At 57.7% G+C, this 461373-nt stretch carries 386 protein-coding genes, 6 tRNA genes, 3 rRNA genes, 1 other RNA gene and 12 pseudogenes (2 of these 408 cut by a window edge); 224 read left to right on the top strand and 184 right to left on the bottom strand.

Annotated elements, in window-relative coordinates:
* The 12 genes from aptA to ACYZT1_RS03910 form a co-directional block, all read left to right on the top strand.
* Positions 1–523, top strand: the 3' portion of a protein-coding gene (gene aptA / locus ACYZT1_RS03855) for an omega-aminotransferase AptA (protein ID WP_462017753.1). It extends 827 nt beyond the left edge of the window; 523 of the gene's 1350 nt are visible here — the last part of the coding sequence; its start codon lies off the left edge, out of view; it ends in the stop codon at positions 521–523.
* A gap of 65 nt (positions 524–588) precedes the next feature.
* Positions 589–2082, top strand: coding sequence for a CoA-acylating methylmalonate-semialdehyde dehydrogenase (locus ACYZT1_RS03860; RefSeq protein WP_462017754.1), 1494 nt, complete (start codon positions 589–591; stop codon positions 2080–2082).
* Positions 2083–2717: 635 nt separating this feature from the next.
* Positions 2718–4254, top strand: a 16S ribosomal RNA gene (locus tag ACYZT1_RS03865).
* Between the two features lie 123 nt (positions 4255–4377).
* Positions 4378–4454: transfer RNA gene (locus tag ACYZT1_RS03870), tRNA-Ile, on the top strand.
* 10 nt (positions 4455–4464) lie between these two features.
* Positions 4465–4540 (top strand) — tRNA-Ala (locus ACYZT1_RS03875).
* A gap of 236 nt (positions 4541–4776) precedes the next feature.
* Positions 4777–7668: ribosomal RNA gene (locus ACYZT1_RS03880) — 23S ribosomal RNA — on the top strand.
* Positions 7669–7848: 180 nt separating this feature from the next.
* A 5S ribosomal RNA gene (gene rrf / locus ACYZT1_RS03885) occupies positions 7849–7964 on the top strand.
* Together the 16S, 23S and 5S rRNA genes with 2 tRNA genes alongside form the textbook arrangement of a ribosomal RNA operon.
* A 156-nt stretch (positions 7965–8120) precedes the next feature.
* Positions 8121–11573: an exodeoxyribonuclease V subunit gamma gene (gene recC / locus ACYZT1_RS03890; RefSeq protein ID WP_462017755.1), complete on the top strand. Its 3453-nt coding sequence runs from the start codon at positions 8121–8123 to the stop codon at positions 11571–11573.
* Positions 11570–15268, top strand: coding sequence for an exodeoxyribonuclease V subunit beta (recB, locus tag ACYZT1_RS03895; protein WP_462017756.1), 3699 nt, complete (start codon positions 11570–11572; stop codon positions 15266–15268). The genes recC and recB overlap by 4 nt, the downstream gene beginning before the upstream one ends.
* Entirely contained in the window at positions 15265–17349 is a 2085-nt protein-coding gene (gene recD / locus ACYZT1_RS03900) for an exodeoxyribonuclease V subunit alpha (RefSeq protein ID WP_462017757.1), read from the top strand. The genes recB and recD overlap by 4 nt, the downstream gene beginning before the upstream one ends.
* Before the next feature lie 33 nt (positions 17350–17382).
* The gene (locus tag ACYZT1_RS03905) at positions 17383–17889 is read left to right on the top strand and encodes an SIR2 family NAD-dependent protein deacylase (protein WP_462019183.1); all 507 of its coding nucleotides are present in this window, start codon (positions 17383–17385) and stop codon (positions 17887–17889) included.
* 217 nt (positions 17890–18106) lie between these two features.
* Positions 18107–18325, top strand: a complete 219-nt coding sequence (locus tag ACYZT1_RS03910; protein ID WP_462017758.1) for a hypothetical protein — start codon at positions 18107–18109, stop codon at positions 18323–18325.
* Positions 18326–18492: 167 nt separating this feature from the next.
* On the opposite strand, the gene ACYZT1_RS03915 is transcribed toward ACYZT1_RS03910, so the two are convergent.
* From ACYZT1_RS03915 to ACYZT1_RS03925, 3 genes are all read right to left on the bottom strand, one after another.
* Positions 18493–18894 carry a hypothetical protein gene (locus ACYZT1_RS03915; protein ID WP_462019184.1) on the bottom strand — a complete coding sequence of 134 codons (402 nt, stop codon included), beginning with the start codon at positions 18892–18894 and terminating at the stop codon, positions 18493–18495.
* 1 nt (position 18895) lies between these two features.
* Positions 18896–20062, bottom strand: coding sequence for a polymorphic toxin type 44 domain-containing protein (locus tag ACYZT1_RS03920; RefSeq protein WP_462017759.1), 1167 nt, complete (start codon positions 20060–20062; stop codon positions 18896–18898).
* Positions 20063–20406: 344 nt separating this feature from the next.
* Entirely contained in the window at positions 20407–21354 is a 948-nt protein-coding gene (locus ACYZT1_RS03925; protein WP_462017760.1) for a LysR family transcriptional regulator, read from the bottom strand.
* A 162-nt stretch (positions 21355–21516) separates the two neighbouring features.
* On the opposite strand from ACYZT1_RS03925, the gene ACYZT1_RS03930 reads away from it, so the two are divergent.
* Together ACYZT1_RS03930 and mmsB are read left to right on the top strand one after the other, a co-directional pair.
* Positions 21517–23043, top strand: coding sequence for a CoA-acylating methylmalonate-semialdehyde dehydrogenase (locus ACYZT1_RS03930; protein ID WP_462017761.1), 1527 nt, complete (start codon positions 21517–21519; stop codon positions 23041–23043).
* 10 nt (positions 23044–23053) lie between these two features.
* On the top strand, positions 23054–23950 hold the full coding sequence (gene mmsB, locus ACYZT1_RS03935) for a 3-hydroxyisobutyrate dehydrogenase (RefSeq protein WP_462017762.1): 897 nt from the start codon (positions 23054–23056) through the stop codon (positions 23948–23950).
* Between the two features lie 224 nt (positions 23951–24174).
* Here mmsB and ACYZT1_RS03940 read toward each other — a convergent pair whose 3' ends face one another.
* On the bottom strand, positions 24175–25050 hold the full coding sequence (locus ACYZT1_RS03940; protein WP_462017763.1) for a LysR substrate-binding domain-containing protein: 876 nt from the start codon (positions 25048–25050) through the stop codon (positions 24175–24177).
* A 132-nt stretch (positions 25051–25182) separates the two neighbouring features.
* Here ACYZT1_RS03940 and ACYZT1_RS03945 point away from each other — a divergent pair, with 132 nt between their 5' ends.
* The 6 genes from ACYZT1_RS03945 to ACYZT1_RS03970 all read left to right on the top strand — a co-directional run bounded on the left by ACYZT1_RS03945 (position 25183) and on the right by ACYZT1_RS03970 (position 32408).
* Positions 25183–25947 (top strand): sulfite exporter TauE/SafE family protein, encoded by a 765-nt coding sequence (locus ACYZT1_RS03945; RefSeq protein ID WP_462017764.1) that lies wholly within the window; start codon positions 25183–25185, stop codon positions 25945–25947.
* A 166-nt stretch (positions 25948–26113) separates the two neighbouring features.
* Positions 26114–26704: an NAD(P)H-dependent oxidoreductase gene (locus ACYZT1_RS03950; protein ID WP_462017765.1), complete on the top strand. Its 591-nt coding sequence runs from the start codon at positions 26114–26116 to the stop codon at positions 26702–26704.
* 115 nt (positions 26705–26819) lie between these two features.
* The gene (locus tag ACYZT1_RS03955) at positions 26820–27731 is read left to right on the top strand and encodes a LysR family transcriptional regulator (protein ID WP_462017766.1); all 912 of its coding nucleotides are present in this window, start codon (positions 26820–26822) and stop codon (positions 27729–27731) included.
* 148 nt (positions 27732–27879) lie between these two features.
* Positions 27880–29325 carry a SulP family inorganic anion transporter gene (locus ACYZT1_RS03960; protein WP_462017767.1) on the top strand — a complete coding sequence of 482 codons (1446 nt, stop codon included), beginning with the start codon at positions 27880–27882 and terminating at the stop codon, positions 29323–29325.
* 192 nt (positions 29326–29517) lie between these two features.
* Positions 29518–30780, top strand: a complete 1263-nt coding sequence (locus ACYZT1_RS03965; protein WP_462017768.1) for a hypothetical protein — start codon at positions 29518–29520, stop codon at positions 30778–30780.
* Positions 30781–30938: 158 nt separating this feature from the next.
* A complete protein-coding gene (locus ACYZT1_RS03970; protein ID WP_462017769.1) occupies positions 30939–32408 on the top strand; it encodes an N-acyl-D-amino-acid deacylase family protein in 1470 nt (489 codons plus the stop codon).
* A 70-nt stretch (positions 32409–32478) separates the two neighbouring features.
* Here ACYZT1_RS03970 and ACYZT1_RS03975 read toward each other — a convergent pair whose 3' ends face one another.
* Positions 32479–33342, bottom strand: coding sequence for a methyl-accepting chemotaxis protein (locus ACYZT1_RS03975; protein WP_462019185.1), 864 nt, complete (start codon positions 33340–33342; stop codon positions 32479–32481).
* Positions 33337–34398: pseudogene (locus ACYZT1_RS03980) on the bottom strand (methyl-accepting chemotaxis protein); the annotation flags it as partial. The pseudogene ACYZT1_RS03980 and the gene ACYZT1_RS03975, both read right to left, overlap by 6 nt.
* 646 nt (positions 34399–35044) lie before the next feature.
* On the opposite strand from ACYZT1_RS03980, the gene ACYZT1_RS03985 reads away from it, so the two are divergent.
* Genes ACYZT1_RS03985 through pelG form a run of 8 tightly spaced genes read left to right on the top strand, consistent with a single transcriptional unit; the run spans position 35045 to position 48173 of the window.
* A complete protein-coding gene (locus ACYZT1_RS03985) occupies positions 35045–35977 on the top strand; it encodes an NAD-dependent epimerase/dehydratase family protein (RefSeq protein WP_462017770.1) in 933 nt (310 codons plus the stop codon).
* A 56-nt stretch (positions 35978–36033) separates the two neighbouring features.
* Complete coding sequence (locus ACYZT1_RS03990) at positions 36034–38847, top strand: bifunctional glycoside hydrolase 114/ polysaccharide deacetylase family protein (RefSeq protein ID WP_462017771.1); 2814 nt, start codon at positions 36034–36036, stop codon at positions 38845–38847.
* Entirely contained in the window at positions 38825–42406 is a 3582-nt protein-coding gene (locus ACYZT1_RS03995; protein WP_462017772.1) for a tetratricopeptide repeat protein, read from the top strand. The genes ACYZT1_RS03990 and ACYZT1_RS03995 overlap by 23 nt, the downstream gene beginning before the upstream one ends.
* Before the next feature lie 26 nt (positions 42407–42432).
* Positions 42433–42951, top strand: a complete 519-nt coding sequence (locus ACYZT1_RS04000) for a penicillin-binding protein activator LpoB (protein WP_462017773.1) — start codon at positions 42433–42435, stop codon at positions 42949–42951.
* Positions 42952–42956: 5 nt separating this feature from the next.
* The gene (locus tag ACYZT1_RS04005) at positions 42957–44324 is read left to right on the top strand and encodes a PelD GGDEF domain-containing protein (RefSeq protein ID WP_462017774.1); all 1368 of its coding nucleotides are present in this window, start codon (positions 42957–42959) and stop codon (positions 44322–44324) included.
* Positions 44302–45291 (top strand): HEAT repeat domain-containing protein, encoded by a 990-nt coding sequence (locus ACYZT1_RS04010; RefSeq protein ID WP_462017775.1) that lies wholly within the window; start codon positions 44302–44304, stop codon positions 45289–45291. The genes ACYZT1_RS04005 and ACYZT1_RS04010 overlap by 23 nt, the downstream gene beginning before the upstream one ends.
* A complete protein-coding gene (gene pelF, locus ACYZT1_RS04015) occupies positions 45288–46802 on the top strand; it encodes a GT4 family glycosyltransferase PelF (protein ID WP_462017776.1) in 1515 nt (504 codons plus the stop codon). The genes ACYZT1_RS04010 and pelF overlap by 4 nt, the downstream gene beginning before the upstream one ends.
* The gene (gene pelG, locus ACYZT1_RS04020) at positions 46803–48173 is read left to right on the top strand and encodes an exopolysaccharide Pel transporter PelG (RefSeq protein WP_462017777.1); all 1371 of its coding nucleotides are present in this window, start codon (positions 46803–46805) and stop codon (positions 48171–48173) included.
* Between the two features lie 435 nt (positions 48174–48608).
* Here pelG and ACYZT1_RS04025 read toward each other — a convergent pair whose 3' ends face one another.
* Entirely contained in the window at positions 48609–49466 is an 858-nt protein-coding gene (locus ACYZT1_RS04025) for a hypothetical protein (RefSeq protein WP_462017778.1), read from the bottom strand.
* 380 nt (positions 49467–49846) lie between these two features.
* Here ACYZT1_RS04025 and ACYZT1_RS04030 point away from each other — a divergent pair, with 380 nt between their 5' ends.
* Together ACYZT1_RS04030 and ACYZT1_RS04035 are read left to right on the top strand one after the other, a co-directional pair.
* Positions 49847–50035, top strand: a complete 189-nt coding sequence (locus ACYZT1_RS04030) for a helix-turn-helix transcriptional regulator (RefSeq protein WP_133836645.1) — start codon at positions 49847–49849, stop codon at positions 50033–50035.
* A gap of 423 nt (positions 50036–50458) precedes the next feature.
* The gene (locus ACYZT1_RS04035; RefSeq protein WP_462019186.1) at positions 50459–51133 is read left to right on the top strand and encodes an inovirus Gp2 family protein; all 675 of its coding nucleotides are present in this window, start codon (positions 50459–50461) and stop codon (positions 51131–51133) included.
* Between the two features lie 1077 nt (positions 51134–52210).
* Here ACYZT1_RS04035 and tnpC read toward each other — a convergent pair.
* Both tnpC and tnpB read right to left on the bottom strand, forming a co-directional pair.
* Positions 52211–53764 (bottom strand): IS66 family transposase, encoded by a 1554-nt coding sequence (gene tnpC, locus ACYZT1_RS04040; protein ID WP_462017779.1) that lies wholly within the window; start codon positions 53762–53764, stop codon positions 52211–52213.
* A gap of 17 nt (positions 53765–53781) precedes the next feature.
* Positions 53782–54141 carry an IS66 family insertion sequence element accessory protein TnpB gene (gene tnpB / locus ACYZT1_RS04045; protein ID WP_412041168.1) on the bottom strand — a complete coding sequence of 120 codons (360 nt, stop codon included), beginning with the start codon at positions 54139–54141 and terminating at the stop codon, positions 53782–53784.
* Positions 54142–54181: 40 nt separating this feature from the next.
* Here tnpB and ACYZT1_RS04050 point away from each other — a divergent pair, with 40 nt between their 5' ends.
* Positions 54182–54661 carry a hypothetical protein gene (locus ACYZT1_RS04050; RefSeq protein ID WP_462017780.1) on the top strand — a complete coding sequence of 160 codons (480 nt, stop codon included), beginning with the start codon at positions 54182–54184 and terminating at the stop codon, positions 54659–54661.
* A 152-nt stretch (positions 54662–54813) separates the two neighbouring features.
* Here ACYZT1_RS04050 and ACYZT1_RS04055 read toward each other — a convergent pair whose 3' ends face one another.
* Positions 54814–57825 carry a DEAD/DEAH box helicase gene (locus tag ACYZT1_RS04055; protein ID WP_462017781.1) on the bottom strand — a complete coding sequence of 1004 codons (3012 nt, stop codon included), beginning with the start codon at positions 57823–57825 and terminating at the stop codon, positions 54814–54816.
* Positions 57826–58520: 695 nt separating this feature from the next.
* Here ACYZT1_RS04055 and ACYZT1_RS04060 point away from each other — a divergent pair.
* Positions 58521–59507 (top strand): toll/interleukin-1 receptor domain-containing protein, encoded by a 987-nt coding sequence (locus ACYZT1_RS04060; protein ID WP_462017782.1) that lies wholly within the window; start codon positions 58521–58523, stop codon positions 59505–59507.
* Between the two features lie 242 nt (positions 59508–59749).
* Positions 59750–60892 (top strand): restriction endonuclease, encoded by a 1143-nt coding sequence (locus ACYZT1_RS04065; RefSeq protein WP_462017783.1) that lies wholly within the window; start codon positions 59750–59752, stop codon positions 60890–60892.
* A gap of 165 nt (positions 60893–61057) precedes the next feature.
* Here ACYZT1_RS04065 and ACYZT1_RS04070 read toward each other — a convergent pair whose 3' ends face one another.
* The 3 genes from ACYZT1_RS04070 to ACYZT1_RS04080 form a co-directional block, all read right to left on the bottom strand.
* Positions 61058–61657: a hypothetical protein gene (locus ACYZT1_RS04070; RefSeq protein ID WP_462017784.1), complete on the bottom strand. Its 600-nt coding sequence runs from the start codon at positions 61655–61657 to the stop codon at positions 61058–61060.
* A 337-nt stretch (positions 61658–61994) separates the two neighbouring features.
* Positions 61995–62327, bottom strand: a complete 333-nt coding sequence (locus ACYZT1_RS04075; protein WP_462017785.1) for a hypothetical protein — start codon at positions 62325–62327, stop codon at positions 61995–61997.
* Between the two features lie 33 nt (positions 62328–62360).
* Positions 62361–63020: a hypothetical protein gene (locus tag ACYZT1_RS04080; RefSeq protein ID WP_462017786.1), complete on the bottom strand. Its 660-nt coding sequence runs from the start codon at positions 63018–63020 to the stop codon at positions 62361–62363.
* Positions 63021–63305: 285 nt separating this feature from the next.
* Here ACYZT1_RS04080 and ACYZT1_RS04085 point away from each other — a divergent pair, with 285 nt between their 5' ends.
* The gene (locus tag ACYZT1_RS04085) at positions 63306–63653 is read left to right on the top strand and encodes a helix-turn-helix domain-containing protein (protein ID WP_034120722.1); all 348 of its coding nucleotides are present in this window, start codon (positions 63306–63308) and stop codon (positions 63651–63653) included.
* An 11-nt stretch (positions 63654–63664) separates the two neighbouring features.
* Here the strand turns inward: ACYZT1_RS04085 and ACYZT1_RS04090 are convergent, their stop codons facing one another.
* The 3 genes from ACYZT1_RS04090 to ACYZT1_RS04100 form a co-directional block, all read right to left on the bottom strand.
* Complete coding sequence (locus ACYZT1_RS04090; RefSeq protein WP_462017787.1) at positions 63665–63859, bottom strand: hypothetical protein; 195 nt, start codon at positions 63857–63859, stop codon at positions 63665–63667.
* Positions 63860–63926: 67 nt separating this feature from the next.
* Entirely contained in the window at positions 63927–64895 is a 969-nt protein-coding gene (locus ACYZT1_RS04095) for a DUF932 domain-containing protein (protein WP_462017788.1), read from the bottom strand.
* Positions 64896–65228: 333 nt separating this feature from the next.
* The gene (locus ACYZT1_RS04100; protein ID WP_462017789.1) at positions 65229–68528 is read right to left on the bottom strand and encodes a VPA1262 family protein; all 3300 of its coding nucleotides are present in this window, start codon (positions 68526–68528) and stop codon (positions 65229–65231) included.
* 449 nt (positions 68529–68977) lie between these two features.
* On the opposite strand from ACYZT1_RS04100, the gene ACYZT1_RS04105 reads away from it, so the two are divergent.
* The 3 genes from ACYZT1_RS04105 (at position 68978) to ACYZT1_RS04115 (ending at position 75880) form a co-directional block, all read left to right on the top strand.
* Positions 68978–69727 carry a DUF2321 domain-containing protein gene (locus ACYZT1_RS04105; RefSeq protein WP_462017790.1) on the top strand — a complete coding sequence of 250 codons (750 nt, stop codon included), beginning with the start codon at positions 68978–68980 and terminating at the stop codon, positions 69725–69727.
* A 113-nt stretch (positions 69728–69840) separates the two neighbouring features.
* The gene (locus tag ACYZT1_RS04110) at positions 69841–70530 is read left to right on the top strand and encodes a hypothetical protein (protein WP_462017791.1); all 690 of its coding nucleotides are present in this window, start codon (positions 69841–69843) and stop codon (positions 70528–70530) included.
* A 406-nt stretch (positions 70531–70936) separates the two neighbouring features.
* Positions 70937–75880 (top strand): NACHT domain-containing protein, encoded by a 4944-nt coding sequence (locus tag ACYZT1_RS04115; RefSeq protein ID WP_462017792.1) that lies wholly within the window; start codon positions 70937–70939, stop codon positions 75878–75880.
* Positions 75881–76131: 251 nt separating this feature from the next.
* Here ACYZT1_RS04115 and ACYZT1_RS04120 read toward each other — a convergent pair whose 3' ends face one another.
* Positions 76132–77505, bottom strand: a complete 1374-nt coding sequence (locus ACYZT1_RS04120; RefSeq protein WP_462017793.1) for a transposase — start codon at positions 77503–77505, stop codon at positions 76132–76134.
* Between the two features lie 232 nt (positions 77506–77737).
* Between ACYZT1_RS04120 and ACYZT1_RS04125 the strand changes: the two genes are divergently transcribed.
* Positions 77738–78379 (top strand): hypothetical protein, encoded by a 642-nt coding sequence (locus tag ACYZT1_RS04125; RefSeq protein ID WP_462017794.1) that lies wholly within the window; start codon positions 77738–77740, stop codon positions 78377–78379.
* 101 nt (positions 78380–78480) lie between these two features.
* Here the strand turns inward: ACYZT1_RS04125 and ACYZT1_RS04130 are convergent, their stop codons facing one another.
* From ACYZT1_RS04130 to ACYZT1_RS04165, 8 genes are all read right to left on the bottom strand, one after another.
* Positions 78481–79716, bottom strand: coding sequence for an integrase domain-containing protein (locus ACYZT1_RS04130; RefSeq protein WP_462017795.1), 1236 nt, complete (start codon positions 79714–79716; stop codon positions 78481–78483).
* 185 nt (positions 79717–79901) lie between these two features.
* Positions 79902–80299: a transfer-messenger RNA gene (gene ssrA, locus ACYZT1_RS04135) on the bottom strand.
* A 100-nt stretch (positions 80300–80399) separates the two neighbouring features.
* Positions 80400–80678, bottom strand: coding sequence for a hypothetical protein (locus tag ACYZT1_RS04140; RefSeq protein WP_462017796.1), 279 nt, complete (start codon positions 80676–80678; stop codon positions 80400–80402).
* Between the two features lie 129 nt (positions 80679–80807).
* Positions 80808–83618 (bottom strand): FAD-binding and (Fe-S)-binding domain-containing protein, encoded by a 2811-nt coding sequence (locus ACYZT1_RS04145; RefSeq protein ID WP_462017797.1) that lies wholly within the window; start codon positions 83616–83618, stop codon positions 80808–80810.
* Entirely contained in the window at positions 83615–84286 is a 672-nt protein-coding gene (locus ACYZT1_RS04150; RefSeq protein WP_462017798.1) for a LutC/YkgG family protein, read from the bottom strand. The genes ACYZT1_RS04145 and ACYZT1_RS04150 overlap by 4 nt, the downstream gene beginning before the upstream one ends.
* Positions 84283–85740, bottom strand: a complete 1458-nt coding sequence (locus tag ACYZT1_RS04155) for a LutB/LldF family L-lactate oxidation iron-sulfur protein (RefSeq protein WP_462017799.1) — start codon at positions 85738–85740, stop codon at positions 84283–84285. Before ACYZT1_RS04155 ends, ACYZT1_RS04150 begins: the two co-directional genes overlap by 4 nt.
* Positions 85737–86561 (bottom strand): (Fe-S)-binding protein, encoded by an 825-nt coding sequence (locus tag ACYZT1_RS04160; protein ID WP_462017800.1) that lies wholly within the window; start codon positions 86559–86561, stop codon positions 85737–85739. Before ACYZT1_RS04160 ends, ACYZT1_RS04155 begins: the two co-directional genes overlap by 4 nt.
* Positions 86562–86707: 146 nt before the next feature.
* Positions 86708–88402 carry a lactate permease LctP family transporter gene (locus tag ACYZT1_RS04165; protein ID WP_462017801.1) on the bottom strand — a complete coding sequence of 565 codons (1695 nt, stop codon included), beginning with the start codon at positions 88400–88402 and terminating at the stop codon, positions 86708–86710.
* Positions 88403–88652: 250 nt separating this feature from the next.
* Here ACYZT1_RS04165 and ACYZT1_RS04170 point away from each other — a divergent pair, with 250 nt between their 5' ends.
* Positions 88653–89420 carry a GntR family transcriptional regulator gene (locus tag ACYZT1_RS04170; protein ID WP_462017802.1) on the top strand — a complete coding sequence of 256 codons (768 nt, stop codon included), beginning with the start codon at positions 88653–88655 and terminating at the stop codon, positions 89418–89420.
* 142 nt (positions 89421–89562) lie between these two features.
* Here ACYZT1_RS04170 and smpB read toward each other — a convergent pair whose 3' ends face one another.
* The gene (smpB, locus tag ACYZT1_RS04175) at positions 89563–90045 is read right to left on the bottom strand and encodes an SsrA-binding protein SmpB (protein WP_150580576.1); all 483 of its coding nucleotides are present in this window, start codon (positions 90043–90045) and stop codon (positions 89563–89565) included.
* 118 nt (positions 90046–90163) lie between these two features.
* Here smpB and ACYZT1_RS04180 point away from each other — a divergent pair, with 118 nt between their 5' ends.
* Genes ACYZT1_RS04180 through ACYZT1_RS04190 form a run of 3 tightly spaced genes read left to right on the top strand, consistent with a single transcriptional unit; the run spans position 90164 to position 92316 of the window.
* Positions 90164–91567 (top strand): sodium-dependent transporter, encoded by a 1404-nt coding sequence (locus ACYZT1_RS04180; protein WP_462017803.1) that lies wholly within the window; start codon positions 90164–90166, stop codon positions 91565–91567.
* Positions 91568–91574: 7 nt separating this feature from the next.
* Positions 91575–92009: a type II toxin-antitoxin system RatA family toxin gene (locus ACYZT1_RS04185; protein ID WP_462017804.1), complete on the top strand. Its 435-nt coding sequence runs from the start codon at positions 91575–91577 to the stop codon at positions 92007–92009.
* On the top strand, positions 92002–92316 hold the full coding sequence (locus tag ACYZT1_RS04190) for an RnfH family protein (RefSeq protein ID WP_462017805.1): 315 nt from the start codon (positions 92002–92004) through the stop codon (positions 92314–92316). Before ACYZT1_RS04185 ends, ACYZT1_RS04190 begins: the two co-directional genes overlap by 8 nt.
* A 60-nt stretch (positions 92317–92376) precedes the next feature.
* Here the strand turns inward: ACYZT1_RS04190 and bamE are convergent, their stop codons facing one another.
* The gene (bamE, locus tag ACYZT1_RS04195; protein ID WP_462017806.1) at positions 92377–92904 is read right to left on the bottom strand and encodes an outer membrane protein assembly factor BamE domain-containing protein; all 528 of its coding nucleotides are present in this window, start codon (positions 92902–92904) and stop codon (positions 92377–92379) included.
* Between the two features lie 97 nt (positions 92905–93001).
* Here bamE and fur point away from each other — a divergent pair, with 97 nt between their 5' ends.
* A complete protein-coding gene (fur, locus tag ACYZT1_RS04200; RefSeq protein WP_003197684.1) occupies positions 93002–93406 on the top strand; it encodes a ferric iron uptake transcriptional regulator in 405 nt (134 codons plus the stop codon).
* 75 nt (positions 93407–93481) lie between these two features.
* On the opposite strand, the gene recN is transcribed toward fur, so the two are convergent.
* On the bottom strand, positions 93482–95155 hold the full coding sequence (gene recN / locus ACYZT1_RS04205; protein WP_462017807.1) for a DNA repair protein RecN: 1674 nt from the start codon (positions 95153–95155) through the stop codon (positions 93482–93484).
* 235 nt (positions 95156–95390) lie between these two features.
* On the opposite strand from recN, the gene grpE reads away from it, so the two are divergent.
* The 7 genes from grpE (at position 95391) to greA (ending at position 105427) form a co-directional block, all read left to right on the top strand.
* Complete coding sequence (grpE, locus tag ACYZT1_RS04210) at positions 95391–95957, top strand: nucleotide exchange factor GrpE (RefSeq protein WP_462017808.1); 567 nt, start codon at positions 95391–95393, stop codon at positions 95955–95957.
* A 103-nt stretch (positions 95958–96060) separates the two neighbouring features.
* Complete coding sequence (dnaK, locus tag ACYZT1_RS04215) at positions 96061–97980, top strand: molecular chaperone DnaK (protein ID WP_462017809.1); 1920 nt, start codon at positions 96061–96063, stop codon at positions 97978–97980.
* Between the two features lie 298 nt (positions 97981–98278).
* Entirely contained in the window at positions 98279–99403 is a 1125-nt protein-coding gene (dnaJ, locus tag ACYZT1_RS04220; protein WP_462017810.1) for a molecular chaperone DnaJ, read from the top strand.
* Between the two features lie 9 nt (positions 99404–99412).
* The gene (dapB, locus tag ACYZT1_RS04225) at positions 99413–100219 is read left to right on the top strand and encodes a 4-hydroxy-tetrahydrodipicolinate reductase (RefSeq protein ID WP_462017811.1); all 807 of its coding nucleotides are present in this window, start codon (positions 99413–99415) and stop codon (positions 100217–100219) included.
* A 257-nt stretch (positions 100220–100476) separates the two neighbouring features.
* Positions 100477–101613, top strand: coding sequence for a glutamine-hydrolyzing carbamoyl-phosphate synthase small subunit (gene carA, locus ACYZT1_RS04230; RefSeq protein ID WP_462017812.1), 1137 nt, complete (start codon positions 100477–100479; stop codon positions 101611–101613).
* A gap of 119 nt (positions 101614–101732) precedes the next feature.
* Entirely contained in the window at positions 101733–104954 is a 3222-nt protein-coding gene (carB, locus tag ACYZT1_RS04235; protein ID WP_462017813.1) for a carbamoyl-phosphate synthase large subunit, read from the top strand.
* A complete protein-coding gene (gene greA / locus ACYZT1_RS04240; protein WP_150633542.1) occupies positions 104951–105427 on the top strand; it encodes a transcription elongation factor GreA in 477 nt (158 codons plus the stop codon). Before carB ends, greA begins: the two co-directional genes overlap by 4 nt.
* Before the next feature lie 182 nt (positions 105428–105609).
* Here greA and ACYZT1_RS04245 read toward each other — a convergent pair whose 3' ends face one another.
* On the bottom strand, positions 105610–105918 hold the full coding sequence (locus tag ACYZT1_RS04245) for a YhbY family RNA-binding protein (protein WP_462017814.1): 309 nt from the start codon (positions 105916–105918) through the stop codon (positions 105610–105612).
* Positions 105919–106019: 101 nt separating this feature from the next.
* Between ACYZT1_RS04245 and rlmE the strand changes: the two genes are divergently transcribed.
* The 17 genes from rlmE (at position 106020) to ACYZT1_RS04330 (ending at position 122010) form a co-directional block, all read left to right on the top strand.
* Positions 106020–106649, top strand: a complete 630-nt coding sequence (rlmE, locus tag ACYZT1_RS04250) for a 23S rRNA (uridine(2552)-2'-O)-methyltransferase RlmE (protein WP_462017815.1) — start codon at positions 106020–106022, stop codon at positions 106647–106649.
* 202 nt (positions 106650–106851) lie between these two features.
* Positions 106852–108762 carry an ATP-dependent zinc metalloprotease FtsH gene (gene ftsH, locus ACYZT1_RS04255; protein ID WP_462017816.1) on the top strand — a complete coding sequence of 637 codons (1911 nt, stop codon included), beginning with the start codon at positions 106852–106854 and terminating at the stop codon, positions 108760–108762.
* An 8-nt stretch (positions 108763–108770) separates the two neighbouring features.
* Positions 108771–109622: a dihydropteroate synthase gene (gene folP, locus ACYZT1_RS04260; RefSeq protein WP_462017817.1), complete on the top strand. Its 852-nt coding sequence runs from the start codon at positions 108771–108773 to the stop codon at positions 109620–109622.
* Positions 109623–109638: 16 nt separating this feature from the next.
* Positions 109639–110976 (top strand): phosphoglucosamine mutase, encoded by a 1338-nt coding sequence (glmM, locus tag ACYZT1_RS04265; protein ID WP_462017818.1) that lies wholly within the window; start codon positions 109639–109641, stop codon positions 110974–110976.
* Between the two features lie 66 nt (positions 110977–111042).
* Entirely contained in the window at positions 111043–111798 is a 756-nt protein-coding gene (gene tpiA, locus ACYZT1_RS04270; RefSeq protein ID WP_462017819.1) for a triose-phosphate isomerase, read from the top strand.
* A gap of 4 nt (positions 111799–111802) precedes the next feature.
* Positions 111803–112186: a preprotein translocase subunit SecG gene (secG, locus tag ACYZT1_RS04275; RefSeq protein WP_010463489.1), complete on the top strand. Its 384-nt coding sequence runs from the start codon at positions 111803–111805 to the stop codon at positions 112184–112186.
* A gap of 21 nt (positions 112187–112207) precedes the next feature.
* Positions 112208–112293 (top strand) — tRNA-Leu (locus ACYZT1_RS04280).
* A gap of 96 nt (positions 112294–112389) precedes the next feature.
* Positions 112390–112466, top strand: a tRNA-Met gene (locus tag ACYZT1_RS04285).
* 138 nt (positions 112467–112604) lie between these two features.
* Entirely contained in the window at positions 112605–113063 is a 459-nt protein-coding gene (gene rimP / locus ACYZT1_RS04290) for a ribosome maturation factor RimP (RefSeq protein WP_010463487.1), read from the top strand.
* Between the two features lie 59 nt (positions 113064–113122).
* Positions 113123–114604 carry a transcription termination factor NusA gene (nusA, locus tag ACYZT1_RS04295; RefSeq protein WP_008024459.1) on the top strand — a complete coding sequence of 494 codons (1482 nt, stop codon included), beginning with the start codon at positions 113123–113125 and terminating at the stop codon, positions 114602–114604.
* Between the two features lie 27 nt (positions 114605–114631).
* Positions 114632–117160: a translation initiation factor IF-2 gene (infB, locus tag ACYZT1_RS04300; RefSeq protein WP_462017820.1), complete on the top strand. Its 2529-nt coding sequence runs from the start codon at positions 114632–114634 to the stop codon at positions 117158–117160.
* Between the two features lie 159 nt (positions 117161–117319).
* A complete protein-coding gene (gene rbfA / locus ACYZT1_RS04305) occupies positions 117320–117721 on the top strand; it encodes a 30S ribosome-binding factor RbfA (protein ID WP_462017821.1) in 402 nt (133 codons plus the stop codon).
* A gap of 3 nt (positions 117722–117724) precedes the next feature.
* Complete coding sequence (gene truB, locus ACYZT1_RS04310; protein WP_462017822.1) at positions 117725–118642, top strand: tRNA pseudouridine(55) synthase TruB; 918 nt, start codon at positions 117725–117727, stop codon at positions 118640–118642.
* A 142-nt stretch (positions 118643–118784) separates the two neighbouring features.
* Positions 118785–119054 (top strand): 30S ribosomal protein S15, encoded by a 270-nt coding sequence (rpsO, locus tag ACYZT1_RS04315; RefSeq protein WP_028623136.1) that lies wholly within the window; start codon positions 118785–118787, stop codon positions 119052–119054.
* A gap of 196 nt (positions 119055–119250) precedes the next feature.
* Positions 119251–121356 carry a polyribonucleotide nucleotidyltransferase gene (gene pnp, locus ACYZT1_RS04320; RefSeq protein ID WP_462017823.1) on the top strand — a complete coding sequence of 702 codons (2106 nt, stop codon included), beginning with the start codon at positions 119251–119253 and terminating at the stop codon, positions 121354–121356.
* A gap of 138 nt (positions 121357–121494) precedes the next feature.
* Positions 121495–121567 (top strand) — tRNA-Thr (locus ACYZT1_RS04325).
* Positions 121568–121599: 32 nt separating this feature from the next.
* Positions 121600–122010 carry a DUF6388 family protein gene (locus tag ACYZT1_RS04330; protein ID WP_462017824.1) on the top strand — a complete coding sequence of 137 codons (411 nt, stop codon included), beginning with the start codon at positions 121600–121602 and terminating at the stop codon, positions 122008–122010.
* Between the two features lie 79 nt (positions 122011–122089).
* Here the strand turns inward: ACYZT1_RS04330 and nadC are convergent, their stop codons facing one another.
* Positions 122090–122938, bottom strand: a complete 849-nt coding sequence (nadC, locus tag ACYZT1_RS04335; RefSeq protein WP_462017825.1) for a carboxylating nicotinate-nucleotide diphosphorylase — start codon at positions 122936–122938, stop codon at positions 122090–122092.
* Positions 122939–123214: 276 nt separating this feature from the next.
* Between nadC and ACYZT1_RS04340 the strand changes: the two genes are divergently transcribed.
* The 5 genes and pseudogenes from ACYZT1_RS04340 (at position 123215) to ACYZT1_RS04360 (ending at position 129163) form a co-directional block, all read left to right on the top strand.
* Positions 123215–125410, top strand: a complete 2196-nt coding sequence (locus ACYZT1_RS04340) for a DUF1631 domain-containing protein (RefSeq protein ID WP_462017826.1) — start codon at positions 123215–123217, stop codon at positions 125408–125410.
* A 63-nt stretch (positions 125411–125473) separates the two neighbouring features.
* Complete coding sequence (gene ampD / locus ACYZT1_RS04345; protein ID WP_462017827.1) at positions 125474–126049, top strand: 1,6-anhydro-N-acetylmuramyl-L-alanine amidase AmpD; 576 nt, start codon at positions 125474–125476, stop codon at positions 126047–126049.
* Complete coding sequence (ampE, locus tag ACYZT1_RS04350; protein WP_462017828.1) at positions 126046–126882, top strand: regulatory signaling modulator protein AmpE; 837 nt, start codon at positions 126046–126048, stop codon at positions 126880–126882. Before ampD ends, ampE begins: the two co-directional genes overlap by 4 nt.
* 1219 nt (positions 126883–128101) lie before the next feature.
* Positions 128102–128305 (top strand): annotated as a pseudogene (locus ACYZT1_RS04355) (HAMP domain-containing protein); the annotation flags it as partial.
* 153 nt (positions 128306–128458) lie between these two features.
* Positions 128459–129163, top strand: coding sequence for a methyl-accepting chemotaxis protein (locus tag ACYZT1_RS04360; RefSeq protein WP_462019187.1), 705 nt, complete (start codon positions 128459–128461; stop codon positions 129161–129163).
* 32 nt (positions 129164–129195) lie between these two features.
* On the opposite strand, the gene ACYZT1_RS04365 is transcribed toward ACYZT1_RS04360, so the two are convergent.
* Positions 129196–129972, bottom strand: coding sequence for a TatD family hydrolase (locus ACYZT1_RS04365; RefSeq protein ID WP_462017829.1), 777 nt, complete (start codon positions 129970–129972; stop codon positions 129196–129198).
* A 3-nt stretch (positions 129973–129975) separates the two neighbouring features.
* On the bottom strand, positions 129976–130971 hold the full coding sequence (gene cra / locus ACYZT1_RS04370; RefSeq protein WP_462017830.1) for a catabolite repressor/activator: 996 nt from the start codon (positions 130969–130971) through the stop codon (positions 129976–129978).
* Positions 130972–131260: 289 nt separating this feature from the next.
* On the opposite strand from cra, the gene ptsP reads away from it, so the two are divergent.
* The 4 genes from ptsP (at position 131261) to ACYZT1_RS04390 (ending at position 137411) form a co-directional block, all read left to right on the top strand.
* On the top strand, positions 131261–134122 hold the full coding sequence (ptsP, locus tag ACYZT1_RS04375) for a phosphoenolpyruvate--protein phosphotransferase (protein ID WP_462017831.1): 2862 nt from the start codon (positions 131261–131263) through the stop codon (positions 134120–134122).
* Entirely contained in the window at positions 134122–135063 is a 942-nt protein-coding gene (gene pfkB / locus ACYZT1_RS04380) for a 1-phosphofructokinase (RefSeq protein ID WP_462017832.1), read from the top strand. The genes ptsP and pfkB overlap by 1 nt, the downstream gene beginning before the upstream one ends.
* Before the next feature lie 11 nt (positions 135064–135074).
* The gene (locus ACYZT1_RS04385) at positions 135075–136814 is read left to right on the top strand and encodes a PTS fructose-like transporter subunit IIB (RefSeq protein WP_462017833.1); all 1740 of its coding nucleotides are present in this window, start codon (positions 135075–135077) and stop codon (positions 136812–136814) included.
* 207 nt (positions 136815–137021) lie between these two features.
* On the top strand, positions 137022–137411 hold the full coding sequence (locus ACYZT1_RS04390; RefSeq protein ID WP_462017834.1) for a hypothetical protein: 390 nt from the start codon (positions 137022–137024) through the stop codon (positions 137409–137411).
* A gap of 76 nt (positions 137412–137487) precedes the next feature.
* On the opposite strand, the gene ACYZT1_RS04395 is transcribed toward ACYZT1_RS04390, so the two are convergent.
* Positions 137488–140016, bottom strand: coding sequence for a PepSY domain-containing protein (locus ACYZT1_RS04395; protein WP_462017835.1), 2529 nt, complete (start codon positions 140014–140016; stop codon positions 137488–137490).
* A 237-nt stretch (positions 140017–140253) separates the two neighbouring features.
* Complete coding sequence (locus ACYZT1_RS04400; RefSeq protein WP_462017836.1) at positions 140254–142569, bottom strand: TonB-dependent receptor; 2316 nt, start codon at positions 142567–142569, stop codon at positions 140254–140256.
* A 202-nt stretch (positions 142570–142771) separates the two neighbouring features.
* Here ACYZT1_RS04400 and ACYZT1_RS04405 point away from each other — a divergent pair, with 202 nt between their 5' ends.
* The 3 genes from ACYZT1_RS04405 (at position 142772) to ACYZT1_RS04415 (ending at position 146662) form a co-directional block, all read left to right on the top strand.
* The gene (locus ACYZT1_RS04405) at positions 142772–143452 is read left to right on the top strand and encodes a Fe2+-dependent dioxygenase (protein ID WP_462017837.1); all 681 of its coding nucleotides are present in this window, start codon (positions 142772–142774) and stop codon (positions 143450–143452) included.
* Positions 143449–144204 (top strand): tetratricopeptide repeat protein, encoded by a 756-nt coding sequence (locus ACYZT1_RS04410; protein ID WP_462017838.1) that lies wholly within the window; start codon positions 143449–143451, stop codon positions 144202–144204. The genes ACYZT1_RS04405 and ACYZT1_RS04410 overlap by 4 nt, the downstream gene beginning before the upstream one ends.
* A 241-nt stretch (positions 144205–144445) precedes the next feature.
* Complete coding sequence (locus ACYZT1_RS04415) at positions 144446–146662, top strand: alpha-xenorhabdolysin family binary toxin subunit A (protein ID WP_462017839.1); 2217 nt, start codon at positions 144446–144448, stop codon at positions 146660–146662.
* Between the two features lie 45 nt (positions 146663–146707).
* Here ACYZT1_RS04415 and ACYZT1_RS04420 read toward each other — a convergent pair whose 3' ends face one another.
* From ACYZT1_RS04420 to ACYZT1_RS04440, 5 genes are all read right to left on the bottom strand, one after another.
* A complete protein-coding gene (locus tag ACYZT1_RS04420; protein ID WP_462017840.1) occupies positions 146708–147871 on the bottom strand; it encodes a type III PLP-dependent enzyme in 1164 nt (387 codons plus the stop codon).
* A gap of 615 nt (positions 147872–148486) precedes the next feature.
* Positions 148487–149644, bottom strand: a complete 1158-nt coding sequence (locus ACYZT1_RS04425) for an osmoprotectant ABC transporter ATP-binding protein OsmV (protein WP_462017841.1) — start codon at positions 149642–149644, stop codon at positions 148487–148489.
* Positions 149641–150294 (bottom strand): ABC transporter permease, encoded by a 654-nt coding sequence (locus tag ACYZT1_RS04430; protein WP_462017842.1) that lies wholly within the window; start codon positions 150292–150294, stop codon positions 149641–149643. The genes ACYZT1_RS04425 and ACYZT1_RS04430 overlap by 4 nt, the downstream gene beginning before the upstream one ends.
* A gap of 12 nt (positions 150295–150306) precedes the next feature.
* Positions 150307–151200: a glycine betaine ABC transporter substrate-binding protein gene (locus ACYZT1_RS04435; protein ID WP_462019188.1), complete on the bottom strand. Its 894-nt coding sequence runs from the start codon at positions 151198–151200 to the stop codon at positions 150307–150309.
* Positions 151201–151235: 35 nt separating this feature from the next.
* A complete protein-coding gene (locus ACYZT1_RS04440) occupies positions 151236–151952 on the bottom strand; it encodes an ABC transporter permease (RefSeq protein ID WP_462017843.1) in 717 nt (238 codons plus the stop codon).
* Positions 151953–152373: 421 nt separating this feature from the next.
* Between ACYZT1_RS04440 and ACYZT1_RS04445 the strand changes: the two genes are divergently transcribed.
* Both ACYZT1_RS04445 and ACYZT1_RS04450 read left to right on the top strand, forming a co-directional pair.
* The gene (locus ACYZT1_RS04445; protein WP_462017844.1) at positions 152374–153957 is read left to right on the top strand and encodes a peptide chain release factor 3; all 1584 of its coding nucleotides are present in this window, start codon (positions 152374–152376) and stop codon (positions 153955–153957) included.
* Between the two features lie 356 nt (positions 153958–154313).
* On the top strand, positions 154314–154532 hold the full coding sequence (locus ACYZT1_RS04450; protein ID WP_462017845.1) for a hypothetical protein: 219 nt from the start codon (positions 154314–154316) through the stop codon (positions 154530–154532).
* A 195-nt stretch (positions 154533–154727) separates the two neighbouring features.
* On the opposite strand, the gene ACYZT1_RS04455 is transcribed toward ACYZT1_RS04450, so the two are convergent.
* From ACYZT1_RS04455 to ACYZT1_RS04495, 9 genes are all read right to left on the bottom strand, one after another.
* A complete protein-coding gene (locus tag ACYZT1_RS04455) occupies positions 154728–155708 on the bottom strand; it encodes a peptide ABC transporter ATP-binding protein (protein ID WP_462017846.1) in 981 nt (326 codons plus the stop codon).
* The gene (locus ACYZT1_RS04460) at positions 155708–156676 is read right to left on the bottom strand and encodes an ABC transporter ATP-binding protein (protein WP_150582163.1); all 969 of its coding nucleotides are present in this window, start codon (positions 156674–156676) and stop codon (positions 155708–155710) included. Before ACYZT1_RS04460 ends, ACYZT1_RS04455 begins: the two co-directional genes overlap by 1 nt.
* A gap of 12 nt (positions 156677–156688) precedes the next feature.
* Positions 156689–157612: an ABC transporter permease subunit gene (locus ACYZT1_RS04465; RefSeq protein ID WP_462017847.1), complete on the bottom strand. Its 924-nt coding sequence runs from the start codon at positions 157610–157612 to the stop codon at positions 156689–156691.
* A gap of 10 nt (positions 157613–157622) precedes the next feature.
* A complete protein-coding gene (locus tag ACYZT1_RS04470) occupies positions 157623–158633 on the bottom strand; it encodes an ABC transporter permease subunit (protein ID WP_462017848.1) in 1011 nt (336 codons plus the stop codon).
* 74 nt (positions 158634–158707) lie between these two features.
* Positions 158708–160303, bottom strand: coding sequence for an ABC transporter substrate-binding protein (locus tag ACYZT1_RS04475; RefSeq protein WP_462017849.1), 1596 nt, complete (start codon positions 160301–160303; stop codon positions 158708–158710).
* A 78-nt stretch (positions 160304–160381) separates the two neighbouring features.
* Complete coding sequence (locus ACYZT1_RS04480) at positions 160382–161800, bottom strand: OprD family porin (protein ID WP_462017850.1); 1419 nt, start codon at positions 161798–161800, stop codon at positions 160382–160384.
* A 167-nt stretch (positions 161801–161967) separates the two neighbouring features.
* Positions 161968–163569, bottom strand: coding sequence for an ABC transporter substrate-binding protein (locus ACYZT1_RS04485; RefSeq protein ID WP_462017851.1), 1602 nt, complete (start codon positions 163567–163569; stop codon positions 161968–161970).
* 303 nt (positions 163570–163872) lie between these two features.
* A complete protein-coding gene (locus ACYZT1_RS04490) occupies positions 163873–165498 on the bottom strand; it encodes an ABC transporter substrate-binding protein (protein WP_462017852.1) in 1626 nt (541 codons plus the stop codon).
* Between the two features lie 374 nt (positions 165499–165872).
* Positions 165873–166589 carry an SIMPL domain-containing protein gene (locus tag ACYZT1_RS04495; RefSeq protein ID WP_462017853.1) on the bottom strand — a complete coding sequence of 239 codons (717 nt, stop codon included), beginning with the start codon at positions 166587–166589 and terminating at the stop codon, positions 165873–165875.
* Between the two features lie 231 nt (positions 166590–166820).
* On the opposite strand from ACYZT1_RS04495, the gene ACYZT1_RS04500 reads away from it, so the two are divergent.
* The 4 genes from ACYZT1_RS04500 to ACYZT1_RS04515 all read left to right on the top strand — a co-directional run bounded on the left by ACYZT1_RS04500 (position 166821) and on the right by ACYZT1_RS04515 (position 171483).
* Positions 166821–168083, top strand: coding sequence for an ATP-binding protein (locus ACYZT1_RS04500; protein ID WP_462017854.1), 1263 nt, complete (start codon positions 166821–166823; stop codon positions 168081–168083).
* Entirely contained in the window at positions 168076–168636 is a 561-nt protein-coding gene (locus tag ACYZT1_RS04505) for a response regulator transcription factor (protein ID WP_007901386.1), read from the top strand. Before ACYZT1_RS04500 ends, ACYZT1_RS04505 begins: the two co-directional genes overlap by 8 nt.
* Positions 168637–168733: 97 nt before the next feature.
* Positions 168734–170461 carry an ABC transporter ATP-binding protein/permease gene (locus ACYZT1_RS04510; RefSeq protein ID WP_462017855.1) on the top strand — a complete coding sequence of 576 codons (1728 nt, stop codon included), beginning with the start codon at positions 168734–168736 and terminating at the stop codon, positions 170459–170461.
* Positions 170462–170733: 272 nt separating this feature from the next.
* On the top strand, positions 170734–171483 hold the full coding sequence (locus ACYZT1_RS04515; RefSeq protein ID WP_462017856.1) for a FadR/GntR family transcriptional regulator: 750 nt from the start codon (positions 170734–170736) through the stop codon (positions 171481–171483).
* Here ACYZT1_RS04515 and ACYZT1_RS04520 read toward each other — a convergent pair.
* A complete protein-coding gene (locus tag ACYZT1_RS04520; RefSeq protein ID WP_462017857.1) occupies positions 171480–171707 on the bottom strand; it encodes a hypothetical protein in 228 nt (75 codons plus the stop codon). The genes ACYZT1_RS04515 and ACYZT1_RS04520 overlap by 4 nt on opposite strands.
* 245 nt (positions 171708–171952) lie before the next feature.
* Positions 171953–172330, bottom strand: a complete 378-nt coding sequence (locus ACYZT1_RS04525; RefSeq protein WP_462017858.1) for a hypothetical protein — start codon at positions 172328–172330, stop codon at positions 171953–171955.
* A gap of 341 nt (positions 172331–172671) precedes the next feature.
* Between ACYZT1_RS04525 and kdgD the strand changes: the two genes are divergently transcribed.
* The 5 genes from kdgD (at position 172672) to ACYZT1_RS04550 (ending at position 179326) form a co-directional block, all read left to right on the top strand.
* Positions 172672–173583, top strand: a complete 912-nt coding sequence (gene kdgD / locus ACYZT1_RS04530) for a 5-dehydro-4-deoxyglucarate dehydratase (protein ID WP_462017859.1) — start codon at positions 172672–172674, stop codon at positions 173581–173583.
* Between the two features lie 72 nt (positions 173584–173655).
* Positions 173656–175101, top strand: a complete 1446-nt coding sequence (locus tag ACYZT1_RS04535; protein ID WP_462017860.1) for an aldehyde dehydrogenase family protein — start codon at positions 173656–173658, stop codon at positions 175099–175101.
* A gap of 160 nt (positions 175102–175261) precedes the next feature.
* Entirely contained in the window at positions 175262–176632 is a 1371-nt protein-coding gene (locus ACYZT1_RS04540; RefSeq protein WP_462019189.1) for an MFS transporter, read from the top strand.
* 11 nt (positions 176633–176643) lie between these two features.
* Positions 176644–178197, top strand: coding sequence for a galactarate dehydratase (gene garD, locus ACYZT1_RS04545; protein ID WP_462017861.1), 1554 nt, complete (start codon positions 176644–176646; stop codon positions 178195–178197).
* Positions 178198–178384: 187 nt separating this feature from the next.
* Positions 178385–179326 (top strand): AEC family transporter, encoded by a 942-nt coding sequence (locus ACYZT1_RS04550; protein WP_462017862.1) that lies wholly within the window; start codon positions 178385–178387, stop codon positions 179324–179326.
* A 91-nt stretch (positions 179327–179417) separates the two neighbouring features.
* Here the strand turns inward: ACYZT1_RS04550 and ACYZT1_RS04555 are convergent, their stop codons facing one another.
* From ACYZT1_RS04555 to gatC, 6 genes are all read right to left on the bottom strand, one after another.
* On the bottom strand, positions 179418–179795 hold the full coding sequence (locus tag ACYZT1_RS04555) for a carboxymuconolactone decarboxylase family protein (RefSeq protein WP_462017863.1): 378 nt from the start codon (positions 179793–179795) through the stop codon (positions 179418–179420).
* Positions 179792–180850 (bottom strand): calcium/sodium antiporter, encoded by a 1059-nt coding sequence (locus ACYZT1_RS04560; RefSeq protein WP_462017864.1) that lies wholly within the window; start codon positions 180848–180850, stop codon positions 179792–179794. The genes ACYZT1_RS04555 and ACYZT1_RS04560 overlap by 4 nt, the downstream gene beginning before the upstream one ends.
* A gap of 50 nt (positions 180851–180900) precedes the next feature.
* Complete coding sequence (locus tag ACYZT1_RS04565; RefSeq protein ID WP_462017865.1) at positions 180901–181272, bottom strand: septal ring lytic transglycosylase RlpA family protein; 372 nt, start codon at positions 181270–181272, stop codon at positions 180901–180903.
* Positions 181273–181566: 294 nt separating this feature from the next.
* Complete coding sequence (gene gatB / locus ACYZT1_RS04570) at positions 181567–183012, bottom strand: Asp-tRNA(Asn)/Glu-tRNA(Gln) amidotransferase subunit GatB (RefSeq protein ID WP_462017866.1); 1446 nt, start codon at positions 183010–183012, stop codon at positions 181567–181569.
* A gap of 10 nt (positions 183013–183022) precedes the next feature.
* Positions 183023–184474 carry an Asp-tRNA(Asn)/Glu-tRNA(Gln) amidotransferase subunit GatA gene (gatA, locus tag ACYZT1_RS04575; RefSeq protein ID WP_462017867.1) on the bottom strand — a complete coding sequence of 484 codons (1452 nt, stop codon included), beginning with the start codon at positions 184472–184474 and terminating at the stop codon, positions 183023–183025.
* Positions 184475–184490: 16 nt separating this feature from the next.
* A complete protein-coding gene (gatC, locus tag ACYZT1_RS04580) occupies positions 184491–184778 on the bottom strand; it encodes an Asp-tRNA(Asn)/Glu-tRNA(Gln) amidotransferase subunit GatC (protein WP_462017868.1) in 288 nt (95 codons plus the stop codon).
* 210 nt (positions 184779–184988) lie between these two features.
* Here gatC and mreB point away from each other — a divergent pair, with 210 nt between their 5' ends.
* The 8 genes from mreB to tldD all read left to right on the top strand — a co-directional run bounded on the left by mreB (position 184989) and on the right by tldD (position 196305).
* A complete protein-coding gene (gene mreB / locus ACYZT1_RS04585; RefSeq protein ID WP_002555108.1) occupies positions 184989–186026 on the top strand; it encodes a rod shape-determining protein MreB in 1038 nt (345 codons plus the stop codon).
* A gap of 141 nt (positions 186027–186167) precedes the next feature.
* Complete coding sequence (mreC, locus tag ACYZT1_RS04590; RefSeq protein WP_462019190.1) at positions 186168–187250, top strand: rod shape-determining protein MreC; 1083 nt, start codon at positions 186168–186170, stop codon at positions 187248–187250.
* Entirely contained in the window at positions 187250–187741 is a 492-nt protein-coding gene (gene mreD / locus ACYZT1_RS04595) for a rod shape-determining protein MreD (protein WP_462017869.1), read from the top strand. Before mreC ends, mreD begins: the two co-directional genes overlap by 1 nt.
* 197 nt (positions 187742–187938) lie before the next feature.
* Positions 187939–188535 carry a Maf family protein gene (locus ACYZT1_RS04600; protein ID WP_462017870.1) on the top strand — a complete coding sequence of 199 codons (597 nt, stop codon included), beginning with the start codon at positions 187939–187941 and terminating at the stop codon, positions 188533–188535.
* Positions 188536–188592: 57 nt separating this feature from the next.
* Entirely contained in the window at positions 188593–190050 is a 1458-nt protein-coding gene (gene rng, locus ACYZT1_RS04605) for a ribonuclease G (protein WP_462017871.1), read from the top strand.
* A gap of 75 nt (positions 190051–190125) precedes the next feature.
* Positions 190126–193929, top strand: coding sequence for a YhdP family protein (locus ACYZT1_RS04610; RefSeq protein WP_462017872.1), 3804 nt, complete (start codon positions 190126–190128; stop codon positions 193927–193929).
* A 66-nt stretch (positions 193930–193995) separates the two neighbouring features.
* Complete coding sequence (locus ACYZT1_RS04615) at positions 193996–194844, top strand: carbon-nitrogen hydrolase family protein (RefSeq protein WP_462017873.1); 849 nt, start codon at positions 193996–193998, stop codon at positions 194842–194844.
* An 18-nt stretch (positions 194845–194862) separates the two neighbouring features.
* The gene (gene tldD / locus ACYZT1_RS04620) at positions 194863–196305 is read left to right on the top strand and encodes a metalloprotease TldD (protein WP_462017874.1); all 1443 of its coding nucleotides are present in this window, start codon (positions 194863–194865) and stop codon (positions 196303–196305) included.
* Between the two features lie 126 nt (positions 196306–196431).
* On the opposite strand, the gene yjgA is transcribed toward tldD, so the two are convergent.
* Positions 196432–196956, bottom strand: a complete 525-nt coding sequence (gene yjgA / locus ACYZT1_RS04625) for a ribosome biogenesis factor YjgA (RefSeq protein ID WP_150582315.1) — start codon at positions 196954–196956, stop codon at positions 196432–196434.
* Between the two features lie 108 nt (positions 196957–197064).
* Between yjgA and pmbA the strand changes: the two genes are divergently transcribed.
* On the top strand, positions 197065–198411 hold the full coding sequence (gene pmbA, locus ACYZT1_RS04630) for a metalloprotease PmbA (protein WP_462017875.1): 1347 nt from the start codon (positions 197065–197067) through the stop codon (positions 198409–198411).
* A 339-nt stretch (positions 198412–198750) separates the two neighbouring features.
* Entirely contained in the window at positions 198751–200064 is a 1314-nt protein-coding gene (locus ACYZT1_RS04635) for an IS4 family transposase (RefSeq protein WP_462015893.1), read from the top strand.
* 167 nt (positions 200065–200231) lie between these two features.
* Here ACYZT1_RS04635 and ACYZT1_RS04640 read toward each other — a convergent pair whose 3' ends face one another.
* From ACYZT1_RS04640 to ACYZT1_RS04685, 10 genes are all read right to left on the bottom strand, one after another.
* Positions 200232–200507: an HPr family phosphocarrier protein gene (locus ACYZT1_RS04640; RefSeq protein ID WP_462017876.1), complete on the bottom strand. Its 276-nt coding sequence runs from the start codon at positions 200505–200507 to the stop codon at positions 200232–200234.
* 15 nt (positions 200508–200522) lie between these two features.
* Positions 200523–201380, bottom strand: a complete 858-nt coding sequence (gene rapZ / locus ACYZT1_RS04645; RefSeq protein ID WP_462017877.1) for an RNase adapter RapZ — start codon at positions 201378–201380, stop codon at positions 200523–200525.
* Positions 201381–201382: 2 nt separating this feature from the next.
* On the bottom strand, positions 201383–201847 hold the full coding sequence (ptsN, locus tag ACYZT1_RS04650) for a PTS IIA-like nitrogen regulatory protein PtsN (protein WP_150582322.1): 465 nt from the start codon (positions 201845–201847) through the stop codon (positions 201383–201385).
* Positions 201848–201859: 12 nt separating this feature from the next.
* Complete coding sequence (gene hpf, locus ACYZT1_RS04655) at positions 201860–202168, bottom strand: ribosome hibernation-promoting factor, HPF/YfiA family (protein ID WP_007941242.1); 309 nt, start codon at positions 202166–202168, stop codon at positions 201860–201862.
* A 74-nt stretch (positions 202169–202242) separates the two neighbouring features.
* Positions 202243–203736 (bottom strand): RNA polymerase factor sigma-54, encoded by a 1494-nt coding sequence (locus ACYZT1_RS04660; protein WP_462017878.1) that lies wholly within the window; start codon positions 203734–203736, stop codon positions 202243–202245.
* 183 nt (positions 203737–203919) lie between these two features.
* Positions 203920–204645 (bottom strand): LPS export ABC transporter ATP-binding protein, encoded by a 726-nt coding sequence (gene lptB, locus ACYZT1_RS04665; RefSeq protein WP_462017879.1) that lies wholly within the window; start codon positions 204643–204645, stop codon positions 203920–203922.
* Positions 204645–205193 (bottom strand): lipopolysaccharide transport periplasmic protein LptA, encoded by a 549-nt coding sequence (gene lptA / locus ACYZT1_RS04670; RefSeq protein WP_462017880.1) that lies wholly within the window; start codon positions 205191–205193, stop codon positions 204645–204647. The genes lptB and lptA overlap by 1 nt, the downstream gene beginning before the upstream one ends.
* On the bottom strand, positions 205180–205752 hold the full coding sequence (gene lptC / locus ACYZT1_RS04675; RefSeq protein ID WP_462017881.1) for an LPS export ABC transporter periplasmic protein LptC: 573 nt from the start codon (positions 205750–205752) through the stop codon (positions 205180–205182). Before lptC ends, lptA begins: the two co-directional genes overlap by 14 nt.
* A gap of 7 nt (positions 205753–205759) precedes the next feature.
* Complete coding sequence (locus ACYZT1_RS04680) at positions 205760–206284, bottom strand: KdsC family phosphatase (protein WP_462017882.1); 525 nt, start codon at positions 206282–206284, stop codon at positions 205760–205762.
* Positions 206284–207258, bottom strand: coding sequence for a KpsF/GutQ family sugar-phosphate isomerase (locus ACYZT1_RS04685; protein ID WP_462017883.1), 975 nt, complete (start codon positions 207256–207258; stop codon positions 206284–206286). The genes ACYZT1_RS04680 and ACYZT1_RS04685 overlap by 1 nt, the downstream gene beginning before the upstream one ends.
* Before the next feature lie 278 nt (positions 207259–207536).
* Between ACYZT1_RS04685 and ACYZT1_RS04690 the strand changes: the two genes are divergently transcribed.
* The 10 genes from ACYZT1_RS04690 to hisC all read left to right on the top strand — a co-directional run bounded on the left by ACYZT1_RS04690 (position 207537) and on the right by hisC (position 215617).
* Entirely contained in the window at positions 207537–208346 is an 810-nt protein-coding gene (locus ACYZT1_RS04690; RefSeq protein ID WP_028623782.1) for an ATP-binding cassette domain-containing protein, read from the top strand.
* Entirely contained in the window at positions 208346–209143 is a 798-nt protein-coding gene (gene mlaE / locus ACYZT1_RS04695; RefSeq protein WP_462017884.1) for a lipid asymmetry maintenance ABC transporter permease subunit MlaE, read from the top strand. Before ACYZT1_RS04690 ends, mlaE begins: the two co-directional genes overlap by 1 nt.
* Positions 209143–209610 (top strand): outer membrane lipid asymmetry maintenance protein MlaD, encoded by a 468-nt coding sequence (gene mlaD / locus ACYZT1_RS04700; RefSeq protein ID WP_462017885.1) that lies wholly within the window; start codon positions 209143–209145, stop codon positions 209608–209610. The genes mlaE and mlaD overlap by 1 nt, the downstream gene beginning before the upstream one ends.
* An 11-nt stretch (positions 209611–209621) precedes the next feature.
* Positions 209622–210263, top strand: coding sequence for an MlaC/ttg2D family ABC transporter substrate-binding protein (locus tag ACYZT1_RS04705; protein ID WP_462017886.1), 642 nt, complete (start codon positions 209622–209624; stop codon positions 210261–210263).
* Positions 210260–210565, top strand: coding sequence for an STAS domain-containing protein (locus ACYZT1_RS04710; protein WP_462017887.1), 306 nt, complete (start codon positions 210260–210262; stop codon positions 210563–210565). The genes ACYZT1_RS04705 and ACYZT1_RS04710 overlap by 4 nt, the downstream gene beginning before the upstream one ends.
* A gap of 114 nt (positions 210566–210679) precedes the next feature.
* Positions 210680–210931 carry a BolA family protein gene (locus tag ACYZT1_RS04715; RefSeq protein WP_462017888.1) on the top strand — a complete coding sequence of 84 codons (252 nt, stop codon included), beginning with the start codon at positions 210680–210682 and terminating at the stop codon, positions 210929–210931.
* A 22-nt stretch (positions 210932–210953) separates the two neighbouring features.
* Positions 210954–212219 carry a UDP-N-acetylglucosamine 1-carboxyvinyltransferase gene (murA, locus tag ACYZT1_RS04720; protein ID WP_462017889.1) on the top strand — a complete coding sequence of 422 codons (1266 nt, stop codon included), beginning with the start codon at positions 210954–210956 and terminating at the stop codon, positions 212217–212219.
* Positions 212220–212464: 245 nt separating this feature from the next.
* Positions 212465–213100 carry an ATP phosphoribosyltransferase gene (gene hisG, locus ACYZT1_RS04725; protein ID WP_462017890.1) on the top strand — a complete coding sequence of 212 codons (636 nt, stop codon included), beginning with the start codon at positions 212465–212467 and terminating at the stop codon, positions 213098–213100.
* A 124-nt stretch (positions 213101–213224) separates the two neighbouring features.
* Positions 213225–214562, top strand: a complete 1338-nt coding sequence (gene hisD / locus ACYZT1_RS04730; protein WP_462017891.1) for a histidinol dehydrogenase — start codon at positions 213225–213227, stop codon at positions 214560–214562.
* Positions 214563–214564: 2 nt separating this feature from the next.
* The gene (gene hisC, locus ACYZT1_RS04735; RefSeq protein ID WP_462017892.1) at positions 214565–215617 is read left to right on the top strand and encodes a histidinol-phosphate transaminase; all 1053 of its coding nucleotides are present in this window, start codon (positions 214565–214567) and stop codon (positions 215615–215617) included.
* 116 nt (positions 215618–215733) lie between these two features.
* On the opposite strand, the gene ACYZT1_RS04740 is transcribed toward hisC, so the two are convergent.
* The 3 genes from ACYZT1_RS04740 to algW form a co-directional block, all read right to left on the bottom strand.
* Positions 215734–216453, bottom strand: coding sequence for a DUF4198 domain-containing protein (locus ACYZT1_RS04740; RefSeq protein ID WP_462017893.1), 720 nt, complete (start codon positions 216451–216453; stop codon positions 215734–215736).
* Positions 216454–216465: 12 nt separating this feature from the next.
* Positions 216466–218568, bottom strand: coding sequence for a TonB-dependent siderophore receptor (locus tag ACYZT1_RS04745; protein WP_462017894.1), 2103 nt, complete (start codon positions 218566–218568; stop codon positions 216466–216468).
* A 75-nt stretch (positions 218569–218643) separates the two neighbouring features.
* The gene (gene algW / locus ACYZT1_RS04750) at positions 218644–219804 is read right to left on the bottom strand and encodes a Do family serine endopeptidase AlgW (RefSeq protein WP_462017895.1); all 1161 of its coding nucleotides are present in this window, start codon (positions 219802–219804) and stop codon (positions 218644–218646) included.
* A gap of 102 nt (positions 219805–219906) precedes the next feature.
* Between algW and ACYZT1_RS04755 the strand changes: the two genes are divergently transcribed.
* The 5 genes and pseudogenes from ACYZT1_RS04755 (at position 219907) to ACYZT1_RS04775 (ending at position 225547) form a co-directional block, all read left to right on the top strand.
* Positions 219907–220665, top strand: a complete 759-nt coding sequence (locus ACYZT1_RS04755; RefSeq protein WP_462017896.1) for a Nif3-like dinuclear metal center hexameric protein — start codon at positions 219907–219909, stop codon at positions 220663–220665.
* Between the two features lie 237 nt (positions 220666–220902).
* Complete coding sequence (cysD, locus tag ACYZT1_RS04760) at positions 220903–221820, top strand: sulfate adenylyltransferase subunit CysD (protein ID WP_462017897.1); 918 nt, start codon at positions 220903–220905, stop codon at positions 221818–221820.
* A 104-nt stretch (positions 221821–221924) separates the two neighbouring features.
* Positions 221925–222266 carry a four helix bundle protein gene (locus ACYZT1_RS04765; protein ID WP_462017898.1) on the top strand — a complete coding sequence of 114 codons (342 nt, stop codon included), beginning with the start codon at positions 221925–221927 and terminating at the stop codon, positions 222264–222266.
* Positions 222267–222319: 53 nt separating this feature from the next.
* A complete protein-coding gene (gene cysN / locus ACYZT1_RS04770) occupies positions 222320–224218 on the top strand; it encodes a sulfate adenylyltransferase subunit CysN (protein ID WP_462017899.1) in 1899 nt (632 codons plus the stop codon).
* A gap of 380 nt (positions 224219–224598) precedes the next feature.
* Positions 224599–225547 (top strand): annotated as a pseudogene (locus ACYZT1_RS04775) (IS110 family transposase).
* 28 nt (positions 225548–225575) lie between these two features.
* Here ACYZT1_RS04775 and ACYZT1_RS04780 read toward each other — a convergent pair.
* The 3 genes from ACYZT1_RS04780 to ACYZT1_RS04790 are packed head-to-tail and all read right to left on the bottom strand — an operon-like array spanning position 225576 to position 228980.
* Positions 225576–226481, bottom strand: coding sequence for an acyltransferase (locus tag ACYZT1_RS04780; RefSeq protein ID WP_462017900.1), 906 nt, complete (start codon positions 226479–226481; stop codon positions 225576–225578).
* Positions 226482–228581: a phosphate acetyltransferase gene (gene pta / locus ACYZT1_RS04785; RefSeq protein WP_462017901.1), complete on the bottom strand. Its 2100-nt coding sequence runs from the start codon at positions 228579–228581 to the stop codon at positions 226482–226484. It abuts the gene before it with no gap.
* 60 nt (positions 228582–228641) lie between these two features.
* On the bottom strand, positions 228642–228980 hold the full coding sequence (locus ACYZT1_RS04790; protein ID WP_462017902.1) for a DUF3565 domain-containing protein: 339 nt from the start codon (positions 228978–228980) through the stop codon (positions 228642–228644).
* Between ACYZT1_RS04790 and ACYZT1_RS04795 the strand changes: the two genes are divergently transcribed.
* From ACYZT1_RS04795 to ACYZT1_RS04805, 3 genes are all read left to right on the top strand, one after another.
* A complete protein-coding gene (locus ACYZT1_RS04795) occupies positions 228949–229434 on the top strand; it encodes an FKBP-type peptidyl-prolyl cis-trans isomerase (protein ID WP_462017903.1) in 486 nt (161 codons plus the stop codon). The genes ACYZT1_RS04790 and ACYZT1_RS04795 overlap by 32 nt on opposite strands.
* Before the next feature lie 123 nt (positions 229435–229557).
* Positions 229558–230040, top strand: coding sequence for a glutathione peroxidase (locus ACYZT1_RS04800; protein ID WP_462017904.1), 483 nt, complete (start codon positions 229558–229560; stop codon positions 230038–230040).
* Positions 230041–230228: 188 nt separating this feature from the next.
* The gene (locus ACYZT1_RS04805) at positions 230229–231332 is read left to right on the top strand and encodes an NADH:flavin oxidoreductase (protein ID WP_462017905.1); all 1104 of its coding nucleotides are present in this window, start codon (positions 230229–230231) and stop codon (positions 231330–231332) included.
* Positions 231333–231451: 119 nt separating this feature from the next.
* Here ACYZT1_RS04805 and ACYZT1_RS04810 read toward each other — a convergent pair whose 3' ends face one another.
* Both ACYZT1_RS04810 and ACYZT1_RS04815 read right to left on the bottom strand, forming a co-directional pair.
* Positions 231452–232678 (bottom strand): glycosyltransferase family 4 protein, encoded by a 1227-nt coding sequence (locus ACYZT1_RS04810; RefSeq protein WP_462017906.1) that lies wholly within the window; start codon positions 232676–232678, stop codon positions 231452–231454.
* A gap of 40 nt (positions 232679–232718) precedes the next feature.
* A pseudogene (locus ACYZT1_RS04815) lies at positions 232719–232940 on the bottom strand (EI24 domain-containing protein); the annotation flags it as partial.
* Positions 232941–233264: 324 nt separating this feature from the next.
* On the opposite strand from ACYZT1_RS04815, the gene ACYZT1_RS04820 reads away from it, so the two are divergent.
* From ACYZT1_RS04820 to ACYZT1_RS04830, 3 genes are all read left to right on the top strand, one after another.
* On the top strand, positions 233265–233630 hold the full coding sequence (locus ACYZT1_RS04820) for a helix-turn-helix domain-containing protein (protein ID WP_462017907.1): 366 nt from the start codon (positions 233265–233267) through the stop codon (positions 233628–233630).
* An 11-nt stretch (positions 233631–233641) separates the two neighbouring features.
* Positions 233642–234190, top strand: coding sequence for an ImmA/IrrE family metallo-endopeptidase (locus tag ACYZT1_RS04825; RefSeq protein ID WP_462017908.1), 549 nt, complete (start codon positions 233642–233644; stop codon positions 234188–234190).
* 1077 nt (positions 234191–235267) lie between these two features.
* On the top strand, positions 235268–235675 hold the full coding sequence (locus tag ACYZT1_RS04830; protein WP_462017909.1) for a hypothetical protein: 408 nt from the start codon (positions 235268–235270) through the stop codon (positions 235673–235675).
* 107 nt (positions 235676–235782) lie between these two features.
* Here the strand turns inward: ACYZT1_RS04830 and ACYZT1_RS04835 are convergent, their stop codons facing one another.
* The 9 genes from ACYZT1_RS04835 to ACYZT1_RS04875 form a co-directional block, all read right to left on the bottom strand.
* Positions 235783–236001, bottom strand: a complete 219-nt coding sequence (locus ACYZT1_RS04835) for a hypothetical protein (RefSeq protein WP_462017910.1) — start codon at positions 235999–236001, stop codon at positions 235783–235785.
* A gap of 197 nt (positions 236002–236198) precedes the next feature.
* The gene (gene arsJ / locus ACYZT1_RS04840) at positions 236199–237419 is read right to left on the bottom strand and encodes an organoarsenical effux MFS transporter ArsJ (RefSeq protein WP_462017911.1); all 1221 of its coding nucleotides are present in this window, start codon (positions 237417–237419) and stop codon (positions 236199–236201) included.
* A 9-nt stretch (positions 237420–237428) separates the two neighbouring features.
* Positions 237429–238433 carry an ArsJ-associated glyceraldehyde-3-phosphate dehydrogenase gene (locus ACYZT1_RS04845; protein WP_462017912.1) on the bottom strand — a complete coding sequence of 335 codons (1005 nt, stop codon included), beginning with the start codon at positions 238431–238433 and terminating at the stop codon, positions 237429–237431.
* Between the two features lie 22 nt (positions 238434–238455).
* A complete protein-coding gene (locus tag ACYZT1_RS04850; protein WP_462017913.1) occupies positions 238456–238968 on the bottom strand; it encodes a phosphatase domain-containing putative toxin in 513 nt (170 codons plus the stop codon).
* A 12-nt stretch (positions 238969–238980) separates the two neighbouring features.
* Complete coding sequence (arsH, locus tag ACYZT1_RS04855; protein ID WP_462017914.1) at positions 238981–239697, bottom strand: arsenical resistance protein ArsH; 717 nt, start codon at positions 239695–239697, stop codon at positions 238981–238983.
* Positions 239690–240763 (bottom strand): ACR3 family arsenite efflux transporter, encoded by a 1074-nt coding sequence (gene arsB / locus ACYZT1_RS04860; RefSeq protein WP_462017915.1) that lies wholly within the window; start codon positions 240761–240763, stop codon positions 239690–239692. The genes arsH and arsB overlap by 8 nt, the downstream gene beginning before the upstream one ends.
* A gap of 17 nt (positions 240764–240780) precedes the next feature.
* Complete coding sequence (locus tag ACYZT1_RS04865; RefSeq protein ID WP_462017916.1) at positions 240781–241251, bottom strand: arsenate reductase ArsC; 471 nt, start codon at positions 241249–241251, stop codon at positions 240781–240783.
* A gap of 27 nt (positions 241252–241278) precedes the next feature.
* Positions 241279–241650 (bottom strand): metalloregulator ArsR/SmtB family transcription factor, encoded by a 372-nt coding sequence (locus tag ACYZT1_RS04870; RefSeq protein ID WP_462017917.1) that lies wholly within the window; start codon positions 241648–241650, stop codon positions 241279–241281.
* Positions 241651–241658: 8 nt separating this feature from the next.
* Entirely contained in the window at positions 241659–242072 is a 414-nt protein-coding gene (locus tag ACYZT1_RS04875) for an arsenate reductase ArsC (protein WP_462017918.1), read from the bottom strand.
* Between the two features lie 264 nt (positions 242073–242336).
* Here ACYZT1_RS04875 and ACYZT1_RS04880 point away from each other — a divergent pair, with 264 nt between their 5' ends.
* Positions 242337–242609, top strand: a complete 273-nt coding sequence (locus ACYZT1_RS04880) for a hypothetical protein (RefSeq protein WP_462017919.1) — start codon at positions 242337–242339, stop codon at positions 242607–242609.
* A 54-nt stretch (positions 242610–242663) separates the two neighbouring features.
* Here the strand turns inward: ACYZT1_RS04880 and ACYZT1_RS04885 are convergent, their stop codons facing one another.
* The 3 genes from ACYZT1_RS04885 to ACYZT1_RS04895 all read right to left on the bottom strand — a co-directional run bounded on the left by ACYZT1_RS04885 (position 242664) and on the right by ACYZT1_RS04895 (position 245099).
* Positions 242664–244019, bottom strand: coding sequence for an FAD-dependent oxidoreductase (locus ACYZT1_RS04885; protein ID WP_462017920.1), 1356 nt, complete (start codon positions 244017–244019; stop codon positions 242664–242666).
* Positions 244020–244033: 14 nt separating this feature from the next.
* Positions 244034–244537 (bottom strand): arsinothricin resistance N-acetyltransferase ArsN1 family A, encoded by a 504-nt coding sequence (locus tag ACYZT1_RS04890; protein WP_462017921.1) that lies wholly within the window; start codon positions 244535–244537, stop codon positions 244034–244036.
* 64 nt (positions 244538–244601) lie between these two features.
* Positions 244602–245099, bottom strand: a complete 498-nt coding sequence (locus ACYZT1_RS04895) for a MarR family winged helix-turn-helix transcriptional regulator (RefSeq protein WP_462017922.1) — start codon at positions 245097–245099, stop codon at positions 244602–244604.
* 136 nt (positions 245100–245235) lie between these two features.
* Between ACYZT1_RS04895 and ACYZT1_RS04900 the strand changes: the two genes are divergently transcribed.
* Positions 245236–246453, top strand: coding sequence for an MFS transporter (locus ACYZT1_RS04900; RefSeq protein WP_462017923.1), 1218 nt, complete (start codon positions 245236–245238; stop codon positions 246451–246453).
* A 131-nt stretch (positions 246454–246584) separates the two neighbouring features.
* Here the strand turns inward: ACYZT1_RS04900 and ACYZT1_RS04905 are convergent, their stop codons facing one another.
* Positions 246585–247508 (bottom strand): RES family NAD+ phosphorylase, encoded by a 924-nt coding sequence (locus ACYZT1_RS04905; RefSeq protein WP_462017924.1) that lies wholly within the window; start codon positions 247506–247508, stop codon positions 246585–246587.
* A 46-nt stretch (positions 247509–247554) separates the two neighbouring features.
* On the opposite strand from ACYZT1_RS04905, the gene ACYZT1_RS04910 reads away from it, so the two are divergent.
* Positions 247555–247761: a hypothetical protein gene (locus tag ACYZT1_RS04910; RefSeq protein WP_462017925.1), complete on the top strand. Its 207-nt coding sequence runs from the start codon at positions 247555–247557 to the stop codon at positions 247759–247761.
* A gap of 527 nt (positions 247762–248288) precedes the next feature.
* On the opposite strand, the gene ACYZT1_RS04915 is transcribed toward ACYZT1_RS04910, so the two are convergent.
* From ACYZT1_RS04915 to ACYZT1_RS04925, 3 genes are all read right to left on the bottom strand, one after another.
* Entirely contained in the window at positions 248289–248501 is a 213-nt protein-coding gene (locus tag ACYZT1_RS04915) for a hypothetical protein (RefSeq protein ID WP_462017926.1), read from the bottom strand.
* A 481-nt stretch (positions 248502–248982) separates the two neighbouring features.
* A complete protein-coding gene (locus ACYZT1_RS04920) occupies positions 248983–249693 on the bottom strand; it encodes a recombinase family protein (protein ID WP_462017927.1) in 711 nt (236 codons plus the stop codon).
* A gap of 443 nt (positions 249694–250136) precedes the next feature.
* On the bottom strand, positions 250137–250367 hold the full coding sequence (locus tag ACYZT1_RS04925; protein ID WP_457400716.1) for a helix-turn-helix domain-containing protein: 231 nt from the start codon (positions 250365–250367) through the stop codon (positions 250137–250139).
* A gap of 160 nt (positions 250368–250527) precedes the next feature.
* Between ACYZT1_RS04925 and ACYZT1_RS04930 the strand changes: the two genes are divergently transcribed.
* Complete coding sequence (locus ACYZT1_RS04930; RefSeq protein ID WP_462017928.1) at positions 250528–250872, top strand: hypothetical protein; 345 nt, start codon at positions 250528–250530, stop codon at positions 250870–250872.
* Between the two features lie 73 nt (positions 250873–250945).
* The gene (locus tag ACYZT1_RS04935; RefSeq protein ID WP_462017929.1) at positions 250946–251377 is read left to right on the top strand and encodes a hypothetical protein; all 432 of its coding nucleotides are present in this window, start codon (positions 250946–250948) and stop codon (positions 251375–251377) included.
* A gap of 689 nt (positions 251378–252066) precedes the next feature.
* On the opposite strand, the gene ACYZT1_RS04940 is transcribed toward ACYZT1_RS04935, so the two are convergent.
* From ACYZT1_RS04940 to cysZ, 6 genes and pseudogenes are all read right to left on the bottom strand, one after another.
* Positions 252067–253347, bottom strand: a complete 1281-nt coding sequence (locus ACYZT1_RS04940) for a DUF5906 domain-containing protein (protein ID WP_462017930.1) — start codon at positions 253345–253347, stop codon at positions 252067–252069.
* 348 nt (positions 253348–253695) lie between these two features.
* Positions 253696–254484 carry a phage antirepressor KilAC domain-containing protein gene (locus ACYZT1_RS04945; RefSeq protein WP_462017931.1) on the bottom strand — a complete coding sequence of 263 codons (789 nt, stop codon included), beginning with the start codon at positions 254482–254484 and terminating at the stop codon, positions 253696–253698.
* 63 nt (positions 254485–254547) lie between these two features.
* On the bottom strand, positions 254548–255189 hold the full coding sequence (locus tag ACYZT1_RS04950) for an ATP-dependent Clp protease proteolytic subunit (protein ID WP_462017932.1): 642 nt from the start codon (positions 255187–255189) through the stop codon (positions 254548–254550).
* Between the two features lie 685 nt (positions 255190–255874).
* Positions 255875–256138: pseudogene (locus ACYZT1_RS04955) on the bottom strand (site-specific integrase); the annotation flags it as partial.
* Between the two features lie 69 nt (positions 256139–256207).
* Positions 256208–257497 carry a DUF6538 domain-containing protein gene (locus ACYZT1_RS04960; RefSeq protein ID WP_462017933.1) on the bottom strand — a complete coding sequence of 430 codons (1290 nt, stop codon included), beginning with the start codon at positions 257495–257497 and terminating at the stop codon, positions 256208–256210.
* Positions 257498–257585: 88 nt separating this feature from the next.
* On the bottom strand, positions 257586–258338 hold the full coding sequence (gene cysZ / locus ACYZT1_RS04965) for a sulfate transporter CysZ (RefSeq protein ID WP_462017934.1): 753 nt from the start codon (positions 258336–258338) through the stop codon (positions 257586–257588).
* Between the two features lie 314 nt (positions 258339–258652).
* Here cysZ and trxB point away from each other — a divergent pair, with 314 nt between their 5' ends.
* Positions 258653–259615, top strand: coding sequence for a thioredoxin-disulfide reductase (gene trxB / locus ACYZT1_RS04970; protein ID WP_462017935.1), 963 nt, complete (start codon positions 258653–258655; stop codon positions 259613–259615).
* Between the two features lie 173 nt (positions 259616–259788).
* Here the strand turns inward: trxB and ACYZT1_RS04975 are convergent, their stop codons facing one another.
* From ACYZT1_RS04975 to ACYZT1_RS05025, 11 genes and pseudogenes are all read right to left on the bottom strand, one after another.
* The gene (locus ACYZT1_RS04975; protein WP_462017936.1) at positions 259789–261072 is read right to left on the bottom strand and encodes an NAD(P)/FAD-dependent oxidoreductase; all 1284 of its coding nucleotides are present in this window, start codon (positions 261070–261072) and stop codon (positions 259789–259791) included.
* Positions 261073–261227: 155 nt separating this feature from the next.
* Positions 261228–262061 carry a transporter substrate-binding domain-containing protein gene (locus ACYZT1_RS04980; RefSeq protein WP_462017937.1) on the bottom strand — a complete coding sequence of 278 codons (834 nt, stop codon included), beginning with the start codon at positions 262059–262061 and terminating at the stop codon, positions 261228–261230.
* A 46-nt stretch (positions 262062–262107) separates the two neighbouring features.
* On the bottom strand, positions 262108–262836 hold the full coding sequence (locus ACYZT1_RS04985) for an amino acid ABC transporter ATP-binding protein (RefSeq protein ID WP_462019191.1): 729 nt from the start codon (positions 262834–262836) through the stop codon (positions 262108–262110).
* 68 nt (positions 262837–262904) lie between these two features.
* On the bottom strand, positions 262905–263879 hold the full coding sequence (locus tag ACYZT1_RS04990) for an amino acid ABC transporter permease (RefSeq protein WP_462017938.1): 975 nt from the start codon (positions 263877–263879) through the stop codon (positions 262905–262907).
* Between the two features lie 140 nt (positions 263880–264019).
* Positions 264020–265270 carry a 2-aminoadipate transaminase gene (locus tag ACYZT1_RS04995; protein WP_462017939.1) on the bottom strand — a complete coding sequence of 417 codons (1251 nt, stop codon included), beginning with the start codon at positions 265268–265270 and terminating at the stop codon, positions 264020–264022.
* A 250-nt stretch (positions 265271–265520) separates the two neighbouring features.
* A complete protein-coding gene (locus ACYZT1_RS05000) occupies positions 265521–265859 on the bottom strand; it encodes a HopJ type III effector protein (RefSeq protein WP_462017940.1) in 339 nt (112 codons plus the stop codon).
* On the bottom strand, positions 265852–266148 hold the full coding sequence (locus ACYZT1_RS05005) for a DUF1244 domain-containing protein (RefSeq protein ID WP_462017941.1): 297 nt from the start codon (positions 266146–266148) through the stop codon (positions 265852–265854). The genes ACYZT1_RS05000 and ACYZT1_RS05005 overlap by 8 nt, the downstream gene beginning before the upstream one ends.
* A gap of 99 nt (positions 266149–266247) precedes the next feature.
* Positions 266248–266628, bottom strand: coding sequence for a dihydroneopterin triphosphate 2'-epimerase (gene folX / locus ACYZT1_RS05010; RefSeq protein ID WP_462017942.1), 381 nt, complete (start codon positions 266626–266628; stop codon positions 266248–266250).
* Positions 266629–266693: 65 nt separating this feature from the next.
* Positions 266694–266846: pseudogene (locus tag ACYZT1_RS05015) on the bottom strand (GTP cyclohydrolase I); the annotation flags it as partial.
* A gap of 20 nt (positions 266847–266866) precedes the next feature.
* Entirely contained in the window at positions 266867–267577 is a 711-nt protein-coding gene (folM, locus tag ACYZT1_RS05020; protein ID WP_462017943.1) for a dihydromonapterin reductase, read from the bottom strand.
* Between the two features lie 80 nt (positions 267578–267657).
* On the bottom strand, positions 267658–268212 hold the full coding sequence (locus tag ACYZT1_RS05025; protein WP_462017944.1) for an antibiotic biosynthesis monooxygenase: 555 nt from the start codon (positions 268210–268212) through the stop codon (positions 267658–267660).
* A 208-nt stretch (positions 268213–268420) separates the two neighbouring features.
* On the opposite strand from ACYZT1_RS05025, the gene ACYZT1_RS05030 reads away from it, so the two are divergent.
* Positions 268421–269380, top strand: a complete 960-nt coding sequence (locus tag ACYZT1_RS05030) for a MerR family transcriptional regulator (RefSeq protein WP_462017945.1) — start codon at positions 268421–268423, stop codon at positions 269378–269380.
* 14 nt (positions 269381–269394) lie between these two features.
* Here the strand turns inward: ACYZT1_RS05030 and ACYZT1_RS05035 are convergent, their stop codons facing one another.
* Together ACYZT1_RS05035 and ACYZT1_RS05040 are read right to left on the bottom strand one after the other, a co-directional pair.
* The gene (locus tag ACYZT1_RS05035) at positions 269395–270000 is read right to left on the bottom strand and encodes a hypothetical protein (protein ID WP_462017946.1); all 606 of its coding nucleotides are present in this window, start codon (positions 269998–270000) and stop codon (positions 269395–269397) included.
* Positions 270001–270054: 54 nt separating this feature from the next.
* Positions 270055–270531, bottom strand: coding sequence for a PAS domain-containing protein (locus ACYZT1_RS05040; RefSeq protein WP_462017947.1), 477 nt, complete (start codon positions 270529–270531; stop codon positions 270055–270057).
* A gap of 101 nt (positions 270532–270632) precedes the next feature.
* Here ACYZT1_RS05040 and ACYZT1_RS05045 point away from each other — a divergent pair, with 101 nt between their 5' ends.
* From ACYZT1_RS05045 to ACYZT1_RS05080, 8 genes are all read left to right on the top strand, one after another.
* Entirely contained in the window at positions 270633–271088 is a 456-nt protein-coding gene (locus tag ACYZT1_RS05045; protein WP_462017948.1) for a flavodoxin, read from the top strand.
* Between the two features lie 149 nt (positions 271089–271237).
* The gene (locus tag ACYZT1_RS05050; RefSeq protein WP_462017949.1) at positions 271238–272020 is read left to right on the top strand and encodes a class II aldolase/adducin family protein; all 783 of its coding nucleotides are present in this window, start codon (positions 271238–271240) and stop codon (positions 272018–272020) included.
* On the top strand, positions 272020–272922 hold the full coding sequence (locus tag ACYZT1_RS05055) for an alpha/beta fold hydrolase (protein ID WP_462017950.1): 903 nt from the start codon (positions 272020–272022) through the stop codon (positions 272920–272922). Before ACYZT1_RS05050 ends, ACYZT1_RS05055 begins: the two co-directional genes overlap by 1 nt.
* Before the next feature lie 158 nt (positions 272923–273080).
* Positions 273081–273992: an SDR family oxidoreductase gene (locus ACYZT1_RS05060; RefSeq protein ID WP_462017951.1), complete on the top strand. Its 912-nt coding sequence runs from the start codon at positions 273081–273083 to the stop codon at positions 273990–273992.
* A 644-nt stretch (positions 273993–274636) separates the two neighbouring features.
* Positions 274637–276430 carry a DUF1302 domain-containing protein gene (locus tag ACYZT1_RS05065; RefSeq protein ID WP_462017952.1) on the top strand — a complete coding sequence of 598 codons (1794 nt, stop codon included), beginning with the start codon at positions 274637–274639 and terminating at the stop codon, positions 276428–276430.
* A gap of 23 nt (positions 276431–276453) precedes the next feature.
* A complete protein-coding gene (locus tag ACYZT1_RS05070; protein WP_462017953.1) occupies positions 276454–277821 on the top strand; it encodes a DUF1329 domain-containing protein in 1368 nt (455 codons plus the stop codon).
* 138 nt (positions 277822–277959) lie between these two features.
* The gene (locus ACYZT1_RS05075; RefSeq protein WP_462017954.1) at positions 277960–280494 is read left to right on the top strand and encodes a helix-turn-helix transcriptional regulator; all 2535 of its coding nucleotides are present in this window, start codon (positions 277960–277962) and stop codon (positions 280492–280494) included.
* A gap of 208 nt (positions 280495–280702) precedes the next feature.
* A complete protein-coding gene (locus ACYZT1_RS05080) occupies positions 280703–281389 on the top strand; it encodes a hypothetical protein (protein ID WP_462017955.1) in 687 nt (228 codons plus the stop codon).
* Here ACYZT1_RS05080 and ACYZT1_RS05085 read toward each other — a convergent pair.
* On the bottom strand, positions 281354–282175 hold the full coding sequence (locus ACYZT1_RS05085; protein ID WP_462019192.1) for an IclR family transcriptional regulator: 822 nt from the start codon (positions 282173–282175) through the stop codon (positions 281354–281356). The two genes, ACYZT1_RS05080 and ACYZT1_RS05085, sit on opposite strands and share 36 nt — an antisense overlap.
* A 161-nt stretch (positions 282176–282336) precedes the next feature.
* On the opposite strand from ACYZT1_RS05085, the gene hmgA reads away from it, so the two are divergent.
* From hmgA to maiA, 3 genes are read left to right on the top strand one after another with little or no spacing between them, the layout of a single operon-like run.
* The gene (hmgA, locus tag ACYZT1_RS05090; RefSeq protein WP_462017956.1) at positions 282337–283641 is read left to right on the top strand and encodes a homogentisate 1,2-dioxygenase; all 1305 of its coding nucleotides are present in this window, start codon (positions 282337–282339) and stop codon (positions 283639–283641) included.
* 3 nt (positions 283642–283644) lie between these two features.
* A complete protein-coding gene (gene fahA / locus ACYZT1_RS05095) occupies positions 283645–284949 on the top strand; it encodes a fumarylacetoacetase (RefSeq protein WP_462017957.1) in 1305 nt (434 codons plus the stop codon).
* 12 nt (positions 284950–284961) lie between these two features.
* Entirely contained in the window at positions 284962–285597 is a 636-nt protein-coding gene (gene maiA, locus ACYZT1_RS05100) for a maleylacetoacetate isomerase (RefSeq protein WP_462017958.1), read from the top strand.
* Positions 285598–285804: 207 nt separating this feature from the next.
* Here maiA and ACYZT1_RS05105 read toward each other — a convergent pair whose 3' ends face one another.
* Positions 285805–286608: a SirB1 family protein gene (locus tag ACYZT1_RS05105; protein WP_462017959.1), complete on the bottom strand. Its 804-nt coding sequence runs from the start codon at positions 286606–286608 to the stop codon at positions 285805–285807.
* A 174-nt stretch (positions 286609–286782) separates the two neighbouring features.
* Between ACYZT1_RS05105 and ACYZT1_RS05110 the strand changes: the two genes are divergently transcribed.
* The gene (locus tag ACYZT1_RS05110; RefSeq protein WP_462017960.1) at positions 286783–287802 is read left to right on the top strand and encodes a Leu/Phe/Val dehydrogenase; all 1020 of its coding nucleotides are present in this window, start codon (positions 286783–286785) and stop codon (positions 287800–287802) included.
* Positions 287803–288024: 222 nt separating this feature from the next.
* On the opposite strand, the pseudogene ACYZT1_RS05115 reads toward ACYZT1_RS05110, so the two are convergent.
* Positions 288025–288279: pseudogene (locus tag ACYZT1_RS05115) on the bottom strand (YebG family protein); the annotation flags it as partial.
* Positions 288280–288604: 325 nt separating this feature from the next.
* Here ACYZT1_RS05115 and ACYZT1_RS05120 point away from each other — a divergent pair.
* Positions 288605–289105: a phosphate-starvation-inducible protein PsiE gene (locus ACYZT1_RS05120; RefSeq protein ID WP_462017961.1), complete on the top strand. Its 501-nt coding sequence runs from the start codon at positions 288605–288607 to the stop codon at positions 289103–289105.
* Here the strand turns inward: ACYZT1_RS05120 and ACYZT1_RS05125 are convergent.
* Positions 289102–289419 carry a DUF3509 domain-containing protein gene (locus ACYZT1_RS05125; RefSeq protein WP_462017962.1) on the bottom strand — a complete coding sequence of 106 codons (318 nt, stop codon included), beginning with the start codon at positions 289417–289419 and terminating at the stop codon, positions 289102–289104. The genes ACYZT1_RS05120 and ACYZT1_RS05125 overlap by 4 nt on opposite strands.
* Before the next feature lie 320 nt (positions 289420–289739).
* Positions 289740–291116 (bottom strand): L-serine ammonia-lyase, encoded by a 1377-nt coding sequence (locus ACYZT1_RS05130; RefSeq protein ID WP_462017963.1) that lies wholly within the window; start codon positions 291114–291116, stop codon positions 289740–289742.
* Positions 291117–291251: 135 nt separating this feature from the next.
* Between ACYZT1_RS05130 and ACYZT1_RS05135 the strand changes: the two genes are divergently transcribed.
* The 8 genes from ACYZT1_RS05135 (at position 291252) to ACYZT1_RS05170 (ending at position 299351) form a co-directional block, all read left to right on the top strand.
* Entirely contained in the window at positions 291252–292199 is a 948-nt protein-coding gene (locus tag ACYZT1_RS05135; protein ID WP_462017964.1) for a LysR substrate-binding domain-containing protein, read from the top strand.
* A 213-nt stretch (positions 292200–292412) separates the two neighbouring features.
* A complete protein-coding gene (locus ACYZT1_RS05140) occupies positions 292413–292820 on the top strand; it encodes an HPF/RaiA family ribosome-associated protein (RefSeq protein ID WP_028623402.1) in 408 nt (135 codons plus the stop codon).
* A gap of 212 nt (positions 292821–293032) precedes the next feature.
* A complete protein-coding gene (locus tag ACYZT1_RS05145; protein ID WP_462017965.1) occupies positions 293033–293338 on the top strand; it encodes a DUF3649 domain-containing protein in 306 nt (101 codons plus the stop codon).
* A complete protein-coding gene (locus ACYZT1_RS05150) occupies positions 293335–294915 on the top strand; it encodes a PepSY-associated TM helix domain-containing protein (protein WP_462017966.1) in 1581 nt (526 codons plus the stop codon). The genes ACYZT1_RS05145 and ACYZT1_RS05150 overlap by 4 nt, the downstream gene beginning before the upstream one ends.
* Positions 294915–295238, top strand: a complete 324-nt coding sequence (locus ACYZT1_RS05155) for a DUF3325 domain-containing protein (RefSeq protein WP_462017967.1) — start codon at positions 294915–294917, stop codon at positions 295236–295238. Before ACYZT1_RS05150 ends, ACYZT1_RS05155 begins: the two co-directional genes overlap by 1 nt.
* 7 nt (positions 295239–295245) lie before the next feature.
* Positions 295246–295806: an RNA polymerase sigma factor gene (locus ACYZT1_RS05160; protein ID WP_462017968.1), complete on the top strand. Its 561-nt coding sequence runs from the start codon at positions 295246–295248 to the stop codon at positions 295804–295806.
* Positions 295803–296789: a FecR family protein gene (locus ACYZT1_RS05165; RefSeq protein WP_462017969.1), complete on the top strand. Its 987-nt coding sequence runs from the start codon at positions 295803–295805 to the stop codon at positions 296787–296789. Before ACYZT1_RS05160 ends, ACYZT1_RS05165 begins: the two co-directional genes overlap by 4 nt.
* 135 nt (positions 296790–296924) lie before the next feature.
* Positions 296925–299351, top strand: a complete 2427-nt coding sequence (locus ACYZT1_RS05170) for a TonB-dependent siderophore receptor (protein WP_462017970.1) — start codon at positions 296925–296927, stop codon at positions 299349–299351.
* Positions 299352–299409: 58 nt separating this feature from the next.
* On the opposite strand, the gene ACYZT1_RS05175 is transcribed toward ACYZT1_RS05170, so the two are convergent.
* Positions 299410–300285, bottom strand: coding sequence for a helix-turn-helix domain-containing protein (locus ACYZT1_RS05175; RefSeq protein ID WP_462017971.1), 876 nt, complete (start codon positions 300283–300285; stop codon positions 299410–299412).
* 137 nt (positions 300286–300422) lie between these two features.
* Between ACYZT1_RS05175 and ACYZT1_RS05180 the strand changes: the two genes are divergently transcribed.
* A complete protein-coding gene (locus ACYZT1_RS05180) occupies positions 300423–301334 on the top strand; it encodes a DMT family transporter (protein WP_462017972.1) in 912 nt (303 codons plus the stop codon).
* Here ACYZT1_RS05180 and ACYZT1_RS05185 read toward each other — a convergent pair.
* From ACYZT1_RS05185 to yaaA, 17 genes are all read right to left on the bottom strand, one after another.
* Positions 301331–302305: a 2-hydroxyacid dehydrogenase gene (locus ACYZT1_RS05185; RefSeq protein WP_462017973.1), complete on the bottom strand. Its 975-nt coding sequence runs from the start codon at positions 302303–302305 to the stop codon at positions 301331–301333. The two genes, ACYZT1_RS05180 and ACYZT1_RS05185, sit on opposite strands and share 4 nt — an antisense overlap.
* 84 nt (positions 302306–302389) lie before the next feature.
* A complete protein-coding gene (locus ACYZT1_RS05190) occupies positions 302390–303358 on the bottom strand; it encodes a LysR family transcriptional regulator (protein WP_462017974.1) in 969 nt (322 codons plus the stop codon).
* 174 nt (positions 303359–303532) lie between these two features.
* Positions 303533–304357 carry an SDR family oxidoreductase gene (locus ACYZT1_RS05195; RefSeq protein WP_462017975.1) on the bottom strand — a complete coding sequence of 275 codons (825 nt, stop codon included), beginning with the start codon at positions 304355–304357 and terminating at the stop codon, positions 303533–303535.
* Between the two features lie 32 nt (positions 304358–304389).
* Positions 304390–304854, bottom strand: coding sequence for a multidrug transporter (locus tag ACYZT1_RS05200; protein ID WP_462017976.1), 465 nt, complete (start codon positions 304852–304854; stop codon positions 304390–304392).
* A gap of 155 nt (positions 304855–305009) precedes the next feature.
* Positions 305010–306461 (bottom strand): mannose-1-phosphate guanylyltransferase/mannose-6-phosphate isomerase, encoded by a 1452-nt coding sequence (locus ACYZT1_RS05205; protein WP_462017977.1) that lies wholly within the window; start codon positions 306459–306461, stop codon positions 305010–305012.
* A 209-nt stretch (positions 306462–306670) separates the two neighbouring features.
* Positions 306671–307324 carry an alginate O-acetyltransferase AlgF gene (locus tag ACYZT1_RS05210; RefSeq protein WP_462017978.1) on the bottom strand — a complete coding sequence of 218 codons (654 nt, stop codon included), beginning with the start codon at positions 307322–307324 and terminating at the stop codon, positions 306671–306673.
* A 17-nt stretch (positions 307325–307341) separates the two neighbouring features.
* Positions 307342–308517 (bottom strand): alginate O-acetyltransferase, encoded by a 1176-nt coding sequence (locus ACYZT1_RS05215; protein ID WP_462017979.1) that lies wholly within the window; start codon positions 308515–308517, stop codon positions 307342–307344.
* 11 nt (positions 308518–308528) lie between these two features.
* Entirely contained in the window at positions 308529–310094 is a 1566-nt protein-coding gene (locus ACYZT1_RS05220) for an MBOAT family O-acyltransferase (protein WP_462017980.1), read from the bottom strand.
* 239 nt (positions 310095–310333) lie between these two features.
* On the bottom strand, positions 310334–311455 hold the full coding sequence (locus ACYZT1_RS05225) for a mannuronate-specific alginate lyase (RefSeq protein ID WP_462017981.1): 1122 nt from the start codon (positions 311453–311455) through the stop codon (positions 310334–310336).
* Between the two features lie 8 nt (positions 311456–311463).
* Positions 311464–312912: an alginate O-acetyltransferase gene (locus ACYZT1_RS05230; RefSeq protein ID WP_462017982.1), complete on the bottom strand. Its 1449-nt coding sequence runs from the start codon at positions 312910–312912 to the stop codon at positions 311464–311466.
* A 10-nt stretch (positions 312913–312922) separates the two neighbouring features.
* Positions 312923–314494 (bottom strand): mannuronan 5-epimerase AlgG, encoded by a 1572-nt coding sequence (gene algG, locus ACYZT1_RS05235; RefSeq protein ID WP_462017983.1) that lies wholly within the window; start codon positions 314492–314494, stop codon positions 312923–312925.
* Between the two features lie 26 nt (positions 314495–314520).
* Positions 314521–316005, bottom strand: coding sequence for an alginate export family protein (locus ACYZT1_RS05240; protein WP_462017984.1), 1485 nt, complete (start codon positions 316003–316005; stop codon positions 314521–314523).
* Complete coding sequence (gene algK / locus ACYZT1_RS05245) at positions 316002–317429, bottom strand: alginate biosynthesis TPR repeat lipoprotein AlgK (protein ID WP_462017985.1); 1428 nt, start codon at positions 317427–317429, stop codon at positions 316002–316004. The genes ACYZT1_RS05240 and algK overlap by 4 nt, the downstream gene beginning before the upstream one ends.
* Before the next feature lie 14 nt (positions 317430–317443).
* Positions 317444–318613 carry a PilZ domain-containing protein gene (locus ACYZT1_RS05250; RefSeq protein WP_462017986.1) on the bottom strand — a complete coding sequence of 390 codons (1170 nt, stop codon included), beginning with the start codon at positions 318611–318613 and terminating at the stop codon, positions 317444–317446.
* 36 nt (positions 318614–318649) lie between these two features.
* The gene (gene alg8 / locus ACYZT1_RS05255) at positions 318650–320131 is read right to left on the bottom strand and encodes a mannuronan synthase (protein WP_462017987.1); all 1482 of its coding nucleotides are present in this window, start codon (positions 320129–320131) and stop codon (positions 318650–318652) included.
* 110 nt (positions 320132–320241) lie between these two features.
* A complete protein-coding gene (locus ACYZT1_RS05260) occupies positions 320242–321558 on the bottom strand; it encodes a nucleotide sugar dehydrogenase (RefSeq protein ID WP_462017988.1) in 1317 nt (438 codons plus the stop codon).
* An 828-nt stretch (positions 321559–322386) separates the two neighbouring features.
* The gene (gene yaaA / locus ACYZT1_RS05265; RefSeq protein ID WP_462017989.1) at positions 322387–323166 is read right to left on the bottom strand and encodes a peroxide stress protein YaaA; all 780 of its coding nucleotides are present in this window, start codon (positions 323164–323166) and stop codon (positions 322387–322389) included.
* Between the two features lie 438 nt (positions 323167–323604).
* Between yaaA and ACYZT1_RS05270 the strand changes: the two genes are divergently transcribed.
* The 8 genes from ACYZT1_RS05270 (at position 323605) to ACYZT1_RS05305 (ending at position 331202) form a co-directional block, all read left to right on the top strand.
* Positions 323605–324729, top strand: coding sequence for a polysaccharide deacetylase family protein (locus ACYZT1_RS05270; RefSeq protein ID WP_462017990.1), 1125 nt, complete (start codon positions 323605–323607; stop codon positions 324727–324729).
* Between the two features lie 348 nt (positions 324730–325077).
* On the top strand, positions 325078–326472 hold the full coding sequence (locus ACYZT1_RS05275; RefSeq protein WP_462017991.1) for a PhoH family protein: 1395 nt from the start codon (positions 325078–325080) through the stop codon (positions 326470–326472).
* A 179-nt stretch (positions 326473–326651) separates the two neighbouring features.
* Complete coding sequence (gene moaC, locus ACYZT1_RS05280; protein WP_253436675.1) at positions 326652–327125, top strand: cyclic pyranopterin monophosphate synthase MoaC; 474 nt, start codon at positions 326652–326654, stop codon at positions 327123–327125.
* Positions 327122–327364, top strand: coding sequence for a molybdopterin converting factor subunit 1 (gene moaD / locus ACYZT1_RS05285; protein ID WP_462017992.1), 243 nt, complete (start codon positions 327122–327124; stop codon positions 327362–327364). The genes moaC and moaD overlap by 4 nt, the downstream gene beginning before the upstream one ends.
* A 3-nt stretch (positions 327365–327367) precedes the next feature.
* Positions 327368–327817, top strand: coding sequence for a molybdopterin synthase catalytic subunit MoaE (gene moaE, locus ACYZT1_RS05290; RefSeq protein ID WP_462017993.1), 450 nt, complete (start codon positions 327368–327370; stop codon positions 327815–327817).
* 283 nt (positions 327818–328100) lie between these two features.
* On the top strand, positions 328101–328877 hold the full coding sequence (locus ACYZT1_RS05295; protein ID WP_462017994.1) for an ABC transporter substrate-binding protein: 777 nt from the start codon (positions 328101–328103) through the stop codon (positions 328875–328877).
* 96 nt (positions 328878–328973) lie between these two features.
* Positions 328974–330349, top strand: a protein-coding gene (locus tag ACYZT1_RS05300) for an IS3 family transposase (RefSeq protein WP_462017490.1) whose coding sequence is annotated in 2 segments (ribosomal slippage) — positions 328974–329444 and positions 329447–330349 — 1374 coding nt in all. Because the reading frame shifts where the segments join, the coding sequence is not laid out codon by codon here.
* 343 nt (positions 330350–330692) lie between these two features.
* Positions 330693–331202, top strand: a complete 510-nt coding sequence (locus tag ACYZT1_RS05305; RefSeq protein WP_462017995.1) for a disulfide bond formation protein B — start codon at positions 330693–330695, stop codon at positions 331200–331202.
* A 22-nt stretch (positions 331203–331224) separates the two neighbouring features.
* On the opposite strand, the gene ACYZT1_RS05310 is transcribed toward ACYZT1_RS05305, so the two are convergent.
* Positions 331225–331530 carry a hypothetical protein gene (locus tag ACYZT1_RS05310; protein ID WP_462017996.1) on the bottom strand — a complete coding sequence of 102 codons (306 nt, stop codon included), beginning with the start codon at positions 331528–331530 and terminating at the stop codon, positions 331225–331227.
* Positions 331531–332018: 488 nt separating this feature from the next.
* Here ACYZT1_RS05310 and cyoA point away from each other — a divergent pair, with 488 nt between their 5' ends.
* The 5 genes from cyoA to cyoE are packed head-to-tail and all read left to right on the top strand — an operon-like array spanning position 332019 to position 336865.
* Positions 332019–332966 carry a ubiquinol oxidase subunit II gene (gene cyoA, locus ACYZT1_RS05315; protein ID WP_462017997.1) on the top strand — a complete coding sequence of 316 codons (948 nt, stop codon included), beginning with the start codon at positions 332019–332021 and terminating at the stop codon, positions 332964–332966.
* Between the two features lie 3 nt (positions 332967–332969).
* Positions 332970–335000 (top strand): cytochrome o ubiquinol oxidase subunit I, encoded by a 2031-nt coding sequence (gene cyoB / locus ACYZT1_RS05320; RefSeq protein ID WP_462017998.1) that lies wholly within the window; start codon positions 332970–332972, stop codon positions 334998–335000.
* A 3-nt stretch (positions 335001–335003) separates the two neighbouring features.
* Positions 335004–335630 (top strand): cytochrome o ubiquinol oxidase subunit III, encoded by a 627-nt coding sequence (locus tag ACYZT1_RS05325; RefSeq protein WP_150580426.1) that lies wholly within the window; start codon positions 335004–335006, stop codon positions 335628–335630.
* The gene (cyoD, locus tag ACYZT1_RS05330) at positions 335631–335966 is read left to right on the top strand and encodes a cytochrome o ubiquinol oxidase subunit IV (protein ID WP_462017999.1); all 336 of its coding nucleotides are present in this window, start codon (positions 335631–335633) and stop codon (positions 335964–335966) included. It begins immediately after the preceding gene.
* 11 nt (positions 335967–335977) lie between these two features.
* A complete protein-coding gene (gene cyoE / locus ACYZT1_RS05335; RefSeq protein ID WP_462018000.1) occupies positions 335978–336865 on the top strand; it encodes a heme o synthase in 888 nt (295 codons plus the stop codon).
* 64 nt (positions 336866–336929) lie between these two features.
* Here cyoE and ACYZT1_RS05340 read toward each other — a convergent pair whose 3' ends face one another.
* From ACYZT1_RS05340 to ACYZT1_RS05375, 8 genes are all read right to left on the bottom strand, one after another.
* Complete coding sequence (locus ACYZT1_RS05340) at positions 336930–337655, bottom strand: 4'-phosphopantetheinyl transferase family protein (RefSeq protein WP_462018001.1); 726 nt, start codon at positions 337653–337655, stop codon at positions 336930–336932.
* Positions 337656–337677: 22 nt separating this feature from the next.
* Positions 337678–338934: an MFS transporter gene (locus ACYZT1_RS05345; protein WP_462018002.1), complete on the bottom strand. Its 1257-nt coding sequence runs from the start codon at positions 338932–338934 to the stop codon at positions 337678–337680.
* 1 nt (position 338935) lies between these two features.
* Positions 338936–339907, bottom strand: a complete 972-nt coding sequence (locus ACYZT1_RS05350) for a hypothetical protein (protein WP_462018003.1) — start codon at positions 339905–339907, stop codon at positions 338936–338938.
* Positions 339897–340775 (bottom strand): formyltransferase family protein, encoded by an 879-nt coding sequence (locus ACYZT1_RS05355; protein ID WP_462018004.1) that lies wholly within the window; start codon positions 340773–340775, stop codon positions 339897–339899. The genes ACYZT1_RS05350 and ACYZT1_RS05355 overlap by 11 nt, the downstream gene beginning before the upstream one ends.
* Entirely contained in the window at positions 340772–341023 is a 252-nt protein-coding gene (locus ACYZT1_RS05360; protein ID WP_462018005.1) for an acyl carrier protein, read from the bottom strand. Before ACYZT1_RS05360 ends, ACYZT1_RS05355 begins: the two co-directional genes overlap by 4 nt.
* 29 nt (positions 341024–341052) lie before the next feature.
* Positions 341053–342165, bottom strand: coding sequence for an aminoacyl--tRNA ligase-related protein (locus ACYZT1_RS05365; protein ID WP_462018006.1), 1113 nt, complete (start codon positions 342163–342165; stop codon positions 341053–341055).
* A gap of 38 nt (positions 342166–342203) precedes the next feature.
* Positions 342204–343361, bottom strand: a complete 1158-nt coding sequence (locus ACYZT1_RS05370; RefSeq protein ID WP_462018007.1) for an acyl-CoA dehydrogenase family protein — start codon at positions 343359–343361, stop codon at positions 342204–342206.
* Between the two features lie 128 nt (positions 343362–343489).
* Entirely contained in the window at positions 343490–344305 is an 816-nt protein-coding gene (locus ACYZT1_RS05375) for a sulfite exporter TauE/SafE family protein (RefSeq protein WP_462018008.1), read from the bottom strand.
* 113 nt (positions 344306–344418) lie between these two features.
* Here ACYZT1_RS05375 and ACYZT1_RS05380 point away from each other — a divergent pair, with 113 nt between their 5' ends.
* Positions 344419–345192 carry an AraC family transcriptional regulator gene (locus tag ACYZT1_RS05380; protein WP_462019193.1) on the top strand — a complete coding sequence of 258 codons (774 nt, stop codon included), beginning with the start codon at positions 344419–344421 and terminating at the stop codon, positions 345190–345192.
* 9 nt (positions 345193–345201) lie between these two features.
* Here ACYZT1_RS05380 and ACYZT1_RS05385 read toward each other — a convergent pair whose 3' ends face one another.
* Positions 345202–346611 (bottom strand): aminotransferase-like domain-containing protein, encoded by a 1410-nt coding sequence (locus tag ACYZT1_RS05385; protein WP_462018009.1) that lies wholly within the window; start codon positions 346609–346611, stop codon positions 345202–345204.
* A 148-nt stretch (positions 346612–346759) separates the two neighbouring features.
* Here ACYZT1_RS05385 and ACYZT1_RS05390 point away from each other — a divergent pair, with 148 nt between their 5' ends.
* The 10 genes from ACYZT1_RS05390 to ACYZT1_RS05435 all read left to right on the top strand — a co-directional run bounded on the left by ACYZT1_RS05390 (position 346760) and on the right by ACYZT1_RS05435 (position 355995).
* Positions 346760–347860 (top strand): hypothetical protein, encoded by a 1101-nt coding sequence (locus ACYZT1_RS05390; protein ID WP_462018010.1) that lies wholly within the window; start codon positions 346760–346762, stop codon positions 347858–347860.
* A 42-nt stretch (positions 347861–347902) separates the two neighbouring features.
* Positions 347903–349180: an ATP-grasp domain-containing protein gene (locus ACYZT1_RS05395; protein WP_462018011.1), complete on the top strand. Its 1278-nt coding sequence runs from the start codon at positions 347903–347905 to the stop codon at positions 349178–349180.
* A gap of 33 nt (positions 349181–349213) precedes the next feature.
* The gene (locus ACYZT1_RS05400) at positions 349214–349711 is read left to right on the top strand and encodes a RidA family protein (protein ID WP_462019194.1); all 498 of its coding nucleotides are present in this window, start codon (positions 349214–349216) and stop codon (positions 349709–349711) included.
* A gap of 83 nt (positions 349712–349794) precedes the next feature.
* Positions 349795–350262, top strand: coding sequence for a cupin domain-containing protein (locus ACYZT1_RS05405; RefSeq protein WP_462018012.1), 468 nt, complete (start codon positions 349795–349797; stop codon positions 350260–350262).
* Between the two features lie 199 nt (positions 350263–350461).
* Positions 350462–351106 (top strand): glutathione transferase, encoded by a 645-nt coding sequence (gene yfcF, locus ACYZT1_RS05410; protein WP_462018013.1) that lies wholly within the window; start codon positions 350462–350464, stop codon positions 351104–351106.
* A gap of 31 nt (positions 351107–351137) precedes the next feature.
* The gene (locus ACYZT1_RS05415) at positions 351138–352478 is read left to right on the top strand and encodes a KamA family radical SAM protein (protein ID WP_462018014.1); all 1341 of its coding nucleotides are present in this window, start codon (positions 351138–351140) and stop codon (positions 352476–352478) included.
* A gap of 24 nt (positions 352479–352502) precedes the next feature.
* Entirely contained in the window at positions 352503–353375 is an 873-nt protein-coding gene (locus ACYZT1_RS05420) for a branched-chain amino acid aminotransferase (protein WP_462018015.1), read from the top strand.
* A gap of 20 nt (positions 353376–353395) precedes the next feature.
* Complete coding sequence (locus ACYZT1_RS05425; protein ID WP_462018016.1) at positions 353396–354154, top strand: TauD/TfdA family dioxygenase; 759 nt, start codon at positions 353396–353398, stop codon at positions 354152–354154.
* A gap of 66 nt (positions 354155–354220) precedes the next feature.
* Positions 354221–355180: a diiron oxygenase gene (locus tag ACYZT1_RS05430; RefSeq protein WP_462018017.1), complete on the top strand. Its 960-nt coding sequence runs from the start codon at positions 354221–354223 to the stop codon at positions 355178–355180.
* A 14-nt stretch (positions 355181–355194) separates the two neighbouring features.
* Complete coding sequence (locus tag ACYZT1_RS05435; RefSeq protein WP_462018018.1) at positions 355195–355995, top strand: N-acyl homoserine lactonase family protein; 801 nt, start codon at positions 355195–355197, stop codon at positions 355993–355995.
* Between the two features lie 115 nt (positions 355996–356110).
* Here the strand turns inward: ACYZT1_RS05435 and ACYZT1_RS05440 are convergent, their stop codons facing one another.
* From ACYZT1_RS05440 to ACYZT1_RS05455, 4 genes are all read right to left on the bottom strand, one after another.
* Positions 356111–357538 (bottom strand): aminotransferase-like domain-containing protein, encoded by a 1428-nt coding sequence (locus ACYZT1_RS05440; protein WP_462018019.1) that lies wholly within the window; start codon positions 357536–357538, stop codon positions 356111–356113.
* A 348-nt stretch (positions 357539–357886) separates the two neighbouring features.
* Complete coding sequence (locus tag ACYZT1_RS05445; RefSeq protein WP_462018020.1) at positions 357887–358591, bottom strand: hypothetical protein; 705 nt, start codon at positions 358589–358591, stop codon at positions 357887–357889.
* Positions 358592–358699: 108 nt separating this feature from the next.
* Complete coding sequence (locus ACYZT1_RS05450) at positions 358700–359713, bottom strand: sensor domain-containing diguanylate cyclase (protein WP_462018021.1); 1014 nt, start codon at positions 359711–359713, stop codon at positions 358700–358702.
* A gap of 75 nt (positions 359714–359788) precedes the next feature.
* On the bottom strand, positions 359789–360694 hold the full coding sequence (locus ACYZT1_RS05455) for a LysR family transcriptional regulator (RefSeq protein WP_462018022.1): 906 nt from the start codon (positions 360692–360694) through the stop codon (positions 359789–359791).
* A gap of 101 nt (positions 360695–360795) precedes the next feature.
* Here ACYZT1_RS05455 and ACYZT1_RS05460 point away from each other — a divergent pair, with 101 nt between their 5' ends.
* The gene (locus ACYZT1_RS05460; RefSeq protein ID WP_462018023.1) at positions 360796–361971 is read left to right on the top strand and encodes an acetylornithine/succinylornithine family transaminase; all 1176 of its coding nucleotides are present in this window, start codon (positions 360796–360798) and stop codon (positions 361969–361971) included.
* A gap of 5 nt (positions 361972–361976) precedes the next feature.
* Here ACYZT1_RS05460 and ACYZT1_RS05465 read toward each other — a convergent pair.
* Positions 361977–362108: pseudogene (locus tag ACYZT1_RS05465) on the bottom strand (Txe/YoeB family addiction module toxin); the annotation flags it as partial.
* Positions 362075–364030: an alkaline phosphatase D family protein gene (locus ACYZT1_RS05470; RefSeq protein ID WP_462018024.1), complete on the bottom strand. Its 1956-nt coding sequence runs from the start codon at positions 364028–364030 to the stop codon at positions 362075–362077. The pseudogene ACYZT1_RS05465 and the gene ACYZT1_RS05470, both read right to left, overlap by 34 nt.
* 431 nt (positions 364031–364461) lie before the next feature.
* On the opposite strand from ACYZT1_RS05470, the pseudogene ACYZT1_RS05475 reads away from it, so the two are divergent.
* Both ACYZT1_RS05475 and ACYZT1_RS05480 read left to right on the top strand, forming a co-directional pair.
* Positions 364462–364707: pseudogene (locus ACYZT1_RS05475) on the top strand (ATP-binding protein); the annotation flags it as partial.
* A gap of 15 nt (positions 364708–364722) precedes the next feature.
* Entirely contained in the window at positions 364723–365091 is a 369-nt protein-coding gene (locus ACYZT1_RS05480; RefSeq protein ID WP_462018025.1) for a PH domain-containing protein, read from the top strand.
* A 142-nt stretch (positions 365092–365233) separates the two neighbouring features.
* Here the strand turns inward: ACYZT1_RS05480 and ACYZT1_RS05485 are convergent, their stop codons facing one another.
* The 5 genes from ACYZT1_RS05485 to ACYZT1_RS05505 all read right to left on the bottom strand — a co-directional run bounded on the left by ACYZT1_RS05485 (position 365234) and on the right by ACYZT1_RS05505 (position 371314).
* Positions 365234–365455, bottom strand: a complete 222-nt coding sequence (locus ACYZT1_RS05485) for a formate dehydrogenase subunit delta (RefSeq protein ID WP_462018026.1) — start codon at positions 365453–365455, stop codon at positions 365234–365236.
* Positions 365452–368334 carry a formate dehydrogenase subunit alpha gene (fdhF, locus tag ACYZT1_RS05490; RefSeq protein ID WP_462018027.1) on the bottom strand — a complete coding sequence of 961 codons (2883 nt, stop codon included), beginning with the start codon at positions 368332–368334 and terminating at the stop codon, positions 365452–365454. Before fdhF ends, ACYZT1_RS05485 begins: the two co-directional genes overlap by 4 nt.
* A complete protein-coding gene (locus ACYZT1_RS05495; RefSeq protein WP_462018028.1) occupies positions 368331–369893 on the bottom strand; it encodes a formate dehydrogenase beta subunit in 1563 nt (520 codons plus the stop codon). Before ACYZT1_RS05495 ends, fdhF begins: the two co-directional genes overlap by 4 nt.
* Positions 369890–370366 carry a formate dehydrogenase subunit gamma gene (locus ACYZT1_RS05500; RefSeq protein WP_462018029.1) on the bottom strand — a complete coding sequence of 159 codons (477 nt, stop codon included), beginning with the start codon at positions 370364–370366 and terminating at the stop codon, positions 369890–369892. Before ACYZT1_RS05500 ends, ACYZT1_RS05495 begins: the two co-directional genes overlap by 4 nt.
* Positions 370367–370999: 633 nt before the next feature.
* Positions 371000–371314 carry a DUF3077 domain-containing protein gene (locus ACYZT1_RS05505; RefSeq protein ID WP_462018030.1) on the bottom strand — a complete coding sequence of 105 codons (315 nt, stop codon included), beginning with the start codon at positions 371312–371314 and terminating at the stop codon, positions 371000–371002.
* 578 nt (positions 371315–371892) lie between these two features.
* Between ACYZT1_RS05505 and ACYZT1_RS05510 the strand changes: the two genes are divergently transcribed.
* Complete coding sequence (locus tag ACYZT1_RS05510) at positions 371893–372318, top strand: GNAT family N-acetyltransferase (RefSeq protein WP_462018031.1); 426 nt, start codon at positions 371893–371895, stop codon at positions 372316–372318.
* Positions 372319–372446: 128 nt separating this feature from the next.
* On the top strand, positions 372447–372854 hold the full coding sequence (locus ACYZT1_RS05515; RefSeq protein ID WP_462018032.1) for a hypothetical protein: 408 nt from the start codon (positions 372447–372449) through the stop codon (positions 372852–372854).
* Between the two features lie 1275 nt (positions 372855–374129).
* On the opposite strand, the gene ACYZT1_RS05520 is transcribed toward ACYZT1_RS05515, so the two are convergent.
* The 8 genes and pseudogenes from ACYZT1_RS05520 to ACYZT1_RS05555 all read right to left on the bottom strand — a co-directional run bounded on the left by ACYZT1_RS05520 (position 374130) and on the right by ACYZT1_RS05555 (position 388765).
* Positions 374130–379769 carry a calcium-binding protein gene (locus tag ACYZT1_RS05520; RefSeq protein WP_462018033.1) on the bottom strand — a complete coding sequence of 1880 codons (5640 nt, stop codon included), beginning with the start codon at positions 379767–379769 and terminating at the stop codon, positions 374130–374132.
* A gap of 11 nt (positions 379770–379780) precedes the next feature.
* A complete protein-coding gene (locus tag ACYZT1_RS05525) occupies positions 379781–380452 on the bottom strand; it encodes a hypothetical protein (protein WP_462018034.1) in 672 nt (223 codons plus the stop codon).
* Between the two features lie 68 nt (positions 380453–380520).
* Positions 380521–381261 (bottom strand): hypothetical protein, encoded by a 741-nt coding sequence (locus ACYZT1_RS05530; protein ID WP_462018035.1) that lies wholly within the window; start codon positions 381259–381261, stop codon positions 380521–380523.
* Between the two features lie 425 nt (positions 381262–381686).
* A complete protein-coding gene (locus tag ACYZT1_RS05535) occupies positions 381687–383108 on the bottom strand; it encodes an HlyD family type I secretion periplasmic adaptor subunit (protein ID WP_462018036.1) in 1422 nt (473 codons plus the stop codon).
* Positions 383101–385263, bottom strand: a complete 2163-nt coding sequence (locus tag ACYZT1_RS05540) for a type I secretion system permease/ATPase (RefSeq protein ID WP_462018037.1) — start codon at positions 385261–385263, stop codon at positions 383101–383103. The genes ACYZT1_RS05535 and ACYZT1_RS05540 overlap by 8 nt, the downstream gene beginning before the upstream one ends.
* Positions 385264–385396: 133 nt before the next feature.
* Entirely contained in the window at positions 385397–386764 is a 1368-nt protein-coding gene (locus ACYZT1_RS05545) for a TolC family outer membrane protein (RefSeq protein ID WP_462019195.1), read from the bottom strand.
* 897 nt (positions 386765–387661) lie between these two features.
* A pseudogene (locus ACYZT1_RS05550) lies at positions 387662–387993 on the bottom strand (hypothetical protein).
* Between the two features lie 373 nt (positions 387994–388366).
* Positions 388367–388765 carry a hypothetical protein gene (locus ACYZT1_RS05555; protein WP_462018038.1) on the bottom strand — a complete coding sequence of 133 codons (399 nt, stop codon included), beginning with the start codon at positions 388763–388765 and terminating at the stop codon, positions 388367–388369.
* A 278-nt stretch (positions 388766–389043) separates the two neighbouring features.
* On the opposite strand from ACYZT1_RS05555, the gene ACYZT1_RS05560 reads away from it, so the two are divergent.
* Both ACYZT1_RS05560 and ACYZT1_RS05565 read left to right on the top strand, forming a co-directional pair.
* On the top strand, positions 389044–389505 hold the full coding sequence (locus ACYZT1_RS05560) for a hypothetical protein (protein WP_462018039.1): 462 nt from the start codon (positions 389044–389046) through the stop codon (positions 389503–389505).
* A 75-nt stretch (positions 389506–389580) separates the two neighbouring features.
* Positions 389581–391017 (top strand): IS1182 family transposase, encoded by a 1437-nt coding sequence (locus ACYZT1_RS05565; RefSeq protein WP_462018040.1) that lies wholly within the window; start codon positions 389581–389583, stop codon positions 391015–391017.
* 263 nt (positions 391018–391280) lie between these two features.
* On the opposite strand, the gene ACYZT1_RS05570 is transcribed toward ACYZT1_RS05565, so the two are convergent.
* The 3 genes from ACYZT1_RS05570 to ACYZT1_RS05580 all read right to left on the bottom strand — a co-directional run bounded on the left by ACYZT1_RS05570 (position 391281) and on the right by ACYZT1_RS05580 (position 392485).
* Entirely contained in the window at positions 391281–391781 is a 501-nt protein-coding gene (locus ACYZT1_RS05570; protein ID WP_462018041.1) for a DUF3916 domain-containing protein, read from the bottom strand.
* Between the two features lie 148 nt (positions 391782–391929).
* Positions 391930–392259, bottom strand: coding sequence for a hypothetical protein (locus ACYZT1_RS05575; RefSeq protein WP_462018042.1), 330 nt, complete (start codon positions 392257–392259; stop codon positions 391930–391932).
* 141 nt (positions 392260–392400) lie between these two features.
* Positions 392401–392485, bottom strand: a tRNA-Leu gene (locus ACYZT1_RS05580).
* A gap of 107 nt (positions 392486–392592) precedes the next feature.
* On the opposite strand from ACYZT1_RS05580, the gene queA reads away from it, so the two are divergent.
* The 6 genes from queA (at position 392593) to ACYZT1_RS05610 (ending at position 398679) form a co-directional block, all read left to right on the top strand.
* Entirely contained in the window at positions 392593–393642 is a 1050-nt protein-coding gene (gene queA / locus ACYZT1_RS05585) for a tRNA preQ1(34) S-adenosylmethionine ribosyltransferase-isomerase QueA (RefSeq protein ID WP_314524474.1), read from the top strand.
* Positions 393643–393656: 14 nt separating this feature from the next.
* The gene (gene tgt, locus ACYZT1_RS05590) at positions 393657–394772 is read left to right on the top strand and encodes a tRNA guanosine(34) transglycosylase Tgt (protein WP_462019196.1); all 1116 of its coding nucleotides are present in this window, start codon (positions 393657–393659) and stop codon (positions 394770–394772) included.
* A gap of 43 nt (positions 394773–394815) precedes the next feature.
* On the top strand, positions 394816–395154 hold the full coding sequence (gene yajC, locus ACYZT1_RS05595; protein ID WP_007916913.1) for a preprotein translocase subunit YajC: 339 nt from the start codon (positions 394816–394818) through the stop codon (positions 395152–395154).
* 64 nt (positions 395155–395218) lie between these two features.
* Positions 395219–397087, top strand: coding sequence for a protein translocase subunit SecD (gene secD / locus ACYZT1_RS05600; protein WP_462018043.1), 1869 nt, complete (start codon positions 395219–395221; stop codon positions 397085–397087).
* Between the two features lie 9 nt (positions 397088–397096).
* Complete coding sequence (gene secF, locus ACYZT1_RS05605; protein ID WP_462018044.1) at positions 397097–398011, top strand: protein translocase subunit SecF; 915 nt, start codon at positions 397097–397099, stop codon at positions 398009–398011.
* A gap of 119 nt (positions 398012–398130) precedes the next feature.
* Positions 398131–398679, top strand: a complete 549-nt coding sequence (locus ACYZT1_RS05610; RefSeq protein ID WP_045061576.1) for a glycine zipper 2TM domain-containing protein — start codon at positions 398131–398133, stop codon at positions 398677–398679.
* Between the two features lie 61 nt (positions 398680–398740).
* On the opposite strand, the gene suhB is transcribed toward ACYZT1_RS05610, so the two are convergent.
* Entirely contained in the window at positions 398741–399559 is an 819-nt protein-coding gene (gene suhB, locus ACYZT1_RS05615; protein ID WP_008014726.1) for a type III secretion system regulator SuhB, read from the bottom strand.
* 145 nt (positions 399560–399704) lie between these two features.
* On the opposite strand from suhB, the gene trmJ reads away from it, so the two are divergent.
* The 19 genes from trmJ (at position 399705) to der (ending at position 416633) form a co-directional block, all read left to right on the top strand.
* Positions 399705–400475: a tRNA (cytosine(32)/uridine(32)-2'-O)-methyltransferase TrmJ gene (trmJ, locus tag ACYZT1_RS05620; RefSeq protein ID WP_462018045.1), complete on the top strand. Its 771-nt coding sequence runs from the start codon at positions 399705–399707 to the stop codon at positions 400473–400475.
* Positions 400476–400477: 2 nt separating this feature from the next.
* Complete coding sequence (cysE, locus tag ACYZT1_RS05625; RefSeq protein ID WP_462018046.1) at positions 400478–401254, top strand: serine O-acetyltransferase; 777 nt, start codon at positions 400478–400480, stop codon at positions 401252–401254.
* Between the two features lie 307 nt (positions 401255–401561).
* A complete protein-coding gene (gene iscR / locus ACYZT1_RS05630) occupies positions 401562–402053 on the top strand; it encodes a Fe-S cluster assembly transcriptional regulator IscR (RefSeq protein ID WP_462018047.1) in 492 nt (163 codons plus the stop codon).
* A gap of 50 nt (positions 402054–402103) precedes the next feature.
* The gene (locus tag ACYZT1_RS05635) at positions 402104–403318 is read left to right on the top strand and encodes an IscS subfamily cysteine desulfurase (RefSeq protein ID WP_462018048.1); all 1215 of its coding nucleotides are present in this window, start codon (positions 402104–402106) and stop codon (positions 403316–403318) included.
* Between the two features lie 84 nt (positions 403319–403402).
* The gene (gene iscU / locus ACYZT1_RS05640; RefSeq protein WP_028620148.1) at positions 403403–403789 is read left to right on the top strand and encodes a Fe-S cluster assembly scaffold IscU; all 387 of its coding nucleotides are present in this window, start codon (positions 403403–403405) and stop codon (positions 403787–403789) included.
* 34 nt (positions 403790–403823) lie between these two features.
* Entirely contained in the window at positions 403824–404147 is a 324-nt protein-coding gene (iscA, locus tag ACYZT1_RS05645) for an iron-sulfur cluster assembly protein IscA (RefSeq protein WP_028620147.1), read from the top strand.
* Between the two features lie 8 nt (positions 404148–404155).
* A complete protein-coding gene (gene hscB, locus ACYZT1_RS05650) occupies positions 404156–404677 on the top strand; it encodes a co-chaperone HscB (RefSeq protein ID WP_462018049.1) in 522 nt (173 codons plus the stop codon).
* 51 nt (positions 404678–404728) lie between these two features.
* Positions 404729–406591 (top strand): Fe-S protein assembly chaperone HscA, encoded by a 1863-nt coding sequence (hscA, locus tag ACYZT1_RS05655; protein ID WP_462018050.1) that lies wholly within the window; start codon positions 404729–404731, stop codon positions 406589–406591.
* A 2-nt stretch (positions 406592–406593) separates the two neighbouring features.
* Positions 406594–406935: an ISC system 2Fe-2S type ferredoxin gene (gene fdx, locus ACYZT1_RS05660; protein ID WP_462018051.1), complete on the top strand. Its 342-nt coding sequence runs from the start codon at positions 406594–406596 to the stop codon at positions 406933–406935.
* A 14-nt stretch (positions 406936–406949) separates the two neighbouring features.
* Positions 406950–407150, top strand: a complete 201-nt coding sequence (iscX, locus tag ACYZT1_RS05665; RefSeq protein WP_462018052.1) for a Fe-S cluster assembly protein IscX — start codon at positions 406950–406952, stop codon at positions 407148–407150.
* 92 nt (positions 407151–407242) lie between these two features.
* The gene (gene ndk, locus ACYZT1_RS05670; RefSeq protein WP_007916882.1) at positions 407243–407668 is read left to right on the top strand and encodes a nucleoside-diphosphate kinase; all 426 of its coding nucleotides are present in this window, start codon (positions 407243–407245) and stop codon (positions 407666–407668) included.
* Between the two features lie 28 nt (positions 407669–407696).
* Positions 407697–408845, top strand: coding sequence for a dual-specificity RNA methyltransferase RlmN (gene rlmN, locus ACYZT1_RS05675; RefSeq protein WP_462018053.1), 1149 nt, complete (start codon positions 407697–407699; stop codon positions 408843–408845).
* A gap of 12 nt (positions 408846–408857) precedes the next feature.
* Positions 408858–409616 carry a type IV pilus biogenesis/stability protein PilW gene (gene pilW, locus ACYZT1_RS05680; RefSeq protein WP_462018054.1) on the top strand — a complete coding sequence of 253 codons (759 nt, stop codon included), beginning with the start codon at positions 408858–408860 and terminating at the stop codon, positions 409614–409616.
* Positions 409616–410641, top strand: a complete 1026-nt coding sequence (locus ACYZT1_RS05685) for a RodZ domain-containing protein (RefSeq protein WP_462018055.1) — start codon at positions 409616–409618, stop codon at positions 410639–410641. The genes pilW and ACYZT1_RS05685 overlap by 1 nt, the downstream gene beginning before the upstream one ends.
* A gap of 3 nt (positions 410642–410644) precedes the next feature.
* Positions 410645–411754, top strand: a complete 1110-nt coding sequence (ispG, locus tag ACYZT1_RS05690) for a flavodoxin-dependent (E)-4-hydroxy-3-methylbut-2-enyl-diphosphate synthase (protein ID WP_462018056.1) — start codon at positions 410645–410647, stop codon at positions 411752–411754.
* Positions 411755–411805: 51 nt separating this feature from the next.
* The gene (hisS, locus tag ACYZT1_RS05695; RefSeq protein ID WP_462018057.1) at positions 411806–413095 is read left to right on the top strand and encodes a histidine--tRNA ligase; all 1290 of its coding nucleotides are present in this window, start codon (positions 411806–411808) and stop codon (positions 413093–413095) included.
* Between the two features lie 43 nt (positions 413096–413138).
* Positions 413139–413780, top strand: coding sequence for a tetratricopeptide repeat protein (locus ACYZT1_RS05700; RefSeq protein ID WP_462018058.1), 642 nt, complete (start codon positions 413139–413141; stop codon positions 413778–413780).
* Positions 413773–414924, top strand: a complete 1152-nt coding sequence (gene bamB, locus ACYZT1_RS05705; RefSeq protein WP_462018059.1) for an outer membrane protein assembly factor BamB — start codon at positions 413773–413775, stop codon at positions 414922–414924. The genes ACYZT1_RS05700 and bamB overlap by 8 nt, the downstream gene beginning before the upstream one ends.
* A gap of 239 nt (positions 414925–415163) precedes the next feature.
* Positions 415164–416633 carry a ribosome biogenesis GTPase Der gene (der, locus tag ACYZT1_RS05710; RefSeq protein WP_028620135.1) on the top strand — a complete coding sequence of 490 codons (1470 nt, stop codon included), beginning with the start codon at positions 415164–415166 and terminating at the stop codon, positions 416631–416633.
* 244 nt (positions 416634–416877) lie between these two features.
* Here the strand turns inward: der and ACYZT1_RS05715 are convergent, their stop codons facing one another.
* Positions 416878–418302 carry an IS1182 family transposase gene (locus tag ACYZT1_RS05715; protein ID WP_462017041.1) on the bottom strand — a complete coding sequence of 475 codons (1425 nt, stop codon included), beginning with the start codon at positions 418300–418302 and terminating at the stop codon, positions 416878–416880.
* A gap of 170 nt (positions 418303–418472) precedes the next feature.
* Between ACYZT1_RS05715 and ACYZT1_RS05720 the strand changes: the two genes are divergently transcribed.
* Together ACYZT1_RS05720 and ACYZT1_RS05725 are read left to right on the top strand one after the other, a co-directional pair.
* Positions 418473–419621, top strand: a complete 1149-nt coding sequence (locus tag ACYZT1_RS05720) for a pyridoxal phosphate-dependent aminotransferase (RefSeq protein ID WP_462018060.1) — start codon at positions 418473–418475, stop codon at positions 419619–419621.
* Entirely contained in the window at positions 419609–420400 is a 792-nt protein-coding gene (locus ACYZT1_RS05725; RefSeq protein WP_462018061.1) for an amidohydrolase, read from the top strand. Before ACYZT1_RS05720 ends, ACYZT1_RS05725 begins: the two co-directional genes overlap by 13 nt.
* 180 nt (positions 420401–420580) lie before the next feature.
* Here the strand turns inward: ACYZT1_RS05725 and leuA are convergent, their stop codons facing one another.
* The 3 genes from leuA to xseA all read right to left on the bottom strand — a co-directional run bounded on the left by leuA (position 420581) and on the right by xseA (position 424907).
* Positions 420581–422260 (bottom strand): 2-isopropylmalate synthase, encoded by a 1680-nt coding sequence (gene leuA / locus ACYZT1_RS05730; protein ID WP_462018062.1) that lies wholly within the window; start codon positions 422258–422260, stop codon positions 420581–420583.
* Between the two features lie 442 nt (positions 422261–422702).
* Positions 422703–423524 (bottom strand): peptidoglycan DD-metalloendopeptidase family protein, encoded by an 822-nt coding sequence (locus ACYZT1_RS05735; RefSeq protein ID WP_462018063.1) that lies wholly within the window; start codon positions 423522–423524, stop codon positions 422703–422705.
* Between the two features lie 3 nt (positions 423525–423527).
* Positions 423528–424907 (bottom strand): exodeoxyribonuclease VII large subunit, encoded by a 1380-nt coding sequence (xseA, locus tag ACYZT1_RS05740; RefSeq protein ID WP_462018064.1) that lies wholly within the window; start codon positions 424905–424907, stop codon positions 423528–423530.
* An 85-nt stretch (positions 424908–424992) separates the two neighbouring features.
* Here xseA and ACYZT1_RS05745 point away from each other — a divergent pair.
* From ACYZT1_RS05745 to guaA, 4 genes and pseudogenes are all read left to right on the top strand, one after another.
* A pseudogene (locus ACYZT1_RS05745) lies at positions 424993–425099 on the top strand (sulfite exporter TauE/SafE family protein); the annotation flags it as partial.
* 215 nt (positions 425100–425314) lie between these two features.
* Entirely contained in the window at positions 425315–425863 is a 549-nt protein-coding gene (locus ACYZT1_RS05750) for a hypothetical protein (RefSeq protein ID WP_028620128.1), read from the top strand.
* Positions 425864–425978: 115 nt separating this feature from the next.
* The gene (guaB, locus tag ACYZT1_RS05755; RefSeq protein WP_462018065.1) at positions 425979–427448 is read left to right on the top strand and encodes an IMP dehydrogenase; all 1470 of its coding nucleotides are present in this window, start codon (positions 425979–425981) and stop codon (positions 427446–427448) included.
* A 126-nt stretch (positions 427449–427574) separates the two neighbouring features.
* A complete protein-coding gene (gene guaA, locus ACYZT1_RS05760; protein WP_462018066.1) occupies positions 427575–429152 on the top strand; it encodes a glutamine-hydrolyzing GMP synthase in 1578 nt (525 codons plus the stop codon).
* Positions 429153–429335: 183 nt separating this feature from the next.
* On the opposite strand, the gene ACYZT1_RS05765 is transcribed toward guaA, so the two are convergent.
* Positions 429336–432410 carry a membrane-targeted effector domain-containing toxin gene (locus ACYZT1_RS05765; protein WP_462018067.1) on the bottom strand — a complete coding sequence of 1025 codons (3075 nt, stop codon included), beginning with the start codon at positions 432408–432410 and terminating at the stop codon, positions 429336–429338.
* Positions 432411–432607: 197 nt separating this feature from the next.
* On the opposite strand from ACYZT1_RS05765, the gene ACYZT1_RS05770 reads away from it, so the two are divergent.
* Together ACYZT1_RS05770 and tadA are read left to right on the top strand one after the other, a co-directional pair.
* On the top strand, positions 432608–433984 hold the full coding sequence (locus ACYZT1_RS05770; protein WP_462018068.1) for a multicopper oxidase family protein: 1377 nt from the start codon (positions 432608–432610) through the stop codon (positions 433982–433984).
* The gene (tadA, locus tag ACYZT1_RS05775; RefSeq protein WP_462018069.1) at positions 433984–434481 is read left to right on the top strand and encodes a tRNA adenosine(34) deaminase TadA; all 498 of its coding nucleotides are present in this window, start codon (positions 433984–433986) and stop codon (positions 434479–434481) included. Before ACYZT1_RS05770 ends, tadA begins: the two co-directional genes overlap by 1 nt.
* Positions 434482–434876: 395 nt before the next feature.
* Here the strand turns inward: tadA and cmoB are convergent, their stop codons facing one another.
* From cmoB to ACYZT1_RS05825, 10 genes and pseudogenes are all read right to left on the bottom strand, one after another.
* Positions 434877–435833 (bottom strand): tRNA 5-methoxyuridine(34)/uridine 5-oxyacetic acid(34) synthase CmoB, encoded by a 957-nt coding sequence (gene cmoB, locus ACYZT1_RS05780; RefSeq protein WP_462018070.1) that lies wholly within the window; start codon positions 435831–435833, stop codon positions 434877–434879.
* Positions 435830–436573: a carboxy-S-adenosyl-L-methionine synthase CmoA gene (gene cmoA / locus ACYZT1_RS05785; RefSeq protein ID WP_462018071.1), complete on the bottom strand. Its 744-nt coding sequence runs from the start codon at positions 436571–436573 to the stop codon at positions 435830–435832. The genes cmoB and cmoA overlap by 4 nt, the downstream gene beginning before the upstream one ends.
* 213 nt (positions 436574–436786) lie before the next feature.
* Positions 436787–436945: pseudogene (locus tag ACYZT1_RS05790) on the bottom strand (lysoplasmalogenase); the annotation flags it as partial.
* A 2-nt stretch (positions 436946–436947) separates the two neighbouring features.
* A complete protein-coding gene (locus ACYZT1_RS05795) occupies positions 436948–437340 on the bottom strand; it encodes a protease inhibitor I42 family protein (protein WP_462018072.1) in 393 nt (130 codons plus the stop codon).
* 589 nt (positions 437341–437929) lie between these two features.
* On the bottom strand, positions 437930–440347 hold the full coding sequence (gene lon, locus ACYZT1_RS05800; RefSeq protein WP_462018073.1) for an endopeptidase La: 2418 nt from the start codon (positions 440345–440347) through the stop codon (positions 437930–437932).
* Between the two features lie 78 nt (positions 440348–440425).
* Complete coding sequence (gene mvaD, locus ACYZT1_RS05805; RefSeq protein ID WP_462018074.1) at positions 440426–441427, bottom strand: diphosphomevalonate decarboxylase; 1002 nt, start codon at positions 441425–441427, stop codon at positions 440426–440428.
* Positions 441424–442488 (bottom strand): mevalonate kinase family protein, encoded by a 1065-nt coding sequence (locus tag ACYZT1_RS05810; RefSeq protein WP_462018075.1) that lies wholly within the window; start codon positions 442486–442488, stop codon positions 441424–441426. Before ACYZT1_RS05810 ends, mvaD begins: the two co-directional genes overlap by 4 nt.
* A 3-nt stretch (positions 442489–442491) precedes the next feature.
* Positions 442492–443718 carry a hydroxymethylglutaryl-CoA reductase gene (locus ACYZT1_RS05815; protein WP_462018076.1) on the bottom strand — a complete coding sequence of 409 codons (1227 nt, stop codon included), beginning with the start codon at positions 443716–443718 and terminating at the stop codon, positions 442492–442494.
* 191 nt (positions 443719–443909) lie between these two features.
* Complete coding sequence (locus ACYZT1_RS05820) at positions 443910–446321, bottom strand: glucose/quinate/shikimate family membrane-bound PQQ-dependent dehydrogenase (protein WP_462018077.1); 2412 nt, start codon at positions 446319–446321, stop codon at positions 443910–443912.
* Between the two features lie 197 nt (positions 446322–446518).
* Positions 446519–447901 (bottom strand): carbohydrate porin, encoded by a 1383-nt coding sequence (locus ACYZT1_RS05825; RefSeq protein ID WP_462018078.1) that lies wholly within the window; start codon positions 447899–447901, stop codon positions 446519–446521.
* A 275-nt stretch (positions 447902–448176) separates the two neighbouring features.
* Between ACYZT1_RS05825 and ACYZT1_RS05830 the strand changes: the two genes are divergently transcribed.
* Both ACYZT1_RS05830 and ACYZT1_RS05835 read left to right on the top strand, forming a co-directional pair.
* On the top strand, positions 448177–448407 hold the full coding sequence (locus tag ACYZT1_RS05830; RefSeq protein WP_462018079.1) for a VF530 family protein: 231 nt from the start codon (positions 448177–448179) through the stop codon (positions 448405–448407).
* Between the two features lie 2 nt (positions 448408–448409).
* Entirely contained in the window at positions 448410–449072 is a 663-nt protein-coding gene (locus ACYZT1_RS05835) for a Pr6Pr family membrane protein (protein WP_462018080.1), read from the top strand.
* A gap of 116 nt (positions 449073–449188) precedes the next feature.
* Here ACYZT1_RS05835 and ACYZT1_RS05840 read toward each other — a convergent pair whose 3' ends face one another.
* Together ACYZT1_RS05840 and ACYZT1_RS05845 are read right to left on the bottom strand one after the other, a co-directional pair.
* Positions 449189–449974 (bottom strand): siderophore-interacting protein, encoded by a 786-nt coding sequence (locus tag ACYZT1_RS05840; RefSeq protein WP_462018081.1) that lies wholly within the window; start codon positions 449972–449974, stop codon positions 449189–449191.
* A complete protein-coding gene (locus ACYZT1_RS05845) occupies positions 449971–450546 on the bottom strand; it encodes a PadR family transcriptional regulator (protein WP_462018082.1) in 576 nt (191 codons plus the stop codon). Before ACYZT1_RS05845 ends, ACYZT1_RS05840 begins: the two co-directional genes overlap by 4 nt.
* A gap of 498 nt (positions 450547–451044) precedes the next feature.
* Here ACYZT1_RS05845 and ACYZT1_RS05850 point away from each other — a divergent pair, with 498 nt between their 5' ends.
* The 8 genes from ACYZT1_RS05850 to ACYZT1_RS05885 all read left to right on the top strand — a co-directional run bounded on the left by ACYZT1_RS05850 (position 451045) and on the right by ACYZT1_RS05885 (position 459851).
* The gene (locus tag ACYZT1_RS05850) at positions 451045–451530 is read left to right on the top strand and encodes a CS1 type fimbrial major subunit (RefSeq protein WP_462018083.1); all 486 of its coding nucleotides are present in this window, start codon (positions 451045–451047) and stop codon (positions 451528–451530) included.
* 110 nt (positions 451531–451640) lie between these two features.
* Complete coding sequence (locus ACYZT1_RS05855) at positions 451641–454163, top strand: CS1-pili formation C-terminal domain-containing protein (RefSeq protein ID WP_462018084.1); 2523 nt, start codon at positions 451641–451643, stop codon at positions 454161–454163.
* A 4-nt stretch (positions 454164–454167) separates the two neighbouring features.
* The gene (locus ACYZT1_RS05860; protein ID WP_462018085.1) at positions 454168–455388 is read left to right on the top strand and encodes a hypothetical protein; all 1221 of its coding nucleotides are present in this window, start codon (positions 454168–454170) and stop codon (positions 455386–455388) included.
* Positions 455389–455434: 46 nt separating this feature from the next.
* Positions 455435–456178, top strand: coding sequence for a molecular chaperone (locus ACYZT1_RS05865; RefSeq protein WP_462018086.1), 744 nt, complete (start codon positions 455435–455437; stop codon positions 456176–456178).
* A 38-nt stretch (positions 456179–456216) separates the two neighbouring features.
* Positions 456217–456711 (top strand): CS1 type fimbrial major subunit, encoded by a 495-nt coding sequence (locus tag ACYZT1_RS05870; RefSeq protein WP_462018087.1) that lies wholly within the window; start codon positions 456217–456219, stop codon positions 456709–456711.
* Between the two features lie 49 nt (positions 456712–456760).
* Positions 456761–457975, top strand: a complete 1215-nt coding sequence (locus tag ACYZT1_RS05875; RefSeq protein WP_462018088.1) for a hypothetical protein — start codon at positions 456761–456763, stop codon at positions 457973–457975.
* 112 nt (positions 457976–458087) lie between these two features.
* A complete protein-coding gene (locus ACYZT1_RS05880; protein ID WP_462018089.1) occupies positions 458088–458582 on the top strand; it encodes a CS1 type fimbrial major subunit in 495 nt (164 codons plus the stop codon).
* A 45-nt stretch (positions 458583–458627) separates the two neighbouring features.
* Positions 458628–459851 (top strand): hypothetical protein, encoded by a 1224-nt coding sequence (locus ACYZT1_RS05885; RefSeq protein ID WP_462018090.1) that lies wholly within the window; start codon positions 458628–458630, stop codon positions 459849–459851.
* A 76-nt stretch (positions 459852–459927) separates the two neighbouring features.
* Here the strand turns inward: ACYZT1_RS05885 and ACYZT1_RS05890 are convergent, their stop codons facing one another.
* Positions 459928–461373, bottom strand: partial view of an NEL-type E3 ubiquitin ligase domain-containing protein gene (locus tag ACYZT1_RS05890; protein WP_462018091.1) — the final stretch only. The gene runs 3441 nt beyond the window's last position; only the last 1446 of its 4887 coding nucleotides appear in the window; its start codon lies off the right edge, out of view; its stop codon occupies positions 459928–459930.

Genomic DNA, 461373 nt, shown 5'->3' on the forward strand with positions numbered 1-461373 from the left:
CAGCTTCGGCGTCACCCCGGATCTGATGTGCATCGCCAAGCAAGTTACCAACGGTGCGATTCCGATGGGTGCGGTGATTGCCAGCTCCGAGATTTACCAGACCTTCATGAATCAGGCGACGCCTGAATACGCGGTGGAATTCCCGCACGGTTATACCTACTCCGCCCACCCGGTGGCTTGCGCGGCAGGCCTGGCGGCACTCGACTTGCTGCAAAAGGAAAACCTGGTGCAGAGCGTGGCCGAAGTCGCACCGCATTTCGAAAATGCGCTGCACGGTCTGAAAGGCTCGAAAAACATTATCGACATTCGTAACTACGGTCTGGCCGGTGCAATCCAGATGGCACCGCGTGACGGCGACGCCATCGTGCGTCCGTTCGAAGCGGGCATGGCGCTGTGGAAAGCGGGATTCTACGTGCGCTTCGGCGGCGACACTCTGCAGTTCGGCCCAACTTTCAACAGCAAGCCGCAGGACCTTGATCGTCTGTTCGACGCAGTCGGCGAAGTGCTGAACAAGATCGACTGATTTTTCTTCCATATATGAGAGTGCCCGTTGAAGGGCGCTTGTGCACAACGTTACTGGAGCCCCGCATGAGCCTTATCCCGCATTTGATCAATGGCGAAATGGTGACCGAAGAAGGTCGCACTGCCGACGTGTTCAACCCGTCGACTGGCCAGGCGATCCACAAACTGCCTCTGGCCAGCCGCGACACCGTTCAGAGAGCTATCGATTCGGCCAAGTCGGCGTTCCCGGCCTGGCGTAACACCCCGCCGGCCAGGCGCGCGCAGGTGATGTTTCGTTTCAAGCAATTACTGGAACAGAACGAAGCGCGTATCTCGCAGTTGATCAGTGAAGAACACGGCAAGACTCTGGAAGATGCTGCGGGGGAATTGAAGCGCGGGATCGAGAACGTTGAATTCGCCTGTGCAGCGCCGGAAATCCTGAAAGGTGAATACAGCCGCAACGTCGGGCCGAACATTGACGCCTGGTCTGACTTTCAGCCGTTGGGCGTGGTGGCCGGTATCACGCCGTTCAACTTCCCCGCGATGGTGCCGCTGTGGATGTATCCGTTGGCGATCGTCTGCGGCAACTGCTTCATTCTGAAACCATCGGAGCGCGATCCGAGCTCCACGCTGCTGATCGCCCAATTGTTGCTGGAAGCCGGGCTGCCCAAAGGCGTGTTGAACGTGGTGCACGGTGACAAGGCTGCGGTCGATGCGCTGATTGAAGCGCCGGATGTCAAAGCACTGAGCTTTGTCGGCTCGACGCCGATCGCCGAATACATCTACGCCGAAGGCACCAAGCGCGGAAAACGTGTCCAGGCACTTGGCGGGGCGAAGAACCATGCGGTGCTGATGCCGGATGCCGACCTGGACAACGCCGTCAGCGCACTGATGGGCGCGGCGTACGGTTCTTGCGGCGAGCGTTGCATGGCGATCTCGGTGGCCGTGTGTGTGGGTGACCAGGTTGCGGACGCGTTGGTGGCCAAGCTGGTCCCGCAGATCAAGGCGCTGAAAATTGGTGCCGGGACGTCGTGCGGTCTGGATATGGGGCCGCTGGTTTCCGCTCAGGCACGGGACAAGGTGAGTGGCTATATAGAAGACGGCGTTTCTTCCGGGGCGTCATTGATCGTCGACGGCCGTGGTCTGAGCGTAACCGGGCATGAAGACGGATTCTTCCTGGGTGGCTGCCTGTTCGATAACGTCACACCGCAGATGCGTATCTATAAAGAAGAGATCTTCGGGCCGGTACTCTGTGTTGTCCGAGTGAACAGCCTGGAAGAGGCCATGCAACTGATCAATGATCACGAGTATGGCAATGGCACGTGCATCTTTACCCGTGATGGCGAAGCAGCACGTTTGTTCTGCGACGAGATCGAGGTCGGTATGGTCGGCGTCAACGTGCCGTTACCGGTGCCGGTGGCCTATCACAGCTTCGGTGGTTGGAAGCGTTCGCTGTTTGGCGACCTGCATGCGTACGGTCCGGACGGCGTGCGCTTCTATACGCGTCGCAAGGCAATTACCCAACGCTGGCCACAACGCGCCAGCCACGAAGCCTCGCAATTCGCTTTCCCTAGCTTGTAATGCAGGGTGAGGGCCGAGCTTTCTGGGCTCGGCCTTCGCGTTTCCGGCCTTTTTGGACCTGTATGACAGAAATGTGAAAATCAGGGGTTGACGGCAAATTCTGGACGTCTATAATTCGCCCCACTTCCGGCGCAGTCGAAACAGAAAACTCCTTGGTAAACAAAGAGTTACGCAGTTTTCGGCAGCAACTTGCTTCAGATCATCGAAGACTGGAAGGAGTTGAAAGGGCAGTGTTGTTGGGCTCTTTTGACGATTCGATCTTCTCGGTCGAAAGCGGAGAAAAAGAGGTGTTGACAGCAGCGAGTAACGCTGTAGAATTCGCCTCCCGCTAACGAGAGATCGGAAGCGCAAGTGGTTGAAGTTGTTAAGGATTTCCCAGCGAAACTTTGAAAACTTCTTAAAATAACCGCTTGACAGATACACGGAGCGCTGTAAAATGCGCGCCTCGGTTGAGACGAAAGATCTTAACCAACCGCTCTTTAACAACTGAATCAAGCAATTCGTGTGGGTGCTTGTGGAGTCAGACTGATAGTCAACAAGATTATCAGCATCACAAGTTACTCCGCGAGAAATCAAAGATGTAACCAACGATTGCTGAGCCAAGTTTAGGGTTTCTTAAAAACCCAAAGATGTTTGAACTGAAGAGTTTGATCATGGCTCAGATTGAACGCTGGCGGCAGGCCTAACACATGCAAGTCGAGCGGTAGAGAGAAGCTTGCTTCTCTTGAGAGCGGCGGACGGGTGAGTAATGCCTAGGAATCTGCCTGGTAGTGGGGGATAACGCTCGGAAACGGACGCTAATACCGCATACGTCCTACGGGAGAAAGCAGGGGACCTTCGGGCCTTGCGCTATCAGATGAGCCTAGGTCGGATTAGCTAGTTGGTGAGGTAATGGCTCACCAAGGCGACGATCCGTAACTGGTCTGAGAGGATGATCAGTCACACTGGAACTGAGACACGGTCCAGACTCCTACGGGAGGCAGCAGTGGGGAATATTGGACAATGGGCGAAAGCCTGATCCAGCCATGCCGCGTGTGTGAAGAAGGTCTTCGGATTGTAAAGCACTTTAAGTTGGGAGGAAGGGCAGTAAATTAATACTTTGCTGTTTTGACGTTACCGACAGAATAAGCACCGGCTAACTCTGTGCCAGCAGCCGCGGTAATACAGAGGGTGCAAGCGTTAATCGGAATTACTGGGCGTAAAGCGCGCGTAGGTGGTTTGTTAAGTTGGATGTGAAATCCCCGGGCTCAACCTGGGAACTGCATTCAAAACTGACAAGCTAGAGTATGGTAGAGGGTGGTGGAATTTCCTGTGTAGCGGTGAAATGCGTAGATATAGGAAGGAACACCAGTGGCGAAGGCGACCACCTGGACTGATACTGACACTGAGGTGCGAAAGCGTGGGGAGCAAACAGGATTAGATACCCTGGTAGTCCACGCCGTAAACGATGTCAACTAGCCGTTGGGAGCCTTGAGCTCTTAGTGGCGCAGCTAACGCATTAAGTTGACCGCCTGGGGAGTACGGCCGCAAGGTTAAAACTCAAATGAATTGACGGGGGCCCGCACAAGCGGTGGAGCATGTGGTTTAATTCGAAGCAACGCGAAGAACCTTACCAGGCCTTGACATCCAATGAACTTTCCAGAGATGGATTGGTGCCTTCGGGAACATTGAGACAGGTGCTGCATGGCTGTCGTCAGCTCGTGTCGTGAGATGTTGGGTTAAGTCCCGTAACGAGCGCAACCCTTGTCCTTAGTTACCAGCACGTTATGGTGGGCACTCTAAGGAGACTGCCGGTGACAAACCGGAGGAAGGTGGGGATGACGTCAAGTCATCATGGCCCTTACGGCCTGGGCTACACACGTGCTACAATGGTCGGTACAGAGGGTTGCCAAGCCGCGAGGTGGAGCTAATCCCAGAAAACCGATCGTAGTCCGGATCGCAGTCTGCAACTCGACTGCGTGAAGTCGGAATCGCTAGTAATCGCGAATCAGAATGTCGCGGTGAATACGTTCCCGGGCCTTGTACACACCGCCCGTCACACCATGGGAGTGGGTTGCACCAGAAGTAGCTAGTCTAACCTTCGGGAGGACGGTTACCACGGTGTGATTCATGACTGGGGTGAAGTCGTAACAAGGTAGCCGTAGGGGAACCTGCGGCTGGATCACCTCCTTAATCGACGACATCAGCTGCTCCATGAGCTCCCACACGAATTGCTTGATTCATTGAAGAAGACGATAGAAGCAGCTTTAAGCTCCAAGCTGATAGCTCATGGCTAACAGTTACAAGCTCGAAATTGGGTCTGTAGCTCAGTTGGTTAGAGCGCACCCCTGATAAGGGTGAGGTCGGCAGTTCGAATCTGCCCAGACCCACCAATTTTGTTATGGGGCCATAGCTCAGCTGGGAGAGCGCCTGCCTTGCACGCAGGAGGTCAGCGGTTCGATCCCGCTTGGCTCCACCATAAACTGCTTTGTGCCGTTAGAGTTTAGAAATGAGTATTCCACCGAGAATATTGATTTCTAGTCTTTGATTAGATCGTTCTTTAAAAATTTGGGTATGTGATAGAAAGATAGACTGGCCCCCACTTTCACTGGTGGGGCTCAGGCTAAGGTAAAATTTGTGAGTTGCTCTTAAGAGTATTGCGAATTTTCGGCGAATGTCGTCTTCACAGTATAACCAGATTGCTTGGGGTTATATGGTCAAGTGAAGAAGCGCATACGGTGGATGCCTTGGCAGTCAGAGGCGATGAAAGACGTGGTAGCCTGCGAAAAGCTTCGGGGAGTCGGCAAACAGACTTTGATCCGGAGATGTCTGAATGGGGGAACCCACCTAACACAAGTTAGGTATCTTAAGCTGAATACATAGGCTTAAGAAGCGAACCAGGGGAACTGAAACATCTAAGTACCCTGAGGAAAAGAAATCAACCGAGATTCCCTTAGTAGTGGCGAGCGAACGGGGACTAGCCCTTAAGTGGCTTTAAGATTAGCGGAACGCTCTGGAAAGTGCGGCCATAGTGGGTGATAGCCCTGTACGCGAAAATCTTATTGTCATGAAATCGAGTAGGACGGAGCACGAGAAACTTTGTCTGAATATGGGGGGACCATCCTCCAAGGCTAAATACTACTGACTGACCGATAGTGAACTAGTACCGTGAGGGAAAGGCGAAAAGAACCCCGGAGAGGGGAGTGAAATAGATCCTGAAACCGTATGCGTACAAGCAGTGGGAGCCCACTTTGTTGGGTGACTGCGTACCTTTTGTATAATGGGTCAGCGACTTATTTTCAGTGGCGAGCTTAACCGAATAGGGGAGGCGTAGCGAAAGCGAGTCTTAATAGGGCGTCTAGTCGCTGGGAATAGACCCGAAACCGGGCGATCTATCCATGGGCAGGTTGAAGGTTGGGTAACACTAACTGGAGGACCGAACCGACTACCGTTGAAAAGTTAGCGGATGACCTGTGGATCGGAGTGAAAGGCTAATCAAGCTCGGAGATAGCTGGTTCTCCTCGAAAGCTATTTAGGTAGCGCCTCATGTATCACTGTAGGGGGTAGAGCACTGTTTCGGCTAGGGGGTCATCCCGACTTACCAAACCGATGCAAACTCCGAATACCTACAAGTGCCGAGCATGGGAGACACACGGCGGGTGCTAACGTCCGTCGTGAAAAGGGAAACAACCCAGACCGTCAGCTAAGGTCCCAAAGTTATGGTTAAGTGGGAAACGATGTGGGAAGGCTTAGACAGCTAGGAGGTTGGCTTAGAAGCAGCCACCCTTTAAAGAAAGCGTAATAGCTCACTAGTCGAGTCGGCCTGCGCGGAAGATGTAACGGGGCTCAAACCATACACCGAAGCTACGGGTATCACTTAGGTGATGCGGTAGAGGAGCGTTCTGTAAGCCTGTGAAGGTGAGTTGAGAAGCTTGCTGGAGGTATCAGAAGTGCGAATGCTGACATGAGTAACGACAATGGGTGTGAAAAACACCCACGCCGAAAGACCAAGGTTTCCTGCGCAACGTTAATCGACGCAGGGTTAGTCGGTCCCTAAGGCGAGGCTGAAAAGCGTAGTCGATGGAAAACAGGTTAATATTCCTGTACTTCTGGTTATTGCGATGGAGGGACGGAGAAGGCTAGGCCAGCTTGGCGTTGGTTGTCCAAGTTTAAGGTGGTAGGCTGAGATCTTAGGTAAATCCGGGATCTTAAGGCCGAGAGCTGATGACGAGTGTTCTTTTAGAACACGAAGTGGTTGATGCCATGCTTCCAAGAAAAGCTTCTAAGCTTCAGGTAACCAGGAACCGTACCCCAAACCGACACAGGTGGTTGGGTAGAGAATACCAAGGCGCTTGAGAGAACTCGGGTGAAGGAACTAGGCAAAATGGCACCGTAACTTCGGGAGAAGGTGCGCCGGTGAGGGTGAAGGACTTGCTCCGTAAGCTCATGCCGGTCGAAGATACCAGGCCGCTGCGACTGTTTATTAAAAACACAGCACTCTGCAAACACGAAAGTGGACGTATAGGGTGTGACGCCTGCCCGGTGCCGGAAGGTTAATTGATGGGGTTAGCTAACGCGAAGCTCTTGATCGAAGCCCCGGTAAACGGCGGCCGTAACTATAACGGTCCTAAGGTAGCGAAATTCCTTGTCGGGTAAGTTCCGACCTGCACGAATGGCGTAACGATGGCGGCGCTGTCTCCACCCGAGACTCAGTGAAATTGAAATCGCTGTGAAGATGCAGTGTATCCGCGGCTAGACGGAAAGACCCCGTGAACCTTTACTATAGCTTTGCACTGGACTTTGAATTTGCTTGTGTAGGATAGGTGGGAGGCTTTGAAGCGTGGACGCCAGTTCGCGTGGAGCCAACCTTGAAATACCACCCTGGCAACTTTGAGGTTCTAACTCAGGTCCGTTATCCGGATCGAGGACAGTGTATGGTGGGTAGTTTGACTGGGGCGGTCTCCTCCTAAAGAGTAACGGAGGAGTACGAAGGTGCGCTCAGACCGGTCGGAAATCGGTCGTAGAGTATAAAGGCAAAAGCGCGCTTGACTGCGAGACAGACACGTCGAGCAGGTACGAAAGTAGGTCTTAGTGATCCGGTGGTTCTGTATGGAAGGGCCATCGCTCAACGGATAAAAGGTACTCCGGGGATAACAGGCTGATACCGCCCAAGAGTTCATATCGACGGCGGTGTTTGGCACCTCGATGTCGGCTCATCACATCCTGGGGCTGAAGCCGGTCCCAAGGGTATGGCTGTTCGCCATTTAAAGTGGTACGCGAGCTGGGTTTAGAACGTCGTGAGACAGTTCGGTCCCTATCTGCCGTGGACGTTTGAGATTTGAGAGGGGCTGCTCCTAGTACGAGAGGACCGGAGTGGACGAACCTCTGGTGTTCCGGTTGTCACGCCAGTGGCATTGCCGGGTAGCTATGTTCGGAATAGATAACCGCTGAAAGCATCTAAGCGGGAAACTAGCCTCAAGATGAGATCTCACTGGGACCTTGAGTCCCCTGAAGGGCCGTCGAAGACTACGACGTTGATAGGTTGGGTGTGTAAGCGCTGTGAGGCGTTGAGCTAACCAATACTAATTGCCCGTGAGGCTTGACCATATAACACCCAAGCAATTTGCAGGCTTTGAGCTAACAAGCGAAAGGGCACCAGATTGCGGTGTGTGAAGACGACATGAACCGAAAGTTCGCAGGTTGTACTCACCAGCAGCACACAAACTATCGCATACCCATTCGCTGGAGCGTGAACCTGAAAAGGCCCACGACCTGGCTACCGAATTTCTTGACGACCATAGAGCATTGGAACCACCTGATCCCATCCCGAACTCAGCAGTGAAACGATGCATCGCCGATGGTAGTGTGGGGTTTCCCCATGTGAGAGTAGGTCATCGTCAAGATTAAATTCCAAAACCCCTATCTGCGTATGCAGATAGGGGTTTTGTTTTGTCCGCAGGAAAGTTCGCACAGCATCATCGCCCAGCGTCTGGCTGTTCTGGACGTCCGACAATGCTAAGGTTTGCCCCTAGCTTTTGATATTTTCCAAGGAAGCCTTTATGCCGGACGCAACGTCCCTCAATGCTGGTTTTATGGTGGTTCACGGTAACCGTCTGGACGAGTTGCGCAGCCTGGTGGTGAGCTGGATGCGGCGCTACCCGCTGGCGCCCTTGGAGAATGAAATCGCCCTGGTACAGAGCAACGGTATCGCGCAATGGCTGAAACTGGCGCTTGCGGAAGATCCTGAAGACGACGACTCGGGCGGATGCGGCATCGCTGCAGCCATTGACGTCCAGTTGCCTGGTAGTTTCATGTGGCAGCTGTACCGTACGGTGCTGGGCCGTGAAGAAATCCCGGTCAATTCCTTACTTGATAAAGCCCCGCTGACCTGGCGTCTGATGCGTCTGCTGCCGCAGTTGATTAATCAACCGCACTTCGAACCCTTGCAACGCTTCCTGACGCATGATACCGATTTGCGTAAACGCTATCAGCTCGCCGAGCGACTGGCCGACTTGTTCGACCAATATCAGGTCTACCGGGCCGATTGGCTTGAAGACTGGGCAGAAGGTCGCCATCAATTGCGTAACGTTCGAGGGGAGGTCAAAGCCCTTACCCCCGCCAACTGCTGGCAGGCAGAGTTGTGGCGTGCATTGCTGCTGGATGTTGGTGAACAAGGCATGGCGCAGAGCCGGGCGGGTGTCCATCAACGGTTCATCGAACGGATCAACAACCTCGACGTTGCGCCTGATGACCTGCCCTCAAGAGTGATCGTCTTTGGCATTTCCTCGCTCCCGGCTCAGGCTTTGGAGGCCTTGGCGGGACTGGCGCGCTTCAGTCAGGTATTGCTGTGTGTACATAATCCGTGTCGCCACCATTGGACAGACATCGTTGCCGATAAGGATCTGCTGCGGCATCAATACAAGCGACAGGCGCGCAAAAGCGGCATGCCCGTTGTGCTGGACCCGCACACCTTGCATCAGCATGCTCACCCACTCCTGGCCGCGTGGGGTAAACAAGGACGTGACTACATCAATCTGCTGGATAGCTATGACGACCCCAACAGCTATCGCGCTGCATTTCGCGATGGTCGTATCGACTTGTTCAGCGATAGCCAGCCGCGGAACATGCTCAACGAATTGCAGGACGATATTCTCGAACTGCGACCACTGAACGAGACCCGCGATCATTGGCCAGCGGTGGATTTACAGCAGGATCAGTCAATCCGTTTTCACATTGCCCACAGTGCCCAGCGAGAAGTCGAGATCCTCCACGACCAGTTGCTCGCACGCTTCAGTGCAGATGCTGATCTGCGCCCTCGCGACATCATCGTGATGGTCCCGGACATCGACAGTTACGCGCCGCATATACGCGCAGTATTCGGCCAGATGGAACGGCACGACCTACGCTTCATTCCATTCACTCTTGCCGATCAGGGCCAGCGCGGCCGAGATCCGTTACTGATTGCGGTCGAGCATCTGCTCAAACTCCCCGACAGCCGTTTTCCGGTCAGCGAGATCCTCGACCTGCTGGACGTTCCCGCACTGCGTGAGCGCTTCGGAGTTGAGGAGCGCGACCTTGCGACCCTGCATCGCTGGATCGAAGGCGCAGGCATCCGCTGGGGCATGAATGCCGAGCAGCGAGCGGGTCTGGGTCTGCCCCCGGAACTGGAGCAGAACAGCTGGCGTTTCGGACTGCGACGCATGTTGCTTGGCTATGCCGTCGGCACTGCCAGTGCGTGTGAGGGCATTGAGCCCTACGATGAGATTGGCGGTCTCGATGCAGCATTGATCGGGCCTCTTGTCGCGCTGCTTGATACGCTGGAGGTCGCTCACCAGGAACTGTCTCATCCGGCAACTCCGAAACAATGGGGCTTACGGCTGCAAGCCCTGGTGCAGCTGTTTTTTCAGGCCAGTAACGAGCATGACGACTATTTGCTGGCCCAGCTCGAAGAGCTGCGAGAAACCTGGCTCGACACCTGCGAGTCTGTCGGGTTGCACGATGAATTGCCGTTGACGGTGGTCCGCGAGGCCTGGCTCGCCGGCCTTGATCAAGGTCGATTGTCCCAGCGCTTTCTGGCAGGGTCGGTCAACTTCTGCACGTTGATGCCCATGCGTGCGATACCGTTCAAACTGGTGTGCCTGCTGGGCATGAACGACGGGGACTACCCACGTGCGCAGCCACCGCTGGACTTCGATCTGATGGGCAGTGATTACCGGCCCGGCGATCGTTCCCGGCGCGAGGATGACCGTTATCTACTGCTCGAAGCGTTGCTGTCCGCTCGAGATCAGCTCTACATCAGTTGGGTGGGACGCAGCATTCGCGATAACAGCGAGCGCCCGGCGTCAGTGTTGATAGGCCAGTTGCGCGACCATCTGGCCAGTGGCTGGCGATCAGCCAACCCGGACGAAGAATTGCTTGCGGCCCTGACTCAAGAGCATCCGCTGCAACCTTTCAGCGCTCGTTATTTCCATGAAGGCGAACATCTTTTCACCTACGCCAACGAATGGCAGGTGCTCCACCAAGCCACTGCGGCAAACGCTGAGACAGAAATCCTTGATGACCATGTTCAGGAAGAGCCACTCAGCCTGGGGCAACTGCAGGATTTCCTGCGCAACCCGGTCCGACATTTTTTCAGTCAGCGCCTGAAGGTGTTTTTTGAAGCGACTGAAGTGCCTCTCCCCGACGAGGAGCCGTTCATACTTGACGCACTCCAGCGTTACAGCCTCAGCGACAGTTTGCTCGACGCGGCGTTGGGCCAACTGGATCGCGTCGATCATGCGCTCGAGGCTCAGGCTAAACGTCTGCAAAACAGTGGCCTGCTACCGTTGGCGGGGTTTGGCGAGTACATCCAGCGGGAACTGATCGAACCATTGCCGGACCTCCTTCAGCGCTATCACCAGATCCTCGCATTATGGCCGACGCCGCTCAACAGCGCATTGCCGGTGAGCATCGAACTGCAAGGTTTGCGCCTGGAAGGCTGGCTCAGCGGGCTGCATCAACGGGCTGACGGTGGATTGCTGTCGCTGACCACCATTCCCAACAGCATCGGTTCAATCAAGTCGCGTAAATGGCACCGTCTGACGCGACCCTGGGTCAATCATCTGGTGGCCTGCGCCAGTGGAATGGCGATGACAACTGCGTTGGTAGCGAGCGACGACACTCTGCTGTTGGGGCCGATGCAAGAAGAAATCGCGCTGAACGCTCTGGGTGATCTGTTGATGGCCTGGCAGTCAGGCATGCGCCAGCCTTTACCCATTGCGGTCAAAACGGCATTTGCCTGGCTCGCCCACACAAACCCGGTCAAAGCCGACAGCGCTGCCCGCAAAGCTTATGAAGGGGACGGCCAGAATAGTGAAGGCGAGCGCCGCGAAAGCCCTGCGCTCCTCCGTCAATTCGTCGATTACGACGCGCTGATTGCCGACGAGACTTTCCCTGACTGGTGCAACGCTCTGTACAAACCGGTGTTTGAGGCTCAATGGCGATCACTCACCGGGGAGGAGGCGCGTTCATGACCAGAAAAACGCCTCTGGCCCTGGCCTTCCCATTGCGCGGCAGTCAACTGATCGAAGCCAGCGCAGGGACCGGCAAGACCTTCACCATCTCTGCGCTTTACCTGCGTCTGGTACTCGGTCACGGCGGAGAAATCAGCGGTTTCGGGCGGGAATTATTACCACCGCAAATCCTCGTCGTGACCTTCACCGACGCGGCGACCAAAGAGTTGCGTGAGCGTATCCGAACACGTTTGGCAGAAGCGGCGCGATACTTTCGCGATGAGACTCCCGCGCCGGATGCGCTCATTGCCGATTTGCGTGAGGAGTATCCGTCCGAGCAATGGTCCGGCTGTGCGAATCGACTGGACATCGCCGCACAATGGATGGACGAAGCCGCTGTCTCGACTATCCACAGTTGGTGTCAGCGCATGTTGCGCGAACACGCTTTCGACAGTGGCAGCCTGTTTACGCAAACGCTGGAAACCGATCACAGTGATCTTCTGGGCGAAGTCTTGCGCGATTATTGGCGATTGCATTGCTATCCGATGCAAGGCGATGCGTTGAATTGGGTTCGTACCAACTGGGGTGGACCTGCAGCATTACTGCCGCGAGTACGGGGTCTGTTCGCCAGCCAGCGCGACAGTATTGAGGGCAAAGGTCCGGTCGATCTGATCACCGAGTCTTTGCTGGAGCGCAGTGCTGCCTTGCTCGATCTCAAGATGCCTTGGCGTCAGTGGGCGGACGAACTGCTCGCGATCTGTTACGCAGGTGTCGAAAGTAAAAGTGTCGACGCTCGCAAAATGCAGGCGCGCTATTTCGAGCCCTGGTTCGAAAAGATGAAAGCCTGGGCTGAAGATGAATCCATCGAGCTGTTGGATATCGGTACCGGTTTCACGCGGTTGACGCCCAAGGGAATGGCCGAGGCCTGGAAAAAAGGCGACGTCCCCATTCACCCTGGCCTGGAGGCGATGGCCGGGCTCAAGGCAAGTCTCGAAGGCTTGCCAAGTCCGGATGCCGTCGTGCTGGAACACGCCGCGCGGTGGGTGGGTGCACGGTTCGAAGCAGAGAAGCGGCGCCGCGCTGAAATGGGCTTTGATGACATGCTGCTGCGCCTCGACGCGGCGCTGCAATCCGAGGGCGGCGAACGCTTGGCTACCTTGATTCGCGAGCAGTTCCCGGTAGCGCTGATCGATGAGTTTCAGGATACCGATCCGGTGCAATATCGGATTTTCGAGACCATCTATCGAATAGAAGACAACAACCCGGAGTGCGGCCTGTTCCTCATCGGTGATCCGAAGCAGGCCATCTATGCGTTCCGCGGAGCAGATATTCATACCTATCTGCGAGCTCGTCTGGCGACCGCAGGTCGTCTTCATACACTTGGCACAAACTTCCGCTCCAGCCACGGCATGGTCAGCGCGGTGAACCATGTTTTCCAGCGGGCCGAATGGCGTGAGTCCGGACGGGGCGCTTTTCTGTTTCGAGAAAAAAGTGGTGACAACCCCGTACCGTTTCTGCCGGTCGCGTCTCAGGGGCGCAAGGAATTTCTCAGTGTTCACGGTCAGGTGCCACCCGCTCTGAACATCTGGCACTTGTCCGCGGATCAACCAATGTCCGGCTCCGGTTACCGCCAGCAGATGGCCGCGACTTGCGCCAGTCAAATCACGGCGTTGCTCAACGGTGGTCAACAGGGCGCCGCGGGTTTCATGCGCGATGGCAAAGACTTCAAAGGTCTGTTGCCGGCCGATATCGCCATTCTGGTGCGCGACGGTAAAGAGGCTCAGGCCGTACGCGCAGAACTGTCCGATCGGGGGGTGCGCAGCGTTTATCTGTCGGACAAGGACTCGGTGTTCGCCGCTCAGGAAGCTCACGATCTGCTGGCCTGGCTCAAGGCCTGTGCAGAGCCGGATATCGAGCGCACGCTGCGGGCGGCATTGGCCTGCATCACCCTTGATCTGTCGCTGACCGAGCTGGAGCGTCTGAACCAGGACGAATTGGCGTGGGAAGCGCGGGTCATGCAGTTCCGTGGCTATCGCGAGCTCTGGCGCAAGCAGGGTGTGCTGCCGATGCTGCGACGTTTGCTGCATGACTTCCGGCTACCGCAGACCTTGATCGCCCGCAGCGATGGCGAGCGAGTCCTGACCAATTTGTTGCACCTGTCGGAGTTGTTGCAACAGGCGGCTGCTGAACTCGATGGCGAGCAGGCACTGATTCGCTACTTCTCCGAGCATCTGGCCTTGTCCGGGCAAGCGGGTGAGGAACAGATCCTGCGCCTGGAAAGCGATGAGCAACTGGTCAAGGTCGTGACCATTCACAAATCCAAAGGGCTTGAATATCCCTTGGTGTTCTTGCCGTTTATTTGTTCGGCAAAGCCGGTGGACGGCAGCCATTTGCCGCTGCATTACCATGACGAGAACGGCAAACCGCAGATAACCCTCAAGCCCACGCCGGAGCTGATTGTGCTGGCAGATAATGAGCGACTCGCCGAGGATTTGCGTCTGCTGTATGTCGCACTCACGCGTGCGCAACACGCCTGCTGGTTGGGTGTTACTGATCTCAAGCGTGGCAATAACAACAATTCGGTCCTGCACCTCTCGGCATTGGGTTATCTGCTCGGCGGGGGCGCGCCTCTGGCCGAGTCGGCTGGTTTGAAGCGCTGGCTGGAAGACTTGCAGCAGGACTGTCCGGCAGTTGTGTACGATGAAGTGCCTGAGCCGACCGCCGAGCAGTACCATCCTGCGCCGAACAATGCGCGGTTGCTTGCACCGCTGATTCCCACACGCAAGGCCAGCGAAAACTGGTGGATTGCTTCTTACAGTGCATTGCGCATTGGCGACAATCTGAGCGTGGGCAGCGACGAAGCGCCGGAGAACCCGCAAGCGCAAAAACTGTTCGATGATGAACGCCTGGATCCCGAAGCACCGCGAGAAGTCGTCGCAGGTGGCGCCGATATTCATCGGTTCCCGCGAGGTCCGAGCCCCGGCACCTTCCTCCATGGTCTGCTGGAGTGGGCCGGTGACGAAGGTTTCACCGCAACGCCTCAAGCCATAGAGGACGCCATTGCTCGTCGTTGCAACCGCCGGGGTTGGGAAGGCTGGATCTCGACATTGACTGACTGGCTGCAACACCTGCTCAAAACGCCCCTGCCGGTCGGCGCTGATCAGGCACCGGTGATATTCGAGCGGCTGACTGAGTACCGCGTCGAGATGGAATTCTGGTTCGCCAGCCATACGGTCGACGTGCTCAAGCTCGACGAGCTGGTCTGCAAGCACACCCACAATGGCGTTGCTCGTGTAGCAGCGGAGCCGGTGATGCTCAATGGCATGTTCAAAGGCTTTATCGACCTGATTTTCGAACATGATGGCCGCTATTACGTCGCGGACTACAAATCCAACTGGCTGGGTGTCGATGACGGGGCGTACACCGAGCAAGCCATGGAGCAGTCGATCCTGGATAATCGTTACGACCTGCAATACGTGCTGTACCTGTTGGCGCTGCACCGTCAGTTGAAGGCGCGCCTCGCCGACTATGACTATGACTACGACCGGCATATTGGCGGCGCCGTGTATCTGTTCCTGCGGGGCACGCGCTCGCCACGCCAGGGTGTGTATTTTGCCCGTCCGCCAAGAACGTTGATCGAGCGTCTGGATCGCCTGTTTCAAGGCAAGCCTGAACCCAAAGCCGAACCTGCGTGGGTTCAGGGAGAACTGCTGTGACTCGCACCTTCGCCGATTTGTTGCCCGTGCCATTGGCGGGCGAAAGCGTGACGAGCCTGACGCCGTTGAGCCGCGCCGATGACCTGCTGAAGTTACTGACCCGCTGGGTCGAGCGCGGCTGGCTAAGGGCGCTGGACAAAGCCTTCGTGGCCTTTCTCCACGAACTGGCGCCCGATGACGATCCACTGGTATTGCTCGCTGCCGCATTGACCAGTCATCAATTAGGCCATGGCCACGTGTGCCTGGATGTGTTGGAGACGCTCAAGGAACCTGACTTCGCGTTGTCATTGCCACCGGAAGGTGACGTGCAGGGCGGCGCGATGCTGCTGCCGTCGCAGTTACTGGAAGCTCTGGACGGCGCTCACTGGTGCAAGGTGCTGGCCTCGAGCAGCCTGGTCGCATTGGCAGGCGATGAGGGTGAAACCGCGCTTCAAAGACCTCTGGTGCTGTCCGGAACGCGGCTGTACCTGAGGCGGTATTGGGCCTATGAACGCCGTATCGACCAAGCGTTGCGCCTTCGCCTGGCTGAGCACGAAAACATGCCGGCGGATCTCCCCGAACGCCTCACCGCTCTGTTCGGGCCTTCACAGCATGACGCAGTAATCGATTGGCAAAAACTCGCTTGTGCCCTCGCGACCCGTAGCGCATTCAGTATCGTCACGGGCGGCCCCGGAACGGGCAAGACCACCACGGTCGTGCGCTTGCTGGCTTTGCTTCAAGCGCCGGCAGTAGAAGCGGGCAAACCGTTGCGGATACGACTCGCCGCGCCCACGGGCAAAGCCGCCGCTCGGCTGACGGAGTCCATCAGCCAGCAAGTCCGCACGCTGGACGTCGATGAAGCCGTGCGCAGCAAAATTCCTTCGGATGTCACCACCGTGCACCGTCTGCTGGGCAGTCGGCCGGGTACCCGACATTTCCGTCATCACGCCGGCAATCGCTTGCCACTGGATGTTCTGGTGGTGGACGAAGCCTCGATGATAGACCTGGAGATGATGGCCAACCTTCTCGATGCCATGCCGGCCCATGCCCGACTCGTCCTGCTCGGTGACAAAGACCAGTTGGCATCGGTTGAAGCCGGCGCCGTGCTGGGCGATTTGTGCCGCGATGCCGAAGCCGGTTGGTACTCCCCGCAAACCCGCCAGTGGCTGGAAGACGTCAGCGGTGAAAACCTGGACGGCAGCGATTTGCAGGAGGACCTGCACGGAGCGCATCCACTGGCTCAGCAGGTGGTGATGCTGCGACACTCACGTCGGTTTGGCGAGGGCAGCGGCATTGGCCAACTGGCTCGGCGGGTCAACCAGCAGCACGCCGAGGATGCGCGTCAGTTACTGGTGGCGGGCGGTTACGACGATGTGTTTTCTCTGCACCTGAAAGGTGAGCACGACCGGGCGCTGGAGCGCTTGTTGCTCGAAGGCCGTCATGAGGGGCCGCAAGGATATCGCCATTACCTGAGCCTGCTGCGCAACCAGCGGCCACCGCTCGACAGTGCGCTTGAAGATCCGCGCTGGACCGAGTGGGCGCAGCAGGTGCTGCAGGCGTTCGACGCCTTCCAGTTGCTCTGCGCTGTCCGCAAGGGTCCGTGGGGCGTCGAAGGCCTGAATCAACGCGTGACCGAGTCGTTGCTCAAGGCTCGATTGATCGACAGCAATCAGCAGTGGTACGAAGGTCGACCGGTGCTGATGACTCGCAACGATTACGGCTTGGGTCTGATGAACGGCGACATCGGCATCGCCTTGAAACTGCCGGAGCGCGAGGGCCCCGAGGCGGGTCGTCAGGTGTTGCGAGTTGCCTTCCCGCGCAACGACGGCCAGGGCGGCGTGCGGTTTGTATTGCCGAGCCGGCTCAATGATGTCGAAACCGTGTACGCAATGACCGTGCACAAATCCCAAGGCTCCGAGTTCGCTCACACGGCGCTGATTTTGCCCGATGCCCTGAACCCGGTTCTCACCAAAGAGCTGATCTACACCGGCATCACCCGGGCCAAGCATTGGTTCACATTGATCGAGCCGCGCACCGGCGTATTTGAGGAGGCGGTGCGCCGCAAGGTCAAACGCTTGAGCGGGTTGATGCTGGAATATTAGTCGGCAAACAGCATCTCCCGCTCCTTTGACAGTATCTACGAAACCGCAGCAGGTGAGCGCGGGGCTGGGGCGTTAACTACAAAAATATATCATGATGATGACATTGCGGATTGTTTACGCAGGCATGAGCGAGTTTTGATAAAGAGCCATGGGACGATATCGTCGCCAAATAAATTGATTTTCACAAGAACCGATTACGCCAAAGCTAGAAACTCTCATAGTCAATTCTATGAGCTTCTAGACGCACTTCTTCGCACCCATACCTTCATTTTCGTTGGTTGTGGCGTGAGCGATCCCGATATTAGATCGCTATTAGAAAACTACAGATACAGACATCCTTATGGGCAGAGCCATTACTTTGTAACTGCTTCAAAAAATTTCTGTTCGGAGGTTAAATCTGTGCTGAGTGAGTCGCTAAAGATAAACTTCATAGAGTATGCTGCGACCAAAGATCATGCCAACTTATCGAAGGAGTTGGATTCATTAAAGGAGCTAGTCGAACTTGAAAGAATTGAGTTGAGTAAAAATCAAGCATGGTAGCCACTATAACTTGTACTCAGCATCCGTTGTAGTCCGTTTACTGCCGACCATGGTTGCTAAGGGGGCGTTAAATTCGGTGCCATTGGGTGGTTAGGTTGATTGCAAATGGGTGGTCAGGTCAGTGCAATTACCCTGGTGTCAGCGGATCCGGAAAAGTAGTCCTAACCAGCGGCGAGCTGATCTAGGCTTTCCGGATCATTACTCAAGGACGATAGCTATGTCAGATAACCCAGAAGCCAACATCGCTACAGCGGACGCACTGACCTTGCTCCTGCACAACCAACACGCCATATGTGCGGCAATTGAAGAGGTCACCAACTGGCTCTCAGAGAACGGAGTAGGGAGTTTGGCCGTTAACGCGTTAGCGGCCATGGAAACGCTAGACACAAATGCTCAAGCGATCACAGATGCTATTATGCGGCTACGACAGTCGTAGGCCCGCACTCTGGCTACCCACCATGTCACCTATCGATGTCTTGGTTGACTCCTTATCACTCTTGGAGTTAGCCAAATTGGGACTTTGGGCGAAGCCTTTGGGAATGTCGTCTGTATTCTACTCGGTGGCTGTACTGAGTGACCTTGCCGTGGTGCTGGTAGGACGCCTCAGGGGCGGAAAGGGTCAGGTTCGCCTGCACACTGTTTCAAACGACTGATGACGTCAGGGGCAGTTATAGCAGTGTCGATTCGACCTGTAGCATCAAGGTAAATGTCTATCATCCTTCCCCATTTCGGCGATACATAGAAACACCTCTGAGCCCCCTTGTCGGTCCACCAATCGAACCTCATGAAGAAATCCTTATCAGGAAAAATATGGCCCCACTCAACGGATGCGCCGCCACCTATGGGCATTTCACCCTTATAGATTCGATGCTGAGTGTTCCAGATGTATCGAAACTCTTCCTTTCCTTCATGTGAAAAATTGACTGCTACGACTGGAGACGCCAAGTACCAAAATGCAATGGGGAAGACTAATAGGACGACAAGCGCCCAACGGCCATACCTGATTTTAGTTTTGCTTGCATTTGTGTTCACGGATGCCTACCCCCCATGCTTCTGGTGTTACTGCAAGTACTTCGTTCATTACCATTTTTGCCGTAACCCCCCCATTCGGATGTTGGCTGAATAGCTTGATCCCAATGCTGATCGAAGTCCGGTCCGGGGCGTCGTCCCATGCACGTAGCCCGTCAATGTCGGCCGAGCGATTAGGCCCCGGAAGTTTTCTTTCCTCTTTAGGTTTCTTTAGGACCTCGCCCACTTTTCTGAGTGAGTCTGAAACGATCTGCTCGGCTCCTGCACCATCCAAAAGGACGCTTTCGGACAGTCCACCAGCTCGCCCGACGTATCCATAGTGGATGTTCGACCAAATATCATAGAAGTAATCGTAATCACCCTGTTTGTGGTAGACGACGCCATTGTATTTCGCGGCGAGTATCGGCTTGTGGTCCCACGGGCGATCTTGACCCACACGCTCAGTAAAAAGAGCCATAGCAGCCGCGCCATTTGAAGCACCAATAGCTTGGGGGCTGGTTGCACCAATCTGGGCATACCAAGGCAGCGCCATTTGCTTGCGTGTCTCCTCCGCTACGTCGTAGCTGAGCAGCGCCTTCATCTTCAAGACTGATGGATGGTTAATGTTGGTGTTCATCTCTCCAGCGATGTAAGCCGCAAGTTCTTCCATCATGTCAGGGTCTTTACAGACGGCAGGTTCCGCTTTTGCCTCAGGCTTCTCCTCAGGCTTCTCAGCGGCTGCTTTAGGATCTACCAATGCGTTCGCCGCTTTAGCCTTCTCTGTGAGCTTAGGGTCGGTCAACAAGGTAGCCATCTTCTCGTCGTCCACAGAACCATCAGGCCGGAACGCTCCAAGGGCCATGAAGTTGATGATGGTTGCGCCACCAGCGTCCCCCATGACAAAGCCACCACCGACATCCCCAGACCCCGTGATGATCGTCCCGCCATGGCTGGTAGGGCTCCCTAAGTGGGCCATAGGACGGCCATTCACCTGAATGGAAGGAAAGCCTGTAGTGATGACCGCCCCACACCCGCAGGTATCACCAACACGAGCCGAGCCCATAAAGTTAATGTTGACGTCACCGCTGGCAGAGGCAATAGGGGTAGTGCCGTGACCCGGCAATGGGCAGACGTGTTTGTCACCCAATCGAGCAGAAGAAATCATTGCATGTCGTCCTTGCGTCTTTCATTCCATGGGACCGTAACCAGTCTTTAAGCTGGCTCGCGGAAGGCTACCGGAAACTGATGGAGGAGTCAGTAAGACAAGTCCTAATACTGACCGGAGCGGCCCTATGAGAATCTGACAGAAAAATCTGAATGACCACCTCATTACGGGTATGTGCAGGCGTCCCACCATGGGAGCCCTCGCGTGGCCTTTATCCCATGCCTGTGCGTCTCTGCATTTCGTTATCGAGGTGTTACAAGTTGAGTACCAACTCCTGTTACAAACCGTTGGAAAAGGCCTTCTGACCTCGTTACGATGCCGCCACCTGATTCCTTGAAAAACTATTAGTCGGCAAACAGCATCTCCCGCTCTTCGCCCATCAATAAACCCTGATTCTGCTCAGTGACTGCGCGGATGTAATCCCACAAGAGGGTGATCCGCTTCAACTTGCGCAGATCCTCTCGGCAGTACATCCAGAACTGCCGGGTAATGTTGACCTCCTCTGGCAACACCGGCAGCAACCTTGAATCCTGAGCGGCGAGGAAGCACGGCAAAATTGCCAGTGATCGCCCCTGTTGTGCCGCTACGAATTGCGCAATCACACTGGTGCTGCGCAGGTTGGCGCTGGCGCCAGGCAACACGTTTGCCAGGTACAGCAGCTCTGAGCTGAAGGCCAGGTCGTCGACATAACTGATGAATGAATGCCTGGCCAGATCTGCCGGGCGGCGGATGGGCGGGTGTTTGTCGAGGTAGTCCTGAGTCGCGTACAGCTGCAATCGGTAGTCACATAATTTGCAGCAGACGTAGGGGCCATGCTCCGGGCGCTCCAGGGCGATGACGATGTCCGCCTCGCGTTTGGACAGGCTGATGAAGTGCGGCAGGGGCAGGATGTCCACCGAGATCGCCGGGTAAATATCGACGAAATGGCTGAGCTGCGGAGTAATGAAAAAACTGCCGAAGCCTTCGGTGCAGCCCATCCGCACATGCCCGGACAACGCGACGCCGGACCCGGACACCTGCTCGCAAGCCATGTGCAATGTGCTTTCGATTGATTCGGCATAACCCAGCAATCGCTGGCCTTCAGCCGTCAGGACAAACCCGCTGGTCCGGGATTTTTCGAACAGCAATGTGCCCAGCGCGGTTTCCAGCGAACTGATGCGCCGCGACACGGTGGTGTAGTCCACTGCCAGGCGTTTGGCCGCGGTGCTTGCCTTGCGGGTACGGGCAACCTCTAGAAAAAACTTGAGGTCGTCCCAGTTCAGAGAGCCTAACGACGTGATGTTTTTTTGCATGTTGGACCGGCTTTTATGTGCGTTCTTATTAGAAGTTTGCACATCTATACTCCAAAAACAGTCCGACAACCAATTCGCGACGCACGCCTGATCGCAAGGCGATTTACTCGCCCAGGCTCCCCCAAAGTTCTCTCGATAAAAACAACGTCCAGGAGACCAGACATGAACGTATCGCTCACGCCAAACGAAACCACCGTTCAGCAGGTGAAACTGTTGATCAACGGTGAGTGGGTGGAGTCGCAGACCACCGAGTGGCACGACATCGTCAACCCGGCGACCCAGCAAGTGCTGGCGAAAGTGCCGTTCGCCACCGCGCAGGAAGTCGACGCCGCCATTAGCGCCGCACATCAGGCTTTCCAGACCTGGAAGCTGACGCCGATCGGTGCGCGGATGCGCATCATGCTCAAGCTTCAGGCGTTGATTCGTGAACACTCCAGGCGCATCGCCGTGGTACTCAGCACTGAGCAGGGCAAAACCATCGCTGATGCCGAGGGCGACATTTTCCGTGGTCTGGAAGTGGTCGAGCATGCGTGCTCCATTGGCACGCTGCAGATGGGCGAATTCGCCGAAAACGTGGCCGGCGGCGTAGACACCTATACCCTGCGCCAGCCCATCGGCGTCTGCGCCGGCATTACCCCGTTCAACTTCCCTGCAATGATTCCGCTGTGGATGTTCCCGATGGCGATCGCTTGCGGCAACACCTTTGTGCTCAAGCCGTCCGAACAGGATCCGCTGTCGACCCTGTTGTTGGTCGAACTGGCGCTTGAGGCCGGTGTGCCGGCCGGCGTGCTTAACGTCGTTCATGGTGGCAAGGACGTGGTCGACGCACTCTGCACGCACAAGGACATCAAGGCTGTTTCCTTCGTGGGCTCAACCGCCGTCGGCACGCATGTGTACGACCTGGCCGGCAAACACGGCAAGCGTGTGCAGTCGATGATGGGTGCGAAAAATCACGCGGTGGTGCTACCGGACGCCAATCGCGAGCAGGCACTGAACGCATTGGTCGGCGCCGGTTTCGGAGCCGCCGGGCAACGCTGCATGGCAACATCGGTGGTGGTGCTGGTGGGCGCGGCCAAACAGTGGTTGCCGGACCTGAAAGCGCTCGCGCAAAAACTCAAAGTGAACGCCGGCAGCGAGCCGGGTACTGACGTCGGTCCGGTCATTTCCAGGCGCGCGAAGGCGCGAATTCTCGACCTGATCGAAAGCGGCATCAAGGAAGGCGCAAAGCTGGAACTCGATGGTCGCGATATCACGGTTGCCGGTTACGAGCAGGGCAACTTTGTCGGTCCGACACTGTTCTCCGGCGTGACCACCGATATGCAAATCTATACCCAGGAAATTTTCGGTCCGGTGTTGGTCGTGCTGGAAGTGAATACGCTCGACGAGGCCATCGCGTTGGTCAACGCCAATCCTTTCGGCAACGGCACTGGCCTGTTCACCCAGAGCGGTGCGGCGGCGCGTAAATTCCAGACTGAGATCGATGTCGGCCAGGTCGGTATCAACATCCCGATCCCGGTGCCGGTGCCGTTCTTCAGCTTCACCGGTTCGCGCGGTTCCAAACTCGGCGACCTGGGCCCGTATGGCAAGCAAGTGGTGCAGTTCTACACTCAGACCAAGACAGTCACCAGTCGCTGGTTCGATGACGACAGCGTCAACGACGGTGTGAACACCACCATCAACTTGCGTTAAGGAGCCGGACATGAAGATCGCTTTTATCGGCCTGGGCAACATGGGGGCGCCGATGGCGCGCAACCTGATCAAGGCTGGCCATTCGCTGTGCCTGGTCGATCTGAACACAACCGTGCTGACCGAACTGGAGCAACTCGGTGGCAGCATCAGCCCGTCCGCGCGTGAAGCTGCGCAAGGTGCTGAACTGGTGATTACCATGCTGCCCGCCGCCGTGCATGTGCGCAGCGTCTGGCTGGGCGAGGACGGCGTGCTGGCGGGAATTGCCCCAGGCGTGCCGGCGGTGGATTGCAGCACCATCGATCCGCAGACGGCGCGCGACGTTGCCGCCGCCGCCGCCAAACAGGGCGTCACGATGGCCGATGCGCCCGTGTCCGGTGGCACGGGTGGCGCAGCGGCCGGGACGTTGACCTTCATGGTCGGCGCGACGCCAGAACTGTTTGCCACCCTGCAACCCGTATTGGCCCAGATGGGCCGCAACATCGTTCATTGTGGCGAAGTCGGCACGGGGCAAATCGCCAAGATCTGCAACAACCTGCTTTTGGCTATTTCCATGGTCGGCGTCAGTGAAGCGATGGCGTTGGGCGATGCGCTCGGGATCGACACCAAAGTGCTGGCAGGCATCATCAACAGTTCCACCGGGCGCTGCTGGAGCTCCGAGATGTACAACCCATGGCCGGGCATCGTCGAAACGGCACCGGCCTCGCGCGGCTATACCGGCGGCTTCGGTGCCGAGTTGATGCTCAAGGATCTGGGCCTGGCCACCGAAGCGGCGCGTCAGGCGCATCAACCCGTGATGCTTGGGGCGGTGGCGCAGCAGTTGTATCAGGCGATGAGTCAGCGCGGAGAGGGTGGGCAGGATTTTTCAGCGATCATCAACGGCTATCGCAAACCCCAGCCAAAGGTTTAACCGGGATTGTGACGAAGGGGCTTGCCTGTGGTGAGGGGGCTTGCCTGTGGCGAGAGGGCGTGCCTGTGGCGAGGGGGCTTGCCCCCGCTGGAGTGCGCAGCGCTCCCCCGTCCCGTTCCTCAGTCAAACCGCGCAGGCAGGTTTTACGGCGGCTTCGCCGCCGAACGGGGGTAACCCCCCTCGCCACAGGACATCAAGCTGTCCGGAAACGCGCTTTATTGCCGCTACTGGGTCAACGCTTGGAGCAGTGCCAGGGCGTATCCCGGCAACGCGGCGAAATCACCGGCGCAGAGTAAAAGCTTGCGTTGCGCCCAAGGCTCCCGCAATTGAAAGATCTTGAAAGTGCAGGCGCTGCGCTCGACCGCTGCCAGCGGCACGATAGCCAATCCTGCGCCTCGGGCGACCATGCGCATCACGCCGTCGAAGCCATCGGCGCGGATGCGGATTTGCAGGCGCGAACCGGCGTGTAACGCTTGTTCTTCGAGATATACCGCCAAGGCACTGTGTGCGGCAAGCCCAACGTAATCGTGCGCAAGCGTCTCGCCGAAAGTGGGCGCCTGGCCGCCTGCGAGCGGATGACTCGGCGGCATGATCAGTACCAGCGGATCGTCGCGAAATGGCAGGGTTTCGAGGTTGTGCGTGTCCACCGCGTCGGAGACGATGCCGAGGTCGGCGGCGCCGTGGCGCAAGGCATGAGTGATGCGCAGGCTAGGCATTTCCTGCAGGTCGATGTCGAGATTGGGATGCGCGCGCAGAAAGTCCGCCAAAACCTCCGGAAGATATTCGGTGATTGCAGTGGTGTTGCATAACAGGCGCACCTGGCCTTTGACGCCGACCGCGTATTCAGCCAGGTCCTGCTGCAGGCGTTCGGCATGCTGCAGCAAGACGCGGGCATGTTGCGCCAGGGCTTTTCCGGCGGCGGTTGGCGTGACGCCACGGCGACCACGCAGCAGCAAGTCGACACCGAGCGAGGCCTCCATGGCGCGGATTCGCGCACTGGCAGCCGCCAGTGAAAGACAACTGCGCGCGGCGCCGGCGGTGATGTTGCCGCTGTCGAGAACATTCAGGTAAAGGCGCAGGTCGATCAGGTCGAAGTGCATTGGTACAACTCCGGGAGGTGTGTGGACCGTGCGAAGGCGTCAGTGAGATCCACTTGAGCCTCTGTTGAAACAAGAGGCAAGCTCAGTATATGGCAGATTTTCTCCGAGCCATTCCACGCCCAGAATAAATCCATGAGTACATTCTTCGATTTCTATCAAAACCTTGGTCTGACCTTTTCTGTGCTGGTCGTTGCCACATTTCTGCTCGCTGGTACGGTCAAAGGTGTGATTGGCCTCGGCCTGCCCACTGTCGCCATGGGTCTGCTTGGTCTGGCTATGGCACCGTCGCAGGCTGCGGCATTGCTGATCATTCCCGCTACCGTCACCAACGTGTGGCAACTGACATTCGGTGGTCATTTGCCCGATTTGTTACGACGTTTGTGGCCGATGCTGCTGGGGATCTTCCTTGGCACCTGGATTGGCACGCTCTGGATCGACATGGCGGACAGTCACTGGATGGTGCGAGGCTTGGGCGGCGCATTGCTGCTCTACGCCATGAGCGGATTATTCCTGCCGACCTTGCGGGTGGGCGGCAGCGGTGAACGCTGGCTCGCTCCGTCATGCGGCATTGTTACCGGCATTATCACGTCTGCAACCGGCGTCTTCGTGATCCCGGCGGTGCCGTATCTCCAAGCACTGGGTTTGAGCAAGGATCAACTGGTGCAGGCGCTTGGCTTGTCATTTACGGTATCGACCCTCGCACTCGCCGCCGGCTTGCTGTGGCGGGGGACTTTGGGTGGCGCTGAATTGGGCGCGTCATTGCTGGCGTTGATTCCGGCGGTAATCGGCATGTTGCTCGGGCAATGGCTGCGCCAGCGGATCAGCGCTGTGTTGTTCAAGCGTGTTTTTTTTGTGGGTCTCGGCACTCTGGGCGGGCACTTATTGATTAGCGGATAACCCTTGTCGGGCCGTGATGTTGGTGCGCAGATCGAATTTTTCGGCAACAATCAGCTGGCGATTCGTGCGTGCAGGTCAAATGAATTTTGTCGAATCCGGGCTTATTCCGTGCGAGGCAGATCGGTAATCTGCCTCCATCAAACTTCCTGACCTTTCGAGCCTTCTCATGAAAAAAGTACTGTTACTCAATGGCGGCAAAAAATTCGCCCATTCCGACGGCCGCTATAACTCCACGCTGCACGACGCCGCACTGAGCGTGCTGGACCGTGGCGGTGTCGACGTGAAAACCACATTCATTGACGAGGGTTACGACCTCGCCGAGGAAGTCGCCAAATTCCTTTGGGCCGACGTCATCATCTATCAAATGCCCGGCTGGTGGATGGGTGCACCCTGGACGGTGAAGAAGTACCTCGACGAAGTGTTCACCGAAGGCCATGGCAGCCTCTATGCCAGCGACGGCCGGACCCGTTCCGATGCATCGCAGAAATACGGCAGCGGCGGCTTGTTGCACGGCAAGCAATACATGTTGTCGCTGACCTGGAACGCGCCCCGGCAAGCCTTCGATGACCCGACCGATTTCTTTGAAGCCAAGGGCGTGGACGCGGTGTACTTCCCGTTTCACAAGGCCAACCAATTTCTCGGCATGACCGGCTTGCCAACGTTCCTTTGCGTAGACGTGATGAAGCGCCCGAACATCGAGGCTGATGTGGCGCGCTATGAACAGCATCTGAACGAGGTGTTTGGCCTGTCGGCGTAACCCTCGGCTACTATCGGTATACGTGGCGGCTGGCTTTGCGACGGCTGCGCCATCGAACGGGGGCAAGCCCCCTCGCCACAATGGAGCCGCGCCGCACTATCGATAGGGGACACCCGTGAAAGCCAGATCCGATGAATTGCAGATTTTCGTCTGCGTGATTGAATGCGGGTCCATTTCCGCCGCTGCCGAGCAGGTGGGGCAAACACCGTCGGCGGTCAGTCGCACGCTGTCGCGGCTGGAGGCGAAACTCGACACCACGCTGATCAATCGCACCACGCGACGCATGGACCTGACGGAGGAGGGCAAGTACTTTTTCGAACACGCCAAGCTGATTCTCGATCAGATGGAAGAGCTCGAAGAACGCCTGTCCTCCCGCCAGCAAACCCCTTCCGGACGTTTGCGCATCAACGCTGCAGCGCCTTTCATGCTGCACGCCATCGTGCCGTACATCGACGAGTTCCGCCGGCTCTACCCGGACATTCACCTGGAACTCAACAGCAACGACCTGATCATCGACCTGCTTGAGCAGAGTACCGACATCGCCATCCGAATCGGCACGCTGGCAGACTCGACGCTGCACGCGCGGTCGCTCGGATGCAGTCCGCTGCACATCGTCGCCAGTCCCGCCTACCTGGAAAAACATGGCTGTCCTGTGCAAGTGGCCGACCTGGCCCAGCATGCACTGCTGGGGTTCACCCACAACGAAGGCCTCAATCAATGGCCGCTGCGCTACGTGCACGGTGATCGCTGGCCGATCGAGGCGTCGATCAGCGCCTCCAGCGGCGAGACTATACGGCACCTGGCGCTGGAAGGTCAGGGCATCGCCAGCCTGTCGCATTTCATGACCATCGAAGATATCCGCGCCGGGCGTTTGAAAGTGGTGCTGGCGCAATTCAACAGCGGCTATCGCCAGCCGATCAACGCGGTGTATTACCGCAACTCGCAACTGGCCTTGCGGATTCAGTGCTTCCTGGATTTCATTCAGGGCAAATTGGCCAGCTATGCGCTCGCCGACTTCGCCGGCTGATGGGTGATTGCGCAAACACGCACTTGTGGCAAGCGATGCGGCGGGCCGACTTGCCCGCGGAAGGCGTGTGCGGATCCAGTGAAAGTGGCCGGATCGGCCTCAATTCCGTAACATCCGCTTCCTCATTTCCTTGCCGTGTCCATCCCCCATGAAACCACAACGTCTGCGCGCCGATGTCCTGGCCGGGCTCACCACCTCATTCGCCTTGCTCCCCGAATGCATCGCCTTCGCGCTGGTCGCCCACCTTAACCCGTTGATGGGGCTTTATGGCGCGTTCATCATCTGTACCCTGACCGCGCTGTTCGGCGGACGGCCGGGGATGGTTTCGGGAGCGGCCGGTTCGATGGCGGTGGTCATCGTTGCGCTGGTGGTGCAGCACGGGGTGCAGTACCTGCTTGCCACGGTGTTGCTCGGCGGATTGATCATGCTCGCCTTCGGGTTGCTCAAACTGGGCAAGCTGGTGCGGATGGTGCCGCACCCGGTGATGCTCGGGTTCGTCAACGGCCTGGCGATCATCATTGCCTTGGCGCAACTCGAACACTTCAAAAGCGGTGAAACCTGGCTGACTGGCACACCGCTGTACCTGATGGCGGGATTGGTCGCGGCGACGATGGCCATCGTCTACCTGCTGCCGCGTTTGACCCGCGCCGTGCCACCGGCGCTGGTTGCAATTCTCAGCGTAGGGCTGGCGGTGTATCTGCTGGACCTGCCAACCCGCACGCTGGGTGACATGGCGCACATCGCCGGTGGCTTGCCGGCCTTTGCATTGCCCGACATTCCCTGGACCCTGGAAACCCTGCGCATCATCGCGCCTTATGCGATTTTGATGGCGCTGGTGGGCCTGCTGGAAACCCTGCTGACCCTCAACCTCACTGACGAAATTACCGAAAGCCGTGGCTTCCCCGATCGTGAATGCGTGGCGTTGGGCGCGGCCAATATGGTTTCCGGTGTGTTCGGCGGCATGGGCGGTTGCGCGATGATCGGCCAGACCGTGATCAACCTCAGTTCTGGCGGTCGCGGCCGGCTGTCCGGGGTGGTGGCGGGCGTGCTGATTCTGTTGTTCATCCTGTTCCTGTCGCCGCTGATCGAGCGCATTCCGCTGGCCGCGCTGGTCGGCGTGATGTTCGTGGTCTCGCAACAAACCTTCGCGTGGGCGTCGCTGCGCGTGTTGAACAAAGTGCCGCTGAACGACGTGCTGGTGATCGCCGCCGTCACGATCATCACCGTGTTCACCGATCTGGCGACCGCCGTGCTCTGCGGCATCATCATCGCGGCACTCAACTTTGCCTGGCAGCAGGCTCGCGAGCTGTACGCCGACGCGCACCTCGAAGCCGACGGCAGCAAGCTCTATCACCTGCACGGCACGTTGTTCTTTGCCTCGACCACGCCGTTTCTCAATCAGTTCGACCCGGCCAATGATCCTGCAGTGGTGACGATCGACTGCCGGCACCTGAGCTTTGTCGACTACTCGGCCATCGCCGCGCTGAAGACGTTGCGTGAGCGTTACGCAAAGGCCGGCAAGCACCTTCGGGTACTGCATCTGTCGGAGCGCTGCAAAAAGCTGCTCAAACGTGCGCGGGTGAATCACGACTGAACGATGGGCCAGCCCGACGGCCCTGTCTACTGTCACATCTGACAGTAGACAGGGCCGAATAACAGCGCGGAGAATTCTCGTACTGATAAACGCGCTTTATCCGAGCGAACGATGCAGCGGAGAGTCCAGCCTGCAGGGATTGCGGTTATTGGTGATGTTTTTTTGGAAACCTCATCACTTAGGGTAAATGACATGGAAACAATTACCGATAAACCGACGTCTACCACCCCGCCGGCTCACCGCGATCTAGAGTTTGCCGTCAACGGCGAATTCAATCTTGGGACGCTTACTCACGACCTCGACATTGATCGTCAAGTGAAAGGCATGGAAGTATTGGGCAACGATAAAATCCTTGTCGCGGCTTCGTTTGCTCGCGGTCTGAAAGGCCTCTTTGGTCTGCTCCAACTTGAGCCCGACGGTAGCCCCGACCTTACATTCGGCGATCGGGGGCTGGCACTCGGCAGCATTGCCAACAGCTACGATTGCGGTGCAGGCAGAGTCGTCGTTCAAGCCCCTGACATCTTCATGGTGGGCTGGTTGCGCCGGATTGCTGACGGACCGCCAAGTCTTGTGGTCACGCGCTTTGACGACCAAGGCAAGATTGACAGTAATTTTGCCGACAATGGTCATCGTGTGGTCGACGTCCCTCACCTTGGGTTGCTGGATCCCGATTCCAGCAAGCTGCTGGCGCTGGCTGACGGAAAAATCCTCGTCAGCGCCAATTATAAGAAAGGTGCTGCTTCCACCGGTCTACTCGTGCGCATCGACGATCAGGGCGATCTGGACCCTGATTTTAATGGGAACGGGCTGCTCGAAATCGAGCATGAGGTCTTTACCAGCACCACGGCCAACGGTTTCAGAGTGCAGGCCGACAAGCAGATTCTTGTGGCGGGCGGTGCGCAGCGAGCAGACTCTAACGTTCAGGGGTACGTCGCGCGTTACTCGCACGCAGGTGAGTTGGACACAGGGCACGGCGGGCCCGATGTTCCCGGATTTTCGACCATGCAGGTGGGCACTGCTGCGCTGACTTTCAACGGGTTGCTCGCCCCCGCCGAAGACAAGGTCATTGGTTTCGGCCAGATCAGCGGCGGCGAAAAGGATTATGCAGTCCTGGCCGGTTTCGACCGCAACGGCGGTGGTTATCCCGAGTTCAATAACGGCGCCCCGGTGTTGACTTCATTTCCGGATGAACTCGGCAGTGGATGGTTCGACGCGCACATCCAGCCCGACGGGAAAATTCTCTGCGCTGGCGGACCCGGCCGTCTCTATATAGTCCGGTATCTGGCGAGCGGTCGCGTTGATCCCTCCTACGGGCTTAATGGTTTGATACAAGAACTACTTTCCCTGCATTCACAACATGTGTTCGTTCGGACACAAACCAATGGCCGTACGATTCTGGCCGCGAACATTGAGGGTCTCGGGTTGGGAAGCGTGTTCAGATACAAGGACAACTGAGTGTCTGCAACGGGCGCGATGTACAGATCGAACGATGCAAATAACATCGTTCGATTTTCATATCTGATGCCCTGCCATACCTGCGCGCGAAAATCGGATCAAACTCGCCCTCGACGACTACCGTGGTGACGACGATCATTTGCCGCTGAGAGACTGACATGAAGTACGACACGCTGATCCGTAACGCGCTGATTATCGACGGCAGCAATACCCCCGGTTATGTCGCAGACGTGGCGATTCTTGACGGTCGCATCGCGCGCATCGGTGACTTGCACAACGCCTGCGCCAGCGACGAAATCGACGCCGCCGGCCGGGTGCTGGCGCCGGGTTTCATCGACGTGCACACCCATGACGACACGGTGGTGATTCGCCAGCCGCAGATGTTGCCCAAGCTCAGCCAGGGTGTGACCACGGTGATTGTCGGAAACTGCGGGATCAGCGCTTCGCCGGTCAGTTTGAAGGACGATCCACCGGACCCGATGAACCTGCTCGGCACTTCTGCTGCCTTCGTTTACCCGACGTTTCGCGACTATCGCCACGCGGTGGAAGCGGCGAATACCACGCTTAACGTCGCGGCGCTAATTGGCCACTCCGCGTTGCGCAGCAATCATCTCGATGATCTGTTTCGTACGGCGACGCCGCATGAAATCAGCGCGATGCGCAAGCAGTTGCGTGAAAGCCTTGAGGCCGGTGCCTTGGGCTTGTCCACCGGTCTGGCCTATGCCAGCGCTTTCTCGGCATCCACCGATGAAGTGATGCAACTGAGCGAAGAACTGACTGCGTTCGGCGCGGTTTACACCACCCATTTACGCAGTGAATTCGAGCCGGTACTGGAGGCCATGGACGAGGCGTTTCAGATCGGCCGGCATGCGAAAACCCCGGTGATCATTTCCCACCTCAAATGTGCCGGTGCCGGTAATTGGGGGCGCAGTCCGCACCTGCTCGCCGCGCTTGAAAAGGCAGCCAAAACCCACCCGGTCGGCTGCGATTGTTACCCCTATGCCGCCAGCTCGTCGACCCTGGACCTCAAGCAGGTCACCGACGCTCATCGCATCACCATCACCTGGTCCACGCCGCACCCCGAATTCGGTGGGCGCGACTTGATCGACATTGCTGCCGAGTGGAACGTGCCGCTGCTTGATGCCGCTCGCCGCTTGCAACCGGCTGGCGCGGTGTACTACGGAATGGATGAGGCGGACGTCAGAAAAATCCTCGCGCATCCGTTATCGATGGTGGGTTCTGACGGCTTGCCGGAAGATCCGTTCCCGCATCCGCGCTTGTGGGGCGCTTTCCCACGGGTGCTTGGCCATTACAGTCGTGACGTTGGATTGTTCGCGCTGCACACGGCGGTACACAAAATGACCGGGCTTTCGGCGGCGCGTTTTGGCTTGCAGGAACGCGGCGAAATCCGAGAGGGATATTGGGCCGATCTGGTGTTGTTCGATGCACAAACCATTCGCGATGTTGCCGATTTCACTGATCCGCAGCGCGCGGCTGAAGGGATTGATGGTGTGTGGGTCAACGGCGCGTTGAGTTACAGCGACGGGCAGGCGAGTGGCCGCAGCGAAGGGCGGTTTCTGGCGAGGGAAGGAAATTTGCGCGCTGGTTTTGTTGATCGGCTGACATGACAACTTCACAGCTCGCGGCCCATGCCCTGGGTAGTCAGGGCATGGCCAACTTGAGTCATAGGGCTGCCGTTCAGACCCGGAAGTGGCTCACCATCATTTGCAATTGATTACCCAACCGCGCCAGCTCGACACTCGACGCAGCGGTTTCATCGCTGGCGGCGGCGGTCTGTTCGGACACATCGCGCACATTGATAATGCTGCGGCTGATCTCTTCGGCCACGGCACTTTGTTGCTCGGCGGCCGCGGCGATTTGCTGGTTCATCGACTGGATATTGGACACCGTGCGGGTGATGTTCTCCAGTGACACGCCGGCCTTGCGGGTCAGGGCAACACTGCTGTCGGTGAGCGCGCGACTGTTGTTCATCACAGTCGACACTTGCTGGGTACCGTTTTGCAGGGCCGCCACCAGACCTTCGATTTCTTCGGTGGATTTCTGCGTGCGCTGGGCCAGGCCGCGGACCTCATCGGCAACCACGGCAAAACCACGCCCGGCTTCACCGGCGCGGGCGGCTTCAATGGCGGCGTTCAGTGCGAGCAAGTTGGTCTGCTCGGCTACTGCCTTGATCACGTCCATGACGCTGCCGATCTTGTCGCTTTCCTGTTGCAGCACGCTCATGGCTTCAGTCGAGCGCACCACTTCGCTGGCCAGACGTTCGATCTGGGCGATGGCTTCGTTGACCACTTTGTCGCCTTCACGGGCTTGACCGTCAGCGGCGGCTGCTGCTTGCGAAGCCTCTTCGGCGTTGCGCGCGACTTCCTGCACGGTGGCGGTCATTTCGTGCATGGCGGTGGCCACTTGATCGGTCTCGATTTTCTGGCTGTTGACGCCGGCGCTGGTCTGCTCGGTCACGGCCGACAGTTCTTCGGCGGCGCTGGCGATCTGCGTGACGCCATCGCGAATGCCGCTGATCAACTCGCGCAGGGTGACGCCCATGCGCGCGATGCCTTGCTGCAACACACCGAGTTCGTCGCGACGTGTCACCTTCACATCCTGGGACAAATCGCCACTGGCGATGCGTTCGACCACGGCCAAGGTGTCGCGCAACGGCCCGGTGATTTGACGGGTGATGATAACGGCGGCAATCACGCCGACCAGCAGCGCCAGCAAGGTGCTGATCAATTGCAGGGTGCGGGCCTGAGCACTTTCAGCATCGCGGCGGTCGAGCTGAATCTGATACAGCTGATCGCTGAGCGAGACGATGGTCGCGCCCTGGTCGGTCATTTCCTTGCGCGCCTGGACGGCGTCGGTGTTCGCCGCTTTATAGGCCTGCAGTGCGCTGCGGTAGTTGCCCAATGCGCTTTCCAGCGCACGCAATGCGTCTGCCTCGGTATCGGCGAATTGCATATTCAACGGTTTCAGGCTGGCGATCGCGGCGTCCAGTTGGCCGACGGCTTTCTGTTCAGTCTCCGCGTTGGAGGTCGCGGTGTAGCCACGCACTTCATAACGCGCCAGCAAAAATGCTTCTTTCGCGGCGGTAATCGCCTGGAACTGCTCGGAGCGCCGGTCGCTGAGCGGCATCTGCACAACGCGAGTAGCGATGGTGTTGATCAGCGTGTTGGCGGTGTCGGCGTTTGCACTCATGACGTCGCGAGCATGGTTGCCGGTGCGGTAGGCGCCACGCATTTTGTTCAGCGAGGCCTTGTAGGCATCGATGGTGATGCCTTGCTCTTTGAGCAGCTTGATGTTTTCCGGGCTCTTGAACGTCGCCAGCAGCGACTGTTGCTGGGCCGAGAAAGCATCCAGTGTGGTCTGTACATTCTGCGCGGCGGTTTCATCGCCGTTGGTCAGCATGTATTGCAGACGCACCACGCGCAGCTTGGTCAGGCCGGCGTTGAGCTGGGTGATGTCGCTCATCCAGTTGCTGCGGTCAATCAACCCGCCCAGGCTCGTCCAGCCGGTCAGGGCGAGGACGCAGGTCAGTGCCAGGACCAGGCCGAATCCCAGGCCCAGTTTCAGGTTCACGCTGATGTTGCCGAACCAGCTATTCATCAATTCCTCCAGGAACGTTTTGCTTTTTGATCGTCAGTTGGCTGGAAGATTGTTGTTTTTGGGCGCCAGCAGGGTGTAAGCAAGGCTTTATCGGCCGCCGATGCGAGAGCTGAAAGGATTTTTCCAAAGGATTGTCTGGCGCGCATAATCGAGGACGAACGACAGGCCAAATAAAGCCCACGGGCGGGCGGGAAAACAGTAGTTTTTTGGCGAGTGGCGTCGGGTTCAGCGCCGTTTACCCGGACGTTTGGTTAGCCTTCGGCTTCTGAATGCAAAGCAACCTCAGCGCTGAAAACCCATTTATTTGTCATTAATGAATGGCATGCTGCATCTAATAACTGTCGTCAAATTCATGACGAGTTTCGGACATAAATAACCGTCCAGCGGGACGCCAGACAAAGTATTGACAGTGTCGTTCTGATCTCACATTATCGGCGGCGCTTTACTGGCCTTGCGCCATAAAAACGACATCCGACTCGCCAATTCAACTTTGACACACTATATTTTTGAACCTTCGGGAATTGGCTCGGGTCGCATCGTCGGCGTGATGGTTAAAGGCCATTAGCGTTAAGTGACCATTTGTATGACTACTGTTTAGCGGACTTTTTATTCGGGTTTCCGCTGGAACCATCAGGAAGAAAATTTCATGAGCATTGAGCGAATTCTGGTTACCGGCGGTGCGGGTTTTATCGGGTCTCACCTTGTCGATGCTTTGCTCGGCAAAGGCCTGAAGGTCCGTGTACTGGATAATTTGTCGACCGGCAAGGTCAGCAATTTGCCAGAGGGCAATACCGATCTCGAACTGGTGACCGGCGACGTCGCGGACGCAGCGGTCGTGCAGGAAGCGATGCGTGATTGCAGCGCGGTCGTGCACCTGGCTGCAGTGGCCTCGGTTCAGGCTTCAGTCGATGATCCGGTCAGCACCCATCAAGCCAATTTCGTCGGTACGCTCAACGTCTGCGAGAGCATGCACAAAGCCGGGATCAAGCGCGTGGTGTTTGCCTCCAGCGCGGCCATCTACGGCAACAATGGCGAAGGTTCCGCCATTGATGAAGACACCCCTAAATCGCCGCTGACCCCCTATGCCGCCGACAAACTGGCCAGTGAGTATTACCTGGACTTTTATCGCCGCGAGCACGGTCTGGAGCCGGTGGTTCTGCGCTTTTTCAACATCTTCGGGCCACGCCAGGATCCTTCCTCGCCGTACTCCGGTGTGATCAGCATCTTCACCGAGCGCGCCATCAAAGGCCTGCCGGTATCCATTTTCGGTGACGGCGAACAGACCCGCGATTTCGTCTTCGTCAAAGACCTGGTCAGCATTCTGCTGCAGGCGCTGGAGGTCAGCGAGCCGAAAGAAGGGGCGGTCAACATCGGGCTCAGCCGCTCCACCAGCCTCAACGACCTGATCACTGAACTGGGCAACGCCACCGGCAGCGCTTTGGCAGTGACGCATCTGGCGCCGCGTCAGGGCGACATTCGGCATTCGCGCGCTAATAACGCTCGCTTGCTAGAACGTTTCACCCTTCCCGCACCGACCTCAATCGGCGATGGATTAGCACAGCTTTTGCGCAGTTTGTAATCCGGCTGTTTCACAGCTTTCAAACCGCCTCGATTCAGTCAATTCAAGAGTGAGTTATGGAAATCGTTTTTCGCAGGACGCGTATCCGCGCGGCCGTCCAACGGCTGTTTGCCGCGTTGGCGCTCATCGTGAGCGGACCGGCCGTACAGGCTGCAGCATTGCCGCAACCCTCCAGCGTCGGCTTCTGGTACGCCGATCAACCGCCCATTGCGGAGCTTGCACAGTTCGACTGGTCGGTGGTCGAGCCGGGCCATATGACGGGCGGCGACGTCCAAACCTTGCGCAAGCTGGGCAGTCAGCCGTTCGCGTATGTGTCGGTTGGCGAGTTCAGCGGCAGCAAGGCAGACATCGACAAGGCAGGTCTGGCGAAAGCCGTGAGCCCGGTGCGCAACGATTCCTGGGACAGCCAGGTCATGGACCTTGCCTCGCCGGCCTGGCGTGAGCATCTGTTCAGCGCCGCCAAAGCCTTGCAGGCTGAAGGTTATGCCGGCCTGTTCCTCGATACCCTCGACAGCTTTCAGCTGTTGCCGCCAGCGTCGCGGGAAGCGCAGCGCCTGGCGCTCGCCAGTTTCCTGCGTGAGCTGCATCAGCGTGAGCCAAACCTGAAACTGTTTTTCAACCGCGGTTTTGAAGTGCTGCCCGACCTCGATGGCGTTGCTGCCGCCGTGGCGGTCGAGTCCATCTACGCCGGCTGGGACGCTGCCGCCAAGCGTTATCGCCCGGTGTCGGAATCCGATCGCCAGTGGCTCGAAACTCACCTGAAACCGCTGCGTGCCAAAGGCATCCCTTTGGTGGCCATCGATTACCTGCCGCCCGAGCGCCGCGAAGAAGCACGCAAGCTCGCCAAGCGTCTGCGAGACGAGGGTTTTATCCCGTTCATCGGCACCCCTGACCTGGACTCGATGGGCATCAGCAACATCGAAGTGCAGCCGCGTCGCGTGGCGATGGTGTTCGACCCGCGCGAGGGCGATCTGGCGACGAACGCCGGGCACAGCTATGTCGGTGGCCTGCTGGAATACCTCGGCTATCGCGTCGACTATCTGCCTGCCGACAGCGCCATGCCTGATTACCGTTTCAGTGGCTTGTACGCCGGGGTGATCACCTGGATGACCAGCGGCCCGCCGCAGGACAGCCCGGCGTTCAACCGCTTTATCAACGAGCGCCTGGACGAAAAGGTCCCGGTGGTTTTTCTCGCCGGGCTGCCGGTTGAAGACAAGCTTCTGCTCAAGCGCATGGGCCTCAAGCGCGACGCGCCTCCAGGCACGCAAGTGTTGACCGTCACTCATCAGGACAAGGCGCTGCTGGGTGCGTTCGAAGCACCTGTGCAGCCCCGATCCCGTGACCTGACCGCTGTTTCGGTACTGCCCAACGGGCCCACCGCTGCGCTGACGCTGACCAATGAGGGTGGCGAAACCTTCAATCCGGTGGTCGTTGGCGAGTGGGGCGGTTTGGCCCTCGCGCCTTATATCCTCGAAATGAACAACGAGCGCAGCCGCTGGATTCTGGATCCGTTCGCCTTCCTGCAAGCGAGCCTGCGTCTGCCGGTGCAACCGCGCCCGGACACCACCACCGAAAACGGTCGTCGCATTGCCACCGTGCACATCGATGGCGACGGTTTTCCGTCCCGCGCAGAAGTGCGCGGCACGCCATACGCTGGCCGTCATACGCTGGAAGACTACATCAAGCCCAACCCTTTCCTGACGTCGGTGTCGATCGTGGAAGGCGAAATTTCCCCGCGTGGCGCCTTTCCGCACCTGGCGCGTGAACTGGAGCCGATTGCCCGCGAGTTGTTCGCCAACCCGAAAGTGGAAGTGGCGACCCACACCTTCAGCCATCCGTTTTTCATGCAGCCGGACAAGGCGCAGAAACGCGAAAATTTCAAACCGGAATACGGTTTGAACATGAAGATTCCGGGCTACGACAACATCGATTTCCGTCGTGAGATTTTCGGTTCGCGCGACTACATCAACCAGCAGCTCACTACCCCGGAAAAACCGGTGAAGATGGTGTTCTGGCCGGGCGATGCGCTGCCTTCTGCTGCGACCCTGAAACTGGCTTACGACGCCGGCCTGAAAAACGTCAACGGCGCCGAAACCATGATGACCAGGTCGGACCCGTCGCTGACCGGTCTGAACCCGCTGTTGCGACCGACCGAAGGTGGTCTGCAGTACTACGCGCCGATCATCAACGAGAACCTCTACACCAACTTGTGGAAGGGCCCTTACTACGGCTTCCGCAACGTGATCGAAACCTTTGAATTGACCGACAGCCCGCGTCGTCTGCGCGGCTTGCATCTGTATTACCACTTCTACTCGAGCACCAAGCAGGCCTCGATCAAGGCCATGCACGAGATCTACGGCTTCATGCGCGAGCAACAGCCGCTGTCGTTGTGGATGACCGATTACATCGACCGCCTGCACGGCTTGTATCAGGCCAGTCTGGCGCGTACCGCCGACGGTGCCTGGCAGATTCGCGGCATGGACGCGTTGCGTACCGTGCGCCTCGACCCGCAAATGGGCTGGCCGGATTTGTTGCGTTCGCAAGGCGTGGCCGGCGTGCGCGATTTGCCTCAGGGCCGTTATGTGAGCCTGAGCAGCGATCGTGCGTTGCTGGTTCTGCAACCTGAAAGGGACGGCAGACCTGCGCTGGAGGAGGCCAATCTGCCGTTGAAGGACTGGCGGTATGTGGACGATCGTCGCGTGAGCTTTGCCTTTGCAGGGGAGTTCGATCTGACCTTCTCGGTGCGCTCGGCTACTGCGTGCCGGGTGGAAGTGGATGGCAAGCGTTTTGCGGGCGCGGCATCCGCCGGTCTGTGGGTTTTTAAATTACCAATGAAGCAGGTGAGTAATGGTCAGCTCCTCTGCAACTAAAAGTAACCGCCTGCTCAATCCTTGGGCTCTGGCGGTGGTGGCGGTTGCTGTGGGAGGTCTGCTGTGGGCAACCTTCCAGCGTGAAGAAGTATTCCAGCCCGATGGGCGTGAGCCTGACGCGGTGTCGGCCAATTACGCCGAGCTGTTGCTGACGGCGCACCCGGATGACGATCACCTGCGTTTGCAGTTGGTCGATCTGTTGATCCGTCTGGGTGACTACACCAAGGCGCGGCAGCACCTGGAAGCCTGGCCCAAGCCGGTGCCGGAAGTTCAGGCTTACTATCGCGTGGAACTGGACGCGTTGGTCGCGGCGAAAAGCACCGACCTGATCGCGCAGCAAGCCCTGGTCGAGCGCCTGAAAAGTTTTGACCATCGCAAACTGCCGGTGCCGTTGTTGCAGAACCTGGCGAAGCTCGCGCTGACATTGCAAGCGCCGGCCTTCGCGGCCGGCGTCTACGAAGAAATTGCCGGACGCGATCCAAAGCTGCGCAACGAGTCGCTCCAATCTGCCGCGCAGTGGTACATGGCCAGCGAGCAGCCGGGCCGTGCAGCCGAGATTTATCTGCAGCTCAGAAGGGACAGCCAGCAGGACAGCGAGCGTCGCGAATATGCGCAGCTGGCGTTCAACAGTCTGCTGTCTGCCGGTCAGGGTGATCAGGCCGCGCAAGTGCTGTCGGACGAACTGCCGAAGCTGACCAATGCGCAAACCGATGCCGGGTGGCTTGAACAGGGTGTTGACGTTGCGGTGGCGAGCAAGCGTTTTGATCTGGCGCAGCGCGTGCTGAAACAGTGGCAAACACTGCAACCGGACAACCCGAAAATCCTCTTGAAAGATTTCCACATGCGCCTGGCCATCGGTGATCTGGCCGGTGCCTGGGAGACGGGCCAGCAACTGGTCGTCGACTACCCGGATGATCCGGGCCTGCTCGAGCAAATGGCTCACCTCGGTGAATGGCGCGGCGAACCTGCAGCGGCGCTGGATTACTGGATCCGTCTGCTAAAGCTGCAGGAAAACCCGCAAACCCGCGAGCGCGCCTGGCGTCTGGCGAGCCAGCAATTCGACTTCGACCGGTCGATTCCCTTGCTCGCGCAAATCATGAATCAACGGGCACTGACCGACGTCGAGCTCGATGCGCTGAACTACGGCCATGAATCGCGCGGCACGCCAGGCGAAGCGGAAACCTGGTTCCGTGCGTACGTGCACAAATACCCGACGCATCGTCTGGCCTGGACCCGTCTGCTGCAAAACCTGGAAAACACCGGGCAGTTTGCGGCCAAGGCCGAAGTCTACGAGAGCTACTCCAAACGCTTCCAGCTGGACACCGTCGAGCAGGTCGACTGGGCCAATACGTACCTCAAGCTTTTCGATACCGAAGCAGCGTGGAGCGTGGTGCAAGCGGATGACCAGAGCATCGATGATGTCGATTACTGGCACGCCCGGGCATCCCTCGCCTGGGACCTGGAACGCGACGAAGATTTGCGTGTTTCCCTGGAAAAAGTGCTGGCGATCAATGGCAAGTTGACCAGTGGCGACGAAAGCCAGCTGATCACCCTGTACCGTACTCGCGACCCGCAGCGCGCACTGAAACTGACGATAGCCAGCTGGCAGCGCACCCGGGATCCGCAACGGCTGGTCGAAGCCCTGCAGCAAGCGCAGGAATTGAACGAATGGCCGCAAGTGGTCGCGTTGCTGGAGGATGCCGAAGAGTTTCCGGCGGCCTACGAGCAGGCGCAGGTGCTTGCCATTCGCGGTGCGCTGGCGGTGCAGCAAGGTCAGCCCGAGGAAGCCGAGCGTTTGTACCTGCTTGGCCTGTCGCGCTATCCCGCCGACAACCTGTTCCGCGAACGCCTTGTGTGGCTGTACGTCGATCAGGGCAACACCGGCAAACTCAAGCCACTGCTGAGCCAATGGCGTTCCCATGCGCGTGAAGATCGTCTGCTGTGGTTGCCGTTCGCCAGTGCCAGCCAGATGCTGGGCCGCGACACCGAGGCCTTGGCCTGGTATCGCCTGTACCTCAAAGGCAGCCCAAACGACTGGCTGGTGCGCGCGGCCTACGCCGATGCGCTGGACAGTGCCGGCTATCAGGACGCCGCTCAGCGACTGCGCCTGAAACTGCTGCGCAGCCCTGAAGGCGAAAACATCGAACCGTCGTCGCAACGCTACGCGATCTGGCTGCGTCTGATGGCGAGCAGCTATTCGCCACGCAAGGCGCAGCAGGAAGTGCTGAAAAACTGGAAGGACGGTTCACCGGCGATGCTGCAGTTGTGGTTCGAGCGTTTGCTGGCACGTCTGGACGTGACCAATCAGGAATCGCAGAAAGATGCGTGGCTGGAGTGGGCACGTAGCCAGGGCCTGAAAGTCGAGCGCTACGAGCAGATTCAGCAGGCGTTGCGCAGCCGCAACAAAGAGCAGGTTGAAGCGCTGTTGGCCAGTAGCGATCTGAACCCGGCGCAGCGTGCGCAGGCCCTCAATCGTCTTGGCCGTCTGGGCGAAGCGCTCGATACCAGCCTGTCGGCACTCGGTGACGAGCAACCGATAGCGGTGCGCGAACAACTGCGTCGTCAGGCCGTCGAGCTTCAGGAGCGTACACCGCAGGGCGCGCAGCTGTCCTGGCAGCAGCAGGATTTCGGCGGTCTGGAATTCAACGCGCCACGTCTGCAGATCGCCCACAACCTGGGTGATAACTGGTACGCCGATGTGCAGCTTGAGCAAGGTGACTACAAGGGTGACGACATTATCGCGTCGCGGATTGGCGAAGAGCGCAATGCGGCACTGACCCTGCAACGCCCGGTGGAAAACGGCAGCTACAAACTGTTCGCCGACACCAGCCAGCGCAGCGACGATGACCGCAATGGCCTGGGGATTTCGCGAACCTGGCAGGTCAGCCCGAGCAACGAGCTGGAGCTCGGTTTCGACTGGCATCGCAAGAGTGAAGACAGCGGCCTGATGCGCGCTTTCGGGCAGCACGACAGTGTCTGGCTCGGCGGTCGTCACGGCCTCACCGCGCGTGATCAGATCAGCTGGGAAGTGGCGCATAAGTCGTTCTCTACCCGTGCCGGCGATAACCTCGGTTCTGGCCAGGCGCTGAAGATGGAATACAACCACACGCTGGAGTTTGCAGGCCCGAACTGGACCCTGCGCGGCGGTCTGGATTATCAGCACAACGACGTCAAGGACCAGAGGCTGGATTACCTCTCCAGCAACTTCGGTGGTCCGGTGCGACGTGTTGAAGATGACGAAAACCCCGAGACGGTGCTGGCCAGCGATCTGCTGCAAAGCACCTACAGCCAACTGTATGTCGGCAGCTCGTGGCGTCGCGGAATACCGGGCGCACTGGTGCGCACCAAACCGCAATACACCTGGTTGGTGGATGTAACGGCTGGCTGGCAATGGCTGGATCAAACTTTTAACTACGGCATCACCACCGGGATCGGCGTCGAAGTGCTGGGTGATGACGAACTGGCCCTGACCTTCGGTTACCAGTCTGCGCCTCAGGGCGGGGATGGTCAGGCCGGCGGGACCCTGGGTGTGAGCTACGGCGTGCGGTTTGGGCGCTGATCATGGAATGTCTACGGAGAAAAACTATGCAAGCAATTCGTAACCTGGGCCTGGCCCTCACGGTCCTGTTCGTCGCCGGCTGCGCCAGCTTCACCCATGACGCCAGCCCGAACCTGCCCCGCAATGCGCAGTGGGGCATCGTACCGGTGGTCAACTATTCGCAGACACCGCAAGCCGGTGAACGCGCCGAGCAGATCCTGCTCAGCGTGCTCAGCAGCCACGGTCTGCAACCACGGGTTTACCCGGCGAGCACTGAAGGCGAACAAGCGCTGATGGACGACAACGAGCGTCTGGCCGGCGCCCTCGACTGGGCCCGCCAGCAGAAGCTCGACTACGTCGTCGCCGGCAGCGTCGAAGAATGGCAGTACAAGAACGGTCTGGACGGCGAGCCGGCCGTGGGCATCAGCCTGCGCGTGCTGGAAGCCAGCACCGGCCGCGTGCTCTGGAGCAAAAGCGGCGCGCGCGCCGGCTGGTCCCGTGAAAGCCTGGCGGGCACCGCTCAAACGGTACTCGACAAACTTGTTGGCGCCCTTCGGTTCGAGTGATTGCAATGAATTCTCCGCACATGGATTACAGCCTGGCGCCTCGCGCCAGCGGCCCGGTGTCTTGGCTGGAAACGTTTTTGGTCACCGGCGGGGCCATTGGCCTGGGCTTGTGGCTGACGCCTGAAGACCCGTTGCAAATGCACGGCGCCTTCCCCTGGCCGATTCTGGCGCCGCTGCTGCTGGGCGTGCGATACGGTTTTGTACGCGGCCTGCTCAGCGCCGCGCTGTTGGTGCTGGCGTTGTTTGCCTTGCGCCTGAACGGCCACGAAGGTTATGCCGAACTTCAGCCTTCCTACATCGTCGGCGTGCTGGTCTGCGGCATGCTGGTGGGTGAGGTTCGCGATCTGTGGGAACGGCGCCTGGAGCGTCTGCAGATGGCCAACGATTATCGTCAGTATCGTCTCGACGAGTTCACCCGGGCGCACCAGATTCTACGGGTCTCCCACGACCTGCTGGAGCAGCGCGTCGCCGGTAGCGACCAGAGCCTGCGCAGTTCGCTGCTGGGCTTGCGGGAAAAGCTGCGCGTGTTGCCGCTTGAAGACGATGCGCTCGCTGCGCTGGCCGACCCCATTGTGGCAGTGTTTGGGCAGTACGGGGCTTTGCGTGTGGCCGGTTTGTATCGCGTTGACGAGCGTGGCGAAAACGTCTTGCCGCAAGCGCTGGCGACCATCGGCGTCATGGGGCCGCTGGGCACCGAAGATGGTCTGGTCAAGCTGTGCCTGGAACGCGGTGAGTTGGTCAGCGTGCGTCAGGAATTGATCGATGCGGGCACCTCGGCGCAGTTCTCATCGCTGCAGGCGTGCATCCCGTTGATCGACGCCGAGGGTCGTTTGCTGGCGGTTCTGGCCGTTCGGCAGATGCCGTTTTTCGCCTTCCAGGATCGTACCTTGAGCCTGCTGGCTTTGCTGGGTGGGCACATCGCCGATCTGATGCGCAAAGACGCGACGGTGCTGCAACTGCCGGACGCCGATGCCCAGCAGTTCACCCTGCAACTCAAACGTTCGTTGATGGATGTCGAACAACACAAATTGGCGGCCGGTCTGTTCGCGTTTGAAATGACCCGTCCCAACGATGAGCTGACACGCCTGCTGGAGCGCAGCCAGCGTGGCCTCGATCTGCATTTGCCGGTGCGCAACAGCCGCGACCATCAGCTGCTGCTGGTACTCCTGCCGTTGACCAGCCCGCAAGGCACCGAAGGTTATCTGGCGCGGATCAACGTGTTGTTGCATGAACACTTCGGCATCGAAAGTGATCTGGACAGCCTTGGTGTGCGGGTGATGCCTTTCAATCTGGAGCCTGGCTGTGAACGCGACGGGCTGCGTAATTTCCTGTTCAACGAGTGTGGCCTGAATGATCAGCAAGTGGCTGTTTAGCGGAGCCTTGTTGTTAGAGGCGGGCAGTTGGGCCAGTTTGTGGCTGCCGGCGCCCGAGTTACAACAATTGCTGGTGTTCACCCTCAGCCACGGCCTGGCGTGCGCGCTGTTGTGCGCCGCCGTGTGGCTGTTGTTGCCAGCGCGTTATCGCGCACCGTTGCCGTGGAGCCCGCTGTTCATTTTCAGCCTGGCGTTCTTTGTGCCGGTGATCGGTACGATTGGCGTGGTGCTGTCGATCTTTCCGGCGCTGTATCTGCCGCGCAAACGCGACAAGCAAGCCTGGCAAGCGGTGGGCATTCCCAGCCTGCCGTATCGCGCACAGCTGCAATCGCACTCGCCGATTTTCGCCGACGGCGGTTTGCAGGACGTGCTGCGCCATGCGCCCGATCCCGATCAGCGTCTGGCCGCTTTGCTCGCCACCCGACGCATGCCCGGCAAGGAAGCGGTGCCGATCCTCAAGCTGGCGCTGGGCGACCCGAGCGATGACGTGCGCCTGCTGGCGTACTCGATGCTCGACAAACAGGAAAGCGACATCAACCTGCGCATCCAGATTGCACTCGGCCAATTGATCAGTGCCAACGCCAAAACCGCCGGTGCGCTGCATGGCACGCTGGCGCGCTGGTATTGGGAGCTGGCGTACCTTGGCCTGGCGCAGGGCAGCGTGCTTGATCACGTACTTGATCAGGCCAGCGAACATGCCGAGCAAGGCTTGCAGGCAGGCGAGGGCGGCGAGCTGTTTTTGCTCGCCGGACGCATTGCCCTGGAACGTGGTGACATCGAGCGCGCCGAAGTGCTGCTGGGCCAGGCCCAGGACAACGGCATGGGCGCCGCGCAAATATTGCCGTTCCGCGCCGAACTGGCATTCGAGGCGGGTCGCTATCACGAAATTCCGGGTCTGCTCGCAAGCCTTCCCGAGAAAACCCGTCAGCGTCCACCGTTCGCTGAGCTGGTGAGGAGCTGGACATGAATCACAAGGAAGAGGCTCCGGTAGCCGACATCTGTCTGCTGCTCGAAGGCACTTGGCCCTATGTACGCGGCGGTGTGTCGAGCTGGATTCACCAGATGATTCTGGGCCTGCCGGAACTGACGTTCTCGGTGGTGTTCATTGGCGGACAGCGTTCGGCCTACGCGGAACGGCGCTATGAGATACCGGCCAACGTCGTGCACATCGAAGAGATGTTTATCGAAAGCGCGGTCCACCCGACCCACACGATCGGCACACCGCGCGAAGCCGACAAGCAACAGCTGGCGGATCTGTATCGCTTCCTGCATCACCCGGAATTGCCGGAGCCGGAACTGGGTGAGCGTTTGCTCGATCGCATTGCCCGGGGCGACATGACCCTTGACGATGTGCTGCGCAGCCGCGCCAGTTGGGAGGCTCTGAGCGAAGGCTACAATCAGCATTGCGCCGACCCGTCCTTCGTCAACTATTTCTGGACCCTGCGCACCATGCAGTCGCCGCTGCTGATGCTCGCCGAAGCGTCGCTGAAGATGCCACGGGCGCGCGTGTTGCACTCGATCTCCACCGGTTATGCCGGGCTGTTGGGCTGCATCCTCAAGAAGCGCTGGAACTGCACCTACCTGCTCAGCGAGCACGGCATTTACACCAAGGAACGCAAGATCGACCTGGCCCAGGCCAGCTGGATTGCCGAGAGTTCCGGGCAAGCGCTCAACCGCAGCCTCGATGCCGGTTCGGGTTACATCCGCACTTTGTGGGTACGCTTCTTCGAGCGCATCGGGCGACTGAGCTATAACAGCGCCGACAACATCATTTCGCTGTATGACGGCAACCGTCAGCGGCAGATCAAGGACGGCGCCGAACCGAGCCGGACTCAAGTGATCCCCAACGGCATCGACTTGCCGCAGTGGACCGCCGCGCTGCAAGCCCGCGAGCCCGGCATCGCGCCGGTGGTGGGTTTGATCGGGCGTGTGGTGCCGATCAAGGACGTGAAAACCTTCCTGCGGGCAATGCGTGGCGTGATCAGCGCCATGCCGCAAGCCGAAGGCTGGATCGTCGGCCCCGAAGAGGAAGACCCGGAGTACGTCAGCGAGTGCCGCAGCCTGATGGCTAGCCTGGGTCTGGAGGGCAAGGTGCATTTCCTCGGCTTCCAGCGCATTCAGGAAATCCTGCCGAAACTCGGCCTGATGGTGCTGACCTCGATCAGTGAAGCGCAACCGCTGGTGATCCTCGAAGCGTGGGCGGCCGGTACGCCGGTGGTCAGCAGCGACGTCGGTTCGTGCCGCGAGCTGATCGAAGGCGGCAGCGCTGAAGATCGCGACCTGGGCGTCGCCGGTAAAGTGGTGGCGATTGCCGATCCGCAAGCGACCAGCGCGGCGATTCTCGAGTTGCTACGCAGCCCGCAACGCTGGCAGGCGGCTCAGGCCAGCGGCTTGTTGCGCGTCACCCGTTACTACACCGAAGCCTTGATGCTGCAGCGTTATCGCGACTTGTATGAAGCAGCCATGGAGAACAGTTAAATGGCCGGAATTGGCTTCGAGCTGCGCAAAATACTTTCGCGCGACTCCTACACTTCGACCCTGCACGCTTATGTGTATGCCGGCCTGATCAGCTCCGGGCCGTGGGTGTTGTCGATCATCAGCGTAATGCTGGTGGGGATCATCAGCCTGGGCTTGCTGCTGCCGAACGCGTTGGTCGGGCAGTTTCTGGTCACGGTGACGTACCTGATGGCAACTTCGCTGATCCTGACGGGCGGCTTGCAGTTGTTCTTCACCCGTTTCGTCTCTGACCGTTTGTTCGAGCACAAATACGAGCAGATACTGCCCAACTTGCTGGGCATTCTGTTGCTGGTGACGATAGCCGCCGGGGTGTTGGGCATTATCGTGCTGGGTTTGTTGTTCGATCAGCCGCTGATCTACCGTGTGCTGGTGCTGGCCAACTTCGTGGTGCTGTGCAACCTGTGGCTGGTGATCATCTTCCTCTCGGGAATGAAAGCCTATAACCGAATTCTGCTGGTGATGCTGGTGGGCTACACGCTGATGGTGGCGAGTGCCTACGTGCTGAGCTTCCTGCAGATGCCGGGTTTGCTTCTGGCGCTGTTGATCGGGCACAGCACGCTGCTGTTTCTGTTCCTCTACGACATCCTGCGCGAGTACCGCGCCGAGAAACTGATCGCTTTCGATTTCCTCGACCGGCGTCAGGTTTTCCTCAGCCTGTTGGCCACCGGTTTCTTCTACAACTTCGGTATCTGGATCGACAAGTTTCTGTTCTGGTTCAACCCCGCCACCTCCAATGCCGTGGTCGGTCCGTTGCGCGCCTCGATCCTGTACGACTTGCCGATTTTCCTCGCGTACCTGGCGATCATCCCCGGGATGGCCGTGTTCCTGGTGCGCATCGAAACCGATTTTGCCGAATGGTATGACCGCCTGTTCCGGGCCATCCGCGATGGCGAAACCCTGCAGCACATCGGCTCGCTGAAAACCGAGATGACCCTGTCGATCCGTCAGGGTCTGCTGGAAATCTGCAAGGTTCAGGGGCTCACGGTGGTGCTGTTGTTCCTGTTCGCGCCACGTCTGCTCGACTGGCTGGGCATCTCCAGTTACTACCTGCCCCTGTTCTACATCGACCTGATCGGTGTGAGCATTCAGGTGGTGTTCATGGCCTTGCTCAACGTGTTCTTCTACCTCGACAAACGCACTGTAGTGTTGGAGCTGTGCGTGCTGTTTGCGGTGTTGAACGGCGGGCTGACGCTGCTCAGCATGTACCTGGGCCCAAGCTTCTTCGGTTATGGTTTCACGCTGTCGTTGCTGGTGTGCGTGTTGCTGGGTTTACACCGTCTTTCCACGGCACTGGAAGATCTGGAATACGACACGTTCATGATGTCGCGCTGAGTTTCCGGCTTGTATGAAAAGGCACTTGCGACCTACGCAGGTGCCTTTTTTTTGGGTGCCGATGACGGGACTGGAAGACAGCGTGGGGCGTGAGCGATCTGGCCGGTACTCGCGGATGACGCGGGGTGAGGTGGGTGTTGAGTTGAACGGCGTCAAAATGATGCGTTTTCAGAAGGAGCGAGCGGTTTGGCGGGGTTGGTTTGCTTTGTTCCCTGCAGGGGCGTTGCATCGATTTCGGGCATGCCAACCCCCAGATGCAACAAGACCCGCACTTGGCGGGTTTTGTTGCTTCGGAATTGGTGGGCCGGGGTAATCTGAACTGATATTTTAAGTTGTTGATTTACATCATTTTTTAAATTAACAAAATTTATCTGGAATACCTTTTGGAATACCGTTTTAAGCAGTCTGGAGGGAGAAGTGCGTCTAACGGCGAGATCAAGTTTCAGCCAGGTAGTCCCCAGATTCTGCTTCTGCCGTGATTAGTCGTTCCAACACCTGAGCTCGTTTCAAGCTGTGCTTCTCGCTTAGCTCATCCAGTAGATGGATGACTTTTTTGGAGAGCATGACGTTGAACTGCTTTTTGTCCGCCGCACGCTCGTCGAACTGCTTGCGACTCCATCGGTTCTTGATCTTCTGAACGATGTATTTTCGTTCCTGGGAACCGTGCCCTGCTTTATCGAAGTATATGAGCAAATCGTCGTAGCTGCTGATAGCGGCCCGTCCTTTGAATATGGACTTATCATTTTTTTCCAGCCACTCCCAAGCGCATTTGCAGCGTTCATTCGTCTCTTTCCTATCCTTGAACCACTCAAAATCGCGATCTCGCGCTTCATGCTCCAGCCAATCGGCGCGCATATGGCCGATTGCGATGACTTTCTCGGCGACATCGAGCTTCCAGAGGTCAAGCATTGCGATTAAACGGTTCTTCCCGGTGAGGCGGACTAGCCCTCGCGGAAACCCTTCTGCGGGTCCCTGGTCGGTGACCGGCTCAATCTGTCTCAGGAGCCATTGAGACTGTCGCTCATTACCATCAATCCATCTCAAACAGCTATCGGGCACCAAAAATTGGTCCTTTTCCGAGTTAACACTCTCGAGGATGCCAGATCTTTCGCTCAGGTAGCTGGCGAGAGTTTCTCTCATCGTAATGCCGTTGCACGTGACAGAGTCGAAATGGGCATCGTGGTATTGGTTCAGCCACAGCCACAGCCAGATGTCGTGACGAGCGTCATAACGTGGATCGTTGAGCAATCGGCTCAGCTCATCCGCCTCGCTGCTATCAATGGTCAGGGCCATCGAGGGTTCCTTTCATGTGTGGTTTTACTATTAGCATTCTATTTCAAATCTATAAGAAATCTATAAATGTTCTATAAGGGTTCTATTGTGAATCTATGAGTATTCTATGAATTTTATTTAACCTAGATTGCAGTATTCACTGGGCTTCTACGGCTTTTTTTGGTTTTTCATGCCTAATCGTGCTGCGCAGAATTTGTTCCGCAATGGTGAGAGGCTGGTGGGCGCTATGATTGGAGCTAGATAAGCCCTACTTCATGTGGAAGTGGGTCCGTTGGGTCGGCTCGTGCGGTGCTATAGACGTTGCTGATAAATAGAAGAGCGAGGGCCGTAGTTTTTTACCCGTTCTGCCAATCCTCTGAACGAACAGAGGAGCCCCGTTCATGAGGATCATTCGCCTGAAAGACGTCATCGACTCAACCGGTCTGGGTCGCTCTACCATTTATAAGTACATCGCCGAAGGAGCCTTCCCCAAGCCGGTCTCACTGGGAGAGCGCAGCGTTGGTTGGGTGGAGGAGGAGGTACACGAGTGGATTTTGGCTCGGATCGAAGAGCGCGACACGGCCGAATAATTTGTTGCGTGAAGGGTGTTGACTAACCGGCATAAGCGCCATGGTCGGATCAACTCCGACCATGGCGCTTATGCCGGAGGCCGTGCGGGTCATTGCGGCCGCTTCAGTGAGTCATGGCCTATGTCGAAGTTGGGCTGATCACTGCTGATAGCGTGATCCGCGACAGTGTGAGTAGACCCATGCATAGGAGATGCTTTTTTTCCAGAGTGAAGGGATTATCAAAAAAACAACGTCTCATTGGGATTTCAGTAATGTGCCTTCGCAGCTCTCGGAGGTCACTTTCTCGGTGCGGGTAATATGCTTTATAGACCTGTACAGAAGGGGGCATCCCTCGAAGGCGTGTGCATCAGGGGCAGGAAGGAGGCAGGGTTAAAAACTACTCAGTGTGCAGAGGTTATGACCTCCACTCCAAGAGTAGTAAACATGCTTCGTCATCCCGATAACCGAAACCTTCACTTCCATTACGACGACACCTTCGAAGGGCTGCCAGTGATGGTGGAGAAAGGCCCATTCATCCGCGAGTACCTGGCTGATTTAAAGCGAACCATCGATTTTACCTTTGACCAATACTCAAGGGTGCTCGCATTCAGGGTGGACCTACGGCTTCCCTGTGACATTGAACTGGACGATTACATAGATTCCAACGAGGTCATTAGCAGGTTCTTTGCCTCATTCAAATCAAAGGTGAAGCATCACCGCGAAATGGCTTCACGGCGGTACCAGCACGCTCATAGCTGCAAAGTTCGGTATGTGTGGGCACGAGAGCAAGGGTGGCGTGGAAGGCCGCACTACCATCTGCTGATTTTGCTAAACCGAGACGCCTTTTACACGGTAGGCAAAATCGCCTCAGACCGAACCAACATGTTCAGTCGCTTGAACGAGGCGTGGGCGAGCGCGCTGGGGATGTCAGTCGATCTAATTGCAGGCCTGGTAGAAATTCCAGATAACGCGACCTACCGAGTAGCCAGCGGAAAATCTGCTAAAGGAGTTGTTGACGACGGGCTTGGTTCGCTTTTCAGGAGGGCTAGCTACCTCTGCAAATCGGCTACCAAAGTCTACGGAAGCAGTCAGCATGGGTTCGGTTGCAGTAGGGGGTGACAGCTTGGGTTCAAGTTTGTGTAGTTCGCTCATTAGACCTGTACCGGAGGGACGAATATGAAGCGTTCAATACCAAGTCGATACGACACCCTGCTGGCAGAGCAGTAAGCTAAAAATGGTGTGAGGAAAAAGTTTAGGTGAACCGGCCCTCATTTTGTAGTCAGCACAGAGCTGCTTCTGGTCGTAAACTGGGTCATATACCTTCAGGGCTTGGTGCTGCTTTAGCAGATGTTTTCATAAACCAAAATGGATAGGGATATCGACAATTGCACACTCACACACCACCTCTGATCTACCTAGATAGCTGTGACTATTCCAATCTTAGCAAGCCAGGGGTAGATGGGCCGGATGCGCAGCATTTGGCGGCGCTCAGGGCGATTAAAAATCGCGGTGAGGCAGTCTTCGTTTTCTCGGGAGCACACATTTCAGAAATGTCGCCGATGGATCAGCAGTACGCGTCTGCCGCATCTGAGCGGACGAGACTGATGGTGGAACTCTGCGGTCGTAACACAATGATCTCGTTCGATCGGCTAATGAAGGCGGAACTCGCCCGCTTGTCTACACAAGACGCTAAGTCTGTCACTGCGGTGGACGGTGATGGCGAGTGGTTTCCAGAGATGGGGGCGCTCATGAGCCCTATTGATGAACTGGATGTTACAGGAGCGCTGCAGCAACAGATGGATGAGCACGGAATGAACCGCAAAATGCGGAGGATCCTGAAGGCTGGCACAACAAACAAGCATGGGCGTTTTCGTAGTGATATAGAGCAACGCTGTGGCCAGCGGCTGGATTACAGTGAGCTGCTTGAACGAACGCCAATGCGTCCCCGGGATATGACAGTGCTAAAGAGCTACATCCTAGGGAAAGCGACGCGAGGAGATGCCGACAAAGCTTTCTTGGAAAGCCTCAGAGACCCCAGCTACATGGCTCAGTGGTTCATCCACCACCACCACAAAATGGGAGCTATTGGCGACTGGGTCAGACGACCAGCGCGAGAGCTTATTGATAGTTGCGAGCAAACGCTTTCTAACCGTATCCGATCCATGAAGCACACCTATCGCCAGGTGGGCCCCTCGTTTACCGTGGCATTTCCGGTGAGCAGTTCCACGGCAGCAAGGCTTCGTAGTCTTCCACCGACGAGGCATGCGGCAAGCGCTCAAGTACGTGGCGCAGCCACGTATAGGGCTCTTGGCCGTTGACTTTGGCGGTCTCGACCAAGCTATAGATCTGCGCACTGGCGATGGCGCCTTTGGGTGTATCGCTGAACAGCCAGGCCTTGCGCCCGATCACAAACGGCTTTATTGCACGCTCCGCCGCGTTGTTGTCGATAGGTAAAAAACCAGCTTCAACGTAACGCTCCAGCCGAAGCCAGTTGCTCGCCAGATAATTAACCGCTTTACCCAACACGCTTTGCGGTGTCACTTGGGACTGCGTTTTATCCAGCCAACTTTTCAACTGGGCGAGGATCGGCAAGCTCTTTTCCTGCCGACCGATAAATCGCTGCTCGTCGCTGACGTCTTTCAGCTCACGCTCGATGCCATACAGCTTGTTGATCATCGTCAGTGCGATATCGGCACGCCCGGTCTTGCCCTTGGGCTGCACTTTCTGTGCTTCCACGAATTTGCGACGTACATGAGCCATGCACGCCAGACGTTCCACGCCCGGTTGCAACGCCAGCGCGTTATAGCCTGCGTAATCGTCGGTCATGACATAGCCGCGATAACTTTCCAACAGACGCAGCGGTACGTCCTGCGCACGGCTGGAGGTGTAGTCGAACAGCACGACTTTGCGATCCGGCGGGCCGCTTGCTTGCACCCACATCCAGGATTGGCTGGTCGGGTCTCGATCCGGCTCTTTGAGTACCTGGACGCGGGTTTCATCGCAGTGGATGACCGGACTTTCCAGCAACCGCTCGCGCATCAGATTCAATAACGGTTGCAGATGTTCGCCGCACTGGATAATCCAGCGGGCCAGCGTTTGGCGCGGGATTTCTATGCCATGTCGGCTTAGCACCGTTTCAAAACGATGCAGCGGCAAGCCATCGACATACTTGGTGGTCAGCAGCATCGCCAACACGCTTGGACTGGCCATGCTCTTTTCGATTAATTGAGCGGGCTTGTCGGCGGTGACCGGCGCTGTTTCACAGCCACGGCAGCCGTAAACCTTGCGGATATGTTTGATCACGCGGATCTGCATCGGCACGATGTCCAGCTGTTCGCTGGTTTCTTCACTGATCACATGCTTGCGGCAACCGCAGGCACAGGTCAGTTCGTGTTCGGGCAGTTCGTGGATGACTTCGATACGCGGAAGATCAGCCGACAAGGGTTTGCGCTTACCACGGCGTAGAGTCGGAGCAACGACTTCTTCGTCAGCGTCGCCGACTGAAGGCATCGGCTCGCTTTCGGGCTCGTTGAACAGTGCCAGTTGCGGCGTGTTGAGCTCGACCGTCTGCTCGGACTTGCGCCCGAAGATACGGTCACGCAACAGCTTGATCTGTTCTTTCAGATCAACAATGTGGGTGGCGTAAGCGTCTTTGACTTCCTGCTCGCGCGAGCGTGCTTCGTAACTCTCAAGCAGCATCTGTTTGAGCAGTACGGGATCGTCAGGAAGGTTTTCGGGCAATGGTCGCATGCCCTGGATTATACCCGTCAGGCAACAAACCTTGGAGTCAAAACCTTGTGCGGGCGGTTGCGCCAGAGGTCAAACCCATCCAGTAACCAGTTCAGTTCTTGCACCGTCAGCACGATGGCCTCATCCAGTTCATCGGGTGAAGTTTTGAACCGCTCGGACTCCAGACGCTTGAGCCAAAGGCAGAAGCCGTTGCGCTCCCAATACAACACCTTGACGCGGTTGCGGTGGCGATTCAGAAAAACGAAAAGCACGGGGTCAAACACCGCGACTTTGATATCCAGTTCGACCAGCGCAGCCAGGCCGTCGATGGACTTTCGAAAGTCCACCGGTTTGGGGTAGAGGTACACTTTTTCAACACTGGCATTGGGACGCATCATGGTGATGGGCTCCTGATGGAAATCGGGAGCACAGCATCCGTTGTCAGCTATTCGCTTGGAATGTGGGGTTCGTGGAGCGGATACTTCTAACCTACGCGCGCACCTCGACGCGTTGCCGGAAAGCGAGCACGCCGCAGTCATGGCAGGCGTAAGTGGGGAGCGCTGGGCGAAGCTTAAAAAGCAGGGACTGATCGAGATCGTCAACCGGTTGCTCGTTCGCCTTTTACCTGGAGCTCCTGGCTGTGATGATGCAGGCAATATTGAGCAGTACTGTCCGGGTATCTTCATCTGTATTAATGCGTTCTACGACTCACTGCAGAAGTCATTTGGAGAACGACCGCGAGCGATGAAGTCCAGTGATTTTGTAGATGTTATCCACGCTCTATACATCCCTTACGTGTCGTATTTCAGAGCTGACAAGCACATGTGCGGCGTCCTTCAACCGCTTGCTCAGCGCTTCGGTACCAAGGTCGTCGCTTCACCTGCCAAGCTAACCGCTGCCCTAGGCGTAGCACTCTAAACAAGTGGTGGCGGAATATGCTCCTAGGGTTCGAAGCGGTCGGAGCCGCTGAGTGGAGCCTGTTAAGCAGCTGCTGGGGTGATGTATGCCTGTAGGCGCCCTGAAGGAAAAAACTGTTTATTCAAGCCTGACCAACTGATCTTCAAACTGCCTTATGGAGAAGTAAAAATCTTCAAATCCACATCTAGCTCATCCGCAGTGCTTAACCAATCCTCGATAAGTTGATATGCCTGAATACTTGCAGGCTGACAGGCGAGCGGATTTTCCATGCTTTTGATGAAGTGCTTGGCGGAAAATGAGTTACCAGTCACGATCCAGATCTCTTTTTTACATCTCATTGATGTTCTTCGCGTGCAAATGAGGTCCCAGACACTTTTGGAGAGAGAGTCGTCAATTGGCGCTGGACAGTTAATCATCCCGCCGAACAATCTATAGCGCGTATCTAACGGAAACTCTGCATTATTAGCGGGCCAAGCCTGGTGCCACGCTGAAAAATTTCCGGGCTTCAAGTTTTTATTACTCGAAACAAGCATGTGGATGTTTTTTATTGCTTGGCTGCCGACCTCGGCAATGGCACCTGCTGAGGACTGCGGCCTGAGAGCATCGCCGCATTTGACGTGGACAAAGCAAAGTTTCTCTGGTGAGGACAAAATAAAATCGCCCGGTTCAACTCCCATATCGCTACAAAATACGAGATCGCAACCTGGGATGAACTTAGCAAAAGGCCCTAGCTCTCCAAGGGGGGTCGTGGGATCTCCGTATCCTTTCAACTTATCGATAAGATGAAAAATCGAGTCGCTATCAAACTCATCTCTAGTAGTACGGTGATACTTGTGATCTTTAATATGGCCTTTTTCTTTGAGGTCTGCACGCTGCATTTCTAAAAGTGGAAATAGCGAATTGCCGGCGAAACTGTCCTCAGCGGCAATTCCCCGCTCATAAGGCAATGCCAACTTATAGAAAGCCCCGCCTAAATACGTAACGCCATCCTCGTACAAAACTTTCAGACGATGACCGTGATTTAGATACTCGACAATCCATTCGTGGTCCGCTCTGTCATTAGATGCTCCTGACAGCGCGACTTCAAAACAAGAGGAGTCATTAGAATATATTAGAGCAATTTCTACCAGTTCACCTTGGGCATCAAAACTTATTCCATTGTTGTAATCTATATACATAAACTCAGCATGGAGTTCTCCATGCCCGATCGGAGTGGGCCCATCGAGTTCAGTAAAATCCAGTAGTACAGAAAGAATTTCTGTATCCGGTTTGTCAGCTATAGGTTGAGCGTACGACTTGATAAGACGCCCGGCGTTACCCCCGGCCTCTATACATTGGCTGATCACGTCAACCCACTGCGAAATATCATACAGCGTGAAATTTGACTCTTTCTGGTCTACAATCCGACCCGATCTAGCGCCAATGTAGAAGCTACTGTCTCTCTTACCATCCAGTCCAATGTTATCGACTTTCACCATCGTCAGAGCGTATCGAGAGTTACTCTGACTACTGCGACTTCCATCAAGGTTTTTCCCTTTTAAAGCAACAGTTTCAGGACGGCTGACGGCTTGGCCAATAGCTCTGGCGTGAGTTTCTTTGATCTGATGAATTTTCGTTTTGGCTGCTAACGCGGTAAGCTTGTCAATGTGAATGGCATTATGAAGTCGGTACTTATCTTGATTGTAATAACGTCCGCCACCGCTATCAAATATCGCTACACCAGACTCAATTTCTTTCACGATTATTACGTGAAGTTTAGGCTCAAAAAACAACTTGTTTGAAAAGAATTTTGAACTATTGAATTCCACGTAAACCATGACTTTGAGGTCAAGGATATCTTCATAGGTTTTGACTAGAGCTCCGGCCCCATGCAGCTCCCAGTACAACCTATCCATTAATAGGGCCAGAGAAAAATCTTCCGCCTTCTGAACAAAGCATACTGACGCATGAGGAATTTTAAGATCATCTTCTGGGTCAAGACTGTTTAAATCCACACGCTCTTTGAATTTTCCATCAAAATAGCTGTATTTAGGGAAACTATTGAGAAAGGACTCAATCAAGTAACTCGTACTAAGTGAGCTTACGAACTCTGAAGCGCCTCCGCTGGCAAGATAATCATCAAACTTCTGATAGCCTTCCCACATTCCCTCGTTCGCGCCTTGGCTGAGGTCCAGCACCAATGGTTGGGCTTCTCCATAGCGCCGCACTATCCGACCTACGGCCTGCACGAGCTCACGGCCACTACCCAATTGGTAAGTCAGAATTAACAATTTGGCTTCTGGGATGTCAATTCCCTCGTCCAATTTATGCTGGTGGATGATTACTCTGAGTCCTTCAACCTTAAGTGCTGGGCCTACGCGCTTAAACTTATTTTGCATCTCGTCGATTTCTAATCGCTCATGCACGCTAGCTGTTATGAACAACGGGGACAAGAGAGCGTGGTACTTCTGTATTTCCTCAAGACTCTTACATTTAACAATGCACTTTAAACTTTCGTCGGAATCGAGATGCCCTTTGATTTTTTCTAGTAATTTAGGCATATCGACAATCTGTTCATAGACAGGCTCCGTGATAACCCGATCAGCGACAGCGTTCTTGAATGTATACACATAGAAGTGATCTGTGCTGACGTTCAACTCAAACAAGTCATTTCGATAGGGTGTCGCCGTGATTACCACTTTCATTGCTGCGGACTGGCGAATTATTTCTCGCCAAACAGGGGACGGTTCAGAGTGTCCCTCATCCACTATAATTAAATCGAAATTTCTTTGAACGTTTTCAAGCTTTTCATCACCGAGCACTGTCAGTTTCTGAAAACTTGTGATGTAGATACCTTCCCCTTGGTCAAAATTGGAATCACGATAAGTTTTTTTCAGATCGAAGTCTGCATCTTTAATTGTGACACGAAAAAACTTTCTTGATATTTCCCGGAATAGTTGGTCTTTAACAGCCTTGCGGTGACATATGACGAGAATTTTTGAGGCTTTAGATAGATGAGATATGAGCGAAATGACTCCAGTCTTTCCAGCTCCTGTTGGGAGATTAATCAGAAACGCTCTAGCTGACTCGTCCTCTTCAGCATATGCTACGAAGCTCCGGACTGCCTCAAGCTGGCAGTTCCTCAACTTCTCTTTTGCAAATTCCAAATATTCCAAAGTATCCAAAGTAGTCTTCCATGCGAATGAGGAGAGCTCATGCCGTTGCTTGCTAGGACAGTATCATGCTAAGCAAGAGTAGCAGAATGCCATGATCCGATATTAAGAACCGAATCCACAAGTTCCTAGTGAGCCGAGCAGCCCCTTCGGCGCCTTAGACTGAAAGGCGCCCAGGGATCGAGAGATGGTTGAAATGGTTGCTTCAACGGATGAATTGACCCCGGCCTCTTGCGGAGTCCTAGGCGTCGCCATAGTCAGCTTCGGGTTCGTGACAGGCAGCTTTTGGCCGATTGTGTTGAAAAATTCGGTTTTCCCAAACACTCGAATATTGATGGATGAAAACACCTCTGTTGTACGCTGCTACGTGAAATCCCAGTTCTGAACCTTCTACAAAAAAATCAGATTTCAAACTCAGGCGCGTACTTTTCTGGTGTGGAATTCGAAGCCGACTTTTTCAACAGAATCGACCGGAAGCTGCCGTACAGGCGGAACACAACCGTGTGGCACGGTTTGGCTTGAGCGGCCTGGGGCTTAGCTTCGTGACAACAGTTCAGTGCATCGATAGCCTGCTACGACCGTGGCTCGTTAGCTTCGAACATTCCCTTTAGGGGCCGTTTCATTGATGCTTACCTCGTGATAGTCAGGCCACTCCAGTGAGAGGGCAGGCTTGCCTGCACGAACCGACAGCCCAACGGAAAGAACACATGACAACAGCAGAACACAGCGGCTCTATCTTCATCTCGTACGCTTGGGGCGCAGGATTCGAAAAAAAGGAGTGGGTTCGGCAAGGCATTGTTGCCTGCCTAAATTGGAAGCACGATGTCTTCTGGGATCGTGACACGATGGCATTGGGCGAACTAGTTGAACGCACCATTGGTAAAGCTCTGGCAAAACGACCACTACTCGTCCTGTGCTTGTGTGATCAAGACTACCTGGAGGCCGCTCAGAGAATTGGATCGGGCCTGCACGAAGAGCTACGTCTGTTGGCGCAAATCGCCGACAAACCGGAGGTCAGGATTGTTCCACTGATTCTGGAATCCGGCTGTGCAGAGCGCCTCCCTGTCCCTCTGATAGGCCGTCTCTATTTAAACCTGCAGCACTTGCACAGCCTGAACCTCGACATTGGGATGACCATCTTGGGAGTGGCTGAGGGATTGACTCAGGCAGAGTTGCAAAGCGACATTAACGATCGATTGGCAGCCTTCCATTTGAGGCAGAGAGCTCTCAGCTTTCTGAAGCGACGTCCATTGACGATCTGGGGCAGTGGCCGGAATCATGAGGTGACTGTGCGGCCGGATGATGCCGCGCCCTACCTACTGAAACCGCCTCAATGGATGTGGGAAAGTAGTAGCTGGAATTACTTGCTTGACGACGATGAACCAACCTTCTGCCCTGCCAAGGGGCGCTGGCATTGGGAGTACGTACAACTCTCGACAGAGATGCGCCCTCTTGGTACCGCTGCGGTGTCGACATTCTTTCCCAAACTAACAGGCAAAAGGGAGCAGGGACTGCTAAACACGGTAGGCACGCTACTGGCCTCTAAGTTCTTTAGGATGGTCGAGATTAGCGAGCCATTCACTTTCGATGCGAATGACCTGGTGAATCACCTGATCCGTGACCATGAAGGCTTCGACGTTTTGGAGCTGCTACTGGATGCTGCAGAGGCCGCCGCCGAAGTAAGCCTGACCTAAGAAACACCGACTCCTTTGCGAAAGTTCATCCGCGTGCGTGCCCCCGCTGGTTCTTACGCCCCATTTTTTGACCTGTGTCAGTGGATGCTTGAGCGGCTTCCACTCTCGTTGAGTGATGCACCAAGTGTTCGAGCCTATCGTGGCTCAGGCTATTCAAGAGTATGTCTAGCCCGGCGCTTCGATTGCCAGCGTCGCGCTGACCAAATGTTATGCTCGATCCACTTACCTCAGGGAGAACTGATTTGAACGCATCAGGATTTATGCACAAATATTATGACTGGGCTGCCTTTGAGATCTTTATCAAAGAACTCTATGAGGAGGACGGTAACGTTGTAGTAGAAAGAGACGTAACAGAGATGGATCGTTACGGAGCTAGGCGGCAAACGGATGTAAAAATAACTCATCGAGCAAGATTTAGCACCTTCATCACTTTGGTCGAATGCAAACGTTGGAAGGACCCGATAAGTAGAGATCGCGTGGATGTTCTAGCCTCGAGTATTGAGGCGCTGGGGGCAAATAAGGGAGCTATCTTTACTACAACAGGCTTTGAAGCCGGCGCTATCGCCTACGCAAAAGGAAAAGGTATAGATCTTTTTCTAGTTCGAGATTTAACCGCAGTAGAGTGGGGATTGCCGGGTAGGGAGATCGTTTTACACTTGCACGTCAACTCGGCGATTTTTGTAAACATAAAATTTGACGCGCTCGCAATTCCACTTATAAAAAAACCACCTACGTCTCTTCAAATTCATGCATCTCTCAGCAAAGAAATGGCTCTAGACCCTGATCTAGACTTGTTTTCAATCGAAACGGGGCAGAGAGGCCCTAATTTAGTTGGGATTCTTGCCGATGCGCACGAAGCTATTCTTCACCACCTCGGAAAGTCTGTGGGTGTATTGGAGAATGGCGAAGATATGATCCTAGAGATATTAGCTCCATGTGAAATAGACCTGTCTCAAACTGATTTCCGTCAATTGCGTCTTGATTCGGCAGCAGTTGAAGTTAACAAAATCGGATTTTCCTTGCGTGCTCACATCCATCAAACCACCATAAAAATTGATCGAGGCATAGATTTAGATTTCGCACTTATGATCGAAAGCCATGTCTCTGACCAACGAATGGTGGCTCATCGAAAAATAAATTCCGCTGAGATATCCTTTGAGGTAACAGATATATCGTTAGATAAAAGAGCTCCGAATGAAGATATTTTTATTAACGGATCATTGGCTAGGGTCCAATGCTCTCCATATGTTGGTATAAATACGGTGAAGGCAACCAGAACAGGACTAAGTGACGGTACGCTTAAGATAGTTGTAGAGACTGAAGGGACAAAGCCCCAATTATCTTTGTCGGTTGTGAGACGTATAGCAGGAGCTTCTCAAGTTTGAGAAATGAATTGCTTCCAACCATCTAGAATAGCCCGACAGGCTGCTTTTGTCTGAAATGCAGCCGGTCAAGGATGGCCTATCTGCCAGAAGCGGGCTCTAATCGAACTTGTCGTTGAGGAGCATAGAATCCCTGATAAACGGCCGATTTTATAACGTGATTAAGGCTTAATACGGCATCAGCAAAATGTGCGTAGCGCCGATTCGTTCCAGGTAATCCTCCCCAATCAGCTGCGGGTGGTACTGCATGTCGGCTGTCATGTCATCCGGATGCATGAAACACATGCGGCCGATGACGCTCGGTATTTGATTCACCACGCCGTACGTGGTGCCGAATGTCATATCAATCACCTCATGGCTCGGCAGCGTCAGCCAAGCATGCAGATTCAGCGCTGGTGAAGGTATACCTTTTTTCAACATCATCTCGAGCTCTTGGTGATTGCTATGAAACACATTGCAGCCATTGTATTCGACGTACCCTAAGGTGAAGGCAAGCGGCATCCCCAGCGCCTCTTCCAATGGGGCTTTCAGCATTAAGGTTACAGCGAAACACTGCTGTGATACTTCTTCAGCCTGGTAATGGCCTAGGTACGCTGTCACCACTTGCTGGAAAACCTGGAGGTTGTGCTCGCTGGCAAACCGTTCTTGGGTGCGACTGAAACCCGAGGGTGCCAGTCCCCAGACTTTGCTTCGCTTCAAGGCTTGGTCAAATCGTCCTTCGTAATTGCGGGCTTGTTGGCCGGCAAACTGCCTGATCCATGAAAGCAATGGAGACCCCTTATACAGATGGAAAGCTGGAAAGCTGGAAGCTTCGGGCCAGAGGGATAGGAAATCAAGGGGTACGCGCGTTGTGCGTTTTTGATAAACCACCAACTTCGCATCAGTTAGTTCTTACTGGCTACTTGTCCGCCACCAGGGAGAGAGCTATGTGAGATGCTGTCGAAATAGTGGTGGCTAATAACAGTTCTCAGTTATTTAAATTGAATTAGAAGAAGTACGGGTGGAGTTATGATTCAGCTGCTACTCAAAAATAAAACTTTTGAGCCTTATGCCTTCCTTAGCTTTGCTAAGGAGGGCGTAAGGTTGATTTATGCTGGTGGGGTTTCTATTTCTTGTAGATGACGGCTAGCGTTGTCGGATAAAATTTGGCTATTTCGTAGTCTGGGTCGTAGGTTGCAATGTTGTGAGCTGCAATTGTAAGTCCGGCTGCTATTCCACCAACGATGGTAAGTGCTCCGACTCCGAGGGCTGCTATGCGGCCAGCGGTATATACCCTGCACGTGAGTCCCTGGGATTCAATTAGCCTTTCTAAGGTTTCTACCGTGTCACCAAAAAAATCAGATTCGAATTCTTTTATTTTGAAAGACTTTTTTTCTGAGATCATTGAAGAAATGTCCTCATTAGAGATTTCGCTGGCTGAGTAAACGTTTATATCCATGTTGTTTCCGTTTGCTAGTGATATTGGCAAGACTTAAAATAAATCTCTATTAAGACCCAAGAGCATCATGTTTTTATCGTAGCAAAGTGGTACTGAGTCGCAGTTGCCACCATTTTTCTTTACATCCTTTTTATCCACCAGCGGAAGATATTTAGGTAAATCCTGATCCTCGATGTCTTGCCCATTGATCGAACAGTTAAAAACTGCTGTTGCCATGCACACAACGTCAAGTTTGCTTACGTCTACCTGGCTTGATGATGGTTTTTCCCTTGTCTGTGGGTCGTAACGCTTTCCTCCGTAGCCCGGACCGCTACCCTCTTTATAAGCGACTACACCGCCTGACGTATCCGTGCCCAAGTACCATCCAGTAGTAACGCCGTAGAGTCCAGCGGGTGCATTTCCCATAAACTCGCCTTGATGTGCGCATGTTCCTGCGCTATCGCAACTGGTAAGTCGAAATCCCGGAACCGCTTTAATGAAGCGATTTCCATTTTGATCTACGTAAGGCCGGTTCACCGATTGATATACGGAGTTTGGAAGAGAACAGTTGAAATGTTTGATCGACAATATCGGAGCAGGGGTCGGTGTCTTATCGCACACGCGAACGTCCACATCCGCAGCGGCTGTGATGGCTACACCTGCCTGTAAAACTACTATTAGCATTGCGTTAATTAGTGAGGTTTTAATATTCATCTTAGTGCTCGGTTTTCTGATTGTGGGTTGGGTTTGCATGGCGCCCAAAAACTACGCTTTAGGGCAGTGTTCTGAGCGGTAGGGCCGACGATTTGCTGTTCGGTGGTGCAGCGTGGGGGCTGGGGAACACGGTTTTCTTCTGCGAGGCTGGGCTGTCATGCACGGTGAGCTCCTTGTATCGGCATAAATAGCTTGATGTAGGCGTATCATGTCGAGTATCGACATATAGCGCTATTCCTGTCCAGAGGGCAATGCCCAACCATTCCGCTCCAATTGGAGGGCGGTATGTCGGGCACTGAAGAAAGACAACTGGCAGTGGTCGTGGGACGGGCCATTGCCAAGCAACGCAAACGCTGCGGCTTAACTCAAAATGAGGTCGCGGAAAAATTGGGGGTTAGCTTTGACGTTGTGTCGCGTACTGAACGCGGTATCGTCATGCCTGGCATCTCACGACTGATGCAGCTCGCCGCGATTTTTGACTGCGAGACAGCGGAGTTACTGACCGAAACCAGTACCCGCTCTACGGATCAGGCCAGTCGCATGGCTGATTTGATCAGTGATCTCAACCACGCTGAACGGTTGCTTATCATGAGCATGGTTGAGCAGTTGGTTGCGTACATGAAGCAGAAGTAGCTTGATTGAGATCAGGATTGGGTAGTTGCAGTTAATTCGATCCCTGCTTCTGTCGTGATTAGCTCGAATAGCAAACCCGCCAGCAGCACTGCAATCAGGATTGGCCAGGAGCGAGCCATGAGAACTGCTAGTGCTACTGCCAACAGGCAGCTGGCCAGAATGCCGAAAAACATGAAAAGCAGACCGACAAAGCGTATGAAATTCATCGTATTTTCCTTCAGGCGGAAAAATACCTGAGCGTTGATCGCTCAGGCATGTTGGTCGAAAACAACTTTATGCAACTAGTCGTAGAGCCGAGTCGAGTGCTCTCTGCTTGATTTGTGCTCCTTGCCCGAACCAAGCTGAGTCCATCCGGTATTCTGAACTTCTGGCACGACGCTCGTGATCGACATACTCAGTTACTGCGTTTAGCAGGCCCCACGCGGTGCCGCGAGCGGACTCCATGTCTGATCCGCGCCCTTTGCCTTCGTACAAGTTTTGAACCTTCTCCAACGCTCGTTTGTTGGGTAGTACGTCGGGAATCGGGTCATGGGCGTGGGTCTCACATAGCACCTCCATAAAAAAGCTCATCGCCTCAGGCCACTGAACTTTGCGTTCGGAGAGCACGCGCATCCGGTACATGAATTCGTCCCATTGCGAGACGGCAATACCGAGTTGCTTTTTCACCGACTGAGGATTGAATCGCGTGTTATGTGGGACCTTGATTGCATGGGGAATACCATCCAAGGCAATGCTCAACGTGTTGTTGCAAACCACACGAACGGTGGTCGGCGTGGCTGTGGTCGCGAGGGTGCCGTCACACGAGGTCGCCAGCAACAAGTAGCCATTAACCTGATCGTTGCCCTTCAAGGTGGCGTTTTGCCCGGTTCGCGCTAATGCCCAAAACTTACGCCCTCCCTTCAGAACACCTGCCGTTTCCAGCTCATAGCCGGACACTTCAGTCAGGTCACGGTAAAACTCCATAACCTCACGCGGCTGGACAATTTGGTAGCGGTTGGATACTACGGACAGCGGAGCCTTGGTGTCGGAACGGTACAGTACCTTTTGTTCTGGGAATGAGTGAATACTGCCCATATGGCCGATGGCGTCGGCTTTGAAGTGGACGGGGCTTTCCTGGATCTGCCAGTCCATACCGGCTTCACGCTGCCAGATCTCGATAGGTTGTTTTTGAGTCAGCTGACTGCCGAGGCCATGCCACGGGGTTGCACCAACGTAAGCCATTTGTTCGATTTGATGAGTCATGATTATGATTCCTTGGGGTGCGAGCCGGCATAAAGGCCACGCAGCGCGTGGCCCTGTCCGAACGTATTAAAAGAGAGAAGTGGGAAGTGGTTTAAGCAGGGAGGTTGAAGCGATGCCCACAGATCAGGCAGAGGTTGTGGGCGAGTACATGACGGTCAAGCTTGTCACCCAGTTGAGCGCCTACCTTCTGGCCGGCATAGCAGGTTACGTCGCGGTGGCGGTTTGCAGGTAGTCCGTTCCAAGTTAATCATGGAGGCGATTTTGGAGCTGAGGGTGTAAGGACGAGGAGGGTGTAAGGCTGCATCTTGCAGTTCAGCCTTTTTCTTAACTTAATCAGCCGTTGATTGCAGCCGCGATGGTTTCAAGTAGCCGGTGAGATCTGATTTGGTCTGGATCGCCCATCAGGTACTTCGGAAGCTCGCAGCTCGTCAGGGTCTCCCACTCCGAAACCGAGAGTCGCTCAATCAACAATTCGCTTTCCTTTACAAGTCGCTGCAAAGGTTGATTTTCGTCCATGTGGATTAATGCAGTGATTCGGCGGGCAAGGGCATAAAGCCAAAGGTTGACCTCATGTGCTCGGATATACGATGTCCAATCGACCTGTGCGCTCAGTGGCTGACGGATAGTCCGAGCAAGATTGTTAAAAGTCTTGGAGATCTCACCTACGATGTACTGCAGATCTGTGGGTGCAAGGTGCGCACTCATCGTAGCAAGCTCGTCGGTGAAGGCACCATCGCCATCAAATTGGAAGTAAATCGAACCGCCTTTGAGTGCGGATTTCCATTGGTTGGTAAGGTCTTCCAACCACTCACGTGAAACTTGCGCAACGTCGATGATCTTTAGCTTAAGCATCGGGATCAGAATTGACTCTAGAATCCAAGGTGTGAAGTGATGCAGCTTTCCAAGGCGACCCCGCATAGGCCGGAGGATGGCTCGCAGTTGTGCATTGCTGATCGGAGTCTCGATTGAAGAAGTAAGCTTGGCAACTAGATGATGCTTGGTTGAAGAGTCGGAATAGTTGGCCTCGTTGATCAGCCAGCACAACGTGGTTTGCTGATCATCGGATTTGATCAGGTCGAACAAGCCAAGAGTATCGACCGTGCATGCTTCGGCGTTGATCGCATCTTTGTAGGCATGGACACCAATCCAGACCGGGATGCTCGCCTTACATCGCAGTAATGCACCAATTTGCGCTGGGTGTTTATCGAATGCGAGTGACATGCAAATGAGCCGCAGTGCCTGGACGACTAGCGCACGCCTGCGAGAATTCTCGTCCATCGGACTGGAGCATTCCTGATTCAGCCAATGAATAAGCGTCTGAGGTGCCTTCCACCACAGAATCTTGATGGCGTAATAATCGCTCCAAGCGGTATCTGTGGTTGAGTATCCAAAAACTCGTTCAGGATTGTCGTTGGAAAGTAGAAGTTCTTCGAGACTTTTACGTTGGTAATAATCAAAGTCTAGGTGGCTCTTCTTGGCCTGTGGCGCCAATGCGCCTGACCGCGTTGGGTTCAGATGCGTAAGCAGGTTTCCCACTACCGAATCCGGCAAGGGGGACTTGTCACCGTTGTAAAACTGACCAGCCTGCGAATGAGCCAGTACGGTTCCTAACGCGTCCCATGCTGAGTGGAATTCCGGGAGTAACAGCCCATTGCCCCAAAATTTTGCGGGAATACTCCCGAAACGTTGTGGGTCCAGCTTGCCCTCTATTAGGTTCCCTTTAGCTTGCATCAGATCTTGCAATTCCGCACCTGAGAGACCATTTAGTTCTGGATCATCCAGCCACCACGCCAATACATCCCCTGACCGTGTTTGATCGGTAAAGGAGGGGCGGCTTAGCTGTGTGGGACTGGACTCGACCTCAAAGCTTTCGTTGCTAGAGTCGAAAATGAGCTTCGCTGTCGGCTCTTCCCGGCCTTCCGTGTGCATAGTGCTCTGGATGATCCTGTCTGCAAATTCGAAGACATGTGGCAACACGTCAAGCGGAATAGGAGTGGCCAACAATGGATGATCAATGTTGGCTCGCTGTATAGAGTTGGACAAGTGGTAACCGGCAATTGGCCTTCCGTTAGCCGCTCGGACCAGAATCATCCGGTCGTGAAGTTTTTTTTCCGGGACAGCAAGTACCCTAAGTTGGACGTTACCGTAGTAGCCCTTGCCCCAACCAGCACAGCTACCCAGCAGCTTCTGGATACGATTTGGTTCACCTGGCTCGCCCTTGGAGTCTTCAGCGGACAGTTTCTCAGTCGTAATGATGAGATATTCGCTGGTAGCAGTGCCAAGAGTGTTGAGCAGGTCGATGCCCACGTTTTCCATGTACGGATCTATCCAAGCAACCTGAGCGTCATGATGTTGCTCAAAGATCTTTCGAAGCCAATCGGTCAATTGCAGGCGGCTAGTTCCGCGACTCACCGACAGCGTCTGGAAGAAGCGTCCGTTGGAAGACTTTGGCAACAGCGAGCCGACCTCGTCCTCAATCATCCGACTTTGAGTGACCCAAGGATCATCGGCGTGTCCGCCGATTTCGGAGCGGTTCGGTCGATGAGTTCGACCAATACGCCCCGCAGCGTCGAGCTTGGCTTTCTCGTTCTTAGGAACCTGTCTTGCGAGCCAGTCCATGCGATCGGTTGAGCGAATAGATTCGACGACGTGCATATTCATGTTCACGCTGCGAATGTAATAGGAGCCAGTCTGCAGCACTAGGTGCGACTCCTCCCCGTCAGCACCTATAGCGTAGATTTCCAGGCTGTACGCGGTAGCTACTTGGTTCTTGAAGGTGTCGATGGCAAAGATATGGTCGATGGGATACGCGACATCCCGAGAAAGGCGAGTGATGTACGACATTTGCGAGGCACCGTCGTTGTAAGAGTTCACTACTACCAGAAGCTCCGTAGGATCCCGCGTTAGAGGCTCGAATAGCTTGAGCGACGAGCTCTCTCCTCTGAGCTCTAGCTGGAATTTCAGGCGTTCGCTCTTGGTCAGACCAGGCACGCAGACGAACTCGAAATCCCCAATACGCCAAGCGTCCAATGTACTGAATTCCATGCCCGTGTCGGCGTCCAATGCATCACACGCGGCCTTGGCAAGCTTACTCTCGGACTCTTCTGCGGCAACGAAGAGTGAAGGTTTGCTCGGCGAAGAGACAGCACCAGTATTTGCGCTAGCAAAGCTCGACGGACTCAACCGATTAATGTGATGGAAATACAAGTCACGACATGGAAAATGCATCACCGGCCGAGCAATGGGGTTGCCACCAAAGTTGACGCCTACGACGACTTCAGCCAGTTTCGCATCAAGCGCTATACCTGCCAGCTCGCTCGCTTCCCGAAGAGAAGCGCCACCTAGGAAGCTACGGATGAATGCTGTTAGTTTGTCAGCCGACGTATGAAGCGTCAGTGCGTGAGTTTTAACAGTGCTGTTTCCTCCCAGTGGGATTCTACTGCTGGTCGTGCCCGTCCACCTATCTGCACGGAAGGTACCTGGCAGAGAACGCCCATATAGAAATTTTACCTCGCTCGTATTCTCGCGCTCGATCTCCATTATCCACAGTTGCGTGGTACTCAGATTTTCGGAGTCGCCGAAGAGATCGTGTAGCCTAAAGTCAGACGCTAAAGAGTCGAAGTTGGCAGTCATCTTACTTCCATTTACTGAGAGAAGAGGGAGTCATTGGCTAACTTCTAGCCGAAAGCGGTCACCCGGCGATCATGAGGCCGAGGCCAAAAGGACGTAGACGCCTTCAGCCACCCTGCCGAAGAATGTGTATCAGCCATTCAACAACGATGGCTACGACCGCACCTTCACTGGCGACCGCCTCAATAGCGGCGCAACAAGCCCCATCATTGAACCCTTGATCGATAGCAATTAGCTATCAGTATAGCTATAACCACAACTATGTCAGGTGAGATCGGATCATGAGCACGCCTCCTCGCCGGGAGCAAACCATGACTAGTTGGGCTGATGCCTTTGCTCCTGCGACGGGTCAATTCGGAATTCCAGTCCAGTCATCTACGGCCATACAACGCGGTAAGATCTCTGCCTGTATTATTTTAAGACCGCACTGAGCGAAGCATCGAGGAAGCTAAATGGGACAGCAAGACGCACAACAAGTGTGTTTGAACGGACACCAGATCACTGATTCTTACCATTACTCGCCCGACTTTCGGCAGAGGCACTGCTCACAGTGTGGCGCCGAAACAATCCATAAATGCCAGTCTTGTGGGACGGAAATCCGAGGCGACTACCATGTGGATGGATTTTTCGCCCTTGGAGACTCCACCCCCGTCCCAACGAATTGCGAAGGATGTGGTGCGCAGTTCCCCTGGACAAGGAAAAAGCAGGAGCTGGCCGCAGCTGCAACCGATCCTAGCGCTGACGGGTTCAAGCTCCTCGAACATATTTGCAGCCGGTTCCATCTAGTCGCGAAGCAACTCCGAACCAGGCACGCAGACCGGGACTCGCTCATCGTCGCTGATGAATATGACGTTCAAGATCTGCTGCACGCGCTGCTGAGGGTTCATTTCGACGACATTCGACCTGAAGAGTGGACTCCAAGCTACGCAGGCTCCAGTTCGCGAGTGGACTTCCTGCTTAAGGAAGAACAGATCATCGTCGAAGTAAAAAAAACGAGGGAAAGCCTCAAAGCGAGACATGTTGGCGAGCAGTTAATTGTCGACATTGAGCGCTATCGAGCGCACCCAGATTGCAAGAAGTTGATCTGCTTTGTCTACGACCCGGAGGGCTGGGTCAACAATCCTCGTGGCCTCGAAAGCGATTTGAACCGTAAAGATGAAGACCTTGAAGTCAAAGTTCTCATCGTCCCGAAAGGGCACTAGGCACAACAGATCCTTAACGTTCCAAGTGGCCAAGGCTATTGACCGCTTGGAAGCTTGGGGTTTTGAACGGCACCCAACATAACCGATTACTACGCAAAGAAGGGACATTGCTCATGTCATTCAAGTGGGCAACAGAGTGGACTCGATCTGACGCGATCGCGGGGCTTGCCCTAGTGCTTGCAGCGGCAGCAGCCGGCATTGCATACCAGGCTGAAAGTCGCGCGGAAAAAGCGGAACGGCGGGAGGCTGAGGCCGTTGCGATCGCTATTGGTGGCAAGGTGCGATTAATCGCTAATAGCGCTGAACTCTCTGCTCAACTTATGCAGGGATTCTTGGACCACAGGACAGCTAACCCCAAAGACCATGCTCAGATGGATAACTACATCATAGAGTTTGCCGTAAACCTTGAACTTCCAGAGTTAGTGCTCTCGCCCGAACAGATCACCGCGTTGGCTCATACCGACAGTAATGTGGCTGGACTACTCACAGCCTGCTCTGACCGAGGCATGGGGATACAGGCGGACACTAAAAAATTCATTGATGCGCGCCCTAGCCAATTGACAGATACACAGCTATCGATCGCTCAGATAATGCCCTACCGCTTGCGCGAAATGGGGAAGGCTTGCAAGGCATCGCTGGATGCACTCGTAGTCCTTGTGTCTGACCTGCCCAAAATTTTGGGCCCAATTCCTGGCACGGTAGGTGAGATTATGGAGGCTGAAACGGCCGCACTTAGACCTCGGGAGCACGGTTTCTATATGAAGTTTCACAATAGCGAAGCCAAGAGTTCCAGCCAAAACTAAAACGCTGACGGTTCACGGTATCTCCATTTGCGCCTCATTAGGAGGCGTGAAAATATCTACGAAACCATATGTGATGACCACAACACCTGGGCCGATTCACTTCACGCCACAGCAGCCGACAGTTCCCAATGTTTTAAGAGGATGAATTGGCATGTCAGAGCCAGAAAGCACACCTTCAGGAACGTCCCGCGACGGGAAGGGATCGAGTACCGCCGCTACCGGTCCAGCGGGTGCCCATTTTGAAGGGCAGATAGCAGCTTTCTACCTGCTAGCGATGCTCAGTGGGGCTCCACCTCGCGGACTTCCTGGAACTCTCATCGAACGAGTCGCGCTGCAGCAAGCCAACACAGGTCGTCCACTTGACGACGTTATCGTCCACGCGGTTGATGAATATGGGAAACCAGCAGTGCTGGAGGTTCAGGTCAAACGCACGATTTCATTTAGTCCCACTGATGCCGTATTTCGCAAAGTCGTAGGGCAAATCGCTGAAGCTACGCGCCGGTCTGATTTTTGGTCAACACGATACGAAATGGCGATCGCTACTGCTCGCGGCTCGCGCAAGATCGATGGGGCGTATCAAGATGTGCTTGCATTGGCCCGCCAACTCGGAGATGCCAAAACGTTCGAGGCACAGCTAAAACTCGCCGGCGCCGCAAATGACGACATGCGTACATTTGTCGGGACATTTCAAAGCCATCTGAAAGACGAAGGATCTCCCTACGATTCAGAAACCACCTGGAAGCTGCTGCGACGTCTTCAAATCCTTACATTTGATTTTTCAGCGCCGGGCTCGGCATCTGAAGACTTAGCACGCGAGCGTGCTCTACGCATCTTGCATGCTGACGACACTCCCCGAATAGATGCGCTGTGGCGCTGCCTTATTGAATTGGCAATTGACGTAGCCAAAAGCGGCGGAGACAAAACTCGTAGTGCTCTGTTGGAGTCGCTAACCCCTTTGGGATTTCGCATTGTTGGTGATCGTCGACACGCAAAAGCTCGCCAAGCTTTGGCAGAAGATGCCCGACTTGCCCTCAGCGATATCGTCAATAAAGTCGGTAGCGTCGTGCTAAGACGACTCGAGCGAATCGAAGCGGTACGCGAGGCATTCAGCCATGGGCGCTATGTTGAGATCCGTGGTGAGGCCGGTGTCGGAAAGTCGGGCGTACTACGCCACATCGCCGAATCTCTCCAGACGGAAGGAAATGTACTTGTTCTTAGCCCAGGTCGATGCGTACCGCGCGGATGGTCTGCCTTGCGTGCTCAACTTGGATTCGAAGGCACACTGCACGAAATGTTGATCGAGCTTGTGAACGACGGCGGCGCCGTCGTATTCCTGGACAACCTTGACTCTTTCAGCATCGAAGAGCGCCATACGGTTGTTGATATTCTTAGAGGGATCGCCCAAGTCCCAGGGTTGTCAGTTCTCGCGACCGCAAGGCCCGACTTCGGCATTGACGAACCGAGCTGGTTGCCGAGTGACGCTTTGGCCAGCCTTGGCCAGGTTGCCCCCGTATCAATGGATAATTTAAGCAAAGCTGAAATAGAGCAGCTCAAAGCTGACGATCCGACGCTGTCTCCATTACTCAACGAGAATCATCCGGCGAGTAAAGTAACCAGGAACTTGTTTCGATTAGCACGCCTTGCAAGTCAGCCAGCAACCGAACCGTTACCTCGCTCAGAGATCGAGATGGCAATTCAGTGGTGGACCACAGCCGATGGTCAACGTGACAGCGGATGGCGTGAGCGATCACGATTAATCCACGCCCTGGCACAGCAAGCTTTATGTGCTCATGAAGCTCTAGATGTAGCGGCGCATCCCGCGCAACCCATCGACGCCTTAGTTGCCAGCGGGACATTGCGCAACATCGGTATAGATCGAGTCACTTTCCGCCATGATGTGCTTCGAGAATGGGCGATTGCGAATGCAGTGCATGCGGATGTAGAGGTTGTCCGTAAATTGCCCATCGAGCGACCAGCGCCTTCAGTGCTCGCTCGTGGAGTAGAGCTCGCCGCGAGAATGGCAATCGAATGCGCTTCAGACGGCATCGCCTGGCGAAAACTGCTCGACCGCTTCAGCGGCGCGGATGCCCACAAATCGTGGAGACGTGCCGTATTGCTCGCCCTGGCACGATCTGAGGCGGCAGGCGTCATTCTTCAACGAGCCCACCCCATCTTGTTTGGTGACCATGCAGGGCTTGTTCGTGAACTCATTCGAACGGTCATGGCGGTAGATGTCGTGCCCGCATCAAAGGCTTTTGCTTCAGCTGGTCTGGATCTTTCTTTTGTTTCTCCCGGCTTGAACGTACCTCGGGGACCGGCGTGGTTCAACCTTGTTATGTGGCTTTTAAGCATTGGTGATGCCATCCCTGCTGAGGCCGTTCCGGAAGTGGTTGATCTGTACATTGGCTTTTCAGCCGCAACCCTCGGGCTCACAACCATCACTGCACTCACGACGAAGCAGCTGCATGGTTGGCTAAGACAGTTCGAACCGCAAACAAACTCGCACGAGCCCAAAACGGCCGTGAAATTCTGGGAAGTCCTCGATCATAACCAGATCCAGTCCTTACGAGAGGATCTGCGGATGGGCTTCGTCTTGTTCGCTCATACAACGCCAGAGTTGGCCTCTGAATATCTGCAAGCGGTGGCACAGAGCGAGCATAATCACGATCTCATACGGAGCATTTTTAAAATGCGTGGAGGCTTGGCGAAAGCCGCACCAGCAGAACTAGCCAGCCTCACAGCCCAAGCGTTGATTGAAAAGCCGCGATTACGGCGCGATCGCTTTGGCGAGATCGAAGAGGCATTTACATATTACGACAGTGAGTTTCTTCCCGCCTCACCGGCACAGGGCCCATTTTTCGACCTGCTCGTCAACTCCTCCAAGGAAGGATTAGCGCTTATCCAGCGCTTGGTCAGTCATGCAGTTGCTCATGGCAGTCGAGGGCGGGACGCCGGCAACGACGTGATTACACTTTCGCGCGCGGGCAGTGAGCGAGTATTCCCTTGGACGAGAACCTATTTCTGGTCACGATCCAGCAACCACTATGCGGTGACGTCGGGGTTGATGGCATTGGAAGCGTGGGCCCATCGTCGCGTGGATGCCGGCGAGTCGTTCGAAATCGTCCTTGCTGACGTGCTAGGGCCACCGGGCTCATGTGCTGCTTACCTGCTCGTTGCTGCCGACCTCATAATCTCGCATTGGCCAAAATCCTTAGAAGCGGCAGCGGATTTTCTCTGCTGTCCTGAACTCCTATGTCTCGACCACAATCGCCAACTGCATGACTACATGAGGCCTATGGAAAATTTGGGCATGGGATCACGGCGAGGTGAACCACGCAGCATCGTCAGTAGCGCCGAACTCAATGAGCGTGCCTCTAGGCAATGCACACTCGACGCATTGGTAGCTAATTACGCACTGATGGCCAGTCCTGAGCAGTTAGCAGGGTTAACGTCAAGGCTAAGCGCGGCAGCAAAGTGCCTTGGATCTCCCTCTCCCGAAGCGAATCTCGGCGATCCGGAACTTATGGTTCTACACGCGCTAAACCGATCCGACCTGACGAACTGGCACGAAGTCGAGGCAGTACTTGCTGACGGTTCAGTCGCAACTCGCCACCGTTACATCTCCCCTGCGACTGAACAAAAACACTTTCAGGCGCTTAGGGAAAAAGCATCGGATGGAGCTGCAGATTTCGGTATGCAAACCGCAATCAGCCAAGCGCTTAGCGATCCATCTTATCTGACACGCGAACAGCTAGACGCGGCAGTGACATGGGCGAGTAGCCCAATGCCAGAGCCTGTCAAAAACGTAGAAGATAGTGCTGATGATTTCCCGCAGCGAATGCGTCATGAAGCCGTAGTGACCACTGCTATGCTGGTCATGCGAGACGGTGATCCCAGTCTACGAGAAAAGCATCGCGGTTGGGCTCATACACAACTCGTGAGGGCAGCCCAGTGCGATGGTGATGAAGCTGTGTTTCTATCTCGGACAGGCCTTCGTTTTAATCCAAGCGCGATAGGTTATGCCGGATTAATTTTCTCACTGGCGTACCAAAACACTTTGGATGACTTCAGAACACTGTTTGAAATTGCCGCCGGTGATCATCACGCCGTGGTTCACGGTTGTGGCGTTGCAATCTCTGTTCTTACAGCTGTGGATGAAAGGCTCTCTCGGGCGTTGCTTCGGTGCGCCCTTCACGCGTGCATTCAGCCGTCCCGCAACTGGGGCTTAACTGATAAAGAAAAATCGAACAGGGCTGCAAATCGAAAAGCGCTCTGCAAAGCTGCCGTTGACGCAGAGATGAAGTGGCTAGCAGGTGATGGAGCAGAGCCAATTTGGCCTGCGTTTCCCGGCAAGCGTCGCCATGCGAAGCGTCGTCGTCTTCGCGTACCTGCCGATCAAGCTGACGATAATACGATGTTCACCCCGCAGGAATCGGCTGCCGTAGATAACGTCCATCATCAAGCAGCAGCACTATGGCTTCGGCAGTATTCTGACCTTGGAGACGCCACTTCAACACCATGGTTACGCGATGTTGCACAAGCCTATCTTCCATGGACGATCGAAGCCAATGGTGGGGGGCTCGCCCATCATGAGGAGGCCGACCATCCTCCGTTAGAATGGAATGACGTTTTTTTTGCAATGATCGCGCGCAGCATAGTTGGCCTGGCTTCGCCACGAATCATGGATGAGATCATCAAACCGATTACGCAATTGCCCGATCGAAATTTTTTCGATGTGCTGGTCAACTTTTTACGATGCGTAGACGAGGTTCACTTTTCAGGAGGGGATATTCCAACGTCTGTAGCTATTGATATCCGATCGACCCTTGCCGATCGAATGATAGCTAGCAGCGGATGGCAGCGACTCAGCAAGAGCAAGAGCAGTGGTATTGAAATGCATATTGCACCGGCCATTTCTACACTCTTCTTCAACGACTATCGCTTTGGTGGGGGCACAAACTGCTATTTGAATGGGCGAGGCATTGAGAGCGCTACACCATTTCTACCTGTCGTGGACAGGCTTGTTCAGTCAGGACCATCACCCTTCGTAGCGCTTGTATTGTTGAATTTTCTAGAAGTTACCCCACACATTGAACAGCTGGATCTACTCACCCGGGCCGGAAAAATTTGGCTTAGCACGTACCCCGACTTTCGGACGTTTTGGATCGATCACGGAATCGGTAAGCGGTGGTGCCTGATTGCAACAGAAATCTACATCCAGAATGCACATGTCATACAAGCAGATGTGACAGCTCTTGGGTCTATCGAAAGTATCGTGGCTGAACTGATAGGACTGGGCATACCTGAAGCGACCCATTTTGAAGAGATGCTTTCTAACCCAAAGAAATAATCGGACGATAGGTCTCTGAGGGTTACATAATCTGAGCGACAGTAAGACTGAGCCGCCTTCGATTTTGATGACGATGAGTGACCACTTTTGGCCGATTCTGTTGAAAAAGTCGATTTTCAGGAAACGTGACGCTGAGCTTGGCCTCATCAAAGAACCTATTCACTACTGTTAAGTGGTTTTTCGGTACTTCGTTGACCGTTGCTGGTTTGTCAGTGGGTTAATTTGAGGGGTTTTGCTGATTTCGGGCGCACCTATCCTGTGGTTGGCGGCCCGTGAGAGGTGAGTTTGGCCAGTCGGCGCAGGTTCTGTACCGCAGCCGCTAACGTAAATTCATCAGTCGCGCCACTCATCCCACGTAGTCGCAAGCGATCCAGTTTCAAGATGCGCTTGAGGTGGGCGAACAACATTTCGACTTTCTTGCGTTCGTGACGAGATCGCACATATTCCGGCGTCTTCGCGATTCGCCGAGCCACATCACGAGCCGCTTCATGAACGCTACGGGCGATCTTACGAACCGATGTGTTCGGGCAGCACTTGGCTTTCATCGGACAGGTCGAGCAGTCGGTTTGTCTGGATCGGAAGATGATGGTGTTGGCTTTAGTTAGGTGTGAGCGTTCGTTCTTGAAGGCTCGCCATTCGCTGCGCAGTGCGTTGCCGGACGGGCAGCGATACTCTTGCGCCTGTTCATTCCAGTGAAAATCGTTGCTGGAGAAACTGTCGTTCTTGCGCTCGGTTTTATCCCACACCGGCACATGCGGCTCGATATCTTTCTCTTCCACCATCCAGGCCAACATCGGTGCTGTGCCGTAAGCGGTGTCGCCTATTAAGCGATCCGGTTTGATGTCGAACAACTCTTCGACTCGATCAATCATGGTTTTGGTGCTCTCGACCTCGGCCGTTCGATGAGCCGGTGTCGGTTCTACGTCCATGATCACGCCATGCTCGACATCAATCAGGTAGTTCGTGGAGTAGGCGAAAAACGCTGGGCCGCCCGGGGCGGCAGTCCAACGGGATAAAGGATCAGTCAGCGATAAGCGCTTGGGAAGTGCTTCAGCCAGCGCCTCTTCATCGAGTGCTTCGAGGTACTCGCGGACGGCACGTGTGCTGAGCGATGGGTCGCTCCAGTTAACCTCCTCATCACCAAGTACGCCGCGCTGCCGACTCGCATCTGCCTTGATGATGCTGGCGTCCACGGCAAAGCCTTCCCCCTTGACCAGACCTGCGTCCATGCAGCGACGCAGCACTTCATTAAACAGCCAGCGAAACAGATCGCTGTCCCGGAAACGGCCGTGTCGATTCTTGGAAAACGTCGAGTGATTAGGTACTTCATCCTCAAGGCTCAACCGGCAGAACCAGCGATACGCCAGGTTCAAATAGGCCTCTTCACACAAGCGCCGTTCGGAGCGAATGCCATAGCAATAGCCCACGACTAGCATGCGGATCATCAGTTCAGGATCAATCGAAGGGCGCCCAATCGGGCTATAGAAATCGGCGAGGTAGTGGCGCAGGTCGCTCAGATCGAGACACCGATCAATGCTACGCAGGAGATGATTTTTTGGGATGTGGTCTTCAAGATTGAACGAATAAAACAGCCGATCCTGCCCACTCGATAACTGTCCCATCATGCTGCGTACTCTCCCGCTGGCCGACGGGCAGATTTTGCCTTAGACCAATCAGGAGAGCTACTTTTGCAGAAGGACAGTTCATCATCTGCCTGATGTAAAAGGCAGTTCGCCGAGAGAGGTTTCGTGTGCCTTGATTCCCGAATGTAGATGAAGAAGACTCCATCCATTATCTGAGGTCGAACCAACGACCGTAGTTGTCGAAGTGGGATTACTTTTGAGCATGGGGCCGACGATGCAGGGAAAAACGTTCGAAATAGTGCGAATAGATCAAATCCACGAAATTGTTTCGCCAACCGTAGAATCACTTTTACAGCCGTTAGGGTTCGAAGTTCAGGGCCCGCTGTCCTGGCTTCGTAGCGTCAATGCTCCCATTCGCCAACTCTTTCGCCTTGAGCAGTGGAAAGGCGGCGCGCTAGCGCCGTCATGGGCTCTGTCACTGGACTTCGTTCCCCATCTTTCCGGCAATGAAATCAAATGGCACAGGACGTCAAAATCAGCACGACCTGATCTGACTTTCGATGTGCGAGATCGAGCGTTTGATATCTCATGCAGCTACGGACCTGATGTCATAGCAACCCGCGCACCCAATATCCTCCGGGCTGCAATTCCAAAAGCTGAATCGTTTTGGAACGAGGCTAGTTCGATAGCCGACCTGCCTGGTGCTTTCGAGCGGGTCAAGCAGCATTTGTCGACTGGTGGCCTGGGTTTCTACAACTACATACAACATCCTCTTGCATACGCGTTTGTATTGGCCATGAACGGCAAGCCCGACAAAGCCGAAGAAGAGTTTCAACGCTATTCGCAGCGTCTTTCAGAGGCGGCTCGAAAAAAACTCCGCAAGCTATTCATTGATGCAGGCGGTCACCTTTGCTAAGCGAGTACGACTTTTTCAACAGAATCGGCCGATTTCAGCCTTTGGCTAACGGCAGCCCTATGTCGGAAGTCGCCTTAGGGTCATCGTATCGAAACGACCTTTTAATCTCGATTTTCTCTGATAGCTGATACAGACAAGTTTCCGGTTGCTGCTTCCTGGATATGGTTGCTCCACCAAGCCATCATCGGGCGTCGGCGCTCGATGTAATCCGCCCGATTATAGGCGCTGCGAACCTCGTCTTTATCGACGTGGGCAAGCGCTACCTCGATCAGTTCTGGCTCCCAGCCGTGTTCGTTGAGGATGGTACTGGCTATGGAGCGCAAACCGTGACTCACCAATCTACCGTCAAATCCCATACGTTTCAGGGCCATATTTGCCGTCTGACTGTTGGAATGATCCCGTGGGTTTCTGTCGGCTGGAAACACGTATTCTCTGTGGCCGCTGTAGGGTTTTATTGTCTCCAGCAGAGCGAGTGCGTGTTCTGTCAGTGGTATGACGTGCGCACGTCGCTTCTTCATACGCGCCGCTGGGATCGTCCAGATTTTCTTTTCTAGATCGATGTCAGCCCAAGATGTCGTAGCGGCTTCCGTGGGGCGAGTCATCGTGTGAAGTTGCCATTCGATCAGGCAGCGCGTTGTTCTTTTTATGCTCGCGTTGGCGATGGCGACCATCAGTTCTGGCAGTTCTTCAGGGCGGAGGGCTGCCATATTCTGCTTTTTCGGTTTCTTGAAAACGGCCCGAATGCCGGTGAGTGGATTAGCAAAGATCATTCCCGAGTTCACGCCGTAGGTCATGATCTCGTTGAGTCGTTGGGTCAGTCGCTTCACTGTCTCCAGGCTACCTTTGGTTTCCAAAGGGCGCAGCAGCTCGATAACTCTCGGGGCATTGACCTGCGAGATGGGTGTAGTGCCAAGCGATGGAAAGACATGCAGCGTAAGTGAGCGCCAGATGTCCTCGGCATAGGCCGGGGTGACCGAATCTTTTTTCAGCTCAAACCAGGCCAGCGCCACGTTCTCGAATGTGTGCTCGGTTGCCTGCCTTTTTGTCTGCTCCAACTCGCTACGTTGTTCTTTCGGGTCGATGCCCTGGGCGAGAAGCTCTCTGGCCTCGACCGTTTTCTTCCTGGCTTGCGCGAGTGAGAGTTCTGGGTAGGTGCCGAGGCCCATATTGATGCGGTTTTTGGTGATCGGCTGCCGGTAGTTGAAGTTCCATAGCGTAGAGCCATTGACCCTAACGCGCAGCTGTAAACCGTCTCCATCGCTGAGGACGTAGTCCTTGTCTTTCGGCTTTACCGCTTTGAGCTGACGATCAGAGAGGCGGGTGGCTTGGGCGCACATGAGGTGTTCCATGACATCAATTGGTATTCCAAAAATTACCACTGAAGGGCTTGGAATACCACTTGGAATACCCGATGTCGTAGATTGCGCCGGACGTCTATGGACGCCAATAGACGCTAAAGCGTTGATTTTTATGGATTTTAGGCACAAAAAAAGACGTCCGTGGACGTCTTTAGATGTAAAGTTGGTGGAGCCGGGGGGATTTGAACCCCCGTCCGCCAGTACTCCGCTGTCGGTACTACATGCGTAGCCGTGTCTATTAAGTTAACCCTCAGCGACCCGACGGGCAGGGTGCTTTGGGCGAGTTGTGTAAGTTTTAGCCGCTTCGTCCACAACGTACTGCACGGCGATTCTGTTCTATATGACAATCACTTCGAGTTTACAGACATCCTCTAGTGATTGCTGGACCCGAAGGTACCAGAAGCTCAGGGTCTAAGGCTGCTTACGCAGCGATGGACATTTCCTGGCCGTAGTTTTCGTCATTGGCAACTATAAGTAGTTGCAACAGTGGATTTACGAGTTCTGTTACCAACTCGGCATGCACCTAAAGTTTCGCAACCGGCGTCGAATCCTAAACGGCCCCGAGCTTGCTGCCGCGTGAATCAGTGTGAGCAGCAAGCATGTGCAGTGTACGACAAAGAGGCTCAGAAGGCCAACCCGAAGGTTGGCGCCTCGATCAAAGATCAGTTGTTGGAGCTGCTGGTCTTTTGCAGTTCCTGGATGGTCCGCTGGGTCTCAGCGATGCATTTCTCGGTCCCATCCTTGGTGTTCATCGCCTGATGCGCCTTGGCTTGCTGAACGCTGGCGTCGACCTGGCTCTGCATGTTCTTCGCCTGAATCTGTGCCTTCGCGTTTTCGATGGTCTTCAGGTTGGTAGCGCAGAGGTCTTCGGAGGCCGCGAACGAAGTGGAGGCCATCATGGAAGCAGTAACGAACAGACCTAACAGTACAGAACGGTTCATGTATTTCTCCTTGGTCTGATGGTCCAGACATCGCTGGCCGTCAGCACGGGCTGCCGATTTGGGTTAGGCCGGGCGCATTGCCGGGCTTACTCAGTGGACTACAGCGACACCTCAGGGTTCTATTTTTCTTCAGCTCACCCTTGCCCGCGTAACCCGGTCTACCAGATAGACCAGCCCGTGGTAATCGATTTCGCCGTGCTGCGTCAGACCGATCTCACAGGTGCGGCTGGTGGAGATACCCTCACTGCAATACTGCACGGCGTCCTTTAGCGACCTCAAAGCGTGAGCGTTTAATTCTGACGTGGTAAAGCCCTTGTCGCCGGCAAATCCGCAGCAGTGAATGCCTTCAGGGATGACCACGGTTTTGCTGCACTTGCGCGCCAGATCGATCAGCGCCTGGCCCTCTCCAAGGTGCTGAGTGCTGCAGGTGACATGCACGGCGATCGGCGCGTCCTGCGGCGTGAAATCCAGGCGATCGATCAAATGCGTGCGGATGAAACGCACCGGGTCGTAGAGGTCGAGTCGAACCTGTCCAAGGTCTTGAACCAGACGCAAAGTGCACGGGCTGGTGTCGCAATAAATCGGATCGAGGCCGCCACGGCTGGCGTGCAGCAGCGCGCCAATCAATTCCTGGCGTTTGTGTTCGGCCTGTTCGGCGTAACCCTTGGAGGCGAACGGCTGGCCGCAGCAGAGGCTGTCCTGATCGTCAGGAAAGACGACCTGGTAACCGGCCTTTTCCAGTAATCCGCGGGTTTTGTCGTACAGCGACATCTGTTCTTTATCGCCTGCCGCCGGCCCCATGACCCGCGAGACGCATGCCGCCAGATACACCACGCGCGGGCGCTCGTCCGAGACATCCGGGCTGAAGCGAATCGCTCTTTCCGGCTGAGGCATGGCCTTGGTCCACTGCGGAACGCGCCCTTTGGACAGCCGCGTCAGCGTAGCGGAGAGCTTCGCCAGTCGCGGCGCTCCCAACAGCATTCGTGCGCCGTTGGCCGCATGTAAGGTGAAGCGCGCGCCTTGCAGGGCGGTGGTGAAATTTCCTTCAAGCCAGTTGGCGGTTTTCGTATGCGTCGCTTTTTGGCTCCGCAGCTTTTTCACCAGCTCGCCGGTATTGATGCCTACAGGGCAACGTTGCGCGCAAAGACCTGTCGCGGCGCAGGTGTCGATGCCGTGATAGTCGTATGCCGCCTCCAGTGCAGTGGTATCGACGCTCGCACGCTTTTTCGCCTGAATGTCGCGCCAGATGACAATGCGTTGGCGCGGGCTGAGGGTCAGTCCCTTGGACGGGCAAACCGGCTCGCAGAAACCGCACTCGATGCATTTATCCACAATCTCGTCGGCGGCCGGCAACGGTTTCAGGTGTTTGAGGTGGATCTGCGGATCGTCGCTGAGCACCACGTCCGGATTGAGGATTCCATTTGGGTCCAGCAGGCGCTTGAGCTGCCACATCAACTGGTAAGCATCGCTGCCCCATTCCAGCTCGACGAAGGGCGCCATGTTGCGGCCGGTGCCGTGCTCGGCTTTCAGCGAACCGCCGAATTCCACCGCGACCATTTGCGCGACGTCGTCCATGAACGCCTCATAGCGTGCGATTTCTTGCGGATTGTTGAAGCCCTGAGTGAAGACAAAATGCAGATTGCCTTCCAGTGCGTGTCCGAAAAGGATCGCTTCGTCGTAGTGATGTTTGTCGAACAGCTCGATCAAGCGGTTCACGCCGTTTGCCAGTTGTTCGACCGGGAAGGTGACGTCTTCGATAATCACCGTGGTGCCGGTTTGGCGCACTGCACCGACCGCGGGGAAGGTGTCTTTACGGATTGCCCAGAGTCGGGCGTTTTCCAGCGGGTCCTCGGTGAAATCGACCTGTTTCTCCACCGGGAAGGACGTCAGCGACGTCATGATCTGCACCAACTGTTCACGCAGCAAGGTGGACGTTGCCGCGCGGGATTCGATCAGTAGCGCGCAAGCATTATTCGACAATTGTTGTACGAAAGCCGGCATGCCGGGTTTGTCCTGAACCGAGCGCAAACTGCGCCGGTCGAGCAGTTCGACGGCGGACACCGGTTGGCTTTTCAGCACGGTAACGGCGTTGCAGCAGGTGTCCACATCCGGGAAAACGATCAGCGCCGACGCCTTGTTCGGGTGATCGATCACCGTGTCGTAGGTCACGGCGCTGATGAAGCCGAGTGTGCCTTCAGAGCCCACCAGCAAATGGCTCAAAATATCCACAGGCTCGTCGAAATCCACCAGCGCATTGAGCGACAGGCCGGTGGTATTTTTCAGACGATACTTGTGGCGGATTCTCGCAGCCAGCTCGGCATTGGCGCGGGTTTCGCGGCCCAGTTTCGCCAGACGTTCGAGCAGTGCTGCGTGGCTTTGGCGAAACGCTGCGACACTGGCGGCGTCTTCAGTATCGAGCCGGCTGCCATCGGCCAGCACCAGACGAATGCCAGCCAGTGTGTGATAGGTGTTTTGCGCCGTGCCGCAGCACATGCCGCTGGCATTGTTGGCGACAATGCCGCCGATTTTGCAGGCATTGATCGACGCCGGGTCCGGGCCGATCTTGCGTCCGAACGGTGCCAGCCACGCGTTGGCCTGTGCGCCGATCACACCGGGTTGTAGGCGGATCTGCGTGCCTTGCCCGCGTATTTCACGACCGTTCCAGTTATCCCCCAGGACGATCAGCACCGAATCACTGATCGCCTGGCCGGACAGGCTGGTGCCGGCGGCGCGGAAAGTCACCGCGACCTGATCGCGCTGCGCCAGTTGGAGCAACGCCACCACTTCATCTTCAGACTCGACGCGGATCACCAGTTGCGGAATCAGCCGATAGAAACTCGCGTCGGTGCCGAAGGCCAAGGTCGACAGTGGATCATCGAAACGCCGCTGCGGTGGAATCAGTTGCTGCGCATCACGCAGGAAAGCCGTCGGTAGACTCATTGGTCCTCCAGAATCAAAACCACCAGGTCTTTCGGACCGTGAGCGCCGTACGCCAGAACCTGCTCGATGTCGGCGGTCTTCGATGGGCCGGACACCAGCAGCGCATTGGTCGGCATACCGTCAGCCCAGCGCAATTGCTGTTGCACCTGATAGAAGTTATCGCGGATTTCACTGGCCTTGAGCAAAGCGAAATGCACCGGCGGCACCAGGCTCATCAAACGCGGTTCTTCCCGCGTCGGCCAGAGAATCAGGCTACCCGTCGCAGCGATTGCTCCTAGCGTAGTCGTCAGGCTGGCCGGTGTATCGTTGAACAGTTCGGCTTTCCACTCTTCGACAGGGCGATCGTAGGACGTCAGCGCTGGCAGGCCAGGGTTATTCGCCCAGTGCTGAGTGACACGTGCACCGTGGGGTGTTGTCGGTGCGATCAACAGGCTCGGCAACTGACGATCGTGCAGCAGTTGCGCGAGCAGTGCTGGCCAACCTTCGTCGCAAGTCAGGTGGATTTCCGTGTGCACGGCCTCCATCAATTTGCGCAATTGCGGGATGCGCTGTTCTGGCGTGTAAGAGTAGGGCGCTGTCACCAGTTCGACGTCGAACTCGTCAGGGACCGGCGTGGTGCCCGTCAGACTTTTCCGCAACTTGGCGAGGATGTTTTGTCTGGCGCTCATCGACGATCTCCCTGTTTGCCCAAATGCTCGCGGGCCATGTCATGCAGCGAGCGAGCCGCCGGTTTCGGTGCGCTGTGATTTTGCGTCCACGGGCCGATTTTTTTCGGCGTAAGGGCGCGCAATCGCGTGGCGAAGAAACCGAAGAGCCGATACAGGGTGGGCGAGCTGTTGAGCCTGGCCCATGCATTCCAGATAAAGCGTTCTTTGCGTGAGTACTTGCTGCCCTGGCCGCGCATGACGTGACGCGGATCACCTGGAGCCTTGACGTTTTCTTCGCGCAGGCGCCGCAACAGGGCCGGAATCGGGATTTTTACCGGGCAGACTTCACCGCATGCGCCGCATAAAGATGATGCACTCGGATGGTCAGGGACTTTCGCCAGACCGACCATGTGCGGGGTGATGATTTTTCCGATAGGCCCCGGGTAAACCTCCCCATAGGCATGGCCGCCGATTCGGGTATAGACCGGGCAATGATTCATACAGGCGCCGCAGCGAATGCAGTTGAGGGTCTGGCGCAATTCGCTGTCGGCGAAGGCCTGGCTGCGACCATTGTCGAGCAACACCAGGTGCACTTCTTGCGGGCCGTCGAGCTCATGCTCCTTGCGCGGGCCGGAGATCATGTTGACGTAAGTGGTGATCGGCTGGCCGAGCGCCGAGCGCGTGAGCAGCGACAAAAGCGGCACCACGTCACGCAGGTTTTCCACGACTTTTTCAATGCCAGTGACCGCGATATGCACCGGCGGCACCGTGGTGGTCATGCGCCCGTTGCCTTCGTTTTCAACCAGCAGCAATGTGCCGGTTTCGGCCACGGCGAAGTTGACGCCGGAGACGCCGATGTCCGCTTCGAAGAATTTCTGTCGCAGGACTTTGCGACCGATCTGAATGAGTTGGTCAACGTCCCTGGTGTACTCCACGCCAAGTTTGTCGTGGAACAAGGACGCGACCTGGCCGGCATTCTTGTGGATCGCCGGCATAATAATGTGTGAAGGCTTCTCGTGGTCGAGCTGGACGATGTACTCACCCATGTCCGACTCCAGGCATTCAATGCCTTGAGTCTCGAGGACATGGTTCATCTCCATCTCCTCGCTGACCATCGATTTGCCCTTGATCACTTGCCGCCCCTCGTGAGCGCGGATGATCGACAAGACGATGCCATTGGCCTCGTCCACCGTTTCCGCCCAGTGCACTGTCACACCGTTGCGGGTCAGGTTCTTTTCAAGCTGCTCGAGCAAGTCGGGCAACTTTGATAACGCGCGGGCGCGGACAGCATTGCCCAGCGCTCGCAGATGTTCTCTTTCGTGGGCATCGCTGAAGGACGCTGCCCGTTTGGTCATCAATGAATCCATCGCCGTGCGAAAGTTGTTTCGCAACTGCTTGTCGTCCAGAGCCTTGTGAGCCCGGGCGCGGAAGTCTTCTTCTACGGAAACTGTAGGAATAATCGTGGAAGCGTTCATCGGACGCCCCCGGTTCGCAGCCAAAGGAAACTGGCCAGATGTTGGCCGCGCAACGTTTCCTTCTGTTTCTCCAGCGCCCCGTTGATGTTCATCAGGCAGCCGCAATCGGCACTGAGTACCTGGTGCGCGCCGGACTCCTTCAACGAGCGGGTCTTGTCAGCCACCATCGCGCCGGAAATGTCTGGCATACGGACGCTGAATGTCCCACCGAAGCCACAGCATTCAGTCTCGTGGCTGTGCTCGACCCGCTCCACGTTGCTCAACTGGGCCAGCAATTCACGGCCATGCAGGTGAGTGTTCATCTCGCGGCGTGCCGAGCATGACGTGTGCAACGCCACTTTCACCGGTTCACCGCTGTCCGTTAATTGCACCTTGCAGACAAACAGCAGAAACTCGGCCAGTTCGTAGGTTCGGGCTGCCAGCGCCTGAACCTCTTTCAGCATTGCCGGCTCGTCCTTGAACAAGTCGGCGTAGTGTTCACGCAGCATGCCTGCACACGATCCGGACGGCACCACCACCGGAAAATCACCGGCAAACAGTGCCAGTTGTGACCGCGCCACAATCCGGGCCTGATCGGTGTAACCGGAGGTGTAAGCCGGTTGCCCGCAGCAGCTTTGCCCTTGCGGGTACTCGACACGAATGCCTTCGCGCTCCAGCAGACGGATCGCATCCATTCCCGCTTCCGGGTAGAACAAATCCACCACGCAGGTCCCGAACAGATAAACCCGCGGCGGTTTCTCGCTGGGGTACTGCCGAGGCTTGGGCAGTGGCGGGGCGACGCGGGTCGCGTTCGGCGCGGCGTTGTAAAAAAGCTCGCTCATCAGGCGTGTCTCTCGGCCGGTTACCCGTCCGTTGGGGCTGCTGAATATAGAGAAGTTGCTTTCAGCAGCCTTACAGGCCGGGTTGTGAATAGCTGACGCCGGAATCGTGGTCCGGCGTCGGTTTTTACGTTTCTACCCGTAGTCCGTTAGTGCACCAGCATGCCGGTGAGCCAGTAGGCCTGGACGTAAGTAATCACGCCGACAATCGTTGCAAAGAACAGGCTGTGCTTGAGCGTGAAGCGGAACAGATCCGATTCCTTACCCACCAGACCGGTCGCGGCGCATGCAACGGCAATCGACTGCGGCGAGATCATCTTGCCGGTCACGCCGCCGCTGGTGTTTGCCGCTACCAGCAGGGTGTCGCTGACGCCAATCTGGTGTGCGGTGGTCGCTTGCAGCGAACCGAACAATGCGTTGGACGACGTATCGGAACCGGTCAGGAACACGCCCAGCCAGCCAAGAAATGGCGAGAAGAACGGGAAAGCCGCGCCGGTGCCTGCCAGGACCAGCGCCATGGTCGAGGACATGCCGGAGTAGTTGGTAACGAAAGCGAAGGCCAGCACCATGCCGATGGACAGGATTGGCCAGCGAAGCTCGTGCAGCGTTTCCTTGAAAGTGGTAAGACCAGTTCTTAAATTGATCTTCAGCACCAGCATCGAGATCAGCGCCGAGAAGAAAATCGCGGTGCCGGTGGCCGAGATCGGATCGAGTTTGAACACCGCCGGGATCGCGGTAGGGCCGGTCACGATCGGAGCGACCTTGATGACCATCTGGTCCAGATGCGCAATAGCGAAATTGAACACCCAGCTGTACATCGAGCCGCCCGCGGCAAACATTGCCTTGAATGGTTTCAGGGTCCAGATCGTCACCAGAACGGTGAGAATCAGGAAGGGTGACCACGCCTTGATAATCTCCCCGAAGCTGTAGGGCGACGCCACGGTGCTGCGCGGCAGACCAAAGCCGCCGGCGCTGGCGCTTACCACGGAAGCTGACACGGCGCCGACGATGTGCTGGCCGGCAGCGCGCTTTGGCTGCCAGACTTTCAGGAAAAGCGTCAAGGAGATCAGGCTGGCCAGCGCCGAGGTGATGTCCGGCAGTTCCGGCCCGATGAAGTTCGAAGTGAAGTACTGAGTGATGGCGAAACTCAATCCCGCGACCAACGCCGCCGGCCAGGTTTCCTTGACGCCGCGCATGCCATCCATCATGAACACCAGCCAGAACGGCACGAACAGCGACAACAGTGGCAGTTGTCGACCCGTCATGGCGCCGATCTTGAACGCGTCTATGCCGGTCACTTGCCCGGCGACGATGATCGGAATCCCCAAGGCGCCGAAGGCGACTGGCGCGGTGTTGGCGATCAGGCACAGACCTGCGGCGTACAACGGGTTGAAGCCCAGTCCTACCAGCAGTGCGGCAGTGATCGCGACCGGGGCACCGAAACCGGCGGCGCCTTCCAGAAATGCACCGAAGCAGAAACCGATCAGCAGCACCTGCAGGCGCTGGTCATCGGTGATTGACAGAACCGAGCTGCGGATCACTTCGAACTGGCCGCTCTTGACCGTCAGTTTGTAAAGGAACACGGCGGCGACAATGATCCATGCAATCGGCCACAGGCCATACGCGAAGCCATATCCGGCCGCAGCGAACGCCATGTCGGCCGGCATCTGGAAGGCAAAGATCGCTACCGCAATCGACAACGCCAGGGTGATGCTGCCGGCGACGTGGCCCTTGAGGCGAAACACTGCCAAAGCCAGGAAGAAAAACACGATGGGAATGACGGCCGCGAGTGCGGACAGGCCAAGACTGCTGAGCGGACTGTAAAGCTGTTGCCAGGTTTGCATATGGGGTGGCCCCTAATTGTTGTTGGTCAGGCACTGATCAGCGTGTTTGGAAAATTGGTAATACCAATTTACAATCGCTGTTGGCTAGAGTAAAAGCCTCGTATGGGGCGTGTCAATTTGCCGCTCTGAAACGCTTGTCGAACAGGCGGTGCGGATGCGTGGTCGTTACGCTGTCCGGTAGGTGCCTGAGTGGGTCTGATAGGCCAGAATAGAAAGCCCGGCGCGCCGTCGGGATCGTGGAGAATGAGTTATGGCTTTTGATCAAATTCGTCAGCGTCGTTTGTCTGACGATATTGTCGAGCAGCTCGAGGGGATGATCCTAGAGGGCACGCTGAAGGCCGGTGAGCGCTTGCCGGCAGAACGGGCGCTGGCCGAGCAGTTCGGCGTTTCGCGGCCCTCGTTGCGCGAAGCGATTCAAAAGCTGGCAGCGAAAGGTTTACTGGTCAGTCGCCAGGGCGGAGGCAATTACGTTGTCGAATCGCTGGGCACGACGTTCAGTGATCCTTTGCTGCATCTGCTCGAAAGCAATCCCGAAGCGCAGCGTGATCTGCTCGAGTTTCGCCATACCCTCGAGGCCTCTTGTGCCTACTACGCAGCGCTACGCGCAACCGATGTCGATCGTGAACGGCTGACTTCGGCGTTCAATGAATTGCAGGATTGCTACTCGCGTCACGATGACGTCAGCCGCGCAGAAGAGGGCGCGGCCGACGCGAAGTTTCACCTGGCGATCGCCGAGGCCAGCCACAATGCAGTACTGCTGCACACCATTCGCGGGCTGTTTGATTTGCTCAGGCGTAACGTGGTGACCAACATCGGCGGCATGTACAAGCAGCGCACGGAAACCCGCGACATGCTGATCACTCAGCATCGGGAGTTGTACATGGCGATTATCGAGGGAAGGGCTGAACAGGCGCGGGAGGTTTCCAGTCGGCACATTCTGTATGTGCAGGAAGTGTTGGAGGAAGTGCGTCAGGAAGTGCAGCGCGTGGCCCGGGCGGAGCGACGCAAGGGGATTTGATTGCGCGAACACGATTCATTGTGGCGAGGGGGCTTGCCTCCGTTGGACAGCGGAGCTGTCCCAGCGTCGACGGCTGCCACGTAGCCGAACGGGGCGGTGCGACAAGCTACCTCGCCACAATGATCGATATCAGGGCGCAAGATTAATCTTCCTTGCCCTTGTTGCGCACCGCACGCTGCAGCTCGCGACCGGCATCGCGTTCGCGTTCGGTATCCCGCTTGTCGTATTCCTTCTTGCCCTTGCCCAAAGCAATCTCGCACTTGACCATGTGCTTGCTCCAGTACCAGGACAGGCATACGCAGGCGTAACCCTTCTGCTGCACGGCAGAAGCCAGCTTCTCCAGCTCGCGCCGATTAAGCAGCAATTTACGGGTGCGGGTCGGATCTGCGATGACGTGTGTGCTCGCCGTCATCAGCGGCGTGATGTGGCTGCCAAGCAACCAGGCTTCGCCATCCTTGAGCAGTACATAGCTGTCAACCAGCTGTAGCTTGCTTGCCCGCAGACTTTTTACTTCCCAGCCGGCCAGGACCAGACCAGCCTCGAACCGATGTTCGATGAAGTAATCGTGTCGCGCCTTTTTATTCTGCGCGATGGTCCCTGTTGGGTGTTTCTTCTGTTTAGCCATAGGGGCGGCATTATAGGGAGTTGCAAGCGAGTCGGCTACGGTATCGCTACGTGCTTGAGCAGGTTGATTGAATCCCGGACAATGCGCGCTCTTTTTTGAACGCTTGGGCGTGATAACGATGTCGACAGACAAGGTTTCTGTCCACGGCAGTTGGGCTAGCCGCTGGGTCTTCATACTCGCCGCGACCGGTTCGGCCGTGGGCCTGGGTAGCATCTGGAAATTCCCGTACATGGTCGGGGTTTATGGCGGCGGCGCCTTCGTGCTGATGTTCCTGGCGTGCATTGCGTTGATCGGTGTGCCGGTCATGCTGGCGGAAACCCTGATCGGCCGCCGCGCCCGGCAAAGTCCGGCCAATGCGTTGAAGGTTCTGGCGCTGGAAGCGGGGCATTCGGCGAAATGGTCCTGGGGCGCATTCGCCGGGATGATCACCGCGTTACTGATTCTGTCCTTCTACAGCGTGGTCGGCGGCTGGTCGCTGGATTACATCATTGACATGGGTCGTGGCGATTTCCAGGGTGTCACGCCTGAACAGGTCGGCACGTATTTCGGCAATGTGATCGCCGATCCATGGCGTCTGACACTTTGGCACACGATTTTCATGCTGCTTTCAGCACTGGTCATCGCCCGGGGAGTGGTCGCAGGCCTCGAGCGAAGCTTGCGTATCATGATGCCGTTGCTGTTCGTGATGATTCTGGTGTTGCTGGGTTACAGCATGACCACCGGGCACTTCATGGAGGGCGTGCATTTCATGTTCGATTTCCACCCGGAAAAAGTCCTCGACGGACTGCTGCCCGCCATGGGGCACGCCTTTTTTTCGCTGAGCGTGGGCGTGGGGTCGATCATGATCTACGGTGCCTACATGCCAAAGCATTCATCGATTTCAGGCACCGTAGTCGGTGTGGCATTGCTGGACACTTTTGTTTCTCTCGTCGCCGGGCTGGCATTGTTTCCGATTGTTTTTGCTGCGGGCCTGAATCCGAGTGAAGGTCCGGGATTGATGTTCGTCAGCCTGCCATTTGCTTTTGGCAACGTCGCGTTCGGCCAGTTGATGGGCGTTGTTTTCTTCGTTCTGGTGGCCATTGCAGCGTGGAGCTCGGCCATTTCCTTGCTCGAACCCATGGTGGCTTACCTGGTGGAGCGCTCGAAACTGAGCCGCGCCTGGGTGACGTTCTGGCTCGCATTTACCTGCTGGTTTGTTGGCTTGGGCACGGTCTTTTCCTTCAATATCTGGAAGGAGGCGAAGTTTTTCGTGAACGAAGGCGGGGTGTTTCATCTCTATCAATGGGGAGCGCCAGGAGGTCTGGACTTCTTCGGCGTAATCGATTTCTTCACTTCGCGAATCATGTTGCCACTTGGTGGTTTGTGTTTCGTGGTGTTTGCAGGCTGGGTGATGAGCCGAGAAGCGGTGCGCGACGAATTGTCGATCCGCAGCCCGGTGTTGTTCGCCTTGTCCCTGTTCCTGATGCGCTATGTGGCGCCCATCGGCATTCTCGTAGTGTTTGCCGCCCAGCTGTGGAAGTGACGCTGACATGACGACACACATTCAACGTTCGGCCCTGCTGCCGTATCCGGCGCAAGCCCTGTATGACCTGGTCAACGATGTGGCGCGGTATCCGGAATTTCTGCCTTGGTGCTCGTCGGCCGAAGTCCTGGAAAGCTCTGCGCAGCATATGCGTGCCAGTGTTGGCGTGGCCAAGGGCGGACTCAGCCAGCATTTCGTCACGCGCAATAGCCTCGTCCCCGGGCAATCGATCGAGATGAATCTTGAAGAAGGGCCATTTACTCAGTTGCACGGTATCTGGGTATTCAAGGCACTGACCGACAAGGCCTGCAAAATCAGTCTGGATCTGTCTTTCGATTATGCGGGGCCGATTGTTCGAGCGACGCTGGGGCCGTTGTTCAATCAGGCGGCCAACACGCTGGTCGATGCGTTCTGCCAGCGCGCCAAGCAGATGCATGGTTGAAGTCATGATTGAGATAGAGGTGGTGTTCGCCGCCGTGGATCGGCAAGTTCTGCTCTCTGTAGTGGTGCCTGCCGGTACGACGGTGCGGACGGCTTTGCTGAAATCCGCGGTGGGTGACGAATTTCCCGAGCTCAATCTGGCGGATTGCCCGGTGGGGATCTTTGGCAAGGTCATCGCTGATCCGGATACCCGCGCGGTGCAGGCAGGTGATCGCATCGAGATCTACCGCCCATTGCTCGCCGATCCCAAGGAAGTGCGCCGTCTTCGCGCCGCCAAGGCTGCCGAGGCCAAAGCGCGCAGTCAGTGATTCAACAAACGCCAGACAATAAAAAACCCGGACATGCCGGGTTTTTTATTGCGTCGCAAATTATTGCGGCGAGGTGTCCAACGGTTCTGGAGTCGGGACCGGAACGGTTTCTACACCGTCAACGTCCTTCTGGATCTGATCCAGCAACGAACCTGGCTTGGCCGGAGTTTCCGGTTTCGGCTGCTCGACGTTCTGCGCAGGGTCAGTGACGGTTGTGTCAGTGTCCTTGCCGAGAATGGCTTCGTCGCGACTCACGCCTGGCATGAAATCACCAGAGAGGCTGACAAGTTGGTCATTTGGGTTGAAGATAACGCTAATGCGTTCCTGTTGGCGTTCACCGCCACCCGGTTGCAGGCTGTACAGATAATCCCAGCGATCGGCATGGAACGTGTCGGTCAGCAGAGGGTTACCCATGATAAACCGTACTTGCCGACGGGTCATTCCCGGGCGTAACTGGTCTATCATGTCCTGCGTGACGACATTGCCCTGCTGGATGTCGATTTTGTAAACCCCGGGGAATGAACAACCGGCGAGTGCGAGCAGTCCCACAAAGGTGAAACTGGTTAGCAAGAGCTTGGTGTTTTGCATCGGTGGGCGACTTCCACTATCTTGGCTGGGACAACGTAAACGCCGATCATACCCGCATTAAGAGAAGCTGCGAAGCAGCATCGCGAGAAAGCTGACCATGGTTGAAAATAGCGAACTACGCAAAGCCGGCCTCAAAGTGACCCTTCCAAGGGTCAAGATTCTGCAAATGCTCGATTCCGCCGAGCAACGCCACATGAGTGCCGAGGATGTTTACAAGGCGCTCATGGAGGCTGGTGAGGACGTCGGTCTGGCCACGGTTTACCGTGTTCTGACCCAGTTCGAGGCAGCTGGCCTTGTGGTGCGGCACAACTTCGACGGGGGGCACGCGGTCTTCGAACTGGATGACGGCAAGCATCACGACCACATGGTCAACGTCGAAACCAGTGAAGTGATCGAATTCTTCGACGAAGAAATCGAGCGACTGCAGAAAGCCATCGTCGACAAATATGGCTTTGAGATGGTTGACCACAATCTTGTGCTGTACGTGCGCAAGAAAAAGTAAGCATGTCGCGCGAACGTTGTGTTCGCGAAACGAACGAAGGCGACCCCAGGGTCGCCTTCGTGCTGTCTGTCATTTCTAAATTTTTGCGGTGACGACCATTTTTTTCGCGTGAGCGAGAGATTCCTTGGTCAGGTCGATGCCGCCCAGCATTCGCGCAACTTCTTCCACGCGCTCGTTTTTACTCAGCTTGGAAACCGCCGTTCGGGTGGCATCTTCGCCTCGTACCTTGTGCACAAACAGGTGTTGATGCCCTTGCGCTGCCACTTGCGGCAAGTGGGTCACCGTCAGTACCTGCCCGCGCTCACCCAGGCGTCGCAGCAGTTGACCGACGATTTCGGCCGTCGGGCCGCCAATGCCTACGTCCACTTCGTCAAATACCAGCGTTGGTACGCGTGAGGTTTGTGCGGTGATGACCTGAATGGCCAGACTGATCCGCGACAGCTCGCCACCCGACGCTACTTTGGCCAGCGCCTTCAACGGCTGCCCCGGGTTGGCACTGACCAGCAACTCAACTTGCTCGAGGCCGTTCGGTAGCAGCTCGTCACTGTCATTGGGGCGCAACTCGATTGTGAAGCGACCGCCCGGCATGCCGAGGCGCTGGATTTCCTGTTCGACTGCGCTGGCCAGGCTGCTGGAGGCTTGATGGCGCAGATCGCTCAGCTCCCGGGCCTTCTCCTGATAATGACGGGCATAAGAGGCCAGTTCATCGCTCAGACGTTCGATCGATTCGTCGTTTGCATTCAAAGTTTCGATTTCGTCCAGCAGGCGCTGTTGCATTTCGGCAACCTCGGTCGGCTGGATGCGGTGTTTGCGCGCCATGGTGTAGATCGAATCGAGACGTTCCTCCAGGTATTGCAGGCGCGCCGGGTCGGCATCGAAATTATCGAGGAAGCGATTCAGCTCGCCTACGGCTTCTTCTACCTGGATCTGGGCGCTGGTCAGCAAGCTGCTGGCTTCGCCGAGCGCGCCAACCGAAGTGGTCACGCTCGACAGGCGGTTGAGGCTGGCGGTCAGCGCATTCAAGACATTGCCGGAATCACTTTCACTGCATTGCTCAACCACTTGCCGGCAGATACCGAGCAGGGTTTCCGCGTTCGTCAGGTTCTTGTGTTCCTGTTCCAGCTGCTCGAGTTCGTTTTCACCGAGACCGAGGTTCTCCAGCTCTTCGAGTTGATAGCTGAGCAGTTGATGGCGAGCACGTTGTTCATCGCCGGAGTTGGAAAGACGTTCCAGCTCCTGACGTGTCTGGCGCCAGCGTTGAGCGGCCAGTTGTACCTGGCGGGCAAGATCTGTGGCGCCAGCGTATTCATCGAGCAGGCGGCGATGCGTGTCGGTTTTTAGTAGCGACTGATGCTCATGCTGGCTGTGGATATCGATCAGCAACTCACCCAGAGCCTTGAGGTCGCCGAGCGGGCAGGGTGTGCCATTGATATAGCCACGCGAACGACCTTCCGCCGTGATGACCCTTCGCAGGATGCACGGTCCGTCGCTCTCGAGATCACGCTCGGCGAGCCAGGCGCTGGCTTCCGGGATGTCGACCAGATCGAACGTGGCAAGGATGTCGGCCTTGTCCGCGCCGGGGCGGACCACGCCACTGTCGGCGCGGTCGCCGAGTGTCAGGCCCAAGGCGTCGAGCATGATTGACTTGCCGGCGCCGGTTTCACCCGTGATCACGCTCATTCCGCGATCGAGTTCGAGATCGAGATGTTCGACGATGGCGTAGTTATGTACGGACAGGTGCACCAGCATAAAGGCCGCTCCCAGGCTTTAGGTCTGGTTATTTATACAGTGTTTTGTTTTGAGCTGACAATGCCCATTTTTCGCCTGATTTGTCCTTGCCGACGAAATGCCAACGGCGATCACCGCAATGCTGCTGTTTTTGTAGGGTTAATCGCGACCTGCCCTTGAAGCAGGATTTTGCGGCCCCATATATCGGGACAGAAGCGCGGGTTGAGCTCGCGGACGTAATTGAAAGGAGAAATCTATGGCTGACGAACAGACAGTGGATACGCAAAATCTAGACGCCGATCAGGCTGCCCAGGATTCGGGTAATGACCTGGTGGCTCGTGTACAAGCGCTCGAAGAGCAATTGGCTGGCGCTCAGGATCAGGCTTTGCGTGTAGCCGCTGACCTGCAGAACGTCCGCCGTCGCGCTGAACAGGACGTCGAGAAAGCGCACAAATTCGCCCTCGAAAAGTTCGCTGGCGACTTGCTGCCGATCATCGACAGCCTGGAGCGCGGCCTGGAATTGTCCAACCCGGATGACGAAAGCATCCGTCCGATGCGCGAAGGGATCGAGCTGACCCTGAAAATGTTCCAGGACACCCTGAAACGTTATCAGCTGGAAGCGATCGACCCGCACGGCGAACCGTTCAACGCCGTTCAGCATCAGGCAATGGCCATGCAGGAAAGCGCTGATGTCGAGCCCAATAGCGTGCTCAAGGTCTTCCAGAAGGGCTATCAGCTCAATGGTCGCCTGCTGCGCCCGGCCATGGTTGTGGTCAGCAAGCCCCCGGCGCCGGTTTCGCCTTCTATTGATGAGCAGGCTTGAAATCGGCCACAAGGCCCCCATTTATAAGTCAAGCGTTTAAGTGCTACCGCAGTTAGCCACCACTGCTGCGGCAACCAAATCCAAAAGTTTCGGGAGAGTTAACATGGGCAAAATTATCGGTATCGACCTGGGGACCACCAACTCCTGCGTCTCCGTGCTTGAAAACGGCGTGGCCAAAGTTATTGAAAACGCTGAAGGCGCGCGCACCACGCCGTCGATCATCGCTTACGCCAACGATGGCGAGATCCTGGTTGGCCAGTCCGCCAAACGTCAGGCTGTGACCAATCCGCACAACACCCTTTACGCGGTGAAGCGTTTGATCGGTCGTCGCTTTGACGAAGAAGTCGTACAGAAAGACATCCAGATGGTCCCTTACAAGATCGTCAAGGCCGACAACAGCGACGCCTGGGTAGAAGTGAACGGCCAGAAGATGTCGCCGCCACAAATCTCGGCTGAAATTCTGAAAAAGATGAAGAAGACCGCTGAAGACTACCTCGGCGAGCCAGTGACTGAGGCGGTGATCACCGTTCCGGCTTACTTCAACGACAGCCAGCGTCAGGCGACCAAAGACGCCGGCCGTATCGCCGGTCTGGACGTTAAACGCATCATCAACGAACCAACCGCAGCCGCACTGGCTTACGGTATGGACAAGGCAAAGGGCGATCACACCGTGATCGTTTACGACCTGGGCGGCGGTACTTTCGACGTTTCCGTGATCGAAATCGCTGAAGTCGATGGCGAGCACCAGTTCGAAGTACTGGCCACCAACGGTGACACGTTCCTGGGCGGTGAAGACTTTGACATTCGTCTGATCGACTACCTCGTTGACGAATTCAAGAAAGAAAGCGGCATGAACCTCAAAGGTGACCCGCTGGCGATGCAGCGCCTGAAAGAAGCTGCTGAGAAAGCCAAGATCGAACTGTCTTCGAGCAATTCGACCGACGTGAACCTGCCGTACATCACCGCAGATGCCACCGGTCCAAAGCACTTGAACGTGAAGATTTCCCGCGCCAAGCTGGAGTCGCTGGTTGAAGACCTGGTTCAGCGCACCATCGAGCCATGCCGTATCGCCCTGAAAGATTCGGGTATCGATATTGGCGCGATCAACGACGTGATCTTGGTCGGCGGTCAGACCCGCATGCCACTGGTTCAGAAGCTGGTCACCGAGTTCTTCGGTAAAGAAGCTCGCAAAGACGTGAACCCGGACGAAGCCGTTGCCATGGGTGCTGCTATCCAGGGCGCAGTATTGGCCGGTGACGTGAAGGACGTTCTGCTGCTCGATGTCAGCCCGCTGACCCTGGGTATCGAAACCATGGGCGGCGTGATGACCGCGCTGATCGAGAAAAACACCACGATTCCTACCAAGAAATCGCAAGTGTTCTCGACTGCCGACGACAACCAGGGCGCTGTGACCATTCACGTCCTGCAGGGCGAGCGCAAGCAAGCCGCGCAGAACAAGTCTCTGGGCAAGTTCGACTTGGCCGAGATTCCACCCGCACCACGTGGCGTGCCACAAATCGAAGTGACCTTCGACATCGACGCTAACGGCATCCTGCACGTCGGCGCGAAAGACAAGGCCACCGGCAAGACTCAGTCGATCGTGATCAAGGCCAACTCCGGTCTGTCCGAGGAAGAGATTCAGCAGATGATCCGCGATGCGGAAACCAATGCTGACGAAGACCGCAAGTTCGAAGAGCTGGCCGCCGCCCGTAACCAGGGCGATGCACTGGTTCACTCGACGCGCAAAATGATCGCTGATGCTGGCGACAAGGTGAGCGCTGAGGAGAAGACTGCGATCGAAGCGGCAGTGGTTGCGCTGGAAGTCGCCGTCAAAGGCGACGACAAGGCTGCCATCGAAGCCAAGGTTGAAGAGCTGTCGAAAGTCTCCGCTCCAGTGGCGCAGAAAATGTACGCCGAACAGGCTCAGCCTGCTGAAGGCGCTGCACCACAAGGTGACGCGGACAAGAAGCCTGCAGACGACGTTGTCGACGCCGAGTTTGAAGAAGTAAAAGACCACAAGTAAGTTGTTGGTCGCCCGGTTGACTGCCTTCAGGCGGTGACTGGTAGGATGTCGCCGCGCGGGAGCCTGCTCCCGCGTTGGCGTGTCTGGAGTACGCGAATTTTTACAGCATGCGACGAGCATTCGCGTGCTGCTGGTATGGCCGGGAATGCTCCTGCTTTTCGCGCCGAAAATACCGTATCGAAACATAGACCAGGATCGTTGAATTGACGTGAGTTGGGTCCGGGCCTGTATTGGGGCTCAACGAGTTTGGCGAGGCTCAGGAGGGGTTTGCCGAACGTCCTTAAGAGTGCAAAGACTTATGGCAAAGCGTGACTATTACGAAGTATTGGGTGTTGAGCGCGGCTCAAGCGAAGCAGACCTGAAGAAGGCTTACCGTCGCCTGGCAATGAAGCACCACCCGGACCGTAATCCCGATGACAAAGCGTCGGAAGAACTGTTCAAGGAGGCCAACGAGGCCTACGAAGTGTTGTCCGATTCCAGCAAGCGTGCAGCGTACGACCAGTATGGTCATGCCGGTGTCGACCCAAGCATGGGTGGCGGCGGTGCCGGTTTTGGCGGTCAGAACTTCTCCGATATCTTCGGCGACGTGTTCAGCGACTTCTTCGGTGGCGGTCGCGGCGGTGCTCGTGGCGGCGCTCAGCGCGGCAGCGATTTGCGTTACACCCTCGAGTTGAACCTGGAAGAAGCGGTTCGCGGCACAACCGTGAATATCCGCGTTCCGACACTGGTCAACTGCAAGCCGTGTGATGGTTCGGGCGCGAAGAAGGGCTCCTCGCCCGTCACCTGCCCGACGTGCGGCGGCATTGGCCAGGTCCGTATGCAGCAAGGCTTCTTCTCGGTGCAGCAAACCTGCCCGCGCTGCCATGGCCAAGGCAAGATCATTTCCGATCCGTGTGATTCCTGCCACGGCGAAGGTCGTGTCGAAGAGTACAAAACCCTTTCCGTGAAAGTGCCGGCCGGTGTCGATACCGGTGATCGCATTCGTCTGTCTGGCGAAGGCGAAGCGGGCGCGCAGGGCGGTCCGACGGGCGATCTGTACGTGGTGATCAATGTGCGCGAGCACGCGATCTTCCAGCGCGACGGCAAGCATCTGTTCTGCGAAGTACCAATCAGTTTTGTCGATGCGGCATTGGGCGGCGAACTTGAAATTCCGACGCTTGATGGCCGGGTCAAACTGAAGATCCCGGAAGGGACTCAGACCGGCAAGCAGTTCCGTGTTCGCGGCAAGGGCGTGGCCCCGGTTCGTGGCGGCGGTGCGGGTGACCTGATGTGTCGTGTGGCGGTGGAAACCCCGGTCAACCTGGGTCGTCGTCAGCGCGAGTTGCTCGAAGAGTTCCGCAGTTCGCTGGCGGGCGATAACAGTCACTCGCCGAAAACCACGGGTTGGTTCGAAGGCGTGAAGCGCTTCTTCGGCGATCTGTAAGGAGTCGGCATGCGACGTATAGCTGTGATGGGCGCTGCCGGGCGCATGGGCAAAATCCTCGTCGAGGCGGTGCAGCAACGCGCGCCGCTGACCGGGCTGACGGCTGCCATCGTCCGCCCTGGCAGCCCGCTGATCGGTGTGGATGCCGGTGAGCTGGCTTCGCTGGGACGTATCGGCGTGCCGCTTTCGGGGCATGTGGAGGCGGTGGCTGAAGAGTTCGATGTGTTGATCGACTTCACGCTCCCGGAAGTCATGCTGAAAAACCTCGCGTTCTGTCGCAAGGCCGGCAAGGCGATGGTCATCGGCACCACCGGGCTGGATGCCGCGCAGAAACAATTGCTGGCTGAAGCGGGAAAAGTCATTCCCATCGTGTTCGCGGCCAATTTCAGTGTGGGCGTAAATCTGTCGCTGAAACTGCTCGAGATGACCGCTCGCGTGCTGGGTGATGATGCGGATATCGAGATCATCGAAGCGCATCACCGGCACAAAATCGATGCGCCGTCAGGCACGGCTTTGCGCATGGGCGAAGTGATCGCCGCTGCGCTGGATCGTGATCTGCAGAAGGTTGCCGTTTACGGTCGTGAAGGGCACACCGGTGTGCGCGAGCGGGAAACCATCGGCTTCGCGACCGTGCGCGGTGGTGATGTGGTCGGCGACCATACCGTGCTGTTTGCCTGCGAGGGTGAGCGTCTGGAAATCACTCACAAGGCATCGAGCCGTATGACGTTTGCCAAAGGTGCTGTACGTGCAGCCTTGTGGCTGGAGGGTCGTGAGCCAGGCCTATATGACATGCAAGACGTACTCGACCTGCGTTGAGAGCGCCTTGAATCGGGTTCAAACTCAACGTTTGAGCCCGGTTTTACACCGCCAGGCGACGACCTGTCGCATTCCCCGGCCTTTCAGACTGATTGGCGGTAGACCGAAAAAGCCTTTTTCTGTAAGCTACAGCTTTAGTGTGTTCACTAAAAGCGCGCAGAATAATTCAGTGAATGAGCGGGGTGACGTGTCCATACGTCACTCCGCTTTTTTACACCTGCGATCGCCCTTTCAGGCTTTATTTACGGGAGGTCTTCTTGACTAAGCCAGCCATACTCGCCCTTGCTGACGGCAGCATTTTCCGCGGCGAAGCAATTGGAGCCGACGGTCAGACCGTTGGAGAGGTGGTTTTCAACACCGCCATGACCGGCTATCAGGAAATTCTTACCGATCCTTCCTACGCCCAACAGATCGTTACTCTTACGTACCCTCACATCGGCAACACCGGCACCACGCCGGAAGATGCCGAGTCGGATCGCGTATGGTCTGCAGGCCTGGTGATCCGCGACCTGCCACTGGTTGCGAGCAACTGGCGTAACACGCTGCCCCTGTCCGATTACCTGAAAGCCAACAACGTTGTGGCTATTGCCGGTATCGACACCCGCCGCCTGACCCGCATCCTGCGAGAAAAAGGCGCACAGAACGGCTGCATCATGGCCGGTGACAATATTTCCGAAGAAGCCGCCATCGCCGCTGCCCAGGGTTTTCCTGGCCTGAAAGGCATGGACCTGGCGAAAGTCGTCAGCACCAAAGAGCAGTACGAATGGCGCTCGACTGTCTGGGACCTGAAAACCGACAGCCACGCGACCATCGAAGCCTCCGAGCTGCCGTACCACGTGGTTGCCTTCGACTACGGCGTCAAGCTCAACATCCTGCGCATGCTGGTCGAGCGCGGTTGCCGCGTCACCGTCGTGCCGGCTCAGACGCCAGCGTCTGACGTGTTGGCGCTCAACCCGGATGGCGTATTCCTGTCCAACGGCCCGGGTGACCCGGAGCCTTGCGATTACGCCATCCAGGCGATCAAGGATGTGCTGGAGACCGAGATTCCGGTGTTCGGCATCTGCCTTGGGCACCAGCTGCTGGCTCTGGCGTCCGGCGCCAAGACCGTGAAAATGGGCCATGGCCACCACGGTGCCAACCACCCGGTTCAGGATCTGGACAGCGGTGTGGTGATGATCACCAGCCAGAACCACGGTTTTGCGGTAGACGAAGCGACCTTGCCAGCCAACGTGCGCGCGATTCACAAATCGCTGTTCGACGGCACCCTGCAAGGCATCGAACGTACTGACAAGAGCGCCTTCAGCTTCCAGGGTCACCCGGAAGCCAGCCCTGGCCCGAACGACGTAGCGCCATTGTTCGATCGCTTCATCAACGAGATGGCCAAGCGACGCTGATCGCTGGCCTTGATGCAGTAACGCTTGAGGGCGGTCCCGATAACCGGTGGCCCCCTCAAGGTTGCACAGATTGAACAAGACGGCTTGCCGACTGACCCGCGGATTTGAGTGACAAACCCATGCCAAAACGTACAGACATTAAAAGCATCCTGATTCTCGGCGCTGGCCCGATCGTGATCGGTCAGGCCTGCGAATTCGACTACTCCGGCGCCCAGGCTTGCAAAGCCCTGCGCGAGGAGGGTTACCGCGTCATCCTGGTCAACTCCAACCCGGCGACCATCATGACCGACCCGGCCATGGCCGATGCGACTTACATCGAACCGATCAAATGGCAGACCGTTGCCAAGATCATCGAAAAAGAGCGTCCGGACGCGCTGCTGCCGACCATGGGCGGCCAAACTGCTCTGAACTGCGCGCTGGATCTGGAGCGCGAAGGCGTTCTGGAGAAGTTTGGCGTAGAAATGATCGGCGCCAACGCGGACACCATCGACAAGGCTGAAGACCGTTCGCGCTTCGACAAGGCGATGAAGTCCATCGGTCTGGACTGCCCGCGTTCGGGTATCGCCCACAGCATGGAAGAGGCGAACGCGGTCCTCGAGAAGCTCGGCTTCCCGTGCATCATTCGTCCATCCTTCACCATGGGCGGCACCGGTGGCGGTATCGCGTACAACCGTGAAGAGTTCGAAGAGATCTGCGCCCGCGGTCTGGACCTGTCGCCGACCAAAGAGCTGCTGATCGACGAATCGCTCATCGGCTGGAAAGAGTACGAAATGGAGGTTGTCCGCGATAAAAAGGACAACTGCATCATCGTCTGCTCCATCGAAAACTTTGACCCGATGGGTGTGCACACCGGTGACTCGATCACGGTTGCACCGGCCCAGACCTTGACCGACAAGGAATACCAGATCCTGCGTAACGCCTCCCTGGCGGTACTTCGCGAGATCGGCGTGGAAACCGGCGGCTCCAACGTCCAGTTCGGCATCTGCCCGAACACTGGCCGCATGGTCGTCATCGAGATGAACCCGCGGGTTTCCCGTTCGTCGGCTCTGGCCTCGAAAGCCACCGGTTTCCCGATCGCCAAGGTCGCGGCCAAACTGGCAGTCGGTTACACCCTCGACGAACTGTCGAACGACATCACCGGCGGCAAGACTCCGGCGTCCTTCGAACCGTCGATCGACTACGTTGTGACCAAACTGCCACGCTTTGCGTTCGAGAAATTCCCGAAAGCCGACGCACGCCTGACCACTCAAATGAAGTCGGTCGGTGAAGTCATGGCGATCGGCCGGACATTCCAGGAATCCCTGCACAAAGCCCTGCGCGGTCTGGAAGTCGGGGTTTGCGGTCTCGACGAGAAGCTCGATCTGAGCAATCCGGAAAGCATGAGCGTGCTCAAGCGCGAGCTGACGGTGCCGGGCGCTGAGCGTATCTGGTACGTCGCTGACGCCTTCCGCGCCGGTTTGTCGGTCGAAGATGTTTTCGGCATGAACATGATTGATCCCTGGTTCCTGGTGCAGATCGAAGATCTGATCAAGGAAGAGGAAAAGGTCAAGACTCTCGGCCTGGCCAGCATCGACCGCGACATGATGTTCAAGCTCAAGCGCAAAGGCTTCTCCGACATGCGTCTGGCCAAGCTGCTGGGCGTGACCGAGAAAAACCTGCGGCGCCATCGGCACAAGCTCGAAGTGTTCCCGGTCTACAAGCGCGTCGACACTTGCGCTGCCGAGTTCGCTACCGACACCGCTTACCTTTACTCGACGTACGAAGAAGAGTGCGAAGCCGCGCCATCGGGCCGCGACAAGATCATGATTCTGGGCGGCGGTCCAAACCGCATCGGCCAAGGCATCGAGTTTGACTATTGCTGCGTACACGCGGCACTGGCCCTGCGCGAAGACGGGTATGAGACCATCATGGTCAACTGCAACCCGGAAACGGTTTCCACCGACTACGACACCTCTGATCGTCTGTACTTCGAGCCGGTCACTCTGGAAGACGTGCTGGAAATCTGCCGCGTCGAGAAGCCCAAGGGCGTGATCGTCCAGTACGGCGGCCAGACCCCGCTGAAACTGGCTCGCGCTTTGGAAGAAGCCGGCGTCCCGATCATCGGCACCAGCCCTGATGCCATCGACCGTGCCGAAGACCGTGAGCGCTTCCAGCAGATGGTCGAGCGTCTGAACCTGCGTCAGCCGCCTAACGCCACCGTGCGTAGCGAAGACGAAGCGATTCGTGCTGCCAGCAAAATCGGTTACCCGCTGGTGGTTCGCCCGTCTTATGTACTGGGCGGTCGTGCGATGGAAATCGTTTACGAAGAAGAAGAACTCAAGCGCTACCTGCGCGATGCGGTGAAAGTGTCGAACGACAGCCCGGTGCTGCTCGACCACTTCCTCAACTGCGCCATCGAAATGGACGTGGATGCGGTTTGCGACGGCACCGATGTGGTAATCGGCGCGATCATGCAGCACATCGAGCAGGCCGGTGTTCACTCCGGTGACTCCGCGTGCTCCCTGCCGCCATACTCGCTGCCTGCGCACATCCAGGACGAGATGCGTGAACAGGTCAAGAAAATGGCCCTGGAACTGGGCGTTGTCGGCCTGATGAACGTTCAGTTGGCACTGCAAGGCGAAGACATCTACGTTATCGAAGTCAACCCGCGTGCTTCCCGGACCGTACCGTTCGTGTCCAAGTGCATCGGTGTTTCCCTGGCGATGATCGCGGCTCGCGTGATGGCCGGTAAAACCCTGAAAGAAATCGGCTTCACCAAGGAAATCATTCCAAACTTCTACAGCGTGAAAGAGGCGGTGTTCCCGTTCGCCAAATTCCCTGGCGTGGACCCGATCCTGGGCCCTGAAATGAAGTCCACCGGTGAAGTGATGGGCGTCGGCGATACGTTCGGCGAAGCGTTCGCCAAGGCGCAAATGGGTGCCAGCGAAGTGCTGCCGACCGGCGGCACCGCGTTCATCAGCGTGCGTGACGACGACAAGCCACTGGTTGCAGGTGTGGCCCGTGATCTGATCAACTTGGGCTTCGAAGTGGTTGCCACTGCCGGTACTGCCAAGCTGATCGAAGCCGCAGGCCTGAAAGTGCGCCGCGTGAACAAGGTGACCGAGGGTCGTCCGCACGTGGTCGACATGATCAAGAACGACGAAGTGACTTTGATCATCAACACCACCGAAGGTCGCCAGTCGATTGCCGATTCGTATTCCATTCGTCGCAATGCCTTGCAGCACAAGATCTACTGCACCACGACTATTGCTGCGGGCGAAGCCATCTGCGAAGCGCTGAAGTTCGGTCCCGAGAAGACTGTGCGTCGCTTGCAGGATCTACACGCAGGATTGAAGGCATGATCAAGTACCCAATGACCGTCCAGGGCGCGAAGGCCCTGGAAGAAGAACACGCTCACCTGACCAAGGTCGTCCGTCCGAAGCTCAGCCAGGACATCGGTACGGCCCGCGAATTGGGTGACTTGAAGGAAAACGCCGAATACCACGCTGCTCGCGAGCAGCAAGGTATGGTCGAAGCGCGGATTCGTGACATCGAAGGCCGGATCCAGAATCAGGTCATCATCGACGTCACGACCATTCCCCACACCGGTAAAGTGATTTTCGGCACCACCGTGGAAATCGCCAACGTCGAGACTGACGAGCGCGTCACGTACCACATCGTGGGTGAGGACGAAGCTGACTTCAAACTCGGCAAGATTTCCGTGGGCTCGCCACTGGCTCGCGCCTTGATTGCCAAGGAAGAGGGTGATGTGGTGGCTGTGAAGACGCCGGGCGGCGTTATCGAGTACGAAATTGTCGAAGTTCGTCACATCTGAAAGTAAGCGCCCGCTTCGTGCGGGTGCCATGCTTTGGCGGCTGACTCGGAGATCGTGAGTTGGCGGTTTGTCGCCGGGGTAGCGGATCTACAGGCGGTGCCGGGTCATGTTGGACCGGTGCCGTTGTCGATTAATTGAGTGGGAGTGGCAGGGTGCGCGATGCACACCCGTGACCCTTGTCATCACTTGAAGCGATGGACGTTCGACAGCTGCTTGTTGACGCTGAAGTTCTTGCGGTAAATCAACGCCATCTTGCCGATGATCTGAACCAGATCCGCCTTGCCGACCTTGCACAGTTCTGCAATGGATGCCAGGCGAGATTCACGATCGAGGATGTTGAGCTTGATCTTTATCAGCTCATGATCTGCCAGCGCGCGTTCAAGTTCGGCTAACACACCTTCAGTCAAACCGTTGTCCGCCACGATTAAAACCGGTTTCAGATGGTGGCCAATGGATTTGTACTGTTTCTTCTGCTCTTGAGTGAGCGGCATAATCTGACCCTTTCGTCTGGATTCTGTAAAATGGCGGCCATTTTACCCGAGGGTTCGTGGATCCGCCCAGTTAATCACGACCCTTATCATCGAGGTGCCCAATGGCGCGTTCCAAGACAAGCCTTGGTTGGCTGAAAAGACATGTTAATGATCCCTATGTGAAGCAAGCGCAGAAGGATGGTTACCGCTCGCGTGCGAGTTACAAGCTTCTGGAGGTTCAGGAGAAATACAAACTGATTCGTCCGGGTATGAGCGTTGTCGACCTGGGTGCGGCCCCCGGCGGCTGGTCGCAGGTCACTAGTCGGCTGATCGGTGGTCATGGCCGTCTGATCGCCTCTGACATCCTGGAAATGGACAGCATTCCGGACGTGACTTTCATCCAGGGTGACTTCACCCAGGACGAAGTGCTCGCGCAGATCCTTGAAGCCGTGGGTAATTCGCAGGTGGACCTTGTGATTTCCGATATGGCCCCCAATATGAGTGGTACGCCTGAGGTGGACATGCCTAAAGCCATGTTTCTGTGTGAATTGGCTCTTGATCTGGCGGCTCGGATACTCAAGCCGGGTGGTAATTTTGTGATCAAGGTGTTTCAGGGCGAAGGGTTTGATGCTTACGTGAAGGACGCTCGTCAGAAATTCGACAAGGTCCAGATGATTAAGCCGGACTCCTCCCGTGGCAGTTCCCGCGAGCAATACATGTTGGCTTGGGGCTACCGCGGTCGTAGTGAGTAAATCGAGGTTTTTTTGCGGGTCGATAGGATTTTCGTATTTCGCCCTGTGGAAAATAGCGAATATTGTGTAGGAAGTGTTTCACAAAGGGTTACAGACGGTGCCTGCCAGAGTCGTAGGTAATGTAGTAAGTTAGGCCGGTGAATATCATGCGAAGCACGCGCCATCAGCGGAGCTTGCTTCAGAGGGTAGTTAATTGAACGATATGGCAAAGAATCTGATCCTGTGGTTGATCATCGCGGCAGTCCTGGTGACGGTGATGAACAACTTCTCCAGCCCTAACGAGCCGCAGACCCTCAACTATTCCGACTTTATCCAGCAGGTCAAGGATGGCAAGGTCGAGCGCGTAGCTGTCGACGGCTATGTGATTACCGGCAAGCGCAGCGATGGCGACAGCTTCAAGACCATCCGTCCGGCAATCCAGGATAACGGTCTGATCGGCGATCTCGTTGACAACAACGTTGTGGTCGAAGGCAAGCAGCCTGAGCAGCAAAGCATCTGGACCCAACTCCTGGTCGCAAGCTTCCCGATCCTGGTGATCATCGCTGTCTTCATGTTCTTCATGCGACAGATGCAGGGTGGTGCCGGCGGCAAAGGCGGACCGATGAGCTTCGGCAAGAGCAAGGCGCGCCTGCTTTCCGAAGATCAGGTGAAAACCACATTGGCTGACGTTGCCGGTTGCGACGAAGCCAAGGAAGAAGTGGGCGAGCTGGTCGAGTTCCTGCGCGATCCGGGCAAGTTCCAGCGCCTGGGTGGTCGCATTCCTCGCGGCGTGCTGATGGTTGGTCCTCCAGGTACCGGTAAAACCTTGCTGGCGAAGGCGATTGCCGGCGAAGCCAAGGTGCCGTTCTTCACCATTTCCGGTTCCGATTTTGTCGAAATGTTCGTCGGCGTCGGTGCCAGCCGTGTTCGCGATATGTTCGAACAGGCCAAGAAACACGCGCCGTGCATCATCTTTATCGATGAAATCGACGCTGTCGGTCGCCATCGTGGTGCTGGCATGGGCGGTGGTCACGACGAACGTGAACAAACCCTCAACCAGTTGCTGGTAGAGATGGATGGCTTCGAAATGAATGACGGCATTATCGTCATCGCCGCCACTAACCGTCCGGACGTACTCGACCCTGCGTTGCTGCGTCCAGGCCGTTTCGACCGTCAGGTCGTGGTGGGGCTGCCGGACATTCGGGGTCGTGAGCAGATTCTCAAGGTTCACATGCGCAAAGTGCCAATGGGCGACGACGTTGCTCCGGCGGTTATTGCTCGCGGCACTCCGGGCTTTTCCGGTGCTGACCTGGCGAACCTGGTAAACGAGGCGTCGCTGTTCGCCGCCCGTACCGGCAAGCGTGTCGTCGAGATGAAGGAATTCGAACTGGCGAAAGACAAGATCATGATGGGCGCCGAGCGCAAATCCATGGTCATGTCCGAAAAAGAAAAGCAGAACACCGCTTATCACGAGGCAGGCCACGCTATCGTTGGTCGTGTCGTGCCTGAGCATGACCCGGTCTATAAAGTGTCGATCATCCCGCGCGGCCGTGCGCTGGGTGTCACCATGTTCCTGCCGGAAGAAGATCGCTACAGTCTGTCCAAACGAGCGTTGATCAGTCAGATCTGCTCACTGTATGGCGGCCGTATCGCCGAAGAAATGACGCTGGGCTTCGATGGCGTTACCACCGGTGCTTCCAACGACATCATGCGTGCCAGCCAGATTGCGCGAAACATGGTGACCAAGTGGGGGCTGTCGGAAAAGCTGGGTCCATTGATGTATGCCGAAGATGAGGGTGAAGTATTCCTCGGTCGCGGTGGCGGTGGTCAGAGTGCAAGCTTTTCCGGTGAAACCGCCAAGCTGATCGACTCCGAGGTGCGCAGCATCATTGACCAGTGCTACGGCACGGCCAGGCAGATCCTCACGGACAACCGTGACAAGCTCGACGCAATGGCTGACGCCCTGATGAAGTATGAAACGATTGATGCCGAGCAGATTGACGACATCATGGCAGGTCGTACGCCACGCGAACCTCGCGACTGGTCGGGCGGCACCGGTACATCCGGTACCCCTCCGGCAGTACAGGGCGAGCGTCCGGAAACCCCGATCGGCGGACCTGCTGCTGACGTTTAAGGTTTGAAATGACTTCTGTTCAGTCCTCGACCCGGTTGCCTTGCGGCAACCGGGTTCTTGATTTGGCCCAGACGCATGTCATGGGCATTCTCAATGTCACTCCCGACTCTTTCTCCGACGGCGGCCAATTCAGGCAGCTGGATGCGGCCTTGCGCCATGCCGAAGCAATGGTCGCGGCCGGTGCGACGCTCATTGACGTCGGTGGCGAATCCACCCGGCCGGGTGCCAGGGCGGTTTCACCCATCGAAGAGCTTGAGCGCGTTGCACCTGTTGTCGAGCGCATCAACCGCGAGCTGGATGTCATTATTTCAGTCGACACGTCCACGCCCTCGGTCATGCGCGAGACTGCGCGCTTGGGGGCGGGATTGATCAATGATGTTCGGTCGTTGCAGCGTGATGGTGCTCTGGATGCTGCGGCGGCAACCGGTTTGCCGGTGTGCCTGATGCATATGCTTGGCGAGCCGGGCGATATGCAGGACAATCCGCACTACCGCGATGTGGTCAGGGAGGTCCGTGAGTTTCTCGCCGAGCGCATGGCGCAGTGTGAGTCGGCAGGTATACCCGCGCAGCGAATCATCCTCGATCCGGGCTTCGGCTTCGCAAAAAATCTGCAGCACAATCTAAGCTTGTTCAAACACATGGAAGCCTTGCATGTCCTCGGGCGTCCCCTGCTGGTCGGGGTTTCGCGAAAGAGCATGATAGGTCAGGCCTTGAATCGCCCGGTCGGAGAACGACTGCATGGCGGTCTGGCGCTCGCGGCGCTGGCTTCATTCAAGGGCGCGCGTATATTGCGCGTGCATGATGTCGCCGAAACCGTCGATGTAGTGCGGATGATCGCCGCAGTGGAATCAGCCGAATAAGAATGATGGAGCAGTTATGAGCAAAAAATACTTTGGCACCGACGGCATTCGCGGTCGCGTCGGCGAATATCCGATTACTCCTGATTTCATGCTCAAGCTTGGCTGGGCGGCGGGTATGGCGTTCCGCAAGATGGGTGCGTGCAAGGTCCTGGTTGGCAAAGACACGCGAATTTCCGGGTACATGTTCGAGTCTGCCCTCGAAGCAGGCCTGACATCCGCAGGTGCAGACGTGATGCTGCTCGGGCCGATGCCTACTCCTGCCATCGCCTATCTGACGCGTACCTTTCATGCGGAAGCCGGGATCGTGATCAGTGCTTCGCACAACCCTCACGATGACAACGGCATCAAATTTTTCTCCGGCAAGGGCACCAAGCTCCCGGACGAAGTCGAGCACATGATCGAAGAATTGCTTGATACCCCGATGACAGTGGTTGAGTCGAGCAAGATCGGCAAGGTATCGCGAATCAACGACGCGTCGGGCCGCTATATCGAATTCTGCAAAAGCAGCGTGCCTACCGGGACCAGTTTTGCGGGCCTGAAAATCGTGCTCGATTGTGCTCACGGTGCAACTTACAAGGTGGCCCCTAGCGTATTCCGCGAGTTGGGTGCGGATGTCGTCGTGCTTTCCGCTCAGCCCAACGGCCTGAACATCAATGACAACTGTGGTTCGACCCACATGGGTCAGTTGCAGGCTGCCGTTCTGGCTGAGCACGCCGATCTTGGCATTGCCTTCGACGGCGATGGCGATCGCGTGCTGATGGTCGATCACACCGGTGCCATTGTTGATGGCGACGAGCTGCTGTTCATCATCGCCCGCGATCTTCATGAGCGTAACAAGTTGCAGGGCGGCGTCGTCGGCACGCTCATGAGTAATCTGGGGCTGGAATTGGCCCTGGCGGATCTGTCGATTCCGTTTGTGCGCGCCAACGTCGGCGACCGTTACGTCATCGCCGACCTGTTGGAGCGCAACTGGGTGGTGGGTGGCGAGAACTCAGGCCACATCGTTTGCTTCAATCACACCACCACCGGTGATGCGATCATCGCGGCGCTGCAGGTGCTGATGGCATTGAAGAGGCGCTCGGAAGGCTTGGCTCAGAGCCGTCAGGCGCTGCGCAAGTGCCCTCAGGTGCTGATCAACGTGCGTTTCGGCGGCGGTGTGAATCCGCTGGAGCATCCTGCCGTCAAGGAAGCCAGCGACCGCGTCACCCGGGCCATGGCTGGTCGTGGGCGGGTGCTGCTGCGCAAGTCCGGGACTGAGCCGTTGGTGCGTGTAATGGTCGAAGGCGAGGACGAAACGCAGGTTCGTGGGCACGCTGAAGAGCTGGCGAAACTGGTTACTGAAGTTTCTGCCTGAATTCGGCTTGCCAGCCATGATTGTGTTGGGTAACATCTGCGCCCACTTTGACCGACGAGGTACAGCATGCGTCGCACTATGGTAGCTGGTAACTGGAAGATGCACGGTACCCGCGCCAGCGTCGCTGAGCTGATCGACGGCTTAAGTCATCTGGACTTGCCGAGCGGTGTTGATGTCGCGGTATTCCCGCCTTGCCTGTATATCAATCAAGTGATTGATGGCTTGCAAGGTAAGCCGATTTCGGTTGGCGCGCAGGATTCTGCGGTGGAGTCGATGCAGGGTGCGTTGACCGGTGAAGTTGCACCGAGTCAGTTGGTGGATGCAGGGTGTTCCCTGGTGCTTGTCGGGCATTCCGAACGCCGCCAGATCATGGGCGAGCAGGACGCAATGCTGATTCGCAAGTTCGCAGCGGCACAGGCATGTGGCTTGATCCCGGTGTTGTGCATAGGGGAAACCCTTGAGCAGCGCGAAGCTGGGAAAACTCTAGAGGTTGTCGGGCGTCAGCTTGGCAGTATCATCGAGGAGCTGGGTGTCGGTGTCTTTGCAAAAGCAGTCATTGCTTACGAGCCGGTCTGGGCCATTGGTACCGGGCTGACTGCTTCGCCGCAACAGGCGCAGGATGTGCATGCAGCCATCCGCGCACAGTTGGCGGCAGAGAATTCTGAGGTCGCACAAGGTGTGCGGCTTCTATACGGCGGCAGCGTGAAGGCGGCCAATGCGGTCGAACTGTTCGGCATGCCGGATATCGATGGGGGGCTCATTGGTGGAGCTTCCCTGAATGCAGATGAGTTCGGTGCGATTTGTCGCGCCGCGGGAAACTGAAAAAATGCTGGAAACAGTCGTAGTCGTTTTTCATCTGCTGGGTGCATTGGGCGTAGTTGCTCTGGTATTGCTGCAGCAGGGTAAAGGTGCGGATGCTGGTGCGTCTTTCGGTGCAGGTGCTTCAAATACTGTGTTCGGAAGCCAAGGTTCCTCTACCTTTCTCAGTAAGTTTACTGCTATACTTGCCGCCGGTTTCTTCATAACCAGCTTGGGGTTAGGTTACTTTGCTAAAGAGAAAGCTCAACAGCTGACTCAAGTAGGTTTGCCAAATCCAGCGGTGTTGGAAGTTCCAAAGCAGCAACCGGCTTCTGATGATGTCCCGGTGCTTCAAGAGCAAAAGTCGGCTACTCCAGCGACTGACGTGCCTCCAGCTCAAGAGCAGAAGTAAGAAGGTTTCAAACGTAGTATTGCCGAGGTGGTGGAATTGGTAGACACGCAACCTTGAGGTGGTTGTGCCCATAGGGTGTAGGGGTTCGAGTCCCCTTCTCGGTACCAATTATCAGGAAAGCCCGCTGTTGCGGGCTTTCCTGTAGGTGGAAGGTTACATTGATTCTTTAAGGGATCGGTCGTATACTTCCGCCCCAGCTTTGTCGCGGGGTGGAGCAGTCTGGTAGCTCGTCGGGCTCATAACCCGAAGGTCGTCGGTTCAAATCCGGCCCCCGCAACCAGTTTAAAGAGCCCCTTTTAAGGGGCTTTTTGTTAGCTGGATACTTTCAACGCCGCTGTTCGACGGCGTTTCAAGGATGGGCGTTTCGCCCATTTTTTTATTTTGCATAGCATGCACATACATGCACGAGGGGGTTCAGGTGTCGAGCAAGCTAGAAGAGTTGCAGGCCTTGCTGGCCCCGGTGGTCGTGGCCCTGGGCTATGAATGCTGGGGTATTGAGTTTTCGGCTCAAGGTCGCCACTCAATGTTGCGCGTTTATATCGATAAAGAGGGTGGCGTGCTGGTGGACGATTGCGCCATTGTCAGCCGTCAGATCAGCGGTGTCCTGGATGTTGAAGATCCGATTGCCGTTGAATACACCCTCGAAGTTTCCTCGCCTGGCATGGAACGCCCACTGTTCACTATTGAGCAGTTTGCAAAATTTGCCGGTGAACAAGTGAAGATCAAGCTGCGCTCGCCTTTTGAAGGTCGACGCAACTTTCAGGGCCTTCTGCGCGGTGTAGAAGAGCAGGACGTCGTGGTGCAGGTTGAAGACCATGAATTCCTGTTGCCGATCGATATGATCGACAAGGCCAACATTATTCCCAGTTTTGACTGAGACGTGCCAGAAACTGCGGATCCCGCGGATCCAATGGCTTGCGAAAGGCGAGGCGTACGATGAGCAAAGAAGTACTGCTGGTTGTTGAGTCGGTATCCAATGAAAAAGGCGTACCGGCCAACGTGATTTTTGAAGCGCTGGAGCTGGCTCTGGCCACTGCTACCAAAAAGCGTTTCGAAGACGAAGTCGATCTGCGTGTGGAAATCAATCGCCACACCGGTGCTTACGAGACATTCCGTCGCTGGACTGTCGTCGAAGAAGCCGATCTTGACGATCCGGCTATCGAAACCTGGCCGAGCAAGGTTGCTGAAACGCATCCTGGTGCTCAGGTCGGTGACGTAGTCGAAGAAAAAATCGAATCCATCGAGTTCGGTCGCATCGCTGCACAGACGGCCAAGCAGGTCATTGTGCAAAAGGTTCGCGAAGCCGAGCGCGCTCAAGTCGTCGATGCTTATCGCGAGCGCCTGGGAGAAATCATCTCCGGCACCGTGAAAAAAGTGACTCGCGACAACGTGATCGTCGACCTGGGCAACAACGCTGAAGCGTTGCTGGCTCGTGAAGACATCATTTCTCGCGAAACTTTCCGGGTTGGCGTGCGTTTGCGTGCGCTGCTCAAGGAAATCCGCACCGAGAACCGCGGCCCGCAACTGATCCTCTCGCGTACCGCGCCGGAAATGCTGATCGAGTTGTTCCGCATCGAAGTGCCGGAAATTGCTGAAGGCCTGATCGAAGTGATGGCTGCGTCCCGTGACCCGGGTTCGCGCGCCAAGATCGCGGTCCGTTCCAAGGACAAACGCATCGATCCGCAAGGCGCTTGCATTGGCATGCGCGGTTCGCGCGTCCAGGCAGTGTCCGGCGAGTTGGGCGGTGAGCGTGTTGACATCGTGCTGTGGGACGATAACCCGGCCCAGTTCGTGATCAACGCAATGTCGCCGGCTGAAGTGGCGGCAATTATCGTTGACGAGGATGCCCATGCAATGGACATCGCCGTTGGCGCAGACAATCTGGCTCAGGCCATCGGTCGCGGTGGTCAGAACGTGCGTCTGGCTAGCCAGTTGACTGGCTGGACCCTGAACGTGATGACCGAATCGGACATCCAGGCTAAGCAGCAAGCAGAAACCGGCGACATCCTGCGCAATTTCATCGACGAGCTGGAAGTCGACGAAGACCTCGCACAGGTGCTGGTAGATGAAGGCTTCACCAGTCTGGAAGAGATTGCCTACGTACCGTTGGAAGAAATGCTCAACATCGACGGCTTTGACGAAGAAACCGTCAACGAGCTTCGCGCTCGTGCCAAGGATCGTTTGTTGACCAAAGCCATCGCTACTGAGGAAAAGCTGGCAGACGCCCATCCGGCCGAAGACCTGCTCTCGCTTGAGGGTATGGACAAGGATCTGGCGATGGAACTGGCGGTGCGCGGCGTAATTACCCGCGAAGACCTGGCCGAGCAGTCTATTGACGATCTGCTCGACATCGACGGCATTGACGATGATCGTGCCGGCAAGTTGATCATGGCCGCCCGAGCCCATTGGTTCGAGTAATTAGGCGCGGCCTGAGGAGAGAAGTGCATGACGCAAGTCACGGTGAAACAACTGGCCGATGAGGTCAAAACACCGGTAGAGCGCCTGTTGCAGCAGATGCGTGAGGCAGGTCTGCCGCACACCGCCGCCGAAGAAAATGTGACTGACAGTGAGAAGCAATCTTTGCTGACTCATTTGAAAAGCAGCCACAAGGCGAAAGTGGAAGAACCACGCAAGATCACGCTGCAGCGTAAAACCACCAGCACCCTGCGTGTTGCTGGCAGCAAAAGCATCAGCGTTGAAGTCCGTAAAAAGAAAGTTTTCGTACAGCGCAGCCCGGAAGAAATCGAAGCCGAGCGCAAACGCGAACTGGATGAACGTCGCGCAGTAGAAAATGCTGCCCGTCAGAAGGCTGAAGAAGAAGCCAAGCGTCGCGCCGAAGAAGAAGCGCGTCGCCAGCCAGCCACTGCGCAAACTGCGACCAACGACGCTGTTGCAGCGCCGGCTGCAGTTGCCGAACCCGTGCGCGAAAGCGCACCGGTGACCACTGCGCCAGCGCCTTCTGCAGATGTTCGCAACAAGCAGAACGAACAGCGCCGTCCGGACAAACCACGTGCCGACGATAACAATCGTCGCAGCGGTGGCGGCGACGGCGAGCGTAAAAACGCTCCGCATCGTGCCTCGGTCAAAGAGAAAGCGCCTGCACCGCGCGTTGCCCCACGTACTACCGACGAAGAAAGCGATGGCTTCCGTCGTGGTGGTCGCGGCAAGGCCAAGCTGAAAAAACGCAACGCCCACGGTTTCCAGAGCCCAACCGGCCCTGTCGTGCGTGATGTGCAGATCGGCGAGACCATCACTGTTGGCGATCTTGCCCAGCAGATGTCGGTCAAGGCTGCTGAAATCATCAAGTTCATGTTCAAACTGGGTACGCCAGCGACGATCAACCAGGTACTGGATCAGGAAACTGCTCAGCTTGTGGCTGAAGAACTGGGCCACAAGGTGACCCTGGTCAGCGACACCGCCCTGGAAGATTCGCTGGCCGAGTCCCTGAAGTTTGAAGGTGAGACGTTCTCCCGTGCGCCAGTTGTGACCGTAATGGGCCACGTTGACCACGGTAAGACTTCGCTGCTCGACTATATCCGTCGTGCCAAGGTGGCTGCTGGCGAAGCCGGTGGTATCACCCAGCACATCGGTGCGTACCACGTTGAAACCGAACGCGGCATGGTCACGTTCCTCGACACCCCAGGTCACGCCGCGTTTACCGCGATGCGTGCCCGTGGTGCCAAGGCGACTGACATCGTGATCCTGGTAGTTGCAGCGGACGACGGCGTGATGCCGCAGACCATTGAAGCTGTCCAGCATGCGAAGGCCGCTGGTGTTCCACTGGTTGTTGCAGTGAACAAAATCGACAAGCCGGGCGCCGATCTTGATCGTATCCGTAGCGAACTGTCGGTTCACGGCGTGACTTCTGAAGAGTGGGGCGGTGATACGCCGTTCGTTTCGGTCTCGGCGAAAGTCGGTACCGGTGTAGACGAACTGCTCGAAGCGGTCCTGTTGCAAGCTGAAGTGCTTGAACTGAAAGCAACCCCATCGGCCCCGGGTCGTGGTGTTGTGGTTGAGTCGCGTCTGGACAAAGGTCGTGGCCCGGTTGCAACTGTTCTGGTTCAAGACGGCACCCTGCGCCAAGGCGACATGGTGCTGGTCGGTTCGAACTATGGCCGTGTACGTGCCATGCTCGACGAGAACGGCAAGCCAATCAAGGAAGCCGGTCCTTCCATCCCTGTCGAGATCCTCGGCCTGGACGGCACCCCGGATGCTGGCGACGAGATGAGCGTGCTGTCGGACGAGAAGAAAGCCCGTGAAGTGGCTCTGTTCCGTCAAGGCAAGTTCCGCGAAGTCAAACTGGCCCGTGCTCACGCCGGCAAGCTGGAAAACATCTTCGAAAACATGGGCCAGGCAGAGAAGAAGACGCTCAACATCGTCCTCAAATCCGACGTCCGTGGTTCGCTGGAAGCGTTGAACGGTGCCTTGAATGGCCTGGGTAACGACGAAGTGCAAGTGCGTGTGGTCGGTGGCGGTGTCGGTGGTATTACCGAATCCGACGCCAACCTGGCGCTGGCCTCCAATGCTGTACTGTTCGGCTTCAACGTGCGTGCCGATGCCGGCGCTCGCAAGATCGTCGAGCAGGAAGGTCTGGACATGCGTTACTACAACGTGATCTACGACATCATCGAAGACGTCAAGAAGGCCCTCACCGGTATGCTGGGCAGCGATGTTCGCGAGAACATCCTGGGTATCGCTGAAGTGCGTGACGTGTTCCGTTCGCCGAAGTTCGGCGCGATCGCCGGCTGCATGGTTATCGAAGGTGTTGTTCACCGTAACCGTCCAATCCGTGTACTGCGTGAAGACATCGTTATCTTCGAAGGCGAGCTGGAATCCCTGCGCCGCTTCAAGGATGACGCTGCCGAAGTACGTGCCGGCATGGAGTGCGGTATCGGCGTGAAGAGCTACAACGACGTCAAACCTGGCGACAAAATCGAAGTCTACGAGAAGGTTCAGGTTGCTCGCAGCCTCTAACTCGCGCACTTCAAGGGCCACGCCGGGCCGTTGCATGAAAATGCGCGGCACTGCGTCAGGACTCTAAACGCAACGCCCGGTCTGGCTTTTGTCAGGCCGGGCGTTTGCCGCTTTCAGACCCGTCGGGTTTCACCGTCGGGCAGTAACAGGTAACAAGACATGGCAAAAGAATACAGCCGTACCCAACGTATCGGCGATCAGATGCAGCGCGAGCTGGCACAGTTGATCCGTCGTGAAGTCAAAGACCCGCGCGTCGGCCTGGTCACCATTACCGCTGTGGAAGTCAGCCGTGACGTCGGTCATGCCAAGATTTTCATCACCGTGATGGGGCAGGACAGCGCCGAAGACATCGCGCAAAGCATCAAGGTGCTCAACTCCGCCGCCGGTTTCCTGCGCATGCAGCTGGCCCGCGAAATGAAGTTGCGCAGCGTTCCACAGCTGCACTTCCACTACGACGAGAGTGTCGTGCGTGGCGCGCACCTCTCGGCCCTGATCGAACGTGCGGTGGCTGAAGACAGCCAGCGCCCGGAAGCGGCTGCACCCGAAGACGCCAAGGAGTAATCGGTGGCTCAGGTCAAACGTATCCGTCGTAACGTCAGCGGTATCATCCTGCTCGACAAGCCGCTGGGATTCACTTCCAACGCTGCATTGCAGAAGGTTCGCTGGTTGTTGAACGCCGAGAAGGCCGGGCACACCGGCAGTCTTGATCCGCTGGCCACCGGTGTATTGCCGCTGTGCTTCGGTGAGGCCACCAAGTTTTCGCAGTATCTGCTCGACTCCGACAAGGGATACGAGACCCTGGCGCAACTGGGCAAGACCACCACCACCGCAGATGCCGAGGGTGAGGTTTTACAGGAGCGTCCGGTGACCGTTGGTCGTGTCGATGTTGAAGCGGTATTGCCGAAATTTCGCGGCCAAATCAGCCAGATACCGCCGATGTACTCGGCTCTCAAGCGTGATGGCCAGCCGCTGTACAAGCTGGCGCGTGCTGGCGAAGTAGTGGAGCGCGAACCGCGTTCTGTTACTATTGCGCGCTTGGAATTGCTGGCCTTCGAAGGTGATACTGCGCGGCTTGCGGTGGATTGCAGTAAAGGCACCTATATCCGCACTCTGGTGGAGGATATCGGTGAGCAGCTCGGTTGTGGCGCTTACGTTGCACAATTGCGACGTACCCAGGCCGGGCCTTTCACGCTGGCGCAAACGGTCACGCTGGAAGAGCTGGAAGCGGTACATGCCGAAGGCGGCAACGAAGCGGTTGATCGCTTCCTGATGCCATCGGACAGCGGCCTGCTGGACTGGCCACTGTTGCAGTTTTCGGAGCACAGTTCGTTCTACTGGCTTAACGGCCAGCCGGTACGCGCCCCGGATGCACCGAAGTTTGGCATGGTACGGGTACAGGATCACAACGGTCGCTTCATCGGTATTGGTGAAGTGAGCGAAGACGGGCGCATTGCGCCGCGTCGACTGATTCGGTCGGAATGACCGAAACCAGTCTGTGTAAAAGCAGGCTGGCGAGGGTGGCTGTCAACAGGCACGGTCACTACTCATTTATAGATACAGGGATTTGTCCCTGGCCTGTTGAAACTGTTTTTCTGAAACAGTTTCCTGATAAAAGGATTGCCTCATGGCTCTCGACGTTCAAGAAAAAGCTCAAATCGTTGCTGACTACCAGCAAGCCGTTGGTGACACTGGTTCGCCAGAAGTGCAAGTTGCACTGCTGACCCACAACATCAACAAACTGCAAGGTCACTTCAAGGCCAACGGTAAAGATCACCACTCCCGTCGTGGTCTGATCCGCATGGTAAACCAGCGTCGCAAGCTGCTGGACTACCTGAAAGGCAAAGACGTGAGCCGTTACAGCGCTCTGATCGGTCGCCTGGGTCTGCGTCGCTAATAAGCGATTGCGCTATGAGGTTGGTTGTTTGCTGTGCGTCAGCGGGTTTCCCGCTGGCGCATGGCAGGCTCCCAGCCTCAAGTTTTATCTGGATACACGTTTTACCCTGGACAGGCGTTGGGCCGATTCCCGACATTGCCCAAGAATTTCGCAAGAAGACAAGTTCCCCAAGAGCCACAAAAGAAGGTAGGACACCGTGAACCCGGTTATCAAAAAATTCCAGTTCGGTCAGTCGACCGTTACCCTCGAGACTGGCCGTATCGCCCGTCAGGCCTCCGGCGCAGTATTGGTCACCGTTGACGACGACGTCAGCGTGTTGGTGACTGTTGTCGGCGCCAAGCAAGCCGATCCGGGCAAGGGCTTCTTCCCTCTGTCCGTTCACTACCAGGAAAAGACTTACGCTGCCGGCAAGATCCCTGGCGGTTTCTTCAAGCGCGAAGGCCGTCCTTCCGAGAAAGAAACCCTGACTTCCCGACTGATCGACCGTCCGATCCGTCCGCTGTTCCCGGAAGGCTTCATGAACGAAGTGCAGGTTGTCTGCACCGTCGTTTCCACCAGCAAGAAAACCGATCCGGACATCGCTGCGATGATCGGTACCTCGGCTGCGCTGGCGATCTCCGGCATTCCTTTCGATGGCCCGATCGGCGCTGCCCGCGTTGCTTTCCATGAAAGCACCGGCTACCTGCTGAACCCGACTTACGAGCAACAGAAAGCATCGAGCCTGGACATGGTCGTTGCCGGTACGTCGGAAGCCGTGCTGATGGTTGAATCGGAAGCCAAAGAGCTGACCGAAGACCAGATGTTGGGCGCGGTACTGTTTGCTCACGACGAGTTTCAGGTGGTGATCAACGCCATTAAAGAACTGGCCGCCGAAGCTGCCAAGCCAACCTGGACCTGGGCGCCACAGCCAGAAGCCACCGCACTGCTGGGCGCCATCCGTGCCGAGTTCGGCGAGGCGATCTCCCAGGCATACACCATCACCATCAAGGCCGACCGTTACGCTCGTCTGGGCGAACTGAAAGACCAGGTGGTTGCCAAGCTGTCCGGTGAAGAAGGCCAACCGTCCTCTTCTGAAGTCAAAGCAGCGTTCGGTGAAATCGAATACCGCACCGTTCGCGAAAATATCGTAAACGGCAAGCCACGTATCGACGGTCGCGACACAAAGACCGTACGTCCGTTGAACATCGAAGTCGGTGTTCTGCCAAAGACCCACGGTTCGGCACTGTTCACCCGTGGCGAAACCCAGGCACTGGTTGTTGCAACATTGGGCACCGCCCGTGACGCACAACTGCTGGATACTTTGGAAGGCGAGAAAAAAGACCCGTTCATGCTGCACTACAACTTCCCGCCGTTCTCGGTAGGTGAGTGTGGTCGCATGGGTGGCGCAGGTCGTCGCGAAATCGGTCACGGCCGTCTGGCCCGTCGTTCGATCGCCGCCATGCTGCCTGCCGCTGACGTGTTCCCGTACACCATCCGTGTAGTGTCGGAAATCACCGAATCCAACGGTTCGAGCTCGATGGCTTCCGTTTGCGGCGCTTCCCTGGCCCTGATGGACGCTGGTGTGCCGATGAAGGCGCCGGTTGCCGGTATCGCCATGGGTCTGGTTAAAGAAGGCGGCAAATTCGCCGTTCTGACCGACATCCTGGGTGACGAAGATCACCTGGGCGACATGGACTTCAAAGTAGCCGGTACCGCCAAAGGTGTTACCGCGCTGCAGATGGACATCAAGATCAAAGGCATCACCGAAGAAATCATGGAAATCGCTCTGGGCCAAGCCCTGGAAGCGCGCCTGAACATTCTCGGTCAGATGAACCAGATCATTGGCCAGTCGCGTACCGAGCTGTCGGAAAACGCGCCGACCATGATCGCGATGAAAATCGACACCGACAAAATCCGTGATGTCATCGGTAAAGGCGGCGCGACCATTCGTGCGATCTGTGAAGAGACCAAGGCTTCGATCGATATCGAAGACGACGGCTCGATCAAGATCTTCGGCGAAACCAAGGAAGCGGCTGAAGCAGCACGTCAGCGAGTCCTGGGTATCACTGCAGAAGCTGAAATCGGCAAGATCTACGTCGGCAAGGTTGAGCGCATCGTCGACTTCGGCGCATTCGTCAACATCCTGCCTGGCAAGGACGGTCTGGTGCACATTTCGATGCTGAGCGATGCTCGCGTCGAGAAAGTGACCGACATCCTGAAAGAAGGCCAGGAAGTGGAAGTTCTGGTACTGGACGTGGACAACCGCGGCCGTATCAAGCTGTCCATCAAAGACGTAGCAGCAGCCAAGGCTTCGGGCGTTTGATTGCTCCCCACGCCTGATCGCTTCAACGTTGTAAAAATGCCCCGCAGTTAACGCTGCGGGGCATTTTTTTGCCTGCAAGAGTTTGAGACGAATAGTGAAGTTGCCTGACCCGATGGTCAGTGCTAGGTTTAGCCCACCGCCCGTGTAGCTCAGCCGGTAGAGCAGCGCACTCGTAACGCGAAGGTCGCAGGTTCGATTCCTGTCTCGGGCACAAGCGACACCTTGTTTTCAGATGATCCCCGAATGGTTCTGAAGGCCAGACAAACCGGATTTTCAACGGTTTTTTGCGTCAGAGAGATCCTTGATGATCCAGATCCATCTTCCATTCCCCAGATCAGCGAGAACGCCATGACCGTTAAAGAATTGTCCCAGGAAGCGCGTCACGAAGAAGCGCTGAAGAAGTATGTTCAGGACACGCCCCAGCTAGCCGAAGAAATCAAAGACCTCTCCGCCGACGATCAGAAAGACCAGATTCAGTGGGCGTTCGAGGATGAAGCGGAATCTCAAGGCTTGCAGCCCTGGGAGCTGACGCTCAAGTACACCTCGACTCCGGAAGAGTTTGAAGCAGCGCGCCTGGTCTTGCACAGAGAGGCGGCCGAAGTGTTGGGCGTCGAATGGGAAGAATACTGCGAGATGAATAATCTCGTCGTTTAACGCAGCTTCAAGTTTCAAGCCACAAGCTACAAGTCAAAGCGGAACTGCTTGGAGCTTGTAGCTTGCCGCTTGTAGCTGCTCAGAGACTCAAGCGCATCGACAGGTCCACAGCCTTCACATCCTTGGTCATCGCACCAATGGAAATGTAGTCCACGCCGGTTTGAGCGATGGGCAGCAGCGTGCTTTCGTTGATGCCGCCACTGGCCTCCAGTTTTGCCTTGCCGCCGTTCAGGCGCACCGCTTCGCGCATATCGTCCAGGCTCAGTTCGTCGAGCATGACGATATCGGCACCCGCCGCCAGCGCTTCTTTCAGCTCCCCCAGGTTCTCCACTTCGATCTCTACCGGTTTGCCCGGCGCGATCTTGTGCGCGGCGTTGATAGCCTCGGCAATGCCACCGCAGGCGGCGATATGGTTTTCCTTGATCAGGAAGGCGTCGTACAGGCCGATGCGGTGGTTATGGCAGCCGCCGCAGGTCACCGCGTACTTTTGCGCCAGACGTAGCCCGGGAAAGGTCTTACGGGTGTCGAGCAGCTTCACTTGGGTTTCGGCGACGAAATCCGCCAGGTATTGCGCTCGCGTGGCCACGCCGGAAAGCAATTGCAGAAAATTCAGCGCACTGCGTTCCCCGGACAGCAACGAGCGTGCCGGGCCTTCGAGGTGAAACAGCGCCTGGTTGGGTTTCACCCGTTCGCCGTCGCGCACTTGCCAGTGCACGGCAACACGCGGGTCCAGCTGCCGAAAAACCGCGTCTACCCACGATGTGCCTGCAATAACGGCAGCATCGCGAGTGATGATGGTAGCTTTGGCCAAGCGTTCGGCCGGGATCAGTTGCGCGGTGATGTCGCCGCTGCCAATGTCTTCGAGTAACGCGCGGCGCACGTTGGCTTCGATTTCAGCAGTCAAATCGGCGAGACGTAGGTTCGGCATAACAGACTCCACAAACAAAGTGGCCCGATTATGGGCCATGGCGCACGGCAACCCAAGGCATGAGCCGGCCTCAAATGGCTCTGAACGGTGCATTTGGTCGATTTGAAGTTAACTTGCAGTCACCGCAAACGTCTATTTCAATACCGGAACAGAGCCCGCTGGCAAACGTCATGTCTTTTACCCGATAATTTGCCTCACATTTGACGTCATGACTTTGACAGGCTGTTGGCTCGGTCAAAGGCGACGCCCTTCGCATCATCGGTTCAGGAGGCCAGGATGCACAACGACGGCAAAGTAGTGCCCTTGCGCAAGGCCATGACCGAGCAATCCCATGACTCGCCGCTGGCCCGTGTGCCGCTTGTTTTGCTGCAGGTTCGCGACACAGTGACGCAGCAACTCAGGCAGGGCTTCCAGCAACTCTTCGAAAATGCCGACGACACGCTGTTCGAAATGGCAGACCGCGCGCGAAATGACGTGGACCAGAACATTTTCTTCGAGGCCATGCGCGATTTGCGCCTCAAACGCAAAAGCATCGAACGGGTGTTTTTTGAGCAGTTCTTCCAGGCATTCATTCGCCTGACGCACGAGAAAAACAGCAAAGCGCCTGCAGCGTTGGCAATCGATGTGGCCGGGCGCCCCAGCGATGATCTGGAGCGAGCGGTAGCGGTGGAGGCGATGGTCGGCAAAGTGTTGAACCGCGACGGTTATGCGCTTGACCAGGTGACCGCCCGACTCAGCATGTTGTTGGGCAAGAAACTGATCGCAGGGCGCAACCCGATGGGCCCCGCGATGATTTGTGAATATTTTGTGCAGGCCGCTCAAACCCTTGGCGTTGAGATCAAGGTCAAGCTGGTCATTCTCAAGCTCTTCGAGCGGTATGTGCTCAGCGATGTCGATCTGCTGTATTCGCAGGTGAATCAGCTGCTGATGGGCAACGGTGTCCTGCCCGATCTCAAGCCGGCCCCCGTGCGACGCGCCAAGGATCGCGCAGCTGCGAGTGCCCATGGCGAATCAGTCGACGACGTCCCCCAGCTCGCCGCCATCCCGCTTGATAGCAACGTTCAGGCAGTGTTTACCGCGCTGCAGACACTGTTGTCTCACGTGCGCGGCAGTGTCGCGCCCACCCTTGAAACCAGTGCCCCTGCGCAACCGATTTCCACCCGCGACCTGTTGCGCATGCTCTCGCATTTGCAGCAATACGTGCCTGAGCTTGCGTCTCAGGATGATTTTGACCTGCGCAACCAGCTGGAACAGTTATTGACCCGCGCCAGTGTCAAAACCGGCACGCCACGGGTGGTTGCCGTAGCCGACGAGGACGTCATCAATCTGATCGCGATGTTGTTCGACTGCATCCTCGATGACCATAACCTGCCGGATTCGCTCAAGGCGCAGATCGCCCGTTTGCAGATCCCGATGCTGAAAATCGCCGTCCTCGATAAAAGCTTTTTCAGTCGCAGCAGCCACCCGGCGCGGCGTCTGCTCAATGAGATCGCGGACGCCGCTAAGGGCTGGGGCGAGAGCGACGATCATGCACGCGACAGCCTGTACGTGCGCATCGATCAGGTTGTGCAGCGCTTGTTGAACGATTTCGTCGATGACCCGGCGATTTTTTCCGAGTTGCTGGCGGATTTTCTGGCGTTCACCAGCGATGAACGCCGTAGCAGCGAGCTGCTCGAACAGCGTACCCGCGACGCTGAAGAAGGTCGCGCGAAAACCGGGCTGGCCCGTCAGCGCATCCGACAGGCAGTGAACCAGGCCTTGCTCGGCAAAGTGTTGCCGCAACGGGTGGTGACGTTCGTGCAGGAGGCCTGGGTTCAAGTGCTGTTGCTGACGTGGCTGAAACACGGCGATCAATCGGCCGAGTGGCACGCCGATGTCCAGACCATGGAGCAGTTGATCTGGAGTGTGCAGCGCCACGACGAGCCCGATGCGAACCTGCGTTTGCTCGCGCTGGTGCCCGGCTTGTTGAAATCGTTGCGTGATGGTTTGAGCAGGTCGGCATTCGATCCGTTTGCCACCGGCGAGTTTTTCAGCGACCTGGAGACGTTGCATCTGCAATTGTTCGAGCGGGCGGACCAACCGCTGACACTCGTGCGAGTGGCCGACGCTGCGATGGTTGAGGTACGCGAGGACGTTGTTCTGCAAAGTGCCTTTGCCGGGGAGACTTCGGTGCGGTTGCCCACCGATGACGCCGGCCTGGTGCAAGTCGATCAACTGACGCTGGGCAGTTGGGTGGAGATCGAGGAGGACGAAGAAAACACGCTGCGCTGCAAACTGACCGCGATCATCGAGGCCACGGACAAGTACATTTTCGTCAACCGCACCGGCATGAAAGTTCTGGAGCGCAGCCGTATGGAGTTGGCGCATGATTTTCAGCGAGGCTCGGTGCGAACCCTGGCTGACACGTTACTGTTTGATCGCGCGCTGGAGTCGGTGATCGGCCACCTGCGGCGTCTCGATCACGGCAAGTGATCGCCCGTCGAGAACTATCGCGGCATACTGAGCGCCAACACGGTCGTTGCTGAAGGAACCTGTATGCAGTTGGACCCCGCGAGCGGTTGGTGTCAGGGCGTGCAAGCGTGCCCATCGCCCAACTTCAATGCGCGCCCCACAGACGAAATTTCCCTGCTGGTGATTCACAACATCAGCCTGCCTCCGGCGCAATTTGCCACCGGCAAGGTGCAGGAATTTTTCCAGAACCGGCTGGATGTCACAGAGCATCCCTACTTTGAGGGGATCGCCGACCTGCGGGTGTCTGCGCATTTTCTGATAGAGCGTGACGGCACCGTCACCCAGTTTGTCTCTTGTATCGAGCGCGCCTGGCATGCCGGTATTTCGTGCTTTGAAGGGCGGGAAACCTGTAACGATTTTTCCATAGGCATCGAACTCGAAGGCACCGATGATCTGCCGTTCACCGATGCGCAGTATTTATCGTTGACGGCGCTGACCGTGCAATTGCAGGGGACTTTCCCGGCGATCACCGCGCAACGCATCTGCGGGCACAGCGACATCGCACCGGGGCGCAAGACCGATCCGGGGCCGGCGTTCGACTGGGTCCGCTATCGCACTGCTTTGGCAACCGCTGTTAAGGAAAAAGAGGAAGGACAATGAGTTTTCTGGTGTTGCTGCTGGCAGTGTGGGTCGAAAAGTTCTCGGCCCTGCGCCATCGGATTCAACGTGACGGCGGTTGGTTGCGCGAACTGCACAAGCTGGAATCGAACCCGCGTGTGGCGCCCCGTCCCTGGCTGATTTTGACCATTCTGGTGCTGCTGCCAGTGGCGCTGCTGGGGCTGCTGTTGGTGGTGCTGGAACCGGTGGCGTATGGACTGCTGGCATTGCCAGTGCATTTGCTGGTGGTGATTTACAGCCTGGGCCGCGGTGATCTGCTGGCCGGCCTCGGGCCGTTTCGCGATGCCTGGCGGCGTGAAGACCTGCAAGCTGCCGCGCATGTGGCCAAACGCGACCTGGATATCGGCGCCGACAGCGCAGAGCAATTGCTGGAGGAGGTTCAGGGGCATTTGCTGTGGGAAGGTTATCAGAGCTTCTTTGCCGTGATTTTCTGGTACTTCGTATTGGGCCCGGTGGCGGCATTGAGTTATCGATTGCTGGCGCTCGCTGAAGAACACGGGCAAAACCCGGCGGTCGTTGAACGTGCGGGGCAATTGCGGCATGCGTTTGATTGGGTGCCGGTGCGTCTGTTGGCTGCCAGTTTCGCCCTGGTTGGTAACTTTGTGGCGGTCAGCCGCGTGATGCTGCACGAACTGCTGAACTGGAACATCAGTGCCGCGCACCTGATCGGGAAAGTCGGTCTGGCAGCCGGCGAGATACCCGCGCCTGTGGTAGGTCCGCACGGTATCAACAGCCTCGACAACCTTTGGGAATTGCTGCTCCGCGCAGCCGTGCTCTGGTACGCCGGGTTCGCGCTGTGGACGGTTCTGCCCTGATCGCCGACACCAGCAAGCAGCCCCGCCATTTGTAGCAGCTGCCGAAGGCTGCGTCCGCTGCTCAGGCCCCAGCCCGACGCAGCGGGCGCCGCCTTCGGCAGCTGCTACAAGTCCCGCTCCCCCGTTAACCTTAAGTTACACAACCTCCCGCCGATTTAAGCTATACAGGGCTGTCACGAAATAGTGGCTATCTGCCGCCGAGTGGCGCCTGCCATATAAAAACAAAAAAAATCAGAAAGGGAGATCTCCAGTGAAGAGCTTGCTCTATCCCGCCGTTGCACTGATGAATCGCCTGAGCTTCGGCATGAAGTTCAGCCTCATCAGCGTGCTGTTTCTCATCCCGATGCTGGTCACCAATTTCTATCTGGTGCGCGATTCCTATCGCGAGTTTCAGGGCACCCAGGTTGAATTGCAGAGCCTCGACTTGTTAGGCAGCAGCCTGACCCTGCGGCGTGATCTGGAAACCCTTAACAATCTGGTGCAGATCAACGTCTACCTCGGCCAGGCCGGCAAGGCCAGCAACGTCGAGTCGCAAATCGGCAGTATTGAGCAAAGTGTTTTGGCCCGCCTTGAAGGGCTGACTGCCATGACCACCGATCCGGAACAGATCGCGGTTTTCGATGCCAAGCGCGATGAGATGACCCGCGCGTTCAAAGCCCAGCAAACGGAAAACTCCCTGCAGAGCAAAAGCGCGCTGATCGGCAAGTTGCTCGGCAACGCGCAGATATTCAGCCAGATCATTGCCAGTCAGGCCGGCTTGAGTCGCGATAATCAAAGCGACATGCGCCAGCTCAGCGAACTGATCACCCAGATCACCCCGGCGATCACTCAAACCCTGGGCGATGGTCGGGCGATGGGCTCTTATTCCCTCGGCCAGGGCTTTCTCAATTCGTCATCGAGCACCCGTTTCGACGAATTGCTGGCGCAGATCGAGAAGCTGCAAGGCGAGTACGGCCTGAAGTTGCAAGACGCCCTGGGCTCAAGCAAAGCCGCACATGAGAACTTGAGTGCCCTGGCAGATGGCAGCCAGGCATCGCTCAAACTGGCCAGTGAACTCTTCGAAGAACAGGTGGTGATGGCCGACACGCTGGATGCACCCTGGCAGGCCTTCTACGATCAGGTCACCGGCCTGATGGACCAGACTTACCAGCTCAACGAAGCCACCCTGAAATTTCTCGGCACCCAATTGCAACAACGACTGGAGCAGAACCGCACTCACATGATCCTGCAGGCGGTCGCCTTGTCGGCGGTGTTCGTGCTGATTTTTTACCTCTACGGCGGTTTCTACGCGTCGACCCGCACCACCCTCAAACGCCTCGGCGCGGTGATGGACAAGGTGGCGGCTGGCGACATGACGGTGACCTTCAGCGCCAATAGCCGTGATGAACTGGGCGAGTTGGGTGAGGTGTTCAACGGCACCGTGAAGAAAATCCATGACCTGATCGAGCGCGTTGGGCATACCGTGGAGGAGGTCGAACGTCAGGCCGGTCAGGTCGAAAATGTCTCCTCTCAAAGTAATCAGGCTGTGGCGGGGCAGCGCTCACAGATCGAGCAGGTCGCCACGGCGATGAACCAGATGTCGGCCACTTCCCTGGAGGTGGCGCGCAGTGCTGCGGCGGCAGTCAGCAGCGCTCACAGCGTCAATGACGAAACCCTCAGTGGTCGCACGCTCGTGGCATCGCAACAGGGCAGTATTGCGGCACTGGCCAGCGAGATCGATCAGTCGGTGCTGGTCATCAATCAATTGGCCAGCGACAGCCAGTCGATCAGCCGTGTACTGGAAGTGATCAAAAGTATCGCCGAGCAAACCAACCTGCTGGCGCTCAACGCGGCCATCGAGGCGGCACGTGCGGGCGAGCAGGGGCGAGGTTTTGCGGTAGTGGCGGACGAGGTGCGGACGCTGGCCAAACGCACCCAGCAATCGACTGAAGAGATCGAGCAGATGATCGCTAAATTGCACAGTGGCGTCGGCGCTGCCGTGAAGGCGATGGGCACCAGCCATCAAATGGCCAACGGCACGGTCGGGCAATCGGAAAAGGTGCAGCAGGCGCTGGAAAATATCCTCGGCGCCGTCGGAATGATCGTTGATCAGAATCAGCAAATTGCGGCGGCGGTGGAGCAGCAGACCGCCGTCGCGCATGACATCGATCAGAACATCGTTGAGATCAACCGCGCCGGCGAGCGCACGGCCGAAGGCGCGCACCAGACCGAAGATGCCAGCCGGGCGTTGTCGGTGCAGGTGGTGGAGCTCAAGCAGCTGATCAGCGCGTTTCGGGTTTAGTGTGGAAACCGGTTTCCTTGTGGGGCCGCAAGTCACCAGTTGAACAACTCACACGCATTTGCCGTACTGGCCGCTGCCAACTGCTCGGGGCTCACCGCCATGATCTTCGCCAGTGCCGCACAGATCGCCGGCAAATGCGCCGGACTGTTGCGTTGGCCAGGGAACATCGCCGGCGCCATGTCCGGCGCGTCGGTTTCCAGCACCACGGCCTCCAGCGGCAATTGGGCCAGCACACGGTGCATGCGCAGCGCTTGCGGCCAGGTTGCCGCGCCGCCGAGCCCGAGTTTGAAACCGAGCTTGATGTATTCGCCGGCTTCTTCCTTGCTCCCGGCGAATGCATGGATGATCCCCGCGCGTTTCAACTTGAAACGCTTGAGGGTAGCGACCACCGCTGCATGGCTGCGCCGCACATGAATCAACGCCGGCAGATCGAAGTCCGCTGCCAGTTGCAGCTGGGTGTCGAACAGCGTCTGCTGCCGCTCGCGATCAAGTGATTCGATGAAGTAATCCAGCCCGATTTCGCCCACCGCGCACAGCTGTCGATGGCCCGCGAGCCGCGTCAGCCAATCGGCCAGTTCGACCACATGTTCCGGGCGGTGCTCGTCGAGAAACACCGGGTGCAGGCCGAACGCCGCATGCAGGTCGGGATCGCTTTGCACCAGTTCCCACACCCGTTGCCAATTGCCTTGATGGACACCCAGCACCACGATTTTACGGACGCCGAGGGCGCGACTGTCGGCGAGCAAGGTCGCGCGATCCGCATCGAAGTCCGGGAAATCCAGGTGCGTATGGGTGTCGATCAGCTCCACGGTCTACTCCTGCCGAATACGCTGTTTGAAGGTTCGCGCAATGGCGTGGACGCCGGGCTGATAGTCGGACTGCTCGATGGCAGCCAACGCCAGGTTCAGGGCTTTGTCGGCGATCAACTGATGCTGCTGGGCCATGGCATTGACCGGCAGCGGCAGGAAATCCAGCAGCTGCGTATCGCCGAAGGTGCCGAGGCGCAACGGTCGGTTCTTCAGTGGGAAATCGTGCAAGGCATCGAACACGCCTTGCAGCAGCACGTAGGAAGTGGTCACCAGCGCGTCCGGCAAATGCCCCAGACGCTGAAGGAGTTCCACCATCAATTGTTTGCCGCACTCGCGACTGAATGATTCAGCGTGTTCGACGAGGATTTCGCCCTTGAATCCGGCCAGCGCCTCGCGGAAACCGGCCGCCCGTTCCTGACTGATGCTCAGTTCTGGCCGCGCACCGATCAGCACGATCTGCCTGGGCAGCGGCTCGAGCAGGCTGCGGGTGAGTTGCAGGCTGGCTTCGCGGTCGTCGCTGATCACCGAGCAGAAATGCTCGGGCTCCATGACCCGGTCGATGGCAATGATCGGGGTGCCCTTGGCCTGCAACTGACGATAACTGTCATCGCCTGCCGACAGGCAACTGGCGACGATCAACGCATCGCAGCGGCGGGCGCGAAACAGTTGCAGCAACTGCCGTTCGCTGTCCGGTGCATCGTCGGAACTGGCGATTAGCAACTGATAGCCGCGCGCCCGGGCGCCTTGTTCCAGCAATTTGGCAATTCGCGCGTAACTCGGGTTCTCCAGGTCCGGCAGAATAAAGCCCAACGTGCGGGTGTGCCGACTGCGCAAACCGGCGGCTTGCGGATTAGGCGTGAAGCCGTGTTGTTCGACGACCGCGCGCACGCGTTCCACGGTAGCGCTGCTGATCCGCTGCTGCTCGGCCTTGCCATTGATGACATAACTGGCGGTGGTCACGGACACGCCGGCCAACTGTGCGATATCACTGAGTTTCAACTCGGCTTTCCTTGTTTTTTTCGAGCTTGCCCGACATTTTCGCCAATCGTACCCGATTCAGGCAGACAACCCTTGTCGCAACGCTTCCGACAAGTTGGACTTCAAGGATGGAACATAATCGAGTAACGTGCCAATCCATCTAGATTAAACGTTTCAGCTGCCGTATTTTCGAGGTTGTTGGCGTATTTGGCCGGTTCTGCCGTGAAACCGTCAAAAGTGTTCCTTAAGCGCCTAAGCTGAAGCAGTCAAAACAATACCTGGCGTCATCAGACGCCAAAAAGGAGAACGCATGCTCGATCTCACCATAGAGCAGATTTCCATGGGCCAGTCGGCCGTGGACAAGCCCGCCGCGCTGCAATTGCTGGCTGGACATCTGGTCGCCGACGGGCTGGTCGCCGAGGGTTACCTCGCCGGACTGCAGGCGCGCGAAGCGCAGGGCTCGACATTTCTCGGCCAAGGTATTGCCATTCCCCACGGTACGCCGGAAACCCGCGATCAGGTGTTTTCCACCGGCGTGCGCCTGATGCAGTTTCCCGAGGGTGTGGATTGGGGCGATGGCCAGATCGTTTACCTGGCGATCGGCATTGCCGCCAAATCCGACGAACACTTAAGACTTTTGCAACTGCTGACCCGCGCCCTCGGCGAGACCGATCTGGGTCAGGCCTTGCGCCGTGCCGGTTCTGCCGAAGCGCTGTTGAAATTGTTGCAAGGCGCGCCGCAAGAACTGGCACTGGATGCGCAGATGATCGGCCTGGGTGTTTCCGCCGATGATTTCGAAGAACTGGTTTGGCGCGGTGCCCGATTGCTGCGTCAGGCCGATTGCGTGAGCAATGGCTTTGCCGCCGTGCTGCAACAGGTCGAAGCGCTGCCGCTGGGCGATGGCTTGTGGTGGTTGCACAGCGAGCAAACGGTCAAGCGTCCGGGGCTGGCCTTCGTCACCCCGGACAAACCGATGCGCTACCTCGGTCAACCGCTGAGTGGTTTGTTCTGCCTGGCCAGCCTGGGTGAAGCGCATCAGGCGTTGCTCGAGCGTCTGTGCGCATTGCTGATCGAAGGTCGCGGCCACGAATTGGGCCGGGCGACCAGCAGCCGCAAAGTTCTCGAAGTGCTGGGCGGTGAATTACCCGCCGATTGGCCGAGTGCGCGCATCGCCCTGGCCAATGCCCATGGTTTGCACGCGCGGCCGGCGAAGATCCTCGCGCAACTGGCGAAAAGTTTTGACGGCGAAATTCGCGTGCGGATTGTCGATGGTCAGGACAGCGCGGTATCGGTCAAGAGCTTGAGCAAGTTGCTCAGCCTCGGCGCCCGTCGCGGTCAGGTGCTGGAATTCGTTGCCGAGCCGAGCGTTGCCGCCGATGCGTTGCCGGCCTTGCTGGCTGCCATCGAAGAAGGCCTCGGTGAAGAAGTAGAGCCTTTGCCGGCCGTCAGCCAGCAACCTGAAGTGCTCGCGGACATTGCCCAAGTGCTGCTCGCGCCGGCGTCCGGGAGCCTGGTTCAGGCGATTCCCGCAGCGCCCGGCATCGCCATCGGCCCGGCGCATATTCACGTGCAGCAAGAGATCGAATACCCGCTGCGCGGTGAGACGGCGACCATCGAGCGCGAGCGCCTGAAGCAGGCGCTGGCGGAGGTTCGGCGCGACATCGAAGGGCTGATCGAGCGCAGCAAGTCCAAAGCGATTCGCGAGATTTTCATCACCCACCAGGAAATGCTCGACGACCCGGAATTGACCGATGAAGTCGAGACCCGCCTCAAGCAAGGCGAGAGCGCCGAGGCGGCGTGGATGGCGGTGATCGAAGCCGCCGCGAAACAACAGGAAGCGTTGCAGGACGCGTTGCTGGCTGAACGCGCCGCCGACCTGCGTGATGTCGGTCGGCGGGTGCTGGCGCAACTGTGCGGCGTTGAAACCCCGAGCGAGCCCGAGCAGCCGTACATTCTGGTGATGGACGAGGTCGGTCCGTCCGACGTTGCGCGGCTTGATCCGGCACGTGTCGCCGGCATTCTGACCGCCCGCGGCGGCGCCACGGCACACAGCGCCATCGTCGCCCGAGCACTCGGCATTCCGGCGCTGGTGGGCGCGGGCGCGGCCGTGTTGCTGCTGGCGCCGGGCACGCCGTTGTTGCTCGACGGTCAGCGCGGTCGCCTGCACGTGGACGCCGATCCGGCGACCTTGCAGCGCGCCACGCAAGAGCGCGACACCCGTGAGCAACGCCTCAAAGCGGCGGCCGAACAACGTCATCAACCGGCGCTGACCAACGATGGACATGCGGTAGAAGTGTTCGCCAACATCGGCGAAAGCGCAGGCGTGATCAGTGCGGTGGAGCAGGGCGCCGAAGGCATCGGCCTGCTGCGCACCGAGCTGATTTTCATGGCCCATCCGCAAGCGCCGGACGAGGCCACTCAGGAAGCTGAATACCGTCGCGTCCTCGATGGCCTCGCGGGTCGGCCGCTTGTGGTGCGCACGCTCGATGTCGGCGGCGACAAACCGCTGCCTTACTGGCCAATCGCGAAGGAGGAAAACCCCTTCCTCGGCGTGCGCGGCATACGCCTGACCTTGCAACGTCCGAAGATCATGGAGGCGCAATTGCGCGCCTTGTTGCGGGCTGCCGACAACCGCCCATTGCGGATCATGTTCCCGATGGTCGGCAGCGTCGAGGAGTGGCGCCAGGCGCGGGACATGACCGAGCGCTTGCGCCTGGAAATCCCGGTCGCGGATTTGCAGTTGGGCATCATGATCGAAGTGCCGTCGGCAGCATTGCTGGCGCCGGTGCTGGCCAGGGAAGTCGACTTTTTCAGTGTCGGCACCAATGACCTCACTCAATACACCCTGGCCATCGACCGCGGCCATCCGACGTTGTCGGCCCAGGCGGACGGTTTGCACCCGGCCGTTCTGCAACTGATCGACATCACCGTGCGTGCCGCCCACGCCCATGGCAAGTGGGTTGGCGTTTGCGGCGAGCTGGCGGCCGACCCGTTGGCCGTGCCGGTGCTGGTTGGCCTGGGTGTCGATGAGTTGAGCGTGTCGGGACGCAGCATCGCCGAGGTCAAGGCGCGCATCCGCGAACTCAGCCTGACCCAGTCTCAAACCCTTGCCCGACAGGCCCTGACCGTCGGCAGCGCCCATGAAGTGCGCGCATTAGTGGAGGCCCTGTAATGGCCAGGATCTTAACGCTGACCCTCAACCCGGCGCTGGACCTTACCGTCCAGCTGCCGCGCCTTGAGCCCGGTCAGGTCAACCGCAGTGAAGCGATGCACACCCACGCCGCCGGCAAAGGCGTCAACGTCGCGCAAGTGCTGGCGGACCTCGGGCATCAACTGACCGTCAGCGGGTTTCTCGGCGAGGACAATCTGCAAGCGTTCGAGTTGTTGTTCGCCCAGCGCGGTTTTGACGATGCTTTCATCCGCGTCCCCGGCGAAACGCGCAGCAACCTGAAACTTGCGGAAAGCGATGGCCGGATCACCGATATCAACGGGCCGGGGCCGATGGTCAGCGAGGCGGCGCAACAGGCGTTGCTGGATCGGCTCGATCGGATTGCGCCGGGGCATGACGCCGTAGTGGTTGCCGGCAGCCTGCCACAAGGCATCAGTGCGCAGTGGTTGCAGGCGCTGATCGTGCGTTTGAAAGAGCTCGGCCTGAGGGTGGCGCTGGACACCAGTGGCGAGGCGTTGCGTGCTGCGCTCAAGGCCGGACCCTGGCTGATCAAGCCCAACACCGATGAGCTTGCGGATGTGCTCGGCTTCGAGGCGATTTCAGTGACGGCTCAAGCCGAAGCGGCGAGTCGTCTGCACGCTCAAGGCATCGAGCATGTGGTGATTTCCGACGGGGCCGAGGGGGTGAACTGGTTCAGCGTCGGCTCGGCCATGCATGCCACGCCGCCCAAGGTGGCTGTCGCCAGCACGGTCGGTGCCGGCGATTCGTTACTGGCCGGCATGCTCCACGGTTTGCTCAGTGCCGACACGCCTGAACAGACCCTGCGCACCGCCACGGCGATTGCCGCGCTGGCGGTCACCCGGATTGGTTTCGGAATCGACGATGCGGCGCAATTGGCGCAGCTCGAACAGGGTGTGCGCGTGCATCCCCTGACAGAACAATAAGAGGGTTTGTGATGAAGTTAGCCATTGTTACAGCCTGTCCGAACGGCATGGTCACCAGTGTGCTGTGTGCGCGTTTGCTCGATGCCGCAGCGCAGCGCCAGGGCTGGAGCACCAGCGTTGAAGTGGTGGATGCGGCGCACCCCGAGCGCGAATTGTCGGCGGCAACAATCGAGGCGGCCGAGTGGGTATTGCTGGTGGCCACCGGGGCGGTGGACATGACCCGGTTCGTCGGTAAACGAGTCTTTCGGATTGCCCCGGCGCAAGCCCTGCAAGACGTCGAAGCGGTGCTGCGACGCGGCGCAAAAGAGGCGCAGGTTTACGCCTTGCCCGACGCGGTCGACCCACGTGAAGCCACCATCAGGAACGCCCCGCGTCTGGTCGCGATTACGGCGTGCCCGACCGGTGTTGCCCACACGTTCATGGCGGCCGAAGCCTTGCAGCAAGCCGCCAAGCGTCTGGGCTATGACCTGCAAATCGAGACCCAGGGATCGGTCGGTGCGCGCAACCCACTCAGTGCGGCCGCGATTGCCGATGCCGATGTGGTGCTGCTGGCGTGCGACATCGAAGTCGCGACCGAGCGTTTCGCCGGCAAGAAAATTTACCGCTGCGGCACGGGCATCGCCCTCAAGCAAGCCGAAGCGACGCTGAACAAAGCGTTGGCCGAAGGTCGGCAGGAGAGCGCGGCTAGCGCCGGCAACGGCCCGGCCAAACAAGAGAAAACCGGCGTCTACAAACACTTGCTGACTGGCGTGTCGTTCATGCTGCCGATGGTGGTGGCGGGCGGTCTGATGATCGCGTTGTCCTTCGTGTTCGGCATCACCGCATTCAAGGAGGAGGGCACGCTCGCCGCCGCGCTGATGCAGATAGGCGGCGACACCGCGTTCAAGTTGATGGTGCCGCTGCTGGCGGGTTACATCGCCTACTCGATTGCAGACCGTCCGGGCCTTGCGCCGGGAATGATCGGTGGACTGTTGGCAAGCACCTTGGGGGCCGGTTTCATCGGCGGGATCATTGCCGGTTTCATCGCCGGTTACGCGGCGCAGGCAATCAATCGTTATGCGCGGTTGCCGCAAAGCCTGGAGGCGCTGAAACCGATTCTGATCATCCCGTTATTCGCCAGCCTGTTCACCGGTCTGGTGATGATCTATGTGGTCGGCAAACCGGTCGCCGGGATGCTTGCGGGCCTGACGCAGTTTCTCGACAGCATGGGCACCACCAACGCGATTCTGCTAGGGGTGTTGTTGGGCGGCATGATGTGCGTCGACCTCGGCGGGCCGATCAACAAGGCCGCTTATGCGTTCTCGGTCGGGCTGCTGGCTTCGCAAAGTTATGCACCGATGGCAGCGACGATGGCCGCCGGCATGGTGCCGCCGATTGGCCTGGGCATCGCCACGTTCATCGCCCGGCGCAAATTCGCCCAGACCGAGCGCGAGGCCGGTAAAGCGGCGTTGGTGCTGGGCTTGTGTTTCATCTCTGAAGGCGCGATTCCGTTTGCCGCCAAGGACCCGTTGCGGGTCATCCCGGCGAGTATTGCCGGTGGCGCGCTGACCGGTGCGTTGTCGATGTATTTCGGCTGCAAACTGATGGCGCCGCACGGTGGGCTGTTCGTATTGGCAATCCCGAACGCGATCAACCATGCGCTGCTGTATTTGCTGGCGATCGTCGCGGGGAGCCTGGTGACGGCGGTGGCCTATGCGCTGCTCAAGCGCCCTGAGGTTGTTGAACTGGCGGCAGAACCCGTTAACGCCTGATACCTGCCAGGTCGAGTCGATCACTGGATGTGTGAACGACTCGAACCTGTGGGAGCAGGCTCTCTCGGTAAGTCGCGTTGTTCAAATAACTTGTTCGGAGATGTAACTGCGGTAGTTGCTTATATTATTTCCTGTTGTTAGTGGAGGTTGTTTTTCCAATCCAGTTTTAATTAGTCTCTGTTCTTCACTCCCGAATGGATACAAATGATGAACTCAATGGAAGAACAACGGTACTCATGGAAATTACTCGCATCATTAATCATCTGCTTGCTATTGCTCTTTACCAGCAAAGCGGCCACGGCCACCGAGGCTAATGCAGGCATCTGCAACGGCGCCTGGGCTATCGCAGGTGGCTATTATTGCGGCATGAACGGTGGCGTGGGTGGCGGAACGGTGTTGTGTGTGTTTCTGGGCGTAGACGCCGATCGCAATGGAGTATTCCGAAGCGGTACCAGCGATCAGTGTATTGTTAATCGAGCGGGTGTGAACTCACCCATGGATTGCAACGAGATGTGCCGCCTGAATAACAATTGTTCTAATATTCAATGTCCGTCCGCGACGCAACTTGACGTGATAGCCAAACGCTTGAACAACTAGATTTATAAATAAACCTTTAGCCAAGTGGCGTTGATCGTTCCCACACGCAGTGAGAACGATCAATTAAAAAGGTCGGTTAATAAACATCGCGCCGATATCGCCCTTGCTCGATCAGCCGATCAACTTCTTCAATGCCGAGCAGTTCGTTAAGCGCGTGATCCACCCCCGAAGCCATGCCTTGCAAGCTGCCGCAGATGTAAATCACCGCGCCGTCCGCTAGCCACTGCTTGAGCAAATCAGCCGACTCGCGCAGCCGATCCTGCACGTAAATCTTCTGCGCCTGATCCCGCGAAAACGCGAGGTCCAGCCGCTCCAGATCCCCCGAAGTCAGCCATTCCTCCAGCTCTGCGCGACACAGGTAATCGAATTCGCGATTGCGCTCGCCGAACAACAGCCAGTGGCGCTGCTGCCCATCGGCAATCCGCGCCTTGAGCAAACTGCGCAGCCCGGCCAGACCCGTACCGTTGCCCAGCAGTATCATTGGCACCGGTTCGACCGGCAGATGGAATCCGCTGTTACGCCGCACGCGCAGGCTGATGGTGCTACCCACCGGTGCGTGCTCGGTCAGCCAGCCAGAGCCGATGCCGAGGCTGCCATCGGGGTGCAGTTGCTGACGCACGATCAATTCCAGCACACCGTCGGCGGCAATCGAGGCGATCGAATATTCGCGCATCGCCAACGGCACCAGCGCATCGAGCAGCGCTTGCGCGTGCAGGCCGACCAGGTGAGTGCGATTCTCCGGCAACTGGCGAGTGGCGAGCGCTTGCTCCAGCGGTTGCGAAAGACCTTCGAGCGTCACGACCGCGCGGCCATCAATCCCCAGGCCATCAAGGAAGTGCTCGATCGCCCACGGGCAGTTGCGCGGCAAGACTTCCACCAGGTCGCCGGCCAACCAGCTGCTGGTGGTCGGCGCGCTGAGGCTGAGCAAGTACACCGGCGCGCCGCTGCTGTCGGGGTTCATCAATTCGCGTCGGGTGAGCGTCCAGTTGTCGTAGCTGGGCGCTTGCCAGGTGTCCGCAGGCGCCTGTCCGGTCAGCAGACCGAGTTGCTGTTGCCAGTGACGCAAGGCGTAGGGGTCGCCGCAGTCGACTTCTACCGGGGCGAACAGATGCTTGCCGCCGTGCTCACTGAGCCAGGTATGCAGGCGTCGGGCGAAACCGCAGAAATGTTGGTACTGGCGATCGCCGAGTCCCAGCACTGCGTAGTTCAGGCTTCCCAGGCTCGACGCGCGGCCCAGTACTTTGCGTTCGAATCCACGTGCGCTATCGGGTGCTTCGCCGTCGCCGAAGGTGCTGACCACGAATAGCGCGTTGCTCGAATCGATTAAATCCTGCTCGCTGACCGTCGCCAAGGGTTGAACCTTCACCGGCAGGCCGGCCGCTTGTAACTGGCCCGCCGTCTGCCACGCCAGCTGCTCGGCAAACCCGCTTTGGCTGGCAAAACCGATCAGCCATGCCGGTGCATCGCTGCCCGGTTGCATCAGGCCTTCGCGAGCGGCCTTGATGTGTTTTTTCTTGCGCCGACGGTCCAGGTAAAGCAACCAGCCGGTGATGAAAAACAGCGGCATGGTCAGTGCGCTGACGGTCAGAATGATCCGACCGACCATCCCGAAATAACTGCCGACGTGCAGCGCGTAAATACTGGTCAGCAATTGCGCCTTGAGGCTTTTGTCGCCGTAGCGGTCGTGACGTTTGACGATGCCGGTGGCCGGATCGAGCGTGATCTGATTCAACGCGCGGTCGTGTGGCGAGGAATTCAGCAGATAGAACACCGTTGCCGGCTGACCGGCCACGGGCGGCATGCGAATGTTGTAGGAACTCAATGCCGGGCCGGCAGCGCTGTAGATGCTGCTCCACATCGCCGCGTAATCGGCGGTCGGCGCCGGACCGCTTGGCGCCGGGCCACGACCACCGCGCACGCGCTCGCTCTGTGGCGAATCGGAAAGCAGACGGGTCAGGCCTTTGTTGTACCACTCGTAGGACCACGACAACCCGGTCAACGCCGCCAGCAGATAAAACACCAGGCACCAGGTGCCGGCGACCGAGTGCAGATCCCAGTTGAAGCTGCGGCCTTTTTTCTTCCAGTCCAGGGTCAGCCAGGCGCGCCAGCTTTTCCACTGGCGCGGCCAGCGCAGGTACAGACCGGAGAGGCAGAAGAAGATCAGGATCAGGGTGCAGGCGCCGGTGATCTGGCGACCGGTGTCGCCGATGGCGAGGAAACGGTGCAGGCGCAACATCAGACCGAAGAAGTCCTGGCCGGTAGCGGCGCCCATGAACTCGGCGGTGTAGGGGTCGAAGTAACGCATCTCGCCACGACGCTCGCCGGGCGGTGGGGTGAAGAACACCCGCGCGGCGTTGCCGCTGTCGGTCTCGACCGTGAGCATCGAGACCTTCTTGCCGGATGCTCCCTCGATCTTTTCCACCAGTTCGGCGGGCGGCAGGACGCCGGCAACCTGCTTCTCGACCTGCAACACCGAAGGGTTGAGGGCGCGCAGGATTTCATCCTGGAACGACACCGTCGCTCCGGTGATGCCCATCAGGGCCAGGACCAGCCCGGCACTGATGCCGAAGAACCAGTGCAACTGGAACAGGGTTTTCTTCAACACATCACTCGCCTTGTTCGTTCGGAAATGATCATCACGACGCGCATTATGCCGTGGGTTATCGAGAAGCTTGGTGTTTACGCACAAAAGCCCCGTTCATGCAGATGAACGGGGCCGAGGCGTTCCCACTATTGTAGGAGCGAGCTTGCTCGCGAAGAACCCAAGAACAACGCGGGTCTCAGGTTCCCCGCATTATCGTTGACGACCATCGCGAGCAAGTTCGCTCCTGCAAGGGTCGGGTTAGAAGTGGAAATTGGTGCTCAACAGCGCGGTACGCCCCGCCGCCTGATTGGCGAAGTGAGTCGAGAACGCTTTGTCGTAGTAGGTTTCGTCGGTCAGGTTCTGCACGTTCAGCTGCAGGTCGAGGTTTTTGCTGACCTTGTAGCTGGCCATGGCGTCGTAACGCACGTAAGAATCGACCATGGTGGTGTTCGCTGTGCTGCCATATATGTCGTCGACATAAAACGCCCCGCCGCCGATGGTCAGCTTCGGCGTGATGGCATAAGTCGTCCACACGCTGGCGCTGTTCTTCGGCGTGTTCGGCAATTGATTGCCGTCGTTGGCGGCACCCAATGGGCCGCCGTCAACCTGCTTGCCGTCGAGGTAGCTGTAACCGGCGAACACCTGCCATTGCTCGGTAATCTTGCCGGTGGCCGACAGTTCCAGGCCGTCAACGCGGGTGGTCCCGACATTCTCGTACGAGGTTGTATCGACCTGCACGCGAGCGTTGTCTTTCTCGGTGCGGAAGATCGCAGCGGTCAGCGACAGACGATCGTTGAGCAGGTCCCACTTGGTACCGATTTCGTAGTTCTTGGTGGTTTCCGGCTCCATGTCGCTGCTTAGCAGATTGCCGCTGCGGTCAGCGGTGCCGCCCAGCGGGTTGCCTTCCTGACCTTCGCCCAGGGTGGCGCCCGGTGGTGTTGCGGAGGTGGCGTACGACGCATAAATGCTGCCGTTTTCGGTGGGCTTGTACACCACGCCGAACTGACCGGTGACGAACTCGCTGACGTCATCGCCCTTGGCGGTCGTGGTGCCTGCTGCGTTATAGGTTTTGTAATCGGTGTCGAAGTGGTCGTAACGCAGGCCCATGTTCACCAGCCATTGTTCGGACAACTCGAGGGTGTCGAAAGCGTACAGCGCGTAGGTGTCGGACTGGGTGTCCGTGCCGGCGTAGTTGCGCGAGATCGCGCCATTCCATGGATCGTTCGCGTTCGGGTTGGACAGCGAGGTGCAGTTGTAACCGCTCGGCGCACCGATCGTCGCCGGGCTGCAGTTGGTGGTGACCGCAGCCGTCGCCGGCGTAGTGTCGGTATTAACGTTGTACGAGGATTTCTCGCTTTCTTCGCGACTCAATTCGATGCCGGTGGAGAAGCTGTTCTTGAAGCCGGCGATATAGACATCACCAAACAGATCGGTCTGGTTGGTCGTAGTCCGAGTGTTGCTGACGCGGCTGTTGGCGCGGCGCCAGACGGTGCCGTTGTTGACGTTGCGCTGGCTGTCGTCCGGCTGGGTCAGGATGTAATCCTGCATGCTGTTGCCGTGGCGCAGGGTATTCTTGACGGTCAGCGCGTCGCTCAGATCATGCTCGATGGCGAAGGTCGCGGTGTCGGTGCGACCCTTGCGGAAATCACGGTCCAGGCCGTAGAAATTGCTGTCGTCGCCCCCGGCGTACGGTTTGTCCGGGTTGGACTTGGTCCGTGCAGCGGAACCCGCGACCGGGATGGAGTACGCAATGCCCGAATCCGGCGTGTCGTTGCTTTCCAGATGGTAGTAATCGAGGTTGACCCGGGTGTCGGTGCCCAGGCCAAACACCAGCGAGGGCGCGACGCCCCAGCGGTCGTAATCGACGCTGTCACGACCGGCTACGTTGCTTTCGTGGCTCATCAGGTTCAGACGGCCGGCGGCGGTGTCGGTGAACTGATAGTTGCCGTCCATGGTGTAGCGCTGGGTCTGATCGGAACCCCAGGTGAAGCCGCCATCGAAGGAGTTGCCGGCGTGCGCTTTTTTGCTCACCAGGTTGATGGTGCCGCCCGCAGCGCCGCGACCACCGATGGCCGAATTCGGGCCTTTGCTGACTTCGATCGACTCGACAGCGAAAATCTCACGGCTCTGCGAACCGGTATCGCGCACGCCGTCGAGGTAAGTGTCGCCCTGGGCGTCGAAACCGCGAATGAATGGACGGTCGCCCTGCGGGTTGCCGCCCTCACCGGCACCAAATGTAATGCCCGGCACAGTGCGCAGCGCGTCCTGCATGTTCAGGGCGCCTGTGTCCTTGAGAACTTGTTGCGGGATCACGGTCACCGAACGCGGGGTATCCACCAGCGGCGCGGTGTACTTGGGCGAGGAGACCTTTTCAACGTTGTAGGTTGTTTCATCCTGAGCCTCGCCCGTGATGGCGGTGGCATCCAGGGAAATCGCATTGTTCGGTGTTTTGTCGTCAGTCTTTTGCGCAGCGAACACCATGTGGCCTGCAGAACCGGCGGTAATGGCCACGCCAATCGCGGAAGCGAGCAAACGTGGTGCACTGACAGGTAATTGTGGTTGTTGGCGTGACATGTGATTTCCCCTCCCCAAGGATTTAGGTCGCGGAATATAGGGGAGACGCGGATGAGTATCAATTGCGAAACGTTGCTATTTGCATCGAATTTACATTCTTTACGTTTGTCCTTACGGTTTCTGGTGATTCGTTCGTCGCAACGGTTTTACATGGGCAATAAGAATCAATACCATTGCCATCCTTTCGATATCAGGTGTCGTCATGCTGCTGCACATTCCCGGCTTGTTCGCTAAAGAAGAAGTGCAGCGTATTCGCGAGGCACTGACGCAGGCGGATTGGGCCGACGGCAGAATCACCGCGGGTTATCAGTCCGCCAAGGCCAAGCACAATTTGCAGTTGCCGCAGGGGCATCCGCTGGCCAAGGAAGTCGGCGCGGCGATGCTGGAACGGCTGTGGAAAAATCCGTTGTTCATGTCGGCAGCGCTGCCGCACAAGGTTTTCCCGCCGTTGTTGAACTGTTACACAGCCGGCGGCAGTTTCGACTTCCATATCGACAATGCCGTGCGCCAGCCCCAGGGCAGCATCGAGCGCGTACGCACCGATCTGTCGGCGACGCTGTTTTTCAGTGAGCCGGAGGAGTACGACGGCGGCGAACTGGAAATCCAGGACACCTTCGGCACTCAACGTGTCAAGTTACCCGCCGGCGACATGGTGCTGTATCCCGGCACCAGCCTGCACAAGGTCAATGCCGTAACGCGAGGCACGCGTTACGCCTCGTTTTTCTGGACACAAAGTCTGGTCCGTGAAGACAGTCAGCGCGCGCTGCTGTTCGAGATGGACGGGGCGATCCAGCAGTTGACTCAGGACGTGCCGGATCACCCGTCGCTGATCCGCCTCACCGGTACGTATCACAACCTGCTGCGCCGCTGGGTCGAGGTATGACGTTTCAATTGCGCCGCGAAGAAGTGCTCGACGGTGATCAGCTCAAATCCATGCTCGAAGAAAGCCCCGCACGGGCCGCTCAGGCCATCCTGATCGCCGCCCGCGAAGGCGTTCTTGATGCTCAGGCGTTGCTGGGGCAGATTCTGCTCGACGGGCGCGGTATTGCCCAGGATCAGCCGCTGGCCGTGCGCTGGTTCGCAATCGCCGCGCAGCGCGGGCACCTGATGGCGCGCAACATGCTCGGCCGATGTCATGAACATGGCTGGGGTTGCGAGGCCGATGCTTCGATTGCGGCCAGACATTACCGTGTTGCCGCCGAAGCCGGGCTGGATTGGGCGATGTACAACTACGCGAATTTGTTGGCGACCGGGCGCGGGGTGACCGAAGATCAAGTGCAAGCGCTGAATTTGTATCGTGCTGCCGCAGAACTCGGCCACGCGAAATCCATGAATCTGCTCGGGCGCTATCTGGAAGAAGGCCGGGTTTGCCCGGTGGATACGGCTGCTGCGTACGAGTGGTATCGACGTTCGGCGATAGGCGGGGATTTTCGTGGGCAGTTCAGTTATGCCGCCGTGTTGGCGGACAGGGGTGAAACTGACCAGGCAATGAGTTGGTTGCACAAGGCGCTGGAGGGTGGTAACGCGAATTTCCTGCGGGCCGCTTGCGAGTCATTGCTGGCCGCACGGCACCCCGAGATTCGTGAAATGGCCGACGCTTATCGGCTGCGTCTTTCCCAGTGGTCGAGTACTTGAGCCGCAGTCCGGCCAACGTCGATGCGCACGTGTCGACGCGACAGGCCCGTTGATCTCTGGAATCCGAGGTCGCAATTTCCTGCAGGTTGTTTCAAATTCTAATATCTAAAGAGTGGTGCCCGGGCGCCAGGTTGCTCTAGATTCTTTTTTGCACGAAATTTCCAGCCAAGCGGATTAGCTGATGTTCGGAGCGTGAAGCGCGCCATTTAATTTATCAATCCCGAGAGACATGGAGTCGATTATGGGAATCAAGCTTGACGAGAAAATTATCGAAGTTGCTGCAAACGCGCCCAGGGTCTTTGTGGCCGCGTCAATCGGTGTGGGTGATGAGTTTAATCGTGAGCCCGGAATACAGTTGACCAAGGAACAAATAATCAGTTTAAGACAATACGAAACGTTAGGTTTGTCGCTTCCGATCCGCCATGACGATATCGCAAACTATTTGCATTATGGAACGGACGACACGGGCTCCACCGGGCTCACCGTGGCAGATTTCCTGCGCACGTTTCAGATCATCCATGAACATGCCAGGCGTTGGTCGCCACTTCGCGAGCAAATAATGCTGACGGGGACTGATCTGAAAATTTTCGCGGGCACTATTCTCGGGGTAGGCAGCAATATTATCGAGGTTTACGAAGACCTTAGGGCAACCAGGTACCTGGAACAACACGATATCACTACACCGGATGAGTATCAGAAACTCAAGTTGAAGATGCCCAATCTTCCTGGTCTTGAATTGAATCCCGAAGATGTTCCAGATATCAAATACTATCTCGGTAAATTACTGGGCCGGGTTAGAAGTTGCCATGCCAAGGCCAAGTCTGTTCAAGCGGCGCTGGACAGCTTCAGTACCGATATGCGCGTGCGCGTGGTGCCGGAAACCAGACTTCGATTGGGGTTTGTCAGCGCCAATACCTATGAGGGTGAGATCAAGGACCTGCAGAAAGTAATCGACGCGCGTGCCGCAGAGATTGATGAACTCAATAAGCGTTACGATCAATGGGTTCTGGAGGCGGTAAAGTCTGCAGCGACATTGAATGTTGGCGGCCTGGTCCTTGGTATTTATCAAGGTGTCAAAGCGGAGGAGGTTCGCAAGGAGCGCAAGGAGCTGCACATCAAGCAAAACGCTTCGAACACAATCATGGCGAGCAAAAACCAGACATTGAGCTCATTGAATCGAGTGCGCGGTGATCTGCAGAATCTCAACTACATTGCGCTTGAAGCCAAGGTAGCAACGGAAAATCTCATGCTGGTCTGGAGCGCTTTAGGCAAATACGTCGAGGCTTCCATGACTGAAGTTGACGAGTTTGGAGATGCAACTTCATTGAGGAGGTTCGCCAACCAGATAAAGAGTGTTGTTGAGCCTTGGTCCGTTATTCAGACGAGTGCCGATCAACTGCTTGAAGTGTTCGCGGCCGCCGATGCGGAGTATGACCGCACTAACAAGGTTTTACGCAGCGGCAAAAAAATGCTTTCGGGATTCAGTGCCCCACGCTACACGCCATATGACGTCGTTGACTTACGCAGCCTGAATGCAGTGGTGCAGGCCGCGAGCACTGATTCGCAAATGCTGTCTGAGCAATTTGAATACTTGCCTGGCGTGGTCGCCACGATGAAAAGCCTTTCCGTTGCAATCGGCGGCTCGGTCCTGGCGGTGCGTACGCACGCTCAGTTGGGCAGCATCCGCCTGAAACGTGCGGCGCAGAAACTGAAAAATTATCAGCTCGATTTGCGCAATCCCGAGGACGCTTATGACGTTCGAGAGGATATGGAGAATGAACTCCAGAAGGTGTTCAAAGCCCTGACCACACATACCGAAGACCTTGAAGGCATCAAAACCGGAATGAGTGGCCGGTTTGACAGGTCTGCATCGGCCCGTTGGGTCTGCGCACTTGAACAAGACCGCACAACCGCTGAGCAACTTAAAGCGCTCACCGAAGAAAAAATTGTCGCACTGCAACCGCAGATGCAATCTGTGTCCGAAGCGATCGATCTGATTGGTAAGGCCGGAATTGACAAGATCGGTAAAGAGGCGCAACTGACCTTTGATAACCTGAAAGCATTGGGTATGGCGCCACCGCAGGCGCAAATTGCAATGTTGGCGATCAACACCGTGAAAAAAACCATCTCCGGTGTCGGCGACCTGATTTCGTACCTCAATATGTTGGATGGGTATGATCGGCTTAAGGAAAAGGCAAGTGAGTTGAAGGGGCAGGTTGCACGCCACGCCCGTAACATCACCCAACTCTCAGGCAAGATCGAAATGGTCGGGGCTTTGGACCGCATGGACGATGCGCGCTGGAGTTACGTCAAGGCGTTCGAAACGATCGTGAATGCATTTGCGCAGTTTTCAGGCGATTTCCAACAACACACGTCCGTGCCTGTAGAAGAGCGAGTCGTTGTCGCGCTGGCCAGGATTCCGGTGATCGTCGATTACTTGCAGCCCATTCAGCGATAAATAAAAAAGGCCCATGCTTCCATGGGCCTTTGTCTAAAAATGCTATTACACGTAAAACGACTTCAGCGGCGGGAAGCCATTGAATTCCACCGCGCTGTAGCTGGTGGTGTAAGCACCGGTCGACAACCAGTACAAACGATCACCGATCGCCAGGTTCAGCGGCAGACCGTACTTGTAGTTTTCATACATGATGTCGGCGCTGTCGCAGGTCGGACCGGCGATGACGACTTCTTCCACTTCGCCTTTTTTCTCGGTCCAGATCGGAAACTTGATGGCTTCGTCCATGGTTTCGATCAGGCCGGAGAACTTGCCCACATCCGTGTACACCCATCGCTCTACGGCGGTACGGGATTTACGCGCCACCAGCACCACTTCGCTGACCAGGATACCGGCATTGGCAATCAACGAACGGCCTGGCTCGAGAATGATTTCCGGCAGGTCGTCACCGAAATCTTCCTTGAGAAAACGGATGATTTCTTCAGCGTAAGTTTCCAGGCTGTTGGTGCGGGTGATGTAGTTGGCCGGGAAGCCACCGCCCATGTTGATCAACTTGAGGACGATGCCATCTTCTTCTTTCAGGCGCTCGAAAATCACTTTGACCTTGGCAATCGCTGCGTCCCAGACGCTGATATCGCGCTGCTGCGAGCCAACGTGGAACGAAATGCCGTACGGCACCAGGCCCAGATCACGGGCCAGAATCAGCAAATCCATGGCCATGTCGGTCTGGCAGCCGAATTTGCGCGACAGCGGCCAGTCCGCGGTGGTCGAGCCTTCGGTCAGAATGCGCACGTAGACTTTCGAGCCCGGTGCCGCCTTGGCGATGTTGCGCAGGTCGGCTTCGGAGTCGGTGGCATACAAACGCACGCCCTTGTCGTAGAAGTAGCGAATATCTTTGGATTTCTTGATGGTGTTGCCGTAGCTGATGCGATCCGGGCCAACGCCCTGATTCATCACCTTGTCCAGCTCGTAGATCGAGGCGATGTCGAAGTTCGAGCCTTTTTCCTTGAGCAGGTCGATGATCTCGACGGCCGGGTTGGCCTTGACCGCGTAGTAGACCTTGGCGAATTCGAAACCGGCGCGAAGGTCGTCATACGCCTTGCTGATCATCGCGGTGTCGATCACCACGAACGGGGTTTCCTGCTGGTCGGCGAACGCTTTCATTTTCTGAAAAGTATCGCGCGCGAAATAGTCATCGACGTTGATCGACATGCTGGGGATCTCCTACTGGCAAACTGGATTGATCAATGGGTTCGAGGGTGTGTTATCAATGAGTTCGCACGCGTGAACTCATTGATAACACACCCTCCTGAACGTCCTCCGTATCCCCACTTTGGTTCGCCTACTTCCCAAGGCATGTCGCCGAAAGCAAAAAGGCCATGGGAGGTGCTGCCCTTGGCCTTGCTGTCTCGTCGTCAGTACTTGAGCCGGATGGATCGTTTCCAGCATGGACGTTCGGCGCGAACTGTAGGGCGTGAGGGGCTCGAGATCAACAAAAAATGTCGCGTTTTTGCACGCATCCGTCGTGCGGTCCTGGACCGCTACTGATGTACCTGACCAGCGTGACAGTGTGATGTTCCCCGAATGAAGAATTTTTGGAGGGATCTGCATTGACTTTGTGGCGAGGGGGCTTGCCCCCGTTCGGCTGCGTAGCAGTCGTAGAAGCAGAGTACGTGGTACATCGGGACTCTGGGTTCAGGGCCGCTTCGCGGCCCAGCGGGGGCAAGCCCCCTTGCCACAGGGCAAGCCCCCTCGCCACAGGGCAAGCCCCCTTGCCACAGGGCAGGCCCCCTGCCACAGGGCAGGCCCCCCTGCCACAGGGGCAGATCAGGAAGCCGCGGTTTCAGCCGGCGACACAATGCTGGTCTTGCCGCCACGGGATTTACCGGAACTCAGGTATTCGGCAATCGACTCCTGCGTGACTTCCCCGAGGAACACTCGCTCGGCATCCATCACCGGCAGCCACGAGCGGTTGAACTCGTACATGCGCGACAACAGGATGCGCAGGTGTTCGTCGTACGCCGCTATGGCGTTGAACTCCCGCAGATACTGCGCGCAGGCGCCGGTCTGACGGTGCAGGTCGCGGCGTCGTACATAACCCAGCGCCTTGTTCTCACCATCGGTGACGACTACATAACGACGGTCATGCTCGTCCATCAACTCCAGCGCATCGGCCACCGGCGTTTCAGGGCTGACCGATGGCGCGTTGTCTGCAGCGTCTTCAGCCTTCACCAGCAACAGACGCTTGAGCGTGCTGTCCTGGCCGACAAAGTTACTGACAAAATCGTCCGCGGGATGGGCCAGCAACGTGTCCGGGTGATCGATCTGCAGCAGTTTTCCCGCGCGGAAGATCGCAATCTTGTCGCCCAGCTTGATCGCTTCGTCGATGTCGTGGCTGACCATGATCACCGTCTTGTTCAGCGCGCGCTGCATCTCGAAGAATTCGTTCTGGATCATTTCGCGGTTGATCGGGTCGACCGCGCCGAACGGCTCGTCCATCAACAGCAGCGGTGCATCCGCCGCCAGTGCACGAATCACGCCGATCCGTTGCTGTTGGCCGCCGGACAGTTCCCGCGGGTAGCGCGTCAGGTACTGCTTGGGCTCAAGCTTGATCATGCTCATCAACTCGCGGGCGCGGTCGTGGCATTTCTGCTTGTCCCAGCCGAGCAGGCGCGGAACGATGGTGATGTTTTCTTCGATGGTCATGTTCGGAAACAGACCGATCTGCTGGATCACATAACCGATGTTGCGGCGCAGGGTCACGGCGTCGAGGTCGGTGGTGTCTTCGCCGTTGATCAGGATCTTGCCCGAAGTGGGTTTGATCAGGCGGTTGATCATTTTCAGCGTGGTGCTTTTGCCGCAGCCCGATGGCCCGAGGAACACGCAGATCTCGCCTTCATTGACGGTCAGGCTCACCGAGTCCACGGCTTTGACGTCTTTGCCGTTGCTTTGGAAGGTCTTGCTGAGGTTTTGAAGTTCAATCATTTGAGTAATCCTTTTGGCGTCAGCGTGCGTTGCAGCCATTGCAGAAGCAGGTCGGCGAAGATGGCCAGAAGACTGACCAGCAGGGCGCCGACGATCAGCATCGACATGTCGCTGCGGCTGATGGAAGCAAGAATGAGTACACCGAGGCCACCGGCGCCGATGGTCGCGGCGATGGTCATCACGCCGATGTTCATGACCACGGCGGTGCGCACGCCGGCGAGAATCACCGGGACCGCAATTGGCAGTTCAACCATGCGTAAACGCTGGCCGAATGTCATGCCGATGCCGCGAGCGGCTTCGCGAATGCCCGGTTCTACGCCGGTCAGCGCCAGGTAGGTGTTGCGCATGATCGGCAGCAGCGAATACAGGAACACCGCGGTGATTGCCGGCATCGGCCCCAGGCCCTGGCCGAATTTCGAGTAGAACGGCAGCAGCAGGCCGAACAGGGCAATCGATGGCACGGTCAGCAGCACCGTGGCGCTGGCCTGCAAGGGACCGGCGAGTGTCGGGAAACGCGTCATCAAAATGCCCAGCGGTACGCCGACGACGATTGCCAGGGTCACGGCAATGCCGACCAGCGTGATGTGTTGCCAGGTCAGATGTGCGACCTGTGCCCAGTCGAGGTGGGAAAAGGCGTTCAGAAATTCCATGTCTTTTCCTCCTTAATTGAGGGGATGCTGGCGCAGGAAATCTGCGGCAACCGATGAAGGGCTTTCGTGATCGACATCGACCCGCGCATTCAGCGCCCGCATGGTTTCGTCGTCGAACAATTCAGCCAGGGGTTTCAGTTGTTCGGCGAGTTTCGGGTTGGCGTCGAGGACCGCCTGGCGTACCACCGGGGCGGCGGTGTAGTCCGGAAAGTAATGCTTGTCGTCTTCCAGCAGCTTCAATTTGAAAGCGTTCAGGCGTCCGTCTGTGGTGTAGACCAGACCGGCAAACACCTGGCCATTGCGCAGTGCGGTGTAGACCAGCCCGGCGTCCATCTGACGGATGTTCTTGCGGGTCAGGTTCATGCCGTAAAGCTCGACCATGCCAAGCAGGCCGTCGGAGCGGTTGGCGAACTCGGTATCCAGTGCGACCAAATGATTGGTCCTGGCTTGGGCCTGCAGCACTTCGTTGAGCTGGCTAATCGTATTGATCTGCGGGTATTCATCCGCGACGTTTTTCGGTAACGCCAGCGCGTAGGTGTTGCTGAACTTCGACGGGGCAAGCCAGACCAGGCCTTTTTTCGCGTCGAGTTCTTTCACCCGGGCGTAGGACTGTTCGCTGTCGAGTTTTTCCGTCACGTGGTTGTAGGCCACCAGCGAAACTCCGGTGTATTCCCAGAGCATGTCGAGCTGGCCACTTTCATGGGCGCTGCGCGCAAGGTTGCTGCCCAGACCCCCCGTCACCTGGGCGTCGTAGCCTTTGGTGCGCAGGTATTGCGAGGTGATTTCCGCCAGCAGGGTCTGTTCGGTGAACACCCGGGCGCCGATGCGGATCACCGGTTTTTCAGCGGCTTGGGCGATTCCCGCAAACAGCAGGACGCAGCCCAGCAACAAGCTGCTGCCTTTCATAAATAGTGCTTTCATGAGTCTTCCTTTGCCGAGGCTTAAGACGGGCGCACGCCGCGTTCGAGCCAGAGGCGGCTGGTGAGTGTCACCAGACCGTCGAGCAGCAAGGCCAGCAGGGCGGTGCAGGCCGCGCCGAGCAGCAGTTGCGGCTGATTGTTCAGGGCGATGCCCGGGAAAATCAGGCTACCCAGGCTGTTCGCGCCGATCAGGAACGCCAGCGGGGCGGTACCGACGTTGATCGCCAGGGCCACGCGCACGCCACCGATGATGATCGGCACCGCGTTGGGCAGCTCGACGCGCCAGAGCACTTGCGCGGGCGTCATGCCAATACCGACGGCGGCTTCCTTGAGCGAACCCTGAACATTTTTCAGGCCTTCGTAGGTGTTACGTACGATGGGCAACAACGAGGCGAGGAACAGGGCGAAAATCGCCGGCCCGCTACCGATGCCGAGCACGCCCAGGGCAATGGCGAGTACGGCGAGGGGCGGCACGGTGTTGCCGATGTTGAAGATCTGCATGAAGCGTTCGGCGCGTCCGACCATGCTTGGGCGGCTGAGGAGGATGCCGGCGGGTATGCCCACAACAAGGGCGGCCAGCATGGAAGCAAGGACGAGAATCAGATGAGCTTGCAGGTAAAACAACAAATCGTCGCGGTAATGTTCGATCGTGTTGATGCCGATCCAGTGGACCAGCAGGGCCAGAAGGGCGACGACAACCGCTCCTCCTGTCAGCCCTTTGCCATAGCGAATAGCCACAGGCGGACTCCTTTTTTCTTTGTCGGCGAACGCAGTCCTGCTTGGCATGCCATTCCTGGCTGCCGGATAAAACGTTCGCGAGAAGCAGCTCTATCGATGCCGGTAAGACGGCATGAAATCGAGCCATAAGCGCAGCCTCGTCAGGCTAACTTGCAGGTTTTGAAAACCCTGCTACGAGAGCTGTAACAGGGGAGTGGACGCCTCCACTGTTTAAAAGGTTCCCACGTTCGACACTATTTGGCCACCCTGCAGGAGCTGCCGAAGGCTGCGTCGGCTTGCGAAGCGACCCCTGCATGTCAACGCACAAGAAGGTCCTTCGGCCCTTAACGCAGCCTGCGTCAGCTGCTACACGGTGGTCTGTAGATCACTTTTCAAGCTATAATCGCCGCCCTTTTTTGAATCACCTGCCAGGCGATTTCCCATGACCAAACAGGCCGCCGAAGTCGCGAAACGCCGCACTTTCGCCATCATTTCCCACCCCGATGCCGGTAAAACCACCATCACCGAGAAGCTCTTGCTGATGGGCAAGGCGATTGCGGTTGCCGGCACGGTGAAGTCTCGCAAGTCCGACCGCCATGCCACCTCCGACTGGATGGAAATGGAAAAACAACGGGGTATTTCCATTACCACGTCGGTCATGCAGTTCCCGTATCGCGACCACATGATCAACCTGCTCGACACCCCGGGCCACGAAGACTTCTCCGAAGATACCTACCGCACCCTGACAGCGGTCGATTCGGCATTGATGGTCCTCGACGGCGGTAAGGGTGTAGAGCCGCGGACCATCGCCCTGATGGACGTTTGCCGCCTGCGCGACACGCCCATCGTCAGCTTCATCAACAAACTCGACCGCGACATCCGCGACCCGATCGAGCTGCTCGACGAAATTGAAGCCGTCCTGAAAATCAAGGCAGCGCCGATCACCTGGCCGATTGGCTGCTATCGCGACTTCAAGGGCGTTTACCACCTCGCCGACGACTACATCATCGTGTACACCGCCGGTCATGGCCACGAGCGTACCGACATCAAAATCATCGAGAAGCTGGATTCCGATGAAGCCCGCGCGCATTTGGGTGACGAGTACGATCGCTTTGTCGATCAGCTGGAACTGGTGCAGGGTGCCTGCCATGAATTCAACCAGCAGGAATTTCTCGACGGTCAATTGACCCCGGTATTCTTCGGTACTGCACTGGGCAACTTCGGCGTCGATCACGTGCTCGACGCCGTGGTCAATTGGGCGCCGAAACCGCTGGCCCGGGTTGCCAACGAGCGCACCGTAGAGCCGGTTGAAGAGAAATTCGCCGGCTTCGTGTTCAAGATCCAGGCGAACATGGACCCCAAACACCGCGACCGTATCGCCTTCATGCGAATCTGCTCCGGCAAGTACGAAAAAGGCATGAAGATGCGCCACGTGCGCACCGGCAAAGACGTGCGGATCGGCGATGCGCTGACGTTCTTCTCCTCCGAGCGTGAGCAGCTTGAAGAAGCGTTTGCCGGCGACATCATCGGCTTGCACAACCACGGCACCATTCAGATCGGCGACACTTTCACCGAAGGCGAAGTCCTTGGCTTCACCGGCATCCCGCACTTCGCCCCGGAACTGTTCCGTCGCGTGCGTCTGCGTGATCCGCTGAAATCCAAGCAACTGCGCCAAGGCTTGCAGCAACTGGCGGAAGAGGGCGCCACCCAGGTGTTCTTCCCGGAGCGCAGCAACGACATCATCCTCGGCGCCGTCGGTGTGTTGCAGTTCGACGTGGTCGCCAGTCGCTTGAAAGAGGAATACAAGGTCGAGTGCTCGTACGAGCCGATCACCGTGTATTCCGCACGCTGGATCGATTGCAGCGATAAGAAGAAGCTCGAAGAGTTCCAGATCAAAGCGGTGGAAAACCTCGCGGTCGACGGCGGCGGCCACCTGACCTACCTGGCCCCGACCCGGGTCAACCTGGCGCTGATGGAAGAGCGCTGGCCGGACGTGAAATTCCGTGCGACGCGCGAGCATCACTAAAAGCTGATTGGCTACACCGAAAACCCCGGTCGCGAAAGCACCGGGGTTTTTTCTGTCCGACAACCATCCACTTGTGGGTGCGAGCTTGCTCGCGATGCTCTCGAGTGCGCCGCATTTTTCTCGACAGCACGCGTTAACCTCCATCGCGAGCAGGCTCGCTTCCACAGGGGGCAGGTCGCATCAGGAAATCTGTTACTTGATCCGGCTATACGCGTTATTCCAAACGAGTCTGCCTGCGCGCGGCATTTCCGGCCCATCATTGCAGTCCTACTCTGACAACCCGAATCGATTGCAACCAGATTTCTTGCAGCGTCACGGCGTACGGGTTCGCTGCTGGCACGCAGGAGGGATCGGCTATGAATATGTTTGTACGGGGTGCGGTGTTGCTGAAGGTTTTGGTGTTGCTGGCGCTGGGTTCTTCGGCGGCTTGGGCGGAATGTCCGAATCACGACAAGCAGGCTTGGAATGGGCCAAGCACTTACAGCGAAATGATGATTGCCGCGACGACCACTGATACGGACGATGACAGTGGGGACGAGGACGACTCGATGGATGATGACGATAGTCAGACTTGATTCGCGGGCGAAAAGAAAAACCTCTGCTAACCCGGCTCATTCAAGGCCGGAGGAGAAGAGGTTTTGAACAGGACACCAATCCCTGTGGGAGCTGGCCTGCTAGCGATTTCGGTGTGTCAGGCGACATAGACGTCGGCTGGTGTATTGCTATCGCTAGCAGGCTAGCTCCTACAGTTTTTGTATGGGCCTCCAGTTTTACGCAGCGCCGTCCAAGAATTGCTCGGCGTAATGACACGCGACCTGACGACTGTCGACCAGACGCAGCAGCGGCTCTTCCGTGCTGCAACGTTCGGTCGCATACGGGCAGCGCTTGTGGAAGGCGCAGCCGGGTGGCGGGTTCAGCGGGTTGGGCAATTCGCCGACGATCTTGATTTTCGGTTTGTCCGGATCCGGGTGGATGGTCGGAGTTGCCGACAGCAGGGCCTGGGTGTACGGGTGCAGAGGACGGGTGTAGATGTCCTCTTTCGGACCCATTTCCACCGGGCGGCCGAGGTACATCACCATCACATGGTCGGCAACGTGACGCACCACCGCCAGGTTGTGCGAGATGAACACATAGGCGGTGTTGAATTCCTGCTGCAGATCCATGAACAGGTTCAGCACCTGTGCCTGAATCGACACGTCGAGCGCAGAGGTCGGTTCGTCCGCGACCAGCACTTTAGGCTGCAACATCATCGCGCGGGCCAGAGCGATCCGCTGGCGCTGACCGCCGGAGAACATGTGCGGGTAACGCTGATAGTGCTCAGGGCGCAAACCCACCTGCTTCATCATCGCCTGGACTTTCTCGCGACGTTCGCTGGCGCTCATGTTGGTGTTGATCAATAGAGGCTCTGCAAGCTGATCACCGACTTTCTGCCGAGGATTCAACGAGGCGTAAGGGCTCTGGAACACCATCTGCACGTCTTTGCGCAATTGTTTGCGCTGCGCCTTGTCGGCACCGGCCACTTCCTGCCCGGCGATTTTCAAAGAGCCGGAGGACGGTTCTTCGATCAGCGTGAGGGCACGGGCCAGGGTGGACTTGCCGCAACCGGATTCACCGACGACAGCCAACGTCTTGCCAGCTTCCAGTTCGAACGACACACCGTTGAGAGCGCGCACGGTCGCATGGCCCTTGAACAGGCCGCGGGACACTTCGTAGTGACGGGTCAGGTCGCGGGCGGTAAGTACGACGGCCATTACGCCACCTCCTGATTCAGCGGGTAGAAGCAGCGGGCGAGGCTGTTGCTTTTCGGGTCGAGGGCCGGGCGCTCGGTGCGGCAGTTTTCCCGTACGTACGGGCAGCGTGGCGACAGCAGGCAACCTTGCGGCCGGTCATAACGGCCGGGAACGATGCCCGGCAGCGTGGCCAGTCGCGATTCGCCCAGGCTGTGCTCCGGAATCGCCTTGAGCAGCGCTTCGCTGTAAGGATGCGCCGGAATGTCGAACAATTGTGGTACCTGACCGACTTCCACCGCTTGCCCGGCGTACATCACGCACACGCGCTGAGCGGTTTCGGCGACGACCGCGAGGTCGTGGGTAATCAGCACAAGGCCCATGTTCTGTTCTTTCTGCAACGCCAGCAGCAGGTCCATGATCTGTGCCTGAATTGTTACGTCCAGGGCCGTGGTCGGTTCGTCGGCGATCAGCAGTTTTGGCTCGCCGGCAATGGCCATGGCGATCGCGACACGCTGGCTCATGCCACCGGACAGTTGATGCGGGTACGCGTCCATACGGCTGGCCGCGCCCGGGATTTCAACTTTTTCCAGCAGTTCGATGGCGCGTTTACGCGCTTGCTTGCCCGACATTTTCAGGTGCAGACGCAGCACTTCTTCGATCTGGAAACCGACGGTGTAGCTGGGGTTCAGCGCGGTCATCGGGTCCTGAAAAACCATCGCCAGGTCCTTGCCGACGATTTGCCGACGCTGACGATTGCTCAGCTTGAGCATGTTCTTGCCGTCGAAATTCAACGCGTCGGCAGTGACAATCCCCGGATGTTCGATCAGGCCCATCAGCGCCATCATGGTCACGGATTTACCGGAACCCGATTCGCCAACGATGGCCAGCACTTCGCCCTTGTCCACGGAGATATCCAGCCCGTCGACCACCGGCACGGCGTTCTTGTCGCCAAAGCGAACGTTGAGATTCTTGATTTCCAACAGTGACATTTATGAATCTCCTCAGGCGGCGTTCTTGAGTTTCGGGTCCAGCGCATCGCGCAGGCCGTCACCCATCAAGTTGATTGCCAGCACGCTGAGCAATATGGTCAAACCAGGCAGACTGACGACCCACCAGGCGCGTTCGATGTAGTCGCGAGCCGAAGCCAGCATGGTGCCCCATTCAGGCGTTGGCGGTTGTACGCCAAGGCCGAGGAAGCCCAGTGCCGCGGCATCGAGAATTGCCGAGGAGAAGCTCAAGGTCGCCTGAACGATCAACGGCGCCATGCAATTGGGCAGCACGGTGATGAACATCAGGCGGGGCAGACCGGCACCGGCCAGGCGAGCGGCGGTCACGTAGTCGCGGTTCAGTTCGCCCATCACCGCAGCGCGGGTTAGACGCACATACGACGGCAGCGAGACCACGGCGATGGCGATCACGGTGTTGATCAGGCCAGGACCGAGGATGGCGACAATTGCCACGGCCAGCAGCAGCGATGGCAGCGCCAGCATGATGTCCATCAGACGCATGATGGTCGGCCCGAGCAGGCGCGGGAAGAAACCGGCGAACAGCCCCAGAAGGATGCCCGGGATCAGCGACATCACCACCGACGACAAACCGATCAGCAGCGACAGCCGCGAACCTTCGATCAAGCGCGACAGCAGGTCGCGCCCCAGTTCATCGGTGCCGAGCAGGAACTGGATCTGTCCGCCTTCCAGCCACGATGGCGGGGTCAGCAGGAAGTCGCGGTATTGCTCGCTCGGGTCATGCGGTGCGACCCATGGGGCGAAGATCGCGCAGAAGACGATCAGGATCATGAACATCAGGCCGGCAACGGCGCCTTTGTTCCTGGAGAAGGCGTGCCAGAATTCTTTGTACGGGGACGGGTACAGCAGGCTTTGATCGACTGTTACCGCTTGATTTGGGGTTGAAGCTTCAGTGGTCATGGTCATGATCTCAGCGCTGATGACGGATGCGTGGGTTGGCAAAACCGTAGAGGATGTCCACTACGAAGTTGACCAGAATCACCAGGCAGGCGATTAGCAGGATGCCGTTTTGCACCACGGGATAATCCCGCGCGCCGATGGCTTCGATCAGCCATTTGCCGATGCCGGGCCACGAGAAAATGGTTTCGGTCAGCACCGCACCGGCCAGCAGCGTACCGACCTGCAGGCCGACCACGGTCAGTACCGGAATCAGCGCGTTGCGCAAACCGTGCACGAACACCACGCGCGAAGGCGACAGGCCTTTGGCGCGGGCCGTGCGGATGTAGTCTTCGCGCAGCACTTCGAGCATCGAAGAACGGGTCATCCGCGCGATCACTGCCAGCGGAATGGTACCGAGCACGATGGCCGGGAGGATCAAGTGATGCAGGGCATCGAGGAACGCACCCGGCTCATCGGCCAGCAGCGTGTCGATCAGCATGAAACCGGTGCGCGGCTCGATGTCGTAGAGCAGGTCGATCCGCCCGGACACCGGGGTCCAGCCCAGGGACACAGAGAAGAACATGATCAGGATCAGGCCCCACCAGAAGATCGGCATCGAATATCCCGCCAGGGAGATGCCCATCACCCCATGGTCGAACAGGGACCCTCGCTTGAGTGCCGCGATCACTCCGGCCAACAGGCCGAGAATGCCGGCGAACAGCAGCGCGGCCAGGGACAGTTCCAGGGTCGCGGGGAATAGAGAACTGAATTCGTTCCAGACGCTTTCACGGGTGCGCAGGGACTCGCCAAGATCGCCGTGAGCCAGTTTGCCAATGTAATCCAGGTATTGGGCATACAACGGTTTGTTGAGACCTAGGCGTTCCATTGCCTGAGCATGCATTTCGGGATCGACCCGACGTTCGCCCATCATCACTTCCACGGGGTCGCCCGGAATCATGCGAATCAACGCGAAAGTCAGCAAGGTGATGCCGAAGAACGTGGGGATCAATAACCCCAGTCGGCGGGCAATAAAACTAAACATCGTGTGGTGTACCTCATCAGCCGGTTAGGCGTGCCTGGCGTCCCTGAAGTCAGAGACGCCGGGAGTTTTCTTATCTACTTCACCTGGGTGGTGGCGAAGTTATTAGTGGTGAGCGGGCTGATTTGATAGCCCTCTACGTTGTTGCGCATTGCGGTGAACATTCTAGTGTGTGCGAGGCTGATCCACGGTTGATCCTGATTAAAAATAACCTGGGCCTGCTCGTAGAGCGCTGCACGTTCTGCCGGATCGACCTTGGCGCGGGCCTGATCGAGCAAGGCTTGAAATTTGTCATTGCACCAGCGCGCGTAGTTTTCGCCGTTCTTCGCCGCTTCGCAACTGAGCATAGGCGTCAGGAAGTTATCCGGGTCGCCGTTATCGCCCGCCCATCCGGCAGATACCATGTCGTGTTCGCCGTTCTTCGCGCGCTTGAGCATCTCGCCCCATTCCATCACGCGGATGTCGATTTTGATGCCGACCTTGGCGAGGTCGGCCTGCATCATTTGCGCGCCGAGCATCGGGTTCGGGTTGGTGGGACCGCCGCCGTTGCGGGTGAACAGGGTAAACACCGTGCCTTCCGGGACGCCGGCTTCTTTCAACAGGGCGCGGGCCTTGTCCAGGTCGCGAGGCGGGTTCTTCAGGCCGTGATTGTAGCCGAGCAGGGTGTCCGGGTATGGATTGACCGCCACGGTGGCATTGCCTTTGCCAAACAGGGTGTTGACCGCCGCTTCCTTGTCGAAGGCGATGTCGATGGCTTTACGCACTCGCACGTCACTCAAGTATTTGTGCGTGGTGTTCATGGCGATGTACGCGACGGTCATCGCGTTCATTTCATCGACTTTCAGGTTGCTGTCTTTCTTGATGCTCGGGATGTCATCAGGTTTTGGATACAACGCCACCTGGCACTCATTGGCCTTGAGCTTTTGCAGGCGAACGTTGTTGTCGGTGGCGATCGCCAGGATCAGCGCTTCAGCCGGTGGCTTGCCGCGGAAATATTCCGGGTTGGCCTTGAAGCGTACCTGGGCGTCTTTGTTATAGCGCTGGAAAATGAACGGGCCGGTGCCAACCGGTTTGTTGTTCAGGTCACCGGTCTTGCCGGCCTTGAGCAATTGGTCGGCGTATTCAGCGGAGTAGATCGACGAGAACGCCATGGCGATGTCGGCCAGGAAAGGCGCTTCGCGGCGGGTCAGGGTGAACTTGACGGTGTTGTCGTCAGCCTTCTCGACGCTTTTGAGCAGTTCCTTGAAACCCATGCTTTCAAAGTACGGGAAGCCTACGCTCGACAGTTTGTGCCACGGGTGAGTCGGGTCCAGCTGACGCTGGAAACTCCAGACCACATCGTCGGCGTTCATGTCGCGGGTCGGTTTGAAATATTCGGTGGTGTGAAACTTGACGCCTTTGCGCAAATGGAACGTGTAAGTCAGCCCGTCTTCACTGATGTCCCAGGAATCGGCCAGCGCCGGAATCACGTCCGTGGTGCCCGGCTTGAAGTCGGCCAGACGGTTGAAGATGGTCTCGGCCACAGCGTCAGCAGTGACTGCAGTCGTGTACTGGACCATGTCGAAGCCTTCCGGGCTGGCTTCGGTGCAAACCACCAGCGGTTTGGCCGAGACGCCGACTGCCACACTCAGCAATGCGGCCGCGATGGCTGCACGTAGGGGAAGCATTTTCATCAGGAATCCTCTGCAATCGGTTGAAGGACAAATGCCGAACGGCCGATTCATCACTGAATCCGCCGTTCGGCCGATGTTTTACAGAATGTTGAACGGGATGGTGGTTACGAGACGGAACTCGTTGAGGCTGCCATCCAGCTGGTTTTCGCTGGCGCGGTGAGCGGTGTACGTGGCGCGGATTGCGGTGGCCTTGAGCGGACCGCTTTGCACGGCATACGATGCACCGATGCCGTATTCATAGTGATGCTCGCCGTCCATCGAGGTCACGCTGTCGTAAGCGCCGCCCTTGTAGTGAGTGCCGTCGATACCCCAGCCGCGAGCCTGATAGATGTTGAACTTCAGGCCCGGCACGCCGTATTCGGCCATGTTCAGGCCGTAGGCGATCTGGAAGGATTTCTCGTTCGGGCCGTTGAAGTCCGACAGCAGGGAGTTGGCCAGGTAGATACCGTTGGTTTCGTGCAGGTAGTCGAAGTACTCGTTACCGTTCACTGCCTGGTACGAGAAGGTCAGACTGTGGGCCTGGTGAGTCAAACCCAACGACAGCGAGAAGGTGTCGTTGTCGATGTCGCCCAGCACCGCTTTGCCTTCATCGACGGTTTTGTAGTAGTTCAAGCCGGTGGTCAGGCTCAGAGTCGAGCTGTCGCCCAAGACGTGGGAGGCACCGAAGTAATACTGATTCCACATGTCTTCAGCCTGGGTGCCCCAGAGGCTGGTGGTCAGGCTCGAGAACGGCTGATAAGTGATGCCGGCAGTATTTACGCGATCGATCTCAATGATTTCGTCGGCGTATTCGGCGCGGAATTTACGCAGGCTTTGTTCGGTACGTGGCGAGTTTTTATCGAAAGTCGCCAGGTCGAAGGTCAGGTTTTCCAGCTCTTCGCTGTGCAGGCTGACGCCCTGAAAGCTCGAAGGCAGTGGACGGTTGCCGATGACGTCGACCATCGGGCTGCTGAAATTCTGGCGACCGGCAGTCAATGTGGTGTTGGAAAAACGTGCCTTGATGTTGGCCAGGCCCAGCTTGCTCCATTGATCAACTGCGTCACCGCCGTTTTCCGTCAGCGTACGGTTGTTGCCGGGGCGTGCGCGCCCAGGCTCAGGTGCTCCGCCATTACCGGATGCCAGGTCCTTGCGGTCACGGTCCAGCGCGATAGCGTTGTAGGCCGCCACCTCAGTGCTGAAGCCTACGGTGCCTTCGGTGAAGCCCGAGTTGTACTTGATGATGGTGCCTTGTACCCAGTTGATACGACGGTCCGTTTCTTTCAGTACGCCGTCGTCCCTGTAACGAAGCCTTGCGCCGCGCTTGAAATGCTCATTGGCATACCAGTTACGCGTGGAGCCGGTGACCGACTGCCCCTCGACAAAACCGGTGGCTTCGCTTTGAGCGCTCTTTTCCTTGACCGTCACCGGGGTGAAAGCCTGACTTTGGGTTTCTGCGTACGCCGTGGCGGTAACGCTGCTGATGGCCAGGGCCAATAACGCGGTGCTGCTCAGTTTCATGGGTGAAGCTCCTTGGTTTCTTTTTTTATTTGCCGGTCTTTTGGGTGATCCGGCTTTTGGTGTGGAACTCTTCAGGCATCGCAAACGTTTGCTCAGTGCCAAACCGGCAAACTGCGGCAATACGCTTGCTTGGGGGCGCAGTGCGCCCCCGGCGTTTCAACTCACGGTTATTTTTCCAGGCTGACACCCGAGAACACGTTGCGGCCGAAAGGACTCACTTTGAATCCTTCGATTTTGGCGCTCAACGGCTGGTTTACCGTTGAGTGCGCGACCGGTGTGATCGGTACCTGCTGCTTGAGGTACTGTTGCGCCTGTTTGTAAAGCACGGTGCGCTGGTCACGGTCGGTGACGACCTTGGCCTGTTTGATCAACTTGTCGTAAGCGGGATCGCACCACATGGAGTAGTTGTTGCCGCCAATGGCGTCGCAGCTGTACAGCGTGCCGAGCCAGTTGTCCGGGTCCCCGTTGTCACCGGTCCAGCCAATCAGGCTGATGTCGTGCTCGCCGTTCTTGGTGCGCTTGATGTACTCGCCCCATTCGTAGCTGACGATCTTCACCTTGAGGCCGATTTTCGCCCAGTCCGCCTGAAGCATCTCGGCCATCAACTTGGCGTTCGGGTTGTACGGCCGTTGCACCGGCATCGCCCAGAGCGTGATCTCGGTGCCTTCCTTTACGCCGGCAGCCTTGAGCAATTCCTTGGCTTTTTCCGGGTTGTAGGCAGCGTCCTTGATGGTCTCGTCATAGGACCATTGCGTCGGCGGCATGGCGTTGACGGCCAGTTGACCGGCGCCTTGGTAAACAGCATTGAGAATGCCTTGCTTGTTCACTGCCATGTCCAGCGCCTGCCGCACTTCAAGCTGATCGAACGGCTTGTGACGCACGTTGTAGGCGATGTAGCCGAGATTGAAGCCAGGCTTTTCGATTAGTTTAAGTTTGCTGTCGTTTTTCAACGCAGTGATGTCGGCGGGGCGCGGGTGCAGCGTGATCTGGCACTCATTGGCCTTGAGTTTCTGCACCCGCACCGAAGCGTCGGTATTGATCGCGAAAATCAGGTTGTCGAGTTTGACCCGGCTCGGGTCCCAGTACTGCTTGTTGCCCGTATAACGGATGTTGGAGTCTTTCTGGTAGCTCTTGAACACGAACGGGCCAGTGCCGATCGGCTTCTGGTTGATGTCGCTCGGTTTCCCTTCGGCCAGCAACTTGTCGGCGTATTCGGCGGACAGGATGGCGGCGAAGCTCATGGCGATGTTCTGGATAAACGCCGCGTCAACGTTGTTTAGCGTCATGACCACCGTCAGCGGTCCGGTTTTTTCGACCTTGGCAATGTTCTTGTTCAGGCTCATCCCGTTGAAATACGGGAACTCGGTCGGATAAGCCTTACGGAACGGTTGTTGCGGATCGAGCATGCGGTTAAACGTAAACAGCACGTCATCGGCGTTGAAATCACGGGTCGGCGTGAAGTACTTCGTCGTATGAAATTTCACACCTTCGCGCAAATGAAACGTGTATTTGAGGCCGTCCTCGGAAATGTCCCAGCTTGTCGCCAGGCCGGGCACGACGTTGGTCGCGCCTTTTTCAAACTCGGCCAGGCGGTTGTACAACGGCTCGGCGGCGTCGTTATCGGTCGCGGTGGTGTATTGCGCGGTGTCGAAGCCTGCCGGGCTGCCTTCGGAGCAGAATACCAGGCTGTTGTTGGCGGCCTGGCTGAACGAACTGGCGGCCAGCAGGCCGGTGCCCAGCAGTGTGGAGAAAACCAAGGAATGGCGCATGTCGCTCCCTTATTCCGTGTTGTGACAATGTGCTGGCGTCCCGTTCGAAGACGAGGTCCGGCACCATTGATGTCAAGCCATGCCGCGCAGCGAAAGAACCGAGAATCCACACATGCACTGGTCAGATCCCGACGGTATGAACCGTGGGTCCGGCAGTAAATGGGAAAGGTCCGAAGAGCTTGTGGGAAAAAGCGACACGTCCTAAAGCCGGGTTGACTGCTCGGCGAATTGGACGTAGGTGCATTCCTACATTCTCGATAGAAAAAACAACGGCGACGTCATGAACGTCGCCGTTGCCGCTTCTTACTTGCTGACGCTGACGCCGTAGAAGGAGTTCAAGCCAAACGGGCTGATCTTGAAGTCCTGCACATTGTTGCGCATGGGCTGGAACACCGTCGAGTGGGCGATTGGTGTCATCGGAACAGCGTCCTTGAGGACGTGTTGCGCCTGCTTGTACAGTTCAGTGCGTTTGCCCTGATCCGAAGTGCGCTTGGCTTGTTTAACGATGTCGTCAAACTGCTTGTCGCACCATTTGGAGAAGTTGTTGCCTTCCAGCGAGTCGCAGCCAAACAGCACGTTGAGCCAGTTGTCCGGGTCACCGTTGTCGCCGCTCCAGCCAATCAACATCGCGCCGTTTTCGCCGCCCTTGGAGCGCTTGATGTACTCGCCCCATTCGTAGGTCACGATCTTGGCCTTGATGCCAACCTTGGCCCAATCGGACTGCAGCATTTCAGCCATCAGTTTGGCGTTCGGGTTGTAGGGACGCTGAACCGGCATCGCCCACAGGTTGATCTCGGTGCCTTCCTTGATGCCGGCTTCCTTGAGCAGCTCTTTGGCTTTTTCGGGGTTGTACGGCGTGTCTTTGATAGTGGTGTCGTAAGACCACTGGGTTGGCGGCATGGCGTTGACCGCCAGTTGACCGGCGCCCTGATAGACCGAGTCGATGATCTGCTGCTTGTTGACGGCCATGTCCAGTGCCTGACGCACTTTCAGTTGGGCCATCGGGTTTGGCTGATCACTGCCCTTGATCTTGTCCATTACGTTGTAGGCGATGTAACCCAGGTTGAAACCGGCCTGTTCAGGCAGCTTCAGGGTTTTGTCTTCGCGCAGTGCCTTGAGGTCGGCCGGACGCGGGAACAGGGTGACCTGGCACTCGTTCTTTTTCAGCTTCTGGATGCGCACCGACGGATCGGTGGTGATGGCGAAGATCAGGTTGTCGATCTTGACGTCGTCAGGCTGCCAGTAGTCCTTGTTGCCGGTGTAACGGATGTTGGAATCTTTCTGGTAGCTTTTGAACACGAACGGACCCGTGCCGACCGGCTTCTGGTTGATGTCCGCAGGCTTGCCGTCCTTGAGCAGCTGGGCAGCGTACTCGGCAGATTGCAGCGAAGCGAAACTCATGGCCATGTTCTGGATGAACGCGGCGTCGACGTCTTTTAGCGTGAACTTGACGGTGTGGTCGTCGACTTTTTCGATCTTGGTGATGTTGGTGTCCATCCCCATATCGGTGAAGTACGGGAATTCGGTCGGGTACGCTTTGCGGAACGGGTCATCCTTGTTAATCATGCGATTAAAGGTGAACAGCACGTCGTCGGCGTTGAATTCGCGCGTTGGCTTGAAGTACGGGGTGGTGTGGAACTTGACGCCTTCACGCAGGTGGAAGGTGTAAGTCAGGCCATCGTCTGAAATGTCCCACTTGGTCGCCAGGCCAGGAATCACGGCGGTGCCGCCGCGCTCGAACTGGGTCAGGCGGTTGAACATGGTTTCTGCAGAGGCGTCGAAGTCGGTTCCGGTGGTGTACTGACCAGGATCGAAACCGGCCGGGCTCCCTTCGGAGCAGAACACCAGGTTAGTCGCCGCTTGGGCGAAAGGTGCGCTGGCTAACAAGCTCGCGCCGACTAAAAACGGAATGACCGCGTGTTTAAGCATGGTGGCCTCATGATTTGTTGTCATTTTTGGAATTTGAGGACGACCTCGTGAGTCGTGCCTGCGGATACTTATGCAGGGGCCATACCCAATGCAAGATCCAGAGCGACGACGGGCCTTAAACGGTGGCACGCACGTACCTTAATGTCGCATATCTGTAAATATTGGCGCATTTGACCGTTTGCGCGGGTTTTTTTCGGTGCAACCTGTGCGCCTCAGAGGAGCAACCGGGCGGGTGTGTGCACCGGGTTGGCGCGGGGTGTTACTTATATATACCCTGCCGGGATCGGTTTTTACCCTGTTCATTGTGGTGACTTGTTCATAAAAAAACGGCGATCACTGCGGTGATCGCCGTTCTTTCATACGGGGTCATGAAATCAAGGCATCACGACTTCTATCGCGCCATCGGCGGTCATGCTGACCTGGCTGGTGCCCGCTTCTACCTCCGGGGTGACCGCTGCCGCATCCAGGCTGGCCGCTTTCATCATTATCGGCCCGCGCAGGTACGGTTGTGGATAACCATTGCTGTTGAGGTTCAGGTTGACGATTTTGTAGCTTGTGCCGCCGAGTGCGTCGGTGGCCAGCTGCGCACGGGCCTTAAAGGCGCTGACGGCTTCTTTGAGCAGAGCGTCTTCGCTGGCTTTGCGTGTCGGCGTGGCGATGGCGAAGTCCATGCCGCCCATTTTCAGGTCCGTCAGCAGTTCGCCGGTCAGTTTCGACAGGGCGGCGAAGTCGGAGCTTTCCAGGCGCAATTCGGCGCGCTCGCGCCAGCCGGTGATCTTCTGGCCTTTGGTGTCGTAGATCGGGTAACTGTTGCGGCTGCCCTGGCGCAGGGTGATGTCTTTGACTTGCTTGGCCTGGGCCAAGGCTTTGTTCATGGTGGTGCTGACGTCGGCCGCGAGCTTGGCGGGGTCAGTGTTTTGCTCTTCGGTGTAAAGCGTGACGATCATCAGGTCGCGGGCGACTTCCTGACTGACTTCGGCGCGCAGGGAGATCTGGTTGTAATGAAGTTGATCGACGGCCAGGGCCGGGAGGCTGGCGACGGTGCCAGCGCTGAGTGCAAGAAGGGCGGCGCTGCGGCGGAAACTGTGCATGGAAACTCCTTGGACATTGCGCAGGGGTAAGGTCCGAACCTGCGTCAAAACCATCAGACTGTAGGCGGCAGCGGCAAGTTGCAAGCTGCAAGTTGCAAGCTTTTAACTTGAGGCTTGCAGCTTGAAACTCGTCGCTGCTCCTCTGTGTCCTTTTGCCGCACTTCTGCCTGCCAGCCCCCGCGCTTGGTTATACTCCCTGCGATCCGCCTGGAGCGCTCATCAGGAGAGCTCATGCTCGCCCCCGTTCAAATCACTTCCGCGACTCGTCAGAACCTCTGGCGCCTGACCTTCATCCGCACGCTGGTGCTGGCCGCTCAGGCCGGTTCGGTGGGGCTGGCTTACTGGTTCGATTTGCTGCCGTTGCCCTGGTTTCAACTGGCCGCCACCCTCGGCTGTTCGATGCTGTTGTGCGCGTTCACCGCGATTCGCCTGCGCACCAGCTGGCCGGTCACCGAGCTCGAATACGCCGTGCAACTGGCCTGTGATCTGTTTATCCACAGCGCCTTGCTGTATTTCTCCGGTGGTTCTACCAACCCGTTCGTCTCTTATTACCTGGTGCCGCTGACGATCGCTGCGGTGACGCTGCCCTGGCGTTATTCGGTGATCCTTTCGGGCATTGCCCTGACGATGTACACCTTGTTGCTGGCGCGCTTTTACCCCCTGCAAACCTTTCCGATCGCCCGGGAAAACCTGCAGGTCTACGGCATGTGGTTGAGTTTCGCCCTGGCCGCAGCGGTGATCACCTTCTTCGCGGCACGCATGGCTGAAGAGCTGCGCCGGCAGGAAGAACTGCGCGCCATTCGTCGTGAGGAGGGCCTGCGCGATCAGCAATTGCTGGCCGTCGCGACCCAGGCCGCTGGCGCCGCCCATGAATTGGGCACGCCGCTGGCGACCATGAGCGTACTGCTCAAAGAGATGCGTCAGGATCACCACGATCCGCTGTTGCAGGACGACCTGAGCGTGCTGCAGGACCAGGTCAAACTGTGCAAGGAAACCTTGCAGCAACTGGTGCGCGCCGCCGAGGCCAATCGTCGTCTGGCCGTGGAAATGCAGGACGTCACCGACTGGCTCGACGAAGCACTGAACCGCTGGCATTTGATGCGCCCGGAAGCCAGCTACCGCTTCCAGCGCCTCGGTCAGGGCGCCGTGCCGCGCATGGCCCCGCCGCCGGACCTGACCCAGGCCCTGTTGAATCTACTTAATAACGCCGCCGACGCCTGTCCCGACGGGTTGCAAGTGACGCTGGACTGGAATGCCGAAGACTTGACCATCAGCATTCGCGACCACGGCGCCGGCGTGCCATTGGCCATTGCCGAACAGATCGGCAAGCCGTTTTTTACCACCAAGGGCAAAGGTTTCGGCCTGGGCCTGTTTTTGAGCAAAGCCAGCGTGACACGCGCGGGCGGCTCAGTAAAACTCTACAGTCATGAGGAAGGCGGCACGCTCACCGAGCTGCGCCTGCCCCGTGTCGCCCGAGGAGACGAACATGAGTGACGAGATCCAAGTCGAAGGTGAAGAACTGCCGCACTTGCTGCTGGTAGATGACGACGCCACGTTCACCCGCGTGATGGCCCGCGCCATGGCCCGTCGTGGTTTTCGCGTGAGCACCGCCGGTTCCGCCGAAGAAGGCCTGACCATCGCCCAGGCTGACATCCCGGATTACGCCGCCCTCGACCTGAAAATGGACGGTGATTCGGGCCTGGTGCTGTTGCCGAAACTGCTCGAACTCGATCCGGAAATGCGCGTAGTGATCCTCACCGGTTATTCGAGCATTGCGACCGCCGTCGAGGCAATCAAGCGTGGCGCCTGCAATTATCTGTGCAAACCGGCGGATGCCGATGACGTGTTGGCCGCGTTGCTCTCCGAACACGCCGACCTCGACACCCTGGTGCCGGAAAACCCGATGTCGGTGGACCGCCTGCAGTGGGAACACATCCAGCGCGTATTGACCGAACACGAAGGCAATATCTCGGCCACCGCCCGGGCCTTGGGCATGCACCGTCGTACCCTGCAGCGCAAACTGCAGAAGCGCCCGGTCCGTCGCTGAACCTGCGCTGAACGAATGCCCGCCAGGCCTCGCGACCAACCGAACCGATCATCTATGATCGGTTCGTGTGCGATTGCTTCCTTATCGAGCTCATTCCATGAATCAGAACGCTGAGTATCGCGCGGTCAACGATCGCGTGCGCGGGGACTTTTTTCGCAAGGTCTGGGCCATGACCACGCCTTATTGGCGCAGCGAAGAGAAGGGCAAGGCCTGGACATTGCTGATCGCCGTGATCGTGTTGTCGCTGTTCAGTGTGGCCATTTCGGTGTGGGTCAACCGTTGGTACAGGGATTTCTATAACGCCCTGCAAAACAAGGACGAAGCGGCGTTCTGGCAGTTGATCCTGTATTTCTGCGGCATTGCCGCGGTGGCGATTCTCGGTGCCGTGTACCGGCTGTACCTGACCCAGATGCTGACCATCCGCTGGCGCGCCTGGCTGACCGAAAAACATTTCACTCGTTGGCTAAGCCACAAGAATTACTATCAGCTGGAGCAGGGCGGTTACACCGATAACCCGGACCAGCGGATCTCCGAAGACCTCAACAAATTCACCGCCAATACCTTGGGCCTTGGCCTCGGTTTGATCCGCACCATCGTCAGCCTGGTATCGTTCTCGATCATTCTGTGGGGTGTGTCCGGCAGCATTGAGGTGTTCGGCGTCACCATCCCTGGCTACATGTTCTGGTGCGCGCTGGTGTACGCCGCCGTCGGCAGCTGGCTGACGCATCTGATCGGGCGTCGCCTGATCGGCCTGAGCAACAATCAACAACGCTTCGAAGCCGACCTGCGTTTCTCCATGGTGCGGGTTCGCGAGAACGCTGAAAGCATCGCACTGTACAACGGCGAGCCGAACGAAAACCGTCGGTTGAGCCACCGTTTCGGTCTGGTCTGGCACAACTTCTGGGACATCATGCGCGTGTCCAAACGCCTGACATTTTTCACCTCCGGCTATGGTCAGATCGCTATCATCTTCCCGTTTATGGTTGCGGCGCCGCGCTATTTCTCCGGTAAAATCGAACTGGGCGTGCTGATGCAAATCAACTCGGCGTTCGGCAACGTGCAGGAGAACTTCAGCTGGTTCATCAGTGCCTATCAGGACCTCGCCGAGTGGCGCGCCACCTGTGATCGTTTACTGAGTTTCCGTCAGGCGATGACAGATAACGAAGAGCGGGCGCCGGCGATCGATGTGCAGAGTGCCGGCGCTGCGTTGAAGGTGCAGGGCCTGGGGCTGGATCTGGCTGATGGTCGTCACCTGTTGACCCATGCCGACATGACGGTGGAGGCGGGTGAGCGCGTCATGCTCAGCGGGCGTTCCGGCAGTGGCAAATCCACATTGTTCAGGGCGATGGGGCATTTATGGCCGGCTGGCCATGGCAGCATTCGTCTGCCGGCGGCCCGTTACCTGTTTCTGCCGCAAAAACCGTATTTGCCGATTGGCACACTTCGCGAAGCCTTGAGTTATCCACAGGCTGGCGACACTTACGCGAACGAGCGCTATGCGCATGTGCTGGAAACCTGCCGCTTGCCGCACCTGGTTGCGCGCCTTGATGAAGCCAATCACTGGCAACGGATGTTGTCGCCCGGTGAGCAACAGCGTCTGGCCTTCGCCCGAGCGCTGCTGTTTGCTCCGCAGTGGCTTTATATGGACGAAGCCACCTCGGCGATGGACGAAGAAGATGAGGCAACGTTGTATCAGGCTTTGATCGATGAGATACCGGGCCTGAGCATCGTCAGTGTGGGTCATCGAAGCAGTTTGAAACGATTCCATCCGCGGCACGTGCGCATCGAGAATGGTCACCTGATCGACCAGACTGTGACCGCCTGAATCACGGCGGTTCTTTTGGATAGAGCCTTTGTGGCGAGGGGGCTTATGTGGCGACTTGGCTTGTGTGGCGAGGGGGCTTGCCCCCGTTCCAGTGCGCAGCACTGGCAAGGTCTTGTAAGCGTGCGAGTTTGGGGCCGCGTCGAGACCCGACGGGGGCAAGCCCCCTCGCCACAGGGCGATCCGGTCGAGAGCGATAGATTCGCTGGTGGTGATCGTACAACCGCGTTGAGCTATGATGCGCATTCAGCGAATTCTCGAGACAGACGTTCACCATGGAAAACCCGATCGACGTGCCACGCCTCCCTCGCAAGCGCCGCAGCCTCGCACAGGAATTGGTGACGGTGCTGTCCGAGCAGATTCGCGATGGTCAACTCCAGCGCGGCGACAAGTTGCCCACCGAGTCGGCAATCATGGATGCCCATGGCGTGAGTCGCACTGTGGTGCGCGAGGCGATTTCCCGTCTGCAAGCGGCGGGGCAGGTGGAAACCCGTCACGGCATTGGCACCTTCGTACTGGATACGCCGAGCCCGAGTGGTTTCCGCATCGACCCGGCCACGGTGGTCACGCTGCGTGACGTGCTGGCGATTCTGGAACTGCGCATCAGCCTCGAAGTGGAATCCGCCGGGCTCGCGGCGCAACGCCGCAGCCCCGAGCAGTTGGCACTGATGCGTGCCGCGCTGGATGCCTTGAACGAAAGCGCGGCTCATGCCAGCGACGCGGTGGCTTCGGACTTTCAATTCCACCTGCAGATCGCCCTGTCGACCGGTAACCGTTACTTCACCGATATCATGACTCACCTCGGGACGAGCATCATTCCGCGTACGCGGCTTAATTCCGCGCGCCTGGCCCATGACGACCAGCAACACTACATGGGTCGCCTGAGCCGCGAGCACGAAGAAATCTACGACGCGATTGCCCGCCAGGATTCCGATGCCGCCCGCGCGGCAATGCGCCTGCACCTGACCAACAGCCGCGAACGGTTGCGTCATGCGCATGAAGAGGCTGAGGCGCAGCGGGGTTAAGGGAGTTCGGGGTCTTCAACAGGTTCCATGACGTAATCAACGTACTTCACGGTGTTGTCACCCAGCACCATGAATTTTTTGCGGGTGACCGCCCATGTAAGTCCCGGCATCAATTCAAACCCGACCCAATCGTTTATGTTCACGTGCAGATCGAAGTCCATTGGCATTTCCAGAGCCGCTTGCTTGGCGTCGGTCGGAAAGCTGAATCGGTATGTTGTGTTCATGGCTGATTTCCTCGGTAGTTGATGTGAGGATTCAGTCACATTCAGCGACCGTTCGAAACTGTTAAAAATACCAGTTGCGATGAGCGGACAGCGCATATCTGCACATCTGCTGCGTTCCCCTTTTGTACCTATGCATCCAAGGCCTTCGGATGTCGCACCTGCTGACACTGCGCCCGGACCGCGCAAAATCCATTTGGATCGTTCCCACGCCGAGCGTGAGAACGATCTATCGCAAGTAGCGCTTCTCAGGATTCAACAAGGATCAGCAACGGTTTTGAGGAGGGCTGCAGACTCGACTCGTCGGCAAACTTGTATCGTAATTCAACGGTTCTCCCTCGGTAGCTTTCAAGGTCCGCTTTCGCGATTTTCAGTTCGATCCCGCTGCGTTTCACCATGTCGTCAATGGCATCATCCCAAAAACCGGTGGGCTCCTCGACACCGCGCCAGTCGGGCTCTTCAACGTCCGTCCCCAGGATCGGGTACACGTCCCAGTTTGGCGGGATGTCGTTAGGCTCCGGCACCCGGACGATCAAACAGTCTCTGAGCTCCGACAGCACAATCACAATGGGCTGGTCGGGGCCACGGGGTGGGAATTGGGGAAGTATCGGTGAGGAAAAATTCATGTGGGTGTACTCCGTGCGAAGTTCGCCACGATCCATTCGTGGCACTGGCAGAACTCTAGGTGATGAATTCATGGTGAGTCGGCCGCGACTTTGTCCGGTTATTTCCATCCTGGCGCAGCCCAGACAATAAAGTGCAGCAGTGAGCGCGGGAGCAAGGTTCGAACATTCGAACATCGTTTGACTTGACTCACGCATTACGGTCCCTGGCACAAATTTCACCCGCAACGATGAAATGCAGTTGACGGTTGTTTTTTAAGTTGTACGATGACCTACAACTTCGGCGAAGGCTGACGGTTTATCCACACACAAACAACAACGTAGCTACTCAGGGTGTTCGAATAATGAATCCACAAGAACTGAAGTCCATCCTCTCTTCCGGTCTGTTGTCATTCCCGGTTACCGATTTCGATGCCCAGGGCGATTTCCATCGCGCGGGCTACATCAAGCGTCTCGAATGGCTGGCCCCATACGGCGCCTCGGCTCTGTTCGCCGCAGGCGGCACCGGCGAGTTCTTCTCTCTGGCGGCCAGCGAATATTCGGAAATCATCAAGACTGCCGTCGACACCTGCGAAACCAGCGTGCCGATTCTGGCCGGCGTCGGCGGTTCGACCCGCCAGGCTATCGAATATGCACAGGAAGCCGAGCGTCTGGGCGCCAAAGGCCTGTTGCTGCTGCCGCACTACCTGACTGAAGCCAGCCAGGACGGCGTTGCCGCTCACGTTGAAGCCGTGTGCAAATCGGTAAAAATCGGTGTGGTGGTTTACAACCGTAACGTCTGCCGCCTGACCGCTCCGCTGCTGGAACGTCTGGCCGAGCGCTGCCCGAACCTGATCGGTTACAAAGACGGTCTGGGCGATATCGAATTGATGGTGTCGATCCGTCGCCGCCTCGGCGATCGTTTCAGCTACCTGGGCGGTTTGCCGACCGCTGAAGTTTACGCCGCTGCGTACAAGGCACTGGGCGTGCCGGTTTATTCCTCGGCAGTGTTCAACTTCATTCCGAAAACCGCGATGGATTTTTACCACGCCATTGCCCGCGAAGATCACGCCACCGTCGGCAAGATCATCGACGACTTCTTCCTGCCTTACCTGGACATCCGTAACCGCAAGGCGGGTTACGCGGTGAGCATCGTCAAGGCCGGGGCAAAAATCGCCGGCTATGACGCAGGCCCTGTGCGTGCACCGCTGACCGATCTGACCGGCGAAGAGTATGAAATGCTCGCCGCGTTGATGGACAAGCAAGGCGCGCAGTAATCCGATTAAACAAGGCCGCTGAGCAATCAGCGGCCTTTTGTGTTCAGGACTGCTTAGAAAGGGGTAAGCCAAGTGGCTGATACAAAGCGTTTCGATAACTACATCAACGGTGAATGGGTTGCGGGCAGTGATTACTGCGCCAACATCAACCCGTCCGAATTGAGCGACACCATTGGCGACTACGCCAAGGCTGATCTGGCCCAGGTTCACGCTGCCATCGACGCAGCGCGCGCGGCATTCCCGGCCTGGTCCACTTCGGGCATTCAGGCCCGTCACGATGCACTGGACAAAGTCGGTACGGAAATCCTCGCCCGCCGCGAAGAGCTTGGCACCTTGCTGGCCCGGGAAGAGGGCAAGACCCTGCCTGAGGCGATTGGTGAAGTGACCCGCGCCGGTAACATCTTCAAATTCTTCGCCGGTGAAACCCTGCGGCTGTCCGGCGACTATCTGCCGTCGGTGCGTCCAGGCGTGAACGTTGAAGTGACCCGCGAAGCATTGGGCGTGGTTGGCCTGATCACCCCATGGAACTTCCCGATCGCGATCCCGGCATGGAAGATCGCTCCGGCCCTGGCCTACGGCAACTGCGTCGTGCTGAAACCGGCCGATCTGGTCCCGGGCTGCGCCTGGGCGCTGGCGGAAATCATCTCCCGCGCCGGCTTCCCGGCCGGCGTGTTCAACCTGGTGATGGGCAGCGGTCGTGTGGTTGGCGATGCGTTGGTGCAGAGCCCGAAGGTCGACGGCATCAGCTTCACCGGTTCGGTAGGCGTCGGTCGCCAGATCGCGGTCAGCTGTGTGTCGCGTCAGGCCAAGGTTCAGCTGGAAATGGGCGGCAAGAACCCGCAGATCATTCTCGACGACGCCGACCTCAAGCAGGCGGTCGAGTTGTCGGTGCAGAGCGCGTTCTACTCCACCGGACAACGTTGCACCGCCTCGAGCCGCTTCATCGTCACCGCCGGGATTCACGACAAATTCGTTGAAGCCATGGCGGAGCGCATGAAGTCGATCAAGGTTGGCCACGCGTTGAAAACCGGCACCGACATCGGCCCGGTCGTTTCGCGAGCGCAGCTTGATCAGGACATGAAGTACATCGACATCGGCCAGTCCGAAGGTGCGCGTCTGGTCAGCGGCGGCGGTCTTGTGACCTGTGATACCGAAGGCTATTACCTCGCGCCAACGCTGTTTGCCGACAGCGAAGCGGCGATGCGTATCAGCCGCGAAGAGATCTTCGGCCCGGTGGCCAACGTTGTTCGCGTGGCGGATTACGAAGCGGCACTGGCCATGGCCAACGACACCGAATTCGGTCTGTCGGCGGGCATCGCGACCACTTCATTGAAGTACGCCAACCACTTCAAGCGTCATTCCCAGGCCGGGATGGTAATGGTCAACCTGCCGACGGCGGGCGTGGATTACCACGTACCGTTCGGTGGGCGTAAAGGTTCCTCTTATGGATCCCGCGAGCAAGGTCGCTATGCGCAAGAGTTTTACACCGTCGTAAAAACCTCCTACATCGGCTCCTGACACCCGCAATACCTGTGGGAGCTGGCTTGCCTGCGATCGCATCACCGCATTGTGACTGACACTGCGCGGTGCCTGCATCGCGGGCAAGCCCGGCTCCCACAGAAAATCAGCGCCTACAGAACACCGTTATTACCCGCATAAAAATAATCAGTGGGAGTACATCTACATGCAAGCGACCAAGCCGACCCACGTCCGCTATTTGATATTGCTCATGCTTTTCCTGGTGACCACGATCAACTACGCCGATCGGGCCACCATCGCCATTGCCGGCTCCAGCCTGCAAAAAGACCTCGGCATCGACGCGGTCACCCTCGGTTACATCTTCTCTGCTTTCGGTTGGGCCTACGTGGCCGGGCAAATTCCCGGTGGCTGGTTGCTGGACCGTTTCGGCTCGAAAAAAATCTATGCACTGAGCATCTTCACCTGGTCGCTGTTCACCGTGCTGCAGGGTTACGTCGGCGAGTTCGGCATGTCCACCGCCGTGGTTGCTCTGTTCATGCTGCGCTTTCTGGTGGGCCTGGCGGAAGCGCCTTCCTTCCCCGGTAACGCGCGCATTGTCGCGGCCTGGTTCCCGACCGCAGAACGCGGCACTGCCTCGGCGATCTTTAACTCGGCGCAATATTTTGCCACCGTATTGTTCGCCCCGTTGATGGGCTGGATCGTCTACAGCTACGGCTGGCAGCACGTGTTCATCGTCATGGGTGTAATCGGCATCATCTTCTCGGGCATCTGGCTGAAGGTGATCTACAGCCCGCGCCAGCACCCGATGATCAACGAAGCCGAATTCAAGCACATTGCCGACAACGGCGGCATGGTCGACATGGACCAGGACAAAGGCAAGGGCGCCAAGGCTGACGGCCCGAAATGGGACTACATTCGCCAGTTGCTGACCAACCGCATGATGCTGGGCGTGTACCTGGGCCAATATTGCATCAACGGCATCACCTATTTCTTCCTGACCTGGTTCCCGGTGTACCTCGTACAGGAACGCGGCATGACTATCCTCAAGGCCGGTTTCATCGCATCGTTGCCGGCGATTTGCGGCTTCATTGGTGGGGTGCTCGGCGGGGTGATTTCCGATTACCTGTTGCGCAAGGGCCATTCCCTGACCTTCGCCCGCAAGGCACCGATCATTGCCGGTTTGCTCGTCTCCAGCAGCATCGTGGCGTGTAACTATGTCGATGTGGAATGGATGGTCGTCGGCTTCATGGCCCTGGCCTTCTTCGGTAAAGGTGTGGGCGCTTTGGGTTGGGCGGTGGTGTCCGACACCTCGCCGAAACAGATCGCCGGCCTCAGTGGTGGCTTGTTCAACACCTTCGGTAACATTGCTTCGATTACCACGCCGATCGTGATCGGCTACATCATCAGCTCCACCGGCTCATTCAAATGGGCGCTGGTGTTTGTCGGTTGCAACGCACTGGTCGCAGTGTTCAGCTACCTGGTCATTGTCGGTCCGATCAAACGGGTGGTGCTCAAAGAACCACCGGTCAGCGGACCTGAAGCAGCCACCTTGTCCCAAGCGCATTCCTGAGGAGCGGCGTCATGCAACTGATTGAACATTCCGACTCGCCGCGCTACATCCGCCTGCACGAGCGGGACAACGTGGTGATTGTGGTCAATGACCAGGGCGTGCCGGCCGGCACCGAATTTCCGGACGGCCTGGTTACCGTGGATTTTGTCCCGCAAAGCCACAAAGTCACGCTGGAAGACATTCCCGAAGGTGGCCAGGTAATTCGTTACGGCCAGACCATCGGCTATGCGTTGCAGCCAATTCCACGCGGCAGTTGGGTCAAGGAAGATCAACTGCGCATGCCGACCGCGCCACCGCTGGACAGCTTGCCGCTGTCCACCGAAGTGCCGGCCGCGCAGGCACCGCTGGAAGGCTTCACATTCGAAGGTTATCGCAACGCCGACGGCACCGTTGGCACACGCAATATTCTGGGCATCACCACGACCGTTCAGTGCGTTACCGGTGTGCTTGATCATGCAGTTAAACGCATCAAGGATGAATTGCTGCCGCTGTATCCGAATGTCGATGACGTGGTGGCGCTGACCCACAGCTACGGTTGTGGCGTAGCGATTACCGCCACCGATGCGTACATCCCGATCCGCACTGTGCGCAACCTGGCGCGCAACCCGAACCTGGGTGGCGAAGCGCTGGTGATCAGTCTGGGCTGCGAAAAACTGCAGGCCGGGCAGGTGATGCACGAAGGTGACAGCTCGGTCGATCTGAGCGATCCGTGGCTGTACCGCTTGCAGGATTCGAGTCACGGGTTTACCGAGATGATCGAGCAGATCATGCAACTGGCGGAGACTCGCTTGAAGAAGCTGGACCAGCGTCGCCGGGAAACCGTGCCGGCGTCCGAGCTGATTCTGGGCATGCAGTGTGGCGGCAGCGATGCGTTCTCCGGCATCACCGCCAACCCGGCGCTGGGTTATGCCTCCGACCTGTTGCTGCGCGCCGGTGCGACGGTGATGTTTTCCGAAGTCACCGAAGTGCGCGATGCCATTTATTTACTGACGTCCCGTGCCGAAACCGAAGAAGTTGCCCAGGAACTGGTGCGCGAAATGGACTGGTACGATCGTTACCTGGCCAAGGGCGAAGCGGACCGCAGCGCCAATACCACCCCGGGCAACAAGAAAGGCGGGCTGTCAAATATCGTTGAGAAGTCGTTGGGCTCGATCGTCAAATCCGGCAGCAGCGCGATCAATGGCGTGCTTGGCCCTGGCGAACGTTTCAAACGCAAAGGGCTGATTTTCTGCGCGACGCCGGCCAGTGATTTTGTCTGCGGCACCTTGCAACTGGCGGCCGGGATGAATTTGCATGTGTTCACCACCGGGCGTGGCACGCCGTACGGGTTGGCGATGGCGCCAGTGGTCAAGGTGTCGACCCGCACGGAACTGGCGCAGCGCTGGCCGGACCTGATCGACATCGACGCCGGGCGGATTGCCACCGGGCGTGCGTCCATCGAGGAACTGGGGTGGGAGTTGTTCCACTACTATCTGGATGTGGCAAGCGGTAAGCAGCAGACGTGGGCTGAGCGGCATAAGCTGTATAACGACATTACGTTGTTCAATCCGGCGCCGATTACGTAAGACCGCGTCGCCTGCATCGCCAGCAGGCTGGCTCCCACAGGGAACTTCGGGTGTTGCCACAATTTGTGCAGCAAAGACGATCTCCTGTAGGAACCAGCCTGCTGGCGATAGCGGTCGACCAGACGCCGGTGTCTCCAGTGGCTTATCATTAGCCCCCTAACGACACTCACCCAAGGTGATCCCCGGCATGCTGGCCATTTTCCTCGAAACCCTGAACATCACCGCGCCGGTGTTTGCCATGCTGTTTCTGGGTGTGCTGCTCAAGCGCATCAACTGGATCAACGACAACTTCATCCACACCGCGTCGTCTCTGGTGTTCAACGTCACCATGCCGGCGTTGCTGTTTCTGGGCATTCTGCATGCCGACCTCCGCGCCGCACTGCAGCCGTCGCTGCTGATCTATTTCTCGCTGGCCACGCTGGTGTCATTCGCCATCGCCTGGGGTTGGGCGATCTGGAAGTGCCCACGCGAGGATCGCGGGATCTACACCCAAGGCGCCTTTCGCGGCAACAACGGTGTGATCGGGCTGGCGCTGGCGGCCAGCATGTATGGCGATTACGGGATTTCCCTCGGGGCGATTCTTGCCGCGTTGGTCATCCTGTTTTACAACACGCTTTCGACCATCGTCCTGGCGGTGTACAGCCCGGTGATCAAGTCGGACCCGTGGAGCATTTTCAAGAGCGTGATGATCAACCCGTTGATCATCAGCGTTTTGGCGGCGGCGCCGTTTGCGTATTTCAAGATTGGTTTGCCGGGCTGGCTGGAGAAGTCGGGGCAGTACCTGGCACAAACCACCCTGCCATTGGCGCTGATCTGCATCGGCGGCACGCTGTCACTGGCGGCGATGCGTAAAAGTGGCTCAATGGCGCTCAGTTCGAGCCTGGTGAAGATGATCGGTTTGCCGGTGCTGGCGACGCTGGGCGCGTGGCTCTGGGGTTTTCGCGGGGCAGAGCTGGGGATTTTGTTTCTGTACTTCGGCAGCCCGACGGCGGCTGCGAGTTTTGTCATGGCGCGGCAGGCCAACGGTAATCACGAACTGGCGGCGGCGATCATCGTGATCACCACGCTGATGGCGGCGATCACCACCAATATCGGGATATTTTTGTTGCAGTGGGGGGGGTGGATTTAGAGGTAGGAGCTGCCGAAGGCTGCGATCTGTGATCTTGATTTTTCGCGAATTGAAGAGGGCACAAATCAAAGATCGCAGCCTTCGGCAGCTCCTACGGCTTCTGATAACTCTCAATCACTTCCTGCGCCGCCCGAAACGCATCGATCGCTGCCGGCGCACCCGCGTACACCGCGCAATGCAGCAGCGTTTCGCGGATTTCCTCAACCGTACAACCATTATTCAACGCGCCACGCACGTGGCCTTTCAATTCCTGCGGGCACTTCAACGCGGTGAGCGCAGCAAGGGTGATCAGGCTGCGGGTTTTCAGCTCCAGGCCTTCGCGGCTCCACACGCTGCCCCACGCATGTTCGTTGACGAAATCCTGCAATGGCTGGGTAAATTCGGTGGCGTTGCCCAAGGCGCGGTCGACAAATGCATCGCCCATCACTTGGCGGCGCACTTCAACGCCAGTTTTTTTATTATCAGTCATGGCAATTCCTTCTTGTGGTGTTGGCGGCGCCAGGCACGCAGCGACGTAAACAGCAGAAACGCCACCAGCGCCGGCAGAACAAAAAACAGCATCAAGTGTTCCAGCTTGCCGGCCAGCGGCATGCCGGTGGTGAACGACACCACGTGCAGCCCGTAGGCCAGGTACAAACCCAGGAACAGCAAGCCCTCGGCGCGGGTGACCCGGTACCCGGAATAAAACACCGGCAGGCACAGCACGGCGACACCGAGCATGACCGGCAAATCGAAATCCAGCGCATTCGGCGAGACCGACAGCGGTGATGGCGCGACCAACGCAGTCAGGCCCAGCACGCCGAGCAGGTTGAACAGATTGCTGCCGATCACGTTGCCCACGGCGATGTCCCGCTGCCCGCGTAATGCCGCGATCAACGAAGTCGCCAATACGGGCAGTGACGTGCTGACCGCGACGATTGTCAGGCCGATGATTCGCTCGGACAGCCCCAGATCGGTGGCAACCGTTACCGCTGCCCCCAGCAGCAAATGCCCGGCGTACACCAGCATCGCCAGGCCCACCACCATCATCAGCAGACTGCGCAGCCACGGAGTCTGCAGCGTTTCGTCGTGAGACGCCGGCCGCGTCGAGTGCCGCGACTGGCGTAGCAGCAAACCGAGATACAGCCCCAGCGCCGCCAGTAACAGCATGCCGTCGCTGCGCGTCAGCTCTTCATTCCACGCCAGGACGAATACCAGCAGGCTGGCGCCGATCATCAGCGGAATATCCAGTCGCACCAATTCCCTGGACACCCGTAGGGGGATGATCAGCGCCGAGAGCCCCAGCGTGACGAGGATGTTGAAAATGCTGCTGCCGATCACGCTGCCAACGGCGATATCGGCGTTGGCAGCCAGGGTCGCTTGCAAGCTGACCGCCATTTGCGGAGCGCTGCTGCCGAGCGCGACGATGGTCAACCCGATGATCAGCGGCCGGACATGCAGGCGCGCGGCCAGGCGCACAGCGCCGCGCACCATCAATTCGGCGCCGGCGATCAGTAGCAGCAGGCCGCTGAGCAACTCGATCACGCTGATCAGGGGTAAATCGCCAAGTCCTGAAATGGTCGGGGCTCCGTTGGTCAGTCGAGGGCTTGCACGCGAACCCGTGCGGTGCCGCTTCTGAGCATACCCAGTTGTTCGGCGGCTTCGTGTGAAACATCGATCAGCCGACCGCGAGTATGCGGCCCACGATCATTGATGCGCACTACACAGGTCCTGTCGTTATTCAGATTGGTGACCTTCACCCGTGTACCGAACGGCAACTGGCGGTGGGCGGCGGTCAAGGCATTCTTGTTGAAACGCTCGCCACTGGCGGTGCGCTTGCCGTGGTGTTTGGCGCCGTAATAAGACGCGGTGCCGGATTTGTCATAGCCGTGGGGATCGATGATCTCATTGCTGGCGCAACCGGCCAGTAGAGAGAGCAGGGCGAAAGTGCCGAGTAGACGCATCATTCAAGGGTTTCCACATACAAATGCGGGAGCAATTTTGTTTGGCCGGAGGATATTTTGTCCAGAGCAGGCTTTTGTGGGAGGGGAGATTTTGTGGCGTGGGGAGTTGTCCCCGCTGGACTGCGTAGCAGTCCCGGCTGCCGATTTTGGGGCTGCTTCGCAACCCAGCGGGGGCAAGCCCCCTCGCCACAAAGGACCTCCAGCCACAAAGGACCTCCAGCCACAAAGGGCCTCCAGCCACAAAACGTTTGCTCCCACAGGGAATGGAGCCAGATTCAAGCGCTGGCTCCGGTCTCATCAGCCTTCGAGCTTGCTCTTCAGCAATTCGTTGACCTGTTGCGGGTTGGCCTTGCCTTTGGAGGCTTTCATGGCCTGGCCGACGAAGAAGCCGAACATCTTGCCGCGTTTGGCTTCGTCTGCTGCGCGGTATTGCTCGACCTGCTCGGCATTGGCCGCCAGCATTTCATCCAGCACAGCCGAAATCGCGCCGCTGTCGGTCACTTGCTTGAGACCGCGCTTGTCGATGATTTCGTCCGCGCTGCCTTCGTTATTGGCCATCGCTTCGAACACCACTTTGGCGATTTTGCCGGAGATGGTGTTGTCCTTGATGCGCAGCAGCATACCGCCCAGTTGCTCGGCCGAAACCGGTGACTGTTCGATGTCCAGGCCTTGCTTGTTCAACAGGCTGCCCAGCTCCACCATCACCCAGTTCGCCGCCAGCTTGGCGTCGCCGCCGATGCTCACGACTTTCTCGAAGTAATCCGCTTGCTCGCGGCTGGTGGCCAGGACGCTGGCGTCGTAGACCGACAGACCGAATTGCTCCTGGAAACGCTCGCGCTTCTGCGGCGGCAGTTCCGGCAGCGTGGCGCGCACGTCATTCAGGAACGAGTCTTCGATGACCACCGGCAACAAGTCCGGATCAGGGAAGTAACGGTAGTCGTTGGCTTCTTCCTTGCTGCGCATCGGACGGGTCTCGTCCTTGTTCGGATCGTACAGACGGGTCTGCTGAATCACCTTGCCGCCGTCTTCGATCAGCTCGATCTGGCGCTGCACTTCGCTGTTGATCGCCTTCTCGATGAATCGGAACGAGTTGACGTTCTTGATCTCGCAGCGCGTACCAAATTCAACCTGGCCCTTGGGACGAATCGACACGTTGCAGTCGCAACGCAGCGAACCTTCGGCCATGTTGCCGTCGCAGATGCCGAGGTAACGCACCAGCGCGTGGACAGCCTTGACGTATGCCACGGCTTCCTTGGCGCTGCGCATGTCCGGCTCGGAAACGATTTCCAGCAGCGGCGTGCCGGCACGGTTCAGGTCAATGCCCGTGGCGCCGTTGAATTCCTCGTGCAGACTTTTACCGGCGTCCTCTTCCAGGTGCGCGCGGGTAATGCCGACGCGTTTGACCGTGCCGTCTTCCAGAGCGATGTCCAAATGGCCCTTGCCGACAATCGGCAATTCCATCTGGCTGATCTGATAACCCTTCGGCAAGTCCGGGTAAAAATAGTTTTTACGGGCGAACACGTTGTGCTGACCGATCTCGGCATCGATTGCGAGGCCGAACATCACCGCCATGCGCACCGCTTCCTGGTTCAGCACCGGCAGCACGCCGGGCATGCCCAGGTCTACGAGGCTGGCCTGGGTGTTCGGCTCGGAACCGAAGGTGGTGGAACTACCGGAAAAGATTTTCGACCGGGTGGTGAGCTGAGTGTGAATCTCCAGCCCGATCACGACTTCCCATTGCATGTGTTTCTCCTCAGAAGCCGGTTGGGGTGCGGGTGTGCCAGTCAGTGTTCTGCTGATACTGATGGGCAACGTTCAACAGGCGACCTTCCTGGAAATACGGGGCGAGCAGTTGCACGCCGACCGGCAGACCGTCGACAAAACCTGCGGGCATGGACAAGCCCGGCAGACCGGCGAGGTTGGCGGTGATGGTGTAAACGTCTTCCAGGTACGCAGCGACCGGGTCGCTGTTCTTGGCGCCGAGCTTCCAGGCCGGGTTCGGCGTGGTCGGGCCGAGAATGATGTCGACATCATTGAAGGCCGTCATGAAGTCGTTCTTGATCAGGCGACGGATCTTCTGTGCCTTCAGGTAATAGGCGTCGTAATAGCCGGCGGACAGCGCGTAGGCGCCGACCATGATCCGACGCTGCACTTCCGCGCCGAAGCCTTCGCCACGGGAGCGCTTGTACAGGTCGATCAGGTTTTTCGGGTCTTCGCAGCGATAGCCGAAACGAACGCCGTCGAAGCGCGACAGGTTGGACGAGGCTTCCGCCGGGGCGATCACGTAGTACGCTGCAATCGCGTGCTGCATGTTCGGCAGGCTGATTTCCTTGATCACCGCGCCGAGCTTTTCCAGCTCCTTGACGCTGGTGTGGATCAGGTCGGCGATGCGCGGGTCGAGACCGGTGCTGAAATATTCCTTCGGCACACCGATGCGCAGGCCTTGCAGCGAACCGTTCAGGCTGGCGCTGTAATCCGGCACGGGCTCGTCGATGCTGGTGGAATCGTTGGCATCGAAACCGGCCATGCCTTGCAGCACAATTGCACAGTCTTCAGCGGTGCGCGCCAACGGGCCGCCCTGATCGAGGCTGGACGCGTAGGCAATCATGCCCCAGCGCGAAACGCGACCGTACGTCGGTTTCAGACCGGTGAGGTTGGTCAGTGCTGCGGGCTGACGGATCGAACCGCCGGTGTCGGTGCCCGTGGCTGCCGGCAAGAGGCGAGCAGCCACTGCCGCTGCCGAACCGCCGGACGAACCGCCCGGTACATGTTCCAGATTCCAGGGGTTTTTCACCGCGCCGTAGTAGCTCGACTCGTTGGCCGAACCCATGGCGAATTCGTCCATGTTGGTCTTGCCCAGCGTTACCGCACCGGCAGCCGCCAGTTTGGCGACCACGGTGGCGTCGTACGGGGCCTTGAAATTGTCGAGCATCTTCGAGCCACAGCTGGTGCGAATGCCTTGGGTGCAAAACAGGTCTTTGTGCGCGATCGGCGCGCCGAGCAGGGCGCCACTTTCACCCTTGGCCCGGCGTGCGTCAGCGGCTTTCGCCTGCTGGAGCGCAAGGTCCTCGGTGACGCTGATGAAGCTGTTGAGCTGCGGATCCAGCTGGGCGATGCGCGCCAGCAGACTTTTGGTCAGCTCTTCGGAAGAAAACTTTTTATCGGCGAGTCCGCGGGCGATCTCGGCCAGAGTCAATTGATGCATTGCAGGCTCTTTCCCTTTAGTCGATGACTTTCGGAACCAGGTACAGGCCGTTTTCGACCGCTGGTGCGATGGACTGGTAAGCCTCGCGATTGTTGCTCTCGGTTACCACGTCTGCACGCAGGCGCTGGCTGGCTTCCAGTGGGTGGGCAAGTGGCTCGATACCATCGGTATTGACCGCCTGCATTTCGTCGACCAGCCCCAGAATGCTGTTCAGGGCCGAAGTGATGTGTGGAAGATCGGCATCATTGAGGCCAAGGCAGGCCAGATGAGCGATTTTTTCCACGTCGGAGCGTTCAAGCGTCATGGGAATCTCCAGTGGAAAACAGAACGGACGGCGTCCGTGTGTTAGATTGTCGGAACACTACCGCATTTCTACGGTCATAAGGCCGCGATTGTGGGGGTTGGTGCCGAGAAAAGCGGCCAATTTAACATATTGGCGCCTTGCCCAAAATCCCTGTCGTTGTTAGAGTTTGCCGCACTTTTTTACCCACGCGTTGCCTAGGGTCCCTTTCCCATGTTCAAGAAACTGCGTGGCATGTTTTCCAGCGATCTTTCCATTGACCTGGGCACTGCCAACACCCTTATTTACGTGCGCGAGCGCGGCATCGTCCTGAATGAGCCGTCGGTTGTGGCTATTCGGACACACGGTAATCAGAAAAGTGTCGTTGCTGTCGGCACCGAGGCCAAGCGCATGCTCGGTCGTACGCCGGGCAACATTGCGGCCATTCGTCCGATGAAGGACGGCGTGATCGCCGACTTCAGCGTCTGCGAAAAGATGCTGCAGTACTTCATCAACAAGGTTCACGAAAACAGTTTCCTGCAGCCCAGCCCTCGTGTGCTGATCTGCGTTCCATGCAAGTCGACCCAGGTTGAGCGTCGTGCCATCCGTGAATCGGCCCTCGGTGCCGGTGCCCGTGAAGTGTTCCTGATCGAAGAGCCGATGGCGGCTGCGATCGGTGCCGGCCTCCCGGTTGAGGAAGCCCGCGGTTCGATGGTTGTCGACATCGGTGGCGGTACCACCGAAATCGCTTTGATCTCCCTGAACGGTGTGGTGTACGCCGAATCCGTGCGCGTTGGCGGCGACCGTTTCGACGAAGCGATCATCACTTACGTGCGTCGCAACTACGGCAGCCTGATCGGCGAATCCACCGCCGAGCGCATCAAGCAGGAAATCGGCACTGCCTACCCGGGCGGCGAAGTTCGCGAAGTCGACGTTCGTGGCCGTAACCTGGCCGAAGGCGTTCCACGTGCGTTCACGCTGAACTCCAACGAAGTGCTGGAGGCTCTGCAAGAGTCGCTGGCAACCATCGTTCAAGCCGTGAAAAGCGCGCTGGAGCAATCGCCGCCAGAGCTGGCTTCCGACATCGCCGAGCGTGGTCTGGTACTGACCGGGGGCGGCGCCTTGCTGCGCGACCTCGACAAATTGCTGGCTCAGGAAACCGGTCTGCCAGTCATCGTTGCCGAAGACCCGCTGACCTGCGTGGCTCGCGGCGGTGGTCGTGCCCTGGAAATGATGGATAAACACACCATGGACCTGCTTTCCAGCGAATAAGTCGTTGGGTTGCATCTATGCTGTTGACGCGCAGGCAGCACTTTGCAGTGCTGCCTGTTGCGTTTATCTTCTGTCAGTCTGCATCCAGGCCGGTTCGATGCCGTATGAATAAACAAAACATTTGCCTGGGAGGAGCGGCTCATTAAACCGCTTTTTACCAAAGGGCCTTCACTGGGCGTGCGCTTGTTGGTGCTGGCTGTGCTATCGGTCGCGCTGATGGTGGTCGATGCCCGCTTCACACTGCTCAAGCCAGTGCGTAGCCAGATGTCGCTGGCGTTGATGCAGTCTTACTGGATCACGGACCTGCCGCAGCGGTTATGGCAGGGTGTGGCCAGCCAATTTGGCAGCCGCACCGAACTGGTCGCCGAAAACGAAAAACTCAAAACCGAAAACCTGCTGTTGCAGGGTCGCATGCAAAAGCTTGCCGCCCTTACCGAGCAGAACGTTCGGCTGCGCGAGTTGCTCAACTCTTCCGCGCTGGTCAATGAAAAGGTCGAAGTGGCCGAGCTGATCGGCATGGACCCCAATCCTTTCACTCATCGAATCATCATTAACAAAGGTGAGCGCGACGGTGTGGTCCTTGGTCAGCCGGTGCTCGATGCCCGCGGCCTGATGGGCCAGGTGGTTGAATTGATGCCGTATACCTCGCGCGTCCTGTTGCTGACCGATACCACGCACAGCATACCGGTGCAGGTAAACCGCAACGGTCTGCGCGCGATTGCCAGCGGCACCGGCAATCCGGAGCGTCTGGAGTTGCGCCACGTCGCCGACACCGCTGACATCAAAGAAGGCGATTTGCTGGTCAGCTCCGGCCTTGGTCAGCGCTTCCCGGCGGGTTACCCGGTGGCCACGGTCAAGGAAGTGATCCACGATTCCGGCCAGCCGTTCGCCATTGTGCGTGCCGTGCCGACCGCCGCCCTGAACCGCAGCCGTTACCTGCTGCTGGTATTCACCGACAGTCGAACCGCCGAAGAACGTGCCAACGAGGCAGCGCAGGCTCAGGAGGCGCTGGATCAATATGGTGGCGGCCCGATGATCCCGGCAAACATGCCCCGTCCTGCCGGCATCATCCCCGCTGCCGTTGCGACACCGGCCGTTCCGGCAGCCGCGGATGTGCCTGCCGCCGTTACCCCGCCCAAACCTGCCGCCACTCAGCCCGCTGCGGTGAAACCGGCCGCCAAACCGCCGGCTTCCACGCCAGCCACCCCCGGGGGAAGAGAATAATGGTCGGTGCAACTGCTTCCCGAAACGGCTGGATGGTCTGGCTGACATTCGCCATCGGCCTGCTGCTTAGCGTTTCGCCGCTGCCGCAATTCATGGAAATTCTGCGACCCCTGTGGCTGGCTTTGCTGCTGGCGTTCTGGGCGCTGGCCCTGCCGCAGAAAGTCGGCATGGTCACCGCGTGGTGCCTGGGCCTGGCTGAAGACGTGCTGTATGGCACGTTGCTCGGCCAGAACGCATTGATCCTCACGCTCATCACTTTTCTGGTGCTGTCGCTGCAACAGCGATTACGCATGTTTCCGATGTGGCAACAGAGTCTGGTCATCCTGGTGATCTTCGGCCTCGCGCAACTGGTTCAATTGTGGCTCAGCGCGCTGACCGGCAATCGTCAGCCAACGCTGGCGCTGGTCTTGCCGGCGTTGGTCAGCGCATTGCTGTGGCCGTGGATCAGCTACGGTTTGCGCGGTCTGCGCCGGCGCTACAAAATCAACTGATTCACTCAGGCATTTGCCGGTGCCCTGCCTTGCAAATACGTCCCTTTTTTGGCGAGTGGGCTGCTGTTGCCAGACAAGGCGCCGCGACGAGTCATAGCTCGCTATGGCGAGGAGCGGCAACGCAGTATGGCAACAACAGACGCCGCCAAAAAGGAACAGTATTTGTGAGGCAGGACACTAAAGAGGGAGATGTCTTGATGAAACAGCTGTACCTCGCCTCAGGCTCGCCGCGTCGGCGCGAACTGCTCACGCAGATCGGCGTGCCGTTTTCCGTCGTCAGTGCGGATATCGATGAAAGCCCTTTAAAACACGAAACCCCGTCGGCCTATGTCGAACGCCTGGCGTGCGGCAAGGCCAGAGCCGGGCGCGGCACAATCGTGTCCGACGGAGAGTTTTGCGTGCTGGGCGCCGACACAGCCGTGGTGCTCGACGGCAAAATACTTGGCAAACCGGTGGACGAAGCCCAAGCGTGCGCCATGCTTGTGAGGCTGGCGGGCCAGGAGCATGAAGTGTTGACGGCCATCGCCGTGCTTGATGGCGCACGCTGTGAATCGCGCGTGGTGCGCAGCCTGGTGCGGTTTCGCGCTATTGATCGCGATGAAGCGGCGGCCTACTGGGCCAGCGGCGAGCCACGGGACAAAGCGGGCGGCTATGGCATTCAGGGCCTCGGCGCGGTGTTTGTCACCAGCCTGAATGGCAGTTATTCCGCCGTGGTCGGCTTGCCGTTGTGTGAAACCGCAGAATTACTCGGCCATTTCGGCATACCCTGTTGGCAACCCCTTAACGCGCGCTGAGCGTCGTACTGACCAGATGCGGCCATAATCGTGAATACGCCTGAACGAGACCCTGCCATGAGTGAAGAGATCCTGATCAACATCACGCCGATGGAATCGCGCGTGGCGGTGGTTGAAAACGGTGTTCTGCAAGAGGTCCATGTCGAGCGCACGCAAAAACGCGGGATCGTCGGCAACATCTACAAAGGCAAGGTTGTGCGGGTTCTGCCCGGCATGCAGGCGGCGTTCGTCGACATCGGTCTGGACCGCGCCGCGTTCATTCATGCCTCTGAAATTTCCCTGCGCGAAGGCCCGGCGGTAGAGAGCATCAGCGCGCTGGTTCACGAGGGACAGAGTCTGGTCGTGCAGGTCACCAAAGACCCGATCGGCTCCAAGGGCGCACGCTTGACGACGCAGCTGTCGATCCCTTCGCGCTATCTGGTGTACATGCCGCGCACCGCCCACGTCGGCATTTCCCTGAAGATCGAGGATGAAGGCGAGCGCGACCGGCTCAAGCAAGTCGTCACCGATTGCGTGGCCACAGAGGGCATCAAGGAAGCCGGCGGTTTCATTCTGCGCACTGCCGCCGAAGGGGCCGGTGCCGATGAAATTCTCATGGATATTCGCTACCTGCGCCGACTCTGGGACCAGATCAACGAGCAGATCAAAACCATCGGCGCGCCGAGTGTGATTTACGAAGACCTCGGTCTGGCGCTGCGCACCTTGCGCGATCTGGTCAGCCCGAAAATCGAGAAAATCCGCATCGACTCCCGGGAAACCTTTCAAAAAACCACGCAATTCGTCGCCGAACTCATGCCGGAAATTGCCGATCGCCTCGAGCATTATCCTGGCGAGCGGCCTATTTTCGATCTGTATGGCGTCGAAGACGAAATCCAGAAAGCCCTGGAGCGCAAAGTGCCGCTCAAGTCCGGCGGTTACCTGGTGGTCGATCCGGCGGAAGCCATGAGCACCATCGACGTCAACACCGGGGCGTTTGTCGGTCATCGCAATCTCGAAGAAACCATCTTCAAGACCAACCTCGAAGCCGCGACCGCCATCGCTCGCCAACTGCGCCTGCGCAATCTGGGCGGGATCATCATCATCGACTTCATCGACATGGAAGACGAGGAGCATCAGCGACAGGTGTTGCGTACGCTCGAAAAACAGCTGGAGCGCGATCACGCCAAGACCAACATCATCGGCATTACCGAGTTGGGTCTGGTGCAGATGACGCGCAAACGCACGCGTGAAAGCCTTGAACAAGTGCTCTGCGAACCGTGCAGCAGCTGTCAGGGCCGAGGCAAACTGAAAACACCGGAAACCGTGTGCTACGAAATTTTCCGTGAAATTCTCCGCGAGGCCCGCGCTTATCAGGCGGAAGGCTATCGTGTACTGGCGAACCAGAAAGTCGTCGACCGTTTGCTCGATGAGGAGTCGGGCAATGTGGCCGAACTGGAAGGTTTTATCGGACGCACCATTCGGTTCCAGGTGGAAACCATGTATTCCCAGGAACAATACGACGTGGTGTTGCTCTGATTCGCTGTGCTTCAACCTCACAAGAACAGCTGGCCTCAGCTTTTTGCCGTATTTTCGCCATGGGAGCCGACTGACATGGAGCGTCTGACACGCATTTTGGCCGCACTGACCCGTTGGGGTCTGGGCCTGTGCGCGTTGGTTTTGGTCTTGATGGCGTTGTACGTCAGTCTCGGTCGAGAACTGACACCGCTGGTGGCCGAATACCGGGCCGAAGTCGAAGGCAAGGCCGCCGCTGCCTTGGGCATGCCGATGCACATCGGCGAGCTGGAAGGCAACTGGCGGGGCTTTGCACCGGTCCTCCTGGCCCACGACGTGATGGTCGGCGAAGGCGCCAACGCCTTGCGCCTGGATCAAGTGCGCGCCGTACCGGATTTGTGGGCCAGCCTGCTGGCGCGCGAGGTGCGGATCGACCATCTGGAGCTCAGCGGCCTGAAGATCAGCCTCAAGGAAGGCGAAGACGGCAAGTGGGCGCTGGAGGGTTTGCCGGTGCAGCAGGATCAACCCCTCGATCCGGAGCAACTGCTCAATCGCATGCAAATGGTTCAGCGTCTGTCGGTGCTCGACAGCCAGGTCACGTTGCAGCCCTTTGAACACCCGCCCCTGACCCTGACTTATGTGGGCGTCAGCCTGAAAACCGGTGCAACCCGCCAGCGCCTCGATGCGCGGCTGACGCTGCCCGACGGCCAGCCGATGGCCCTGAGTTTGCGCACGCGTATTCGCGCCAGCCAGTGGCAGGAAGGCAAAGCCGATGGGTATTTGAGCCTGCCGCAAAGTGATTGGTCGAAATGGCTGCCTGAACGCGTGACCCGGCAATGGAATTTCTCCGAGATCAAGGCCGGCGGCGAGCTCTGGTTCCACTGGAACAAGGGCGCTCTGCAAAGTGGCGCTGTGCGCCTGAACGCTCCGCAACTTACGGGCGCTTACGCCGAGCGCAAACCGATTCAGATCAACAATCTGGCGCTCAACGGGTACTTTCAGCGCAACGCTCAGGGCCTCGTCGCGACGTTCGATTCCCTGGCCATGAGCCTGGGAGAGACCCGTTGGGAATCCCGCCTGCAGCTTACGCAAACCGCCGCGACCGACAAGGCCGAAGAGCTCTGGCACCTGCAGGCTGATCGTCTCGATCTCACGCCGGTCACACCGCTGCTTAACGCGTTGGGGCCGTTGCCGGATGACGTCAGCAAAGCTGTCGAAAAACTCAAGGTTACCGGTGGTCTGCGCAATGTACTGATCGATTTCCGCCCGAACGCCACCGACGACAGCAAATTAGCCTTCGCGGCCAACCTCGACAATGTCGGGTTCGACGCTTACCGTGGCGCTCCGGCGGCGCGTAATGTCAGTGGCAGCATCAGCGGCGACCTTGGTCAGGGCGAGTTGCGCATGGACAGCAAGGATTTTGTCCTGCACCTGGACCCGATCTTCGCCAAGCCCTGGCAGTACATTCAAGCCAACGCACGGTTAACGTGGAAACTCGACAAGCAAGGCTTCACGCTGATCGCACCGTATCTGAAGGTGCTGGGCGAGGAGGGCAAAATTGCCGGTGACTTCCTGATTCGCCTGCGTTTCGACCACAGCCAGGAAGATTACATGGACCTGCGGGTTGGTCTGGTCGACGGCGACGGCAAGTACACGGCCAAATACTTGCCCAAGGTCCTCAGTCCGGCACTGGACGAGTGGCTGCGCACGGCAATTCTCAAAGGCGCGGTGGACGAAGGTTTCTTTCAGTATCAAGGCTCGCTCAATGCTGGCGCTGCCGACGCCGCGCGCAGCATCAGTCTGTTTTTCAAGGTTCACGATGCTGAACTGGCGTTCCAGCCGGGCTGGCCGCATGTCCGCAACGTCAGCGGCGACGTGTTCATCGAGGACAGCGGCGTGCGTATCCTGGCCAGCAAAGGTCAGTTGCTCAACACCCAGGTCAGCGACGTTTACGTCAATATTCCCCACGCTGCCCCCGGGGAGAAAACCCACTTGCTCCTCGACGGCGCGTTTGCCGGCGGGCTGGGTGACGGCCTGAAAATTCTTCAGGAAGCGCCAATAGGTACCGCCGACACATTCGCCGGCTGGGAAGGCGAGGGTGATTTGCGTGGCAAGCTGAAACTGGACATCCCGCTGGAGAAAGGTGAAGAACCGAAAATTCTGGTCGATTTCAAAACTGCAAAGGCGCGTCTGAAACTGGCCGAGCCCGTGCTGGAGCTGACGCAGCTCAAGGGCGACTTCCGTTTCGACAGCACCAAGGGTTTGAGCGGTCAGAACATCGCGGCGCGGGCCTTCGACAAACCGGTGACTGCGCAGATTTTCGCCGACGGCAGCCCGGGCAAGCTCAAGACTCGCGTTGCGGCCTCGGGCGAGGTCGAGGTTAAGAAATTGACCGACTGGCTGAATGTCACTCAACCGCTGCCGGTGTCCGGGCTCATTGCGTATCAACTTCAGCTCGATCTGGGCGGTGCCGATAGCCAGCTGATGGTCAATTCCAGCCTGCGGGGCGTGGCGGTCGATTTGCCTGCGCCATTCGGCATGGCCGCGGATGTCGGGCGCGACACCACGTTCCGCATGACGCTGCAGGGCGCGGAGCGTCGCTATTGGGTTGATTATGGCGATCTGGCCGATTTCACTTTCGCGGCGCCCACCGGCCGTGTTGCCGACGGCCGTGGTGAGTTGTTTCTCGGTGCCGGCAACGCGGTCTTGCCCGGTGCCAAGGGCCTGCGGGTGCGCGGCGAGTTAGCGCAACTGGATGTTGGCCCGTGGAAAGAGCTGGTGGACAAATACGCCGGTCAGGATCCCGGCAGCAACGCCAAGCAATTGCTCAGCAGCGCTGATTTCAAGGTCGGCAAGCTCAGCGGCATCGGTACCACCCTCGATCGGGCCTCGGTGCAATTGAACCGCAAAGCGGCCGCCTGGGCGCTGCAGCTCGACAGTCAGCAGGTCAAGGGTGGTGCAAACATTCCCGACGCGAAAGCTGCGCCGATCGCAATCAATCTTCAATACGTGAAGTTGCCGGCGCCTGATCCGACCGCTCTCGCCGATGAAAACTCGCCCGACCCACTAGCCTCGGTGGACCCGACGAAAATTCCGGCGCTGGATATCACCATCAACCAGTTGTTCCAGGGGCAGGATCTGGTGGGCGGCTGGTCGCTGAAAGTTCGTCCGACCGAAAGGGGCATTGCACTTAATACGCTGGATCTGGGGCTCAAAGGCATTCTGTTGCAGGGCAGCGGCGGCTGGGAAGGTGTGCCCGGCTCGACAAGCAGTTGGTACAAGGGCCGCATCAGCGGCAAAAACCTCGCCGATGTGCTCAAGGGCTGGGGGTTTGCGCCGAGTGTCACCAGCGAAGAGTTCCATATGGATGTCGACGGGCGCTGGCCCGGTTCTCCGGCCTGGCTGGCGACCAAGCGTTTTTCCGGCACGCTCGACGCTTCGCTCAACAAAGGCCAATTCATTGAAGTCGATGGCGGTGCACAGGCGTTGCGCGTATTTGGCCTGTTGAACTTCAACTCCATCGGGCGCCGCTTGCGTCTGGATTTCTCCGACCTGTTCGGCAAGGGCCTGAGCTATGACCGGGTAAAAGGGCTGCTGGTCGCGACAAACGGCGTCTATGTGACCCGCCAGCCGATCCGGATGACCGGGCCATCGAGCAACATCGAACTCAACGGCACGCTGGATCTGGTTGCCGATCAGGTCGATGCGAAATTGCTGGTGACGTTGCCGGTGACCAATAACCTGCCAATTGCTGCACTGATCGTTGGCGCACCGGCCATTGGCGGTGCGTTGTTCCTGATCGACAAGCTGATCGGTGATCGCGTTTCACGTTTCGCGAGCGTGAAGTACACCGTCAAAGGCCCGTGGAAAGAGCCTAAGATCACCTTCGACAAACCTTTTTGAAGCGAGCCGATGGAGTAGCATGGCTGCTACACAGGTTGGCATGCAGACTTCGAGTAAGGAGAGCACATGTCTTTTGCGGTGATTCAAATGGTCAGCCAACGTGATGTACCGGCCAATCTGGCCCGAGCGCGTCATTTGCTTGAGCAGGCCGCGGCGGGCGGTGCGAGGCTGGCGGTGCTGCCGGAAAACTTCGCCGCGATGGGCCGCCGTGACGTTGCGGACATCGGCCGAGCCGAAGCCGCCGGTCACGGTCCGATCCTGCCATGGTTGAAACAGACCGCCCGCGACCTCAGGTTATGGATAGTGGCGGGTACTTTGCCGTTGCCGCCGGTGGATCAGCCGACGGCCAGGGTGCACGCCTGCTCGTTGCTGATCGACGACCAAGGCGAAATCGTGGCGCGCTATGACAAGCTGCACCTGTTCGATGTGGATGTGGCCGATGCGCGCGGGCGCTATCGCGAGTCCGATGAGTATGCGTTCGGCGATGGCGTGGTGGTGGCGGATACGCCCGTCGGTCGGGTCGGCCTGACAGTGTGTTACGACCTGCGCTTCCCTGAACTGTATAGCGAACTGCGTGCGGCGGGTGCCGAAGTGATCACCGCACCGTCGGCCTTTACCGCCGTCACCGGCGCGGCGCACTGGGATGTGTTGATTCGTGCGCGGGCCATCGAGACCCAATGCTACGTGCTCGCGGCCGCCCAGGGTGGCACCCATCCGGGGCCGCGGGAAACCTGGGGGCACGCCGCAATCATCGACCCGTGGGGGCGAGTGCTGGCGCAACAGGATTTAGGCGAGGCCGTGCTGCTGGCCGAACGCGATAGCAGCGAACAGGCGTCCATCAGGGCGCGAATGCCGGTGGCCAGACACCGGCGCTTTTTCTCGCAGGGCGCCCGGCGACCTGCCTCAGAACGATGAATTTAAGGCGTAAAACATATGAGCGAGTTGTTGTCCTCAGTCAGTGAACACCTCCTGGCGCCCGGCGGCGTTACGATCGAGAGTCTGCAAGGTGTACTCGGCGATCTCGCCGGCCCTGGCATCGATGCCGCCGACCTGTATTTTCAAGGGCAGATTTCCGAGTCCTGGGCGCTGGAAGACGGCATCGTCAAGGAAGGCAGTTTCAACCTCGACCAGGGCGTGGGTGTACGGGCGCAGTCCGGCGAAAAAACCGGTTTCGCTTATAGCAATGCCATCACCCTCGAAGCCCTAGGCGCAGCAGCCCGGGCCGCGCGCTCAATTTCCCGAGCCGGGCAGAACGGCTCCGTGCAAGCATTTACCACCCAGGATGTCGCCCAGTTGTACGGGCCGGACAACCCGCTGGAAGTGATGACCCGCGCCGAAAAGGTCGAACTGCTCAAACGCATCGACGTTGCCACTCGTGCGTTGGACCCGCGAATCCAACAGGTCACTGTCAGCATGGCCGGGGTATGGGAACGGATTCTTGTGGCGTCCACCGACGGTGGCCTGGCTGCAGATGTGCGGCCATTGGTGCGTTTCAACGTCAGTGTGATCGTCGAACAAAACGGACGCCGCGAGCGTGGCGGCCATGGCGGCGGTGGCCGGACCGATTACCGCTATTTCCTCAGCGACGACCGCGCCATGGGTTACGCCCGTGAAGCATTGCGGCAGGCGCTGGTAAACCTCGAAGCCATTCCCGCGCCGGCCGGTATGTTGCCGGTGGTATTGGGCTCGGGCTGGTCCGGCGTGCTGTTGCACGAAGCGGTCGGCCACGGTCTGGAAGGCGATTTCAATCGCAAGGGCAGTTCGGCGTACAGCGGCCGCATGGGCGAGAGGGTTGCCTCCAAATTCTGCACCATTGTCGATGACGGCACCTTGGCCGGTCGCCGCGGTTCGCTGAGCGTCGACGACGAAGGCACCCCGACCGAGTGCACCACGCTGATCGAAAACGGTGTACTCAAGGGCTACATGCAAGACAAGCTGAACGCGCGTCTGATGGGCGTGGCCCGCACCGGTAACGGTCGCCGCGAATCCTATGCGCACTTGCCAATGCCGCGCATGACCAACACTTACATGCTCGCTGGCGAAAGCGACCCGGCGGAAATCATTGCGTCGGTGAAGAAGGGCATTTACTGCGCCAACCTGGGCGGCGGTCAGGTGGACATCACCAGTGGCAAATTCGTGTTTTCCACCAGCGAGGCCTATTTGATCGAGGACGGCAGGATCACTGCGCCGGTCAAAGGTGCGACGTTGATCGGCAACGGGCCGGAAGCGATGAGCAAGGTATCGATGGTCGGCAACGACTTGTCGCTGGACAGTGGCGTGGGTACATGCGGAAAGGACGGGCAGTCGGTACCGGTGGGTGTCGGTCAGCCAACGCTGAAAATTGATGCGATTACGGTGGGTGGCACAGGATCGTGAGGAAAGGCGCGCCCTCGTAGGAGCTGCCGCAGGCCCGGGAGAGGAATTTAATACGGCCAAGCTTTTTAGCGAAAAACATCTCGCGAAAGCTTGACCGTGAACAGAGTATCTACAGGCTGAGATGACTTAGCGCAGACCGCGTTGAGTCTCGTCCAGCTCACGGATGTATTTGAAGATTTTACGGCTCGAGGCAGGCGGCTTGTTGGTCGCCAGTTCGTGCTGGGCCTGACGGATCAGGGAGCGTAACTGCTGACGGTCAGCCTCCGGGTAGTCGAGCACGAACTTCTCCAGGACTGCATCGTCGCCCGCGATCAAGCGATCGCGCCAGCGTTCCAGGCCATGGAAACGTTCGTTGTACTGCCGGGTGGAGGCATCGAGTTGATCGAGCAGGGTCAGGATGGCGTCAGTGTCCTGATCGCGCATCAGTTTGCCGATGAACATGAGGTGCCGTTTACGCGCGATATTCGCCGTGTGCTTGGAGGCATCGCCCAGCGCCCGGCGCAAAGCGTCGGTCAACGGCAGTTTTGCCAGCAAGTCAGGCTTGAGCGTTGTAAGGCGTTCGCCGAGGTCAACCAGAGCATGCAGCTCGCGTTTGACCTGGGATTTGCTTTTTTCTCCCGTATCGAGGGAGTCGTCGTAAGAATCAACCATGGTGGCCGTCCGCAAAGAAACGCCGCCATGATAACCAGTCGGGGGCCGCTTGTCCGGCCCGGTCGCTCGAAGGCCATCACCGAAAGCAGAATTTGAGTGGAGAACAGCATGAGTGCAGTTGAAAGCGTCGGCCCACAAGCGTTGCCGGCACTGCAGGAACAAGTTGAGCAGATCATCGCTGAAGCCAGACGCCAGGGTGCCAGTGCCTGTGAAGTGGCGGTGTCTCTGGAGCAAGGCCTGTCTACGACGGTTCGCCAGCGCGAAGTCGAAACGGTTGAATTCAATCGCGATCAAGGTTTTGGCATCACTTTGTACGTTGGCCAGCGCAAAGGCTCGGCGAGCACCTCAGCCACCGGTCCCGAGGCCATTCGCGAAACCGTTGCCGCCGCGCTGGCCATCGCCAAACATACTTCCGAAGACGAAGCGTCAGGCCTCGCCGATGCCGCGTTGATGGCCAGGGATCTGCCGGATTTCGATCTGTTCCACAAATGGGACATCACCCCCGAGCAAGCCATCGAAAAGGCTCTGCTGTGTGAAGCTGCCGCCTTCGATGCCGACAGCCGCATCAAGAACGCCGATGGCACCAGCCTCAGCACTCATCAAGGTTGCCGCGTCTATGGCAACAGTCATGGTTTTGTCGGCGGTTACGCTTCGACTCGCCACAGCCTGAGCTGCGTGATGATTGCCGAGGCCGATGGCCAGATGCAGCGCGATTACTGGTACGACGTGAGCCGCCAGGGCAATCTGCTGGCGGACCCGGTGACCATCGGCCGGCGTGCCGCGCAGCGTGCGGCGAGTCGACTGGGCGCACGGCCGGTACCGACCTGCGAAGTGCCGGTACTCTTTTCCGCTGAACTGGCGGGCGGTTTGTTCGGCAGTTTCCTGTCGGCCATTTCCGGGGGCAGCCTGTATCGCAAATCGTCGTTCCTTGAAGGCACGCTGGGGCAGAAGCTGTTCCCCGAATGGCTGACCATAGATGAACGTCCGCACTTGATGCGCGCGATGGGCAGCTCGGCGTTCGATGGCGATGGCCTGGCGACTTACGCCAAACCGTTTGTCGAGAAGGGCGAGCTGGTCTCCTACATCCTCGGTACCTATTCGGGTCGCAAACTCGGTATGCCGAGTACCGCCAACGCCGGCGGCGTGCACAACCTGTTCGTCACTCATGGTGACGAAGATCAGGCCGCGTTACTGCGGCGTATGGGCCGGGGGCTGCTGGTGACCGAGTTGATGGGCCAAGGGCTGAACATGGTCACGGGTGATTACTCCCGGGGCGCGGCGGGTTACTGGGTCGAGAACGGCGAAATCCAGTTTGCCGTTCAGGAAGTGACGATTGCCGGCAACATGCGCGACATGTTCAAGCAGATTGTCGCCGTGGGTAACGATCTGGAGTTGCGCAGCAATATCCGCACCGGTTCGGTGTTGATCGAGCGGATGATGGTGGCGGGCAGCTAAGCCTCGCCCACTGCGAAAAAAGGCGCGTTACCCCGCTTGGGTGACGCGCCTTTTTCATGAGCTTGATAAGAAACCCTGTGGGAGCGAACGATGGGGGGCGGGTCAGCCGCAAACTATTCGAACGTTAGACCATTATCGCGAGCAGGCTCGCTCCCACGTCGGTCCACTGAGCGCTGGGGTTGTGGTGGTTCTGATTCCCGTTTGGCTGCGAAGCAGTCATGGAGCCGGGGGGTCGCTTCGCGACCCAGCGGGGGCAAGCCCTAATGCCAGTCAGTTAAGGAATTGACTTGCCCGCCCAGCAGTAATAGAAACGGGTTTATGTTTTTATGAGTCCGCTTCATGTCCCTGCAAAACGCCCTTCAAGAAGTTACCAAACTCAATCCGATCTCTTTCGAACGCTTCGCGCAATTGATCGATCCCCTGTGGATCGAGCAAGCGCTGGCTTCGACCGGAACTGTTTCCCTGCGCCGCAGACGCCTGCCGGCCGAGCGCATTGTCTGGTTGGTGGTGGGGTTGGCCTTGTTCAAGAACGAGCCGATTTGGCTCATCGTGCAGCAGCTGGGACTGGCTTTGGGCGAAGCAAAGGTGCCTGTGCCTAGCGCCGCAGTCCAGGCCCGGCAACGGCTTGGATCAGAGCCTCTGGCGGCACTGTTTAAGCAATTGGCAGAGTCATGGGGCGGTGCTGAGCAGCCAGCTTCGGCTGGCTTTTTAGGGTTACGCAGCTTTGCGGTAGACGGCGTGGTGTGGTCTACCCCCGACACACCGGAAAACCGCCAAGCCTTCGGTGGCGGGCGGACTCACTCGGGAGACGGAGCCTGGCCACAAGTGCGCGGTGTTTGCCTGATGGATACCTATAGTCACTTGATTCGGGACGCCTGTTTTGGCGAGTTTTCGGTCGGCGAACTTCGCCATGCCAAAGGTCTTGAGAAATCGGTAAGCGATCACTCGGTGACGATTTTTGACCGTGCCTACTACTCGGCAGCGCTCTTGCTTGACTGGCAGCAAAGCGGAACCGAACGGCACTGGCTCATGCGGGCACGCAAACCGCTTAAATACGAGGTGATCAAAGAGTTGGGCGCCGGTGATTGGCTTGTGCGACTGACTGTTTCCAGAGATGCACTCAAGCAACGTCCCGACCTTCCTAGCCATTGGCAGGCACGACTGATTGAGTACTCGATAGACGACAAACCCCGCCGCTATCTCACCTCGTTGATCGATGCCGAACGTTACCCTGCCCATCAGGTGGCAGGGCACTACAACGAACGCTGGGAAATCGAATTGGGTTACCGCGAGATCAAGCAAAACCTGCTCAAAGGAGAGCAATTGCGCAGTAAACAGCCTGATCTGGTGCGCCAAGAACTGTGGGGAGCTCTGCTGGCCTACAACCTGATCCGCCAGGAGATGCGCTTGATGGCTGAAGAAATAAAGGTGGTACCACAACGTTTGAGCTTTCTCTGGTTGGCTCAAGCGGTCAGCAACGCGCTGCGTTTCTGCCCGCTTGAAACGCCAGGTACGATCCCTAAACGACTGGCAGAGCTGAGAGTCCAGGCTCAACACTTCATGCTACCTGCCAGACGACAGCGAAGTTACCCAAGGGTGGTCAAGCCTAGACCAGTCAAATATCCCAAAAAGAAGGCTGGAGGGCTTAACTGACTGGCATTAGGGCAAGCCCCCTCGCCACAGGCAAGCCCTATCACAGGCAGACCCTATCACAGGCAGACCCTATCACAGGCAAGCCCCATCACAGGCAAGCGCCATCACAAGCGAGCCCCTATCCAGAGGCATGCCCCCGCGCCATAAAAGCGCAGAAGGCAGCGGTGTTATTCGCCTTCGTCAAAGTAATTATTAATGAGATTCACCAAGGCTTGCAGCGCTTCATCTGCTTGCTCACCCTCTGTACTCAGATGGATTTTGGTGCCCTTGCCGGCCGCCAGCATCATCATGGCCATGATGCTTTTGCCGTCAACCGTGGCTTGCGGCGTGCGACCTACCCTGATCGTGCAATCCTTGAACTGACCGGCAACCCCGACGAATTTGGCAGACGCGCGAGCATGCAGGCCCAGCTTGTTGATGATTTCGATTTCCAGAGCAGGCATCGCGATGTGAATCCTTTAGCTGAGGTCGCGGTGGCGAACCTGGACGTTCTTCAAGGTTTTTTGCAGGACCTGACCCAGGCGTTCGGTCAGGTAGACAGAGCGGTGGTGACCGCCGGTGCAGCCAATTGCGATGGTGACGTAGGCGCGATTACTGGCGGCAAAGCGCGGTAACCATTTGAGCAGATACGTGGAGATGTCCTGGAACATCTCCTCGACATCCGGCTGTGCTGCCAGATAATCGGCAACCGGTTTTTCCAGCCCCGAATGCTCGCGCAGTTCCGGCTTCCAGTAGGGGTTGGGCAGGCAACGCACATCGAACACCAGATCGGCGTCGACGGGCATGCCCCGCTTGAATCCAAAGGACTCCACCAGAAACGCAGTGCCGGGCTCCGGCTGATTCAACAGGCGCAGCTTGATGGTATCGCGCAGCTGATACAGGTTGAGGTTGGTGGTGTTGACCTTCAGATCGGCAAGATCGGCAATCGGCCCAAGCAGTTGGGTTTCATCGCTGATCGCTTCGGCCAGCGAGCGATCGGCACTGCTCAGTGGATGGCGCCGACGGGTTTCCGAGAAGCGCTTGAGCAGCGTCTCTTCGTCGGCATCCAGGTACAGAACATCACACTGGATGTGACGGCTGCGGACTTCTTCGAGCAGTTCCGGAAATCGTGACAAATGACTCGGCAGATTTCGCGCGTCGATGGATACCGCCACCAACGGTTGCGCCAGTTCAGTGTGAATCAGTGCGCGTTCAGCCAACTCCGGCAGCAAACCGGCGGGCAGGTTATCAATGCAGTAATAGCCACTGTCCTCCAGAACAGCGAGCGCAGTACTTTTACCTGACCCGGAGCGGCCGCTGACAATGATCATGCGCATGATTAGTGCCCGTTTTGCTCGTCCAGGACAACCTGATACAAGGCTTCATTACTCGGAGCGCTGCGCAGTTTTTCCCGCACTTCCTTGCGATCGAGCATGCTGGCGATCTGGCGCAACAGTTCCAGATGCGCATCGGTGGCGGCCTGCGGGACCAGCAGAACAAACAGCAGGTCGACCGGAGCGCCATCGATGGCGTCGAAATCAATTGGGGCGTCGAGGTGCATCAGTGCGCTGACAGGCGACGTGCAACCTTTCAAGCGGCAGTGAGGAATGGCGATGCCGTTTCCAAAACCGGTCGAGCCGAGTTTTTCACGGGCAATCAGAGCCTCGAAGACATCTTGCATTTCCAGATCCGGGACTTCTTTATGGATAAGGTTGGCAATTTGCTCGAGGGCTTTCTTTTTGCTGCCGCCCGGCACGTTCACGAGGGAACGGCCGGGGGTCAGGATGCTTTCAAGTCGGATCATGGGTAGGGAGTGTTAACGACCGGTTGCGCCCTGGAGGAGGCTCTGGGTCTTTTCCTTATGCTTTTTGAGTTGTTTATCGAGCTTGTCGGTCAAGGCGTCGATCGCCGCGTACATATCGGTATGTTCCGCGTTGGCGACCACTTCATTGCCGGGAATATGCAGCGTGGCTTCGATTTTCTGCTTGAGCTTTTCGACCGTCATCGTGACCTGCACGTTGGTGATCTTGTCGAAATGCCTCTCTAATCGTTCGAGTTTTTCGCCGATGTAGGTGCGAAGAGGTTCGGTCACTTCCAGTTGGTGTCCACTGATGTTGACTTGCATACAGCTTCTCCTTCGTTGCCAGTGCATAAAGCGGCAGGCTGGGTTGCCTGCCACTGGAACGCTGTAACGTGACTCTACATCAACCGCTTGCGTTCGCTCGAAGGCGCGATCCCGAGGGATTCACGGTACTTGGCGACGGTGCGGCGAGCCACCTGAATGCCTTGTGCCTCCAGTAAACCAGCGATCTTGCTGTCACTCAACGGCTTTTTCTGATTTTCCGCTGCAACCAGTTTTTTGATGATCGCGCGGATCGCCGTGGACGAGCATTCGCCGCCTTCAGAGGTGCTGACGTGACTGGAGAAAAAGTATTTCAGTTCATAGATACCGCGAGGGGTATGCATGAACTTCTGCGTGGTAACCCGGGAAATCGTCGATTCGTGCATGCCCACCGCTTCGGCGATGTCATGTAGCACCAACGGCTTCATGGCTTCGTCGCCGTACTCCAGAAAACCGCGCTGATGCTCGACGATCTGGGTAGCGACTTTCATCAGCGTTTCGTTGCGGCTTTGCAGGCTCTTGATGAACCAGCGAGCCTCCTGCAGCTGATTGCGCATGAAAGTGTTATCGGCGCTGGTGTCAGCGCGACGCACGAAACCGGCGTATTGGGCGTTGACTCGCAGCCGTGGCACCGACTCCTGATTAAGCTCCACCAGCCAGCGCTCGTTGTCCTTGCGCACGATCACGTCAGGCACGACGTATTCGGCTTCGCTGGATTCGATTTGCGAGCCTGGGCGCGGGTTGAGGCTCTGCACCAGTTCGATGACCTGGCGCAGTTCGTCTTCCTTGAGCTTCATGCGGCGCATCAGCTGGCTGTAATCGCGGCTGCCGAGCATGTCGATGTAATCGCAGACCAGGCGCTTGGCTTCGCTCAACCAAGGCGTCTTGGGCGGCAGCTGGCGCAGTTGCAGCAACAGGCATTCGCTCAGGTTGCGAGCGCCGATGCCGGCCGGTTCGAATTGCTGGATGCGGTGCAGGACGGCTTCAATTTCATCGAGTTCGACGTCCAGTTCGGGATCGAAGGCTTCGAGGATTTCATCGAGTGTTTCGTCGAGGTAGCCCTGATTATTGATGCAGTCGATCAAAGTCACGGCGATCAGGCGATCGGTGTCGGACATCGGCGCCAGGTTCAGCTGCCACAGCAAATGGCTCTGCAAGCTCTCGCCGGCTGAGGTGCGGGTGGTGAAGTCCCACTCGTCGTCGTCACTGCTCGGCAGGCTGCTGGCGCTGGTCTGGTAGACGTCTTCCCACGCGGTGTCGACCGGCAACTCATTAGGAATGCGCTCGTTCCAGTCACCTTCCTCCAGGTTGTCCACCGTCGGGGCCGTTTCCTGATAGGAGGGTTCCGAAACATCGGCGTTTGGAGGTTGTTCGGCCTTGTCGGCCAACGGGTCAGCGTTATCGAAGTCGTCGCCTTCTTCCTGGCGTTCGAGCATCGGATTGGACTCCAGGGCCTCCTGGATTTCCTGCTGCAGGTCCAGGGTCGACAATTGGAGCAGGCGGATGGCCTGTTGCAGCTGCGGTGTCATCGTCAGCTGCTGGCCCATTCTCAAGACTAGCGATGGTTTCATGGCAGGGGCTTAACACCTTATTCGCCGGCGCACATGCGCCATCCACTACAGGGCGCCGAAGCGCCAAACTTAAGCAAATTATATGCCTGAAACTGAAGTGTTTGCCTAGAGCGCGGTAACAATAAAACACACTGAGGTGTTCATCGCGTCAGGCGCTCGGCCGACTAGCCAGACACTCAGCGCTTACAGACGGAACTCGTGGCCCAGATAAACTTCCTTGACCAGATCGTTGGCCAGGATGGTGGCGGAGTCACCTTCGGCGATCAGTTGACCGTCGTTGACGATGTAGGCCGTTTCGCAGATATCCAGGGTTTCACGAACGTTGTGGTCGGTGATCAGCACGCCAATGCCTTTGGCTTTGAGGTGGTGAATGATCTGCTTGATGTCGCCGACCGAAATCGGGTCCACGCCGGCGAAGGGTTCGTCGAGGAGGATGAATTTCGGGTTGGTGGCCAGGGCGCGGGCAATTTCCACGCGGCGGCGTTCACCACCGGACAGGCTCATGCCGAGGTTGTCGCGAATGTGGCTGATGTGGAATTCCTGCAGCAGGCTTTCCAGTTCCTTGCGGCGTGCGGTCTTGTCGAGTTCCTTGCGGGTCTCGAGGATCGCCATGATGTTGTCTGCAACCGACAGTTTGCGGAAGATTGACGCTTCCTGCGGAAGATAGCCGATACCAGCCTTCGCACGACCGTGCATGGGCTGGTGGCTGACGTCCAGGTCGTCGATCAGTACTCGGCCTTGATCGGCCTGTACCAGGCCCACGATCATGTAGAAGCAGGTGGTTTTGCCGGCGCCGTTGGGGCCAAGCAAGCCGACGATCTGACCGCTGTCGATGGACAGGCTGACGTCACGCACGACCTGGCGGCTCTTGTAGCTCTTGGCCAGATGCTGGGCTTTCAGAGTTGCCATTACTGGGCCTTCTGCTCGTCGGTTTTCTTCTTCGGCTGGATCACCATGTCGATGCGCGGACGCGACTCGGTGACCTTGCTGCCCGTAGCGCGACCGGCGCTGGCAAGCTTCTTGTTGGTGTCATAGACGATCTTTTCGCCCTGGGTGATGTTGCCATCCTTGTCGATGACCTTGGCGCGATCGATCAGCACGACGCGGTCTTGCGAGGCGTGATACTGGATAGTCACCCCGTAGCCCTGAACCGGCTTGGTGTCGCCGGCCGTTTGCAGTTGCTCGAAGTAGGCGAGGTTGCCCACCGAAGTCACCACGTCAATATCGCCGGCCTGGGTGCGGGTCATGGTCACAGTGTTTCCGGTGACCTTCATCGAGCCCTGAGTGATGATCACGTCACCCTTATAAGTGGCAATACCGTTCTTGTCGTCCAGTTGGGCATCGTCCGCCTGGATGCGGATAGGCTGCTGTTGATCGTCCGGCAGAGCCCAGGCGCTCACGCTTCCCAGTGCTGCGCTCAGACCGAGCAAAATAGGGAGAGTTTTAACGAGCCTCATACTGTCCTCTTACGTTCGATAGCAGGTGTATCCTGCTTTCTTTCAAATACGCTTTCATTCCGTTACCAGTCGAGACACCACCAGCGCCGTCGATTCTAACGGGTTGAGCGGTCTCCGCATATTGCCGCTGCGGGAACACGGTCATGCGGGTGGAGGTAATCAGGGTCTTGCGGTCTTTCTCATCGAAGCGGGTGATCCGCACCGAATCGATCAGCTCGACCTGAGTGCCGTCCGGGTTGACCTCGCCACGCTCGCTCTGCACATGCCACGGAAACTGGGTGCCGCGATACAGGTACAGGTCCGGATTGGTCAACAGCGTTACTTCGGTCGCTTTCAGGTGTTCGACCTTGTCGGAGGTCATTTCGTATTGCAGCTTGCCATCCGGCAGGTACTGAACGCTGTGGGCGTTGATCGCGTAATAGTCGATCTCGGTTTCGTCGACTTTGGCCACTGGCTTGTCGAGGAAGCGTTCCGGGCTGATGTTCCAGTAGCCCACCGCGGCAAAAATGGCCGCGATGCATCCGAACATCAGGGTGTTGCGAAATTTCTTGCTCAGCATAGTTGGCTCACAGGTACGCGGCGTTGGCCGCATCGAGGCGGCCCTGGGCGCGCAGGATCAATTCGCAGAATTCGCGAGCGGCACCTTCGCCACCACGGGCCTGGGTGATGCCGTGGGCATGTTCGCGGACAAAGCTGGCCGCGCTGGCCACCGCCATGCCGAGGCCGACGCGGCGGATCACCGGCAGGTCCGGCAGGTCGTCCCCGAGATACGCGACCTGTTCATAGCTCAGGTTGAGCTGGGCGAGAAGCTCGTCGAGCACCACCAGTTTGTCTTCCCGACCCTGATACAGGTGGGGAATGCCGAGATTCTTCGCGCGCCGCTCAACCACCGGGGTCTTGCGCCCACTGATGATAGCGGTCTGTACGCCGGCTGCCATCAACATCTTGATGCCTTGACCGTCGAGTGTGTTGAAAGTCTTGAATTCGCTACCGTCTTCGAGGAAGTACAGGCGACCGTCGGTCAGTACGCCATCGACGTCGAAAACAGCCAGTTTGATCTGTTTGCCGCGTTGCAGCAGGTCCGCGCTCATTACATTACTCCCGCACGCAACAGGTCGTGCATGTTCAAGGCGCCGACCGGGCGGTCGTCGCCGTCAACCACGACCAGCGCATTGATTTTATGGTCTTCCATGATTTTCAAAGCCTCGGCGGCGAGCATTTCGGCGCGGGCGGTCTTGCCGTGGGCGGTCATGACCTGATCGATGGTGGCGCTATGGATGTCAATGCTGCGATCCAGGGTGCGGCGCAAATCGCCGTCCGTGAAAATCCCGGCGAGCGTGCCGTCGGCTTCCAGGATCACTGTCATGCCCAGGCCTTTGCGGGTCATTTCCATCAGCGCGTCCTTGAGCAGGGTGCCGCGCTGGACTTGCGGCAGTTCCTGTCCGGCGTGCATGACGTTTTCCACTTTCAGCAGCAGGCGACGGCCAAGCGCGCCGCCTGGGTGCGAGAAGGCGAAGTCTTCAGCAGTGAAACCGCGGGCTTCCAGCAGCGCCACCGCGAGGGCGTCGCCCATCACCAGCGCAGCAGTCGTCGAAGACGTAGGCGCCAGGTTCAGCGGGCAGGCCTCGTGCTCCACGTGGACATTCAGGTTGACTTCGGCCGCTTTGGACAGCGGTGAATCAGGGTTGCCGGTCATGCTGATCAGCTGGATGCCAAGGCGCTTGATCAGCGGCAGCAGGGTGACGATTTCATTGGTGGAGCCGGAGTTCGACAGGGCCAGGATGATGTCATCGCCAGTGATCATGCCCATGTCGCCGTGGCTGGCTTCAGCCGGGTGCACGAAAAAAGCCGTGGTGCCGGTGCTGGCCAGGGTCGCGGCGATCTTGTTGCCCACATGCCCCGATTTGCCCATGCCGACCACGACCACGCGCCCTTTGCTCGCCAGGATCATTTCGCACGCGCGTACGAACTCTGCGTCGATATGGGGTAACAAGCCTTGTACGGCTTCCATTTCGAGGCGGATGGTGCGTTGGGCTGACTGAATCAGGTCGCTGGATTGGCTCATGTCTGAAATCGTATAGCCTGATGAAAAGGCGGCGATTATAGCGGCATTAAGCAAAACCCTCACGCAAGTTCGTCAGCCTTTGTCATTCCTTGTTGCGCTTAATACTTCCGTGTGAAGCTTTAAGGCTGTTAAGTGACCGAAGATGGCCCGCGTAGGCCTTGGGCGCTTGGCCTTTGCGGTGATATAGTTCGCCGCCAGTTCGGCCCGCCCGGTTAGCCATGTGCTTTCGCCAGAAAGTCAGGCGTCCGAGTGAGGGGGCTGCATCGAAAGGAGTTTAGATGAGTGCCGATAACGCCTACGCGGTCGAGCTGAAGGGACTGACCTTCAAGCGCGGTGCGCGCAGCATTTTCAATAACGTCGATATCCGTATACCGCGCGGAAAGGTCACCGGCATCATGGGACCTTCCGGGTGTGGCAAGACCACATTGCTGCGTTTGATGGGCGCCCAGTTGCGGCCGACCAAGGGCGAAGTCTGGGTCAACGGTCAGAATCTGCCAAAACTGTCGCGCAGCGATCTGTTCGATGCGCGCAAGCACATGGGCGTGTTGTTTCAGAGCGGCGCCCTGTTCACCGACCTCGATGTGTTCGAGAACGTTGCCTTTCCGCTGCGTGTGCATACCGAACTGCCGGAAGAAATGATCCGCGACATCGTCCTGCTCAAGTTGCAGGCGGTTGGCTTGCGCGGAGCGATCGACCTGATGCCCGACGAACTGTCCGGCGGCATGAAGCGACGCGTTGCGCTGGCGCGGGCGATTGCACTCGATCCGCAGATCCTCATGTATGACGAACCCTTCGTCGGTCAGGACCCCATCGCCATGGGCGTATTGGTGCGGCTGATCCGTCTGCTCAACGATGCGTTGGGTATCACCAGTATTGTGGTGTCCCACGATCTGGCCGAAACAGCGAGCATCGCCGACTACATCTATGTCGTGGGCGAAGGTCAGGTGTTGGGGCAGGGCACGCCCGAGGAATTGATGAATTCGCAGGAGCCACGAATTCGCCAGTTCATGACGGGTGAGCCTGATGGTCCGGTCGCATACCACTTTCCAGCGACGGATTACCGCGCAGATCTTCTGGGGAAGCGCTGATGCGCAAGATTTCACTGATTGAACGCGTACGTCGCTTCGGCCACGGTGGCATCGACGTACTGGCGGTGTTTGGCCGTTCGGCAATCTTTCTGTTCCACGCCTTGTTCGGTCGTGGCGGCATTGGTGGCGGTTTTGGACTGCTGATCAAGCAACTGCATTCGGTGGGCGTGATGTCCCTGGTGATCATTGTGGTCTCCGGGGTGTTCATCGGCATGGTGCTGGCGCTGCAAGGCTTCAACATTCTGTCCGGCTACGGTTCGGAACAGGCGGTCGGGCAAATGGTTGCCCTGACCCTGCTGCGTGAATTGGGCCCGGTGGTCACCGCGTTGCTGTTTGCCGGTCGCGCAGGTTCGGCCCTGACGGCTGAAATCGGCAACATGAAGTCCACCGAGCAGTTGTCCAGCCTGGAAATGATTGGTGTCGACCCGCTCAAGTACATCATTGCCCCGCGCCTGTGGGCCGGCTTCATTTCCCTGCCCGTGCTGGCGATGATTTTCAGCGTGGTCGGGATCTGGGGTGGTTCCTGGGTGGCCGTTGACTGGCTGGGAGTCTATGAGGGTTCTTACTGGTCCAACATGCAGAACAGCGTCACGTTCGCCGACGATGTGCTTAACGGCATCATCAAAAGTATCGTTTTCGCCTTCGTCGTGACGTGGATCGCCGTATTCCAAGGCTATGACTGTGAGCCCACTTCCGAGGGGATCAGTCGTGCCACTACCAAGACCGTGGTGTATGCCTCTTTGGCTGTGCTCGGCCTGGACTTTATTCTGACCGCCTTGATGTTTGGAGATTTCTGATGCAAAACCGCACCCTGGAAATCGGTGTCGGCCTTTTCTTGCTGGCTGGCATCCTGGCTTTGCTGTTGCTGGCGTTGCGCGTAAGTGGCCTGTCACCGAGCGCGAGCACCGATACTTATAAACTTTATGCGTATTTCGACAATATCGCCGGTTTGACGGTCAGAGCCAAGGTGACCATGGCCGGTGTAACCATCGGCAAGGTCACGGCGATCGATCTGGATCGCGACAGTTTCACCGGTCGAGTGACCATGCAGCTGGAAAAACGCGTAGATAACCTGCCGAATGATTCCACTGCATCTATTCTCACCGCTGGCCTGTTGGGCGAGAAATACATCGGCATCAGCGTGGGTGGTGAAGAAGCCTTGCTCAAGGAAGGTGCAACCATCCATGACACCCAGTCGTCACTGGTGCTCGAGGACCTGATCGGTAAATTCCTGCTCAATACCGTTAGCAAAGACGCCAAATGAGGAGCTTTTGAATGATCTCTACCTTGCGACGTGGCCTGTTGGTATTAATCGCGGCAATGCCGTTGATGGCCAACGCTGTGGCGGCGCCTTCGGCACACGACCTGGTTCAGGACACCACCAACCGGTTGTTGTCCGATTTGTCGGCCAATAAAGAAAAGTACAAGCAGGACCCGCATGACTTCTATACCGCGCTGAACACCATCGTCGGTCCGGTGGTGGATGCCGAGGGCATCTCCAAAAGCATCATGACGGTGAAATATTCGCGCAAGGCTACCCCGGCGCAAATGAAGACCTTCGAAGAAAACTTCAAGCGTGGCCTGTTTCAGTTCTACGGCAACGCGTTGCTGGAATACAACAACCAGGGCATCGTCGTTGATCCCGCCAAAGACGAATCGGGCAACCGCACCAGCGTTGGCATGACCGTCAAAGGCACCAACGGCGCGGTGTATCCGGTGTCGTACACGCTTGAAAAGGTCAATGGCGAGTGGAAGCTGCGTAACGTCATCATCAATGGCATCAACATTGGCAAGCTGTTCCGCGATCAGTTTGCTGACGCGATGCAGCGCAATGGCAACGATCTGGACAAGACCATCAATGGTTGGGCCGGGGAAGTCGCCAAAGCCAAGGAAGCCACCGAGAAGCAAGCGCAATGAGTGTGTCGGCCATTCGCATGAGCGACTCCGGCGAGCTGATGCTCAGCGGCATGCTCGACTACCGCACCGGCCCCGGTCTGCGCAAGCAGGGTCAGGCGCTGATCCAGGCGAGCAAGGCTGCGGCACTGGTGGTCGATTGCTCGGCGGTGCTGAAATCCAGCAGTGTCGGTCTGTCGTTGCTGTTGTGTTTCATGCGCGATGCAGAGGCGGCCGGCAAGGCGCTGACGATCCGTGCGATGCCCGAAGACATGCGTGAAATCGCTCAGGTCAGCGAATTGACCGAGCTGTTGGTGCATCCCTAATGGCATCTGGTAAAAAAGCCCCCCGTCAGAGTCCTGCTTCGCGGGGTTCGCAGGCGCGGGGCTTTTTTGTATGATGTCCGACCCGCGCGCACAGGGCGCCGATTGAGGTTGAGCATGCAGGCCAACGAAGTAAAGAGCTTCCTTGAAGAAAAGCTGTCAGACAGCTTTTCACAAGTGCAGGTGGAAGTTGAAGGCGAAGGCTGCAATTTCCAGCTGAACGTGATTAGCGATGAACTGGCGGCGTTGAGCCCGGTGAAGCGTCAGCAGCAGGTCTATGCCCATTTGAACCCATGGATCACCGATGGCAGCATCCATGCGGTCACTATGAAATTTTTCAGCAGCGCGGCCTGGGCCGAGCGCACCTGAGCCCAAGGGCGTCGAGATTCTTATGGATAAATTGATTATTACCGGTGGTGCTCGTCTTGATGGCGAGATCCGCATTTCCGGGGCAAAGAACTCTGCCCTGCCGATTCTGGCGGCCACCTTGCTATGCGATGGCCCGGTGACGGTTGCCAACCTGCCGCACCTGCACGACATCACCACCATGATCGAGCTGTTCGGTCGCATGGGCATCGAGCCGGTGATCGACGAGAAGCTCAGCGTCGAAATCGATCCGCGCACCATCAAGACCCTGATCGCTCCGTATGAACTGGTTAAAACCATGCGCGCGTCGATCCTCGTGCTTGGCCCCATGGTTGCTCGTTTCGGTGAAGCCGAAGTTGCACTGCCTGGCGGTTGCGCCATCGGTTCGCGTCCGGTCGACCTGCACATCCGTGGTCTTGAAGCCATGGGCGCGGTCATCGACGTCGAAGGCGGCTACATCAAGGCCAAGGCGCCTGAAGGCGGTTTGCGCGGTGCGCATTTCTTCTTCGACACCGTCAGCGTGACCGGTACCGAAAACATCATGATGGCGGCCGCTCTGGCCAAGGGTCGCAGCGTTCTGGCCAACGCCGCGCGCGAGCCTGAAGTCATCGACCTGGCGAATTTCCTGAATGCCATGGGCGCGAAGATCAGCGGCGCCGGCACCGACACCATCACCATCGATGGCGTCGAGCGTCTGCACCCGACCACGTACAAAGTAATGCCTGACCGTATCGAAACCGGGACTTACCTGGTTGCCGCTGCCGTGACCGGTGGTCGTGTGAAGGTCAAGGACACCGATCCGACGATCCTCGAAGCCGTTCTGGAAAAACTCCGTGAAGCCGGCGCCGAAATCACCTCGGGCGAAGACTGGATCGAGTTGAACATGCACGGCAAGCGGCCCAAAGCCGTCAACGTGCGCACAGCTCCGTACCCGGCGTTCCCGACCGACATGCAGGCACAATTCATCTCGCTCAACGCCATTGCCGAAGGCACCGGTGCCGTGATCGAGACGATCTTCGAAAACCGCTTCATGCACGTTTATGAACTGCACCGCATGGGCGCCAAAATCCAGGTCGAAGGCAACACTGCAATCGTCACCGGTACCGAGAAGCTCAAAGGCGCGCCAGTCATGGCGACCGACCTGCGTGCCTCGGCCAGCCTGGTGATCTCGGCGTTGATCGCCGAAGGCGACACCCTGATCGATCGTATCTACCACATCGACCGTGGTTACGAGTGCATCGAAGAGAAGCTGCAGATGCTTGGCGCGAAGATACGCCGCGTACCGGGCTAGTCCCAGGGTCTGCGAACACCCTCATTGTGGCGAGCGGGCTTGCCCGCGTCGGGTTGCGTAGCGACCCCAACAAAGGACTGCAGCGCAGTCCGGCGCGGGCAAGCCCGCTCGCCACAGGAGGTATTTGCTGCTTTGAAGCAAGCCCCTGCTGAATTTGTTGCAAATCGAGGCTGTAATGGCCTGGATCTGTGTCCGGCGCCATTTGCGACCGGGCATCAGTAGCCTGATAAGGACTGACGTTTCCCATGTTGACCATCGCACTGTCCAAGGGCCGCATCCTTGACGACACCTTGCCGCTTCTGGCTGAAGCGGGCATCGTGCCGACCGAGAATCCGGACAAGAGCCGCAAGCTGATCATCCCCACCACCCAGCCTGACGTGCGTCTGCTGATCGTGCGCGCTACCGATGTGCCGACCTACGTCGAGCATGGTGCCGCGGACCTGGGCGTCGCCGGTAAAGATGTGTTGATGGAATACGGTGGCCAGGGCTTGTACGAGCCATTGGACCTGCGAATTGCTCTGTGCAAGCTGATGACAGCTGGCCGTGTCGGCGATGTCGAGCCCAAGGGTCGTCTGCGTGTTGCGACCAAGTTCGTCAATGTTGCCAAGCGTTACTACGCCGAGCAGGGCCGTCAGGTCGATATCATCAAACTGTACGGCTCGATGGAGCTGGCGCCGCTGATCGGTCTGGCGGACAAGATCATCGACGTGGTCGACACCGGCAACACTCTGCGCGCCAATGGCCTGGAGCCTCAGGATTTCATTGCCGACATCAGCTCACGGCTGGTCGTCAACAAAGCTTCGATGAAAATGCAGCACGCCCGTATCCAGGCGTTGATCGACACCCTGCGCAAGGCAGTGGAGTCTCGACACCGCGGCTGATTCACCTGCGCGACCTTGAGCCGCGCCCGTCTATCCGCCTCATAGCCAGAATTCTCAGGTGCCCAAGCGGATCGATGGTAGCTTCGGGTACCTGAGTTTTTGCCAATCCTATGAGGCTCTCGCTATGACCGCACCGACTGCAATTCGCCGACTCAACGCTGCTGACCCGGATTTTGCCCATCATCTGGATCATCTGTTGAGCTGGGAAAGCGTGTCTGATGACTCGGTCAATCAGCGAGTGCTGGACATCATCAAAGCCGTGCGTGAACGCGGCGATGCGGCGCTGGTGGACTACACCCGTCAATTCGACGGCCTGGACGTTGCTTCCATGGCGGACCTGATCCTGCCGCGCGAGCGTCTGGAGCTGGCGCTGACGCGAATCACCGTGCCGCAGCGCGAAGCTCTGGAAAAAGCCGCCGCCCGAGTGCGCAGCTATCACGAAAAACAGAAGCAGGATTCCTGGAGCTACACCGAAGCCGACGGCACGGTGCTGGGCCAGAAGGTCACGCCGCTTGATCGTGCCGGTCTGTATGTGCCGGGCGGCAAAGCGTCGTACCCGTCTTCAGTGCTGATGAACGCAATTCCGGCCAAGGTCGCCGGGGTGACCGAAGTGGTCATGGTCGTACCGACGCCGCGCGGTGAACTCAACGAACTGGTGCTCGCCGCCGCGTGCATCGCCGGTGTCGACCGCGTGTTCACCATCGGTGGCGCGCAAGCGGTTGCCGCGCTGGCTTACGGCACCGAAAGCGTGCCGAAAGTCGACAAGGTGGTCGGCCCAGGCAACATCTATGTTGCCACTGCCAAGCGCCACGTATTCGGCCAGGTCGGCATCGACATGATTGCCGGCCCGTCGGAGATTCTGGTGGTGTGCGATGGCCACACCGATCCGGACTGGATCGCCATGGACCTGTTTTCCCAAGCCGAACACGACGAAGATGCCCAAGCGATTCTGGTCAGCCCGGATGCCGGGTTCCTCGACAAAGTGGCGGCCAGCATCGCCAGGCTGATGCCGACCATGGAGCGCGCAGAAATCATCGAAACCTCGATCAATGGCCGTGGCGCGTTGATCCTGGTTCGCGACATGGAACAAGCCATCGAAGTGGCCAATCGCATTGCGCCGGAACACCTGGAGTTGTCGGTGGCTGATCCGCAAGCCTGGCTGCCGCAGATTCGCCACGCCGGTGCGATCTTCATGGGCCGTCACACGTCCGAAGCGTTGGGCGATTACTGCGCCGGGCCAAACCACGTGCTGCCGACATCCGGCACTGCGCGCTTCTCGTCGCCACTGGGTGTGTACGATTTTCAGAAGCGCTCCTCGATCATCTTCTGCTCCGAACAGGGCGCATCCGAGCTGGGCAAAACCGCTTCCGTGCTGGCCCGAGGCGAGTCACTCACCGCCCATGCTCGCAGCGCGGAATACCGCATCGTTGACGAAGACTTTCCGCAAGGGCAGGGGAACTGATCATGAGTAAATTCTGGAGCCCGTTCGTCAAGGATCTGGTGCCTTACGTGCCCGGCGAGCAGCCGAAACTGACGAAACTGGTCAAGCTCAACACCAACGAGAATCCGTATGGCCCGTCACCGAAAGCATTAGCGGCGATGCAGACCGAGCTCAACGATAATTTGCGCCTTTACCCGGACCCGAACAGTGACCTGCTCAAGCAGGCCGTTGCCAAATACTACGGCGTGCAGGGCAATCAGGTGTTCCTCGGCAACGGTTCGGACGAAGTCCTGGCGCACATTTTTCACGGCTTGTTGCAGCACGACAAACCGCTGTTGTTCCCTGACATCAGCTACAGCTTTTATCCGGTTTACTGCGGGTTGTATGGCATCAACTTCGACGCCATCCCGCTGGATGAGCAGTTCCGGATCAACCCGGCGGATTACGCCAAGGCCAACGGCGGGATTATTTTTCCCAATCCGAACGCGCCGACCGGTTGCCTGCTGGCACTGGATGCGGTCGAGCAAATCCTCAAGGCCAATCCGGATTCGGTAGTCGTGGTGGATGAGGCTTACATTGATTTTGGTGGCGAGACAGCGATCAGTCTGGTTGACCGTTATCCGAACCTGCTGGTTACGCAGACCCTTTCCAAATCCCGCTCACTGGCTGGCCTGCGAGTCGGGCTTGCGGTTGGGCATCCGGATTTGATCGAAGCGCTGGAGCGGATCAAGAACAGCTTCAACTCCTATCCGCTGGATCGCATGGCCAATGTCGGCGCAGCGGCGGCGTTCGAGGATCGCGAGTATTTCGACAAGACCTGCCGCCTGGTGATCGAAAGTCGCGAGAAGGTGGTTGGGCAGTTGCAGGCGAAGGGATTTGAAGTGTTGCCGTCGGCAGCGAATTTCATTTTCGCCCGGCATCCGCAGCATGATGCCGCGGGGCTGGCAGCGAAGTTGCGCGAGCAAGGCGTGATCGTTCGGCACTTCAAACAAGAGCGGATTGCGCAGTTCTTGCGGATCAGCATTGGCACGCCCGAGCAAAATCAGGCGCTGATCGATGGCCTCGGCGAACTGTAACTCGCCGCTGAACCTGTGGGAGCGAGCTTGCTCGCGATAGCGGTTTCGTATTCAACATCAATGTTGAAGGTTATACCCTCATCGCGAGCAAGCTCGCTCCCACATGGTTTTGTGGGTCACTCGTGATGCGGTTCGCCGAGGAAGGTCAGCGAAGTGAACAGCCCCCGGCTGGTCACTTCAGCACTGTCCTTCACCGGCACCTCCACCTGCGCCGCAATCACATTCAAGCCTTCATTGCGCACCAGGACTTTCGCCCGACCTTCAGCGTCAGTTTCGGTGCTGACGGTGCCCGGTGCACTGCGATAATCACCGATCAGCTTCACCCCCGCTGTCGGCTTGCCATCCAGTAAAACCCGCACGGGCAACGCGTTGCCCGGCCCGACCGTCAGCGGATCAACCTCGGGCAGAATGAGTAATTTCATCTGGTCCAGTTTCGGCAACTTCGTACCTGGTTGATAGATAGCCAAACTGTACTTGAGCGTCCGGGTCGACTCGATTGCCCCTGGCACTTTGCTGCGCCCTTCGTTGACCCATTTCTTGTCGGCCGTCTGCGACCACATGCCGTTATCCAGTGCCACCGCCATCACGGCGGGCGATTTCAATGGTTGCAGGCGGGCGTGATCAACCAGGCGCTGCACGGTGACGGGAATCATTTTGCCGTTGCTGTCATACGCCCAGGCGCCGCTGATTTTCATCGGTTTGAACGCATTGTCTTCAGCACCGTGGCCGTAAATCACCTCGATATTGCTGCGCCGCTGTTCGGTCCACAGGCCATGGGCGGACGCTTGAGTGGCGACCAGCAGACCCAGCAGCGCCAAAGGTTTGAGTAGTTGCATGGAAACGTCCTTTTACAGGTTGAGTGTCAGGCTGACGGTGAAATTGCGCGGCTCGCCGGGGTTGACCCAGTAGTTGCTGTAGGCGCGTTCGAAGTATTTCTCGTCGAAAAGATTGTTCAGGTTCAGGCCCACGGTGACGTTTTCGCTGGCCTTGTAATGAGCCAGCAGGTCAACGGTGTGATAGGCCGGCAGCTCGAATTCGCCGCCCGATTCACCCGAGCGATCGCCCACGTAAGTGAACGCCGCGCCAACGTCCGAGCCGCGCAGATGGCCGTCTTGAAATTCGTAAACGCCGAGCAGGCTGCCGCTGCGTCTGGCCACGCCGAGAATCCGGCTGCCGGCAGGAATGACCTTGTCGCCTTCGGTGACCTCTGCATCGATGTAGGCGAGGGCGCCGATCACGCGCACCGCGTCCAACTGCCCAGTGACTTGCAGGTCAAAACCCTGGCTGCGCGCCTTGCCCATCGCCCGGCTCGTGTCTGTGCCCGGGTCGGTGGCCAGCACATTTTCCTTCTCGATATGAAAGGCGGCGAGGGTGCTGCTCAAACGCTCGTCGAACAGCTCACTCTTGATCCCGACTTCATAACCCACACCTTCTTCCGGGTCGAAAGACTTGCCGGCGGCGTCCAGGCCATTATTGGGTTTAAACGAGGTTGAGGCGTTGGCGAACACACCGACCTCTGGCGTCAGTTGGTAAAGCAAACCGACCCGTTGCGTCAGCGCGTCATGGCTTTGTCGGCTGGTGGCAGCGCGGGTGTGGTCGTCGATGCTTTGCTCGAAATGTTCGAAGCGCGCACCCACCATGCCGCGCAGTTTGTCGGTGAAAACAATCTGGTCTTGCAGGTTCAGCGCCTGACTCTCGACGTGCTCAAGAAAGTTGCTGCCCGAACGCGCGCCATTCGGTTTTGGCTGGCCGTAGACCGGGCGGTAGATGTCGATCGGGTAGGCGCTGCCGGCGATGGTCGTGACCCGCTCATTCTTGCGATAGTTCTCGTATTCCGTGCCGATCAGCAGTTCGTGCTGCCAGCTGCCCAGGTCGAAAAGGCCGCGCAATTCAAGTTGGGTGATGCTGTCGTGCCAATCATTGTCACGCTCGCGATAGCGGCGGTTGACGGTATGGCCGTCGGCATTCAGCGGGCGCGCTTCGGAGGCGAAACCCCAGAGTTTGCCTTCTTTGTAGTGGCTGGCCAGGCGCAGTTTCCAGGCGTCGTTAAGGTGGTGTTCCAGCGCCGCTTGCAGCATGTTGTTGTGGTTGTCGATGTCGCCGTCGTCAGGCTCGCCCAGGAACGTCGAGCGCGAGACACCGCTCCAGGTGTTGTTCGGCGCAACGATGCCGCGATCGAACGTCGAGCTGTGGCGCACGAACTCGCTTTCCACGAGCAGGTTGGTGTCCGGGTTTAGTTGCCAGCTGAAGGAGGGCGCGACGAATACCCGTTGATTGTCGACGTGATCGCGAAAACTGTGGTTGTCTTCGACGGCCAGATTGACCCGCGACAGCACGTTGCCCTCCGTATCCAGCGGCGTGTTGACGTCCAGTGCGGTGCGGTAACGGTCCCAGCTGCCGGCACTGGTTTGTAACGTGGTGAACGCGTCGGGCTGGGGTTTTTTGCTGACGATGTTCACCGTGCCGCCGGGATCGCCGCGCCCGTAGAGACTGGCGGCCGGGCCTTTGAGCACTTCGATGCGCTCGATGTTGGCGGCGTCTGGCGTAGTGGGGTAGCCACGGTTGGCGCTGAAACCGTCCTTGTAGAACTCGGAGGTGGTGAAGCCGCGCACGCTGTATTCGTACAGCGTCAGCCCGCCGAAGTTGTTCTGCTTCGACACGCCGCCGGCAAACTCCAGTGCGCGCTCGACGCTGGTACTGCCCAGATCCTTGAGCACACTGGCGGGAATCACGCTGATCGCTTGCGGGATGTCGCGAATGGCCGTGTCGGTTTTGGTTGCGCTGGACGATCGCGTGGCGCGGTAGCCGTTGACCGGGCCGGTGGGCGATTCGTATTCGGACGTGACGCTGATGGCGTCCAGTTCGAGCGGTGCAGGTCCGTCAGCAAAGACCGGATCTGCCAGCAAGCCAAGGGCGAGGGCTGCAAGGGAAGCCCTTTTTCGAGACGACATGTTATGTTGTTCCAATAGTGATATTGAAACAATATAACATGACCGTTGAGAATGTCTTGTATTAGTGCGCCGGGCTTATTCTTCCGGCTTTTCCTTCGCTGGCGCTGGTGGCGGACGCAGACCGATTTCTGCCGTGAGTGTGATCTCCTTGCCGTTGCGCATGACCAGAATCGTGACTTTGTCGGTCGGTTTGATCCGCGCCACCTGGTTCATCGAACGACGACCATCGCCGGCCGGTTCGCCATCGATGGCGAGAATCACATCGCCGAGCTGCAGGCCGGCCTTCTGCGCCGGCCCATCACTGAAAATGCCCGCAACGACAATGCCTGGACGCCCGGACAAACCAAACGACTCGGCCAGCTCCTGGGTCAACGGCTGCACTTCGATGCCGAGCCAGCCGCGAATCACCTGGCCGTGTTCGATGATTGATTTCATCACTTCCATTGCCAGCTTCACCGGGATTGCAAAACCGATGCCCTGCGAACCTCCGGATTTGGAGAAGATGGCCGTGTTGATGCCGGTCAGGTTGCCATTGGCATCCACCAGCGCACCGCCGGAGTTGCCGGGGTTGATCGCGGCGTCGGTCTGGATGAAGTCTTCATAGTTGTTCAAGCCCAACTGATTGCGGCCAGTGGCACTGATGATGCCCATGGTCACGGTCTGACCGACGCCGAACGGGTTGCCGATGGCCAGAGCGACATCGCCAATACGGATGTTATCCGAGCGGCCAACAGTGATCGACGGCAGGTTTTTCAAATCGATTTTCAGGACGGCAAGGTCGGTTTCCGGATCGCTGCCGATCACCCGGGCCAGGGTTTCACGGCCATCCTTGAGCGCGACGACGATTTGATCGGCGCCACTGGTGACGTGGTTGTTGGTCAGCAGATAACCTTCCGGGCTCATGATCACGCCGGAGCCGAGGCTGGATTCCATGCGCTTCTGCTTGGGCGAGTTGTCACCGAAAAAACGGCGGAACTGCGGGTCCTCGAACAGCGGATGGTTCGGCTTGTTGATCACTTTGGTGGTGTACAGATTCACCACCGACGGCGCCGCCGTGGTCACCGCGTCGGCATAGGACACCGGGCCCTGTTGCACGGTGGTGGTTTGCGGCGCTTGCTGAAGGTTGACGTCGAGACTCGGAAGGCCGACCCACTCTGGGTAACGCTGGATAATCAACAGAGCGATAAGCACGCCGGCCAATAGCGGCCAGCCGGAAAAACGCAGCGCCTTGAGCATTAAGCACGTCCTGGAAGGTTGCAGGCGGAATGAGACCGCCCATAATGTCGCGCATTATACGAGGCCGCGCGCGCCTCTGAACGGGATATTTAGGAGTCTTTTATGGCCGTCGCTCTGAGCACCCTGGTCGAGGAAGCCGACCGTTACCTGAACAGTGCAAAGATTGCCGATTATTGCCCCAACGGCTTGCAGGTTGAGGGCCGGCCGCAGGTGATGCGCATCGTCAGCGGCGTGACGGCGAGCCAGGCATTGCTCGATGCCGCCGTCGAAGCGCAGGCCGACCTGGTGCTGGTGCATCATGGGTATTTCTGGAAAGGCGAGAACCCGTGCATCACAGGCATGAAGCAGCGGCGCTTGAAGACGTTGCTCAAGCACGACATCAGTCTGCTGTCCTATCACTTGCCGCTGGATCTGCACGCTGATGTCGGGAACAACGTGCAGCTGGCGCGTCAGCTGGACATTACGGTCGAAGGCCCCCTTGATCCGGATAATCTGAAAGTGGTGGGGCTGGTCGGCTCGCTGAACGAACCCATGACGCCGCGAGATTTCGCCCGTCGTGTGCAGGAAACCATGGGGCGCGAGCCGTTGCTGATCGAAGGCAGTGCAATGATCCGTCGCGTGGGCTGGTGCACCGGTGGTGGCCAGGGTTACATCGATCAGGCAGTGCTGGCGGGTGTTGATCTGTACCTGAGCGGTGAAGCGTCCGAGCAGACATTCCACAGTGCGCGCGAAAACGACATCAGCTTCATCGCCGCCGGCCACCACGCCACTGAGCGCTACGGGGTGCAGGCGCTGGGGGATTACCTGGCACGGCGGTTTGCCGTCGAACACATCTTTATCGATTGTCCGAATCCGATTTGATTGGCTGCTTAAAAATGTGGAAGCGAGCCTGCTCGCGATGATCCTGAGAGCGCCATGCCGTGTCAGTTTCCCCGCGTTATCGTTGACGACCATCGCGAGCAGGCTCGCTCCCACATGGGTATATTCATATACCCTTTCGATCTAGCAGGCGCCCTGATTAGAAGAGGACGCTGTGCTAGGATTCCTCGCTCGAACACGGCCCGCTGGCCGTCCACAAGATCGTTTTCGTGAGTAGCCATGGTCGACAAACTGACGCATCTGAAACAGCTGGAGGCCGAAAGCATCCACATCATCCGCGAGGTCGCCGCCGAGTTCGATAACCCGGTGATGCTGTACTCCGTCGGTAAAGATTCCGCCGTGATGCTGCACCTTGCGCGCAAGGCATTCTTCCCGGGCAAGCTTCCCTTCCCGGTAATGCACGTCGACACCCGGTGGAAGTTCAAGGAAATGTACGCGTTCCGCGATCGCATGGTCCAAGAGCTTGGCCTTGATCTGATCGTGCATGTGAACCCCGATGGCGTCGCGCAGGGCATCAACCCGCTGACCCACGGCAGTGCCAAACACACTGACATCATGAAAACCGAAGGTCTCAAGCAGGCGCTCGACAAACACGGTTTTGACGCCGCTTTCGGTGGCGCCCGTCGTGACGAAGAGAAGTCCCGCGCCAAAGAACGCGTGTATTCCTTCCGCGACACCAAGCACCGCTGGGACCCGAAGAACCAGCGTCCAGAACTGTGGAACGTCTACAACGGCAACGTCAACAAGGGCGAATCCATTCGTGTATTCCCGTTGTCGAACTGGACCGAACTGGACATCTGGCAGTACATCTACCTCGAAGGCATCCCGATTGTGCCGCTGTATTTCGCCGCCGAGCGCGACGTCATCGAGATGAATGGCACCTGGATCATGATCGACGACGAACGCCTGCTCAATCACCTGAGCGACGAAGACAGGGCGCGCATCGTCAAGAAGAAAGTCCGTTTCCGTACGCTGGGTGACTACCCGCTGACCGGTGCGGTCGAGTCCGAGGCCACCAGCCTGACCGACATCATTCAGGAAATGCTCCTGACGCGTACTTCCGAACGCCAGGGCCGGGTCATCGACCACGATGGCGCAGGCTCGATGGAAGAAAAGAAACGGCAGGGGTATTTTTAAGCTTCGAGTTACAAGCGGCAAGCTGCAAGTTAACGGCGGTATGCGTAAGGTTGTGGATTGGTGCTTGTGGCCGGTTGCTGCGAGTCGTGATCGGGTTGCTCGTTATGGATTTCGAGAGACTGGTTGTTTGGCAGCGTAGCAAGTGTTTGGCGGTGGGTGTTTATAGAGCGTTTGCGCGTTGCCGGGATTTTGGTTTCAAGGACCAGATCACCCGCTCCGCACTTTCGGTGCCTTCCAATATTGCCGAAGGCATGGAGCGGCGTAGTGCAAAGGAGAAGATACGTTTTCTTTGGATCGCCAAGGCTTCCTGCGCAGAGTTACGCACTCAACTCCTCATTGCCCGTGAAATTGCATACATCGCCGATCCACTGGCTGACAATTGGATTACAGAAACTCGCGAGCTTTCAAGAATGCTCTGCGGCTTGATCAACAAAATTTCTGACTAGCTGTACGCCGACAAGCTTGCCGCTTGAAGCTTACAGCCTGGAGCTCGAATGCAATGAGTCACGTATCTGATTTGATCAGCGAGGACATCCTCGCCTACCTGGGCCAGCACGAACGCAAGGAAATGCTGCGCTTTCTGACTTGTGGCAACGTCGACGACGGCAAGAGCACCCTGATCGGGCGCCTGCTGCACGACTCCAAGATGATCTACGAAGATCACCTGGAAGCCATCACTCGCGACTCGAAAAAAGTCGGCACCACCGGTGAAGACGTCGACCTGGCATTGCTGGTCGATGGCCTGCAGGCCGAGCGCGAGCAGGGCATCACCATTGATGTCGCTTACCGCTACTTCTCCACCGCCAAGCGCAAATTCATCATCGCCGACACCCCGGGCCACGAGCAGTACACCCGCAACATGGCCACCGGTGCGTCCACCTGTGACCTGGCGATCATTCTGGTCGACGCCCGTTACGGCGTGCAGACCCAGACCCGTCGCCACAGCTTCATTGCCTCGTTGCTCGGCATCAAACACATCGTGGTTGCCATCAACAAGATGGACCTCAACGGCTTCGACGAAAGCGTGTTCGAGTCTATCAAGGCCGATTACCTGAAGTTCGCCGAAGGCATCGCGTTCAAGCCGACCACCATGGCCTTCGTGCCGATGTCGGCGCTCAAGGGCGACAACGTGGTGAACAAGTCCGAGCGCTCGCCGTGGTACACCGGTCAGTCGCTGATGGAAATTCTTGAAACCGTCGAGATCGCCAGCGACCGTAACTACACCGACCTGCGTTTCCCGGTGCAGTACGTCAACCGGCCGAATCTCAACTTCCGTGGCTTCGCCGGCACCCTGGCCAGCGGCGTCGTGCACAAGGGCGACGAAGTCGTGGTGTTGCCGTCGGGCAAAAGCAGCCGCGTGAAATCCATCGTCACCTTCGAAGGTGAGCTGGAGCACGCAGGCCCGGGTCAGGCCGTCACGCTGACCATTGAAGACGAGATCGACATCTCCCGTGGCGACCTGTTGGTGCACGCCGACAACCTGCCGCAAGTGACCGACGCCTTCGACGCGATGCTGGTGTGGATGGCCGAAGAGCCGATGCTGCCGGGCAAGAAATACGACATCAAACGCGCCACCAGTTACGTGCCGGGTTCGATCACCAGCATCGTCAACCGCGTAGACGTGAACACGCTCGAAGAAGGTCCGGCCAGCTCGCTGCAATTGAACGAGATCGGTCGGGTCAAGATCAGCCTCGACGCGGCCATCGCGCTGGACGGTTACGCGAGCAATCGCACCACCGGTTCGTTCATCGTCATCGACCGTTTGACCAATGGCACCGTCGCAGCCGGCATGATCATCGCTCAGCCGTCGGCGCATGGCACCAGCACGCATCACGGCAAACTGGCCCATGTGGCGACTGAAGAACGTGCTCAGCGTTTCGGTCAGCAACCGGCCACCGTGTTGTTCAGTGGTTTGTCGGGCGCTGGTAAAAGCACGCTGGCGTATGCGGTTGAACGCAAACTGTTCGACATGGGCCGTGCGGTATTCGTGCTTGATGGCCAGAACCTGCGTCATGACCTGAACAAGGGGCTGCCGCAGGATCGCGCCGGACGCACCGAGAACTGGCGTCGCGCCGCGCACGTCGCGCGTCAGTTCAACGAAGCGGGGCTGCTGACACTGGCAGCGTTCGTGGCACCGAGTGCCGAAGGGCGTGAGCAGGCCAAAGACCTGATCGGCAAGGAACGCCTGCTGACGGTCTACGTGCAGGCTTCGCCGACGGTGTGTGCCGAGCGTGACCCGCAAGGCCTGTACGCGGCGGCTGGCGATAACATCCCGGGCGAGTCCTTCCCGTACGACGTGCCGCTGAATGCCGATCTGGTGATCGACACCCAGTCGCTGTCGCTGGAAGAAAGCGTCAAGCAAGTGCTGGATCTGCTGCGTCAGCGTGGCGCGATCTAGGGTAGGAGCAGCGGCAAGCTTTTAGCTTCAAGCTGCAAGAAGAAACCCGCCGATGAGTGATCATCGGCGGGTTTTTTGTGGCCAACTCGGTTAACTGTGGGAGCTAGCCTGCTAGCGATTACGGTCGAACAGTCAACGGATCTACTGCATGTTGATCCGCTATCGCTAGCAGGCTAGCTTGTATGGTTAGACTTGAAGGGGTGGTGGGACGAACAGCTAGCATCTGACTGCTGCAACAGTACAGACCGTGGGAGACCTCGCCCCACCCCTTCCACCAAAAGCGCCGATAAAGAATGCTTCGTTCTAGCGACGATAGAAACAAGCCTGCGCCTCTGGGTGAACCCCTACAAGCCGTAAAACCTTAGCGTGGAGAAGTGCCCATGGCAATGCGCGTTTCACAGTCAATCACGGGTGTCGATGTCGCCAAAGTTGAACTCGTTACCTACCAGGCAGACTTGGATCTGCTCACCTCGATAGATAATGAAAAGCCTGTAATCAAGCGCTGGCTTAAGACATTGCCTGCAGCTACCGCCATTGCTGTTGAAGCGACAAATGTTTATCACATCGATTTAATCGAGCTGGCGTACGAGTCTGGTTTCGATGTTTACATCATCGATGGTTTTCAATTGAGTAATTACCGCAAAGGCGTCGGTGGCCGGAGTAAAACAGACGCATCCGATGCACGTCTTCTTGCCCGTTTTCTAAAGAACGAAGGGAGCATCTACGCCCATGGACCCCACCTCCAGCCGTCTACGGCAAGCTGCAAAGCCTTCTACGGCGGCGGGCTTCGCTGATTCAAGCCAAAACCAGCCTGACACAAAGCTGGTCAAATGATGCGAGTTTGAAGTCATCATTTGCAACTTTCGTTAAGTCCATTGATAGATTGGATTTACTGGTTAAAAAGAAAATCAAAGATGTGCTGCGCGAGGCTGGCCTGCTTGAGCAAGTTGCTCGTTGCCAAGCCGTAGAGGGCATCGGCTTTCTGACCGCCGCAGCCTTGGTGATGGCCTATAACCGAGGCGACTTTACCAGTAGTGACGCCTATATTGCTTTTTTGGGCATGGATCTGAAGTTTCAGATTCAGGCCAAAAGAATGGCCGCAGATTTCTGACCAAGCGTGGCTGTTCAGAAATACGCCGACTGCTACATAACGCAGCGATGGCGGCCAGTCGAACGCTGGCGTGGAAAGAGTTCTACGAGTATCAACGAGGCCGTGGAAAAGCGACTACCCAGGTGCTGGTGATGCTGGCTCGTAAGCTCGCTCGTGTGGCATTCGCCCTGATGAAAAATCAGAGCGAGTACCGCACCAAAGGGCCGGTTATGGCTTGATCAAAACCATAGAATCTCCCACAGGGGCTTAGTGTTTGCCTGGATACTCCCGATGCATCTGCTCCATCAGCGCATCCTTGTCTTGCCACAACTGGTTGATCCATCCCTGAAACTGCAATCGATACTCGCCGTCCTGGTCGTAGTTCTTGCCGATAAACGCCGGCGGGATTTTCAGCTCCTGAAAATGCACCACCACGTCCGCAACGTTCCCGCAGAGCAAATCCCAGTACCCCGGACGACCGCCCGGGTAGTGGATCGTCACGTTGACGATCGACTCGAGCTGCTCACCCATCGCGTCCAGTACAAACGCAATGCCGCCAGCCTTGGGTTTGAGCAAATACTTGAACGGTGATTGCTGCTGCGCATGCTTGCCTTCGGTGAAGCGCGTGCCCTCGACGAAATTGAAAATCCCCACCGGATTATTGCGGAACTTCGCGCAGGTCTTGCGTGTGGTTTCGAGGTCTTTGCCTTTTTTCTCCGGGTGTTTTTCGAGGTAGGCCTTGGAGTAGCGCTTCATGAACGGAAAGCCCAGCGCCCACCATGCCAGACCAATCACCGGCACCCAGATCAGCTCTTGCTTGAGGAAGAATTTCAGCGGCTGGATGCGACGATTGAGCACGTACTGCAGCACCATGATGTCGACCCAGCTCTGATGATTGCTGGTGATCAGGTACGAGTGCCGATAATCGAGCCCTTCGAGCCCGGTGAGGTGCCAGCGGGTGCGGCGGACCAGGTTCATCCAGGCCTTGTTATTGCTGATCCAGGCTTCATGAATATGGCTCATCAGCCAGAGCGTGAGACGTTGGGTGAATGCGAAGGGCAGGGCTTTGAAAATCGCCACGCAGAACAGAATCGAGCACAGCAAAATGGTATTCAGTGCCAACAACAGCGAGGCGATCACGCCGCGCACGGGAGCAGGAAGAAAAGCCAGCATTTAGAGTTCCATAGGTCGGTTGGCAGCCTGGATCGCGGTTAACGCGATGGTGTAGACGATGTCATCCACTTGTGCTCCGCGCGGCAGATCGTTCACCGGTTTGCGCAGGCCTTGCAGCATCGGCCCGAGGCTGACGCAGTCGGCGCTGCGTTGCACGGCTTTGTGCGTGGTATTGCCGGTATTCAGGTCGGGGAATACAAACACCGTGGCGCGACCGGCCACCGGGCTGTTCGGCGCCAATTGCCGCGCGACGTTTTCATTGGCGGCGGCGTCGTATTGCAACGGGCCGTCGATCAGCAGCGAATGTTGCTGTTCGTGGGCGAGCAAGGTGGCTTCGCGGACTTTTTCGACCTCTTCACCGCTCGCCGATTCGCCGCTGGAATAACTGATCATCGCCACCCGCGGGGTGATGCCGAATGCGGCCGCCGAGTCGGCACTTTGCAGGGCGATCTCGGCCAGCTCGCTGGCGCTCGGGTGCGGGTTCATCACGCAGTCGCCGTAGACCAGCACTTGCTCGGGGAACAGCATGAAAAAAACGGACGACACCAGCGTGCACCCCGGCGCGGTTTTGATCAGTTGCAAGGCCGGGCGAATGGTGTTCGCCGTTGAATGAATGACCCCGGAGACCAAACCGTCGACCTCGTCCAGCGCAAGCATCATCGTGCCGATCACCACGGTGTCTTCCAGTTGTTGCTCGGCCATCGGCGCATTGAGGCTTTTGGATTTGCGCAGTGCGACCATCGGCTCGACGTAGCGCTCGCGGATCAGGTCCGGATCAAGAATCTCCAGGCCCGGCGGCAGTTCAATATCGTGCGCACGGGCCACCGCTTCGACGTCTGCCGGTCTGGCCAGCAACACGCAACGGGCGATGCCGCGTGCCTGACAGATCGCCGCTGCCTGCACGGTCAGCGGCTCGCTGCCTTCGGGCAGCACGATGCGCTTGTTGGCGGCCTGCGCGCGTTGAATCAACTGGTAGCGGAACACCGCAGGAGACAGGCGCATTTCCCGTGGCGTGCCGCAACGTTGATGCAGCCAGCTGGCGTCGAGATGGCTGGCGACGAAATCGGTGATGATCTCCGCACGCTCGCGGTCGTCGATCGGAATTTCCTTGTTCAAGCCGTTCAACTGGTTGGCCGTGTCGTAGGAACCGGTGCTCACCGACAGCACCGGCAGGCCCGCCTGCAACGCGCCACGACACAGATCCATGATGCGCGGGTCGGGCAGGGTGTCGCTGGTCAGCAACAGGCCGGCCAGCGGCACGCCGTTCATGGCGGCGAGGCTGACGGCGAGGATGATGTCGTCGCGATCGCCAGGCGTCACCACCAGCACGCCGGGCTTGAGCAGCTCGACGGTGTTGCGCATGGTGCGCGCGCAGATGATGATTTTGCTCATGCGGCGGGTTTCATAGTCGCCGGCGTTGAGAATTTGCGCGCCCATCAGATCGGCAACGTCGCGCGTGCGCGGAGCGTTGAGTTCCGGCTGGAACGGGATGCAGCCAAGCAGCTTGAAATCGCCGCTGCGCAGCAAGGGCGAATGCTCCTTCAGCCGCGCTGCGAACGCCTCCATGCTTTCTTCGGTCTTCACCTTGTTGAGAATTACGCCGAGGACCTTTGGATCTTTCGGACCGCCGAACAACTGCGCCTGCAATTCCACGCGGCCGGAAAGTTCGCTGAGCACTTCGTTTTCCGGCGCCGAGACCAGGATCACGTCGGCATCCAGGCTCTTGGCCAAATGCAGATTGACCCGCGCCGCGTAACTGGCGCTTCGTGTCGGGACCATGCCCTCGACAATTAGCACGTCCTTGCCGATGGCGGCTTGCTGATACAACGTGATGATTTCTTCGAGCAGTTCGTCGAGCTGGCCGTCGCCGAGCATGCGCTCGACATGGGCCAGGCCCAACGGCTGAGGCGGTTTCAGACCGTGGGTGCGCGCCACCAGTTCGGTGGAGCGTTCAGGCCCGGTGTCGCCCGGATGCGGCTGCGCGATCGGTTTGAAAAAGCCGACCTTGAGACCGGCCCGTTCGAGGGTGCGCACCAGCCCGAGGCTGATGGAGGTCAGACCCACACCAAAATCGGTGGGCGCGATGAAAAAAGTTTGCATGCGGATTCTCTGAAGGAGCATGGCAATGGTGACAGCCTATGACTGGCCGCCTACCGCGATTCAGTCGCCAAGGTTAGCGCTAACCAAGCCCTGTGCGCACCAACCACAATCAAAGGGCTGGCCTATTTTTTCAAGGCGTTGCGCCGCGTCCAGCACCCAGGCACGAGATTGCCACGGCGGCTGATGACGCAGGTGCTGGGTATGGCCGCAAGACAGCTCGGCAACCCAATGCCCGTCTTCGTCCTGATGAAAACCTGTGACCGTCGTGCCAGGCGCCGCGTTCCGTCTGTCCGGGTTGTGTTCGCTTTCGGACGATTGCTTCGCTAAACTTGGTCTTTCTATATTCTTCTGCAAAAGGTCTCGCCCCATGCTGATCGCCGCCAATAAGGCTGTCTCCATCGACTATACCCTGACCAACGACGCTGGTGAGGTCATCGACAGCTCCGCCGGCGGCGCGCCGCTGGTGTACCTGCAAGGCGCGGGCAACATCATCCCGGGCCTGGAAAAAGCCCTGGAAGGCAAGGCCGTCGGCGACGAGCTGAAGGTTGCCGTTGAACCTGAAGACGCGTACGGCGAATACGCTGCCGAACTGGTCAGCACCCTGAGCCGCAGCATGTTCGAAGGCGTAGACGAGCTGGAAGTGGGCATGCAGTTCCACGCTTCCGCACCGGACGGGCAGATGCAGATCGTGACCATTCGCGACCTGGACGGCGACGATGTCACCGTTGACGGCAACCACCCGTTGGCCGGTCAGCGCCTGAATTTTCAGGTCAAGATCATCGAAATCCGTGATGCCAGCCAGGAAGAAGTCGCTCATGGTCACGTCCATGGCGAAGGTGGCCATCAGCACTGATTTCTGCGCTAAGCTTCGATAGCTGGAGAGGCGCCCGAGGGGCGCCTTTTTTAGTCCACGGCTGTGCCTGGTGAAATCACCAAGAGGCTGTTTTGAGAAGAACACGGGAATTTGGAGTTCGTCATGAGTGCTTTTCACGACCTTAAACTGAAGGCCCTGGATGGTCAGGAGCTGCCTCTTGCGCCTTTCAAGGGGCGCGTCGTGCTGGTGGTCAACGTCGCTTCCAAATGTGGCCTGACCCCACAGTACGCGGCGCTGGAAAATCTTTATCAAAAATACAAAGACCAGGGCTTCAGCGTGCTGGGCCTGCCGTGCAACCAGTTCGCCGGACAGGAGCCGGGCTCCGAGCAGGAAATTGCAGCGTTCTGCAGCCTCAACTATGGCGTGACGTTTCCGTTGTCCAGCAAACTGGAAGTCAACGGTCCTGAGCGTCATCAGTTGTACCGCTTGCTGGCCGGCGAGGGCGCGGAATTCCCGGGTGACATCACCTGGAACTTCGAAAAATTCCTGCTGGGCAAGGACGGTCGCGTGCTCGCGCGATTCTCGCCGCGCACGGCGCCGGATGATCCATTCGTGATCCAGGCGATCGAAAAAGCGCTGAGCTGATATTCCCTTTGTAGGAGCCGCCTTGCTGGCGATCCGGGCAACGCGGCATAGCTGACCGACCGCGTTGTACCAACCGACCGGCGCCTGGAGACTTCTGAACCTTAATCACCGCAATCAATAGTGCTGTTCATCGCTGTCGCCTCCCCATATTATCGCCGTCATAAAGTTATTCCTCGTGGAGCGTCCTCATGCCCGTAAAAGCCCTGTTCAAACCGTTCCAGCTCGGCACGCTCGAACTGCCGACCCGCGTGGTCATGGCGCCGATGACCCGTTCCTTTTCGCCGGGTGGCGTGCCCAACTCCAAAGTGATCGAATACTACCGCCGCCGTGCTGCAGCGGGCGTCGGTTTGATCGTCACCGAGGGCACCACGGTCGACCACAAGGCCTCTAACGGTTATCCAAACGTGCCGCATTTCTATGGTGAGGCCGCGCTGGCGGGCTGGAAGAAAGTCGTCGACGCCGTTCACGCCGAGGGTGGCAAGATCGTGCCGCAACTGTGGCATGTCGGCAGTGTGCGTCGCATTGGCACCGAGCCGGACGCCAGTGTGCCGGGCTACGGTCCGTCGGAAAAACTCAAGGACGGTCAGGTCGTGGTTCACGGCATGAGCAGGGAGGATATCCAGGACGTGATCGCCGCCTTTGCTCAAGCGGCCAAAGACGCCCAAAGCATCGGCATGGATGGTATTGAAATCCACGGTGCACACGGGTACCTCGTGGACCAGTTCTTCTGGGAAGGCAGTAACCAGCGCACCGATGAATACGGCGGCAGCCTGGCCAACCGTTCACGTTTCGCCATTGAACTGATCGAGGCGGTACGCTCAGCGGTTGGCGAAGATTTCCCGATCATCTTCCGTTTTTCACAGTGGAAACAGCAGGATTACACCGCGCGGCTGGTGCAGACGCCGGAAGCGCTGGGTGAGTTCCTCAAACCGTTGTCCGACGCCGGCGTGGATATTTTCCACTGCTCGACGCGGCGTTTCTGGGAGCCGGAGTTCGACGGTTCCGAGCTCAACCTGGCGGGCTGGACGCGCAAGCTGACCGGCAAACCGACCATCACCGTGGGCAGCGTCGGCCTGGACGGCGAGTTTCTGCAGTTTATGGTCAACACTGACAAGATCGCGCAACCGGCGAGCCTGGAAAACCTGCTGGAGCGATTGAACAATGACGAGTTCGATCTGGTGGCGGTAGGGCGTGCGTTGCTGGTCGACCCGGATTGGGCGCAGAAAGTGCGGGATGGTCGTGAGGAAGAGATTCTGCCGTTCAGCCGTGAGGCGTTAATGACGCTGGTTTAAATGGTCGGACCCGGTTCAAATTGTGGCGAGGGGGCTTTTGGCGAAACGTCGCGCCGCCCCGCTCGGTTGCAAAGCAGTCGTGAACCCGGCGCGCATGGGTCCGCTGTTACACGACGGTCTCAGGGCCGCTTTGCGGCCGAGCGGGGCGGTGCGACGGTTCGCCAAGCCCCCTCGCCACGAGGACCGTAGCAAGCCCCGCGCAACTGCCCCTCAAACTGATCGATAATCGTCGCCCAGCCCTGGCGGCTCGCATGTTGCCGCGCATTCAGGCGCACGCAGCGCAGCGTTTCGCGCTCCTCGAGCAACCACACCGCCGCCTCGCAAAACGCCTCCTCATCGCCCGGCATTGCCAGCACGCCGTTGTAGCCATGACGAATGTGCTGGCCCGCCGCGGCCTGATCGTAAGCCACCACGCCCAACCCCGAGGCGAGTGCCTCAAGTACCACATTGCCGAAGGTTTCGGTCAGGCTGGGAAAGAGAAACACATCCCCCGAAGCATAATGACTGGCCAAGGCTTCGCCGCGCTGCGCACCGCAGAAAATCGCTTGCGGTAATTGCTGCTGCAACGCAGCCCGCTGCGGGCCGTCGCCCACCACAATCAGCTTCAGATGACGGTGTGGATAAGTGGCTTGCAGCCGGTCGAAGCAGCGTTTCAGAACACCGAGATTTTTCTCTGGAGCCAGACGTCCTACGTGGATGACGGCGATGTCGTCATCTGCCAGACCCCATTGCTCACGCAGAGATTGCAGGCGCTTGACCGGATTAAACAGCTGGCTGTCGACGCCTCGCGACAACAGCGCCAGACGCTCGAAGTGCCGGCGCTCCAGCTCCATCCGCTGACTGACACTCGGAACCAGCGTCAAGGTCGAGCGATTGTGGAACCAGCGCAAATAATGCGTCAGCAAGCGCGAGAGTAAACTCAGGCCATATTGGCTGGAATACTGCTGGAAGTTGGTATGAAAGCCGCTGACCACCGAAATCCCCAGACGGCGGGCGGCGCGCAGTGCGGACAATCCCAACGGTCCTTCGGTGGCGATGTACAACACGTCCGGGCGATGACGTTGCCAGCGTCGCAACAATTTATGCATCGACGACTGGCCCCATTGCAGGCCCGGATACCCCGGCAGCGGCCAGCCCCGGCACAGCAGCAAATCATCGCTGCTGCCGGACTGCAGGTCGCCACCCTGTCGGGGCCGTACCAGTTCCACCTGATGCCCGCGAGCGCGTAAACCGTCGCACAAGCGGCCGAGGGTATTGGCCACGCCGTTGATTTCGGGAGGGAATGTTTCGGTGATCAGGGTGATATGCAGAGCTGTCGTCATGACCTCAGTGTCGGCTGAGGCCATTTCGTCGTTGTGACGGGCAGATGATGGATTTGTGACGGGCTCAGCGCTGGGTCACCAGATTTTCCGCACCGCGCTCACGAACCCAGAACAGCGTCGCGCCCGCCACGGCCGCCGGCATCATCAGAATGTTCACGACCGGGATCAGCAACACCAGGTAAACACTGCCGCCAAAGCTCATGCTCTGCCAGCGCTTTTCCCGCAGCCAGGCGAGCATCTCGTTCCAGCCCAGCTTGTGGTTGTCTGCCGGGTAGTCGATGTACTGATAAACCTGAGGCACCGTCTGCAAGCCGGCGAAATCAATGCCCTTTCCCAAGGGAATGAATGGGAAATGTATCAGGCATATGGAGGTTCCGAAAGGCCTTTTATGGCGCGTCGTGCTAGCCAGTTTGCGTGGGTTATCCTGCTTCGCGATGACCCCGGTTCCCGAGTGAACTCAGTCTGGATCGGAGCAAAATTTTTACGGTCGTATGTCTAGATTGGGATAGCAGAAGGCAAAAATCGTTCTATCTCAAGGTTGCATAGTTAACCTTGGCGGGTTAATATTTTTTCCAGATCGGTCATAGAACCGTCTAAGGGGACGCACAGCATGTTTACAGAATTTGGAAAACTCATCAGGAAAGCCCGGATTGATCGCGGTCTGCTGCTGAAGGATATGGCTGAAGGTCTCGGTGTAAGTTCTGCATATTTGTCTGCAGTAGAGACCGGCAAGAAAACTGTATCGGACGACCTAACTCGTAAGGTGGCCAGCTATCTTGGAGTGTCCCTAGACTCGCCAGAGTTCAGAGAGATCGAAGACTCAGCTCAGATCAGCAGGGGCCAGATCGCCTTGGAGGTTAGGGATCTTTCTCAGAAGCACCAAGAAACAGCTCTAGCTTTCGCTAGACAGTTTGGGGAAATGAAGTCAACGGAACTGGACAAGCTTCTGGCTCTTTTGCAGAAGTCCGAGAAGTAGGAGGCGAATCAATGAGCGGCCCTTCATGTGAAGTGCCACCTCGTAGCCAAGACAGCGTTTTCGGGGTGGCTATGGCGGTAAGGCGAGAGTTGGGGATCCAGACCGACGCCTTCCCCATTGCGGAAGTCTTAGAGTTTGCAATGCCTCAGGCGTTTACAGGGTTCGCCTTGGAAGTGGCTGAGATGCATGAAATGGGCCCCAACCATGGCCTCACTATCCCTGCGGAGAATGTCATTCGTTTGCGAATAGATGTTTATGACGGGATGGTGGAAGGCAGGGGGCGAGATCGTTTTACTGCTTCGCATGAGCTAGGGCATTACTTAATGCATCGCAATGTGCGAATTCAGTTCCACAGAGCAGAACATGGCCAGCTTCCTGCCTATAAAGACAGTGAGTGGCAGGCTAACCGATTCGCCGGGGCACTACTGATGCCCAGCGACAAGATGATTACCTGTCGAAGCCTCGAGGAGGTCGTAGAGAGGTTTAAGGTGTCGCGGGATGCCGCTGAAGTACATAACAGGATTCTTGCTAAGAAGAATCTTATGAGAATTTTGGGCTAAGTCGGAGTTGCAGCTCCGATCAGCCCTGCGAGTTTAAGGGGAGAAACTCGCGCTTGCGGACGTCAATCTGCGAACGGAAGATTAGTCATTTCTCAGCAGAATGCAAGAAAAAATCCCCTCCCCTAAGGAGGTGAAGATGGCTAATGCCCAAAAAACCGGCCCCTAAAGGGTTCCGCTGGGTGTGCTGCCGATACCGCCGAGTAAAGAACTCGGATCGAGTACTGGATGCCCACGAGTACGGTCATGAAGCATGGTGCTTCTTGGTCCGCGCTTAACAGCGTGCCCTTGCAATACCCCATCCGTGGACTAGTCGTGGATGGGGCCACCTTATGCGCAAGTTAAATCTGTTCTCACGGGAGACTGATATGAGTAATGCCACTAAGCGCGGCCGGGATTCGGGAAGCGGACGCTTTATCACTATTGAAGAAGCTAAGCGTCGACCAAAGACCACTACGGTCGAAACAATCAAACCTCCACCCAAGAAGAAGTAGCCTAGGACGGGGGCAGCATTTCTGTTCTTTCACGCATAGAAACACCCCAGGTTTATGCACAGGCAGTGCGTTGCAATCGCCCCTCAAAACGCATTATCTTGTAGCACGGCCGAAAAAAAACCCTACATGTAGGGATCTGCCGTAGAAAGATGACCTTATAGGTCTGTAGAAGGGAAAAGCTTGCGAATGGTCACGCGAAGTTTGGCGACAGAACGTGATCCACCCGCACCACCCCCGATACACCCGTTTCGAAAACGCATGAATCTGGGCAGGCGGTTATTAAGCCAACAGCGTGACCGTCACGTCAACAACACTTTGAGTGTACGTTGTCACGCCCAGAGGATTGCATCACAGCAATCACTCTATAGGCTCGACCTACCATGGCCCGACGTTATCGCAACCGCTCGTCATCTCAACGCACTAAAAGTGTATTTGTTCACGATTACCCCCGCTGGCGGTTTGGCCGGTGGGAGCACGTGCGGCAACATTTCCGTAGCCTGCCGTTCCAGTATGTGCTCGATTTGTAATCGTTAAGCGAATCACCAACTTGGTTCAGGTTGGTGATTCCACTTTCAAGGACGTCAGCATGAAGACACCTACAGACCTCAAAGTCCTTAGCACCATCTATACGCTCTACTACGAAGAGTTCAAGAATCACTCAGCCGAGCCAGGCATCGAGAATGGTCGAGAGACGAAAATCTTTGTGCCCATCGACTGCAAGATGATCGCAAAGGAATTGGATGTCGACGGTGACATCGTGTACGGCAGGCTCTACTACCATTTGGAGCAAAAGCACGGCTACAACAAAAGCGACGGTAGCAACGTGGCTTTCTTTTCAATGATGGTTGGGTCGGACAGACACTGCGTCAATTTCCCCCTACTCGCATCAGTCCTAGCGGGGCTTCAAGAGGAAAGCAGCAAGTTTCAATTGGCGACATGGCTATCCACTTTTGCCATTGTGATATCCATCGCGGGCCTCGCGCTCGGCAGATAACCAAACCATCTCTAAGCAGTAAACCACTATCTACAGATCCAAGGCCCTACCCGCAAGAACAGTACAATGTAACCACTAAGCATTCATAGGCTGGGGGCACTCTTCGCCTACGACTGCCGTAGTCTCATGATGGCGTCTGTAATCGCATGTGCATTCGAATCCAACGTTTCCATGGCTGCCGTAGCGTTTGCGGCAACACTCCCCACTCCATTTTCTGATAGCCACTTGGTAACTTCATCTATAGCAGCCCCTATGGCGTGCTGGTTGTGCAGGAGCAAGGTCAGTGCGTCCGCTGTGGCGATGTTGGTTTCTGAGTTGCTTGGCATGGGTCTCTTCCTTGAGTAGTCGGTGCGGAAAGACTAGCTGACCCTGACGCTGGCCGGAGCAACTTCTCCAGATCGGCTGACGTCTAGGTAATTGCACTGACTTGACCACTCATTTGCAATCGACCTGACCAGCCATTTGCACCGTGCTTGGCCCGCACACTTAGCCAGCATGACCGGCAGTGAACGACCAGAAGCGGTCATTCACTAGACGCATGGCGAGGTAGTGCAATTGAAATCAAAGCTGCAAGCAGCACGAATGCACTAGATATCCATAAGCACGCGCCCAACCCATACACCTGATAGACCCAGCCAGAGAGGACGGTGCCGATTAGCCGTCCCATGGCATTCGACATGTAATAAAAGCCTACATCGAGCGACACGCCATCTTCCTTGGCGTATGAGACGATCAGGTAGCTGTGCAGCGAAGAATTCACAGCGAATAGCGCTCCAAAGACCAGTAATCCTCCGAGCAAAACTACCTGCTCAGACATTCCTGTATTCATTCCAAAAGCAATTGCCGCCGGCAATCCCGCCAGAGCGAGTGCCCACCACAAGGCTACTCGGCCGTCCGGCACACGGCCGTGTTTTTTGCCAGTTATGTTGGGCGCCAAAGACTGCACAATGCCGTAGCCAATCACCCAGACTGCAAGGAAACCGCCGACTTTCCAGAAGTCCCAGCCAAATACACTGCTCAGGTACACCGGCAGGGCCACTACGAACCAGACATCGCGGGCACCGAACAGAAACATCCGCGCCGCTGAGAGGATATTGATCGCCCGGCTCTTGGACAGGATGTCACGAAACTTGGGTTTAGCTTTTGCCTTGCCCAAATCCTTCTTCAACAGAATCACGCTGCTGATCCAGATCAGCGCCAAGACACTCGCCATGGCCAACAAGGAACCCTTGAAGCCGATCAATGCAAGCAAGGCACCGCCGAGAAAGAAGCCAACCCCTTTGAGTGCGTTTTTCGAACCGGTGAGGATCGCCACCCACTTGTACAGCTGCCCCTGCTCACCATCCGGGACCAGCAGTTTGATGGAGCTTTTGGCACTCATCTTATTCAGGTCTTTGGCAATCCCGGACAATGCCTGAGCGCCCATCACCCATGGGATGGTCAGCCAGGCTACCGGAACCGTCAGCATTAGCAGTGCTGCGACCTGAATGCCCAGCCCGATGTTCATGGTCCTGTTCAGCCCTAGCCGGGCGCCGAGGTAGCCACCCACCAAGTTGGTGATCACGCCGAAGATCTCGTAGAACAGAAACAACGCCGCGATTTGCAGTGGGCTGTAGCCCAACGCGTGAAAGTGCAGCACCACCAACATGCGCAGGGCGCCGTCGGTGAGGGTGAAGGCCCAGTAGTTGCCCGTAACGAGCAGGTACTGCCGCACTTCCGGAGCGAGGGCTGACAACGCTTTCATAACCGCTCCTTAAACTGCCAGACCAACCATTTTAGCCAGCTCGACGGTACGGTTGGCGTAACCCCATTCGTTGTCGTACCAGGCGTAAAGTTTGACTTGGGTGCCATTGATGACCATGGTCGACAGCGCATCGATGATTGATGAACGTGGGTCGGTACGGTAGTCGATGGACACCAGTGGACGTGTCTCGAAACCGAGGATGTCTTTTAGCTCGTTCTCGGAAGCCTCCTTGAGTAGTTGATTCACCTCCTCGACAGTGGTGGCCCGCTCGACTTCAAAGACGCAGTCCGTCAACGAAGCGTTGGCCAGCGGCACCCGTACAGCGTGACCATTGAGGCGTCCCCGCAGCTCCGGGAAGATTTCCGCAATGGCGGTGGCCGAACCAGTACTGGTAGGAATGAGGCTCATGCCCGATGCGCGTGCTCGACGCAGATCCTTGTGGGGCTGATCAAGGATGCTTTGGGTGTTGGTCAGGTCGTGGATGGTTGTGATCGAACCGTGGCGAATGCCCAGTTTTTCGTGGATGACTTTCACTACTGGCGCCAAGCAGTTGGTCGTGCAGGAGGCGGCGGTAACAATGCGATGTTCCGATGCATTGAACAGGTGCTGGTTAACGCCCATCACCACGTTCAAGGCGCCTTGTTCTTTGACCGGCGCACAGACCACCACGCGCTTCACGCCTTGGTCGAGGTAAGCCTGAAGCACAGCGACGCTCTTCATCTTGCCGCTGGCTTCGATCACCAGATCGCAACCCGACCAGTCGGTATCGGCAATCGCCTTGTTAGCGGTGACCTTGATACGCTTGCCGCCTACCACTACATGTTCGCCATCAGCGCTGGCTTCGTTTTGCCAACGACCATGCACAGAGTCGAAGTTGATCAGGTGTGCATGGGTTACTGCATCGCCTGCAGGATCATTGATGTGCACGAACTCAAACTCCGGCCAGCTCCAAGCTGCTCGCAGCGCGAGGCGACCGATCCGACCAAAACCATTGATGCCAACTTTGATAGTCATGTTCTTGTGCTCGTATCTGGAGTCAGTGGGAGTTCGACTGGGTGTCGAACTGGCCGATGTATTCAATGTGAGAAGGATGTTGAATCGCGCGTGGACGCAGCGACTGAACATCGCGAATGGCATCGCTAAACGACACGCCACTCTCAATCAACAGTTGAGCTGCGATCAAACCTGTACGGCCCGAACCGCCCTTGCAATGGATGGCAATAGTTTTTCCTTCGGCTACTAATTGCTTGAGACGCGGATGGTGCTGCTCCCAGGCAGCTTTGAATGCTTCGCCAGGCGCTTGATCGTCTTCAACTGGCAGGTGAAACCACTCAATGCCAAGCATTTGGCATTCTTCGGGCAGCAGGTCGATCTCGTTCTGAAGCAACTCCTCGGTCGGCATCAGCGTCAGCAACGCCGATGCCCCTGCGTCCTTTAGGGTCTGCAACGCCTCGAAAGGTCGGGTGCCCTTCGTGCCTGGGCACGGGGTGAAGATCAATTGGCCATTGAACTGTGCCAGCGGCAGTACGGAATATGGGTGTTGTTGCACGTTGAAAGATCCTCAGATGGAGCGCTGATTGACACGTTTCATGAGTTCTTCCGCCGACTCCTTGCGCTCGGAATAACGATCAACCAAGTAGTCCTGACGGTCGCGAAGCAGCAGCGTGAATTTCACCAACTCTTCCATCACATCAACGACACGGTCGTAGAACGGAGAAGGCTTCATCCGACCGTTGTCGTCGAATTCCATATAGGCCTTCGGCACGGAGGATTGGTTGGGGATGGTGAACATGCGCATCCAACGTCCCAGCACTCGCAGCTGATTGACCACGTTGAACGACTGCGAGCCACCGCACACCTGCATGACGGCAAGAGTTTTGCCCTGGGTCGGGCGTACCGCGCCCATGGCCAGCGGCACCCAGTCGATCTGTGCCTTGAACACTGCGCTCATGGAACCGTGACGTTCTGGAGAACACCACACCTGCCCTTCAGACCACAACATCAGTTCGCGCAGCTCCTTCACACGGGGATGATTGTCCGGGGCGTCATCGGGCAGCGGCAAACCTGAGGGATTAAAAATCCGCGCCTCGGCGCCGAAGTGCTCCAGCAACCGAGCGGCCTCTTCGACCATCAGGCGACTGAAGGAGCGCTCACGGGTCGATCCGTACAGCAGCAAAATGCGCGGCTTGTGGGTGGAGGTGTTTCCGATACCGAGCTTGTCCGCCGATGGGAGATCGGCCAATTCGGTATCGAGTTGGGGGATGTGGTCATCAAACATAGTCTTTGTCCTGCGCCATGGCGCTCTTGGATTCATCGAACCAGCGGCGTTTCAACCAGAGAGCCACACCGACCAGAGCAATCAACACCGGCACTTCCACCAACGGGCCAATTACCGTTGCGAAAGCGACCGGGGACGAAAGGCCGAAGGTGGCGATGGCCACGGCAATCGCCAATTCGAAATTGTTGCTCGCGGCCGTGAAAGCCAGTGCAGTGGTGCGTGGGTAATCAGCATTGAGCAATTTGCCCATCCAGAAGCTGATGAAAAACATAACGACAAAGTAGATAGTCAGAGGAATTGCAATTCGCACTACATCTAGCGGCAATTGCAGCACCACATCACCCTTGAGGCTGAACATGGCCACGATGGTCAGCAGCAGTGCAACCAGCGTGAGCGGACTGATTTTTGGAATGAAGCGATCCTGAAACCAGGCCTCACCTTTTCGGCCGATAAGGATCTTGCGAGTCAGGAAGCCCGCCAGGAACGGCACCCCCAGATAGATCAGAACCGATTCGGCAATAGTGACAAAGCTGATCTCGATCACACTGCCTTCCAGTCCGAACAGCGGCGGCAGCAGTCCAAGGAAGACCCAGGCATAAACGCTGAAAAACAGGATCTGGAAGATGCTGTTGAACGCCACCAGCCCGGCGACATATTGATTGTTGCCACCTGCGATCTGATTCCAGACCAGTACCATCGCGATGCAACGCGCCAAGCCGATCAGGATCAGGCCCGTCATGTATTCCGGCTGGTCCCGCAAAAAGATGATCGCCAGTGCGAACATCAACACCGGGCCGATGACCCAGTTCTGGACCAAAGACAAAACGAGGATGCGCTTGTCCTTGAAGACTTCCGGCAGTTCTTCATAACGAACCTTGGCCAGAGGCGGATACATCATCACGATCAAGCCGATAGCGATGGGGATGTTGGTTGTGCCCACAGAAAGACTGTTGAGCCACTGCGGCCAGCCTTCGAACAGGCTCCCCAAACCGATGCCCAAGGCCATGGCGAGAAAAATCCACAGGGTCAGGTATCGGTCCAGGAAGGAAAGGCGGCTTTTACTCATGATCATTGCTCCTGTGGTTACAGCGTGCCAATCAGGGCTAGCTCTGCCTTGAGCTGTTCGGCACTCAGTTGGGAAAGCGGTAATGCCAAGAAGGCTTCAATACGGGTTTTGATCTGCTCCAAAGTGGCTCCAAAAGCTGCCTCGATCTCTTCTTGAGTCCCGTGGTATTCCGAAGGGTCAGCCAGCCCCCAGTGGGCCTTAACGGCCGGCCCAAAAAATACCGGACAAGCCTCACCCGCAGCCTTGTCGCACACCGTGATGACGAAATCAGGCGCCAGATTCACATGGACATCGCTGGACTTACTGAACAATCCGTCTGTCGAAATACCAGCTATCTCCAACGTTTTTAGACTCAGCGGATGCACTTCGCCTTTGGGCTGACTGCCAGCGCTGTAGGCTTTCATGCCTTCCGGTGCCAAGTGATTGAAGGCTGCTTCACAAAGGATGCTGCGGCAGCTATTGGCAGTGCAGAGGAACAGGATTTTCATCGAGCGATCTCGTAGTCGAAGGCGGAATCAGGCGGTTTTGCTGTCACAGCACACGGCTGCCCGTTCAGGGCGGTCACCCATTTCATCAAGGCGTTTGGCATCAGGGCTTAACCAGTGCTTGTTGCTTTCGAGTGCGGTGGTCAGCACTTTATGGACCCAATCTGGGAGATTCGGGTGCAGTCGGTAATACACCCATTGGCCTTGCCGACGGTCAGACAGCAGGCCACAGGTTCGCAATTGCGCCAGGTGCCTGGAGATCTTAGGCTGGCTTTCGTTCAGCGCGCAGGTCAGCTCGCAAACACATAGCTCTTGTTCACGGGTGATGAGCAGCATGGTGCGGACACGAGTGTCGTCAGCCAAGCATTTGAAAACGGTGGTCGGTGTCAGATGGTCAGCCATATTGATTCTCAGCGTTTGGTTTTCACCAAGACGAACATTTTGATGCGCTCATGAATTTCATGGAGCATGTGGCGAAATGCGTCGGGCTTGGTGCTCGCGACTGGATCCTCAAAACTCCAAGCCAATACCTCGCCAGCACCCGGTAAGGATTGGCACTCCGCTGATGCTTTATCGCACAACGTGATGACGAAATCGAAACGCTCACCCCGGAACTCGTTGATCGACTTACTACGCATCCCTTCTGTACTCACCCCAAGGTGGGAGAGCGCGTCAATGGTACGTGGATCGACCCGGGTGGGAGCGGTGCCGGCGCTGAACGCCTCGAAATGCTCTGAATCGGTATGCCTCAACAAAGCTTGTGCCAACTGCGAACGGGCAGCGTTGGCAGTACAAACGAACAAAACGCGGGTTTTGCTGGCCATCGTGAAGATCTCACCTAACATACGGTTTACCAAATATATGGTTTTATGCATGCGAGGTAAAGACAGACGCCATAGAAAAGCCCGTAAAAATCAGTTCTTACCGCGACGCCTCTCTGGAAACCCCTATTTTACGGAGTAAATCGAACATTTTTAGCTGGGCTCAATAAATATATTTGGACAAGCGTATATGCGGATATTGTAATAACTTTGTCACACACTTGGAGGTAGCCTCAGTCCCGATCCAGCCAACCAGGAGCCAGGATGATGAAAAAACTGACAATCACCGCCGCCTTACTGACCAGCTTGTTTGCAGGCGTCAGCTTCGCGAGCCAGTACGACAAGCCCGGATTTTTCACTAAAGTAGAAGACGGCCGCCTTTGGGTCTTTTATTCAGGCTCAGAACAATTGAGGGAATTCAAAGCTCATGGTGAGCCGGCCAAGCAGTACACGGAAATTGGTGCGGGTCCAGAGGGGATGACCGTTAAGTCTGGAGACGAAAAGGCGCTCAAAGACTATTTGAGTAGGGTTAAGAAATAAGACAGCTACCCTGATCCACCCCTGAAACAAGGGGTGGAGAACGGTGAATGGACGCTAGTTTTTGCAGCAACCGGGCGAGGCATGAGGTGCGGCCTCGGCGAGTTCTCCTCTGACTCCACAGCACGAGGTTTGGCCTGGCGAAGCCTCCAAACGATCATCGGTCTCATCGAAATCCGAGTTACAAATGCCAGTCTTTGGGAGCACCAATTCAACCCGTTTGGCCGCATCCCAATCGCCCGCCAATGCCGCGACGACAGACCGAACCTGCTCATATCCTGTCATCAACAAGAACGTAGGCGCGCGGCCATAGCTCTTCACTCCCACAATGAACAAACCTTCCTCTGGATGTTTCAGTTCTACCGCGCCATGGGGCCTGACCGTGCCACAGCTGTGTTCGTTGGGGTCAATCATTGGAGCGAGCAACACGGCACTTTGAGTCGCGGGATCAAGTGCGATACGTAGCTCGCTGAGCAGGCTCATGTCAGGACGGAATCCAGTTGCTACGATGATTTCATCCACAGGCGGGAGTAAATGCTCTCCCGCCTTCACGACCAATCCCTGGCCATTGCCCACAACCTGATCGATAGCGACGTTTTTGAACAGCTCGATCACGCCGTCGTTCAGCAATTGGCGAATCTTCAGGCCGAGCTTTCCGCGCTCTTCCAACTGATCATTCGCACCACCACCCAGAATGCGCTCAAGAGAATTACCCCGGATCGCCCATAGCACTTTGGTTTGCGGTGCCTCCTGAATCAGACGCACCAGATCCTGCAGAGCGTTGAAGGCGGAATGACCACCACCCACCACCAGAACTCTTTTATTGGCATAGCGATTCCGGGCATTGCCCAATACCTGCGGAATGCCATAGGCGATGTGTGCTGCGTGCTTATTCTCGCCCAAGGCAGGAATGCCATGGCCCCCCATCCAGCTCGGTGTCAGGTAGGTGCCCGAGGCATCAATGACAGCACTGGCCAGCACGTCTTGTTCACCTGTCGGCCCGGCTACCCGCAACAAAAATGGAGCTGCCGACCTGCCTTGGGTTTTCATCACATCCTGACCGACGCGAGTGACGACCAACACACGGGTATTAAGCTGCAAGTGACGCTTCATTTGCTCCAAGCCCGCAAGTGGCCGAACGAAACGATCCAGCAGTTCACGACCCGTTGGATACTCGTCCTCCGGTGGTGGAGTCCAACCATCGGCAAGTAAAAGCCTTGCTGCCTCCTTGTCTACGTTGAACTGCCACGGAGAGAACATCTTCACATGCGCCCATTCTTCAATGCTGGCCCCAGCTACTGGACCAGCTTCCAGGATCAACGGAGTGATCCCTCGGGCCAGTAAGTGAGCGGCGGCGGCCAAGCCCACTGGGCCCGCTCCAATTATGGCTACGGGAAGGTGAGTGTTATCCATGATCAACTCCTTCTTCAGGCTGGCTGATTGTTCGGGAACAGGCGCTCGACAATCGCGCAGTCAAGCCAGCGTCCTTCTAGACAGGCGTGTTTTTCATACACACCCACTTCGCGGAAACCGCAGGCTTCGCACAATGCGAGGCTGGCGTGATTGAAGGTAAAAATGCGTGAAAGGATTTTCCAGAATCCGCGAACTTCGGCTTCTGTCAGCAGCGACTGAAGTAACTGCTTGCCGAGCCCCTGCCCGCGAACAGTGCGATCGAGGTAAATGGAAAAGTCCGCAATGCCGTCGTAACAGGCACGAGCGCGATAGCTACTGAGTCCTGCCCATCCAACAACCTGGTTCGTCTCATCAACCATGACCAACACTGGATAGCGTTCCATTGAGTTGATGCGATCAACCATGTCTGCCGGGCTTCGAGGAGTCGTTTCAAACGTAGAGCTTCGCTCCTCGATCCCTTGGTTGTAGATGGCTGCTATTGAAATAGTATCGTTAGGTTCAGCTAAACGAACTCGCATTGTTGGAGCCCCATTACGTTGGTAGTAACAACATTGTTGGCAAAAAAAGGAAACTCTTCCCTTTTTAATCCTTGCTCATCACGGCTGGGCAGCACTCAGTCACGAGCCCACAGCGAATCTCCGTGGCCCTTGTAATCTGCCTGAGCAAACTCAGCGCTCCCTGCCTGGCTTCGGGTGAGAGGTTTTCGATCATCGCTCGTTCCTCAGCAATCAGGTCAGTTCTGATCTTTGCGTATAACTCACGACCGGCATCAGTCGCCTGAATTCGTACCGCTCGCCGATCTTCATCATCCTCAACCCGGGACACATACCCTTTGCGCTCCAGGGTATCAATCACTCGACTCGCCGTGCTCTTGTCCAAGAACATTTCTTCTGCCAAGACCTGAAGTCGCAGCGCGCCTTTTTTGACCAGTGTTTCGACGGCGTAACACTGGGTCACAGACACGTCGTAACAGCAGATCCGATCTCGATCACGGAACTGATAGACGCGAACCAGCTGGTTCAACGCCTCGTACAGGTCCTCGGAATCCTGAGTCAGCTGATCGTTTTTACCCTTCGTCATAACCGTCACAATTTAGTTGTTAGCTGCAACAGTAATCCTGATTTCCCGAAATCGTCAACACAGATCTCCGATTGACGTTAGCCAGCCGAAGGCGCTAGCTTGTTGTTACTGACAACGAAAAATGAGTGCGCCGGTCGTGACAATTCCAGAGAAGACTCATTCTCCGATCAATCGCTCCAGGCTCGTATGGGCGATGGGTCTTACCCAGATTCTTGCCTGGGGTACGACCTATTACTTGCCTGCAGTGCTTGCGGCTCCAATAGCCAAAGAAACCGGGTGGTCCATTACCAGCGTAGTGGGAGGACTGTCTTGGGGAATGCTGGTAGCTGGAGCTTCCTCCCCGGCAGTTGGTCGCCAGATTGATCGTCATGGCGGAAGATCTGTCCTTGCCGCCAGTTCACTGCTGCTGGCTCTTGGCATGGTGCTGATGGGGCTGGCGAGCAGTACTGCCACTTACTATTTCGCTTGGACCCTGATCGGCGTTGCCATGGCTGCGGGTTTATACGACGCAGCCTTCTCAACCCTGGGACGTCTTTTCGGCGAAGGGGCACGAACATCAATTACCGGACTGACCTTGTTAGGTGGCTTCGCCAGCACCATAGGTTGGCCGGTGATTGCGGCTCTGGAGAGTTGGATCGGTTGGAGGAGCGCCTGCTTTGCCATCGCAGCTGCTCACTTGCTTGTCGGATTCCCTATTCATGCCTTGCTGATTCCTGGAAGCACAAAACAACCGCCTCACCCCGTTATTACAGATACACCCGACGCATCAGTGCTTCGCCCCAATACCTCCAATTATCTGTTCTTGCTGATTGGCGTCATGCTGACGATTCTGGCGATGGTGGTATCAAGTATCTCAGTGCATCTGCTCAATGTCCTTAAGCAACTGGGGATCGCGACAGCCGTGGCCTTGGCCATCGGCATGGTGATTGGCCCCTCGCAAGTCGTGGCGCGGGTCGCGGAGTTTTCCATAGGCAGAAACCTCCACCCAACTTGGTCCGCACGAGTTGGCGTGTTGCTGTGTTTGATCGGGCTTGGACTGCTCATCTCAGGCCTGCCTTGGCTGGCCTTCGTGGCGATTGCACTATACGGAGCCGGTAACGGCATCCTCACCATCGCTCGCGGCACTCTTCCATTGGCGTTGTTTGGGCCGCAAGGATATGGCGCACGGATGGGGCTACTCGCAAGGCCCGTTCTTATCGCCCAAGCTTGCGGCCCTATCGCCGCCGCTTTCGTTTTGGAGCTCTATGGCGCATCGGTAATGCTTGGAGTGATGTGCGGCTTTTTGTTGATGTGCTTCGTTGCCAGCTGGCGCTTACCGGCAACTCAAAAAACCCTACTGAGTGACACCGCTTAGAAACCAGATAATGAAGTTCAACGATTTTGACTGTCCTTTCGGGTTCGATTGCACTCCTTTCACGGCAGGCCGCACTCGGCTAGGAGCGGACACTTACCGAAGGGTTACCCGATTGAATTTGGCGCTAGGACTCAATACTCCACCGGCCCAAAATGACCTAGATAGCCTACTTGGGTGAGGATCAGACGATTGATGCATTCGACACCTACCAACCCGCTCTCCAAGGGACGCCCGAATAGGGCAACGTTCTGGATAGTGAATGCCTCTGCATATTTATTCCGCTCGGGATGAAAGCGGCGTAGAGAAAGACCATAGGATGTCTCGAAAGGATGGCCGCCCGTACGTACCAAGCTGAAGAACGAAGGATATATTGCGCCGTCAAAACCAGCGTCTCTTGCGGCCAGGGCTATTGCTCGGGAAATTTCGTATGAATGAGACCGCGCAAGGAAAAGCATGTGGATAGCCATATCTAGACTCTCGAACTCCGACCCTTCTTCCTCAAGTACCTGAGTCAAATCTAAAAGGCGCAAGTCCCGCCGCGGCTTCAAGGTGGCGACATAAATGTCGTCCTCAGTAGTGGCACGGCATTCGTGGATACAGATATCAATATCCTGAGACCCATACATCACTGGGAAGTCGGAGGAGTCTAAGCGCTTTTTTCCCGCCAACGCGGCCGGCGGGCTGTCATACTCCAGCGGGTCAACAAAACGATGAGGGTTGATCCGGAGGCGATAAAACTTTGTGCTCTCGGTAAGCGTCCTTTCTGGGTATTCCTTCATTACACGGTCGATAACCTGCGGCCGCGTCACGGTGTCCTGCAATAGTTTTAGCGGTTCCACTTCACCGACCATCCAAAGACGTGGGCCATAGTGGAAAAAACCGAGTTTTGCTGCGTCCTCAATCAATTTGATGTCGTTCTTCAGCCATGGTGAAGGCGAGATATCGCTGTTGCCGTAGTGATGCTCATTGCACTGGATTACAGGCGCTCCGCCATATTCACAGCGGATTGTGGTGCCACTCACAAAGAAGCGCCAAGCCAGGCTTTCAACATGCATTCGTTAGCTTTCGCCCGTCAGGGCTCTTGCAATTCGGGCAATCACCGTGCTGTTCAAGGCCATGTTTAAACGCATCAATCCGCAACCCCTCATCAGTAAAGCAGTTAGAGCACAGGAGAGGTTGACTACCGTTCTCGGTTTCGTCTGCCATGTCAGTTCCACAGAGGTTGTTTTGGAAAGAGAAGCCAAAAATATAGCGGATGAACACGAAAGGGTGATTACCTTAGTGGCAATGGTTCCTGATGTGGTTTGAGGTGCCATGAACAGTCTTATGGCTAATTTCGAGTGCACTGCCTTTCACCTTTGACTCGGCGCCGACGAGCGTCTGCTATGAGTCGATTTCTGCCGGTGGCCGCCGACAGCAATGGGCGAGTCTCAATCGATCATGTTGATGAGCTTCCTGGGTAAAAGGATTGCAATTCCGCAACAACCAAACTTTTCAATTATTGCCCCCATCGTTAGTGGAAATCACCGGTGAATCTGTGGCGGAAATATCTAGATGGCATCTATGGAAACGGTAGAAGTCCCGCCCAAGCTGGGTCGGGCCTTAACGCCATTCCCGTGCCACCTCGCTATCGGTGGCTAGAATCGGGAAATCACGGGCACGAAATAGCCGCATGCAGGCGGCATGATGTCATGCTGATGGGGGCATACAAAGCGGGCTCCCTCTTGATGCGTACACGGTTGCAATACTCGATCCATATGCCGGGCCCCATACAGCAAGGTTGTGCCGCGTATGGGTGATCGCTTTATTGGCAACACTCGAGCGGGGCAATTATGTCAGTGGAACTTGAGCAAAAATGTCAGTCCGACACCTGTTGCGGCTCCCATTGCGCCAATGAGGCCGGCTACGACTATCATCGGGAATTGCTTGCGTTCCAGAGCGAACTTACTGGCTTCAGCATTCAGCTTGGCAGTTTCAGCCATCAGCTTGCCGATATCGGCGTGAATCTGTTCCAGTTCAATCGGTGGAAATCGAGGTTCAGGAGGCATGACTTCATCCTTTCAAGTTGCTTGATTTAGTCGAGTGCCCCACTCATGCACTTATAACAGCCTGTCGGGGGCTATGTACGCGCGGTTCTGCCTTGTTTGACCACCCAAGCGTGGTGCTTGATCCCCATTCTGTGGACTCGTCAGCTTCCTCCATGGGGTCGCCCCCATTTGGCATGCCCAGCATCGAAAATGGAAACTTCGGATCCAGTTTGCCCCAAAACGGCTACCCCGAAATTTTCAAAATTGGCACTCGTCCTAGGCGAATATCGGTCGCATTCGACTGCCGGGAATATCATGCCCCCCCCCTGTTAATCGGCCTATTCCAGCCAAATGGGGGCGTTCTTAAGCCCGAAGAAGCCATGGGATTACCTTCCAGCGGCAAAACGCCGAATATGGTGAGAGTGATACAGCCCACCCGTAGAACATTGCTCAGGCGGTTTTCAGGTCGCTTGCTGGAATGCTTCGGTTGGTGCCTGCTGCCTTACTTGGTATTGAGTGACAGTTCAAGGCGAGTCATGAGACGCGATACAGTCATTGGTTGGAATGCTTTCCCTTTGGCCGTGGTCACGCCTTTGGCGTTTAAGCACTGGGCAATGGCGGCAAAGGAGATGCAGCCATCGTACAAGCACGCCTTGATGTGATGAGCGATTGCATCAGCCCGACTGTCAGCGTTCTGTTTCTTCGCTTCCAGTGCGGCGCTGTTGCCTACTTCCCAAGCCTTCGCCCGACCAGCGTCACGACGGGCAATCTTCGCCTGTGCCTCGGTATCGCCATTGGCGGCAAGGGTTTTCAACTCGGCCAGACCATCCTTGGTACGTTGGCGAATCTTGGCCAGCTCTTCTTCAGCCAGCAGCGACTTGATGTTGCGGACGAGGCGACTGCCATGAACGTCCTCGGCTTCGACGATGGTGTATTTCTTCTGCAGAACAGCGAAGTGGGCGTGGTCACGGGTCAGGCGGTCAACACGGTGGACGACCACCGGGCAATCCAAACCCTTCGCCATCGCCAGTGCTAGGCGGCACTGGGCACGCTCCAGAGGGTCGATGGAACCTGACACGCCCTCATCAGTGAACTGGGCTACGATCTGCCAGCCGTGCGTCTCAGCGGCGATCTGGATGGCGGCGAATTGGCCAGCTACCGACAGGCATTGATCGTCTGTACTCATCCTTGCGTAAGCCACGACCTGCTTCATGTTCTCGCTTCATTATCTGGGTTTGGCTCATCGTAACATATTGCAGCCGTTCGACAACGAAATGTTAAGAGCTATTGCTTCGGGTCGTTGGCCTGCCCCAGCTCGATGCAGGTGCATTAGGAATGTGCGCAACGACTGTCCGAGTTGTGTGCAGGCCGCTGGGTGTGGTGCAGATCGATCCGGCGATGCCGCCCCCGGTGTAGCGCAGGTCTGGCAATTCCTAGTGCACTAATTAGGCTGGTGTGAGGAAATCTGGCGTCACGGTGGGAAAGCCGCGTGTGGAGGGGACTTGGCTTGACCTGGCTGTGGCGTAAGCCCCGGAAACAGGGACTTTGGCGAGTCTGAGATGGTGCGGACGATGTGACCGACGCCTGCGAGGGGATAGATATTGGTTAGTTTTTGATCAGTTAGATGCAAGGTAACTGATGGGCGGTCGACATCCTTCACTTGCTGAGAACAAGGGTCTCCACATCGGCAATGAGTGCAGATGGCTGGCATTTCAATGCAATGGCAAGCTTGAAGATGATGTTGATAGTGGGTTGATTGACGCCTCGCTCGATGAGACTTACGTAATTCCGCTGAACATCCGCCTCCAGTGCCAACTGCTCTTGGGTCAGCCCTGCAAGCTTCCGTCGCTCGCGAAGAACCCTACCGAATGCCAACCCTGCGTCCAAGCTGTTACCCCCTGAGTGAGGGTTGAACTCTCGTTGCCTGGGTCTGATACGTCTTCACAATATACTGTGAATTTCTCGTTCGACATGGCACCATTCACCGCTCCCACCCTATGGTGGTTGGCAGGTCAGATCCACGTTACTCATGTTCAGGAGCTGCTCAATGACCGCAACAGACTTAACCATGCACATGGGCTCCGGTAAGCGGGGACCAAGCATTCACGCCGAACAGGGTTCGCTCGGAGAACTGGCGATGTTGAACCATGAGAATCCACGTGCCGCAAGCCTGATGCTGTTGCTGATGGCAAACATGGATGGCAAGGGTGAGGTGGTGCTCAGCCAAGCAGCCTTGGCGAAGTTAAGCAATTGCTCTTTGAGCACCGTTAAGCGTTCGATTGCCTGTCTTGTCGAGGGGGACTGGGTGCAAGCGGTAAACGGTAACCCCGGCAGCCCCCTTGCTTACGTTGTTAACTCTAGTGTTGCTCGGCCAAACAAGCGGAAACGCTGAAATTTTGATGCCGATGTGTAAATGACCCCTCGACGAAGATGGCGTCCTCCGCACCATCATCAAGGAAATCGTTATGGCTCGTACTTTCCGCAATCCAGTAAATGGGCATACTGAATCAATTAGTAAAGAGGCAGGTGGGCTGGTAGTACTCTTTGGGCCCCTTTATCTTGCCGTCCGGGGTCTTTGGGGACATTTCGTTCTTTGGATCGTCCTAGTGGGCGGCTTTTCACTGGCGACTGGCGGGACTGGGATCATCATCGCGTTACCCATTGCAATAGTCGCGTACGCAATCAGCATCAATAAAATCATTGCGAACTCCTACCTACGCAAGGGTTGGGTTGAAGTGCTGAAACCGTCTAACGGAGAGGCTGTGCATGCGGCGAATGGTCTGCGAGAGTGTCCGTATTGTGCCGAGATGATCAAGGTACAGGCTATCAAATGTAAGCACTGTAATTCCGTGGTGGAACCGGACGTTCAGCAAACAGCATCAACTCCAATAGTTTAGGGCGCTCAGTGGGTGCGTGGTGTAGAGCTACGTCTAGGCGTTATCTCTCTCATGCCTTTCGGCATGGTACAAACGAAGAGCAGATCGGTGAGGCATCTCTCCATCCTACTGGTAGAAGTTTTCACCTTGCCAAGCTTACTGTGACGTTTACGTCACGCGTTAATACTTTATTTATTACTATGATTGTTCCATAACTGTAGAGGTTCGAGAAGGGAGGATAGAGGTGACCCCTCCCGCTGTTGATGTTGCTCTGAATGGTGCAGGTAGAACTTGTGCTGATAGGCACGGAATTGTTAATCCTCTTGGGTTGCTCTACCGTGGCTCACGCCACAAGTTGCCATGCAAAGTTAGGAGCGAATAGCAAGAGCGGTGAGGGGCTTGTTGCCCCCTCTCTCCCCTTAACTATAGAGAGTTGTAATCCGTGCCTCGGGCACAGGTTATTCTGCCGTGGCGGCGACGCCACTATGTAACTGTATAGGCGTGCTTTATCTCGAGGTGGATTCACTGGAGTTGCTTGCCCATTCGATCTTGCGTTAGACGTGTTCACTCATGGAGCTAGGTGAATCCCTTACTATAAGAAAGCAGCGTCAACCCGTCATACCCGTCATGACATCGCCACAGCACTTGCTGCGTGGGGCGTACAACCATGACGGGTTATTTTACGACCCGACATGAACCCGTCATACCCGTCATGGCGCCCTTGTGCTTGAGTAGACTCTTCGCAACTCGGCGGGCGAGGATGACTCCGATAGATCGCCTACCAAACCCTTGGGAGTGATCCACATCCTTCCATCGGTCGTTCGTTTTGCCTTGCATCCCAGTTCGGACAACTTCTCAGCTACTGCACGATTGCTCAAGACTTCCCCGGTCTCTATGTTGTACTGGGCTTCGATGTCCAAGGCTTTCACAACCATATGGTCTGCAATGTAATCAGTAATGAACTCGAATAGCCTTTCCTGGGGGCAGAAACCTATCATCTCCCGTTTGCTGACGGTCATCGGTGGATCGCCCCAGGGTTGAAACCCAGATAGATCCACTGTCTCAAGTAAGTCCCGCACCACCTGCATTCCATCTTGCCTCAGTAGCCAAGGTTTAAGAATTGTGTTGATGAACAACATGGTTTCTTTTTTCGACTCCTTGTGCGTGATGAAAGCGGGCACCCAGAAGCGGCGGTCTTCCTGCTCCAGCGGCAATGGAAAATGGTCATTGCTCGTTATGATGAAGTTAAGAAAGTTATCCACCGTGGTGTCGGGGATATGCTTGCGTCGCAGCGTAATCGTCTTGTTCCCTTGGATTGATTTCAGGGTGTTGACCGTCGACTCGGGGTTCTTGTAGACCTCGTCAATCACAATGAGAGTCTTGCCAACCAAAGCATCATTAAATTGACCGACCACGTCACCTAGAGCTACCGTGCCTACGCTGGATTTCCCCAGCAGGCCAGGTAACAGTGTTTCAGCCAAGAAGCCCTTGCCAACCCCGTGTTCTGAACGCAGCAAAACTGTGGCGTTAATACGCTGGCTAGGATAGCGGACTGCATGAGCTAGCCAATCCCGGAAGTAGTACCGCTCTTCGTGGATGGGGAACAGGCGTTGCAGGAACTCAATGAAGGGCGCCGCATCGCGTCTAGATACTGGTTTTCCACTCGGACGGATATCTGGGCCAGTCCATATATTCAGAAGTCTGTTACCGCCAACCTCTATTATTCGCCTGTAGTCGCCGGGGCGGAAGTCCTCAGCGAAAACAATAGGCAACTTGTTGAGCAAGTGATCCCCTGTAATGTCTTCAGTTCCGCCAGCATCTCGGTAAGCTTGGAGTAACATCATAGGGTTGCCTTGTGGGGCGACTCCCATGTTTAAAAGGTCGCGGAATCTGGGGCGGCTGTCCGTTGAAGGAACAATCACGAATCGATTCTGCACAGAGCGTATTGCGGTGTTTTTTTTGTCAGTTAAATCCACTACAGATGTGGGCACGTTTTCTTCCTTGACTTAAAATGTTCAAATACTTTTCTTTCCAAGAATCGGGCGACTCCGGAAATTTAGCAGGGCTGAGTCCCGGCAGACACTAGGCCACTTACATCCTTTCCTTATGTCCAAGCAATACATAACTCGTCTCGACCTAGCCGTAGATTAGCTTGAAAGTGAGAGTTGAAATAAGTTTAGTGCTGTATGTCGCGCAGCTTGCTTGAACTTTCATGGTGGTTAATAGATGACTGGTTTCATGATGCCAGTCATCGTGCGAATTTTTCCACCGGTTCACTGGGGCTAAAAATAGTACTGTTATGCGTGGCCTTACTCACCTATGGAGTAAGTTAGTGCGAATTAAGCGGCCAGCTCTACCGGGAGCCATCCAGCTTCACGAAGCAGCTTGCCGATGTATATTTCACCCTTGCCGGTCACCATGGTCTTGTTGGAGCGGTAAATATTTCCCGCTTCACTATATACCTTTCCTACAACTACGAAGCGCTTGGAATCAATGTGTCGCTGGTAGGGTGTGTTGTACTTGTCTGTCATCAACACTTTGCCGTTACGTAGTAGCTCGAAGAGCTTGTTGGGACCGATTCCATACTTCTTCGCTACCTCGCTTACCGTCTGCAAGTTCGAGGCGCGATTTACCGCGTCATGAAATTCAATCTTCGGTGCATCTCGTTCCGCATTCAGGGCTAACTGCGTGTATCCTTCAGTCAGGGCCTGAGCTTGTTGGATGATGGTGTTAAGGTAGGGCTCTGGATTATCTAGCACATACAGGGCCGCATTCTCGTGTACCGCCACACCACTTGTCGCAAGGCGGTCATACGCCCGGATTACCTTTAAATGATACTCGGAGCTGATCCACATGGCGTAGTCGTAGACTAGCTCTTTCGCCACATAAGTGCCGCCAGAGCGACCTGCTTTAGTCTGTAAAGGGTACGAATCTGTACCTTTGGCTAATTCGCTGATCAGATCTTCTGCTTGGCGTACCCATAGGGTCGGCTTGTGACGAGGTGCTCCGCCAGCAGCTTTATGGAAGTCATTGAGACAGTAGCGTCCCTCACGGTCCCGTCGTACGTAGCAACCACCGATCATGATTACTGTAGTTTGGTCGTCTTTGATACTAAAAATATTGCTCATTTTGTAATGCTTTCCTTGCGGTTTAAGGGTCAGCTACTGCTGACGATAATATTTGTGTTTCTATTAAGCAGCCAGACGGTTTTCCCAGTGCTGCATGATTTCTTCGATCTGCCTGGCTTTGCGTTCTTTGCGGTACTGTTCGTATAGCGGAAGACGGGCACGCAAGTCGTCTGCAAAGAAATATAGGTCCTTGCCGTTGTCCAAAGCGTCAATCAACTCTTCCTCAGCGAGAAGCCCATTGTAGGTTGTCTCAACCCAGTCACGGTTGACTCGTTCCATGTATGCGACACTTGCACGGACATCCGATTCTTTTCCGTACCCCGGGGAATAAGAGCATGAGTGAATCATCATCGTGCTACTGTCATAGATCACCCAGTCATCGGCTTGGAGGGCGATGGCTGAAGCAGCTGAAGCACATGTAAAGCCGATCTCGACTGTAATCTTTGCCTCGCACTCATCCATGCGGCGGCATAGGTAGTCACAAGTATCCATGTTTCCACCCGGTGATGAGAGCTGAATATATACTTGGTCTTCTTCTCTTGCATCGGCAAGGATGTTCACGAATTCGCCATACTCATGAATTTCGCCGATAGGGCCGGTTAATGGCACGACGTACTGTATCGAAGTTCGCTGCTTGACCATGATGTTCTTGGGGCGATAAATGCTTTCGATTTCTACGAATTCGTTGTTGGCTTGGTATTTCATCTAGTTGTCTTCTTTTACGGATTTCAGGCAATAGGTGGCCGTCGCTCAAAGTTAAGAGCTGGTGCAGGTGCATGCACCTATTGAGTTATAGTTTGGTGGTGCTGTTCTTGAGTTTTGGGCTAAGTTAATTCATCTATCGATTCTGTGGTCGGTTGGGGTGCGTTTTTCGGGCACTAGGGTTCCGTAATGAAATTGTGAATTTCGTCGGAATTATAATGTAAGTTGGCCGAGTTGGCGTACTGGCTCTATGCTAAGCCAGGTATGAAGCGTTATTCTCTTGCGTCATATAGTTGTTCTTTAGTGGTGGTTTAATGGTGTTTTTCGGGCACCGACTTATCCTTCGATCATGACATGGTACTTACTCGAATAATTTAAACTAGGGCTAATGCGGTTGAGATTTTCCAAATCCCAGACACGAAAAAAATCCTTTGCGTGTTCTTCATCGTTTCCGGGAAGTCGCAGAGGAGGCTGTACAAGCAGTTGGCAATGAGGCCTATCAATTCACCGGTGATCTGGTGATGGGCGCCATAATACTGGCTTTTGTTTCCGTGTCAATGGTCCGAATGAAAAAAACAGAATCGCCATCAGTCTCTTGCAACGGCTGGCGCTGTCACTAGGCCGCCCAGCCCGGCGGCAACCTCCTTTATATAAGGCAGGGCCACCATCGGTTCGGTAATTGTCTACGCTAGGCGTCGGTCATGATGATTTGCTTCAGGGCTTCCGCCATCGCCTTCAGCGGGCTACGGCTGCCATAAATGCTGAACGTCACCGCACCGTCTTCGTGCCCGGCGATGCGTTTGATCAGGGAATCCTGCACCCCAGCATCTCGAAGGTCATCAATGAGCGTGGGGCGGAAATTGTGAAACGTCTTCTTCGGGTCAGTAATGCCCAGCTTCGTCCTATACCGACCGAACGACTTCGACGGTGCGTGGCCCAGCTTTTCCCGCACGGTCTGCATATCCCAGTCGACGATCAACACAAAGCCCGTCGATTTCTACTTTCACCTGTGCGGTCCTCTTTACCCACTTGGCAAAAGACCAGCTGCTTTCGCAAGGCTCGGTAGTTTCTGTATCTCCGAAGCCATTCGTGACAGCGGGTTGATGCCATAGCTGTCACCGATATGTCCCGAAGCATGCCCGGTGATCCAGTCGCTCACTTCCTTGGGGATACCATGCTCTCTGGCTAGGGTTTTGAAGCTGTGTCGGAACGCGTGAAGAGGGTTGCGGCCTGGTTGATACACTCCGCAGAGCTGAGTGATCGGACGCCATGATTTAGAGACGATTCCTGCAAAGCCGTCGGAGACTTTGACTAGTTGTGGGAAAACCCTCGTTCCAGGCAAGCGTCCTTGTACGAGCGATAACAAACCCATGGCGATCAAGTCAGGATGGACAGGAATTTCCCTTCGACTGCTATCTGTTTTTACGGACTTGTCGGGGTGGTCGTCAATGATGCGAATGAACCATGAGTTCCCTTCGTGCTGGTGAATGTCTTCAACGTACAGCTGAGCCAGTTCTTCACGTCGGCCACCTGTATACGCGGCTATTAAGGGTATCCAGAACACTGCGTTGCCCGGACGACCTTCGGCAGTTCGAAGCCGCTGAAACTCGGCATGACTGAACAGTGTGACCAACTCGCTCCAGCTGTATCCCCGGTTATCGTCCAAGCGGCGTTTCGGTTTACCTGATCCTAGACGCTTGTGAATTCGTGATGTACTGACAGGATTTGTGTCAATCAAGCCAGAGTCCACCGCAAACGTCAGCACCGATGACAGCCTTGCCAACAGTAGTCGCGTAGATGAGATTGCCAGCGGCCTAACCTTGGGATCCGAAGGCTGGATCAGGTTGGTAGCGAACTTATGGACATCTGAAGGCAGGATCGCCGCAATGGGCATGTCGCTCATGTCAGTGATGTACCGATTGACAGCACGGCTGTAGTCGACAGCATGACGGCGAGAAACGTACTCCGACCTGCCCGACATGGAGATGGATTGGACGTAGCGAGCAAGCGCTTCTGAAAGCTTTATAGAAGTTTCTATACGTGCTGGCAGATAAAAGCCAGGTAGGGGCTTCGCTAGCACCTCCGGCTGATGGTGTTCGATGCAGAGGCCTTGGCGGGCTTCATTGAACAAACGCTCGGAATCAGCATACGCAACGGCAAACGCGGCCTTCGCTTGCAGGTGGTGTCGAGTGTTCAGCGAACGGCGAATCTCGGTCTTGCCGATGATGTGCCTTAGATCATCCGGCACCCTGCGTCGGAGGTAGTAGATGCCCGAGTCGGGGTGCCGGAACGGTTGTGCAATCAGTGCCATGTGTACCAGCCTTGTGTATCAGTTGGCTGGGAAAGGGCGCGACTTTCGTGGTTAACGGACGCTCTGAATAGAGAGATTTGTGACTGGCTCAGCCGTGCGTCACCAGATTTTCCGCACCGCGCTCACGAACCCAGAACAGCGTCGCGCCCGCCACGGCCGCCGGCATCATCAGAATGTTCACGACCGGGATCAGCAACACCAGGTAAACACTGCCGCCAAAGCTCATGCTCTGCCAGCGCTTTTCCCGCAGCCAGGCGAGCATCTCGTTCCAGCCCAGCTTGTGGTTGTCTGCCGGGTAGTCGATGTACTGAATCGCCATCATCCAGACACCAAACAGCAGCCACAGCGGCGCGGCGATGATGTTGAGCACGGGAATGAACGAGAGAATGAACAGGCCGATGGCGCGTGGCAGGAAATAGCCCAGTTTGCGCATTTCCCGCGAGAGGGTGCGCGGGATCATGGCGATCAATTCGCCCCAACTGAAAGCCGGGAAGTCATCGGTGCCGCGCACCACTACCTCGACTTTCTCGGCGAGAAATCCGTTGAACGGCGCAGCGATGATGTTGGCGAGCATGGTGAAAGTGAAAAAGACCATGAACGCTACCAGTACGACAAAAATCGGCCACAGCACGTAGTCGAGAAAGCTCAGCCAGTCGGGCAGGGACGGCATCAGGGTATCGACCCACAGGCTGAACTGATGGCCAGCCAGGTAAATCAATCCGACGAACAGCAACAGGTTGATCGCCAAAGGCAGCAAGACGAATAAACGCAGGCTGGGACTCAAGACCAGCTTGAGGCCTTCGCGCAAATATTGCGGGCCAGACAGTACGGGGGCAGGCATATCATGCTCCGAGCAAGGGGGAAACGCGCCGACCTTACCGGCTTTGCCACACGGGCGAAAGCACGGCAACTACATCGACATCAACGGTAACAAAGGTGTCTATATATTTGCGGTTACCGAATAGAGACCGCCTATGAGCTGGATTGTTAATCGGTATTTCCTTAATCTTCGCCCCCTCGATACGCTGCACCCAATCTTTTACAGGACTGTCGAGTTCAAGCCTTCCCCAAGTGCTTTCAACGGTCCTTTTTTATTCCCGCCGGTCGCCCGGCGTTCCGCGCCAGGAATTTCGGGCCGGTCAACAGGAGCAGGTCATGTCTGAAGTCCGTCATTCGCGAGTGATTATTCTCGGTTCCGGCCCTGCCGGTTACAGCGCTGCGGTCTATGCCGCCCGTGCCAACCTCAAGCCGCTGTTGATCACCGGCATGCAGGCCGGCGGTCAACTGACCACCACCACCGAAGTCGACAACTGGCCGGGCGACGTCCACGGTCTGACCGGCCCGGCGCTGATGGAGCGCATGAAAGAGCACGCCGAACGCTTCGAAACCGAGATCGTCTTCGATCACATCAATGCGGTGGATTTCGCTTCCAAGCCTTACAGCCTGACTGGCGACAGCGCGACTTACACCTGCGACGCGCTGATCATCGCCACCGGCGCCAGCGCTCGCTACCTGGGTCTGCCGTCGGAAGAAGCGTTCATGGGCAAGGGCGTGTCGGCCTGCGCCACCTGCGACGGTTTTTTCTACCGCAACAAGCCAGTCGCCGTGGTCGGTGGTGGCAACACCGCTGTCGAAGAGGCGCTGTACCTGGCCAACATCGCCAGCACCGTGACCCTGATTCACCGCCGCGAGACCTTCCGCGCCGAGAAGATTCTGATCGACAAGCTTCACGCTCGCGTTGCTGAAGGCAAGATCATCCTCAAGTTGAACGCGAATCTGGACGAAGTGCTGGGTGACAACATGGGCGTGACCGGTGCTCGCCTGAAGAACAACGACGGCAGCTTCGACGAGCTGAAAGTCGACGGCGTATTCATCGCCATCGGCCACACCCCGAACACATCGCTGTTCGAAGGCCAGCTGACGTTGAAAGACGGCTACCTGGTGGTGCATGGCGGCCGTGAGGGCAACGCCACCGCCACCAACGTTGAAGGCATCTTCGCCGCCGGTGACGTGGCTGACCACGTTTACCGTCAGGCGATCACCTCGGCCGGCGCCGGTTGCATGGCCGCACTGGACGCCGAGCGTTACCTCGACGGGCTGCAGAACGCTTCGTTCTGATTGTGCAGCAATGGAAAAAACCGGCTTCGGCCGGTTTTTTTGTGGATACAGAAATTGCAGTCAACACAAAACCTTGTGGGAGCTAGCCTGCTAGCGATGGTGTGTCAGTCACATTGATGTAGCTGACACACCATCGCTAGCAAGCTCCCACAGGGGAGGTGCAGGAACTGTGTTCAACCGCGAATGCGCTCCTGAACGAAATCCATCACCTTGAGCGACTGATAAACCGCATTTGCCGCCACCCGGCCAAACGGTCCACCGTTCCAGTCGAGCAGGTACGGTTTAAAGAGTTCATACCGGGTAGTTTCCCCGCATATCGCCTCGGCAATCACCCGACCGCTGATCGATCCGGTATTCAGCCCGTGGCCGCCAAACGACGTACACGCCCAGACGCCCGGTTCGAGCAGTCCAAGGTTCGGCATTTTATTGGTGGAATAACCCATCAGCCCGGACCACGCCAGCTCGATCCTGACCGGCGCCAGTTGTGGATACACCGCGACCATATCGGCCTTGAGCATTGCCGCCAGGGCTTTTTCGTTCTGCTCGTTGCGGGTGGTGATACGTCCGCCCCACAACAAGCGGTCGCCTTCGACCACGCGGTAATAATCGGAAGCGCGGCGGTCATCGGAAAACGCCGCACCAGAGTCGAGCACCTTCCTGATCGAATCGCCCAGGTGTTCGGTGAGTACCACGTAGGTGGCGATGGGCAGGTAAGCGCGGCTGAGTTTTTGCAGTTCCGGTCCTCCGTAACCCCCGGCGCAGAACACCAGGTCCTGACAACGCACGCTGCCCTGCGCGGTATCAACGACTTTATCGCTACCTGCATGACGCCAGCCGAGCATTTTCGATTGTTCGAAGATTTTGCCCCCCGCCGTTTCGATGGCCAGTGCCAGGCCCAGGCAATAATTCAGCGGGTGGAAATGCAGGGCATTGGGGTCTTCGACGCCCTGGAAATAGCGCAGCGTATGTGCCCGCTCACGGACCTGAGCGGTGTCGAGAAAATTCAGTTCATAGCCGAAGTCACGGCGCATGGTTTCGATGTGGGTCCTCACTCCGGCACCGTCGTCGTAGCGCTTGACCCGAATCGTCCCGGCCGATGGCGCGCAACCGCTCAGCGCCAGTTCGATGATGTTGCGGCGCACCATCTCCACGCCTTCCACCGACATTTGAAACAAGCTGCGGGCCTGTTCAAGACCGAGTTTTTTACGGATCGCGCCCGAGCCTTCGGCCCAGCCCGGCGAGACCACGCCGCCATTGCGGCCGGACGCGCCCCAGGCGACCTGATGGGCTTCGAGGATGATCACGCGTTTGCCACGCCGGGTCAGTTCGAGCGCAGCGGTGAGGCCGGCAATGCCGGCACCGATGATGCAGACGTCGCAGGTTTCATCGGTGGTTAATTCGGACCTGGCTGCACGCGGCAGCGAGGTCTGGGCATACCAGGTGTTGGGGAAGGACATGGTCGATCCTTGTGTGGCTGCCTATTTGTAGGAGCGAGCTTGCTCGCGAAGAATGCAAGGGCAACGCGTGCTTTCAGACTGCCTGCGTTATCGTCTACATCCATCGTCGGAAAGCCGCCCGGAGCAAGCTCGCTCCTACAGAAGAGCGGCGCTATTTATTTAATGGTCGAGTAATCCACGCCGTACCACTTGTCCGACAGCCTGGTCAGCGTGCCGTCCTTGTGCATCGCGGAGATGATCTCGGCCAGCTTGGCTTTGAGCTCCGGGTCACCCTTGTCGGTGGCGACGGCCAGCGGTTCGTAGAACGCCACGTTGTCATCGACGGCCCGCAACGGGTAACCCTTTTTGATCGCCGCATCGAGCGTACTGCGTTGCGTGAGGATCGCATCCAGGCGCGCACCATCGCCCAGACGCAAATCGTCCAGCGGTCCGACGGAACCGGCGTAGGTTTTCATTTTCTCGGTTTTCACGTCGTAAACGACGGGCGGCACGTCAGTGGTTTCAATGGCCAGCGCCTGGCTGAAGTAATCCTCGGAGGTGGTTCCGCCTTCGACGCCGATGGTTTTGCCATTCAGCGCTTTGTGGTCAGTGACGCTGGATTTGTCGTGCACGGCGAACACGTAAGGCACGTAGTAATAGGTGCCGGGGAAATCGAGGATTCGCGAGCGACTTTTGGTCGCGGTCATCGAACCCACGGAGACGTCCCAACGGCCGTTCCATTTGCCGGCGGTGATCACGTCCCAGTCTGGTGTGATGAATTTGACTTCCACGCCCAGGCGCTTGGCGATCTCCTTCGACACATCGATATCAAAGCCGTCGATTTCATTCTTGTCGTTGATGAATCCCTGCGGCGGCCAGGTCGCCGACGTGGCGACGGTCAACGTTTTGCTGCTCTGGATTTTGTCCAGAACCGCACCGGCATTGGCGGCGCCGACGAACAACAGCGACATGGCGGCCGCGAGGGTGATTGCACGTTTTTTGCTGAGCATGTCCATCTCCACTTTTCGTTATTGTTTTGCGGCGGTAAAACGACTCTCAGTGACCGATGATCTGCGACAGGAATTGCTGCGCGCGTTCGGTCTGCGGGTTGTTGAAAAATTCTGCCGGTGTGGCTTGTTCGATCACCTGGCCCTGGTCCATGAACAACACGCGGTCGGCGACCTTGCTGGCAAAGCCCATTTCGTGGGTCACGCAAATCATGGTCATGCCGTCGGTGGCCAGCTCGCCCATCACGTCCAGCACTTCGTGGACCATTTCCGGGTCGAGCGCGGATGTGGGTTCGTCGAACAGCATCACTTTGGGGTTCATGCACAGCGCCCGGGCGATGGCCACGCGTTGCTGCTGGCCGCCGGACAACTGCGACGGATACTTGTGCGCGTGTTCGGCAATGCGCACCCGCTCCAGATAAACCTGCGCACGTTTTTTCGCCTCGGTGGACGACACGCTTTGCACCAGTTGCGGCGCCAGCGTCAGGTTGTCCATCACGCTCAGGTGCGGGAACAGGTTGAAGCTCTGGAACACCATGCCGATTTCACTGCGCACGGCGCTGACGCTTTCCGCTTCGCTGGTGAGGGTGATGCCGTTGACCTCGATGCGGCCTTTCTGGAAATTTTCGAGGTGGTTGATGCAGCGAATCATCGTCGACTTGCCCGAGCCCGACGGGCCGCATACCACCAGGATTTCACCGCTGGCGACGGTCAGGTCGACGTCCCGCAAGGCGTGAAAATTGCCATACCACTTGTTCAGGCCGGCGATGGAAATCATCGCAGGAGCGGTCGGCGCAACCGGCGTCGGTTGCAGTCTTGGCGCGGTACTGGCTGGCGTCATCACGATCAGCTCCTCACGGTGGAACGGTTGACCCGTTTTTCGATGCGCGCCTGCACCCGTTCCAGGATGAACGACAGCGCCCAGTAGATCATCGCGGCGGTGATCAGCATTTCCAGGTGACGGAAGTCCGCGCGGCCCTGGGTTTTGGCCAGGTACATCAGCTCCCAGACACCGATCACCGAGACCAGCGAACTGTCCTTGAGCATGGCGATGAACTGGTTACCGGTGGGCGGGATGATCACGCGCAAGGCCTGGGGCATGATCACTTTGCTCAGGGTTTTGAACGGGCTGATGTTCAAGGCCCGCGAAGCTTCCCACTGCCCGACGGGAATGCTCTGGATACCGGCGCGGAAGATTTCCGTCATGTAGGCGCCGTAGCACAGCGACAGCGCGAGAATGCCGGCCGGCACCGCGTCGACCACATAACCCAACTGCGGAAGGCCAAGGTAGATCAGGTAGATCTGGATCAGCAAAGGTACGCCGCGAAAGAACGAGGTGTAAAACGACGCGAGGGCGTTGGCCAGGCCGTTGTTCGACAGCTTGGCCACCGCGCCGATCAGTGCCAGAACGAAAGCAATCACGATGGCGATGGCGGAGATGTACAACGTTGTCGCAGCGCCCTGAACGATCAGGAAACCGACCTTGTCGAGAATGAAGCTGTAGGAAAGGTCGAACGTATCGAAGAACGCGAGAAACAGAATCAGCAGTTCGATCCATACCACCGTGGTTTGCACCTTGAACTGCAATCGCCCCAGAACGTGAAAGTTGAGCGTGCCGATGACGGCGATGGCCAGGCCAATGGCGATGTTGCGCGTGGTCAGGCTGTCCGGGGCGTTGCCCAGCAGCGGATGCAGGAAATGGCTGAGGCCGCTGTTGCCGAGGTTCATCAGGTAGGAGCCGAGAAACAGCACCACGGCCACGCCAAGCAGGAATTGAGGATCGTTGGACTTTTTCTTATGAATTATATTGTCGTGATACATGGATGCCTCGGCGTGTTGGTCGTGATGATCTCGCTAAGTAAATAAATTTATCGATTCTGTAGGAGCGAGTATTGCGACGCACATTCAGGGACTGCAAGCGAACATATTTCGCTACGTCAGTCCCGGAATTCAGTTTGCTGTCAGGAAAGTTGCGCGAGGCAGGCCTCAAGAATGTCCAGGCCTTCCTCCAGCACGGCCGCTTCGGTGGTCAGTGGCGCCAGCAGACGAATGATGTGGCGCGACTTGCCGCTGGGCATCAGCAACAGGCCCGCGTCGCGGGCCAACGCCAGCAATTGCGTCAGTTGTGCCGGGGCTGGCGTGCCGTCGGCGTGGGCCAGTTCGATGCCGCGCATGGCACCGACCCCGGTCAGACGCCCCAGGTAAGGTGAAAGGTTGCGCACGCGCCAGGCTTGATAACGGCTGACGATCGCTTCTTCCTGCTGCGAGCCCCAGGCTTGCAGGTTGGCGTCGGTCATTTCATCGAGGGTGGCCAGTGCAGCGGCGCAGGCGATGGGGTTGCCCGAGTAAGTGCCGCCCAGTCCGCCCTTGGGCAAAATATCGAGCAGCGGCTTGCGCCCGACGACCGCGCCCAGCGGCACGCCGCCGGCGATGCTTTTGCCCAGCAGGATCAGGTCCGGCTCGATGCCCAGCCGTGAAAACGCGAAGCGTTGCCCGGTGCGACCGAAGCCGGACTGGATTTCATCGGCGATCAGCACAATGCCTTTTTCGTCACACAAGTGCCGAAGCGCCTGGGCGAACTCGATGTCCAGCGCCAGGAAACCCGCTTCACCCTGCACCGGTTCGACGATGAAACAGGCCACGTCGTCGATGTCGATTTCGACGCTGAACAGTCGGTCCATCGCCTTCAGCGCCTCGGCGCAGGTCACGCCATTGTCCTTGCTGGGAAAAGGCAAGTGATAGACCGGGCCCGGCAATACGCCGACTTTCTGTTTGTACGGTGCGACTTTGCCATTGAGGTTGAGCGTGGCGAGGGTACGACCGTGGAACGCGCCATCGAAGGCGATGACCGCCGTGCGACCGGTAGCGCCGCGCACGATCTTCAAGGCGTTTTCCGCCGCTTCCGCGCCGCAGTTAGTGAGCATGCCGCTGACGGGGTAATCCACGGGAATGAACGCGGCGAGGCGATCCATGAAATCGAGGTAGGGCCCATGCGGGGCGGCGTTGAAGGCGTAATGGGTCAGCCGGGTGGCTTGATCACCAATGGCCTGGACGATGCGCGGATGGCAGTGGCCGAGGTTCAACACGCCGATGCCACCGACAAAGTCGATGTAGCGTTTGCCATCGGTGTCCCAGACTTCGGCGTTTTTGCCGTGGCTGAGAGTGACGGGATGAACGATGTTGATCGACCGACTGATGGTTTCGCTGCTCATGGATGACCGACTCGGCAGATGGGAGGCTTCGTTTATCTAAGCCGTGAGCGGTGTTGGTGGGCAAACGAAATAAAGTGGGCGGGTCAATCTTAAAAGTCGGGATGTTGTGGGAGGAAACTGTAGGAGCGAGCTCGCTCGCGAAAAACCCAAGGCCGGCGCGGGTATTCAGAACGCCCGCGTCATCGTTCACGTCCATCGTCGGAACGCCGCCCGGAGCAAGCTCGCTCCTTGGATTGGTGTTGGTCAGAAATCAGCGGCGAGTCAGCGGCTGTTGCGCGAACTTCACGCCCGCCAGCCCATGCGCGATCAGCGCCCGGATGTTGCCGTGATCGCTGCCGTCAGGGGTCGCCAGCACCGAGCGGTAATGCTCCCCGAAAGCCAGCAGCGCTTCTTCATCGCTCAAACCTTCCAGCACAGCCAGCCCCAGCGTCTTGCACGAACCTTCGTTTTGCCCGGCCGCATTGTCTACGCCGCCATTGCTGAATGCCTGAGGCTGGTAGTCGTAACCGGCGGCGACGAACGACAGGGTATCGGCGAAAACGTGTGCACCGCTGTTGAGGCTGGCGCGCAGGGTGTTCAGATCACTCATTGGGTTTTTCCTTGGCAAACGCCGCCTGTTGTTCGGCGCTGGCTTCTTGCTGGTATTGGGCTTTCCACTCGGCGTACGGCATGCCGTAAACCACCTCGCGGGCGTCATCGAGGCTGACCTCGATCTGGCGCTCATCGGCCGCGGCCTTGTACCACTTGGACAGGCAGTTGCGGCAGAAACCCGAGAGGTTCATCAGGTCGATGTTCTGCACATCCTTGCGACTGTCGAGGTGGGCGACAAGCCGGCGAAAGGCGGCGGCTTCAAGTTCCAGGCGTTGTTGATGGGTCATAAGGGTCTCTGCGAGACAGCTTTGAGCGGCAAGCTTCAAGCTGCAAGTTGGGTTGCGTTGGTCGTCAGCTTACCGCTTGAAGCTTGAAGCTTGAAGCTGCTACGCAGTAGCCCGTCCCGCCGCCAGCGTTATCGACACCGATTCGGCAAATCGTAACGCGTGGGGTTTGTCGACTTCCACTTCGGCGTACAGCACCGACTCGTTGACCATCACCAGATCGAGAATTTCCTGGGTCAGGCGTTCCAGCAATGCAAAGCGATTGCCTTCGACATGAGCGATGATCGCCTTGGTGATGGTGCGGTAATTCAGCGCGTGCTCGATGTCGTTATCGCGCACCGCTTCCTGGGCCGCATACAGAATGGTCAGATTGATCAACACATCCTGCTTGTTGAGGATTTCATCCTCGTTGATGCCGATAAAGGTCCGCAGGCACAGGTCCTTGACCCGGATGCGCGCGGTGCCAGGTTGAAGTTGTGGCATTGCTACTTGCTCCGTCCAATCAATTGCAGAAATTCCTGGCGGGTGTTGTTCGAGTCGCGCAACGCGCTTTGTTCATAGCCATGACACAGGTACTGCATGGCTTGGGCCGCGCGTACCGGTGTATCGCGCAGGCCTTCGCGGTCGGGATTGTCCCCCAGGCCAATGAGAATGTCGCGATAGTTCTTCGGCAGGGAGTCAGGGTGCAGGGACAACGTCATGGAGCATCCTCGCGGGCCGCTTATTTGATGTGCCGGCCGCCGTTGACGGTCAGGGTCGTACCGGTGACGTAAGGGTTGTCGAGCAGATAGCGCAGGCTCTGGTAGATCACTTCGCTTCCGGGTTCGATACCCAGTGCGGATTTGGCCAGGGCCTTGGTGCGGTACGCCGCGTCGTCTTCGGGGTTGAACAATAGCAGGGCTGGCGCAATGCTGTTGACCTTGATGGCGGGCGCGTATCTGGCGGCGAAGGACAGCGTCAGGCTGTCGAGCCCGGCCTTGCTCGCACAATAGCCGATGTGCTTGCTGCTGCCCTTGCGGGTCACATCGTCGCTGATGTGCACGATATCGGCCGGCGTTGAACGGCGCAGCAGGTCGGCGCAGTGCAGGTTGATCAGGTAGGGCGCCAGCATGTGCACGTTGAACATGCGGGTAAACGCTGTGGCGTCGGTGTCCGGGGTTTCCGCCAGCCACTCGGACGCGTTGTGCACGATGGCCCGGAGGCCGTCGGTATGGGTTTTCAGTTCGTTGATGAATGCCAGAATGCCCGCTTCAGTGGCGAAGTCCGCGAACAGCGCCGTCGCCCCGAGGTCGCGCAATGTCTGCACGCCGCTGCGTTCGCTGCGGTAGGTGAACATCACCTGATGGCCGTCCTGGAGCAAACGCTGCGCGCAGTGCAGGCCGACACGCTGGCCGGCACCGGTGATCAGGATCGGGGGGGATGCAGAGGTCATGAACGGCTCGCGTCGCAGGGAGAACAAAAACTATAACAGCGACGGGGGATTCCCACCTCTGTGGGAGAAAAGCTTTGCGCCTACGGGTTGATGATTTTACGGTCGGTCGTCGGGCTGTTCAGCCAGCCGGCCAGCACACGGGTCGACAGCGGGATAAACAGGTAAACCATCAGTGGCGTCAGGCACAGCGTGCTGATCAACACTCGCGGCAGCAGGCTCAGATGATCAAGCATCGGCCCCAGCGCAAAGTTGAACAGCAGCGACACCGGAAAGAACGCCAGCCAGATCGCCACCGCCTGTTTCCAGCGCGGCGGACGTTGGCCGGCAGCGCCGAACCAGCCCTCGATGCCGCTAACCCGATGCTCGGTGGGGTGGGCAAACAAGTCGCTGCCGCGCGCGAGCCACGCGGTGCGCGAGGCGGAGTGCTCCCAGGCGTGCATGGTGTGCTCATCGGCGAAGCGAAAAATGATCTGGAATTCGTCATCGTCGGGCGGCGGCGCCAGCACGCCGGAGCCGAGATAGCCCTGAAAATCGGTGGCCAGCTGTTCGCCTTCGCGCAACCAGGCCATCAAATCCTGATAACGCCCTTCGGCAACGCGACGCGCGACCATCAGCGTGACGGGTGAGGTAGACATTGTGTATCTCCATGGGACTGATGCGTCGCCCCGGGTAGGAGTTCGGCAAGCGCAGCGGGGGTAGGGAGCTGCAACTGTGCTATCAGCAAAAAACGTTCCGAATTCTACAGGAGTGGTCTGCTCGGCAGGTCAATCATCGGTGTCTTGAGTCATACTGGGCCCAAGTGGTTACCATAGGATCCAAATCTACAAGGACGTGAATTGCCAAATGCCTGCCATCATCGAAACAGGCCCGGTTCTTCAGCCCGGTCTTGCGCCCCCACCCGAGCAGCTGTATCCCATCCGTGAGGTGGCGCGGCTGACCGGGGTCAATCCGGTCACCCTGCGCGCATGGGAACGCCGTTATGGCCTGATTCACCCCACGCGCACCGAAAGCGGGCATCGCCTGTACTCGATGAGCGATATTGAACGGGTGCGCAGTATTCTGGACTGGATTGATCGCGGCGTCGCTGTCAGCAAGGTCGGCAAAATATTGGCCAAAGCCGCGCCCCTCCAGGGCCTGTCGCACATCATCCCCCGCGAACTGGTGCACGCCGACCATGCGCAATGGCAGGACCAGCTCCAGTCCGCGGTCAGCGCTTTCGATGTGGTGCAACTCGATCAGGTCTATGGACAGATTTTTTCCAGTTACCCTTTATCCGTAGTGTTTCAGGACATCCTGCTGCCGGTATGGAAGCGATTGCAGCAACGACAGCAAGCGTTCGGACATGTCAGTGAATGGTTTTTCTTCGATGGTTTTTTGCGATCTCGCGTGGTGCAACGCCTATCGCTGACGCGCGTTACGCCAGGCAGCAGAGTTGTTGTGTGTGCCCTGAGCGATCGCTGCCAGGAACTCGAGCTGCTGGTCGCGGCGTTATTGCTCAGTAATTCCGATTACGCACTTCAGGTCATGGCGGTCGGTCAGCCCTTTGATGAATTGACACTGGTGTGCGAGAGGATCAAGCCTCAAGCGCTGGTGCTTTTCTCCAACCACGCGCCCGCAGCGCAGCTGCCGCAGCAACTGAAACGGCTGGCGCTGAGCATTGATTGTCAGCTGTTGCTGGCGGGCGAGGTCGCCGAGCTGGCGCAGGAAAACCTGTTGGGCACTGCGATTGGCTGTCTGGGCAACGAGGGAACGCAGATGCGCCAGCGTCTGAAGCAATTCCTGGCAGGCAGCCTGGACACTTGAAACAAACGGGGCGATCAGAGGTGCAGGGCGGGGTGCGTGAGACGGTGCTGTTGAAGGATGTACTGGCGCAAGCGCTCGGTTTCGTCTTTGTCGCTCTGGTTCAGCTGATAAGCGACGTAGCCATTATGGTTCTCTTTTTCAAAGGTGCCACGTAATGCAATTCGCTCATAGCCAGAAGGACTGAACCATAACGTGAAGTGTTTGGGCAGTTTGGCCTTGTTGCGCACCTCTAGCAGAACACCCTTGAACGACACTTCGTGCACCCACATGGGGCGGGGCTGGCCGCTCGCATTTTCCAAAGCGACCGGTTCTTCCAGCACTAACCGCCAGGGCCGAACCATCGGGCCATCTTCGTAAATACTGGGAACACCCAGCCGCAGATGCAGCGCATGGAATTCGTCTTCCACCAGATGCAGTGGAAAGGTCATTTGCTGATTCTCGAAGGTGGCCTGAATGGTGACCTGCTCATGTGCAGCCAGGCGTGTGAGCAGGTCACGGATCTGTGAACCACCGTTGACGAGCAGGCTCGACGTCGCATCCCGCACATTGAGTTGCGGGTTGTGCTGCATGGTCTGGATGAAATCCAGCTCATCCTGGGTCAGGAGCGCGTCGCGTTGCATGATCTACTCGAAAGAAATGCTGACAAAGTCATCGGCGATTGTAGTTAATGACAATTAATTCGTATTTTTGTTTGTACCGTTGGTCGCTTTTAACGCGGCCAACTCACCCTGAAGGTCAGCCACTTGCGCCTCAAGCTGCGCTATACGCTGCTGAGCCTTGACCTGAAGCGTGACATCTTTTTGTACGCCGACGAAATATGTCTGGCCGTCGCCCGGGTTTTTGACTGTCGAAAGCGATAGCTCATTCCAGAATGGCGTGCCGTCCTTGCGATAATTGTGCAGGATTTCGCGGCACGAGCCGCCTTGATCAAGCGTTTCGCGAACCACACGCAGGGACGCTTGATCCCGATCGCCAGCCTGCAGAAAACGGCAATCCTGATAGAGGATCTCTTCGCTTGAGTAGCCCGTCAGGCGTTCAAACGCCGGGTTGACGTAAATCAGAATGTTGTCCTGATCGCCTTCTTTTTCAGCGATCACGATGCCTTCGTTCGAAGCATTGATGACCATTTGCAGCAATTGCGCGTTAATCATTTGCAGAGTCCTTTGCCGGGATTGATAGCCTGCATTCTAAAAGAACAAAAGAGACCGTACTGTTAAGATCCCTCTCTTTTATCAGCTTCAGGACCCGATTGATGAAAGTTGCCATCCTTTGCGGCTCGGTATACGGCACCGCCGAAGAAGTCGCCCGTCATGCTGCCAGCCTTCTGAAAGCTGCCGGGTTCGAAACCTTCTACAACCCGCGCGCAAGCCTTGCAGACCTCTTGGCGTTCGGCCCGCAAGCGTTTCTCGCCGTGACGTCGACCACCGGCATGGGCGAATTGCCTAACAATCTGCAGCCTCTGTATTTCGCCATCCGCGATCAGTTGCCGGCGGCGTGGCGTGGGTTGCCGGGTGCCGTGATCGGTCTGGGCGATGCCAGTTATGGCGATACGTTCTGCGGCGGTGGCGAGCAGCTGCGTGAACTGTTTGCCGAATTGGGCCTGCGCGAAGTGCTGCCGATGCTGCGACTGGACGCCAGCGAAAGTGTCACCCCGCAAACGGATGCAGAACCCTGGCTGGCGGAATGGATTGATGCGCTGAGCCAATGATCTGCCGCTTCCCAACGCCGTAAATCCGGGCGCTCCTGCGCCCTGACTCGGTAGGCCATCAAGCTGGCTGCGAATGCAACTACCCGAATAACAAGGGCTGACTAGACTGCTTCACGTGAGTATAAAAACAAGATCAGGAGTTTCTTGCCGTGAGCGTAGCCCCCTTCCAGTCACCACCGAGTGTGCAACATCAGGTCAGCGCTGCCGAATGGCAGACCCGCGTCGATCTGGCGGCCTGTTACCGCCTGGTCGCCCTGCATGGCTGGGATGATCTGATCTTCACGCACATTTCTGCCAAAGTGCCGGGCACCGAAGATTTCCTGATCAACCCGTTCGGCTTGATGTTCCACGAAATCACCGCGTCGAGTCTGGTCAAGGTCGATCAGGCTGGCAACAAACTGATGGACAGCCCGTACGAAATCAATCCGGCGGGATACACCATCCACAGTGCCGTGCACGAAGTGCGTCACGATGTGGTTTGCGTACTGCACACGCACACGGCGGCGGGTGTTGCAGTGTCGGCGCAAAAACAGGGCATCTTGCCGATTAGCCAGCAGTCGTTGTTCGTCCTGTCCAGCCTGGCCTATCACGCCTACGAAGGCGTCGCGCTGAATCACGAAGAGAAAGCGCGGCTGCAGGCCGACCTTGGTGAGAACAACTTCCTGATGTTGCATAACCACGGCCTGCTGACCTGTGGCAGTACCGTCGCCGACACCTTCCTGATGATGTTCACCTTCCAGCGCGCGTGCGACATTCAGGTGCTGGCGCAGAATGGCGGGGCAGAATTGATTGCCATCGAACCGCAGATTCTGGCGGGCGCCAAGGCGATGATCGCCGGCGTCACCAAAAGTGCTCAAGGCATGGGGGGGGCGCTGGCCTGGCCGGCGTTGCTGCGCAAACTCGATCAACTGGACCCGGGATATAAATTCTGATGCCACTCGCCGGGATCCCGCTGTGCGTCTGGCGCAAGCGCAGCCAGACGTTCCTGTTCCGCGGCCATGCCATACGTTACTGGTCGGCGGGGCAGGGCGAGCCCCTGCTGCTGATTCACGGCTTCCCGACCGCCAGTTGGGACTGGCATTTTCTCTGGCAGCCACTGGCTCAGCGCTACCGGGTGATCGCCTGCGACATGCTCGGCTTCGGCGATTCAGCCAAACCGGTGAATCATGAATACAGCCTGCTCGAACAGGCGGATTTGCAACAGGCATTGCTCGAACATCTGCATGTCGATGCGCCTGTGCACGTTCTGGCCCACGACTATGGCGACAGCGTGGCTCAGGAACTGCTGGCCCGACACTACGAGGCGCGCATCGAACTCGCCAGTTGCGTGTTTCTCAACGGAGGCCTGTTTCCGGAAACCCATCATCCGGTGCTCATGCAAAAATTGTTGCTCAGCCCACTAGGCTGGATGATCGGACGAGCGTTCTCGCGTGAAGCACTGGTGAAGAGTTTCCGGCAGATATTTGGTCCGCACAGTCGGCCCTCGGAAAGCGAGATGGACGATTTCTGGAGCCTGATCAACAGCAACCACGGGCGGCGAATTTTCCACAAATTGATCGCTTACATCCCTGAGCGGCGAGTTCAGCGGGATCGCTGGGTGACGGCGATGCAGCGTGGCGAAGTGCCGTTGCGAGTCATTGATGGTGAGGTCGATCCGATCTCCGGGGCACACATGGTCAAACGCTATCGGGAACTGATTCCCGACCCGGATACCGTGCTGTTGCCGGGCATCGGCCATTACCCGCAAACCGAAGCACCCGCGCAGGTGCTGCAGCATTATCTGGCGTTTCGCAGCCGGCTGATTTCGCTGCCGCTCAAGATGGCTGTTTCCTGAGGCGATTCTGAAAGACCGCAGCCCCAGTCACCCCGATCCAGACCCGCATCATCCCCCAGCCTTATCGAACACCATTCAGCCTCCCCCGTGTTCATTGTGACCCGCAGCGCCGTGCCTGACACTCGGGCGCAATGTCCCCTTGGCCAGCTGGAGTCCCCATGAATGAATCTGTGCGCTTCGAAGATAAAGTCGTGATCATCACCGGGGCCGGCGGCGGCCTCGGACGCGCGCATGCGTTGCTGTTCGCCGCGCAGGGCGCCAAAGTGCTGGTCAACGACCTCGGCGGTTCAGCGCAGGGCGAGGGCGCCAACGCATCGGCCGCTGACCGCGTCGTAGCGGAAATTCGTCAGGCCGGCGGCATTGCCGAGGCCAACCATGACTCGGTCACCGACGGCGACAAGATCGTGCAGAATGCGCTCGATGTCTTCGGCCGTGTCGACGTGATCGTCAACAACGCCGGGATCCTGCGGGACAAGACCTTCCACAAAATGGACGACGCCGACTGGGATCTGGTTTACCGCGTGCATGTTGAAGGCGCTTACAAAGTCACCCGCGCCGCGTGGCCGCATCTGCGCGAGCAAAACTATGGGCGCGTGATCTTCACCGCCTCCACCTCGGGCATCTACGGCAACTTCGGCCAGTCCAACTACGGCATGGCCAAGCTCGGCCTTTACGGCTTGACCCGCACCCTCGCCATCGAAGGTCGCAAACACAACATTTTCGTCAATGCCATCGCGCCCACCGGCGGCACACGCATGACCGAAGGCCTGATCCCGCCGCAAGTGTTCGAACAGCTCAAACCGGAACTTGTGAGCCCGCTGGTGGTGTATCTGGCCAGCGAAAATTGTCAGGAAACCTCCGGGCTGTTTGAAGTCGGCGGTGGCTGGATGGGCAAGGTTCGCTGGGAGCGTAGCCTTGGTGCCGGATTTGATCCACGGGTGGGTTTCTCGCCGGAAGATGTCGCGGCACATTGGGCGCAAATTTGTGACTTCGAAGGGGCAGCGCATCCGAAGGATAATATTGAAGCGTTGAAGGAAATGATGGGGAATTTGCAGAAGTATTCTAGCTAAGGGGCATAAGGGCAGACATTGCAAAACCACCGCCCATAAAAAAGGCCGCTGCAAACGCAGCGGCCAAAGTAAGACGTTGGATCAAGGAGCAACAAATCAACGTCAGTGAACACGGGGCAAGGGGTTGAGTGATCAACGCCTCGGAATGCTTTGCTGATGGAACGGAATGAACACACCCCACCGCCTGATGTTTATACGGCCATTGCCGTGAAAGCCCGCCAAGAATAAGCCTCTGTCCGCCAAGGAGAAATAGCGGTTTCAGACATGCACTGTTGCAGTCTTGGCAACAGTCCACGCGCTTGAGTACTCCTCTCCCCTGCAGCAGCCTGCGTCCGGCTGCGCAGCAGTCGCCGATTTGTTGTACCCATTCCATATCATCGGTTGGTTGACGGCTGCTGCGCCGCCGGACGCAGCCGGACGCAGCCGGACGCAGGCTGCGCCAGCTGCTAGAGGGACAGTGGTGGCCCTGCCTCATGCATCCCATTGATAACCCGCCATCCAGCCCGCCCATACCCTGCGCAAATCCCCGCACCGCATGGCCATTCATCCTTTCGAGGTACACGGTAAATACCTCCTTCGTGCGCTTATCGGTCTCGGTGTGCGGCAGTAGGGTGTGGCCTTCTGTCACTCACCGGGGAAGACGCATGACAAAAACAACAATGCGCGCCATCTTCAAACCGCACGCGCTCGCCGCTGCGGTGGCCATGGGTTGCTGCGCCCAGGCCCAGGCGGTTTCATTCAATATCGGGGAAATCGAAGGGACGTTCGACTCCTCGCTGTCCGTGGGGGCGAGTTGGGGCATGCGCGATGCCGACAGGGCGTTGGTGGGCATTCCCAACGGTGGGACAGGCCAGGCATCGACCGGTGATGACGGGCGTCTGAACTTCAAGAAAGGCGATACCTTCTCGAAGATCTTCAAGGGCATTCATGACCTCGAGTTGAAGTACGGCGACACCGGCGTGTTCGTCCGGGGCAAGTACTGGTACGACTTTGAACTGAAGGACGAGGACCGCGAATTCAAACCCATCAGCGATCACAACCGCAAGGAAGGTTCCAAGTCTTCGGGCGCGCAGATCCTCGATGCGTTCGTCTATCACAACTATTCAATCGGCAATCTGCCCGGCACCGTTCGCGCCGGCAAACAGGTGGTCAGCTGGGGCGAAAGTACTTTTATCGGCAACTCCATCAACAGCATCAACCCGGTGGACGTTTCCGCGTTTCGACGCCCCGGTGCGGAGATCAAGGAAGGCCTGATTCCAGTGAACATGTTGTTCGCCTCCCAAGGCCTGACCGACAAGCTCACCGTGGAAGGTTTCTATCAACTGGAGTGGGACCAGACCGTTCTCGACAACTGCGGCACCTTTTTCGGCGGGGATGTGGCAGCAGACGGTTGCACCACCGGCTACACCGTTGCCAGCCCGGCGATTGCGCCGTTGCAACCAATCGCTGCGGCGTTCGGCCAGGGCTTTCAGGTCGGTCGTGAGGGCGTGATCGTGCCCCGTGGCGGCGACCGCGACGCCCGCGATTCCGGGCAGTGGGGCACAGCGTTGCGCTGGCTCGGCGATGACACCGAGTACGGCCTGTACTTCATGAATTACCACAGCCGCACACCCAACGTCGGCACCACGACGGCCGGGCTGGGCACGCTGGCGCGCATCCCCGGCATCATCGCTGCGGCCAATGCCATTGCGCCCGGCAGCGGTGGCTCTTTGGCGCAAAGCGTGATGCTCGGCCGTGGTCAGTATTTCCTTGAGTACCCGGAAGACATTCGCCTGTACGGCGCAAGCTTCTCCACCACATTGCCCACCGGTACGGCGTGGACCGGCGAGATCAGCTATCGCCCCAACTTGCCGGTGCAGATCAACACCAATGATCTGACCCTGGCCCTGCTCAATCCCATCGCCGGCGGCGCAGCGTCACCCATTGCCACCGCACCCGGCGCGGACAACAAAGGTTATCGGCGCAAGGAAGTGACGCAGATCCAGAGCACCCTCACCCACTTCATCGATCAAGTGGCAGGTGCCGACCGGCTGACCCTGGTGGGCGAGGCGGCGGTGGTTCATGTCGGCGGACTGGAGAACAAAAGCAAGCTGCGTTACGGCCGCGACTCGATCTACGGCCAGTACGGTTTTGGCGGTGACACCGACGGTTTTGTCACGTCGACGTCCTGGGGCTACCGCGCTCGCGCCATCCTCGATTACAACAACGTGATTGCCGGGATCAACTTCAAACCCAACCTGTCGTGGTCCCATGACGTCTCGGGTTATGGCCCCAACGGCCTGTTCAACGAAGGCGCGAAAGCGATCAGCGTTGGCGTCGATGCCGACTATCGCAACACCTACACCGCGAGCTTGAGTTACACCGATTTCTTCGGCGGTGACTACAACACCCTGGAAGATCGCGACTTCCTGGCGCTGAGCTTCGGCGTGAACTTCTGATCTGGCTGAGAAGGATGATTTCAATGCGCAAGATGATTCTGCAATGCGGCGTTCTGGCCCTGAGCCTGTTGGCTGCCAACGTGATGGCCGCGGTATCGCCGGAAGAAGCCAACAAACTTGGCACCAGCCTCACGCCACTGGGCGCCGAAAAGGCCGGCAATGCCGACGGCTCGATTCCGGCCTGGACCGGAGGCATCGGCAAGAACGCGGGAGCGGTGGACAGCAAAGGGTTTCTGGCCGACCCGTTCGCCAATGAAAAACCGTTGTTCACGATTACCGCAGCCACGGTGGACAAGTACAAGGACAAACTCTCCGACGGGCAGATAGCGATGTTCAAACGCTATCCGGAAACCTACAAAATCCCGGTTTACCCGACGCATCGCACCGTGGCCGTGCCCGCGGATATCTACGAGTCGGCCAAGCGCAGTGCCCTGAACGTCACGCCTATCAATGACGGCAACGGACTGGCCAATTTCACCGGCAATCGCTATTACGCGTTTCCGATACCGAAAAACGGCGTAGAGGTGATCTGGAACCACGTCACCCGTTACCACGGCGGCAACCTGCGTCGCACCATCACCCAGGCCACGCCGCAGTCCAATGGGGATTTCACCGTTATCCGCTTCAAGGACGAAGTGGCGGTGCCTTCACTGCTGGGTGACTTGAAACCGGGCAGCGACGAAAACGTGCTCAGCTATTTCAAACAGGAAGTGACAGCGCCGGCGCGGCTCGCGGGTAACGTGCTGCTGGTTCACGAGACGCTTGATCAGGTCAAGGAACCGCGCAAGGCGTGGATTTACAACGCCGGTCAGCGACGCGTGCGACGTGCGCCGCAAGTGGCGTATGACGGCGTCGGTACTTCGTCGGACGGCTTGCGCACCACCGACAACTTCGACATGTTTTCCGGCGCCCCGGACCGCTATGACTGGAAACTGGTCGGCAAGAAAGAAATGTACATCCCGTACAACAGCTACAAGCTCGATTCACCCAGCCTCAAGTACACCGACGTGATCAAGGCCGGGCATATCAATCAGGACCTGACCCGTTACGAACTGCACCGGGTCTGGGAAGTGGTGGCCACGGTCAAGCCCAACGAGCGCCACGTTTACGCCAAGCGCCACATGTACATCGACGAAGACAGCTGGCAAGTGGCACTGGCCGATCACTATGACGGTCGCGGCCAACTCTGGCGGGTTGCCGAAGGTCACGCGCAGTTCTATTACGATCATCAGGTGCCGGCCTACACAGTGGAAGCGCTGTATGACCTGATCGCCGGTCGCTACATCGCGCTGGGCATGAAAAACGAGGAAAAGCGCAGCTTTGAATTCGGAATCGACGCCAAAGCGGGAGACTACACGCCGGCAGCATTGCGGAGTTCAGGTGTGAGATAAGATTCCTACAGGCATTACAGAAAAAGGTGACTTTGCGGTCACCTTTTTTATAGGGGCCAATCAGCGTTTTGAATACTTCTCAACAAGAAGCGGAGAGAGGGCTAGGGTGACAGCACAAATATAAAAAGGCGCCTTCCTATGACCGCCATGACTCCGAGACCAGAGCTTCCGGGATTTCTGCCGCGCTTGTCGCCCCATCATTTGTCTCGCAGGCGATTGATTGAACCGCTGCTGACCTCGACAGCACGGGTAAAGCTGTTATGCGCGCCGGCCGGCAGCGGCAAGAGTGCGCTCCTCACGGAATGCCTGCTGCAGGCGCCGGCGCACCACCGGGTGTGTTGGCTGCCAATGATGGGCGCGCCAATGGACCCGCGCGAATTTCAGCAGCGACTGGCACATGCGCTGGGTCTGGAGGCGTGCGACGAGGTCGCATTGGTCGACTGCCTCAGTCGGATGCAAACGCCGACCTGGCTGTTTCTCGATGACCTGTGCCGCGTCCCCAACCCTGAACTCGACCGCTTGCTGGATCGTCTGTTAGCCATCGCCAGCCCGGCGCTCACCTGGTGGTTAAGTTCGCGTCGACGTCCATGCTGCAACTGGCCGAGGCTGTTGCTTGATGACGAACTGTACGAGTGCGAAGGGCGCGCGCTGGCATTGACCATGGCCGAGATCGAGCAGATGACCTGCCGAAGCGAGCCTTCCCCCGGCATGCCGCGCAGCAAAAAACTGTTCGAGCGCACGGGCGGCTGGTGCGCCGGAGTGCGTATTGCCTTGCTGGAAGGTTGCCACAAAGCCTGCGACCAGGGGCGTTCAGCGACGCTGCTCGATTACCTGCAGCATGAACTGTTGAACCCATTGCCTGCCGAGCTGGTTGAGGTATGGCAAGTGCTGGCTCAATTGCCAAGATTCAATGCCAGCCTGTGCGAGCATTTGTTCGGCACCGGTGAGGGAGCGCAGTGGTTGCACACGTTGCAGGACATGGGCTGTTTCATCGAGCCGTGGGAAGATTCCGCCGACTGGCTGCGGATTTTCGTGCCAGTGGCGTTGGCGATGCGCGATGAGCAGCTCCCGGCCGGGCGCTCCTGGCACCGCCGTGCGTGCCAGTGGTTCAGCTCCAGGGAAGACTGGCAGGGCGCATTCGAGCAGGCTTTGTTGGCGCAGGAATTCGAGGCCGCGGTCAGCCTGTTGCAACATTTCAGTTTCGAACATTTGTTCACGCGTCAGAACGTTACGTCACTGCTGCGCCTGCATGAGCGTCTGGGCGATCAATTGACCCTCGGCACGCCGCAACGGGTGGGCCTCATTACGGCTGCACTGCTGTTTGCCGGGCGGTTCGATCAGGCCGCTGCCTGCATCGAACAAATGGCACGTTTTGCCCCGCAGCCCAGTGAAATCCTGCAACGGCAACTGCTGGCACGCTGGCAGGCGCAACAGGGGTGGCTCTTGCACTTGCAGGGGCGGATGCAGCCTGCGCGCCAGCATTTCATCGAGGCACTTCAGGAACTGGCAGGCGACGCCTGGTCCGCGCGGCTGCTGTGCCTGTCGGGTTTGACGCAGCAAGCGCTGCTCAATGGCGAGCTCGACGCTGCGCAGACGATAAACCGTGAAGCGTTGTGCCTGGCGCGTGCCCACGGCTCGATGTTGTTCGAAGGGTTGCTGGAACTCGATCACGCGCAATTGCTGGAGCAACGGGGGGCGCCTCGCCGTGCCGAGCGGCTGCTGGCCGACGTCGATGAAAGGCTCTGTCGTGAGGCTGATCGGCCAAGGCCCCTGATCGGTCGGGTTGCGCTCAGGCGTGGGCGGCTGGCGCTATGCCAGGGACGGGACGAATTGGCCCGCGTGTTTTTCCAGTCAGGGCTGGAGGACTGCCTGCCAAGTGAGGACAAGCGCTCGTTGTATGGTTTTCTCGGGCTGGCGCAACTGGCGGCCAATCAGTGCGATTACGCTCAGGCGTTCGACCGCTTGCGGGAGGCGGAACGGTTGATGCAGCAGCGGCAGATTCCCGACACGGTCTATCGCGGAGCATTGCTGCAATTGAGCAGTCATATCTGGCTGCAGCAAGGCCGCCCGGAATTGGCCCTCGAAGCGTTGACCCGCGTATTGCGTCATTACCGTGGGCCTCACGCACGACAAGCGCCGCCAGCCACACTGGACCTCATTGCGCGCATCGAATATCAGTTGGTGCTGGCACAAACCGCACTGCATCAGGCGCAAAAGCCGCTGGAGCGTTTGCACCAGCTGCTTGACCACGCCCAGCGCCAGGGCATGCTGGCACTCGAAACCGAGCTGCACCTGGCGATTTGCGAAGTGGCTGACCGGACCGGCGAGCCCGCGCTGGCCCGCTCGGCACTGGAGGCGGGGCTGGAGCTGGCGAGACGCTGCGATACGCAACAGGCGTTACGCGAACTGCAGTTGCGCACGCCGGGCCTGCTCAGCCGTTTGCAAGGCGAGGCGCAGGCCAGTATGCCGAACGATGCGACCGTGTTAAGCATCCGGGAACTGGAAGTGCTGAGTTTGATTGCTCTGGGCAATTCCAACCAGCAAATTGCCGAGCAGCTGTTTATCTCGTTGCATACGGTGAAAACCCATGTCCGCCGCATTTACAGCAAGTTGGGCGTGCAGCGCCGAACTCAGGCCGTTGCCAGGTCGAAGGCGATGGGACTGGTTAGCTAGTTGCCCGGTGTTCATGAATTAATACATGTTATCGGTGTTGTATTACCCGTTGCGTAATGTATGTTCTGTGCCGCCCCGCTAAAGAGATGTTGACCGAGTTGGTGGGTGCTCTTGAATCGAATTCCATATTTTTAGTGCTTTCAAATAATTTATAAACCGACAGGCCGAACACGATGTTCGTGCCCGGAAATCTGACAGGACGTTATGTATGAACATTAGTTTTTTTACCCGTAACAATATCGCATTGGTGAAGAGTATTCGTACGGACTTCGCGGTCAAGGTACTTTTGATCGAGTGCCTGCAAGCCCATCGAGTGGGGCCTTTCATTACTTACTTGAACACGGTCGACGTCATCACCGGCAAGGTGGTCGCTTCAGAAACGCTGTTTGATGAAGCGCTGAAATACGTAATAAATGACGAACTTCCCAATTATCCTCAGTTCAGTCACGAAGTCTTCCGTCGGCGTTACTCTTTCGCTTCAAAAGACCGGATAGACGGTTTCGACATGCTTGCGTTCGAAAAGATCGTGACGCGCATCATTCTGGAGTTGCGCAATGTTGATTCTGTGGCGCTCAGTCATCGTTCCATCAAGCCAGTCAGTCTGGAAGATGTTCACGCAGCACTTAAACTTCGAGTGCCGACGGTAAATATTGATGAAGTGTTCGTGACCGGTTTTGTAGAAGAGAAAGGAAAGCGCAAGGTCATTCAATCGCAAACGCTCGCCGAGGATATCTACGCGCATTTTCGTGATAATGAAATTCCTTATTACTACGGCGACCAGATCGGCATTTACACGGTTGGCTACAGCGCCGAGGAAGACAAGGTTCACCTGGATCTGACAGCACGCGATATCAGCAATCTAGTGATCGATATTATTCCCGGTTTCCTGATTTGACCCGCAACGTTCCTCGTAGCCCATGCGCCAACTCACGGCCCGTGTCGCCGCCAGCAACCGCTGCGCCGCCGGGCCGTTTTCGTCGGCGTGAAACAGCGACGCCGGACCCACGATCGTCATGACCGCGGCGACGTGGCCGGTTGCATTGAACACTGGCGCCGAGAGTGCATCGACCCCGGGCATCAACAAGCCGTGCACATGATGCAGGCCGCGCTCGCGAATTTGCTGACTCAACTGCGCATAGTCCTGATCGTCAGCCAGCGCATGAACGGCGCTGGCGCGCAGCTCCTGTTCGCGCAGGTCCACGGTTTCGCGCCTGGGCAGGTACGCACCGAACACCAGCCCTGTGGACGAACTCAGCAGCGGCAATACCGAGCCTAACTGCGTGACCACCGTCACGGCACGCACGGCCGGTTCGATATGCACCACCGTTGCGCCCTGATTGCCCCACACCGCTAAAAAACAGGTTTCGTTCAATTCATCGCGCAGTTCCGCCAAGGGCAGGGCGGCGACTTTCAGCACATCCATACTATTAAGCGCGGCCAGACCGACGCGCAGCGCTTCACGTCCCAGACCGTAATGATTGGTGGCCGTGTTCTGCTCGGCGAAGCCGCTGGCAATCAAGGCCTGCAGATAGCGGTGGACCTTGCTTGCCGGCATCTGCACGTGCTCGGCGAGCCGCGACAGCGACGTCGAGGGCGACAACTCGGCCAGCGCTTTGAGGATGTCAGTGCCGACCTCGGCCGAGCGGACTTTCTGCTTGTCATTGTTGCGCGGCGTTTCCATGAAGGCGGTCTGATCCAATCTGGGTGGGCGTCTTTATAGCTTGACGGTCAATACCAATCAAATTACGTTAAGCGTAATTGGATTACGATAAAAATAACCCGGCGTGCCAGACCTTTTTGATCGAGCGACTGGCCACTGCCTATTCTCTTAGTGGAGGCTCCATGAACCTCGATACCACGGCGGCGCCGCTGACTTATCAGTCCGGCTTCGGCAACGAATTCAGCAGTGAAGCGCTGCCCGGTGCACTGCCGGTCGGTCAAAATTCGCCGCAAAAAGCACCCTACGGCCTGTACACCGAATTGTTCTCCGGCACGGCGTTCACCATGTCCCGCAGCGAAGCGCGACGCACGTGGTTGTACCGTATTCAGCCGTCAGCCAACCATCCGGCATTCGTCAAACTTGATCGCCAACTGGCCGGCGGACCGTCAGGTGAAGTGACCCCCAATCGTCTGCGCTGGAACCCGCTGGAGATTCCCGCCGAGCCCACCGATTTCATCGATGGTCTCGTGGGCATGGTCGCCAACTCCAGCGCGGAAAAACCGGCGGGGATCAGCATCTACAGTTACCGCGCCAATCGCTCGATGGAGCGCGTGTTTTTCAATGCTGATGGTGAGTGGCTGTTGGTGCCGCAACTGGGTCGACTGCGTATCGTCACCGAATTGGGCGTGCTGGAGATTGAGCCGCTGGAGATTGCCGTCCTCCCGCGTGGTCTGAAATTTCGCATCGAACTGCTCGATGCACAGGCTCGCGGCTATCTCGCGGAAAACCATGGCGCACCGCTGCGTCTGCCGGATCTGGGGCCGATCGGCAGCAACGGCCTGGCCAATCCACGGGATTTTCTGGCCCCGGTCGCGCACTACGAAAACCTCAAGCAACCCACCACGCTGGTGCAAAAGTTTCTCGGTGAGTTGTGGGCATGCGAGCTCGATCATTCGCCACTGAACGTGGTGGCCTGGCACGGCAACAACGTGCCCTACAAATATGACCTGCGCCGATTCAACACGATTGGCAGCGTGAGTTTCGATCATCCCGATCCGTCCATTTTCACGGTCCTGACTTCGCCGACCAGCGTCCATGGTCTGGCCAATCTTGACTTTGTGATCTTCCCGCCGCGCTGGATGGTGGCCGAGAAAACTTTCCGTCCACCCTGGTTCCACCGCAACCTGATGAACGAGTTCATGGGCCTGATCAAAGGCGAGTACGACGCCAAGGCCGAAGGCTTCCTGCCCGGCGGTGCTTCGTTGCACAGCTGCATGAGTGCTCACGGGCCCGATGGCGAGACGTGCACCCGCGCCATCAATGCCGAGCTGGCGCCAGCAAAAATCGACAACACCATGGCGTTCATGTTCGAGACCAGCCAGGTGCTGCGCCCGAGCCGTTTTGCGCTGGACTGCCCACAACTGCAAACCAGCTACGACGCTTGCTGGGCAACATTGCCCGCCACATTCGACCCAACCCGGAGATAACCCATGACTCAAAATTCCATCGCTCGTAGCTGGGTTGCCTCTGCCAATGGTCACCTGGATTTCCCGCTGCAAAACCTGCCGCTCGGCGTGTTCAGCGTGCAGGGCTCGGCGCCGCGCAGTGGCGTGGCTATCGGCGAGCACATTTTTGATCTGGAAGCGGCGCTGGACGCTGGCTTGTTCGATGGCGCAGCGAAAGCCGCCGTCGAAGCGACCCGTGGCGGTCAATTGAATGCTTTTTTCGAATTGGGCCGTCAAGCGCGTGTTGCCTTGCGCGAGCGCCTGATCGAACTGTTCGCAGAAGGCAGCTCCCTGCACGGCAAGATCGAAGCGCAAGGCGCGAAATTGCTGCCCCTGGCGGCGAATTGCGCGATGCATCTGCCGGCGAAAATCAACGATTACACCGACTTCTACGTCGGCATCGAGCACGCGCAAAACGTCGGTAAACTGTTCCGCCCGGACAACCCGCTGTTGCCGAACTACAAATACGTGCCGATTGGTTATCACGGTCGCGCCTCGACCATTCGCCCCTCCGGCACTGACGTTCGTCGCCCGAAAGGCCAGACCTTGCCGGCCGGGCAAACCGAGCCGACGTTCGGTCCGTGTGCACGCCTGGACTATGAATTGGAGCTTGGGATCTGGATCGGGCAAGGCAACGCCATGGGCGATTCGATTGCCATTGGCGACGCCGCCGAGCACATCGCCGGTTTTTGCCTGCTCAACGACTGGTCTGCGCGGGACATTCAAGCCTGGGAATACCAACCGTTGGGGCCGTTCCTGTCGAAGAGTTTCATCACCAGCATCTCGCCGTGGGTCGTGACTGCTGAAGCGCTGGAACCGTTCCGTCGTGCGCAACCGGCACGCCCCGAGGGCGATCCGCAGCCTTTGCCATACCTGCTCGACAAGCGCGACCAGGCCGCTGGCGCATTCGACATCGAACTGGAAGTGCTGCTGCTCACCGCAGCCATGCGCGAGCAACACCTGCCGGCCCATCGCCTGACCTCCAGCAATACAAAACACATGTACTGGACCGTGGCGCAAATGGTAGCGCACCACAGTGTCAACGGCTGCCAGCTGCAGGCGGGCGATCTGTTCGGTTCGGGTACGTTGTCGGGGCCGGAAAATGGACAGTTCGGCAGCCTGCTGGAAATCACCGACGGCGGCAAAAAGCCGATCGAACTGGCCTCGGGCGAGGTGCGTAAATTCCTCGAGGACGGTGACGAAATCATCCTGCGCGCGCGCTGCAGCCGGGAAGGTTTTGCCTCCATCGGTTTCGGCGAATGCCGCGGCACCGTGACACCGGCACGTTAAGGGGATCGGGCCATGCAGCTTTATACCTATTATCGATCAACGTCGTCGTATCGGGTGCGTATTGCGTTGGCACTCAAAGGACTGGACTATCAGGCGCTGCCGATCAACCTGATCGCCCCGACCGGGGGAGAGCATCGGCAGGCACCTTATCTGGCGATCAATCCGCAAGGTCGGGTGCCGGCCTTGCGGACCGAAGAGGGCGAGTTGCTGATCCAGTCGCCCGCGATCATCGAGTACCTGGAGGAACGTTATCCACAGGTGCCGCTGTTGTCCAAAGACCTGGCGGCTCGTGCGCGGGAGCGGGGCGTTGCTGCGGTGATCGGTTGCGACGTGCATCCGCTGCATAACGTCAGCGTGCTCAACAAGCTGCGGCAGTGGGGCCATGACGAAACGCAGGTGGTCGAGTGGATCGGCAACTGGGTCAGCCAAGGCCTGGCGACGGTTGAGCAAATGATCGGCGATGAAGGTTATTGCTTCGGTGCCGAACCAGGCCTGGCGGATGTTTATTTGATTCCCCAGTTGTACGCGGCGGAGCGCTTCACTATTTCGCTCCGGGCTTATCCGAAGATACGTCGAGTCGCAGCGTTGGCGGCAACGCATCCAGCGATCATCAAGGCTCACCCCGCCAATCAGCCCGATACCCCTTGAAGGTTACCCACAACCCCTGTGGGAGCCGGGCTTGCCCGCGATGCAGACGCCGCGGTGCATCGGCCAGACCGCGTCGATGCCATCGCGGGCAAGCCACGCTCCCACACAATTCAATGTGGATGACCCAACTGTCCTTCGACTCAGCTGCACTGTGCAAGCGTGGCAATAGATCGTCGAACATTTTGGGGGCAGATCAGCATCGTGGGTTCAGTGCACGATTGAATTGGGCGGCAAATGCCCCAACCGCTCAGTCAGTCGAATCCGCTGGATCGGGTCATCACTGAGCAGCAGCGCGTGCTCCAGATCAAATCGTTCGGCGTTCGGACAATCCAGTCGCTGATACAGGCTGGCCCGCGCCAGATAGTCCGCCGCACTCGCGTTACCCAATTCCAGCACACGCTCGGCGTCGATCAGTGCGCCGATGTAATCATCATGGGCAAGGTGCAACTGACGCAGGTTGCGTGAAAGGCGCTGGAGCATTTGCACCGGCAGTGCGGTGAGCAGATGGTCGGCGCTGAGCTTCATGTTCGGGCCATATTGGCGTTGCAACAATTCGCGGCAATCGTTGGGGTATAACCGGCGGCCGCCGCACGGGTCGAGGAGGTGATCGGCCCCGGGCACCCGCAGCAAAAAGTGCCCTGGGAAGTTGACCCCCGACAGCGGAATCTCCAGCCCCTTGGCCAGCTCCAGCGCAATCAACCCCAGTGCCAATGGCTGACCGCGACGACGTTCCAACACTTTGTCGAGCAACGCAACCTGCGGGCGCAGCGGCGTGAAATCATCCTGGGCGTAACCCAGATCGTTAAGACGTCGCAGCAGGGGTTGCGCCAGTTCGCTGACCGGCAACATGGGCAAGCCGTAACTGACGCGTTGCTGCAGTTCCTTGAAATGCGCCATGACTGTCTGTGGATTCACGTCCTTGTCATGCTCGACTGCAATCCACAGTGCAGCCTCGAACAGCGCGGGCGGTGATCGTTGCAGGCAGTCGAAAAAGTGCTGGCGCGGCGTCATCAGAAAACTCCGGGGAATGCCTCGTTTTTAGCCTCGTCTGTGGCATTCGTCCAGTGCCGTGCAGGGTTATGTCTGAAAGCCTGAAGAACGCCGCCGCTTATTCCGGTGCGCTTCTGCAATTTTTGGGTGCAAGCCTATACTGGCGACTACAAGAAGTGATTCGGGAGCCTTACGATGTTCGCTCTCATGCAAAGCACTCGCCTTCAATCGCTGCACCTGAGCGTCGACCCGGCTTGCGGGTTGAAGGCGGTCATTGCCATTCATAACAGTCGCCTGGGGCCTGCCTTGGGTGGCTGTCGTTATCTTCCCTATCCAGACGACGAGTCTGCGGTCGAGGATGCCATTCGCCTCGCTCAAGGCATGAGTTACAAAGCCGCACTGGCGGGGTTGGCGCAGGGCGGGGGCGTTGCCGTGGTCATCCGGCCGGTTCACGTGGAAAGCCGTGCAGCGCTGTTCGAGGCATTCGGCCGCTGCATCAATCAGCTCGACGGGCGCTACATCACCGCCATCGACAGCGGCACTTCCGTGGCGGACATGGATTGCATCGCCCAGCAAACGCAACACGTCACCAGCACGACCTCAGCAGGCGACCCCGCGCCCCACGCGGCCATGGGCGTTTTCACCGGCATTCGCGCCACAGCGATGGCCCGTCTGGGCAGCGATAACCTTGAAGGTCTGCGCGTGGCCATCCAGGGGCTGGGCAATGTCGGCTATGCCCTCGCCGAACAGTTGCACGCAGCCGGCGCCGAACTGCTGGTCAGCGACATCGATCACGGCAAAGTGCAATTGGCCATGGAACAACTGGGCGCCCATCCCATTGCCAACGATTCACTGCTCAGTACGCCATGCGACATTCTCGCGCCGTGCGGTCTGGGCGGTGTGTTCAACAGTGTCACTGTCTCGCAATTGCGCTGCTCGGCGGTGGCCGGTTCAGCGAACAACCAGCTGACGCATCTGGACGTCGCCGATCAACTGGAGCGGCGCGGCATCCTCTACGCCCCGGATTACGTGATCAATGCCGGTGGGCTCATCTATGTGTCGCTCAAGCACCGCGGTGAAGAGCTGACCACCATCACCGCGCACCTGTCGAAAATCAGCTCGCGGCTGACGGAAGTCTTCGCCCATGCACAAGCCGAAAAGCGCTCCCCGGCGCGGGTGGCGGATGAGTTGGCGGAGAGGGTGTTGTATCGCTGACCCTGGCAGGATCAAAAGATCGCAGCCTTCGGCAGCTCCTGCGGTGGGATGTGTGCTGCGATCTTGATCATATATCTGGCATGAAAAAGGCCCTGAGCCATTCGACTCAGGGCCTGTTCAATTCTGTCGTGCTTATTTCGCAGCTTTGGCAGCCTTGGCTGGTTTGACGGGCGCAACATCCGCCTCGTCAGGCTCGGCTTCTGCAACCGGCTCGATCACTTCGGCTGGCGCGCTCAACAATTCGGACAAAGCATCCGGCTGGCTCTTGAACGCCTTGGCGAACACCTCGCGATTCTTTGCCATATAGATGCCGGCCTCTTCCACTTGCTGCTCGCTCAGGGACGGCACGGCTTTGTGCAGCACTTCAGCCAGTAGTTCTGCCAGCTCGAGCATTTTGTCATGACGGTCAGCTTCGGCTTTATCCATGAACAAGCGCTCCAGATCTCGGCTGCTGCGGTATACCACTTCGACGGCCATTCACCACCTCACATGCCTTCACAAAAATTGTTTGTATCGAATACTGTATTTATATACAGCGAAAAGGATAAGCGAATCGCTGCGGTTTGGGTAGTGGCTTTTTAATGTAGACGTAATTCGGGTTTTGTCAGGTCCGTGTAGGCTCTCTGCGCGCAAGGGTTGTTCCCCAGATCCGGAAGGCCCGCAGGGTGCGACCAAACGCCACGGCGCTTGTTTCAGGGGGCCTCGCCATCATATGGCAGCCGTGAATGGCCTTTTTTCTGCATGCAGAACCGTCACGTCCATCGCGCATCATCCGCTCGAGCCGAGCTAAGGAAGTATCACCGTGAAAATCAATTGGGCCGAGAAATTGCGGCAAAACGTGCATCAACTGGCCGAGTCCCTGGGCAATCTCTTCGTCGAAACCTTTCATTATCTGGCGCTGTTCGCCATTGGCGCAGTGACCGCGTATGCGGCGGTCATGGAGTTTTTGGGGATGCTCGAAGAGGGGCACATCAAGATTGATGACATCTTGTTGCTGTTCATCTACCTGGAGCTGGGGGCGATGGTCGGGATTTACTTCAAGACCAATCACATGCCAGTGCGCTTTCTGATCTACGTGGCGATCACCGCGCTGACGCGGTTGCTCATCTCCAACGTGTCGCACCACAACCCGCCGGACCTGGGAATTATCTATCTGTGCGGCGGGATTTTGTTGCTGGCGTTTGCGATTCTGGTGGTGCGTTACGCTTCGTCGCAATTTCCATCGGTGAAGATCGAACACCCGCAGCGCAAGGTCGGTGCGGGTTCCAGCGAACATCCAGAGGTTGAAAAGGGCGAGATTTAAAGACCCATCGCCGGTCGTTGCACCTCTTTGGTCGGTGGCGGCGGCAGCGTACGACTGTCGCCATCGGTCATGGTTTCGAGGATGGTCATGGCGCTGTGGCCCTGCTCGATGGCAATGCCGAACTGTATGCTTTGCACCAGTCGCTTCAGGCGTTTGGGATCATTGCGCTGTTCGGCGCTGATCATCCGCTTGGCGACGACACGGCCGCCGTTGGAAAGGGTCAGCATGATGCGGCCGTCGAGGCCCTGAATGCTCAGGTTGATCTGGTAATCCGGCGCAAATGCATCGGTAATGAGCTGAAAAGGATTGTCCATGATGCGTCACCGCCTGATTGAACGTGCAGTTGTTGACGGCCGGGATCGGGATTAGTTCGCAGCTCCGGACCATCGGCTCGTACAGCGATTACCTTCATGGTTCTAGCAAGGGGCATGCCGCAAACATTATCCGACAATGTCATGGCCGACTCTGGGCTATGTGGGTTTGGAGCAGCTGGCGAAGCCTGCGTCTGGCTCGACGGGAGTCTGCCGCAGGCTGCTCCAAGGGGTGCGTTATGGCAGAAAGGGTTTGACGCATCGGGTTGTCGATTTTTGCCCGTTTCCGGGCAAGAACAGGGAAACGTCCCCAAGCGGTGCGCTCAGCACTCCACCCAGTTCACCGCCAGGCCGCCGCGCGATGTTTCCTTGTACTTGTCGTGCATGTCGGCGCCGGTATCGCGCATGGTGCGGATAACCCGATCAAGCGAAATGAAGTGTTTGCCGTCACCGCGCAGAGCCATTTGCGTAGCATTGATCGCCTTCACCGCTGCGATTGCGTTGCGCTCGATGCACGGGACCTGAACCAGCCCGCCCACCGGGTCGCAGGTCAGACCGAGATTGTGCTCCAGACCGATTTCGGCAGCGTTTTCCAATTGCTCCGGCGTCGCCCCGAGAATGTCCGCCAGACCTGCAGCAGCCATGGCGCACGCCGAGCCGACTTCACCCTGGCAACCGACTTCCGCGCCAGAGATCGACGCGTTTTTCTTGCACAGAATGCCGACGGCGGCAGCGCCTAAAAAGAACGCCACAACGTCATCGTCCGACGCTTGCGGATTGAATTTCATGTAGTAGTGCAGCACCGCGGGAATAATCCCCGCGGCGCCATTGGTCGGTGCGGTCACCATGCGCCCACCGGCCGCGTTTTCTTCGTTCACGGCAAGGGCGAACAGGTTCACCCATTCCATCGCCGACAAGGTCGAGGTGATCACATTCGGCTTGCCGATTTCCAGCAGGCTGCGGTGCAGTTTCGCGGCGCGGCGGGGTACATTCAGACCACCCGGCAGGATGCCTTCGTGACGCAGGCCCTGTTCGACGCATTCGCGCATCACCGACCAGATATGCAACAGACCCTGGCGAATGTCGGCCTCGCTGCGCCAGGCCAGTTCGTTGGCCATCATCAATTCGGATACCCGCAAGCCGTGCTCTTTACACAACTTGAGCAATTGGGCGGCGGTGGAGAAATCGTAGGGCAGGACGACGTCGCTGGTGGGCGCGATGCCCGATTCGGCTTCGGCCGCTTCGACGATGAAACCGCCACCGATGGAGTAGTACGTTTGCTCCCATAGCTCACCGGTTTCGCCGAAGGCTGTCAGAGACATGGCGTTGGGGTGGTAGGGCAAACTCTCATCGAGCAGCAGCAGATCGCGCTGCCAATCGAACGCGATGGTGGTTTTGCCCGCCAGGTTCAGCTCGCCGGTTTCGCGCAAGGTCTGGATGCTGCTATCGATCGTCGAGGGGTCAATGCTGTCCGGCCATTCGCCCATCAGGCCCATGACGCAGGCCCGGTCGGTGGCGTGCCCGATGCCGGTGGCCGACAGCGAGCCATACAGGCGGATTTCAACGCGACGTGTGTGGCTCAGCAATTGCCGGTCAACGAGTGCCTGGGTGAAGGTGGCAGCCGCACGCATTGGCCCGACGGTGTGGGAGCTGGACGGGCCGATACCCACTTTGAACAGATCGAAAACACTGATAGCCATGCTAAACCCTATACAAGCAGTGGTAGAAAAATCGCGGCCATTTTTGTAGGACGAGCGCAATGTCGACGATACTGATCTGCAACGTCCTACGTGACCAACGAAAACTCCTAAGACAGCCTTTAGCAGGACTAAACCATGAGTCGTCAATTGCATGCGCAGACTTACGTCTGGCTGCACGTGTTCTCCTGTGCAGCCCGGCACCTTTCGTTCACGCGGTGCGCCGAGGAGCTGCACATCACGCCGGGCGCGGTCAGCCAGCAAATTCGTCAACTGGAGGACCGCCTGGGTTTTCGCCTGTTCCATCGTCGCGCGCGGGGCGTTGAGTTGAGCGCGCAAGGCCAGCGGCTGGCCATTACCGTAAACGAGGCTTACGGCAGCATCGATGCCGAATTGCGTCGGCTGGATGCGGGAATGATCAGCGGCATCTTGCGCGTTCGCTCAATTCCGTCCTTTCTGAGCAAATGGCTGACGCCGCGATTGCCCCGTTTGCAGCAGCGCTTTCCGGACATCCAGTTGCGTCTGGTCGCAGAAGACAGCAGCGTGCCGTTGCATGAGGGGGATTTTGATCTGGCGATTGATCTGAATGACGGCAGCTACCCCGGCCTTTTATCCACAGCCCTGCTGGATGAGCAGATTTTTCCGGTATGCGCGCCGAGCCTGTTGCGCGGCCGTCCGCCGCTGCACGGTCCGGCAGACCTGATGCATTTTGCGCTGCTGCACGACATTACCGCCTGGCGCGGCAGCTACGAATATGCGGAATGGGAGTTTTATCTCAACGCCATCGGGTTTGAGGGCGCGGATGTGCGCCGCGGTCACACGTTCAATCGTAATCACCTGACCATTGAGGCGGCCATTGCCGGGATGGGTGTGGCGATTGCGCGACGAACATTACTCAATGATGAACTGGAGCGAGGGGCGTTGATCGTGCCGTTCGGCCTGGCGGTACCTAATCACAAACGTTACATGCTGTTGTATGCGCCGGGTGCATTGAGCCATCCGGGCGTACGCGCAGTGCATGACTGGCTGGTGGAGGAGGCAGGAGTTTTTCGCACCTTGCATCCATTGGCGGAGCAACGGATGTGAGCAAACAGGCCTGAAGATCGAGGCGACCCAACTCCCGACCTTAACAGCGCATTTGCCTGATGTCCGGCTTTTTTTGCGAATCAATATTTATCTTTTTTAAGGGGTTGAATTGTTTGGCGGGCGAACCGATTGTGTAAGTAAGAGGTCACAGTGAACACGCCCAAGGGCGAGCTGAAAGGCCTCTCGCGAGCTAGCTGAAATAAGGGATGAACTATGCAAATCCAAGTCAACAGTGATAACCATATTCAAAGCAGCATCCGACTGGAGGAGTGGGTACGTACTACCATTGAGAGCACGCTCGAACGTTATGAAGAGGACCTGACCCGCATCGAGGTCCACCTGCGGGACGAGAACGGCGACAAGCCCGGTCCGCACGATATGCGCTGCCAGCTGGAGGCCCGGCCAAAAGGCCACCAACCGATTTCCGTCACGCACAAGGCTGACTCCCTGGAACTGGCGATCGACGGGGCAGCGGAAAAACTCGAACACGCGCTGGAACACTTGTTTGGCAAATTGCGGGGTAAACCACGCGCCGCAGTCGTGCCATTCGAGCGGGTAGAGGCTGACGCGCTGCTTGAAGACGAGTTTCTCGAGAACGAACAGGCTGCGCAAAACGGCTGATGCCTGAGTCAATAATTACCGCTCCACTGACAACGGGCCTGCTGATGCAGGCCCGTTTTTTTTCGCGTGTAATTCGCGGCAGTTTCAGCCATGAGTAGCCGCTAAACAGCGTTATCACTCGAAGCCTTTTGCGTATGAGAATATTTATCATTAGTATTGCGGCCACGCTGGCGCCGTGACTGTCACGACGCCTCACCGTTTCAGGTCGAAACATGAAAGGCACAACCTCCACGCTTCCCGTTTCCTATCGCTTGGCCGTTGCTTCGCGGGCGCTGGCCGCAGTGCTGGGCGGTTACGTTGTCGCCGCGCTGGCCAGCGTCAGCCTGACGTTGTGGTTGCCCATGGCCCGCGCCGACGCGGTGGTGACCGGAATGATGACCTCATTTCTCGCTTATCTGTGTGCGGTGCTCTGGTGTTTTGCCTGCCATAGCGCCTGGCGAGCCTGGTCCGGGCTGATCGTGGCCAGCCTGTTGTTGGCGGCGCTTGCCGGTTTGGCTTACTGGACGGGTCAGTCATGAAAGAAGGTTTTCGTCAGGCCATGGCCTGGTTGCACACCTGGGCCGGGCTGATTTTCGGCTGGCTGCTCTTCGCGATTTTCCTGACTGGCACGCTGGCTTATTTCAAGGCTGAAATCAGCCACTGGATGCAGCCGGAAATCCCTGCGCGTTTCGTAACTTCCGAAGCCAGCCTGGCCATGGCGCAAGGCTATCTTCAACAGCATGCGGCAGGCGCCTCGCGCTGGCTGATCGATTTGCCCGATGCCCGGGAGCCAGGCTTGTCTGTGCGGTGGCAACAAACCCCGGCCAAACGCGGCGAGCGCGGCCAGTTCATGGAAAAACACCTCGACCCGCAGACCGGCGCCGAGGTGAAGGGCCGCGCAACCATGGGCGGCGAGTTTTTCTACCGCTTCCATTTCCAGTTGCAGATGCCACATCCGTGGGGGCGCTGGTTATCCACCATCGCTGCAATGGTGATGTTCGTCGCATTGATCAGCGGGATCATCACTCACAAGAAAATCTTCAAGGACTTCTTCACGTTCCGCCCACGCAAGGGCCAGCGTTCCTGGCTCGACGGGCACAACGCGGTGGGTGTGCTGGTGTTGCCGTTTCACCTGATGATCACTTACAGCAGCCTGGTGATATTCATGTCGATGGTGATGCCGGCGAGCATCCTGGCTTCATACAACGGAGATGTTCAGGCGTTTTACGATGAAGTGTTTCCGGCGTCCCTTACCCCGGAGCGGGCGGGTAAACCGGCCGCGCTGGCGCCACTTGCGCCGCTGCTGCAACAGGCGCGAGAGCAGTGGGCGGGCGGCAATGTCGGACGGCTGACCATTAATAATCCGGGCGATGCCAATGCATCGGTCGTGCTGGTGCGTGATGGCGCTGATCGGGTGGTGCACGATTTCGGCAGCGCGGTGACCTTCAACGGCGTGACCGGACAACTGCTCGGCACGACGCCTGAACAATCGCTACCACGGGCCATCGCCGGCGGTTTTTATGGTTTGCACATGGGGCGTTTTGCCGACCCGGTGCTGCGCTGGCTGTACTTCATCTGCGGATTGGCCGGCACGACGATGATCGGCACCGGGCTGGTGATCTGGCTGGGCAAGCGTCAACTCAAGCATTTGAAAAGTGGGGGCATGCCGTTTGAATTGCGCCTGGTGGAGGTGTTGAACATCGCCAGCATGGCAGGGCTGATGATCGCCGTGGCCGCATTCTTCTGGGCTAATCGGTTACTGCCGGTCGAGATGGCCGGGCGGTCGGATTGGGAAGTGAACAGCTTCTTCCTGATGTGGGGGCTGGGTCTGTTGCACGCCATGATTCGCCGTGGGCGCACTGCGTGGGTGGAGCAGTTGGCACTGGCAGCACTGTTATTTGCTGCGCTGCCGCTATTGAATGCGTTGACCACGCCTTATCACTTGGGTTTCACGCTGGCGCAGGACGATTGGGCCATGGCCGGGTTTGATTTGACGTGCCTGGGCAGTGGCCTGTTTTTCGCTTGGGCTGCGTGGAAAATGCAGCGCGCAGAGCGGCCGCCAATGGTCGTTCGCCATCGTGGGCAAGCGATCAGCCTTGAGCGGGAGGCGAGCTGATGTTGCTGGCCCTGTTGCTCTGTTACGGCGGCTTCACCGCATTGTGTTTATCGATGGATCGGCATCACGCCGAGCTGCTCGGGCGCAAGCCTTCGGCCAGGCGCAGTCAGGCGTTCAAACTCGGCGGATGGTTGCTGCTGGCTTTTTCGCTATGGGCGGCGGTGTCTTCGGCCGGCTGGGGACTCGGCCTGGTCCAGTGGTGTGCGGTGTTGATGCTCAGCGCGCTGTTGCTGGTGCTGCTGATGCCGTATCGCCCGCGACTCGCATTGGCGCTGGCGGGTCTGGGCCTGCTCGCCAGCCCCCTGGCGGTACTCGCGCCGTGATGAACGAATGAGCCGCCGCCTGCCGGATTCACCCGATGATGAACCCCGTGGATCGCGCGCGCATTTTCTGCAGGTGTTCCTGTCCCAGCGTTCGCAGATGGAAGCGTTGGTCAATCGGCGTGTGGGGTGTCGGGCCACGGCGGCGGATCTGGTGCAGGATCTGTTCCTGCGTTTCTGGCGTCGGCCGCTGGTGCAGGTTGAAGAACTCGGCACGTACCTGTTGCGCTGTGCCGGCAACATCGCGATCGACCACCTGCGCAGCGAAGGTGCGCGGGTGCGGGTGAACGAAGGCTGGTTGCCGGAGCAGCCGGACAACCACAGTGAACCGCAAGCGGCGCTGGAGGCGGGCAACGATCTGCGTCACGTCGAGGCGGCGTTGCGTGCATTACCGGAACGTACGCGGCAGATTTTCCTGCTCAATCGCATTCACGGTCGCAAATACGCCGAAATCGCCAAAGCCATGGGTTTGTCCCAAAGCGCTGTGGAAAAACATATGATGCGCGCCCTCGAAGCCTGCAAGGCCAGTTTGCGCGAGCCCCAACCGCGCACGCCAGGGAAAGCACCGTGAATCAACGGAACCGGATCATTCCGACGCCCGCACAGGAGCAGGCGGCTTTCGCCTGGCTGAGCCTGTTGCACGACCAGCCGAGCAGCGGCGATCAAGCCACGTTCAGTCACTGGCTGCAGGCCGATCCGGCACATGCCCAGGCCTATGCCCAGGCGCAGGTGGTGTGGGAACTGACCGAAGCACCGGCCCGTACGCTGGCCGATGAAGAAGCGTCCGCCCTGCAGGACTTCCTCGATGCCATCAACCAGTCGCGCCGCAACAATGTGCGACGCTGGTCCGGTGCATTGGCGATGGCCGCCTGTTTACTGCTGATGATCGGCATCGGCGCCGGTTGGCAGCCGTCGCGCGGGATCGATGATTTGGGCGCCGATTACGTGTCGGCCCCGGGGGAAATTCGCACTTTTACGCTGGCCGATCAGTCGCAGGTCACGCTGGATGCCGACAGTGCCATCGCTGTGGATTTCAATGGCGGCGCGCGCCATGTGCAATTACGTCGCGGGGCCGCATTTTTCAGCGTGACGCACAGCAACGAGCCGTTTGTGGTCGACGCTGAAAAGGGTCAGGCGCGGGTGCTGGGCACACAATTCGAAGTACGCCTGCAACCTCGCGGCGCGCAGGTGACGGTGTTATCGGGGCGCGTCGCCGTGACGTCGGACCCGCAGTCCCAACCGCAAATTCTGCACGCCGGTGAACAAGTCGCTTACGCCAACGGCACAGCGCAGACACGCCACGCCGTGGACAGCGAATCGCAGCTCGCCTGGCGCCAGGGTTGGCTCAATTACTACAAGGCGACACTGGCCGAAGTGGTGGAGGATCTGCGCCGATATTACCCGGGACGAATTGTGCTGCTTGACGATGAAATGGCAGCGCGCCGGGTGAGCGGGAGTTTTCCAGGCAAGGACCCGCAAGCGGTGTTGAGTTCGTTGCAGGGCGTGTTGGGGTTTGAGCGACACCAGATCGGGCAGGTGATTATTGTGCGATGACGGCAGACCAGCCGCAAAACTACTCAAGCTGCATTTATTTCGAAATTCTGATGAGGTAAACCCGGCCGCCATTCGTGTAGTGACTGAAACTGCGAGTCATTCGCATCCGTAACGGTTCTACACAGGTCATGAGCAATGAAGTCCAGGGCGACATCCGGTTCGGTGAAACAGTGGTTGAGTGCATCTGCGCTGGGCCTTTCAATGCTGGCATGTTTGCCGGTCAGCATGGCGCTGGGCGCTGATGAATCCGCCACGCAGCACGCGCAATTTGCCTTCGCGACGGCTGCGAAACCGTTGCCGCAGGCGCTCAGCGACTTCAGCCGGGTCACCGGTATCAGCGTGGTCTACACGGATGAAGCGCCCTATGCCGTAACGGCTCCCGCGCTCAATGGACAGATGAGTGCCGAAACCGCCATCCAGCGTCTGCTCAGCGGTTCGGGGTTCACCTTTCGCCGTAGCGATGCCCACACCTTCGTGCTGGAGCCGCTGCCCGGCGAAGGCACGTTGAACCTCGGCGCGACCACCATTACTTCGGTACTGGAACAACCCATGAGTTACCAACCGCCGCCCACCAGTTCGGTGATGCGCTCCTCGGCCTCGCTGCAGGAAACGGCGCAGACCGTCAATGTGATCCCCGCTCAAGCCATCCGCGATCAGGCACCGCGCAACCTCGACGATGCGCTGGCCAACGTCAGTGGTATCACCCAGGGCAACACGTTGGGCGGCACCCAGGATTCGGTGATGACCCGAGGTTTTGGCGACAACCGCAACGGCTCGATCATGCGCGACGGCATGCCGGTGGTGCAGGGGAGGGGCCTGAACGCCACGGTGGATCGGGTCGAAGTGCTCAAGGGCCCGGCGTCGTTGCTGTACGGCATTCAGGATCCCGGTGGCGTGGTCAACATGGTCAGCAAGAAGCCTGAACTCGAGCAATACAATGCCCTGACCTTGCGCGGTTCGACCTACGGTGACGGCAAAAATGGCAGCGGCGGCGCGTTCGACAGCACCGGGGCACTGGGTGATTCCGGGTTGGCGTACCGCATGATCGTCGACCACGAAGACGAAGACTACTGGCGCAATTTCGGCACCCATCGCGAAACGCTGGTGGCGCCCTCGCTGGCCTGGTTCGGCGAACGCACCCAGCTGTTGTTCGCTTACGAGCACCGCGAATTTCTCACACCGTTCGACCGCGGAACACTGATCGACCCGCGCGACAATCATCCGCTGGACATCCCTCGCGAACGTCGTCTTGATGAGCCTTTCAACAACATGGAAGGCCGCTCGGACCTGTATCACTTCGAAGCCGATCACGAGCTCAATGACAACTGGAACGCGCATTTCGGCTACAGCTGGAACCGCGAAACCTACGATGCCAGCCAGGTACGTGTCACGGCCATCGACACCACCGAGGGCACGCTGACCCGGAGCATGGACGGCACGCAGAACGCCGTCAGTACCGACCGCTTCACCACCGCCAGTCTTGAAGGCAACGTCGATGTACTGGGCTTGCAACATGATCTGGTGTTCGGCGTCGATGACGAGTACCGCAAAATCTACCGCGAAGACCTGATCCGCCAGAAAAGCCTGAGCACTTTCAGCTACACCAACCCGGTCTACGGCCGCGAAGTGGCGGGCACCACCGTGAGCCCGGCGGACAGTGCGCAGACCGACGAACTGCGCAGCCATTCGCTGTTTGTGCAGGACTCGATCCACCTCACCGACCAGTGGATTGTGGTGGCCGGCGGGCGTTTCCAGGAATACGACCAGTACGCCGGCAAGGGTGTACCGTTCCAGGCCAACACCGACAGCAACGGCCAGAAATGGGTGCCGCGCGCTGGCGTGGTTTATCGCTACACCGACGCGTTGTCGTTCTACGGCAGCTACACCGAATCGTTCAAACCCAACTCGACCATCGCCCCCCTGAGCGGCAGCAGCACGGTGCTCGATGGCAGCATTGCGCCGGAACAAGCCAAGTCCTGGGAAGTGGGGGCCAGGCTCGACATGCCGGGCCGTGTCACCGGTAATGTCGCGCTGTTCGACATCAAGAAGCGCAACGTGCTCGTGGCCAACGCCGAGGGGCCAGTGACCCTTTACAGCGCCGCCGGTGAAGTGCGTTCGCGCGGGCTGGAAATCGATTTGAGCGGGCAGTTGAGTGACCGCTGGAGCATGATCGGCAGCTACGCTTACACCGATGCCGAGGTCACCGAAGACCCGACCTACAAAGGGAAAAAACTACAGAACGTGGCGAAGAATTCGGGTTCGCTGTCGGCGGTGTACGACTTCGGCAGCCTCGTCGGTGGCGATCAGTTACGCGTCGGTGCGGGGGCACGCTATGTCGGTGAACGGGCAGGTAACGCGGTGAATGATTTTGACCTGCCGAGCTACACCGTGGCCGACGCGTTTGCCACGTACGACACCCGGGTTGAAGGGCAAAAAGTGAAGTTTCAGCTGAATGTGAAGAACCTGTTCGATCGCACTTATTACACATCGGCAGCCAGCCGGTTCTTTGTGTCGATGGGGGATTCGCGGCAGCTTTCGCTGTCCGGCACTGTGGAGTTCTAGCAGAAGATCGCGTCATCGTCGTTTACGGGCAAGCCGACAGGCGCTGAAGATTTCCGGACTAAGGCAAAAACGCCTGGCGATACTCCCGAGGCGTCCCGCCCAGCGCCTGGCGAAACCGATGGGTGAAATGGCTGGCGCTGGCAAACCCGCACGCCAGCGCAATTTCCCCCAATGGCCGGCACGTGCGGCGCAGCAGTGCCTGCGCCCGATTCAGGCGCCGCGCCAACACGTATTGATGCGGCGGCAAACCAAAACTTTCACGAAACATTCGCGCAAAGTGATATTCCGACAACGCGCACAACGCCGCCAATTGGCCCAGGCTGATGGCTTCTGCCAGGTGGCTGTCGATGAAGTCGACCAGTTGCCGGCGCTGATGCGCCGCCAATCCGCCCTTGAGCCGCAAGCCCTCGCGCTGGCCCACTTGACCGAGCAACGCGTGGCTGAGCATTTCATGGGCCAGGCTGCTGGTGAGCAGGCGCTCGCCGGGTTCGTGCCAGTTGAGGGTGATCAACTGCCTGAAACGGCGGGCCTGCATCGGGTCATCCAGAAAGGTGTTCTCGCGCAGTTGCAGTTCGCGAGGTTCACGGTCCAGCAAAGTGACGCAGCCGAGGGCAAATTGTTCGGGGCTGAAATAGACATGGGCGAGGCGAATGTCACCGTTGATCACCCAGGCTGACTGATGCCCGGCCGGCAGCGTGCACAATTTGTCCGGAGCGCCTTTGGCGGCGGGTCGGTCGCGACGAAAGGTACCAGTGCCGCCAGCGATGTAGCACGACAGCGTGTGATGGCTCGGTGCTTCATAGTCCTGAGCATCATGATGGTTGCTCCACAACGCCGCAGCCATGCCGTCACCGAGCTCGGCACTGTGCTCGAGGCGAGCATTGGGCGAGCGGTTAAGGGCTTGAAAGACTTGCAGCGTTTCCAGTGCGGGCATGATCGGCTCTCTCTGACGCTTTGCATCCTACTCCGTAGACCGTGGCCTGCCAGCCCGTGCACCGACAAAAGCGCAAGATTATGCAAGTGCGCCGTGGCATCAGGCGGGACACTGAGTGCCTGTTGAGGAGCCTTGCCATGAACCTTTCGCTGTACTTGCTGACCGTGCTGATCTGGGGCACCACCTGGATTGCCCTGAAATGGCAACTGGGCGTGGTGGCTATTCCAGTGTCGATTGTCTATCGCTTCGGCCTTGCCGCACTGGTGTTGTTCGCCGTGTTGCTGCTCAGCCGCAAGCTGCAAGTGATGAACCGTCGCGGGCACTTCATCTGTGTGGCGCAGGGCTTGTGCCTGTTCTGCATTAACTTCATGTGTTTTCTGACGGCCAGCCAATGGATCCCGAGCGGTCTGGTCGCCGTGGTGTTTTCTACCGCGACGCTGTGGAACGCCCTGAACGCGCGGGTCTTTCTTGCGCAGAAAATCGCCCGCAATGTGTTGATGGGCGGCGCGCTCGGTCTGATGGGGCTTGGCCTGTTGTTCTGGCCTGAGCTGGCCGGCCACACCGCCAGCCCGGAAACGTTGCTGGGTCTGGGACTGGCACTGCTCGGCACGCTGTGCTTCTCGGCGGGCAACATGCTTTCGAGCCTGCAGCAAAAAGCCGGGCTCAGACCGCTGACGACCAACGCCTGGGGCATGGCGTATGGTGCGGCAATGTTGTCGGTGTGGTGCCTGGTTAACGGCGTTGCGTTCGATATGGAATGGAATGCGCGCTACATTGGCTCGCTGCTGTACCTGGTCATCCCGGGATCGGTCATTGGCTTTACCGCTTACCTGACGCTGGTGGGGCGAATGGGGCCGGAGCGTGCGGCTTATTGCACGGTGCTGTTTCCGGTGGTGGCGCTCAATGTGTCGGCCTACGCCGAAGGTTACCAATGGACCGCGCCCGCATTGACGGGCCTGGTGCTGGTGATGCTGGGTAATGTGCTGGTGTTTCGAAAACCCAAAGCGCCACGGGGGCAGGCGTTGGTGACGCCTGCCCCTTTCCGTTAGCCTTTCCAGACTTGCGGGTTGACCAGGTCCTGCGGGCGCACACCCGACAAGGCACTGCGCAAATTGGCTACGGCGCGATTGGCCATTGCCTCACGGGTTTCGTGCGTGGCGGAACCGATGTGCGGCAGCGTCACGGCATTTTTCAGCTGGAACAGCGGCGACTCGGCCAGCGGTTCTTTTTCGTATACATCCAGCCCGGCGCCGCGAATGCGGTTGCTCTGCAGCGCTTCGATCAGCGCCGGCTCGTCGACCACCGGCCCGCGCGCGATGTTGATCAGAATGGCGCCGGGCTTCATCAGCGCCAGTTCGCGATGGCTGATCAGGTGTTTGGTCTTTTCGCTGAGCGGCACCACCAGGCAGACAAAATCCGCTTCGCCCAATAATTCATCCAGGCTGCGAAACTGCGCGCCCAGCTCCTGCTCAAGCCCGGTTTTGCGGCTGTTGCCGCTATAGATGATCGGCATGTTGAAACCGAGTCGGCCGCGTCGAGCGATGGCGGCGCCGATGTTGCCCATGCCGACGATGCCCAGGGTCTTGCCATGCACATCAGAGCCGAATAACGGTGCGCCGACGCTGGCCTGCCATTCACCGGCCTTGGTCCAGGCATCCAGTTCAGCCACGCGGCGGGCACTGCTCATCAGCAAGGCGAATGCCAGGTCGGCGGTGCTCTCGGTGAGCACATCGGGGGTGTTGGTCAGCATGATGCCGCGCTCGTTGAAGTAGTCGACGTCATAGTTGTCGTAGCCGACCGAGACGCTGGACACCACCTCAAGTTTTCCGGCGTTCTCAAGCTGCGCACGGCCGAGTTTGCGACCGACACCGATCAAGCCGTGGGCGTGGGGCAAGGCTTCGTTGAACTGGGCATTGATGTCGCCGGTTTTCGGGTTCGGCACGATGACGTCGAAGGCTGACTTCAGCTGTTCGATCATGTCAGGCGTGATGCGGCTAAAGGCAAGAACGGTCTTTTTCATGGAGAAGGGCTCGTCGGGCGTGGAGATGCCAAGCACGCTAACATTCTTCCCTGCTCTCATGCGAGCGCCCGCAGTGGATGGCGATCAATTCGCCAACCGTGCCCCGCCCAGACTTCCGCTCATTTCATAGGCCACCAGTTCCGCCTGATGCGCGGCGAGGATTTCCGGTAACGAACCGCGCAAATATTCGACCCAGGTTTTGATCTTCGCATCCAGGTACTGCCGGGAAGGGTAGATGGCGTACAAATTCAGTTCCTGCGAGCGGTAATTGGGCATCACTCGCACCAGCGTGCCGTTACGCAGGCCTTCAATCGCGGCGTACACCGGCAACACGCCGACACCCATGCCGCTGATGATCGCGGTTTTCATGGCGTCGGCGGAATTCACCAGAAACGGCGAACTGTTGATGGTGACCATTTCCTGGCCTTGCGGCCCATCGAACGTCCACTTTTCCAGCGGAATCACCGGGCTTACCAGGCGCAGGCAGGCATGGTTGAGCAAGTCGCTGGGTTTGTGTGCGCAGCCGTTGGCTTTGACGTACGCCGGCGAGGCGCAAACGATGCTGTAGGTGATGCCCAGGCGTTGGGAAACAAACCCTGAGTCCGGCAGCTCACTGGCCAGCACGATGGACACGTCATAGCCCTCGTCGAGCAGATCGGGTACGCGGTTGGCCATGGTCAGGTCGAAGGTGACGTCGGGGTGGGTCTTGCGATAGCGGGCGATGGCGTCGATGACAAAGTGCTGACCGATGCCGGTCATGGTGTGCACTTTGAGCTGCCCGGCTGGACGGGCGTGGGCGTCGCTGGCCTCGGCCTCGGCTTCTTCGACGTATGCGAGGATTTGCTCGCAACGCAGCAAGTAACGTTTGCCAGCCTCGGTCAGCGCGATGCGCCGCGTCGTGCGGTTGAGCAGGCGGGTTTGCAGATGAGCTTCCAGGTTGGAGACTGCGCGCGAAACGTTGGCCGTGGTGGTGTCCAGTTGTACGGCGGCGGCGGTGAAACTGCCGGCCTCGGCCACGTAACTGAAGGCGCGCATGTTTTGCAAAGTGTCCATGGGGTGCTCTCGGGTGCGATGGCAAATTGTGACACAAGGTTTCAAGGTCTGAGACCCCGACCAAGGGATTATCGCGTGAACGGTAACAAAGATTCACAAGTTTCCCGGCTTATCGCCCTTTCAGCCGAGTCCTGTGTGGGAGCGTGGCTTGCCCGCGAAGGCGTCGCCCTGGTCTCAAAGCTGCCCCTTCAACCCGAACCGCTTCATCAACCCCGCTTCCAGCAATCCCTTCGGCAGCAACGCCGCCAATAACGGCAACGCCTGGCTGCCGTTACCCAACCGAATCAGCCGCGGCGGTTTGCCTTGTTGCACAGCCTTGAGCAATCCAGCGGCAAATTCACTGGCCGGGGTCGGGTTGTCCTGAGAGGCCTTGGCCCGTGCCCGAATGCCCTCGCGCAACGCAAACCACGGTGATTGCTCGCTGATCAACCGTTCCGCCTGATGCCCGGCGTTTTTCGCGAAACTCGACGCGATGGCCCCCGGCTGCACTTCCATGACCCGCACGCCGAACGGCGCCAGTTCCATACGCAAGGCATCGCTCAAGGCGTGCACCGCCGCTTTCGACGCGCAGTAGGCGCCGGCAAACGGCGTGACCAGAACCCCGGAGACGCTGCCGATATTCACCACGATGCCTTTGGTGCGGCGCAACACTGGAAACATCGCGCGGGTCACGCCGACGATGGCGAACACATTGGTTTCGAACTGGCGCTGCATGGCAGGCACGCCACCATCGAGCAACGGCCCCATCGCGCCGTAACCGGCGTTATTGATCAGTACATCGAGGCCGCCCGTTTGCTGGTTGATCCGTTCGCTCAGTTGTTCGAGCGCCGCGCCATCATTGACGTCCAGTTGCACCGCGGTAAAACCGGCGGCAGTCAGGGTGCCCACATCTTCAGCCTTGCGGGCGCTGGCCCAGACTTCATAGCCGGCCGCTTTGAATGCATCAGCCAGGGCGCGGCCGATGCCGCTGGAACATCCGGTAATCAACGCGACGGGCATGGCGCGGTCCTTGTGCAGAAGAGGGAAGGGGGTCAGTCGGAAAAACTACCCTGCAATCGCTCGGCGCGAAACTCCAGGGTTTGCGGGCGATAGCCGGGCCGCAGTGGCGGCATCGGCAAACAGTCTTGCCAGTTGGCGCCGGCCTGCAGTTCGCCGGGGCCGCGATAGCGTGGCGCGGTGTATTGGTTGTCGGCCAGATTGACCGTATCGCCCGGAGCGTAGGCGGCGATGCGCCAACGCAGTTCGGTCAGCGGTACGTCGTTGCCATTGTTCATGGTCAAGTGCAGCGGGCGGTCTGCCGGGCACTGTTCAGGCGCGTAGGTAATGCGCAGTTCCAGGCGTGCCAGTTGCTTGACCTCGCGGTTGTCCATCCAGATGACCCAGGTTGCCACCAGGCCAAGGCCGATCGCGGCCGCCACTGAAACGGGCAAGGCCTTGGCCGGGTAGCGCAGCAACAGGACCAACCAGGTGAGGACCAGCAGGACGCCGATGAACATTAAGCAGACCTCGAAAAAGGTAGAAGGCCATCCTACCTAAGCGTGGGTGCGATCGGACGATCTGACCTTGATTGTTTACAAAAAAAAGCCCCGACCCAACCCACTGCGGATAGGGGACGCAATGGGCTGGACAGGGGCTTCTGTTTTACAACGGGTTACTGAGCGATGGTTTTCACCGATACGCCACGCTCAATCGGCGTAGACCGACCGTAGATATCTTCAAAGCGCTCGATGTCGTCTTCGCCCAGGTAGCTACCCGATTGGACTTCGATGATTTCCAATGGGATCTTGCCCGGATTGCGCAGACGGTGAACCGAAGCAATCGGAATGTAGGTCGACTGGTTTTCACACAGCAGGAACACGTTTTCGTCGCAAGTCACTTCGGCAGTGCCGCTGACCACGATCCAGTGTTCGGCGCGGTGGTGGTGCATTTGCAGGGACAGGCACGCGCCCGGTTTGACCGAGATGTGCTTGACCTGGAAGCGCCCGCCCATGTCCACCGAATCGTAGGAGCCCCACGGACGATAGACTTCGCAGTGGTTCTGGGTTTCGGTGCGGCCCAGTTCGTTGAGCGTGTTGACCATCTGCTTGACGCCTTGAACCTTGTCCTTGTGGACAATCATCATGGCGTCCTTGGTTTCGACGACCACGATGTTTTCCAGGCCGATCACCGACACCAGTTTGCCGTTGCCGTGGATCATGCAGTTTTTGCTGTCCTGAATGATCACGTCGCCTTTGGTGACGTTGCCGTTTGCGTCTTTGGGGTTCACTTCCCACAGCGACGACCAGCAGCCGACATCGCTCCAGCCCGCAGTCAGTGGCACAACGCAGGCGCGCTGGGTTTTTTCCATCACGGAGTAGTCGATGGAGTTGTCCGGGCAGCAGGCGAACGTGGCTTCGTCGATGGAGATCGTGTCGGCATCATGTTGGCTGCGCTCGAGGGTCAGCAGGCAGGTGTCGTAGATGTCCGGATCGTGTTTTTTCAGCTCTTCGAGGAAGCGGCTGGCGCGGAACAGGAACATGCCGCTGTTCCAGAAATAACCGCCGGACTGGACGTATTCGGTGGCGCGTTTCACGTCCGGTTTTTCAACGAAGTGCGACACACGGCTAACGCCTTCCGGCAGCAGCGAATCGTTGGTCGACTTGATGTAGCCGTAACCGGTTTCCGGTTTGGTGGCCGGGACACCGAACAACACCATTTCGCCGTTTTCGGCAGCGACGGTGGCCAGGGCCAGGGCGCGTTGCAGCGCTTTCTGGTCTTCCAGGACGTGGTCGGCCGGCAGCACCAGCATCAACTCGTCGCGGCCTTCATTGACCAGCATCATCGCAGTCAGGGCCACGGCCGGCGCAGTGTTGCGGCCGAACGGTTCCATCAGGATGCGCTGGCATTCCAGCTTACGGTTGGCCAACTGCTCGTTGACGATGAAACGGTGGTCCTTGTTGCAGACCACGATCGGGGTGTCCATGCCTTCGAACACCAGGCGTTCCAGGGTTTGCTGGAACAGCGTGTGTTCGCCCGTCAGGGCGAGGAATTGCTTAGGGAATTGCTTACGGGAAAGCGGCCAAAGACGTGAGCCACTACCACCTGACAAGATCACCGGAATCATGTTGTTTCTCCTCAAATATCATATGGGTTAGAGCTACTGCGTTCTGTCGTTTCACTCTTGTTTTTGTCTCGTCGCCCGCCTGACACCTCAGCCCTTGTGGGAGCTAGCCTGCTAGCGATTGCATCACCTCGGTGCATCTACAAAATCGAGTTGCCTGCATCGCCGGCGGGCCGGCTCACACATGGAGCCGGGTCAACCGGGCAAATGTATTAGCGCGTCGAAACCGGGCGTTTTACCCAGACTGGCGACAGGCTGCTGCCGGTGCCAGTGACGTACAGCACGGCAGCCTCACCACGTTCCAGGGCAACTGGCTTGAGGTCGCTGACTTTTTTCTCGCCATCGTAAAGCGCCAGGCTGACCTTCACCGGGTTGATCTCACGCTCGCCACGGCCTTTGGCAGCCACGGTCTTGACCACTTCGGTCTTGCCGTCTGCAGTCTTCAGGGTCAGCGGCTTGTCGCTGAGGTTCTGAACGCGAACCAGGGATTTCTGCTTGTTCCGGAACGGCGGCTCTTCGATCAGTTGCGGTGCGCCGCTGGCGTTGTTGACCAAGGTGTAATAGTGGTCGCCAGCGAGTTTGACCGGCAGCGTCTGGCTACCGACCTTGGCGCTGTAGTCGCCGCCCGGCATGAAGCTGAAGTCGGTGCTGGACAGCGGGGCGACGTCGGCCAGGTTGGTGGAGCCGACGGTGGCGCTGACTTCAGCGTTGGCAGCGTTATAGACACGCACGAAGCTTGAGCCTTTCGGTGCGGTCGGGCCGTAGAGTGCTGCATCACCGGCGAAGGCTTGCAGGGACAACACGCTCATACCTGCAACGAGTGCGAAGGTCTTGGCGAGACGGCGAGGAGTAGTAGTGAAAGTCATGGAAGTACCTCTCTCTTTCAGTTTTGCGCCCGGTCGGGCGTCTCGGATTTTGTGTTTGCGGCTACGTTTTGTTGGCGCGCGCCAGCTTCTTTGAGCTCTGCGACCCACTGCGGGTCGGCGTCGCCGATATCGTTGTTCACAGGCAGATAACGTTCAGGAAACTCCCAGATCAGCACCTGTGGCGGGCTGTTCTTGAACGCATCGCTTTTCAGGTAACTGAGCATTGGCTGAATCGGGCCGTGGCCGTCTTCGGCGTAATTCACCACGTCACTGTGCAGCGCTTCTTTCAGCGCTCCGACGAAGTTCCAGTTCGGATTGGCGCTGTAGCTGGTGCCGATCAGTGCCACGGGCACTTCGGCGTCGGCGAACATCGCGTCATCGCCACTGGCCTGACCCTCGGCAAGTACTGTGTTGCGCTTCTGCAACGGCTCGGTGGCCGGCATCATGTTTTCGAACAGCGGGTCCAGCGGCAGAAACTGGCGCAGGTCACCCTTGTGGGTCACTTGCTCGGCCGGCTCGGTGACAAAGCGTTGCGGCTCGCCACTGAGAGGGGTTTGTTCGGCAATGGTTTTGGCCAAGGTCTGGGCGGCGATTTGGGCGCCGTCCGGAGTCCAGTGGGTGTCGGTGCGCAGGAACACTTGCTGACCATTGAGCTTGCCCTGTTGCAGCGGGACAAGCAGGTCAGGGGCGATGATCTTGTTGGCCGCCACATGAGCGTGGAAGTCTTGATAAAGATTGGCGTGAATGCTCGAAGGCTTCACGTCGCCCAAGTGTTCCGGGTACAGGCGAGTCTTGGCCGGCAGGATCGCCATCACCAGTTTCACGCCTTTGTTTTTCAGTTCCTGTCGCACGCCTTCTACGAGCGCGTAATTGCCTTGCAGGTTCAATTCTTCGTTAACAATCGGATCGAATTCTTCGTCGCTGAACAACCACTGGTCGTGACCGAGCACGACGCCCGGACGACCTTCGTTGAACAGTTTGAAATCCAGCGCAGCCCAAAGGTTGGTGCCCAGGCGTTTGATCGGAAACTCTTCGTCGTAGTGCGTCTCGACGGCCTTGGCCCAGCGACCGTTGAGCACGGTCGCATCGGCATTGGTGCTGAAGCCGAAGAAGCTGCGCGTCGACCACAGGCCGAGGACGGTCAGCAGCACCATGAACAGGGCGATGTAGAAGAGGCGTAATGAGCGGGTCATGGTCAGATCCCTCAGAACTGGAAGTAAAGGAACGGCGAGAAGCTTTGCGCCGAGAGTTTGAAAATCGAAGCGATGAACAGCACCAGGACCAGCGTGCGCATCACATAACGCGACCAGTCTGCAGTCCAGTAAGCCGGCTGCACGGTGGCTTCAACGCCAACGGTGTAGCCCGGTTCGTGGATGCTGGCCGGGTTGTCGCCCGGTACGGCCTTGATCATCCCGGGCGTCGCAGTGGCAGGGCCATCGGCCTCGACCTTGACGTCCGCGGTGCTCTTGACCGGTGGCCGATTGGCGTAGAAATCACGAATGCCGAAGAACGCCAGGGTGGCGTACGCCACGAACATCGTCGCCACTTGCAGGCCGGTGAGATTGGCCCGAGTGAGTTCCGACAGCGACCATTCGTTGAAGCTGAACATCGCGCCATACATGCGGCCGGCGACGTGCAGGTTTTCTGCGCGGAAGATGACCCAGCCCATCACCACCAGGAGGAAAGTGAAGGCCCAGCGAATCGGGTTGATGCTGCGCGGCGAGGTGTTCAGGCCGACGGCTTTTTCAATCGCCAGCCACATGCCGTGCCAGGCGCCCCAGATCACATAAGTGATGTTCGCGCCATGCCACAGACCACCGAGCAACATGGTCAGGAACAGGTTGCGATAGGTCATCAGCGTCCCTTTACGGTTACCGCCCAGCGTGATGTACAGGTAGTCACGCAGCCAGGTGGAGAGGCTGATGTGCCAGCGACGCCAGAACTCGGTGATCGACTGGCTGATGTACGGCTGTTTGAAGTTTTCCATGAAACGGAAACCCATCATCAAGCCCAGGCCGATGGCCATGTCGCTGTAGCCGGAGAAGTCGAAATACAGTTGCGCGGTATAAGCCAGGGCGCCCAGCCAGGCGTCGCCCGTGGTCGGGTTCTCCAGGGCGAAGCAATGGTCGGCCACCACCGCGAGGGTATCGGCGATGAAGACCTTCTTGATGAAACCTTGCATGAACCGCGTGCAACCTTCGGAGAACTTGTCGACGGTGTGGGTGCGGTTGTTGAACTGGTCGGCGAGGTCGCGGAAACGCAGGACCGGGCCGGCAATCAGGTGCGGGAAGATCGCGACGAATGCAGCAAAGTCGATCAAATTGCGCGTTGCCGGGGTGTCACCACGGTAGACGTCAATGATGTAGCTGATGGACTCGAAGATGTAGAACGAGATACCGATCGGCAACAGCACGTGAGTCAGGATGAACGGCGACAGGCCGACCGAGGTCATCATCGCGTTGATGCTGTCGACGCCGAAGTTGGCGTACTTGAAATAGCCGAGGATGCACAGGTCGACGCCCACGCCGAGCAGCAGCCAGCGCTGCGCCGGTTTGGTCCGCACGCCGGCGGCGCCAACCTTCAGGCCGATCCAGTAGTTCCACAGCGTGACGGCCGCGAACAGCGCCAGAAAGTCCACTCGCCACCAGGCGTAGAACACGTAGCTGGCCAGCAGCAGCAGCAGATTGCGATAGCGTATTCCGCTCAGATAGTACATGCCGAGAAAGATCGGCAAGAACAGAAACAGGAACACGTTGGATGAAAATACCATCCCGATCTCTCCAGTTTTAACCAACAGTCAAGGGCCGCAGCCCCCCCAAACCCCCCACCGTAAAACCGGGGGGGCTAACACACAAAAACGTGCATCTCGTACAGACTTTGTGGCGAGGAGGCTTGCCCCCGCCGGGGTGCGCAGCGCCCCCCAAAACCCGACAACGCGGTCATTCAGACATGACGCGTTTACCGGTTCACGGGGGCAAGCCCCCTCGCCACATTGAACAGTGTCAAGCCTTACGAACCTTTGCCTTTCTCACTCGCCGGGTCGTAGACCTTGGTCAGGTCACCGCCCAGGCGGAATGTCTTGAACGGCTGCATCTCGTGTTTCATTGCCAGCACGTCCGGCGAACAGGTGTAGAGCGTGCAGAACGGTTCGAGCCAGGAGAATTTAGAGTCGACTTTCAAGTCGGTCATGTCCTGTTCCTTGCCGTTTTTCTTCTCGAAATCATCCGGGTCTTCCACCCCGGCCAACACGCGATCGCCCAGGCGTTTTAGCGCGCCGTTGTTTTCCTGCCGCAAATCCACACCGTTGACCTGCGCAAAACTGGCGATCATCGCCAGCGGCGGCAAGGAGTAGTTGTGGTAGGCGAGGGCGCGTTGTTCACGCTTCATTTCGTTGGGCAGGAAACCATCGGCGTCGACCTGGTTGACGCCGACCTTGTATTCCTTGACGGCCCAATCGAACAGATCGCGACGGTTGGTCGCGACCGAAGTCGCCATCACCGACCAGGCGGCCCAGTACGAATGGTTGTTGGTTTTTTCCAGTGGCAGGTTGTCCCAGTCGCTGACCACCTGATCGCCCAACTTGCTGAACCACGCCTCGATCAGCTGCGACTCCTGCTGATGGTTTGCCAATGGCTGCGAGTCCGAAAACTTCAGGCGGATGTACGCAGACGCCATGCTGCCCAGCGCCCATTTGCGCATGGACTTGCCGGTATGGTTGAACTCCTTGGACATCAACGCATCGGCCTTGGCCCAGGCGGTCAACCAGTTCAGCGTGCATTCGAGCTGCTCCGGGCGACCGTCACGCATGAACTGCATGACGCGCTTGCTGGTGCCGCGCTCGATTTTGGTGATGTCGGCGGTGCTGTCGCGGAAGGCTTTTTCCGATTGCTTGTTCAGGGTCGAACGGGCCTTGTCGGAACCTTCGTATTTGCTGCGAAATTCCAGCGAACCGGTGTACGGCGTCGGCGTCGCGTCACAGCTGTCCTTGTGGTCGCCGGTTTTGACTTTCTCGATCGGCGCAAAGTAACCCTGCGGCGGGCGCAGTGGCGCGGCTGCCTGAGAGGCGCTGGCGAACATCGCCAGGCTCAGCAGCGTGGGTGCCAACAGATTTTTCAGTTTCGGATTTCGCATAGCAGACCTCATTGCCCGACCGAAGCAGTGCGTTGCTCGGCGCCCGGGAATACGTTGCGTTTGCAGATTTTCGCTTCGACTTTCTGAGGCGCGGTACCCGCTTGCGGGCCCTGGATTTCGACAGCCAGCAAGTTCTGCGAGGCCCAGTCGGCATCTGTACGCATCTCAAAAGCGAAACGCCCGTCAGTTTCGGAGGTTTCCGGTTTTTCGAGCTTGATGTCCTCGTGGCGACCGTTCATGTACCAGAGGGTGGCTTGCAAGGTTTTCACCGACGTATCGGCGAAGCGGATGTCGAGCTGATGGTTGCCGTTTTGCAGGTTCAGGTTGTTGCTGTTGACCATCACTTCGTTCTTGCCCGGTTTCAATGTCTTGCTGGCGGTCAGTTGTGCAGCCTTGCCTTCGCAGCCGTTATCCAGCAGCGCCATCACCTGGCGGTACATGTTTTCCTGGTCGAGGGGGTAAAGCGGCGAGAATTCCCAGATCAGAATCTTCGGCGGCTTGGTCTGGAACTCTTCACTGCCCAGGTACTGCAGCATCGAACCTGCCAGGCCACCGCCGGGGAACGCTACGTTGAGGATGTCAGCGCCGATGGCCTCTTGGAGGAAGCCCACGAAGTTGTAGTTCTTGCCGCTGTGACTGGTGCCGACCAGGGTGATCTCCGGATTGCCGGAGTCACTGAACAGATCGCCATCGCCGGCTTCGCCTTTCGGCTCTGTGGTGAACTGGTCCATGTACTGGACCGCGTAGCTGGTGCCACAGAGTTGACCGGCCATGTTGTGCAATGTTCCGGTCTTGCCCATGCGACCCGACTTGTGGGTCTCGAATTCACGCTTGGGAATGTCGGCGAAGGCCGGAATCTGCTTGACCTTTTCCGCGACGATTTTCGCCGTGCGCTGAGCACCATACGGCGTCCAGTGCTGGTCGCCGCGGAAGTAGAAGTCGTGAGCGGGCAAGGTCTCGGGCAACGATTCGTTGGTCAGCGGCGAAAGGTCCGGCACGACATAGCCCATGGCGGCGAAACGGCCGAGCATGGTCTTGTAGTTCTTCAGCGCCTTATCGAAATCGTAGCGGGCCTTGTCCTGCGGATTCAGCTTGTCGCGGTTCACCAGACCACGGGTCGGCTGGTAAACCAACACCAGTTCCACGCCTTTGCTCTTGAACGCATCGTGCAATTGCTGCATGCGTTTGTAGCCTTCGGGGGTGGTGTTGAACTCGGTGCGCAAATCTTCCTGGGTACGGAACAGCCAGTCGCCCTGGGCCTGCACCAGCGTGGTGAAATTCTGCTGGTAGCGCGTGGTGTAGTTCTTCGCGTCGTGGGCTGCCGGGCACAGGTTGCAGCACGGCTCGGCACTGAATTTCGGCGCCTGGACTTCGTCCGCGCGAGCGCCGGTGCTGGCCGCGAGAATCCCGGCGGTCAGGGCCGACAGGCTGAGTAATTTGATCAGGTGTGGGTGCATAAAATTATCCTCAGTCCTGCAGTTCGGTCTGGCGTTCGACAGGGTCGATCAGCACGGCTTTCTGCTGGCGCACCAGCAGGTCAAGAATTTCGTCCTGACGCTCGCCGAGAATCCCGTTGAAGCTGATGCCACTGGATTTGGTCGGAGCGAGCATGGACACGCGATACAACTCGACGCTCAAGGGCGAGTCGATGGACAGCGGGCCGCTGCCGTTACCGGCCAGTTCACCGCCAACGATGATCAACGAGACCTGGGCATCGAACGGATCGAGCTGAAAGTCTCGGTCGGTGTCGCTCAGGTCCTTGATGTGGCCGTAGACGCCGGTCAGGCCGTTGGCCATGGAGAGGTTTTCGTAGAGGCGAATGTTCACGCTGTTACGAACCCGGATGCCGTGGCGACGGTTGCTGATCACTTTGTTGCCGTACAGCAGGTTGTTCCCACTCTCGTACAGCGTGATGCCGTCCGTGTGGTTCTTGTAGATCTCGTTGTAGGCAATGATGTTGTTGACGCTGTTACGGTCGATCACCAGGCCCGACAACTTGTTGTCGTAGCTGCGGTTGTTGAAGATGAAGCTGTCGTTGACCTCACGGGAAATAATGATCCCGTGCTTCTTCTTGGTCCCGTAAACGGTGTTGTCGGCGATGATCAGACCGTGGGAACGGTCATGCGGGTCGATGCCGTATACGATGTTGTCTTTGTAGGTGTTGCCCTTGACGATGAAGTCGCGGGTTTCGTAGCAGTAGAAGCCGTACCACATGTCCGAGAATTCGGAATCGATGATCCAGCCGCTCGGGTCAGGACGCTTGAGCACCTTGGCCATGTTCGGCGTGTATTGGGAAATACTGACGCCGTAGGACTTACTGTTGGCGTAGCCGAAGCTGGCCATTTTGCTATTGGAGATGTAGGTCTCGGTACCGCCCCAGGCCAGCAGGAACGGACGGAACGCATTCGCCGACTTGAACGTTGCCGGGCCGTTTGCCTTTTCACGCCACCCGGTGATTTTGGTATCGCGCACAAACAGCTGGCCGTCGTTGACCAGGAATGAACCGGCCTCTTCGGACAGGCGCAGTTCCTGGGTCTGCTTGTCGATTTCGAGAATGCCTTTCTGGCCGACCACAATCGGCAACTTCGCCAGGAATACACCTGGCGAAGTTTCGCTGAGGTACTGCTTGGGTACCTTCTTCACCAGGTCCTTGAGGTTCATGTAGCCGTCGTCGATGAAGATCGCCTGGGGGATGCCGTGTTGACGCACCACCCATTCGGCCATCTTGTTGTCACCGCCGATGAAATCCTTCAGGGCGTTTTCCTGCATCATTCGACGCACGCTGACCTTGCCGGCCTTGGTGCGCACGATCTTTGCCGCGATGGCCTGGTCGGTGTAGCCCGAGACATCGGGCATCGTCGGCTTGGCCAACTCCAGCGGCGCAGTGGGGGCGCTGCTGACGGTGTAGGTCTTGGCCTCCTGCAATTCTTTTACCATGGTAACCGGCTTCGCCGGCTCCACTTTGGCGAAGGCGGCCGAGCTTGCCAGCAGCATAGCGCCGGCCAGCAAGGTCAACGAGCCTCTCTTCGGACTGTTCATGTGAGGAACTCCCTTCGCGGTTTGCATCAGAAGCGCCAGATCACGTCGACAAACGCGCGGTGCATGTACGAATCGACTTCTTTGCCGTAGGCATCGCCCGGCTTGAACACACCGCCACGCAAGCGCACGAGGGCCGAAGGCTCATCGATTGACTGGCTCAACGCGGCAGGCAGCAGGCCCTGCTTGAAGTACTTGGTGACCACCAGGTCCATCTCCTGACCGAGGTCTTTGTTGCCATCTTGCAGCGGCAACGAAGTGCTCGAGAGAATCGCGCCGGTTGGATCGGTGTTGTTCTCGACGGCGTTGATGCCATTGCTGCCAACCGGCTTGTTGCCGTCGACACGCCAGAACTTGTGGTAGACCAGGCTGGCGTCGTAGTCGTCGTTGAGCGTCCACGAACCGAACAGCGTCGCGGTTTGCATGTTGTTCATTTCACCGCGGAAGGCTTCGCCGAACCGGTGAACCCGCGAGCGAGTACCGGTGTAGTTCGAGCGGTTGCTTTCCAGACCGTTCTGTTGGTATTCGGCGCTGGCGCGGGCATAGGCAGCGCCGACTTGCCATTGCGGATCGAGGCGCAGACGCACGCCGATATCAGTGGCCCAGCCGCTGAGGTCTTCACCACGCTTGGCTTCGGTCGGGCGCGTGCCGTCGGCGTTCAGCGCATTGACCGTATCGGTGTCGCCACTCATGCCGGTGATGCTGCCCCAGTAATTGAGGGTGTTGGTGTTGCGGTAGTTGTAGGCATCGCTGTCGGCGGTGAGGCCGAGCCAGCTGATGTCGCCGTTCTGTTTTTTGTCCAGCGAATCACTGGCGACACCCGGTTCCGGGTAGTCGAGCTTGCCGTCATCATGGGTTTGATGACCACGAATGCCGACCCAATTGCCCGGCATCCACTGATAGGCGGCGTCGGCGTAGAGGTGCAGGCGATCTTCGTCTTGCGGCGACAACTCTTTGAGGTCAGTGCGGTATTCGCTGAAGCGCTCGGCAACACCGACGTTGGCGCGCAGCAGGGTGGTGTCGAAGGTCCAGTTCAGGGCTTCGATGTTGGTGTCGCGCCATTGGCCGTCGTCATTGCGCAGGCGTTGGCGACCCAGCTTCAATTGCTCGCCCGGGTACGGGGTGAGGCCGCGGTAGCCAATCCAGAATTCACGCATGGCCAGGTAGTTCTTCTTGGTCTTGCGATCGCTGTTCTGAGTGGCCTGGGTGGCACTGTCGTCGGACTGCTGCAGGGTGTCGGTTTCGATGATATCGGTCGAAGTGACCGCCTGCCCCATCGCGTAGGCGCTCCACGCACCGCGTTCGCCGTAGATCCACGGACGCAGGTCAAGGCCGACGCCGCTGACGTCGCCGCCGCTGGCAGTGCCGAGGTCACGGTCGTCTTCGGACTGGCCGGTGATTTTCACGTCAAGACCGAAGTTTTTGGATTCGGTCAATGCCGCCAGGGTCGGGCACGACCACAGCAAAGCGCACGTTAAACCGATACCGGCCTTCACAAATGGGTTCAACTTCATAGGGATTCCTCGCCTTCTTCTTCTTTCAGGGCGTGCAGTTCTAACGTGTTCTGGCTCGAGACGCCACGAATGGCCTGTTCTTGTTTCAACAGGCGTTGGGCCTCGGCACGTTGGGCAGGCGGCAATTGGGCTTCAAGTGCTTGTGCAAGCTCGGTGGCCTGCGGGGTGTTGTTGGCCTTGGCCAATTGGCTGAACACGTAGGCATTCAGCGGGTTGGGCTTGATGCCCCGGCCTTGGGAAAACAATTGGGCGAGGGCGAAGTCGGCGCTGTTCTGACCGTTGCGTGCAGCGGTCAGCAGGTGGTCCAGCGCTTTCTGCGGATAGACCTGGCCGAGGTAACCGCGGCGATAGATCTGACCAAGGTAGTAATCGGCAGACACTTCACGGCCAGCGGCTTTCTGGAAATGTGTTTCGGCCTGCTTGGCGTCGGCCGGAACCATTTTGCCTTCGTAGTAAAGCTTGCCCAGCAACAGTTCGGCGCGCGGTTGATCAGCAGCGCGGCCGTTGTCGAGGTACTTCATCATCGTGTCGACATCGCCCAGTTCCGGGAAGTCGTACAGCAATTGCGCGAGGCTGACCCAGGAAGCGGGGTAGCCGGGAGCGATGCCTTCGAGCAGCGACTGCGCGGTTTTTTCGTCAGTCTTGCCCAGGCTGGCGTCGCCCAGAACGCGCGCCACGCTGTCCACGCGTTGCGCGGAAACGGTGCCGCGGCTGTGCGCCGCTTGCATCTGTTTGATCAGCTCGGCCTGCTGTTCCGGTTTGCCTTGTTTCTGGTAAACCGTGGCCAGTTCGACGTAGCAGATGTCGGTGGTGATCAGCGCCGCTTTGCAGATGGTTTCTACTTCGCCCAAATGCTGGTCGTAAGTGCCTTGGGTGCGATAGAGCAGCACTTGGGCCAGGCCGGCTTCCGGCTTGCCTTCGGCGCGCCATTGGCTGATCTGTTGCTGGGCGTTGACGTTGGGGAAACTGTGCGGGTATTGCAGGTACAGCATCGCCAGCGGGATCAGCGTGCCGCCTTCGCCAGCGGCCGAGGCTTTCTTCAACAGGCCTTCGGCTTCGTGTTGTTCGGCCTCGGTGGAACCGGGCTTGGCCACCAGCAAGCGACCCAGGCGGGCCTGAGCCCGCGGCGAGACGCTGGCCGCGGCGCGATAAGTCGCCTCGGCCTGCTTCATTTGCGCCGGGTCGCGGCTGTCGACCTGGATATCGGCCAGGCCCACTTGGGCCTCGCTGTAACCGAGGTTGGCCAGTTGCTGATAATTCTGCGCTGCCAGCGCGGTGTCGCCGCGCTTGAGGGCTTCATTGGCCAGGCGCTGGTCGGGCAGACCGGCGCAGCCGGCCAGAGCGATGGCCATCGACAGCGCCGCAGCTGCCCCCTTGTAGGAGCTGGCTTGCCAGCGATCACGGTTTTGAATTCGATGACTCATCACATGTCCTCCGGTTACAGACCAGCTGCCATGGCTTTGTCGATCAGCCAGTTCAGGTTCGGGCCACGGTCGCTGTTCACTTCAACCGGGCGGCCGGCGAACTTGCTGTCCAGTGGTTCGTCAGGCTGGATCAGGACGCGGATGTCGGAGGACAGGTCGGCGCTGTTCAGGCTGGCGCTGCTGACGATCTTGCCGGTGCGAATGTTGTCTTCGCCGGCGATCTGGAAGCTGACCGGAGAGCCCGGACGCACGTCGCCGAACTGGCGATAGGTGAAGCGTGCTTCGACGTTGGCTTCGCTGTTGCGCGGCACCAGCTGGAAGATCACGTCGCCCTTGTTGGCGTACTGACCGTCGGCGACCAGTTGCTGCGACACGGTGCAATCGCACGGCGAGGTCAGGGTGCCGGTCATTTGCTTGCCGAACAGTTCTTCAACCTTGGCCGGTTGCAGCTGATCTTCTGCCAGATGACCTTTGAGCACATCGAGCATGCTGGTGCTGAAGGTCGCCAGCGGGGCGCCTTTGGCCGCGACGCCGTCGGCTTTCACCAGGCTCTGGACGGTGCCATCACGCGGCATGGTGATGTTCATGCCCGGCACGCTGACGAGGCCAGCCTGCGCGTGGCTGACGAAGTACATGCCGTACACCGATTTGAAAATGAACCCGAACGCCGCCAGGCCGACGAGGAAAATCGCCAGGCTGAACGTCACGGCGCGCAGACGACCGAACGCGCTCATGCCGTGGCCGCCATCCTTGACCTTGCGGGCCTTGGTGAAATTGTCGCGCTGCAGGGTCGCCAGCACTTCGCCCACGCTGACGACGTCGCCGGCCAGGTGCGAAGTGATCAGGTGACGCAGCGTGGAAATGTCCTGCGGTGCCAGGTTCTGGAACTGGCAACCGATGCGGCCGGTCGGGCGATCAATGGAGCGAACCTGCAACTCGACGTCCATGGCCAGGCCAAGGTTATCGATCACGAACTGCAGACGCGCCTTGTGCACATCCCCCACTTTGAGCGGCAGCTGACCGGCGTTGAACGCCAGGCCACCGGCGGAGAGGTCGAGCACTTTGGCTTCAAGCGGCGTCCGGTCAGGACCGAAGAAACGCAGCTTGGCCGGGATTTTCACTCGGGCGTGCTGGCGCTGGGCTTCTGATTCGTGCACTACGTTTGCGTTGACGGCGGTATTCATAGGGGCAATTTCCTGGTTAATTCAATAAGGGGGCGATCAGACCATCATCAGCAGCACGGCGACAAAAATGCTGCCGGCGGAGAAGGTCATGGTCCGAGACGACCAAGTGTTGAACCAACGTTGAAAGCTGGCGAGATCACGGGTCAGGGTTGTGGGCTGGCGAGTCCAGGATTGTTGGTCGAGGCGGAAGAACACGTAGATCTTCACCAGCGCGCCAACAATCTGGTTGTAATACAGAATCACCGGGTAGGCCGGGCCGATCGTGTGGCCGGAGCACGCCAGCAACAAGGTCAGGATCAAGCGGGTAATGCCGATCCACAGCAGGTAGACAAGGATGAACGCGGTGCCGTACTTGAAGGTGGCGATGATTGCCACGGTCAGGCCCAGCAGCGAGGTCCACATCGATACGCGCTGATCGAACAGCACCACCGAGGTGAACATACCCAAACGTTTCACACCCAGACCCAACGCACGAGCGTTCTGGCGCAGGTTGTTGCCGTACCAGCGGAACATCAGTTTACGGCTGGCCTTGATGAAGCTTTTTTCCGGCGGGTGTTCCACGGTGTGAATAGCCGCATCGGGTACGTAAAACGTGTCGTAGCCCAGGCGCATCAGGCTGAACCAGCTGGACTTGTCGTCACCGGTAAGAAACTTGAAGCGACCCAGGCGCCAGTGTTGCAGCGAGTCGCTTTCAACGTCGGCGATGAAGTCCGGGTTGGTCACCACGGTGGCGCGGAATACCGACATCCGGCCAGTCATGGTCAGGACGCGTTTGGACAGAGCCATCGAGCACATGTTGATGTGGCGCTGAGCGAAGCGCAGTTTGTGCCACTCGCTCATGATGTAGCCGCCGCGCACTTCACAGAACTCGTTAGTGGTCAGGCCGCCGACGTTGCTGAACATCTGGAACCACGGCACGGTCTTGAGCACGACGCCTTCAGCGAGCACGGTGTCGCCATCGACCACAGCCACAACAGCGCGGTCGTCCGGCATGTGCCGCGAGATCGCGCGGAAGCCGTAAGCCAGGCCATCACGTTTGCCGGTACCGGGAATGCGCACGAAGTCGAGCTTGACGCGCTCCGGTGGATTCATCCGCGACCACAGGCTTTTCACCAGCAGCTCATCGGACATTTCCACGATCGAGCACACCACTGTGGTCGGCAGGCCGCAGTCGATCGCTTCACGAATCACCGAGCTGTACACCTGCGCGGTGGTCAGGGCGTCGATGCGGAAACTGGTGACCATCAGGAACACGTGCGACGGGTCTGCCGCTTTACCCAGCTTGCGCACTTTGCGCCGCAGGTGCGGGTAGACCACGTACAGAAACAGCATGCCGCGCAAGAAGTGCGTGGCACCCATCGAGTAGCGCCAGATACCGACGATACCGATCAGAAAAATAAAGTCCTTCGACTGGGAGTCGAACGTGGACGTAGGCAACGCCGCGGCGAGGCCCATTAACAAAATCAGGTAAAACAGCCAACCGGTGGCCTGTAGTAGGCCGTGCTTTAGCCTGTGCATAGTCAACATCCTAAAGTCAGTTGCAAGCCCCAAGCTCCAAGCCCCAAGCCTGGAGCGAGGGGCTTTTGAACTTGTGGCTTGGAGCTTGGAGCCTGGAGCTTGCGGCTGCTTTACCAGCAAATCCCTTCGGTACGCGTCGTGGTATCGGTGGCTTTAGCCATGAAGCCAACCAGGTCGATGACCTGCTTGCCGTGCGGAGCTTGCTGCGCCAGGGCGCGGAATTTCTCGTCACGGTTGCCGAGGATGATCACGTCAGAGTTGTTGATCACGGCGTCGAAGTCGGAGTTGAGCAAGGACGAGACGTGAGGAATCTTCGACTCGATGTAGTCCTTGTTCGCACCGTGAACGCGGGCGTATTCGACGTTGGCATCGTAGATGCTCAACTCGTAGCCTTTACCGATCAGCATTTCTGCCAGGTCCACCAGCGGGCTTTCGCGCAGGTCGTCGGTGCCGGCCTTGAAGCTCAGGCCCAGCAGGGCGACTTTGCGTTTGTCGTGGCTGGAAACGATGTCAAAGGCGTTCTGCACCTGGGCTTCGTTACTGCGCATCAGCGAGTTCAGCAGCGGTGATTCCACGTCCAGGGCGCCGGCGCGGTAGGTCAGGGCGCGCACGTCTTTTGGCAGGCAAGAGCCGCCGAAGGCGAAACCAGGGCGCATGTAGTACTGCGACAGGTTCAGTTGCTTGTCCTGGCAGACCACTTCCATCACTTCACGACCGTCTACGCCGCAAGCTTTGGCGATGTTGCCGATTTCGTTGGCGAAGGTCACCTTGGTGGCGTGCCATACGTTGCAGGTGTACTTGATCATTTCGGCAACGGCGATGTCCTTGCGGATGATCGGTGCGTCGAGCTCTTCGTACAGCGCTTGCAGAACGTCACCGGATGCAGTGTCGAACTCGCCGATAACGGTCATCGGAGGATGATCGTAGTCTTTGATCGCGGTGCTTTCACGCAGGAATTCCGGGTTGACGGCGACGCCGAAATCAACGCCGGCCTTCTTGCCCGAGCAGTCTTCCAGGATCGGGATGACGACGTTTGCGACGGTGCCCGGCAGAACGGTGCTGCGAACCACGATGGTGTGGCGGGTGGTCTTGTCACGCAGAACAAAACCGATTTCGCGGCACACGGCCTCGATGTAGTTAAGTTCCAGATCGCCGTTCTTCTTGCTCGGCGTACCGACGCAAATCATCGACACGTCGGTGTCCCGGATAGCCTCAGCGAAGTTGGTCGTGCCGCGCAGTTTGCCGGTCTCGATTCCCTTGGCCAGAAGTTCGCCAAGACCCGGTTCAACGATTGGCGATTTGCCGGAGTTGATCATGTCGATCTTGTCTTTGGCAACATCGACGCCAACGACGTCGTGGCCACGTGCAGACAGGCAACCGGCACATACTGCACCGACGTAACCCAAACCAAATATGCTGATGCGCATCGCATTTACCTCTCGTTAATCGAAATCAAGACTGTGTTCAACAAGCCATTAGATGGCTGAAGTTATGGTGTCCAGTGGTCATCGCGCACTCGGAAGTGTGGCTAACAGGCGCCACGTTGCCGTGTGCAGGCATCTAAGTTCCGAGCGTCCAAATAAAATGCACTCAAGATGTGCGCAACTAGGCCTTATTGTTATGACTTGCCCTGTTATGCAGCTGGATCCTCTGGCCCGAGGTCCTTCGTGCAAAAAACCTGCTCGCTCAACGTCAGGCACATCGCCCGAAAATCAAACGGTTAGGTGCTCGTCCGAGCACGTTGTCAAAATGTTGCCTCGGTAGTTCAGGGGGTGGCAATGGTGCAAACCTCCCGTTCAGCCGACGGTGTCCGAGTCAGGGCTCATTTAGCCAAAGTTATTGTGACAACTTGGCTATGTAGACTTCAGCCCTGCGTAAGTCATCTCGTACATGTTCAGAGATAATCGGTACCGGTGGTATGAGCTGCGAGTGTAGACATAGTTCCTGGCCGCCCATCGCGAAATTCGAAATTTTTTGAAATATTGCGACAGATCGTGATGGTCTCAGAATGCTAACACCTTCCTCGCAGCCTTTGTAAACAGGGGTTTAGAGGCGTGAGATAGTTTTGTGCCACTATCGAAAAATATTTTCTGTGCCACCACAAAAAAATTCGAAAGATGTCGGGTGAAACAAAAGTTAGATAAGTAGTTGCTGTTTAATTGGCGCCAAGAGCTTGGCGAACAGTGGCGGAAGTTGTTAAGCAGTTTAACGAAGGCGCACTACTTAGTTTGAGTTTCGTGCGCCGACAGGATGCGCTACTCCGGTGCGTGATTGCGCAGGAATACCAAATTGTCCGGTGTGGACTGTTCGACACTGTAGCGGTAGCCCTGAACATCGAACTGCTTGAGTGCCGCGGGATCATTAATACGTTCTTCAATGACAAAGCGGCTCATCATGCCGCGAGCCTTTTTCGCGTAAAAACTGATGATCTTGTACTGGCCGTTCTTCTGGTCCTTGAACTCGGTATTGATAATCCGTGCGTTCAGAGCGCTGCGTTTGACAGCCGAGAAGTACTCGTTGGACGCCAGGTTGAGCAGCACGTCGTCGCCTTGATCGGCCAAGGCTTCGTTCAGCCATTCGCTGATCCGCGTTCCCCAGAAAGCGTACAGGTCCTTGCCGCGGGCATTGGCGAATTTGGTGCCCATCTCCAGGCGATAGGGTTGCATCAGGTCGAGTGGGCGCAACAGACCATAGAGGCCTGAAAGCATGCGCAAGTGTTGCTGGGCGTAGTCGAAGTCGGCTTCGCTGAAGGTTTGCGCGTTTAGCCCGGTATAGACATCGCCTTTGAAAGCGAGCAACGCCTGCTTGGCATTTTCCGGGGTGAAGGCGGGTGTCCAGCTACCGAAACGTGCGGCATTGAGGCCGCCGATTTTGTCGGAGACGTGCATCAGCTCGCTGATCTGCGCTGGACTCAGTTCGCGCAATTGCTGGATCAGCTCTTGGGAGTGGTCAAGGTATTGTGGCTGAGTAAAACGCTGGGTCGCCGGCGGTGTTTCGTAATCGAGGGTCTTGGCGGGGGAAATCACCATCAGCATGAAGTCGTCTCCTTTGAACGTGGGGGCGATTCTAGGGGGTAGAGCCTGTCGACTCCAGCTATCAAGTCCATAGGTGATCGGTGGCTCCCGATCTACCGGTAAAAGCGAACCCTGTGGCGAGGGGGCTTGCAGTGGCAAGGGAGCTTGCTGTGGCGAGGGGGCTTGCTGTGGCGAGGGGGCTTGCCCCCGTTCGAGCGCGAAGCGGTCGCAAAGCTTGGGCTGCCGGTTTTGGGCTGCTTCGCAACCCAGCGGGGGCAAGCCCCCTCGCCACAGCAGGCCCCTCAGCACAGCAGGCCCCCTCGCCACAGCAGGCCCCTCAGCACAGCAAGCCCCCTCAGCACAGCAAGCTCCCTTGCCACAGCAGGCCCCCCACTACAGGGGTTCAGTAAGCCGGGATCGGCTATAGTGCCGCGCGGGTTTTGTTATGGAGACATCCCATTGCGTATCGTTCTTTTATTTTCGGCGTGGCTGTTGAGTTTCGGTGCCCTGGCGGCGCCGGGCGATGTGGCGACGCTTGATCGCAGCACCTGGCCAGAGCAGCTCGGTAACCCGACGCTGTTCGACGTTGCGTCGCGGGCTGAAATTCTCATGTTCGCGCGCATTCTGCTGGCCACCGAATCTCTGGATGAATCCAGCCTGGCCCAGCGCCTGAACCTGCGCACGGTGAATATCGACTCGATCAACCGTGTTCGCCAACGAATGTGGCAACGTCTGCTGAGTAACTACACCTTCGCGCAGAAAAGCTGCGATCAGGATGCCTCATTTTGTTTTCTGGTCGAGGACATGGACACCCTGCGCCAGCAGGCCGCCAAGTTTCAGATCAGCGACGACAGCTATTACATAAAATGGGCCGAGCCGAGTCGTGTGTTCCACGTCCTGTATTTGGACGAGCAATTGCGCAAGGCCGCGCTGTTCCCGCAGACCAGCAGTGAAATCGATCGTTTTGGCGACTATGAGCGCAACGGCGATGCAATGCATGACCGCCTGTTTCTACTGTCCTTCGACAGCGCCGCCAATGTCGTACCGGACAACTCCGCGTGGGTTGCGGATTACCTGCGCAAGGCCAACGTGAACGGGACCTTTTTCGTCCTCGGCAAAGACATTCAAACGCGTCTGGGGCAAGGTTCGGTGGCCGCTTTGCAAGCGCTCTATTCGGCGCAATGCATCGGTGTTCAAGGCTGGGAGTTTCGCTCCCACAGCCACTGGCAGGACTGGCAGGATTCAGTGAGGCGTAGCGTCGAGCTGGTCAAAAGCAAATTGCCAGAAAACTTCGTGCCGCTGTTCCGTCCGCCCGATGGCCAGCGCCGTGCGGACGCCGAAGGCTTCTTTAACGCTCAGGGTTTGCAGGTCGCGTTATGGGACATCGATGCCCAGGACGGCGCCGGCAAGCTCAAGGCCGAACAGAGTGCGCAACGCGTCCTGACCCTGATGCTGCTATGGCGCCACGGGGTGATCAATTTCAATGCAAAGCAGGAGGGTGTGAAAACGGCGCTGCCTTGGCTGATGACGCAAACGGCGCACAGCGGGATCGGCTGGGAGGATTGTCAGGAGGCGTTTCGCTGAGTGCGTCAAAGCCCGCAAACATTGGGTCGGAGGTGGACTTGAAGAACAATTCGATGCAGGCGGACTTCCGACTTTAACGGGGTGATGGCCTTCCGCCAAGTGTTATTGGTCACTCTGAAAAATAAACTTCAAAAAAGCGTCAAAGTGCTTTTTCCTGTCACACGTTTTGGAGTATTACGAAGACAGACCGCCGAAACCTGCAACACAGGTGGCGTCTTCCAAGACCCCTTGTGTGCAGTTCACCGCTCTGCGCTTTTTTCAGGTAGTGCAGGGTGAATTCGGCAGTCAATTCGAGGCGCAGCACCGCTCAGGTATTGCGTCCAATGGCTCCCACAAAGGTGACCGAGTATGGATGATCACGGACGTAGTTCTTCCTCCAACCAGCCAATCCTGTATGTACTCGATACCAATGTATTGATTCACGATCCAAACGCCCTGCTCAATTTCGAAGAACACCACGTCGCGATCCCGATGACCGTGCTTGAAGAGCTGGACAAGCTCAAGAGCGGGCATCACAGCGTGGCGGCGGAATGCCGTCAGGCGATTCGCCTGATCGACAAGACCCTGGGCAACGCCAGCCCGGAAGATGTCGAGCTCGGCGTGCCGATCCAGCGCGGCAAAGGCGGGCCCAAGGGTTTGCTGTCAATTTTGATGAGCAAACGGGCCGAACCCAACATCATCCTGCCCGAACACCTGAACGACAACATCATCATCAACCAGTTGATCGACCTGCATGCGCGCGAGCCTGATCTGCCCGTGGTGCTGGTCACCAAAGACATCAACATGCGCCTCAAGGCCCGCGCCTGCGGAATTGCGGCCGAGGACTACAGCACCGACCAGCTGGTCGACGACGTTTCGCTGCTGCCCAATGGTTATCACAACATGGACGGCTCCTTCTGGGACCGCGTGAAAAATGTCGACACCCGTCAGGACCACGGCCGCACCTGGCACCAGGTGCAATTGATCGACAACCTGCCAGCGGTGCACATCAACGAGTTCATCATCGACGAGCAGGGTTTCGTTGGCTGGATCAAGGAAATCGAAGAAGACAAGCTGCTGATTCTCGACCTGCATCAGGAACCCCTGTTGCATCAGGAAGCCTGGGGCCTGAAACCGCGCGACATCTATCAGAGCCTGGCGTTGTACGCGCTGCTCGACCCGGACATTCACCTGGTTAACCTGACCGGTGCGGCCGGTTCCGGTAAAACCATTCTGGCCCTGGCCGCTGCCATCGAGCAGACCATGGTCAGCAAACGCTATCGCCGCATCATCGCGACGCGCAGCGTGCAGGGCCTGGACCAGGAAATCGGTTTCCTGCCCGGTACCGAAGCAGAGAAAATGGAGCCTTGGCTGGGCGCCATCACCGACAACCTCGAAGCCTTGCACATGGATGACGAAAACACCCATGGCAGCGTCGATTACATCCTCAGCAAAGTGCCGTTGCAGTTCAAATCCCTCAATTACATCAGGGGCCGCAGCTTCCAGCAGAGCCTGATCCTGATCGACGAATGCCAGAACCTCACGCCGCACCAGATGAAAACCATCATCACCCGTGCCGGTGCGGGCTCCAAAGTGGTATGCCTGGGCAACCTGGCGCAGATCGACACGCCTTACCTGTCCGCGACCAGTTCCGGGCTGACCTACCTGACGGAGCGCTTCAAGGATTTCCCGAACGGCGTGCACATTACGCTGCAAGGGGTGCCTCGCTCGATTCTGGCCGAATACGCAGAGTCGCACCTCTAGAAGCAGCGACAAGCTGCAAGCGGCAAGCCGCAAGTTTCAAGCGAACCGAGTGAACTTCACTTAGCGCTTGAAGCTTGCGGCTTTCGGCTGCTTAAATGCTTTTCATAAAACTACAGCCGGACCGCGCTTTCCAGTTGCCGCTTGTAGCTTGCCGCTTATAGCTGCCTCAAGGAGGCCCTGTGCTGACTCATCTCGATTCCCAAGGTCGCGCCAACATGGTCGACGTCACCGATAAAGCCGTGACCTTCCGTGAGGCGACGGCCCAAGCGCTGGTGCGCATGCTTCCTGAAACGTTGCAGATGATCGTCAGCGGCGGTCATCCCAAGGGCGATGTGTTCGCAGTGGCGCGCATCGCCGGCATTCAGGCGGCGAAGAAAACCAGCGATCTGATTCCGTTGTGCCATCCGCTGATGCTCACCGGCGTCAAGGTCGAGCTGAGCGCTGAAGGCGACGACACCGTGCGCATCGTTGCGCGCTGCAAGCTGTCCGGGCAGACCGGCGTCGAGATGGAAGCGCTGACCGCCGCCAGTGTCGCGGCGCTGACGATTTATGACATGTGCAAGGCCGTGGACCGTGGCATGACCATTGAAAGCGTACGCCTGTTGGAAAAACTCGGCGGCAAGAGCGGGCACTTCCAGGCGGATCAGCCATGAACATTACCGTGAAATTTTTTGCCCGTTATCGTGAAGCGATGGGCGTCGATTCGCTGGAAGTCTCGGGCGATTTTGCCACCGTCGATGACGTGCGTGAGTTGCTGTTCCGGCGTGATGGCGCCGTGGTGCTGACCGAGCAAAACCTGATGTGCGCCCGCAACGAAGACCTTTGCCAATTGGACGAGCCGGTCAGCGATGGCGACGAAGTGGCGTTTTTCCCGACCGTGACCGGGGGCTGAGCCATGGCCATCCGCGTGCAGTCCACGGCGTTCGATCCGGGTGCTGAAGTCAACGCCATGCATGCCGCCAATGTCGGCGTCGGAGCGGTAGTGAGTTTTGTCGGCTATGTGCGCGATTTCAATGACGGGCTCGATGTTGCCGGGATGTTCCTGGAACACTACCCGGGCATGACCGAAAAGGCCTTGGGCAAGATTGTCGCAGAGGCCGAGCAGCGCTGGCCGCTGCTCAAGCTGCAAGTGCTGCATCGCATTGGCCCGCTGGAACCGGGCGAGCCGATCGTCTTCGTCGGCGCTGCCAGTGCTCATCGCCAGGCCGCATTCGATGCCTGCGCGTTTGTGATGGACTACCTGAAAACCCGTGCGCCGTTCTGGAAGAAGGAAAACACCAGCGACGGACCGCGTTGGGTGGAAGGTCGCGACAGTGATCATGCGGCGGCCGATCGCTGGAAGTAGGTGTGCTCTGCACTGAGAAATGCCATCGCGAGCAGGCTCACTCCTACAGGGTTCTTCATTGAACACCGGATCTGTGTTCACGCAGATCCCCTGTAGGAGTGAGCCTGCTCGCGATGAGGCCTTCACATCCACCGCTCAATCCTCCCGACAAACTGGCCAATCCCCCAATTGACGGCCAGTACGCAAAAGTCCAGTATGGAATTATAAGTACAAAAAAGATCGTCCCCCGCTTCAGCTCTTCTTCCATCTTGCCAAACCAACAACAAACCGCGAGAGAACGAACATGAAGAAAATCCCCCTCATCACCGGTCTGGCCTTCAGCCTGTTGGCATGCTCCAGCCTGTTCGCTGCCGAGAAACCGCTGCGCATCGGTATCGAAGCGGCGTATCCGCCGTTCGCTTCGAAAACCGACAAGGGTGAGATCGTCGGCTTCGACTACGAAATCGGAAATGCGTTGTGCGCGCAGATGAAAGTCGAGTGCGTGTGGGTTGAGGGCGAGTTTGACGGCCTGATCCCGTCGCTGAAGGTCAAGAAGATCGACATGGCGTTGTCGTCCATGACCATCAACGAGGACCGCAAGAAGTCGGTCGATTTCTCGAACAAGTACTACTTCACTTCGTCCCGTCTGGTCATGAAGGAGGGCGCAACCGTCGATGATCAGTACGCCAGCCTCAAAGGCAAATCCGTTGGCGTGCAGCGTGCGACCACCACTGACCGGTTCGCTACCGAGGTGTTCGAGCCCAAGGGCGTTACCGTCAAGCGCTACAGCAATAACGAAGAGATCTACATGGACCTGGCGGCCGGGCGTCTGGATGCGATTTTTGCTGACACCATCCCGTTGAATGACTTCCTGACCATGCCGCGCGGCAAGGGTTATGCCTTCGTCGGGCCGGAGCTCAAGGACCCGAAATACGTGGGCGAGGGCGCGGGGGTCGCGGTGCGCAAAGGCAATACCGAACTGGTCAGCAAGCTGAATACGGCTATCGACGGTATTCGTGCCAGTGGTGAGTATCAGAAAATTTCCCAGAAGTATTTCAAGTCGGATATCTACGGCGACTGAGCCATCGCATCGCCAGCAGGCTGGCTCCCACAGGTAAGTGCATTCTGAAGTGCGCCCCAGAAGTTGGACATCCAATCCAATCTCTGGGGTGTTTTCATGAGTCAGTACACATCGCAATTCAAGTTGTCTGCTATCACCGCTTTTCTCGAGCGAGGCAGAGGTTTTCGCTTCATAGCTGCCCAATTCCAGATGGACCCTACCTTGCTTCGCCGCTGGGTGGAGGCCTACCGGTTGCATGGTGATGCCAGCCTGAAGGTTCGCAGCAGGGTCTACAGCCCTGAGTTCAAACTCGGCGTTCTACAGCGCATGTGGCGAGACAAGCTGTCTTTACGTCGCGTCGCGGCCCTTTTCAATCTTGGCAACTCAAGCCAGGTGGGCAGATGGCAGCAGCGGTATTACAGTGGCGGCTTCGAAGCCCTGTCTGCAGGGAAAGGATTGAACACCGCCATGACCCTGCCACCTGACAAGATTCCTGACCCGACATCGCCAAGTGATGATGACCTTTCGCACGCAGAGTTGCTGATCAAGCTTCGCAAGCTCCAGGTGGAGAATGCCTGGCTAAAAAAGCTCAAAGAGTTCAGGGAGGAGAAGAAAAGGCAGGAGCAGGCGAAAGCCGTCGGCAAAAAACCACGCTAGTTACTGAGTTGCGAGAGCATTTTGCGCTCGATGAGCTGCTTGAAGCCGCCGACCTGCCACGCAGCACTTACTACTATCAAGCCAAGGCAATGGCGAGTGGAGATCGGTTCGCCTCACTGAAAGCCGCTATCCAGAGCATCCAGGCCACTCATAAGGGGCGTTATGGCTATCGTCGGATGACTGCTGCGCTACGTAACATCGGCCAGATGGTTAACAGTAAAACGGTGCGAAGGCTGATGGACGAATTGGGTCTCAAGTGCACGGTGCGCCCGAAGAAATACCGCTCATACCGCGGGCTGATGGGCGAAGCCTCGCCCAACACGCTGGCTCGCGATTTCGAGGCCGGGCAGCCGAATCAGAAATGGGTCACGGATGTCACCGAGTTCAAAGTGGCGGGTGAAAAGTTGTACTTGTCTCCGGTGCTGGATCTCTACAACGGCGAAATTGTCGCTTATCAGACCGCCACCCGGCCTCGCTATACCTTGGTGGGTGACATGCTGGAGAAGGCTCTGGAGCGGCTACCTGAGACTGCCAAGCCCCTGCTGCACTCCGATCAAGGCTGGCACTACCGCTACCCGGATTACCGGGAACGCCTGGAAAAAGCGGGCCTGGAACAAAGCATGTCGCGCAAGGGAAACTGCCTGGACAACGCGACGATGGAGAGCTTTTTTGGCACATTGAAGTCTGAATATTTCTACCGCGAGCGCTTCGACAGCGTGGCCCAGTTGCAAGCCGGGCTGGATGAATACATCCGTTACTACAACCATGATCGAATCAAGATGAAACTGGGCGGACTGAGCCCTGTAGCGTACAGGGCGCAGTTCGCGATAGCTTAGCCAACCGGTGTCCAGGTTTTGGGGCGCACTTCATTCCAGAGTGGGAGCCTGCGGGCTACCCCTCGCTCAGCAATGCATCAACAGGCTGGCTCCCTCTCGCGAATCCTTTTAACTGTGGACCAGCCCCCGCCAGGTCCCGCCTTGGAACGCGCTCAACTGTGGGAGCCAGCCTGCTGGCGATTCGATCGTGTGATCATGCAAATCTCAGGAAATAGCCCAAATTTAATCCCTTCTTAACCGCCCTGGCGTTTATTCCCCGTCATCCATTCCATGCGTCTCGGGCTCTCCAAGCTTCGGGCCAGCGTGTAGACTTGCGGGCAATCGAATTCGGAAGGGAAACGCAATGAGCGAGGAAACGATGCGGTTGGGCCGTGAACGGCGCTATCTGGTGCTGTTGGGGATCATCTGCCTGGGGCTGATCGGCGGCGCCCTGTACATGCAAGTGGTGCTGGGCGAAGCGCCGTGCCCACTGTGCATCCTGCAACGTTATGCGCTGCTGTTGATCGCAATTTTCGCCTTCGTCGGGGCCGCCATGCGCACGCGTCGCAGCATCACCGTGCTGGAAACCCTGGTGGTGATTTGCGCCATCGCCGGCGCTGCGGTTGCTGGCCATCACGTTTATACGCAGTTCTACCCGGCGGTGAGTTGCGGCGTGGACGTGTTGCAACCGATTGTCGACGGTCTGCCGCTGGCGAAAGTCTTCCCGCTCGGTTTCCAGGTCGATGGCTTCTGCTCCACGCCGTACCCGCCTGTCCTCGGGCTGTCGCTGGCCCAGTGGGCCTTGGTCGCCTTCGTACTGGTCGTGGTGCTGGTGCCGTTACTCACTTCGCGAAACCGCAAAGCGCTGCGCTGAGGTTACTCGCCGCTTCGGCACGTCAGGTGAAAAAAAACGCCCCGGCCTCCATAGAGAGCACCGGGGCGTTTGGCGTTTCAGAGCGCAGGTAAAAAGTTCGTGATGCATGGCAATCGAGGGTGTAGCGGGTGTGCGACATGTTGTCACAGCGACGCGCTCGCCAAGTGCGACGAACGCCAGGATTTTCCACGACGGAGCAATAAAATTGAGCCGTTTGCAGCGCGCGCGATTGCAACCGTAACAATCCAAAACAGGCACTTTTAACAACCTCTGGAAAATTGCCGTAGCCCTTGTCCAGCAAGGGCTTCGGCGCAGTCAGGGATGGCATGAGAGCCTTCGAAGCTGTCTGAATCGCGCGCGATACACCTACTGAATCTGGTGTTTTTATTGAGAATCAATTTCGATAACATGACGTGCTTTTGCAACAGATGCGGATAATTGTTGCTGGAATGGATACAAATTATTTCGGGATGGGACATGGTTTCTGCAACGCTACCTATCTACAATCGCCCGCACTGAATTCCCGGCGCTGCTCATCCTTGAGCAATAAACAGGGCATCGAGAAGCTTCAACGCTTCGTGCGATTCCCAGTGTCGGTGCCTTCCCTTTATCCGCACCAAATGGAATTGGTCTGTAATCAGGCCTTTGACCACGAATTCGAATAAGAACTCACTGCTGACCCAGGATTTGTCGAACAGCGTCTGACGCGCGACGGGCAGCCCTTATTCAATCAAGAGAAATGCCAACCCTTGGCAGGGTGAAGTGTTGGCGATCAAAACCCAACTGCATTGCGCAAGCTGCTTTAGAGGTCGTGAGATGAGTAAAAACAGGTACCCCAGACTACTAGGCTTATTGCCGCTGCTCAGCATGCTGTTGCTGGGAGGCTGCAACATGACCTTGCTCAATCCTACGGGCCAGGTTGGCCTGGAGCAGCGAAACCTGATCATCACCGCAACGTTGCTGATGCTGTTGGTTGTGGTCCCGGTCATTGTCATGACCTTCCTGTTCGCCTGGAAATACCGCGCGACCAACACTAAAGCCGTGTACACGCCGAAATGGTCGCACTCCACCAAGATTGAAATCGCGGTGTGGGCCGTTCCAGTGCTGATCATCATTGCACTGGGTTACGTCACCTACGTGTCGACCCACGAACTGGACCCGTACCGTCCGCTGGAGTCCGACGTCAAGCCGATCACCATCGAAGTGGTCTCGCTGGACTGGAAGTGGGTGTTCATCTATCCGGAACAAGGCATCGCCACGGTCAACAAGATCGTGTTCCCGACCAATACGCCAGTTAACTTCAAAGTGACTTCGGACTCCGTGATGAACTCGTTCTTCATCCCGGGTCTGGGCGGCCAGATCTACGCGATGGCCGGCATGCAGACCAAGTTGCACCTGATTGCCAACCGTGACGCCGAGATGGAAGGCATCTCCGCCAACTACAGCGGCGCAGGTTTTACCGGCATGAAATTCAAAGCGATCTCAACTTCCCAGGAGAATTTTGACGCCTGGGTAAGCGAAGTCAAAAAGGCACCTAAACAGCTGGAAAAAGCTGAATACGAAGCCCTTACCAAGCCAAGCCAGAACAACCCAGTCGAGCTCTACTCCTCGGTCACGCCGGGCCTGTTTCAGATCATCGTCGACAAGTACGAAGGCATGAAACCGGGCAAGCCGGTGCACCACGAGAAGAAAGAGAAAGAAGTGGCGCACAACATGGAAGGGATGGACATGAGTTCGCATTCAGCTGCCGGGGCAGAGGAGTAAACGATGTTTGGTAAATTAAGTTGGGAAGCGGTCCCGTTTCACGAACCGATCGTGATGGTTACCATCGCCATGATCGCGCTCGGTGGCGTGGCGCTGTTCGCTGCAATCACCTACTTCAAGAAGTGGACCTACTTGTGGACCGAGTGGCTGACGTCGGTCGACCACAAGAAAATCGGCGTGATGTACATCATCGTCGCCATGGTCATGCTGCTGCGCGGTTTTGCCGACGCCATCATGATGCGTACCCAACTGGCCATGGCCACCGAGGGTTCGCCTGGCTACCTGCCGCCTGAACACTATGACCAGATCTTCACCGCTCACGGTGTGATCATGATCATCTTCATGGCGATGCCTTTCTTCACCGGCCTGATGAACCTTGCAGTGCCGCTGCAGATCGGCGCGCGTGACGTTGCCTACCCGTTCCTGAACTCCCTGAGCTTCTGGCTGCTGGTGTCGGGCGTTGTGTTGATCAACCTGTCGCTGGGCGTCGGCGAATTCGCCAAGACCGGTTGGGTTGCTTATCCGCCGCTGTCGGGCCTGCAATACAGTCCGGGCGTGGGGATGGATTACTACATCTGGGCGCTGCAGTTATCCGGGTTGGGTACGACGCTGACGGGGGTCAACTTCCTGGCCACCGTGGTGAAAATGCGTACCCCGGGCATGAAGCTGATGGACATGCCGATCTTCACCTGGACCTGCACCTGGGCGAACGTCCTGATCGTGGCTTCGTTCCCGATCCTGACCGCTACCCTCGCTTTGCTGACACTTGACCGTTACATGGATTTCCACATTTTCACCAATGAACTTGGTGGCAATCCAATGATGTACGTCAACCTGTTTTGGGCCTGGGGTCACCCCGAGGTATACATCCTGATTCTGCCGGCATTCGGGATCTTCTCCGAAGTCATCTCGACCTTCACGGGCAAGCGTCTGTTCGGTCACCACTCGATGGTCTACGCATCGGGTGCGATCTCGATCCTGGGCTTCATGGTCTGGTTGCACCACTTCTTCACCATGGGTTCGGGTGCCAGCGTCAACGCCTTCTTCGGTCTGGCGACGATGCTGATTTCGATCCCGACGGGGGTGAAGCTATTCAACTGGCTGTTTACCATTTACCAGGGCCGTCTGCGCTTCACCAGTCAGGTGATGTGGACCCTGGGCTTCATGGTCACCTTCGCCATCGGCGGCATGACCGGCGTACTGCTGGCCATCCCGGGTGCTGACTTCGTTCTGCACAACAGCCTGTTCGTGATCGCTCACTTCCACAACGTGATCATCGGTGGCGCGGTATTCGGCTACATTGCAGGCTTCGCCTTCTACTTCCCGAAAGCGTTCGGCTTCAAGCTGCACGAAGGTTGGGGCAAGGCAGCGTTCTGGTTCTGGATCACCGGCTTCTTCGTCGCATTCATGCCGCTCTATGTACTGGGCTTCATGGGCATGACCCGTCGTCTGAACGCCACCACCAACCCTGAGTGGGTGCCGTACCTGTACGTCGCCATGTTCGGTGCGGTGATGATCGCTGTCGGCATCGCCTGCCAGCTGATTCAGCTGTACGTCAGCGTGCGTGACCGCAACAAACCGGAAAACATGTGCGAACACGGTGACCCGTGGAATGCCCATACGCTGGAATGGTCGACCTCGTCGCCACCACCGTTCTACAACTTCGCGGTACTGCCAAAAGCAGAAACCATCGATCCGTTCACCGAAGCCAAGGAAAACGGCACCGCGTACCAGGCTCCGGCCAGGTACGAGCCGATCCACATGCCAAACAACACCGCGACCGGTGTGGTCATGGGCGCTCTGTTGACGGTGTTCGGTTTCGCGATGATCTGGCACATCTGGTGGCTGGCGATCGTGAGTCTGGTTGGTACCGTGGTGTACTTCACCATCCATGCCGCCCGTGACGATCAGGGCTACATGGTGCCGGTGGATGTCATCGAGCGCATCGAAGCCGAGCAGCACAAACGTCTGGTAGCGGCCGGGAAGATTCCTGCCAACGCCACCCGTGTTGAAACCTCGTTGGAACAGGCTTAAACCATGTCGAACTTAGTGACCAATGCTGGACACACCCATGTCGATGGACATGGGCACGATGACCATCACCACGACTCGGGCGAGATGACCGTATTCGGTTTCTGGCTCTACCTGATGACCGACTGCATTCTGTTTGCGTCGATCTTCGCGGTGTACGCGGTACTGGTTAACAACGTAGCGGGCGGCCCGTCGGGCGCCGACATCTTCGAGCTGCCATACGTACTGGGCGAAACCGCTCTGCTGCTGTTCAGCTCGATCACCTACGGCTTCGCCATGCTGGCGTTGTTCAAAGGCAAGAAGAGCCAGGTATTGGGCTGGCTGGGCATGACTTTCCTGCTCGGCGCCGGCTTCATCGCCATGGAAATCAACGAGTTCCACCTGTTGATTTCCGAAGGCTATGGCCCTAGCCGCAGCGGCTTCCTGTCCGGGTTCTTCACCCTGGTCGGCACCCACGGTCTGCACGTGACCAGCGGTCTGATCTGGATGGCGATCATGATGTATCAGGTGCAGAAAAACGGCCTGACGGCGACCAACAAGACCCGTCTGAGCTGCCTGAGCCTGTTCTGGCACTTCCTGGACGTGGTGTGGATCTGCGTATTCACCGTTGTTTATCTGATGGGGACTATGTAAATGGCTAACGCTCATTCCCACGATAGCCACGACGCCGGCCACGGCAGCGTCAAGTCCTACGCTATCGGTTTCATTCTGTCGGTGATCCTGACCGTCATTCCGTTCGGCCTGGTGATGTACCCGACCCTGCCGAAAGCCATGACCCTGTGGATCATACTGATCTTCGCAGTGATCCAGGTGCTGGTGCACCTGGTGTACTTCCTCCACCTGGACCGCTCGGCCGCGCAACGAAACAACGTGATTGCGTTTGTGTTCGCCGCGATCGTGATCGTCCTGTTGGTTGGCCTGTCGCTGTGGATCATGTTCAGCATCCACACCAACATGATGGCGCACTGAGGAAACTCCGCATGTCCTTTAAGCACTTTATCCAAATCACCAAACCGGGGATCATTTTCGGTAACGTGCTTTCAGTGGCAGGCGGATTTTTCCTGGCCTCCAAAGGGCATGTCGATCTGGCCATTTTCCTGGCTGCCATGATCGGCACGTCCCTGGTCGTCGCTTCCGGTTGTGTGTTCAACAACTGCATCGACCGCGACATCGACGTGAAGATGGAACGCACCAAGAATCGTGTGCTGGTGCAGGGCCTGATCTCCCTGAAACTGGCGCTGATCTATGCGACCGTCCTCGGCGTTGCCGGTGTCGTGCTGTTGTACACAGTGGCCAACCCGTTGGCCGCTTTGTTCGCGGTGATCGGTTTCGTCATCTACGTCGGTTTCTACAGCCTTTACCTCAAGCGCAAGTCGGTTCACGGCACGCTGGTGGGCAGTCTGTCGGGCGCGATGCCGCCGGTGATCGGTTATGTCGCCGTCAGTAACTCGTTCGACGTGGCTGCGCTGACGCTGCTGGTGATGTTCAGCCTGTGGCAGATGCCGCATTCCTACGCCATCGCGATTTTCCGCTTCAACGATTACCGGGCCGCTTCCATTCCGGTGTTGCCCGTGAAGCGCGGCATCAAAGTGGCGAAACGGCACATTCTGCTCTACATCCTGGCCTTCCTCGTGGCGACCTTGATGCTGACCTTCAGCGGCTACGCCGGCATGAGCTACCTTGCCGTCGCCGCCGCCATGGGCATGTACTGGTTGTACATGGCCTGGACCGGTTACAAGGCAGTGGATGACACGGTCTGGGCACGCAAGCTGTTCGTGTTCTCGATCTTCACCATTACCGCGTTGAGCGTGATGATGTCGCTGGATTTCAAAGTGCCAACGGAGTTGTTGCTGACGTACGCGCCTTGAGATTCGGTTATTGACTAAAAAAACCGCCCTTCGAAAGAGGGGCGGTTTTTTTTGGATGCCGGTTTTACGGTCGAGCGGACGGTGATGAGTGTTTACTGCACGTTCTACGTATCGCCGTCAGGAATGAAACATCGAACATGTCGACCTCGATCAGGCTCATCGGTGTCGGATGCCCTTGCACGCAAAGTGCGAGCGGTACCCGGCCATTGGCGATGGAAGTGAGGCATATCGAGTGCTCCAAACCGATAAACCAGTCTGATCTTTGCGATTGCTGCATCAAGGCCTGTAATTCTTTTGAGCGCAGGGCGCTGAGCACGTCCTTTCCTGAACATTTGGCATAGGCTTCGGCCATGCACCACTTGCCTGCGATGGCGTAATCCGTAGCTGCGCATGGGTGAGCGTTGTTGACGAATGTTCTGCGAAGGTACTGGTTCAAGACATCGCTATTTTCCAGAGCGCCCACACCTTCTATGTCAACGCCAACTCTGCCGTTCCTGGAGACTGCCACGCAGACGTACCCGCCAGCGTGGCTCAGACTGAATGCCAGGTCGTTCCCCTCCAGGCAGGGTCTGCCGTTTTTCTCGATACGAATGGGCAAGTGGCGCGGCTCCGTGTCGAGCATGCTCGCGACCACACTGCGAAGAAGCGCTCTTCCCAGAATGAAATCCGTTCTGCCTGTCATGTCGGTCATGCCACTGGCGCGAATTGCTTCCTCGTCCGACAAGAGTGATTGCAGATGGGGCGGCAATGGCTGCGTTGATGTGCGGGCCGCGACGACTAGCGGATTCATCGGCGAGGGGGCTGGACGACACTCACCGAGTGCCTCCCCTGTAGGCGAGTCCATAAGCAACAACCGCTGCAATGACCAGCCCCGCCGCGATTACAGCAATAGAGATATCCAGTCCGAGAACACTGATGAGGCCGCTTATGATCAGAATGCCAATGCTGCCGCCCAACGCGCCGAGTGCGCTCCAGTAGCTGAATATCTTGCCGGATTTGTCGTCATCTATTTGCGTTTGAATGGCGGTGATCAACGGTATGTCGATAACAGTGGCCGATAGCCCGATCAACACGCTGGCGATAAACGCGAGTGGCATCGCTGGCAGGCCTGTAAAAGCACTCGCCACGAGCACCAGGAGCGCAAGGGCGAGAATGATTTCTCCGCAGAATGCCAGTTTCAGATTATTGGCGATGCGCAGTTTGCCGATCACCAGCGAACTGACAAGTTCGCCTATTCCGCAGGCCACCATCAGGCTGCTGTAAAACGTAGCGGGTTGCTCAAGTGTGCTGACTGCATAGAGCGGGAGGGCTATCTGCAGGGTGCCGCGCCACGCGACGGTGTAAAAAAAGTAGCCAGTGATTCTTACCATCAGCGCCCGGTGCGACAGCAACTCTATCCAGCCGGTGTGCAGCTGTTGCAACAATTGAAAGGCGGTGCGAGCGATGGTGTGTGGTGTTTGCGCCTTTATGCCCGTCAGCAACGTTTGCGAGCAGAAGAAGAGCAGGGCACAGATAATCAGCGAGTTAGCCGGCGTCATATTCAGTGCGCTCAGCCCGCCCACGAGACCAGCGCCCAGAAAAAAGCACGGCCAGAGCACGCTCTGCACAAGGCCATTGGCGAGTGTCAGTTCCTTTTTCCGGACAAGGCTTGGGACGAAAGCTTTGCTTGCCGGTTTGGATACCGCATAAGTGCTTGTCACGATTGCGCCGATGAATGTAAGCCAGAAAATACTTAAAGCATTCATGTGCAAAAGCAGCGCGAGAATGAGCACGCCTGAACCACGAACCCAATCACAAAAGACCATCAGTTTTTTGCGATCGTAATGGTCTGCAACTGCGCCTCCCAGAATGCCCAGTATGCCTCGGGGGAAAGTTACGCAGAAAGCGACGATTCCCAATGTACCGACGGACGCACCCATCGCCAGTGCCAGGAAGGTGACCATTACTCCGAAGAAACCATCACCGATGCTGACCATGACCTGGCTAAGGAAAAATCGCCTGAAGGGTGGTTGTCCAAGCAGTTTTGTATAAGTTGATTCGGTTGTTTCCAGCTCAATGTCTAAAGCCATTTCAGGAGCATCCCAGATTTTTTCTTGATAAGGAGAGGGCGCGGCGCTCTAGAACGACCAGTTTTTCGCATCTCCTGGTTATGGAACCGACATTGATGTGATTGGTAATTTCAGCTTTGGCCATCGCATATTTGACGATCATTGCCTCGTCGGCGATTTCCCGGAATTGCGCAGCGGCGGCCTGATCATCAAGGACGCGTTGAGCGAAGGATGAAAACAGGCTTCTCGACCCGGAATAGATAGAAAAGGCTTCGTGTATTTTTTTCGCCCGGATCGCCACGGATTCGTACGGGTTATTCGCAATCCACTCGATCTCGGTCAGCATTTTGTAGCTGTCTTCGAGTGAGGCCAGGTAAGCGGCACAGTGTCGTATCGCGGCGGTTCGTCCGCTTTCATCATTGTTTGTCGTGATCGGGTTGAAATACCGGACCAGGCGCGTGCCGTTGTTATCGAAATACCGGTCGATGTAACTCTGATCGTAGCGATAGGTTCTCAGGACAGAGGTATCGTCATCGTCGGTGATGCGCCAGGCTAAAGACGCATCTCGCCCGGTCAGCACGATGGAGTGGTTGAGGTGCTCGGTCTTGTATTCAGGGCAGTGGGGTAAATAGAAGACACTGCCCATGACGATGACAAAGGGCACTTTTGCGAGATGCTCGTGTATGTCGTTCTGCGCCAGGTCGAATGTGTCGTACGTCTTCGAATTTTGTTCCCAGCCTGTCAAGGCCAGTCCCTGGTTATCCAGGATAGACGTCTGAAACGCCCACTTGGGCTTATGATCCAGAATGTGGTCCCGAAAGATCTGATCTGTTGACGCTAGCGAGTTATAAAAAAGCAGGTCGACGTTGGCAGCGTTTTTTTTCAGGAACACCACTGCTTGCCTGCGCCAGCAATCCAGAAAACGCCTGTCATACTGTTCATCGTAGTTAAATGGCTCGCCTTCGCTATTCAATGTGTTCTGATCAAGCGCCATCGTCTTTCACTTCCATAATAAATCCCCACGAGGATATGGCTTTGTTGTCGTACCTGGCTGCATCGACTTGTATCCAGCCATCCAGCACCTTGAGCACGAGGTGGTTGTCTGCACTCACGAAGGCCATTACCAATTCATCGGGTTTGCCATCAAGCCGCGTCATACTGGCGTCTGTGACGAAGATGGTTCGGCCGTTGATGGATAGCGGCGCCCCGGTCGCACGTCCACACGCTCTGATAATGCTGAGGTTTTCTTCAGCGCATTTGAGATTGCTCAAACTTCGCTCTTCCGGAGACGGAAATCCGATGGAAGTGGCAAAACCATCGTTCTGCTTCATCGCCATTGAGGCCCACTGACTGCGGTTCTCAATAACGCCTGGAAGCGCGGCAACAATTTTCTTCATCACCTTCAACCAGACTGAACTGGCACAATCTTGCGGTGTGACCTTTATGGGCGTCTGATGAATGATGTCGCCTTGGTCAAACGCCTCGGTGACAAAGTGAAAGGTCACACCGATGTGTTCTTCGCCATTTTTCAGCGCATAGAATATCGGCGCGCCGCCGCGGTATTTTGGTAACAGTGACGGATGAATATTGACCATGCCGTATTGACTGGATTCAGACAGCGATACATCCAGCCTGGACAGATAGGTCATGACTAAAATGATGTCCGGGTTGAAATGTTTCATGTCCGCTTTCAGTGTGTCAGCGGATTCAACGGGCGTTATAGAGTCGTGGTCACCTTCCCATTCGTGGAATGCCGACGGTGATGCAAAAACCATCAGGTTGTCCGGCCCTGTGAAATCTCGTAGAAAGGGGATGATCGGCAGGCCCTGTTTTCCGCAGATGTAGGCGATTCGACAGGTCATGCCAATACTACTGAGCCATATTTTTCACTGAGTAACTTGATTGTTTGCCGGGGCGTGGAAAAGTTGCTCATGACCAGGTCTTCTTCATTGAGTTCGAAGTTGAGTTCATTTTCAAGCATGGCAATAATCTGAATGATTTTGATGGAGTTGACGCGCATCTCGGAGAGGGACGAATCCATCTCCAGCGTGAGCGGCGAACCGGTGATCGTTGCGATGACGCGCAGGACGGTGTCTTGAATCAAATTCATGATGCAAATCCTTTTGTCTGGATGAGTTATCAAGGTTTCAGTTTATTTGGCCAGTGATCGGTGTCCGAACCAAACTGCTCGTACAGCGCCGCTCGCCAGCGATCCAGTCCAAAGGCAACGCAGCCGGAATGCAGCAAGTGATTGTCGACGTTGGTGATTTCAAATTTTTCACACAACGTATCCTGGCAATTGTTGAACGAGGCTATGGAACTGGATTCGCCATTGGCGGACATAAATTCCAGTTCATATTTGGCATCAGCCATCAACTGGATCGCGCCCTTGGTCTTCATGTCGTCGTAGTGGAAAAACGGATCGCGTGCAGTCACGATCTGTCCGTACAGACCGAGATCGCAAAACAGACTCCAGATCTCTTCCATGATCTCCAGGCGTTTTTCTTCCACAAATGCCGGACTGCCCATGAACACGATTTCGCGCATGGTGAATTCGTTACGGCGAAACGTGTTCAGTCGCCATTGAATCTCATGGCGGAAGCATCGGCCCTTCATGGTGAATACGGTTTGCGACTGCCGTGTTTGCTGGATTTCTGCGTAGCAGTGGTAGCAAACGCAAGGTTGCAAAAAAGCCCCATGGTTCTGAAATAGATCAGGCGCAATGGTCGAAGACCGGGATTCGCGAATGTCTTTGATCAGCGTGTAGTTGTGAGGTATCTGGGTGACGCCATAGACGTTTTGCGGGAAATTTTTGTGATATCCGTTTCGCTCCATGATCTCAGCGGTATAGATGGATGCGTAATCGCGCACATGGGCGCCGTGGCGAACAGCGATTGCCAGCAGCAACCTGTCTACCGCTTCCATCAACAGCACATCGGTTGCGTCGTAATGGCTGGCGGATTTTTCAGGGTGTATTGCGCCGGTGTCATTCGCCGGGCGCGCGTGGGCTTTTACGGTCTTTTGCGGCGAGATTTTTGCAACGAGCAAAGCCTCAACCAGTTCTTCAAGGTCGACGCTGATGCTTTCGCGTTCTGCAAAGTTGTCAGTATCGATATCCACCAGTGCGCAGTGATCGGACTCAAGGTATTGAACGCTTTTTACCGATTCACTGATGTAAGGGATACGCTCCAGCAATTCACTCAGGCGACCGTTTTTGATTTTAGGGGGCAGTGTCGCTTTGATTTGATTCAAGGACGCGCTCGCGATTTTATCCGACAGTCTATTCATCGTTACATCCACCGCTGCTTGTAGGAAATCACGCCAAGTTTCTCTTTTGCCAGAATTTCATAAGTCACATCGCGCTGGGGTGGATGAAACTGCGCAGCCTTGATGTCGTTGAAGATTGCAGATAACGGATTGTCATGGGACAGGCTGTTGATGCCGGTTATTTTCATGGCATTTGAAACCAGCGAGTTTGATTCTCGGGCAATCACTTCCTTGGCGATGAGGCTGATTCTGTTAACGCTCACGTCGACGTGCTCATCTGCGGCCATGAAATCATCCAGTACGGTGCAGAAAGAGCGCATTTGCGATTCCATGATTTCCAGCGAAATCAGCATTTCAGCGATTGAAAACTGCACGCCTGGGTACTTGGCTAACACATGACTCCCATTGGGTGGCCGCTTGGTGCTGGCGGTATTCACCGCCAGATCAAGTGCCTGACGCGCGATGCCCAGATACACGCAACATACGTTGAACCGGAACAGGTAACCCTGCATGGACAGGCTGGCGATGGGAGTGTCTTCACCACAGATAACCCATTCGTCAGAGCAAAACACGGCATCGAATTTCACACTGTTACTGTAGGTGTCCTGCATCGCAACGCTGTTCCAGTCTTCAATAACGGATACGCCTGCATCTTTTTTATTCAGCATCAGCGCGATGACACCCAGATCATCGCCTGAATAGTTTTCGACCATGCAGTACACAGGCAGGTAGGAGACGAAAGGTTCCAGAGATACGAACTTCTTCAAGCCGGTTACGCAATATCCGCCTTCAACTTTTTTCGCTCGGACAGGATAGGTGTCGATATTCAGTTGACCCGGGGTCAGAAAATACAGGCCGGGCTCATTGAGCGACCCCATCAGACGACCATGAGTTGAAACGTCGTCGAGCATCCGGTCGAACTTCGCGCCCTGACGCGTGGTTATTCCCCACAGCGTATACAGATGCATGGACAGACTCAGCGCTGAGGACGCGTCCAATTGAGCCAGTTTTGCAACGACGGCCATGTATTCATGCGCCGTTATGCTCGCAAACGTGACTGGAAGTGAATGGATATTCAGTTTGACCAACTTGATGATGCGCTCGGCAACCGGAAGTTCGGCGATAACCAGCTGATCCAGTTCATCCAGAAGTTGCGAAATTTCAAGTCTGATATTACTCATGCGCTGTGCCTTTTCATGATGTGCCTGGACCGCTTTGATGAGTGTCCATTGGTTGTATTTATTTCTGTGTCACGCACGCGCGTTCGCAGGCAGGCTCTGTATTTTTCAGGTTTGGCAAATAAGTTTTATTACTTGAACATCATGCTCAGAAAAACGATGAAGAGCAGACTTATATAGATAATCGCGTGGGTTCTGTCGGGTATCTTGCCGATCATTGGGCTGGCAAGTCTGATGCCGACCACCGCGCCCAGCGTCAAGACACAAAACGCGAGAAGGTCAACATAACCGAGGTAGCCGAATCCCAAATCGTATCCGCTTACTTGCGCCATCAGAATGTAGGTCGCTGTTCCTGCCAGTGCCACCGGTAAACTTAGCGGGTTGGCCATGGAGGTTGCCTGGGTCATGCTCAAGCCGCAGCGCCGCAGCAACGGGACGGTCATTACGCTGCCGCCGACGCCAAGCGCGGTCGCCACTGCGCCAATACCGGTGCCGCCAGAAATCGTTGCAAATTTGCTCAGGCTTTCAGGTTTGGCGTGGGCTGTTTGTTCTATGAAGCCTCGACGGAACAGGCAGTCGACGATGGTAATGGCTAAATAGGCAACGAACGCCATACGCAATAGTTCGCCATCAAGAAGATCCGCAGTGACCGCGCCAGCAATTGCTCCGAGGCCGATAAATCCGGCGAGAGGCCAGATGTAAGGTTTTAATAATGTGCCGGCGCGCACATGGTTTCGGGTGCTGATCGACGCATTGACAATCATCACACAGGTGGAAGTTGCGACTGCAATATGCATCGCGGACTGGGCAATGAGGTCGTCTGCATCGTGGGTGGCGGACAATAGCCGATAGAGCACGGGCACTATGATGAACCCGCCACCGAACCCGAATAAAACGGTGGTGACGCCTGCAAAACAACCGAAAAACGCCAACAGTAAATAGATCATTTCGCCCAATTCCATTCCAAATCGCGGCGTACGATAGATCAGTCGATTGAGGGTGGCTTGAGCATTCGGGCCAAATATGTTTGAGTTTCGGCCACTTTCCCATAAGCACACCCATGCGAAACGTTCCGATCCACCTGCTGGACGCAACCCCCCGCGCAGTCGTCGCTATCGGCTCGGACTATCCCGACGGGTTTTTACACCCCAGCCATACCCATCGACGAGCACAGCTCCTGTACGGCGCGAAAGGCGTAATGAAGGTCGTCACAAAGGGCGGCAACTGGATTGTTCCGCCGCAGCGCGCAGTCTGGATTCCGCCGCAGGTGGCTCATGAAGTGTTGTACTTCGGGGTGAGTACCCGCAGCCTTTATATCGAGCCTGCCTGCGTGCCTTCATCCAAAATGGACTGCCAGGTCATCAGCGTCTCGCCGTTGATGCGCCAGCTATTGATGGAGTCCGTGGATGTGCCTCTTGAATATGAGGAGCAGGGGCGGGATGGGGCGTTGATGAATCTGTTGCTGCACGAATTGGCGCGAGCGACGGAGTTACCGCTGCATATTCCGCTGCCGATTGATCCGCGTTTGCTCTTGCGCTGCCAGGCCTTCCTTCAAGCGCCCGACATTCATCAGTCGCCGCAGGAATGGGCGCGTGATTTACACATGAGTGAGCGCTCTTTCAGTCGTCTGTTCCGAGAGCAGACAGCCATGAGCTTCGGACAGTGGCGACAGCGTGCCTGCGTTGTTCTGGCGCTGGCCAGACTGTCCGCCGGGGTCTCGATCACACGGATTGCCCTGGATTTCGGCTATGAAAGTCCTGCGGCCTTTTCAACCATGTTTCGTCGAATACTGGGGCAGGCACCGACTGCCTACCTGGAAGACCACTCGCGCTGAATGATCCAATCAAGTGTCAAGCAATCGCAAGAACCGGTCCCGCACTTGAAGGTTGTCGCTGTGCGCGACGTTGAAACGCAGAAACTGACTGGCATCCGCCGCTTTGCTCAGCAGGGTGCCAGGCGCCAGCACCAGATCAATCTCCAGTCCATTTTTAGCCAGCGTTTCCGCGTGGAGGCCTTCCGGCAATCGCGTCCAGAGGAACAACCCTTCATGGGGCAGCGTTGACAGCGAGCAGCCTGCTTCGATCAACCAGCCAGTGACCCGGCTGCTCGATTCGTACAGTCGGTCCACCGTGCGCCGGGTGTGTTTGGCGTAGCTGCCGTCGCTGAGCATCGTGCAGATGATCTGCTCTGCCAGTTCCGATGTCATGCCGCCGCAGGCCATTTTCAGGATGACCATGCGGGCGGCCAGCTGCGGCGACAGCACCGCGAAACTGACGCGGCTGTTGGCAGTCAGGGTCTTGGAGAAGCCGGAAACGTAACTGACGTTGTCCAGACCGCCCGCAGCCAGGCGAGGGGTGCTGCGTTGTTGCAGGTCGCAATACAGATCGTCTTCGACGATGTGGAAACCGTAGCGGTGACTCAACTCCAGCAAGCGATACACCTGGGCCGGGGAGAACGAGTGCCCGGTCGGGTTATGCAGGACGTTGTTGGTCATGTAGAGCACGGGCCGATGAACAATCAGCAACCGCTCGAAAGACTCAAGGTCCATGCCCTCCGCACCGCGAGGGATGGTGATGACTTTGGCGCCGTGCAGGGCCAGGTTGGTGTGCATGGTGAAATAGCACGGGTCGTCCAGCAGCACCGTATCGCCCGGTTTGACCAGCAGACGCATGAGCATGTCGATGGCTTGCACGGTGTTGGCCGTGGTGACGATCTGGTCCACGGGCACTTCGATGCCGATAGCCGCCAGCTTGACCTGCAACGCCTCGCGCAGTGGCACATAACCGGCTGCAACGCCATATTCCCCCATGCGCAGGGAAGTGGCGCGCAAGGTACCGCGCACGGCTTTGAGCAATTCATCGGCGGGCAGCCACGAAGAGGGTAGAAAACCGGCGCCGGGGCGCAGCGCACCGTTGTCCTGCAGCACCGCGCGGCGGACCACGCTGAGGGTGTCCTGAGGTTGCAGGTCGGGGCCGGCATCGGTTTTAAGGGTGGTGCTGGAGCGGTGCACGTAATGCCCCGATCCCTGGCGTGAAACCACCAGACCTTTGGCGCGCAAACGGTCCAGCGCATCCACGACCGTCGACTTGCCCACGTTCATCAGATCGGACAGCTCGCGAATCGGCGGCAGCTTTGCACCATGCGGCAGCCCACCCTGACTGATTGCCGTCGATAACTGATCGACGATCTGCTGCACCAGCGGCACTCCCGGCTGGAACTCGATCGCGGCGATCACTGCGCGCTGCACCTGCATTTTACTGGTCTCTCCGGCAGTAAACTTCGTTGGATTCTAACCAAACTTGCTCTGATCAGAACACGTCTGCGTCTCTACCATCACATTACAGACTTTCCTGACTGTTCGCGCTGGACGCCTGAACAATCAATGTTTTCAGAGGTGCTGCATGAGTGCTCCAACCACACTGGCGGTTGCCAAACCAGTGATCAACATCCGCCTGTTCACGATCCGGATGATTACCGCCGTTTCGCTGTTTGCAGTGCTGGGCAAGGCCAACGTCTGGCTCGACACCGCCACCAACAGCGTTCTTGCCCTCGGCTATCGTGCCTTGCTGTTGTTGCTGCCGCTGACGTTGCTGGTGCTGGGCCGTCGCTCCCTGAGCGTCACGCTGATGTGCGCCGCGCTCGGGCTGGTGCTCCTGGCGGTCACCAGCAACCAGGGCATCGTCCTGTTTGCAGCGGCTTTGTTTGCCTATGGCATCGCCATCGCGGGTTACCTGATCAAAAGCGAAGCGGCACAGACCAAGGAGGGCGCCGCCTACAACCGTGTTGCCATGAACATGGGCAGCCTGGTGGCAGGGTTGATCCTGCTGTCGCCGCTGCTGACGCCAACCCTGTTCTTTTTCGGCGCAGCAGGTTTTGTGCTGCTGTGTCTGCCGATCGCCATGGGCGCGACGTTCACCACGCAGCCCCTGGTTGCCAGTCCTTCGAGCCATGATGGCAGCGGCTGGCGCAACAAACTGCCATGGGTGATTGCCGGCCTGATCATGGGCATCAAGCTGTTCGGCGTGTTCTCGATTCTGCCCCAGGCGATCCTGCTGAAAACCGGCGAACTGCCGACCTGGTACGGCCTGATGCTGATCCTCAACAGCGCCGTGGTGGTGTTTGCCCAAGTGCCGGTGATGAAGCTGATCGAGCGCACCGGACGCTTCAAGGTGGTCGCGGTCATTGCCATCATCATCGGCGGCTTCCTCGTCCTTTCCTCGCCTGCCGCTTTTCACGTTGAAACACTGATGGGGGCGCTGATCTGGGTGGCATTGCTGTCCCTGGCCGAATGCGCGTTCAGCTACCTCGACTACTTCTCGGTCAAGCAGAACAACATGTTCGTCAAGGAAGTCTCGCTGGGTGTCGGCGCGGGGCTGACGGTGCTGATCATGCGCGTCGTTCCACCCCCTTATAACGCCCTGATACTCGCCGCCATCGGTGCGGGCGGCATCCTCGCCTGGTATTGGCTCAACCGTAAATCCAACGCGTCACTGCACGACTGAATCACCGTGTCTGCTTTGTTTACTCCAGAGTTCGGAGGCTTCATGAACACCACGTCATGCGTAGTAGTGGTCGGTTACAACGGCAATCGGGTAGACGATATCCAAAAGCTGCGCGACCTCTGCAAGACACTGTACAACGCTCGATTGATTCTGGTGGTCGATCGCATTCAGCCCGGCGACGATCAAGTGGCCGATCACGTCTGCAGCGCCTCGCTGGCCCCCGAGCGCGTGGTCGATTCCCTTCATTGGGTCGCGGCTTGCCTGAGTGCCGAACGCTGGAAGCTGATCGGTGTGTTGCCGTTTTCCGACCGCGGCGTGCTGCTCGGTGCGGCGCTGGCGACACATTTCGGCCTGCCGGGGATCACACCCGCCGAGGCCCGCGCGGGGTTGGACAAACAGATATTTCGCCAACTGGAAGCCAGCGCCGTCAGCGCGCCGCCGGACTACCGGCCGGTGTTTTCCGCGCGCGTCGAAAGCCTCGGCGAGTTGCGCCAGCGAGTCGTCGAACTGGGCGGCGAAGCCTTCATCAAACCGGCCTGCGAAGGCGCGAGCAGAGGGTGTCGCGTCATCCATCATCTGTCCGAATGCGACGAAGCCTGGCTGGCGCTCAAACCCTATCGTGACGGCGGTATCGTCATCGAGGAGTTGATCCAGCACGCCCGTGAATACAGTTGGGATTGCGTGGCCGGCAGCACTTGGGTAACCGAAAAGACCACCACAGATGGCGCCTATCGCGCAGAAATCCAGCAAGTCGTACCGGCACCGTTGACGGCTCATGTACAGGCCCGGCTCGCGGGCGCCGGGCAGCACATGTCGGCGCTGGTCTCGCTGGCTAACGGCGCTTATCACAATGAAGTGTTCCTGCGCAGCGACGGCCTGACCTCGGCCGTTGAAACCAACATGCGCCCGGGCGGTATGCACATCTGGGACCTGGCGCGACTGGCGTTCGTTGATTTCGACCCCTGGGAACGCTGGGTGCGCTGGGCAGTGGAGGGCCAGGCAGCACCGCTTGAACCGGTCGCTCGCGGCTATTGCGGCATCCGCCTGCTACGCGCCTCTGCCGACGGCCTGTTGTGCGCCGCGCCCGACATCGAACGGCTGGCCCGAGGACTGGGCATCGAACTGGTGGAAGCCGTGTATAGCCGACGCATCGGCGATTCGGTCAGCGCCGAAGTGAAAGACAACATGTCGTTCATCGGTCACATCGTCCTGTTCAACGAGCACTACGCACAACTCAGCGACGACCTGCTGCGCCTGGCCGAAGCCGTTGAATCACGCATTGAAATAAACCGTCTTGTACCGGCACGCGCAGCGGGCTGAGTTTTAGGAGTGAGATCCATGTTGGTCCAGAAAATGTTTGTGCAAAAAATGTCCTGTGATGAACGCTTCATCGCCCTGGCAAAAGAGTTGCGTTACGACATCTACGGCGAGAACTCCGCCGGCGGCCATTACGCGCCGCTGGTGAGGCACCACGATGAACTGTACGTCAGCGGGATGGTGCCGCGCATGAATGGAGAAATTCAGTACCCCGGTCGAGTGGGCATGGAATTGACCCTGACCGATGCACAGGCAGCCGCCAGTATCAGCGCCATGCGCGGGCTCGCATTGATCGTCGATGCCATTGGTTCGCTGGACAAGATCAAGTCGCTGATACGCGTCACCGTGTACGTAAAGTCCACGGCAGATTTTGTCGACCTCAGCGAAGTCGCCAACGGTGCCTCGGATGTGTTCAGTCATGTGCTCGGCGATGCAGGTAAACACACTCGAACCACCGTTGGCGTTTATCAGTTGCCGAAAAATGCTGCCGTCGAAGTTGACATGATTGTGGCGCTTCGGCCTTCGGCATTGTGAGTGTTAGTTGCGTGGCTTTACAGGGATGAACTGTTCGTCTGGGGTTTTATCACTCAAGTCGATAATCAAATCGGTGTTTACGCATGAATGATATTCAGGGTGGATATTTCCCCTATAAGGAATTCCGCCAGAGTTTAAAGCAGCCACCACTCAGTGCAAAAGTATGGAAGAGTGATGCACTTGCAGACCTGCGCCAGAGTCTTGAACCCAGCGAGGTGGACATTGTTTCGCTGGCCCGGCAGGACAGCACCGAAGGCTGCCTGTTGACGCCAGGGATGGCGGTGTCCATGCAATGGTTGAAACCGGGCACGACCCTCGATGGCCATGCGCATGCCTGGTGGCATCTGTTCATTATCCAGTCCGGCAGTGGGGAGTTGACCCTGGGCGATGCCCCAGCAGTCAGCGTGGGTACCGGCGATGTGCTGCTGGTGCCCGCCTGGAACCGGCACGGTTTCGTCAACACCAGCAATACCCTGTCACTGGCGATGCTGAACATCAGCAACATGCCGCAAATGGCGCAACTCTCCAGCGCTGCCGATGCCACCCGTTGATCATGCCCTGATAAATTTCGCCGGGTCTAAAAAAGGGAGTTTGCTTTTGCAAACTCCCTTTTTTATGGCTGACACTTTTCAAGCGTTTCTTTTCTGTATCCGTAGAAACAGCTGATTTCTGTATCTATTCAGGGTGGCGCCAACTAACTACGATCGTTCCCATGCAACCTCTTATCAGGTTAGAGCAAGGGAGCGTTCTATGGAAAGTACAAAGCTTAAACTGTATCTTGGCGCGGATATTGTCAGTGCATTTGCGATGTCGGCATTTGTTGCATTGAAGGAAAAACAACTTCCGTTCGAACTTGTCACACTGGATTTGAAAGCGCGCGAAAATTATCGAGAAACTTATCGCAATGTTTCCCTGACGTGCAAAATCCCCACACTGGTACATCAAGGATTTGCCCTGTCGGAATCGTCGGCCATCGCCGAATACCTGGACGAACTGGCGCCGGGGCACACCAGACTCTATCCGCTCGACATTCAGCAACGCGCCCGCGCCCGTCAACTTCAGGCCTGGCTGCGCAGCGACCTTCTGGTGATCCGCAAGGAGCGCCCGGCAGACCTCATCTACTTCGGCAAGAAAGACCACCCGTTGTCAGACGAAGCCCTGGCGGCCGTGGGCAGGCTGTATTTCGTGGCCGACCGGTTGCTGAAAGAGGGCGTCGAGCATCTGTTCGGTGACTGGAGCATTGCCGACACCGACCTGGCAATCATGCTCAATCGACTGCTCGCCAACGGCGATCCGATGCCTGCCCGGTTGGCGAACTATGTCCGCTGCCAGTGGGACCGCGACAGCGTTCGGGCATGGATGGACATCGAGCGCGCAGCGCCATCCGTTCAGTAACCACCGCCAGGACACATTCAGGAGCATCGCCATGCAGGGATTGTCGGAGCACCAGAGATACAAGCCTTATAACTCACGCACCATCCGCGAAACGCCTTACTGGAACCAGCTGACACCAGCGCTGCAGGAAGCCATGAACGTTGTCGCCAGGGTCATGCCTTTTCGCACCAATGACTATGTACTTGGCACGTTGATCGACTGGGACAACCTTCCGGACGACCCGATATTCCGCATGACTTTTCCACACAAGGACATGCTGCTGCCGGACGAATACGCATCGCTCAAACAATTGATCGAGCGCGACGACGCGGTCGCGATCAAGCGGCGGATCGAGGCTATCTGGCTGCGCATGAACCCGCACCCGGCCGGACAGCTGACACACAACGGCGCGATGTTTGAAGGAAAACTCCTGCCGGGCATTCAGCACAAGTACCGCGAGACCGTGCTGTTTTTCCCCGGCGCCGGTCAGACGTGTCACGCCTACTGCACGTTCTGTTTCCGCTGGGCGCAGTTTATCGGCGAGGAAGAACTCAAGTTCAATGCGCGTGAATCTCAAGAGCTGGTGAGTTACTTGCGCGTGCACACCGAGGTCACCGACGTGCTGATCACCGGTGGCGATCCGATGATCATGAACACCCGGTCGCTGGCCGCTTACCTCGAGCCGCTGCTGTTGTTGCCTCATCTGAAAAGCATCCGCATCGGCACCAAATCCGTGGCGTACTGGCCGCAGCGGTTTGTCAGTGACAAGGACGCGCCGGAACTGCTGGCGCTGTTCAAACGGATTGTCGCGGCGGGTAAGCACCTGTCGATCATGGGCCATTACAACCACCCGGTAGAGATCCGCCAGGACATCGCCCGCCAGGCCGTCGAACGGATTCGATCAACAGGTGCGACGCTGCGCATGCAAGCACCCGTGATCCGCCACATCAACGACAACCCGGATGATTGGACGGCGCTGTGGACGGAAGGAGTACGCCTCGGTGCCGTGCCCTATTACATGTTCGTCGAGCGCGACACCGGTCCCAGCCATTACTTCGCGCTCCCATTGGCCCGCGCCTTCGACATATTTCAGGCCGCCTACCGTAGCGTTTCCGGGCTGGCGCGCACGGTGCGCGGGCCGTCCATGAGCACCTTCTACGGCAAGGTGCTGATCAACGGCATCGAAACTGTCGCCGGGGAAAAAGTCTTCGTGTTGCAGTTTCTACAGGCGCGAAATCCGCACTGGGTGTTGCGCACGTTCCATGCGCGTTTCGACCCTCACGCGACATGGTTTGACGAGCTGCGCCCAGCCTTCGGCGAGCGTCGTTTTTTCTTTCAGACCGATTCCGTGGCAGCACCGGAATTGATACCGGTCCTGCTCGAAACGGCGTAGGACGATTCATCAGGAGACAGGGATATGAACGGCATTCCATTTGATCAGCGAGAAGGATTTATCTGGCTCGATGGCGAGTTCGTCGAGTGGTCGCAGGCACGCCTGCATGTGCTCAGCCATGGCCTGCATTACGCGAGCACGGTGTATGAAGGTGAGCGGGTGTATAACGGCAAAATCTTCAAGTTGCGCGAACACAGCGAGCGTCTCTATCGCTCGGCGCACCTGATGGATTTCGTCATTCCTTTCGAGCTCGCCGAGCTGGAAGAAGCCAGCCGTGAACTGCTGCGGCGCAATCAGGTGGTCGACGGTTATCTGCGCCCAGTGGCGTGGCGCGGCAGCGAAATGATTTCCACCTCGGCGCGGTTCAACCGGGTGCACGTGGCTATCGCCTGCTGGGAGTGGCCAAGCTATTTCGACCCCGCCGGGCATATGGCCGGCATCCGTTTGAAGACCGCCGAGTGGCGCCGGCCGCCACCGAGCAGCAGCCCGTTCCAGGCCAAGGCTTCCGGGCATTATCAGATCGCCACACTTTGCAAACACGATGCCGAGAACAACGGTTTTCACGATGCGCTGATGCTCGACTGGCGCGGCAACGTGGCCGAAGCCACCAGCGCCAATGTGTTCTTTGCCAAAGGTCGCACGCTGCATACGCCGCTGCCGGATTGCTTCCTCAACGGCATCACGCGGCAAACCGTGATCCAGCTGGCGGAGGCACTGGATTATCAGGTCGTGGAGCGCACGATGCTTCCTGCCGAACTTGGCGACTTCGATGAGTGTTTTCTTACCGGCACCGCTGCCGAAATCACACCCGTGCAAAGCATCGATCAGCATCGCTATCGGCCGGGCAGTGCCTGCCGCGACTTCATCGCCGCTTACACCTCAACCGTCACCGCCTGATAACCGCCAGGAAATTCACCATGTCAGATCAAGGGATTGTTGCATCCAAACCTCACGTTGCACTGGGCCACCGCCAGGAAGAACTGGCAGCACGAGGCTGGGCGGTGCTGACCCCGGACGAATTTGCCGATGATGTTGTAGGCACACTGCAGGAATTTGGTCAGATCATTCCGCAATTCAACGGGCAAATCGCTTTCGCCATCACTCGAAAACCCGGCTACGAAGCGTTGCCGTATTCCCAAAGCATGAACGGCATCGGGCCACACACCGAAGCGCCGGTGTATGGACCGCCGCCGCGTTATCTGGCGCTGCATTGTCATCAGCAGGCGACCTGCGGCGGTGGGCACACGGGGTTGGTTGACGGTTACCGGTTTCTGGCGTTTCTGCAGCGCACCGAGCCCGCGCTGCGCGAGTGGATCGATGACACGCCGGTGGAGTTCGTCGCCACGGCCAAACCCGGTGAAGCCGCGCAGCGTCGGGTCAGGGAATACATCCTCACGCCGACCGAAAACGGGGATATCTTCCGCTTCAGCTACAACCAGTTTCACTACGGCGATGTGAACCCGTCCGAGGCCGATCTGCAGCAATCGCAAGTCGAAGACAGCTCATCGCCGCTGGCTCGATTCGCGAAGCTGGGCGAAGACTATTTCGTGCAACACAACACGCCGGTGCTGATTCCTGATGGCTGCCTGCTGATCTGGGATAACTGGCGCATGATCCACGCCCGCAGTCGTTACACCGATCCCGCGCGACACCTGACCCGCTATTGGCTGGCCTGATTTATCCGTCGTGCATTTTCCAATCGGCGTACCCCGTGTGGGTACGCGTCCTACAGGTAGCGTGTCATGCAAACAGCAATCGAGATCGCCAAGGTCGATCATCAACTGGTCGTGCGGCTCAATCAGGCCTGGACCAAAAGGGCCACCGTGTGTTCGCCGGACAAACTCGCGGTCAGCGAAGCATTCGATCCGGCGCTGGCGGACTACCCGGAGAGCATGGTGCCGTTTTTTCACCATCCGAAATTCCAGGCCCTGAGCGGTGAGCTTAAAAGCAGCGTGCTGACCTGGGGATGGATTGGCTACAACCTGCGCACCGTCACTGCCGAAGAGCACGTGGTCAACCCGGCGCTGAGCGTCATCGCCAATCAGTACCTGGGCAAGGACGACTGGCATTTTCGTGAGGCGATGCAACAGACGCTGATCGATGAGCACTACCACACGCTCATGCACCTGCGCGCTATCGAACGAACCAGGGAGGAGCGGGCGCTTGATCAGCACCTGGACCTGCCGCCGTCGGTGACCTACCTGCGCCTGGTCGCCCTGCGCGAAGAACTGCCCGAGCAGTGGCAGCGGGATCTGGCGGCGATCACTTTTGCAGTGGTGGCCGAAATCAGCGTCAACGCGTACCTGGATTTGCTGGCGGATGACCACAGCATCCAGCCGCAAAACCGCCGCGTGGCTGAGCTGCACAATCGCGACGAATATGCGCACAGCAAAGTGCTCGCCGAGGTAGCCAAGGTCATGTACGCGAACATGGCGACACCGCAACGCGCCTTTTTCGCACACACGTTGTCGGTGGCGCTGAGTGCATTTGTCGCTCAGGACTACTCGATGTGGGAAGCAATTCTGACGCAGCTGGGGATCGCGGACGCCGCGCTCATCATCGCGGACACGCGGGAGAGCAACAAGAGCGCGACGATCATGCGTGACTACAGCGGTCTGCACCGTCTGGCTGAGGATTTGGGCATCATTGACCAGATCGATTTCGATTTTCGGCCGACCGTCAACGCCACCGCAGCAGCCTGAGCCGGGAGGTGAAAATGACTATTCCTGTGTACGAAGTGTTCGCCATCCGTGTAGGCGCCAATGCCCAGCGCACCGCGCGGGACAACTTTCTCTACGATGCCTGCTGCGGCGATCCCAACGCCTCGATGCCGCTGGATTATTACTTCTGGGTCATTCGCAACGAGCAACACGTCATTGTGGTCGACACCTGTTTTCAGCCGGCGACGGCGCAGCGGCGCGACCGTCAGATGTTTCGCTTGCCGGAAGAATCCCTGCACCTGTTGGACATTGATCCGACGCAGGTTGATGACTTGATCCTGACGCATCTGCATTGGGATCACGCCGGTAATCTGGGTTTGTTTCCGAAAGCGACCGTGCATCTGCAGGAGGCCGAACTGCGTTTCTGCACCGGGCCGAAAATGGCCCATCGCACGCTGAACAAAACCTACGAGGTCGAGGACGTGATGTCGGCATTACCGCCGCTGTTCGAGGGACGGATGCGTTTGCATGACGGTGCGGTGCAAGTGCTGCCCGGTGTGACGCTGCATCGGGTGGGCGGCCATACGCCCGGCAGTCAGGTGGTGCGGGTGCACACCGGGCGGGGCTGGATTGTGTTGGCCTCGGATGCGGCCCATTTGTGGGCGAACATCCGCCAGCGCAGCCCGTTTCCGATCCTGGACGATATGGCGCAGACGCTTGAGGCGTTCAGTCTGATCGATAGCCTGGCCGACGGTGAAGACCACGTGATTCCCGGCCACGACCCGCAGATCGCCGAGCTGTTTCCACACTGGAACGATGATCCGCACATCATCTGTTTGCACCAACACCCGATTTGATCTGAGTGGTTGGCGACCGCGGTCCCTGTAGCAGCTGCCGAGCCCGCGAGGCTGCGTCCGAACGCGACCGGAGCCGAACGCAGCCTCGCGGGCCCGGCAGCTGCTACGAGGGTGGTCAGCGTTGCTGTTTCAGGAGTTGACCCAAGGTCGCCAGCGCTTCATCGATCCGCGCTGAATACGGGGCACCGCAGCCGATGCGTATAAAGTGATCGAAGCGGCTGTCGTTGGAATAGATATCCCCAGGCGAAATCTGGATGCCGACCTTTAGGCCTTCATGAAACAACACCATGGACGAATATTCGCGAGGCAATTCCACCCATAGCAGCGTGCCGCCACCGGGCCGGGTCACGCGGGTGCCGTCGGGAAAATACCTGAGAATCGCCTCACTCATCTGCTCGCGATGCTGCGTCAGCGTTTTGCGCAACCGCCGTAGGAAACGTTCGTAGGACGGCGTGCTCATGAATGCACTCACCGCCAATTGCGCCAGCGTGTCGCAACCGCGGGACTGCGTGTGCTTGAGCATTTCCACGCGGTCGTGCCACCGACCCGCGCTGATCCAGCCCAACCGCAGGCCGGGCGCGAAGGTTTTGTTCAGGGACGCGCAATAAATCACATTGTCGCAGCGGTCCCAGTGCTTGAGCGTGGACAACGGTTGCTCGGTGTCGACCAGATCGCCGTACGTGTCATCCTCGATCAGCACTGTTTTGCACGCCGCGCACAGTTGCACCAGCCGCGCCTTGAGGGCGTCGGGCATGATGCTGCCCAGCGGATTTTGCAGGTTGGGCGTGACGATCAGTGCCTTGATCCGTTCAGGGCCATTCAACAATTGTTCGAGGGCGAACAGATTGATCCCGGCGTGGGCGCTCGTCGGCACTTCCTGCACCCGCAGGTTCAGGCTTTCGATGATTTGCAATAGCCCGTAGAACGTCGGCGATTCCACCGCCACGGTATCGCCGGGTCGGGTGACCGCGCGCAACGCCAGGTTGATCGCTTCGGTCGCACCGTTGGTGATTACAATCTGCTCGGCGCTCAGGTGGGTTTTGGCGGTTAGCGCTCGTCGCGCAAGCACGGTGCGCAACGCGATGTGGCCCGCGTTTGTCCCCGTCGTGCCGAGCAACTGCGGGGCTCGGCGCAGCGCCTTGATCATGTGGTCCTGCAGGGTTTTCAGCGGATAGAGTTCCGGCGCGCAGTAGGCGCTGGCGAAGTTGACCTTGATCGTCGCGCCCTGGCTCGCCTTGAGCACCAGCGACACTTGCTCGTGAACGCCCGCGTAAACGTCCCTGTCCAGCGGGGGAGGAGGGGTTGTCTCGGGTTTGGCCAAGGTGTCGGGCTGGCGAATGTAATTGCCGGACCGCGGTCGGGCTTCCAGCACGCCGCAGTCCTCAAGCTCGCGGCACACCTGCACCGCCGTGGACAGGCTGACCGCGTGTTTTTCCATCATCAGTCTGATGGACGGGAACCGTTCACCGGTTTTCAAGGTGCCACTGCGGATCGCGTCGAGGTAGTGGTTGGCTAACTGACGGTATAAAGGGGTTGTGTGCATGATGACCTCAGCAATCGCACCACTGAAGTCTTGGGCTGGAAAGTGAGTTGACGCTCCCCGCAGGCGGACCCGTGGTGCTCAAGGGTTGGGGAAAGTGATTCTGGTGCCGTTACGAATCAGCGTAGCGGCGAGGATCAGAATCGACTGCTGAAGGATATGGCACTTTGCAACCACCCTTCGGCGGGTGTTCCAAGAGGTTGATCACTGGCGATTGAGACGCTTGGGAGGGAGCGACCGGGCAGTTGAAATAATCACGGCTGACGGCCGGCGCTTCAACGAGGGGGCGCACCGCGCAGGCAACAAAAAGCCCCACGCTGCAGGGCAACGTGGGGCTTGGGTGTTGGTGCGTTATTGCGCGGTGATGCTGTACCCGTCGAACGCGGTCTGTTGTTGCAGCGCGGTAATGATGTTCTTGCGATTGACCGCTTGCTCGGTCCCGGCATTGTCGAGGAAGGTTTCGCCTTCCAGCTCTGCCTCATCGCCCTCGCCGACGAAGGTGAAGCCGAGGAACTCCAGTGCTTTACGGTCCAGGTTCAATCGCGACCGCGGCGTGCGCAGCGGCAGCGTCACACTCTCGCCGTCCTTGCTGATGGTGAACACTTCGGTGTCTTTCTTCGCCCGAGCCGCTTTGCTCTTGCCGCTGGTCGGGTTGCTGATCGCCTGGTGGGTCTGGTTCAGCACCTTCAGTGCCAGCCCGTAAACGATTTCCTGAAATGCCGGGTCGTCCTTGAAGCTGGCCAGAATACGACTGATCGGGAACTTGCTGCTCAAATCTTCCAGCGCCGCAATGTCCGCCGCTTCAGCGTCTTTGAGTTGTTTGAGTTCGCCCATCAATGCGTAGGCTTTATCGTCATCGAAACTGTCATGCGCCTGCCGGATGGCGGCGCGCAGCTCGCGGATCTGGTCGCTTTCACGGGTGGACTGGAACGCGTCCAGGACCATCTCGCTGATGGTCTTGGCCTGTGGCACGTGCTGTGAAAGATTGATGGAGTTTTCGTATTCCGCTTTGGACGACAAGGTAACTACGGATTCAGCGGCATTGGAATCGGACATTGAAATTTCACTACTTCTTTTATCTTGAGTTGAGGCGACAAAGCCCTGGGCTTTTTCTGGGCGCCTAATCTATTGGACCTGCGCGGCGTTGTCACGGATCAATGGCCCTCACGCCGAAATCATATTCTTGCCCGCGACCTTCGATCGAAACAGCGCCTGATCGGCTCTTGCAAGCAGCCCGGTTTGCTGTTCTTCGTCAAAGCGCTGGACCACACCAAAGCTCAGGGTCAGGCGAAAATCTCCGACTGCGGGCAGGCCCGCCAGGCCATGGCGAATTTTATCGGCGAGTACTTTGGCGTCGGCCAGCGACGTGTCGGGCAGAATCAGGATGAACTCGTCACCGCCCCAGCGCGCCAGCAAATCGCCGTCACTCACGCAAAGCTTGATGCTCTCGACCACTTGCACCAGCGCCGCATCGCCCAGGGCATGGCCGTAATGGTCGTTGATCGCTTTGAAGTCATCGATGTCCATGGCAATCAGCGAGAGCGGCCGGCGGAAACGCTGAGCGCGGTCGCACTCCTGAGGCAGGGCTTTGCCCAGGCGGTAGCGGTTGGCGATGGATGTCAGCGCATCGGTTTGCGCCAGTTTGCGATTTTCTTCGAGTTGGCTTTGCAGTTGTTGATTAACCCGGCACAGCTCGTGGGTGCGTTCCTCAACGATGGCTTCCAGGGATTGGTTGCGTCGCTCAAGGGCTTCGAACAGGCGTTTTTTATCGTCGATGCTGCGATGCGCGCCGACCATTCGCGCCACCGAATCGTCGGGGTTGCGCGCCAGCACGTAACCGCGGTCTTCGATCCAGATGTAACTGCCGTCCTGCATGCGGCAACGATACTCGGCCTGATAGCGCGTGGCGCGCTGGTTCAGGTAGTCATCGAACAGCGCCATGACGCGCGGATAATCATCCGGGTGGATCACGCTTTCCCAGGTCAGCACAGTGTTGTCCAGGGAATGAGCGGGGTAGCCGAGCATTTCGTACCAACCGGGATTGCGGTAAACGAACCCGGTGTTGGCATTCCAGTCCCAGATCCCGTCGCTGACCAGTTCCAGAATGGTGTGCAACATGCCTTCGTCCAAATCCGACAGATTGAACTTAGGTGACTCAGTGTTCGAGGTCTGCACCATCACCACTCTCCTTGTCGCCCTGACATCAAAGTGACCTGCCAGTCGCGCAGATTAGTTCAAGGCGAGTCGTGCCCGCTAGTGGTCGCCCCATTTCTGCAACGCGAAATCGACGAAACTGCGCAATTTCGGCAAACGGTAGCGATCCTGCGCGTACATCAGATGCATCGGCCGGCTCGGCGGGCGGAAATCTTCCATCAATGCAATCAGGGTTCCGCACCTGAGGTCTTGCTCCACCAATGCATCGGGCAACATCACGATGCCCATTCCGGTTCGAGCCGCCTGATGCAGGCCCGCCGAGCTGTTGATCAGCATCGGCCCGCTGACCGCCACCGTGACTTCACCTTCCGGTGCGTTCAGGCGCCATTCCTTTTCCATCGAATGCCAATCATCCCCGGCCGGGTAGGCGAAGGACAGGCAGTGGTGGTGTTGCAAATCCGCGGGTTGCTGGGGGATACCGCGGCGGGCCAGGTAGGCCGGCGATGCGCACATGGTCAGGGTGTAAGGCACAAGCGGGCGGGCGATCAGGTTGGTCTGCTCGCTGACCCCCAAGCGAAACGCGACGTCAAAACCGTGATCCAGCAGGTCGGGACGGCGGTTGGTCAACACCACGTCCAGTTTGACGCGCGGATGCAGCAGGGTGAATTCACTCAGCGCCGGCGCCAGTTTCTCGGTGCCGAAGGTCAGTGGCGCGGTAATCCGCAATGTGCCACTGGGTTCATCGAGCGCTTGCTCGGCGAGGCGCTCGGAGTCAGCCACCAGCCCTAACACTTCGAGGCAGCGTTGATAGTAAGCGGTGCCGAATTCCGTCAGCCGTTGGCGCCGGGTCGTCCGGTTCAGCAGGCGTACGCCGAGGCGGTTCTCCAGTGCGCGCAGGTGGTTGCCCACCATGGTTGTCGACATTTCGCACGCAGCGGCGGCACCGGTCATGCTTCCGGCTTCCACCACTTTCACGTAAACGGTCATTGCCTGAAACAGGTCCATTATCAAACTCTGCTTTTAAATGATTGAAGTTTTGCAGCGTTTATCCAGCTGAGGTGGCTAACCATACTGCAAAACACCGACCGCTGATGGAGTTTGATGTCATGACCGCCGCCTGCCTGATGAGCACTTACCAACCGCTGGCCCTGAGTTTCTGTAAAGGTCTGGGCACACGCCTGTGGGATCAGGACGGGCGCGAATACCTCGACGCGGTGGCCGGGGTAGCGGTGACCAACGTCGGTCATTCACACCCGAAAATCGTCGCGGCGATCAGCGAGCAGGCCGGTTTGTTACTGCACACCTCCAACCTGTACAGCATCGACTGGCAGCAATGCCTGGCGCACAAGCTGACGCAGCTGGCGGGCATGGACCGGGCGTTTTTCAACAACTCCGGCGCGGAGGCCAACGAGACCGCATTAAAACTGGCGCGGCTGTACGGCTGGCGCAAAGGGATCGAGCAGCCGCTGGTGGTGGTCATGGAAAACGCGTTCCATGGCCGCACGCTTGGCACCTTGGCCGCCAGCGAGGGGCCGGCGGTACGTTTGGGGTTCAGCAAGCTGCCAGGGGATTTCGTCAAAGTGCCGTTCGGTGATCTGCCGGCGCTGGACCAGGTGCAGCACGCCCACGGCTCGCGCATCGTCGCGATCATGATGGAACCGATTCAGGGTGAAAGCGGTGTGCATATGGCACCGCCCGGTTACCTCAAGGCCTTGCGCGATCGGTGCAACCGGCATGCCTGGCTGTTGATGCTCGACGAAATCCAGACGGGCATCGGCCGCACCGGAAAGTGGTTTGCGTGCCAGCACGAAGGCATCGTCCCGGACGTCATGACCCTCGCCAAAGGGCTCGGCAACGGCATTCCGATCGGCGCCTGCCTGGCCCGGGGCAAAGCCGCCGAACTGTTCACCCCCGGCAGCCACGGCAGCACCTTCGGTGGCAACCCGTTGGCGTGTCGCGTGGCTTGCACGGTGCTGGAGATTATTGAAGAACAGCAGCTGCTGGACAACGCCAGGCTTCAGGGCGAACGGCTACTGGGCAGATTGCGCAGCGAATTGGCGGACAATCCGAATGTTCTTGCGGTTCGAGGGCAGGGCCTGATGATCGGCATCGAACTCAAACAACCGATCCGCGACCTGACCCTGATCGCCGCACGGGATCACGGCCTGTTGATCAACGTGACACGCGGTAAAACCATCCGCCTGCTGCCGCCGCTGACGATTGATCAGCGCGAGGTCGAGATGATTGTCAGAGGGGTTGGTCGGACGGTGTGTGCGGGTTGAACTGTTCAGTAATGATATCTGCACAGCACGACCAGTATCTCATTGTCCTGTACGGCACAAACCAATCGATGCTCGCCAGTAATTCGGCGTGACCAACAGCCGCTCAGGTTGTGTTTGAGTGGTTCAGGTTTTCCGATACGCCATCCTCCTCAGGCGCGACCATCCGCGTCTTCGGCGAGCCATCCGCATTCAACTGATAAATCTCCCGCGGCTGTCCCTTTTCATTAAAGAACACCTGCCCGACACCTGCCGAATTCCACAGCCGTTCACCCGCTTCAGCATGCTCCGGCACATGCGGGACGATGCGCATCCGTCGACGTTTGGTCAGCCAGTTCAGCGGCGAGCGGGGCGAATACAACCAGCGGTTGAGCCGGTCGAACCATTCCAGCAGGCTCCGCGGAAATTCGTTCTTGATGCCGCTGCTCGTGACCTGCCAGATCCTCGGCCCCGCCGTGCGGTGTCGGATAAGCACCTCGTAGACGAAGGAATAATGCACATCACCCGACAGCACCACGTAGTTCCCGGGCGTGCGCGAGTGTCGGAAAATGTTCAGGATCACCTGCGCCGCGCCCCGGTGGGCCATCCAGTTTTCCGCGTCCACCAGCAATGGGTAGCCAAACCAGCTGAAAACCCGTTGCACGGTTTCGATCAGCTTGACGCCAAACACAGGCGCGGGTGAAACGATGATAGCCGACGGGTGATCGAGCAATTCCTGCTGCAGTTCGCTGAGTGCTTCCCAGTCCAGCAATCCCGAGGGTTGCTTCAATGTCATCTCACTGCGCCAGCGCCGGGTGCGGGTGTCGAGCACGACCAATGCCGGGCTGGTCGGCAGCACGTAATGCCAGCGCTGAAATTTCAGCAGATCATCGATCAGATCGTCCTGCACCGGGCTGTCGAGATAACGATCGTCCCCGGTCGAAATCAGCCCGGCCGTTTTTTCCAGCAACGTGCCGAACGCATCCGGATTGTTGCCCCAGCCCTGACACAACATATAGGCAATCAGCGCATTGCCGATGATGCGCTTGGAGAACGGGTGGCCGTAGGCCGTTTCTTCCCACTGCGCGGAAAGATTCCAGTCATCGGTAATATCGTGATCATCGAAAATCATCAGGCACGGGATATGCGCAAATGCCCGGGCCACATCCGGGAGGCCGGCCTTGAACCCGTCGATGCGCGTTTGCTCCAGCGCATAACGCTCGCGTCGTTCGGGGATCAGTTTCGGCGGTTTGGGCGCGATCAGGGTCCAGGGCGTCGGCGACCACACCAGAAAGTACATGGCCATGACTTCGGCAAATGTCACCAGGTGATTGTCGGCGCTGCTGCTGGTGAAAATCGGCTTGCGCGCACCGCCGAAAAATCGCTCACGCAGCGTCTCGTTGCCCTGCAATGCCGGTAACAAATCCGCACGGTGGTAGTAACTCGCCGAATGCTCATAGAGCTTGGCGCTGTCGCTGACCACCGCGCCTTCAAGATGCTCCTCAAACAGCCCAAGCCGCTCGATCAGCGCATGGATCGCGCGCAGGGTGGGGCCCGCGACATCGTCGGCGTACACCTGATCGCCGCTCATCATCAACAACGCCGGGCGATCTTTCGCTTCATGCGCCGCCGCCAACAACCTGTCCACACACAGCAAACCATCGGGTGCAGGGAAGTGCGGCTTGCGACAGGAACCGTGCAGCAGTTGATCGATGTGTGAGCGGATAACCAGGTTGGGCGACTGCGCATCGCCGTACAACAGGTGCGGCGCCCACTCGGCAATACCCGTCGCCGCGTCATCAATCAGCAGGTCATATTCGATCAACGTATCGCAGGGCAGGGCGGTTTCCAGCGGCACATCGATCAAATGCACAAACGCCTGCGCGCCCACCGGGATGACTGTGCACTGCCCGGCATCCAGTCGAATGTCGTCACGGTTTTGCAGACGTAACGTCAAGGACAACGCCCGCGATCCTACAAGCCACAGCACCAGCCGCGCAGGCTCAAGACGCCGCAACAGCGGACCGACCAGGACGGGAGGGAGGGGTTCAGAGGCGTCGGGGAGTGGCGAAGGCATGGACATCCGATTCAAAAACCAAGGTGCGAAGGCGCCAGATAATACCGCAGGTGGTGTCAATGAATTGTTGCCAATTCACTGGTGCCCGGATGTCAGTCGCAGAAAGAGCGTAAGGTTAAATATCGAACAACGCTCTAGGAAAACCGGCCTCATTTGGCAAGCCCAGCGCTGAGAACGGACAGCCTGGTAATTGCGGTTTTGAGTCAATTACGTCGGCCACTTGAGAGATCCATTGTGAGTTGGCCCCGATCGCTTTAACGAGATACCAAATAACTGCAATTAACCCGAAGAGATGAGTGCGCGCATTTGCGTCCAAAGAAAGGCGCTGAAAGTAACGATTCTCAGGAACGGTGGGCAGTGGGTTTGTCGAGACCTGATTCCAGATACGGCAGTGATGGGCGCAGCAGTTGCGGAGTGTGTTTAAAGTACAGACAGTTGTGCGAATCAAAGTACTGGATGCCGGGCCGGGCATTGCGCAAGCCAGCCTTGAACAGGTTTTCGCCCCGTTCTTTCGCATGGAAGGCTCGCGAAACAAAAGCACTGGCGGCGTGGGTTTGGGATTATCCGCAGCGCGTGCGATTGTGTTGGAACACGGCGGTGAATTGAGCCTGCATAATCGCTCTACCGTTGGCCTGGAAGCGTTGGTGGTATTGCCCGTGCATTCGGCTTGGTTGTTCATTTGAAACGGGGAATTGCAGATGATTGATTTCAACAACAAGGGCTTCTTCAAGCTCAAGCAAAACGACGAATACGCAGAACGCGTCACCGCACTCTTGCTGGACGGGGAGCAAGTAATCGATTCATACAATTCCATGCGCGATGGCGTGGTGTTCACCAACAAACGCATCATCGCGGTTAACGTGCAGGGCCTGACCGGCAGCAAAAAAGACTTCACCTCGCTACCGTACAAAAACATCGTCGCGTACTCGGTGGAAACGTCGGGCACATTCGATCTGGATTCTGAATTGGAGATCTATTTTTCATCGCTGGGCAGAGTGAAGTTCGAGTTCACGGGCAGGACCTCAATGGTCGAGATCTCCAAATTGATCTCCCAGCACCTGCTCTAACCCTTCATTTCAACCACAACACAAACCCTGTAGGAGCGAGCCTGCTCGCGATGGCGGCTTAACATTCACCATTTCGGGTGGCTGATACACCGTTATCGCGAGCAGGCTCACTCCCACAGGTTTCAGGTCAGACTCAAGAGCGTCAAGCCCCCCAACCCGCCCCGCTAACCGCCTCTTGCGCCAGCGGATGCAACTCCGCGCCCTGATGCTCTGTCTGCCAGGCCAGCAATTGCTTGCGCATGCTGGGCGCCCAGAACATCTGCAGGTGATTGCGCACGCCGAGTACAGCCTGTTCGTGGTCCGTCTGGCTGGCGAAGTAATTGGCGATCTGGTTGGCCATCTTGATCAGATTCTCAGTGCTCACCGGCGTACCTCCGCTTTCGCGCCGCGGGCCAGACGACGGTCCTTGAGCAGGCGATCCTGTTCATCGCTGAACGCCTGATAGCGTTTTTGCCACTCGGATGGGTGGTAGACGCGGCTGACTTCCACGGCGGTGACCTTGTACTCCGGACAGTTGGTCGCCCAGTCGGAGTTGTCGGTGGTGATGACGTTGGCCCCCGATTCAGGGAAGTGGAACGTGGTGTACACCACGCCCGGCGCGACCCGTTCGGTGATCCGCGCACGCAGCACCGTTTGCCCGGCGCGGCTGCCGATGCCGACCCAGTCGCCTTCATTGATGCCCCGGCTTTCGGCGTCGGTGGGGTGGATTTCCAGACGATCTTCGGCGTGCCAAGCGACGTTGTCGGTGCGCCGGGTCTGCGCGCCCACGTTGTACTGGCTGAGAATGCGCCCGGTGGTCAGCAGCAGCGGATAGCGACCGTTGACCTTTTCCTCGGTGGGCACGTAGCCGGTGAGCATGAACCGTCCCTTGCCGCGCACGAATTGCTCGATGTGCATGGTCGGCGTGCCGTCCGGTGCAGCAGCGTTGCACGGCCATTGCAGGCTGCCGTGACGCTCCAGTTCGGCGTAGCTGACGTTGCTGAAGGTCGGCGTCAGGCTGGCGATCTCATCCATGATTTGCGATGGATGCTGGTAATTCATCGGGTAACCCAGGGCGCTGGCCAGCGCCACAGTGCCCTCCCAATCGGCCTTGCCGCCCAGCGGTTCCATGACTTTGCGCACCCGTGAAATGCGCCGCTCGGCGTTGGTGAACGTGCCGTCTTTTTCCAGAAACGAGCTGCCCGGCAGAAACACGTGGGCGTACTTGGCGGTTTCGTTGAGGAAAATATCCTGCACCACCACGCATTCCATGGCCGACATTGCCGCGGTCACGTGCTGGGTATTCGGGTCGCTCTGGACGATGTCTTCGCCTTGGCAATACAAACCTTTGAAGCTGCCGCCCAGCGCTGCTTCGAACATGTTGGGAATGCGCAGCCCCGGCTCGGGTTGCAGGGTGACGTTCCACGCCTGTTCAAACTGCGTGCGCACCCCCTCGTTGGAGATGTGCCGATAACCCGGCAACTCGTGAGGGAACGAGCCCATGTCGCAGGAACCCTGCACGTTGTTCTGCCCGCGCAACGGGTTCACGCCGACGCCTTCCCGGCCAATGTTGCCGGTGGCCATGGCGAGGTTGGCGATGCCCATGACCGCGGTGCTGCCCTGGCTGTGCTCGGTGATGCCCAGGCCGTAGTAAATCGCCGCATTGCCGGCGCTGGCATACAAACGGGCGGCGGCGCGGATGTCGGCGGGGTCGACGCCGCAGACCGGGCCGAGCACTTGCGGCGAGTTGTCTTCGCGGCTGACCATCTCACGCCAGCGGGCAAAATCGCTGCCCTCGCAACGCGCATCAATGAAGGCCTGATCGAGTAGGCCTTCGGTGACGATGACGTGCGCCAACGCGTTGAGCATCGCGACGTTGGTGCCCGGTCGCAGCGCCAGATGCAGTTCGGCGCGGGCGTGCACCGAGTCCACCAGATCGATGCGGCGTGGGTCGATGACGATCAGTCGTGCGCCTTCACGCAAGCGCCGTTTCAGTTGCGACGCGAACACCGGGTGGGCGTCGCTGGGGTTGGCGCCCATCACCAGAATCACATCGGCTTGCATCACCGAGTCGAAACTCTGCGTGCCGGCCGACTCGCCCAGGGTTTGTTTCAGGCCATAGCCGGTCGGCGAATGGCAGACCCGCGCACAGGTGTCGACGTTGTTGTTGCCGAACGCGGCGCGCACCAGTTTTTGCACCAGATAGGTTTCTTCGTTGGTGCAGCGGCTGGAGGTAATGCCACCAATAGAGTCGCGACCGTAGGTTTGTTGCAACCGACGGAATTCACTGGCGGCATAAGTCACCGCTTCGTCCCAGCTGACTTCCTGCCACGGGTCATTGATGTGTTTGCGGATCATCGGTTTGGTGATGCGATCCGGGTGAGTGGCGTAACCCCAGGCAAAGCGTCCTTTGACGCAAGAATGGCCGTGGTTGGCCTGGCCGTTCTTGTCCGGCACCATGCGCACCAGCGTGTCGCCTTTCATCTCGGCGCGGAACGAACAACCCACGCCGCAATACGCACAGGTGGTGATCACGCTGTGTTCCGGCTGACCCAGTTCGACCACGCTTTTTTCCATCAGCGTCGCGGTCGGGCAGGCTTGCACGCAGGCACCGCAGGACACGCATTCCGAGTCGAGGAAATTATCGCCACCGGCCGCCGCGATCCGCGATTCAAAACCGCGCCCGGTAATCGTCAGCGCAAACGTGCCCTGGGTTTCTTCGCAGGCGCGCACGCAGCGGTTGCAGACGATGCACTTGCTCGGGTCGTAGTCGAAATACGGGTTGGAGGTGTCTTTCACATCGGCCAGATGATTGTCGCCATCATAGCCATAACGCACCTCGCGCAGGCCGACCTGACCGGCGACGGTTTGCAGCTCGCAATTGCCGTTGGCCGAGCAGGTCAGGCAATCCAGCGGGTGATCGGAGATGTACAACTCCATGACGTTGCGCCGCAGCGTCGCGAGTTTCGGCGTCTGCGTGCGCACGCTCATGCCTTCAACCACCGGCGTGGTGCAGGACGCCGGATAGCCGCGCATGCCGTCGATTTCCACCAGGCACATGCGGCAGGAGCCGAACGCTTCCAGGCTGTCGGTGGCACAGAGTTTTGGAATGGTGGTGCCCAGCAGCGCAGCGGCGCGCATCACCGAGGTGCCTTCGGGCACGCTGATGCTGCGACCGTCGATGTTCAGCGTGATTTGCACCTGGCTGTCGCGGGCAGGCGTGCCAAGATCGATGTCGGTTTTCGGGTCGAAGAGCGTGATCATTGGTCGGCCTCCGAGGGCTGCAGACCGAAGTCGGCGGGAAAGTACTTGAGGGCGCTGGCCACCGGAAAAGGAGCCATGCCGCCCAAGGCACACAGCGAACCGTATTGCATCGTGTCGCACAGGTCCTTGAGGACCAGCGCCTGCTCATCGCGAACGCTCTGTTCCGGCGCGGCCAGCAAGCGATCAATCACCTCGACGCCACGGGTCGAACCGATGCGGCAGGGCGTGCATTTGCCACAGGATTCCTCGGCGCAGAACTGCATCGCGAAACGCGCCATCTGCGCCATGTCCAGGCTGTCGTCCGCCACCACCACACCCCCGTGGCCGAGCATCGCGCCGATGGCGGTGAACGCTTCGTAATCCAGCGGTGTATCGAATTGCGACGGCGGCACCCACGTGCCGAGCGGGCCGCCCACCTGCGCGGCTTTCAGCGGACGGCCACTGGCGGTCCCGCCGCCGTAATCCTCCACCAGTTCCCGCAATGTCAGGCCGAAGGCGCGCTCCACCAATCCGCCGTGCTTGATGTTACCCGCCAGTTGGAAGGGCATCGTGCCCAGCGAACGGCCCATGCCGTAATCGCGATAGAACTGCGCACCTTTTGCCAATATCAGCGGCACCGAGGCGAGCGTGATCACGTTGTGCACCAGCGTCGGCAGGCCAAACAAACCTTGCAATGCAGGAATCGGCGGCTTGGCGCGAACGATCCCGCGCTTGCCTTCGAGTGAGTCCAGCAGCGCGGTTTCCTCACCGCAGATGTACGCGCCGGCACCGACGCGCACTTCCATGTCGAAGGCCTGGCCGCTGCCGCCGACGTTGGCGCCGAGATAGCCATTGGCGCGGGCAATCTTCAAAGCCTCGTTCAACGTGGCAACGGCTTGGGGATATTCCGAACGCACATAAATGTAGCCATAGCTGGCGCCGACGGTTATTCCCGCGAGGGCCATGCCTTCGATCAGCAGAAACGGGTCGCCCTCCATCAGCATGCGGTCGGCGAAGGTACCGGAGTCGCCTTCGTCGGCATTGCACACGATGTACTTTTGCGCCGCTTGAGTAGCGCGCACCGTGCGCCATTTGATCCCGGCCGGGAACGCCGCGCCGCCCCGGCCACGCAGGCCTGAATCGAAGACTTCAGTGGCCGTTTGTTCGCCACCGATGTCGATGGCCCTTTTCAAACCTTCGAAACCTTTGTGTGCCAGGTAATCGTCCAGCGACAACGGCCGGGTAACGCCGGCGCGGACGAACAGCAGGCGTTGTTGCGTCTTCAGGTACGGCAACTCTTCCACCAGACCCACCGCCAAAGGATGCGCGGAAGGTTCGCTTTGCAACGCATCCAGCAGCGACGGCACATCGGCCGCCGTCAACGGCCCGAAACCGATTCGGCCTTGCGCAGTGTCGACTTCCAGCAACGGCTCCAGCCAGTACAAACCGCGAGAACTGGTGCGATGAAAGTCCAGCGGCAAGTCGCGTTGCTCCGCCTGAGTGGCAAACGCCACCGCCACCTCATCGGCCCCCACGGCCCGCGCAATCGAATCGGCGGGCAAATAGAAACGCGGCATCATGCGTCCTCCCGACAGGCGTCGAGCAACGCATCCAGGCGCTCGGCACTCAACCGCGCATGCACCCGACCGTCCAGTTCCAGCGCGGGCGAACACGCACAAGCGCCGAGGCAATACACCGGGCGCAAACTGATGCTGCCATCGGCGCTACTGCCGTGATCGTCGAGCTGCAGACGCTCGCGCAACTGCGCCGCCAACTGCTCGGCACCGCGACTTTTGCACGACTCGGCGCGACACAGTCGCAGGATGTGCCGGGCCGGCGGCGCAGTACGGAAGTCATGGTAAAAGCTGATCACCCCGCGAATCTCCGCCTGACTCTGATTGAGCGCGTGGGCAATTTCGGGGACGGCGGCATCGGGGATGTAACCGATGCCCGCCTGAATCTCATGAAGAATGGGCAACAGCGCACCGGGCAAGCCCTTATGGCGCTCCAGCACACCGCTGACCATCGGCAAATGCAACATCTCATCAGGCATACAGCAATCCTCACGGTCACGGACAAACCAGGCGGTTGTCGTTCGTCCGAAAGTGTCGGCTGCGGCACTCACACCACGTCACGGTATCGTGGCAATTTCAGGCCGGTGGCCAGGGCACCCTGAACGGGCATCTTGTTGTGCCCGGCACGGTCTTCGCCGCACCTCGGTAAGGGCATTAAGGCAGCTTGCCATGGTGGCTTTGATTGAACGGCACCAAAGCGACGTGTTCGGTTCTGCTTGCGACTTTTAGTTGAGTCTAGATGAGAGTGGAGGGCCGCGTTTGATTGCTAGCCTGACGCCGTTCTCACTCGGGTACGGTTGATATATACCAGCCACCCTAAATGAGGAACTGCTTCAGGTTGAGTCGGATTCAAAAGAGCAGCGGCGTTTTAGATGCCACTGTTAGCCGAATGCTGGCGTCACGCCAAACCCGATGGCAAAAGCCCCGAAAATCGGGCTAATCCAGAATGCCAGCCAACACTCAAAACCCCTGTGGGAGCGAGCCTGCTCGCGATAGCGCCCGCCTAGAAAACAGCAATCTCAACGTCTGGTGAAAATCCCAAGCAGCCTGATCACCAAGGCTCGCTGCCAGCCCCTGAACGGCATCAAACCCATTCCGCCAATATCAAACCGCTAAGCGCCAAACCCCTCCGCCGCCCACTCAGCCTTCGCCGCCGCAGAAACCCGATCCCGTGTAAGCACCTTCACCGCATCGTCCACCAACGCCTTACCCAACCCCGTCAAATAATGCGCAGCCCAGGCGTGGCGATCGGTGTCTTTGGCGTAGGCCGCATCTTCGGTGAGCTGTTTGGCGAGGGACAGGAAGTCAGATGCCATGGATAACGCATCGCCGAGTGGGACGCCGCGAGTGACGTGAAATACGGCTTGATCGCCGCAGTAGATGGCGGGGGTGAGGCCGATGGTTTTGAGTTCGGGTTGGTCGGTCATTTGGCACCTCCGATGAGGGAGATGTGGCGGGGGAGGCGGTAACGCGATTGGCAATTGCGTGGAGGGGAAAGGCAAATTTTGTACGGATTTGTTCTGGTCATGGGCAAACTTCCTTGATTTGAGGAGCTGCCACGAGCCTTCTCACGGGCTTGGGTGACAGCCGTGCGCGGGGTGAGAAACCGGCAATCAAGGCAACCGGTAGACCCGAAGGTCTCCCACGCACAGCCGCCATAAAGCCTTATCGAAGACGAAAAAAAACGCCACGACAGGTTTTGGGGCGCTTCGCGCCTTGATTGTTTCGGGCTCTCACACCCGGTCGCTGAATTGGCAGCGACGGTGGGAGGTTATCGTCCTGATCCTTTCCCTGCAACCTTCGGACGCTTCGATCCCTAGCTCCAGGACCAAATGTGCTGCCTTTCTTGGCTTGGGCAGCCGATACGCTCAAAGGCCGTAATCGGCCACAAGCAGCCAGTCAGCCCACCAAACAACGGACGAATGATGCATTTACTGATTCACCATGGGGTGACAGAAATGGGCTACCTTGTTGACCCAGTTACTCACAGCTCAGGGAGAGCGACATGTCTGTAGAAATCCAGCTTTCGGAAAATGCGACTGAAGCAGAGCGGTTAGGAATTTTGACTCCGTTACTGGCCCATAATCTGGCTAACGGTGGGAACGACGCCCATGAAACATTTGCCCTGTTGCTACGAGACCCTCACAGTAACGAAGTTATAGGCGGGCTGTACGGCAAGGTCTCATATCGATGGCTGCTCATTGATCTTGTCAGCGTTCCCGAGTCGATACGTGGCCAAGGTATCGGAGAACGGCTAATGCGCATGGCCGAAGATATCGCTCAGAAAAAGAACTGCACGGGTATCTGGCTGGAGACCTTCAGCTTTCAGGCCCCCGGCTTTTATCAAAAACTTGGCTACTCCGAATTCGGACGCCTGGCAGACTATCCACCGGGACATACCCGGCTCTACTACCAGAAGTCGTTATGCTGACAGCGTTTTGATCTTGGCCCGATAGCTGCCTCGTAGGAGACCACATTCGGCCAGAAGTTGCCTTTCACCTGTCCACAGAAAGACGCTCAACGTATCCTGCCGAAAGACAACATTGAAAAGGAGTTCGAATGAAAACTGATTGGCAACAAATTCGAGAAATGATGAGCACTGTCATCGATAGCTGTGAGCAGATCGAAACGGCAGGATTCAATGAAGAACATCGCTCCGCGACCGTGGAAATCAAAGGCGTCCATTACTCCGTTCAGGAGTTTTTAATCAGTGCCTGGACGCTCCCGGAAAACATTCGCTACCAGATCATTCGTGAGCGTCATGAGGCTGGAAATGACCTTCCCTACGTTCCCGAAGCAGCACGCATTCTTGTCTCAATGGCGCAGGCTTGTGCGGAATTGGTCGGAGCAGCGGACACAGCACCAGCTCAAAAAGCTATTGCAGGAATGAATCATTGGTACAAGGCCTACGCTGTACCGCATATGACCACAGCCATCAGGCTAGCAAAAAAAGAATCTGACGCTTAGATTCACCGGCAATCACCGGCGGAGACGGATTTGTAATCTCTGGTATGAACGTCTCCTATGGGTCGACAGCTGCCCGCCGCGATAGGTAGTAAAAAGCTAGAAGAATTCATCAGCAGTCATCATCACCCTTCAACTGGCGAAGAGATTGCGAGCATAATGAATAATGCCCGCTAAGACCAAAGTGTGAGTAACGTCATGACCGAAACCCAACGCTGAATAGTGAAATGCCAAGATCCTGCGGATGGAAGTGGCGACGTCATCATTGACATGTCGCCGGACCTACTCGCCACTTTAGGACTCAGCATCGGCGACGTACTGACCATTGAAGTGATCGGCGGCGCGATAGTTCTGACACCGAAGCCGAGCGACTCAGTTACACCCTGAATAGCGCTGGCGCGCTTTACCTAATCTTCAAACGGGCAAATGCGAACGGCACATCTGAGCGGTGGTGTTTGCCGATTACCGCCGTCAGGGCGGGGGCCCTTCCACCGAGGTCGTTCGGGTTTGCCACCAAATGTAAACCTTTCAAGACTAGGCCGTTAGCCTTAGTAAAAACATCTACATCGACTCGATCGAAACCACTTCAAGTCGGCGTATAGTGACAACGGACTGCTCAAAAAAGAATGGGACGATTCCCTCAGTATTGTAGGGAAATTCCGTTGAGTTCGGATATGGGCATCTGAGCTGCTCTCATCAAGCAACGTTCTTCATTGGACTTATATCAAAAATACTTTGCTATTGGGCGATCTGTGTCCGAGGCAGTTCCAAATCCGACGCGATCAGCCAAGTGGCGCGAGGCTGCCAGCAAAACAGGACGTTATCGGCCAAAATCGGTAGCTCAATCAAAGCGGGGAATATGTTTGCCAAAAACAAGCTGGATAATGTAGCGCAGGGCACCACTGATGGTACCAAAAAGCCGATACTTAATAGATAAATAAATCATCCCAGCATATAATAAATAGTATATTTCTAGGTATGGAGAAACCTCAGAGTTAATTCCTAATCAAGATAATTAATTCTTTATTAGCTGGGTGGTAGTGTCAGCAACTTCAGAAATCGACACATTTAACGGCAAGAGCGAAGCATGCATCAACAGCCGCTTGAAAACCATTCGGAATCACGACCTCAATCCTTTAGACTATAATGCCTACGACCAATTGTGATTAACAGACGCGACCAAAATGACGGGTTTAAGTAGGCCTCCGGAAGCTCAGCAGAAACTGGTAGCCGGATCCGGCTACCAGTTTATCTCTTAATACTGCGTCGTTTTGACAGTCATTTCCAGTTGGCGACAAGCGTCGCTTCCAAAATTTCGGCCGTACTTCCAGACATGTTAACCATATGTCCCATTGCAGGTGGCGAAAATGCAGACATCGCATCGACAAGATTTTGCACTTGAGAGTCCATTAGAACTTTGCCATCCGAAGCTACAAACTTTTCAATATGGTTCGCTTGCGCTACATACCAATCTTTCACAACTAAAGCATCGGATGTACCGATAATACTCACCTCTAAGTCTTTCGTGCCTGTCGGTCGGCTGAACCACAATTGATGGCTAGTAACTGAATAGGGGAAAACTGCAACGTCAATAGTGTTCAATGTCGCATCAGACTCAATTACAGTTTCCCGCCCGGCATTTCTTACGAGCATATAGGTATCATTACCGGTCCCGCCCTGTAGCATATCTGCCCCCCCACCACCATCTAGTCGATCATTCCCAGCCCCACCGCTCAGAATGTTTGCGCTTGAGTTTCCTATAATGGAATTATCTAGCGAGTTCCCAGTCCCGTTTACCGCCACACCGTCTGACAACTCGAGATCTTCTACGCCGGAAGCTAAGGTGTAGCTAATGGAGGAGAAAACCGTGTCATGCCCTTCGTTGCTGTTTTCAACGACCGTATCCCCGGAATTATCGATCGAATAAAAATCATCGCCCGTACCACCGATCATGCGATCGGCCCCAGCAGCCCCATTTAAATTGTCATTCCCGGCACCGCCAGTAAGTATGTTGACCCCACTATTTCCATAAATTGTGTTACTCAGCGAGTTGCCTGTCCCATTGATTGCAGTTGTTCCCAGAAGTCGCAAATCTTCCGTATTAGCAGATAGTGACCAAGTTACCGAAGACAAGATGGAGTCAAAACCTTCGTCGACCCGCTCGATGGTCACGTCGCTTAAAGAATCAACGTAATACACATCATCCCCAGCCCCGCCAGACATATTGTCAATACCTGTACCGCCATTAATAGTGTCGTGACCGGAATTGCCCAATATTGTGTCATTCCCTGCGTTACCATTCATCACGTCGTCTCCAGCGCCGCCAACCATGTTATCGGCCCTAGAGGTTCCAGTGAACGTTTTTCCCTGAGGCTTGATATTAATGTTCAGATTCGTTGATGCGGACGCGCCAAATGGGTCGCTTGCAGTAATGATGATATTCAGCGGCGAGAGGTAACCTACTGGGACCGTCCCCTTAAAACCGCCAGTTCTTGCGTCAAATTTGAGCCAGGAAGGTAGGGCCGCGCCACTCGATTGCATCGCACTGTAAATTAGTTGATCATTATCCGGATCATTGAAAACTGATCCGCCAGCTATGTCTGACCAAAGGTAATAAGAGAACGCTGATCCTTCGGTAAAGATCTCATCACTGGGAGGGCCCGCCACAATGGGCGCTAGATTAGGTCGACCAACAGTTAAATCGACACTAAAATTTTCGCCCCATCCATAACTATCACTTACCTTAAGAATAAGGCTCGGCGCTCCTGCATCTTTCTCTGCAGGCCTACCATACAAAGTACGAGTATTGACATCAAAATTAAGCCAGCTAGGGAATGCGTCCTGACTGAATCGAGATTCAATATCGTAGAATACGGCATCACCTTGGTCAGAATCATAAGCAAAGTTTTCTGGGATTTGAAAACTGAAATCTTCACCAATGATTGCTCTTAGAACGGGTAAAGTACCGACTACAACTGGTGCCGTGTTATGAAAGACGCTCTGAGCTGTTTCAAAATCAGACTGACCCCAAGTGACGCCATCTGAGAATTCAACCTCTTCAAGCTTGAAATCATAAGAAATCCCATTGATTGAACCAGCTGACACGTAATAATCTTCAACCGTAATTTTATCTCTTGTACCGCGAACTCTGAACTCGAGATTAAAATTATCTGTCTTCGAAACAATGATTTCATCACTACTTACATCGAGAAAACGGATCTTGTCTTTAACTGTAGCAACATCTCGGTTATGGATTAGGTCTGCGCCATCTCCTTTACTGAAGATATAAACATCATTCCCGCCCCCTCCCTCTAAGATGTCTTGGTCTTTGCCACCAACTAAGATATCGTTGCCATTCTGGCCAAATAACATATCATCCCCGGCGTTACCTTGCACCGTAACACCAGATGAGAATCCATAGATCCTATCATCATTTATACTACCGCCAAGGTACAACGCGTTTAGCTGTGCCGGCGAATAAGAGATTTTATTGGAATAAGAATCTCTCAAATTAAGTCCTATATTAGCACCCGTGCTGAAAGTCGTAATCCCGACAATGGTCAAAGATCCGCCATTCTGAATAGAAAGCTTTATTTCTGAGCCATGAAATTCTACTGATACATCCTCGACACGCACATTTTCTAGGTACACCTCAAATTCTTTTGGTAGCGACCATACTACGTCATGCCCGCTGTTTTCCCGCATTATGTAGGTGTCGAAATCTGCGCGCCAACTTTCGTACCGATCGTCGCCCTCACCCCCGTCTAAAATGTTCCGACCGGATCCGGACACAAGTTGATCTTCGCCTCTCCCACCAACAAGCCTATCGTTTCCATCCCCTCCGTTTAAAAGATCATTGCCGTCATCACCAAAATAAATATCGTTTCCTGAACCACCATTGATTGTATCGTTACCATCTGCACCGGCTAGCACTGAATCCTTATCGTATGCAAAAAGTAAGTCGTCACCACCCGTGGCAACCGTTAGTCTTGCCTCGATTTCAGAATGTGTCCAAACCTCCCCATTTGCAAATTCAATAAGATCGATAGTACTGGAAAGCTGAGAAAAGAAACCCATAATTCCGACCGAAAAATTATATCCATTAACGGATATAAAAAGAGAATCCGACATGCGAATAAAACGTGTATTCGAAGGTGTAGCTACAGAAGAAAATCTCAACGTATCGATATTCTCTGCGCTAGGGTCAGCGTTGTATATAATTACGTCACCTACGCTAGGAGTAACTACATATATATCACTGCCCGCTCCACCTGTTAGACGATCCTCTCTGGACCAGCTCTGCTTTTCCGCTGAGATAAGAACGTCATTGCCATCACCACCATTTAGATCATTTGCATCCGAGCCTCCGTCTAGTACGTCATTCCCGACACCGCCATCAAGAGCGTCGTTGCCTTCGCCGCCATAAATAGTATCGTTACCACCTAACGCTGCGATGGAATCATCGCCGAGGCCACCTAGGATAATATCGCTTCCTTCATAGCCGACAATGTTATCGGCAAAATCGGTACTTTGAAGAAGCATATTTTTTACGGCCTGAACGTTCCAAACAGAGCCATCTTGAAATCTTATTTCATCCAGTGCATAACTATGGTTTGCTACTGTGATCTCATCGAAATAACTCAGTATAGTTACGCTATCGTCAACTCCAGCGATATTCAGTACAAGGTCGTAACCTACACGCTTAATTGTTACGTCAACAGGTGCGATATCGGCTCCAAAGATTAATACATCCAGTTTTGTTCCGGCATCGTCGCTATGAGCGTTATATATAGCGTCATTCCCATTTCCCCTTGAAAAAAGATACCTATCACTTCCATCTCCACCCACTAAGTAATCGTTACCCCTACCTCCGACTAGGTTATCATCACCATTACCACCATATACTCGATCATTCCCCGCGTCGCCGTATAGAAAATCATCTGCGACAGTACCATTTAAAGTATCATTCGCCGCCGTGCCGATTGATTTTTCACGCCCAGCATTAACAAGAATCGAGTCAAAGGAAAGATCCCCGGTAGTTTCGTTCCTAATATTGGTTATTAGAAGCTCACCGAACTCGCCAAGTTCATTGAGGCTCTTCACAAACGCATTCACACGGTGAACCGAACTTGCAGGGTCAGATGAATATAAGTCGTGGAGCTTCGATACTACCGATGATACGTCCCAGACTGATCCTTCAGCATTTACACTGACTGTCAAGGCGTCCAAGTAACTGGTGAAGTGGGTTTGCAGCATCAGCCTACTATAGATAGCACTGGCAAAATTATCAAAGGCTTGAAGCAATATTGCCGCGGCTGGACCGTGGGGGTTAGGGTCCCGCTGTCCCCAACACCAGATTCCCACATAGTTCGTCCCTAGAAATGCTTCCAAGGCTGCTAACTTACGCGCATCACCAATAGCGTTACCGTAAATTTGCGTCGCCGCCCGGCTGTCCGGGTCAATATCATCAACTCCAGCCCAGCGATATATTATATTTAACAGGATTGCATCTCGCGCGTTGTCGTCATTCGATTCTCCGAATTGCTTAACCAAATCGCGCAGTGCTGTATCCGATGACATGCTCTTCGCGAGATCATGGACATTGCCAAATCCTTGAATATTTGGCAGAGCTTCTGTACTGAATTCTACAGAGGCCGGGGATTTATCAATAGTATCGCTTCCGTTTACCGCGAACCAGACGTCATTGATAGCAGCCTTTGTACCGTCGGATTTAGTGTAAGTACCTACCTGGCGATGCTGATTACCTGCGCTGTCCACCACGCTATCCGGCACATCCCCGTTCGCATTTAGGATCCCTGGCTCAAGATAACTCAGGTTAACAGATGCGATACCGGCGTCAATGAGAGAGAAGAGTTCCCCGTCATCCGTGAAACCGTCTTGGTCCCTATCAACCCAAACTTTTACTGTATTATATAGCCCGTCAGAAATATCAAAGAATCCGTCAATGTTGCTATCGAGCTCCGATAATGCGAGAAAGCCGTTTTTATAGCGGTCACCTGACGCAGATATTGAGCCGTTCCCAAAAAGCTCGGCACCGTTATCAATTATTCCATTTAGGTTTTTATCCCATACCAAAAGACCATCGCCGCCAGTGACCCAGCCAGATTTTTCAGAGAATCCATTTGAGTCGTGATCAAAATACACGCCATCTGCGGAACCGACCGTTTCGATTCCATCACCATCTAGATCCAGCACCAGTGGACTTCGTGCCGCTTGAGCGTATCCGAACGAGTCCTCGAGGTTTTGAATTTCCTTCGAGTCGAAATTAGTGATTCCCTTCAACATCGAACCTAAACCATCAATAGAGATGATTTTCCCTAGCCAATTTGTAGCGTCTAAAACATCTTCACCTTCGGCGGCGGCAAGATGCATGAAGGAAAACGTTTGCAATGCCAACATTAGCTCCGCAGTAGGATCCCCTGCGGATTCTAGGACTATTTGCCAGTACTTTTCGATGTCTGCTGGATTGTCCATAGACTTAAATACCGCATTTAACGTCCAAGCATCAATCGATAAGTTTTTACTCTCGAAAACTACATCGTGGAACCTCCAGGCTTCAGCGCCGGTAATATCACGACTAACAACATCGTTGTTTACGTCCGCTATGGCGTCGAGCGAATCGAGATAACCATCAGCCATGTCATAGCGAATTTCATTTATTTGTACATCACTAAGCGCATTGTTCTCGCTTTCAGCTGTAGTTTTCATGAACGCCAACGCAGCCGACCCAGCTAAAGAGTTCCCGAGTGCGACTCCATTCGCTAAATCTGCATATTTATAGCCCTTTCCCGACAGGTAGCTATACATAGCGCTAGCCGCCATATCTTTGGACAGAGATGTGTCATTCAGTATGGTCCTCGCGGTACTTAAATCTTCTCTAGTGAGCGTTTGAGGCATGTCGACCATCCTTAATTAGTGAATTTTTTTATAATTTGCATTGCAGACGATTTCAAATTTTCGACGTGAACGACTAGGTGGCTGGAAAAAACAATAGTCACACTTGCAGGAGTTGTCGAAAAAAAATAAGTTAAATTGCAGGTCCCTGTCGCGTTGGCGGCGAGAGAAGGGCGCCGACATAACAAAGTTTCTGTCACTAATTCGTCCTTGCCCTTCCAGTAGAAATCAATTTGTCCTTTTTTGTATACCGGATCAATCCCTGCAAGCCCGTGGTAATCACCTATGTGTATTTCTGTAACTGGCCCCAGCTGACGCATCTGCTCCGAATATCTGTTCACTCGCGAGACAAGCGTACGCGGTCCAACTCCGGTAATTTTTACTATTTCAACTTCTACATGTGATTTATTAGGATCATTGAAAACGTTGAAGCCTTTAGCTGGAAGCATTGACGGGAAATAGTATTCAAGCGTCACCGCTTGGATACTCCTTTGGCAGTTCGTCCTGTTCTGCCCAGTCGTTTTCTCACCCCAAATGCCACCAGTGGGCTCCATCGGGAAAAAAGTGTATTCATCAGGTACCAAAAATTGGACACCTCCTAAACTCCCGCAAGAAAAAGTTTCCGAATAGACGGTTTTACTTGATAACATAAAAATAATCAGCGCCGCGAGCTTGACTGCATTCATATTAATTTTCCCAACCTGTACCATACGGATGCTTTAGTTAAATGAATCTTACAGCGCGAGGTCCATTTCTACATCCTTATTGAGGCGTTTAGTTTAGTAACTATGAAACTCTGAATCCGCTCCCAGTCTGCCCTTTGCTCTATCGGGTAGCGATACTGCACTAACACACCGGGCACGAGTACAAAGCTACCGAAGCAGATTTTGGTGAGCTTTGAATTGCAACTGGTCCATACGAGCGTACTGTCAGGATTCCGAGTTTTCGTATTAATCGGAATACTAACCAGATCCCCACTTGCGTGGGATTCATACACTCCTAATTTACGATTAACTAGCGGATAAAATTTGGCAGCTACGGTAGAGGCACCAGGAGCAATGCTCATGTCAGGCCTACAAGTCACTATAACCACAAAGGATGTAATGCCTGGTGCAATTTTCGTTTGAATTACACCCGGGAAAAGTCTCGATAAATCCCGAATGGGCAAACGCGAAGCTGCTACAATACCCGGCCGCTGAAATTTCGAGCCGTTTTCCAATATCTTGTCGGGGTAGATATTCTCTGATTTCCAGCTATCGCTTTTTAGGAATTTGAAATCTACGGCACCTATATATATATGGCTAATAGATCCTTCTAATTTCGCTAATTCTGAATAGCTTGACTTATACTTCTCCTCAACGGCTATAAGGGCTGCATGCATACAGCGATTTTCAACTGTGCCTAGCAGCTCCGCATTATTTATATGTTCAGGCTTACAGGCCACCAAAAAAAGACTTAACGTTATAGCAGCAAGAATTGTTCCAATGTTCGACATGAATGGTTCCGGGTACCTACGGAGTCTCGCTACAAAGCTTTGGGCCTCAGTGCATCTCTTCGCTTGGCATCGCATTTATCCTTACCTCCATAAATACAAAACTAGCATTAATTTTTATTATCTTTCGCCGCTGGTGTTTTACGCCTGAATCGTGATCTGCGTTTTAGCTCGCCTATTATCATGCAAGTGCGTTCCATCCCGTAAGGTAGCGCAACTGAGGTACTTTTTCAGTTTCGATCCATTACGGCTTTCGCATCTGCAGCTCAACGGCGTAGTTCTCCGGAGCACAAATCATTTTTCGGCGCCAGCGGTGGTTCGCTTCGACGCAGTTTCAAGCGACTCCGGGTAGCAATAACCTAAAGTATAAAATCCGCCAGTTGAGATTGAAGACATATAAACTCTGGCAACCTCTATTGCAAAAACGACTACCGTTCTCTCAAACTTTCACCGACGTGGCGCTGCAGCGGACTTAGAAAGTACTCTATGACACGACGCTTGTCTGTCTTGACCTCCACGGTCACCGCCATCCCAGGCGATAACTTCACTTCCTGGCCATTTACATTCAAACGGTCTGTACTCAGACGAACCTTGCTGCTGTAAACCAATCCGCGCTTTTCATCCTCAATTGCGTCCTTTGACACGCTAATAACCTCCCCATTGACTGTGCCGTATTTTGTGAAATTAAAGGTTTCAACTTTCACAGATACTTCTTGCCCAGCTCGGACAAAACCGACGTCTTTGTTCTCTAGCATTGCCTCGACTTCTACAGACTGATTATCTGGAACCACCACCATTAGCGGCTGCGCAGCGGTAATCACGCCGCCAATGGTGTGAACTTCTAACTGCTGCACAGTCCCATCCACGGGCGATTCGACGGAAGCGAGGGTTTCTTGGTAACGGGCCTTGGTCAAATTCTGCTTGAAGACTGATATTTTTTGATCAGCCTGCTGCAGCAGGTCAAGCATTGCACGGCGGGTTTGGGCCACAATACCTTCACGGCGTCGTTCAGCCTCCTGACGCGCAGCGGTTGACTGCATTACGCTGGCTTGCTGGATGCTAAGCTGGCGCTCTAGATCCAGTCGCGCCTGTTCTTTTTCTAAATAAGCGTGACGCGCGATATATTGCTTCTGCAGAAGACGTTCGTAATCAGTTGCCAATTTCACAGCAATGGGCAGCGTTTTTTGCAGACTTGAGACCTGGATTCGAGCGGATTGAATATCCGCCTGCCGCTGTTGAATCTCAGCATCTGCTTGATCCAAGCTGCTACGGTATTCCAGATACTGCCCTTGTAACCAACGTTCCGCAGCGACTAAATGCTCTGGGTCAGCTTCTGGTATCGCACCCTTTAGACTGCGCGGAGGCATGCGCTGATTTATGGCTTCCAACATACCGGAGGCGCGAGCGCTATCAACTCTTGCAGCAAGTAAATCACTTCGAACGCTCTCAACATCAGCATCAGCAGCCGTCGAATCTAGCTCAAGGAGAAGCTGGCCTGTTTTGACAGATTGGCCATCGCGCACGTGAATGGCCTTCACTACAGCCGGCTCGCTTGCTTGAATAATCTTCGTTTTACCACTCGGAATAATTTTTCCAGTGGCGGTCGCCACCACATCTATCCTCCCGAAGCACGCCCAGGCTAGCGCGAGCGCAGCAAATGCCATGATCGTCCAGCTGAAAATTCGCGGCGCGGGATGCGTGGGCTTATCCTGCAGCTCAAGAGACGCCGGCAGAAATTGCACTTCATGCGCGAGGCGCTTAGGTGCGTCCATCTCTTTTCGCCGGCTCCATGACTGCCGCCAAATCCGTCGGTACCGGTGCAGCAGGCCGGTTGATCCGGAATTAGACATGGCTGGCTCCCTGCTGCAATCGATGGAGGCGGGAATAATGTCCAGCCTGATGGGCAAGCAATTCTGCGTGAGTCCCCTGCTCAACAATCTGTCCACGATCCACAACAACTATGCGATTAGCATCGCGAACAGCAGACAATCTATGGGCAATGATGATGACTGTTCTACCTTTACTGATAGCCTGCATATTCTGCTGAACAATACGCTCGGACTCATAATCCAACGCACTCGTTGCTTCATCGAAAATCAGGATCCGAGGATTTCCCATGAGAGCTCGCGCGATGGCAATACGTTGACGCTGTCCACCTGATAGCGAAGCTCCGTGTTCGCCAACCATCGTGTCATAACCTTCTGGTAGCTCCAGGATGAACTCATGTGCCCCCGCGAGTTTAGCGACGTTCATTACCTGTTCGATTGGAGCACCTGCATCGCTCAGGGCGATATTCTCCCGAATGCTTCTGTTGAAAAGCATGCTGTCTTGGAGCACCACTCCAATCTGCCGACGCAACGAAGACACATCCGCCAATGCCAAATCCATACCATCCACAAGAACTCTCCCACGCTCCGGCACATAGAGTCGCTGTAGGAGACGTGTGAGTGTGCTCTTACCTGAACCGGAGCGACCGACAACGCCTATGACTTCCCCGGCCTGAATACTGAGGCAGACACCCCGAAGAATTTCCGAGCCGTCGGGACGATAACGAAAGTGCACTTGGTCGAATTCTATTCGGCCTTTAATCGGAGGCAGCGCGCTGCGCGTTGCTTGGGATGACTCATTTCGCGTGTTCAGGATGTCGCCGAGTCGCTGCACGGAAACCCCTGTCTGCTGGAAGTTGGTCCACAGTTGAGCAAGGCGCATGATTGGCTGAGCAACGCGTCCCGCGAGCATATTGAAAGCGATCAATTGTCCGACCGAGAGCTGTCCATCGATGACCAAGCGCGCACCGAACCAAAGAGTTGCAACAGTTACCAGCTTTCCAATAAGCGCCACGCTTTCATTAGCGATCGTCGACAGGTTCTGGGTTTTGAACCCTGCCGCGACGTAGCCCGCCAATTGGTCATCCCACCTCCGGATCGCCTGAGGCTCGACCGCCATTGATTTCAGTGTGTCTATGCCATTGACTGTCTCCACCAGAAACGCCTGGTTTTCCGCGCCCCGGGCGAAGCTGTCATTGAGCCGTTTGCGCAGCACGGGAGTGATGAGGACGGAGACCAGTATGTAAAGCGGCAATGACAACAGGACTATAAGGGTCAGCCAGCCACTGTAGTAAAACATCACGGCTATGAAGACCACCGAGAACAGGACATCCAGCAGCAGGGTGATTGCGTTGCCAGTTAAAAAATTACGTATATTCTCGAGCTCCCGTACGCGTGCTACGGAGTCACCCACTCGACGGGCCTGAAAGTACGAGAGCGGCAGTGTGATCAGATGGCGGAACAACTTCGAGCCTAGTTCTACGTCGATACGACTCGCAGTGTGTGCGAAGACGTAGGTGCGCAGACCAGACAGAGCGGACTCAAAAAGCATTACGCCCGCTAGGCCGATGGCAATGACATCAAGGGTGGTCAAGCCATGATGGACCAGCACCTTGTCCATCACGATTTGAAAGAACAAAGGTGTAATCAATGAAAAAATCTGCAGGACAAAAGACACAAGCATCACTTCGCCCAGCAGCTTGCGATACTTGACGATTGCTGGGATGAACCAGGTGAAGTCAAAGCGCGAGGACTCACCAGGGGTTGCTGATTGAGATCGGATCAGCAGAAGGCCGCCAGCCCAACGTTCCCGTAAAACTTCGAATGTGATGATTTCGGGCCGAGCCATCCGAGGGTCATGGATCAAGACCTTGCCCCGGTCCAGGCGGGCGATGATGAAATAGCCTCCATTCTTATCCGCAGCCATAGCTGGTAACGGCGTGCGGTCCAAACGTTCGAGAGCGGTGTTGGCAGCCTTGGCTTTTAATCCGAGCTTCCGGGCTGCTAGAAGGATTTCAGCTTGAGACAGGCACTGCCCAACACTACCGAACTCGTGTGCTAGTTGTTCGGAGGAAGCAGAGACCTGATGGAATCGTGCAAGCATAACCAGCGAGGCAAGGCCCGTATCGACAGACGCCACATTATCGGGCGCTGCAGCCGCTACTCCAGAATCGTTCATAGCACTTCCATGTATGTGACGGGCGGGAGGGCCGGGCACGGGCGAGACGATAGCAATAGGCCATCGTGCGAAAGATCATAGCTGTAAAAAAATACCTGTAAAACTCAAAATATAGCCGGGACGATGAATGGCTCTAGATATTCGGCGGCAGAAAATCCCGCGTAGCGTCGTAGTCTTGTTTCAGATACGCAGCCAACGCTTTCAGGTCATCAGGGCTTAAAGTTCCTGCCGCCTGTTTGAGCTTCAAATTGTCGAGAATGTAGTCATAACGGGCATTGTTGTAATCACGCACGGCCGCATAGAGCTGCCTTTGGGCGTTCAACACGTCCGCGATATTTCGTGAACCTACGTCGACCCCTACCTGATTAGCCTCAACGGATTTTTGTCCGGAAATGATGGCTTGGCGACGAGTCGCCAGTTGCTCAATGTCCACGTTGACCCCACGAAACGCATTGCGGGTATCCAGCACCACTTCGCGACGGCGGTCTTCATACTCGTCCTGGCTTTGATAAAGCCGCTCCGTCGACTCTCTAACCTGGGAATTGGTCATTCCGCCAGAGTAAAGAGGAATGCTGACCTCAATTCCGATAGAGCTCTGGGCAACGTTATCGCGGTAACCATTGCGACCAAAATCGGTAGGGTTGCTGTAGCCGAAGCTGTCGTTGTCACCTTTGCGATACGACGCAACGGCATCGACAGTAGGCGCATGACCGGCTTTTCGTTGATCAACAGTCTGCTCTGCAGCGCTAACACCGTGCTCCAGTGCCTGTAATGTCAAATTTTGCCGAACGGCAGTTTGGACCCATTCGTGAGCGATATTGGGAACGGGGGGATCGACAGGCAGCCCATGCCCCATAGCTGCAATTGAGGTGTAGTCAGTTTTAGTCAAACGGCCCAAGGCCTCGTATGCCTCGTCCACCTTGCGCTGAGCCTGTTGCCGATTGGCCCGCGAATTATCATAGGCTGACTGAGCATCGTACACGTCCGTGATACTCGAAGCGCCGTCTTCCAACCTACCTTGTGCCTGATCGAGCTGACGTAGTAATGCGTTCTCTTCCGCCGCGGCCGCGGCGTGTGAGTCCAGCTGCCGCAGAGTTTCAAAATAGCCTTGGGCCACGCTGAGAATTATATTTTGTTCCTTGGCAGACAGTTCCAGCCCAGCCTGAGTAACGGTGTCACGCGCGGCTTTCACTTGGTACCAACGGTCAAGCCTAAACAAAGGCTGGCTAATGTTGGCCCGAACCGTCGCGCCACTGCGCTCGCGGCTCAGAGAAGGCTCATCGCGTTCGAAGCGAGTGGTTTCAGTAGTGGCACCCGCGGTGAGATTAGGCATTAAACCAGCGCGCGCTTGGGGTAAAGCTTCACGCTCCGCTAGATAATCATGACGGGCTGCCGCTAATTGGGCGTCATTGCTGAGCGCAGACTGATAGACGTCCATCAGATCCGCATGACTGCGAGCTGACTCGATTGATGCGCTCGCGACTGATGCGAAGATCAACATAGAACCCAGCGTGCCTAGGCGAGCTACAGGTAAAGAGGTCATCCAATCCATGTGAAAGCCTAGCCGCCCGAAATACTGCATTGAGGTGTTTCAGGTAGTCGGCATCCGCCCTCATTTCTTTAACAACTTGCTACCGGGCTCCGGGCATTGGTCAGCGAAAGTTTACCGATGTAGCGGTGTAGACCTTCGGCAAGCGGCACAGAGATCCGCGGATGGGTCAAGAATTACAGGCAGAACGCTAACCGCCCCGGCGCCGAGCGCGTCTCACTGTGTAGGTAATGATCGCTGCTAGACCTTGTGTTGCTTAGTCTGCTGGTGTTTCACGATAAACCTCCTTAGCACCCACCAAAAATTGCGCCCGAGCGTGCACCAGCCATATGACATGCCCATGCAGATCAGACCGTGTTGGAGTAATGATCCCTCAACTGTACGTGTCGATAAATTGGTGGGTTTGGAATGAAGAGGAAGAGTGGAAAGCTAAAGTAATCCACCGAAGATCAGCGGAAACTCGCTGTACGTGACCTGTGGAACAACACGCTACTGATCCAGAGAAAAGAAGAGGGGTGGCTGTTAGAAAATGACAATCATCAGGTAGAAGGCTTGCAGTGCTGTTGACCGTGAAGTGCATATATGGCCGCCGCTGAACTGTCCCCATGAAATTTTCCTCCGTATGAAGTGAGCGAGGATAGGTGCAGTTTGGTAAACCGGGAAGGCTTGGGAAAATTTCCACTTTTGGCAGCGGGTGGATCAGTCGGCATGATGCCGCAAGGGTGGGCAACGTTGTGCCAGCCCCTTAGGTAACGAAGGTTGTCCACTGGCTGCTTTGGGTCGATATTGGACATTCACGCGATACGTTTCTGGCCAAGAGCTGCCTGTCGCGTAAAGCAGCGGAGTGGGCTACATCGACTGAGGCGAGATCACCTCCCCGTACCTGTATTTTTTCCTAGCCGTCTTGGTGGCCTCTTGTTCTGCGAGAAGGGTGCTCAGCGTGTCAGCCTCATGAATCAACTCAAACGTCTCACCTTCAAATTCATTTCCTACCCGCTATGTGACTCTCAATCTCGGCGTAAATGCTTTCGGCGCTTTCTTCATCACTAGGGGGTTGCTCACCGGCAGGATCACGACATCCGGAACGGGATGCTGCACTATAGCGGCGACGATTGGCGCGGAGACTTCGGCGTTGCCGGAAAACGCATAGCGCATCTCTCTTTAGTTAATTCTGAGTTCATGCGATGTCTCTGTAAATGGCATTTTGGGGAACACACTATTTTATCAGCACAGGTTGAAGTCAGCTTTTCGAGCATCCGAGAGCATCTGTCCGTTCATAGGGGTAGAATAGGGTTTCTGTCGTAATACTTTTGAGACCCTGTTTTGGCAGCTGTAATGTTCGAAACGCAACTCCCGACTTGTCACATTTTTGCAGTTGGAGCAGATACAGCATGTCTTCCGACTCGGCGACCTGGCACCCCTCGTACTGATCAAGATTTGCATAGACCACCCGACGCTTAACACATTCCGATGCCTGTTTCAGGGCTGCGGAGCGGCCATCGTTTGAAGGCAACCTCACCAACAAGAACCAAGCAGAAATCAGCAGGCCGGCGATTATGCAGGTCGATCCAACGCATACGGCAATCCCTCGGTTTTCGATCGCACGCTTGAGAACATGGGCAGTCCATTTGGGAGTGGCTGGGGCTCGTCCGGCATTTCTCTAGTTTTTTCCAAGAGAAGTAAGAAAAAAGCGACGATTCCGACTAGGGCCATGCCAAAAGCCAAAGCCCCGATGTAAGACCCAAATCTGGCAGCTCCGTAAGCAAGGATTTCCTGAGCGCCGATGCCCAACCGTTCGATACCAACATCCATCGTCAGGTAATACTTCTCAAGGTAAGCGTACCCGCTGAGCGTGAATGCTCCGATCATGCTAGCGATGAGTAGAGTGGCTTCGATGCGCAGGTATGTCCTGAGTCGTTTTGGGCTTGCGTCGTGCGTGGCAATGTCGGTCAAGCTGGTATTCCTGAAAATAGGAGTAGAGAAAATTGTACCTCAGGCTTTCATCAATCGAACGAGTGGCTGCCACCAAGTGGTTTAAATCTGCGCCTGACCGATCGAGAGGGTCCCTAGGGAGATCAGGTATCTAATGTCTGCTTTTGGCCCAGGCTGTGTGAAAACACATTTTTATAACGATTCGGCCATGGGGGCATTTGTCCAGGTTTTGAGGCACCATATGGTCTCTAGGAATCCAGCAGCTCGACGCAGCTCGCAAACCAAATCAGGAAGAATGAATGCCTTCCCGTCGCCGCCTCAGTAGTGTCTGTCAAAGTATCGCGCATCACGCTGCCAGCGGTCTGTCGTACGTACACCCACATCTGTTGCAAGCGCTCAAAGTAACCGGGGAGCCTATCGCGACGGTGGATCTATTGAGTGCGACCCCATACCCGAAGGAGCTTCGCAGTCATCCCCACCTTCCCACCGCCCTCTCTTCATTACGTGATCGTTTTGAACAAATTTTGAAATTCGAAGGATTTTTAATAACCGACCTCAACGAGGCCAAACTATTTTTCAAACCTGATGGCCAATACCACGACGAGTATTGTTGCGAATGTCACGCAAGGTTGTCCCATTCAAGCGGCCGTAAATACTTTGCGGCAGTCAATTGCATGGGTAAATCCATTGTTCCCCAGCTCGCCAATTTCTGTCCAATCCCCACCGGCAATGTCCTCAATCCAGATGAAAAGCGAGCTTAGCTTTAAGGCCAAAAGCCGAAATACAGCGAGGATGATCTAAGCTTCTGATCGTCTAGATCGTATCGGGGGGCGATCATGAAGCGATTCATTGAAGGCGAGGCCCGGATGCAAGTGACTCTGCTGCCGGAGTGCCTGGACGATTACGCAACCGAAGAAAATCCAGTCCGAGTGGTCGACGTTTTCGTCGATGAACTCGACTTGGGTGCGCTTGGATTTGAAGGTGTTGATCCTGCTGCAACGGGTCGTCCGGCCTATCATCCAGCGGTCTTGCTAAAGATCTATATCTACGGCTATCTCAATCAGATTCAGTCCAGCCGCCGGCTTGAGCGTGAGGCCGAGCGCAACGTCGAGTTAATGTGGCTAACGGGGCGTTTGGCTCCGGACTTCAAAACCATTGCCGACTTTCGCAAAGACAATGGCAAAGCCATTCGCAGCGTATGCCGCCAGTTCGTAGTTCTTTGTCGCAACCTCAATCTCTTCTCCCAATCGATCATCGCCATCGACGGCAGCAAATCCAAAGCCGTCAATAATCGCGACCGCAACTTCACTCAGGGCAAGGTGAAGGCACGCATGCGGCAGATCGAGCAGAGCATTGATCGATATCTGGCGGCGATGGATTTGGCGGATCGGGCAACGCCCGAAGTGGCCGAGGCCAAAGCAGAGCGGCTTAAAGAAAAGATAGAAACACTGAAAAAGCAGATGCAGAAACTCAAGGACATCGAGGCGCAGCTCCACGAAAGTCCAGACCAGCAGATCTCCCTCACAGACCCAGATGCACGCTCAATGGCTACGAGCGGCCGAGGCACCGGAACGGTTGGCTACAACGTACAAACAGCTGTCGACGACAAACACCATCTGATCGTTGCCCATGAGGTGACCAACGTTGGTAATGATCGTGGGCAACTGAGCAATATGGCGAACCAAGCGCGTGAAGAAATCGAGGCTGAATCGCTAACGGTGGTGGCCGACCGAGGCTATTACAAAGGTCTGGAAATCCTTGCTTGCGAGCAAGCCGGCATCACTACCTTCGTACCGAAACCCCTCACATCTGGCAGCAACGCCGAAGGCCGATTTGGTATGCAGGACTTCATCTATCTTGCGGCGTCGGACGAGTATCGATGCCCTGCGGGGCAGTTACTAACCAGGCGGCATTCGTCGATGGAAGACGGCATGTTATTGCATTGTTACTACTTCTCGGGCTGCCAGTCCTGCTCAATGCAAAAGAAATGTACGACGGGTAAGGAGCGCCGTGTTAAGCGCTGGGAATATGAGGCTGTAGTCGACGCGATGCAGGTTCGGCTAGAACATGATCCAGCGATGATGAGGGTTCGTCGACAGACTGTTGAACATCCTTTCGGAACGCTCAAGTACTGGATGGGAAGTACCCACTTCCTGACCAAAACCCTGCCGAGGGTGAGCACTGAGATGAGCCTTCATGTGCTCGCCTACAACCTCAAACGAATGATGAGCATCTTCGGCATCGCAGGACTGCTTGAGGCGATCAGGGCGTGAACCCAGCCGCTTGGCCCGCCAGTTGAAAGCCGTTTGGGCCGCTGACGCGGCCCAAACGGCTTTACGAACGTCTATGTCACTGACTAAGCTAATTCGTGCTTTCGCCCGCTGATTCCACAGGCAACCCTCGCGACTCTCAGTTTTCGAGGTATTTAGCGCGTTTTCACACAGCCTGGGCCGGAAGCGGACAAAAAATTGGGGACGGAAAGGGGGCGGATTATTCACGCCACGGGTCAAGCATGCCAGTCAGCTCGCCAAAGCCGTCACGCCGGTTCCCCGATGCACCACCACTGAACTGCGACCTCGTCGTCGGGTTGAGTGACGTCATGCCCGTGCTCGATGAAATTCACAGCTACGTGCAATGCGAGATCATGACTGATCCGCTCCGGCATGAGCGAGTTGGTTTCACCGAGAAATCTCAGATAATAGTCTCGGTCGTAGAAGACGGTTACTTCGCTTTGATGAACCCATGGCCACGTCAGCAGGCAAGCGACCCGATAGTAACCTTGTGAGTGGTCAGCAGCTTTGGACAGGTGATTAGCGGCTTCCAGGAGTTGCTGAATGCAAAAGGCCTGAACTTCAATCCTGGCTTGAGGGCCTTCGACCAAAGCCTCGTGCACCGGGATCTTCCAATGTGCGTAGCGCTCCATGCGCTCGGATCGCGGGTAAAACTCGTCGCGAAAGCTGGCGGCCCAGCGTTCCAGTGCGCGAAGGCGGCGGGGAATGCCCCTGAGTTGTTTGTTGCTGAGGGCGATTTGCCGCATTGGTACGTCCTTGTGATGCCGAATAGGTCTGTCGTTGCGGTCTGCTGACGCAATCAACGAGTGGGCGGATATGTTTTCATATCCGCCAAGACCCTAGCCACTGGCTAGTCGGTGTAAAGGGTTACCAAACTTTCCATAACGTGATTGTTCACTGAATAGCTTTCAAATAGTCCTTCAACGCGATCAGCGGAGCATCAAGCTGCTCCATCGTCTGCGCATTGCTGACATCAACTGACAACCGTTGCAGCTCACGCCCAAGCGGCGTATCAGCCCCGCCGATAGCGTCTAGCGCCACATCTGCGCAGTGCGCCACTCTAAACTGAATGCTCCCGAGATCACCCCTGCGCACCAACAACCCAAAAACCTCCCGCTCATAATCACTCATGATCGGATCATCCCGCAGAATCGGACTCGAATCTTCCGTCTCATACGCAAGCTTCAGACAGAACAAAGCAATAGTTTCCAGCAGCAGTTCCATGGGATGAATCCTTGAGAATTGTCGTACCAGCCGAGAGCGTGAAGATCAAACGATCGCAGCCTTCGGCAGCTCCTACACGGGCGGGGTGGCTTTTCTATAGGCGAAAAAAAAGGCCTTGCAAAGCAAGACCTTTCTTAATTTTGGTGCCCCGAGGGAGACTCGAACTCCCACTCCTTTCGAAAACGGATTTTGAATCCGCCGCGTCTACCAATTCCGCCATCAGGGCTCAATGGCGGCGAAGTATAGAGATGAGATAACCGTCGGTCAATCAGGTACATGGAGAATTTTTGATATTTCCGCTAGACTTCCCGGCCCTGCTAGACGAACCCCATCATGCGCGTTGCTGACTTTACTTTCGAGCTCCCTGATTCGCTGATTGCTCGCCATCCTTTGGCCGAGCGTCGCAACAGTCGCCTGTTGACCCTTGATGGGGTCAGCGGCGCCCTGGCACACCGTCAATTCACTGATTTGCTTGAGCATTTGCGCCCGGGCGATTTGATGGTGTTCAACAATACCCGGGTGATTCCGGCACGGCTGTTTGGCCAGAAAGCTTCCGGCGGCAAGCTGGAAATTCTGGTCGAGCGGGTGCTCGACAGTCATCGCGTGCTGGCGCATGTGCGCTCGAGCAAGTCGCCGAAACCGGGGTCGAAGATCTTGATTGACGGCGGTGGCGAGGCCGAGATGCTGGCGCGTCACGATGCGTTGTTCGAACTGGGGTTTGCCGAGGAGGTGTTGCCGCTGCTCGACCGCGTCGGGCACATGCCGTTGCCTCCTTATATAGACCGCCCGGATGAAGGCTCGGATCGCGAGCGTTATCAAACCGTGTACGCCGAGCGCTTGGGCGCGGTGGCGGCGCCGACGGCGGGGCTGCATTTCGATCAGCCGCTGCTGGAGGCGATTGCCGCCAAGGGCGTCGAGACCGCGTTTGTCACGCTGCATGTCGGCGCGGGTACGTTCCAGCCGGTGCGCGTCGAGAAGATCGAAGATCACCACATGCACACCGAGTGGCTGGAAGTCGGCCAGGACGTGGTCGACGCCGTGGCCGCGTGCCGCGCTCGCGGTGGTCGCGTGGTGGCGGTGGGGACCACCAGCGTGCGTTCGCTGGAAAGCGCCGCGCGCGATGGCGTGCTCAAGCCGTTCAGTGGCGACACCGACATCTTTATCTACCCGGGCCGGCCGTTTCATGTGGTCGACGCCCTGGTCACCAATTTCCATTTGCCCGAATCCACGCTGTTGATGCTGGTTTCGGCGTTCGCCGGTTATCCCGAAGCCATGGCCGCTTATAAAGCCGCCGTGGAGCATGAATACCGCTTTTTCAGCTACGGTGATGCGATGTTTATCACCCGTAATCCCGCACCACGTGGCCCCGAGGACAAAGAATGAGTCGCCAAAGTCGTATGTCGTTTGAGTTGCTTGCTACTGACGGCAAGGCTCGTCGCGGTCGTTTGACCTTCCCGCGCGGTACCGTCGAGACCCCGGCCTTCATGCCGGTGGGCACGTATGGCACGGTCAAGGGCATGCTGCCGCGGGACATCACCGCGACCGGCGCGGAAATCATTCTGGGCAACACCTTCCACCTGTGGCTGCGTCCGGGCACCGAAGTCATCAAGAAGCACGGCGACCTGCACGATTTCATGCAGTGGAAAGGCCCGATTCTTACAGACTCCGGCGGCTTTCAGGTATTCAGCCTGGGCGCGATGCGCAAGATCAAGGAGGAGGGCGTGACCTTCGCTTCTCCGGTTGATGGCGCCAAAGTGTTCATGGGCCCGGAAGAGTCGATGCAGGTCCAGCGCGATCTGGGCTCGGACATCGTGATGATTTTTGACGAGTGCACGCCGTATCCGGCTGACGAAGACGTCGCGCGCATTTCCATGGAGCTGTCGTTGCGTTGGGCCAAGCGTTCGAAACAAGCGCATGGCGACAACACGGCGGCGCTGTTCGGCATCGTTCAGGGCGGCATGCACCAGGATTTGCGCATGCGTTCGCTGGAAGGCCTCGACACTATTGGCTTCGATGGCCTGGCCATTGGCGGTCTGTCGGTGGGCGAACCCAAGCACGAAATGATCAAGGTGCTGGATTACCTGCCGGGTCAAATGCCCGCTGACAAACCTCGTTACCTTATGGGCGTTGGCAAACCGGAAGATCTGGTTGAGGGTGTGCGCCGCGGTGTGGACATGTTCGATTGCGTGATGCCAACCCGTAATGCCCGCAATGGGCATCTGTTCATTGATACAGGCGTGCTGAAGATCCGAAACGCGTTCCATCGCCATGATGATTCGCCGCTCGATCCGACCTGCGATTGCTACACCTGCCAGAACTTCTCCCGCGCTTATCTGCATCACCTGGACAAGTGCGGCGAAATGTTGGGTAGCATGTTGAATACCATCCACAATTTGCGCCATTACCAGGTGCTGATGGCTGGTTTGCGCGAGGCTATTCAACAGGGTACATTGGCCGCCTTTGTCGATGCCTTCTACGCCAAACGCGGGCTTCCCGTTCCGCCTTTGGACTGAGTTTTCTGACCCCAAGATTCAACATTTGCAACTGGAGTGCTAAATGAGCTTTTTTATCTCTAATGCCATGGCTGACGCTGCTGCCCCTGCTGCTGCCGGCCCAATGGGTGGTGGTTTTGAGTGGATTTTCCTGGTCGGCTTCCTGGTCATCTTCTACCTGATGATCTGGCGTCCACAGGCCAAGCGCGCCAAAGAGCAGAAAAACCTGCTGAGCAGCCTGCAGAAAGGCGACGAAGTTGTGACCACCGGTGGTATCGCCGGCAAGATCACCAAAGTGGCTGACGACTTCGTGGTTCTGGAGGTTTCCGACACCGTCGAAATGAAATTCCAGAAAGGCGCCATTGCCGCCACGCTGCCAAAAGGCACGCTGAAAGCGATCTAAAGTTTCAACTTCTACTCAATCGACGGGGCGCGCAAGGCGCCCCGCGTCATAAGCGGGCGGCGTGATGCTGAACAAATACCCTCTGTGGAAATACATTCTGATCCTGGCAGTGCTGGCGGTCGGTCTGGTTTATTCCGCTCCCAATTTATACCCTGATGACCCGGCCATTCAGGTCAGCGGCGCAAGCACTGCGCTGCAGGTCAATCAGGCTGATCTGGACCGTGTGAGCGCAGCGCTCAAAGCGTCCGGCATCGAAGTCAAGGCTGCCACGCTGGCAGAAAGCGGCAAGGGCGGTCTGATTCGCCTGACCAAGGCTGGCGATCAACTGCCTGCCAAGGATGTCGTACGCAAGGCGTTGGGTGATGACTACGTCGTCGCGCTGAACCTGGCACAGACCACTCCGCAATGGCTGCGCAACCTCGGCGCGCACCCGATGAAGCTGGGTCTGGACTTGTCCGGTGGTGTGCACTTCCTGCTGGAAGTGGACATGGACAAAGCCCTCGACGCACGTTTGAAAGTTTATGAAGGCGACGTCAAGAGCCTGTTGCGTAAAGAGAAGCTGCGCTATCGCAGCCTGCCGCAAATCGATGGTGCCGTTCAGCTGGGCTTCACCGATGAAGCCGCTCGCGAACAAGCGCGCACGCTCATCCGCAAGAACTTCAACGATTTCGACATTGTTCCGGCCGACCTCAATGGCCAACCGGTGCTGCGTCTGGCGATGACCCCGGCCAAGCTGGCGGAAATCCGCGAATACTCCATCAAGCAAAACCTGACCACGGTCCGTAACCGCGTCAACGAGCTGGGTGTTGCCGAGCCGATCGTTCAGCGTCAGGGCGCCAACCGCATCGTGGTTGAGCTGCCAGGCGTGCAGGACACTGCAGAAGCCAAGCGAATTCTCGGCAAGACGGCCAACCTGGAGTTCCGTCTGGCCGCCGAGCCAGGTGCTTCGAAAGCCACATCCGAAAGTTTCGAGTTCCGCGAAGGCGGTCGCCCTGCGGCGCAGATCGAACGTGGCCTGATCATCACCGGTGACCAGGTAACGGACGCCAAGGCTGGCTTCGGCGAGCAAGGCACGCCAGAAGTGAACATCCGTCTGGATGGCCACGGTGGCGAGTTGATGAGCCGTGCGACCCGCAACAACGTCGGTCGCAGCATGGCGGTGATCTTCATCGAGCAGCGCCCGGTGACCACTTACACCAAACAAATGGTCAACGGCGTTGAGAAAGACGTCGCGGTGCAGACTTTCAAGGAAGAGAAGAAGATCATCAGTCTGGCGACCATCCAGTCGCCGCTCGGTGCTCAATTCCGCATCACGGGCCTGAACGGTCAGGGTGAATCGTCCGAGCTGGCGCTGCTGTTGCGTGCCGGTGGCCTGGCCGCTCCGATGTACTTCGCTGAAGAGCGCACCATTGGCCCGAGCCTGGGTGCCGACAACATCACCAAAGGTATCGATGCATCGCTGTGGGGCATGTTGTTTGTCTCGCTGTTCATCATCGCCATCTACCGCTTCTTCGGCATCATCGCCACCGTCGCGCTGGCGGTGAACATGGTGTTGCTGCTGGCCCTGATGTCGCTGCTGGGTGCAACGCTGACCTTGCCGGGTATCGCCGGTATCGTCCTGACCATGGGCATGGCGGTCGACGCCAACGTGCTGATCTTCTCGCGGATTCGTGAAGAAATCGCTGCGGGCATGACCATTCAGCGCGCAATCAACGAAGGCTTCGGCCGGGCATTCACCGCGATTCTCGACTCCAACCTGACCACATTGCTGGTCGGCGGGATTCTCTTTGCCATGGGCACCGGCCCGGTCAAAGGTTTTGCGGTGACCATGTCCCTGGGTATCTTTACCTCGATGTTCACGGCCATTCTGGTGACCCGCGCTATGGTCAACCTGATCTTCGGCGGTCGTGACTTCAAGAAGCTGTGGATTTAAGGGGCTGCCATGTTACGTACAATCAACTTTATGGGCGTTCGCAACATTGCGTTCGGCGTCACCGTGCTCCTTACCCTGTTGGCGTTGTTCAGCTGGTTCAGCAAGGGTTTGAACTACGGCCTGGACTTCACCGGCGGTACGCTCATCGAGCTAACCTATGAGCGTCCGGCTGATGTGACCAAGGTGCGTGAGCAACTGGTAGCTTCGGGTTATCAGGATGCCGTGGTGCAGAACTTCGGCGCGACCACCGATTTGCTGGTGCGCATGCCGGGTGAAGACCCGCAGCTGGGTCATCAAGTGGCTGAAGCGCTGCAGAAGGTCGGCGGTGACAACCCGGCCGTGGTCAAGCGAGTCGAGTTCGTTGGCCCGCAGGTCGGCGAAGAGCTGCGTGACCAGGGCGGCCTGGGCATGCTGATGGCGCTGGGCGGGATCATGATTTACCTCGCCTTCCGCTTTCAGTGGAAGTTCGCGGTCGGTGCCATCGTCTCGCTGATCCACGACGTGGTGGTGACGCTGGGTATCCTGTCGTTCTTCCAGATCACCTTCGACCTGACGGTGCTGGCGGCGGTGCTGGCGATCATCGGTTACTCGCTCAACGACACTATCGTCGTGTTCGACCGGGTTCGTGAGAACTTCCGCGTGCTGCGCAAGGCCAGCCTGATCGAGAACATCAATATCTCGACCACGCAAACCTTGCTGCGGACCATGGCAACATCGATCTCCACCTTGCTGGCGATTGCGGCGCTGTTGTTCTTCGGTGGCGACAACCTGTTCGGTTTCTCGCTGGCGTTGTTCATCGGTGTTCTGGCGGGTACGTACTCGTCGATCTACATCGCCAACGTGGTGTTGATCTGGCTGAACCTGAGCACCGAGGATCTGATTCCTCCGGTGGTTGTCGATCAGGAAGTGGACGACCGCCCATAACGGCGATTGTCTTCCAGCGATCGGCCGAAAAGGCGCGAGTGTTGAACTCGCGCCTTTTTTTATGCTCCAAGGCTGGGAGAAGCGCGGGCTATCCCGCATGTGATGGTCAGGAGGTTCATGTGAACAAGTCGTTGCTGGTTGGTGCAGTATTGGGTGCTGTCGGTGTAACCGCCGGGGGTGCTGTTGCCACCTACAGCCTGGTGAAAAGCGGCCCTGAGTATGCGCAAGTATTGGCCGTTGACCCGGTCAAGAAACAGATCAAGACACCACGTGAAGTGTGCAAGGATGTAGCGGTGACCCGTCAGGCGCCGGTCAAGGATCAGCACCAGATTCTCGGTACCGCGATTGGCGCGGTTGCCGGCGGTTTGTTGGGTAATCAGGTCGGCGGCGGCACGGGCAAGAAAATTGCCACGGTAGCGGGCGCAGTCGGCGGTGGTTATGCGGGCAACAAGGTGCAGGAAGGTATGCAGAATCGCGACACCTACACCACCACCCAGACTCGCTGCAACACGGTGAACGACATCAGCGACAAGGTCGTCGGCTATGACGTTCGCTATTCGCTGGACGGCAAGGAAGGCAAGGTGCGGATGGATCGCGATCCGGGCAATCAGATTCCGGTCGACAAGGAAGGTAAGTTGGTCTTGTCGCAGAATGAGCCGGCTCAATAAACCACCTCAATTCAAGACGCAAAAAAAAGCACCCAGAGGGTGCTTTTTTGTGGCCGCTCGCTTAGCGCTTCAGCGAGGCCGGCAGGTGCGGCTGGATCGCCGTCAGCACTGCTTTGAAGCATTTGGTGTTGCCGGCAACGATGTGACCTTTCTCAAGGAAATCGTGACCGCCGGTGAAGTCGCTCACCAAACCGCCTGCTTCCTGGATCAGCAGGGCACCTGCAGCCATGTCCCATTCGGACAGGCCCGACTCCCAGAACGCATCGAAACGACCCGCTGCAACGTAAGCCAGGTCCAGGCTCGCCGAACCAGCGCGGCGGATGCCGGCAGTCTGGCCGACCAGGGCGCGGAACATGCCCAGGTAGTTGTCGAGGTTGTCCATCTGGTCGTCACGGAACGGGAAGCCGGTACCCAGCAGGGCGCCGTCGAGGCTGGTGCGACCGCTGACGCGCAGACGACGACCGTTCAGTTGAGCGCCGCGACCACGGCTGGCGGTGAATTCTTCCTGGCGAACCGGATCCAGAACAACAGCGTGTTCCAGGCGACCGCGGTATTTGCAGGCAATGCTGACAGCGAAGTGAGGAATGCCGCGCAGGAAGTTGGTGGTGCCGTCCAGTGGATCGATGATCCACAGGTATTCTTCGCCTTCGATACCGGTGCCGGCGTGCATGCCGGTTTCTTCACCCATGATCGAGTGATTCGGGTAGGCCTTGCGCAACGCGTCGATGATTTTCTGTTCAGCAGCGCGATCTACCTCGGATACGTAATCCTTGGCGTCTTTTTCGTCGACCTTGATGGTATCCAGGCGCTCGATGGAGCGGAAGATCAATTCACTGGCGCTGCGGGCGGCGCGCAGCGCGATATTCAGCATGGGCTGCATGGATGTGTCACCTAAGGTTGTTAAAGAAAGCCGGGCATTCTATCAGAAAGTTTCTACAGGTGAAGGACGACGTTCGCTTTCGTGGCTTAACGGTAGGATGAGCTGTAAGATTCGGCTCCCGATAATGTGTTCGAGAGCGCCTCCCTTGCTGCATAACATTCGTGTCGTCCTGGTCAATACCAGCCACCCCGGCAATATCGGCGGGGTCGCGCGAGCCATGAAGAACATGGGCCTGACGCGGCTGGTGCTGGTCGAGCCGCGGTTGTTCCCTCACCACGAGGCCGACGCGCGTGCCTCCGGTGCCGGGGATATTCTGGAAAACGCACAAGTCGTCGCCACGCTGGAAGATGCACTGGTCGGTTGCAATCTGGTGCTCGGCACCAGCGCCCGCGACCGACGCATCCCGTGGCCGCTGCTCGATCCGCGTGAATGCGGAACGAAAGTGGTCGAGGAGGCAGGGCAGGGTGCCGAGATCGCCCTGGTCTTTGGTCGTGAAGATTCCGGCCTGACTAACGAGGAGCTGCAGCGATGTCATTATCACGTGCACATCCCGTCAGACCCTGAGTTCAGTTCGCTGAACCTCGGGGCAGCGGTGCAGGTGCTGAGTTATGAAGTGCGCATGTCCTGGCTCGCGGCCCAAGGTCAGCCGAGCAAGGTCGAGAAGGAAGAAGTCGCCTCGACCAAGAGCGCCGAACTGGCGACCATGGACGAGCTGGAGCGATTCTATGAGCATCTGGAGCAAACCCTGGTGGCCATCGAATTCCTCGATCCGGACAAACCTCGGCACTTGATGGCGCGCCTGCGCCGGTTGTACGGACGAAGCTCGGTCAGCCGGGCGGAGATGAATATATTGCGTGGCATCCTCACGGAAACCCAGAAAGCGGCCCGTGGCGAGCTTCTAAAGCGGAAGGACTGATGATGTTTGAGCGTTTGCGTGAAGATATCCAAAGCGTATTCCATCGAGACCCGGCGGCGCGTAACGCTTTTGAAGTCATGACTTGCTACCCGGGCATGCACGCCATCTGGATCCATCGCTTGTCCGCGGCCCTGTGGCGCGCGGAGCTGAAATGGCTGGCGCGGCTGGTGTCGAACTTCGGTCGCTGGTTGACCGGGATCGAGATTCATCCGGGCGCCAAGGTTGGCCGTCGGTTCTTTATCGATCACGGCATGGGCATCGTCATTGGTGAAACGGCCGAGATCGGTGACGACGTCACGCTTTATCAAGGTGTGACATTGGGCGGGACCAGCTGGAATAAAGGCAAGCGCCATCCGACGCTTGAAGACGGCGTGGTGGTGGGTGCGGGCGCGAAAGTGCTCGGCCCGTTTACCGTGGGGGCGGGCGCCAAGGTCGGCTCGAATGCCGTCGTGACCAAGGCGGTGCCTGCCGGTGCGACTGTGGTCGGCATACCGGGGCGGATCATCGTCAAATCCGACGAAGAGCAGGACGCCCGGCGTAAAGCCATGGCCGAGAAAATCGGTTTTGATGCTTACGGCGTTGGCGAAGACATGCCTGACCCGGTGGCTCGCGCCATCAACCAGTTGCTCGATCATCTGCAGGCGGTTGACGGGCGTCTGGAAGGCATGTGCGGCGCATTGAAGGACCTGGGCAGCAATTACTGTGCGAAAGATCTGCCCGAGCTGCGCGAAGAAGATTTCGCGTGTGTGAAGGACAAGGATCAGAGTCAGGCCAGCTGACTGCGCGCCCTGTAGCAGCTGCCGAGGCACGAGGCTGCGTCCGAGTGCGAAGCGCTCGCGTTCCGCTGGCACATCATTCCAGATGATCGCACGCCGGATCTACGACCACTTCGCGGCCGAGCGCAGCCTCGTGCCTCGGCAGTTGCTACAGCGCGTGCGTCGCAGGTGTGCCATTACGCCACAGCCTTTGCTATGATGCGGCCGCTCTTTTGCGGGTAAGCCTGACTAAAGTACTAGGTCTTATAGTTGACTTAAATACTCGGGAATTGCATACTCGCCCCTATTCCGAACTCCGTGGTAATTGTCCATGCGACTGACTACAAAAGGCCGATACGCCGTGACCGCCATGCTCGATCTGGCGTTGCACGCGCAGCACGGGCCGGTGTCTCTGGCCGATATCTCCGAGCGCCAAGGCATCTCCCTGTCCTACCTCGAGCAGCTGTTCGCCAAGCTGCGCCGCAGCAATCTTGTATCCAGCGTGCGCGGTCCCGGCGGCGGCTATCAGCTGTCGCGCGCGATGCAGGGGATTCAGGTGGCCCAGGTGATCGATGCGGTCAACGAGTCGGTTGACGCCACCAAGTGCCAGGGGCAAGGCGATTGCCATCAGGGCGACACCTGCCTGACTCACCACTTGTGGTGCGACCTGAGCCTGCAGATCCACGAATTTCTGAGCGGTATCAGCTTGGCTGATCTTGTCACTCGCCGTGAGGTGCAAGAAGTAGCCCAGCGTCAGGACCAGCGTCGTTGCAACAGCAAGGCGCCGCGCCTGGACAAGATTGAAGCGTCCGCCGTCGAATGACAGCCATAGAGCCAGCGGTACGCCAGCCAGCCTGATTTAGGAGAGAGTCCATGAAATTGCCGATTTACCTTGATTACTCAGCGACCACCCCGGTTGACCCGCGTGTCGCGCAAAAGATGAGTGAATGCCTGCTGGTCGACGGGAACTTCGGTAACCCGGCGTCCCGTTCCCACGTGTTTGGCTGGAAAGCTGAAGAGTCCGTTGAAAACGCTCGTCGTCAGGTCGCCGACCTGGTCAATGCCGACCCGCGTGAAATCGTCTGGACTTCCGGTGCCACCGAATCCGACAACCTGGCAATCAAGGGTGCGGCGCATTTCTATGCCACCAAAGGCAAACACCTGATCACCACCAAGATTGAGCACAAGGCTGTCCTCGACACCATGCGCCAACTGGAGCGTGAAGGCTTCGAAGTGACTTATCTTGAGCCGCGCACCGATGGTCTGGTCACTCCACAGATGATTGAAGCTGCGCTGCGTGACGACACCATTCTGGTCTCGGTCATGCATGTGAACAACGAAATCGGCACCATCAACGATATCGAAGCGATCGGCGAACTGTGCCGCTCCAAAGGCATCCTGTTCCACGTCGACGCCGCTCAGTCCACCGGCAAGGTCGACATCGACCTGCAGAAGCTGAAAGTCGACATGATGTCGTTCTCCGCCCACAAAACCTACGGCCCTAAAGGCATCGGCGCGCTGTACGTCAGCCGCAAGCCGCGTGTGCGCATTGAAGCGACCATGCACGGCGGCGGTCACGAGCGCGGCATGCGTTCGGGCACCCTGGCGACCCACCAGATCGTCGGCATGGGCGAAGCCTTCCGCGTCGCCAAGGAAGACATGGCGGCCGAGAACGTGCGCATCAAAGCCCTGAGCGACCGTTTCTTCAAACAGGTCGAGGGCCTGGAAGAGCTGTACGTCAACGGCAGCCTGACCGCCCGCGTACCACACAACCTGAACCTGAGCTTCAACTACGTTGAAGGCGAGTCGCTGATCATGGCGCTCAAGGATCTGGCGGTGTCGTCGGGTTCGGCCTGCACCTCGGCTTCGCTTGAGCCTTCGTATGTATTGCGCGCCCTGGGCCGCAACGATGAACTGGCGCACAGCTCGATCCGCTTCACCTTCGGTCGCTTCACCACCGAAGAAGAAATCGACTACGCCGCGCAGAAAGTCTGCGAGGCCGTTACCAAGCTGCGCACCTTGTCGCCGCTGTGGGACATGTACAAAGACGGTGTCGACATCTCGAAAATCGAGTGGGCGGCACACTGATTTCAAGTCGCCGCGAACCGGCCCTGTGACCGAGAGGTTGGCAGGGCTCAAAGAGCGACTCCTGATGAGTGAGGATTAAGAATCATGGCTTACAGCGAAAAGGTCATCGACCACTACGAGAACCCGCGCAACGTCGGCAAGATGGACGCGGAAGATCCTGATGTCGGCACCGGCATGGTCGGCGCTCCGGCATGCGGCGACGTGATGCGTCTGCAGATCAAGGTCAACGAGGCGGGCATCATCGAAGACGCCAAGTTCAAGACTTATGGCTGCGGTTCGGCAATTGCTTCCAGCTCCCTGGCGACCGAGTGGATGAAAGGCAAGACTCTGGATGAAGCAGAGACCATCAAGAACACTCAGCTGGCCGAAGAACTGGCCCTGCCGCCAGTAAAAATCCACTGCTCCGTACTCGCTGAAGACGCTATCAAAGCGGCCGTTCGCGACTACAAGCAGAAGAAAGGCTTGATCTGAATTCCAGGATTTGGCGACGAGTAAGGAGTCACCGATGGCTATCAGCATGACAGAAGCGGCTGCTCGACACGTGCGACGCTCCCTCGACGGGCGCGGCAAGGGTGAAGGGATTCGTCTGGGTGTTCGCACCACAGGCTGTTCCGGCCTTGCCTATGTGCTGGAGTTTGTCGACGAGGTAGTAGCAGAGGATCAGGTGTTCGAGAGTCACGGCGAAAAAGTGATTATCGACCCCAAGAGCCTGTCCTACCTGGACGGCACCGAGCTCGATTTCGTCAAGGAAGGGTTGAACGAAGGCTTCAAGTTCAACAATCCCAACGTACGCGGTGAATGTGGCTGCGGCGAAAGCTTCAACATCTGAGGCTTCTCGTGGGTACTCCTTGTCACTTCGCTTTATTCGAGTTGCAACCGGGCTTCAATCTGGATCTCGATCAGCTGGCCACGCGCTACCGTGAGTTGGCGCGCGGCGTCCATCCGGACCGTTTTGCGGACGCTTCCGAGCGTGAGCAGCGTCTGGCGCTCGAGCAATCGGCTAGCCTCAACGAGGCCTATCAGACGCTCAAGAATCCCCCGAAGCGCGCGCGATACCTGCTTGCGATGAATGGGCGCGAGCTGCCGCTGGAGGTCACGGTGCATGATCCGGAGTTTCTTCTGCAACAGATGGAGTTGCGCGAAGAGCTCGAAGACCTGCAGGACAGTGCCGACCTGGACGGCGTGGCGGTGTTCAAGCGACGCCTGAAAACCGCGCAAGATCAGTTGAACCAAAGTTTTGCAGCCTGTTGGGATGACGTAGCGCAACGTGAGCAGGCCGAACGCCTGATGCGGCGCATGCAGTTTCTCGACAAGCTGACCTATGAAGTGCGCCAGCTGGAAGAGCGCCTCGACGATTAACCCAGTGCCGCTCCGGTCGCACGCCTGATATACAGATAAGTCCTGATCACGATGGCCCTACTGCAGATCGCCGAACCCGGCCAAAGTCCTCAACCACACCAGCGTCGTCTGGCTGTGGGGATCGACTTGGGTACTACCAATTCGCTGGTCGCTGCGTTGCGCAGTGGTCTTTCCGAGCCTCTGGCCGACGCTGACGGGCAGGTCATTCTGCCGTCTGCCGTGCGCTATCACGCTGATCGTGTGGAAGTGGGCGAGTCGGCCAAGCTGGCCGCGGCGGCCGATCCTTTGAACACTGTGCTGTCGGTCAAGCGCTTGATGGGTCGTGGTCTGTCCGACGTCAAGCAATTGGGCGATCAACTGCCGTACCGTTTTGTCGGCGGTGAATCGCACATGCCGTTCATCGACACTGTTCAGGGGCCGAAAAGCCCGGTCGAAGTTTCCGCCGATATCCTCAAGGTGCTGCGCCAGCGCGCCGAAGCGGCATTGGGTGGCGAACTGGTCGGTGCGGTGATCACCGTGCCGGCGTATTTCGACGATGCTCAGCGGCAAGCGACCAAGGACGCGGCCAAACTGGCGGGTCTGAACGTGCTGCGGTTGCTCAATGAACCGACCGCTGCGGCAGTGGCTTACGGGCTGGATCAACATGCTGAAGGCCTGGTCGCGATTTATGACCTGGGTGGCGGCACCTTCGATATTTCGATTCTGCGCCTGACCGGCGGCGTTTTCGAAGTCCTGGCCACCGGTGGCGACAGTGCGCTGGGCGGCGATGATTTTGATCACGCCATTGCTGGCTGGATCATCACCAGCGCCGGTTTGTCGGCCGACCTCGACCCGGGCGCGCAACGTCATTTGCTGCAGACCGCGTGTGCTGCCAAAGAAGCGCTGACTGATGCCGACTCTGTTGAAGTGGTTTACGGCGACTGGAAAGCTCAACTCACCCGCGAAGCTTTTAACGCGCTGATCGAGCCGATGGTCGCTCGTAGCCTGAAAGCCTGCCGCCGCGCGGTGCGCGATTCCGGTATCGAGCTGGATGAAGTCCACGCCGTGGTCATGGTGGGGGGCTCGACCCGGGTGCCTCGCGTCCGCGAAGCGGTGGCTGAAGCCTTCGGTCGCGAGCCGTTGACGGAAATCGACCCGGATCAAGTGGTGGCCATCGGGGCCGCGATCCAGGCCGATACGCTGGCTGGCAACAAGCGCGATGGCGGTGAACTGCTCTTGCTCGATGTGATTCCGTTGTCCTTGGGGCTGGAAACCATGGGCGGCCTGATGGAGAAGGTGATCCCGCGCAACACCACCATCCCTGTCGCCCGCGCCCAGGATTTCACGACCTACAAAGATGGCCAGTCGGCCATGGCGATTCACGTGTTGCAGGGCGAGCGTGAGCTGATCAGCGACTGCCGCTCTCTGGCGCGGTTCGAATTGCGCGGCATTCCGGCCATGGTCGCAGGTGCGGCGAAAATTCGCGTGACCTTCCAGGTGGATGCCGATGGTCTGCTTAGCGTGTCGGCCCGCGAACTGGGTTCGGGCGTTGAAGCCAGCATTCAGGTGAAGCCGTCCTACGGGCTGACCGACGGCGAGATCGCCAAGATGCTCAAGGATTCGTTCCAGCACGCCAACGACGACAAAGTCGCCCGCGTGCTGCGTGAGCAACAAGTCGACGCGCAGCGCCTGATCGAAGCCGTGCAAGCGGCGCTTGAGGTTGATGGCGAGCGCCTGCTGGATGCCGAAGAGCGCATGGTCATCCAGTTGCAGATGCAGGAACTGACCGAACTGATGAAAGGCACCGATGGTTTCGCCGTCGAGCAGCAGACCAAGCGTCTGTCGCAAGTGACCGATTCTTTTGCCGCCCGCCGCCTGGATTCGACGGTGAAAGCCGCGCTGGCGGGGCGCAACCTGAATGAGATTGAGGAATAACGATGCCGCAGGTCATTTTTCTGCCCCACGACAAGTTTTGCCCGGAAGGCATGGTGGTCGAGGCTGAGCCCGGAACTTCCATCCTGGATCTGGCGCACGAGCACCACATTGAAATGGAAAACGCCTGCGGCGGCGTCTGCGCCTGCACCACCTGCCATTGCATCGTCCGCGAAGGTTTTGATTCGCTGGAAGAAGCAGACGAGCTGGAGGAAGATTTCCTTGATCGTGCCTGGGGCCTGGAAGCGCAATCGCGTCTGGCCTGTCAGGCGATCGTCGGAACTGAAGACCTGACCGTCGAAATCCCGAAATACTCGCTCAACCATGCGGCGGAAGCGCCGCACTGATTCAAGGAAATGTCATGAGCCTGAAATGGGTTGATGTACAAGAGATCGCTATACAGCTTGCCGAGGCGCACCCGGATGTCGACCCTCTGTCGGTGAACTTCGTCAAACTGCGTAATCTGGTCATGGCGTTGCCCGAGTTCGACGACGTGCCGGACCGGGGCGGGGAAAAGGTTCTTGAAGCGATCCAGACCTTGTGGATCGAAGAAGCCGATTGAACCTGCACCGTACCCAGTTAGGCATTACCCAAGAACCCGCGTATAATTCGCGGGTTTAATTTTTCACAAATTACCGTTTCTGGAGTTACACCATGGCTGTTCAACGTACTTTCTCCATCATCAAGCCTGACGCTGTTGCAAAAAACGTCATCGGCGAAATCACCACTCGTTTCGAAAAAGCTGGCCTGCGCGTTGTAGCTTCGAAACTCAAGCAACTGTCCAAAGCTGAAGCTGAAGGCTTCTACGCTGAGCACAGCGCTCGTGGTTTCTTCGGCGACCTGGTTGCTTTCATGATCTCCGGTCCTGTTGTCGTTCAGGTGCTGGAAGGCGAAAACGCTATCGCTCTGAACCGTGAGCTGATGGGCGCTACCAACCCTAAAGAAGCGGCTGCCGGCACCATCCGTGCTGACTTCGCTGATTCCATCGACGCCAACGCTGTGCACGGTTCGGACTCCGAAGCCGCTGCTGCTCGCGAAATCTCGTACTTCTTCGCCGCTACTGAAGTAACCACTCGCTAAGCATTGGCTTAAGAGTGAAGGTGAATCCATGACTACATCGACTGTAAAAACCAACCTGCTGGGTCTGACTCAACAGGAAATGGAAAAATTCTTCGACTCGATCGGGGAGAAGCGTTTCCGTGCCGGTCAGGTAATGAAATGGATTCACCACCTTGGCGTCGATGATTTCGACGCCATGACGAACGTCAGCAAGGCCTTGCGCGACAAGCTCAAGGCTATTGCCGAAGTTCGCGGTCCGGAAGTTGTCAGCGAGGACATCTCCACCGACGGCACCCGTAAATGGGTGGTGCGCGTGGCGTCCGGCAGCTGCGTCGAGACCGTTTACATTCCCCAGGGCAAACGCGGCACTTTGTGCGTTTCGTCCCAGGCAGGCTGTGCCCTGGATTGCAGTTTCTGCTCCACTGGCAAGCAAGGCTTCAACAGCAACCTCACCGCCGCCGAAGTCATTGGCCAGGTGTGGATTGCCAATAAATCGTTTGGCAGCATTCCGGCGACCGCCGACCGTGCCATCACCAACGTGGTGATGATGGGCATGGGCGAGCCGCTGCTGAACTTCGACAACGTCGTCGCGGCCATGCACTTGATGATGGACGACCTCGGTTACGGCATATCCAAGCGCCGTGTAACCCTGTCGACCTCCGGCGTGGTGCCGATGATCGATGAGCTTTCCAGGCACATCGACGTCTCCCTGGCGTTGTCCCTGCACGCACCCAACGACGCATTGCGTAACCAATTGGTGCCGATCAACAAGAAGTATCCGCTTAAGATGCTGCTCGAGTCGTGCCAGCGCTACATGTCGTCCCTGGGCGAAAAACGCGTGCTGACCATCGAGTACACCTTGTTGAAAGACATCAACGACAAGGTCGAGCACGCGGTCGAGATGATCGAACTGCTCAAGAACATCCCGTGCAAGATCAACCTGATTCCGTTCAACCCGTTCCCGCACTCCGGTTACGAGCGTCCGAGCAACAACGCGATTCGTCGGTTCCAGGATCAGCTTCACCATGCCGGTTTCAATGTCACCGTGCGTACGACTCGCGGTGAAGACATCGATGCTGCATGTGGTCAATTGGTAGGGCAGGTGCTGGATCGCACCCGTCGCAGCGAACGCTATATCGCCGTGCGCGAGTTGAGCGCCGAAAACGATCTGGCGCAGAACGCCGCAAACAACACTTAAGAGAGGATCTCTATGTCACTGCGCTTTGCGCTGCTTGTGCTGTTGGCCAGTCTTTGTACTGGTTGTGTCCTGTCGGGCGATTTCAACCCGATGAAGACCAGCAAAGGCCGCGACGAGGCGCGTGCTGCCTATGTGCAGCTTGGCCTGGGGTACCTGCAACAAGGCATGACCGAGCGGGCCAAAGTGCCTCTCAAGAAAGCACTGGACCTGGACAGCTCCGATCCCGATGCCAACGCCGCGCTGGGCCTGGTGTTTCAAGCCGAGATGGAGCCGGAACTGGCGGACGAGCATTTTCGCAAGGCGCTGTCCTCGCGTTCGGGCGATGCGCGAATCCTGAACAACTACGGCAGTTTCTTGTTCGAGCAGAAGCGTTATAAAGAGGCCTACGAGCGCTTTGAACAGGCCGCCGCCGATACCCTGTATCCTGAGCGTTCGCGGGTTTTCGAAAACCTCGGCATGACGGCCTCGAAGCTCGGTCAGCGTGATTTGGCCCGGCAGCAACTGGAGAAAGCCTTGCGCCTTAACCGGCAACAGCCTCGAGCATTGCTGGAAATGGCTGAGTTGTCTTATGAAGACAGGCATTATGTGCCGGCGCGTGACTATTACGAGCGTTTTAGCCTGCTGACCGAACAAAATGCACGTAGTCTATTGCTCGGCGTTCGGCTGGCGAAAGTATTTGAAGATCGCGACAAGGCCGCCAGTTTCGGCCTGCAATTAAAACGACTCTATCCCGGTACGCCGGAATATCAGCAATACCTGTCGGAGCAATGATGAAAGCGGCGCATCCCGAAGTTGTAGCAGCGAATCGCGTTAACCCCGGTGAGACATTGCGCCAGGCCCGCGAAAGCAATGGCTGGTCGCTGGCCGAAGTGGCCCTCAAGCTCAACCTCACCGTCAATTCCCTGAGCAATCTGGAAGCCGGCGCCTTCGACAAGCTGCCGGGGCATACGTTTGCCCGTGGTTATATTCGCGCGTACGCCAAATTGCTCGGCATGGACCAGACCGTTCTGGTTCAGCAGTTCGACCAGTCCACCGGCACCGATTCTCAGGGCAGCAGCGTCCACAGCCTGGGTCGTATCGAAGAGCCGGTTCGGGTTTCCCACACCATTTTGCGAATTGTCAGCCTGCTGTTGCTGCTCGCCGTCATCGGTGGTGGTTTCTTCTGGTGGCAGGATCAAACCTCGCAGCGAACCAGGGAACAGACCAGCCTGAGCCCGGAGCATGTTGAAGTCGAAGGCGCCGACGGCACCACCCAGATTCATCCGCTGGACGAGCCGGAAGACCAGGCCGTCGTGGAGGGGCAAGCTGAAGGCACCACCGAGCTGGCTTTGCCACAAGCCCAAACGTCTGCTGAAACGCCAGCGGCCGCCGAAGCGGCTGTGCCTGCCGCGCCGACCGCACCTGCTGCGCCGGCCCCGAGCCCTTCGCCGGTTGTCGCGGCACCGGTCACGCCAGCTCCGACTTCTGCGACTGCTCCTGTCGTGCCAAACCCGCCGGCAAGCGCTTCGGTGACGCCGACCATTCCTGCTCCGGCAGCGACGGCTGCGGTTGCCGGTCAAGGCCAGGTGCAACTGCAGTTCACTGCCGATTGCTGGACGCAAGTGACCGATGGCACCGGCAAGGTGTTGTTGAGTGGTCTCAAGCGCAAAGGCGAGAACGTTTCCGTCAGCGGCAAACCACCTTTTGCCGTGCGTCTGGGCTACGCCCGTGGCGCGCAGGTCAGCTACAACGGGCAAGTGGTCGATGTCGCTCCGTTCACCAGTGGCGAGACTGCTCGCCTGAAGTTGGGTCAATAAGTCATGCACGGCGAATCTCCAATCAAACGTCGCGAGTCCCGCAAGATCTGGGTCGGTAACGTACCTGTGGGCGGCGATGCGCCTATCGCTGTGCAAAGCATGACCAACAGCGACACCAACGACGTCGCCGCCACCGTCGCGCAGATCAACCGTCTGGAAGCCGCCGGGGTCGATATCGTTCGCGTCTCCGTGCCGGACATGGACGCCGCTGAGGCGTTTGGCAAAATCAAGCAATTGGTCAAAGTGCCTTTGGTCGCCGACATCCACTTTGACTACAGAATCGCTTTGCGCGTAGCCGAACTGGGCGTCGACTGCCTGCGCATCAACCCGGGCAACATCGGTCGCGAAGACCGCGTCCGGGCCGTGGTGGACGCCGCCCGTGATCGCGGGATTCCGATCCGCATCGGCGTCAACGCCGGCTCCCTGGAAAAAGACCTGCAAAAGAAATACGGCGAGCCGACCCCGGCCGCGCTGGTCGAGTCGGCCTTGCGTCATGTCGAACACCTTGAACGCCTGAATTTCCACGACTTCAAGGTCAGCGTGAAAGCCTCCGACGTGTTCATGGCCGTCGCCGCTTATCGCTTGCTGGCCAAGGAAATCGTGCAGCCGCTGCACCTGGGTATCACCGAAGCCGGTGGTCTGCGTTCAGGCACGGTGAAATCCGCCGTAGGCCTCGGTATGCTGCTCGCCGAAGGAATTGGCGATACTATCCGCATCTCGTTGGCGGCCGACCCGGTCGAGGAAGTGAAAGTCGGCTACGACATTCTCAAATCCCTGCACCTGCGTTCCCGTGGGATCAACTTCATCGCCTGCCCGAGCTGCTCGCGGCAGAATTTCGATGTGGTCAAGACCATGAACGAGCTGGAAGGGCGCCTCGAAGACCTGCTGGTGCCGCTGGATGTCGCGGTCATCGGATGCGTGGTCAACGGACCGGGTGAAGCCAAGGAAGCCCATATTGGCTTGACTGGCGGCACGCCAAACCTGATTTACATCGACGGCAAGCCGTCGCAGAAACTGACGAATGATAATCTGGTGGATGAGCTTGAACGCTTGATCCGCCAGAAAGCGGCCGAGAAGGTCGAAGCCGACGCGGCAGTCATTGCCCGCGGCTAAGCCCGACTTAAGAGTCGAACGGTTGAAGAGCCGAACGAATAAGGATTTATAGTGAGCAAGTCTCTGCAAGCCATTCGTGGCATGAACGACATCCTGCCCGAACAGACTCCGCTGTGGCGTCACTTCGAGGGCACTGTTTCGCGTTTGCTGGATAACTACGGCTACAAGCAGATCCGCATGCCGATCGTCGAATTCACCGAGCTGTTCAAGCGCTCCATCGGTGAAGTGACCGACATCGTCGAAAAAGAAATGTACACCTTCGACGACCGCAACGGCGATTCCCTGACCCTGCGCCCGGAAGGCACGGCGGCGTGCGTGCGTGCCGTGCTCGAGCACGGGATCACCGGCGGTGGCCAGGTGCAGAAGCTTTGGTACATCGGCCCGATGTTCCGTCACGAACGTCCGCAGAAAGGTCGTTACCGCCAGTTTCACCAGATCGGTGTCGAGGTGTTCAACCTCGACGGGCCGGACATCGACGCCGAGCTGATTGTGCTGACCTGGCGCCTGTGGGGCGAGCTGGGCATCCGTGATGCGGTCAAGCTCGAACTCAACAGCCTGGGCACCAGCGAGTCCCGCGGCCGTTACCGTGAAGCACTGGTCGAATTCCTGTCTGCACATCTGGACAAGCTTGACGAAGACAGCCAGCGCCGCCTGAAGACAAATCCATTGCGGGTTCTTGACACCAAAAACGCTGATACACAGGCGATCCTGGTTGACGCGCCAAAAATGGCCGACTACCTCGACGACGAATCGCGCGTTCATTTCGAGGGCCTGAAGGCTCGTCTGGACGCCGCGGGTATTCCCTATGTGATCAACCCGAAGCTGGTGCGCGGCCTGGATTATTACAGCAAGACCGTTTTCGAATGGGTCACCGACAAGCTGGGCGCTCAGGGTACCGTGTGCGCCGGCGGCCGCTACGACGGGCTGGTCGAGCAGATGGGCGGCAAGCCGACCGCTGGCGTTGGTTTTGCCATGGGCATCGAGCGTCTGGTTTTGTTGCTGGAAACCCTGGAACAGATTCCGCAAGAGATTTCCCGTCAGGTTGACGTCTATCTTTGCGCATTCGGCGAGGCCGCCGAGTTGGCGGCGCTGACGCTGAGCGAGAAAGTCCGCGACGAATTACCCAACCTGCGCCTGCAGATCAATGCCGGCGCCGGCAGCTTCAAAAGCCAGTTCAAGAAAGCCGACAAGAGCGGTGCGCTGTACGCGCTGGTCCTCGGTGACGACGAAATGGCTCAGCAAGTGGTAGGTTTCAAACCCCTGCGTGGCCAGGGCGAACAACAAAGCATTGCCTGGGATGCGCTTGCTGCACACCTGGCCACCTGCGTCGTGCAGGGTTGAAGCTGTCATAAAACAGCCGATTTAGCGATTAAGGAGTATTGGGGTGTCGAGTACCGAAGACGAAAACCTGGCGGATTTGAAGGACTGGTGGTCACGCAACGGCAAGCCCCTGGTCACTGGCGGCCTGTTGGCGCTGGTCATCGTGTTCGGCTGGCAGGCCTGGCAGAAATATCAGAGCAATCAGTCGCAAGGTGCGTCGATTCTCTATCAGCAGTTGCTGGAAACCACGCTCACGCCTGACGGCAAGCCCGACGCGGCCCGTGTTTCGGAGCTGGCTGGCAAGCTCAACAGCGAGTTTGGCGGTACCGCGTACGCGCAGTACGGCAGCCTGTTCGTGGCGAAGGTTGCAGTTGACAGCGGCAAGCTGGACGATGCCGCCACCGAGCTGAAAGCCATTATCGCCAAACCCGCCAAACCGGCGCTGGGCGAGATCGCCCGTCAACGTCTGGCGCAGGTTCTGGCTGCGCAGAGCAAGGCCGATGAAGCCCTGAAACTGCTCGAAGGCGACGCCGACACGGCGTTCCTGGCCACGCGCGAAGAACTCAAGGGCGATCTGCTGGTGCAGTTGGGTCGTACCGACGAAGCAAACACGGCGTATCAAAAAGCCAAGGCGGCACTGTCGGATGAAGCGGCGGTCGGCGGCTTACAAATCAAGCTGGACGATCTGGCCAAAGGGGATGCGTGACGTGATCCGTTGGAAACATGCAGCATTGCTGGCTCTGGCCATTATGGCCGCGGGTTGCAGCAGCAACAGCAAAAAAGAATTGCCACCAGCCGAGCTGACCGACTTCACTGAAGAAGTGGTTCTGCAAAAGCAATGGAGTCGTTCGATCGGTGACGGTCAGGGCGAAACCTACAACATGCTGGTTCCAGCGATCGAAGGCGATACCATTTACGCCGCCGACGTTACCGGCGTGGTGATGGCGATGGACCGCAGCAATGGCGACGTCAAGTGGGAAAAGGATCTCGAACTGCCAGTTTCCGGCGCCGTTGGCGTGGGTTACGGTCTGGTCGTTTTCGGTACCACCAAGGGCGAGATCGTTGCTCTGGACTCCAGCAGCGGTGAAGAGAAGTGGCGCACGCGTGTGTCCAGTGAAGTACTCGCGCCGCCGGCCAACAACGGTGACGTTGTCGTGGTTCAGACTCAGGACGATCGTCTGATCGGCCTGGACGCTGCCACCGGCGACCAGCGCTGGTTGTACGACAGCACCCCGGCGGTCCTGACGTTGCGTGGCACCAGTGCGCCGATCGTCACCAACCGCCTCGCGGTGGCTGGCCTGTCGACCGGTAAAGTGGTCGCGCTCGATATTTCCAACGGCGTGCCGGTGTGGGAACAACGGGTTGCGATTCCACAGGGCCGCTCGGAACTGGAGCGCGTTGTCGATATCGACGGTGGCTTGCTGCTGTCCGGCGGTACGCTGTATGTCGCCAGCTATCAGGGTCGCGTTGCGGCACTGGATCTGGAAAGCGGTCGTCAGCTCTGGCAGCGTGATGCTTCCAGCTACGCCGGCGTTGCCCAGGGGCTCGGCAGCGTGTACGTGAGTTTGTCGTCGGGCACCGTTGAAGGTGTCGACGAGCGTTCCACCTCGGCATTGTGGAGCAATGATTCGCTGGCTCGCCGTCAGCTTTCGGCGCCGGAAGTGTATTCCAGCTACGTTGCAGTCGGTGACATGGAAGGCTATGTGCACCTGCTGAGCCAGGTGGACGGCCGCTTCGTCGGCCGTGAACGCATCGACAGCGATGGCCTGCGTGCCCGTCCGCTGGTGGTGGGTGACACGATTTATCTGTATGGCAACAGCGGCAAACTGGAAGCCCTGACCATCAAGTAAAGGTTTGACTATGCTTGGGTTGAATCCCAAGCGGCTTCATCTGTGGTGATCAATGTGGGAGCGAGCCTGCTCGCGATGGACGTCAACGATAACGTTGGCATCCTGAATAAACGCGGTGCCTTGGCGTTTTTAGCTGGCAAGCCCGCTCCTGCAAAAAAGCACCCGGTGATGGCCCCGAGCACCAGCCGCTGCCTAGCAGCGGCTTTTGTATTTTCTGAAATAACGAAGTGGAGAGCCGCATGGTTCCCGTAATCGCCCTGGTGGGTCGACCGAACGTCGGCAAGTCCACCTTGTTCAACCGCCTGACCAGGACTCGCGACGCCATCGTCGGCGACTTGTCCGGTCTGACCCGTGATCGCCAATACGGTGAGGCCAAGTGGCAAGGGCGTTCCTACATTCTGGTCGACACCGGCGGTATCTCCGGTGACGAGCACGGTATGGACGAAAAAATGGCCGAGCAGTCGCTGCTGGCCATTGAAGAAGCCGATGTGGTTTTGTTTCTGGTAGATGCGAAGGCCGGTTTCACCGCCGCCGACCAGATGATCGCCGAACATTTGCGCAAACGTAACAAGCGGTCCTACGTGGTTGCCAACAAGGTCGACAACATCGACCCTGAAATGGCCCGCGCCGAGTTCGCCCCGTTGGGCATGGGCCATGCGATTCCGATCGCCGGTGCCCACGGTCGTGGCATCACCCAGATGCTGGAAATCGCCCTGAGCACCTTCCCGAAAGACGAAGAAGAGCCAGAAGACGGCGAAGAAGAGATCGTTGCCGAAGGCGAGGAAGCCAAGCGCATTCCTGGCCCGAGCGAAAAAGACGGGATCAAGATCGCCATCATCGGCCGCCCGAACGTCGGCAAGTCGACCCTGGTCAACCGCATGCTCGGTGAAGACCGGGTAATCGTGTATGACGAACCCGGTACCACCCGCGACAGTATCTACATCCCGTTCGAGCGTAACGACGAAAAGTACACGCTGATCGACACCGCAGGTGTGCGCAAGCGCGGGAAGATCCACGAAGAAGTTGAAAAATTTTCCGTGGTGAAAACCCTGCAAGCCATCAAAGACGCCAACGTGGTGATCTTCGTGATGGATGCCCGCGAAGGCGTGGTGGATCACGACCTCAACCTGCTGGGCTTTGCCATTGAAGCGGGTCGTGCGCTGGTTATCGCGATCAACAAGTGGGACGGCATGACGCCGGGCGAGCGAGACTTCGTCAAGGTCGAGCTGCAACGTCGACTGTTCTTCGTGGACTACGCAGACATCCACTTCATCTCGGCTCTGCACGGCACGGGCGTGGGCAACCTGTACGCTTCCGTACAGAACTCGTTCAAGTCTGCGGTCACCCGCTGGCCAACCAACCGTCTGACTACGATTCTGGAAGATGCGGTTGGCGAACACGCGCCGCCGATGGTCAATAACCGCCGGATCAAGCTGCGTTATGCCCACTTGGGTGGCGCGAACCCGCCGATCATCGTGATTCACGGTAACCAGATCGAGAAGGTGCCGAAGTCTTACGTGCGTTATCTGGAAAACACTTACCGTCGTGTGCTGAAACTGGTCGGTACGCCGATTCGCATCGAGTTCAAGGGCGGCGAGAACCCGTACGAAGGCAACAAGAACTCGCTCACCGACCGCCAGGTCAACAAGAAACGTCGCATGATGTCGCACCACAAAAAGGCCGACAAAAAGCGCCGCGATAAGCGTTAGAAGCAGCTGCAAGCTGCAAGTCGAAGCAAATCTGCTTTTAGCTCTTAGCTTGCAGCTTGCAGCTTGCAGCTTGCAGCTTGCAGCTTGCAGCTTGCAGCTTGCAGCCTGTAGCTCAAATCGCCGAACAATAAAAAGGGCCCTGACAACAGGCTGTGTGAAAACGCAGCCTGTGCCGGTCAAAAGCAAATGCCCCAACTTGTCGGGGCATTTGCTTTTCCGGTTTTGAAAAGCAAAAAAGGGCTTTTCAGCCCATCAATTCCATCATTCGCCGCACACCCAGCACGTTTATGGCTCTTTTCAGGTTGTACGTTTGTATCGCAAGCGCCATTTCCGTTCGAGCGCCTTTCAGTTGACGCAGTAAAAACCTGGCGTTGCCCATAGACCATTGCTTCAGGTTCCCAAACGGATGCTCAACGATAGATCGCCGCTGGCTCATCATGTCTCGATTGGCTTTCATGCGCCGTTCCATTCGTTCAAATGCGGCTTCGTGGGCATGACGCGTGACGTATCGGCGTTCGGCCTTGGTACATCGGTTTTTCAGCGGACAAACAGTGCAGTCGTCGACGGCGGCGTGATAGACCCGGTCTCCTTTGTTGAGGGCTTTAAGCGTGAGTATCTTGCCGTTTGGGCATTGATAGTTGTCACTTTCTTCGTGGTAATGGAAGAGTGTGCGATCAAAGTTTTGCTCTTCATCACCCTTGGTATTAACGGCTCGGTTTGGCGGGACATAGGGAGTGATGCCAGCGTCTTCACATGCCTGGAATTGACTGCCGTTGGAGTAACCCGCATCAGCAATGACACTGAGTTTGGCCTGCTCCAGCGCCTCTTGGGTAGCCTTGGCCATCGGCTCCAGTTGGCGGTTATCGGTTCCTTCCTGAGTCACTTCATGGTGCACGATCAGGCAGTGTTTTGCGTCAACCGCACTTTGAACGTTATAGGAAATACGCGAGCCTGAAGGGGTGCGCATTTTTTGCGCGTCGGACTCACCCACCACATGCTGCACCAGACCTTGAGCTTGCATCAGCACTTGGCAGGTCTGGTTATTGGCCTTTTTTATCTTCAGTTTCTCAAGCGCCGTCTGCACAGCAGAACGATCAATAGCTTCTTTGTGCTCGCCGCGATCAGCTTCATCAAGCTGAGCCAGATAGTGCGCAATACGCTTGTCGAGCTTTGCCTCGCGCTGTTGGAGCTTTTTAGGGGTGATCTGTTTTCGGTTCGAAGCCACGGCCTGGAACTTGCTGCCATCGATGGCCACCAACTCGCCAGCAATCAGGCCGGCTCCCCGACAAAATCGAACAAACGCACGGCATGTCGCGACAAAAGCTGCGCTGTTGTCGCGCCGGAAGTCGGCGATGGTTTTAAAGTCCGGAGCTAATCGGCCCAACATCCACATGACCTCGACGTTGCGCTGACACTCCGCTTCCAGCCGCCTGGAGGATCGAATTTGTTGGAAATAGCCGTAAAGATAGAGTTTAAGCAGGTCGCCGGGATGGTACGAAGGGCGCCCGGTTGCTTTGGGAGCAGCTTTGTCGAACCCGAGTTGCTCAAGGTCCAGCAGAGAAATGTACGCCTCGATCACCCGAACCAGATGGTCTTCGGGAATGAGTTCGTCCAGTGAGACTGGAAACAGAGTGCCCTGCGTACGATCTTCACCTTGGATGTAGCGCATAAGAAAAATGCCCGTATCTTGCGATACGGGCATTTTCTTAAACCCGGCGGCAGATTGCTAGGTTTTCACACAGCCTGTGACAAGGGCCCTTTTTGCTGGTCTGCGGTTTGTCGCTTGACCGCTTGTAGCTTGCAGCTTGAAACTTGCAGCTCACCTGCAGGGGCCCACCGATGATCACCAGTAAGCTGCCGAATGTCGGCATCACTATCTTCACGCAGATGTCTCAGCTCGCGGCGCAAACCGGAGCGATCAACCTGTCCCAGGGTTTTCCCGATTTCGATGCTCCACAGGCCTTGTGCGATGCGGTGGGTCGCCACATTGCCAGTGGCCACAACCAATATTCACCGATGACCGGCCTGCCGGCGTTGCGTCAGCAGGTGGCCGCGAAGATCGCTCGCAGTTACGGCGTCAATGTTGATCCCGACAACGAAGTGACCATCACCCCCGGCGCCACTCAGGCGATCTTCTGTGCGATTCAGGCGATTATCCACAGCGGCGACGAAGTGATAGTTTTCGATCCGTGCTACGACAGTTATGAACCGGCAACAGAATTGGCCGGGGGCCGTTGCGTGCATGTTCAGCTTGGGCTGAATGATTTTTCTATCGACTTCGAGAAACTGGCAGAGGCGATTACGCCGCGCACCCGAATGATTGTGCTGAATACCCCGCACAACCCGAGTGGTGCATTGATCAGTCGTGCCGAACTTGATCAACTGGCGGATTTGATCCGTGATCGCGACATCTATTTGATCAGCGACGAAGTTTACGAACATCTGGTGTTCGACGGCGTGCCCCACGTCAGCGTGCTCAATCATGAAGAGTTGTACCAGCGTGCCTTCGTGATCAGTTCCTTCGGCAAGACCTATCACGTCACCGGCTGGAAAACCGGGTACGTAGTGGCACCCCCGGCGCTCACAGCCGAATTGCGCAAGGTTCACCAGTACGTCAGTTTTTGCGGCGTCACGCCGCTGCAATACGCCTTGGCCGACTTCATGGCCGAGCACCCGGAACACGTCGAACAATTGCCGGACTTTTATCAGGGCAAGCGTGATCTGTTCTGCGACTTGCTGACGCCGTCACGCTTGAGTTTCACCCGCGTGACCGGTACCTATTTCCAGCTGGTCGATTATTCGCAGATCCGCCCGGACCTCAACGATGTCGAGATGGCCCTGTGGATGACCCGCGAACACGGCGTTGCCAGCATTCCGATTTCCGTGTTTTACCAGTCGCCGCCAGAAGGCCAGCGACTGGTTCGATTGTGCTTCGCCAAGCGCGAAGAGACCCTGCGTGAAGCGGCGGAGAAACTATGCGTGATCTAAGTGCGTTGCCGAACCTGAACCTGGCGCTGATCCAGACGACCCTGGCCTGGCATGACCGGGAAGCTAATCTGGAGCATTTCGAGCCACTGCTGGAACAGGCTCGCGGCGCCGATCTGATCATCCTGCCGGAGATGTTCACCACCGGATTCTCCATGGAGTCCGAAACCTTCGCCGAAGCGGAGAAGGGTCCGACCAGCAAATGGCTGCGTGCCCAGGCGGCGAAACTCGATGCCGTAATTACCGGCAGCGTCATGGTGCAGGCCGCTGACGGCAGCCACCGCAATCGGCTGCTGTGGGCGCGGCCGGATGGTGAGGTGTTGCATTACGACAAGCGCCACCTGTTCCGCATGGCCGGCGAGCACAACCATTACACGCCGGGCGAGCGTCAGGTGCAGTTCGAGCTCAAGGGCTGGCGCGTGCGACCGCTGATTTGTTACGACCTGCGTTTCCCGGTGTGGAGTCGCGATGCGCAGGACACTGACTTGCTGCTGTACACGGCGAATTGGCCGGGTGCGCGGCGTCAGCACTGGAATCGCCTGCTGCCGGCGCGCGCCATCGAAAACCTGTGTTATGTGGCAGCGGTGAACCGCATTGGCACGGATGGCAAGGGGTTTGCGTATACCGGTGACAGTCAGGTGCTGGATTTTCAGGGTGAGACCTTGCTCAGCGCGGGGGAGGCTGATGGGGTGTTTCAGGTCGTGCTCAATGCTGCTGACCTGCAGGCCTATCGCACACGGTTTCCGGCGAATCTGGATGCGGATACGTTCGAGTTCACCTGAAGCCTTCGTTGTCTGATCTGCCGTCATCGCGAGCAAGCTCGCTCCCACAATTGAATGGTGTAAACACGGACAATGTGGGAGCTTGCTCGCGATGAGGCCATTACAGGCACTGCTCATTTTCAGGCAAACAAGAAGGCCCCAAGGTTCACACCGGGGGGCCTTTTGCGTTTCAGCGATGGCTTACGCCGCTTTCGCTTCCGGCTGACTCAGCGAGCGGTTCAGCGCACTGAACAGCGCCTTGAAGCTGGCCGTGGTGATGTTCTCGTCAATGCCCACGCCGTGCACCGCACGCTGACCGTCCACACGCAGTTCGATGTACGCCGCCGCTTTGGCATTGGTGCCGGCGCCGATGGCGTGTTCATTGTAATCCATGATTTCCACCGGAATGGGCAGGCCAGCGACCAATGCTTCCAGCGCGCCGTTGCCTTTGCCACGCCAGTGCAGGTTGGTTTCGCCCTGACCCTTGCTGGCCACTTCAACTTCAACGGCGCTGTTGCCGTTTTCTTCCTGCAGGCGATGGCTGACCAGCGCGTATGGAGTGTTGGCCTGCAAGTACTCGCTGTGCAGCAAAGCGTGGATCTGCTGAGCAGTCATCTCAAGGCCCAGGCGATCGGTTTCACGCTGCACAACCTGGCTGAATTCAATCTGCATGCGACGCGGCAAGCTGATGCCATATTCCTGTTCCAGCAAGTAAGCGATGCCGCCCTTGCCCGACTGGCTGTTGACGCGAATCACCGCTTCGTAGCTGCGGCCGATGTCCGCCGGGTCGATCGGCAAGTACGGCACTTCCCACAACGCGTCCGGTTTCTGCTGGGCGAAGCCTTTGCGGATTGCGTCCTGGTGCGAGCCGGAGAACGCGGTGTGGACCAGATCACCGACATACGGATGACGCGGGTGCACCTGGATCTGGTTGCACTCTTCAACGACTTTGCGCACGCCGTCGATGTCGGAGAAGTCCAGCTCGGGGTGAATGCCTTGGGTGTAGAGGTTCAACGCCACGGTCACCAGATCGACGTTGCCGGTGCGCTCGCCGTTGCCGAACAGGCAACCTTCGACTCGGTCCGCACCGGCCATCAGGCCCAGCTCGGTGGCGGCGACGCCAGTGCCACGGTCGTTGTGGGTGTGCAGGCTGATGATCACGCTGTCACGACGGTTGATGTGACGGCCGAACCATTCGATCTGATCGGCATAAATGTTCGGGGTCGCGCATTCGACGGTGGCCGGCAAGTTAAGGATCATCTTGCGCTCAGGCGTCGGGTTCCAGACTTCGATCACCGCGTCGCAGACTTCCTTGGCAAATTCCAGTTCGGTGGCGCTGAAGGTTTCCGGGGAGTACTCGAAGGTCCACTGGGTTTCCGGCTGCTGCGCCGCGTATTTGACAAACAGCTTGGCGGCGTCAACGGCGATGGCCTTGATCCCGTCCTTGTCCTGGTTAAAGACGATGCGGCGGAAGGACGGCGAGGTCGCGTTGTACAGGTGAACGATGGCTTTCTTCGCCCCGCGCAGGGATTCGAAGGTCCGCTCGATCAGGTCTTCACGGCCCTGGGTCAGCACCTGAATGGTGGTGTCGTCCGGGATGTGGTTGCCTTCGATCAGCGTACGCACAAAGTCGAAGTCGGTCTGCGAGGCGGCCGGGAACGAGGCTTCGATTTCTTTCACGCCGACTTGCACGAGTGTTTTCCAGAAGCGCAGCTTTTTCACCGCGTCCATCGGCTCGATCAGCGACTGGTTGCCGTCGCGAAGGTCGGAACTGCACCAGATCGGCGCGGCGGTGATGGTCTTCGACGGCCAGGTGCGGTCCGGAATGTCGATGGCCGGGAACGCGCGGTATTTCGAAGACGGGTCTTTAAGCATGCTCATCGGGAAATCCTTGTTGTGTGGCCGAAAAAAGGCGGCCTGCCGGTGGATCAAATGTTCTTGGAGAAAGCGTGAGACGAGGCGCCGCGATTCAGCCTGGCAGTCGTGCGCTGACGAGGCACAGACTGCGGTGCTGACGGAGCTGAATGAGGGTGTGAGAGGTTTTCATGGACTCAACCCTAACCGCGAGGGTGAGGGTTGGCAAGCAGTCGAAGAAAATTGGGAGAAATTCTGCTTTTATCGCGGTTGGCGAGATTTAATAGCGCGGATTTCTGTGTGGTGCATTAAGGATTGCGGCGATAGTTGATCGTCGGCAATTGTAGGTTGGTGGTGATGCTGATATCGCATTCGCGAGCAGGCTCGCTCCTACAGTGGTTTGCGGCGTGTCACAAATCCCCTGTGGGAGCGAGCCTGCTCGCGATAGGCCGCTAGCTTCAGCAAAGAATTACGGCTGAAAAGCGCCAATGAAAATCGCCGGATCCACCCGCGCATCATTCAGGCTGACATTCCAGTGCATGTGCGGACCGGTCGCACGGCCGGTCGCGCCGACTTTTCCAACCACGCCGCCACGCGCCATCTGCTGACCGACCTTCACGTCAATTTTCGACATGTGACAAAACATGCTGATGAAACCTTGGCCATGATCGACAAACACCGTGTTGCCATTGAAGAAATAGTTGCCGATCAGAATGACTTTCCCGGCCGCCGGCGTCTTGATCGGCGTTCCCGCAGGCACGGCGAAGTCCAGCCCCGAGTGAGCATTACGTTCTTCACCGTTAAAAAAACGACGCACGCCGAACTTGCTCGACAGCGGCCCGTTGACCGGTTTATCCAGCAACAAATTGCTCGGGATGTTCGGACTGAAGCTGCGATATGCCGCGATCTGCTCGGCCAACTCTTTTTCGATGCGCTTGAGATTGGCCGGGTCCGGGTTGACCTGTTGGGTGTTCTTCAGCGTGATGCGTTGTTCCGGATACTTCTTGTCGCCCACCGTGAAACCCAGATTTCGCCCACCGCTGCTGATTTGCTGAGTGCCTGGCTTGACCGTCAACGGCACGCCGACAATCGCCAGCCAGTTGTTCTGCTCCTTGACCACCAACACCGGTTTGCCTTGATAGCTGGCTTTCGGCGCCTGCGCAGCGGCGCCGAGCTCGACCACCGCCACACCGCCCGGCACCGGCTTGTTCAGCAGGCGGGTGATGTAACTGTCAGCGTGGGCATTGAAGGTCAAACACAGCAACAACAACGGAGCGAGAAAACGCGGCATGGATCAATCCAATAAAGAGAGGGTGACGGGCGACAGGTGATTGTCTTCGACCCGAACGTGTAATTCGCCTTCGCCCAGGCGGGCCTTCAGGCGCTGGCCGTTATGGGTTTGCGCAGCGCTGTGAATGGCGTGACCGCGCTCATCGAGCAGAATGCTATAGCCGCGTGCCAGGGTCGCCAGCGGGCTGACCACTTGCAGTGTCTGCACTTGGCTCTGCAAGGCCAGGCGCCGCGATTTGAGCCCTTCACGCATGGCGCGGGGCAAGCGTTCGGCCAGGCTGTCGAGGCGCTGACGGAGCATCGCCAGTTGTCGCCCCGGATGCTGCCCGGCGAGGCGGGTTTCCAGACGGATCAAGCGTTCGCGGCGAGTATTGAGGTTGCGCTCGAAAGCGCGACGCATGCGCATGTCCAGATCGTCCAGACGTTGCGCTTGCTGGCGCAGACGTTCGCCGGGGTGGCGCAGGCGTCGCGCCATGCCTTCCAGACGCAAGCGATCACGCATCAAACGGTCGCGGATGCGCATGACCAACCGGCGATGCAGGCTTTCGACCCGGCGCACCAGATCGCTGGAATCTGGCGCCAGCAGTTCGGCGGCGGCGGACGGTGTGGGGGCGCGGACGTCGGCGACGAAATCGCTGATCGACACATCGGTTTCATGACCGACGGCGCTGACAATGGGCGTCACGCAGGCATCCACCGCCCGGGCCACGGCTTCTTCATTGAAACACCAGAGGTCTTCCAGCGAACCGCCGCCACGCGCCAGGATCAGCGCATCGAAACCACGGGCATCGGCGAGTTTCAGCGCGCGAACGATTTGCGCAGTGGCTTCACGACCTTGCACGGCGGTCGGGATCAGCGTCAGTTGCACCTGCGGCGCGCGGCGGCGGAACACGCTGATGATGTCGCGGATCACTGCCCCGGTCGGCGAGCTGATGATGCCGATACGTTGCGGATGCGCCGGCAGCGGCACTTTGCGTTCGGCACTGAACAGGCCTTCGGCGCTCAGTTTTTCTTTCAGCGCGTCAAACGCCAGACGCAACGCGCCGTCGCCGGCAGGCTCGACGGTGTCGAGGATCAGTTGATAGTCACCGCGTCCTTCGAAGAGCGAAACCTTGCCACGAACCTTGACTGCAAGGCCGTCCTTCAACGCCTGGCGCACCCGTGCAGCATTCTGCCGAAACAGTGCGCAACGCACTTGGGCGCCGCTATCCTTGAGGGTGAAATACACATGGCCGGACGCCGGGCGGGCGAGGTTGGAGATTTCGCCTTCGACCCAGATGTTGCTGAACACGTCTTCGAGGAACACCCGCGCGCGGCCGTTGAGCTGGCTGACAGTCAGGACTTCACGGTCCAGGCCGAGTCTTGCAAAGGGATCTTTAATCATGGAGCGCAGTTTAAAGGTAATTTCCTGCGCAATGCACGATCCCCCGTTGGAGCGGCCGAAAGCTGGGATCTTTTGACCTTGTTTAGCGCTGACCAGTGGCAGCGCCGTGGTGCGCCGAGTCTGTTTTCGGTTGCAGGCGTGTATGCCGAGCTACCCTTATTGCTGTTTGCGTTGTGCTTGTCGCCGACGATGGTCTGATTGGGCGGTATTTGAGTACTTGACCTCAGTGTGTCAGCCATTAAGCTGCCGTCCGCGCTGACGCCATCGCGGGCAAACCACGCTCCCACAGGTCTTGTGCCGTTTGATGAATTTGCGGACGACACAAGACCCTGTGGGAGCGTGGTTTGCCCGCGAAGGCGTCAGACAGCACACCGCAGAATATCCATTTGACGCACTAGGCTTTGACCATGAATTCGCAAAGCATCATCGTCCCGAAAATTTCCACGCTGCCCGTGCACGAACCCCGGGCCCGGGCGATCGTGCGTTGGCTGGCGCGCAAGAACATCATCAAGGAAGAACTGACCACGTGCGGCCGGACCGGCAATCGCATGGGCCACGCCATTGCCGACGGCGCTCGCGCGGTGGTGCTGCATCCGCAGGCTTTGCCGTTCGGCGAGCCGATCAATGGTCTGGAAATCATCACCAAGCGCTGCATCTATACGCCGGCCAAAGGCTTTCTGGGCGAGGCGGGCTGTGCCGAGTGTCGCAAGGAAGTCGGCGAGGCGCTGTTTGAGAGCCTGGAAGAGTGGATGCCGGGGCGTACCGACAACTTCACCTGCCCCGAATGCGGGCACGAAGATGACATCAACGGGTTTCTGTTTTTGCAGGAATGCGGGTTTTCCAACCTCGGTTTCATTTTCAACAATTGGGCCGAGGCGGGATTCAAGCAGAGTTTCATCGATGAGTTCGCCGATTGGCTGGATCAGCCGGTGAGCTGGGTCAAGGTCGAACTGTAAAGCGAAACTCCCCGAATATCAGCAACGTCGATAATAGCCAGAGTTTTACATTGAACCCGAGGGGGTGTCTGACTATAATGGCGCGCTTCCATTTTCCCGCTCGGGAGCCCCCGCGATGCTGCGTATCAGCCAAGAAGCTCTGACATTCGACGACATTCTCCTAGTGCCCGGTTATTCCGAGGTGCTTCCTAACGAAGTCAGTCTCAAGACCCGCCTAACCCGTGGCATCGAGCTGAATATTCCTCTGGTTTCTGCCGCCATGGACACCGTCACTGAAGCCCGTCTGGCAATCGCCATGGCTCAGGAAGGTGGCATCGGCATCATCCACAAGAACATGACCATCGAGCAGCAAGCTGCCGAAGTGCGCAAGGTCAAGCGTTATGAAGCCGGCGTGGTCAAGGATCCGATCACCATCGAGGCTGACGCCACGGTGCGTGAACTGTTCGAACTGACCCGCCAGCACAACATTTCCGGCGTTCCGGTGCTGCACGATGGCGACCTGGTCGGCATCGTCACCTCCCGCGACGTACGTTTCGAAAGTCGTATGGAAGTCACTGTCCGCGAAGTGATGACGCCTAAAGAGCGTCTGGTCACTGTCAAGGAAGGCGCCGACAAGAACGACGTTCGCGAACTGTTGCACAAGAACCGCATCGAGCGGGTTCTGATCGTCGACGAAAAATTCGCCCTCAAAGGCATGATGACCGTCAACGACATCGAAAAAGCCAAGGCTTACCCGCTGGCCAGCAAGGACGATCAAGGTCGTCTGCGCGTCGGCGCTGCAGTGGGTACCGGTAAAGACACTGGCGACCGCGTTGCCGCGCTGGTCAGTGCCGGCGTTGACGTGGTGGTGGTCGACACCGCCCACGGTCACTCCAAAGGCGTGATCGACCGGGTTCGCTGGGTCAAACAGAATTTCCCTGAAGTACAGGTGATCGGCGGCAACATCGCCACCGGCGCTGCGGCCAAGGCCCTGGCTGAAGCCGGCGCCGATGCGGTCAAGGTCGGTATCGGCCCTGGCTCGATCTGCACCACCCGCATCGTCGCGGGTGTCGGCGTGCCGCAAATCAGCGCCATCGCCAACGTCGCCGCGGCCCTTGAAGGCACCGGCGTGCCGTTGATCGCCGACGGCGGCATCCGTTTCTCCGGTGACCTGTCCAAGGCCATCGTTGCCGGTGCGTCCTGCGTGATGATGGGCTCGATGTTTGCCGGTACCGAAGAAGCGCCGGGCGAAATCGAACTGTTCCAGGGCCGTTCCTACAAGGCCTACCGCGGCATGGGTTCGCTGGGCGCCATGTCCCAGGCTCAAGGTTCTTCCGATCGTTACTTCCAGGATTCCTCGGCCGGCGCCGAGAAGCTGGTTCCGGAAGGCATCGAAGGGCGTGTTCCTTACAAAGGCACCCTGAGCGCCATCATCCATCAACTGATGGGCGGCCTGCGTTCCTCGATGGGCTACACCGGCAGCGCCGACATCGAAGAAATGCGCACCAAGCCCGAGTTCGTGCGGATCACCGGTGCCGGCATGGCCGAGTCCCACGTGCACGACGTACAGATCACCAAAGAAGCGCCAAACTATCGGGTCGGCTGACGCCGACAGCTAAAAGCCACAAGTTACAAGCTGCAAGCGGTGCTGTGTTGATGCAGCTACCGCGCAGCTTCCGATTACTTGCAGCTTGCAGCTTGAAGCTTGCAACTGCTTTTCAGAGTTTCCTCCATGGCCCTCGACATTCACGCCCACCGCATCCTGATCCTCGACTTCGGTTCCCAGTACACCCAGCTGATTGCCCGCCGCGTGCGCGAAATCGGCGTTTACTGTGAGCTGCATCCGTTCGACATGGACGACGAAGCGATTCGCGAATTCGCACCAAAAGGCGTCATCCTCGCCGGCGGTCCCGAGTCCGTGCACGAAGCCAACAGCCCTCGCTGCCCGCAAGCCGTGTTTGACCTCGGCGTGCCGGTCTTCGGTATCTGCTATGGCATGCAAACCATGGCTGAACAGCTCGGTGGCAAAGTTGAAGGTTCCGAGCTGCGGGAATTCGGTTACGCCCGTGTAGACGTGGTGGGCAAGAGCCGTCTGCTGGACGGCATCGAAGACCACATCGACGCCGACGGCCTGTTCGGTCTCGACGTATGGATGAGCCACGGTGACAAGGTCACCCGCATGCCGGAAGATTTCCACATCCTCGCCAGCACCCCGAGCTGCCCGATTGCCGGCATGTTCAGCGATGAGCGTCGCTACTACGGCGTGCAGTTTCACCCGGAAGTGACCCATACCAAGCAGGGCGGCCGCATTCTGTCGCGCTTCATCCTCGACATCTGCGAGTGCGAAGCCCTGTGGACCCCCTCAAAAATCGCTGAAGACGCCATTGCTCAGGTGCGCGCCCAGGTCGGCACCGATAACGTTCTGCTCGGCTTGTCCGGCGGCGTCGATTCCTCGGTGGTTGCCGCGCTGCTGCACAAAGCCATTGGCGACCAGTTGACCTGCGTGTTCGTCGACAACGGTCTGCTGCGTCTGCACGAAGGCGAGCAAGTCATGGCCATGTTTGCCGAGAACATGGGCGTCAAAGTGATCCGTGCGAATGCCGAAGACCAGTTCCTCGACAACCTGGCCGGCGAGTCCGACCCGGAGAAGAAGCGCAAGATCATCGGCCGTACTTTCATCGACGTATTCGATGCCCAGTCCAACAAACTGGACAACATCAAGTACCTCGCTCAGGGCACGATCTACCCTGACGTGATCGAGTCGGCTGGCGCCAAAAGCGGCAAGGCCCATGTGATCAAGTCGCACCACAACGTGGGCGGCCTGCCGGAAGAAATGAACCTCAAGCTGGTTGAGCCGCTGCGCGAGCTGTTCAAGGACGAAGTCCGTCGTCTGGGCCTGGAACTCGGCCTGCCGTACGACATGGTCTACCGTCACCCGTTCCCGGGCCCGGGTCTGGGCGTGCGGATCCTCGGTGAAGTGAAAAAGGAATACGCCGACCTGTTGCGTCGCGCCGACCACATCTTCATCGAAGAACTGCGCAAGGCCGACTGGTACCACAAAGTCAGCCAGGCATTCGTAGTGTTCCAGCCAGTCAAGTCGGTGGGCGTGGTCGGCGATGGCCGTCGTTACGCCTGGGTCGTTGCCCTGCGTGCCGTGGAAACCATCGATTTCATGACCGCGCGTTGGGCACATCTGCCTTACGAACTGCTGGAAACTGTCAGCGGGCGCATCATCAATGAAATCGAAGGTATTTCGCGCGTTACATACGACGTGTCGAGCAAGCCGCCGGCGACGATTGAGTGGGAATGATCAGCTAACCCGCGGTTTCGTTCTTCGCGAACAGGCTCGCTCCCACAAGGGACTGCCGTTGAAGACGTGACCGAAGGTTGGACTACAAGCCGCGTGAAACGCTGTTTCACGCGGCTTTTTATTGGGCGAGGAAATTGTTGCGGCCATGATGAACCGTTGCACCACCCGGTCTGGTCTGACCGATCATTCGGGCAGGCGGCTTTGCAGGCTCAGGCCCATCTGGTCAAGCGCCCGGGACAACTGCCCAAGGCTGGCGAAGGGAATGTTGCTGACGCTCGGCCATGACGGCCGGAGGATCTGATATCGCCCATCGGCGAGGACCTCGACGGCTGTGCGCACGATCTGCTCGGCCTGACTGCGGTGAACCAACGTATAGACGCCCTGTGAACGCTCGAAGCAATACATGCCCGGACGGTAAAGCAGCCTTTGGATTTGCTGTTCGGTGCGGCTGACCGGGGCCGCTTCCATGTGTAAAAGCAGATCGGCATAAAGGGTATCCACGGTGCCGCGCGCGGTTTCTTGCAGCGCAGAGGGCCCCCGTTGGACGTCCATGCCCGGATCGACGACGACACCTTCACCTTGCCCGGGATTGACTTCTTCGATACGCACACCGATCCCGCCTTCCAGTTCACTGAGACCCGCCAGCCCCCTGAACGTATTGGTATTTTCGACACCGGTGAGCACGACCCACTTACCCACTGTGTTCATGGCTTTATCCACGAAAATGATTTCACTGGTCAGATGGTTCGTGCTCATCTGCTCTTCGACGCGGGTTGACGAAACAGGTTTGCGGTAGGTTGCCGCGCAATCGGTGGCCTGGACGCGAATGCCGTTTTGCCTGGCGGATTTAACCAGTTCGAGTTCGTTGAATTGTCCGGACGGGTCGGTGCCGAGGCGCTTCAGATAATATTCCAGGTCTTCGGACATGACGCCGCTTCTGAAGTACGCGTTCAGATCGGTCTGGATAAAATCGCTGAGCAGGCGACGTACATAAAGGGTTTTGACACCCTGGCGCGCAAACAGGGCCATGTTCTCGATCAAAAGCCGCATGCTGGTGATTCGCCCCAGCGTTTCACTGATGACCAGTCCGGGCGCGGCGTGGAAAATCTGCTCAATGAGCGCCGTGATGGTCGTTGAAGCGTCGACGCTCGGGATAACCGGACGCGGCGGCAGATTGGCCCATGGCAGGTTTCCGTAGAAACGCCTGGCGGAGTGCAACAATGTGCGGGCCTTATCCGCGAAGTACAGCGCATATCGGTCCGGCGCGATCAGCGCACCATTGGGACCGACCAGAACCCGAATATGTGTTTCGCGCAGTTGCAATGCCCATTTTCTCAACTCAGAGCTTTCAGCCTTTGCCACGTCGTAGGGTGTGGTCACCAGGCGAATGACTCTGGAGGGCGATGCCGGAGGCCGAGGTGGCTCGATGGGCGGCGGCGCTTGCGCTGCAGGTGGCTCTGGCTCGACGGGAGCCGGTTCGATTGCGTCCAGTTCCAGCTCGACGGTGCATTCCTTGCCCAGGCATTGGCCGCCACCCTTCAACCCCAATCGGGTCAATCGCTCCCAGGTGCCCTCGGCATTCAAACGCACGGGCAGCGAGTGAATCAGCTGGTTGGGTCGCGCGGGATCGACGATGGCCCAGAAACCGCCGCCCTGAGTGTCGGCGAAGTAGCGTACGTAATAAGCCATGTCGTCCATTACGATGGCGTAGGGCGGGTCGGAATTGAGTCGGTAGATACCCTGGTATTTTCCGGGTTCTGCGACCGGGGTTTCGCCGTCGAGCAATTCGTTGGATTGATAGGTTTGCGGGATGCCGGACATTGATTTTGGTTCAGCCGGGCCCGATGGCAGTGCTTCCGGAACGGGTAGTTTCGCGCTGAAGTCTTCGGGTTCCATCTCGGTGATGGTGCCTTCCACCTGTTCGGCCGTTTCAGCGGCCTCCGCGGTTTCCACCACTGACCCGGTGCCTTTCAAGAACGGAAGGTTGAACAGGGCGTCGATGGCACTGAGGATCGCGCCGATGACGCCCTGTTTGCGTTCGGCGGCCGTCTTGCCGTTGGCCGCTTGATCGATGTTCAAACCCATGTTGGCCAGACTGGCACCGATCACTGGCAACGCCACTGGCCAGCCTACCGCTGCCATAGGGCCGAACACTTTCAAACCCGCGCTCAGATAACCGATCCACAATTTTTTTCGCAGGTCGCTATTAGAGGTCAGCGACAGATCGGCCTCGGCGAACATCGCCGCCCGCGTGGAATCGCGGACCCAGGTAAACGCATCGACCGTCACGCTGACGTTCTTCTGGTTGATCATGTGGTGATCGGAATGGCCCCAGGTCGTGACAAGACGGGTCATCAGGTCCGAGATGTTGTCGTTGATTTCACGACGGTCAGCCAGCGTGAAATGGCCCAGAAACTGTTGGAGAGGGGCTTTCTCGTTCATCTGTTGCAAGACCCACCAGTGCAGGTCGGAAAGGCTTTGCAGCACATGGAACGCATCGGTGTCGCCCGGTACGTAAAGGATGTGCCGCCCCTGCAAGTCGATGATGCACAAAATATGGGTCGCCACGTGACCGGCGATGTCCAGCGCGCAAACCCTTGAACCGTGACCCGCCGGGGTTTCGCTGCGCAGCATCGGCAAGCTGACCGGCCAAGTGAGCGTGCGGTTCACCGCGCTGACCACCGTTTGAAACTCCTCATCGGTCAATACGGCGCTGTCGCGGGCTTCGACGGCTTTGCTGAGGAAGTTGCACTTGGCCAGGGTACGGAAGTCGTCGGCGAAATTATCCCAGAAACTTTTCAGCTGGTTGCGGTAGAGATGGCTGAAATCGATGCTCCAGAAGTCCTTGAGCACCTGGTTGCCATGCAGGCGCACTTCATTGGTTTCGTTGAAGTCGTCGGCCTCCGGCCCCGCCGTGTAAAAGCCGCCGTAGAGGTCCAGCAGGTCGGCGTTGTCCTGATCGGTGGCGCGGAACCGGTGGACCACCAACTGCGTCAGGGTCAGGGATTCATAGGGCTTTTCGCGAACGTGTTCCCACCCGGTAAACGAGGTCGAACTGCTCTGGGCAGTCTTGAATCGATGGAAATAAACCTGGTCCGGGTCGAGACCGGCCACGCCATGGTGCGTGAGCAGCGTCGCGGCGACTTCGTGCGCCGTATCGTGCAGGCTGGGGCAGGCCGTCACGACCTGGGCAGCCATTATCTTGAGGGCCGCTTTGTCGGCAGCGTTGGGCAGCGTACGGGCTTCTATCGAGTTCATTCGCTCTGTTCCTTGAGGGATGGGCAACGAGGATCGTGTATTCGCTCAAGATCAGTGCGGTACATATGTATCGCGTCAGGGCTTCGCGGCCTGCGTCCATCCGCCGCGCTGCCCTTACGGTTTCGCAACTGCGGGTGTATCGTATTCGCCTTTTGCAGGCCCGGTGCCTGTCGCTGATACGTGAGGTAGTTGAGTTCATGTCCTTTACCCGTCGCCAAATCCTCGGTGGCCTGGCCGGTCTTGTTGTCGTTGGCGTGGGAGCAGGGGGCGCGTCGCGTTACTGGTTGGGCAAGATGGCCGACGCTGACGCCGGTCATGACTACGAGCTGATCGCGGCACCGCTGGACGTCGAACTGGTGGCCGGGCACAAGACTGAAGCCTGGGCGTTTGGCCCGTCGGCACCGGGCACCGAATTGCGCGTGCGTCAGGGTGAATGGCTACGGGTAAGGTTCATCAATCATTTGCCCGTGGCGACCACCATTCACTGGCACGGCATCCGCCTGCCGCTGGAGATGGACGGCGTGCCGTACGTCTCGCAGCTTCCGGTCTTGCCGGGTGAATATTTCGACTACAAGTTTCGCGTGCCCGACGCGGGCAGCTATTGGTATCACCCGCACGTCAACAGCAGCGAAGAACTCGGTCGCGGTCTGGTGGGTCCGCTGATTGTCGAAGAGCGCGAGCCCACCGGTTTCAAGTACGAAAAAACCCTGAGCCTCAAGAGCTGGCACGTGGATGAGGAAGGCGCGTTTGTCGCGTTCAGCATTCCACGCGAAGCGGCGCGTGGCGGCACGGCGGGGCGTTTGTCGACAATCAATGGCGTTGCGCAGGCGGTGATCGATTTACCCGCTGGCCAGATCACCCGCGTGCGTGTGCTCAACCTCGACAACACGCTGACCTATCGCCTGAACATTCCGGGCGTCGAAGCGCAGATCTACGCGCTGGACGGCAACCCCGTCGAGCCTCGCCCATTGGGCAAGGAATACTGGCTCGGCCCGGGCATGCGCATTTGCCTGGCGATCAAGGCACCTGCGGCCGGTGAAGAATTGTCCTTGCGCAACGGCCCGGTGCGGTTGGGGACATTGCGCTCGGTCGCGAACGACGATGCGCCAGGCCAGTGGCCGCCCGCGCTGCCGGCCAACCCGGTCGCCGAGCCGGACCTGGCGAATGCCGAGAAACTCAACTTCAATTTCGAGTGGGTCGGTTCGGTGTCGGTGGACGTCGACAACGGTCGGCCGCCGAGCCTGTGGCAAATCAACGGCAAGGCCTGGGACATCACCGACAAGACCTGCGCCGACCGCCCGATTGCCACGCTTGAGAAAGGCAAGAGCTACATTTTCGAACTGAAAAACATGACCCAATATCAGCACCCGATTCACCTGCATGGCATGAGTTTCAAGGTCATTGCCTCGAACCGGCACAAGGTGATTCCGTACTTCACCGACACCTATTTGCTGGGCAAGAACGAACGCGCGCGCGTTGCACTGGTGGCGGATAACCCCGGCGTGTGGATGTTCCATTGCCATGTGATCGACCACATGGAAACCGGCCTGATGGCCGCTATCGAGGTGGCGTGATGCGTCAGATTCGTCCCGCCGCGATCATCGACCGCAGCCGTGATCGCGATTTCATGCGCGAAGCGCTCACGCTCGCCGCCCAAGGTGCGGCGCTGGGTGAAGTGCCGGTGGGCGCGGTGCTGGTGCAGGACGGCGAAATCATCGGTCGCGGCTTCAATTGCCCGATCAGCGGCCATGACCCGAGCGCCCATGCCGAGATGGTCGCGATCCGCGCCGCAGCGTTGGCGGCCAGCAATTACCGGTTGCCCGGCAGCACGCTGTACGTGACGCTGGAACCGTGCAGCATGTGCGCCGGGCTGATCGTGCATTCGCGGATTGCGCGGGTGGTGTATGGCGCACTGGAACCCAAGGCCGGAATCGTGCAGAGTCAGGGACAGTTTTTTACCCAGGGCTTCTTGAATCACCGGGTGCTTTTTGAGGGTGGGGTGTTGGCTGAAGAGTGCGGGGCGGTGCTCAGCGAGTTCTTCAAGGCTCGCCGAGCGAAGCCTTCAGAATAAACACCGGACCAGTGTAGGAGCGAGCCTGCTCGCGATGCCGCCAGTACGGCCGCCAGATTTCGTGAGACCCGTTACACCGCTTTCGCCAGCAGGCTGGCTCCCACAATTGACTTCGGTCCGGCACAAAATTCACGCCGCCAATCCCCTGTAGGAGCGAGCCTGCTCGCGACGAGGCCAGTACGGTCGCCAGATTTCGTGAGACCCGTTACACCGCTTTCGCCAGCAGGCTGGCTCCCACAATTGACTTCGGCCAGGCACAAAATTCCCGCCGACGCCAATCCCGTGTAGGAGCGAGCTTGCTCGCGATGGAGGGTCAGCTGCATTGATGTCCACTGACACACCATCGCGAGCAAGCTCGCTCCCACAGGTTTTTCTAGTGTCTGGAAGATTTGGGGTTATTTGCGCGCGACGATCACTGCGCGCATCGGCGCCGGTAAACCTTCGATTGTCTTGCTGTAATCATCAGGATCAAGGAAATCAGTCAACGATTGATACTTCATCCATTCTGTCCCGCGCTGTTCCTCTACCGTCGTTACGCTCACGTCAACACAACGAACATCGGTAAATCCTGCACGGCGTAGCCACAATTCCAGCGCCGGCACCGAGGGTAAAAACCACACATTGCGCATCTGCGCATAGCGGTCCTCGGGCACCAATACCTGTTGCCGATCGCCTTCGATCACCAGGGTTTCCAGCACCAGTTCCCCGCCCTTGACCAGGCAATCCTTCAGCGCCAGCAAATGCTCGATCGGCGAACGGCGATGATAGAAAACGCCCATGGAAAACACCGTGTCGAAGCCTTCAAGGTTGGGCGGCAAATCTTCGAAGGGGAAGGGCAAGTGCCAGGCATTCGGCTCGGACAAGTAGCGTTGCACTGCCTGGAACTGGCAGAAAAACAGCCAGTTCGGATCGACGCCGATCACGCTGTCGGCGCCAGCGCCGAGCATGCGCCACATGTAATAGCCATTGCCGCAACCGACATCGAGGATGCGTTTGCCCTTCAGATCAAGGTGCGGCGCCACGCGGGACCATTTCCAGTCCGAACGCCATTCGGTATCGACGTGTACGCCAAACAGGTCGAACGGCCCCTTGCGCCACGGCGACAAACCCATCAGCGCGGTGCGCATTTGCGCACGGGTTTCATCGTCGCAAGCGGTGTCCAGCCTCAGACCGTTGAGCAGATCGACTTCGCTCGGCTGGATCTTCGGCAACGCGTCCAGCGCACTCTGCCAGCGCTCCAGATCGCCGTGGCCTTTGTCCATTTTCCGGTCGAGTTGTGCCTGCAGGGTGTTGGCCCATTCGGCCAGCGGTGTGCCGGCCAAACGGCGGGCGAGGGGAGACAGATCGATCATGGCAAGGCAATCAACGAGGCAAAGTTAAGACACTGGAACCACGGCACGACTTTCGAAAACCCGGCCGCCAGCAGACGCTCGCGGTGTTCTTCAAGGCTGTCGGGTTTCATGACGTTTTCGATGGCGCTGCGCTTCTGCGCAATTTCCAGTTCGCTGTAGCCGTTGGCACGTTTGAACGCGACGTGCAGATCGGTCAGCAGCACGTGTTCTTCAGGGTCATTGAAGCGTAGCTTTTCCGACAGGATCAACGCGCCGCCGGGCAGCAGCGACTGGCGGATGCGCGACAGCAACGCGGTACGCTGCTCCGGGGCGATGAACTGCAGGGTGAAATTCAACGCCACCACCGAGGCGGGCTGGAATTGGAGCGCGAGGATGTCGCCTTCAATCACTTCTACCGGTAACAACTCCTGGAACATCGAGTCCTGCCCGGTGAGGTATTCGCGGCAGCGTTCAACCATCGCTGCCGAGTTATCCACAGCGATCACGCGGCAGCCGTCGGTGCGCACATGGCGGCGCAACGCCTGAGTCACGGCGCCGAGGGACGAACCAAGGTCGTAGAGCACGCTGTTCGGCTGGGCAAACTGCGCGGCGAGCACGCCCAGGTTCTCGACAATGGTCGGATAACCTGGCACCGAGCGCTTGATCATGTCCGGAAACACCCGCACCACGTCCTCGTTAAAGGCGAAGTCAGGCACCTGGGCCAACGGCTGGGCGAAAAGGCGATCGGGTTCTTTGCTCACGGCGGTTCCGGCGGTGTCGGTGAAAAGGCCGGCATTTTATCCAAGTTGCCGCGCAGATGCGCGGGTTGTCTGATAAACCGCGGACAGGCTCTGAAATTTGTGTGCAGTGGTGATGCCTGCTCCGGGCGGCGATCCGACGAAGGGGTCAACGGGGTTTCAGCCGGAACGCCGAGGCAGTGATCCCCCATTGCCCCAGCCAGTAACTGATGATCTGATCCAGCGCCGATACACGTTGGGTGGCGCGTCGTGCAACCAGCCGAGCAGCGCCATCACGGGCAACGGTTTGACCAGTAGGCAAAGCAGCGCGGCGTGCACCGTCAGACCGTAGATAAAAGTCACCGCGCCCATCAACGCCAGAATCAGCCATGCCACGTTCAGTTCACCGAGATGGCACAGTCGAATGTTTCAACCGGCAGCACTTCCGGTGCCCAGGGTTGTTGCGAAGTCAGGCGCAAGCGTCCGTCGCCCTGTGCGAATGCCTGAAAGCGCCAGGTCGAAACCCCGGCAGCACCGACGACGCCAGCATCTTCGGGGTTGCGATAGACCTCTGGCCCCAATGCGCGCAACACGCCACCGGCCGAATCCTGGATTGCCCAACGGTAACCCGTGGTCGGGTTGCTGGGCAGGGTGAGGATCAGGTTTTGCCCGCTGTGCAACCGCACCGGGCAGCCACTTTGTTTTTCCACGGTCACGTTTTGTTTCGGTGGCGTGGCACACGCGGCCAGCAAAGAGAGGGCGAGGGGGACTAACAGGCGGGTAGGGAACATAAGGTCAGCGGCTCCGGCATTCACGACGAACGGCGAGCATAGCTGAAGATGAGATGAAGGTGACAGCGCCGGGGATTGGCAGTGTCTGCTCTGACGCAATCGCGGGCAAGCCCGCTCCCACAGGTGCTGTGTCGTTCAAAAAATTGTTAACAGCCTGTAGCAGCGGGCTTGCCCGGGATTGTGGTCATGCGTTTATTCGGCGACGTCGATATCGCCTTTAACCATGCCGATCCTGGCAAATACTCAATCAAAAGTGATCCGGTATTTTTTCATGCTGTTATCGAGAATGGCGTTGAATGTTAACGGTGATCCAATCTGGATTCTGATAGTAAACGGCCTTTGTTGTGGCAGACGCTTGCTAGGTGTTTATGGTGATGTTACCTCGTGGTTAAACATCCGTTAGGGATCGGCTTTGCGTTTGTCGGATCTTTAACAGTGCACAACGGTAGTCAAGCAACCGAGGTAACGGCGTGTCGACGGCCATGGTTGCTCACTCTTGAATGGATATGAGCAACCGTTGTATCAGCGAGCCGGTCGGATTCCACCTGTTAGAACCACCAGTTCCGACAGGTGGAGACGCCGGGGATAATCAGAACAATATCTTCGCCACATCCGTAAAGCGTTTGGCGAAATGCACGGTAATCCCTTCCTTCAGGTACTCCGGCAATTCATCAAAGCTGCCGCGGTTCGGCTCCGGCAGAATCAATTCGAAGATCTTCTGCCGCCGCGCCGCAATCACCTTTTCACGCACCCCGCCAATCGGCAGCACGTGCCCGGTCAGCGTCAATTCGCCAGTCATGGCCACGCCTTTTTTCGGCGCCTGGTTGCGTGCCAGGGACAGGAGCGCACTGGCCATGGTCACGCCGGCGCTCGGGCCGTCTTTCGGGGTGGCGCCTTCCGGCACGTGGAGGTGGACGAATGCTTCGTCGAAGAACTTCGGATCACCGCCGAACGACTTCAGGTTGGAGCTGACGTAGCTGTAGGCGATTTCCGCCGACTCTTTCATCACATCGCCCAGTTGCCCGGTGAGTTTGAAGCCGCGGTTGAGCGTGTGGATGCGCGTGGCTTCGATGGGCAAGGTCGCGCCGCCCATGCTGGTCCAGGCGAGGCCAGTGATCACACCGGTGCCAGACAATACCTGTTCATTGCGAAACACCGGATGGCCCAACGAGGCCTCAAGGTCCTTCGGCGCGATTTTGATCACCGCTTTCGGTTCGTCGATCAACTTCACCACGGCCTTGCGCACCAGTTTGCCCAGTTGTTTTTCCAACTGGCGCACCCCGGCTTCACGGGCATAACCGTCGATCAGGGCCTTCAACGCCGTGTCGCTGATGCTCAGGCTGCCTTTGGCAACGCCGGCCTTTTCCAGCTGCTTGGGCCACAGGTGACGCTTGGCGATGGCGATTTTTTCTTCGGTGATGTAACCCGACAGACGAATCACCTCCATCCGGTCGAGCAACGGGCCGGGAATCGAGTCCAGGGTGTTGGCGGTGCAAACGAACAGTACTTTCGACAGGTCCATGCGCAAGTCGAGGTAGTGGTCGAGGAATTCGACGTTCTGTTCCGGGTCGAGGGTTTCCAGCAGCGCTGAGGCCGGGTCGCCCTGGTAGCTCTGGCCCATTTTGTCGATCTCGTCGAGCATGATCACCGGGTTCATCACTTCGACATCTTTCAGCGCTTGCACGAGTTTGCCCGGTTGCGCGCCGATGTAGGTGCGGCGGTGGCCCTTGATCTCGGCTTCGTCGCGCATGCCGCCAAGGCTGAAGCGATAGAACGGCCGCCCCAGGGATTCGGCGATGGACTTGCCGACGCTGGTTTTACCCACGCCGGGCGGGCCGACCAGCAGCACGATAGAGCCGCTGATCGCGCCTTTGTAGGCACCGACCGCGAGGAATTCGAGGATGCGGTCCTTGATGTCGTCGAGGCCGGCGTGGTGTCTGTCGAGCACCTTGCGCGCGTGCTTGAGGTCGAGTTTGTCTTCACCGTACACGCCCCACGGAACGGCGGTCGCCCAGTCGAGGTAGTTGCGGGTAACCGCGTACTCCGGCGAACCGGTTTCAAGAATCGACAGCTTGTGCATTTCCTCATCGATGCGTTTCTGCGCCTGGGCGGACAGCACTTTGTCCACCAGCCGCTGTTTGAATTGTTCGATGTCAGCGCTGCGGTCATCCTTGGTCAGACCCAGCTCTTGCTGGATGACCTTGAGTTGTTCCTTGAGGAAAAATTCGCGCTGATGTTCGCCGATCTTGCGGTTAACCTCCGCGGAAATTTCTTTTTGCAGCCGTGCGACTTCGACTTCCTTGCGCAGCATCGGCAAGACTTTTTCCATGCGCCGCAGCATCGGCACGCAGTCGAGCACTTCCTGCAGTTCGTTACCGGTCGCCGAGGTCAGGGCGGCGGCGAAATCGGTCAACGGTGACGGGTCGTTGGGGCTGAAGCGATTGAGGTAGTTCTTCAGCTCTTCGCTGTACAGCGGGTTGAGCGGCAGCAGTTCCTTGATCGCGTTGATCAGCGCCATGCCGTAGGCCTTGACCTCGTCGGTCGGCTCGGTGGGCTGGTGCGGGTATTCGACTTCTACCAGGTACGGCGGGCGGTGGTGTTTGAGCCAGGTCCTGATGCGAACGCGGGTCAGGCCTTGGGCCACAAATTGCAGTTTGCCGTTTTCGCGACTGGCGTGGTGCACCTTGACCAGCGTGCCGTAAAGCGGCAGGGCCGAGGTGTCGAAATGGCGTGGGTCTTCCTGGGGCGTGTCCATGTAGAACAGGGCCAGGGAATGGTGCTCGGACTTGCTGACCAGATCCAGGGTTTCAGCCCAGGGTTCTTCATTGACGATGACCGGCAACACCTGGGCCGGGAAGAACGGGCGGTTGTGGATCGGGATGATGTAGACCTTGTCCGGCAGGTTCTGGCCGGGGAGGGCCAGGCCTTTGCCGGGGGTGTGCTGTTCGGCGTTTTCCGGGTCGGCGTACTCGCTGAGGTCTTCGGGGAATTCTTGCTGGTCGCTCATGGGGCACCTGCGCTATGGACTATGGGACTTAGATGGGGCAGGTGGAGGGTGGTTTCAATGGCAGGGCGATTCCGACCGTTAAAACAGGTGACGCGATAAACGGCGGGGGCCTTCACCCACTCGATCGCAAATCCATTGTTCTACCTCGGGCAGTGTTCTCAACGCCGCAAATGCTGCCGGCAAATGTTGCGCCGTGCACAGCACGTGCACATTGGGACCTGCATCCACGGTCGCGCAGACCTGCAGACCTTGGCGACGCAGTTGTCGGACACGCTCGAGAACCCGCAGAGTCGCGGGTTTCCAGTAGAAAATGGGCGGCTCAGAGGTCATGGCGATCATGTGCAGTTCAACGGCTTCGCATTCCACCGCGTCGGCCAATGTGTCGAAATCGCGGTGCAGAATCGCCTGGCGGACAGCTTCCAGCCGTCCGGGCAGCAGACTCAGGCGGGTGGAGTAAAAGGGGCTGCTGGCGGCGAGTTGATGACCCTGGCGGGAACTGATGTCTTTATGCCCGGCGTCTACCACGGCAATCAGGTCGAACAACGCCCAGTGCTGTGCTGGGGCCAGTTGCCCGGCAGGGCCTTCGCGTTGATTGGCGTCTGCCGGCCATTGCACGAATCCCCCCAACACCGAGCGTGCCGCCGAACCGGAGCCGGATAACCGTGCCAACTGGCTCAGCGCCGGGTCATCCAGCGCTTGACCACAGCGAAGCGCGAACGCCAGTGCCAGGGCACTGAAGCCCGACGCGGAGGAGGCAATGCCGGCGCCGGTCGGGAAATTGTTGCGGGTGGCAACGCGCAACGGTTGCTGATCATTGAAGTAGCGACGCAACTGCGACAAATGGCACTCGATCCCCGTGCGCATTGCCGCCCCTGCCGGCACCAGCAAGCGGTCGGCGGTCTGCCAGAGGATTTCATCGGGTTCGCCGCGCCTGAGCGGTGACAACGTGCAGTAAGTCACGCAACGGCTCAACGTCATGGACAGCGAGGCATTGTTGGGAAGCGTACGGCTTTCGTCACTCATGCCCCAGTACTTGATCAGCGCAATGTTGCTGGGAGACGAGACGCTGATTTTGGTCATTGCCGCCACACCTGCAATCCTTCCACCGCCATGGCCGCGTCGATTTTGTGATATGGCTGCAGTTCGGGCAGCGGCGGTGCACCGACGACCAGAAGGGCACCCGCACGGTCCCCGGAAAGAGCGCCCGCGCCACATATTTTCGCGGCTCCGCCAGCCTTTTCGATCGCCCTGATCACTTTGGCCACCGCCAAGGGTACAACCCCCAATCGTTCCAGAGACGCTTCATAATCGCGCAGCAAGCCCTTGAGCATTTCAGGCATCGGGCGAGGTTGTTGCAGCAACAAACGAAAGCGTTCCGCGCTGCTGCGCATACTTGCCAGTAATGGATTGTCAGGGGCTGCCAATCGGTGACGAGTGGCGGCAATGACCTGGCCGGTGCTCTGGGCGCTGGCCCCGGTGTGGTAGATCTCGACATCGCGCAACTGTGTCATCGCAGCGGCAGGCCAGCACACCAGTTTGAAGCCGCCGTCTGCCATCGGCCGTCGTTCGACCGTCGAGCCCAGCAGGCTGGTGTGGTGATCAATGCCGGACGGCTGGCCGTGCTGGAAGCTTTCAATGCTCATAGCCATGGGTTCAATCGAGCCTGGTGGGTCATCAAGACCGAAGAAACACAAGAGCGCCGCCGACAGGCTCACGGCCAAGGCACCTGAACTGCCAAAGCCGGCATCCAGTGGAATGCTCGACTCGACCCGCAACGTGAAACCGGGGCATGTTTGCCGGGCCAACCGGAGCAGACTCTCGCCAATCGCACATTTGACCAGATGATCGGCGTCGGCTCCCCTGACCCGCGCAAAACTGTCGGCGTCAGGCGCCCTCTGGTAGCGTTCTCGCAGCTGACGCACACGCCGGATGTAATCGCGCAACTCATCCGGCCTGTAACACCGCTGCAGTTGCAACGCGGGTAACTGCACTTCAATCATGCCATCGCAGCGCGGGCGCACCTGGACCTTGCAGTACAGGCCTACCGACGTGGCGAACACAGGGCAGCCGTGCAGGGCGGCGTGCTCGCCCATCAAGATGATCTTGCCGGGGGCGCACGCCAGAACCGCTTCGGACCCCATCACTCAACGACCCAATTGCTGATGGGCCCGCACCAGATGATGAGAGGCTTGTGCTGCCATAATCGACAGTTCGCCTGCCAGCACCAGCGCACCGAGGATTTCCGCCAGGCGCAATGTGTCCACGCCCGGAGCCTTGTGGCCCGGTACGATTCCCATCAGGGCCAGTGCTTCTCGTTGGGTGCACAGCCCGGTACCGCCGCCAACCACCCCAAGCGGTGTGTCGGGTAGCAGGACTGATGCATAAATACCCCCGCGTTCCTGGGCCTCGATGCAGGTAATTCCCACCGCACTCTCAGCCACCTGGGCGACATCCTGGCCCGTGGCAATGAAAAAGGCGGCGACAATATTGGCGTGGTGAGCGTTACAGCCGATTGCCCCGGCCATGGCCGAGCCCAGCAGATTTTTCCGGTACTGGACTTCGCACAGTGACGCCATATCGGTTTTCAGGATGTCGCGCACGATATCGGCGCTCAGATAAGCCTCGGCGCAGATGCGCTTGCCCCGGCCATTAATGAAGTTGACCATCGCTGGTTTTTTGTCGGTGCAGTAATTGCCCGAGATGCTGATGCACCGTACCCCCGTGGCGGGGGTGATCAGTTGAACAATGGCACGTTCGCAGGCGATGCTCGCCATGTTCATGCCCATTGCATCAGCGCTTTTGAAGCGAAAACGCAGGTAGATCGTGCAACCCACCGTCGCGGGCGAGATGTCCTGCAATTGAAGGTAACGGCTGTCCTGCTCGCACAGCTGTTTGATGTCGTCGTAATGAGTCTGCACCCACGCCACAAACGACTGGGTCTGAATGATGCCGCTGGAGCGAAAAACCGGGGCTCGAGTAATCCCCACATCCTCGACCCGGACCACCGCACCTCCGGCCGCGCGCAGTGCGCGGCAGCCTCTGGACACGCTGGCGATCAGCGCGCCTTCGGTAGTGGCCAGAGGTGCATAGACCGGTTCCTTGGCGGTGATTGCCTGCCCATTCACCAGTACCGGGCCGGCCACTCCGAGGGGAACCTGAGTCGCGCCGATAAAGTTCTCGCACATGGCATGTCGTTCATCGAAGGTGTAGTCGCCAATGGCGCCGAGCGAGGTTCCGGTGATGGTTTGCAGCGCCTTGCGCCGGACAAGCGAGGCTTCCTTGCGTGGCAGGTCAGGCGGCAATTGATGCAGGCCAATCTCGCCCTTTGCCAATGCCTCTATCCAGTGAGTACCAAATGGGGTGGGGGACATGACAGGCTCCGCGGTTCGCTGGCGCAAACGGTGCGCGCGTTCTGTCGATGTTCCCCGCCGCGCGGCCGGGCAACAACTGTCATTGTTGCCAGTTTTTCATACCGATCGGCTATTGAACCCGAGCGGATTTATTTTGAAAAAAAGGGCGACTTCCTTGCGGGAGTCGCCCTTCCTTTATCTGCCGCTAAAACTTACTCGGACAATTTGTACGCAATCACATAGTCACCCTGTTTGGTGCCGAGCGAACCATGACCACCCGCCACGACGAGCACGTATTGCTTGCCGTCCTTGCCGGTGTAGGTCATCGGCGTGGTTTGTGCGCCGGCCGGCAGGCGGCCTTCCCAGAGTTGCTTGCCGTTTTTCATGTCGTAGGCACGCAGGTACTGGTCGAGGGTGCCGCTGAGGAAGCCGACGCCGCTGGCGGTCATGATCGGCCCGCCCAGGCTTGGTACGCCCATGCTCAGCGGGACCGGGACTGGCGAGCTGTCACGCACGGTGCCGTTTTTGTGTTTCCACAGGACTTTCGCCGTGGTCAGGTCGATGGCTGCCACGTAACCCCAGGCGGGTGCCTGGCACGGCAGGCCCATTGGCGAGAGCATGGCTTCGAGAACGACGCCATAGGGCGCGCCTTTGTTTGGCTGCACGCCTTCGGTCTCGCTTTTACGCGGGCCTTGAGCGGCAATCTCGGCGGCCGGGATCATGGTCGATTTGAACGCCATGTAGCTTGGGTTCACGAAGGCGAGCTGACGCACCGGGTCAACCGAAATGCCGCCCCAGTCGAACACGCCGAAGTTGCCCGGGTACACGATCGAACCCTGCAGCGATGGCGGCGTGAACGGACCCTCATAGCGCAAGGATTTGAACTCGATCCGGCAGATCAGTTGATCGAACGGGGTAACGCCCCACATGTCGCGTTCCTGCAACGGAGGCGGCATCAGGTTCAGGTCGGATTTGGGTTGGGTCGGCGAGGTGTGGTCGCCTTCGACCGCGCCTTGTGGCACCGGCACTTCCTGGATCGGCACGATCGGCTGACCGTTGCTGCGGTCCAGCACGTAGATGCTGCCTTGCTTGGTGGAGGCGAGCACCGCCGGCTTCACGCCGTCAGCGGTTTTCAGGTCCATCAGCGTGGGCTGACCACCGACGTCCATGTCCCACAGGTCATGGTGGGTGAACTGCATGTGCCAGCGCACTTTGCCGGTACCGATGTCGAGGGCGGTGAGGCCGGCGGCGTGCAGCTCCGACTCAGGCGTGCGATGGCCACCGAACTGGTCCGGGGTCTGGTTGCCCATCGGCAGGTAGAGCATGCCGAGCTTTTCATCGACGGCGAACATGGACCACATGTTCGGCGAGTTGCGGGTGTAAACCTCGCCCTCGGCAATCGGCGCCGTGTCGTCCGGCTTGCCGCTGTCCCAGTTCCACACCAGTTGGCCGGTGTGAACGTCGAACGCGCGGATCACGCCGCTGGGCTCGTCGATGGAGACGTTGTCGGTGACGTGACCGCCGATCACCACCAGGTCTTTGGTGACGGCCGGTGGCGAAGTGGAGTAGTAACCGCCGGCGTTGAAGCCGCCGATGTTGGCGCTCAGGTCAACCTGACCACCGTTGCCGAAGTCTTCGCACATCTTGCCGGTGTCGGCGTTCAGGGCGATCAGACGGGTGTCGGCGGTCGGCAGGAAGATGCGACGCGGGCAGACGCTGCTGGCCGGGGCCGGGCTGGCGGTGCCGGTCGGGCTTTGCTCGGACGCGTAGACGGCGTCATCGTGATACGACACGCCACGGCAGGTCATGTGCGCCCAACCCTTGAAGTTCGCCGCGTTTTGCGTGGAGAGCTTCGGATCGAAACGCCAGATTTCCTTGCCGGTGTCCGGGTCCAGCGCGATCACCTGGCTGTGCGGCGTGCACACGTAGAGCATGCCGTTGACTTTCAGCGGGGTGTTTTCAGCCGTGGTTTCGCCCGGATCGTTTGGCCCCGGAATGTCACCGGTGCGATAGCGCCAGGCTTCCACCAGCTTGTGGGCATTTTGCGGGGTGATCTGTGCCAGTGGCGAGTAACGATCACCATGAGCGCTGCGGCCGTAGGAATTCCAGTCACCATCGTCCATGGCCGGCGCGGTGTTGGTCATGCCCGGCACGCTGTCACGGTCCAGTTGGCCCTTGATTTCGCCAGGGTTGGTGAACTGGCTGGCCAGTGCGGTAATGCCCGCCAGCACCACGGCCACGCTCAGCGCGCCAGTGCCCATTTTTGCTTCGCCGGCGCGCAACAGCGGACGGCGGAACCACGGCAGCAACATGACGATGCCCAGGCCAAACAGCAGCGCCAGACGCGGCACCAGCTGCCACCAGTCGAGGCCGACTTCCCACAAGGCCCATACAGTGCTGGCGAACAGCACCAATGCGTACAGGCCCAGCGCAGCACGGCGCGCAGCAATCAGCAGCACGCCGGTCAGTGCCATGCCGATACCGGCCAGCAGGTAATACAGCGAGCCGCCGAGCATGCTCAGCTTGATCCCCCCGGCCAGCATGGCCAGGCCCATTAGCAGAAGCAGGATGCCGAGCAGGGTCGGCAACAGACGGCTTCGACTCAAAGCACTGTCAGTGCTCATAGTGTGGTTCTCCGTGACGTTTCAAGTAGTCCCGCGCAAGTTCACTGTAGATGACGATCTGGCGTGGGCATGGTTCAGTTTTGTAGGAGCGAGCTTGCTCGCGATGGTGATAACAATGACGCGGGCCTTCTGGATAACCGAGTCACCTGGAAGACCATCGCGAGCAAGCTCGCTCCTACAGGGGGGTTGCGGTGTTGTTAGAACTGTGACTGGATCTTGATTCCGCCGATCAGCGCATCATCGACCTGGTCCACGCCACCGGGGTGGCGGATGTATTGCAGGTTCGGGCGCACGGTCAGCCAGTTCGTGACGTGCACGCCGTAATAGAGCTCGGCGCTGTATTCAGTGTCCTGCGGCGGCAAAAACGCCGGATCGTCGAAGTCATGGACTGCACGCGCCTGATTGCTCGCCTCGGCGTTTTTGCGATACGCCGGGTTGACGTGAACCCGGGCCATGGCGAAACCGATGTCATCCTTGGCGCGCGCATCGAACAGGCCTTTGTAGACGACGCCGGCCTGGACATAGTTGTCGATGGCGTTGGTCTTCTTGTCGTGCATCGTGCCGTTGGCAAACACACTCAAACCGCGGGAGTGATCGCTGGCGCGGCTGGTGATCTGCTGCTGCACGCCCAGCCACATGCCGTGCTTGCTCGACGCGCTGCGATAAGCCTCGCCGCTGAGGGCGGCGGGCTGTCCGTTGCGGTCCTTGTAGGCATCGGTTGCGTTGGCGTTGCTGTAGTAGTAACCGGCGCGGTATTCGCCCGGCAGACCGTTGAGCCTTGGCGTCCACACCAGCTCAACCGGCAAAACCGCACCCTGGGTGCCGCTGCCGCTGAGCTTGAAACCGTTGCCGCGATCAAGGTTCGACGGGTTCTGCTCATACGCACCGATCTGCGCGTAAAGCTGCGGCGTCAGGTGATACTTGACCCGCATCGCCCATTGGCTGACGGGCCAGTTGTACCAGATGCCGCCGACCCAGTTGCCGACCTGCGAACCGCAAAACGCCAGGTTCTGGAAGTCACAGGGGAAGCTGTTGAAGTCTTCGCCTTCGCCAAAGCGGCCGACTTTGATGTCGAGCTTCTGGTCGAAGAATTGCTGCTGATACCACATCTGCGTCAGGCGCCAGGTTTGTCCACGGCCCCAGACTTCCTGTGCCGAAGTAAAACCGCCGACCCGCGGGTCGTTGATCCGGTCATTGCTGATGTTGTTGCCGCTGCGCTCGGTAATGGTCAGCTGAAATTGCGCGTCGTCCCAACCCAGAATCTTTTGCAAATCGAGATGCGTGCCGAGGCCGAACTGATCGCTGTAGCGCGCCGTACGATCATGGTCGTAGCCGCCGTGCAGATTGCTGCCCATTTCGCCGGTGTAGTCGACCTTGAAGTCGTAGCCTTTTTCCGAGAGTTCTGTGCGCGTGCCGTTCCAGTCGCCGAGCATCCAGGGTGATTCGCTGTCGAAGGCGGTGGACGCCTGTGCGCAGGTAGCGAGGCCCAACACGGCGCATCCGCCGATCAGGTTCAGCGCCTTGCGACTGGCAACAGGAAGGCGGACAGCGCTGTCTCGCGAAGATTGAAAATCAGGCATAGGGAAAAATTTCTGGGTCTTTTTCTGGAGTGAACTGAAACAACAGGGTCCGGCGGAAGCGTTTCAGCGTGACGGGCGCAAGGATAATGTTCTGTTACAAATAGAGAAAGCCCTTTTACCGACATGAATCCTTTCAGAATCGGTAACAGTGTCGCGCGGCAATCTGTCGCGGTTCACCTACATTTAACGCAATAGCGCCCACAGCCCTTCCACCTGACCACCGCCCTCGGCTAAGGTGCGCGCCTTCCATTTCACTCAGCGCTCGAAGGCCCGGAATGACCGAACAGAACACCAACCCCCTGCACGGCGTGACCCTGGAGCAAATCCTTAACGCGCTGGTGGAACATTACGAATGGACGGGGTTGGCCGAACGCATTGATGTCCGCTGCTTCAAGAGTGATCCAAGCATCAAATCAAGCCTGACGTTCCTGCGTAAAACCCCGTGGGCGCGGGAGAAAGTCGAGCGCTTGTATGTGAAGCTGATGCGCACCAAACGGCCGCTCTGAGCATGAATATCCGGCCCGCCGTGCGCTATCGCCTGGTCGCCGTGGCCGCGGTCCTTGGCTGGGCGGGGTTGAGCATTCAGCTGTACCTGATTCTCTACTCGCGCTGGACATTGGCGGCCAGTCTGCTGGGTGGACTGGTGAGCTTTTTCAGTTACTTCACCGTGCTCACCAACACCTTGGTGGCAACCGTGCTGACCTGCCAGTTGAGCAACCGCGACTCGGCGGCGGGCCGCTGGTTCTTGCAACCGCGGGTGAGTGGCGCGATTGCCGTGAGCATCGCCGTGGTGGGCCTCGCGTACAACATTTTGCTGCGTCATTTGTGGCATCCCGAAGGCTGGCAATGGCTGGCCGACGAGTTGATGCATGACGTGATGCCGCTGCTGTTTCTGGGCTGGTGGTGGGGGTGTGTACCGAAGGGCACGCTGCGGTTGAGGCACATTGCACTGTGGGTGATTTACCCGATTGCCTGGTTTGCTTTCACACTTTTGCGCGGCCATGCGCTGGCCACTTATCCGTACCCGTTCATCGATGTGGACAAGTTGGGTTATCCACAGGTGTTTTTAAATGCGGGCGGGTTGCTGGCGGGATTCGTGGTGATTTCGCTGCTGGTGATAGGGCTGGATCGGTGGTTGGGACGGCGCAGGCAAGGGCAGGCGATTCACTGAGGCTCAAATCGCTATAGCGAGCAAGCTCGCACACAGGTATTTGGGCGTTCACATATTGTGTGTCCGCCAGCAAATCCTGTGGGAGCGGGCTCGCCCGCGACAGGGTCTCAAAGGTGTCACTCCTCTTCGCTGTCATCGAGCTTCCAATAGCCAGCGGCTTTCACGAACTGCTCGTTGAGCCCGTGCTCATCCAGCAACACCCGACGAATCTGCCGCGACACTTTGCTCTCGGTCGCGACCCACGCATACAGATTGCCGCCAGGTACCTGCAACTGCTTCACGGTGGTCAGCAGGTTGTTCCGGCCGCCTTCGCGCAGCACCCAGATTACGTTGACCTGTGCCGGGCTTTCCAGCTTCTGCTGCTCCGCGCCATTTTCCACCTCGATGACCACCAACGCCTGGCGATTGGCCGCCAGGCCTTCGAGGCGGCGGGCGATGGCGGGGATAGCGGTTTCGTCGCCGATCAACAGATAACTGTCGAACATGTCCGGCACGATCATCGAGCCCCGTGGCCCGCCGATGTGAAGGAATTGGCCGGGCTTGGCCTGTTCGGCCCAGGTCGACGCGGGGCCGTCGCCGTGCAGCACGAAGTCGATGTCCAGCTCCAGCGTGTTCAGGTCATAGCGCCGTGGGGTGTAGTCGCGCATGGCAGGCATCGGCCCGTTGTCTTTGCCGGCGCCCGGCACCATGGTTTCCAGCGCGGCCTGTTCCGCCGCGTTTTGCGCAAACATCAGCTTGACGTGGTCGTCGGTGCCAAGGCTGACAAACCCGGCCAGCTCTGGGCCACCCAAGGTGATGCGACGCATGCGCGGCGTCAGATCAACCACGCGCAAGACTTGCAGACGACGGCGTTTGATTTCATGCATGACACGGTGAATGGTGTGCTCGATCACTTCAGTCATTCGGCATTCTCCTGGGCAGGTTCAACGTGGGGGCCATCGACGATGGCTTTGGCGGTGTTGTTCAGAAGGGCTGCAACGCGCAGGATCTCTTCCGGGCTCCAGCGCCCGTGATGCAGTTGCAAGGCGTGCCGCACGTTATGCACCGCCTCGTGAATTTCGGCGGGCCGGTCATGGCCGCGCAACGAGCGCTTGCTGACATCGATGCGCATGCGCACGCCATCGAGCGCAACCGCCTGCTCGCTTAAAGACAGACGTCCGGCGTCGGTCACGCTGTAGCGTTTTTTTCCGCCTTCGGCATCGCCCTGGATCATTTCGCTTTCTTCCAGAAAGGTCAGGGTCGGGTAGATCACACCGGGGCTGGGGCTGTAGGCGCCGTCGAACATGCCTTCGATCTGGCGGATCAGGTCATAGCCGTGGCAGGGCTGCTCGGCGATCAGGGCCAACAACAGCAATTTCAGATCGCCAGGGGCAAACACCCGTGGTCCGCGACCGCCGCGTTCGCGGCCAGGGCGTTTCTCGAAGCCGTCGCGACCGTCCCCGTGTTCGCGGTGGGGGGAATGATGGTCTCTCATTTTCTGCTTCTCTCGTCATGTTTAGACATAACTTAAGATATATCTTAACGCCCTCGCAAGAGGTTTTTTGAGAATGCCTCGCATCGGCCGACGAGCGGTTCTGCTGATAAGAAGGCCCGCGTAAAGCCTTTGACGACTCCCGGGTCGGAAAACGGATTGTTAGCCACCAGGTTAAAGCTATCACTCTAATATTAATTAAGCCTATATTCTTAGTCCGCCAACCCCCGCTTTTGCTAGTTGAAATTGCTGTATGGTTTTTTCATTAAAACTGTTTGTAAGGCAGAACTTACAGCTACTCTTTTGTATTTTGTTTTTTTGCACTTTTTTCTTTCCTGTCGTGGAGTAGTTTAACTACGCGTCCATAGGAAGTTGCCTGCTTACTTTCCAGAACGAACAGTCGATCATGCCCCGGCGTTGACAGTTCAAGCCCATGCATCTCGTGAGTGCTGCTTGAACTATCAATGAACCGATCCCTTTTAAGAAAACAGGTACTGAATGATGTTCAAGAAATTCGCAATCGCTGCTCCACTGGCTGTTCTGGCTCTCAACTCCTCCATGGCCTTCGCTGCGGGCGAAGCTGCTCATTCCATCAGCCTCATCGCTCACGTGCCAACCAACGGCTTCTACGTGGTGCCGACTGACTCGGACCTGGTCAACAAAGACCAGGACATGAGCTATCAGCCGAACACCGGCAAGATGCGTGAAGTCAATGGTTTCTTCGATGTACGCAACAACAACGGTTCGGTTCATGCCAGCCTGGAAAGTGCGCCAAAACTGATCTCGGGTTCCGCCGCTATTGATTTGAAAGTCGAGTTCAACAACAAGGAACTCACCACCGTTCCCCAACTGGTAGTAGGTGAGGCCGACTCCGACGTGAACTACCGCGCACCGCTGAAAATCAGCGCCAAGGGTACTAACTTCGCGCCGGGTGACTACACCGGCGTGGTCGCAATGACCTTCGACGCTGTGCCTCCGGCTCCATAAGTCCAGGGTTCAGGCACCAAGCGCTTACTTCTGAAGTGGCGTTATCCGGCGGACGACCAGGCTGGCCTGTCCGCCGGACTTCAACTTGTTGGTAATCAGAGTACGAGTTCATGTTCCCGATGACACCCATCGCGGCAGCGCTTGCGCTGTTGTTTTGTGCCAGTGCCGTGGCGGCACCCGATACCGCCGGCACGACACCGCGAAGTCTGTTGGCTCAGGCCAAAGGTTTGCCGGCGGATTTCGAGGAGCATTTCTTTGATGTGCCGTTGGCCGTGCGCGTGGAGCTTGACCAACAGCCATTGGGGGAAGCCATGGTCGTGCTGTCCCGTGACGATCGCATCACGCTTCTGGAATTCACCGACACCAGCGAAAACCGCTACGGCCCCGCCGAGCGCGAGAAGTGGGCGAGTTACCTCAAGCCCGGCGTCGCGCTGGGCAACTGCACAGGGTCGTGCCCCGATCAGGTGCTGGCGGTGCATTACAACCTGGAAAACTCGCTGGTCTCGATCCTCACCGAAAACGCCGAGCGCGACCTTGAAGCCAAGCGTTATTACGCCCAGCCCTTGGGCGGCAGCAGCGGCTTGATGGTGCGTAACCAGCTCAATCTCAATGGCGGCCAGGAACAGGATCTGGGCGGGCGCTTTGGCCTTGAAGCCAGCGGCAGCCTGGGCAACTGGAGCCAGACGTTCAACATGCAAATGGCCCGCCTTGGCGGTCCGGACGACAAGCTGTATCACGCCGTGCATGAGCTTTACACCCAGCGCGAATGGCAAGGCAATTTCTTTCGCCTGGGCTATTTCACCCCCAGTTCCGAAGGGTTGACCCGTCAACCGCGCACCTTTGGCACCAGCCCCGACACGGCTGTCGGCGTGATGTATGGCAGCTCCGACAGCCTGGCCATCAACAGCCCGATGCCCAGCGTTTATCCGATTTATGTCACCGCCAATCGTCAGGGCTCGGTGGAGATTTATCGCGACGGCCTGTTGATTAACACCCAATCGATACCGGCCGGTTTGCAGACCCTCGATACCCGCCCGTTGCCCGGCGGCATTTATGAAGTGGAAGTGCGCCTGGTGGAAGACGGCCAGATCACCTCCACCACCCAGGAGCTGGTGTACAAACCCAGTAACTGGCGCAACCTCGATGAACGCTGGCGCTACAACCTGTTTGCCGGCGAAGAAAGCAAACTGCTGAGCAACTGGGATCAACAGGCCAGCGGCAGCGCGACGGCGGGTGCGGCGATCAATTATTTGCTGCACCCGCGAGTCATCCTTGGGATGTCTGCGCGGCAGATTCGCGAAAAACTGCAATACGGCACGTCCATCGACTGGACGCTGGCCAACCACGTCAGCCTGTATGCCAACGTCTACAAAACCCAGGATTACGGCACCGGCCTCGATTTGCAGAGCCTTTACAACTATGGCTCCGGCAGTCTGGTGCTCAGCCACAACCGCAGCTGGCTGGACACCACCAATATTTACGAAACCCTGCCTGACGGTACCCGGGTGCGCCAGCGCAATGTGTTCGTCGGCCAGACCAGCAATTCGTCAATGGCGATCAACCACCGGCTCAACAGCAAAAATTCGCTCAACGCGCGGCTCTCCCACAGCGAGGGCAACGTCGAAGGTGTTGGCCTGGATCTGGGCTGGACGCGCCGCACCCAGTTGTTTGGCAGTGACGCCAACTGGCGCCTGTCGCTATTCGACCGGCCCGGCAGTTACAGCAGCGGCAACGATCGCAATCGCGGTGTCGATTTGAGCATCAACATGGCGTTGGGTGCACCCGGTCAGCAGATCACCGGCAGCATCGGTTCGCGGACTGCGCGCGATGGCGGGCGCGACAACAACGCGTCCATCGGCTGGCGCAAGGACTTGAAGGACCACGTGCTGCAAAACGTTTCGGTCACCGCGCTGACCGACACCTACGGCGTCGGCGTCTCCAGCCTGGCGAACTTTCGCACCGACGCGATCAACGGCGACGCCTTCGTTCAGCGTTCGTCCTACAACGGCAACTTCACCGGTGGCCTGAACCTCGACAGCACCCTGGTGGTGGGCGGCGAGCAGATGTTGCTGACCAGCCAGTATGAAATGCGCGGCGCCGGGATGATCGTCGATGTCGAGTCGGACATCGATGACATCACCCTGCGCGCCGACGACTACAGCGGCGGCAGCGCGGCATTGAAACCGGGGCGCAACTTCATCCCGATCACTGCATACCAGAACAGCTCGGTGAGTTTCGACTTCGAGGGCAACCACGTACCGGCGGCGACGATCGAGCCGCCACGCACCCGTTATCACCTGAACAAGGGCGGGGTGGACTACCGCAAGATCCGCGTGATGAAAACCCTGACCGTGCTCGGTCGGCTGGTCAACGCACAGGGGCAGCCGCTCAAGGGTCACCACGTTATCAACCACGCCAGCCGCGGCGTGACCGAGGTCGACGGGTTCTTCTCGATGGAAATGAATGCCGGTTCGCCGACGCTTGAGGTGCGCCAGAACAACCGCTTGCTCTGTCAGTTCCGTCTCGATGCCAACGAGCACCGCAGCGAAAACAACGTGTTGATGATCGGTGATCTGCGCTGCACGCCAGACACCCTCGCCGAGGCCACCTTTACCAATGAAAAGGCGGGTTGAACGCATGAAAAGCGCTTCGTACGGGTTGGCGCTGCTCGCGGTGTTGTGCATGCCGTCGGCAGAGGCGGTGAACCAGGAAATCAGGGCACTGTTCCAGCCGGATCCGTCGCAGCCGCACAAGAACGTGTTTATCAACAAGACGCCGAACAGTGGGTATTGCGAGACCTGGCCGACGCAGTGTGAGGCCAACAATATGTTCAGCATTCAGCTCCCGGTCAGGTTTGACGCCTCCCGTTTGCTGGTGCCCGGCGATGGCGTGGCATTGAAAGTACCGGCGAACTGGCGGCAGCTGACCGTCACCAACCAGGACACCCAGGAGTCGGAAACCGTCGAAGTGCGCATTATTGGTATCGGTTCCAGATATGGCTTGAGTGATACCGCCGCGAATCTGACGGGCGAGTCGGACATTCTTGAGGGCCACCGCAAACTGTGGACCAGCAACAGCTGGGTTTATCCCGGCGCCCCTTGTGAATACAGCGGCGTCGGATTTTACGGCCCTGACTGGTATGGCTTTTTCTGGAAAGCCCCCGTCGAAACGAGCTGTACCAAAGTCGCGGCTTTCCGGATTCCGTCGATGCATTTCAATACTCTCGATTTTGCCTACGAGCTGCGCACCCCCAATCCCTTGGGAATGTCGACCGGGTTCTACACCGGCTCCTTGACCTACACCCTCGGCCCCAGCGGGGATTTCCAGATGGGTTCGATGATGGTGCCCGACGACGGAACCCTGACCCTGGATTTCGTCCTCGATGTGCAGCACACCCTGAAGGTGGATATTCCACCGGGCGGCAACAAGGTTTTGCTCGAACCGCAAGGTGGATGGCAGGGTTGGCTCGAGCAAGGACGCAAACCGGTGCGGCTTCTGCGCGACCAGCGCTTCAACATCTCCGCGTCGTCCAGATTCACCATGAAGCTTGAGTGTGAACGCCAGGTGAATGATGGCTGCGGGGTGTTCGACGGCCAGCCGCCCACCACCTACGTCGCGCAGGTGAATGTCAGCGTCAGTTTGCCCAACGGCCTGACCGACAGCAGCGGCCGGCCGGTCAGAAACGTGCCGGTCACCCGCACGCCGACAGGTCTGTTCCAGCCCACCACTTACGTCGACCGCAAGCCGGGAACCCTGCATTTCACCATGAATGAGCAGCAAACCAGTTTTCTGATCGACAGTTATCGAGGTACGCCCTTCAGGGGCAACATCACCGTGATCTGGGATTCCGAGGTCTGACCTCCGGGTTGGTCATTTTCATTTTTTTTTCATGAGGTTAGCGGCGATGAAACGTCTGTTGTGGATGGGTGTGCTGTACGGATTTTCACTGACGGTCCAGGCCGGGCCGCAGATCAATGTCGGCACCGTGTACGACTATCTGGATGGGAGCAAAAGTACTTACCTGAAGCGGATTTTCAACAGCGGCGACAGCACGGCTTTCGTCAAGGTCAATGTGCTGGAAATCGTCTACGACAGCGAAGGCAAGCCGCAGGAAATACCCGTCGAAAATGCCGCCGACGGCGCATCGCGCAATGGCGTCATGGCCAGCCCGGCACGGCTGATCGTGCCGGCCCAAGGGATGCAGGGTACGCGCTTGTTGTACATGGGCGAGCGTGATCGCGAACGCTACTTCAGGGTGCGTTTCGTGCCGGTAGTACCGGAAAAGGAAGACGAGTTTCTGGTCAGCAGCGAAGAACGTGAAGACTACAAAAAGACCTTGTCAGCCGGGGTCAACGTGATGACCGGTTTCGGCATCGTGTTCTTCGTGCGGCCCAGGGACGCGCGTTACGACACCGTCATCAATGAAACGCCAGCCCGTTACGAGCTGCGCAACAACGGCAATACGGTGCTGGTGGTGGACGAGTTCAAAAGTTGCTCGCTGGTCAAGGAAGCGGACTGCGGCGCGACCACCAAGCACCACGTCATGGCCGGCAAGACCTTCGGGTTCGACAAGGAGCCGGGGCGTGAGTACCGGTTCAAGCTGATCGAAGGCGACAGCAAAAAAGACCTGACGGTGGCGAGCCGCTGACGGTCGCTTCCCCAGGCAGACGCGGTAGGTAAATGAATATGAACAAGCAATGCGCCGTCGTCGCACTGATGGCAATCACCGGTTTGATGAGTCAGGCCGCGTGGAGCGCCCGTGAGGAGCACACGTTCGAAGTCTCCGTGATTGTTCCGAGTCGGTCTTTTTACGTCATCCCGTCCGACCCCGGCTGGATTCACCAGGCTCAGCGTCTCAACTGGAATTACACCACGTCGAACATGGGCAGTTTGCGCAAATACTTCGATGTGCTGCATGACACCAGTGCCATCGAAGCCCGTCTGGATACCTCGCCTTACCTGTCCAATGGCAGGCCGGGGGAGGAGATCGCGCTGCGGGTCAAATTCAACAATGTGGAACTGAGCGCGTCCGCGCAACCGCGCCAGGTGGTGTCCCAGGCGGAAGCCGCTATGGGCAGCCGGGTGCTGCTGGACATACAGCCGGTGAAGCCCCCCGGCGGTTACAAACCCGGCGATTACGACGGCAGCGTGCTGCTGCTGTTCAGCGCCAAGGCGCCGTGAGAGCAGGCATTACATCCTCCTATTCACTGAGTGGAAAACGGACTGAATTATGAAAATGTCCACGGGCTGCCTGCTCTTGCTGGCGGCGCTGAGCATGGCTTCGGCGGAGGCGGCGAATCAAGAGATCCGCGCGCTGTTCCAGCCGGATCCATCACAACCGAATAAAAACGTGTTTATCAACAAGACGCCGAACAGTGGGTATTGCGAGTTTTATCCGGGGGAGTGCGCCAATAGCAACATGTTCAGCATTCGGATTCCGGTGGGGTTCACCTCCAGTCGCGCCATCGTACCCGGCGACAGTCTGGCACTTAAAGTGCCCGCTAACTGGAGGCCGCTGACGGTGATCAATCAGGATACCCAGGAAAGCGAAACTGTTGAGGTGCGCATCATAGGTATCGGTTCCAACTATGGTTTGAGCGACCCGGTTCACGACCTCGTCGGGGAACCGGATACTATCAAAGCCCACCAGAAACTGTGGACTAACTCCAGTTGGGTGTATGCCCCTGCACCCTGCCTTTATAGCGGTGTCGGCTTTCTAACACCCCACTCCTATGCGTTTTTCTGGAAAGCACCGGTGGAAACCGCTTGCACCAAGTTCGCAGCCTACCGAATCCCTGCGCTGAGTTTTCAGTACATCGACTTCGCTTACGAGCTGCGCACCCCTAACCCGTTGGGCATGTCTTCCGGGCTGTACACCGGGTCCATGACTTACACTATCGGCCCCGCCGGTGATTTCCAGATGGGCTCGATGATGCAGCCCGATGACGGCAGCCTGACGCTGGACTTCGTCCTCGACGTGCAGCACACCCTGAAAGTCGACCTGCCTCCCGGTGGCAACCGGATTGCCATGGAACCGGAGGGAGGCTGGCAACGCTGGATCGACAGCGGCCGCAAGCCCACAGTGATTTTCCGTGATCAGCTGTTTTACATATCGGCGTCGTCGCGTTTCAAGGTCATGCTGCTTTGTGGCTCCCAAGGCGGCACCGAATGCGACATCGGCAACAACCAGGTGGGTTATTCCAAGTTCGAAGTCAGGCTCTCGGTTCCCCACGGCATTGTCGGGCCGGGCAACCACGACGGCTGGTCGGGAACGCTGTTGTACAACACGTGGATCGGGCCGTTCGAGCCCTCTCGGTATGTGGATCGCAAACCCGGCACGTTGCGATTTCAGATGCCCTCAAAGTGGATCGACTCGCTGCTGAAACCGGGGATGAACGGCACGCTCTGGGGCACCGCCACGATCATTTTCGACTCGGAAGTCTGAGCTTCGGTGTTTGGCCGGAGACTGTTTCAAGCTGTTCGAAATCGACCGCACACAAGACCCAAAGGTGGCGCGCCGCTGACGGCCGCTGCCGCTGACGCGACAGGTACCAGACATGATCAAGCAATACACCGTCGCCCTGGTGATGGCTTTCACCGCACTGATGAGTGAACCGGGCTGGACGGCCCGGGAAACACTGAGTTTCGAGGTCACGTTGACCATTCCCAGTCGCCCGTTCTACATCATCCCGGCGGAGCCGGACTGGATTCACCGGGCGCAGCGCCTCAACTGGGATTATCCGACGTCGACCATGGGTGGTTTGCGCAAGTACTTCGACGTGCGTCATGACACCAGTGCCATCGAAGCCCGCCTCGGCAGCTCGCCTTACCTGTCGAATGGCAGGCCTGGCGAAGAGATCGGGTTGAAGGTCAGTTTCAACGGCGTTGAGCTGAGCCCGGACATTCATCCGCGCGAAGTGGTCTCCAGGGAGGAGGCCGCGGTGGGCAAGCGGGTGTTGCTGGAAATACAGCCGGTAAAACCCGGCGGTGGTTACAAGCCCGGGGACTATGACGGCAACGTTCTTCTGCTGTTCAACGCGAAGGCGCCCTAGGCATCGCACTGCCATTATTTTTATCGATCACAACGGAATGCATTCATGAAAAGGACGACAGGTCTGCTGGTGGCGTTGGTCATGCCGGCAGTTGAGGCCGCGACCCAGGAAATCCGCGCATTGTTCACCCCGGATTCCTCGCAGCCCAATCACAATGTTTTCATCAACAAAACCCCGAACAGCGGTTATTGCGCGGCGTACCCCGGGCAGTGCGAGTCGAACAACATGTTCAGCATTCAATTGCCGATCAAGTTCAACTCAACCCGCGCCATCGCGCCGGGTGACGGGCTGGCGTTGCAGGTGCCCACCCACTGGCGGCACCTGACGGTCACCCATCGCGATACGCGGGAAACCGAGACCGTTCTGGTGCGCATCACCGGGATTGGCTCCAACTATCAACTCAGCGATTCCGCCGCCAATCTGGTGGGCGTGACCGATATCCTCGAAGGCCATCAGACGCTGTGGGGCAGCAGTTGGGTTTACGCGCCTCCACCCTGTCAATACAGCGGGGTGGGTGCTTACACACCGGCCAGCTACCGGTTTTTCTGGAAAGCGCCGGTCGGGGGCGCCTGCACCAAAGTCGCTGCTTTCCAGATCCCGTCCATGGCGCTGGACACGCTGGATTTCGCCTACGAACTGCAAACCCCCAACCCGCTAGGCATGTCGTCCGGGTTGTACACCGGTTCGCTGGCGTACTCCCTGGGTCCCGGGGGGGATTTCGACATGGGACCCTTGATGACGCCGGACGACGGCCACCTCAATCTGAACTTCGTGCTGGACGTGCAGCACACCTTGAAAGTGGCTCTGCCGCCTGGCGGAGACAAGGTGTCGCTGGAGCCCGAAGGGGGCTGGCAACGCTGGATTGCCGGCAGTGAAAAGCCCACGCGAATTTATCGCGATCAAGCCTTTCATCTGTCGGCGACGTCGCGTTTCAAAGTCATGATGCAGTGCGATTCGTTCAGCTTTTACGGCGCCGAGTGCAAGTTGATCGGCGACAAGGACTACCTGCCTTCTCCGAACGTCGGCTGGGTGCGCACCAGGCTCAGTTTACCGGCCGGCATCACCGGTCCTGACGGCGGTCCAGTCAAAGACCTCGTTTTGAAAAACAATGAATGGCTCGGCCCTTTTCAGCCGAGCCAATACGTTGATCGCAAGCCCGGCAACCTGCGCTTCGAAATGCCCCCGGATGCCATCGCGTATGTGCTGCGCCCTGGCATCAATGACACGCTCAAGGGCGACATCACGGTGATCTGGGATTCGGAGGTCTGAGGCCCGGGACCTCCATCCGCGCCGGCCGCGACGATATGGCCACGACCGGACGGTTGCCGACTTGAAATGTCGCGGGTTACGCGTCCAGCTCCGCCCGCGCCAGTGCTTCGCGCGTCAATCTCCTGGCCAGTTCAAGTTTTTGAACACCGATTTCGTCAGACACCCTTCCATAGGTATCGGTCGTCATGGCTTTCCCGGTCAGCACCTCCTCTTTATCAATGCCTAGCCGTGTCGCCAGGCGGATGAGATTCTGCCGCCGCCGGTCGGTTTCCGGCGGCGATAAATCCTGCGCGTCAGCCAGTTCTCGTTGCGCGGTGTCGAGGTCGGTCAGTACGTCGATTTTCTCTTGATGGCGTCGAGTGTTCGCCTCGAATTCGCCCGGGCGTTTGTTGTAGAGGTAGTCCTCCCAGAACTTCTGTTTGTTCATCTGATCGATCAGGCCGTCCCCGGCTTCCTGTTCGATGATTTTGTTGTAGGCGATGTCGATGTGTTCCTCGGTAACGCCTGCCACGCCACCGAATCTCATCGCCTCGGATTGCCACGGCAGATCAAGTCGTTTGGCCAGGCCTGTCTCATAAGCCAGGTGCACTTCGACTTCATCGGGGCGCGTCTTGCGCGCCTTGATGTCCTTGCGTGCGATTTCGTTCACCTGCTCCAGGCGCGCCGCACCTTTGGCCAAAGTCACCAGTTTGCGCTCCCGTTCAGCGGCGCTCGTGGAGAAGAGTTCAGCCTCCGAGACCAGCACCTTGACGCCCATGTTGTTGAACAGCTGTGCACCGGCGTCTTCGCAGCCATCCGGCCTGAGCGACATCAAAAACAGCTCTTCACGCAACTTGGTGTCGAGGTTGGCGGCATCGACCATGCGCCACACACGGTCGCTCAATTGCTGGCGGGCCGGGCCGCCTTGCAGGTAGTCTGCCGATTGCGTCAGCTTGGCCAGCAAGGTGAAGAAGCCTTCCGAGCCAGGCTCGCCAATCAGGTCATACCAGGCTTCCGCGCGGTACGCGCCAACGCCGGGGGAACTGTCGAAGCGATAGGTGTCGTCCGGCACCGGCCATCGGGTAATCAGCGATTCGGCCGAGGACTGCGTGGACGGTGGGTATTGCAACACGGGCGTCATCCCCAATGACTCGCGGTAGCCTTCGTAAGTGATGCGGTTGCGTTCGGACAGGTTCGCTGCGATGACACGGGTGCGGGCAATCAGAAAGGCTTTTTCCGAACCCGGCGCCACCTGTGGAATAGCGCTGATCGGATTCGCCTGCAGGTCGAGAAAGAAGCCCCGCGGTCGTGGTTTGCTGAACAGGCCAGCGGGCCAGGTCTCGACGCCGGTGTTGTACAGGTTCAACACCTTGAGTCGTGGCATGCGGCCGATATCCGGTACGGTGCCGAGCGGATTGTTGTCCAGCCTCAGGGTTTCCATGCGGGTGAAATTGCGCAATTGCTCGACCGCGGCAGGCGAGAGCCGTATCTGGTTGTCGCTCAGGCGCAATGTTTCGAGCAAGCGCATCTGGGCCACACCCTC

Source organism: Pseudomonas sp. PB3P13 (assembly GCF_054897735.1).

Excerpts from the sequence above, each read along its gene's own strand:
- ACYZT1_RS03860 (WP_462017754.1), top strand. The coding sequence starts at position 589 with ATGAGCCTTATCCCGCATTTGATCAATGGCGAAATGGTGACCGAAGAA.
- recC (WP_462017755.1), top strand. The coding sequence starts at position 8,121 with ATGCCGGACGCAACGTCCCTCAATGCTGGTTTTATGGTGGTTCACGGT.
- recB (WP_462017756.1), top strand. The coding sequence starts at position 11,570 with ATGACCAGAAAAACGCCTCTGGCCCTGGCCTTCCCATTGCGCGGCAGT.
- ACYZT1_RS03910 (WP_462017758.1), top strand. The coding sequence starts at position 18,107 with ATGTCAGATAACCCAGAAGCCAACATCGCTACAGCGGACGCACTGACC.
- ACYZT1_RS03920 (WP_462017759.1), bottom strand. The coding sequence starts at position 20,062 with ATGATTTCTTCTGCTCGATTGGGTGACAAACACGTCTGCCCATTGCCG.
- ACYZT1_RS03925 (WP_462017760.1), bottom strand. The coding sequence starts at position 21,354 with ATGCAAAAAAACATCACGTCGTTAGGCTCTCTGAACTGGGACGACCTC.
- ACYZT1_RS03930 (WP_462017761.1), top strand. The coding sequence starts at position 21,517 with ATGAACGTATCGCTCACGCCAAACGAAACCACCGTTCAGCAGGTGAAA.
- mmsB (WP_462017762.1), top strand. The coding sequence starts at position 23,054 with ATGAAGATCGCTTTTATCGGCCTGGGCAACATGGGGGCGCCGATGGCG.
- ACYZT1_RS03940 (WP_462017763.1), bottom strand. The coding sequence starts at position 25,050 with ATGCACTTCGACCTGATCGACCTGCGCCTTTACCTGAATGTTCTCGAC.
- ACYZT1_RS03945 (WP_462017764.1), top strand. The coding sequence starts at position 25,183 with ATGAGTACATTCTTCGATTTCTATCAAAACCTTGGTCTGACCTTTTCT.
- ACYZT1_RS03950 (WP_462017765.1), top strand. The coding sequence starts at position 26,114 with ATGAAAAAAGTACTGTTACTCAATGGCGGCAAAAAATTCGCCCATTCC.
- ACYZT1_RS03960 (WP_462017767.1), top strand. The coding sequence starts at position 27,880 with ATGAAACCACAACGTCTGCGCGCCGATGTCCTGGCCGGGCTCACCACC.
- ACYZT1_RS03965 (WP_462017768.1), top strand. The coding sequence starts at position 29,518 with ATGGAAACAATTACCGATAAACCGACGTCTACCACCCCGCCGGCTCAC.
- ACYZT1_RS03970 (WP_462017769.1), top strand. The coding sequence starts at position 30,939 with ATGAAGTACGACACGCTGATCCGTAACGCGCTGATTATCGACGGCAGC.
- ACYZT1_RS03975 (WP_462019185.1), bottom strand. The coding sequence starts at position 33,342 with ATGGGCGTCACCCTGCGCGAGTTGATCAGCGGCATTCGCGATGGCGTC.
- ACYZT1_RS03985 (WP_462017770.1), top strand. The coding sequence starts at position 35,045 with ATGAGCATTGAGCGAATTCTGGTTACCGGCGGTGCGGGTTTTATCGGG.
- ACYZT1_RS03990 (WP_462017771.1), top strand. The coding sequence starts at position 36,034 with ATGGAAATCGTTTTTCGCAGGACGCGTATCCGCGCGGCCGTCCAACGG.
- ACYZT1_RS03995 (WP_462017772.1), top strand. The coding sequence starts at position 38,825 with ATGGTCAGCTCCTCTGCAACTAAAAGTAACCGCCTGCTCAATCCTTGG.
- ACYZT1_RS04000 (WP_462017773.1), top strand. The coding sequence starts at position 42,433 with ATGCAAGCAATTCGTAACCTGGGCCTGGCCCTCACGGTCCTGTTCGTC.
- ACYZT1_RS04005 (WP_462017774.1), top strand. The coding sequence starts at position 42,957 with ATGAATTCTCCGCACATGGATTACAGCCTGGCGCCTCGCGCCAGCGGC.
- ACYZT1_RS04010 (WP_462017775.1), top strand. The coding sequence starts at position 44,302 with ATGATCAGCAAGTGGCTGTTTAGCGGAGCCTTGTTGTTAGAGGCGGGC.
- pelF (WP_462017776.1), top strand. The coding sequence starts at position 45,288 with ATGAATCACAAGGAAGAGGCTCCGGTAGCCGACATCTGTCTGCTGCTC.
- pelG (WP_462017777.1), top strand. The coding sequence starts at position 46,803 with ATGGCCGGAATTGGCTTCGAGCTGCGCAAAATACTTTCGCGCGACTCC.
- ACYZT1_RS04025 (WP_462017778.1), bottom strand. The coding sequence starts at position 49,466 with ATGGCCCTGACCATTGATAGCAGCGAGGCGGATGAGCTGAGCCGATTG.
- ACYZT1_RS04030 (WP_133836645.1), top strand. The coding sequence starts at position 49,847 with ATGAGGATCATTCGCCTGAAAGACGTCATCGACTCAACCGGTCTGGGT.
- ACYZT1_RS04035 (WP_462019186.1), top strand. The coding sequence starts at position 50,459 with ATGCTTCGTCATCCCGATAACCGAAACCTTCACTTCCATTACGACGAC.
- tnpC (WP_462017779.1), bottom strand. The coding sequence starts at position 53,764 with ATGCGACCATTGCCCGAAAACCTTCCTGACGATCCCGTACTGCTCAAA.
- tnpB (WP_412041168.1), bottom strand. The coding sequence starts at position 54,141 with ATGATGCGTCCCAATGCCAGTGTTGAAAAAGTGTACCTCTACCCCAAA.
- ACYZT1_RS04060 (WP_462017782.1), top strand. The coding sequence starts at position 58,521 with ATGACAACAGCAGAACACAGCGGCTCTATCTTCATCTCGTACGCTTGG.
- ACYZT1_RS04075 (WP_462017785.1), bottom strand. The coding sequence starts at position 62,327 with ATGGATATAAACGTTTACTCAGCCAGCGAAATCTCTAATGAGGACATT.
- ACYZT1_RS04080 (WP_462017786.1), bottom strand. The coding sequence starts at position 63,020 with ATGAATATTAAAACCTCACTAATTAACGCAATGCTAATAGTAGTTTTA.
- ACYZT1_RS04085 (WP_034120722.1), top strand. The coding sequence starts at position 63,306 with ATGTCGGGCACTGAAGAAAGACAACTGGCAGTGGTCGTGGGACGGGCC.
- ACYZT1_RS04090 (WP_462017787.1), bottom strand. The coding sequence starts at position 63,859 with ATGAATTTCATACGCTTTGTCGGTCTGCTTTTCATGTTTTTCGGCATT.
- ACYZT1_RS04095 (WP_462017788.1), bottom strand. The coding sequence starts at position 64,895 with ATGACTCATCAAATCGAACAAATGGCTTACGTTGGTGCAACCCCGTGG.
- ACYZT1_RS04100 (WP_462017789.1), bottom strand. The coding sequence starts at position 68,528 with ATGACTGCCAACTTCGACTCTTTAGCGTCTGACTTTAGGCTACACGAT.
- ACYZT1_RS04105 (WP_462017790.1), top strand. The coding sequence starts at position 68,978 with ATGGGACAGCAAGACGCACAACAAGTGTGTTTGAACGGACACCAGATC.
- ACYZT1_RS04110 (WP_462017791.1), top strand. The coding sequence starts at position 69,841 with ATGTCATTCAAGTGGGCAACAGAGTGGACTCGATCTGACGCGATCGCG.
- ACYZT1_RS04120 (WP_462017793.1), bottom strand. The coding sequence starts at position 77,505 with ATGATGGGACAGTTATCGAGTGGGCAGGATCGGCTGTTTTATTCGTTC.
- ACYZT1_RS04125 (WP_462017794.1), top strand. The coding sequence starts at position 77,738 with ATGCAGGGAAAAACGTTCGAAATAGTGCGAATAGATCAAATCCACGAA.
- ACYZT1_RS04130 (WP_462017795.1), bottom strand. The coding sequence starts at position 79,716 with ATGTGCGCCCAAGCCACCCGCCTCTCTGATCGTCAGCTCAAAGCGGTA.
- ACYZT1_RS04140 (WP_462017796.1), bottom strand. The coding sequence starts at position 80,678 with ATGAACCGTTCTGTACTGTTAGGTCTGTTCGTTACTGCTTCCATGATG.
- ACYZT1_RS04145 (WP_462017797.1), bottom strand. The coding sequence starts at position 83,618 with ATGAGTCTACCGACGGCTTTCCTGCGTGATGCGCAGCAACTGATTCCA.
- ACYZT1_RS04150 (WP_462017798.1), bottom strand. The coding sequence starts at position 84,286 with ATGAGCGCCAGACAAAACATCCTCGCCAAGTTGCGGAAAAGTCTGACG.
- ACYZT1_RS04155 (WP_462017799.1), bottom strand. The coding sequence starts at position 85,740 with ATGAACGCTTCCACGATTATTCCTACAGTTTCCGTAGAAGAAGACTTC.
- ACYZT1_RS04160 (WP_462017800.1), bottom strand. The coding sequence starts at position 86,561 with ATGAGCGAGCTTTTTTACAACGCCGCGCCGAACGCGACCCGCGTCGCC.
- ACYZT1_RS04165 (WP_462017801.1), bottom strand. The coding sequence starts at position 88,402 with ATGCAAACCTGGCAACAGCTTTACAGTCCGCTCAGCAGTCTTGGCCTG.
- ACYZT1_RS04170 (WP_462017802.1), top strand. The coding sequence starts at position 88,653 with ATGGCTTTTGATCAAATTCGTCAGCGTCGTTTGTCTGACGATATTGTC.
- smpB (WP_150580576.1), bottom strand. The coding sequence starts at position 90,045 with ATGGCTAAACAGAAGAAACACCCAACAGGGACCATCGCGCAGAATAAA.
- ACYZT1_RS04180 (WP_462017803.1), top strand. The coding sequence starts at position 90,164 with ATGTCGACAGACAAGGTTTCTGTCCACGGCAGTTGGGCTAGCCGCTGG.
- ACYZT1_RS04185 (WP_462017804.1), top strand. The coding sequence starts at position 91,575 with ATGACGACACACATTCAACGTTCGGCCCTGCTGCCGTATCCGGCGCAA.
- ACYZT1_RS04190 (WP_462017805.1), top strand. The coding sequence starts at position 92,002 with ATGGTTGAAGTCATGATTGAGATAGAGGTGGTGTTCGCCGCCGTGGAT.
- bamE (WP_462017806.1), bottom strand. The coding sequence starts at position 92,904 with ATGCAAAACACCAAGCTCTTGCTAACCAGTTTCACCTTTGTGGGACTG.
- fur (WP_003197684.1), top strand. The coding sequence starts at position 93,002 with ATGGTTGAAAATAGCGAACTACGCAAAGCCGGCCTCAAAGTGACCCTT.
- recN (WP_462017807.1), bottom strand. The coding sequence starts at position 95,155 with ATGCTGGTGCACCTGTCCGTACATAACTACGCCATCGTCGAACATCTC.
- grpE (WP_462017808.1), top strand. The coding sequence starts at position 95,391 with ATGGCTGACGAACAGACAGTGGATACGCAAAATCTAGACGCCGATCAG.
- dnaK (WP_462017809.1), top strand. The coding sequence starts at position 96,061 with ATGGGCAAAATTATCGGTATCGACCTGGGGACCACCAACTCCTGCGTC.
- dnaJ (WP_462017810.1), top strand. The coding sequence starts at position 98,279 with ATGGCAAAGCGTGACTATTACGAAGTATTGGGTGTTGAGCGCGGCTCA.
- dapB (WP_462017811.1), top strand. The coding sequence starts at position 99,413 with ATGCGACGTATAGCTGTGATGGGCGCTGCCGGGCGCATGGGCAAAATC.
- carB (WP_462017813.1), top strand. The coding sequence starts at position 101,733 with ATGCCAAAACGTACAGACATTAAAAGCATCCTGATTCTCGGCGCTGGC.
- greA (WP_150633542.1), top strand. The coding sequence starts at position 104,951 with ATGATCAAGTACCCAATGACCGTCCAGGGCGCGAAGGCCCTGGAAGAA.
- ACYZT1_RS04245 (WP_462017814.1), bottom strand. The coding sequence starts at position 105,918 with ATGCCGCTCACTCAAGAGCAGAAGAAACAGTACAAATCCATTGGCCAC.
- rlmE (WP_462017815.1), top strand. The coding sequence starts at position 106,020 with ATGGCGCGTTCCAAGACAAGCCTTGGTTGGCTGAAAAGACATGTTAAT.
- ftsH (WP_462017816.1), top strand. The coding sequence starts at position 106,852 with ATGGCAAAGAATCTGATCCTGTGGTTGATCATCGCGGCAGTCCTGGTG.
- folP (WP_462017817.1), top strand. The coding sequence starts at position 108,771 with ATGACTTCTGTTCAGTCCTCGACCCGGTTGCCTTGCGGCAACCGGGTT.
- glmM (WP_462017818.1), top strand. The coding sequence starts at position 109,639 with ATGAGCAAAAAATACTTTGGCACCGACGGCATTCGCGGTCGCGTCGGC.
- tpiA (WP_462017819.1), top strand. The coding sequence starts at position 111,043 with ATGCGTCGCACTATGGTAGCTGGTAACTGGAAGATGCACGGTACCCGC.
- secG (WP_010463489.1), top strand. The coding sequence starts at position 111,803 with ATGCTGGAAACAGTCGTAGTCGTTTTTCATCTGCTGGGTGCATTGGGC.
- nusA (WP_008024459.1), top strand. The coding sequence starts at position 113,123 with ATGAGCAAAGAAGTACTGCTGGTTGTTGAGTCGGTATCCAATGAAAAA.
- infB (WP_462017820.1), top strand. The coding sequence starts at position 114,632 with ATGACGCAAGTCACGGTGAAACAACTGGCCGATGAGGTCAAAACACCG.
- rbfA (WP_462017821.1), top strand. The coding sequence starts at position 117,320 with ATGGCAAAAGAATACAGCCGTACCCAACGTATCGGCGATCAGATGCAG.
- rpsO (WP_028623136.1), top strand. The coding sequence starts at position 118,785 with ATGGCTCTCGACGTTCAAGAAAAAGCTCAAATCGTTGCTGACTACCAG.
- ACYZT1_RS04330 (WP_462017824.1), top strand. The coding sequence starts at position 121,600 with ATGGTTCTGAAGGCCAGACAAACCGGATTTTCAACGGTTTTTTGCGTC.
- nadC (WP_462017825.1), bottom strand. The coding sequence starts at position 122,938 with ATGCCGAACCTACGTCTCGCCGATTTGACTGCTGAAATCGAAGCCAAC.
- ACYZT1_RS04340 (WP_462017826.1), top strand. The coding sequence starts at position 123,215 with ATGCACAACGACGGCAAAGTAGTGCCCTTGCGCAAGGCCATGACCGAG.
- ampD (WP_462017827.1), top strand. The coding sequence starts at position 125,474 with ATGCAGTTGGACCCCGCGAGCGGTTGGTGTCAGGGCGTGCAAGCGTGC.
- ampE (WP_462017828.1), top strand. The coding sequence starts at position 126,046 with ATGAGTTTTCTGGTGTTGCTGCTGGCAGTGTGGGTCGAAAAGTTCTCG.
- ACYZT1_RS04360 (WP_462019187.1), top strand. The coding sequence starts at position 128,459 with ATGTCGGCCACTTCCCTGGAGGTGGCGCGCAGTGCTGCGGCGGCAGTC.
- ptsP (WP_462017831.1), top strand. The coding sequence starts at position 131,261 with ATGCTCGATCTCACCATAGAGCAGATTTCCATGGGCCAGTCGGCCGTG.
- pfkB (WP_462017832.1), top strand. The coding sequence starts at position 134,122 with ATGGCCAGGATCTTAACGCTGACCCTCAACCCGGCGCTGGACCTTACC.
- ACYZT1_RS04385 (WP_462017833.1), top strand. The coding sequence starts at position 135,075 with ATGAAGTTAGCCATTGTTACAGCCTGTCCGAACGGCATGGTCACCAGT.
- ACYZT1_RS04390 (WP_462017834.1), top strand. The coding sequence starts at position 137,022 with ATGAACTCAATGGAAGAACAACGGTACTCATGGAAATTACTCGCATCA.
- ACYZT1_RS04400 (WP_462017836.1), bottom strand. The coding sequence starts at position 142,569 with ATGTCACGCCAACAACCACAATTACCTGTCAGTGCACCACGTTTGCTC.
- ACYZT1_RS04405 (WP_462017837.1), top strand. The coding sequence starts at position 142,772 with ATGCTGCTGCACATTCCCGGCTTGTTCGCTAAAGAAGAAGTGCAGCGT.
- ACYZT1_RS04410 (WP_462017838.1), top strand. The coding sequence starts at position 143,449 with ATGACGTTTCAATTGCGCCGCGAAGAAGTGCTCGACGGTGATCAGCTC.
- ACYZT1_RS04415 (WP_462017839.1), top strand. The coding sequence starts at position 144,446 with ATGGGAATCAAGCTTGACGAGAAAATTATCGAAGTTGCTGCAAACGCG.
- ACYZT1_RS04420 (WP_462017840.1), bottom strand. The coding sequence starts at position 147,871 with ATGTCGATCAACGTCGATGACTATTTCGCGCGCGATACTTTTCAGAAA.
- ACYZT1_RS04425 (WP_462017841.1), bottom strand. The coding sequence starts at position 149,644 with ATGATTGAACTTCAAAACCTCAGCAAGACCTTCCAAAGCAACGGCAAA.
- ACYZT1_RS04430 (WP_462017842.1), bottom strand. The coding sequence starts at position 150,294 with ATGGAATTTCTGAACGCCTTTTCCCACCTCGACTGGGCACAGGTCGCA.
- ACYZT1_RS04435 (WP_462019188.1), bottom strand. The coding sequence starts at position 151,200 with ATGAAAGGCAGCAGCTTGTTGCTGGGCTGCGTCCTGCTGTTTGCGGGA.
- ACYZT1_RS04445 (WP_462017844.1), top strand. The coding sequence starts at position 152,374 with ATGACCAAACAGGCCGCCGAAGTCGCGAAACGCCGCACTTTCGCCATC.
- ACYZT1_RS04450 (WP_462017845.1), top strand. The coding sequence starts at position 154,314 with ATGAATATGTTTGTACGGGGTGCGGTGTTGCTGAAGGTTTTGGTGTTG.
- ACYZT1_RS04455 (WP_462017846.1), bottom strand. The coding sequence starts at position 155,708 with ATGGCCGTCGTACTTACCGCCCGCGACCTGACCCGTCACTACGAAGTG.
- ACYZT1_RS04460 (WP_150582163.1), bottom strand. The coding sequence starts at position 156,676 with ATGTCACTGTTGGAAATCAAGAATCTCAACGTTCGCTTTGGCGACAAG.
- ACYZT1_RS04465 (WP_462017847.1), bottom strand. The coding sequence starts at position 157,612 with ATGACCACTGAAGCTTCAACCCCAAATCAAGCGGTAACAGTCGATCAA.
- ACYZT1_RS04470 (WP_462017848.1), bottom strand. The coding sequence starts at position 158,633 with ATGTTTAGTTTTATTGCCCGCCGACTGGGGTTATTGATCCCCACGTTC.
- ACYZT1_RS04475 (WP_462017849.1), bottom strand. The coding sequence starts at position 160,303 with ATGAAAATGCTTCCCCTACGTGCAGCCATCGCGGCCGCATTGCTGAGT.
- ACYZT1_RS04480 (WP_462017850.1), bottom strand. The coding sequence starts at position 161,800 with ATGAAACTGAGCAGCACCGCGTTATTGGCCCTGGCCATCAGCAGCGTT.
- ACYZT1_RS04485 (WP_462017851.1), bottom strand. The coding sequence starts at position 163,569 with ATGCGCCATTCCTTGGTTTTCTCCACACTGCTGGGCACCGGCCTGCTG.
- ACYZT1_RS04490 (WP_462017852.1), bottom strand. The coding sequence starts at position 165,498 with ATGCTTAAACACGCGGTCATTCCGTTTTTAGTCGGCGCGAGCTTGTTA.
- ACYZT1_RS04495 (WP_462017853.1), bottom strand. The coding sequence starts at position 166,589 with ATGCACAGTTTCCGCCGCAGCGCCGCCCTTCTTGCACTCAGCGCTGGC.
- ACYZT1_RS04500 (WP_462017854.1), top strand. The coding sequence starts at position 166,821 with ATGCTCGCCCCCGTTCAAATCACTTCCGCGACTCGTCAGAACCTCTGG.
- ACYZT1_RS04505 (WP_007901386.1), top strand. The coding sequence starts at position 168,076 with ATGAGTGACGAGATCCAAGTCGAAGGTGAAGAACTGCCGCACTTGCTG.
- ACYZT1_RS04510 (WP_462017855.1), top strand. The coding sequence starts at position 168,734 with ATGAATCAGAACGCTGAGTATCGCGCGGTCAACGATCGCGTGCGCGGG.
- ACYZT1_RS04515 (WP_462017856.1), top strand. The coding sequence starts at position 170,734 with ATGGAAAACCCGATCGACGTGCCACGCCTCCCTCGCAAGCGCCGCAGC.
- ACYZT1_RS04520 (WP_462017857.1), bottom strand. The coding sequence starts at position 171,707 with ATGAACACAACATACCGATTCAGCTTTCCGACCGACGCCAAGCAAGCG.
- ACYZT1_RS04525 (WP_462017858.1), bottom strand. The coding sequence starts at position 172,330 with ATGAATTTTTCCTCACCGATACTTCCCCAATTCCCACCCCGTGGCCCC.
- kdgD (WP_462017859.1), top strand. The coding sequence starts at position 172,672 with ATGAATCCACAAGAACTGAAGTCCATCCTCTCTTCCGGTCTGTTGTCA.
- garD (WP_462017861.1), top strand. The coding sequence starts at position 176,644 with ATGCAACTGATTGAACATTCCGACTCGCCGCGCTACATCCGCCTGCAC.
- ACYZT1_RS04550 (WP_462017862.1), top strand. The coding sequence starts at position 178,385 with ATGCTGGCCATTTTCCTCGAAACCCTGAACATCACCGCGCCGGTGTTT.
- ACYZT1_RS04555 (WP_462017863.1), bottom strand. The coding sequence starts at position 179,795 with ATGACTGATAATAAAAAAACTGGCGTTGAAGTGCGCCGCCAAGTGATG.
- ACYZT1_RS04565 (WP_462017865.1), bottom strand. The coding sequence starts at position 181,272 with ATGATGCGTCTACTCGGCACTTTCGCCCTGCTCTCTCTACTGGCCGGT.
- gatB (WP_462017866.1), bottom strand. The coding sequence starts at position 183,012 with ATGCAATGGGAAGTCGTGATCGGGCTGGAGATTCACACTCAGCTCACC.
- gatA (WP_462017867.1), bottom strand. The coding sequence starts at position 184,474 with ATGCATCAATTGACTCTGGCCGAGATCGCCCGCGGACTCGCCGATAAA.
- gatC (WP_462017868.1), bottom strand. The coding sequence starts at position 184,778 with ATGACGCTTGAACGCTCCGACGTGGAAAAAATCGCTCATCTGGCCTGC.
- mreB (WP_002555108.1), top strand. The coding sequence starts at position 184,989 with ATGTTCAAGAAACTGCGTGGCATGTTTTCCAGCGATCTTTCCATTGAC.
- mreD (WP_462017869.1), top strand. The coding sequence starts at position 187,250 with ATGGTCGGTGCAACTGCTTCCCGAAACGGCTGGATGGTCTGGCTGACA.
- ACYZT1_RS04600 (WP_462017870.1), top strand. The coding sequence starts at position 187,939 with ATGAAACAGCTGTACCTCGCCTCAGGCTCGCCGCGTCGGCGCGAACTG.
- rng (WP_462017871.1), top strand. The coding sequence starts at position 188,593 with ATGAGTGAAGAGATCCTGATCAACATCACGCCGATGGAATCGCGCGTG.
- ACYZT1_RS04610 (WP_462017872.1), top strand. The coding sequence starts at position 190,126 with ATGGAGCGTCTGACACGCATTTTGGCCGCACTGACCCGTTGGGGTCTG.
- ACYZT1_RS04615 (WP_462017873.1), top strand. The coding sequence starts at position 193,996 with ATGTCTTTTGCGGTGATTCAAATGGTCAGCCAACGTGATGTACCGGCC.
- tldD (WP_462017874.1), top strand. The coding sequence starts at position 194,863 with ATGAGCGAGTTGTTGTCCTCAGTCAGTGAACACCTCCTGGCGCCCGGC.
- yjgA (WP_150582315.1), bottom strand. The coding sequence starts at position 196,956 with ATGGTTGATTCTTACGACGACTCCCTCGATACGGGAGAAAAAAGCAAA.
- pmbA (WP_462017875.1), top strand. The coding sequence starts at position 197,065 with ATGAGTGCAGTTGAAAGCGTCGGCCCACAAGCGTTGCCGGCACTGCAG.
- ACYZT1_RS04635 (WP_462015893.1), top strand. The coding sequence starts at position 198,751 with ATGTCCCTGCAAAACGCCCTTCAAGAAGTTACCAAACTCAATCCGATC.
- ACYZT1_RS04640 (WP_462017876.1), bottom strand. The coding sequence starts at position 200,507 with ATGCCTGCTCTGGAAATCGAAATCATCAACAAGCTGGGCCTGCATGCT.
- rapZ (WP_462017877.1), bottom strand. The coding sequence starts at position 201,380 with ATGCGCATGATCATTGTCAGCGGCCGCTCCGGGTCAGGTAAAAGTACT.
- ptsN (WP_150582322.1), bottom strand. The coding sequence starts at position 201,847 with ATGATCCGACTTGAAAGCATCCTGACCCCCGGCCGTTCCCTCGTGAAC.
- hpf (WP_007941242.1), bottom strand. The coding sequence starts at position 202,168 with ATGCAAGTCAACATCAGTGGACACCAACTGGAAGTGACCGAACCTCTT.
- ACYZT1_RS04660 (WP_462017878.1), bottom strand. The coding sequence starts at position 203,736 with ATGAAACCATCGCTAGTCTTGAGAATGGGCCAGCAGCTGACGATGACA.
- lptB (WP_462017879.1), bottom strand. The coding sequence starts at position 204,645 with ATGGCAACTCTGAAAGCCCAGCATCTGGCCAAGAGCTACAAGAGCCGC.
- lptA (WP_462017880.1), bottom strand. The coding sequence starts at position 205,193 with ATGAGGCTCGTTAAAACTCTCCCTATTTTGCTCGGTCTGAGCGCAGCA.
- lptC (WP_462017881.1), bottom strand. The coding sequence starts at position 205,752 with ATGCTGAGCAAGAAATTTCGCAACACCCTGATGTTCGGATGCATCGCG.
- ACYZT1_RS04680 (WP_462017882.1), bottom strand. The coding sequence starts at position 206,284 with ATGAGCGCGGACCTGCTGCAACGCGGCAAACAGATCAAACTGGCTGTT.
- ACYZT1_RS04685 (WP_462017883.1), bottom strand. The coding sequence starts at position 207,258 with ATGAGCCAATCCAGCGACCTGATTCAGTCAGCCCAACGCACCATCCGC.
- ACYZT1_RS04690 (WP_028623782.1), top strand. The coding sequence starts at position 207,537 with ATGAGTGCCGATAACGCCTACGCGGTCGAGCTGAAGGGACTGACCTTC.
- mlaE (WP_462017884.1), top strand. The coding sequence starts at position 208,346 with ATGCGCAAGATTTCACTGATTGAACGCGTACGTCGCTTCGGCCACGGT.
- mlaD (WP_462017885.1), top strand. The coding sequence starts at position 209,143 with ATGCAAAACCGCACCCTGGAAATCGGTGTCGGCCTTTTCTTGCTGGCT.
- ACYZT1_RS04705 (WP_462017886.1), top strand. The coding sequence starts at position 209,622 with ATGATCTCTACCTTGCGACGTGGCCTGTTGGTATTAATCGCGGCAATG.
- ACYZT1_RS04710 (WP_462017887.1), top strand. The coding sequence starts at position 210,260 with ATGAGTGTGTCGGCCATTCGCATGAGCGACTCCGGCGAGCTGATGCTC.
- ACYZT1_RS04715 (WP_462017888.1), top strand. The coding sequence starts at position 210,680 with ATGCAGGCCAACGAAGTAAAGAGCTTCCTTGAAGAAAAGCTGTCAGAC.
- murA (WP_462017889.1), top strand. The coding sequence starts at position 210,954 with ATGGATAAATTGATTATTACCGGTGGTGCTCGTCTTGATGGCGAGATC.
- hisG (WP_462017890.1), top strand. The coding sequence starts at position 212,465 with ATGTTGACCATCGCACTGTCCAAGGGCCGCATCCTTGACGACACCTTG.
- hisD (WP_462017891.1), top strand. The coding sequence starts at position 213,225 with ATGACCGCACCGACTGCAATTCGCCGACTCAACGCTGCTGACCCGGAT.
- hisC (WP_462017892.1), top strand. The coding sequence starts at position 214,565 with ATGAGTAAATTCTGGAGCCCGTTCGTCAAGGATCTGGTGCCTTACGTG.
- ACYZT1_RS04740 (WP_462017893.1), bottom strand. The coding sequence starts at position 216,453 with ATGCAACTACTCAAACCTTTGGCGCTGCTGGGTCTGCTGGTCGCCACT.
- ACYZT1_RS04745 (WP_462017894.1), bottom strand. The coding sequence starts at position 218,568 with ATGTCGTCTCGAAAAAGGGCTTCCCTTGCAGCCCTCGCCCTTGGCTTG.
- algW (WP_462017895.1), bottom strand. The coding sequence starts at position 219,804 with ATGCTCAAGGCGCTGCGTTTTTCCGGCTGGCCGCTATTGGCCGGCGTG.
- ACYZT1_RS04755 (WP_462017896.1), top strand. The coding sequence starts at position 219,907 with ATGGCCGTCGCTCTGAGCACCCTGGTCGAGGAAGCCGACCGTTACCTG.
- cysD (WP_462017897.1), top strand. The coding sequence starts at position 220,903 with ATGGTCGACAAACTGACGCATCTGAAACAGCTGGAGGCCGAAAGCATC.
- ACYZT1_RS04765 (WP_462017898.1), top strand. The coding sequence starts at position 221,925 with ATGGATTTCGAGAGACTGGTTGTTTGGCAGCGTAGCAAGTGTTTGGCG.
- cysN (WP_462017899.1), top strand. The coding sequence starts at position 222,320 with ATGAGTCACGTATCTGATTTGATCAGCGAGGACATCCTCGCCTACCTG.
- ACYZT1_RS04780 (WP_462017900.1), bottom strand. The coding sequence starts at position 226,481 with ATGCTGGCTTTTCTTCCTGCTCCCGTGCGCGGCGTGATCGCCTCGCTG.
- pta (WP_462017901.1), bottom strand. The coding sequence starts at position 228,581 with ATGCAAACTTTTTTCATCGCGCCCACCGATTTTGGTGTGGGTCTGACC.
- ACYZT1_RS04795 (WP_462017903.1), top strand. The coding sequence starts at position 228,949 with ATGCTGATCGCCGCCAATAAGGCTGTCTCCATCGACTATACCCTGACC.
- ACYZT1_RS04790 (WP_462017902.1), bottom strand. The coding sequence starts at position 228,980 with ATGGAGACAGCCTTATTGGCGGCGATCAGCATGGGGCGAGACCTTTTG.
- ACYZT1_RS04800 (WP_462017904.1), top strand. The coding sequence starts at position 229,558 with ATGAGTGCTTTTCACGACCTTAAACTGAAGGCCCTGGATGGTCAGGAG.
- ACYZT1_RS04805 (WP_462017905.1), top strand. The coding sequence starts at position 230,229 with ATGCCCGTAAAAGCCCTGTTCAAACCGTTCCAGCTCGGCACGCTCGAA.
- ACYZT1_RS04810 (WP_462017906.1), bottom strand. The coding sequence starts at position 232,678 with ATGGCCTCAGCCGACACTGAGGTCATGACGACAGCTCTGCATATCACC.
- ACYZT1_RS04820 (WP_462017907.1), top strand. The coding sequence starts at position 233,265 with ATGTTTACAGAATTTGGAAAACTCATCAGGAAAGCCCGGATTGATCGC.
- ACYZT1_RS04825 (WP_462017908.1), top strand. The coding sequence starts at position 233,642 with ATGAGCGGCCCTTCATGTGAAGTGCCACCTCGTAGCCAAGACAGCGTT.
- ACYZT1_RS04830 (WP_462017909.1), top strand. The coding sequence starts at position 235,268 with ATGAAGACACCTACAGACCTCAAAGTCCTTAGCACCATCTATACGCTC.
- ACYZT1_RS04835 (WP_462017910.1), bottom strand. The coding sequence starts at position 236,001 with ATGCCAAGCAACTCAGAAACCAACATCGCCACAGCGGACGCACTGACC.
- arsJ (WP_462017911.1), bottom strand. The coding sequence starts at position 237,419 with ATGAAAGCGTTGTCAGCCCTCGCTCCGGAAGTGCGGCAGTACCTGCTC.
- ACYZT1_RS04845 (WP_462017912.1), bottom strand. The coding sequence starts at position 238,433 with ATGACTATCAAAGTTGGCATCAATGGTTTTGGTCGGATCGGTCGCCTC.
- arsH (WP_462017914.1), bottom strand. The coding sequence starts at position 239,697 with ATGTTTGATGACCACATCCCCCAACTCGATACCGAATTGGCCGATCTC.
- arsB (WP_462017915.1), bottom strand. The coding sequence starts at position 240,763 with ATGAGTAAAAGCCGCCTTTCCTTCCTGGACCGATACCTGACCCTGTGG.
- ACYZT1_RS04865 (WP_462017916.1), bottom strand. The coding sequence starts at position 241,251 with ATGAAAATCCTGTTCCTCTGCACTGCCAATAGCTGCCGCAGCATCCTT.
- ACYZT1_RS04870 (WP_462017917.1), bottom strand. The coding sequence starts at position 241,650 with ATGGCTGACCATCTGACACCGACCACCGTTTTCAAATGCTTGGCTGAC.
- ACYZT1_RS04875 (WP_462017918.1), bottom strand. The coding sequence starts at position 242,072 with ATGGCCAGCAAAACCCGCGTTTTGTTCGTTTGTACTGCCAACGCTGCC.
- ACYZT1_RS04880 (WP_462017919.1), top strand. The coding sequence starts at position 242,337 with ATGAAAAAACTGACAATCACCGCCGCCTTACTGACCAGCTTGTTTGCA.
- ACYZT1_RS04885 (WP_462017920.1), bottom strand. The coding sequence starts at position 244,019 with ATGGATAACACTCACCTTCCCGTAGCCATAATTGGAGCGGGCCCAGTG.
- ACYZT1_RS04890 (WP_462017921.1), bottom strand. The coding sequence starts at position 244,537 with ATGCGAGTTCGTTTAGCTGAACCTAACGATACTATTTCAATAGCAGCC.
- ACYZT1_RS04895 (WP_462017922.1), bottom strand. The coding sequence starts at position 245,099 with ATGACGAAGGGTAAAAACGATCAGCTGACTCAGGATTCCGAGGACCTG.
- ACYZT1_RS04905 (WP_462017924.1), bottom strand. The coding sequence starts at position 247,508 with ATGCATGTTGAAAGCCTGGCTTGGCGCTTCTTTGTGAGTGGCACCACA.
- ACYZT1_RS04915 (WP_462017926.1), bottom strand. The coding sequence starts at position 248,501 with ATGCCTCCTGAACCTCGATTTCCACCGATTGAACTGGAACAGATTCAC.
- ACYZT1_RS04920 (WP_462017927.1), bottom strand. The coding sequence starts at position 249,693 with ATGAAGCAGGTCGTGGCTTACGCAAGGATGAGTACAGACGATCAATGC.
- ACYZT1_RS04930 (WP_462017928.1), top strand. The coding sequence starts at position 250,528 with ATGACCGCAACAGACTTAACCATGCACATGGGCTCCGGTAAGCGGGGA.
- ACYZT1_RS04935 (WP_462017929.1), top strand. The coding sequence starts at position 250,946 with ATGGCTCGTACTTTCCGCAATCCAGTAAATGGGCATACTGAATCAATT.
- ACYZT1_RS04945 (WP_462017931.1), bottom strand. The coding sequence starts at position 254,484 with ATGAGCAATATTTTTAGTATCAAAGACGACCAAACTACAGTAATCATG.
- ACYZT1_RS04950 (WP_462017932.1), bottom strand. The coding sequence starts at position 255,189 with ATGAAATACCAAGCCAACAACGAATTCGTAGAAATCGAAAGCATTTAT.
- ACYZT1_RS04960 (WP_462017933.1), bottom strand. The coding sequence starts at position 257,497 with ATGGCACTGATTGCACAACCGTTCCGGCACCCCGACTCGGGCATCTAC.
- cysZ (WP_462017934.1), bottom strand. The coding sequence starts at position 258,338 with ATGCCTGCCCCCGTACTGTCTGGCCCGCAATATTTGCGCGAAGGCCTC.
- trxB (WP_462017935.1), top strand. The coding sequence starts at position 258,653 with ATGTCTGAAGTCCGTCATTCGCGAGTGATTATTCTCGGTTCCGGCCCT.
- ACYZT1_RS04975 (WP_462017936.1), bottom strand. The coding sequence starts at position 261,072 with ATGTCCTTCCCCAACACCTGGTATGCCCAGACCTCGCTGCCGCGTGCA.
- ACYZT1_RS04980 (WP_462017937.1), bottom strand. The coding sequence starts at position 262,061 with ATGCTCAGCAAAAAACGTGCAATCACCCTCGCGGCCGCCATGTCGCTG.
- ACYZT1_RS04985 (WP_462019191.1), bottom strand. The coding sequence starts at position 262,836 with ATGATTTCCATCGCCGGCCTGAACAAGTGGTATGGCAATTTTCACGCC.
- ACYZT1_RS04990 (WP_462017938.1), bottom strand. The coding sequence starts at position 263,879 with ATGTATCACGACAATATAATTCATAAGAAAAAGTCCAACGATCCTCAA.
- ACYZT1_RS04995 (WP_462017939.1), bottom strand. The coding sequence starts at position 265,270 with ATGAGCAGCGAAACCATCAGTCGGTCGATCAACATCGTTCATCCCGTC.
- ACYZT1_RS05000 (WP_462017940.1), bottom strand. The coding sequence starts at position 265,859 with ATGAGTGATCTGAACACCCTGCGCGCCAGCCTCAACAGCGGTGCACAC.
- ACYZT1_RS05005 (WP_462017941.1), bottom strand. The coding sequence starts at position 266,148 with ATGACCCATCAACAACGCCTGGAACTTGAAGCCGCCGCCTTTCGCCGG.
- folX (WP_462017942.1), bottom strand. The coding sequence starts at position 266,628 with ATGCCACAACTTCAACCTGGCACCGCGCGCATCCGGGTCAAGGACCTG.
- folM (WP_462017943.1), bottom strand. The coding sequence starts at position 267,577 with ATGACCTCTGCATCCCCCCCGATCCTGATCACCGGTGCCGGCCAGCGT.
- ACYZT1_RS05025 (WP_462017944.1), bottom strand. The coding sequence starts at position 268,212 with ATGTCTACCTCACCCGTCACGCTGATGGTCGCGCGTCGCGTTGCCGAA.
- ACYZT1_RS05030 (WP_462017945.1), top strand. The coding sequence starts at position 268,421 with ATGCCTGCCATCATCGAAACAGGCCCGGTTCTTCAGCCCGGTCTTGCG.
- ACYZT1_RS05035 (WP_462017946.1), bottom strand. The coding sequence starts at position 270,000 with ATGCAACGCGACGCGCTCCTGACCCAGGATGAGCTGGATTTCATCCAG.
- ACYZT1_RS05040 (WP_462017947.1), bottom strand. The coding sequence starts at position 270,531 with ATGATTAACGCGCAATTGCTGCAAATGGTCATCAATGCTTCGAACGAA.
- ACYZT1_RS05045 (WP_462017948.1), top strand. The coding sequence starts at position 270,633 with ATGAAAGTTGCCATCCTTTGCGGCTCGGTATACGGCACCGCCGAAGAA.
- ACYZT1_RS05055 (WP_462017950.1), top strand. The coding sequence starts at position 272,020 with ATGCCACTCGCCGGGATCCCGCTGTGCGTCTGGCGCAAGCGCAGCCAG.
- ACYZT1_RS05060 (WP_462017951.1), top strand. The coding sequence starts at position 273,081 with ATGAATGAATCTGTGCGCTTCGAAGATAAAGTCGTGATCATCACCGGG.
- ACYZT1_RS05065 (WP_462017952.1), top strand. The coding sequence starts at position 274,637 with ATGACAAAAACAACAATGCGCGCCATCTTCAAACCGCACGCGCTCGCC.
- ACYZT1_RS05070 (WP_462017953.1), top strand. The coding sequence starts at position 276,454 with ATGCGCAAGATGATTCTGCAATGCGGCGTTCTGGCCCTGAGCCTGTTG.
- ACYZT1_RS05075 (WP_462017954.1), top strand. The coding sequence starts at position 277,960 with ATGACCGCCATGACTCCGAGACCAGAGCTTCCGGGATTTCTGCCGCGC.
- ACYZT1_RS05080 (WP_462017955.1), top strand. The coding sequence starts at position 280,703 with ATGAACATTAGTTTTTTTACCCGTAACAATATCGCATTGGTGAAGAGT.
- ACYZT1_RS05085 (WP_462019192.1), bottom strand. The coding sequence starts at position 282,175 with ATGGAAACGCCGCGCAACAATGACAAGCAGAAAGTCCGCTCGGCCGAG.
- hmgA (WP_462017956.1), top strand. The coding sequence starts at position 282,337 with ATGAACCTCGATACCACGGCGGCGCCGCTGACTTATCAGTCCGGCTTC.
- fahA (WP_462017957.1), top strand. The coding sequence starts at position 283,645 with ATGACTCAAAATTCCATCGCTCGTAGCTGGGTTGCCTCTGCCAATGGT.
- maiA (WP_462017958.1), top strand. The coding sequence starts at position 284,962 with ATGCAGCTTTATACCTATTATCGATCAACGTCGTCGTATCGGGTGCGT.
- ACYZT1_RS05105 (WP_462017959.1), bottom strand. The coding sequence starts at position 286,608 with ATGACGCCGCGCCAGCACTTTTTCGACTGCCTGCAACGATCACCGCCC.
- ACYZT1_RS05110 (WP_462017960.1), top strand. The coding sequence starts at position 286,783 with ATGTTCGCTCTCATGCAAAGCACTCGCCTTCAATCGCTGCACCTGAGC.
- ACYZT1_RS05125 (WP_462017962.1), bottom strand. The coding sequence starts at position 289,419 with ATGGACAATCCTTTTCAGCTCATTACCGATGCATTTGCGCCGGATTAC.
- ACYZT1_RS05130 (WP_462017963.1), bottom strand. The coding sequence starts at position 291,116 with ATGGCTATCAGTGTTTTCGATCTGTTCAAAGTGGGTATCGGCCCGTCC.
- ACYZT1_RS05135 (WP_462017964.1), top strand. The coding sequence starts at position 291,252 with ATGAGTCGTCAATTGCATGCGCAGACTTACGTCTGGCTGCACGTGTTC.
- ACYZT1_RS05140 (WP_028623402.1), top strand. The coding sequence starts at position 292,413 with ATGCAAATCCAAGTCAACAGTGATAACCATATTCAAAGCAGCATCCGA.
- ACYZT1_RS05145 (WP_462017965.1), top strand. The coding sequence starts at position 293,033 with ATGAAAGGCACAACCTCCACGCTTCCCGTTTCCTATCGCTTGGCCGTT.
- ACYZT1_RS05150 (WP_462017966.1), top strand. The coding sequence starts at position 293,335 with ATGAAAGAAGGTTTTCGTCAGGCCATGGCCTGGTTGCACACCTGGGCC.
- ACYZT1_RS05155 (WP_462017967.1), top strand. The coding sequence starts at position 294,915 with ATGTTGCTGGCCCTGTTGCTCTGTTACGGCGGCTTCACCGCATTGTGT.
- ACYZT1_RS05160 (WP_462017968.1), top strand. The coding sequence starts at position 295,246 with ATGAGCCGCCGCCTGCCGGATTCACCCGATGATGAACCCCGTGGATCG.
- ACYZT1_RS05170 (WP_462017970.1), top strand. The coding sequence starts at position 296,925 with ATGAAGTCCAGGGCGACATCCGGTTCGGTGAAACAGTGGTTGAGTGCA.
- ACYZT1_RS05175 (WP_462017971.1), bottom strand. The coding sequence starts at position 300,285 with ATGCCCGCACTGGAAACGCTGCAAGTCTTTCAAGCCCTTAACCGCTCG.
- ACYZT1_RS05180 (WP_462017972.1), top strand. The coding sequence starts at position 300,423 with ATGAACCTTTCGCTGTACTTGCTGACCGTGCTGATCTGGGGCACCACC.
- ACYZT1_RS05185 (WP_462017973.1), bottom strand. The coding sequence starts at position 302,305 with ATGAAAAAGACCGTTCTTGCCTTTAGCCGCATCACGCCTGACATGATC.
- ACYZT1_RS05190 (WP_462017974.1), bottom strand. The coding sequence starts at position 303,358 with ATGGACACTTTGCAAAACATGCGCGCCTTCAGTTACGTGGCCGAGGCC.
- ACYZT1_RS05195 (WP_462017975.1), bottom strand. The coding sequence starts at position 304,357 with ATGCCCGTCGCGTTGATTACCGGATGTTCCAGCGGCATCGGCCGCGCC.
- ACYZT1_RS05200 (WP_462017976.1), bottom strand. The coding sequence starts at position 304,854 with ATGTTCATCGGCGTCCTGCTGGTCCTCACCTGGTTGGTCCTGTTGCTG.
- ACYZT1_RS05205 (WP_462017977.1), bottom strand. The coding sequence starts at position 306,461 with ATGATTCCGGTGATCTTGTCAGGTGGTAGTGGCTCACGTCTTTGGCCG.
- ACYZT1_RS05210 (WP_462017978.1), bottom strand. The coding sequence starts at position 307,324 with ATGACTTTCACTACTACTCCTCGCCGTCTCGCCAAGACCTTCGCACTC.
- ACYZT1_RS05215 (WP_462017979.1), bottom strand. The coding sequence starts at position 308,517 with ATGACCCGCTCATTACGCCTCTTCTACATCGCCCTGTTCATGGTGCTG.
- ACYZT1_RS05220 (WP_462017980.1), bottom strand. The coding sequence starts at position 310,094 with ATGGTATTTTCATCCAACGTGTTCCTGTTTCTGTTCTTGCCGATCTTT.
- ACYZT1_RS05225 (WP_462017981.1), bottom strand. The coding sequence starts at position 311,455 with ATGCGAAATCCGAAACTGAAAAATCTGTTGGCACCCACGCTGCTGAGC.
- ACYZT1_RS05230 (WP_462017982.1), bottom strand. The coding sequence starts at position 312,912 with ATGCACCCACACCTGATCAAATTACTCAGCCTGTCGGCCCTGACCGCC.
- algG (WP_462017983.1), bottom strand. The coding sequence starts at position 314,494 with ATGAACAGTCCGAAGAGAGGCTCGTTGACCTTGCTGGCCGGCGCTATG.
- ACYZT1_RS05240 (WP_462017984.1), bottom strand. The coding sequence starts at position 316,005 with ATGAAGTTGAACCCATTTGTGAAGGCCGGTATCGGTTTAACGTGCGCT.
- algK (WP_462017985.1), bottom strand. The coding sequence starts at position 317,429 with ATGAGTCATCGAATTCAAAACCGTGATCGCTGGCAAGCCAGCTCCTAC.
- ACYZT1_RS05250 (WP_462017986.1), bottom strand. The coding sequence starts at position 318,613 with ATGAATACCGCCGTCAACGCAAACGTAGTGCACGAATCAGAAGCCCAG.
- alg8 (WP_462017987.1), bottom strand. The coding sequence starts at position 320,131 with ATGCACAGGCTAAAGCACGGCCTACTACAGGCCACCGGTTGGCTGTTT.
- ACYZT1_RS05260 (WP_462017988.1), bottom strand. The coding sequence starts at position 321,558 with ATGCGCATCAGCATATTTGGTTTGGGTTACGTCGGTGCAGTATGTGCC.
- yaaA (WP_462017989.1), bottom strand. The coding sequence starts at position 323,166 with ATGCTGATGGTGATTTCCCCCGCCAAGACCCTCGATTACGAAACACCG.
- ACYZT1_RS05275 (WP_462017991.1), top strand. The coding sequence starts at position 325,078 with ATGGATGATCACGGACGTAGTTCTTCCTCCAACCAGCCAATCCTGTAT.
- moaD (WP_462017992.1), top strand. The coding sequence starts at position 327,122 with ATGAACATTACCGTGAAATTTTTTGCCCGTTATCGTGAAGCGATGGGC.
- moaE (WP_462017993.1), top strand. The coding sequence starts at position 327,368 with ATGGCCATCCGCGTGCAGTCCACGGCGTTCGATCCGGGTGCTGAAGTC.
- ACYZT1_RS05295 (WP_462017994.1), top strand. The coding sequence starts at position 328,101 with ATGAAGAAAATCCCCCTCATCACCGGTCTGGCCTTCAGCCTGTTGGCA.
- ACYZT1_RS05305 (WP_462017995.1), top strand. The coding sequence starts at position 330,693 with ATGAGCGAGGAAACGATGCGGTTGGGCCGTGAACGGCGCTATCTGGTG.
- ACYZT1_RS05310 (WP_462017996.1), bottom strand. The coding sequence starts at position 331,530 with ATGCCATCCCTGACTGCGCCGAAGCCCTTGCTGGACAAGGGCTACGGC.
- cyoA (WP_462017997.1), top strand. The coding sequence starts at position 332,019 with ATGAGTAAAAACAGGTACCCCAGACTACTAGGCTTATTGCCGCTGCTC.
- cyoB (WP_462017998.1), top strand. The coding sequence starts at position 332,970 with ATGTTTGGTAAATTAAGTTGGGAAGCGGTCCCGTTTCACGAACCGATC.
- ACYZT1_RS05325 (WP_150580426.1), top strand. The coding sequence starts at position 335,004 with ATGTCGAACTTAGTGACCAATGCTGGACACACCCATGTCGATGGACAT.
- cyoD (WP_462017999.1), top strand. The coding sequence starts at position 335,631 with ATGGCTAACGCTCATTCCCACGATAGCCACGACGCCGGCCACGGCAGC.
- cyoE (WP_462018000.1), top strand. The coding sequence starts at position 335,978 with ATGTCCTTTAAGCACTTTATCCAAATCACCAAACCGGGGATCATTTTC.
- ACYZT1_RS05340 (WP_462018001.1), bottom strand. The coding sequence starts at position 337,655 with ATGAATCCGCTAGTCGTCGCGGCCCGCACATCAACGCAGCCATTGCCG.
- ACYZT1_RS05345 (WP_462018002.1), bottom strand. The coding sequence starts at position 338,934 with ATGGCTTTAGACATTGAGCTGGAAACAACCGAATCAACTTATACAAAA.
- ACYZT1_RS05350 (WP_462018003.1), bottom strand. The coding sequence starts at position 339,907 with ATGGCGCTTGATCAGAACACATTGAATAGCGAAGGCGAGCCATTTAAC.
- ACYZT1_RS05355 (WP_462018004.1), bottom strand. The coding sequence starts at position 340,775 with ATGACCTGTCGAATCGCCTACATCTGCGGAAAACAGGGCCTGCCGATC.
- ACYZT1_RS05360 (WP_462018005.1), bottom strand. The coding sequence starts at position 341,023 with ATGAATTTGATTCAAGACACCGTCCTGCGCGTCATCGCAACGATCACC.
- ACYZT1_RS05370 (WP_462018007.1), bottom strand. The coding sequence starts at position 343,361 with ATGAGTAATATCAGACTTGAAATTTCGCAACTTCTGGATGAACTGGAT.
- ACYZT1_RS05375 (WP_462018008.1), bottom strand. The coding sequence starts at position 344,305 with ATGATCTATTTACTGTTGGCGTTTTTCGGTTGTTTTGCAGGCGTCACC.
- ACYZT1_RS05380 (WP_462019193.1), top strand. The coding sequence starts at position 344,419 with ATGCGAAACGTTCCGATCCACCTGCTGGACGCAACCCCCCGCGCAGTC.
- ACYZT1_RS05385 (WP_462018009.1), bottom strand. The coding sequence starts at position 346,611 with ATGCAGGTGCAGCGCGCAGTGATCGCCGCGATCGAGTTCCAGCCGGGA.
- ACYZT1_RS05390 (WP_462018010.1), top strand. The coding sequence starts at position 346,760 with ATGAGTGCTCCAACCACACTGGCGGTTGCCAAACCAGTGATCAACATC.
- ACYZT1_RS05395 (WP_462018011.1), top strand. The coding sequence starts at position 347,903 with ATGAACACCACGTCATGCGTAGTAGTGGTCGGTTACAACGGCAATCGG.
- ACYZT1_RS05400 (WP_462019194.1), top strand. The coding sequence starts at position 349,214 with ATGTTTGTGCAAAAAATGTCCTGTGATGAACGCTTCATCGCCCTGGCA.
- ACYZT1_RS05405 (WP_462018012.1), top strand. The coding sequence starts at position 349,795 with ATGAATGATATTCAGGGTGGATATTTCCCCTATAAGGAATTCCGCCAG.
- yfcF (WP_462018013.1), top strand. The coding sequence starts at position 350,462 with ATGGAAAGTACAAAGCTTAAACTGTATCTTGGCGCGGATATTGTCAGT.
- ACYZT1_RS05415 (WP_462018014.1), top strand. The coding sequence starts at position 351,138 with ATGCAGGGATTGTCGGAGCACCAGAGATACAAGCCTTATAACTCACGC.
- ACYZT1_RS05420 (WP_462018015.1), top strand. The coding sequence starts at position 352,503 with ATGAACGGCATTCCATTTGATCAGCGAGAAGGATTTATCTGGCTCGAT.
- ACYZT1_RS05425 (WP_462018016.1), top strand. The coding sequence starts at position 353,396 with ATGTCAGATCAAGGGATTGTTGCATCCAAACCTCACGTTGCACTGGGC.
- ACYZT1_RS05430 (WP_462018017.1), top strand. The coding sequence starts at position 354,221 with ATGCAAACAGCAATCGAGATCGCCAAGGTCGATCATCAACTGGTCGTG.
- ACYZT1_RS05435 (WP_462018018.1), top strand. The coding sequence starts at position 355,195 with ATGACTATTCCTGTGTACGAAGTGTTCGCCATCCGTGTAGGCGCCAAT.
- ACYZT1_RS05440 (WP_462018019.1), bottom strand. The coding sequence starts at position 357,538 with ATGCACACAACCCCTTTATACCGTCAGTTAGCCAACCACTACCTCGAC.
- ACYZT1_RS05445 (WP_462018020.1), bottom strand. The coding sequence starts at position 358,591 with ATGTCCGATTCCAATGCCGCTGAATCCGTAGTTACCTTGTCGTCCAAA.
- ACYZT1_RS05450 (WP_462018021.1), bottom strand. The coding sequence starts at position 359,713 with ATGGTGCAGACCTCGAACACTGAGTCACCTAAGTTCAATCTGTCGGAT.
- ACYZT1_RS05455 (WP_462018022.1), bottom strand. The coding sequence starts at position 360,694 with ATGGACCTGTTTCAGGCAATGACCGTTTACGTGAAAGTGGTGGAAGCC.
- ACYZT1_RS05460 (WP_462018023.1), top strand. The coding sequence starts at position 360,796 with ATGACCGCCGCCTGCCTGATGAGCACTTACCAACCGCTGGCCCTGAGT.
- ACYZT1_RS05470 (WP_462018024.1), bottom strand. The coding sequence starts at position 364,030 with ATGTCCATGCCTTCGCCACTCCCCGACGCCTCTGAACCCCTCCCTCCC.
- ACYZT1_RS05480 (WP_462018025.1), top strand. The coding sequence starts at position 364,723 with ATGATTGATTTCAACAACAAGGGCTTCTTCAAGCTCAAGCAAAACGAC.
- fdhF (WP_462018027.1), bottom strand. The coding sequence starts at position 368,334 with ATGATCACGCTCTTCGACCCGAAAACCGACATCGATCTTGGCACGCCT.
- ACYZT1_RS05495 (WP_462018028.1), bottom strand. The coding sequence starts at position 369,893 with ATGATGCCGCGTTTCTATTTGCCCGCCGATTCGATTGCGCGGGCCGTG.
- ACYZT1_RS05500 (WP_462018029.1), bottom strand. The coding sequence starts at position 370,366 with ATGCCTGATGAGATGTTGCATTTGCCGATGGTCAGCGGTGTGCTGGAG.
- ACYZT1_RS05505 (WP_462018030.1), bottom strand. The coding sequence starts at position 371,314 with ATGACCGACCAACCCGAACTCAAAACCATCGGCCTCACCCCCGCCATC.
- ACYZT1_RS05510 (WP_462018031.1), top strand. The coding sequence starts at position 371,893 with ATGTCTGTAGAAATCCAGCTTTCGGAAAATGCGACTGAAGCAGAGCGG.
- ACYZT1_RS05515 (WP_462018032.1), top strand. The coding sequence starts at position 372,447 with ATGAAAACTGATTGGCAACAAATTCGAGAAATGATGAGCACTGTCATC.
- ACYZT1_RS05520 (WP_462018033.1), bottom strand. The coding sequence starts at position 379,769 with ATGCCTCAAACGCTCACTAGAGAAGATTTAAGTACCGCGAGGACCATA.
- ACYZT1_RS05525 (WP_462018034.1), bottom strand. The coding sequence starts at position 380,452 with ATGAATGCAGTCAAGCTCGCGGCGCTGATTATTTTTATGTTATCAAGT.
- ACYZT1_RS05530 (WP_462018035.1), bottom strand. The coding sequence starts at position 381,261 with ATGTCGAACATTGGAACAATTCTTGCTGCTATAACGTTAAGTCTTTTT.
- ACYZT1_RS05535 (WP_462018036.1), bottom strand. The coding sequence starts at position 383,108 with ATGTCTAATTCCGGATCAACCGGCCTGCTGCACCGGTACCGACGGATT.
- ACYZT1_RS05540 (WP_462018037.1), bottom strand. The coding sequence starts at position 385,263 with ATGAACGATTCTGGAGTAGCGGCTGCAGCGCCCGATAATGTGGCGTCT.
- ACYZT1_RS05545 (WP_462019195.1), bottom strand. The coding sequence starts at position 386,764 with ATGTTGATCTTCGCATCAGTCGCGAGCGCATCAATCGAGTCAGCTCGC.
- ACYZT1_RS05560 (WP_462018039.1), top strand. The coding sequence starts at position 389,044 with ATGCCTTCCCGTCGCCGCCTCAGTAGTGTCTGTCAAAGTATCGCGCAT.
- ACYZT1_RS05565 (WP_462018040.1), top strand. The coding sequence starts at position 389,581 with ATGAAGCGATTCATTGAAGGCGAGGCCCGGATGCAAGTGACTCTGCTG.
- ACYZT1_RS05570 (WP_462018041.1), bottom strand. The coding sequence starts at position 391,781 with ATGCGGCAAATCGCCCTCAGCAACAAACAACTCAGGGGCATTCCCCGC.
- ACYZT1_RS05575 (WP_462018042.1), bottom strand. The coding sequence starts at position 392,259 with ATGGAACTGCTGCTGGAAACTATTGCTTTGTTCTGTCTGAAGCTTGCG.
- queA (WP_314524474.1), top strand. The coding sequence starts at position 392,593 with ATGCGCGTTGCTGACTTTACTTTCGAGCTCCCTGATTCGCTGATTGCT.
- tgt (WP_462019196.1), top strand. The coding sequence starts at position 393,657 with ATGTCGTTTGAGTTGCTTGCTACTGACGGCAAGGCTCGTCGCGGTCGT.
- yajC (WP_007916913.1), top strand. The coding sequence starts at position 394,816 with ATGAGCTTTTTTATCTCTAATGCCATGGCTGACGCTGCTGCCCCTGCT.
- secD (WP_462018043.1), top strand. The coding sequence starts at position 395,219 with ATGCTGAACAAATACCCTCTGTGGAAATACATTCTGATCCTGGCAGTG.
- secF (WP_462018044.1), top strand. The coding sequence starts at position 397,097 with ATGTTACGTACAATCAACTTTATGGGCGTTCGCAACATTGCGTTCGGC.
- suhB (WP_008014726.1), bottom strand. The coding sequence starts at position 399,559 with ATGCAGCCCATGCTGAATATCGCGCTGCGCGCCGCCCGCAGCGCCAGT.
- cysE (WP_462018046.1), top strand. The coding sequence starts at position 400,478 with ATGTTTGAGCGTTTGCGTGAAGATATCCAAAGCGTATTCCATCGAGAC.
- iscR (WP_462018047.1), top strand. The coding sequence starts at position 401,562 with ATGCGACTGACTACAAAAGGCCGATACGCCGTGACCGCCATGCTCGAT.
- ACYZT1_RS05635 (WP_462018048.1), top strand. The coding sequence starts at position 402,104 with ATGAAATTGCCGATTTACCTTGATTACTCAGCGACCACCCCGGTTGAC.
- iscU (WP_028620148.1), top strand. The coding sequence starts at position 403,403 with ATGGCTTACAGCGAAAAGGTCATCGACCACTACGAGAACCCGCGCAAC.
- iscA (WP_028620147.1), top strand. The coding sequence starts at position 403,824 with ATGGCTATCAGCATGACAGAAGCGGCTGCTCGACACGTGCGACGCTCC.
- hscA (WP_462018050.1), top strand. The coding sequence starts at position 404,729 with ATGGCCCTACTGCAGATCGCCGAACCCGGCCAAAGTCCTCAACCACAC.
- fdx (WP_462018051.1), top strand. The coding sequence starts at position 406,594 with ATGCCGCAGGTCATTTTTCTGCCCCACGACAAGTTTTGCCCGGAAGGC.
- iscX (WP_462018052.1), top strand. The coding sequence starts at position 406,950 with ATGAGCCTGAAATGGGTTGATGTACAAGAGATCGCTATACAGCTTGCC.
- ndk (WP_007916882.1), top strand. The coding sequence starts at position 407,243 with ATGGCTGTTCAACGTACTTTCTCCATCATCAAGCCTGACGCTGTTGCA.
- rlmN (WP_462018053.1), top strand. The coding sequence starts at position 407,697 with ATGACTACATCGACTGTAAAAACCAACCTGCTGGGTCTGACTCAACAG.
- pilW (WP_462018054.1), top strand. The coding sequence starts at position 408,858 with ATGTCACTGCGCTTTGCGCTGCTTGTGCTGTTGGCCAGTCTTTGTACT.
- ACYZT1_RS05685 (WP_462018055.1), top strand. The coding sequence starts at position 409,616 with ATGAAAGCGGCGCATCCCGAAGTTGTAGCAGCGAATCGCGTTAACCCC.
- ispG (WP_462018056.1), top strand. The coding sequence starts at position 410,645 with ATGCACGGCGAATCTCCAATCAAACGTCGCGAGTCCCGCAAGATCTGG.
- bamB (WP_462018059.1), top strand. The coding sequence starts at position 413,773 with ATGCGTGACGTGATCCGTTGGAAACATGCAGCATTGCTGGCTCTGGCC.
- der (WP_028620135.1), top strand. The coding sequence starts at position 415,164 with ATGGTTCCCGTAATCGCCCTGGTGGGTCGACCGAACGTCGGCAAGTCC.
- ACYZT1_RS05715 (WP_462017041.1), bottom strand. The coding sequence starts at position 418,302 with ATGCGCTACATCCAAGGTGAAGATCGTACGCAGGGCACTCTGTTTCCA.
- ACYZT1_RS05720 (WP_462018060.1), top strand. The coding sequence starts at position 418,473 with ATGATCACCAGTAAGCTGCCGAATGTCGGCATCACTATCTTCACGCAG.
- ACYZT1_RS05725 (WP_462018061.1), top strand. The coding sequence starts at position 419,609 with ATGCGTGATCTAAGTGCGTTGCCGAACCTGAACCTGGCGCTGATCCAG.
- leuA (WP_462018062.1), bottom strand. The coding sequence starts at position 422,260 with ATGAGCATGCTTAAAGACCCGTCTTCGAAATACCGCGCGTTCCCGGCC.
- ACYZT1_RS05735 (WP_462018063.1), bottom strand. The coding sequence starts at position 423,524 with ATGCCGCGTTTTCTCGCTCCGTTGTTGTTGCTGTGTTTGACCTTCAAT.
- xseA (WP_462018064.1), bottom strand. The coding sequence starts at position 424,907 with ATGATTAAAGATCCCTTTGCAAGACTCGGCCTGGACCGTGAAGTCCTG.
- ACYZT1_RS05750 (WP_028620128.1), top strand. The coding sequence starts at position 425,315 with ATGAATTCGCAAAGCATCATCGTCCCGAAAATTTCCACGCTGCCCGTG.
- guaB (WP_462018065.1), top strand. The coding sequence starts at position 425,979 with ATGCTGCGTATCAGCCAAGAAGCTCTGACATTCGACGACATTCTCCTA.
- guaA (WP_462018066.1), top strand. The coding sequence starts at position 427,575 with ATGGCCCTCGACATTCACGCCCACCGCATCCTGATCCTCGACTTCGGT.
- ACYZT1_RS05765 (WP_462018067.1), bottom strand. The coding sequence starts at position 432,410 with ATGAACTCGATAGAAGCCCGTACGCTGCCCAACGCTGCCGACAAAGCG.
- ACYZT1_RS05770 (WP_462018068.1), top strand. The coding sequence starts at position 432,608 with ATGTCCTTTACCCGTCGCCAAATCCTCGGTGGCCTGGCCGGTCTTGTT.
- tadA (WP_462018069.1), top strand. The coding sequence starts at position 433,984 with ATGCGTCAGATTCGTCCCGCCGCGATCATCGACCGCAGCCGTGATCGC.
- cmoB (WP_462018070.1), bottom strand. The coding sequence starts at position 435,833 with ATGATCGATCTGTCTCCCCTCGCCCGCCGTTTGGCCGGCACACCGCTG.
- ACYZT1_RS05795 (WP_462018072.1), bottom strand. The coding sequence starts at position 437,340 with ATGTTCCCTACCCGCCTGTTAGTCCCCCTCGCCCTCTCTTTGCTGGCC.
- lon (WP_462018073.1), bottom strand. The coding sequence starts at position 440,347 with ATGAGCGACCAGCAAGAATTCCCCGAAGACCTCAGCGAGTACGCCGAC.
- mvaD (WP_462018074.1), bottom strand. The coding sequence starts at position 441,427 with ATGACCAAAATCAGCGTCTCGTCTCCCAGCAACATTGCGCTGATCAAG.
- ACYZT1_RS05810 (WP_462018075.1), bottom strand. The coding sequence starts at position 442,488 with ATGGGGTCCGAAGCGGTTCTGGCGTGCGCCCCCGGCAAGATCATCTTG.
- ACYZT1_RS05815 (WP_462018076.1), bottom strand. The coding sequence starts at position 443,718 with ATGTCCCCCACCCCATTTGGTACTCACTGGATAGAGGCATTGGCAAAG.
- ACYZT1_RS05820 (WP_462018077.1), bottom strand. The coding sequence starts at position 446,321 with ATGAGCACTGACAGTGCTTTGAGTCGAAGCCGTCTGTTGCCGACCCTG.
- ACYZT1_RS05825 (WP_462018078.1), bottom strand. The coding sequence starts at position 447,901 with ATGCCTGATTTTCAATCTTCGCGAGACAGCGCTGTCCGCCTTCCTGTT.
- ACYZT1_RS05830 (WP_462018079.1), top strand. The coding sequence starts at position 448,177 with ATGACCGAACAGAACACCAACCCCCTGCACGGCGTGACCCTGGAGCAA.
- ACYZT1_RS05835 (WP_462018080.1), top strand. The coding sequence starts at position 448,410 with ATGAATATCCGGCCCGCCGTGCGCTATCGCCTGGTCGCCGTGGCCGCG.
- ACYZT1_RS05840 (WP_462018081.1), bottom strand. The coding sequence starts at position 449,974 with ATGACTGAAGTGATCGAGCACACCATTCACCGTGTCATGCATGAAATC.
- ACYZT1_RS05845 (WP_462018082.1), bottom strand. The coding sequence starts at position 450,546 with ATGAGAGACCATCATTCCCCCCACCGCGAACACGGGGACGGTCGCGAC.
- ACYZT1_RS05850 (WP_462018083.1), top strand. The coding sequence starts at position 451,045 with ATGTTCAAGAAATTCGCAATCGCTGCTCCACTGGCTGTTCTGGCTCTC.
- ACYZT1_RS05855 (WP_462018084.1), top strand. The coding sequence starts at position 451,641 with ATGTTCCCGATGACACCCATCGCGGCAGCGCTTGCGCTGTTGTTTTGT.
- ACYZT1_RS05860 (WP_462018085.1), top strand. The coding sequence starts at position 454,168 with ATGAAAAGCGCTTCGTACGGGTTGGCGCTGCTCGCGGTGTTGTGCATG.
- ACYZT1_RS05865 (WP_462018086.1), top strand. The coding sequence starts at position 455,435 with ATGAAACGTCTGTTGTGGATGGGTGTGCTGTACGGATTTTCACTGACG.
- ACYZT1_RS05870 (WP_462018087.1), top strand. The coding sequence starts at position 456,217 with ATGAACAAGCAATGCGCCGTCGTCGCACTGATGGCAATCACCGGTTTG.
- ACYZT1_RS05875 (WP_462018088.1), top strand. The coding sequence starts at position 456,761 with ATGAAAATGTCCACGGGCTGCCTGCTCTTGCTGGCGGCGCTGAGCATG.
- ACYZT1_RS05880 (WP_462018089.1), top strand. The coding sequence starts at position 458,088 with ATGATCAAGCAATACACCGTCGCCCTGGTGATGGCTTTCACCGCACTG.
- ACYZT1_RS05885 (WP_462018090.1), top strand. The coding sequence starts at position 458,628 with ATGAAAAGGACGACAGGTCTGCTGGTGGCGTTGGTCATGCCGGCAGTT.